Here is a 452,821-nt window from a genome sequence, read left to right on the forward strand (position 1 = left end):
TGGCCACCGCCCTGACGCTGAACATCGGCACCCTCTCGCCCCACTGGCTCGACGCCATGGACGACGCCGCCCGCGCCGCCAATGACGCCGACACGCCCTGGGTGCTCGACCCGGTGGCGGTGGGCGCCACCCGCTTTCGTCGCCAGGCCGGCGCCCGGCTGCTGGCGCTGGGGCCGACCGCGATCCGCGGCAACGCCTCGGAGATCCTGGCGCTGGCCCGACAGGGCGGCGGCGGGCGCGGCGTGGACAGCACCGACAGCGCCGACAGCGCCGAGCGCGCCGCCGTGGCGCTGGCCCGCGAGCATGCCACCGTGGTGGCGGTCACCGGCGAGGTCGACCTGGTCACCGACGGCCGACGCCTGACGCGGGTCTGCGGCGGCCATGCGCTGATGCCTCGCGTCACCACCATGGGCTGCGCCCTGACCGGCGTGGTCGGCGCCTTCCTGGCCGGCGCCGAGGATCCGTTCGAGGCCACGGTGGCGGCGCTGACCGCCTACGCCGCGGCCGGGGAGATCGCCGCCGAGACCGCCGCCGGCCCCGGCAGCTTCGCCGTGGCCTTCCTCGACGCCCTCTATGCCCTCGATCCCGACACCCTCGCTACGCCGCTGGCCGACCGTATCCACCTGGAGCTCACCGATGCGCCTTGATCTGTCCCTCTACCTGGTCACCGACCCCGAGCTGTGCGCCGCCCTCGGCGTGGAGCAGACCGTACGGGCCGCGGTGCGCGGCGGCGTCAGCGTCGTCCAGCTGCGCGACAAGCACGCCGCCGACGCCGAGATGATCCCGCTGGCCCGGCGCCTGAAGGCTGCCCTGGCCGGCAGCGGCGTGCCGTTGATCATCAACGACCGCCTCGAGGTCGCGCTGGCCAGTCGGGCCGACGGCCTGCACATCGGCCAGGACGACGGCGAGGTCGCCGATGCCCGTGCCGCGCTGGGCCCGGACGCCATCCTCGGCCTCTCGGTGCAGACCCACGAACAGCTGGCACGGCTGGACGCCGGGCGCCTCGACTACCTGGGCCTCGGCCCGGTGTTCGCCACGGCCACCAAGCAGGACCATGCCGCGCCGCTGGGCGTCGACGGCCTGGCGGCGCTGGCCGCCGCCAGCCCGCTGCCCACGGTGGCGATCGGCGGGCTCAAGGTCGAGCACGTCGAGGCGGTGCGCCGCGCCGGTGCCGGCGGCCTGGCGGTGGTCTCGGCGATCTGCGGCACCCCGGACCCGGAGGCCGCCGCCCGCGCCTTCCCGCCGTTCCACCGCTGACGCCTGAACGGCCAGCCCCGAACGCAGGCGGCCCCGCGCGAAAGAGCGCGGGGCCGCCGGGTCGCCGACGCGACCTGCGTCACAGGGAAGGCCGCCGGTTCAGCGCGACGCGCCGCTCCTGATAGGCGATGGCCAGGCCGCTGGCGATGATCAGGCTGCCGCCGGCGAACACCCAGGGGTCGGGCATCTCGCCCCAGAAGCCCCAGCCCAGCAGGGTCGCCCACAGCAGTGCCGTGTAGTCGAAGGGCGCGGCAATGGCCGCCGGGGCGTAGCGGAAGGCCTGGGTCAGGCCCACCATGGCGCCGACGCCGAGCACGCCAGCGCCCAGGAAGCCCAGCCAGTGCAGCGGCGCCGGGGCCTGCCAGACCCAGGGCAGGGTCAGGGAGGCGGCCAGGCAGGGCACCAGGGTGGTGTAGAAGACCATGGCCCAGAGGTGCTCCCCTTCGCCGTAGCGGCGCGCGGTGATCATGGTCAGGGCATAGAACAGCGCCGCGGCGACCACCACCAGCATGGCGGGCTGGAAACCGGCCGCCCCGGGCCGCACCACCACCAGCACCCCGACGAAGCCGAGCAGCGTGGCCAGCCAGGTCGGACGGTCGACCCGCTCGCCGAGCAAGGGCACCGACAGCAGCGTCACGAACAGCGGCGCGGCGAAGGCGATCGCCGTGGCGGTGGCCAGCGGCAGCAGCACCAGCCCCCACATGAAGGTGATCATGGTGGCGGTGAAGATCAGGCCGCGCAGCAGGTGCACGCCCGGACGCCGCGTGCCGAGGGTGCGCAGGCCGCCATTGAAGCGCGCGATCAGCACGATCAGCGGCAGCGACACCAGGGTGCGGAAGAAGATGATCTGCAGCGGCGAATGCACCGCGCCCAGCCACTTGGTGAGGGCATCGCCCAGGGCCAGACACAGCACGCCGCCGCACATGAACAGGATGCCTTTCAGAGAGGGAGCCATGCAGCGCCTCCGTGCGCGCGTCGAGGGAGGGGAAACGACACCGCCCCGACGGCCTGACCGTCGGGGCGGTGAGAGGGGCCGGAACCGAGGGTCAGAGCGAGGCCTGGACCACCATGCAGTCCATGCCCTGGGACTGGAGACGCTGGCAGGCGCTGCGGGCCTGGCGCTCGCCCAGATCGACCAACCGCGCCCGGTAGACGCCGGCTTGCGCCACCCAGGGCACGTCGACCCGGGCGTCATCCAGCTCCGCGGCCAGTCGGGCCGCGGCGCGGTCGGCCAGGCGACGAGCGTGATCGGCGTCGCTGAAGGCGCCGACCTGCACGCCCCAGCCGCCGGTCCGCTCGTCGCGGTCGATCAGCGCGGTCAGCGGATCCGCCTCCGCCGCACCGCCGACGGCCGCGTCGGCGCTCGGCGCCGAGGCCACGATCGCCTCGTCCGGCGAGGGGGCGGCGACCTCCTGTACCACCGGCCCCGGCGCGGCGGCGCGGCTCGGCTCGCTGGCCGCCGGCGTCGAGGCCGGCTCGGGCGCCCGGGCGGATACCGTCGCGGCCGGTGCCGGCGCGGCGCTGTCGCGGCTCGCCAGCATCTGACCGGCCGGCGGCAGCGTGCGGCCCGGCAGCGGCATCAGGCGCTCGTCGGCGATCTCGGTGCGGGCCAGCCAGCCGTGGCCGTCGGCCAGGGCGGCGCGGGCGAAGCCGCGGTTCAGCAGGTCGGCCATGTGCTCGTCGCGGGAGGCGGCGGTGAAGCCGCCCATCACCACCGAGAGCATGCGCCGGCCGCCGTGCACCGCCGAAGTGGCGACGTTGAAGCCGGAGGCGCGGATGAAGCCGGTCTTGAGGCCGTCGGCGCCCGGGTAGTTGGCCAGCAGGCGATTGTGGCCGCGGTAGGTGTTGCCGCGCCAGGTGAAGTCCTGCAGCGAGAAATAGTGGTAGTACTGCGGGAAATCGAGCATCAGCCGACGGGCCAGCACCGCCATGTCGCGGGCGGTGGTGACCTGGGCGTCGTCCGGCAGGCCGGAGGCGTTGCGGAAGGTGGTGTGGCGCATGCCGAGCTCGCGGGCGCGCTCGGTCATCATCCGCGCGAAGTGGCGCTCGCTGCCGCCCAGCGCCTCGGCGACGACCACCGCCACGTCGTTGGCCGAGCGCACCACCAGCGACTCGATGGCGGTCTCCACCGGGATGCTGTCGCCCGGCTTGAGATAGAGCTTGGTGGCCGGCATGGCCGCCGCCGCCCGCGACACCGGCAGCGGCTGCCCCAGGCTCATGCTGCGCCCTTCGATGGCCTCGAACAGCATGTAGAGGGTCATCATCTTGGTCAACGAGGCCGGATAGCGCGGCGCATCGGCGTTCTCGGCGTAGAGGATCTCGTGGGAGTCGGCGTCGATGACGATGCCCGCATAGCGGGGATTCTCGGCCTGGGCGAGCGGTGCCAGCAGCACGCTGGCCATGACGAGGGCGGCGAGCAGACTCACTCGCCAGCCGGAAATCGGAGTCGGCAGCATCGGTGTTCCCCTGAAGAATGACGCGCTTTATAAGTGCATTATGACCCAGGGGCCTGCCCTGTACAGGGCGAAACGCGGCCCGAGGCGCCATTTCCACTTTTCATTGTCGGACATCCAGCCTCGTTCTTGAGCGCGTCGATGTCCACCTCGTCGATCTGCGCCGGCGCCAGGAAGCGCTCGGCGTAGTCGCGCCACACCCCGCTGTCGAGCAGCAGGACGAAGACGTCGGGATCCAGATGGCCGTCGCGGGCCATGCCGGCCAGGATCGACAGCGAGCGCGACAGCGTCAGACCCGGCTTGTAGGGCCGGTCGGCGGCGGTCAGCGCCTCGAACACGTCGGCCACCGCCATGATGCGCTCCTCCAGACTGGCCTCGGCCAGCACCAGCCGGCGCGGATAGCCCCGGCCGTCCATGCGCTCGTGATGGTTGCCGGCGATGGTCGGCACCCGCCGCAGGTGTGCCGGCCAGGGCAGCGACTCGAGCATCATGATGGTCTGGACGATGTGCTCCTGGATGCGGAAACGCTCGACGTCGTTGAGCGTGCCGCGGGCCACCCGCAGGTTGTAGAGCTCGCCCTGGTCGCCGGCCACCTCGGGCGGCTGCATGGCGAAGCCCCAGCGGTTGCGCGGGTCGCCCTCGGCCACCGGCGGCGGCGCGACGGCCCAGTCGAGGCGGTCCCGCGGGCGGTCGGCCAGCAGCCGCTCCTCGGCGGGCGGCGGGGCTTCGGGCTCGCGCGCCAGGCGCCCGGCCTCCTCCTCGGACACGCCGAGGCGGTCGTCGAAGTGGCGCCACCAGCGCCAGTCGGCGATCGCCTCGAGCCGCGCCAGGCGAGTCTCGTCGAGCGCCTCGCCGCCGCGGTTGAGCTCGGCCACCAGCCGGAAGGCCTCCTGCAGCTCGGCCTGCCGGCGCCGTCGCGCCTCGACCAGCGCGGGTTCGTCGCCGCCCTCGGCGAGCCCGCGCCAGTAGGCGACGTCGGCGTCGCGCCACAGCACCTCGAAGCGGGTTCGGATCTCGTGGATGCGGTTGTAGCGGGCCTCCAGCTTGGTGGCCTTCTCCATGACCTCGTCGGGCGTGGTCAGCTTGCCGCAGTCGTGCAGCCAGGCCGCCAGGTGGAAGGCGGTGCGACGGTCGTCATCCAGCGTCTCGTCGGCGAAGGGGCCGCTGGTCGAGCGGTGGGCGCCCTCCAGCAGCATCTCGGCCAGCTGCGGCACCCTCGAACAGTGGCCGCCGGTATGCGCCGACTTGGCGTCGGTGGCTCCGGCGATCAGCTCGACGATGGCGTCCAGCAGGCGCTTCTCGCCCTCCAGCAGGCGGCGGGTCTCGATGGCCACCGCCGCCGCGCCGGAGAGCTCCTCGACGAAGCGCCGCCAGGAACGATCGCCGCCCGATCCCGACGCGCGCAGCGCCAGTATCAGCAGCCCCATGCGATGGCCACTGCGATTGCACAGCGGCTGCACCAGATAGCCGCTGGCCGCGGCCCGGCGCTCCAGCGCCGCCATGCCGCTCTCGTCGGGGGCCTTCAGGGTCAGGCACGCCGGCAGCGGATCGTCGGGATCGCCCTGGCCCTGCTCGGCCTCGCAGGCGAAGCGGGTGGGATCGCTCTCGTCCTCGAGGTAGATGGCGCCGTGGCGGCTGTCGGTGATGTTCAGCAGGTCCTCGAGGACGGTGGCGAGCAGCGTGTCCAGCCGCGGCTCGCGGCTCAGCGTGCGGGTCATGCGCTGGAAGCCCGCGATGCCCTCGGCCATGCCCGTCAGAGCGCCGCTCAGCTGCTGCACCTCGCGCACCGGCGAGCGCACCCCGCGGCAGGCGGAGAAGTCGAAATCGCCCAGCGCCCGGACCTGCTCGGCCAGGGCGTTCAGCGGGCGGCTGAGCCGATGGCCGACCCACACGCCCAGCGGCAGCAGCGCCAGGGCCAGCAGCACGGCCACCAGCGAGCGCTGCCACAGCAGCTCACGGGTGCCGGCGAGCAGCTCGCGCTCTGGCACCACCATCAGCAGCGTGGCCGGCTCCACGCCGGGAATGCGGAACGGCAGCCGCATGCCGAACCAGTCCTCGCCGTCGACCCGGAAGCGGGCCGAGGCGCCGAAGGCGTCGTCGTCGGAGGCCGCCTCGCCCGGGGCCGCGGCCCCCAGCGAGGCGCCCTCGTCCCGGGTCAGGCGGCCGAGCCGCCGCAGCGCCGGGTCGTCCAGTTCATCCAGCGTCGCCAGCCGCGGCGAGCCGCCATGCTCGGCGAGCAGCGCCTCCACGTCGGGATGCGCCAGCAGCCGGCCGTCGCGGGACACCACCGCCAGCCGGGTGCCGGGCGTGATGCCCAGCGCGTCCATCTCGCTGCCGAGATCGGCCAGCGAGGCGTCCAGCCCCACCACCGCGCGCCCGTGGCGGCTGCGCCGGGCCAGGGTGATGCCGATCTCGCGGGTGGTGAAGAAGGCATAGGGCTCGGTAAGCCAGGCGCCGCTGGCCGCCATCGCCCGCCGATACCAGGGCCGCTCCCGGGGATCGAAGGCGTCGCCCGGCTGGAGCCGCCGGCCCAGCAGGTTCAGGTCGCGGTCGTAGAGCCGCCACTCGGCCTGGGCGTTGCCACTGGCATCGCGGTCGACCGCCTGCACCAGATAGGCCGCCTCGTCGGCGTCGGGCACCTCGGGCAGCCGCTCTTGCGGCACCCGCCCGGCCGGACGCAGCAGCAGGAAGTCGCCGTCCTCATAGCCCACGTAGACGGCGCTGGCCGCCGAGTGCGCCTCCAGCGAGGCGGCCAGCAGCGGCAGGTGCCGCAGGCGATCGACGAGCCGCTGGCGCGACGCCAGGTCGTCCTGGGCCAGCAGCGTCACCACCACCCGGGCCGGATCGATCAGCCGCCGCGCCCGCTCCTCGGTGGTCACGGCCAGCTGGCGGCCGGTGTCTTCCACGGCGCGGACCATCAGCTTGTCGGCACCGCGGACGCCATGCCACAGCAGCACCCCGGCCACGATCAGCATCAGGCCGACGATGGACACGGCGGTCAGCGCGCGAAGGGAGAGGGAACGGCGCATGGGTGGCCTCGGCAGCGACGATTCAGGCGCCGACGAGGTGCCGGCGCTGCCTTTCAAGATACGCCAAGTCCGCCGAGGATGACGGCGCCTTGCGGGAACGCCTTTCAACGTGCGGCTCGGACGCGCCGCTCAGCCGCCCCAGAGACGCGCGGCGCCGAGCCAGGCCAGGCGCAGCGAGAGCAGCGTCAGCACCAGCCGGAACAGGTCGTCGAAGCGGCGATCGGAAAGCCGCTTCAGCAGGTTCAGGCCCAGCCAGGTGCCGACGAAACCCGCCGCGACCATGGCCAGGATCAGTCCCAGCCAGTCATGGAACACGAAGCCGGCGGCGCCGAACACGAAGGCCTTGGTGAGATGCTGGGCCACCATGCAGGCGGAGAAGGTCGCCACCTTGGCCAGGCGGCCTTCCTGGCGCTGCTTGATGAAGGCCGCCACCACCGGGCCGCTGGCCCCCACCAGGCTCGAGAGCAGGGTGGTGACCGCGCCGACGATCAGGGTGCCGAGCCGGCCCAGGGCGCGCCCGGGCAGCCCCGGGCCCCACAGGGTGAAGAGCACGAAGGCGGCGATGCACAGCTCCAGCACCCCGGCGGGCAGGCGGATCAGCAGCCAGGCGGCCGCCAGAGCACCGAGCGCCACCCCGGGCAGGAAGGCCAGCAGGGTGGCGCGGTCGAGGTGGCGCCAGGTCATGCACACGCGGCCGACGTTGGACCCCAGCTGCACCATGCCGTGCACCGGAATCAGCGCGGCCGCCGGCATCACCTGGGCCAGGGCCATGATCATCAGCACCCCGCCGCCGGCACCGAAGGCCGCGGTGAAGGCCGAGGTCAGCACCGACAGCAGGATCAGCGTGAGGTCGAGGCCGCCGGACAGCGGCGACAGCGTATCGAGAACAGACAGCAGCGGCATGCGGGGTCCCGGTCCATGGGCGACACCCCATCATAGCCGAGCGCCGCCCTCGCGAGGCAAGGCGGCGCCCGGCTTATTCATCGTCGACCGCTAGCCGGCCAGCGCCTCGCGCACCGCGGCCAGCGAGGCGCGTTCCCGCTCGGCGTAGAGGCTGAGCTCGTCGGTCACCGCCGCCCCCAGGTCGGCCTCGAAGGCCGCTCGGTTGGCGTGGCCGGCGTAGGCCTCGCCGTCGCCGTCGCCCAGGTTCGACTGGAAGATGCCCGCCGCGCTGACCGGCAGGAAGTCCTCGTAGGTGATCGGCCGGGCGACCACCAGGCCGCGAGCGATCAGAGCCTCGGGATCCGAGGCGTCGACCGGGCCGGAGGCGCGCCCGGCGTCGGTGAGCCGATATTCGAAGAACGCCAGGCCGCGGCGGCGCAGATCGGCCTCGTCGTCCGGGAAGTCGGCGAAGGCCTCGGCCAGGGCTTGCTGGTGCGCCTCGTGGGCGAGCCCGGCGGTGCCTTCCTTGGAGGCGGCGAGCAGGCGGTCGTAGAGCGCCCGGCCCTCGGCGGTCAGCGCCACGCCGCGCTGTTCGATCTCGCCGAAGCGCGCGGTGTGGGTGCCCTGGCGATCGCCGGCGAAGCGGATCGGCTCCTCCAGCGCCTTGAAGCTGGTCTGGCGCAGCAGGATCGGGCAGTCGCGGCGCGGCGGGCCCTCGATCACCGCCTTGGGATTCATGCCGGCCGCCGGCATGCGCCGCTGGACCTCGTCGATGTCCAGGGTGCGCGGCGTCAGATGGTTGATGTGCGGCCCGCGGAAGCAGACCACGTCGGCGATCAGCCGATGCTCGGCGTTCAGCGCCTCGTAGGTGTCGAGGTCCACGGTGGCGTCGCGGTGCCAGCGGAAGGTCTCCAGCGCCGCGGTGACGAAGCGATCGGCCTGCTCGTCGGTGAGCCCGCCCTGGTCCTCGGCCAGGGCGATCAGCTCCCGGGCCTCGGGGGTGAAGATGTCGCGCTCGGCCAGGATCGCCGCGGCCCGCTCGCGCAGCGCCTCGCTCTCGATCAGCTCCAGGCGCAGCAGCGAGGTGAAGAGGCGGAAGGGGTTGCGCGCCAGCGCCGCGTCGTCGACCGGGCGGAAGGCGGTGGAGTGCACCGGCACCCCGGCCTCGGCGAGGTCGTAGTAGCCCACCGGATACATGCCCATCACCGCGAACAGCCGGCGCAGCATGGAAAGTTCCTCGGCGCTGCCGACGCGGATGGCGCCGTGGCGCTCGACGCCGAGGCGGCCCAGCTCATCGAAGGCCTCGAGCCGCTCGGCCAGGGCGGCATCGCGCGTCAGGGTCTCGCGGTTCACCTCGTCGACCAGCGTGAGCAGGGTCTCGTACTGGGGAACCTCGGCCTGGTACATGGCCGACATGGCCCGGGAGAAGCGGTCGCGGATCTCGTCGGCGGAGACGAAGGCCGTGGCGGTGGCGGTCATCAAAGAGTCCTCGAATGGAGAAAACGGTCGTCCTCCATCTAAGCAGAGCCGGCGCCGGCGCCCTACCGGAATGGCGACGTCCTCTTTCATCTCTTCGCTGCCACCACCATCGACCTCACTGCATCAGGGCGCCGGCGGCGTCCTCGTCCAGCGCGATGCCCTCCACGCCGATCTCCTCCGCCAGCGCCAGCAGGTAGTGGCGCAGGGCGCGGCGGGTGGCGCGCTCGCGCAGGCTGTGCCGGACCCGGTCGGCGATCTCGTCGTAGGGCAGCGCCCGGCCCTCCTGCCGCTCGTCGATGCAGACCAGGTGCCAGCCGTAGCGGGAGGCCAGCGGCCGGCCGTGAAGCCCGACCGGCAGATGCCGCAGGGCACGGTCCAGCTCGGGCACCGTCTGGCCGGGCGCCAGCCAGCCCAGCTCGCCGCCCTGGTCCTTCGAGGGACAATCCGAATGCCGCTGGGCCAGCTCGGTGAAGCGCTCGGGCGCTTCCTGGAGCTCGCGAATGAGTTTCTCGCCCTGCCGATAGCCGCCGTCCCGACGCTCGGGGTCGTCCGGCGCCGCCGCCAGCAGCACGTGGCGCACCCGCCGTCGGGTCGGCTCGCTGAAGCGCTCGGGGTGGGCGGCGTAAAAGCGGCGGCAGTCCGCCTCGCCGGGCTCGGGAACGTCCAGCTCGCGCTCCAGCAACGCGGCGATGGCGGCCTCGATGTCCGCGTCCTCCTCCACCGCCAGCCCCAGCTGCCCGGCGCGCTGGCGCAGCAGCTCGCGCACCACCAGGGCGCGGGCCGCCCGGCCCCGGGCGTCGCCGGCGCTGTCCGCCGGGTGGTACTGCATCTCGCGGGCGATCGCGGCATGGTCGATGGATGCCTCGCCGACCCGGATCGGGGGCGGCGTCGCGCCGCCCGGTACGGTCTCGATATCGATCTTCTGCATGATGTCGCCTCTCCCTGGAGTGTCGCTCAGGCCCGACGGCGCACGATCTGGTAGCGCCGCATCAGATAGCCCAGCGGCGCGCTCCAGACGTGCACCAGGCGGGTGAAGGGGAAGACCAGCACGATGGTCAGCCCCACCAGGATGTGCAGCTGGTAGATCAGGCCGATGCCGACGAGATGCTCGGCGGCGCCGCCCTGGAAGAACACGATGGCCTGGGCCCAGCTGGCGAGCCGGAGCATCACGCCGCCGTCCAGGTGTCCCAGCGCCGGGATGATGGTCGCGAGGCCCAGCGACACCTGCAGTACCAGCAGCAGGATGATGACGGTGTCCATCGGGCCCGACGAGGCCTTGACCCGGGCGTTGGTCAGGCGGCGCCAGGCCAGCATGGCACCGCCGATCAGGCACATCACGCCGGCGATGCCGCCCACCACGATGGCCACCATCTGCTTGGTGCCGGCACTCATGAAGGGGGCATAGACCCAGTGCGGCGTCAGCAGGCCCACCAGATGGCCGAAGAAGATCACCAGGATGCCGACGTGGAAGAGATTGCTGGCCAGGCGCATGTTCCGTGAGCTGAGCATCTGGCTGGAGCCGGTCTTCCAGGTGTACTGGCCGTGGTCGAAGCGCAGCAGGCTGCCGATCAGGAAGACGCTGCCGGCGAGATAGGGATAGAGCCCGAACAGCAGGGTGTGGACATAGCTCATGACGATTCTCCTTGTTGCCGCGGGGCGCCGGGCTCGAGGATCCGGACCGCCTCGTCGTGCGTCGCCTTCTTGCGTTCGGCCAGCCGCCGGCCCTCGGCGGACTGCAGGGCGCAGTCCTGGTCGGAGGCGGCGGAGAAGCGCACCGCCTCCTCTTCCCAGACGGCGTCCAGGGCCTCGGGGGTATCGTCCCGCGCCTCCTGACTCACCGGCTCGCGATGCGCGTTCACGTCGTCCTCGGCGCCGATCAGCGCCAGCAGGGCCAGTATCGCCAGGGCGTGATCGGCCTCACGCTCCTCGAGGCGTGCGGTGAGCCTGGCCAGGATGTGGCGGACCTCGCCCAGCCAGCGGCCGATCTCCGCTTCGGGCCGGGTGGAGAGATACTCCAGGAACAGCGGCAGGTGATCGGGCAGCTCCCGGGCGTCGAGCTCGAAGCCGGCGGCGCGATACTCGGCCAGCAGGTCGACCATGGCCTGGCCGCGGTCGCGGGACTCGCCGTGGACGTGCTCGAAGAGCAGCAGCGAGGTGGCCCGGCCACGGTCGAACAGCGCCACGTATTCGGCCTGCAGGTCCAGCAGATCGGCCGCGGCCAGGCGTCGGCACCAGTCCATCAGGGCGGTGCGCAGATTGCCCGGCAGCCGCCGCTCGGCGTCGAGGATCGCGTTCATCTCCCCGACGGCGGCCTGGAGCTCACGATCGGGGTAATCCAGCAGCCGGGCCAGCACCCGCAGGCTCAGCATGTCATCCGCCGGTTCGGGCTGGACGCGGGCGGCATCAGTCATGACGGGCCTCCTCGGCGCTGCCGCCATGCGGGTCGAAGACCTCGACGGGCTGGACCAGGGTGGTGGTCTGCTTGCGACCGCCGAACAGGCTGGCTTCGCTGTCGCCGCCGTGGCAGCCGTCGCCGAAGCTGAAGCCGCAGCCGCCGCGCTCGGGGAAGGCGTCGACGGCCATCTCCCGATGGGCGGTGGGGATGACGAAACGATCCTCGTAGTTGGCGATGGCGAGGTAGCGATACATCTCCTCGACCTGGGCCTCGCTGAGTTCGACCTCGTCGAGCACCGCGGCGTCGGCCGCGCCGTCCACGTGCTTGCCGCGCATGTAGAGGCGCATCGCCATCAGCCGCTTGAGGGCCAGCACCACGGGCGCCTCCTCGCCGGCGGTGAGCAGGTTGGCCAGGTACTTCACCGGGATGCGCAGCGACTCGATCTTCGGCAGCACGCCGTCGTATTCCACCTGACCCGCCTCGGCAGCGGACTGGATCGGCGACAGCGGCGGCACGTACCAGACCATGGGCAGGGTGCGATACTCCGGGTGCAGCGGCAGCGCCAGGCCCCATTCCATGGCCAGCTTGTAGACCGGGCTCTGCTGGGCCGCGGTGATCACGCTGTCGGCGACGCCGTCGCGGCGGGCCTGGGCGATCACCTCAGGGTCATTCGGGTCGAGGAAGATCTCGCGCTGGCGATGATAGAGGTCGCGCTCATCCGCGGCACCGGCCACTTCCTCGATGCGATCGGCGTCGTAGAGCAGCACGCCCAGGTAGCGGATGCGGCCCACGCAGGTTTCGGAGCAGATCGTCGGCTGGCCGGCCTCGATGCGCGGGTAGCAGAAGATGCACTTCTCGGACTTTCCGCTCTTCCAGTTGTAATAGATCTTCTTGTAGGGGCAGCCGGAGATGCACATCCGCCAGCCGCGGCACTTGTCCTGGTCGATCAGCACGATGCCGTCTTCCTCGCGCTTGTAGATCGCCCCGCTGGGGCAGGACGCCACGCAGGTGGGGTTCAGGCAGTGCTCGCACAGCCGCGGCAGATACATCATGAAGGTGTTCTCGAACTGGCCGTAGATATCGGCCTGCACCTGCTCGAAGTTGGCGTCGCGGCGTCGCTTGGCGAACTCGGTGCCGAGCAGTTCCTCCCAGTTCGGCCCCCACTCGACCTTGTTCATGCGCTGCCCGGAGATCAGCGAGCGCGGCCGGGCGGTGGGCTGGTGATCGCCCGGCAGGGCAGTGTGCAGGTGCTGGTAGTCGAAGGTGAACGGCTCGTAGTAGTCGTCGATCTCCGGCAGGTCGGGGTTGGCGAAGATGTTCGCCAGCACCCGCCACTTGCCGCCGATGCGCGGCTCGATGCGGCCGTCCTGGCGACGCAGCCAGCCGCCGTTCCACTTGTGCTGGTTCTCCCACTCCTTGGGATAGCCGATGCCGGGCTTGGTCTCGACGTTGTTGAACCAGGCGTACTCGACGCCCTCGCGGCTGGTCCAGACGTTCTTGCAGGTCACCGAGCAGGTGTGACAGCCGATGCACTTGTCGAGGTTCAGGACCATCCCGACCTGGGAGCGAATCTTCATTTCACGGCCTCCTGCGCGTAGTCGTTGCCTTCGCCGTCCAGCCAGTCGATGCGCTTCATCTTGCGCACGATGACGAACTCGTCGCGGTTGGAGCCGACGGTGCCGTAGTAGTTGAAGCCGTAGGAGAGCTGGGCATAGCCGCCGATCATGTGGGTCGGCTTGGGGCACACGCGGGTGACCGAGTTGTGGATGCCGCCGCGGGTGCCGGTGATCTCGGAGCCCGGCATGTTCAGGATGCGCTCCTGGGCGTGGTACATCATCGCCATGCCGTTCTTGACCCGCTGGCTGACCACCGCCCGGGCGGCGATGGCGCCGTTGGCGTTGTAGAGCTCGATCCAGTCGTTGTCCTCGACGCCGATGGACGTCGCGTCGTCCTCGGACAGCCAGACGATGGGCCCGCCCCGGGACAGGGTCTGCATCAGCAGGTTGTCGGAGTAGGTGGAGTGGATGCCCCACTTCTGGTGCGGCGTGATCCAGTTGAGCGCGATCTCCGGGTTGCCGTTGCCCTTGTCATCGGCCAGGCCGACCGCGGCCTTGGTGTCGATGGGCGGCCGATAGACCAGCAGGCTCTCGCCGAAGGCGCGCATCCAGGCATGATCCTGGTAGAACTGCTGGCGGCCGCTGACGGTGCGCCAGGGAATCAGCTCGTGGACGTTGGTGTAGCCGGCGTTGTAGGAGACGTGTTCGTCCTCGAGTCCCGACCAGGTGGGACTGGAGATGATCTTGCGCGGCTGGGCCACCACGTCACGGAAGCGGATCTTCTCCTCTTCCTTGGGCACCGCCAGATGCTTGTGGTCGCGGCCGGTGATCGCCGACAGCGCGTCCCAGGCCTTGACCGCCACCTGGCCGTTGGTCTCGGGCGCCAGGGTGAGGATCACCTCGGCGGCGTCGATGGCCGACTCGATGCGCGGTCGCCCCTTGGCCGGCCCTTCGGACTTCACCTGATTGAGCCTGCCGAGCAGCTCTACCTCCTTCTCGGTCTTCCAGCCGATGCCCTTGCCGCCGTTGCCCAGGCGGTCGAGCAGCGGCCCCACCGAGGTGAAGCGCTCGTAGGTGGCCGGGTAGTCGCGCTTGACCTCGACCAGCGCCGGCAGGGTCTTGCCGGGGACCGGCTCGCACTCGCCCTTCTTCCAGTCGCGGACCTCGGGCTGGGCCAGCTCGGCGGGGGAGTCATGCTGCAGCGGCTGGGTGACCAGGTCGGTCTCCTCGCCCAGGTGGCCCACGCAGGCCTTGGAGAACGCCTTGGCGATGCCCTTGTAGATCTCCCAGTCGCTGCGCGACTCCCAGGCCGGGTCGGTGGCCGCGGTCAGCGGATGGATGAAGGGGTGCATGTCGGAGGTGTTGAGGTCGTCCTTCTCGTACCAGGTCGCCGTGGGCAGCACGATGTCCGAGTACAGGCAGGTGGTGGACATGCGGAAGTCCAGCGTCACCAGCAGGTCGAGCTTGCCCTCAGGCGCCTGCTCGCGCCACACGACCTCCTCGGGCGTCTGGCCGCCGGCCTCGCCCAGGTCCTTGCCCTGGATGCCGTGACGGGTGCCCAGCAGGTACTTGAGCATGTACTCGTGGCCCTTGCCCGAGCTGCCGAGCAGGTTGGAGCGCCAGATGAACAGGTTGCGCGGGAAGTTCTTCGGGTCGTCGGGGTCCTCGGCGGCGAAGCGCAGCTCGCCGGCCTTGAGCCGGTCGACCACGTAGTCCGCGGTGGCCTGGCCCGCCTCGGCGGCCTGGCCGGCCAGCGACAGGGGATTGGTGGCCAGCTGCGGCGCGGAGGGCAGCCAGCCCATGCGCTCGGCGCGCACGTTGAAGTCGACCAGGCTGCCGGAGTAGTCCTCGGCCTTGGCCAGCGGCGAGAGGATCTCCTTGACCTCGAGTTTCTCGTAGCGCCACTGGCTGGAGTGGTTGTAGAAGAAGGAGGTGGAATTCATCTGCCGCGGCGGCCGCTGCCAGTCCAGGCCGAAGGCCAGCGGCAGCCAGCCGGTCTGCGGGCGCAGCTTCTCCTGGCCCACGTAGTGCGCCCAGCCGCCGCCGCTCTGGCCGATGCAGCCGCACATGACCAGCATGTTGATCAGGCCACGGTAGTTCATGTCCATGTGGTACCAGTGGTTCATCCCGGCACCGACAATGATCATGGAACGCCCGCCGGTCCTGTCGGCGTTGTCGGCGAACTCCCGGGCAATGCGCAGGCACTGCTCGGCGGACACGCCGGTGATCTTCTCCTGCCAGGCCGGGGTATAAGGCTTGACCTGGTCGAAGGCGGTGGCGCCGTCGTCCTTGCCCTCTTTGCTTCTAAACCCGCGGTCGATGCCGTAGTTGGCGCACATCAGGTCGAACACGGTGACCGCCAGCACCTCGCGGCCGTCTGCCCGGGTCATCCGCTTGGCCGGCAGGCAGTGGAACAGCAGCTCGTCGCTGGCGCCGCCGCTCTTCACGTGATCGAAGTGCTGATGCTCGATCCCGCCGAAGTAGGGAAAGGCCACCCGAGCCACCTCGTCATGGGCCTCGGCCAGGCTGAGCCTCGGCCGGATCTCGGTGCCGTCGGCGTCGAGAGACTCGAGGTTCCACTTGCCCTTGCTCTCGTCCTCGTCGTCGCCGCTCGCTTCGCCCCAGCGGAAGCCGATGGAGCCGCGCGGCACGACGAGGCGATCGCCGAGCTCGTCCCAGACCAGAGTCTTCCACTCGGGATTGTTGTCCTGACCCAGGCCGTCGGCGAAGTCGCTGGCGCGCAGCTGCCGGCCGGGCACGTGGCTGCCGTCCTCGCGAACCTCGAGCTCCACCAGGCAGGGCATGTCGGTGTAGCGGCGCACGTAGTCGGTGAAATAGGCGCTGGGGTTGTCGAGATGGAATTCCTTGAGGATGACGTGGCCCATGGCCAGGGCCAGGGCCGCGTCGGTGCCCTGCTTGGCGGACAGCCACTCGTCGGTGAGCTTGGCGACCTCGGCATAGTCCGGGGTGACCGCGACGGTCTTGGTGCCCTTGTAGCGCACCTCGGTGAAGAAGTGGGCGTCCGGGGTGCGGGTCTGGGGCACGTTGGACCCCCAGGCGATGATGTAGCCCGAGTTGTACCAGTCGGCGGACTCCGGCACGTCGGTCTGCTCGCCCCAGGTCATCGGCGAGGCCGGCGGCAGGTCGCAGTACCAGTCGTAAAAGCTCATGCACACGCCGCCGATCAGCGACAGATAGCGGCTGCCGGCGGCGTAGGAGACCATCGACATGGCCGGAATCGGCGAGAAGCCGATGATGCGGTCCGGCCCGTACTGCTTGGCGGTGTAGACGTTGGAAGCGGCGATCAGGCCGTTGAGTTCGTCCCAGTCGGCGCGCACGAAGCCGCCCATGCCGCGGGCGCGCTTGTACTGCCTGGCCTTGGCCGGGTCCTCGACGATGGAGGCCCAGGCGTTCACCGGGTCACCATGCTCGGCAAGGGCCTCCCGCCACAGCGCCAGCAACGGCTTGCGGATCAGCGGATGTTTCAGGCGGTTGGCGCTGTACAGGTACCAGGAGTAGCTGGCCCCGCGCGGACAGCCGCGGGGCTCGTGGTTGGGCAGGTCCGGGCGGGTACGCGGATAGTCGGTCTGCTGGGTCTCCCAGGTGACCAGGCCGTTCTTGACGTAGATCTTCCAGCTGCACGACCCCGTGCAGTTGACCCCGTGGGTACTGCGCACCACCTTGTCGTGCTGCCAGCGCGCGCGATAGCCGTCCTCCCAGTCGCGGGTCTCGTCGCGGGTCTCGCCGTGTCCCCCGGCGAAGTCGTCGGGGCGGCGGGTCAGGTACTTCAGGCGGTCCAGAAAGTGACTCATGGATGCTCTCTCCTCAGCGGCTCGGCGAGGCGGTTGGCGTCTGCGCCGCGTGCTCGGGCGCCTGCAGGCGGATCTCGGCGTGGCGGCGGGTGTAGTAGAACCAGGTCAGGGCCACGCAGATCGCGTAGAAGGCAATGAAGCCGTACAGCGCCATTTCGGCCCCCCCGGTCAGCGCGATGGAGCTGCCGAAGGTCTTGGGAATGAAGAAGGCCCCGTAGGCGGCGATCGCCGAGGTGAAGCCGATGGTCGCCGCGGCTTCCTTCTCGCTCTGCTGACGCTGAGCCGCCTCGTCGAGGGTCGGCATCAGTCGCGCCACCTCCTGGCGGAAGATCTCGGGAATCATCTGGAAGGTGCTGGCATTGCCCACGCCGGTGAAGAAGAACAGCAGCAGGAACATCGCGAAGAAGCCCCAGAACGCGCCCGGCTGGTCCTTGATCCCGAGGAAGAACAGCACCCCGGCCACGCAGGCGATCATCGCCGCGAACACCCACAGGGTGACCCTGGCCCCGCCGAAGCGGTCCGAAACCCAGCCGGTGCCGGCCCGGGACAGGGCGCCCACCAGCGGCCCCAGGAAGGCGAACTGCAGCACGTCGACCTCCGGGAACTGGTTCGACGCCAGCAGCGGGAAACCCGCGGAGTAGCCGATGAAGCTGCCGAAGGTGCCGGTGTAGAGCACGCACATCAGCCAGTTGTGCTTGCGCTTGAAGATCACCGCCTGATCCTTGAACGAGGAGCGGGCACTGGCGATGTCGTTCATGCCGAACCAGGCCGCCACGGCGCCGAGCAGGATGAACGGCACCCAGACGAAGCCGGCGTTCTGCAGCCACAGGCGCTCACCGTCGCCCAGCGTCTGCGGCTCGCCGCCCAGCACGCCGAACACCCCGGCGGTGATCGCCAGCGGGATCAGGAACTGCATGACGCTGACGCCCAGGTTGCCCAGCCCGGCGTTGAGCGCCAGGGCGTTGCCCTTCTCGCGCTTGGGATAGAAGAACGAGATGTTGGCCATGCTCGAGGCGAAGTTGCCGCCGCCGAAGCCGCACAGCAGCGCCAGGATCAGCATCACCAGATAGGGGGTGTCGGGATTCTGCACCGCGAAGCCGATCCACAGCGCCGGCAACGCCAGTGAGGCGGTCGACAGCGCCGTGAAGCGCCGGCCGCCGACGATCGGCACCATGAAGCTGTAGAAGATGCGCAGCGTGGCGCCGGACAGGCCCGGCAGCGCGGCCAGCCAGAACAGCTGGTTGGAGGTGTAGTCGAAACCCACCTGGGGCAGCTTGGCCACCACCACCGACCAGACCATCCACACCGAGAAGGCCAGCAGCAGATTGGGAATCGAGATCCACAGGTTGCGGGTGGCGATGCGCTTGCCCTTCTCGGACCAGAAATCCGGATCCTCCGGGCGCCAGTCCTGCAGCACGAAACGGCTGGGCGTGGCGAGCTCCGGCAGATCGGTGACCTCCCGGCCGGCCCGCCACTCCTGACGGCTGGCACGCAGGATGGCGTAATGCATCCACACCAGCGCCGCGGCGGACACCGCGAACAGCAGCATGAAGCAACTCTGCCAGATGCCCGCCACGTCGTTGAGCATGCCGAAGGTCAGCGGCAGGAAGAAGCCACCGAGCCCCCCGATCATGCCCACCACCCCGCCGACCGCGCCGACGTGCTGCGGATAGTAGCTGGGGATGTGCTTGAACACCGCTGCCTTGCCCAGCGACATGAAGAAGCCCAGCACCATGATCAGCACGACGAAGCCGACCAGGTTCATGGCGAAGGAGAATTCCAGGATGTCGTGAACGCCCTGCACGCGGTAGCGGGTCGGCGGGTAGCTGAGCAGGAAGGTGCAGGCCACCGAGGCGATCAGGGTCCAGTACATCACCCGTCGCGCGCCGTAGCGGTCGGACAGCCAGCCGCCAAGGACGCGGAACAGCGACGCCGGAATGGTGTACAGCGCGGCGACGATGCCGGCGGCGGTGATGCTCAGGCCGTAGACCTCGACCAGATAGTGCGGCAGCCACAGCGCCAGGGCGACGAAGCCGCCGAACACGAAGAAGTAGTACAGCGAGAAGCGCCACACGCGAACCTCGACCAGCGGTGCCAGCTGCTGCCTGAGCGGCACGGCCTCGGCCCGGCGCCGCTCGCTCTGCGGATCGGTCCGCGCCAGCAGCAGGAAGGCCACGCCCATGATCGCGATCACCGTGGCGTAGACCAGCGCCGCCCCCTGCCAGCCCAGCGCCAGCAGCAGGAAGGGGGCGCCGAAGTTGGTCACCGCGGCCCCGACGTTGCCGGCCCCGAAGATCCCCAGGGCGGTGCCCTGGCGCTCCTGCTCGAACCAGGCCGAGGTGTAGGCCACGCCGACGATGAAGGAACCCCCGGCCAGGCCGACGCCCAGGGCGCCGAGCAGCAGCATGGGGTAGCTGGTGGCGAAGGTCAGCAGGTAGACACAGGCCGCCGTGGCCAGCATCAGCAGGCTGAACACCCAGCGCCCGCCGAAGCGATCGGTGAGGATGCCCAGGAACAGGCGGCTGATCGACCCGGTGAGCACCGGGGTCGCCATCAGCAGGCCGAGCTGGGTGTCCGACAGGGCGAACTCCTGCTTGATCTGCAGGCCGAGAATGGAGAACAGCGTCCACACCGCGAAGCACAGCGTGAACGCCAGCGTGGACAGGAACAGGGCGCGATTCTGGGCGCGCCTGGTCGATGGGGTGGGGTTGGCCATGATCTCCCCCTCTGGCTCGGTGAAAGGCTTCCGGGAGCGCCCTTCCACCGGACCGAAGGTGCGAAAGACGCGGTAGGAGGACCTTAGCGCCGGCGGTGAGGCGAGGCCGTTGACCTGGGTCAAGGCGCTTCGCAGCGCCATCCCCGACCCTAGCCGTGTCTACCTCTTTGGAGGTAGCAGGAGTTTTTTCACAACCCACTGATTCAACTAGCATTTGCTTCTGCCGCCCGGTGTTGCACCGGGCGTGGTGACAAAGGCGACTCTTTGGAGGTAGGCGGCGCCCCTGGCGCGATGCCGGATGTCATGCCCCGTTCCCTGTCCTTCCGCGCCGGCCTGGCGATGGCCGGCATCGTGCTGCTGGCGCTGACCAGCATGCTCGGCTCGATCATCATCGCCGAGAACGCCCGTGGCGACGCGGCCGCCATCAACCAGGCCGGCGCCCTGCGCATGCAGGCCTATCGTCTGCTGAGCACCACCCAGCGGGCCGATGCCGACAGCGAGGCTCGCCGGGCGCAGATCGCCGAACTCGAGCGCAGCCTCGCCTCGCCGGCGATCACCGGACGCCTGGCGGACGATCCACGGCATCCGCTGAACCGCCAGTACCGCACCGTCATCGCGCAATGGCACGACCGGCTGCGGCCGCGGATGCAAGCGGCGGGCGTTCCGGCCACGCTGCCGGTCGGCGACTTCGTCGACCAGGTGGACCGCCTGGTCGACCAGCTCCAGCGCGAGGCCGAGTCGCGAATCCAGCTGATGCGCCTGTTCCAGGGGGTCATCCTGTTCCTGACCCTGGGCCTGGTGTTCCTGGCCATGTACAAGCTGACCACCGATGTCATCCCCCCGCTGCGTGACCTGCTCAGGATCGTCGATCGCTCACGGCGCGGCGACTTCAGCGGCCGCACCCGCTACGCGGCCGACGACGAACTGGGCCTTCTGTCGCGCACCATCAACCAGATGAACGACAGCCTGTCCCGGATCTACGGTCAGCTCGAGGCGCGCGTCGAGGCCAAGACCGCCGAGCTCGAGCGCAGCAACGAGACGCTCGAGGTGCTCTACCAGGCCGCGCGCCAGCTCAACGGCGCCCCCATCGGCGATGCCAGCTACCGCCGGGTGCTCGAAGACCTCGCCGCCGTCACCGGTCTGGGCCCCGTCACCCTGTGCCTGAGCCAGAGCGATGCCGAGCGCGCCTACCTGCGGCTCTCCACCCGACCCGACGACTGCCCCGACTTCTGTCGCGCGCCGGCCTGCCAGCCCTGTCTCGACGGCAACGGCGACACCCCCTGGGTGTATCGGGTCGCGGTGAACGAGGCGGGGCGGAACTACGGGGTATTGCTGCTCGAATATTCGCCCGAGTCGCCGCCTCGGCGCTGGCAATGCGACCTGGTCGAAACCATCGCCGGTCTGATCGCCACCTCGCTATCGCTCTCCCAGGGCTACGCCGAGCAGCGCCGGCTGGCGCTGATGGACGAACGCGCGGTGATCGCTCGAGAACTGCACGACTCGCTGGCCCAGTCGCTCTCCTACCTGAAGATCCAGGTCTCCCGCCTGCAGGCCCAGGCCCGGGCCGGCGGGGCCCATGCCGACACCGAGGCGATCGTCGATGAACTGCGCGAAGGCCTCAACGCCGCCTACCGTCAGCTCCGCGAGCTGCTCAACACCTTCCGCCTGAAGATGTCTGACGCCGGGCTGGAGGCTGCCCTCGAGGAGACGGTGCGCGAATTCGTCCGTCGCGGTGAGCTGTCCCTTCGCCTCGACTACTGCCTCGATCACTGCCCACTGTCACCCAATGAGGAGGTGCATACCCTGCAGATCGTTCGCGAGGCGCTGTCCAACGTCGTCCATCACGCCCGGGCGAAGCGCTGCGAGGTCAGCCTGAGCACCGACGAGGCGGGCCGCGTGGCGGTCAGCATCCGCGACGATGGCATCGGTCTCGGGGGCACATCGAACCAGCCGGAACACTACGGGACCATCATCATGCACGAACGCGCCGCCAGCCTGAGCGGTCGCCTCGAGCTGCACGAGCCGGCCGAAGGGGGCACCGAGGTCAGGCTGCACTTCACGCCTCAGCTCCACCGAGAGACGACGGCCACCTCATTGCCGGGAGACACGCCATGAGCACCGCGATCCTGATCGTCGACGACCATCCGCTGTTCCGTCGGGGGGTGCGCCAGCTGCTGGAGATGGATCCCGAACTGGCGATCGCCGGAGAGGCCGCCGACGGGGAAGCCGCCATCGAGGCCGCGGGCCGCCTGTCCCCGACGCTGATCCTGATGGACCTGAACATGGCGCGGCGGGATGGCCTCGACGCCCTGCGCGCGCTGCGCGAGTACGGCGTCGAGGCTCGCATCGTCATGCTCACGGTCTCCGATGCCGAGGAGGACGTGGTCGCTGCCCTGCGCGCCGGCGCCGACGGCTATCTGCTCAAGGACATGGAACCCGAAGACCTGCTGGCGGCGATCAAGGAGGCCGCTGAGGGGCGCATGGCGGTCAGCCCACGCCTCGCCGGCCTGCTGGCGAAAGCACTGAGCGGCCCTCGCCCGGAACCGGGCGAGAACCTGCTGGACTCGTTGACCGCCCGTGAAGGCGAGATCCTGGCCGCCCTGGCGGAAGGCCTGAGCAACAAGCTGATCGCCCGTCGACTGGCGATCAGCGAGGGCACGGTCAAGGTCCACGTCAAGCACCTGCTCAAGAAGCTGGGGCTGCGCTCACGGGTCGAGGCGGCGGTGTGGGCCGTGCAGATGGGGGTCGAGAAGTAGCCCGGACCGTCCTGCGGGGCACCTCAGTCGTCGTCATCGATGATGTCGCCGATCCAGGTCAGGGCCGCGACGCTGGCCGGCAGCCCCAGGGTCGGAACGCCCAGCAGCGCGACCTGCTCCAGCGCCGCCGACGACTCGCCCTCGGCCAGGGCACGACGGACATGGGAATGCACGGCGCCCTCGGAGCCGGCGCCCACCGCCAGGGCCAGCTTGACCAGACGGCGAGTGCGGGCATCCAGCGGCCCGCTCTCGGCACAGGCCTTGCCCAGCGCCGCATAGGCGCGCCATACCTCCGGGTGACGTTCGGCGACCCGGCCGGCACCGGCGGGAAGTTCCTGTCTCGGCATGTGGGACTCCTTCTGACGACGAATGACGCCCACAGTATAGGAAGCCACGTCTCAGGCCAGCCAGGACCAGGGACTATGGCGGATGGCCGCCCCGACCACGAAGGCGAAGGCCAGCAGAGCGGCGCCGGCCGCCAGCCCGCGGATCACCGGCGTGCGCCCGCGCTTGATGGCCACGCTCCCGAGCCCGATGTAGACCAGCAGCCCCAACAGCTTGGCCGCGAGCCACGGCTGCTGGTGTGGCCATAGCGAGAGCCCCACCATCATCCAGACACCCAACCCCAGCAGGGCGCTGTCGACCAGGTGCGGCAGCCCGCGAACCCAGCGACGCGCCGGCCTGGGCGACCCACGCACCGACCACCAGGCCCGGAGCATGAACAAGGCCAGGCTGAACCCGGCGATGCTCATGTGAAGATGCTTGATCAGCAGATAGTGTTCCATGGAAGGGGCCTCGACGACTGGCCGGACTCGGTCGCTTGTCTTCGCGCCTAGCCTGCCTTTCCGTCGCTGCGCACCGAGCTCAGCGGGACCGCGTAGTGCAGCAGGAAGATCGCATAGGCCAGGCACCACAGGATGATGGTCAGGCTGTAGGTCAGATGCGTGATACCCGGCAACGCGGCCAGCAAGGGGCCACGCAGCAGGCCGGCCACGGCCAGCAGGCCCAGCGCCACCCCCATGCCCGGCAGCGTCACGATGGGGCGGCCGGTGTGCCCCAGCGAGACCCGCGCCATCATCGCCAGCATCATGGTCCCCATGGCCCCGACGGTCAGCGTGTGCACCGCCAGCTCGACGCGAAAGGCGCCGAGCGCCGCCAGCGCCCACATGCCCAGGCCCAGCGGGAGGGCGGCATAGCTGACATGAAGCCCCCAGAGCAGCGGCTCTCGCCACGTACGCAGCCCGCCCCAGCGCGCCAGCCGCAGCGCATTGGCCAGGGCCGCCAGGGCCAGCGCCCCCGCCATCACGCCCTCGGGCGGCGCCATCCCCGGCAGGACGGCGAGCTGGGCCCCCAGCACCGCCGCCATGCTGCCCAGGGTCGCCCCCTCCAGCCAGCGCCGGGACTGGGGCCGGGGGCCGCCCAGGCGATTGGCGGTGAACAGCGGTATCACTCGGCCGCCCAGCACCACCATCACGGCAGCGATCAGCAGCACCGCCAGGCGAGCCCCCGCCCGTGCCAGCTCGCCATCTCCCCACCAGGCTCCCAGGTGCATGGCCAGGTTGGCCACGGCCAGAAGCCCCAGCAGCGGCAGGAAGACCAGATTCCGCCAGCGCCCGGCGGCGATGACCATCCGCGCCATCACGCCCGCCACCGCGACCAGGAACCCCACATCGATCAGCATCACGCCCCACCCCGGCAGACCGATGGGGAAGGCCAGCAGCCCGCGGGCCACGGCCCACAGCGCCACCAGGCCCAGCAGCGGCAGGCCGGTCGGGGCGGGACGGCCGGTCCAGTTCTGCGCCGCGGTGAGCAGAAAACCGGCGATGACGGCAGCACCGAAGCCAAACAGCATCTCGTGCTGATGCCACCACAGCATGCCGCCCCAAGGCCGCAGCAGGACGTCGCCCTGCCAGAAGGCCAGCCACGCCATCAGCGCGACGATGCCGAACAGGGCGGCCAGCAGGAAGAAGGGGCGAAAGGCCAGGCCCGCCACCGGCAGGCGTGTCGTGAGGGAACGAGGAGCCATCATGCACCATATCCGAGGGTGGAACTTGGGTATCGGCATTGTGCGCCGCGGCGTTCGGCCCGGACCATGACAGGCATCAAGAAACGTCCTTATCCGTCGAATGCGTCGTCCTCGGCGTCCCTATCGCCCACTGGTGCCTCACGGTCGTAGTGGAACTTCATGTAGGCGATCCCCGGGGCCATCACCAGCCGCCAGGCCAGCTCCTCCTCGTCGCCGCACTCGGGATCGTACTCGCGCAGCGTCGCCATCATTGCCTCCAGCCAGCGATCATAGAGCGCCGGACGGATGTCCAGATGCGCGCGGTTGTGGCGAATCGCCACCCGCGCCAGGTAGTCGCCGTCATGGCTGGCCGCGTAGAGGCTGATCAGGTGATAGAAGGACTTCTTGAGCATCGCCTGCTGGCGATCCATGTCGATGCCGCGGAACTTCTCGGCCACCTCCGTCGACCCCTCCAGGAAGCGTCGGTAGAAGGCATCGAAGAACCCCTGACCCTCGACCTCATGGGCCAGGGCTCGTGCATAGCTGGCATCGAAGACCCTGACGATATCCATGCGCCCTCCCCGCCGAAGCGTCGCCTGCCTACCAGCCTAGCCGCCCCTCCCTTTCCCGACGATGTGCGAGGCTCGGGCCGTCATTCTTGACCGAGATCAGGACAAGACGCGACTGCGACAATCTTGCCCACCTCGGGGGCTGGTGGGCCGCCCCTCTTTAGAGGTATTTTAAATGCATCTTAAAGAGACGCGCCGCCCACTCTTGCCCAGGAGCCGCCCATGCTGACTCAAGCCCAGGAAAGCCTGATCGCCGCCACCGCCCCGGTGGTCGCCGAGCATCTCGATGCCATCACCCAGCGCTTCTACCCGCTGATGTTCGAGCGTTACCCCGAGGTCGCGCCGCTGTTCAACCAGACCCACCAGGCCAACGGCGGACAGCCGCGGGCGCTGGCCGCGGCGGTGCTCGCCTACGTGCAGCTGCGCCAGGACCCCGAACGGGTGCACGAGGTGCTGGCCACGGTGGTCAGCAAGCACGTGTCGCTGGACATCCGCCCCGAGCAGTACCCGATCGTCGGCGAGTGCCTGATGGCCGCCATCGGCGAGGTGCTGGGCGATGCCGTGACGCCGGAGATCGCCGATGCCTGGGGCGCGCTCTACGAGGAGCTCGCCGGCCTGCTGATCGAGCTCGAGGAAAAGCGCTACCGGACCTTCGAACAGCGGCCCGGCGGCTGGCGCGGCCCGCGCGAGTTCCGCATCGCCGAGACCCGCCAGGAAAGCTCGGTGATCCGCTCCTTCGTGCTGGAACCCACCGACGGTGGCCCCGTGGCCGAGCATCTCCCCGGCCAGTACATCGGCGTGCGCCTGACCATCGACGGCCAGCCGGTCCATCGCCACTACAGCCTCTCGGCGCTGCCCAACGGCCGCAGCGTTCGCATCTCGGTGAAACGCGAGGACGGCGGCGTGGCCAGCCGGCACCTGCACGATGCCATGGCCGTGGGCGACACCCTGGAGCTGCTGCCGCCCGCCGGCGAGCTGACCCTGATGGCCGGTGACGAGCCCCTGCTGCTGGCCAGCGGCGGCGTCGGCCAGACGCCGATGCTGCCGATCGCCCGCCAGGCCCTGGCCGAGGGCCGCCGGGTGGTCTACCTGCACGCCGCCCAGGACGCCGAGCAGCGCGCCTTCGCCGACGAGCTCGCGGCCCTGGCCGACGAGCATCCCGAGCGGCTGACCGCGGTCAGCGTTCAGGAAAGCGGCGACGGCGCCGATCACCTCGGCCGCGTGGACCGCGACCTGCTGGCCCGCTACCTGCCCGAAGGCGCGCGCTGCTACTTCGTCGGCCCCCAGGGGTTCATGTCCGCCGTGGACCGCAGCCTGAAGGCGCTGGGCATTCCCGACGAGCGTCGCCACTACGAACACTTCGGCCCGGCGCGTCCCCTCGACGCCGCCTGATCATCCTCGCCTCATAAAGAACGGCCCGGACGCCTTGGCGTCCGGGCCGTTTTTGTAGCCCCGACCAGAACCGGCTCAGTGGCCGAGTATCTGGCTCAAGAACAGCTTCGTTCGGTCCGATTCCGGGTGATTGAAGAAGGTCTCCGGCGGGGCCTGCTCGATGATCTGGCCCTGGTCCATGAAGATGACGCGGTCCGCCACGGTCTTGGCGAAGCCCATCTCGTGGGTCACGCAGAGCATGGTCATGCCGTCCTGGGCCAGCTCGACCATGACGTCGAGCACCTCCTTGATCATCTCCGGGTCCAGCGCCGACGTGGGCTCGTCGAACAGCATCACCTCGGGGCGCATGCACAGCGCCCGGGCGATGGCCACGCGCTGCTGCTGGCCGCCGGAGAGCTGGCCGGGATACTTGTGCGCCTGGTCGGCGATGCGCACTCGCTCGAGGAACTCCATGGCGGTCTTCTCCGCCTCGGCCCGGGGCTTCTTCTGCACCCAGGTCTGGGAGATGCAGCAGTTGTCGAGCACCGACAGGTGCGGGAACAGGTTGAAGTGCTGGAAGACCATGCCGACGTTGCGGCGGATCTGCTCGATGCGCTTCACGTCCTGGGTCATGGTCACGCCGTCAACGACGATGCGGCCCTGCTGATGCTCCTCGAGGTGATTGAGGCAGCGGATCAGGGTCGACTTGCCCGACCCCGAAGGGCCGCAGATGACGATGCGTTCGCCCTTCGCCACCCTCAGGTCGATGTCGCGCAGGACGTGGAAGTCGCCGTACCACTTGTTGAGCCCCTCGACCGAGATCATCGGCTCGTCGGCGGGGGCGCTGGCCGTGTTGGTGGTCGCCATGCCGGTGTTTCCTCGTTCTTGAAAGCGTTTGTTAAGTGCTTGTTATTCCGTGCCTGCCGGTCAGCTCTTGTGGCCGGTATGCAGGCGCCGCTCGATGTACTGGCTGTAGCGCGACATGCTGAAGCAGAAGATCCAGAACATCAGCGCCGCGAACACGTAGCCCTCGGTGGCGAAGCCCAGCCAGTTGCTGTCGGTGAGCCCCGAGCGGATGATCGCCAGCAGATCGAACAGGCCGATGATCAGCACCAGTGAAGTGTCCTTGAACAGCGCGATGAAGGTGTTGACGATGCCGGGGATCACCAGCTTCAGCGCCTGGGGCAGCACGATCAGCCCCATGCGTCGCCAGTAGCCCATGCCCAGCGCCTTGGCGGCCTCCTCCTGTCCCTTGGGAATGGCCTGCAGGCCGCCGCGCACCACCTCGGCCATGTAGGCGCTCCAGAAGAACATGATGCCGATCAGCGCCCGCAGCAGCTTGTCGAACTCCACCTCGCTGGGCACGAACAACGGCAGCATCACCGAGGCCATGAACAGCACCGTGATCAGCGGCACGCCGCGCCAGAACTCGATGAACACCACGCACACGCCGCGCACCAGCGGCATCTTCGAGCGACGCCCCAGCGCCAGCACCACGCCCAGCGGCAGCGAGCCGACGATGCCCACGACGGCCACCGTCAGGGTCAGCATCAGCCCGCCCCATTCGCGGGTCGGCACCGCCATCAGCCCGAAGTGGCCGCCGAGCAGCAGCACGTAGGCCACCGCCGGGAAGCCGACCAGGGCGAACAGACCCACCCAGCGCTTGGCCGGCAGCCGGGGAATCGCCAGCCAGGCGATCAGCAGCCCCAGCATCATGAACACCGTATCGACCCGCCAGCGAGCGGCCTCGGGATAGAAGCCGTAGACGATGGTCTCGAAGCGGGCGCTGATGAACACCCAGCAGGCGCCCTCGCCGCTGCAGGCCTCGCGGGTCGAGCCCAGCCAGTCGGCGTCGATCAGCGCCCACTGCACCAGCGGCCACAGCCCCCAGCCCAGCACCGCCAGCACGCACAGGGTGATGACGCTGTTGAGCGGCCCGTCGAAGAGGTTAGCGCGCAGCCAGCCCATCACACCGCGGCGCAGGTCCGGCGGCCGGCGCGCCTCGATCATCTCGATTCGTGTCGCCATCTCGGCCATGTCAGCGCTCCTTCATCAGGGTGCGGGCGTTGTAGAGGTTCATCAGCGCCGACACCACCAGGCTGATCAGCAGGTAGACCGCCATGGTCATGGCGATGATCTCGATGGCCTGGCCGGTCTGGTTGAGGGTGGTGCCGGCAAACACCGCCACCAGGTCCGGGTAGCCGATGGCCGTGGCCAGCGAGGAGTTCTTGATCAGGTTCAGGTACTGGCTGGTGAGCTGGGGCACGATGACCCGCATCGCTTGGGGAATCACGATCTTGCGCAGGGTGATGTTGCCGGGAAGGCTGATCGCCCGGGCGGCCTCGACCTGCCCGCTCGGCACCGACTGGATGCCCGAGCGCACGATCTCGGCGATGAAGGAGGCGGTGTAGATCGACAGCGCCAGCCACAGCGCCATCAGCTCGGGGATGATCGTCACGCCGCCAGAGAAGTTGAAGCCGGCCAGCGCCGGCACGTCCCAGGCCAGCGGCCGCCCGGTCACCAGGAACACCGCCAGCGGCAGGCCAAGCAGGATCAGCGCGCCGAGCCGGTAGACCGGCAGTGCCTTGCCGGTGCGGGTCTGCAGCCGCCGCGCGTAGAGCGAAAGCCCCACCACCGCGGCCACCGCCAAGGCCAGCGCCCAGAGGGTGGCATCGAAGCCCGGCTGGGCCACAGGGGCCGGCATCACCAGGCCGCGCACATTGAGGAACAGCGCCTCGAACAGCGACAGGCTCTGGCGCGGGCTGGGCAGCGCCTGGAGCACGGCGAAGTACCAGAACAGGATCTGCACCAGCAGTGGAATGTTGCGGAAGATCTCGACGTAGGCGGCGGCCAACCGGGCCAGCAGCCAGTTGCTCGAGAGCCGGGCGATGCCCACCGCGAAGCCGATGACCGTGGCCGCGACGATGCCGAGGCCGGACACCAGCAAGGTGTTGAGCAGCCCCACCACGAAGGTGCGGCCGTAGGTGCTGTCGCCGCTGTAGGCGATCAGCGTCTGGGGAATGGAGAAGCCGGCCCGCTCCTGGAGGAAGCCCAGGCCGGTGGTGATGCCCCGGGCCTCGAGGTTGGCCAGGGTGTTGGTCACCAGCATCACGATCAGCGCCGCCAGCCCCAGCAGCAGCAGGGCCTGGATCACCAGCGCGCGCACGGCGGGGTCGCGCCACAGCGGCCCCCGCTCGGAAGACGAAGAACGCAGCATGTCGAGCCTCGAATGCAGGGTAACGGCCCCTCACCCCCGGCCGGGGGTGAGGGAAACGGAGGGTCGATGCCGATCAGCGGATGGGCGGTGCGTAGAGGATGCCGCCCTCGTTCCACAGCGCGTTCATGCCGCGGCCGATGGCGAGCGGGGACTCCTCGCCCACGGTGGCGGAGAACACCTCACCGTAATTGCCGACCTGGGCGATGATGTCGTAGGCCCAGTCGTTCTCGAGGCCCATCTGCTCGCCGTAGTTGCCGTCGTCGCCCAGCAGGCGTGCGACCTGGGGATTGGGCGGGTTCTGCTGCATCTCGTCGACGTTGTCGCTGGTCACGCCCAGTTCCTCGGCGTTGACCATGGCGAACACCGACCACTGGACGATGTCCAGCCACTGATCGTCGCCCTGGCGCACCACCGGACCCAACGGCTCCTTGGAGATCAGCTCGGTGAGGATCTCGACGCTGTCCGGCTCCGGCAGCTGCAGGCGCAGGGCGCTGAGCTGGGAGGTGTCGGAGGTCAGCACGTCACATCGGCCGCTGGCGAAGCCCTGGGCCGTCTGGTCCGGGGTGTCGAAGGTCACGGTGTTGATGTCGATGCCCCGGGAGGGGAAGTAGTCGGCCAGGTTCAGCTCGTGGGTGGTGCCCGACTGGATGCAGATGGAGGCGCCGTCGAGGTCCTCCAGGCTCTCGATGCCGAGGTCCTTGGCGACCATGAAGCCCTGGCCGTCGTAGAAGGTGGTGGTGGTGAAGTTGAGGCCCAGGGAGTTGTCGCGGGTGGCCGTCCAGGTGGTGTTGCGCGACAGCACGTCGATCTCGCCGGACTGCAGGGCGGTGAAGCGCTCCTTGGCGGTCAGCGGGGTGAAGACCACCTTCTCCGGATCGCCGAAGATGGCCGAGGACACCGCGCGGCAGGTCTCGACGTCCAGCCCCTGCCAGTTGCCGTTCTCGTCCGGCGAGGAGAAGCCGGACAGCCCGACGTTGACGCCGCAGCGCAGGTTGCCGCGCTCCTTCACCTCGTCGAGGGTGGCGGCCGAGGCGGTGGTGCTGACCGCCGCGAGGCCGAGGGTCGCGACGGACAGGGCGATCAGCGTCTTGTTGTTGTAGCGCATGATCCTAGACTCCATTGCTGTTGAGAAAATGTTTGTGCTTGTTATTCAGCAAGGACGAACATAACAGAGCCGAGAGTCGGCGCACGGGCTTGCATTTAAACGTTCGATTCGATCTGTTGTGCTGCATCGCAACAAACAAGCCCCGGCACCGGCCGGGGCTGACGGTCGTGTCGGGGATCGTCCGACACCTCGCCGAGCGTTGACCGGCTCGGCGATTCGCATCGGTCCATCGCGCGAATCAGTGCTGGAACGAAGACTCGGCGAGCGCAGAGCGTTTTCGTACGACGCTCAGCCGCACTTCGACCAGCCGCACCCCGAATAGCACGTCGGGCAACCGTCCATCATCACCAGATCGCCGCCGCACTCCGGGCACTGGCCGACCACGATGGGCCCGCCCTGGCCGGCCTCGGCCGCGCGCTCGGCATGGGCCTGCTCCTCGGGGCCGGGCGGATGCCAGGGCCGGCCGGCCAGGCGCCGGGCGTGGCGTGCCACCAGCTCCTCCACCGGCACCTGCAGGCCGTCCTGGTCGAGGAAGCCCCGCCGGTAGAGGATCTGCTGGATCGACCAGGCGATGGCGGCGACCTCGGAATCGTGGAACATCGGCTTGCCCCAGCGGTTCATGCCGCAGCGCACCCGGCCCTTGTCCCAGGCCACCTTGCGCAGGTCGGCCACCGCCTGGGTGACGTAGCCGCCGCGAGCGGCCAGCGACAGGCTGCGCATGGTGGCGGTGATCCACTGGTGCTCGCTGGACAGCTGCCCGGAGGGCAGGAAGAACTCCACCGGGCGCTCGATGACCACCCGCTCGCCGTTCAACACGCCCTCCACCGGCATGAAGGACACCAGCAGGTAGACCTTGCGCCGGCCCTCGGCGCCGACGTAGGAGATCTTCTCCGACACCGCCTCCAGAGTGCCCTCGGGGCGCGAGGGAATGCGCCGCGTCAGCGGGTCCTCATCGGCCGGCGGCGGCACGTCCTGGGGCTGTCGGACACGGGACGACAGGATCTTGGAGGTGATCTCGATGCTCATGACGGGGCTCCTGTGAAAGCCGATGCGGTGTCGTTTGACGGACGGCCGTTCACGGCCGTCGCGAGCCCTGGTTTACCACTTGCCATAGGTGCCCTCCTTGAGCGCATCGTGCAGGTTCGCCGCGGTGTGCTCCTCGCCCTCGTAGATCACCGTCTCGTCGCCGGAAAGCTCCAGGCGCTCACCGTTCTCCAGCTCGAAGACGTAGACGGTATTCTTGAGATCGTCCTCGCGCACCAGCACGCCCTGGAAGGCCTCGGGATTGAAGCGGAAGGTGGTGCAGCCCTTGAGCCGGCTGTCGTAGGCGTCCAGATAGAGATCCTGGAAGTCCTCGTAGGCGAAATCGGTGGGCACGTTGACGGTCTTGGAGATCGCCGAGTCGATCCAGACCTGGGCGGCGGCCTGCACCGCCACGTGCTGGGCCGGCGAGACGCCGTCGGCGGTGACGAAGTAGTCCGGCAGGTCACTCTCCACGGCGTCGGGGGCGACGACATGGCGATAGGCCGCCAGCTCGAAGGAGACCACCTCGATCTGCTCCTTGGTCTTGCGCCCGGCGCGAATGACGTTGCGGAAGTAGCGATGCGAGAATGACGGCTCGATGCCGTTGGAGGCGTTGTTGCCCAGCGACAGCGAGATGGTGCCGGTGGGCGCGATGGAGCTGTGGTGGGTGAAGCGCGCGCCGTGCTCGGCGAGCTCGGCCACCAGCTCGGGCTCGACCTCGGCGACCTTCTGCATGTAGCGGCTGTAGCGGGCGTGCAGGATTCGCCCCGGCACCCGGTCGCCGGCCTGATAGCCGTCCTGGACCAGCTCCGGGCACTCGCGCAGCATGCGCGGCGTCAGCTCGAACGACTCGGCCAGCACCGGCGCCATGCCCTTCTCCTTGGCCAGCGCCAGGGCCTGCTTCCAGCCCTCGACCGCCAGCACCCGGCTGACTTCCTCGGTGAAGGCCAGCGACTCCGGCGAGCCGTAGGGCAGCTTGAGCATGGTCAGCGCCGAGCCCAGCCCCAAAAAGCCCATACCGTGGCGGCGCTTGGCCGCGATCTCGCGGCGCTGGCCCTCGAGCGGCAGGCCGCTGATCTCCACCACGTTATCGAGCATGCGGGTGAAGATCGCCACCACCCGGCGGTAGCGCTCCCAGTCGAAGCGCGGCGCCTCGCCGAAGGGCTCGAGCACGAAGCGCGTGAGGTTGATCGAGCCCAGCAGGCAGGCGCCCTCGGGCGGCAGCGGCTGCTCGCCGCAGGGGTTGGTGGCGCGGATCTCCTCGCAGAACCAGTTGTTGTTCATGCGATTGACCTGGTCGATCAGGATGAAGCCCGGCTCGGCGAAGTCGTAGGTGGAGCGCATGATGGTGTCCCACAGCCCGCGGGCGCGGACCGTCTCGACCACGCGGCAGGCCACCCGGCCCTGGTCGTCGAGGGTGTAGCCCTCCTCGACCACCGGCCAGTCGCGGTAGATCAGTTCGCTGTCGTCGACGTCGTCCTTCTCGGCGGGATGCAGCGGGAACGCCAGCGGCCAGTCGGCGTCGGCGCGAACCGCCTCCATGAACTCGTCGGTGATCAGCAGGCTGAGGTTGAACTGGCGTAGCCGGCCGGCCTCGCGCTTGGCCTCGATGAAGCTCTTCACGTCCGGATGGCCGACGTCGAAGGTCCCCATCTGGGCGCCGCGGCGCCCGCCCGCCGAAGCCACGGTGAAGCACATCCTGTCGTAGATATCCATGAACGCCAGCGGGCCGTTGGTGCCGGCCCCGGCGCCGAACACGAAGGCGCCGCGGGGACGCAGGGTCGAAAAGTCATAGCCGATGCCGCAGCCCGCCTTGAGGGTCATGCCGGCTTCCACCACGCCCTCGAGGATGTCACGCATCGAATCGTGGAGGGTGCGCGAGACCGTGCAGTTGATCAGGCTGACCGCCGGCTTGACGGCCTCCGCCCCGGCGTTGGCGACGATGCGCCCGGCCGGGATGGCGCCGTTGTCCAGCGCCCAGCGGAACTGGGGCAGCCAGGCCTCGGCGTCGTCCTCCACCGCGGCCAGCGCCCGGGCCACCCGCTCCCGGGTGGCGGCGGGGTCGGCGTCCACCGGCCGGCCGTGACGGTCCTTGAGGCGATACTTGCTGTCCCAGATATCAAGCGAAGGCGCCTGCAGCGGCACCTCGTCGACGCTGGGCGCATCCTTGGCAGTGGTGGTGCGCATCGATTCTCTCTCATGTGCGGTGAAAACGGCAGCGGTCGCACACGACCGCCTGTCGCGGAGCATCACGGCGGCGGAGGTCGCATGGCACGGGCCCGCTCCCGACGGCGCGATGCCTGACTACCATATATAGACAAAAATCACTCTCAACACACATGATATGGATCATCCGCCCGAGCCGCGGACGAAAGAAAGCGCCCGACCGTGAAGGTCGGGCGCCAGGTTCGGCATCGGGCAACACGCGTCAGAAGCCGCCGCCGGCACCGCCGCCAGCACCGCCACCGCCGCCGGAACCACTGCCGCCAGCACCACCGCCGCCAGCACCGCCACCGCCGCCAGCACCACCGCCGCCAGCACCACCGCCACCGCCGCCAGCACCACCGCCGCCGCCGCCGGCACCACCACCGGCACCACCACCGGCGCCGCCGCCATTACCGCCGCCATTACCGCCGCCATTACCGCCGCCATTACCGCCGCCATTACCGCCGCCATTACCGCCGCCATTACCGCCGCCATTACCGCCGCCATTACCGCCGCCATTATTATTGTCATCAGGATCTTGAGGATCATCCCCAGGATCCGGAGTATCATCCTCGGACTCGTCATCCGATGGAACGGCAGGAGCGCTAGTCGGCGCGGGAATGACGTCCTCGCTGGGCACGGCGGCAATCAGGGGCAGGAAGGTGCCGTCGCATCCGTCCAGCAGCCCACCGCCGCAGCCACCACCGCCGCCCCCGGCGGCCGGCGCCGGCAGGTCCTCGAGCAACGCGTCAATCTCGGCATCGGTCAGGCTCCCCGACCCGGCCGGCTCGGTCAGTTGATCGTTGGCGACCCTCGCCATCTCGTCTTCCGAGAGCGTGCTGCCCCCGGAACCCTCGACTCCCGACTGCGCCTGTACGCCGGCGGCTGACAGACAGCCCACGGCGACGACCAGGGCAGCCAACTTGAACCCTTGCATCTCGCCCTCCCCCGCCGCCGGCCACCGCCGTCGACGTGACATAACGCCATACAACATTTTGTTACACGCAAGCTAAGCATCGTCACAGAGCGCAGGCTTCACCATCGGAAGGCCCGCTGATTATCGCATCGGAGGAATCAGGCAAACGGCTGCCTGGCAGACGGCAGGAAACTCGTACCGGGGTGACAGGGCGATCGCGCTCCCCTGGGACCACGCCTAGACGGTCCGGGAGTAGCGCACCTTGTCGCCGTCCAGGTAGGCATCGAAGACCATGGCCAGGTTGCGCAACATCAGACGGCCGGCCGGGCGCACCTCGAGGCGGCGCACGCCCAGCGTGATCAGGCCATCGTCGCGCATCGGCGCCAGGGCCTTCAGGGCATCGGCGAAGTGGCCGGCGAAGTCGATGCCGTGACGCGCCTCGATGGCATCGACGTCCACGCGACCATGGCACATCAGGGCGTGGATGACGTCGCGGCGCAGGCGATCCTCGTCGTCGAGCCGGTAGCCGCGCAGCACCGGCAGCCGCCCGGCCTCGAGGCGCTCGCGATAGGCGGCGATCTCCTTGACGTTCTGGCTGTAGCCGTCTCCGACCTTGCCGATGGCGCTGACGCCAAGCCCGATCAGGTCGCAGTCGGCGTGGGTGGAGTAGCCCTGGAAGTTGCGCTGCAGGGTACCCTCGCGCTGGGCCCGGACCAGTTCGTCGTCGGGCAGCGCGAAGTGGTCCATGCCGATGTAGACGTAGCCGGCGTCGGTCAGGCGATGGATGGTCAGCTCCAGTAGCTCGAGCTTGCGCTCGGGCGGCGGCATGTCCTCGTCGCGGATCAGCCGCTGGGCCTTGAAGCGCTCGGGCAGATGGGCATAGCTGTAGGTGGCGATGCGATCCGGCCGCAGGGCGACGATCTTGTCCAGGGTGGCCGCGAAGCTGGCCACGGTCTGGCGTGGCAGGCCGTAGATCAGATCGACGCTCACCGAGTGGAAGCCGGCGTCCCGGGCGGCCGTCATCAGGGCGGCCACCTCGGCCTCGCCCTGGACGCGGTTGACCGCCGCCTGCACCTCGGGGTCGAAGTCCTGAACGCCGAAGCTCAGGCGATTGAAGCCCAGCGCACGCAGCTCATGCAGCTGCGACGGGGTGACGGTACGCGGGTCGACCTCCAGGGAAAACTCCCGGGCCTCGGGGGGCGCGAAGCGAAAGCCCGCCGCCAGGGCCTCCATCAGCTCACCGAGCTGGGCAGTGTTCAGATAGGTCGGCGTGCCGCCACCCAGGTGCAGCTGGGCAAGCGTGCGCTCACTATCGAAGAGTTCGGCCTGGAGACCGATCTCGCGCTTCAGCAGGGCGAGATACTCGGCCGCCCGCTCGCGGCGATGGGTGACGATCTTGTGGCAAGCGCAGTAATAGCAGAGGCTTTCGCAGAAGGGGACGTGCACGTAGGCCGACAGCGGCTTGGGCGCGGCGACGCGATGGCTCTGGGCGGCCTGGGCCCGATAATCGTCCTCGGCGAAGGCGGCATGGAACTGCGGCGCCGTGGGATAGGAGGTATAGCGCGGCCCGGGGCGGTCGTACTTCTCGACGAGGGGGCGGATGAACGGCTGTGGCTGGGGCATGATCGGACCTCCATGAACGCTGCCCATATTATGCCAGCCCGCCCGCGGCCCCACGGGTACCACCCGGCGCCGGCTTGATGCCGGTCAATTCACCGCCGCCGATCGCGGCGAAACGCCGCGGCGACGCGACGTGCCGGGAGCCCGCCCTCGCCGTGATAGAATGAAGACCGCTTCCCGCCGCGTCCGGAGACCCCATGCGCCTGACCCGATTCACCGACTACTCGCTACGCGTGCTGATCTATCTGGCCGTGAAGGGGCAGGACGAGGAGCGCGCGACCATCTCGGAGATCGCCGAGCGCTTCGCCATCTCGCGCAACCATCTGATGAAGGTGGTGCAGGAGCTCAATCGGCTCGGCTACCTGACCGCCACCCGCGGCAAGCACGGCGGCCTGCGGCTGAAGCGGGCGCCCGCCGAGATCTCGCTGGGCGGGCTGGTGCGCGACACCGAGCCCGACCTCAGCCTGGTGGAATGCTTCCGCGACGGCAACGCCTGCACCATCACCCCCGCCTGCCGGCTGAAGCCGATCCTCGGCGAGGCCCTGGCGGCCTTCCTGTCGGTGCTCGACCGCTACACCCTCGCCGACCTGCTGGGCCAGCAGCGCGCCGAGCTGGTCCAGCTGCTGAATATCGAGGACGCCTCACAGGCCTCGTAAGGCCGACAGCTTCGACACCGCGTGCTAGTCTCCCGACGCCACGGTCATGGATGCCCGCATGTTCTCCTCACGCCCCTTCCTCTCTTGCCTGATGCCTCTCTCGCTAAGCGCGCTGATGGGCATGACCCTCGCCACCCCGGCGCTGGCCGGCAGCTACAACGTCGACGACGCCCGAGCCCACGGCGACTGGCACTCGCTGGTGCTGCGGCTGGGGAACGAACGCCACGTGCGCGCCATCGAGCAGCACAGCTATAGCGACAGCGTGTTCAGCGTCAACGCCACGCCGGACGCCTGCGATCGCCCCTGGCTCGAGCTGCGCGTCGAGCTCGACGAGGTCCAGGCCGAGACCGGCACCGTCAACCGGGTACCGGTGGACCTGCTGATCGATGAGGGCTGGGTCCACCAGGGCCGGGCCGAGTTCATCACCGAGCGCGGCAACAGCGGCTTCTACGCGCGCCTGGTGCTGCCCGACACCGACGAGGTGCTCGACGAGATGCGCGGCGGCGAGACGCTACGCCTGCGCCTCCATCGCGCCGAGGACGACCACTGGTTCCTGGTCTTCAGCCTGGACGGCGCCGACGCCGCGCTGGCCCGCATGGAGACGCTCTGCCGCGCGGGGTGAGCCCTCGCCGTTATTCTCCCGCCCAACGCAGGACGCCCCCGCCGCAAAGCGGCGAGGGCGTCCCGCATGAACCGCGGGGCGATCAGCTGCGGATCAGGTGATCGAAGGCGCCCAGGGCGGCCTTGGAGCCCTCGCCCATGGCGATGACGATCTGCTTGTAGGGCACGGTGGTGACGTCGCCGGCGGCGAAGATGCCGGGCACCGAGGTCATGCCGCGCTCGTCGACCACGATCTCGCCGCGCTCGGAGAGTTCGATGGGCGAGTCCTTCAGCCACTCGGTGTTGGGCACCAGACCGATCTGCACGAAGACGCCCTCGAGGGCCAGCTCGCGCAGTTCCCCGGAGGCGCGCTCCTCGTAGGTCAGGCCGGTGACGCGGTTGCCGTCGCCGTTGACCTCGGTGGTGCGCGCGCCCTTGATCACTTCGACGTTGGGCAGGCTGGCGAGCTTCTTCTGCAGCACCTCGTCGGCGCGCAGTTCGTCCATGAACTCGATCAGCGTGACCTCGCCGACGATGCCGGCCAGGTCGATGGCCGCCTCGACGCCGGAGTTGCCGCCGCCGATCACCGCCACGCGCTTGCCCTTGAACAGCGGGCCGTCGCAGTGCGGGCAGTAGGCCACGCCCTTGTTGCGGTACTCGGCCTCGCCCGGCACGTTCATCTCGCGCCAGCGGGCGCCGGTGGCCAGCACCAGGGTCTTGCTCCGGAGGCTGGCGCCAGAGGCGAAGCGCACCTCGTGCTCGCCGCCCGGCTCGCCCGGGACCAGCTCGACGGCGCGCTGCAGGTTCATGATGTCGACGTCGTATTCCTTGACGTGCTCCTCCAGCGCCGCGGCCAGCTTGGGGCCCTCGGTGTGGGGCACCGAGATCAGGTTCTCGATCGACAGGGTGTCCAGCACCTGGCCGCCGAAGCGCTCGGCGGCCACGCCGGTGCGAATGCCCTTGCGCGCCGCATAGACGGCCGCCGCGGCGCCGGCCGGGCCGCCGCCGATCATCAGCGTATCGAAGGCGGGCTTTTCGTTGAGCTTCGCAGCCTCGCGCTCGGCGGCGCCGGTGTCGACCTTGGCCAGGATCTGTTCCAGGCTCATGCGGCCCTGATCGAAGGTCTCGCCGTTGAGGAACACGCTCGGCACCGACATCACCTCGCGGGCCTCGACCTCGTCCTGGAACAGGGCGCCGTCGATGGCGTCGTGGGAGATGCGCGGGTTGAGGATCGCCATCAGGTTCAGCGCCTGGACCACGTCCGGGCAGTTCTGGCACGACAGCGAGAAGTAGGTCTCGAAGTGCAGGTCGGCGTCGAGGGAGCGGATCTGCTCGATGACCTCGTCGCTGGCCTTGGGCGGATGGCCGCCCACCTGCAGCAGGGCCAGCACCAGGGAGGTGAACTCGTGACCCATGGGAATGCCGGCGAACACTACCCCAGTGGGCTCGCCGTCGCGGTGCAGGGCGAAGGACGGCACGCGCCGGTCGCTGCCCTCGGTGGACAGGGTGATCTTGTCGGAAAGGCCCGCGATCTGCTCGAGAAGAGCGTGCAGTTCCTTGGACTTGTCGCCGTCATCCAGGGTGGCGACCAGCTCAAAGGGTTGCGTGACCTTGCCAAGGTAGGCTTTCAGCTGTTGCTTCAGAGAGTCGTCCAACATAACGGCGGCAATCCTTGATGATATGTGACTCGCAGACACGACTTCCCCGTGCGGGTCGCGAAGCCTCGCGCCCGGGAGCGTGTCAGGAAAAACCGGAATCGGGCCCCGCCGGGACGTCGTCCCGATCTCGCTTGCGCGACTGGTTGGGCGATCGAGGCGCAGCGCCTCGGCGGGGTAACGGGGAGCGGGAAAATCCCGCCGGTCAGCGATCCAATAAAGGATGCGCAGATTTATGTCGCGAGCGATGAGAGACTGGCCGCCGCCGGAGCACAGCTCCCGGAGTGTAGCCCGCACATGAGAGGGCGACCGGGCCGGCGTGCCGGCACCGCCGGCGGTCAGGATATCGAGCGCAGCAATAAATCGGCGTGTCCTTAGATCTTGCCGACCAGGTCCAGGGACGGCGCCAGGGTCTCTTCGCCTTCTTCCCACTTGGCCGGGCAGACCTCGTTGGGGTTGGCGCGAACGTACTGGGCGGCCTTGACCTTGCGCAGCAGCTCTTCGGCGTTACGGCCGATGTTGCCGGCGTTCAGCTCGATGATCTGGATCTTGCCGTCCGGATCGACGACGAAGGTGCCACGGTCGGCGATGCCGGCTTCCTCGATCAGTACCTCGAAGTTGCGCGACACGACGTGGGTCGGGTCGGCCAGCATCGGGTACTGGAGCTTGCCGATGGTCTCGGAGCTGTCGTGCCAGGCCTTGTGGGTGAAGTGGGTGTCGGTGGACACGCCGTAGATCTCGACGCCCAGCGCCTTGAAGGCCTCGTAGTTGTCCTGCAGGTCACCCAGCTCGGTCGGGCAGACGAAGGTGAAGTCGGCCGGATAGAAGAAGAAGATGCTCCACTGGCCCTTCAAGCTCTCTTCGCTGACCTCGACGAAATCGCCGTTGTGATAGGCGGTGGCGTTGAACGGTTTGACTTCGGTGTTGAGCAGGGACATCGCGTCGCTCCTGTTTGAGTGCGTGTGTGGGGAAGACGCGATCAGAATACCCAGCCCCCTCTCATTGGTTAAATTGAATAGGGCGATGCTGACGATAGCCAAGAGCTAATCGATGCTTCTCGCTCCGCCTGCGTTCGCCTCAGGCGCCGGGCTCGGGCTCCTGCCAAACCAGCTCGACACGGCGATTGGCGGCGCGCCCCGCGGCATCGTCGTTGGCGGCCAGGGGCCGGGTGTCGGCGTAGCCGATGGCCCGCAGGCTGTCCCGCGCCACGCCTTCCTCGGCCAGCGCGCGCACCACGGCGCTGGCGCGCCCGGTGGACAGCTCCCAGTTGGAGGGGAAGCGCGAGGTGGCGATCGGCAGGCTGTCGGTGTGGCCCTCCACCGATATCTCGCCGCCGAGGTCGACCAGCCGCTCGGCGAGGTGCGAAAGCACCTGCCGGCCGCCCTCGGTGACCCGGGCGCGGCCGCTGTCGAACAGCAGCCGGTCCTCGATGCGCAGGGTCAGCCCCTGGTGGGTGCGCTCGACGCTGACGCCGTCCATGCCGAGCCCCTGGAAGCGCGGCTGCAGCCCGGCATGGCGCGGTCGGAGCCCCTCGCCCACCGCCAGCGCGGCCCGCATGGCCGGCGCGGCGATCTCACTTTTCTCGCTTTCCCCCTCCCCCGTGGCCAGGCTGCTCATGGAGAGCAGCAGCACGAACAGGGTGATCAGCAGGGTCAGGACGTCGAGATAGCTCATCAGCCAGCTCTCGCCTTCCTCGCCGCCCTGCCCGGGCGGCGCCAGCGCCTGGCGGGTATCGTGGTCAAGCACGCTGCCCGGCCTCCTCGCCGCTGGGAACGCCGCCCTTCGCCGGGTCACGGATCTCGTCGTGATAGTTGGCGACGAAGGAGTTCAGAGTCTCCTCGATGAAGGAGGGCAGACGCCGCTTGGTAATCAGCGAGATGCCCTCGAGAACCATGTTCATGGCGATCAGGCGCTCCTCGGTGCGCCGCTCGAGCTTCACCGCGATGGGCTTGAACACCAGGTTGGCCAGCAGGATGCCGTAGAAGGTAGTGAGCAGCGCTACCGCCATGCGTGGGCCGATGACGTTCAGGTCGCCGGCCTCCATCACCTCGAGCATGTTCACCAGCCCCACCAGGGTGCCGATCATGCCGAAGGCCGGGGCATAGGTGGCCATGGTGCGAAAGATCTGCGCCTCGGCGTGCTCGCGGGCCTTGAGCCGGGCGATGCGCCAGCGCAGCAGGTCGAAGATCTCCTCCTCCTTGGTGTTGGCGATGACCAGCTGGATACCGGTGCGGAGAAAGGGATTGCGGGCCTGCTCCAGGGCCGACTCCACGGCCCGCACGTCGCCCTTGAACCACAGCCGCGACATGTCCACCAGCTCCTTGATGTCGTCACGGATGTAGGTGTTCTCGCGGCGAAAGACGATGCCCACCAGGCGCACCACCCGCACCACCTCCTTGAGCGGATAGCTGATGAAGGTCGCGGCCAGGGTACCGGCGAGCACGATGGCAAGGCCCGGCAGATTGACGAAGCTCTGCGGCGACTCGGCGGTGAACAGCAGGACGCTCGCCAGCATCACGATGCTGGCCAGGATCCCGATCAGGGTGGACGGGTTCATGGGGGACTCCCTGTCGCGTTTCGACGATTAAGTGGATGACGTTCGTGGCCCGAGATACGGGCCGATGAGCGCCGGGGACAGGCCGATGCGAGGGGTTTTTGCCATGGATGGCAAAAGTAGCGCCCAGGGAAGGGTTCACAGCGCCCTCGCAGCGGTCTGGCGCCGGGAAAGCTCATTGCCTCCGAGCCCTGTCGCCATCCGGTGGATGGTTATCGGCCTCGACCGGCCAAGCTTGATGCGGTTAGTTGTCGCGCAGCTTCCCGCGCAGTCGCCCCACGGCCTGGCTGTGCAGCTGACAGACCCGGGACTCGGTGACGCCGAGCACGGCGCCGATCTCCTTGAGATTGAGCTCTTCCTGGTAGTAGAGCGCCATCAGCAGCTTCTCGCGCTCCGGCAGCGCCTCGATCGCCTCCACCAGCTGGGTGCGCTGCTGGTGGTCGATCAGCCGGGCGAAGGGCGTCTCGGCGACGCCGTCCTCCAGCAGCCGGCCCTCGCCGCCCTCGGCCATCAGCTCCTCGAAGGGCAGCAGCTGGCCGCTGTTGGTGTCGCTGAGCAGCCGGCGATAGCTCTCGAGGTCCATCTCCAGGGCCGCGGCGATCTCGGTCTCCTCGGCCGGGCGCCCCAGCTCCTGCTCGAGCCGGCGGGCGGCCTCGTCGGCGGCCCGGGCGTTGCGCCGCACGCTGCGCGGCAGCCAGTCGCGGCTGCGCAGCTCGTCGAGCATGGCGCCGCGGATGCGCTGGCTGGCGAAGGTGGCGAAGCTCGCGCCCTGGGACGAATCGAAACGCCCCAGCGCCTCCAGCAGGCCCACGGTGCCGGCCTGGATCAGGTCGTCCAGCTCGATGCTCGCCGGCAGACGCACCTGCAGCGCCAGCGCCTGACGGCGCACCAGCGGCAGGTAGTCATCCAGCAGCGCGTCCTGTTCGATCTTGCCTTGTGCTGTGTACATGGCTCAGCCTCGCCTCTCTGCTCTCACGGGCCTTGGGCCTTACTGAAAGTTCACGATCACCTGCAGCCTCTCGACCGCCAGCGGGGCCTGCCCCGGCAGCGGCGAGAAGCGAAAACTCAGCGGCTCGCCGGCGGGCAGTCCCGCCAGGGCCGTGCTGCGCCCGCGTGGGGCCGGCAGCGTCACGCAGCCGGCCGGATGGCAGAGCCGCGCGTGCCCGCCCTGGCCGGGCGGCGTACGGAAGCGCCAGCGCACCTCGCGGATGCGGCCCTCGGTGCCGGCGGGCGGCGTCAGCGCCTCGCTGGCGGTCTCCCGACCGACGATCGCGGCACGCACCGAGGGCGCCTCGGCCACCCAGCTGCCGGCGGCGTGGGCCGTCGGGACGAAACCGGCGAGGGCGGCGAGCGCCCCGAGCATCAGGCGGCGCCTCATGCCAGCACCAGCAGGTCGATGCCGAAGTAATGCCCAGCGGCCTGGCGCAGGTTGTCGAGCAGCCCGCGGCGCGGCATCCCCGGCGGATGCACGGCGATCAGGCGCCGCGGCCCGCCGCCTTCCGCCAGCCGGCCGAGCACGCCCAGTGCGCGGCGAAAGGCCTCGCCGTCGGCGCCCACCCACAGCGCCCAGCGCGGCTGCTCTTGAGCCAGCACGGCCAGATGCGGGCTCGAGATGGCCACGGGTACCACCTTCCAGCGCCGCGGGTCGCCGACCCAGCGCCGTCCTCGCTCGGCCCAGTGATCGAGCAGCGCGGTCACTCGCTCGGCCTGTTCCGGCGCGGTGCTCGGCAGCCCCACCACCACCAGGGTGGTCGGCGATGTCTCGACGCCTGCCGCCTCGCGCCGCGATGCCTCCGTGCCCGATGTCACGGAGGGCGCCGGCTCGGACGCGGGGTCGCTTCCGGCCTCGGCGGCCGGGCGATCGAGGCTGGCCGCCCAGGCGCGCAGCCCCGCGGCCTGATCGCCGGCCATCACCGCAGCCCCTCCAGGCCGGCGGCGCCGACGTGGCGAATGGCATCCCGCGCCGTCAGCAGCTGCAGCAGCGCCTCCAGCAGGGCGCCCTCGCGGCGACGGCGACGGCCGCCCAGCAGCGCCAGCAGATCGCCGCGCAGCTCCTCCGCCTCGTCATCGGAGGACTGGTCGAGGTGGCCCGCCGCAGCGGCCAGCCCGGCGGCCAGCAGCTGGCGCAGCTCGCGATCGGTCTCCGCCGGCAGCAGCGCCGGCAGGCGCTCCCAGGCGCGGCGCGCCTGGCGCGGCAGAGCCTCGCCGTGGAGCTGGCCGATCAGCAGCGGCAGCACGTCGGCGCCGGCCGGCAGCGGGGTCAGCCACTGGCGCCGCGCCAGCACGCGGCCGCTTTCCGGGTCCACCAGGCTGGCGAACCAGGCGGTCATGGCACAGGAGGCCACAGGCCCGCGGCGACCGCCGGGGCCGGCCTCCACCGCCAGGCGCGCGAAGCGCACGCGCACGGTCTGGCCGCGGAAGCGCGCATCCCGGGTCTCGGCGGCCTCGGCCAGCGGCTCGAGGCTCGACAGCGAGCGGCGCTCGCCGTCGTGGACCACGCGCTGGGCGGGGCGCACCTGGCACAGCCAGGGCGCGCGGGTCTCGTCCAGCCATAGCCAGGTGTCGGCGTCGGGCAGGCCGGGCAGCAGATGCACGGCCACGCCCTGCCGCTCCCGGGCCTGACCGAGCCGCGCCGGCCAGCCCGCCGGCTGGCGATGCTGCAGGTCGGGCAGCACCACCCAGCCGCCGCGGTCGTCGATGCCCAGATCGGGCATCGCCCAGTCGGCGCCGGGCAGCGAGCGGCGCGCCGCCCACAGCATGCCGGCCCGCTGCGGCGGCGCGTCCAGCAGGCGCGAGAGGTGATCCTCCTGCAGGCAGGCGGGCAGCGCGCTCAGGTCCCAGCCAGCCTCGAGGCTGGCGAAGCCGGTCAGCCGGCGACGCAGCGTGGCGAGCAGGGCGCCGAGGCGGCGGCCCTGGCCGAGCAGCGCGTCGGCGTCGGGGCGAGCGCTCTTCACGCTGGCCGCGGGCAGGTCATCGCCGGGGCGCGCCGCCGCCAGGGCAGCCTCGACCAGCGGCGCGGCCTCGGCCGGCGCCAGGTCCTCCGGCACCCGCTGGCCGGTGGAGACATAGCGCAGCCGCAGGCCGTGGCGAATCAGGGTGTCCAGGGCCGGGCCCAGCTGGCCGGCCTCGTCCTGCTTGGTCAGCAGGCAGTCGTCGAGGGCCACGCCCGCGGCCCGCGCGGCCTGACGATAGTGAGTGACCACTTCCTCCAGCGTGCCCGGCTGGCTGGCGGCGTTGAGCACCAGCAGCATGCGCACCCGCTCGGCGCCGCCCTGCAGCTGGGACGCCTGGGCGATGATGCGGCGGTCGCGCTGGCTCATGCCCACGGTGTCGATGATGATCCAGCGCCGGCCGGCAAGCTCGGCCAGCAGCGCGTCCATGGACTGCTCGGGCGACAGCGCGTGCAGCGGCACCCCGAGCAGCTCGGCGTAGATGCGCAGCTGCTCGTGGGCGCCGACGCGGAAGCCGTCGGTGGTGACCAGGGCGACATGCTCGGCGCCGTGGCGCTGCACGCAGCGCGCGGCCAGCTTGGCGGTGGTGGTGGTCTTGCCGACCCCGGTGGGACCGACCAGCGCCAGGATGCCGGGCGTGTCGAGGAAGGTCTCGGGATCGATGCCCACCGGCAGGCGACCGGCCAGGCGGCGGCTCAGCCAGGCCTGGGCCGCGGCGGGCTCGGCCTCGGCGCCGGCCAGCTCGGCCGGCAGGCCCTGGAGCAGCTCGTCGATCACCACGCGGCCGAAGCCGGCATCGCGCAGGGTCTCGGCCAGCGTCTCGCGACCCGCGGACGACGATGTCGTCGGGGCGGCGGGCGACGCGGCCCCCCGGGCCAGCAGCGCGCGCATGTCCTGCATCTCGCGCAGCAGCCGCTCGCTCATGGCCTCCAGGCCGCCGCTGTCGGGCGCCGCGGATGTGGGAGCCGACTCGCTCGGCGGCCGGGAGGCGGGCTCGGCGGGCGCCGGCGCGGTGGATTCAGGAAGCGTGGACGCCACCATGGTCTCGGCCGCCTCGTCGGCCATGGCCAGGATCTCGACGCCCGTCTCGGTGGGTCGGTTGGCCAGGATCAGGGCCTCGTCGCCCAGGGCGCTGCGCACCTTGCGCATCGCCTCGCGGCTGGTTTCGCCGACGAATCGCATGACGCTCATGTCGCTCACTGTCCTCCGATCAGGGTGGTGACCTTCAGGGTCCGGTCATCGGGAATCTCGGCCTGGGACATCACCACCAGATGATTCAGGCGGCGGCGCAGGAATCGCGCCAGCACCGGGCGCAGCGAGTGCTGCACCACCAGCACCGGCGGCTCGCCGCTGGCCTCGTGGCGGCTCAGGGCCTGCTCGGCCTGGTCCATCAGCGTCTGGGCCAGGCCCGGCTCCAGGGCGCCGCTGCCGTTCATGGCCTGGTGCAGCACCTGCTCGAGCTGGCCGTCCAGCCCCAGGACGTTGAGGGTCTCGTGGCCGGCGAACCACTGCTGGGTGATGGCGCGCCCCAGCGCCACGCGGACCACGGCGGTGAGTTCACCCGGATCCTGCTGCTGGGGCGCGTGCTCGGCCAGGGCGTCGAGGATGGTGCGCATGTCGCGGATCGAGACGTCCTCGTCGAGCAGGTGCTGGAGGATCCGCTGCAGCACGGTGAGCGAGATCGCCTTGGGCACCACTTCCTCGACCAGCGACTTCTGGTCCTCGCCCAGCTTGTCGAGCAGCTTCTGTACCTCCTGGCGGCCGAGCATCTCGGCGGCATGGCGGTGCAACAGGTGATTGAGGTGCGTGGCCACCACGGTGCTGGCGTCGACCACGGTGTAGCCGTAGACCTGGGCATGCTCGCGCTGCTCGGTGTCGATCCACACCGCCGGCAGGCCGAAGGCCGGGTCCCGGGTCGGGGTGCCGGACAGCTCGCCGGAGACCTGGCCCGGGTCGATGGCCAGCCAGCGCCCCGGATAGGCCTCGGCGCGGCCGATCTCGGCGCCCTTGAGACTCAGCGAGTAGGCGTTGGGCGAGAGCTCCAGGTTGTCGCGGATGTGCACCACCGGCGGCAGGAAGCCGACCTCCTGGGCGAACTTCTTGCGCACGCTCTTGATGCGGCCGAGCAGCTCGCCCTGTTGCTGGGCGTCGACCATGGGAATCAGCCGGTGGCCGACCTCGAGGCCCAGGGTGTCGACCAGCTGCACGTCCTCCCAGCTGGCTTCCGGGGCTTCCGGCGCCGGCGGCGGGGCGACCTGGGTCTGCTCCTCGACCAGCTGGCGCTCCTGCTGGCGCAGCATCCACCAGGCCAGGCCGCCGAGCAGCGCGGTGAACAGCAGGAACACCAGGTTGGGCATGCCCGGCACCAGGCCCAGCAGCCCCATCACGCCGGCGGCCAGGAACAGCACCCTGGGATTGACGAACAGCTGGCTGATCATCTGCTGGCCGACGTCCTGGTCGGTGGTCACCCGGGACACGGTCACGCCGGCGGCGGTGGAGATCACCAGCGCCGGGATCTGCGCCACCAGGCCGTCGCCGATGGTCAGCAGCACGTAGGTGCGGGCGGCGTCGGAGAACGCCATGTCGTACTGCAGCAGGCCGATCAGCAGGCCGCCGATGATGTTGACCACCATGATCACCAGGCCGGCCATGGCGTCGCCGCGCACGAACTTGCTGGCGCCGTCCATGGAGCCGTAGAAGTCGGCCTCCTGGGACACGTCGGCGCGGCGCTGACGGGCTTCTTCCTCGCCGATCAGGCCGGCGTTGAGATCGGCGTCGATGGCCATCTGCTTGCCGGGCATGGCGTCGAGCATGAAGCGAGCGCCCACTTCGGCGATGCGCCCCGCGCCCTTGGTGATGACCATGAAGTTGATGATCACCAGGATGGCGAACACCACCAGGCCGACGGCGAAGTTGCCGCCGACCAGGAACTGGCCGAAGGCCTCGATCACCTTGCCGGCGGCATCGCCGCCCTCGTGGCCGTTCATCAGCACCACGCGGGTCGAGGCCACGTTGAGCGACAGCCGCAGCAGGGTGGTGAACAGCAGCACCGCGGGGAAGGCGGCGAAGTCCAGCGGCTTCTGGGTGAACATGCTGACCAGCAGCACCATCACCGCCATGGCGATGTTGAAGGTGAACAGCAGGTCCAGCGCGAAGGGCGGCAGCGGCAGGATCATCATCGACAGGATCATGATGATCAGCAGCGGACCGGCCAGCAGCTTCATTGGCACGTCGGCCATCAGGTTGCGTCGCGGCAGGTATTGGCTCAGGGCCTTCATGCTCGTGCCTCGTCGGTGTCAGGGCCCGCTCCCGGCGCCGCCACGGCGTCCGGAATCGGCAGGTTCTCGGGGGTCGGCGGGGCCTCGCCGCCCTCTTCGGCAACGCGTTTCAGGCCGAAGGCCCAGGCCAGCACCTCCGCCACCGCGGTGTAGAGGTCGGCGGGGATCTCGGCCTCCAGATCCACATGGTGATAGAGCGAGCGAGCCAGCGGCGGCGCCTCCAGGCGCGGCACCCCGGCCTCCTCGGCCACCTCGCGGATGCGCGCCGCCACGGCGTCGGTGCCCTTGGCCACCACCCGCGGTGCGCTCATGCCGGCCTGCTCGTACTTGAGCGCCACGGCGTAGTGCGTGGGGTTGGTGATCACCACGTCGGCCTCCGGCACCTGGCTCATCATCCGCCCGCGCGCCATGGCCTGCTGCTGCTGGCGGATGCGGCCCTTGACCTGGGGGTCGCCCTCGGACTCCTTGTGCTCGCGCTTGATCTCGTCCTTCGACATGCGCAGCTGCTTGGTGTGGTTCCACAGCTGGTAGGGCACGTCGATCAGGATCACCACCAGCAGGGTCAGCACCATCAGGCCGCAGGCCTCGGCGGCCATCCACATGGCGTCGGCCAGGGCCCGCTGGACGGGCATGCCCATCAACGCCATGAACTCGCCGCGGTGCAGGTAGAGGTAGGCCACGCCCACGCCGCCCACCAGCACCGACTTGGCGATGGCCTTGGCGAGCTCCACCAGCGCCTGGACGCCCAGCATGCGCTTGAGCCCCTTGAACGGATTGAGCTTGCTGGCCTGGGGCTTGAGCGACTTGGCGGAGATCACCCAGCCGCCCAGCAGCGCCGGCGCCACCAGCGCGATCACCGCCAGCAACAGGAACAGCGGCAGCATGCCGATCAGGGTGCGCTGCCCCAGTGCCAGCGCCTGGACCAGCATCGGGATGGTTTCCATGGCCTGCCGACGCTCGAACAGGAAGGCCTGCTCCATGACGCCACCGACCAGTTCGAAGAGGCTCGCGCCCATGGCTCCGAGGCCGATCACGCCGCCGAGCAGCAGCATGAAGGTGGCCAGCTCCCGGGAACGGGCTACCTGCCCGTCCTCGCGCGCCTTCTCCAGGCGTCGAGCCGTGGGCTCTTCTGTCTTCTCGTCGTCGCTGCTGTCGTCGGCCATGGCCAGTCACCGGGCACTCGTGCGCACCCTGGCCATTATCCGGGGAGGAAGGTAGGAACGGTCAGGCGAAAAGGGCCGATTTTCGTGGGCTTATCCACGCGCCTCGGCCGCTTGCCGGAAGGGGAAAGCGGGAAGAAAGGACGGCGGTGGGCATGGCTCAGGGGTCAGCCCCCGGCCACGCCACCCGGCCCGTCATCGGACACCTCTCCGGCCACATCGACACCGCCGGGGTCTGACCCCAGGCTGGCCGGGCGCAGACGGTGTTCGGCGATGACTCAGAAGCCCAGCTGGTCGAGCAGGTCGTCCACCTGATCCTGATCGGCCACCACGTCCTCGGCCTCGGGCTTCATCTGCGGGCCGTTGAGCAGACTGTCCTCCTCGTCGCGCTTCCTGGCCTCGCTCTCGCGCTGACCGTCGGCGCGACGCTGCATGCTGTCGCGGGCCTCGCCCTGGGGCACGCTGTCGATCAGCACCTGCACCAGCTGATGCTCGATCTCGCGGATGACGTCCATCATCTTCTTGATCACCTGGCCGGTCAGGTCCTGGAAGTCCTGGGCCATCATGATCTCGAGCAGCTCCTTGTGGGTCGCCTGGGTCGTCTGGGGCACCTCGGCCAGGTAGCCACGGGTGTCCTTGACCAGCTCGCGGGCGTCGTCGAGCTCCTTGGGCTCGGCGAACCACTCGGCCCAGCGCGCGTCCAGGGCCTCGGCCCCCTCGCTGAGGCGGTCCTGCAGCGGCTGGGCACGATCGATGGCGTTGAGGGCACGCTCCGCCGCCTGCTCGGTCATGGTCGCCACGTAGCTCAGGCGGTCGCGGGCATCGGGAATCGCGTCCGCCGCCCGCTCGATCTCCTTGTCCAGCCCCAGCTCGCGCATGCTGTCGCGCAGCATGCGCGTCAGGTGGCCAATGCGCTGGACCAGTTCGTCTCCGTTCGCCTGGTGGTCGCCAGGCTGTGTCTCGGTGCTCATCATCGCCTCTCCTGCATGCCGGGCCCGCGCGGACCCGGCCGGGTATCACATGCCCAGCTTCTCGAAGATCTTGTTGAGCTTCTCCTCGAGGGTCGCCGAGGTGAAGGGCTTGACCACGTAGCCGTTGGCGCCGGCCTGGGCGGCGGCGATGATGTTCTCCTTCTTGGCCTCGGCGGTGACCATCAGCACCGGCAGCTCCTTGAGATCATCATCGGCACGGATCTGCTTGAGCATCTCCAGGCCGTCCAGGTTGGGCATGTTCCAGTCGGACACCACGAACTCGAAGCCGCCGGCCTTGAGCTTGTTGAGCGCCTCCTGACCGTCCTCGGCCTCCTCGACGTTGGTGAAGCCCAGTTCCTTGAGCAGGCTGCGCACGATACGCCGCATGGTCGGGAAGTCATCCACCACCAGGATGCTCATGTTCTTGTCCGCCATCGGGATTCCTCTTCTTTTGCTAGTCGGGGCAATTGCGTTGCGGGGCCGGCGGCACGCCACCGGCCATGTTCAGAATTCTTCCCAGTCGTCCTCGGCCGCGGTCGCCGCCCGCGGGGCGGGGCGGGTCGGCTCGGGCCGGGATTGAGGCGCGGCCTCGGCGCGCGGCGCTGGGGCAGGAGCCTGACGGGGGGCCGCGGCCGGACCGGCCGCCGGCAGGGCGGCGGATTCACCACCGCTCAGCCGGAACACCGACACGGCCTGTTCCAGGCGCGTGGCCTGAGCCTCCAGCTCGGACGCGGCGGAGGCCGCCTCCTGCACCAGGCCAGCGTTCTGCTGGGTGACCTGGTCCATCTGGCCCACCGCCTGACCGACCTGCTCGATGCCGTCGCTCTGCTCCTGCGACGCCGCCGAGATCTCGTCCATGATGTCGGTCACCCGGCGCACCGAGGCGACCACCTCCTGCATGGTCGAGCCGGCCTGCTCGACCAGCGCCGAGCCCTCCTGCACCTGGGTCACGGAGCCGTCGATCAGTGCCTTGATCTCCTTGGCCGCCTCGGCCGAACGGCTGGCCAGCTGACGCACCTCGCCGGCCACCACCGCGAAGCCGCGGCCCTGCTCGCCGGCCCGCGCCGCCTCCACCGAGGCATTGAGCGCCAGGATGTTGGTCTGGAAGGCGATCGAGTCGATCACCCCGGTGATGTCGGCGACCTTCTGTGAGCTGCCGGCGATGCCGTGCATGGTCTGCACCACCTGCTGGACCACCTCGCCACCGCGCTCGGCGGTGCTGGTGGCCTCCTGGGCCAGGCCGCTGGCCTGGCGGGAGTTGTCGGCGTTCTGGCGCACCGTGGCGGTGAGCTCTTCCATGCTGGAGGCGGTCTCCTCCAGCGAGGCGGCCTGCTGTTCGGTGCGCGAGGACAGATCGGCGTTGCCGCGGGAGATCTCCCGGGCGCGGCCGTGAATGGCGCCGCTGCCCTGGCGCACGTCGCCGACGATGCGCCCCAGGTTGCCCTGCATGTCGCGCATGGCGGCGAACAGCTGGCCGATCTCGTTGCGCCCCTTGACCTGGATCTCGCGGGACAGGTCGGCCTCGGCGATGCCTTCGAGATCGCGCACCGCCTGACGCAGCGGCAGCACCAGCAGCCGGCGCAGGGTCAGGTAGATGCCCCCCATGATCAGCGCCGCCAGCGCCAGGATGGCCAGGCCGATCATGCCGAAGCGGCCCTCCATGACGCTGTAGTCGGCCATCAGGGTGTCGCCGCGCTCCCCGGCGTAGCGCACGAACTCGGTCAGCGACGCCTCGAGGGCCTCGCGGGGTTCCGTCATGCGCTGACGCAGCTGGGAGAAGCCCTGGGTATCCACCCGGTCCAGGGTCTCGTAGCCCTCGCGCACCAGCGCCAGCACGGCGTCGAAATCTGCCTCGACGCGGGCGCCCAGCGCCTCGCCCTGGGGCGTGCGCGGCACGCCGGCATAGTTCTCGTAGCGCGCCTCGGCGCGCTCGATCTTGTCCAGGGCCGAGGCCAGGGCGGTATCGGCCTGGCTGGTGCGCCCCATCAGGAAGTGGCCGGAGGCGGTCTGAAGGTCGACCAGGCCTCCGGTCAGCAGCGCATCGGCGCGGTTGATCTCGTTGAGCTGCTCGACGTTGATCCGGTCCAGGGTCGACAGGGTGTCATGGGCCGTGCGGCTGGCCGTCCAGCCCAGGCCCGCCACCACCACCAGGAACAGCAGGAAGCAGGCCAGCACGCCGTTGACGACCCGGCTGATCTTGAAATTGCGCAATAGGTTGAGCATCGAGGCGACTCCTGAGCCGAAATGACAGTCCTTCTTACACCCGCTGGGCGCGACCGGAGGCGGCGACCAGCTTGAGCAGCCGCGGCGCCACCGCGTCCAGGGCGACGACTTCGGCCGCGCCGCCCAGGGCGATGGCCTCGCGCGGCATGCCGAACACCACGCAGCTGGCCTCGTCCTGGGCCAGGGTCTGGGCCCCGGCCTGGCGCATCTCCAGCAGCCCGGCGGCGCCGTCCTTGCCCATGCCGGTCAACAACACGCCGATGGCGTTGCGGCCGGCCTGGGTGGCGGCGGAGTGGAACAGCACGTCCACCGAGGGCCGGTGACGGTTGACCGGCGGGCCGCTGTCCAGCCGCGCGACATAGTTGGCGCCGCTGCGCGCCAGCTTGAGGTGAGTGTCCCCCGGCGCGATGTAGGCGTGCCCGGGCAGGATGCGCTCGCCGTCCTCGGCTTCCTTGACCGTGATCTGGCACAACCGGTCGAGGCGCTCGGCGAAGGAGCGAGTGAAGCCCCCGGGCATGTGCTGGGTGATCAGGATCGCCGGGCTGCCCGCCGGCAGCGGCTCCAGCACGCTGCGGATGGCCTCGGTGCCGCCGGTGGAGGCGCCGATGATGATCAGCTTCTCGCTCGACACCAGCGGAGCCTCGAGGGTCTTCGGCGCCGGAGCGTCACGGCGACGGGCGCGCTGCGGCCGCGAGCGTGCCGCCGCGCGCAGCTTCTCGGCGATCTCGTCGGCGTAGGCCTGCATGCCGTGGCGAATGCCCAGCGACGGCTTGGCCACGAAGTCCAGGGCGCCGAGTTCCAGGGCGCGCAGGGTCACCTCGGAACCGGCCTGGGTCAGCGACGAGACCATCAGCACCGGCATCGGCCGTAGCCGCATCAGCCGCTCCAGGAAGTCGAGGCCGTCCATGCGCGGCATCTCGACATCCAGGGTGATGACGTCCGGGTCGTGGCGCTTGATCAGGTCGCGGGCCACCAGCGGGTCCGGCGCCACGGCCACCACTTCCATGTCGGGCTGCTGATTGATGATCTCGGTCAGCAGGTCGCGTATCAGCGCCGAATCGTCGACGCACAGCACCTTGATCTTGGGTGCGCTCAAGGGATGTCTCCTCTCCATGCGGGCGGGCGGCGGACGGCATGCCACCCCCGTCGCCGGCCGATGGGGTCACTATCGGCCGGCGCTCCCGGTTCTTTAACGCGCCCGTTGTTTAACGCGCCTTGCGCACGTAGACGGTCTGTCCCCGCAGCCGGAAGGCCTCGGTGGTGTAGGAAAAGTTCTCGGAATGCCCGGCGAACAGCAGGCCGTCGGGCTTGAGCAACGGGGCGAAGCGCTCGAGGATCCGCGCCTGGGTCGGCTTGTCGAAGTAGATCATCACGTTGCGACAGAAGATCGCATCGAAGGGCCCCTGGATCGACCAGGAGGGCGCCAGCAGGTTGAGCGGCTGGAAGTCGACCATGTCCTTGAGCTCCTGCCGCACCCGGGCCAGCCCCTCGTGGGCGCCGCGGCCGCGCTGGAAGAAACGCTTGACCCGCGCCTCGTCGAGCTTGTGGATCTGCTCCATGGCATAGACCCCGGCGCGGGCCTTCTCCAGCGCCTCGGTGTCGATGTCCGTGGCCACCACCTCGGCGTCGCCGGCCCGCGAGCCCAGCGCCTCGGCCAGCGTCATGGCGATGGAATAGGGCTCCTCGCCGGTGGACGCCGCCGAGCTCCACACCCGCACAGGGCCACGCCGCTCGCGCACGTGGGTCGCCAGCAGCGGGAAGTGATGCGCCTCGCGGAAGAAGGCGGTGAGGTTGGTGGTCAGGGCATTGGTGAAGGCCTCCCACTCGCGGGCATCGAGCTGGCGCTCGAGGCGCGCCAGATAATCGGCGAAGCGCGTCAGGCCATGATGGCGAAGCCGCTTGGCCAAGCGGCTATAGACCATCTCCCGCTTGTGCTCGGCCAGCACGATGCCGGCCCGCTGGTAGATGAGCTGACGGATGCGGGCGAAGTCCGCATCGGTCAGTTCGAGGTCACGCTCGAACTGACCGCCGCCCGCCCAGCTTCCCGGCCCCGACGAGGGCAGCTCCTGTGTCACGTTAGAATTCCTCCCATTCCTCCACGGCCGCTTCCTGGGCCGCGTTTGTGCGCGTCGTGACCGGACGGGCCGAGGCCCGATCCGATCCGGACGTCGCGGATGCCGCCGGTAGCGGCTGACGCGCCGCGGCACCGCGCCGCTCGCTCAGCGACGGCGCTCGTTCCAGGCCCGCGCCGCGCAGGCGGAAGGCGGCCACGGCCTGGGCCAGATCGGATGCCTGCTGATCGAGCTCGGTGGCCGCCTGGGCGGAGGCCTGCACGCGCTCGGCGTTCTGCTGGGTCACCCGATCCATCTCCATCACCGCCTGATTGATCTGGCCGATGCCGTTGCTCTGCTCGGTGGAGGCCGCGGTGATCTCGCCCATGATGTCGTTGACCCGGGTCGAGGCCTCGAGCACCTCGGAAAGCGAGCTCTCGGCGCGCTTGACCAGCTGGGCGCCGCCCTCGATCTGCCGGGCCGAGCCGTCGATCAGCGCCTTGATCTCCTGGGCGGCGGACGCCGAGCGGCTGGCCAGCTGACGCACCTCGCCGGCCACCACGGCGAAGCCGCGGCCCTGCTCGCCGGCCCGGGCCGCCTCCACCGAGGCGTTGAGGGCCAGGATATTGGTCTGGAAGGCGATCGAATCGATGACGTCGATGATTTCCGTCATCTTCTTCGAGCCTTCGGTGATCTCGCCCATGGTGCCCACCAGCTGCTGCATCAGCTCGCCGGTCTCGGCGGTCTGGGTGGCATTGTCCGAGGCCAGGCCGCTGGCCTGCTGGGCGTTGTCGGAGTTGTGCTGCACCGTGGTGGTCATTTCCTCCATGCTGGAGGCGGTCTGCTGCAGCGAGGCGGCCTGCTGCTCGGTGCGCGAAGCCAGTTCCTCGTTGCCGGAGGCGATGTCCCGGGCAGCCGGGGCCACCCGTTCGACCCCGTTGCTGACGTCACCGACGATGCTGCCCAGGCTCTTGCGCATCAGCTCCAGCGCGCCGAGCATGCGCCCGACCTCATCGCGGCGGCGGTGGGGCGGGGTGGCGCCGAGGTTGCCGGAGGCGATCTGCAGGGTGAACTGCTGCGCGCCGCGCAGCGGCCGGATCAGGGCACGCAGCTGCAGCCAGCCCAGCAGACCCAGCGCCAGCAGGCCGATGCCCAGCATCATCGCCAGCACCAGGGTCATACGCTGCTCGGTCGCCTTCGCCTCGTCGGCCAGCGCCGTGGCCGCCTGCTGCTCCTCGGCGATCAGTTCGTTGACGTCACTCGACAGCCCCTCGCCCCAGTCGCGCATTTCCTTGGCATGAGGCGGCAGGTTGGAGAAGACCTGGAAGTTGTCGTCGGAATTGAGCAGCGACACCGCATGCGAGAGCCCCGCCTGGCGATAGTGATCGAGTTCCTCGCCGAAGTCATCGGCCACCGCGGAGGCATTACGACCGTCGCCTCGATACCCCTCCCACAGCGACGCGAGGCGCGTCTCGGCCTCTTCGAGCCCGGCGATCACCTCCTCACGCTGGTTGATCAGCTCGAAGGGCTCGCGACGGGTCAGATCCTGATGGCTCTGGGTGATCACCTGGTCGATCTGCTGCAGCCGCGCGACGTCCTGCAGGCCGTCGCGGTTGAGGGTCTGCAGGCGCTGGCCGGCATCGTCGATGCCGAACAGCCCCATGCCGCCGGTCACGGCCAGTAGCCCGCCGGCCACCGCCACCATGGCCACCATCTTGGCGCGCATGCTGCTCAGGTTCAGCCGGCCCAGCGCGCCGCGCAGGCCGCGTCGCTCCAGCCATCCCTTGTCGAGGCGATAGCCGGTCTTGTGGCCCTCGCGCATCCGCGCATAGACGGTCTCGGCCAGCTCGATGTCGGCCGGATCGGCCTTGGTGCGCATGGAGGCATGGCCGACCACCTCGCCGTCCTCGAGGATCGGTGACACGCTGGCGTCGACCCAGTAATGGTCGCCGTTCTTGCAGCGGTTCTTGACCAGGCCGTGCCAGGTCTCGCCGGCGGCCAGGGTATCCCACAGGTCCTGGAAGGCCGCCGGCGGCATGTCCGGGTGGCGCACCAGGTTGTGCGGCGCCCCGATCAGCTCCTCCTTGGAGAAGCCGCTGACCTCGATGAAGGCCGGGTTGGCATAGGTGATGCGCCCCTTGAGATCGGTGCGCGAGATCAGGAAGTGGTCGTCGTCGAGCACGACCTCCCGCTGCGTGATCGGCTGATTGTTTCTCATGTCATCAATTCCCTACGGCGTGCCTGGATGCTGGCCATTTGTTATGGAGTTGGAGCGCCGCCGAATGACACCGGCGGCGCATCGGCCTTCAGAAGGATTCCCACTCCTCGTTCGGGTCCTGATCGCGCTGGCGCGGCGGCTGCGAGCCACGGGCGCTGTCCGGTGTGCGTCCACCGTCCTGGCCGCCAGCGGCCACCAGCGACGGCATCCAGCGCGCCAGGTCGTCCTGGCGGGCGGCCTCGTGGTTCGGTGCCTCGGCCCCCGAGGGCAAGCGGAAGCGGCCGGTGACGTCACGCAGCCGACCGGCCTCGGCCTCGAGCTGGGTGGCGGCACTGGCCGCCTGCTGCACCAGGGTGGCGTTCTGCTGGGTCACCTGATCCATCTGGGTGACGGCGTCGTTGACCTGGGAGATGCCGTTGCTCTGCTCGCTGGAGGCCGCGGCGATCTCGTCCATGATGTCGCTGACCCGCTGCACGGCGGCGACGATCTCGGTCATGGTCTGGCCGGCCTTGTCGACGCGGGCGGTACCGGCCTCCACCTGGTTCACCGAGGCCTCGATCAGGCCGCGGATCTCGCTGGACGCGTCCGCCGAGCGGCTGGCCAGACTGCGGACCTCCTCGGCCACCACCGCGAAGCCGCGGCCGTGCTCGCCGGCCCGGGCCGCCTCCACCGAGGCGTTGAGGGCCAGGATGTTGGTCTGGAAGGCGATCGAGTCGATGGTGCCGATGATCTCGGCCACCCGCTGGGAGCTATGCTGGATCTCGTGCATGGTCGAGACCACCTCGCCGACCACCTGGCCGCCCTCTTCAGCGGTGCGCGTGGCCTCGACGGCGAGCTGGCTGGCCTGCTGGGCGTTGTCGGCGTTCTGGCCGACGGTGGAGGACAGCTCCTCCATGCTCGAGGCGGTCTCCTGCAGCGAGGAGGCCTGCTGCTCGGTGCGCGACGAGAGATCATTGTTGCCGCTGGCAATGCTCTGCGAGCCGGCGTAGATCGACTCGCCGCTGCTGCGTACGCTACCGATCGTCGCCGCCAGGCCCCGCTGCATCTCGTCCAGCGAGCGATAGAGGCGGCCGATCTCGTTGTTGCCGTACTGCGGGATATCCTGGGACAGGTCTCCCCCCTCGACCCGCTCGAAGTAGCCGACCAGGCGGCCCAGCGGGCGGATGACGTTGGCCGTCACGCCCCACATCACCACCGCGATGGCCAGGGCGGCGATCACCAGCACGGCGATCATCAGCCCCTTCATCAGCCGCGACAGGTCGAAGAAGTCGTCGTAGAGAGCGGCGCCGTTGGCCTCCGAGGCCTCGAAGAAGGCCACGGCATCGGTGTAGAAGGCCTGGGTCAGGCGGTCGACGTCCTCGTTCAGGTCGGCGAAGGCCTGGGCGCTGCCTTCCTCCAGGGCCTGACGCTGGGGCCTGAGTCCCTGGTCCATCAGGGCCGTGAAGTCTTCCTCGATCGACGCGATCAGCGCGTCCTGCCCCGCCTGGCGCGGCAGCGCCAGGAAGTCCTGGAAGGTCGCCTCGATCTCGTCGAGGGTCGCGCCCAGCGCGGCCGCCTCGGCCTGCACCGACTCGCGCTCCTCCGGCCATACCGCCTGCCCCAGCCGGGCATGCAGGCCGCGCAGTTCCGTCTGCGCGAACAGCATCTGCGCATTGGCCCGGTTGAGGGAGGACTGCTGGTCCACGTTGACCTCGTTGAGCGTGCGCAGCGAATCCTCGCTGTAGCGCACCGCATAGAGCCCCAGGGCGCTGAGCACCAGGATCAGCACGGCGAACAGCGCCAGCACCAGGCTCCAGCTGACCCGCACGGTCATGTTGTCGAGAAGCTTCCTCACCACGCACTCCCTTTCTTGGAGGGGCGGTCCTTGCCGCCCCGAATCACGAATTCTCGGTATCAGGCCATGGCCGGTTCGGCCTCGCGCGCCGAGGCCGCGGCCGCCGGCAGCGCGGCGGGCGTCTCGACGTCGGCCCCCGCCACGAAGCGGAAGTGGGCCACCCGCTCGCGCAGGCCTCGTGCTCGCGCCACCAGGCGCTGAGAGGCGTCGCTGTTGCCCTCGACGAGGCCCGCGTTCTGCTGCGTCATGCGATCCATCTGGGTGACCGCCTCGCCGACCTGCTCGATGCCCTGACGCTGCTCGCCGGTGGCGGTGGAGATCTCCTCCACCAGGCCGGAAAGACGGCGGATGTCATCCACCATCCCGACGATCACCTCGTCGGTCTCCTTGACGCGCCGGCTGCCCGCCACGACCTGACCATCGGCGCGATCGATCAATGCCTTGATCTCCCGGGTCGCCTCGGCCGAGCGGCTGGCCAGCTGGCGCACCTCCTCGGCCACCACCGCGAAGCCGCGGCCCTCTTCGCCCGCCCGAGCCGCCTCCACCGAGGCGTTGAGCGCCAGGATGTTGGTCTGGAAGGCGATCGAATCGATGGTATCGACGATGCCGCTCATCTCGCTGGCGCTGGCATTGATGGCGTCGATCGCGTTGACCACCTCGCCCATCGCCTGGCGGCCCCGCTCGGCGCCCTGGGCGGTCTCGTCGGCCACCGCGCGCGCCTGCTCGGCGTGCTCGGCGTTGTGCCCAACGGTGGTGGTCAGCTGCTCCATGCTCGAGGCGGTCTGGGCCAGCGCCGCGGCCTGCTGCTCGGTGCGGGTGGCCAGCTCGTCGTTGCCTTCGCCCAGCGCTTCCACGTCCTGATGCACCGCATCACTGTCGCGATGGATGTCGCCGATGGTGTCGACCAGGGCCCGGCGCATGCGCTCGATATCGAACAGCAGGCTGCGCTCGTCGCCGCCGCGCAGTCGCACTTCCCGGGTCAGATCGCCGTCGGCGATGGCCCGCACCGAGGCGGCGGCGTAGCGGGGATCGCCCCCCAGCGAGCGGGTCACGCCACGGATCACCCATCCCATCAGCAGGCTGACCGGCACGCCGATGATCAGCAGCGCCATCAACGAGCGGGCCAGTGACGCCATGAAGGCGGCATTGACGTCGTCGATGTAGACGCCGGTGCCGATCGTCCAGCCCCAGGGCGCGAAGCGCTCGTGGTAGGACGACTTGGGAATCGGCTCGCTGCCCTCGGTGTGCGGCCACAGGTAGTCGACATAGCCGTCGTCGCTGGCCACGTCCTCGGCGAACTCGCGGAACAGCAGGCGACCCTCGACGTTCTCGAAGCTTCCGACGTCGGTGCCCGCGGCCAGTCGCGGGTGGCTCTGCATCGCGAAGTCGTCGTCGAAGACGTAGAGATAGCCGCGGCCGTGGTCGTACTCCATGTCCTCGATCAGCGCCGCGGCCCTGGCCTTGGCCTCGTCCGTCGAGATCTCACCGGCCGCGGCCCGCTCGGCCTGGCCCGCGATCAGGCTCTGGGCCAGATGGACGGTGTCCTGGAGGGCCCCGCGGCGCTCCTCCAGCATGGTCTGGCGATTCTCCCAGGCGCTCCAGGCCATCATCAGGCCCATGGCCAGCCAGATGATGCCCAGGGTGGCCCACAGTTTTGTTGTCGTTGTCAGCTGGCGCATGCGTCACCTCTTGTCGGGTGTGTTGTTATTGGCAGAGCGCGGCTTGCTTGCCGGGGATGGCAGACGAGCGCCGGGCACGAGGCGGCGCGAGGATGTCGGTGCCTGGGCGCCAAGCGCAGCGCCCAGGAACGTGATGACAGCCTGCTCGCGATGGTCCGGCACGCCGGGCGCGTCGCCTCCCGCCGTGAGCGCCCGAACGTGCCGGCTTATTCGCTCACGCTGTCGACCAGGGCCATCTCATGGCTGGTCAGCAGCTTGTCGATGTCCACCAGCACCAGCATGCGGTCCTCGAGGCTGCCGAGGCCGCTGAGGAAGTCGGAGGACAGGGTCACGCCGAACTCCGGCGCCGGCTTGATCTGCTCGGGCGTCAGGGTCATGACGTCGGAGACGCCGTCGACCACGATGCCGACGATGCGCTCGCCGACGTTGAGCACGATCACCACGGTCTGGCCGCCGTACTCGACGTTCTCCAGATGGAACTTGATGCGCAGGTCGACGATCGGCACGATCACACCGCGCAGATTGGTCACGCCCTTGATGAATTCGGGGGCGTTGGCGATGCGGGTGACGTTCTCGTAGCCGCGGATCTCCTGCACCTTGAGGATATCGATGGCGTATTCCTCGTCGCCCAGCGAAAACACCAGGAATTCGCGGTTTTCGGCCTCGGTGGCGGCCAGGGCCGCTTCGGTGGTCTCGATGCTCATGACGGCTCTACCTCCTTGGGATTCAGGGTCGTGGAGACGGCGGGACGGGCGTCGCGCCGCGCCTCCTTCTTGGCTCGGTTGAGACGGTGCAGATCGGTGATGTCGAGGATCAGCGCCACGCTGCCATCGCCGAGGATGGTCGCCGCGGACACGCCGGGCACCTTGCGATAGTTGGTCTCGAGGTTCTTCACCACCACCTGCTGCTGGCCAACCAGCTCATCCACCAGCAGCGCGTAGCGGCGGCCCTCGCCCTGGACGATCACGGCAATGGTCTCGGCCAGCTCGGTCTTGGCGCCGGTGACGTCCAGCGCCTCGTGCACGGGCACCACCGGCAGGTATTCGTCGCGCACCTTGAGCACCACGTCGTCCCCGGCCATGGCGTAGAGGTCGTCGGGGCTCGGCTGCAGCGACTCCAGCACCGCGGACAGCGGCAGGATGAACACCTCGTCGCCGACCTTGATCGACATGCCGTCGAGGATCGCCAGGGTCAGCGGCAGCACGATGCGAATGGTGGTGCCTTCCCCGGGGGTGGACATGATCTGGACGTTGCCACCCATGCCCTGAATGTTGCGCTTGACCACGTCCATGCCCACGCCGCGGCCGGAGACGTCGCTGACCTCCTGGGCGGTGGAGAAACCGGGGGCGAAGATCAGCTGCCAGACCTCGTCGTCGCTCATGCTGTCGGAGACGCTGAGCTCGCTCTCCCGTGCCTTGGCGAGGATCTTCTCGCGGTTCAGGCCGCCGCCGTCGTCGATCACCTCGATCAGGATGTTGCCGCCCTGGTGCTTGGCCGAGAGCGTCAGCTTGCCGGTGCGCGGCTTGCCGGCGGCCTCGCGGGCGTCCGGCGACTCGATGCCGTGGTCCAGGCTGTTGCGCACCAGATGGGTGAGCGGGTCGATGATGCGCTCGGTCAGGCTCTTGTCGAGCTCCGTCGCCGCGCCCTCGGTGACCAGTTCGATGTCCTTGCCCAGCTTGCCGGCGGTCTCGCGCACCACGCGGGGGAAGCGACTGAAGACGAAATCCATCGGGATCATGCGCACCGACATCACCGCTTCCTGCAGGTCGCGGGCGTTGCGCTGCAGCAGGTTCATGCCGTTGTGCAGGCCGCTGTGGTTGACGTTGTCGAGCTCGCTGACGGTCTGGTCGAGCATCGATTGGGTGATGATCAGCTCACCGACCAGGTTGATGATCTGGTCGACCTTCTCCACCGAGACGCGGATCGAGGAGGACTCGCCGCCACCGGACTTGGCCTTCGACTTGGGCTTGTCGGCTTTCGCCGCCTTGGGCTTCTCTGCCTTGGGCTTCGCCGCCGGCTGCGGCGCGTCCTGGCCGGAGGCTTCCGGCTCGGTCGCCGCCGGCGTTTCGGAGGCGGCCGGTGCCGCGGGCGCCGACTCGGCCTCCCGCTCGATCTTCAGCTGATCGGCATCGACGATGAAGCCCATCACCGCCTCGATGTCCTCGACGCTGACCGAGGTGGAGAGCGTGACCCGGTAGCAGGCCGCGTCGCCCGACTGCCCCTCGACGGTGCCGAGCTGCCCGAGCTCCTCCAGCAGCTGGGCGCGGTCCTTGTCGCCGACCTTGAGCAGCGACACGACCAGCCGGCGCTCGCCGGCGGCCGATGCATCATTCGCCTCGGCCTCCGCGGTTTCGATCTTGAGCTGGTCGGGCTCGACGATGAAGCACATCACCGCCTCGATGTCCTCGGCGCTCACCGAGGTGGCCAGCGTGACGCGATAGCAGGCCGCGTCGCCCGCCTGCGACTCGATGGTGCCGAGCTGCTCGAGCTCCTCCACCAGCAGGGCGCGATTCTCGTCGCCGACGTTGAGCAGCGAGACCGTCAGGCGGCTCTCGCCCTCCTGGGACGGCGCCTCGGCGGGCGCCGGCTTGGTCTCAAAAGCGGTCTCAGGGGCGGGCTCGGGGGCCGGAGCAGGTGTCGGCTCGGCGGCCTTGGGGGCGGGTTCGCCGCCGTCCAGCGACTGGCCGATCTCCTCCAGCGCCAGGCGCTTGAGGGTCTCGCAGATGCGGGCGAAGGCCTCCTGATCGGGTTCCTCGCCGTTGCGATAGGCGTCCATCTGGTCGTGCAGCATGTCCTTGGTTTCCAGAAAGGTGTCGACGATATCCCGGCGCAGCGTCAGCTCGCCCTGGCGCGCGTGATCCAGCAGGTTCTCGAACAGGTGCGTGGTCCGCTGCAGGACGTCGAAGCCGAAGGTGCCGGCGCCGCCCTTGATCGAGTGTGCCGCCCGGAAGATGGCGTTGAGCTGCTCGGCGTCCGGGTCATCGACGTCGAGCTCGAGGAGATGGCGCTCCATGTCGGCCAGCAGCTCCTCGGCCTCCTCGAAGAAGGTGTCATAGAAATCGGTGATATCCATGCGGTTCCCTACCCAGGGTGTATGGCGCCTCTCAGGGCGATGATGCCGGGCCCAGGGCCTCGTTGAGTCGTTGGTTGAAACGCTCCATCGGCGATTCGTCGGGCGACGGCTGGCGGCCGCCGCCCAGCGTTGACGGCAGGCCGATGCCATCGACCACCCGCGGCGAGCGAATGCGCTCGGACACGACCTCGAACAGCACCAGCAGCTCGATGCGCCGGTTGATCGGGTCACTCGGCACGGTGTCGGGCATCGTCACCTGATCGGCGAAGCCCGCCACGCGCAGCAGCCTGTCGGCATCCAGCCCGCCAGCCACCAGCTCGCGGCGTGAGGCGTTGGCGCGGGCGGAGGACAGCTCCCAGTTGCCGTAGCCGCGCTGGCCGTTGAGATAGGCCAGGCTGTCGGTGTGGCCGCTGATGCTCAGGTCGTTGTCCAGCTCGTTGAGCAGCGGCGCGATCAGGTAGAGCAGATCGTGCATGTAGGGCGCCACCCGGGCGCTGCCGAGCTCGAACATGGGCCGCTGCTCGTTGTCCAGCAGCTGGATGCGCAGCCCCTCGGGCGTCATGTCGAAGCGCAGCTGGTCGCGCAGCTCCTTGAGGTCCGGATCGGCCTCGATCGCCGCCTCGATGCGCCGCTGCAGATCGCGGAAGGCGCGGCGCTGCCGCTCGCTGGGGCGGGTCTGCTGGCGCAGGTCGATGCGCGCACGCTCGCCTTCCTGATAGGTCGGATCGGGCCCGCCGCCGGGAATCACGTTCTGGCTGACGGCGGATCTGTCGCCGCTGGTGATCGCCGCCACCAGCGGCGTGCTGAAGTAGTCGGCCACGCCCTCGCGCTGCTCGGGGCTGGAGGTGGAGAGGATCCACATCACCAGGAACAGCGCCATCAGGGCGGTCATGAAGTCCGCCAGGGCGATCTTCCAGCTGCCACCATGATGGCCCTGAACGACCTTCTTGCGCCGAATGATGATCGGCCGGCGATTGTCCCCCTGACTCATGCGCTGCCCACACCCGCCTTGGATTCACGCACGTATTCCTCGAGCTCGCTGAAGCCGGGGCGCTCCTGGCTGTGCAGCGCCTTGCGGCCGAACTCCACCGCCAGCTGAGGCGCATAGCCGTGCAGGCTGGCCAGCAGGGTCACGCGCATGCACTGCAGCACCTTCTCGACCTCCTTGGCCTGACGCTCGATGCGACTCGACAGCGGCAGGATGAAGCCGTAGCCGAGCAGGATGCCGAGGAAGGTGCCGACCAGGGCGTGGGCGATCATCACGCCCATCTGCTCGGGGTCGGCGTTGGAGGCGCTGAGCGCCTTCACCACGCCCATTACCGCGGCGACGATGCCGAAGGCCGGCATGGCATCGCCGACCTTGTGGATGGCATCGGCGGGGATGTGCGCCTCCTGCTCGAAGGCCTCGATCTCATGGAGCATCAGCTCGTCGATCTCCATGGGATCCATGCTGCCGCTGACCATCAGGCGCATGTAGTCGGTCAGGAAGGTCATGATGGTCGGGTCGGCGAGCACCTTGGGATGCTCGTTGAACAGCGCGCTCTCCTGGGGATTGTCGATATCGCGTTCGATGCCCAGCATGCCGTCGCGGCGGATCTTGGCGAGCAGTTTGTACTGCAGCGCCATCAGCTCCATGTACAACGCCTTGTCGTACTTCTTTGAGCGGCGCAGCCGCGGCAGGATGCGAAACGAGGCCTTGAGCGCCTTGCCGTTGTTGGCGGCGATGAAGGCGCCGAGACCGCCGCCGCCGATCATCAGCAGCTCGGTGGGCTGGAAGAGAGGGCCAAGGCTGCCGCCGGCCAGCACGAAGCCACCGAAGACCGAAAGCAGGACGACCAGATAACCAAGGGGAATCAGCACAACGAGTTCCTTCGCCGACGCGTGAATGATGTCACTGATGCAGGCTATCGGCCGGAAACGGCGGGGACTTGAGGGAAAGCAGGAAAGAAAGTTGGCGCCGGAGCGGGAGAATCCCCGCTCCGGCGAACGGACTCAGGCCTGGCGCACGGCCTTGGCCGGCGCGGCATCGGCGGCCGCCGTCTTGTCGCGGCGCTTGCGAGTCTTGCCGGCCCGGGAGGGCGGCTGACAGATGCCGCAGACGTAGTCGTGGGAGGGACTGTGGGCATGGGCCACGAAGTGGCCGTGACAGCGACCGCATTCGGAGAGCTGGAGCTGGTCGCTCTCGAAGAAGCGCACCAGGGTCCAGGCCCGGGTCAGCCCCAGCACGGCCTCGGCGTCGTCGATCGCCACCTGCTCCAGATACAGCCGGTAGGCCTTGATAAAGGCCTCCATGCGCCCACATTCCAGATCCACCAGCAGGCGCTGGTAGATGTTGTAGAACAGCGAGGAGTGGACGTTGGGCATCCAGGTGATGAACCAGTCCGTGGAGAACGGCAGCATGCCCTTGGGCGGCGACATGCCACGCACTTCCTTGAACAGCCGGATCAGCCGGGCCCGGCTGAGATCGGTCTCGGTCTCGAGCACCTGGAGGCGGGCGCCCAGCTCGATCAGGTCGATGGCGAGCTGCACCTGCTCCAGCTCTTCCAGCAGGCTCTTAGCCGACATGCTCACCCCCTTCCGACAGCATCGAGCGCGAGGCCATCAGCAGTGAGGCATGAATATGGGAGAGCCCTTGGTCGCGGGGGTTGTCGACCACCTGGCGCAGCTGCTCGGCGCTCTCGGCGCCGAAGTGGCACAGCAGCTGATTGGTGTTGGCCAGGCGCGAGAGCTGCTGGACGTTCAGCGCGGCCAGCAGATCGGCCATCTCGTCATCGATCTTGAGACGGAACATGGCCTCGGCCCGGTCGTGCTGAAGCAGCCGCTGGGCCAGCAGCAGATAGCCGAGATTCAGCTCGCGAATCTCGGCGACGTGCGGATTGGTTTTCATAATTCCCTGCTTTTATTGGCTTTTCCACGTCACGGTCTTTTTGCCGCGTTCGTTGTTATAGGCAAGCCTTCGTCTGCGTCTGGCAGAGCGTAGCGCCTCTTGTTTTCATTTTCGTAACACTGCCCTCGATGGGGGGCAGGTGCAACATATAGTCTCCAACGCTCAATGGTGCAATGCCATTGACCTAGATCAACCTAATGAAAAAGTGCCAGAAAGGCACTCATCGAAAGCGGTATCGCGCCATTCAACGACAAGCACAGCGACGACTGAAACCGTCGCGGCACTACTCCGTGGCGCCGGGCGCCTCCGCCAGCTCTCGCACCCAGACCAGCAGCTCGGCCACCACCTGATAGAGGCGCGGCGGAATCTCCTCGTCCAGGTCGAGCTGCATCAGCAGCCCCACCAGCTCCGGCGAATCATGCACGTAGACACCCTGGCGGCGGGCTTCCTCGACGATGCGCTCGGCCAGTTCGCCATAGCCCTGGGCCACCACCCGCGGCGCGCCTTCGGCGTCCTGATAGGCCAGCGCCACCGCCTGGCGTCGGGTCTCCCGGGATCGTTCGGTCATTCTGCCCCCTCGGCGTCCAGGGTCAGACGCAGGCGAACGTCATCGAAGCCGTGCCCCGCCAACCGCTGACGCAGGGTCTCGAGCCCTTCCTCCAGCCGCGATCTGACGGCGGCGTCACGGACCTGCACGTCGATATCGAGGCGCACCTCACGCATCCACAGCGAGACTTCCAGCGGCCCCAGCCCGGCCACCTCGAGCGTCAGTCGGGAACGCCATCCGCCGGATTCGTCCTGGCGCGACTCACCGCCCTCTTCTCCTTCCTGACGCCCGTCGCGACGCCCCTGGGGCAACTGGATCACCAGCGCCATGAACAGCCCCGACCAGACGTCGCCTTCCCAGCGCAGCTGGGGCGTGGCCAGCATCTCCAGCTGATGGCGCACCAGGTGCTGCAGGCCGTCGGCGACCGGCTCGCGGCGCCCGTCGACGACGCGTGCGGCCTCATCGACGGCCGACGACATGGCCGCTCGTCCAGCCTCGGCGGCGGCCGAGGCCCCTCGGGCCATCGCCGCCTCGTGTCCCGCCGGCGCGGTTGCCGTGCCGGGCATCATGGGCGCGGGCGACGGCGCCTGGGGATTCGCCCCGGCCGCGACGCTCGGCAACAGCGCGGGCGCCTCGCCCCGAGGCATGGCGGTACGGGTCAGGAAGGGCACCGACGGCTGCAGCGCCTGGACGCGTGCGGCCAGCCCCTCGGCATTGCCAGTGGCAGGCGCGCCGGAAGCAGACGCGGAAGCCGCCGTTGCGGCGGCGGCCGTGGCCAGCGCCGCGGCGGGAGAGCCGCCCGGCGCGGAAGCCACCGGCGTAAAGCGCAGCTGTTGCAGGAGCTGCAGCATCTGCGGCTCGCGGTTCAGCTGCTGGCGGGGCACATCGCCTCGATACCAGCGGGCCAGATGGGATTCGTAGAACAGGCCGCTGTCGCGAATGCTGCCCGAGAGCCGCTGGGCGAGCTGTTCGGGCGTGGCCGCCTCGCTGGCGGCCAGCAGCGGCGCGGCGGGCGACACCGCCGACGGCGGCGCCGGGAAGCGCCCCAGCAGGTCGGCAATGGTACGCGCCGTGGCGCTGAAGTGGGTCAGGGCCGAGCCGGGTGCGCCACCAGATGGCGCCTGTGGCGCAGGCGCCTCGCGCCCCTGGCCACGGGCCACCTCGCCGACGGCGGGACCGGGCGCCCGCGCATCGAGGCGTGAGTCGCTGTGCACGGCCCGCGCCGCATCGGAAGGCGAGGTCGGCCTGACGGGCTGGTTGAGCGGCTGGGGCGCAGGCGTATCGACCCGCTTGCCCAGCACCTGGTGCAGGAGCGTATCGATCAGCGGCGTGATGCCACTCACGACGCGCCCTGACCGAAGCGCGAGGCCGCCGAGAGCACCCGGCCGCTGCCGGCCCCTCTGCCGCCGTCGCCATAGGCCTGCTGCAGATCGCGGCGGCGCTGAGCCGTGCCGATCAGCTCGCCCAGCTCATCCCGGCGCTGGACCAGATGACGACGAACCTCCATGTCATTCCCGAGGATCGCCTCCAGCAGCTCGGCCTTGCGCTGCCGCTCGCCGTCCGACAGCACATGCTGCGCGTCCAGCTCGGCGACGCGCGCCACCTGCTGCACATAGCCGGTTTCCTGCTCCACCAGCGCCGACCAGTCGGCCTCTCTCGCCAGCGCCAGCATGCGCTCGCTGCGCTCCAGCAGGTCCTGATAGCCATCGATCACCGCCTCCGCAGAAGCCTCGCGAGCGTTCGTCATCTCAGCCTCCTGCGGCCTGGGGCTCGATCTCGCGCCAGGCCGAGGCGATGTCGTTCAGCAGGCGCTCGGCCTCGTCGAGCCTGGCCACCTCGCTGTGAAGATTGGCCGCCAGCAGCTGCCGGGCGATGTAGTCGTAGAGCGATGCCAGGTTGCCGGCCACCTCGCCGCCCTGCTCGGCGTCCAGCGCCGCCGCGAGGCCATTGTTGACGATATCCAGCGCCTTGGAGATCGATTTGCCCTTTTCCGCGGTGTTGCCGGCCTCGATATGGATGCGTGCCGCCCGAATGGCCGCCACCGCGCCATCGAACAGCATCACGATCAGCTTGTGCGGGCTGGCGGACATCACGCCGCTTTCCACCCCGACCTTGGCGTAGGCACTGGCGCCTCCGTAGGCGGCGGCTCCTCGCATGGCACTCATCCTCGTTCTCCCTCGTGTCGTGGCATCAGGTTTACTGGCCCAGCTGGGCGCTCAGCGAATCGAACTGCTGGGTCAGGTAGGTACTGGTCTGGTTCATGTTGGCGATCATGCCGTCGAGCTGGCTGAACTGGCTGCGATAGCGCGAGATGGTGTTGGCGATGGAGCCCTCCATGCTGGCGTAGCGCTCATCCAGCCGCTCGATGCTCGACTCCAGCCCGGAGGTGGCGTTGTCCAGCGAGCCGCCGTCGTCGAGCAGGTTGCCCAGCGTCGTCTCCAGTACATCGGACATGCCGTCGCCGTCTTCGGTACCGGCGAAGAACTCGGACAGCGCCTGGCGATCGTTCAGGATCACGTCGTCCAGCGCCTCGTCGTCGAGGCTCAGGGTGCCGTCCAGTTCCAGGCCGATGCCGATATCGCTCAGCATGCCGCCGCCCGGCGTGCCGCCGCTCAGCGCGCCGCGCACCCGCGACTCGACGCTGCGCATGGTGCTGTCGCCCAGCAGCTCGCCGGCGGCACCGCTCTCCTGATCGAAGCTGGTGAGCTCATCGGCGGTGGAGCGATAGTCGTTGTAGGCATCGACGAAGCCGGTCACCGCTTCGCGCAGCGCCCGGTTGTTGAGCTCCACCTTGACGGTGGAATCGCCCTCCTCGGCGACTTCCAGGGTCACGCCCTGGATGGCGCCTTCCACGGTGTTCGACTGGCTGGTGATACCGATGCCGTTGACCGTCAGCTCGGCGTTCTCGGCGGCCACGGTCTGCGCCATACCGGCATATCCCGGGTTGTTGGCAGGATCTTCCGCCTTGGCCTTGTCGAAGGTCAGCCCGGCATTGCCATCGAACTGGATGGACTGAATGGCCGCATCGGTGCCAGTCTCGTCGCTGGACAGCACCAGGCGATACGGCGTGCCGGAGCCGTCATTGACGATGCTGGCCGAGACACCGGCGTCCTGGGCATTGATGGTGTCGCGCACATCTTCCAGCGAGCTGCCTGCCTCGATGGTGAAGGCCGGCAGCGCCTCGCCGCCGACGTTGAGCGTCATCTCGCCGCCGAAGGTCTCGCCCTCGGCGAAGCCCGCGGTGGCGATGCTCTGGGAGCGCGCCAGGTTGGTGACGCTGACGTCATAGGTGCCGGCCTGGGCCTCGCTGGTGGCGGTGGCCGTGGCGCTGTCGCCGGTCACCGCGCTGGACAGGCTGCGGTAGAGCGAGTCGTCGTTGAGTTTGGCCGCCGCATCCTGGAACGATGACAGCGCGCTCTCCAGCTTGCCGTAGGCGGAGATCTCCGCCTGATAGCTGGCCTTCTGCGTTTCCAGCGGCGCCAGCTGCTCGCGCTCGGCGCTTTCCAGCTGGTCGAGCAGACCGTTGAGGTCCATGCCCGAGCCGATACCCAAAGATGAAATCGAGGCCATGACGCTTCCTTACTGTGTACGGTGAGTCTGGCAGGAGCGAGCATCACTCATGACGACGAGCAGCTCCCGGCAGAGGGGCTATTTCCGGGTATCGGCGGCTTCCGCGGCGACTTTAGCCACCGCCACTTCCTCGCGCGGCTCGCCGAGGCGACGAGTGACCTCGCCTTTCAGCACCTCGCCCTCCAGCGCCTTGTCACCCAGGACCGTATGCAGCCCCTCGCCGGACGATTCGACTCCGCCGGCAAGCTGGACCCGGGATGGCCGGCCGTCATCGTCGAGCCCCTGGACCCAGGCCAGCCGCCCTCCGTCGAAGCGCACCAGGGTGCCGATGGGGTAGAGGCCGAAGCGGCGGATGTAGCGCTTGACCCAGCGCGGATCGAAGGCATGTTCGCGGTCGAGCAGGTAGCGATAGACGGCGCCGGCGCGCCAGGCGGGGCGCTCGCCAAGCGGGCGACGCAGGGTATCCACGGCATCGACCACCGCCGCGGCACGCTCCAGCTCGCCCAGCGCCTCGGCGGAGAGGCCGGCCGGATAGCCGCCACCGTTCAGGCGTTCGTTGATGCGCCGCACCACCGAGGCGAAGACCGCAGAGGACAGCCACTGGCAGCCGCTCATGCGTGCCTCCAGCCGCTCGATATGCGCCTGAAGCTCGGGCGAGCCGCGGCCTTCGAGCGTCGCCGACTGCCAGACGTCGTCCGGCAGCAGCGCCTTGCCCAGGTCATGGACCATGGCCGACGCCACCAGCGCCTTGCGCAGTTCCTGAGGCACCGAATCTCTGCCGACCAGATCGAGCAGCCGCACCGCCACCCCCAGCCCGTGCCCCACCAGCCAGGACTCGCCATGCAGCGCATCGCAGGCGAACAGCAGCCCCTCGCGGTCTTCCTCATGCAGCGCCAACAGGCGGTCGGCGTGGCGCGACAGGGCCACGCCGTCGATCTCGCCGCCGTCTCGCAGCTCCAGCAGCTGGGCATCCAGGTATCCGGCGACATGGGCCAGGCGCCGCGTCATCGGCGTGGCATAGGCCTGGTCGCCGCGGCGCCCCGCCTTCGGGTCGGCGCTGGCCGCCCCCTGGAACAGCGGCGAAGGCGGCCGCGCGGCCTCGCCCCCTTCGACGTGACGCGCCGCCTCCCGCTCGATCTCGCGCACGAAGTGCCACAGCCGGCGCTCCTGGTCGGGGCCATGGCCCTGGAACTGGAAGCCGGCGATCAGCGTCTGGCGCTCGGTGTCCGCCCGACGATGCCGCGCCCGACCCCGGGCCTGGAAGTGGGTGCCGTCGGGAAAGCACAGCGCGATATCCAGCGGCAGCGGCGACTCGGCCAGCAGGGCGGTGGCCGACAGCGGCAGCGCCAGCCGGCAGCCCTCCAGCGACAGGTCCTGGAGATCGCCCTGGGCGCGGTTTCCCTCGGCATCGCGCAGGACGGCGCCGACCTCCATGCCCAGCCGCAGCCGAGCGCGGAAGGTATCGCGGCGCTGCAGCACCTCCAGGCGCTGCGGCCAGGCACAGCGGCACAGCAGCCGGCCGTCGTCCTGACGGCAGGCTTCCGCAACCATCTCGGGGGTGCGCACCAGCTTGCCCTGGGCCTGACCGAGCAGGCGGAAGGCCTTGCCGTCTCGCAGCTCGCCGGCGATCTCGCCGACCGCGCTGATATCCAGTTCCAGCGCCTCGCCGGCCACCCGCTCGGCGAGCAGTACCGGCAAGGGCTCGCCCTGTTCGCCGAGCTGCAGCGAAGCGCCGCCCGGCTCGCTCAGCGTCTCGAGCAGCGTCTCGATCTCCCTGGGGTTGTCGATGCGGGTGTAACCGTCCTCTGCCATCCCTGTGCCTCTCTCGGGTCATTCCTGTACCGGATCGAGACATATCGGCCGACCGGCAGGCGACTTGAGCGTGGGACCTCTATCTTCATATCCGGTCTTGCCTTGCCTGCCGTCCGCACGCAATCTGGCAACAGGTGAGAGGAAGCGCCGGCACTATCACCACGATGCCATCAGCAGGGAGAACCGAGATGCCCGCCCGGATCACCGCCGAGGAGGCGTTTCAGCGGCTCGCCGAGGGGCTCGGCCACAGCGGCGCCCCCGATTTCTTCGATACCCTGGTGGAACGGCTGGCCACGCTGCTGTCGGCCGATCACGTGATGATCGCCCGGGTCCGCCCGGGCGAGGCCGCCACCCTGGCCGTCTGGTCCGGGGGACGCCATCGGGCGAACCTGCACTATGCGTTGGCCGGCACGCCCTGCGAGACGGTGACGGAGCGTGCGCCCTGCCTGTATGCCAGCGACGTCCAGTCGCGCTTCCCCCACGACCCCCTGCTCCAGGAGCTCGGCGCCGAGAGCTATCTCGGCCTGCCCCTGAGCGCCCCGGACGGCACCTTCATGGGCCTGCTGGCGGTGCTCGCCAATCGCCCCATGGCGCCCAGCGACCAGGAGCGCGAGCTGTTGCATATCGCCGCGACCCAGGCCGGCGCCGAGCTGAGCCGACGCGAGGCCGAACGCGCCCTGCAGGCCAGCGAACGCCACGCCCGGGAGAGCGAACGCCGGCTGGACACCCTGCTCAACCACCTGCCCGGCATGGCCTACCGCTGCCTCAACGACGCGGACTGGACCATGCTGCTGGTCAGCCGGGGCGCCGAGGCGCTGACCGGCTACCCGGCCGCGGCCCTGACCCACAACCGGCGCGTCAGCTATGCCGAGCTCATTCATCCCGACGACCAGCAGCTCGTCGACGACGCCGTGCAGCAGGCCATCGCCCGCGGCGACCCCTTCCAGATGGTCTATCGCCTGCAGACCGCCGACGGCCGCCTGCGCTGGATGTGGGAACAGGGCCAGGCGGTGCTCGACGCCGAGGGCCGGGTCGAGTGCCTCGAAGGCTTCATCACCGACGTCACCGAGCAACAGGAAGCCCAGCGCGTCCAGCAGGCGGTGATGCAGGTCGCCTCCGCCGTCACCAGCCGCATCGGCGACGACTACTTCCATCAGCTGGTGGACACCCTGACCCGCCTGCTCGAGGCCGATGCCGGCTTCGTCGCCCTGCTGGAAGCCCCCGGCGACGCGCCGGCGGCCTCAACGCGCCCCGCCGAAGCGCGCCTGAGCCTGGTCAGCGCCCAGGCCGATGGCCGGCGCCTGAGTCGCGCCGACCTGGCGCTGGCCGGCACGCCCTGCGCGCGGCTGCTCGACGAGCAGGAGATCATGGTCCACGACGGCGAGGCCCCGAGCCTGCCCGGCTTCCCGGCCGCCACCCGCGCCTGGATCGGCCGCCGGCTGGACAACGCCCGGGGCGAGCCGATCGGGGTCATCGTGCTGCTGTATCGCCAGCCGCTGGAGGCCGACGCCTTCGCCACCTCGGTGCTGCGCATCCTCTCCACCGGTGCCGCCGCCGAGCTGGAGCGCCGCGGCGACCACCGGCGCATGCATCAGCTGGCCTACACCGACGGCACCACCGGCCTGCCCAATCGCATCCGCTTCATGGAGGACCTGAGCCACCAGCGCCGGGCCGCCGAACGCGAGCAGACGCCGCTGGCGCTGCTGCTGCTCGATATCCGCCGATTCAAGGAAATCAACGACATCCACGGCCATCAGGTCGGTGACCGGCTGCTCGCCGCCCTCGCCGAGCGCCTGCAGCATGCCCTGGCCCCGCACGAGCGCCTGGCCCGGCTGTCCAACGACGAATTCGCCCTGCTGCTGCCCCGAGCGGCGAAGAAGGACCTCGCGGAATGCCTGGAGCGGATTCGCCACACCGCGAGCCAGCCGATCACGCTCGGCCATCGCCGCTTCACGCTGGCGGTGAGCATCGGCACCGCACGCTATCCGAGCGATGCCATGACGTCCGAGGAACTGTTCAAGTTCGCCAGCATCGCCCTCTATCACGCCAAGCGACAGGCCGACGGTATCTGCCCCTTCGACACCGGCATGACCCGCGACCTGCTGCGCCGTCAGCAGATGACCGAGCGCCTCCAGCTCGCCATCGCCGAGGACCGGCTATCGCTGCACTACCAGCCGAAGGTCGACCTCGCCAGCGGCAGGCTGATGGGCGCCGAGGCCCTGTGCCGCTGGCACGACGAGGAATGGGGCTGGGTCAGTCCCGGGGAGTTCATTCCGCTGGCCGAGGAACGCGGGCTGATCCGACCTCTGGGGGACTGGGTACTGGCAGAAGCCGCCCGCCAGCTGGCCGACTGGCACCGCAACGGACGGCGCCTGCCGGAACGGCTGTCGGTCAACGTCTCGGCCCAGCAGTTCGCCGACCCGGACCTGGCCAGACGCATCGCCGAACTGACCCGCCACACGCCGGCCTTCAGCATCGACCTGGAGCTGACGGAGAGCGACGCGATGCGCGACGCCGAGCAGGCCATCGACATCACCCATACCCTGCGCCGGGCCGGCTACACCCTCTCGATCGACGACTTCGGCACCGGCTACTCCTCACTGGCCTACCTGCGCCGCTTCGCCGCCGACACCCTCAAGATCGACATCTCCTTCGTGCACCGGATGCTCGACGGCCCCACGACCGCGCCATCGTAGAGACCATCATCGCCATGGCGCGCAGCCTGGGCCTGCGGACCGTCGCCGAAGGCGTGGAGACTCGCGAACAAGCTCTGGAACTGGCCCGACTGGGCTGCGACCAGGCCCAGGGCTACTACTTCGGCCGCCCGCTGCCCGCCGACGCGTTCACCGCGATCTGGGGCGAGACCATGGCGGCGTCAGCGATCACCGGATAGGTGAGATCGTCAACTCCGATCAGAAGCGTCAGGCAGGCGCCGAATGCCCTCGAAGCGGCCGTCTGGTGACACATAAAGCCGGAATACGCCGTGCACCCCGTCCCGCGCCACCACACGACGCAGCGCCTCGGCAGGAAACTGCACGCTGCGCCCGTCCAGGCTGCGCGACTGCACCACGCCCGCCCGGCCCTCGTAATGAGCCAGGCAGGCGTCATGGGACAGCTCGATAATCACGTCAATGGTGGGCATGGGTATCTGTAAGGGGCGAGGGGCGAGGGGCGAGGGGCCAGAGTCTAGCACTCCTCCATCCCCCAAGCCGGCGGCCGCTGAGCGACTGTGAATTCTGCCAGCAAAATTTTTCCTGCCCTACCCTAAAGCTCCCCTTCAGGCCACCGATAAAGGGAAGTAACGGCCAACGGCGCCGTTGCGGCAGGCCCGGAGCGCCAACGTGACGGGCCCGCCAATGGAGCCCTCAACAGCTTGGAAGGAAATCACCATGTCAGTGATCAATACCAACATCACGGCCATGATCGGCCAGCAGAACCTCAACGAATCCAAGAGCGCCCTGTCCACCTCCATGGAGCGCCTCTCCTCCGGCCTGCGCATCAACAGCGCCAAGGACGACGCCGCCGGCCAGGCCATCGCCAACCGCATGAGCGCCCAGATCACCGGCCTCTCCCAGGCGCAGCGCAACGCCAACGACGGTATCTCTATCGCCCAGACCGCCGAAGGGGCCCTGAACCAGGTCAACGACAACCTGCAGCGTGTTCGCGAGTTGACCGTTCAGGCCCAGAACGGCACCAACTCTGAAGATGACCTCCAGTCCATTCAGGATGAAATCACTCAGCGCCTTGGAGAAATTGATCGCATCTCCGGCGAGACAAACTTCAACGGCGTAAAAGTGCTATCTGAAGATCAAGGGATTAAGATTCAGGTAGGCGCCAACGATGGAGAGGCTATCAACGTCAACCTAGAAAAAATCAACTCCGAAACGCTCGGCCTTGAAAGCTTTAGCGTCTCTGAGAAAAAAGTAGAATTCTCAGAATCCATTGCCAGAAAGAGTGACGCCTCATCTTCCACCCAAGTAGCAGTAGCCAACGACACTGCATTCGACACATCAGGAAACACAGAGTATTCAGCAGATGGCTTTGCTGGCACTGATGGTGCAGCAGCAAAAACTTATCTAGATTCTACTGGAGTAACTGCCACTGACACTGGAGACTCAACTGACTCCGGCACAACAGCAGACCAAGCTGTCCTGAACGTAAAAATAGATGGTGGTGACTATTTTGTCGCTGTCGATGAGAGCGGCGAAAACAAAATCAACCTTCTAAAGCAAGATGGCACTGGAGGCTATGAAAAAGTTCAGGTGGAAAATGCAAGTGGCGGCACCTCAGATGTTCAAGTTGCCGTTTTCAATGGAAAAATAACAGCCTTCACAGATGACGGCAGTGGCAACGCACAAAAGGTTGACTTAACAGAAGGCACCTCTGGCGCACAAGCAACTGACCTCCTGGCACAAAATGACGACAACCTGGTCATTAATATCGACGGGGAAAATCATAACGTCCACGAAATTCTCGACAAAAACGGAAACCCATCAGACAAATACGGTGTCCGCATGGATGATGGAACTGTTTATGCGGCAACAGTTCAAGACTCTTCCGGCAATGTTGCAATCCAAGAAGACGCTGATGGAAATAAAGTTCAGTACTCTTTGAAAACTGACGGCGATGTTGCAGCCGTTGTTGACCATGAAGGTGAGCTTTATGGCGCCACACTAAGCGGCACCTACAATGGCACAGCAACTCGAGATACAGATACTTTTGACACTAGCCTGCTTCAGAAGACTGGCACAGCCAAGCCACTCGAAACCCTGGACTCTGCGCTGAATCAAGTAGACAGCCTGCGCTCGGAGCTGGGTGCCGTGCAGAACCGTTTCGAGTCTGCCATCACCAACCTGAGCACCAACGAGACTAACCTTTCTGCCGCTCGCTCGCGTATCGAAGATGCCGACTACGCCACCGAAGTGGCCAACATGACCCGTAACCAGATCCTGCAGCAGGCCGGCACCTCCGTGCTGGCGCAGGCCAACCAGCTGCCGCAGAGCGCCCTGTCGCTGCTGGGTTAATCCTAGTGGTACGAAGATAGAAAAAAGGGCCGGCCCATGCCGGCCCTTTCTCATACGAACTGCCTAATCAAATATAATATCCATTATGAAGCCATAGGAGATATCATGAGGCTTAAAGACCTTTACGAAGCATCCCAAACGAAAACTTGTGACGACGTCACGTCAATCAGGGATATCAACGATCAATTCGATTACGATGACGAACATCCGAAAGGAGAAGGGGACTCGCCCGAAGTAGCCTGCGGACAAGCAAACGGCTACAATGAACTGAAGTACATTTACAATAGCAAATTGAAAAATCACGTTGTGGATAGAAAAATCACAAAGGAACAAGCATTGAAAGCACTATGCTGCGCCTGCCATGATCTGGAAAATCCCAGGCAGCGAGAAGACTTCTACCAACACCTTTCTAATACGCTTGGCATAGACATCTCTTGAAGAAACAAAAGGGCGCACATCTCGAACGAAAACCAAATCTTTCAAAGCAGAGCTGACATGACCGAAAAACTGACACAAACCAAGATGCTAAAAGCCCTGGAATGGACTTACGACAAGGCCATCGAAGGAATCCCTGGCTTTGATAGCGCACAGGAGCTTGCCGACAACTACAAGAAAAGCGACGACCTGGTTGCCTGCGCCAACTCTATGATTCGGTGGCAAAACACCAAAACAGGCACCACTGGATTTATCAGTGGGCTAGGAGGTGCCATCACATTGCCAGTCACCGTTCCGGCAAGCGTGGCATCTCTTCTTTATATTCAAGTCAGGATGGTAGCAGCCATTGCTGTCATGGCGGGCTATGACGTACGCGATGATCGCGTTCGCTCACTGGTTTATGTATGCCTGACCGGCAGTGCCGCCAATGACATCATCAAGGAAGCCGGCATCAATCTTGGAACGCGCTTGACAACAAGCATGATCAAAAAGGTTCCTGGAACCGTACTCACCAAGATCAACCAAAAAGTTGGCTTTCGCTTGGTAACCAAATTCGGCAGCAAAGGGGTTATCAATCTTGGCAAGATGGTGCCGCTCGTTGGAGGAGTCGTCGGTGCCACATTTGACTCTTACTCGACCAATGTCGTCGGCAATATTGCGCGCAAGACCTTCATTGAAAAGGGTACTGCCGAAGATCTAGATATCCATGACGGGGCAGATGTCAACGATATTACCATAGAAGATATAGAAATCGAACCAGATACCCAAGGTGACTCCGATTATCAGCAAGCTTCTATTCATACGAAATGACAGCATGGAGCGGAAACGATGGAAGTGGAGGCGGATACACACTCTTTGAGTATCAAGGAGACGACGAATGTCAGCCTCCATTGACCTCCTCTCTGCCCACGATGTGATTTTTGAGCTTATCCCCAAGCTTCAGGCCACCGAGCGGCTTGTGGATAGCACGCTACAGGCCCGCATCGAGCGGTGTACAGATACTGATGAGAGGGCCAGGCTGGAAGAATTGAAGGTCGAGTTCGAGCTGGAGATCGCAATGATCCGCATGAATCTCGAACATCTGATGACGCGCTACTCCCGGCAGCTGGAAGCCGTCCGCCAAGGCGAGCAGGCGGGCAACAGCGCCTCGCTGACGCTGGACGCCCACGAGGCCGTCGCCGTCGAGAGCGCCCGCACGCTCTACCGCCGCGCCCAGGAACTCGCCACATGACCGAAGACGAGCACCAGCGAGTGATCGACGAGCTCGACACAGTGATTCGGGATACCCGCGCACTAATGGAACGCTTCGAGGCCAGCGGCATGGATGAGGCCATGGCCGGCGACTACGCGCAGCTTCATGACCTTTACTCCCGCGCGGTCAGCGACCAGAAGGCCCACACCCTGGCGACGCTGGTGCTGCCAAGAAGATCCAATGATCCCGGCATAAACTGAGACCAAGCTTGGCGAGCTATTCGACCGCGCACTCTCAAAATGCCAGCCTGAAAATCGCAACACACCGGAAATATAGATTTATATGCGATTTCAGTTATCAAGGAATCCTTGACAACTTCCAAAAGCAAAAACAAGCCCTATGTGTAGGGTCCCGGATGATCAAATGAGCTATAGGAGTTATCCTCTGCTGGCAGCCAGAGAGCTTCTAAAGCAATTCATTCGGGAGCAGGTTCATGGACATCAAGCTGCATAAGCAGGCCACCACGACACCGAAGATCCGTGCTGAAATCCAGGCGGCACCGTCCAGCATCACGGATAGCGAGCTGGCCCGCCAGTATGGTGTCTCCCACGCGACCATCCGCCGCTGGCGGTACCGCAACGATGTCCATGACCGACCGCACACGCGTCACAACCTACTCGCCACCCTCTCGTCTGAGCAGGAGGAGGTGCTGATCGCCGCTCGTGAATTCCTGCGCCTCGGTCTGGATGATCTGCTCGTCGTGGCACGTGAGTTCCTGAACCCTCGACTGTCCCGCTCAGGCCTACACCGCATGCTCCAGCGGCGCGAGGTGCCGACACTGGCAGAACTGGCTCGGCAGGACGCTGGCGATGATGGGAAGCCCCGGCACAAGCCCTTCAAGGACTACGAGCCCGGGTACGTGCATATCGACATCAAGCACCTGCCTCAGATGCCTGATGAGGAGCAGAAGCGCTACCNCGAGAACTTCGACGCCCACTGGGACGAGATCGCCGATCGCTACAACGAGCGCACCCAGCGGATGTTCCGCTATTACCTGTCCATCTGCGCCGGCGCCTTCCGCGCCCGCAATCTGCAGCTGTGGCAGGTAGTGTTTTCGAAGGGCCGTGAAGGACGCTACGACGCACCGAGATAAACGCCGGACTGGCGCTGACATCCATGCCGACTACGACCGCACCCTGATGGCCTGGCGCGAGAACTTCGACGCCCACTGGGACGAGATCGCCGAGCGCTACAACGAACGTACGCGGCGGATGTTCCGGTACTACTTGGCCATCTGCGCCGGTGCCTTCCGGGCAAGGAACCTGCAACTCTGGCAGGTGGCATTCTCGAAGGGCCGCGAGGGGCGTTACGACGCACCACGCTGATGATGTAGCCGCGCCGCGGGCGGCGCATGTCCCGGGCTTGTTCAAGCTTGCCCTCTGCACCGACGCCTTCCGGGCAAGAAATCTGCAACTCTGGAAGGCGGCGTTCCCGAAGGGGGCTCGAGGGACGTCACGACGCACCACGCTGAACATCGGACTGGCGCAAAGCGGCGAAACGACGTCGACTATGCACCGGTTCTCCCCTTGCGTGCGGTCTTCCCGATGCGAACAATAGTGCGCTTCCCGGCTCACTGACGCCTGGCTGTCGTCAATTTCCTACAAATGACCAGGTTCTTGACCTACGTCGTATGACCCATGTCGGTCATGGGCGACGTATGTATCATAATCTACTAAATAAAAGTGGCGGGCTCATCCCCTGGACGAGCGCAGCACACGCAACGACAACGACACTCCTGTACGCAGCAGGAACACAATCAGGGAAACCACATGCCTCCCATCGATGTCATGCCGTGCAGGGAACGGCTCGAACCGACGAGGATGCTGGATCTAGCCGATCAGCTGCCCGGGCTGATCTTCCAGCTGCACCGCAGCGCGGATGGCCATCTCCACTTCCCCTTGCTGATGGGCAGGGGCATCCAGCTGCTGGACCTGGATCCGCAACGCCTGGCCGAGAATGCCGAACCGGCGCTGGAACGCCTTCACGACGCGGACTATCCCGGGCTTATGGCAGCCATTGAGCGTTCAGCGCGCTGGGGCTCGCCGATCACGCTCAAGTTCCGCTTCCGGCTCAGCGGCGATCGCTGCCGCTGGATCGCTGCACGCGCCCAGCCACAGCGCATCGAGACCGGCGTGCTCTGGCACGGCATGATGCTCGACATCAGCGAGCAGGTCGCCGAGGAAGAGCGCCTGCGACAGCTTTCAGACAGCGATGCTCTCACGGGGCTCGCTAATCGACGCAAGCTGCTCAGCCGCCTCGAAGAAGAGATTTCGTTGAGCAATCGCCACGCCACGCCGCTGTCGCTGATGATGATCGACCTCGACCATTTCAAGACGATCAACGACACCTGGGGGCATCTGCAGGGAGACGCCACCCTGCGCGAACTGGCCGACTGTTGCAACGCCCTGTTGCGCGAGGAAGACCTCCTCGCCCGGCTGGGCGGCGAGGAGTTCGCCCTGCTGCTGCCCTTGACCTCACAGCGCAACGCCGCCCGGCTGGCCGAGCGGCTGCGCCGCGAGATCGCCGAGCACGACTTCGACGGCCTCGGGTCGGGGCGCATCACCGTCAGCATCGGCATCACCGAACACCGGGTCGGTGACACCCTCGACCACCTGATCCAGCGTGCCGACGCCAGCCTCTACCGGGCCAAGCACCTCGGTCGCAACCGGGTCGTGGCCGGCGACTGACGACGACGCCCCGCGCTCGGGCGAGATCGACGGCCATGACGTGTATCCTGCCCCTCCCATCGACACCGCCCGGAGCCGCCATGACCACCATCGACCAGACCCTCGCCCGGGTCTTCGGCTATCCCGACTTCCGCCCCGGCCAGCGCCCGGTGATCGAGGCGGTGGTCGCCGGCCGCTCGGCCGCCGCGATCTTCCCCACCGGCTCGGGCAAGTCGCTGTGCTACCAGCTCTCCGCCCTGCACCTGCCAAACCTGACGCTGGTGGTCTCGCCGCTGCTGGCGCTGATGCAGGACCAGCTGGCCTTCCTGCAGCGCCACGGCATCGCTGCCGCCAGCCTCGATTCCTCCCAGACCAAGGACGAGGCCCGTGCGGTGATGGACGGCGTGGCCCGCGGCGAGATCCGCATCCTGATGGTCTCGGTGGAACGTCTCAAGAACGAGCGCTTCCGCGCCTTCATCCGCCGCGTGCCCATCTCGCTGCTGGTGGTCGACGAGGCTCACTGCATTTCCGAATGGGGCCACAACTTCCGTCCCGACTACCTGACCCTGCCGGCGACCCGCCACGAGCTCGGCATCCCCCAGGCGCTGCTGCTGACGGCCACCGCCACCCCGAAGGTGATCGAGGACATGCGCCGCCACTTCGCCATCGAGGCCGAGGACGTCACCGCCACCGGCTTCTATCGCCCCAACCTGGACCTGCAGGTGGCGCCGGTGGCGGCCGACGAGCGCCCGCGGCGGCTGGTCGAATGGCTGCGCCCGCGCGTCGAAGGGCCTAGCGCCGGCGCCACCGTGGTCTACGTCACCCTGCAGCAGACCGCCGAGCGTCTGGCCGCCTATCTCGGTGCCGCCGGCCTGCCCGCTGCGGCCTATCACGCCGGCCTCGACGCCGAGACGCGCGCCCGCCGCCAGGACGACTTCATGGCCGGCCGCACGCCGGTGATCGTCGCCACCATCGCCTTCGGCATGGGCATCGACAAGAGCGACATCCGCGCGGTGGTGCACTTCGACCTGCCCAAGTCGGTGGAGAACTACAGCCAGGAGATCGGCCGCGCCGGGCGTGACGGCGCCCCGGCCGAGTGCCTGATGCTGGCCGGTCGCGATCATCTCAGCGTGCTGGAGAACTTCACCTACGGCGACACCCCGGAGCGCGACGCTATCGCTCGGGTGACGTCGACCCTGCCCGCCGCCGGAGAGGACTGGGCCTTCACCCTCAATACCCTCTCGCGGGACAGCGACATCCGCCCGCTGCCGCTCAAGACGCTGCTGGTGCATCTGGAGCTCGAGGGCGTGATCCGGCCGCGCTTCAGCTACTTCGCCGAATACCGCTTCCGTCTGGAGGAGCCGGCAGAAGCCCTGGTGGCTCGCTTCCAGGGCGAGCGACGGGCCTTCGTCGAGGCGATCCTCGAGGCCTCGGCGAAGGCGCGCACCTGGTACCGGATGGATCTCGAGGCCCTGGCACGGCTCGGCGCCGAACGCGGCCTGGACACCTCACGCCAGCGGGTGATCACCGCCCTGGACTACTTCGCCGACAAGGACCTGATCACGCTGGAAAGCAAGCAGATGACCGAGGTCTTCGAGGTGCGGCGCCCCGTCGACGAGGCCCTGATCGCGCGGCTGCACCAGGCCTTCGTCGACAAGGAGCGGGCCGAGATCGAGCGGCTGCACGCCATGCTGGCGCTGTTCGAGGGCGAAGGCTGCCTGACCCGGCGGCTGGCGGACTGGTTCGGCGACGCCGCCGCCCCCGAGCGCTGCGGGCACTGCTCGGGGTGCCGCGGCCAGATCGCGTCGCTGCCGTCCCCGCCGCCACCGGCGCCGCTCGCCGCGATGGACGCCGCCGCCCTGACCGCCCCACTGCGCGAACGGCTCTCGGCCGCCGGCGAAGGCGAGGCCGCCACCCCGACGCTGCTGGCCCGCTTCCTGTGCGGGCTGAGCTCGCCGCGGCTGACCCGCCACAAGGCGCGCCAGCTCGACGGCTTCGCCACCCTGGAGGCCTATCCCTTCGGCGAGGTGCGCGACTGGCTGTCCCGCTGATCGTTCACGCTCGCCGCCGCATCAGCGACAGCGTCGCCAGATGCACCGGCAGATAGAGCGCCAGCGGCCAGACCAGCATCAGCGCGATCACATAGAGCCCGTCCGGCAGCCAGGTCTGGGCGCCGCCGAAGGGGCCCTCGACCCAGTTGACGTTGCGATGGGGATCCGTGAGCCACCAGGCGGCGAGGATCGCCGCCCAGGTCAGGGCGGTCTGCCAGGCCAGGGCCGTGCGATCGAAGCCCAGCCTCACGACAGCGAAACCGGCCACCAGCGGCAGCACCAGGTGGTAGAGCGACAGCAGCCGTACCGACAGAGGAATGCCGGCATCGAACATGTACTCGGTGCCGCCGATGGGATGCCAGCCGCTGGCCCAGGCGACACCGGCATCCAGCGCCCACAGGCTTCCCACCAGCGCCGAGGCCAGCCAGGTCATGGAAACAAGCCGGCGGCTCTCGGCCCACAGCCCGACCAGCAGCAGGAAATTGGCCAGGTTGCACAGCCACAGGTAGTTCTGGATCCCGATGCGCAGCGCCACCGAAGGCGCCCAGAACAGCATCCACAGCGTGAAGGCCACCTTCAGCCAGCGCGGTAGCCGCCCTCGCCCGTCGGTCCTCATCCGTCCTCCGAACCGATCCCGTGGCGCTTGAGCTTGTTGGCGATGGTGGTATGCGAGACGCCAAGGCGCTTGGCCAGCTGGCGGCTGGAAGGATGCTGCGGATAGAGGCTCGACAGCACCTGGCGCTCCACCTCGCCGAGGATGTCGGCCAGCGATCCGTCGAGATCGACACCGGCGAGCCCCGGCGCCCGGCCCACCTCGGGCAGGCGCAGATGCGCCGGCTCGATGACGCCGCCCTCGCACAGCGAGACCGCCTGGAACAGCACGTTCTCCAGCTGGCGCACGTTGCCCGGCCAGTGATAGGCCGACAGCCGCGCCACCGCGGCCGGTGACAGCTGCGGCATCGGGCAGCCGATCTGGGTGGCGGCGCGGTCGATGAAGTGCGTCGCCAGCGCCTCGATGCCGTCGAGGCAGTCCCGCAGCGGCGGCACCTCCAGGGTCAGCACGTTGAGGCGGTGATAGAGGTCCTGGCGGAAGCGCCCCTCGGCGCACAGGCTCGGCAGATCCTGCTGGGTGGCACAGATCACTCGCACGTCCAGGTAGGTTTCCTCGTCGCTGCCCACGCGACGGAAGCCGCCGTCCTGCAGGAAGCGCAGCAGCTTGACCTGCATCCGCGGGCTGGTCTCGCCCACCTCGTCGAGGAAGATGGTGCCGCCGGCCGTCAGCTCCAGCAGCCCCAACTTGCCCTCCGGGCGCGCGCCCTCGAAGGCACCCGGCGCATAGCCGAACAGCTCGGTCTCGGCCATGGATTCCGGCAGCCCGGCACAGTTGAGCGCCATGAACGGCGCCTGCCCCCGCGGGCTCGCCAGGTGGCAGGCCCGGGCCAGCAGCTCCTTGCCGGTGCCGGTCTCGCCCTGGATCAGCAGCGGCGCATCCAGCGGCGCCATGCGTCGCGCCTCGCCGATCAGCGCCTCCAGCCGGGGGCTTGCCTGGAACAGCGACTCGAAGCCGCGCAGCTCCTGGCGCTGCACCTGATAGATGCGCTCGCCGATGCGATCGGCGCGATGCAGGGTGACCACGGCGCCGGCCAGCGAGGCCACGTCCGACTGCTGCTCGCGGTGCAGCGGCGAGATGTCGGCCAGGTAGACGGTGTCGCGCAGCTTGACCCGCAGCCCGTTGACCCGGGCGTTATTGCGGCGAATCAGCTCCGGCAGGTCGAGATCAGGCAGATAGCGGTCCAGCGACAGCCCCGGCACCTCGTCGACCCGCACGCCCAGCAGCTGCCCGGCGGCGCGGTTGGCCGCCACCAGATGCCCCTCCATGTCGATCGACATCACCGGTTCCGAGAGCGACGACAGCAGGGCGTCGAGCTCCAGGTGGCGCCGCTCGCTGGGCATCAGGCTGACCCGTCGCACGCCGAACACCCCGGGCACCTGTTCGAGCTCGGGCTTGAGCGTGGCCAGCTGGGCGTTCAGCAGGTGGGGCACGTGCAGGTAGATGGCGTTGCCGTGTTCGCCGCCGACCTCGCCGTGGGCCACGTTGAGTCCGTAGTCGGCGAAGTGGGCCACGATATCGCGCAGGATGCCGATGCGGTTCTGGCAGTGGAATCTCAGACGCATGAAAGGCTCGCAGGTCGAAAAAACGAACCGGGCCGCAGAAGGTTGTCAGCCCGGCGTGACTCATCTGTAAAGATAGCGTGACAATAAGGCCGCCGCGACGCCGATTCCATGCGCCTTTGGCCGCATCATGCCGGCCAAGACGCCCGACTGTCATGTATCCTTTACAACCAAACGCCTTGCGAACGCCCTGGATCGTCCGCAGAACGCCCCTCTCGCCCCGTCCCCCGCCTAGACTGCGGTCATCCCCTTGAGGCCACGACAATTCCAATACCGACGGGAGCAACCATGAAGGCTCAAAGCGCCCCCAAGAAGACCGCCTATCAGGCCAGGATGCCGGACGACAACGGCCATATCGCCTGGAGCGAACAGGAAAATGCCACTTGGCGCACGCTGATGGAGCGCCAGGTCGAGCTGCTGCCGGGCCGGGTGTGCCAGGAATACCTCGACGGCATGGAGCGCCTGGCGCTGCCCGTCGAGCGTATCCCCCAGCTCGCCGAGGTCGACGCCGTGCTGCGCGAGGCCACCGGCTGGGAAACCGCCCAGGTGCCGGCGCTGATTCCCTTCGATACCTTCTTCGAACTGCTGGCCAATCGCCGCTTCCCGGTCGCCACCTTCATCCGCACGCCAGAGGAGCTGGACTACCTGCAGGAGCCGGACATCTTCCACGAGATCTTCGGTCACTGCCCGATGCTCACCAACCCGGCCTTCGCCGAGTTCACCGCCACCTACGGCCGCCTGGGCCTCGAGGCCACGCCCAAGGAGCGCGTCTACCTGGCCCGACTGTACTGGATGACCGTGGAATTCGGCCTGGTCGACACTCCCGAGGGGCGGCGACTGTATGGCGGCGGCATCATCTCCTCGCCCAAGGAGACCCTGCACGCCCTGTCCGACGCGCCCGTTCACGCGCCCTTCGATCCGCTGGACGCTCTGCGCACGCCCTACCGGATCGACATCCTCCAGCCGCTGTACTACGTACTGGATAGCCTGGAGACGCTGCACGAGCTGTCCGGCCGCGACATCATGGGCATGGTCCACGAGGCCATGGAACTCGGGCTGTTCGAACCGCGCTTTCCGCCCAAGCCCAAGCCAGTGCCGGCGGAGACCGCCAGCGCCTGACGCCGACGCCTTGGCATCGGCCCTTTCATGAGCGGCCGATCGCCACCACGACAACAACTCTATACCCCGCAACGAGCCAACGAGGAGTCATCATGAGCGAACTTTCCGAACAGCAGTGCGAGGCCTGCAGCTGGGACGCCCCCCACGTCACCGAGAGCGAAATCGAGCAGTATCGCCGCGACATCCCCGAGTGGCAGATCGTCGAGCGCGATGGCATCATGCAGCTGGAGCGAGTCTTCACGTTCCGCAACTTCCGACAGGCCCTGGCGTTCACCAACCGGGTCGGCGAGATCGCCGAGGAAGCGGGTCACCACCCCGCCCTGCTGACCGAGTGGGGCAAGGTCACCGTGACCTGGTGGTCCCACGAGATGAAGGGCCTGCACAGGAACGATTTCATCCTAGCCGCCAGAACCGACGAGGTAGCGAAGTAAATGTTCGAACAGATTGAGCGGGTTCCCGGGGATGCCATCCTCGGGCTCATCGAGGCCTTCAAGAAGGATACCAACCCCCAGAAGGTGGATCTCGGTGTCGGCGTCTATCGCGACGCCCAGGGCAACACCCCGGTGATGCGCGCGGTCAAGGAAGCCGAGGCCCTGCTGCTCAACAACGAGACCACCAAGACCTACATCGGTTCCCACGGCGCCCCGGCCTACGGTGAAGTGGTGCTGCCGATGGTGCTCGGCCAGGGCTCACCGGTGCTCGAGGCCGGTCGCGCCAGCGCGACCCAGTCTCCCGGCGGCACCGGCGCGCTGCGCCTGGCGGCGGACTTCATCGCTACCCAGCTGCCCGGCAAGGACATCTGGGTCAGCGACCCGACCTGGCCGAACCACCTCGGCATCTTCCCGGCGGCCGGTCTCACCCTGCACAAGTACCCCTACGTCGACGCCGACAACCGCCTCGACTTCGACGGCATGCTCGGGGCCCTGAAGCAGATCCCCGAGGGCGACGTGGTGCTGCTCCACGCCTGCTGCCACAACCCGACCGGCTTCGACCTGTCCCGGGATCAGTGGAAGCAGGTGCTGGAGGTGCTCAAGGAGCGCAAGCTGCTGCCGCTGGTCGACTTCGCCTATCAGGGCTTCGGCGAGGGCCTGGACGAGGACGCCTTCGGTCCGCGCCTGCTGGCCGAGAACCTCGACGAGGTGATCATCACCAGCTCCTGCTCCAAGAACTTCGGCATCTACTGCGAGCGGACCGGCTGCCTGATCATGGTCGCCAAGAACGCCGAGCAGATGGAGAACGTGCGTTCCCAGGTGGCCATCGTCGCCCGCGAGAACTACTCCAACCCGCCGGCCCACGGCGGTGCCATCGTCTCCGAGGTCCTGCACTCCGACGCGCTGACCGCCGTCTGGCGCGAAGAACTCACCGAGATGCGCGACCGCATCAACACCCTGCGGCGCGACTTCGTCGAGGCCCTGAAGCCGTACGGCCTGGACGAGAAATACGCCCACGTGGCCGAGCAGCGCGGCATGTTCTCCTACACCGGACTGACGCCGGAACAGGTGGATCGCCTGCGCGACGAGTTCAGCATCTACATGGTACGCTCCGGCCGTGCCAACGTGGCCGGCTTCTCCCACGAGAACCTGCCCTACCTGGCCAAGGCGATCGCTGCGGTCAACGACTGATCGGCTGACGCCGTTCGGCAGAAAAGCGCCCGGGCCTGATGGCCCGGGCGCTTTTTTGTGCCTCGATGCCATGATCCGCCCGCGCCACGGCCGCCCGATACGACGACGGCCCGCGCCAAGGCGCGGGCCGTTCTCGATCAAGCAGCCTACAACACCGCGTCAGGCGGCGTAGCGCGAAACGTCGAGCCCCTGCGGGTCGATGCGCGGCGATTCCGCCCCCATCAGATCGGCCAGCAGCTGGGCGCTGCCGCAGCTCATGGTCCAGCCCAGGGTGCCGTGGCCGGTGTTGAGCCACAGGTTGTCGTAGCGGGTGGCGCCGATGATCGGCGTGGAATCCGGCGTCATCGGCCGCAGGCCGCTCCAGAACTCGGCGCGGTCGACGTCGCCGCCCTCGGGGAAGACATCGCGCACCACCATGTCGATGGTCGCCCGGCGCTTCTCCGGCAGGCTCAGGTCGTGGCCCGCCAGCTCGGCGGTGCCGCCCACGCGGATGCGGTCGTCGAAGCGCGAGATCGCCACCTTGTAGGTCTCGTCCATCACCGTGGACTGGGGCGCCCCGCCGTCGTCGACCACCGGCACGGTCAGGCTGTAGCCCTTGACCGGGTAGATCGGCAGGCGGATGCCCAGGTCCTTGACCAGGAACGGCGAATAGCTGCCGAGGCAGACCACGTAGGCGTCGGCGGTGAGCTCGCCGGCGCTGGTGATCACGCCCTCGATGCCGGCATTGCCGCGGCGGATGCGCTGGATGTCGACACCGAAGCGGAAGCTGACGCCCAGGCGGTCACGGCAGTAGTCGGCCAGGCGATTGGTGAACAGATGACAGTCGCCGGTCTGGTCGTCCGGCAGGTGCAGGCCGCCGACGAACTTGCCCGGCACCCTGGCCAGCGCGGGCTCGACCGCAGTGATCTCGCCGGCGCCCAGCAACCGATGGCGCACGCCGCAGCGCTCGAGCACCTGCATGTCCTTGGCCACGGCCTCCACCTGGCTGTCGTGACGGAACAGCTGCAGCAGCCCCTTCTGACGATCCTCGTAGCGGATGCCGGTCTCGGCGCGCAGGGCGTCGATGCAGGCGCGGCTATGCTCGGCGATGCGCACCATGCGCTCCTTGTTCACCGCATAGCGCTCGGGATTGCAGTTGCCGAACATCTTCATCATGAAGCGGGCCATGGTCGGGTCCATGCGCGGCTGGATCTTCAGCGGCGCATGCTCCTGGAACATCCACTTCACCGCCTTCTGCGGGATGCCGGGCGCGGCCCAGGGCGAGGAGAAGCCAAACGACACCTGACCGGCATTGCCGTAGCTGGTTTCCATGGCCGGTGCCGGCTGGCGATCCACCACGGTGACCTCATGGCCCTGACGGGCCAGATAGTAGGCGCTGGTGACGCCGACCACACCACTGCCGAGAATCAATACCTTCATGCCGTCCTCTCCCCTGATCGTCTTGTTGGATCGCCCTGCCATCTGCGGGAACGAGACCGCCCGGGCCAGGCCCGGGCGGTGCGTTAAGACGAGTATAGGAGAGGCCAATCAGATGATTTTCCTTTTATTTACCCACCAACCTAATAGAACATTCAAATAAACACCATATATTGGGTGTTAATTAAACAAAAACCACCATAAACAGAAAAAACCACTACCCGTCATCCGGCCGCCTGGCGCCGCGGGCTGGCGAGGGTACGACGCAGCAGTCCCCAGGCCGCCAGACCGGCCAGCAGATTGCCCAGTGCCGCCCCCAGCGCCAGGCCCGGCAGGCCGCCCAGCCAGGCGCCGAGCCCCAGGCACGGCAGGTAGAACGCGAACAGCCGCGCGGCGGACATCATCATCGCCCGCAGCGGCCAGCCCAGCGCATTACCGGCGGAGACCACCAGCATGCAGACCCCGAGCGCGGCATAGCTCGGCGGCAGCCAGTGCAGCAGCACCGTCAGGTCCTCGCTCACCTCGGCGGAGCCGGCCAGAGCCGCGGCCACCCAGGGCGCGGCCAGCGCCAGCCCCAGCCCCAGCCCCAGCTGCCAGAGCACCGCCACCTTCAGCGCCAGGCGCATCAGGCGGTGCACCTGCGGCCAGTCGCCGGCGCCGTAGCAGCGCCCCAACCAGGGCGGCAGCGACATGGTCATCGCCAGCACCGCCATGAGCGACAGGGTCTCCAGGCGACTGGCCAGGCCCCAGGCCGCGACCTGGGACTCGCCGAGCCGGGCCACCACCGAGATCGCCAGCATCGCGGCCAGCGGCGGCATCAGCTGGCTGATCATGGCCGGCCCGGCGATGCCCAGGAAGGGCCGCAGCGACTGACTCGCCTCCTCCCACAGCCCCCCTGTGGCCAACCAGCCGGTGCCGGCCAGGCGCATGGCCATCACGCCGAGCCCCACCAGCATGGCCAGCACCGTGGCCCAGGCCGCGCCCGGCAGCCCCAGGCCCTGCCAGTTGCCGACCCCGAAGATCAACAACGGATCCAGGAGCAGGTTGGCCAGGCTGGTGATCACCATCAGCGAACCGGGCAGACGCGTGTTGCCGTGGGCGCGGAACAGGCTGTAGCCGAAATACAGCACCGCCCCCGCCCAGGCGGACAGCAGCTGGGGGCCCCAGTAGGCACGGATCAGCGCCAGAGACTCGGTTTCGGCACCCAGCCGCCGGAAGATCGGCGCCTGGCCCAGCCACAGCCCCAGCCCCAGCAGCGCGATGACCAGTGCCCCCACCACCAGCACCAGGCTGCCAAGGCGACGGGACCGCGCGGTCTCGCCGGCCCCCAGGGCCCGGGAGATCAGCGCGGCGATGGCGATGCCCATGCCCACCTGGACGCCGATGATCAGGAAGGAGAGCGGCAGGGTGAAGGACTGGGCGGCCAGCGGCGCGGTGCCGAGCCTGGCCACGAAGGCGCTGTCGATCAGCTGGAAACCCAGCAGAGACAGCACGCCGATGGCCATGGGCCAGGTCTGACGCCACAGCGTCACACCCAGCGAGGAAGAGGTAGCGTCGTTTCGCAACACAGGGACTCCGCGGGAATCGTCGAGGGCGGCCCATTCTACGCGAAGTTGCGACCCGTCTCAGGGGGCGTGCTCGAGCTGGCCGAAGAGCAGCCGCTGCACCTCGGCCACCGGCAGCGGCCGATGGAAATAGTAGCCCTGGACCAGATCGCAGCGCATCTCGCGCACCAGCGCCAGCTGCTCGCCGGTCTCGACGCCCTCGGCCACCACCTCCAGCCCCAGCCGATGGCCGATGAAGACCGCGGCCTCCATGATGGCACGATCCTCCGACTGCTGGGGTGCATCGCGAACGAAGGAGCGATCGATCTTGAGCGCGGTAACCGGAAACAGCTTGAGGTAGCTGAGCGACGAATAGCCGGTGCCGAAGTCGTCGATGGCGATGCGCACCCCGCGGTGATAGAGGCGCCGCAGCCGCATCAGCACGGCTTCGTTGGCCTCGATCAGCACGTTCTCGGTCAGCTCGATGCCGATGTCCTGAGGCTCGAGCCCGTGGCGCGCCACGCAGGCCTCCAGGCGCTCGAGCGTCTCCGGCGCCCGCACCTGACGCCCCGACAGATTGATGTCGATGCGCAGCGCCTCGACCCCCGCCGCACGCCAGGCCGCCTGCTGGCCACAGGCCTCCTCCATCACCCAGTCGCCGAGCCGTTCGATCAGCCCCGAGCGCTCGGCCAGGGGAATGAACTCGGCGGGCGAGACCGCCTCACCGTCGGCCGGCTCCCAGCGCAGCAGCGCTTCGAGATTCTCGATCCGGCCGCTCACCGCCGACACCTGGGGCTGATAGTGCAGGCTGAGCTCACGATTGGCGATGGCGTGCTCCAGCCGTTCGGCGAGCCGATGCTGGCGCACCAGCTCGTCGTGGAAATGCTGCTGGAAGCCCTGCAGGGCGCCCTGACCATCCAGCTTGGCGCGGTTCTTGGCCACGTCGGCGTTGCGGATCAGCTCCCAGGCCACCCGGCCGTGATCCGGGAAGGCGCTGAGCCCGAGGCTGGCAGTGACCGGGCGCGCGATGCCGTCCACCTCGAAGGGCCGGTCGAACGCCGAACGGATGTGCTCGACCACCGTGCGGCACGCTTCCGCCTCTCCCACGCCGGGAAAGGCCATCACGAACTCGTCGCTGGAAACCCGCGACATCAGGTCTCCGGCCCGCTGGCGATGGCGAAGCCGGCGTGTCAGCTCGATCAGGATCTGGTCGCCCTGGGCATAGCCGAGGGCATCGTTGATCTCGACGAAGCGATCGATATCCAGGTAGAGCACGGTCAGCGGCCGCCCTTGGCGCCGGCAGCGGTCGAGCAGCTCATCCAGGTCTGCCTCGAAGGCCTGACGATTGGGCAGGTGCGTCAGCTGATCGAAGCGGGTGGCGAAGGCCAGATCACGATGGGCCCGCTTCTGGTCGGACAGATCGACGTCGACGCAGAACATCAGCGGGTTGTCGGTGTGCTCGCCGAGCATCACGTGGTGGGAGAACACCGGTACCGGTTCGCCGCTGCGGTGGCGCAGCTCGAGCTCTTCTGCGGGAATTTCCTGGCCCTGCTCGACCCAGGCCCGGTGAGCCTCGATGACCGGCTGACGCATGGGACCGGGAATGATCAGGTTCTCGAGCAGGCGCCCCATGGCCTCCTCGGCCGGATAGCCGTAGAGCCGGACGCTGGCCTCGTTCCAGTAGATGACCCGACGCTGCCGGTCATAGCCCTGCACCGCCACGCGAGGCAGGCTCTCGAGCAGGCTGCGGAAGCGCTGCTCGCTCTCCTGATAGCGGCGCTGGACGAGGGCCACGTCGATCTGCGCGGCGTCCGAGCGGCGCTCGACCACGCGATCACACGCCCGCCCCAGCCAGCGCAGGATCCGCTGCCACGCGGCCTTACCCCGCTGCCCGCGATGAAACGGCCTCATGTGATGCGCCGCCCCACCAGCCTCCGATGTCTCCGGTCACTCAAGTGCACCTCCACGCGGCCCGATGAGCCGCCTCCACGACTGACCACCACTCCTGCTTTGACATTCTGAAACATTCCGACTCATTTGCTTACTGTTGACGATTTTTCTCGTCAACGGAAGCCCATCCCATTCAGACGTCAATCAGGAGAAAGTCTCATGAAACTCGACACCCTTAAATATGGTTTCGATCACACCACCATGCCAGCGGACCCGATGGCAGACTACTGGCCCCACGGCGTACAGGAAGACCTGGCCCGACAGGACTGGGCCCTGACCGAGCTGCATTCGGCGATCGACCTGGAAGCCTGGCAGGGTTTCACCGCCGACCTGCCGCGGGACCCCTACGTCAACCAGCGCTGGAAGCGGATGTCATGGCTGGCCCTCGACGCCGAGGAGCAGGTCAAGGACCTGGGCCACTGCCCGATGGCCCAGGGCGGCGCCTTCAACGACGCGGACAGCATGGCCGACCGGCTGCGCTACTACGAGCCGCTGACGCCCGAGTTCCTGGGCCGTGCCGACGTCCGCGCCTTCGTCCGTGCCTGGGCCCGGCTGTGGGGCATCCGGCCCGACGAACCCATCCTGATGCAGATCACCGGGGTGCGCGGCGAGGGCCACCTCGACCCGCTGCAGGGCCAGGGCATCCACGCCGACGGCTGCCAGGCGCTGAGCATCCTGGTGCTGAGCCGGGACAACGTGCTAGGTGCCGACAACCATCTCTATGCCGACAAGGCCGGCACCCGAGAGCTGGTGACGGCAACCCTGAGGCCGGGCGAGATCCTGCACCTGCGCGACGACCGGCTGTTCCACGGCGTCGACACCCTCAGCCAGCGCGACCCGTCGCAGCCGTTCGAGCGCTTCATCATCATCATCAACACGCGCTTCGTGGATGCCTTCCAGAATCGCATCCTGAGGCGCCACTTCCCGCAGGCGGTGCTCCATCAGTCATGATCCCGGCGCCCGCCCTGCCGGCCTGAAACGCAGCGACCCCGGCCACTGGCCGGGGTCGCTGTTTCACCGTATCGCCCCGGGGGCGATGCGTTACTGGCGAATGCCCTCGAAGGTCACGTACAGCTCGAGCTCGTGCATCGACTCCGGGAACTGCGACATGTCGATGCCGTAGTCGGAGAGCGTCAGGGTGGTGGAGCCCTCGAAGCCGGCGCGATAGTTGCCCCAGGGATCGTCGCCCTCGCCCAGCAGAGTCACCGGCATCTCGATGGCCTGGGTCTCGCCGTGCAGGGTCAGATCGCCGGTCAGCACGCCCTCGCCCTCGCCGGTAGGCTCGAAGCCGGTGGAAGCGAAGCTCGCGGTGGGATATTCGGCCGCGTCGAGGAAGTCATCGCTCAGGATGTGCTTGTCGCGCTCGGCGTGGTTGGTGGTCAGGCTGTCGACCTCGACCTCCAGGTTGGCGGATGACGCTTCCGGGTTCTCGGGGTCATAGCTGAACCCGCCGTCGAACTCCTCGAAACTGCCCAGGATGTAGGAGAAACCCAGGTGGCTGATCTTGAACTGCACGAAGGCGTGCTGGCCGTCGGTGTCGATGGCGTAGTCGGCGGCCTGTGCCTGGGCGAGCGGCACCAGGGACGCGGCGGCCAGGGCGGCGGTCAGGGCGGTCTTCTTGTACATCGCTAACTCCTTGCGTGACTCGATGGGTCAGTGGGAAGCGGACCCGCCACGGCGGCGAGCCCGAGTGTAACGAGGCGTGAGCATGCGCATCAGGGTGTCGTGGCGATCGACCCAGTGATGCTTGAACGCGACCAGGCCATGCCCGCCGGCCAGCACCATCAGCGCCAGGGCGGCGTACCAGTGCACCGTGCCGGCGAGACTCGCCTGGTTGGGCAATCCGGTCATCAGCGCCGGCACCTGGAAGAGCCCGAACACATCGATGCCGGCGCCTTCCGCGGTGGAGATCAGATAGCCGCTGACCAGCACCAGCAGCATCAGCGCGTAGAGGGCGATGTGGCCGACATGGGCGGCCAGGCGTTCCAGACGCGACCCGGGCAACGACGGCGTCGGCTGAACGGCGCGCCAGACGAGACGGCCCAGGGTCACGGCGAACACCAGCATGCCGAGGGAACGATGCCACCAGGGCGCGAGGTTGTACCAGGCATCGTAGTAGCCGAGCCCGGTCATCCACCAGCCCAGCACGAAGAGCCCGACGAAGGCCAACGCGCTCAGCCAGTGCAGCAGGATGCTGGTCCATCCCCAGCCGGTCGAAGTGTTACGCCACATGAGCGCTCCCGAATGCGTGTCACGGAGGAAGCAGACTACCCGAGCAAGACGGGCGATTCCGCTGAAAAAAGATGAACGCTTCGTTCGGAAATTCCGCATGCCGCCCCGCGGCGGCATGCGGAGGAAGCCGATGACGCCCGGCTAGATCAGGGCGTCGAGGCCCCGGGCCAGGTCGGCCCGGATGTCGGCGATGTCCTCGAGCCCCACCGCAATGCGGATCAGACCCTCGCGGATGCCGGCAGCGGCTTTCTGGTCGTCGGAGAGGCGGCCATGGGTGGTGGTACCGGGATGGGTGATGGTGGTCTTGACGTCGCCCAGGTTGCCGGTGATCGACAGCATCCGGGTCGCGTCGATGACCGACCAGGCGCCCTCACGACCGCCCTTGACCTCGACCCCGAGCACCGCACCGTAGGCCTTCTGCTGACGCGCGGCCAGCTCATGCTGCGGGTGGCTGGCCAGCCCACTGTAATACACCCGTTCCACCGCCGGATGCGCCTCGAGCCACTCGGCCAGCTGCAGCGCATTGGCGCAATGGGCCTTCATGCGCAGCCCCAGGGTCTCCAGGCCCTTGGTGAAGATCCAGGCGTTGAAGGGACTCATGCAGGGCCCGCAGGTGCGCACCACCCCGAAGACCTCCTGCAGCAGCGCCTCGGGGCCGACCACCGCACCGCCAACGGCACGGCCCTGGCCGTCCAGGTACTTGGTAGCGGAGTGAATCACCAGATCCGCCCCCAGCGCGATGGGCGTCTGCAGCGCCGGGGTCAGGAAGCAGTTGTCGATCGCCAGCCAGGCACCGTGACGATGCGCGAGCTCGGCCAGAGCCGGGATATCGCCCACCTCGGACAGCGGGTTGGACGGCGTCTCGGCGAACAGCAGCCTGGTGGCCGGCGTGATCGCCGCTTCCCAGGCCGCCAGGTCGGAGAGCTCGACGTAGCGGGTGGTGATGCCGAACTTGCCCAGATACTTGTCGAACAGGCTGACCGTGGAGCCGAACAGCGAGCGGGAGGCGACGATCTCGTCGCCGGCCTGCAGCAGCGCCAGGGCCGTGGACAGGATCGCCGACATGCCGGAGCTGGTCGCCACGCAGCGCTCGCCGCCTTCCAGGGCGGCGAGGCGGCGCTCGAAGGTCTGCACCGACGGGTTGGTGAACCGCGAGTAGACGTTGCCCGGCTCCTGGCCGCCGAACTTGCGCGCCGCCTCGGCGGCACTGCCGTAGACGAAGCTCGAGGTCGGAAAGATCGGCTCGCCGTGTTCCTGCTCGGCGGTACGATCATGCCCGGTGCGGATCGCCAGGGTATCGAGCCCCCAGTCGTCCGCCGGATTGGATTCGTCGTGCATGGCGCCTCCCTGTCAGTCGGTGTCGTCTTCCTGATTGTGCATGCCCACCAACGCGTGGTCACCGGCGCTCTGCTCCGACTTGGCATCGTCGTTGCGGCTGGCTTCCAGGGCGGCCAGATAGGCGTCGTCGATGTCGCCGGTGATGTAGCGGCCATCGAACACCGAGCAGTCGAACTCGTCCAGGGCCGGATTGATCTCGCGACAGGCGGTCTTCAGATCCTCGAGGTCCTGATAGATCATGCGATCGGCGCCGATCAGCTCGCCCACCTCGGCCTCGCTGCGACCGTGGGCGATCAGCTCGCTGGCCGCCGGCATGTCGATACCGTAGACGTTCGGGTAGCGCACGGGCGGCGCCGCGGAGGCGAAGTACACGTTCTTCGCGCCGGCCTCCCTGGCCATCTGGATGATCTGGTTGCAGGTGGTGCCACGCACGATGGAGTCGTCGACCAGCAGCACGTTCTTGCCCTCGAACTCGATGTCGATGGCGTTGAGTTTCTGGCGCACCGACTTCTTGCGCTGGGTCTGGCCGGGCATGATGAAGGTCCGCCCGATGTAGCGGTTCTTCATGAAGCCTTCGCGATAGGTCACCCCCAGGTGCTGGGCCAGCTCCAGGGCCGAGGTCCGCGAGGTGTCGGGGATCGGGATCACCACGTCGATGTCGTGCTCCGGCCACTCGTGCTTGATGCGATCGGCGAGCTTGCGACCCATCGCCATGCGGGTGCCGTAGACATAGGCACCGTCGAGCAGGGTATCCGGGCGCGCCAGATAGACGTGCTCGAAGATGCAGGGCGCCAGGCGCGGCGCGTCGGCGCACTGCTGGGTGTGGATCTCGCCATCCATGCTGACGAAGATCGCCTCGCCCGGGGCCAGGTCGCGATGCAGCTCGAAGCCACCCACGTCCAGCGCCACCGACTCGGAGGCGATCATCACTTCCTGGCCTTCACCTTCATCACGGCTGCCGAACACCACCGGGCGGATGCCGTTGGGGTCGCGAAAGGCCACCATGCCCACGCCGTTGATGATCGCCACCGCGGCGTAGCCGCCCAGGCAGCGACGATGCACGCGGCGCACGGCGTCGAAGATGTCGCCCGGCGCCAGGTGCGGCCCCTGCTTGCCCAGCTCGTGGGCGAAGACGTTGAGCAACACCTCGGAGTCGGAGCTGGTGTTGATGTGACGCAGGTCGGAGGAGAACAGCTCCTGCTTGAGCTGGTCGGCGTTGGTCAGGTTGCCGTTGTGGGCCAGCGAGATGCCGTACGGCGAGTTGACGTAGAACGGCTGGGATTCCGCCTCGCTGGAGGAGCCGGCGGTGGGATAGCGCACGTGACCGATGCCCAGGTTACCCTGGAGACGCGCCATGTGGCGGGTATGGAAGACGTCGCGCACCAGACCGTTGCTCTTGCGCAGCAGGAAGCGACCGTCGTTCCAGGTCATCATGCCGGCGGCATCCTGGCCTCGGTGCTGGAGCACCGTCAGGGCATCGTAGATCCCCTGGTTCACCGCCTGCTTGGCCATCAGGCCCACGATACCGCACATTACACCTTACCTCGCTTGCCTTGGTTGGGCGGCGCTGGAGCCGCCTCGATCGATCATGTCAGGGGGTGGCGACCTCGTTATCCCGTGCCTGCGACGGCATCAGGGAGACGGGGTCGCCGAGGGATTCGGGGGAGACCGGCAGCCGCCCTTCCCAGGCGGCCAGGCGACCGACCGCCCAGTCCTTCAACTGCAGGAAGGGCGGCCGCAGGCTGGCCTGCTGCCAGGCCTCGAGTTGTTGCAAGGGGGTCAGGCCGATCAGCAGGGTCGCCACCACCAGGATGGCGCTGCCCTTGGCCAGGCCGAAGGCGGCACCGGCCACGCGGTTGAACAGGCCCATGCCGACCCACTCCACCGCCGCCTGGATCAGGCGGATGACCACGCCGCAGGCCAGAATGACGCCCAGCACCACCAGCACGAAGGCGAGGATCAGGCGACCGTCGGGGCTATCGATCAGGCCCTCGAGCCGGACGGCCAGGGGCTCGGCCAGCCAGCGCGCCGCCAGCAGCGCCACCACCCAGGCCGCCAGGCCCAGGGCCTCGCGCACCAGGCCACGTACCAGCCCGGCGATGCCGGTGACGGCGAGCACCGCCACGAACACCCAATCCAGCCAGGTCAGGGTCACTCGGCCTCCACCAGCAGTCCCTGGAGATTGAGGTCGGCCTTGAGCTCGCTCATCGCCTGCTCGGCGACCTCACTACGGGCATAGGGCCCGACGTACACGGTGGTCAGATCGTTGTTGCGCGGGCGGCGATAGGCCGGAAAGCCCTGCTCCTCGAGGCGCGCCTCGAGCCGCTCGGCGTTGGCCGGCTCACCGAAGCTGCCCACCTGCACCGCCCATTCGCCGCCGGAGACCGCCTCTCGGGTCGGTGCGTCCGAGGCCGCCATGCGCTCGTCGGCGGCACGGGCCAGATCGGCGATGGGGTCCGACGCGGGCGCATCGGCCTCTGAAGACTCGGCATCGCCAGAGGCCGACGCGACCTCCGTCGAGGCCTGTTGCGTGGTGTCCTGGACGGCCGGCGCATCGTCGCTATCGGAAGACGAGGCCTCGACCGACGCCTGCCCCGCCTCGACCGAGACGACGTCATCGGCGGATGACATCGCGTCGACACCGGATGCCCCCTCTTGCGCCGGAGACTCGGCGTTCGCCGACAGTTCCTCCGACGGCTCGGGCGCTTCGGGTTCGCGGTGTGGCACCTCGATCGGCTGCTCGATGCTCATGGTCGGCTGCGGGCGATCTTCCCGCGGCGCCGGGTCATCGAACAGCAGCGGCAGGAAGATCACCGCCAGGGCCAACAGGATCAGCGCTCCGCTGATCCGCTCTCGCCATCCGTACTTCATCTCGTTCCCTCGCTGCCGGCCTCCATGGCAGTCTGCGCCGGCTCGGCCCAGGCCGCCAGTACATCGGCCACGGTGAAGAAGGAGCCACACACCAGGACCCGGTCCGCCGGGCTCAGGCGCTCGCCCAGCCATGCCACCCCCGCCGCCGGGGAATCCGCCCGATGCCACACCGGCTGGCCGAGTGCCCCGAGGGTCGCGGCCAGCGCCTCGGCGCTACGCGCCCGATCGCCCTCGAGAGTGACCGGCAGCCAGGCATCGATGGCCGGCGCCAGGGCGCCGATCACGCCCTCGGCGTCCTTGTCGGCAAGCATGCCCAGCAGGGCGACGGTGCGCCCCTCGCAGGGCCGCTCGGCCAGACGCTGGGCAAGATACTCGGCGGCATGAGGGTTGTGGCCGACGTCCAGGCACCACTGCCCACGCCACTGCATGCGCCCGGGCAACTCGACGCCGGCCAGCGCTCGGCGGCAGGCCTCGGCCTCCAGCTTCCAGCCGCCCAGGGCAAACGCCTGCAGGGCGGTGGCGGCGTTGTCCAGCGGCAGCCCGGGATCGGGGAGCGCCTCGAGGCGCGCGACGGCGCCTTCGGCATCGTGCCCCTGCCAGGTCCAGCCGCCCTCGCCCGTCTCTCGGCAGGAAGTCTCGCCCCGGCATGCAACACGCGTGAATGCCGCCCCGAGGGCATGCACCTGGGCGCCCAGCGCCTCGGCGGTGGCGGCGACGCTTTGCGGAAGCGCCTGGCTGCCCAGCACCGCGGGACGCCCCGCGCGCATGATGCCGGCCTTCTCGCGGCCGATGACCTCGAGATCGTCGCCCAGATAGGCGGCATGATCGCGAGCGATGGTGGTCACCACCGCCACGTCGGCGTCGAGCACGTTGACCGCATCCAGGCGACCGCCGAGGCCGACCTCGAGGATGGCGAGTTCCGGCGAGCGTTCACGGATGGCATGCAGCGCCCCCAGAGTGCCGGCCTCGAAGTAGGTCAGGCTGATCGGATCGCCGTCGAAACGCGCGGCCTCGACGGCCTCGAAGCCCGCCACCAGCTCGGCATCGCCGGCTTCCGCGCCGTCGAGGCGCAGCCGTTCGTTGTAGCGCAGCAGATGAGGCGAGGTGTAGGTGGCGGTGCCGACCCCGTGCTCCCGGGCCAGCGACTCCAGCATGGCGACAGTGGAACCCTTGCCGTTGGTGCCGGCCACGGTGATCACGCGCCCGGCGATGGGGCCGCCGAGCAGCCCCATGCGGCGGGCGACCTCGGCCACCCGTTCCAGGCCGAGGTCGATGCTCACCGGATGCGCCGCTTCAAGCCGCGCCAGCCAGTCCCCGAGGGAAGCGGAAGGAGCCTCGTTCATGGCGCCATCAACGCTCGGCGTCCTGACGCGGCTCGGCGCCGTCGTCCGCCGGCTCGACCGGGGCATCCTCGGCCTGCTGAGCGGTATCGACCAGATCCGGCTCGGCGGCCTCGGGCGCGTCGGCCGGGCCATTGGCGGGCTGGTGGGTCAGCTTGCGCAGCACGCCGCCGAGGCGCTCACGCATCTCGTGGCGATGGACGATCATGTCCACGGTGCCATGCTCGAGCAGGAACTCGCTGCGCTGGAAACCTTCCGGCAGCTTCTCGCGCACGGTCTGCTCGATGACCCGCGGGCCAGCGAAGCCGATCAGGGCGTTGGGTTCGGCGACGTTGAGGTCGCCCAGCATCGCCAGCGAGGCGGAGACGCCGCCGAACACCGGGTCGGTGAGCACCGAGATATAGGGCACGCCGGCCTGCTTGAGCTTCTCCAGCGCGGCGGAGGTCTTGGCCATCTGCATCAGCGAGAACAGCGCCTCCTGCATGCGTGCACCGCCCGAGGCGCCGAAGCACACCAGCGGCACGCCCGCGTCCAGGGCCTGCTCGGCGGCGCGAACGAACTTCTCGCCCACCACGGCGCCCATGGAGCCGCCCATGAAGGTGAACTCGAAGGCCACCGCCACGACCGGCATGCCGTCCAGCTGGCCGCGCATGGCCACCAGCGCATCCTTCTCGCCGGTGGACTTCTGGGCCGCGGTCAGACGGTCCTTGTACTTCTTGGAATCACGGAACTTGAGGCGGTCGACCGGTTCGAGATCGGCCGCGATCTCCTCGCGACCTTCCTTGTCGAGGAACCAGTCGAGGCGCTTGCGCGCGGTGAGACGCAGGTGATGCTCGCACTTGGGACAGACGTGGTGGTGCTTCTCGAGTTCCGGCAGGTAGAGCACCCCGTCGCACTTGGGGCACTTGCGCCACAGGCCGTCCGGCACGCTCGAACGGCGGTCCTTGCGCTGAATGCGGCCCACCGAGGGCACGATCTTGTCTAGCCAGCTCATGTCAGAAACGCTTCCATTTTTGCGGTCGCCCCCTCCGAGCGGGGCGACTGTCGAATCGATATTCGGGGTCCGTCAGGCGTCCAGGGCCTGGCGCATCTCGCTCAGCACGGCTTCCAACTTGGCGGGAATCGCCGCCGGGCGCTCGGCGTTCTCGGCGATGCGCGAAACCAGGGCACTGCCGACGATCACGCCGTCGGCCACTCGGCCGACCTCGGCGGCCGAGGCGCCATCGCGGATGCCGAAGCCCACGCACAGCGGCAGGTCGGTCATCTCGCGCAGTGGGGCCAGATGCTCGGCCACGTCCGCGGCATCGACGCTGGCGCCTCCGGTGACACCCTTGAGCGAGACGTAGTACAGATAACCCTCGCCATGGGCGCATATTGTAGCGGCCCGGGCACGGGAAGTGGTAGGGGCCACCAGGAAGATCGAGGCCAGACCGCGCTCCTTGAGCACCGGCCCCATCAGGTCGGCCTCCTCGGGTGGCATGTCGACGAGCAGCACGCCGTCGATGCCGGCGTCGCGAGCGGCGTCGGCGAAGGCCTCGAGCCCCATGCGCTCGACGGGATTGAGATAGCCCATCAGCACCACCGGGGTCTCGGCGTCGTCGCGCCGGAACGCCCGCACCATCTCGATCAGGTCGGCCAGGCGCACGCCGTGCACGAGGGCGCGCTCGCAGGCCTTCTGGATCACCGGGCCATCGGCCATGGGATCGGAGAACGGCACGCCCAGCTCGATGACGTCGGCGCCGGCGCGCACCAGGGCGTGCATGAAGCCCACGGTGTGCTCGGGCGCGGGGTCGCCGGCGGTGATGTAGGGAATCAGCGCGCGGCGCCCCTCTTCCTTCAGCGCGGCGAAGCGTTGGTCGATACGATTCATCGGTGTCCCCTAGAGTTCGATGCCGTCGAGCTTGGCGACCGTCAGGATATCCTTGTCGCCGCGTCCGGAGAGGTTGACCACGATATGCTGGTCGGGCCGCATCTGCGGCGCCAGCACCCTGGCATGGGCCAGCGCATGGGCCGACTCCAGCGCCGGCATGATGCCCTCGACGTGGGTCAGCTCACGGAAGGCCTCGAGCACCGCCTCATCGTCCGCCGCCACGTAGTTGACCCGGCCCACGTCCTTCCATAGCGCATGCTCGGGCCCCACGCCCGGATAGTCGAGCCCGGCGGAGATCGAATGGGTGTCGCTGACCTGACCGCCCTCGTCGGACATCAGATAGGTGCGATTGCCGTGCAGCACGCCACGTGGCGCCCCGGAGGCCAGCGGTGCGGCGTGACGGCCGGTGGCCACGCCATCACCACCGGCCTCGACGCCAACCATGGCGACCCCGTCGTCCTCGACGAAGGGATAGAACAGCCCCATGGCGTTGGAGCCGCCACCCACGCAGGCGATCAGCGCATCGGGCAGGCGACCGAACTCCTCCAGCGACTGGCGGCGCGCCTCGCGGCCGACCACGGCGTTGAAGTCGCGCACCAGCATCGGATAGGGATGCGGCCCGGCCACGGTGCCGATGATGTAGAAGGTGTCGTCGACGTTGGTCACCCAGTCGCGCAGCGCCTCGTTCATGGCATCCTTCAGGGTACGGGTGCCCGACTCCACCGGAATCACGTTGGCGCCGAGCAAGCGCATGCGATAGACGTTGAGCTTCTGTCGCTCGACGTCCTCGGCGCCCATGTAGACCTCGCACTCGAGCCCCAGACGCGCCGCCACGGTGGCGGTGGCCACGCCGTGCTGGCCGGCGCCGGTCTCGGCGATCACCCGCGGCTTGCCGCTCTTCTTCGCCAGCAGCGCCTGACCGATGGTGTTGTTCACCTTGTGCGCGCCGGTGTGATTCAGGTCCTCGCGCTTGAGCCAGATCTGGGCGCCGCCCAGCCGCTGCGACCATCGCTCGGCATGATAGAGCGGCGAGGGCCGACCCACATAGTGGGCCAGGTCGTGGTCGAATTCCGCCTGGAACGCCGGATCGTCGCGCAGCTGCGCGTAGGTCTTGTCCAGCTCTTCCAGGGCGAAGCTCAGGGTCTCCGAGACGAACCGCCCGCCGTAGGGGCCGAAGTGGCCGCGGGCATCCGGCAGCCGGGTCAGGTCGCTGAACTTGCTCACAAGGACACCTCACAGGATCGCCAACAGGGAATGGTCGTGAATGCGTCGGCCGCGGGAGTCAGCCATCGGCGTGCCGGACCGCGCGGAGAAAGTCGGCCATTTCCGCGCCGCCCTTGATGCCGGGCGCGGTCTCGATGCCGCCGGAGACATCCACCGCCAGAGGGCGCACCGCGGCGATGGCCTCGGCCACGTTGGCCGGCGTCAGGCCTCCGGCGAGAATAACAGGTTTCGCCAGGCACGCGGGGATGCGCGACCAGTCGAAGGTCTCGCCGGTGCCGCCGGGCACGCCGGGGCGATAGGCGTCGAGCAGCAGCGCCCGGGCGCCTATGTAGTCGCGGGCCGCGGCGTGAACATCCAGGCCGTCGCGCATGCGTAGCGCCTTGATCCAGGGCCGGGGCGCGGCCGCGCAGAACGCCGGCGTCTCCTCGCCGTGGAACTGCAGCAGGTCCAGGTGCTCGGCGGCCCGGGCCACCAGCGCCTCGTCGGGGTCGACGAACAGCCCGACCCGGGTGACGAAGGCCGGCACCCGGGCGGCCAGCGCGGCCAGCCGCTCGAGGCCCACCGCCCGCTTGCTGCCGGGCCACAGCACGAAGCCCAGGGCATCGGCCCCCGCCGCCACCGCGGCGTCGACGTCCTCGGGGCGGGTCAGGCCGCAGAACTTGACCCGGGTGCGGCCGAGGGCCGCGCCATGCTCAAGCATCGTCGCCCTCCTCCGCCGCCAGCGCCGCCGCGGCATTGGCCGCCCGGGAGCGGTCGCGCCGGTAGGCGGCCATGGGCGAATCGGGCACCGCCCGCTCGCCGCTCCACTCGCCGAGGAAGGCCAGCAGATTGGGGCCCAGCGGCTCGGCAGGCAGCTCCCAGCTCTCGTCGAAGAGGCAGTCGACGAAGTGGAGGCCGTGAGCCGGCGCGGTGACGTCGCCCAGCGTACGATCGCGCAGGGTCAGCAGCCGGCCGATGTGGCCCTCGTCCTGGGCCCCACGCCCCACCGACATCAGCGCCCCGGCGATATTGCGGATCATGTGGTGCAGGAAGGCGTTGCCCTGGACGTCGATGACCACCAGCGGGCCGTAGCGATTCACCTCGATGAAGTGCAGGTGACGCCAGGGCGTCGTCGACTGGCAGCCGGCGGCGCGAAAGGTGGAGAAGTCGTTCTCGCCGACCAGCGCCTGGGCGGCGCGGTGCATGGCCTCGGCGTCGAGCGGATCGCGACACCAGGTCACGTTGTGGCGCTCGAGCACCGGAGGGCTGGTGCGATTGAGGATCACGTAGCGATAGCGCCGCGCCAGTGCCGAGAAGCGAGCGTGAAAGTCGTCGGCCACAGGCTTGACCCAGCGCACCGCGATATCACGGGGCAGGTTGGCGTTGGTGCCGAACACCCAGGCCTTCTCCGAACGCAGCGAAGGCGGGTCGAAGTGAATCACCTGGCGGGTGGCGTGCACGCCGGAGTCGGTGCGGCCACTGCACATCACGGAGACCGGTGCGGCGGCGACGCGAGACATCGCCTGTTCCAGGGAGGCCTGCACCGAGGCGCTGTGCTTCAGGCGCTGCCAGCCGCAGTAGGCGGTACCGTCGTATTCCACGGCCATGGCCAATCGGCCGCGAAGGGGTTGCTTGTCGTCGAGACGATGAAAGAAGGTCATGCGTTCTTCATGGCTGATGGCGGTCGAGCAGGTCGCGCGCCTCTTGCCGGGCGGCGGCGTCGTTGGACGCCTCGAGGAAGCGCTCCAGCATGACGCGCGCCTCGCGAACCTCGCCGACCTCGAACAGGTGGCGTGCCTCGTCCAGGGTGGCGATCGCGGGCGCCGCGTCGTCGGGACCATCATTATCCCCGGGCAGCGGCGGGAACGCCACCTCCTCGACCTCCCACGAATCCGCGTCACGGCCGCCCCCGCCGACCGGCGTGAACTCGACCTGCGGCTGGCTCGGCGTTTCCTCCCGGGGTGCGACCGGCTCCAGCGGTGGCGGCCGGTAGTCGATGACCTGGCGGCCGTCTTCCTTGGTCCGGGTCGCCACCTGGGGCATCTCAGGCTCCGAGGCCGACGCCGGGGCCTCCGGTGCGGCATCTGGCTCGCCGTCCTGCTCCGGCTCGAATGACGTTTCGAACGACGCCTCATCGTCCTGTCGCCCGTGATCGCTGGACGAACTCGCCTCTCCGGGTGCGGGCTCGATGACCGGCGGGCGATAGCGCGACAGGTCCTCCTGTGCCGCCTCCGGGCGCTTCACACCGGCCTCCGGCTCGTCAGGCTCGGCAGCGGCTTGCGACTCGCCCCCATCGCCGAAGAGACGCGGCGGGCGCTCGTCGGCCGCACCGAAGACCGCACGCTCGATGGGCGCCTCGTCATCCTCGACGACCGGTCCCATCAGCCGGAGCACCTCGGCACGTGCCGACTCATCGCCGGAGGCCCGTAGATGCTCGGCCTGGGCCTCGGCGGCGGCGCGATCGCCCTGCTCCAGCTGCACCCGCATCAGCTTGAGGCGCAGATCCTGGCGCTCCGGCTCCCGCGCCACGCCGGCTTCCAGCAGTTCACGAGCCTGATCGTAGCGGCCATAGGCAATGAAGATATCGGCCTCGCTGATCGCCTCCGTCTCCGGCATGGCGTCACGCACCGAGCACCTGGGTACGCCGATGGCGTCGCTTCCGGCATTCGGCGAGGCCGGCTCGCCCGGCGGGCGTATGACCCGGTTCTCGCCGAAGGCGGCCGCCGGGCGCTGTGTCGACGGCGCGACCTCTTCCGCGCGACGCCGGCGCACCAGGCCCCAAAGCGCCAGCAGCAGCGCGACCGCCGCGCCGCCCAGCACCAGCGGCCGCCCGACCGCCCCCTGATAGAGCGCGCCCCACCAGGGGCGCGGCTGACCGGCCCCGCCATCACCAGCGCTCTCGGGCGGCGCCACGCCGCCGGTTCCCGCCGCATCGACACCGGTACCCCCGGCCGCCAGGGCCGCGACCCGGTCGCGCAGCGCGTCCAGCTCTTCGCGCAGCCCGCCGACCTCGGCCTCCAGCGCGTCGCGCTCGGCCTGCAACTCGGCCAGGGCCGAACGACTCTCCTGGAAGCGCTGCTCCAGACGCAACAGACGATCGCCATCGGTCAGCCCGCCCCGGGCGGTGATGTCCGCCAGCACTCCGGGATCGATCCGCTCGGCGGCGTCGGATGACGCCGGGGACGCGTCCTCTTCCGCGCTGCCGGCCTCACCGCTCGCATCGCCCCCGGCACCACCGGCGTCGACGCCGTGGTCACCCAGGCCGGCGGCGACCTCCGCGTCGGTCAGCAGGGTCAGCCGCGGCGCCTGATCCCGCGAGGCCTCGCGTGGCGCCCCAGGAGACGCGACCGCGGTCTCGTCGGCGACCGCCTCGGGCGTCTCGCCCCCGGAGGTATCCACCTCGGCCATGGCCGGCTCGGCGGAGCCCAGCGACACCGGTGCCGGCGCCCCACCGCCGCGGCTGGCCCAGGCGCTGTTCATGGCCTGCACCAGCTCGGCCGACCTCGCTGGCGAACGCACGGCGATCGCCTCGCGGGAGGGCACGGTCAGGGTGAAGCCGGCACGCATCTCATTGATGTTGCCGCTGGGGAAGACCTCGGGATTGGCCTCGACCAGCGCCAGCATCATCTGGTTCATGCCGATGCCGCTGTCGGGCCGCAACCGGTCGGCCAGCATCCACAGGGTATCGCCGCTGCGCACCCGAGCCGGATCGACGCCCCCGCCGGCCGACACGGCTCGCGCCGGCGAGGACGTCGCGGCCCCGCTGCCCTCGACCAGCGCCGGCATGGCGGCATAGTCAGGCGGGTCGAGCAGCAGCGTCACCTCCTGCAGCTGACGACCGCCCGGCCAGTCGAAGCGCAGCAGCAGATCGACCCAGGGCTCGCGCACGGCACGCTCGGTGGTGAGCTCCAGCACCAGCCGCCCCTGGCGGCGCCGGACCGCCAGGTCGACGCTGGCCGCCAGCGGCGTGCGGGTCAGCCCCGCGGCACGATAGGCATCACCGTCGGCCACCGAGGCGTTGAGCCGGCCGACCTCGAGACCGCCGGTATCGGTCAGCGGAATGGTGGCGCGCAGCGGCACGTTGAGGGGCGAGACGACCTCGGCATTACCCAGCCCCAGGGCCAGCGCCAGCGGGCTGACCAGGAAAAGCGGGAGCAGTGTGGTGAGCGATAGCGTGCGTTTCATGGATCCCCTTGCAACCGCCCGGTCGGACGCGCTGGTACGCGGCCGAGGCAGAACGATAAAACGATGTCTGACTGACGGGTCTAACACATCCGGCTCGTTGGCAACGCCAGGCCACCCACGCCCGTCCCAGGCGGAATTCAACGTCACTCATTGATCCGTGACAGGGCGAGCCGCCCAACGACAGGCGGGGCGCCCCCGAAGGAGACGCCCCGCCAGGTCCGCCCACATGAAGCGGAAGGACATCCGCGATTCCGTCGCAAGCGCGATCAGGAAACCGGGGATGCCCCTTACTGCTCGCGCAGGATCTTGAGCATGCGCTTGAGCGGCTCGGCCGCGCCCCACAGCAGCTGGTCGCCGACGCTGAAGGCGGACAGGTATTCGCCGCCCATGGCCAGCTTGCGCAGGCGGCCGACCGGCACGGTCAGGGTGCCGGTGGCGGCGGCCGGGGTCAGGCCGTCGATGGTGGCATCCTTGTCGTTGGGGATCAGCTTGACCCAGTCGTTATGGGTTGCGATGCGCTCCTCGATCTCGTCGAGCGGCACGTCCTGGCGCAGCTTGATGGTGAACGCCTGGCTGTGGGAGCGCATGGCACCGATGCGCACGCAGAGACCGTCGATCGGCACCGGATTGTCCTGCAGGCCGAGGATCTTGTTGGTCTCGACGTTGCCCTTCCACTCCTCACGGCTCTGGCCGTTGTCGAGCTTGGAGTCGATCCACGGCAGCAGGCTGCCGGCCAGCGGCGCGCCGAAGTTGTCGGTCGGGAACTCGCCCGAGCGCATGGCCGCGGTGACCTTGCGGTCGATGTCGAGGATGGCGCTGGCCGGGTCGGCGAGCTCGTCGGCCACGCTGTCGCGCAGGCCGCCCATCTGATTGAGCAGCTCGCGCATGTGCTTGGCGCCGGAGCCGGAGGCCGCCTGGTAGGTCATGGAGGTCATCCACTCGACCATGTCGGCCTCGAAAAGCCCGCCCAGGCCCATCAGCATCAGGCTGACGGTGCAGTTGCCGCCGACGAAGGTCTTGGCGCCGCGGGCCAGCTGCTCGTCGATCACCTTGCGGTTGACCGGGTCCAGCACGATGGTGGCCTCGTCGGCCATGCGCAGGGTGCTGGCGGCGTCGATCCAGTAGCCCTTCCAGCCGCCGTTGCGCAGGTCCTCGTAGACCTTCTTGGTGTAGTCGCCGCCCTGGCAGGTGATGACCACGTCGAGGGCCTTGAGGGCCTCGAGGTCGAAGGCGTCCTTCAGCGGAGGCACCTCAACGCCGACGTCGGGGCCGGCCTGACCGACCTGGGAGGTGGTGAAGAAGATCGGCTCGATGCCGTTGAAGTCTCCATCTTCCACCATCCGCTGCATGAGCACGGAACCCACCATGCCCCGCCATCCGACGAAACCGACTTTCAACATGTGAAGTCCTCCAGAAAGAATTGAACCCGTTAGTCTACAGAAAAAAGCGTGCCCTAACAGCGAGCGCCCGGTTGTCGAGATCGCGACACGAAATGGCAGGAAAACGCACGCTTCCTGCCACTTTCATCGCCTCGACCGCTTCGGCGACGCGCTGCCGTCAGGCGATCAGAGCGCCTCGAAGGCCGCCAGCACGGCGTCGCCCATCTCGCTGGTGGAAACGCGGTGGGCGCCCTCGGCGGCGATATCGGCGGTGCGCAGGCCATCGTCGAGCACCTTGCCCACGGCGGCCTCGATGCGCTCGGCCAGCTCGGGCTCGCCCAGCGAGTAGCGCAGCATCATGGCCACCGAGAGGATGGTGGCCAGCGGATTGGCCAGGCCCTGGCCGGCGATGTCCGGGGCGCTGCCGTGGCAGGGCTCGTACATGCCCTGGCCGGATTCGTTGAGCGAGGCCGAGGGCAGCATGCCGATGGAGCCGGTGAGCATGGCGGCGGCGTCGGAGAGGATGTCACCGAACATGTTGCCGGTGACCACCACGTCGAACTGCTTGGGCGCGCGGACCAACTGCATGGCGGCGTTGTCGACGTACATGTGCGACAGCTCGACGTCCGGGTATTCCGGCGCCAGCCGCTCCATGACCTCGCGCCACAGCATGGTGACCTCGAGCACGTTGGCCTTGTCGACGGAGCACAGCTTCTTGCCCCGCTTCTGGGCCATCTCGAAGGCGACGCGACCGATGCGCTCGATCTCGGCCTCGGAGTAGACGTAGGTGTTGTAGCCGACCCGCTGGCCGTCGCGCTCCTCGATGCCACGCGGCTGGCCGAAGTAGATGCCGCCGATGAGCTCGCGCACGATCATGATGTCGAGACCGGACACCAGCTCGGGCTTGAGGCTGGAGGCCTCGGCCAGCTGCGGGTAGAGCAGCGCCGGGCGCAGGTTGCCGAACAGGCCGAGCTCCTTGCGCAGGCCCAGCAGGCCCTTCTCGGGACGCTTGCTGATGTCCTCGAGCTTGTCCCACTTGGGACCGCCCACCGCGCCCAGCAGCACGGCATCGGCGGCCCGGGCCTTGGCCAGGGTACTCTCGGGCAGCGGCGAGCCCTCGAGATCGTAGGCGGTGCCGCCGACCGGCGCTTCCTCGACCTCGACGTCGAGGCCGCGGGCCTGGCAGGCGGCCAGCACGCGGCTGGCCTGGGCGGTGATTTCCGGGCCGATGCCGTCGCCCGGGAGAACCAGAATCTTGCGTGTCATCGTATCTTCCTTGCTGGGAAAGCGGAGCTGACTCGGAGGCAGGCCGCCGAGGAGGCGCTGTGAACCCATCCCTGGGCGCTACCGGCGCCATCCATGGCGCAGGACCTCCTCTCTGACCTGCCTCCGACGCTCCGCCGTCATATCTCTGAGAAACGAGCCGGTCGACAATCAGGCGAGGTGATCTCAGAAAGAGTCGCCTCAACCATGGCAAAAAACCCTCGCGCCAACTCGACCCGGCGCCCCTCGCGTTCTGTATCCCGCCTCAGGCGCCGACCTCATCGCGGAACAGCCAGGGACGCGCGGCGCGATGCTGCTGTTCGAAGGCGCGGATGGCGTCCTCGTCCTGCAGGGTGATGCCGATGTCATCGAGCCCCTCGAGCAGGCAGTGCTTGCGGAAGGCGTCGACCTCGAACTCGAGGACCTCGCCGGACGGCGTGATGATGCGCTGGGACTCGAGATCGACGTCGAGGCGATAGCCTTCCTCGGCCTCGGTCTCGCGGAACAGCCGGTCGACCTGCTCCTCGGGGAGCTTGATCAGCAGGATGCCGTTCTTGAAGGCGTTGTTGTAGAAGATGTCGGCGAAGCTCGGCGCGATCACCGCCCGGAAGCCGAAGTCGGCCAGCGCCCAGGGGGCGTGCTCGCGGGAGCTGCCGCAGCCGAAGTTCTGGCGCGCCAGCAGCACGCTGGCGCCCTTGTAGCGCGGCTGGTTGAGCACGAAGTCCGGATTCAGCGGACGCTGCGAGCAGTCCTGCCCCGGCTGGCCCTCGTCCAGATAGCGCAGTTCATCGAACAGGTTGACGCCGAAGCCGGTGCGCTGGATCGACTTCAGGAACTGCTTGGGAATGATCAGGTCGGTGTCGACGTTGGCGCGATCCAGCGGCGCGACCAGGCCCTGGAGACGTTCGAATTTCTGCATGGCTCAGGCCTCCTGCTGCTGGGTGGCGTCATTGGCGGCGCCGAGGTCGCGCACGTCGACGAAGTGGCCGGCGATGGCGGCGGCGGCGGCCATGGCCGGGCTGACCAGATGGGTACGCCCGCCGTAGCCCTGGCGACCCTCGAAGTTGCGATTGGAGGTCGAGGCACAGTGCTCGCCGGCGCCGAGCTTGTCGGCGTTCATCGCCAGGCACATGGAGCAGCCCGGCTCGCGCCATTCGAAGCCCGCCTCGCGGAAGATCGCATCGAGCCCTTCCGCCTCGGCCTGCTGCTTCACCAGGCCGGAGCCCGGCACCACCATGGCCAGCTTGATAGAATCAGCGACCTTCTTGCCGCGCGCCACCTTGGCGGCCTCGCGCAGGTCCTCGATGCGGGAGTTGGTGCAGGAGCCGATGAACACCTTGTCCAGGCGGATGTCGGTGATCTTCTGCTTCGGCGCCAGCCCCATGTACTCCAGCGCACGGCTGATGCCGGTGCGCGCGGTGTCGTCGGCGGCCTCGGCCGGATCCGGCACTTCGCCGCCGATGCCGGTGACCATCTCGGGGCTGGTGCCCCAGCTGACCTGCGGCTCGATGTCGGCGGCGTTCAGGGTCACCACCTTGTCGAAGTCGGCGCCTTCGTCGGACACCAAGCCGCGCCAGTCGGCCACCGCGGCCTCCCACTGCTCGGCGCTGGGCGCGTAGTGGCGGTCCTTGAGGTAATCGATGGTGGTGTCGTCCACGGCGATCAGGCCGACCCGGGCACCCGCCTCGATGGCCATGTTGCAGACCGTCATGCGGCCTTCCATGGACAGCTCGCGGATGGCGCTGCCGGCGAACTCGATGGCGTAGCCGGTGCCGCCGGCGGTGCCGATCTCGCCGATGATGGCCAGCACCACGTCCTTGGCGGTGACGCCGACGCCGAGCTCGCCCTCGACGCGCACCTGCATGTTCTTCATCTTCTGGGCCAGCAGGCACTGGGTGGCCAGCACGTGCTCGACCTCGGAGGTGCCGATGCCGTGGGCCAGCGCCGCGAAGGCGCCGTGAGTGGCGGTGTGGGAGTCGCCGCAGACCACGGTCATGCCAGGCAGGGTCGCGCCCTGCTCCGGGCCGACCACGTGCACGATGCCCTGGCGCGGGTCGTTGATGCGAAACTCCTCGATGCCAAACTCGTTGCAGTTGTCATCGAGGGTCTGGACCTGAATCAGCGACACCGGATCATCGATACCGGCGTTGCCCTCGGCACGTTCCTTGAGAGTGGTCGGGACGTTGTGGTCCGGCGTCGCCAGGTTGGCGTCGATCCGCCACGGGCGGCGGTTCGCCAGGCGCAGGCCTTCGAAGGCCTGGGGCGAGGTCACTTCGTGGAGCAGCTGGCGATCGATGTAGATCAGGGCGGTACCGTCGTCGCGCTCCTTCACCAGGTGCTGCGACCACAGCTTGTCGTAGAGGGTCTGGCCTGCCATCTCGTTCTCCCGGGCGCTGGGCCCTGTGCGTGTCCGGTCGGTCTGTGGCGCCGCCGACGATCCATGGTCTGTCTCGGTCGGGGCGCATGGCGCTATTTCTGTGCGTTGCGCTTTGGCGTGAGTGTCCCGCGACGCGCACATAAAAGCAATTCATGTTATTTATTCGAAGGATTCCATAAAGGAATACAGAGTTCCCCCTTCGCCCACAACGCTGGAGCCCGAATGGATACCCAGAGCCTGCAGGCCTTCCTCGCCGTGGCCGACGGCGGCAGCTTCTCCCGTGCCGGCGAGCAGCTGCATCTCACCCAGCCGGCGGTCAGCAAGCGCATCGCGGTGCTCGAGGATCAGGTCGGGGCGCGACTGTTCGACCGCATCGGCCGCCGGGTGACGCTGACCGAGGCCGGCCGCCTGCTGCTGCCCCGGGCCCGGCAGATCCTGGTGATGGTGGACGACAGCCGGCGTGCGCTGGGCAACCTGGACGGCCAGGTGGCAGGCAGCCTGACGCTGTCCACCAGCCATCATATCGGCCTGCACCGGCTGCCGCCGCTGCTCAAGGACTATACCCGCCAGCATCCCGAAGTGCGGCTCGACCTGCGCTTCGAGGACTCCGAGCAGGCCTACCAGGGCGTGCTCGACGGCACGCTGGAAATCGCCGTGGCCACCCTGGCCCCGCATCCCGACGCCCAGCTCCAGGTAGTGCCGGTGTGGATCGACCGGCTGTGCTTCGTCTGCGCCCACGATCATCCCCTGGCCGCGCGCGGCCCGCTGGCCCTGAGCGAGCTGTGCGACTTCGATGCCGTGCTGCCGGGACCGCTGACCTTCACCCGCGGGCTGATCGAGTCGCGCTTCGCCGCCGCCGGCCTGCGCCTGCCGGTGACGCTGTCCACCAACTACCTCGAGACGCTGAAGATGATGACCGCCATCGGCCTGGGCTGGAGCCTGCTGCCGGAAGGCCTCGCGGCCGGAGAGCTGCACGTGCTCGAGGTGGATCACCCGCCGATCCGGCGCCCGCTGGGCTATCTGGTGCACCGCAGCCGCACCCTCTCCAACGCCGCCCGGGCGATGCTCGATCGCCTCGAGGCCGCCCGTGAAGGCGCGGCACTGCAGTGGCCGACATAAGATGGCGGCCGGAGCAGCCAACTTGAAGGCTGCCGCTGGCCTTGCTTAGGATGCTATTTTCCGTCGAGCTTCCGAGCGAAGCCTGTCTTCTCGCCTGCCAGGACCCCGTAATGCCCGCCCAGACCGAAGCAGTGACCTCATCCGGCGTCGGCCTCCGCCATGCCCTGGCCGGCCTGGCGATCCTGGTCGGGCTGCTGTCGCGCATCGCGGGCCTCGCCTGGCTACCCGCCGCCGAAGCGCTGACCGGGCCGGCGCTGTGGCTGGGCACCGCCCTGCTGTGGCCCGACCTGCCTCGCCGCAACCGCCGCCAGGCGGGGCTGCTGGCGGGCATCGGCGTCGGCCTGCTGCTGTTCGCGGCGTTCGTCTACGGCGCCCGGGTGGACTGGCCGCACCTGCTGGACGCCAACACCCAGGTGGTAGCGATGCTGGTGGGGGTCAGCTTCATCGGCCTGATCGGCAATCGTCGCGGCCGATCGCGTCCTTCGGGGCCGCCGGTCACCGGGCGTCGCGGCCTCGCCGGCACCTGGCTCGGGGTGCACCTGCTCGGCACCATCCTCAACCTGTCGACGGTGTTCATGGTCGGCGACCGCCTGGCGCGTCGCGCGCCGCTGACCACGCCCCAGCTGCTGGCGCTCAACCGCGGGCTGTCCAGCGCCGCGCTGTGGTCGCCCTTCTTCGCCTCCATGGGCATCGTCATCACCCTGGCGCCGGGCATGGACTACGCCACCGTGCTGGCCCACGGCCTGCCGCTGGCGCTGTGTGCGGGACTGGTAACCCTGATCGAGCTGCCGCGGCGCTTCGACCTGACCGACACCGCCGGCTTCTCGATGGCGCCGAGGAGCCTGCTGCTGCCGGTGGTGATGGCCGCGCTGGTGATGGGCTTTCACTTCGGGCTGACGCCGGGGCTCTCCATCGTCGCCATCATCACCTTCCTGATGCCCGGTGCGGCGCTGGCGGCCAACCTGCCCCGTGGCCTGCACTGGACCGCCGGTCGCCTGCGCCAGCACACCCTGACCCGACTGCCGGCCATGCGCGGCGAGATCTCGCTGTTCCTGTGCGCGGGGCTGCTGACCCAGGGACTGTCGACGCTCGCCGACGCCGCCACCGAGGGCGGCTGGACGCTGTTCGCACACTTCGGCATGGGCGAGGCCATAATGAGCTTTCTCGCCATCGTGGTCAGCGCCGTGGCCGGGCTGCACCCGATCATCGGCGTCTCGGTGCTGGCCTCGGTGCTGGACCTGGCGGCGTCGGAGCAGACGCTGTTCGCCTTCGTCGCCCTGGCGGCCTGGGCGGTGGGCACCAGCGTCGGGCCGCTGTCGGGGATCAACCTGTCGCTGCAGGGGCGCTATGGCGTCAGCGGCGGGCTGATGATGCGAGAGAATCTGCGCTACGCGCTGATCATGGCGACGCTGGTGGTGGGAATGATCACCTGGCTGGCGTAAGGCGCGCCAGAAAGGCCTACGCTCGGTTATACGGCGTTAAAAATCGCCTCGTGCGCGAGCCCGGTCGGAATACTCATTTACACAAAGTAAACTCGCACGCGAGCCCGGTCCGCCTCCTCGTTGATTTTTGCCTTGCGACCCACAGGGAGGTGGGAAGTGCGTTGCCCCGTCGGGAAGGGGGCTAGCCCTAACCTTCGCTCGCCAACTTTCTGACATCACCTTAAAACACGGGCAGAAAGAAATACCCCCTGAGCGCTGGATCGGCCTCAGGGGGCGGTGGGCTCAGTCCAGCGGCGCACGCATGAAGTAGCGGTGGCCGCACTGGTGGCAGGGCTCGAGGCGGGCCACCTCGTTCAGCTCGACCACGGCGTCGCAGTGGGTGCAGGCCATGCGCCCCGGCACGGCCATTTCACCGGCGGTATAGTCGGCCCGCGAGGCCTCGAGGTCGTCTTCCAGGCGTTCGCGTTCGACCCGGCTGCGATCGGCGATCGACAGCAGCGACTCCACCACCCGGCGCGACAGCACCGAGAGATCGACGCCCAACCAGTGGGCGACGCTGTGCCCGCCGGCGCTCAGGTAGTGGCGCATTTCCTTGAGGTCGCGATCGACCCAGGCGCGCAGCAGCGAGAGCTCATCCCGGGTGAACTCTTCCACCTCGGCCTCGAACTCGATCGCCTCGTCGAGCTCCTTCTGCAACGACTCGCGGTTCAGCTCGCCGGCGCCCTCCTGCAGCCGCTCCAGCACGCGTTCGTAGGCATCCTTGAGGCGATGGTCCTCATGGGGGTCTTGCGGTTGATCGCTCATCGCAGTTCTCCTGTCCGTGTCCTGTCCGCATCGGGGTCGCGGCGCCGCCACCATAGCCGGCGCCCGCCGTGCTGGGGTATCCTTGCGCCCCAGAGGTTCTTCCATTTAGACGATATGCCGTCGGCGAATCAATGGCTTCCCCCAATCAATGGGGCCAACCCTGACGCCGGACAAGGCCCGCTGACATGCGCCGCGCCACGCGCGCCGCGCTCGACTAGCAAGGTACCCGAAGACAGCGATGGACGCACAATACCAGCCCCGAGAAATCGAACGCGACGCCCAGCAGTACTGGGAGAAGAACGCCTGCTTCAAGGCAGTGGAAGACGCCGGCCGCGAGAAGTACTACTGCCTGTCGATGTTCCCCTACCCCAGCGGCAAGCTGCACATGGGGCATGTGCGTAACTACACCATCGGCGACGTCGTCTCCCGCTTCCAGCGCATGCAGGGCAAGAACGTCCTGCAGCCGATGGGCTGGGACGCCTTCGGCATGCCGGCCGAGAACGCGGCGATCAAGAACCAGGTGCCGCCCGGCGAGTGGACCTACCAGAACATCGACTACATGCGCGGCCAGCTCAAGGCGCTTGGCTTCGCCTACGACTGGGACCGCGAGTTCGCCACCTGCGATGCCGACTACTATCGCTGGGAACAGTGGTTCTTCACCAAGCTCGTCGAGAAGGGCCTGGTCTACAAGAAGATGTCCACGGTCAACTGGGACCCGGTCGACCAGACCGTGCTGGCCAACGAGCAGGTGATCGACGGCTGCGGCTGGCGCTCCGGCGCGCCGGTCGAGCGCAAGGACATCCCGCTGTGGTTCCTCAAGATCACCGACTACGCCGATGAGCTGTTGGCGGATCTCGACAAGGTCGACTGGCCCGAGCAGGTCAAGACCATGCAGCGCAACTGGATCGGCAAGTCCAGGGGCGTCGAGCTGGCCTTCGACGTCGCCGACCATGACGACAACGCCCTCGAGCCACTGCGCGTCTACACCACTCGCCCCGACACGCTGATGGGCGTGACCTATCTCGCCGTGGCCGCCGGGCATCCACTGGCCAAGGCCGCCGCCGAGGGCAATGCCGAGCTGGCCGACTTCCTCGAGGAGTGCGCCCACGGCGGCACCTCCGAGGCCGAGCTCGCCACCAAGGAAAAGAAGGGCATGGCCACCGGCTACCAGGCCGTGCACCCGCTCACCGGGCGTCGCGTGCCGGTCTACGTGGCCAACTTCGTGCTCATGGAGTTCGGCACCGGCGCGGTGATGGCCGTCCCCGCCCATGACCAGCGCGACTGGGAGTTCGCGACCAAGTACGCGCTGCCCATCGAGCCGGTCATCGCCGACGACAACGGCCAGACACCGGACCTCAGCCAGGGCGCCTTTGATGAGCACGGCGTGCTGATCAACTCCGGCGAGTTCGACGGCCTCGACTTCCAGGCGGCCTTCGACGCCATCGCCGCCCGCCTGGCCGAGCAAGGCCACGGCGAGGTCAAGACCAACTTCCGCCTGCGCGACTGGGGCGTGGCCCGCCAGCGCTACTGGGGCGCGCCGATCCCGGTCAAGTACGGCCCCGAGGGCCAGACCGTGCCGCTCACCGACGACGAGCTGCCGGTCGCCCTGCCGCTGGAAGTCACCGTCGACGCCTCCGGCTCGCCGCTCAAGAAGATGCCCGAGTTCAGCGATCTGGGCGACGGCTGGGTGCGCGAGACCGATACCTTCGACACCTTCATGGAATCCTCCTGGTACTACGCGCGCTTCGCCTGCGCCGACAACCCGGAGGCCATGCTCGACGAACGCGCCAACTACTGGCTGCCGGTCGACCTCTACATCGGCGGCATCGAGCACGCCATCCTGCACCTGCTCTACGCGCGCTTCTTCCACAAGCTGATGCGCGACTTCGGCCTGGTCGAGTCCGACGAGCCGTTCCAGCGCCTGCTGACCCAAGGCATGGTGATCGCCGAGACCTTCTACCGTCCCGAGGCCAACGGCGGCAAGGAGTGGTTCAACCCGGCCGATGTCACCGTCCAGCGCGACGACAAGGGACGGCCGCTGAGCGCCGTGCTCGAGGCAGACGGCCAGCCGGTGGAGATGGGTGGCATCGAGAAGATGTCGAAGTCCAAGAACAACGGCGTCGACCCCCAGGCGATGATCGACCGCTTCGGTGCCGACACCGTGCGCCTGTTCATGATGTTCGCCGCGCCGCCCGAGCAGTCCCTCGAGTGGTCCGACTCCGGCGTCGAGGGCGCCCATCGCTTCCTCAAGCGCCTGTGGCGAATGGTGGCCGAGCACGTCGAGGCCGGCACGCCGGGCCAGCTCGACGTCGACGCCCTGAACGACGCCCAGCGCGAGCTGCGTCGCAAGACCCACGAGACCATCCAGAAGGCCAGCGACGACATCGGCCGGCGCACCACCTTCAACACCGCCATCGCCGCGGTGATGGAGCTGACCAATGCGATCGGCAAGTTCGAGGATGAAAGCCCGCTCGGCCTGGCCGTGTCCCGCGAGGCCGTCGAGGCCTGCGTGCTGCTGCTGGCGCCGATCACCCCCCACGCCTGCCATGCGCTGTGGGCCGATCTGGGCCATGACGAGCCGGCCATCGACGCCCGCTGGCCGGCCGTCGACGCGTCCGCCCTGGCCCGGGACACCATCGAGCTGGTGGTGCAGGTCAACGGCAAGCTGCGCGCTCGTCTCGAGGTGCCGGCCGAGGCCGACAAGGCCGCCATCGAGGCCCAGGCCATGGCCGCCGAGAACGTCCAGCGCCACCTCGAGGGCAAGACGGTGCGCAAGGTGATCGTGGTCCCGGGCAAGCTGGTCAACATCGTCGTCGGCTGAGCCGACCGCCGGCCAAGGAGAGAGCCAAATGCAACGGCGTGACTTCCTGCGCTTCACCCTGGCCGGCGCCGCCGGCCTCACCCTCGGCGGCTGCGGCTTCCGGCTGCGCGGCTTCGACGAGCCGGCCCTGGACCTGGAGGCGCTGGCCGTGGCCGGCGCCTCCGGCGAGTTCTCGCGCCAGGTCACCCGGCGGCTCGAGTCCGCCGGCGTGGCGGTCCGCGACGACGCGCCGATGGTGCTCAACCTCGGCGCCGAGCGCATCGAGGAACAGCGCCTGGGCGTGCTCAGCAGCGGCAGCCAGGAGCGCGAGCTGACCCTGAGCGTGCCCTTCTCGGTCCAGCGCCGTCGCGACGGCGCCTACCGGCTCGACCAGCAGGTCGTGGAGGTCAGCGAGCGCTATTCGATCAGCGACAGCAACCTGCTGGTCGGCGACGAGCTGCGTGAAGCGGCCTCCGAGCGGCTGCGTCGGGAAGGCGTCCGGCGGCTGATGGATCGCCTGCGCGCCCTGTCACCGAACTGAGGTCGTCGTGAAGGTCTTTCCCGACAAGCTCGAGCCGGCGCTGGCCAAATCGCTGCCGCCGGTGGTGATCGTCGCCGGCGACGAGCCCCTCCAGCACCGCGAGGCCTGTGACGCCGTGCGGGCCTCGGCGCGCCAGGCGGGTATCGAAGAACGCGAGGTGCTCCACGTCGAGGCCAACTTCGCCTGGGGGCGGCTGACCGAGGCGTCCGCCAGCCTGTCGCTGTTCGCCTCGCGCAAGCTCATCGAACTGCGCCTGGGCAACGGCAAGCCAGGCCAGGAAGGCGCCAAGGCGCTGCGCGAGTACGCCGAGGGCATGGCCGACAGCGACAACGTGCTGCTGGTGGCGGCCGGCAAGCTCGACTACCGCGAGCAGAAGAGCGCCTGGTTCAAGGCGCTCGACAAGGCCGGCCTGTTCGTCCCGGTGTGGCCGGTGGACGTCTCGCGTCTGCACTTCTGGCTGCGCGATCGCGCTTCGCACCACGGCCTGAACCTCGATCTCGATGCCGCCCGCCTGCTCGGCGAGCGCACCGAGGGCAACCTGCTGGCCGCCGACCAGGAGCTGCAGAAGCTCGCCCTGCTCTCGCCGCCCGGCGCCCGCATCGCTCCCCAGCAGGTCGCCGGTGGCGTGGAGGACAGCGCGCGCTTCGACGTCTTCACGCTGATGGACGCCTGCCTCAAGGGCGAGCGGGCACGGGTCTCGCGGATCATGACCGGCCTGCGCGGCGAGGGCGTCGAGCCACCGATCGTGCTGTGGGCGCTGACCCGAGAGCTGCGGCTGCTGCTGTCGTTGCATCAGCATCTCGATCAGGGCCAGAGCCTGGAGCACGCCTGCAAGGCACAGAAGCCGCCGATCTTCGACAAGCGCCGCCCTGCCTACCAGCAGGCCTTGAAACGCCTGCCCATGAAGCGCCTGCACAAGCTGCTGCTGTTCGCCCAGCGCCTGGATCTGGCGATCAAGGGCGCCAGCCCCATCCCGCTGTGGGAGGGCCTGCACGACCTGGCCCTGACGCTCGCCGGCGGTCGCGGCCTGCTGGCCGAGTCGCCTCACTCCTACCGCGTCGGTTGAATCGACAGGGCACGGTCTCCACGCCCACAGGCACCAGACTTCGGGGTATGATAATCGGCATCCCCTTGTTGAGGCATTGCACGATGTTCCCACGACGCCTGATGCTCTCCGCCCTGCTCGCCGCCGCCCTCTGCCCCGCCGTCGCGTCGGCGGCAGAACCGATCCTGGACATCCGCACCGGTACCGAGACGCGCCAGCTGACCCTCGAGGAGATCGAGCGAAGCGACGCCGGCCAGGTGACGATGCGCCACTTCGAAGGCCCCGAAGGCACCTTCAGCGGCGTCTGGCTGGATGACTTCCTCGAGGACCAGCAGCTCGACGAGGCCTCACGGCTGCGCTTCATCGCCCTGGACGACTACACCAGCTTCCTCACGCCTGCCGATCGCGAGGCCCGGCGTTTCCTGCTGGCCACGCGTCTGGACGGCGATCCCCTCACGCCGAAGGAGCTGGGGCCGCTGATGCTGATCGTACCGGCGGATGCCGAGGCGACACTGACCGGTGAAGCGCCGATGAGCCAGTGGATCTGGGCCATCGGCGAAATCCAGGCGCGGTGACCCCGGCTCCCGGCCTGCGCTCCGGCCTGCTGGCGGGCTTCTGCCTGCTGGCGGCGCTCGGCGCCATCGTGGCCGGCGCCTTCAGCCTCCAGGCCGGTCGCCACCTTGGGGCCGACTACTCGGCCCTGGCCGGCGACCTGGTGCGCGCCCAGGAAGACACCGCCGAGCTTCGGCTCGAGCTGAACGCCTTGCGCAACCACCCCCACCATCGCTGGCATCTGACGCGGATCGCCAGCCTGGTGGCGCGCGTCCCCGAGCGGATCGGCACCATCCGCCAGGGCCTCTCGCGCAGCGAGATCGGCGAGGCGCGCTATGCGCCCATGCTCGCCGAACTCTCGCAGGCGGAAACCCTGTACCAACGGCTGGCATCGGTGATCGCTGCGCCGGACGGTGGCACCCACATGGATGTCCCGCAGCTTCATCGCCTGGGGCACGAGCTGGAGAGCACGCTCGCCTGGACCTACAGCAGCCTGCTGGAGGATGTTCACCGTGCCGCCGCCGATCAGCAGCGACTGATGAAATGGCTGAGTCTGGCGGTGGTCCTGCTGGTCATCCTGGTGCTGCTGGTGGCCGCCGCCTTGATGCTGGCGCTGGCACGCATCCATCGCCAGTGGCGGTCGCTGCGCGAACTGAGCGTCACCGATGAGCTCACCCGGCTCGCCAATCGCCGCCGCCTGTGGGAGGTCGCGGAACGCTATCTCGAGCTCAACCGGCGCGACGGCGGCGAGCTGAGCCTGCTGCTGATCGATCTCGACCACTTCAAGCGGATCAACGACCGCTACGGCCACCCGGCCGGCGATGCGGTGCTGCAGGCCGTGGCGGCCGAGTTCGCCCGCCTGGGGCGGGAATCGGATCTGGTGGCACGACTGGGCGGCGAGGAGTTCGCCGTGCTGATGCCGAACACCGGCCTGGAGGGCGCCCGACAACTGGGCGAACGGCTGCGCGAGGCCACGGCCGGCCTGCCCCTGCCCGGCCAGGCCGGCGAGCAACGGCTGACCATCAGCCTGGGCCTGGCCACGACCCGAGGCGGCGGGGACACGCTGGCTCAGCTCTACTCGCGCGCCGACAGGGGCCTCTACCGTGCCAAGCAGAACGGACGCAACCGGTTGGAAATCAACGCCCAAGCGTGAAACCGGCCGCCCTTATCCCCTATACTGTCCCCGCATCGCCGCCGGCATGGCGCAAGGACGCCCATGTGGAGCGACACCGAGCCGGACCATCCCGATACACAAGGAATGCCAGCATGAAACGACTCACCCGACTCTTAAGCCCGCTCCTGATCCTCGCCCTGGTGCTCGGCAGCCTGCCGGCCGTGGCCGCCGTGCCTGCCGCCGACCAGGGGCTGGTCGGCACCACCTCTGTGCTCGACGCCCAGGCCAGCCAGCAGGATCGCGACAAGATCCGCCGGGTCCTGGCACGCGAGGACGTGCAGCAGCAGCTGCTGCTCCAGGGCGTCTCCCCGGCCGAGGTGGAAAACCGCGTGGCCGCCCTGTCCGATGCCGAGGCCCGCGAGATGGCAGACCGCCTCGACCAGATGCCCGCCGGCGCCGGCGTGGTCGGTGCCCTGTTCGCGGTCTTCATCATCCTGCTGGTGACCGACATCCTCGGCCTCACCGACGTCTACCCGTTCACCCGCTAAGCCGGGAGTTCCCCATGACCGGCCTATCCTCTACAGCCGGACGCAAGAACGCCCGCCCCGCGGGCGTTCTTGCGTTGGTGCTGACGCTTCTGCTGCTGACGGGTTGCGCCACCGCCCCGTCGTTTTCCCCCGCCACCCGCCAGGCACTGCCGTCGATGACAATCAACGAGGCGGTGCCCTTCCACGGCCAGCGCGACTACCAGTGCGGCCCGGCCTCGCTGGCCATGGCCCTCGAGGCCACCGGCCTCGACGTGAGCGTGAACGAGCTGATCCCCCAGGTCTTCCTGCCCGGCCGCGACGGCAGCGTACAGCCGGAGATGCTGGCCACGGTGCGCCGCCACGGGCTGATTCCCTTCCGCCTCGACGGAGGCTTCGCGGGCCTGCTCGATGAGCTCGCCGCCGGCCATCCGGTGGTGGTGATGCAGAACCTGTCACTACCGGCCTGGCCCCAGTGGCACTATGCCGTCGCCATCGGCTACGACCTGCCGGCCGAGGAGCTGGTGCTGCATACCGGCATGACACCGGAGCGCGCCATCGACTTCGGCCGTTTCGATGCCACCTGGGCACGCAGCGACCGCTGGGCCTTCGTCGCCCTGCCGCCCGGCGAACTGCCGGCCGATGCCGGAGTCGAGAATGCCACACAGGCCATCGCCGATTTCGAGACCCTGAACGGGAGCGAGGACGCCCTGCCCGCCTGGCAGGCCCTGGCCGAGCGCCATCCCAAGGCCGCCACGGTGCGCTTCGCTCTGGGTAACGCGCGACACGCCACCGGCGACGCCGACGGCGCCATGAGGGCTTTTCAGGCCGCGGTCGACGCGGACCCGGAGCTCGCGCCGGCCTGGCTGAACCTGGGCATCGTCGCCACCGATCAGGGGCGCCTCGACACCGCCCGGACGGCCCTGTCTCGTGCCGCGACACTGCCCGGCCCCTGGCAGGCACGCGCCCGACAGGAACGACAGGCGCTGGAGACGGAGAGTGACGCATGAGCGCGGATATCGTCCTCAAACGGATCTACCAGGCACCCGAGCCCGACGACGGCGCCAGGGTATTGGTCGACAGGCTGTGGCCGCGTGGCAAGCGCCGCGAGTCGCTGGCGCTGGCCGACTGGTATCGCGATGCCTCGCCCTCGCCCACCCTGCGGCGCCAGTTCCACGAGGGGGAGATCAGCGATGCCGTGTTCGCGGTACGCTATCGCGGCGAACTGCGCGACCATCCTGACGTCCTCGTGCCACTCATGCGCCACGCCAGGGCCGGACGCCTGACGCTGCTCACGGCCGTCCGTGAGCTGGACGACTCCTATCTGACGATCCTGCGCGAGGCGCTGCTGAGGGCACTGGAGGAAGAGGATGCCCTGGATCGAGAGCCCAGCTCACCGCCGTGTTACGGGTACCAGGATCGCGAGCCACCCGCCGATGCCTGATCTCAACGACTTACGTCAATCACTGGCATGAACGACCGACGGCGCCCCGAGGGGCGCCGTCGTCTCATGCGGCCGACGACTTCCCGGCAGCCGTCAGAACAGCCGATTCAACCCGTTCTGTGCCGCGACCCGATAGGCCTCGGCCATGGTGGGGTAGTTGAAGGTGGTGCTGACGAAGTACTCGAGGGTGTTGGCCTCGCCCTCCTGCTGCATGATCGCCTGGCCGATATGGACGATTTCCGAGGCCTGGTCGCCGAAGCAGTGGATACCGTAGATCTCCAGCGTGTCCTGATCGAAGAGGATCTTGAGCATGCCCACCGTGTCGCCAGTGATCTGCGCCCGGGCGGTGTCCTTGAAGAACGCCTGCGCCACCTCGTAGGGCACCTTGGCCTCGGTAAGCTCGCGCTCGTTGCGACCGAAGGAGCTGATCTCCGGAATCGTGTAGATGCCGGTCGGTACCTCGGTGACGTAGCGATACTCGCGGTCAAGCAGCCCGTCGCAGGCATTCAGCCCCTGGTCATAGGCCGCGCTGGCGAGGCTCGGCCAGCCGATGACGTCGCCGGCGGCATAGATATGCGGAATCGCCGTGCGATAGTGATCGTCGACCTGCAGCTGGCCGCGGCCGTTGGCCTCGAGGCCGACGTTTTCCAGCCCCAGCTCGTCGGTGTTGCCGGTGCGGCCGTTGGCCCACAGGAAGGCGTCGGCGCGCAGCCGCTTGCCGGACTTGAGGTACACGGTCACGCCGGACTCGTCGCCTTCGACCCGCTCGTACTCCTCGTTGTGGCGGATCAGCACCCCGTGCTTGCGCAGGTGGTAGGACAGCGCATCGCTGATCTCGTCATCGAGGAACGACAGCAGGCTGTCGCGGCTGTTGATCAGATCGACCTTGAGCCCAAGGCCCGAGAAGATCGAGGCGTATTCGCAGCCGATCACGCCGGCGCCGAAGATGATCATGGTGCGCGGGGTGTGGTTGAGTCCGAGGATGGTGTCCGAGCAGTAGATGCGCGGGTGCTTGAAATCGATGTCGGCTGGCCGGTAGGGCCGCGAGCCGGTGGCGATGATGATCCGCTCGGCTACCAGCTCGTCGGCGCTCTCGCCCTCGCCGCGCACGATCAGGGTATGGGCGTCCTTGAAGCGCGCCACGCCGCTGAACAGATCGATGCGATTGCGCGCATAGAAGTTGGTCCGCATCGCCACCTGCTGGTCGATGGTGACGCGGGAACGCTCCATGACCTTCGGAAACGAGAACCAGCGCGGCTCGCCGATGTCCCTGAACATACGATTGGTGTTGAACGACAGGATCTGCTTGACCTGGTGGCGCAGCGCCTTGGAGGGAATCGTGCCCCAGTGGGTGCAGTTGCCGCCCACCACGGGCTGCTTCTCCACCACCGCCACGCGCTTGCCGTGCTTGGCCGCATTGATGGCCGCGCTCTCGCCGGCCGGCCCGGTGCCGATCACCACCACATCGTAGTTATGGACTGCCATGAAGCCTTCGCTCTCCTGTTTGCCTGAAAAAGACGGGGAACGGTCGTCATCGACTTCCCGAAACGCGAAAGGGCGAGGAGCCCTGCCACGTCGCTCCTCGCCCCTCGCCCGGATGGGTCCGATGCGACTAGCGGCGGGTCGCGTCGTAGCCGAGATCCGCCCCGCGGCTCTCGTCGCTGCGGCGGCGAGCACCGCCCTGGCGCTTGCGATTTTCCTCTTCGCAGACCTCGTCCTGGCCGCCACAGACCTCGCAGCCTTCCTTGAGGCCGAGCTTGTTGAGTCCGCCGCAGCTGCCGGCGATCGGCTTCCGGGCGACGATGACGCCGATGGCCATGGCGGCCATGATCACCAGCATGAAGACCAGTACCACGAGAAAGGTGCCCATAGAGTGCTCCATCGAGTTCGCAGAAAGGGTGTTGCCCCTGGGACCACGTCAGCGCCGCAGTGATCCCCGGGAAGGGCTGCCACTGAAGGGTGCCGTCGCCTGATATGCCGCCTGACGGGAGGCATATCGGGCGGCGGAACCAATCAGGGCTGGCCCGGAGGCCAGCCCTGACGGTCGCCGTGGGGCGATCAGCCGCCGAAGTCGTCGAGCATGATGTTCTCGGGTTCGACCCCGAGATCCAGCAGCATCTTGATCACGGAGGCGTTCATCATGGGCGGTCCGCACATGTAGAACTCGCAGTCCTCGGGAGCCGGATGGTCCTTGAGGTAGTTCTCGTAGAGGACGTTGTGGATGAAGCCCGTCGGGCCTTCCCAGTTGTCCTCGGGCTGCGGATCGGACAGCGCCAGATGCCAGTCGAAGTTGTCGTGCTCCTCGGCCAGCTGGTCGTACTCTTCGTTGTAGAAGGTCTCGCGCCAGGAGCGCGCGCCGTACCAGAAGCTGATCTTGCGCTTGGTATCGAGACGCTTGAGCTGGTCGAAGATGTGGCTGCGCATCGGCGCCATGCCGGCACCGCCGCCCACGAACACCATTTCGGCGTCGGTGTCCTTGGCGAAGAACTCGCCGAAGGGCCCCATCACCGTGACCTTGTCACCCGGCTTCAGGCTGAAGACGTAGGTGGACATCAGGCCCGGCGGATGGTTGGTGTTGGGCGGGGGCGTGGCGATACGGATATTGAACTTGAGGATGCCCTTCTCTTCCGGGTAGTTCGCCATGGAATAGGCCCGGATGATTTCCTCGTCGTTCTTGTGGGAGACGTTGAACAGCCCGAACTTCTCCCAGTCGCCGCGGTACTCTTCCTCGATGTCGAAGTCGGAGAACTTGACGTCATAGGGCGGCGCCACCAGCTGCACGTAGCCGCCGGCACGGAAGGCCACGTCCTCGCCTTCGGGCAGACGCAGGTTGAGCTCCTTGATGAAGGTGGCGACGTTGGGGTTCTCGATGACCTCGCATTCCCACTTCTTGACGCCGAAGACCTCCTCGGGCACCTCGATCTTCATGTCCTGCTTCACCGGCACCTGGCAGGACAGGCGCCAGCCTTCCTTCTTCTCGCGCAGAGTGAAGTGGGACTCCTCGGTGGGCAGGATGGAGCCACCGCCCTCTTCCACGCGGCACCGGCACTGGGCGCAGGAGCCGCCACCACCACAGGCGGAGGACAGGAAGATGCCGTTGGCGGCCAGGGTGTTCAGCAGCTTGCCGCCGGCCTGGGTGGTCAGGGTGTGATCGGGATCTTCGTTGATCTCGATGGTCACGTCCCCGGTGCTGACGAGCTTGCTGCGGGCGGCCAGGATCACCGCCGTCAGACCGATGATGATCACGGTGAACATGACCACACCGAGCAAGATGACTGTTGTATCAACCATGTCGGTTTCCTATTGCTAGCATTGACTGGTCACACCGGCGGCGCGCCACACGCGCCGCCGGAAGCCGCCTCAGAGCTGGATGCCGGAGAAGGACATGAAGCCCAGCGACATCAGGCCCACCGTGATGAAGGTGATGCCCAGGCCCTGCAGGGAGGCCGGCACGTCACTGTACTTGAGCTTCTCGCGGATACCGGCCAGCGCGGTGATGGCCAGTGCCCAGCCCACCCCGGCGCCGAGGCCGTAGACCACGGATTCACCGAGGTCATAGTTGCGCTCGGACATGAACAGGGTCGCACCGAGGATCGCGCAGTTCACGGTGATCAGCGGCAGGAACACGCCCAGGGCGTTGTAGAGCGCCGGCACGTACTTGTCGAGGAACATCTCGAGAATCTGCACGATGGCCGCGATCACGCCGATGTAGCTCAGGTAGCCGAGGAACGACAGGTCGATGTTCTCGGCCCCGGCCAGACCGGTCCAGGTCAGGGCACCCTCTTCGAGCAGGTAGGTCAGCAACAGGTTGTTGACCGGCACGGTGATGGTCAGCACCACGATGACCGCGATGCCCAGGCCGAAGGCCGAGGAGACCTTCTTGGACACCGCCAGGAAGGTACACATGCCCAGGAAGAACGCCAGGGCCATGTTCTCGACGAAGACCGAGGCGACGAACAGGCTCAGATAGTGTTGCATCTTACACGGCCTCCTTCGGCTGGGTGTTTTCCTTCATCTTGAACTCGTTTTCCTCGACCTGTTCCGGGTTGATGGCACGCAGCACCCAGATGATCAGGCCGATGATGAAGAACGCGGACGGCGGCAGCAGCATCAGGCCGTTGGGCACGTACCAGCCACCGTTCTGCACGGTCTCGAGCACGGTGAAGCCGAACACGCTGCCGGAACCGAACAGCTCGCGGAAGAAGCCGACGGTCATCAGGATGAAGCCGTAGCCGATGCCGTTGCCCACGCCGTCCAGGAAGGACAGGCCCGGGCCGTTAGTCATGGCGAAGCCTTCGGCGCGGCCCATCACGATGCAGTTGGTGATGATCAGGCCGACGAAGACCGACAGCTGCTTGGACATCTCATAGGCATAGGCCTTGAGGATCTGGTCCACCACGATCACCAGCGAGGCGATGATCGTCATCTGCACGATGATGCGGATCGACGACGGAATGTGGTTGCGGATCAGCGAGACGAAGAAGTTCGACAGCGAGGTGACGAAGATCACCGCCAGGGACATGACCAGCGACACGCTCATGCTGCTGGTCACCGCCAGCGCGGAGCAGATCCCCAGGATCTGCAGCGCGATGGGGTTGTTCTTGAAGATCGGCGTTACCAGGACGCCCTTGGGAGTCGGTGCAGACATCATCAGGCTCCTTCAGTGTCGGTGGAGGCATCCTGCACGGTCTCACGCTCGATGCCGCTGCGGAACCGGGCGAGGTACTCGCCGAAGCCCTCGGGGCTCAGCCAGAACTGCAGGAGGTTGGTGACGCCCTTGCTGGTCAGCGAGGCGCCGGAGAGCGCGTCGACCTCGGTCTCGCCGCTGGCGCCGCCTTTCACGAGAGCGATGTCAGGCTGGACGCTGTCGGCCTCGGCGAAGATCTCCTTGCCGTCCCACTGAGCCTTCCAGCGCGGGTTGTCGACCTCGCCGCCGAGACCCGGGGTCTCGGAGTGAGAGTAGAAGGTGATGCCTTCGATGGTGTTGCCATCGCCCTGCACCGCCAGGTAACCGCGCATCAGGCCCCACAGGCCCTGGCCCCGCACCGGCAGGATGATCTGCTCGGGATCGTCCGGGTCGCCGACCAGGTAGACGGTAGTGTAGTTCTCCTGGCGCGACAGGCCGGCGATGTCCTTCTCCCCGGAAAGGGTACGGGACTGGGCCGGATCGCGGGCCGCCTGGAAGCTGTCGTAGGTAGCCGCATCGAACTGGTCGGTGTACTCGCCGCTGCGCAGGTCGACGACCCGCGGCGTGACCTGTTCGAAGGCCTCCTCGACGTCGGTGCCGGGCTCATAGAGCCCCGCCACGTCGAGGATGTTCGACTTGCGGTCGAGCTCCTGGTTGAGCTGCTGCTTGGCACGCAGGCCGACCGCGGCGGTGGAGACGATCACCGAACACACGATGCAAAGTGCGAACGCCACCGTCAGGATCTTCTTGATGGAGTTGTTGCTCTGTGCCATCAGGCGTTCTCCTCGGCCGGCACACCGGTGCGCTGCTGGCGGCGCTTGATGTTGGCCTGAACAAAGAAGTGGTCGATCAGCGGGGCGAACAGGTTGGCGAACAGGATCGCCAGCATGATGCCCTCCGGGAAGGCCGGGTTGACGACGCGGATCAGCACGGTCATGACACCGATCAGGGCACCGAAGATGAAGCGGCCCTGGTTGGTCATGGAGGCGGAGACCGGGTCAGTGGCCATGAACACCATGCCGAAGGCGAAGCCGCCGATCACCAGGTGCCAGTACCACGGCATGGCGAACATCGGATTGGTGTCGGAGCCGACCAGGTTGAACAGCAGGCTGGTCGCCACCATGCCCAGGAACACGCCCAGCATGATCCGCCAGGACGCGATCTTGGTCCACAGCAGCACCGCGGCGCCGATCAGGATGGCCAGCGTCGAGGTCTCGCCCACCGAGCCCGGGATGAAGCCGTAGAAGGCGTCCCACCAGCTGAACTGGTCGGTCAGCGCGCTCATGCCGCTCTGGAAGGCGGTGGAGAGCGCGGTGGCGCCGGTGTAGCCATCGGCGGCCACCCACACGGAGTCGCCGGAGATCTGTGCCGGATAGGCGAAGTACAGGAAGGCACGACCGGTCAGCGCCGGGTTGAGGAAGTTCTTGCCGGTGCCGCCGAAGATCTCCTTGCCGATCACCACGCCGAAGGTGATGCCGAGCGCCACCTGCCACAGCGGGATGGTGGCCGGCAGGATCAGGGCATACAGCACGGAGGTGACGAAGAAGCCCTCGTTGACCTCGTGGCCGCGCTTGACGGCGAACAGCACTTCCCAGAAGCCACCGACCGCGAATGTCACCAGGTAGATCGGCAGGAAGTAGGTGGCACCAAGCACGAAGTTGCCCCACAGGCTCGCCGGGTCGTGGCCGCCCGCCAGGGTCATGACGATGGCCTCGCGCCAGCCGCCGGCGGCGCCGAAGCCGTCGGCGATGGCCACGTTGGCCTGCCAGCCGGCGTTCCACATGCCGAAGAACATGGCCGGGAAGGTGCAGAGCCACACCGTGATCATGATGCGCTTCAGGTCGATGCCGTCACGCACGTGGGCCGTGGTCTTGGCGACGCTGGGCGGCGTGTAGAAGATGGTGTCCACCGCCTCGAAAAGCGGGTAGAACTTCTCGTATTTGCCGCCCTTGTGAAAGTGCGGCTCGAGATTCTCGAGTGTCTGTCGGATACCCATCATCAGGCCTCTTTCTCGATCATGGTGAGGTTATCGCGCAGGATGGGACCATACTCGTACTTGCCGGGGCACACGTAGGTGCACAGCGCCAGGTCCTCCTCATCCAGCTCCAGGCAACCGAGCTGCATGGCGGTCTCGATGTCGCCGACGATCAGCGAGCGCAGCAGCTGGGTGGGCAGGATGTCCAGCGGCATCACTTCCTCGTAGGCCCCTACCGGCACCATGGCCCGCTCGGACCCGTTGGTGGAGGTGGTCGGTGCGTAGTTCTTGAGGCCCTTGATGCGCGACAGGTAGATGCCCAGCACCGAATGGCGGTTCGAACCCGGCGACAGCCAGCCCATGAAGCTGCGCTTGTTGCCTTCCTCGAGCAGACTGAGCTGGGTGTTGAAGCGACCCACGTAGCGCAGGCTGCCCTCGGCGGTGAAACCGGAGAACACCGAACCGGAGATCACTCGCGTGTCATCGGGCTCGCGGACCTCGCCGGCCAGCAGCTCTTCGGTACTGGCCCCGACACGGGTGCGCAGCAGGCGCGGCTGCTCGGCACGCGGACCGCCCACGGCCACCACGCGGCTGACGTCGAGCTTGCCCTCGGTGAACAGCTTGCCGAAGGCGATGACGTCCTGGTAGCCGATGTGCCAGACCTTCTTCTGCAGGCCCACGGGCGAGAGATGATGGATGTGCGTGCCCACCAGGCCGGCCGGATGCGGGCCGCCGAAGCTCTCAGCCTGCACGCCCTGAACGTCGCCTCCCGGGAGCTCTGCGCCCTGCGCGCCGCACAGGAAGACCTTGCCTTCTGTCAGACGCGTCAGCACCTTGAGGCCGTCCTCGAAGGCCTGGGACTCGGCCTGGACGATCGTGGCGGGGTCGGCGGACAGCGGATGGGTATCGATGGCGGTGACGAAGATGTCGTTCGGCACACCATCGATGGCCGGCGTGCGGGAGAAGGGACGGGTGCGCAGCGCGGTCCAGAGACCGGATTCGACCAGCTGGTCGACCACTGCCTGACGCTCCAGGGAGGCCAGCTTGTCACGGCTGTAGGAGGCGAATTCCACTGCGTCTTCGGACTCGTCGACCTTGATCACCACGGACAGCAGCCTGCGCTTCTCACCGCGGTTGATGGCGACGACTTCACCGCCGGCCGGCGCCGTGAAGCGCACGCCATCGATCTTCTTGTCCGTGAACAGCAGGTCGCCCAGCTTGACCTTGTCCCCCTCTCGAACCTCCATGGTCGGCTTCATGCCGATGTAGTCGGTACCGAGAACCGCCACGTGGCGCACCGGACGCGCGTCTTCGACACGCTGCTCCGGGGCTCCCGTGATGGGGAGATCCAGGCCTTTCTTGACTTCGATCATAGTCTCGCCCAGTTGATGGATCTGATATACGAAGGAAAGGGGTGCGATTGGATCGGATTCTTGTGAGTTGTTCAGAATGTAACCAGTCGGGCCCGAGGCGAACTCGAACCACCCCGAAAAATCCCCCGCATTATAAAGAGAAGCCAGTGGAATGACTACCTGCCGGAAGGTCGCAGAAGTCCATCGGGGGCAAGTGGCGAAGTGTCGCAGAAGGGTGGAAAAAGCGTTGAGGGAGAGGCGGTTGGGGAGGCCCCGGCCGACGGCCGGGGCGGGGTGCGACGGGCCGGGAAGGCTCAGCCCTGAGCGTGGGGCAGCTTGAGGAAGGCCACGTTGGAAATGTGCTGCAGGATACGGATCACCTGGCAGCTGTAGCCGAACTCGTTGTCGTACCACACGTAGAGGACGGCATGGTTGCCGTTGGCGATGGTCGCCTGGGCGTCGACGATGCCGGCGTGACGATTGCCGACGAAGTCGGTGGACACCACCTCGGGGGAGTCGACGTAGTCGATCTGCTTCTGATACTGAGAGTCGATCGACATGCGGCGCAGGTAGTCGTTCAGGGCCTCGACGTCGGTCTCGCGCTCCAGGGTCAGGTTGAGGATCGCCATGGAGACGTTGGGCGTCGGCACGCGGATGGCGTTGCCGGTCAGCTTGCCGCCCAGCTCCGGCAGCGCCTTGGCTACTGCCTTGGCGGCCCCGGTTTCGGTCAGCACCATGTTGAGCGGCGCACTGCGGCCGCGGCGGTCGCCCTTGTGGTAGTTGTCGATCAGGTTCTGGTCGTTGGTGTAGGAGTGCACCGTCTCGACGTGGCCATGGACGATGCCGTACTCGTCGTTCAGCGCCTTGAGGGCCGGCACGATGGCATTGGTGGTACAGGACGCGGCCGAGATGATGCGGTCATCGTCGCTGATGTCCTGATGATTGATGCCGTAGACGATGTTCTTGAGGTCGCCCTTGCCCGGTGCGGTCAGCAGCGCCTTGGCCACGCCCTTGCAGGCCAGGTGCTGGCCCAGGCCGTCCTCGTCGCGCCAGATGCCGGTGTTGTCGACCACCACGGCGTTGTTGATGCCGTACTCGGTGTAGTCGATCTCGGACGGCGAATCGGCGTAGATCACCTTGATGACGTTGCCGTTGGCGGTCAGGGTGCGGGCTTCCGGATCGACGCTGATGGTGCCGTCGAAGGGCCCGTGGACGCTGTCGCGGCGCAGCAGGCTGGCTCGCTTCTCCAGGTCCTTGGCGATGTCGCCGCGGCCGCGCACCACGATGGCCCGCAGGCGCAGCAGATTGCCACCGCCGGCCTTCTCGACCAGCACCCGCGCCAGGATGCGGCCGATACGGCCGAAACCGTAGAGCACCACGTCCTTCGGCTCGCCGTTACCGGTATCCTTGCAATGACCATCGACGATCTCGGCCAGCTCGCGGCGCAGGAAGGCCACCGCATCGCCACCACCCTGCTTCTTGTAGGCCACACCCAGCTTGCCCACGTCGACGTGGGCCGGCCCCAGGTTCAACTCGGTCATGGCCTTGACCAGCGGGAAGGTGTCCTGAACGGACAGCTCGGTGCCCTCGATCTTGCGCACGAACCGGTGGTCCTTGAGGATGCGAATCACGCTGCGGTTGAACAGCGAACGCCCGTACAGGGTAGTCACGACGTTGTTGTGACGGTACAGGCTGCCGATCATCGGGATCATCTGCTCGGCGAGCGCCTGGTTGTCGTGCCATTCCTGGAAGACGGTATCGAGGGGTTGCTGACTCACGTGGGGCCTCTCCGTGGGGTTGAGATTCGTGAGGCATTATCCGAGGCCAAGCACCAGGGGGCAATCGCGGGATGGTCGCAGACGCTGTAGGGGATTTACAGGAATTCGGGTTTCACTACATGACGCGACCGGGCTGTTATGATGCCCTCCAGTCACCCATTGGACACGATGCAAGCGACGCCCATGCCGACCTTCTCGCCTCTCGACCCACCCCGCCCCACGGGCCTTCGCGACACCCTCTACTGGCAGACGCCACCCGGCAGCGCGACCGCCCTGGCCCTGGCGCACCTCGCCGAGGATGCGCCGCTGCTGGTGGTCACCGCCGACACCGCCGCCGCCCAGCGCCTGGAAGACGACCTGGCCTTCTATTCACGACTGCCGGTGCTGCCCTTCCCCGACTGGGAAACGCTGCCCTACGACAGCTTCTCGCCCCACCAGGACATCGTCTCGGCACGGCTGCGCACCCTGCGCCGCCTTCAGGACGGCGAGCACGGCATCGTGCTGGTGCCGATCAACACCCTGATGCAGCGCCTGCCGCCGGTGGACTATATCGCCGGCCGGGTGATGACCCTCGAGGTGGGCACCACGCTGGACCGCGAAGGCTTCCGCGACCGCCTGTCGCGGGCCGGCTATCGCGCCGTGGAAACCGTCTATGAGCCCGGCGAATACGCCCTGCGCGGCGCGCTGATCGACCTTTTCCCGATGGGCTACGAGACGCCGCTGCGCATCGACCTGTTCGACGACGAGATCGACACCCTGCGTCACTTCGATCCCGACACCCAGCGCAGCGCCGACAGGGTCGAGCGCGTCGAGCTGCTGCCGGCCCACGAGTACTCGCTGTCGCGCGGCGCCATCGCCTGCTTCCGCGAGGGCTTCGAGACGCTGTTCGACGTCGACCCGCGCCAGTGCCCGCTCTACGTCGATGCCCTCAAGGGCATCCCCTCCCCCGGCCTCGAGCAGTACCTGCCGCTGTTCTTCGACGAAACGGCGACGCTGTTCGATCATCTGGCCGAGGGCACTCGGGTGGCGCTGCTGCCCGGCGTGTTCGAGGCCGCCGAGCACCACTGGGCGGCCATCGAGAGCCGCTACGAGAACCTGGGCGTCGATCCGACGCGGCCGCTGCTGCCGCCCCACCGCGCCTTCGTGCCGGTGGCCGAGGCATTCGGCGCCATCAAGCGCCATCCGCGGGTCGAGCTCACCGACGACACCGAGCACCGCCATGCCCAGGTACCGGCGGCGCGGCCGGCCCCGAACCTGCCGGTCAATGCCCGGGCCAAGCGCCCGCTGGCCGAACTCGAGGACTTCCTCGCCCAGCACGACGCCACCCGGGTGCTGTTCGTGGCCGAGTCCCGCGGCCGCCGCGAGGCCCTCGAGGAAACGCTCGCGCCGCTGAACCTGCCCCTGCCCCACGTCGACGACTTCGCGGCCTTCCTCGACAGCGATCAGCGCACCGCCATCACCGAGGGCACCATCGACGCCGGCCTGTGGCTCACGTCGCCGGATATCGCCGTGATCGGCGAGACCGAGCTCTACGGCGAGGTGGTGCGGCAGAGCCGCCGCCGCGAGAAGGCCACCGACGACAACGAGCTGGCGATCCGCCACCTGGCCGAGCTCAAGCCCGGTGCCCCGGTGGTCCACCAGGCCCACGGCGTCGGCCGCTACAAGGGCCTCGAGACGCTGGAGGCCGGCGGCCAGGCGGCGGAGTTCGTCACCCTGGAATACGCCGACGGCGCCAGGCTCTACGTGCCGGTGGACAGCCTGCACCTGATCTCGCGCTACGCCGGCGTCGACGACGAGCTGGCGCCGCTGCACCGGCTCGGCTCCGAGCAGTGGGACAAGGCCAAGAAGAAGGCCGCCGAGCGCATCCGCGACACCGCCGCCGAACTGCTCGACGTCTACGCCCGCCGCGAGGCCCGGGAAGGCTTCGCCTGCGAGGCGCCGGACGCCGAGTACGCCCGCTTCGCTGCCAGCTTTCCCTTCGAGGAAACGCCCGACCAGCGCGCCGCCATCGAGGCGGTGGTCGGCGACATGACGGCCCCCCGCCCCATGGACCGCGTGGTCTGCGGCGACGTCGGCTTCGGCAAGACCGAGGTGGCGATGCGCGCCGCCTTCCTGGCGGTGCACTCCGGCCAGCAGGTCGTCGTGCTGGTGCCCACCACCCTGCTCGCCCGCCAGCACTACGAGAACTTCCGCGACCGCTTCGCCGACACCGCGGTCAACATCGAGCTGATCTCGCGCTTCACCGGCGGTCAGGGCCAGAGCGCGGCCGCCAAGCGTATCGAGGACGGCCAGGCCGACATCGTCATCGGCACCCACAAGCTGCTCTCCAAGTCGATGCGCTTCCCCAAGATGGGCCTGCTGATCATCGACGAGGAGCACCGCTTCGGCGTCGCCCAGAAGGAGCGACTCAAGGGCCTGCGCGCCGAGGTCGACATCCTCACGCTCACCGCCACGCCGATTCCCCGCACCCTCAACATGGCCATGAGCGGCATCCGCGACCTGTCGATCATCGCCACCCCACCGGCCCGCCGGCTGTCGGTGAAGACCTTCGTCCAGCAGCGCGACGAGGCGGTGATCAAGGAAGCGATCCTGCGCGAGATCCTGCGCGGCGGCCAGGTCTACTTCCTGCATAACGAAGTCAAGACCATCGAGACCGCCGCGGAGACGGTGCGCTCGCTGGTGCCCGAGGCGCGGGTCGGCGTGGCCCACGGCCAGCTGCCCGAACGCGCCCTGGAGCGGGTGATGTCGGACTTCTATCACAAGCGCTTCAACGTGCTGGTGTGCTCGACCATCATCGAGACCGGCATCGACGTGCCCAGTGCCAACACCATCGTCATCGAGCGCGCCGACAAGTTCGGCCTGGCCCAGCTGCACCAGCTGCGCGGCCGGGTCGGGCGCAGCCACCACCAGGCCTACGCCTATCTGCTGGCGCCGCCGCCCCGGACCATGACCAAGGATGCCGTGAAACGCCTGGAGGCCATCGGCCAGGCCGAGGACCTGGGGGCCGGCTTCACCCTGGCCAGCCACGACATGGAGATCCGCGGCGCCGGCGAACTACTCGGCGAGGAGCAGAGCGGCCAGATGGAGGCGCTCGGCTACAGCCTCTACATGCAGATGCTCGATCGCGCCGTCAAGGCGATCCGCGAGGGCAAGACGCCCAATATCGAGGCGCCCCTCGACGACGGCGTGGAAGTCAGCCTCAACCTGCCGGCGCTGATTCCGGACGACTACCTCCACGACGTCCAGCAGCGACTGGTGATGTACAAGCGCATCGCCGGCGCCGAGACCGAGGCCGAGCTCAAGGAGCTACAGGTGGAGATGATCGACCGCTTCGGGCTGCTGCCGGCACCGGTCAAGACCCTGCTGCGCCAGACCCGCCTGCGCCAGCGGGCCGAGCGGTTGGGCATCGCTCGCCTGGAGGCCGGCCCCGAGAAGGGCCGGGTGATCTTCGCCGGCCACACCGGCGTCGACCCGCTGACGCTGGTGGAGATGATCCAGCGCCAGCCCGATCGCTATCGCCTCGAGGGTGCCGACACGCTGCGCTTCGAGGCCGACATGGAAGCCGAAGAGGCACGCTTCTCGGCGGTCGAGGCGCTGCTCGACCACTTCAACCGCAAGGCCGAAGCCGCCTGAAGTCCGAGGTGGCGACTGGCGAACCGTCGCCACCTCGGGCACTCTAACGACATGGCCGCTCCGCGCGAGCGAAGCGCCCCCTGACGCCCCCGATTCGAGACATGACCAAGATGATCCCTTCACCCCTGCGCAGCACCGTGGCCCGCGCGACCCTGCTGGTCGGGCTGACCACCGCCCTCGCCGCCCCGCTGCAGGCCAGCGAGGACCTGCCCCGCGGCTACTATTATCTGCCCGAGGAAGGCGACCTGGTCGGCGAGGTCTTCACCGTCGAGGCCGACAAGGAAGACACCCTGATCGACATCGGCCACGAGTACGGCATCGGCTATCGCGCCATGGTCCGGGCCAACCCCGACGTCAGCGTCTGGTACCCCGGCGAAGGCACCGAGGTGACGATCCCCGGTCAGTTCATCCTGCCCGACGCCCCGCGTAACGACATCGTGATCAACGTCGCCGAGATGCGGCTCTACTACTATCCGCCGGCCGAGGACGGCGAACGGCGCATCGTCCAGACCTACCCGCTGGGCGTGGGCCGCCAGGACTGGGAGACGCCGCTGGGCAACACCACCATCACCCAGATGGTCCGCAATCCGGCCTGGTATCCGCCGGAATCGATCCGCCGGGAACACGCCGAGGCCGGCGACCCGCTGCCGAGCGTGGTGCCCGCCGGGCCCGACAACCCGCTGGGCACGCGCAAGATGCGCCTCGGGATTCCGGGCTATCTGATCCACGGCACCAACAAGCCGGAGGGCGTGGGCATGCGGGTCTCCCACGGCTGCGTGCGCATGCTGCCCGAGGATGTAGAGACCCTGTTCGACCAGGTCTCGGTAGGCACCCAGGTGCGCATCATCAACGAGAGCTTCAAGCTGGGCTGGTCCGACGGCACGCTCTACGTCCAGGCCTACCCCTACCTGGACGACAAGCAGGGCACCACCATCCAGCGCGTCACCGAGGCCCTGGATCAGGTCGACGCCAGCACCGAGGGGCTCGACTATGCGGTGGACTACTCGCGGCTGCGCGAGGTCGTGGAAGTGCCGGGCGGCATGCCCGTCGCCCTGGAAACGCCCCCCGAGCCGGCACCGGCCCCCGAGCCTGCACCTCGCTTCTATGAGCAGCTGCAGCTGATCGCCGCCAACGATGATGCCGGCGAGGAAGAAGCGTCACGGGGCTGACTCGCGAACATCCCGCCGCAACGACGACAGGGCCCGGCAATTGCCGGGCCCTGCGCGTTTCCGAGGCCGTGCCGATAACGATTCGGCCTCACCCTCTTCCTTTCCGTGACTCACATCTTCTATTCCTGCCCACGATTGGCTTCCGCGCTGCGGCTGGCCTCGTCGCCCGCCCCGGGGTCCTCGTCGCGGGCCGTCTCCGCCGCCTCGCCGGCCGCCAGGCGGTCCACCAGCGCCTCGATCGACTGCACCTCCCCGAACAGCGGGCCCTGCACCGAGACGAAGTTCATGCCGCGAATCGCCACCAGCTGATCCGAGGTCGCCACCCCGGTCACGGTGATATGGCGCCCGGCCAGCTTGGCCATGTCACGCAGGCTCTTGGTCAGCAGGATCGACGCCTGATCGCTGGGTACGCCGCGCATGAGCCGCGGCTCGAGCACCAGTCGCGACAGCGGCTGACGGAAGATCGCATCCAGCGCCTGGCGGGAATGCACCAGCCCCTTGAGCGCCACGCCGAAGCCGCGTTCCCGGCAGTAGCGAATCGCCGACTGCAGCGGCCAGGATTCCCCCAGCTCCGCACCATGCCACTGCAGCTCGACGCAGTCCGGCGTCAGCCCCAACGCCTCACAGCGCTCACTCAGGCCGTCGATGAAGCCGGCATCGGTCAGCTGGGCCAGTCCCAGCGGCAGTGTCCAGACGGGGCGCGCGGAACGCGGTCCCTGCGGCGCCTCGACGGGCAGCCCGGAATGCGCCAGGGCGTCCAGGGCCATCCCGCAGAGCGTGCGATCCAGCAGCGCGCGCCGCCCCGCGGCCTCGGCCAGCCGCATCAGCTCCTTCCCGGGCACCTCGCCCCATGTCGCATGCCGCCAGCGGGCACGAAATTCCCCGCCGCAGCAGCGTCGATCGGCCAGCAGGAAACGCGGCTCGACCGCCAGCATCAGCTGCTCGGACAGGGCCTCGCCGGACAGACTCGCCAGTGCCTCGGTCAGCGCCAGGCTGCGCTCCTCGGGCGCCGCCGCCTCGGCCACCAGCTCACGGGGGCGACGCTCGCCCCCACGCAGCACCTGGCGGGCGGCCCCCTGAGCCTCCTCGAGCAGACTGAACGGCGTGCTGTCCGCCGAGGAGCGAGCGATCCCGATCCGCGGCAGCAGCAGGCGGTCGGCGTTACCCACATGGAAGGGAGCAGAGAGACTTTCCTGGAGGCGCTCGGCAAACATCATCCCGGCCGGCGATTCCCCCCGCTCGCGTACCGGCAGGAAACTCATGACGGCGAAGACATCGCCCTCGAGGCGCACCACATAGCCTTCCCCGCGAGCGACGCGCCGCAGGCGCTTGACGATCCGCCTGACGGCCTCACGGGTGCCTTCCGGCCCCAGCGTGTCCTGCAGACCATCGAGCCGGTCGAAGCCGATCCAGCACAGCTGGAAGGGATGCTGGCTGTTCAGGTAACGCTGCATGCGCTTCTCGAGGCGCGGGCGCCCCGGCAGCCCGGTCAATTCATCGAAGCCGAAGCGCTCACGCTGGCGCCGTCGATGACGCTCAGCCCCGAGGGCGCCCCCCAGGGCCACCAGCGCACCGGCGCCCACCAGCAGCGCACCGAGCAGCAGGCGCTCTCCCAGGCTGCGGCGCCCGACTTCCGTGGCCGGCACGTTGAGGTAGCGTACGCCGTCACGCAGCTCGGGCGACAGCCGTCCGCGCGCGGCATAGTCCAGCCGCGGCGCCGCCGGCGCCGTCGCATTGCCCCCCTGATCGAGTCGGCGCAGCAGGCCATCGGCCACGCCCGCGATGTCCGGCTGCACGCCGCCGAAGCAGCCGTCGGCCAGCCACTCGGGCATCAGACACCAGGCGCCTCGACGGCTGCCCAGCACCTCGGCGGCCTGCTGTCGCTGCAACCTGCCGGGCAGACCCAGCAGCAGCTGTTCGGTGGCCTCCCCCGCGACCGGCGCGTCCCGCCCCAGCACCTTCACCGCGTCCAACCGAGCCGAGCCCTCGATCAGCCGATCGCCCAATGACAGCAGCGGGGCGTCTTGCGTCACCCAACCCACGAGCCGCCTGGCCTCGGTGCCGTGGCGCACCCAGCTCAGATGACGCCGCAGCACCGGCAGCAGATCGAGGTGTCCGGCGCCTTGCTGGCGTAGCCAATGGCGATTGGCCGGAGAGAAGGCGCCGTAGGCCGCCAGTCGCCGCGATGGACTCGCCCCGGAAGCGCCCAGTTCACGATAGGTGGCAATCGCCGCATCGTGGAGCAGGATCACCCGGGGCACATCGGCCAGGTCGCGCTCATCCAGCTTCCGGCGCAGCTCGTCCGTGGAGACCTCGCCGTCTTCCAGGTACAGCACCCGCAGCGCACCCGGGCCGTCCCTAGCCTCCAGGCGATCGTCGAGCTCACTCAGCAGTTGGCGATCCAGCCGCCCGCCCGGCTCGCCCGGCGCAATGGCCACGGTGGTGACCACGGCCCAACTCGGCACCGCGACGCCAAGCGCCAGCAGAAGAAGGCCACCGTACGCCCAATGCCGAAGGCGTGTCATAGGCGGATGGTTGAGGTGGATATCACAGTGTTATTAGCCGGAACCTTGAAGTCAGTAGGGTCTTCTCCATCACTTCCCCCCGGCAATAGCTTGGAGAAGTTAATCTGGGGGAGGTCCAGCGTTGCCTGGACGCAGACGCCGATGGAATCGTCCTCGACCGTCACACCACCACCACACAGCGTGACCGAACTCCCCAGCCAATCTGCCGCTTCCTCATTGACAAAAGATGTCACAGCCAAGGTGATGGCGTCTTCATCCAGCGAACCATCGTTCAGGCGCTCGACGGAAATCGCCTGGCGCACAGCATCGGCGCTGAGCCCATGCACGCCTTGCTTGTAGACGAACAGCAGGCTGTAGCTGACGATGGCGTAGAAGATCAGCAGAAACAGCGGGAAGATGATGGCGAACTCGATGGCCACCGAGCCTTTCTGGTGAGAAGTCTTTCGGCCATGAGCATGACATGAACGTATCACTGGACGAGCTCCACTCCCGAAGACGATACCTCGATGACCCTGACCTCTGCCTCACCGATGCCCAGCCCCATCGCGTCGAGCAGTAGCGGGTCTATCACATCATCGACCAAGGGATTCACCACATCACTTAGCGCCAGTGCCAGCGCCTCGCCCAGGTCAGAAATGCTATCGAGGGTGGACCCAAGAATATCGTTGATAGGCCCCAAGAGACCGCTGGTCAGTTCACACAACCAGTTGCCATTACACTGATCAGCATCTGGACCGAGGCTGACCTTTAGCTCGAGACTCGTCAGCAGACTGCTTACCGCCGACGTGACACCCGAGGCTCCCGAAACGAAGTCCGCGGAATCGGCGTCCGGCCAGCCACTGATGACCTGAGTCTCGTAGCCGGAGCCTCCACCGTTCACCGTCGTGGTAGAGGCATTTTCCAACGCGACGTTGATCAGTCCATCGAAAGCCTCCAGAACCTCGACTGATACGCCTATATCATCGACCGCCAGAGGCTGAACAACGGCCCCCACACCGATGTCATAGCCACTGTCACTCGCGGCAATTGATTCGACACCCGCCTGGGCCTGCGCCGCCGCAATGTCATCAAGTGACAGATGGAGATTCAGAACGCCCAGCAGGTTAATATCGAACATGGCATCAAGCCCCAGCTGCGCCGTCTTGCCTGTGGTCTTCCAATTGCTCCCATCGCACGCATCTCCATCCGTGCAGCCGATGGGACCCACGGCAATGTGCGGCGCCTGGATCACAGTCAAATCCACATTGGCCGTCACGGCCGTCAAGTCGACATCAAGATCCTTCAACGAAATCGCGCTCCCCTCGTTGGCCAGCAGCAGGCTAGTGCCCAGCAAGTCGCCCAGACGAACGCCGGCCTTCAAGGCCTCGGTATCGTCGACGCCTTCGGCCGATCGGATATCGATCAGCTCCCCCAGGTTGATATCAGCGGTTCCAACATCGAGACTCATGGCGCCTTGCATCTCGTCCAGCAGCGCCAGATCGGATGCAAGCAATCCTCTATCGGACAGTACGCTTTCCGACACTTCCAACAGCTCGGACAACGTCACACTGGTGTTGAGCACCTCGTCGACTGTCAGCGCCGACAAATCCACTCCAGGACCAGGCATTTCCGACGCCAACTCCAGCAACGTGATCCGAGTATCCAGCACCCCTTCATAGCCAACGAGGGATAGCGGCACATCGCTGCCCAGCAAACCACCCAGCAAAGGCGCCAACAAAGAAGATTCGGAACTATCCAGAGAAGCCAGGCGAGAGCCTACGGAAAACGCCACATAGCTCGTCTTCCGCGCGACTGCCGTCGATTGGAGGGTGATGGTGTGGCCATCAATAGCGTCGCCGTCATCGGGCATAAAAGCCGCCATGAGCGGAGGCGATACCGAGTCTTCCAGTACGATCTGGACGGCATCCTGAGGCAAGGAATCATCGAAGTCATAGCGTCGATAAGGCGTGCCCACCCCCTCTATGGCCACATCCACCAACGCCACCCGACCCAGGGTAATGCCATCGCTATCGACCAGCTCTCGCGCATAGCCATTGTCTGCCAGCACATCCTGCGCATAGATCACCGCCTGATCACAGGAAGACAGCGTCTCGCAGCGCGATGCCACCGACAGCGCCGCCAGATCCGCCACCCGCTGCAGATTGCGCTTTTCCATGTACAGCCGCCCGGTATCCAGCGCCAGGGCGATGCAGACCGCCACCAGCATCATCACGATCGCGCCGAGCAGGCCAATCACGCCTCGCTGACGACGAGGCGAATGAAAGCCGTGTGGCGTCATCACTCACCGAAGCTCAGGTCGATGTACTCGTCGGGAATCGCGTGGGTGAAGCTCTGCAGGTAGCGCTCATAGATCCGCGACTGCACTTCCCCGGACAGCGATTGGCGGTTCCGGCTGGCGATGCGTCCGCTGCGCTGCAGCTCGAGCAGCCGTTCGGTGCGCTCGCCGACCTCGGCGCTGCGGTGGTCCGCCGCCGGCATCGCACCCTGCGAGGAGGGCGCCTCGCCCTGAGCCCAGGCCAGCGGAGAGGCGATCAGCATCACCCCGCAGGCGCCCAGGCACCGCATACGCTTCATCATCCTGCTGATAGGCATCCCGTGATCTCCTTGCTCGAGGTTATCCATGTTCTCGGGCTCGCTCGTCGGTCGCCAGCCGGCGCAGGCGGGCCACCAGTTCGTCATCCAGGTCGTAGCGTCGGGCCAGCCGTTCGGCCTCGACCACGCGTCCTTCCTGCATCATCAGCATCACCAGGTTGGAGGCGGCCCGCCGGCCGGTGCCGCCCAGCTCCAGCGCGGTCAGCAGCTCTTCCCGGGCCGGCTTCGGCTTGCCTTCCAGCATCAGCAGGTAGCCCAGGTCGTTGCGGATTTCGGCGTCGGTCGGGCGAGCATCCCGCGCCTGGCGCATCAGCACCAGCGCCTGCTCACGATCACCGCGCGCCACCGCGTTGCGTGCCATACCATGGAAGGCATCGGCCGCCAGACAACCACCCGCCAGGGTCTCGTAGACCGCATCCGATTGGTCGCGCCGCCCCACGTCGCGCAGCGCATCGCCCCGCATCAGGGCGGCCTCGGCATAGTCGAAGCCACTTTCGTCGAGATGCGCCAGGGCCGAGCGCGAGCGCCCGTCTTCCATCTGCTGGCGAATCATGTCCATGCGCAGCCCGGTATCGGCGCTGTAGCGTTCGCCGCAGGGGCCGGTGACTTCCTTCACCTCGTCGCGCTGCCCCAGCCCGATCATCGACATTGGCTCCACGCCGCCGGCACAGCCGCCGAGCATCACCAGACCCCACGCCGACAGTCCGGCTCGAAGGCGTCTTGTCATCATGGATTGCCCCTCAATTTCCCAGACTCCCGAGCATGCCGCCCAGGTTGATCACCGCCGGCCCGGCCAGCACGATCAGCAAGGCCGGAAACAGGAACACCATCATCACCAGCGACATCTTGCCCGACAGGCTCGATACCGCTTCCTGGATGCGCATGCGGCGACGGTCGCGCAGCCGGTGGCTCAGGTCGAGCATCGCCCGCCGTGCGCCGCCCCCGGACGACGATATCTGCGCCAGCAGCTTGAGCAGGTCCTCGAGCCCCTCGCTGGCCTGGAGGGCCGACTGCTCCTCGAGCACCTCCTCGCGAGCCTGCCCCGCCTCGATGCGCAGCAGGATCAGCCGCAGCTCCCGCACGCTTTCGGGACAGGTCTCATCGAGGTTGTGAATCAGGCCGCGCAGCACGCCTTCCAGGGTCATGCCGGACTCCCACAACATGCGCGTGACCTGGATGACCATCTCGGCCTCTTCGTTCAGCCGAGCCACCCGGCGGCGGCGCACACGCTTCAGCCAGATCCAGGCACCGACGGCCGCCAGCGCGGCGAAGGCCAGACCGGTCGTCATGGCCGGCAGCCAGGCCTTGCCACCCTGAAGAGCGTGGAGCACGCCGCCGCTGAACACGCCGAAGACCACCAGCGCCACGGAAAACAGCAGGTGAAGCTGGGCGCGAGTGCCGATGAAGCCCGCCTGACGCAGCACCAGCGCCAGCTCCGCCAGCCAGGGGCGACCGCGGGTCTGCCGGCGCCAGATGATCCGCCCGCTGCCCATCAGTCGCGCCTCCATGGCCGCCACCTGCTGGCGTCGGCTGCCGCCTTCCCCCTGGGTCGGCCCCGCCGCTGGCGTCTCGCGCGGCCCGACGCGGGACAGCCACAGGCAGATCCCGGCCGCCGCCAGCACCAGCAAGGCACTCGTCATCAGCCACACCATGGCCTTCTCCTATATCGACTTGAGCATCCGCCACAGCGCCACGCAGCCGCCCACCTCCAGCAGCACGGCCACCCACAGCCCCATGCGGCCGCCGGCACTGTCGAACATCGGCGCCAGGAACTCGGGGTTGCTGAACCACATGAACCCCGCCATCGCCACCGGCACCGCCGCCAGCACGAAGGCCGTGACCCGGGTCTCGCCGGTAAGCGCCCGCAGCTCGCGACGCCCCTTCTCCTGCTGACGAAGCAGCTCGACGAAGCTGCCCAGGATGTCGCGCAGGCTGCCCCCGTGGGTCTGGTTGACCTCCACCGCCGTGGCCAGCAGGTCGAACTCCTGCAGCTTGAGCAGCTGTGCCTCACGATGCAGCGCCTCGTGGAGTTCCATGCCCAGCTCACGGCGAACATTGACCCGCGCGGTGGCCTCGCGCAGCAGGCCGGTGGCGGTCTCGCCGTTGCGGCGAAAGGCGATCTCGACGGTGGCACCGGTGCCCAGGTCGCGCACCACCTGCTCCATGAAGCCCGGCAGCTGGGCGCGCAGACGGCGGCGCAGGAGCTGCGCCCGCCCCCGCAGGATCAGGTTGATCAACACCAGCGCCCCCAGCACCAGCAGCACACCGACAAGATGAGACAGCAGCATCAGCGCCACCACGACCGCCACCAGCACCAGCCCGCCGACGATCGCTATCCCCCGGGGCGTGGCATGAATGCCGGCGGCCAGCAGGTAGTCGAACAGCCACTGCATCAGCGACTCGGACGGCGGGCGTCGTCGGGTGCGTCGTCTGGGCTTGTCGGCCCGCAGCACCTTGTCGCTCTCGTGGTTGGCGCTGCGCCACAGCAGCCTGGCGGCCACCAGCAGCAGCGCCATGGTCAGGCCCCAGAGTTGCCAGGCATTCATGCGGCATCCTCGATATGCTTGTGCCAGTCGACGGCGTCGATCAGGCGGCGGTCCTCGTGGCGATAGAGCCGGGCCAGCTCGACCCGTCCATCGGAGAGCCCCCTCACCTGCTGGACCTCGACCACATGGCGATGGCCCTCGCCGTCCCGGGTGACATGCACCACCAGGTCCAGTGCCGTGGCGATGATCTGGTTGACCAGCCCGTCGCTGCCCTCGAAGCCGGCCAGGCGTACCATCATCTGCAGGCGCACCAGGGCATCCCGGGCGGAGTTGGCGTGCACCGTGCTCATCGAGCCCAGGTGGCCGGTGTTCATGGCCTGCAGCATGTCCAGCGCCTCGTCGCCGCGACTCTCGCCGAGGATCACCCGGTCGGGGCGCATGCGCAGCGCATTGCGCACCAGCTGGCGGGCCGAGACCTCGCCCTCCCCCTCGCTGTTGGGCGGGCGGGTCTCGAGGCGCACCACATGGCTGTTGCCAAGCTGAAGTTCCGCGGCATCCTCGATGGTCACGACCCGCTCATGCTCGGGAATGTCACGGCTGAGGATATTGAGCAGCGTGGTCTTGCCGGAGCCGGTCGCCCCGCTGATCAGGATGTTGCGACGCTGGACAACCGACTCCTGCAGCATGGCCATCAGCTCCGGTGTCACCGCACGGCCCTGGATCAGGGCCTCGGCCGTGAGCGCCTCGCGACGGAACTTGCGGATCGACACGCAGGGCCCGTCCAGGGCCAATGGCGGAATCACCACGTTGACCCGCGAGCCGTCCGGCAGGCGTGCGTCGACCATCGGACTGGATTCGTCGAGCCGTCGCCCGAGCGGGGCCAGCATCCGCCGCACCACCCGCAGCACGTGGGCATCGTTGATGAAGCATTCCTCGACGCTCTCCAGCCGCCCCTGGCGCTCCACCAGGATGTTGCGCGGCCCGTTGATCAGGATGTCGGAGATGTCATCGTCGCCCAGCAGGGGCTGCAACGGGCCGAAGCCCGCGACCTCGTTGAGCACTTCCCTGGCCAGCGCCTCCAGCGACTCGACCGGCACCTGCTCGGCGCGCTGGTCGAAGTAGTCCCGGACCAGGCTCTCGATGCGCACCAGCATCGCCGAGGGCTCGTCGCTGAACAGCGCCTCGTCGTCCTCCAGACGCTCGATCACCTCGCGATGCAGCGCCGCCTTCAGGGCCCCGTCGGTCAGGTCGGGCGCCGACCGCGACGGGGTCGGCTTGTGTCGCGTCAGCGAAGACCAGGCCCCCATATCACCTCCTAGCGGGAAAAACCGATATCGCCGAGTCGCTCGATCTCCCGGGCGTCCTGGGGATCGAACAGCAGCTCCAGGAAACTCGGATCGTAGCGCCCCAGCGCCTCGCCGGGCAGGCCGTCGAGCTCGACCCCGGCGGCGATCGGCGAGACCAGATGCGGCGTGACGATCATGATCAGCTCCGTTTCCTCGCGCTCGAAGCGGGTCGAGCGGAAGAAGGCGCCCAGCACCGGGATGTCGCCCAGGCCGGGGAACTTGTCGACGCTCTGCATGGTGGACTGGCTGACCAGGCCGCTGATGATGAAGCTTTCGCCGTCGCCGAGCTGCACGGTGGTATCGGTGCGACGCACGCTCAGCGAGGGCACGGCGATGCCGCTGGACTGCACGGAGCGGCTGAAGTCCAGGTCGCTGACCTCCGGCGCCACCTTGAGCATGATCCGTTCGTCGTCGAGCACCGTGGGCGTCAGCTGCAGGCGGATGCCGAACTCCTTGAAATCCACCGAGACGTCGCCGTCGCTGCTGTTACTGGGGAAGGGAAACTCGCCGCCGGCCAGGAAGGACGCGCTCTGCCCGGACAGCGTCACCAGGCTGGGCTCGGCCAGGGTATAGGCGAAGCCGTTGTTGCGCAGGGCGCTGATGGCCCCCAGGTAGCCGTCATTGTCGCCGCTGATGATCGAGAAACCCTCGCTCAGCGGCGCCACCAGGCTGTTGTCGTTGATGAAGCTGCTGCCGCTGCCGGTGGGGCCGACGGCGTACTGGGTATTGCCGCCGTTGTTGCGCCCGAGGAAGAAGCCGTAGGACTGCAGCCGGCTGCGATTGACCTCGACGACGCGGATATCGGTCTGAATCTGCACCGGCCCGACCTGGCGGGTCGCATCCACCGGCGGGGCGTCGCCGAAGCGCTGCAGGGCCTCGTCATGACGGTCCAGCGAACGCGTCTGGCCGAAGAGCCGCCCGCGCTCACCGCCGGCCTCGACCCGATACTCGTCCTCCAGCGACCGGGCCGCCGCCGGCTGCACCTCGAGGGTCACCGACTGCGGCGTGCGCCGCCCGGCCAACCACACGCTAAGCGTGGTCGCCCCGGGGCCGATGCCCGTCACCAGCAGCTGGCGGTCCCCCACCACCCGCACATCGGCGACGCCGCCACGTCCCACCGCGGTGCGCGTGATGCTGGCGCCGTAATCGAGCCGCTGGTTCTCGCCGACCAGCAGCGACAGCGTGCGCCCTCCGTCCTGGGCCGACGCCGTCGTGGAAAGCACCAGGGCCATCAGGCCCAGCCACATCGCCACCAGCATCGGCCAGGTGCGCGTAAGGGCCGGCGGCTGCCGGAAGGTAGGACTCGTCGCTCGTTGCATGCTGTTCCCTGCATCCTGCTTGAAATAATGGTCGCGGCGGCGTCTCAGCCGCCCACGCTGACGCTGCGCACTTCGCCGCCGACCTGCTGGACGACCCGGCGCCCGCCATTCCGGCGTTCCGGCCGCGCGGCCGGCGTCGGGCTCGCTTCGCCGTCACGCCCCATCAGGCTGTCGAAGTCCACGGGCTCGCCCAGGTCGTCCGGCTCGGCGTCGTCGTCGTTCGCGGCCTCGAGCGACGCCGGCATCAGCCAGCCATCGCCGCCCTCGGGCAGGGTGGGTTCCAGGGCGGCGCGACGCTCCTCGGCGCCGATCACCGCCAGCCGCAGCCGGCCGGTCTCCTCGGCCAGCAGCAGCCGCGGGGCCTGGGCCTCGTCCAGCGCCAGCACCGCGGTGCGCCCGCTGCGCTGGGGGCCGCCCTCGCCGCCCTCGGGCAGGGGCTGGCCGCGCAGGGCGCTTCCGAAGCTCAACACCTGGATATCGCGCAGTACCCGGCGCGCCAGCCGCGTGCGCTCGCCGCCGCTGTCCTGGGCGTAGAAGAACACGTCGACGCGATCCCCCGGCGCCACGAAGCCGCCGCCGCCGATCACCTCGTCGACGCTGACGGCGATGCCCCGCTTGCCCGCCGGCACGGCCTCGGCCAGCAGGCCGCCGGCGGCGAAGTGCGAGGGCCTCAGCACGTCGCCCGGGGCGAGGGGCCGGGTCAGCACCCGCCCCTCCACCTCGGACAGCGCGCCGAAGCTCTCGTCCAGCGGTTCGGGATAATCGATGGTTCGAAGCAGCGGCGCCTGGCCCTCGCCGGGCGCCGCCAGCCGCATACCCACCGCCAGGGGGCGGGCCGCGGCCAGTACCGCATGGCCGGCGGGCTCGGGCGCCGCGGGAGTCACCGCCGGCGCCGTCACCACCGTCTCCGGCACGTCATTGGCCATCCGCCAGCCCGCAAAGGCCAGGCCGATGGCCACCGCCACCAATAAGGCGGCGATGGCTTTTAGGATATTGGGGGACATAAAAGCCCTCAGTTATTCAAAGGCCAGAACATTAAAAGCAATCTTTAATTATCCATCTGTTTCTAGCTCAGGCAAAGAGTCTGCCAAATCAGTAAAAAGCTGAGTAACGCCATCCTGAATACCGGGCACAAAAACCACAATTGCTAAAACCACCATGGCAGCGATAACAACATACTCGATACCACTCGCCCCCCGCTGCCGATGAAAGACGGGGCGATTGAGTTGACGAGCCGCCAGATGGGCATGGGCTTTAGCGAACACTTGATAGAGAGAGAAGCGTTTCATAAGAATTTCCCCGCTTGGTTGAATATGGTATTTCCTTGCCATTCCCCCCGGCGAGTCCCGCGCCGGGGCCCTGCTCCTGCCGGCGTTGTCTCACGCCGTTTTTCATCGTGCTCTTTTGAGATCGACCGACCGAGGCCGGGCTTTTGTACGAGATCGCCCACCCATGAGCGGCGAGACCGTCGACACCCTGCGCGCTAGCCGCCGAAGTCCCAGCTCAGGCGGGCATTGACCCGGCCTTCCCGAGACGCGTCCTCGGCGGGACGATCGCCGATCGGGTAGGCGTACTCGATGCCCAGGCGATAAAGGCGGTTATTGCTCAACTCGACCCCGGTGGCCACCGAGGCCAGGTCATACTCCAGGTCGCTGTCGTTGAACTCGGTGTGGGCGCCGTCCACCGCCAGGTAGGGCTCCAGATGCGAGGCCCAGGACGCCGCCAGCGCATGGCGGTAGCGCAGCTCGAGCTCGCCGGCATAGCCGCGCTCGCCCTCGGCCTCGCCATCGTCGTAGGCGCGGGCGAAGCGACCGGCGCCATAGGTGCCGCGTTCCGGTGCCGGCAGCGTGTCTTGCGACCAGAAGCCGGCCACGCGCATCGACAGCCGCCAGCTCGGCGTCAGCGCCTCCAGCCAGCGTCCGTTAAGCTCGACGCGGGTGTATTCAAGTTCCTCCTGGCCATCGGCGGCCACCGACACGCCATTGGCGACGTTGCGAATCTCGGTGGTGGTGCGATTGCTGCCCAGGTCGATGCCCCGACGCAGCTCAGCGCGGGCCTCCAGCCGACGGCTGGCATTGCCCTGGCGATAGTGGGTGCCCAGTTCCAGCGTCGAGTAGCGCAGGTCCTGACGCCCCCTCAATTCAGGCCCCTGATCCGAGCGATAGCGGTAGTCGGCCGTCTCGTCGAGGTGCTCGACGTTGACCTCGACGTCCCAGCGCCGACGGCGCTCCATCAGCAGCGGATAGTCGAGCCCCAGGCGGAAGCGGTCGCGCTCCTTCTCCTGGGCCACCTCGTAGGGCCGTCCTTCCACCAGCACCGGGTCTTCCTCATCACCCTCGAAGCGCTGGGCGCTCATATTGAGACGCAGGCCGTCGGTGCCGAGCTCCTGACGATACTGGGCAGCATAGAAGCGATCGTCGTTGTCGACCGGTATCAGGTAGGCGAAGGAGAGCGTTTCCGCATAGGGGGTATGGCTGTGGAAAGCCAGGTTCGCGACCGCCTGGGTATCGTTCTTGTCGCCGCCGCCGAGGGTCAGGCCGGCGTCGACGCGGTCGCTGTCGCGCTGCTCCACGCGCAGCGTGGTGGCACCGGACGGCGTGCGCGGCACCGGCGCCTTGACCGCCAGGCTGGCGCCCGGGATGCGCTCGATCAGCGCCGTGTAGCGCTCGAAGGTCTCGCGGGTCAGCGGGCGTTCTTCCCGCATCCGATCGGCCAGCCGCCGCACTCGCTGGGCGACGGCGGTATCTTCCACGGCGATCTCGGTGCGGGCGATATACCCCTCGACCACCACGACGGTCAGGGTACCGCTCTGGAAGTTGTTGCTGGGCAGATAGGCGTAGGACAGGGGGTAGCCAGCGTCCTGGTAGCGGCGCGTGATCGTCTCCACGGCCTCGACCAGACGATTTACCGCCACGCGTTGCCCGACGAGCGGCTGAAGGGGGGCACTCAGGGTCTCGAGATCGAAGACACTGCCGCCGCGAATCTGCACCCGGGCCACCGGCACCTGCGTCTCGGGGCTTACCGCCTCGGCGGCACCGGGCAGGCTGACCTCGGCCCCGCCCTGTCGCTGCCGCTCCAGGGTGTCCTGTACCGGCGGCGTCATCGTCGGCTGACGCTCGTTGATGACCGACGGCACATCGTTGGCCTGCACCAACGTCGTACTCATCGAACACGCGGAAAGCATGGCAAGCGAGAAGAGTTTATACCGAACTCCTTCACTCACTAACATTTTGCCAGAAAGTTTTCTTGCTAATAAATTTTTTACGCCGAACCTTGGCATCATATTTATTCCCTGCAATGGCATTCAGTAATCGCATGCGCCGCCGATGGTGTTATTTCACGCTTTCGACGCCTTAACACCAAAGCTAAGAACGACTAATGCCGAAGACTGAATTTACATTAGTACAAAAATCTTGATCTGTGGCAAGCCAAAATCGAAGAAAATTGAGGTTCATCATCAACACTCCGTCATACATGGCCTACACGGCAGAAGGCCCGGCACTTGCCGGGCCTTCTGCCGCCGCATGGAGCGAGCGATCAGAGCAGGCCTCCCAGGCCAAGCAGCCCGCCGCCGCTTTCGGTACCTGAGTCCTCGCTACCGGAGCTGTCGGTGCCGCCGCCCAGCAGGCCGTGCGCCACGTCATCCACGGTGCCGGTCACACCCTGCAGGACACCACCGGTCAGGCCATCGACGGTATCGGTGACGCCATCCACGGTGTTCGCGACGCCGCCGAGCAGGCCTCCGCTACCGCCCAGGCTGCCGCCGTCGCCACCGAGCAGGCCGCCCTCACCGCCGACCAGGCCACCGGTCACACCGTCGACGGTGTCGGTCACGCCGCCCAGCAGGCCGCCGTCGCCACCGAGCAGGCCGCCTTCTCCGCCCACCAGACCACCGGTCACACCATCCACGGTATCGGTCACGCCCCCCAGTAGGCCGCCATCGCCACCGAGCAGGCCGCCTTCACCGCCGACCAGCAGACCGCCTTCACCGCCACCGAGCAGCCCCCCGGCGGAGCCTCCCAGACCGCCGGTCACGCCACCCAGCAGACCACCATCGCCGCCCAGGAGGCCGCCTTCGCCGCCGAGCAGCCCGCCGCCGAGATCGCCCAGCACCAGGGTCGGATCGTCCAGCAGACCGCCTTCGGCGGACAGGGTCGCGGCAAGCAGGCTGTTATCCCCGACCACCAGGCCGTTCTCGCCCACCAGCAAACCGCCTGTCAGCCCGTCGAGTCCGTTGAGCAGGCCGTTGTCGGTATCCAGCAGCCCACCGTCGACGCCGGGCAGGCCGAGGCCCGGGGAGCCGCCCTCACCGGCGGTCAGCAGGCCACCGGCGTCGGCCACGAGCCGGCCGGTCGAGGTCACCAGATCGCCGACACCGGCGAGCTGAACGCCGCCGCCACCGAGACGCTCGCCGAGCATGACCACGGCGCCGCCGACCTGACCCAGCAGGCGGTTACCGACGGGGCCGACCACCAAAGTGTCACCCAGGCGCTGAGTCGTGCCCTCCACGTTGACGACCAGCGGACGAACGACGCCGGTCAGCTCGGTGGTCAGGCCGGCCAGATGGCCATCTTCATCGGTCAGAGTAAAGGTCAGACGATCGCCCACGGCGGTGACCGTGCCGCCGAGCTGGTCGACGGTGCCACCCAGGCTGGCGAGCACGCCAGTGCCGTCTTCCACCTGCATCAGCACCGGCAGCGAGCCCAGCCCCTCGACGATGCCACCGGCACTGCTGACGGCCTTGCCGGTCTGGGAGACCAGCCCCGTGGCGCCGCCCAGCGTCGTGCCCAGGGCGTTGTCGTTGGTGCCGAGGCTGCCCAGGCCGTCATTCAGACCGTCGGAGAGCAGGTTGACGCCGTCGCCCAGGTCCTTCAGCACCTGGCCGCTACCGTCGGTCACCCCGCCGACCAGAGGCGCATCGACCTGCTGGATGGTGCCACCCAGCGCCGTGACGGTATCACCCACGCCGCCGGTCACTCCGCTGCCATCCTGGATCACTCGCTCGAGGCTGGAGGACTGCACGTCGCCGTCACCACCGGAGCCGTCACCACCGGAGCCGTCGCCATCGCCACCCGAGCCGTCGCCGTCACCGATGCCATCACCGCCCGAACCGTCTCCTCCGGAACCGTCACCGCTGCCGGTGCCATCACCATCCCCGGCTTCCATACCGCCATTTCCGCCGTCCAGCGGCTGTGAAATATCGGAGCTACCGCTGCAGCCGGCCAGCGAGATCGCCAGTACCAGCGCGGTCAGCGGAAAGAGCCGTGTCTTGAATTCCGTGTTCCCTGCCATCATCACGTTCCTCTCTTTTTCTACCGGAGGCATCGCTCATCGGCCGGATGAACGATGCCGAACGACTGCCTTGCTGCCGGAAGCGTATGAAGGAACGCGAGCTTTTCACACCGTCTGAAATCTCCTACAATTTTCTGTAAATTACTGATAATAAAGATGTCTTACAAAACAACCGCGATGACATTTACGCGACAGTCCGAGATCTCTTACACCGGGCAATACCATTGGCGACACGGTAAACGCACCATAAGTGACACCTCATACCCGGTCGGCGTCATCGGGTACGACACATCCATCGCACGATGGCGCGAACGCGGTACGATCGCGGTACCCACAAAAAAGGCCACCCCTCTCGCGAGGGGTGGCCCGTCGTGGCATCACCAGGCCTGAAGGCCTGGCCTGCGGCTAACGACTTACTTGCGCATGGAACGCTCGAACATGCGGTTCATCTCTTCACGGTTCTGCTGAGACATCTGCAGAGCCGCTTGAGCGTCGCGCTGAGCCTGGTTGGCGGTGTTCTGCGCCTGGGTCGCGATGCTGCGAGCTTCCGCGGCGTCGGCCTGTGCAGACTCGGCAGTGGTGCGGACTTCTTCCAGAGCGCTGGAGGAGGCGCAGCCCGCCAGAACGGCGAGAGAGGCGGCAGCGGCGGACAGCTTCAGAGTAGTCTTGAGAGTCATGGTGTTCTCCTTGAGTCTTCCTTGGTACTGCGTTGGTGATGCCTGACAACCAGGCGTCCTGCTATCGCAGGTTCTAATGCAGCAACAATGCCTGCTGCGAACCGGAGACGTCAAATGCTGGGCGTTTTTCACGACAGCACGCGCCTGCCGGCTAGAACGTCCTTAGCGCATATAAAGACTAGCGGATGACGACCCGCGTGCCAATGTCGATCATCGCCGACAGGGTGTCGATTTGCCGATCCGTGACCGCGACGCAGCCATCGGTCCAGTGAAAACGCCGATGAATCGCCGGGTCGGCCACCCCGATGCCATGAATGCCGATGTACCCGCCCAGCACCGTATCCTGCGGCGGCGTACCATGCCGACGGTAGTAGCTGAAGTAGTCGTCATAATCCTGCTGACTGTAGACCCCGGCATCCAGCGCCATACGGGCATGCGTGGGCGTGGGGTAATCCAGACCGACGAAGGTGCGGTACTTGCTTCGGTAGTTGAACCGCGTCACCCGAAACTCGCCCAGCGGCGTCGCGCGATCGCCACGCGTCCGCTCTGCCCTGGCACCGCCGCGCCCCAGCGAGACCGGGGAAAAGCGCTCCTCCTCGCTGGCACCGCGGAAGATGCTCAGACGGGCCTCATGATCATCCACCAGCACCCATAGCTCATCGGGGGCTCGCGGCGCACTGGCCTGGGCCAGCAGGTCGCTCATCATGGTGGCTGCCGGGGCGGCGGTCGACCAGAAAGGCAGGCTCAGCGCCAGCAGGCCGAAACGCCGCCGGCTCAGCAGGAAGCGCTCATCTCGGGATTGCGTCATGGGTGGGAAGCCGGTAGCCAGAAAACGTGGGAGTCGTTATATCGCATCTGCCCCCCGATGTCAGTGGACAGCCGCACCGAGCCGCCTCATCGGAAAGCCCGAGGGTGCCAGCCCCGATACTCGCCCCCACTCGTCGCCGATCGGCGACATCGGCACCACAGGCCTCAGTAGGCCTCCAGACGTTGAATATCCCGCACCAGACGACGCACCTCGGCGTCCTCGCCCTTCACCAGCGCCTCGAAGAACGCCCTCTCGAGCTCACTGCCGGCTCGCTCCAGGCGATGCCCGTAGAGATCCTGCAGGGTACGGTGCAGGGTCAGCGCCGTGGACAGCAGCGCCTCGACATCATCGCCATCGTCTCCGCCGGGAAGCCGCTCGAGCACCGGCGCATGAGGAAACGCCTCGGGGTCGTCGAACCAGGTGTCGAGCACCCCGCGATGCTCGCTGTCCTCGGCGAAGCAGGACTCGAGCTCGTGCTGCATGCGACGCTCGTGTTCGGCAAGATAGTCCAGCGCCATCCGTCGCCGTTCGCCGACACCTTCCTGGGCAGCCCATTGGGCATAGGCCTCATCGAGGCGAGCGTGATAGTCCGCCGCCCAACGCACCAACTCTCTAACCTGATGAAAGCGCATGATCCGTCCTCCCGGAGACACGACCGTCGCGGGCGCCACTTTGTCTATCCCGCTGCTGATATCCTAGTCGACACGGCCCGGATGGCGGCTTGACGCACGTCATTCGAGCACGCGGATCCGATGCAACGGAATGGAGGAGGCGCCATTTGATCGAGCCGATGCTGGACTCGGACCACCTGCTGGTGGCGAGCACGACCCTGGTGGTGGTCGCGGCCTGCGTACTGCTGCACTTCGAGGCCTCGAGCGTGCTCAGCCGGATGATGCGCCGCACCTCGCCATCCCGAAGGCGACGCTTCCTGGGACTGATGTACGGCCTGCTTGCCGCTCATGTGCTGGAGATATGGCTGTTCGGCCTGGCGGCCTGGTGGCTGACGGCTGCCACGGCGGGAACCGTGGCCGGCACGACGCCCATGGAGAATGGGCTGGACTACGTCTATCTCTCGGCGATCACCTTCACCACGCTCGGCTACGGCGACGTCTTCCCCGAGGGGCCGCTGCGCTTCCTGATGGGCACCGAATCCCTGACCGGTTTCATGCTGATCACCTGGTCGGCCTCACTGACCTTCCTGGAAATGCAGCGGCACTGGAACGACCAGGCCTAGGCCGCCGGTGGCACCCTAGGCCGGTGGCACTACCATTCCTCGCTGGTCTGGCGCAGCTCGCCGATCTCGCGCTTGGCGGCCGCCAGGCAGTCGCGCAGCTCGTCCCCCAGGGCGGCGGCACTGCCCACGGCGATGATGCCCTGGGCCGCCCCCGTGGCGCGACGTGCGACGCCATCACTGGTATGCAGGGCCTCGAGACGGGCGATCAGCCGCGCGAGCCAGCTGTCCGGCCGCTGGGCCAGGCTGCGCAGCCGCCCTAACTCGGCGAGCGGTTCGCCCTCCGGCGCCAGCAGCTCGCGCCAGTCGTGACGCTCGAGGCGGGCATGCTCGGTCACTTCACGCAGCAGCGACTCCAGCGCCAGCTCGAGCATCGCCAGCGCCCCTTCCTCGCCGGCCATGCGGCGCGCCTCGGCGTGCTCGTCATCGCCGGCGGGCGTCGCCAGCAGCAGCTCGGCCTGATAAAGCAGCTGATTGGTACGGGCTCTCGGGGTCACTTGCGCTTGTCCTCCACCTGCCACTTGCCATCATCGAAGGTGGCCTTCCAGCCGGTGGCCTTGCCGTTGTCCTCGGTCATCAGGAACTGCGCCTTGGCCTTGCGCGAGAAGCGGATCTGGGCCGGGCGACCGTCCGGGTCCGCATCGGGCGCATCGAGCAGGTAGCGATACTTGTCCGGCAGCTCGTCGGCGTGGGCCTTGAGCTCGATCACCAGCGGCGGACGGGTCTCGCGGTTCTTGGGGAACTTGCTGGCCGCCAGGAACAGGCCGCTGGCGCCGTCGCGCAGCACATAGTGGTCCTCGACCTTCTGGCAGGCCAGCTCCGGCATCGGGATGGGGTCCATCTTGGGCGGCGCGACCTCACCGTTCTTGAGCAGCTTGCGGGTGTTCTTGCAGCTCTCGCTGGTGCAGCCGAAGTACTTGCCGAAGCGCCCGGACTTGAGCTGCATCTCGCTGCCGCACTTGTCGCACTCGATGGTCGGGCCCTCGTAGCCCTTGATGCGGAACTTGCCCTGCTCGACCTCGTAGCCGTCGCAGTCCGGGCTGTTGCCGCAGACGTGCAGCTTGCGATCCTCGTCGATCAGGTAGCTGTCCATCGCCGTGCCGCACTTGGGGCAGCGGTGCTTGGCACGCAGCGCATCGGTCTCGGCGTCCTCGCCGGCGTCGGCGGCCACCGCCTCGTCGCCGGGCAGCAGGTCGATGGTGGTCTTGCAGCGTTCCTTGGGCGGCAGGTTGTAGCCGGAGCAGCCCAGGAACACGCCCGTCGAGGCGGTGCGGATCTGCATCTTGCGCCCGCAGCTCGGGCAGTCGATGTCGGTGGGCACCGGCTGGTTGGGGCGCATGCCTTCCTCGCTCTGAGCCTCGTCGAGCTCCTCGCGGAACTCGGCGTAGAAGGCATCGAGCAGCTCGCGCCAGCGGCGCTCGCCCTCGGCCACCTCGTCGAGACTGTCCTCCATGCGCGCGGTGAAGGAGTAGTCCATCAGATCCGGGAACGACTCCTTGAGCCGCTCGGTGACGATGTCGCCGAGCTTTTCGGCATAGAAGCGCCGATTCTCCAGGGTCACGTAGCCACGGTCCTGGATGGTCGAGATGATCGCCGCGTAGGTGGACGGTCGGCCGATGCCCTTCTTCTCCAGCTCCTTGACCAGGCTGGCTTCGGTGTAGCGAGCCGGCGGCTTGGTGAAGTGCTGCTGCGGATCCAGCGACTCGAGGGTCAGCGCCGCGCCCTCGGCGAGATCGGGCAGCGACTGGTCCTCGTCCTTGCGCCCCATGGGCTTCATCACGCGGGTGTAGCCGTCGAACTTCAGCACCCGGCCCTTGGCCTTGAGCTCGTAGCCGTCTGCGGCCACGGTCAGGGTGGTCGAGAGATACTCGGCCGGCGTCATCTGGCAGGCCACGAACTGACGCCAGATCAGCTCGTAGAGGCGCTCGGCGTCGCGCTCCATGCCGGCCAGGTCGGTGGCGCGGCGGGTCACCTCGGAGGGGCGGATCGCCTCGTGGGCCTCCTGGGCGCCCTCCTTGCTGGTGTAGCGGTTGGGCGCCTCGGGCAGATAGCGCTCGCCGTACTCCTCGCCAATGAAGTCGCGCACGCCGTCCACCGCCTCACGGGAGAGGTTGGTGGAGTCGGTCCGCATGTAGGTGATGTAGCCGGCCTCGTAGAGGCGCTGGGCCAGCGTCATGGTCTTCTTCACCGAGAAGCCCAGGCGACCGCTGGCGGCCTGCTGCAGGGTCGAGGTGATGAAGGGCGCATTGGGCTTGGAGCGGGTCGGCTTGTCCTCGCGAGAGGTGATGGCCAGCGACGCCTTCCTGAGCCCCTCGATGCGTTCCAGGGTCTCGGCCTCGGAGGTCGGACGGAAGGCCTTGCCGTCCTGGCGCGCCAGTTCGAAGCGCACCGGCTCGGCCGAGGCGTCGTCGGCCGGCTTGAGGTCGGCGTGGACGTCCCAGAACTCCTCGGGCACGAAGGCGCGGATCTCGCGCTCGCGCTCGACGATAAGGCGCATGGCCACCGACTGCACGCGGCCGGCGGACAGCCCGCGGGCGATCTTGGCCCACAGCAGCGGCGAGAGCATGAAGCCCACCACGCGATCCAGGAAGCGCCGTGCCTGCTGGGCCTCGACTCGCGGCATGTTGAGCTGACCGGGGTCCTCGAAGGCCTCGTGGATGGCGTTCTTGGTGATCTCGTTGAACACCACGCGACGATAGCGCGACTCGTCGCCGCCGATGGTCTCGCGAAGGTGCCAGGCGATGGCTTCCCCCTCGCGATCGAGATCGGTGGCGAGATAGACGGTATCGGCCTTCTCGGCGAGCTTCTGCAGCTCGGCAACCACCTTCTCCTTGCCGGGCAGGATCTCGTAGTTGGCTTCCCAGTCGTGCTCGGGGTCGATCCCCATGCGCCGAATCAGCTGCTCGTGGGACTTGCGCTGGCGATATTCGGCTTTCTCCTCGGCGGACATCTTGCGCGTCGCCGCGGCCTGCCGGGCACGCTCCTTGGGGTCCGAGGCCGCCTTGCCCGAGCCGCTGGTCGGGAGGTCACGAATGTGCCCCACGCTCGACTTCACGATGAACTCGTTGCCGAGATACTTGTTGATCGTCTTCGCCTTGGCCGGCGACTCGACGATGACCAGAGACTTGCCCATAGTGCTCCAAACGTCAGTAGGCGCGGGAATCCCCGCGTCGAACGGAATCGGGTCACCCGTTGGCGGGTGAAAAATGCGCTTACCCTACCCCAGCGCCAGCCGACACGCCAGTCACGGGATCGCCGGGCCTTTGACCCTAGACGTCCGCCTCCGGCTCGGCAAGCGCCACCCCAAACGCAGGCGCCCCCGCCGGCAAACCGGCAGGGGCGCAAAGCCAGGACGGATGAGCCTCAGTCGTCGGACGGAGGCGACTTGCGTCGCCGCGCGGCGGCCTGACGCGTGCCGCTGCGGCGCGTCCCGCTCTTGGCCGGCGATTCCTCGGCCTTGGCGGACGCCTCTGACGAAGCGGTCTTGGACGCCATAGCCGCCTTGCTCGGAGCGCTCTTGGCCGTGGCATCCCTGGCCGGAGCGGCCTTCCTGGCGGCCGGGCCCGTCTTCGGCGCTTCAGGCGTTTCGGCGACCTGGGTCGACGCCGATGGCGCAGGAGCATCAGAGGCCGAAGACGCTTCCGACTGAGCGGCGGCCGGCTTGGCCGACCCGGACGTTCCGCCTTCCCCGGGGGTGTCGTCGGGCGAGGACGATGGCGCCGGAGCCTCGGGCCGGGCGCTCTCGAACAGCGTACGAATGCGTGCGAAGCGCCTGGCGGCACGCTCGCTCAGCTCACCGCTGGCCGCCAGCACGTGATCGATGTGCTCCAGATGCGCGTCGATCTCGTCGGCCGCGAGCCCTTCCAGCAGCGTCGGAATCGCCTCCAGCGCCAGCTCGCGGTCCTGCTCGAGGATGAAGAACTGCTCGCGCACCAGGTGCTTGAAGTCGGCCAGCCGGGCATCCGGCTCCAGCTCGGCACGCGAGGCCCGCAGGCGCTGGAAGTTGCGCCCGTCGGTGGCGGGCGCCCCGCCCAGCACGTAGATCACCGAGCGCATCACCGCCTCGTGGCTGCCGCCTTCCGCCACCTTCTCGTGCATCGCCTGCCGGCGCTGCTGCACGAAGCGACGCTGCTCCGGCTCGGCGCCCGGATGACGTCTGACCGGCGCGTCGCCGCCGAGGCCGACCAGCACCTGCAACAGCGGCTGGCCGTAGACATCCTGGAACCAGCGCTCGAGGCTGCGGTCACGCAGCTCGCGCCAGGCCTCCAGGGCATGGGTGATCTGGCTCGACACCACGCCCTCGAGGGCGCGAAAGACGTTGTCCTCGCCAACTTCGTGACGATCGCGGCGGACCCGGTCGGCCAGCACCGGCACCGGCACCATCAGCGGGTTGCGATCGGAGAGCAGTCGGTAGCCCATCCGGTTGGGATGCATGCGACGCATCCAGTGGGCGGACTCGGGCGTGGCCAGCGCCTTCACCCAGGGCTGGAGGAAGGTCCGGTAAAGGCCCTGATGGATCTCGGAGACCCGAGCCACGGTGGCGAAGCGTCGCTCGTCGTCGTCCCGGTGCTGAATCTCCCGATCCAGTTCCGCCACGCTGCGCGGCTGGAACTCGAGCAGGTAGTCGCGCTCGATGAGCTCCGCATCGGGACGATCCTCGGCCCGCGAGATCGCGGTCTCGTAGAGCCCCGGCGGCAGCACGTCGATGTAATCCATGTTGGCGGTGAACTCGGCGTGCTCCTTGCGCGACACGCTGCCCGACACGAAGATGCCCAGATGCCCGGTGGTGTCGTGCACGCAGTAGACGATGGTCTGGTCGTTGGCGACCAGGTCGTCGGTGTCTTCGTAGAGATCCTGTACCCAGCCGAGCGCCTGGGGCGGCGGCGTGATGTCGTCTCCCCGCGAGCAGAACACCACCACCGGCGAGCGCAGGTTGCGCAGGTCGATGCGCCGGCCGTCGGCGGTCACCATCTGAGCGGTGGAGAGGCGATTGCCGACGAACAGGTTGTCGACGATGTACTGGATCTCCTGGCCGCCCAGCACCACATGGCCGCCCCACCAGCGCTCGAAGTCCAGGTAGCGCTCGGCCTCGGTATCGACGCGGGAATACAGGTGGTACTGCTTGCTCCACCAGGTATTGGCCGGGTTCAGTCGTTCGAAGTTCTGCACCAGCCAGGCGCCGTCGAACAGACCGTCGCCCAGGTCACTGAGCAGGGAGGTCACCCAGCTGCCGCCGGTCATCCCGCCGGTGTAGCGCATCGGCGCCTGACCGCGGTGGCCGGCCCAGTAGGACAGTGGCGCCCCGGCGATCAGGATCGGCCCGAACACCTCGGGCTCCAGCGCCGCGGCCATCATGATCTGCCAGCCGGCCTGGCAGTTACCGACCACCATCGGCTTCTCGGCGGTATCCGTATGCAGCGAGATCACGTGACGCAGGAAGGCCACCTCGGCGTCGACCACGTCCTCGACCGTCTGGCCGGGTTCGGGGTAAGGCAAAAAGCCGATGAAATAGCAGGGATGGCCGGCACGCAGCGCGACGCCGAGCTCGCTGTCCGGCTTGAAACCGCCGATCCCCGGCCCGTGGCCGGCCCTCGGGTCGACGACCACGAAAGGCCGCATCAGGGGATCGGTCTCCACCCCCTCGGGGGGCAGGACCCGCATCAGCTCGTAGTTGACCGGGCGCGGCAGATCGCGCCCGTCCACCAGCACGTCGGCGTCGAAGCCGAGCACGTTGGGCTTGGTCTTCTCGATGTGTTCCAGGTACTGGTTGCCACGCTCGCGCATGACATCCAGGTAGAGCGTGCTGCGCTCCAGGCCGTCGCGCCAGTAGTCGAAGGCCGCACGGCCGAAGCCGAAGGGGTCCATCCAGGACGCCAGGGCGGGAGGCAGGGTCGTCATGAGGGGCATCATCGTATCGGCACTCCATGGGTCGCCATGGGGGGAAAGGCGGACACGCCTCCAGCGCCGAACCGCCTTTGCTGCAATGCAATATAACCCAGACATTGCCACGACGCGAGACCAGACTCAGTCATCGGCCAGGCGCTTCCGCGCCTCGTCCTCTCCCAGCAGGGCCGACAGCGCCCGCCGCGTCCGCCCGTGAAGATCCCCGGGGCGCCGCCCCCAGACCACCAGCCGCGAGGCATGACCGGGACCGGCGCTGTCCAGACGAACGCCGGGGCCGCCGTCGAGACGCGCGCCCTCGGGCAGGGTCAGACGCCACAGCCGGGCATGCCCCCGGGCGCGCAGGCCACTCTGGCGCTCGCCCAGCCGCTCGCCACTCCAAAGGCGCCACTGGGTCAGCAGCGGGTCGAGGCCGAACAGCGACTCGTCGAGGGCTTCCTCACCGTTCGGCCCGGGCGCCAGGGCATCGAAGCCCACCGCATTGTCGACCACGCGAAACCTCGCCTCGACCAGCCCCGTCGCCCCGAGCGCCGCCACGCCCTGCCCGGCCAGCCGGCCGAGGTAGGCGCTTCGCTCGGGCGTCAGCCAGGCCAGCGGCGCCAGCGACGAACCGTCCGGCAGCGTCTGACGCGGCGCCAGATGCACCACCCGGCCCGCGCCGTCGGCCAGCAGCGAGACGCGCACCTGGGGCCCCGTGGCCTCGACCGGGGCCAGCGGCAATCCGGCCTCCTGCATCAGGCGTCGCATGGTCCCCTCGTCGGTCATGGCGGCGAGCAGCGTCTTGCTCTGCCCGAGAAAGCGCAGTCCGGCCTCGCGGCAGGCGGTGGCCATCCGCCATTGATACGAGGGCGGCGTTTCGCCGGGATGCAGGGCATCACAGCCGAGCTCTCGCGCCCTGGCCACCAGCCCCTCGGGCTCACCCTCGGCGCTGTAGGTCGTGATGCCCAGCTCCCGGGCGGCCTGACGCAGCCGCAGGGCCGCGACGCCATCGCCCACGATCAGCGGCCGGCGAGGAAGGGGGTGCGAAGAGATCATGAGCGGTTTCCACTGGCGGAAGTCGACGGGGCCGAGCGAGCGGCGAACGGGAGGCGCCGAATGTCGGACATTACCGGCGGGCAGGCTCGAGATGCTAGCATGAACGGGCACCCCGCCGGACGCTCCCGCGCCGCCGCAACGGATGATCCATGACCACGCCCAAGCTGCTCAACCGCCTGACCTTCCGCCAGCTCCAGGTATTCCGCGCCGTCTACGAACGCCAGTCCTACTCCCGGGCGGCCGAGACCCTGGGCCTGACCCAGCCGGCGGTCAGCGCCCAGGTGCGCCAGCTCGAGCAGGCCCTCGGCCATCCACTGTTCAAGTATGCCGGCCGCACCCTGCACGCCCTGCCCGCCGCCGATGCCCTGGCCGCCTCGACCCAGGCCATCTTCGGCCAGATCTCGCGGCTGCAGATGAGCCTCTCCGATCTGGAGGGCACCATCACCGGCGAACTCAACCTGGCGGCGGTCTCCACCGCCCAGTACGTGGTGCCCCACCTGCTGGCGCGCTTTCGCGCCCACTATCCCAACGTCCAGATCCGCCTGCGGGTGTGCAACCGCAGCCAGGCCCTGGAGCGACTGGCCGAGCGCCGCGACGACCTGGTGATCATGGCCCGGGTGCCGGACGACGACGCCCTGGAGTTCATGCCGATCCTCGACAACGAGATGATCCCGGTGGTGTGGCCGGGCCATCCGCTGCTCGACGCACGGCAACCGACGCTCGAGGACCTCGCACGCCACTACCTCTTGATGCGCGAACCCGGCTCCGGCGTGCGCGGCGCCCTGGAGGAGCTCGCCGCCGACCAGGACGTGCGCCTCAACCACGCCATCGAGATGGGCACCAACGAGGCGGTCAAGCAGGGCGTGATGGCCCAGCTCGGGGTGGCCGTGCTGCCACGCCTGGCGGTGCGCCTGGAACTCGAGGCCGGGCTGCTGGCGACCCTCGACCTGCCCGGCTTCCCGCTGCGACATTCCTGGTGCACCGTCTACCACCGGGAGCGCTTCCCCACGCCGGTCACCGAGCTGTTCCTGCGCTTCGTGCGGCGTCATCTGGACGAATGGCAGCACCATTTCGACGCCGGTCCCGCGCCCCTGCCCAGCCACGGCGTGGCCTGCCTGCCCAGTGCCCTCTCCTGAGGCGCCTGTCCAGCCGGACAGCAAATATGGTAGTTTAAGCACCCAAAGATTCTGGATAGACAGATCCTAGACAGCACCACCGGCCGCCCGAGGGCGAGACGCGCGGCGACCGGCCGCCGAGTGGAGAAACGCCAGCTCATGAGCGACAACACCAGCAAGTCAGTGTCCAGCGGCGAGAAATACCGCAACGAACACGGCGCCACGGCCATCAAGGATGGCATGAAGGCGCGCCAGCAGGCCGAAGAGAGCCCCGAACTGGGCCGCAAGCCCAAGTGGCTGCGGGCCCAGATCCCCGGCGGCGAGCGCTTCGACGCCGTGAAGAAGAACGTGGCCGAGCATCGGCTGAGCACGGTCTGCGCCGAGTCGCACTGCCCCAACATGGGCGAGTGCTGGAGCAACGGCACCGCCACCATCATGCTGATGGGCTCGGTGTGCACCCGGGCCTGCCGCTTCTGTGCCGTCGACACCGGCAACCCCAAGGGCTGGCTGGACACCGAGGAACCCGAGAACACCGCCAAGTCGGTGGAGCTGATGGGCCTGCGCTACATCGTGCTCACCTCGGTGGACCGCGACGACCTGCCCGATGGCGGCGCCGGCCACTATGCCGACTGCATCCGCGCCATCAAGGCCCGCACCCCCGAGGTCGCGGTGGAGGCCCTGACGCCGGACTTCGACGGCGCGCCCAGCGCCATCGAGAAGGTGGTGGACGCCGGCCTCGAGGTGTTCGCCCAGAACGTCGAGACCGTGGAACGCCTGACCCACCGCGTGCGCGACCCCCGCGCCGGCTACCGCAAGACTCTGGACGTGCTGGCCCACGCCAAGCGCCATCGCCCGGACGTGATCACCAAGACCAGCCTGATGGTCGGCCTCGGCGAGACCGAGGAAGAGATCATGCAGACCTTCGACGACCTGCGCGAGATCGGCGTCGACATCGTCACCCTCGGCCAGTACCTGCGTCCGACCCGCAACCACCTGCCGGTGGAGCGCTGGGTCACCCCCGAGGAGTTCGAGCACTATCGCCAGAAGGGCCTCGAGAAAGGCTTCATGGAAGTGCCGTCCGGCCCGCTGGTGCGCTCCAGCTACCGCGCCGACCGGGTGTTCGAGAACAACAACCTGGGCCTGGAGCTCGCCTCCCCCGCCGAGGTGCCGGGCCAGCAGGCCGATCCGAACATCATCCCCGCCCGTAACGTCAGCTGACGCAACGCGCAGGCGCCGACATGAAAAAGCCCGAGGCAGACGCCTCGGGCTTTTTCGTTGCGCATCGGCTGGCCTGGACCTCATCCGAGCATCCGGCCGGGCAATGCCCTACTCTTCCACTGGCACCAGCTCTCGATCCAGCTCACGGGCCAGACAGGCGGCGAGCGCTTCGCCGACGTCCGCCACCGACGGCGCGTCATCCACCAGATCGGCCACCCGGGTCATCGCCAGGCCGGCGTAGCCGCAGGGATTGATGCGATCGAAGGGCGACAGATCGCCGTCGACGTTCAGGGCGATGCCGTGGAAGCTCGCCCCACGCCGGATTCGCAGGCCCAGCGAGGCGATCTTGGCCTCGCCCACGTAGACACCGGGGGCGTCCGGACGGGCATGGGCCTCGATGCCGTACCCGGCCAGCAGCGCGACGGCGGCATTCTCCAGCGCACTGACCAGCTCGCGCACGCCGATGCCGGCGCGCCGCACGTCCAGCAGCGGATAGAGCACCACCTGGCCGGGGCCATGATAGGTGACCTGGCCGCCACGATCGGTCTGCACCACCGGGATATCGCCGGGCATCAGCAGATGCTCGGGCTTGCCGGCACGCCCCTGGGTGAACACCGGGTCGTGCTCGACCAGCCACATCTGGTCCGGTGTCTCGGCGTCGCGGGTATCGGTCAGCTCGCTCATCGCCCGCCATACCGGCTCGTAGGGTTGCCGGCCGAGGCGATGCAGCGTCAGAGGCACCATCTCAGAGCACCATGTGCACGCGCTCACAGGCCTTGAGCTCGGCGAACAGGGCCTGGAGCTGGGCCTCACCGGTGGCGCGCAGGGTGATGCGCACCGAGACGAAACGCCCGTTGCGGCTCGGCACGACCTGGATGGCGTTGGCATCGAATTCGGGATCGTGGCGGGTCACCACCTGGCACACCACCGCGGTGAAGTCCTCGGCGGCGTCGCCCACGACCTTGACCGGGTAGTCGCAGGGGAATTCGATCCTGGGGGGTTCACCACCGCCGGAGGCGGTGGTGCTGGGCTGGCGCAGGTCGCGCAGGGTCTTGTTGCTCATCCGTCAACCGTCCGAAAGCATGTCGACCCTTCATTCTACGCGACCCGCGCCCGGCCACCAAGGCGACCCCGCTCAGTCGAAGAAGCCGCCCACCAGGTTGATGAAGAAGCGCTGCACCTTGTCGAACAGGCGCTTGAAGAAGCCACCCTCCTCGACCGGCTCCAGGGCCAGCAGCGGGCGCTGCCCCACCACCTCGTCGCCGAGGCGCACTTCCATGGTGCCCACCTGCTCGCCGGCGGCGATCGGCGCGGTGATGTCGGAGCGAATATCCAGCTTGGCAGTCAGCTCCTGGTCGCGATTGCGGGGCACGGTCATGTGCACGTCCTCGTCCACGCCGACCTTGAGCTCGTTGCGATCGCCACCCCACACCCGCGGGGTGTTGAGCACGGCTCCCTGATCATAGAGCTTGAGCGTCTCGTAGTAGCGGAAACCGTAGCTGAGCAGCTTCTGGGACTCCTGGGCCCGCGCCTCTTTGGAGTCGGTGCCCATCACCACCGAGATCAGGCGCATGTCGTCGCGCTCGGCGGACGCTACCAGGCAGTAGCCCGCGGCCTCGGTCCAGCCGGTTTTCAGGCCGTCGACGCTGGCATCCCGCCACAGCAGCAGGTTGCGGTTCGGCTGCTCAATCCCGCCGTAGGTGAAGTGCTTCTGCTCGTACATCCGGTAGTGGTCCGGATAGTCGTTGATGATGTGCTGAGCCAGGATCGACAGGTCACGGGCCGAGGAATAGTGGTTGTCGTGGGGCAGCCCGGTGGGATTCTCGTAGTGAGTGTTGGTCATCCCCAGCTGCACGGCGTGCTGGTTCATGAGATCGGCGAAGGGCTCGGTACCGCCGGCCAGGTACTCGGCCATGGCCACGCTGGCGTCGTTGCCGGAGACGATGACGATGCCGTGCAGCAGCTCGCTGACAGGCACTCGATCGCCGACCTCGACGAACATCTTCGAGCCCCCGGTGCGCCAGGCCTTCTCGCTGATCGGCACCATGTCGTCCGGCGAGATGTTGTCGCTCTCGAGTTCGCGCTCGACCAGGTAGGCGGTCATCAGCTTGGTCAGGCTGGCCGGCGGCAGGCGCTCGTCGGGATTGTGCTGCGCCAGCACGCGACCGCTGTCGGCGTCCATGAGGATCCAGGAGCTGGCCGCCAGCCGCGGCGGCGACGGAATCACCGACCGCGGGATCGCGGCGGTATCGGGCTGAGGCATCTGCGCCAGCAGCGGCGAGGACACCAGCGACAGGCAGATCAACAGAATCGGCAGCAGCCGACGTAGCATGATGTAGCTCAGGGGTTTCATGAAGGACAGTCTCTTCGGGAACATCGGTAAGATTCGGGGCCGACTCAGTCGGCCCTGGTATCGACGACAAAGGCCTCGTCGAAACCGGCCCGGCGCAACTCGCCGCGCACCGGGTCGATCTGGGTTCGGCCGGCCAGCGGGCCGACCTGAACGCGATGCAGGCCGGCCTCGGAGGCCACCCGCACCGGCTTTGACAGCGCATCCTGCAGCCGGACCTTGAGCTCGCGAGCGCCCTCGGCAGAGCCCAGCGCCGCGACCTGCAGATAGACGGCGTCCTCAGACGCCGGGGCGCGGGCCGGGGCCGCGTCGACGGGCTCGGTCGGCACCGAGGCCTCGACGGACGCCACGGCCCGAGCATCATCGGCACCGCCCCCGTGCTCGGCCTGCCAGGCCACGGGGTCGATCGCCTCGACCCGCACGCGGCCGGTACCGTGATCGAGGATGTCGAGGCGCGCCGCCGCGGCATAGGAGAGATCGATCTCGCGCTCGCTGTGGAAGGGACCACGATCGTTGACGCGCACGATCACCGAGCGGCCGTTGTCGAGGTTGGTGACCCTCGCGAAGCTCGGCAGCGGCAGCGAGCGATGAGCGGCGCTCATCTTGTACATGTCGTAGATCTCGCCGTTGGACGTGGCATAGCCCTGGAACTTCTCGCCGTACCAGGACGCGGTGCCTCGGCGCTCATAGCCGGTGGCGTCGTCCAGCACGTGATAGGTCTTGCCCCACACCTCGTAGGTCGAACGATTGCCGGCCCGGGAGCGTGGCTCGACGCGCGGCACCGCATCCGGCACCTGGCTGACGTCGGGCGGCTCCTCGGGATAGGCGTCGCTGCTCATGGCGTAGCGCCCACCGTCGTCGGCGGCGCCGTCGTCGACGCTCGCCTGCCCGGACGGCGCCGGCGCGGTACCGCCGCCACCGGCACAGCCGGTCAACACCAGCGTGGCCAGCAGCGGCATCCACCAGGCCTTCATGGGCGTTCCTCCGGGTCGGCGGCGGTCGCGGTGAACCAGTCGGCCTGGCGCCCTTCCGCCTCGGCGATGGCCTCGGCCAGCTCGGTGGCCGCCATGGCATAGAGATAGCTGTGGTTATAGCGAGTGATGACGTAGAAATTGTCGCGACCGAAACGGTAGCGCAGGCTGCCGTCTTCCATCTCCAGCGCCAGCGGCACCACCTGGGTGTCGGCGGCCAGCGCCGCCTCGCTCTCGATGCCCGCCGCGGCCAGCTCGCCAACGCTCACGCTCGGCGGCCGTGCGGCGTTGAAGGTGATGCCATCGGGGCGCGCGCTCGGTCCCTCGGCCTCGTGGTAGATCGGCGCCCCCGGCTGCCAGCGGTGCTCGGCGAAGTAGTTGGCGATGCTGCCGATGGCATCCACGGGATTGGTCCAGAGGTTGCGATGGCCGTCGCCGTCGAAGTCCACCGCATAGGCGCGATAGCTGGTGGGGATGAACTGCGGGTAGCCCATGGCGCCGGCATAGGAGCCCTCGATACTGGCCGGATCGACCTCCTGGCGATAGGTGATCTCGAGGAAGGCAGCGAGCTCGCCGCGGAAGAAGTCGCCTCGCCGCGGGTGGTTGAAGGCCAGGGTCGACAGCGAGTCGAGCACCCGATGATCGCCGGTGATCCGGCCGTATCGGGTCTCGACGCCAAGGATTGCGGCGATCATCTCCGGCGGCACGCCGTACTCGGCCTCGGCGCGTTCGAAGGCTTCGCGATGGGCGTCGATGAAGGCCACGCCCTGCTGGATGCGCTCCTCGCCGAGGAAGATATCGCGATAGTCGTGCCACACCATGCGATGCTCGGCGGCGCCGGACATGGCGTCGAGCACTTCCTGGCGGAACTCGGCGCGGCCCATGGCCCGCTCGACCCAGTCGCGGTCGATGCCGCGCTCGGCCACTTCATCCACCAGTGCCCGGACCTTGCCCTGCTGCGGATCGAAATCCGCCGCCGAAACGCCGGCGGACAAGCCCGCCAGCAGGCCGCCGAGGGCCAAGCCCAACCAGCGGCGTCCGTGTCGCGACATCGTCACCGTCATGCGTCTCTCCCTGAGTCTGTCGGCCCGCCGGCCGCGCTAGCGCGGCAGCAGGCGGCGGTGCGAGTGAATGGCCATGAGAATACCGAAACCGGCCAGCAAGGTCACGCTGGAGGTCCCCCCGTAGCTGACCAGCGGCAGCGGCACGCCGACCACCGGCAGGATGCCGCTGACCATGCCGATATTGACGAAGACATAGATGAAGAAGGTCAGGATGATGCTGCCGGCCAGCAGACGCCCGAAGGACTCCTGTGCCGCCCCCGCGAGCCACAGCCCACGGCACACGATCAGCAGATACAGCACCAGGAAGGCCAGCATGCCGATCATGCCGAACTCCTCGCCGAGCACCGCGACGATGAAGTCGGTGTGGCTCTCGGGCAGGAACTCCAGCTGCGACTGGGTCCCCTGCAGCCAGCCCTTGCCCCAGACCCCGCCACTGCCGATGGCGGTGGTCGACTGAATGATGTTCCAGCCGGCACCAAGCGGGTCGCTCTCGGGGGACAGGAAGGTCAGCACCCGCTGGCGCTGATAGTCGTGCATGTTCATCCACAGCAGCGGCAGCGCGGCGGCGGCCAGCGCGGCGAGCACCCCGATGATGCGCCACGACAGCCCGGCCAGCAGGATCACGAACACCGCCGCCATGGCCACCAGCAGCGAGGTACCGAGGTCGGGCTGACGGGCGATCAGCAGCACCGGCGCGCCGATCAGCAGCGCACAGACCAGCAGGTCCTGCCAGCGCGGCGGCAGCTCGCGACGACTCAGCCAGGCCGCCACCATCATCGGCACCGCCAGCTTCATCATCTCGGAAGGCTGGAAGCGCACCACCCCGGGGATCTCCAGCCAGCGCTGGGCGCCCATGCCCATGTCGCCCATGATCTCCACCGCCAGCAGCATCAGCATGCCCACCAGATAGGCCGGCAGCGCCCAGCGCAGCAGGGTGGCCGGCGAGAACTGGGCGATGATCACCATGCCCGCCAGGGCGACCCCGAAGCGAATCGCCTGGGCGATGACGATATGCATGCTCTGCCCGCCGGCGCTGTAGAGCACCACCAGGCCGGCCGACATCAGCGCCAGCAGCAGGCCGAGCAGCCAGGGGTCGAGGTGAATGCGCTCCCAGAGGCTGCGCTTGCGAGACATCCCGCTGGCGGTGGGTTTCACCGGGTGCGGGCGACGCAGCAGCACGTCGACCATGGCCATCATCCCTCTCCCTCGATGTCGGCTTCCTCTTCCGGCGGGATCTCGCCGTGATCGCGCTCGAGCAGCCAGTAGTCGGTCATGGCCCGGGCCGGAGCGGCCGCATGGCTGCTGCCCCCGCCGGCATTCTCGATGATCACCGACACCGCGATCTGCGGGTCTTCCACCGGTGCGAAGGCCATGAACAGGGCATGGTCGCGCAGCCGCTCCTTGAGCTCGTCGGCGTTGTAGCGCTGATCCTGCCCCAGCGAGAACACCTGAGCGGTACCGGACTTGCCGGCCATGCGATACTCGAGCCCCGCCCCGGCACGGCGCGCGGTGCCCTCGTTGCCGGAGAGCACCTGCTCCATGCCCGAGACGACCCGCTCCCACCATTCGGCATGCTCGAGCTCGACGTCCGGCGGCGTATCGTCCAGGTCGAGCGGCATCGGCACGTCGCCGGTCTCACGCACCAGGCGCGGCTTGACCCAGTCGCCGCGATTGGCCAGCACCGCGGTGGCCGAGGCCAGCTGAAGCGGCGTGATCTGCAGATAGCCCTGGCCGATGCCCACCGAGAGCGTCTCGCCGGGATACCAGGGCTGATCGAAGCGGGCCCGTTTCCAGTCCCGGGACGGCAGCAAACCGGTGCCCTGGCCGTAGACGTCGGCGGCCACCCGAGTGCCGAAACCGAACTGCGCCAGGCTGTCGTGGATGCGGTCGATGCCGAGCTCGTGGGCCAGGGAATAGAAGTAGGTGTTGTTGGACACTTCCAGCGCCCGCTCGAGATCCACCCGCCCGTGCCCCCAGCGCAGCCAGTTGCGATAACGGCGCGAATCGTTGGGCAGCTGGTAGTAGCCGGGGTCGTAGATCACCTCGTCGGGGGTGATCTCCCCGTGGCGCAGGCCGGTGATGGCCATGAACGGCTTGATGGTCGAGCCGGCGGGATAGCTGCCACGGATGGCGCGATTGAACAGCGGCAGGTCGATGTCCTGCTGCAGCGCCCGGTAGGAGGCCACGTCGATGCCGGTCACGAACTGGTTGGTATCGAACCCCGGGACCGAGGCCATGGCCAGGATCTCGCCGGTCTGCGGGGCGATCGCCACGATGGAGCCCCGCCGCCCGTCGAGCAGGTCCACGGCGAGGTGTTGCAGCCCCTTGTCCAGGGTCAGCGTCAGGTTTTCCCCGGGCACCGGGTCGGTGTGCCCCAGCTCGCGCAGCACCCGGCCGCGGGCATTGGTCTCCACCTTGCGCAGCCCCGCCTGACCGTGCAGCGTGTCCTCATAGAAGCGCTCGACGCCGGTCTTGCCGATGAAGTGAGTCCCGGCATAGTTGCCGGCATCGACCCGCTGCAGCTCCTCGGTGTTGATCCGGCCGACATAGCCGAGCACGTGGGACATGGCCTCGGCGTCCGGGTAGTAGCGCAGCAGCTGCGCCTCGACCTCGACGCCGGGCAACCGATGGCGGTTGACCGCCAGCCGGGCGATCTGCTCCTCGTCGAGATCGCTCATCAGCAGCGCCGGCTGATAGGGGCGCTGACGCTGACGCGAGCGCTCGCGGAAGGCCTCGACCTGATCCGCGGGCAGATCGAGCAGGTCGACCAGCAGCGCCAGGGTCGCGTCCAGGTCGTCGACCCGCTCGCGCACCAGCGTCAGATTGTAGGTCGGCCGGTTCTCGGCCAGCAGCTCGCCGTTGCGGTCGTAGATCAGCCCGCGGGTCGGCGGCAGCGGCTCGACCCGCACGCGGTTCTTCTCGGAACGGGTGCTGTATTTCTCGTGCTGAACCACCTGCAGGTAGAACAGGCGGCCCGCCAGCAGGCCGCTGAGGAGCAGCACGATGACCACCGCCAGCAGCGAGCGCAGGCGAAAGATCCGCAGTTCCTGCTGGGGGTTCTTCAGGGTGTCGCGTGGCTGACGCATGCTTGGCGGCGACCTCGAGCGATCAGCGATGGTAGGGATGGCCGACCATCAGGGTCCAGGCCCGATAGAGCTGCTCGGCCAGCAGGATGCGCACCAGCGGATGCGGCAGCGTCAGCGGCGAGAGCGACCAGCGCTGATCGGCACTGGCGGACAGCGCCGGGTCGAGCCCGTCGGGCCCACCGACCAGCAGCACCACGTCGCGCCCGCCGAGGCACCAGTCCTCGGCCTGGGCGGCCAGCTGTTCGGTGCTCCAGGTCTTGCCGCCCACCTCCAGCGCCACCAGATGCTCGTCGCCCTTGAGCCGGGCACGCAGGCGTTCGGACTCCTGGGCGATGGCGCGGCGGGTATCGGCGTTCTTGCCCCGGGCCCCGGGGGCGATCTCCTCGATCTCGAGGGCGAAGTCTCGCGGCAGGCGCTTGCGGTACTCCTCGACGCCCTTGGTCACCCAGTCGGGCATCTTGGTGCCGACGGCCAGCAGTCTCACCTTCATGAAGCGCCGTGGGCCCGCTCTTCTTCCTCCAGCGCCTGGCCGTCGCTCGGCAGGTCGGCCCACAGACGCTCCAGGTCATAGAGCGCCCGGGTCTCTGGCATCATCAGATGCACCACCATGTCGCCGAGGTCGACCAGCACCCAGTCGGCACCGCTTTCACCCTCGACCCCCAGCGGCGCCACGCCCTCTTCCTTCACCGTCTGGATCAGCTTGCTGGACAGCGCCGCCAGGTGGCGGCTGGAGGTGCCGCTGGCGACCACCATCAGGTCGGTCACGCTGGTCAGGTTGGAAACGTCGATGACGGCGATGTCTTGAGCCTTGAGTTCCTCCAGTGCATTCAGCACCAGCGTCTTGAGTGCGTCGATGTGCATACCCTTCGTATCAGCCCCTCTAGGCGGAAAATGATGTTGCCGCCATTGTACCGGCTCGGGCGAAGCCTGGCAGCGCCCGATGACGGCTCGACGACGTTTTTTTGCGCCGAGCCGCCGGCGGCTAGCGACGGTAGAGTCCCGCGGAGAGGATTCGTTCCTCGACCGCCTCGGGCAGCAGATAGCGCACGCTGCGCCCCTCCGCCAGGCGCCGACGCACCTCGGTGGCGGAAATCGCCATGCGCGACGACAGCCGCAGGCGCAGGAGCCCGCCGGCCGGCGAGGCCATCAGCGCCGCCGGAGTCTCGACCTCACGACCGCCGATCAGCTCGGCGAGCGGCCCGGGCAGGTCGGCCTCGTGGTCAGGGCGATCCACCACCACCAGGTGGGCCAGGGAGAACAGCCGTTCGGGGGCATGCCAGTCGGCCAGGCGCAGGAAGGCATCGTGGCCCAGCGCCATGACCAGCCGCGCCTCGGGGCCGAACTCCCGGCGCAGCTCCGCCAGGGTATCGGCGCTGTAGGACGGCCCCTCGCGCTCGAGCTCACGCGGGTCGGCGATCAGCCCGGGGGTATCGCCGATCCCCAGGCGCAGCAGTGACAGGCGCTCCTCGGGGGTGATGCGCGGCTCGCCCCGCAGAGGCGGCCGGGCCGCGGGCATCATGTGCACCTGATCGAGCCCCAGCGCCTCATGAAGCTCCACGGCGCTGCGCAGGTGACCGAGATGGACGGGGTCGAAGGTCCCGCCCAGCATGGCGATGCGCGGGGCGCCCTCGACCGCCGCGCGCTCTGACGCCGCCTTCACCGATACCTCGTTCACTGACGGATCTGACCGTCACCGAGCACCACGTACTTGCGCGTGGTCAGCCCCTCGAGTCCCACCGGGCCGCGCACGTGCAGGCGATCGGTCGAAATGCCGATCTCGGCCCCCAGGCCGTATTCGAAGCCATCGGCAAAGCGGGTCGAGGCATTGACCATCACCGAGCTCGAGTCGACCTCGGCCAGGAAGCGCCGCGCCAGGGTGTAGTTCTCGGTGACGATGGCATCCGTGTGCCGCGAGCTGTAGCGTTCGATATGCGCCATGGCGTGGTCGATGCCATCGACCACGCGAATCGCCAGCACCGGCGCCAGGTACTCGGCCGCCCAGTCGGCTTCGCTGGCCGGGGCGGCGTCGGCGAGGATCGCCCGAGTGCGCTCGCAGCCACGCAGCTCCACGCCGTACTCGGCGTAGGCCGCGGCCAGGGCCGGGAGCAGGTCCTCGGCCACCGGGGCGTCGACCAGCAGGGTCTCCATGGTGTTGCAGGTGCCGTAGCGCTGGGTCTTGGCGTTGACGGCGATGGCCAGCGCCTTGTCACGGTCCGCGCTGGCGTCGAGATAGACGTGGCAGACCCCGTCCAGGTGCTTGATCACCGGCACGCGCGCCTCGCGGGAGATACGCTCGATCAGCGACTTGCCACCCCGCGGGATGATCACGTCGACATACTCGGGCATGCCGATCAACCGCCCGACCGCGGCGCGGTCGGTGGTCGCCACCACCTGGACCGCCGCCTCCGGCAGGCCGGCGTGTTCGAGCCCCTCGCGTAGGCAGGCCGCGATGGCGGCGTTGGATTCACGGGCCTCGGAGCCGCCGCGCAGGATGGCCGCGTTGCCCGACTTCAGGCACAGGCTGGCCGCTTCCATGGTGACGTTGGGCCGCGATTCGTAGATGATACCGATCACGCCCAGCGGCACCCGCATGTGGCCGACCTGGATGCCGCTCGGCCGGGCGCTCAGACCGTCGATCTCGCCCACCGGATCAGGCAGTGCCGCGACCTGATGGAGGCCCTCGATCATGGCGTCGACGCGCGCCTCGTTCAGCGCCAGGCGGTCGAGCAGCGCAGCATCCAGACCGTTCTCGCGGCCGCGCTCCAGGTCCCGGGCGTTGGCCGCCAGCACCGCGTCGCGGGCGGCATCCAGGCGCTCGGCCATGGCCTTCAGGGCGGCGTTCTTGGATGCGGTGTCGGCGCGGCGCAGGCGAGCGGCGGCGGTGCGAGCCTGCTGGCCCAGGCGCTGCATGTAGGCGTCGACGTCGGTGATGGCATCATCGGAGTGGGAGGCGTGAGCTGTCATGCCGTAGAGTGTCTCCAGGAAATCGCTGCGGGGCATCAGACCGCGCCCCAGGCTCGTGTCGGAACGGGAAGGAGCCCATACTAAGTCACCATGCAGAGCAAGTACAAAGTCGGGCTGATGCGCGTCAACCTGCTGATCGCTGCCGGCCTCGCCAGCTTCCTGGCCATCACCGCCGAGACGCTGCCGGACGCCCTGCTGCTGGGCCTCGCCGCGCTGTGGCTGACGGTGACCGCCAGCCAGGCGGCCCGCCGCCGCCGCCGCCATCCGGCCACCGTACCCTGGCAACTGCTGCCGGGGCTGCTGCTGGCCGCCCTGCTGTGGGTCACGCCGGACCGCCACCTGACCTGGCTGTGGGCCTGGGCCATCCTGCTGATGGTGCCTCAGCCTCGCTGGGTGCTGCTGCTCAACGCTGCGCTGGCCGTCACCAGCTGGTGGCACCTGCGCCCCTCGCTGGATACGGAACAATGGGCACTGGCCGGCCTGCTGCTGGCCGGCCTGATGCTGCTGGGGCTGGCACGCGCGCTGGAGCTTCAGGCCCTGCAGCGCAGGATCCGCCATCGCGCCCGACTGCTTCCCGGACTGCCCCTGTGGCCGAGCCAGTGCCTGCGCCACGACGTGCAGCGCGAACGAGAGCGTGCCAGACGAGAAGACAGCCATGTGGAACTGGTGCTGCTCCACGTCCGCCGAAGGCAGCTGTGGCCGCTGGCCGAACGACTGTGCCAGCGACTCCGACCGTTCGAGAACGGCTACCGCCTGGACCGACGCACCCTGGCGCTGCTGCTGATTCATCGCGACGCCGAGCAGGCCGCCGAACGGCGCCGGGTCCTGCTGGCGGATCTCGACGACTCGGCTCGCGTCCGGGTCATCGCCCTGCCACGACTGGGCTCGCTGTCGGGCGAACGCCGCGCCCTGAAGCGCCAGGCCCGGCACATCGAGGCCCGGGAGATCGTCCATCATGACTGAAACGAGCACGCCCCGTCCGCGCCTGTTCCTTCTGGTGCTCGGCATCACCACCCTGCTGCTGCTCGGCCAGGCGCTGTGGTTCTACCTGATGGGCCACTACGCACGCATCCTGCTGCCCGCCCTGCTGGCCCCGGTCATGGCCCTGGCCGCACTGCTGGCCGCCACCGGCAGAACGCCGACGCGCGCCTCCGCCTATCTGGCCCTGATCTGCGGTTTCCTGCTGATCGCCGTCGAGCTTCCTGACCAGAGCGGGCACCCGACGCTCTGGATCGGCCTGCCGCCGATTCTCACCCTGGTGCTGCTGCCGCTGGGCCCCGCCATTTTCCTCAACCTGGCCCTGACGCCGATCTGGCTGGCGCTGCTCGGCAACGGCAAGGCCGACGCCGACCTCGCCGCCACCTACCTGGCGCTGGTCGCCGTGGCCACCCTGACGCTGTGGGACCGCCTGCGCCAGCGCATGCTGCTGCAGGCCACCGACCCGCTGGAACGGGAATGCACGGCGCTGACCCGCACACGGCTGCACGAGCGCCTGATCGGCGAGTTCGAGCGTGCCCGCCTGCTCGAGCGCCCCCTGGCGGTGCTGGTGATCCACCTGCCCCAGCTCGACATGACCCGCGAGCAGTTCGGCGACGCCACGCGCCGCACCATGCTGACCACGTTCTGCCACAGCGTGCACCAGGACTGTCGCGAACTCGACGCGCTGGGCCGTGAGGACGAAGCCGCCTTCTGGCTGGTGCTGCCCGACACCACGGAAAGCGGCGCGCTGCTGGTCCAACAGCGCCTGCAGCAGACGCTGGAGCAGGTGATGCTGATGGATACCGGCCCGCTGGAAGTGCGGCTGCGCATGGAAACCCCACGCCCAGGCGAACCTCGAGCCTCCTTCCTGACTCGCCTGCAGGCCATGACCCAGGCCCTGGCCACCGGCTAGCGCCCCATCGATCAAGGAGGGAACCTTGGATCTCGTCGACCTGCTTCAGCGGCTGACGCCATCGCCAGCGATGCTGCTGCTGCTCACCGCGCTCATCGCCCTGGTGGAGTCGCTGGCCCTGGTGGGCCTGCTGGTGCCCGGGGTGGTGCTGATCACCGCCGTCGCCTCCATGGCCGGCCACCAGGAGCTATCGGTCGCGGCGATGATGTCTGCCGCCTTCGTCGGCGCCGTGATCGGCGACGGCCTGAGTTTCTGGCTGGGCTACACCCAACGCGAGCGCGTCACTACTCTGTGGCCGCTGTCCCGCTACCCCGAATGGCTCGCCCAGGGCGCTCGCTTCTTTCACCGCCATGGCGCGCTGTCGGTCTTCCTGGGCCGCTTCGTCGGCCCGGTGCGGCCGGTGGTTCCGCTGATCGCCGGCATGCTGCACATGCCACCGCGCCGCTTCACCCTGGCCAACCTCGGCTCGGCCGCCCTGTGGGCGCCGGCCTACGTGCTGCCCGGCTATCTGCTCGGCCGCACCTGGCAGCGCCTGCCGGGCGTGCCCGAGGCCCTGCACCCCTGGCTGGCGGGGCTCGGCGGCCTGGTCGTCGTGCTGGCACTGATCTTCTCCTGGCTGCGCCATCAGACCCACCACGACGGCCTGATCTATCGGGCCATGGCCGCCCTGCTGCGCCGCCACCCCCATGGCCGCCGACTGTGGCGATCCCTGGCCCGCCGCCGAGGCCGCGAGGCGCCCTTCGGCACCTGGCTGCTGTTGCTGACCTCACTCACCGCGCTGTCGGCCTGGACCCTGGTGGTGCTGCAGCACGGCGGCCCGCTGCCCATGGACCGGCGGCTCGATGCGCTGCTGAACGAGCTGGCAATTCCCGGGCTGACGGGCTTCGCCGAGCTCCTTGCGCGCCTCGGCGACCTGTATGGCGTGATCGCCCTGATGCTGCCCTGGACGCTGTGGTGGCTGGCCCGGGGGCGACTCGACATCCTGAGCCACTTGGTCGGCGGACTGGTCGGCATCGCCGCGCTCAACGGTCTCGGCAAGGCGTTGATCGGCCGCGCCCGCCCGCACACGCCGCTGCACCTGACGGATTCCTTCTCCTACCCCAGCGCCCACACTTCCACCGCCGTGGTGCTGTTCGGCCTGGCCGCGGCCTTCATCGCCCGGGAGCTGCCGCTGCCCCGCCGCTTCTGGGCCTACTGGGGCGCCATCGCCCTCATCGTGCCCATGGCGCTGTCGCGGCTGGTGCTGGGCGTCCACTGGCTGAGCGACCTGATCGGCGGCGCCCTGATGGGGCTGGTGGTCTGCGCGCTGGTACAGCTCGCCTGGCAACGCCGGCCGCACCGCACCCTGCGGCCCTGCCCGTGGCTGATGCTCGGCACGGCGTCGCTGGCGCTGGTCGCCGCGCGCATCGCCTGGCTGGGGCCGGCGTAGGGGCAAGCTGCAAGCTGCAAGCTGCAAGCTGCAAGCTGCAAGCTGCAAGCTGCAAGCTGCAAGCTGCAAGCTGCAAGCTGCAAGCTGCAAGCTGCAAGCTGCAAGCTGCAAGCTGCAAGCTGCAAGCTGCAAGCTGCAAGCTGCAAGTCGGCAGCGTGAAACCGCCCAAAGCAAAAGAAAACCCGAAGGCCATGGCCTTCGGGTTTTCTTGTAGCTCGGCGCTTGTAGCTCGGCGCTTGTAGCTCGGCGCTTGTAGCTCGGCGCTTGTAGCTCGGCGCTTGTAGCTCGGCGCTTGTAGCTCGGCGCTTTTAGCTCGGCGCTTGTAGCTCGGCGCTTGTAGCTCGCGCTTGTAGCTCGGCGCTTGTCGCTCGACGCTAGCCCAGGATCAACCAGACCCCGACGCCGATCATCAACGTACCGGCCAGGCGGTTGAGCAGCCGCACCTTGTCGGCCTGGCCCAGCAGATGGCGCAGGGTCTGGCCGCCGGTGGCGTAGGCCAGCAGGGCAACGAACTCGATGGTCAGGATGATGGACACCAGCGCGCCCAGCTGTGCGGCGAGCGGCCGCGAGGCGTCGAGAAACGGCGGCAGCAGGGCCACGAAGAAGGCCCAGCCCTTGGGATTGGCCACCGCGGTGACGAAGCCCTGCATGGCCAGTTCCCGGCGTCCGGCGCAGCCCTGGCTTTCGAGGTTGTCGGGAATCGCCATGCGACCGCGGGAGCGCCACATCATCACGCCGAGATAGGCCAGATAGGCCCCGCCCAGCCACTTGAACACCGCAAACAGCGCCGGCTGGCTCAGCATCAGCGTGGCCACGCCGGCGCCGGCCGCCACGGCGACCAGTCCCACGCCGACGAGTTCGCCGATCATCATCCACAGGGTGCGTCGCACACCCTGGGTCATGCCCAGCACCATGGCCAGGGTCATGCACATGCCCGGCGTCAGCGACACCAGCAGGAAGGTCGGCACGAACACCGACAGCACAGACAGCGAGATCATGACAAGATCCTCCTTGAACTTGCGACCCGCTCAGCATGGCGGGCCGACATGACGGCGGCATGTCCGGGCGCTCCCTGGCCCGGGCCGGTCTACTCGCCCCAGCGAGGCATCAGACGATGCGCGATGCCGAGCTGATTGAGAATGCGCGCGACGATGAAGTCGACCAGGTCCTCGACCGAGGCCGGCCGATGGTAGAAGCCCGGCGCCGCCGGCATCACCACCGCCCCCAGGCGCGTCAGGTTCAGCATGTGCTCGAGGTGGATCGCCGACAGCGGCGTCTCACGCGGCACCAGGATCAGCTGACGGCGTTCCTTCAGCGCCACGTCGGCGGCGCGCTCGATCAGGTTGTTGCTGGCCCCGCAGGCCACCGCCGAGAGCGTGCCCGTGGAACAGGGACAGATCACCATCGCCGAGCTGGCGCCGGAGCCGCTGGCCACCGGCGCCATCCAGTCCTCGCGGCCGAAACAGCGGATCTGCCCCGGCGCGGCGCCCGCGCGCTCGGTGAGCGCCTCGGCCAGCCGCTCGGGGCGCGCCGGCAGGTCGGTCTCGGTCTCGGTGGCGATGACCAGGTGCGCGGCCTTGGAGATCATCACCCAGACCTCGCGCTCGGCCGCCACCAGCGCCTCGATCAGGCGCAGCCCGTATTGGGCGCCGGAGGCGCCGGTCAGCGCCACGGTGACCGGGGCGCCGAAGCGCTCGCTGCCGTGCTCAGCCGCCATGGGCCACCTCCAGCGCCGCCAGCAGCTTCTCATGGATACCGCCGAAGCCGCCGTTGGACATCACCACCAGTCGGTCGCCCGGGCGCGCCTCGGCCACCAGCGCCGCCACCAGGCCGTCCAGATCGTCGAACACGCCGCCGGGACGGCCGCTGGCCTCGACCACCGGCGCCAGGGTCCAGTCGAGTCCCGCCGGCTGGTACCAGTAGGCGGCGTCGGCATCGGCCACGCTGCCGGCCAGGCGCTCGCGCAGGGTGCCGAGACGCATGGTGTTGGAGCGCGGCTCGATCACCGCCAGCAGTCGCCCTTGCCGGGCGGAGGCCCGCAGCCCGCCGAGGGTGGCGGCGATGGCGGTGGGATGGTGGGCGAAGTCGTCGATGACCTGGATGCCGGCCACCTCGCCGCGCAGCTCCTGCCGCCGCCGCGGGGTGGCGAAGCGGGCCAGCGCCTCGGCACCATCGGCCAGCGAGACGCCGCAGGCGTGGGCGGCGGCCAGCGCCGCCACGGCGTTGCGGGCGTTGTAGGCGCCGCTCAGCGACCAGTCGACCAGCGCGACTTCCTCGCCGCCGTCGTCGCGACGATGCACGACCCGGAAACGGCTGGCATCGTCGCGCTCGAGGGCCAGATGCCAGGCGCTGTCCGGTGCGGTGCCGAAGCGCTCCACCGGCGTCCAGCGACCCTGTTCGAGCACGCGCTCAAGCGCCGGCTCGCCGTCGGCCACCAGCAGCCGCCCCTTGCCCGGCACGGTGCGCACCAGGTGGTGGAACTGGCGCTCGATGGCGGCCAGATCGGGAAAGATGTCGGCGTGGTCGAACTCCAGGTTGCCCAGCACCGCGATCTCGGGGCGGTAGTGCACGAACTTGGAGCGCTTGTCGAAGAAGGCCGTGTCGTATTCGTCGGCCTCGACCACGAAGGGCGCATCGGCGACACCCAGCCGCGCCGAAACGCCGAAGTTGCGCGGCACGCCGCCGATCAAGAACCCCGGCGCCAGGCCCGCGGCCTCCAGCAGCCAGGCGGTCAGACTGGCGGTGGTGGTCTTGCCGTGAGTACCGGCCACGGCGATCACCCGCCGCCCGGGCAGCACGTGCTCGGCCAGCCACTGGGGGCCGGAGACGTAGGGCAGGCCGCGGTCGAGCACCGCTTCCACCTCGGGATTGCCCCGCGAGAGGGCGTTGCCGATCACTACCAGGTCCGGCGCCGGCTCGAGGTTCTCGGCGGCGAACCCCTCGGTCAGCACGATGCCCGCCTGCTCGAGCTGAGTGCTCATGGGCGGATAGACGCCGGCGTCCGACCCACTGACCCGATGGCCGGCCTCACGAGCCAGCAGGGCCAGGCTGCCCATGAAGGTGCCGCAGATGCCGAGAATATGAAGGTGCATGCAAACTCCGCTACCGAACGTCGGTGTGCCGGCGGGCCGGCGAAAAGCGGCAGCCTAGCATGGCGCCTGCGACCTCTCCAGCGCACGGCGCCGCGTGTCAGGCGTCGCACGTCGCGTGTCGCCGACAGGATGCAGCCATGGGGGCGATGGGCTAGAATCGCGGCTTTTCGGGACGAAGCCGGGAAGCGCTCGCCGCGCCACGGCTGCCCTTCCCTTGACGCGACCAGCAACAGGATAGCTCCATGGCCCAGCACAACGCCTTCTACGCCCAGTCCGGCGGCGTCACCGCCGTGATCAACGCCAGTGCCTGCGGCGTGATCGAGGCCTGCCGCCGCCACTCCGACCAGATCGGCAAGGTCTACGCCGGCCACAACGGCATCATCGGCGCCCTCACCGAGGACCTGATCGACGTCAGCGAGGAGAGTGACGAAGCGATCGCCGCCCTGCGCCACACCCCGGCCGGCGCCTTCGGCTCCTGTCGCTACAAGCTCAAGGACATCGAGACCCACCGCGCCCAGTACGAGCGCCTGATCGAGGTCTTCAAGGCCCACGACATCCGCTACTTCTTCTACAACGGCGGCGGCGACAGCGCCGACACCTGCCTCAAGGTCTCCCAGCTGTCCGAGAAGATGGGCTACCCGTTGACCGCCATCCACGTGCCGAAGACCGTGGACAACGACCTGCCGATCACCGACAACTCGCCGGGCTTCGGCAGCGTGGCCAAGTACATCGCCACCTCCACCCTCGAGGCATCGCTCGACATCGCCTCCATGTGCGCCACCTCCACCAAGGTATTCGTGCTCGAGGTGATGGGCCGCCATGCCGGCTGGATCGCCGCCGCCGGCGCCCTGGCCGGCGACAAGGAAGGCGACGCACCGCACCTGGTGATCTTCCCCGAGGTGGCCTTCGACCGTGCCGCGGTGATGGCCCGGGTCGAGCAGTCCGTCAAGGACTACGGCTACTGCGTGATCGTGGTCTCCGAGGGCGCCCGCTACGAGGATGGCACCTTCCTGGCCGACTCCGGCAATACCGACGCCTTCGGCCACCGCCAGCTGGGCGGCGTGGCCCCGACGCTCGCCGGCATGGTCAAGCAGGACCTGGGCTACAAGTACCACTGGGCCGTGGCCGACTACCTTCAGCGCGCCGCCCGCCACCTGGCCTCCAAGACCGACGTGGACCAGGCCTACGCCGTGGGCGAGAAGGCCGTCGAGCTGGCGCTGGCCGGCGACAACGCCAAGATGCCGGCCATCAAGCGCACCGGCGATGCCCCCTACACCTGGACCGTGGAGGCCGCGCCGCTGGCCGAGGTGGCCAACCGCGAGAAGTTCATGCCCCGCGACTTCATCCGCGAGGACGGCTTCGGCATCACCGAGGAATGCCGCCGCTACCTGTCGCCGCTGATCCAGGGCGAGGACTTCCCCCCGTTCGAGAACGGCCTGCCCAAGATCGCGCATCTGGCCAAGCATCGCGTCGAACGCAAGCTGCCGGCATTCAGCATCTGAGCGGCAGGCTGCAGGTCAACAGCCTGAAATCGCCTGGAGAAACAGAAACCCCGAAGGCAAAACCTTCGGGGTTTTCTTGTAGCTCGGCGCCAAAGGGGCTACCCCACGTCGATTCCTATCTCAGGAACCAGCTCAGCACCAGGGGCGCTTAAGGGTCTGACCCCAATGGATGCCTATCTCAACAGCCAGCTCAGCACCAGCAACACCAGCAGCGCGGCCGCCACGACCTGCCAGAACCACGTCGCCCCACCCCGCTTCGGCGGCCCCCCGTCCGACGCCGGCTTCGGCGTCTTGAGGGCATGCAGGAACTCCGACAGGCGACGGAACCGCAGGGCCCGCTGAGGCATCAGGGCACGCTTGAGGGCCGCGTCGAGCGCCGACGGCACTTCGGGATTGAGCGCCTGGGCACTGCGATAGTGCATCCGTTCCAGATCGGTATGGCGCAGCAGGTCCTTCACCGGCAGCTCGTAGGGCAAGGCGCCGGTCAGCAGCCAGTAGACGGTGGAGGCCAGCGAATACTGGTCGCTGCGTCGGCCGACCTCGTCATCCATGGCGTACTCCGGCGCGCTGTGCTCGGTCAGCCCCACCTGGCGCAGCAGCCCCCTCGAGCGCCGATGACCGTCCACATCGCGCAGGTGACAGGCGCTGAAGTCGGCCAGCACCACCTGGCCATGGCGATCGATCAGCACGTTCTCGGGATGGATCTGCTGATGCAGCAGGTCGCGCCGGTGCAGCGCCTGGACCGCCTTGCCGAGCTGAGTCGCGATATCGAGCCGCTGCCCGAGGCTGGCGCGGGGATGACGCCGCGCCCACTCTTCCAGCGTCATGCCTTCCACGTAGGCCATCAGGTAGTAGAGGTAACGGCGCGGCCGCGAGGGCGTCATCACCCGCACCACGAAGGGCGAGCGCACCCGCTCGACGATCCACTGCTGAAGCAGGAAGTGCTCCAGGTAGGCGTTGCGACTGGAGAGCTCCGGGCTCGGCGCCTTCATCACCATCTCGCGCTCGGTGTGCGTGTCACACACCCGGTAGACCCGCGACTGGGCGGTGCGCGACAGCACCTCCAGCACCTCGAGCCCGTCCAGCCGTTCGCCCACCGCCAGCTCCGGCGGGATCGGCAGCTCGCCGTAGGAACGGTCCGGCCGATCCTCCTGCGCCTCGGGCAGCGCATCGATGCGCACCAGCTGGAAGCAGAACGGATCGCCGCCGTAACCGCGCTCCCGGGCCCGTTCGCTGGCGGTCTCGGCCAAGCGCTCGCAGGCCGCGTGCAGGTCGCTGGCGTCCTCGCGGATCAGTCGCACGTAGTCCGACGGCATCAGGGTGCCCTGCACCGCCTGGGTGGTGAACAGGAAGATGTCCCCCTGCTTGAGCGGCATCTCCACGTAGTCGATATCGAGGCTGACATCCATGCCCAGCGCCCGGGAGGGATAGCGGTAGCCGCCAAGGTCGGTGACGTGATCGCGACTGAGCTGCTCGAACTCGGCTCCGCGCAGGCGGAACACCAGCGTATCGCCCATATGAAAGAGATGCGCCGTCTGGCCCTGATAGACCATCGCCGACACCGAGCTCACGTAGCCACCATCGCGGACCTGACGACTCTGCCCGTAGCACCAGCCGTTGAGGGCGTGCAGCACCCGGTGCGCCGACACCTTGGCCCCCCAGTGCTCGGGCGTCGAGTAGAAGTCGGCCAGAAACCCCTGCACGCTGAGGTCGCCCGCCTGCTTGGCCAGCGGGTTGCGCGAGGTGGAATCGGTGATCAGCGCACTGGCGCCCTTGCTCGTCAGCAGCGCCGTCTCGTCGGGCACGCAGACCGACATCGAACTGCGATGCCGGCCGCGATCCGGCACCACGAAGGCCTGGCCGAAACTCAATGACAGTTGCGCGGATGCCACGACGATCTCCTTGTGTGTCAGCGACTTCGAGACCGCAAGGCCCCCCTCCATGGGCGCTCATGATACACGCCTGCCCGGGGGCCTGGCTCTCCCCCCGTCGTCGACCCGCCTACCGGGGCCACGACGACCACATCCCCGCTCGGACGACCTAGGTCGGGTTGGTAATCGCCGGAGCGGCCTCGTATAATTCGCCGGATTTCACCCGACGGCCACCCGCCAGGGCCACAAGCCCAGGGCCATAAGCCATAGAAGGACGCCCTCATGAACTTCGACAACATCCCCGCCGGCAAGGACCTGCCCAACGACCTCTACGTCGCCATCGAGATCCCGGCCAACCATGCCCCGGTCAAGTACGAGATCGACAAGGACATGGGCGCCCTGCTGGTCGACCGCTTCATGGCCACCCCGATGTTCTACCCGGCCAACTACGGCTTCATCCCGCACACCCTGGCCGACGACGGCGACCCGCTGGACGCCCTGGTCGTGACGCCGTATCCGGTCCAGCCCGGCAGCGTCATCCGCGCGCGCCCGGTCGGCATCCTGAACATGACCGACGAAGCCGGCGAAGACGCCAAGCTGGTCTGCGTGCCGCACGAAAAGCTGTCCAGCCTGTACGACGACGTCCAGGAAGTGACCGACCTGCCGGAACTGCTGCGCCAGCAGATCGCCCACTTCTTCGAGAACTACAAGGATCTCGAGAAGGGCAAGTGGGTCAAGGTGGAATCCTGGGAAGGCGTCGAGGCCGCCCGCAAGGCTATCGAGAAGGCCGCCGCGGCTCACGACAAGGCCTGATCGCCCGCGATCATGCCCGGACAGTAAGGGGCCGCCCGATGGGCGGCCCCTTCGTCATTCCGGCATGGCGACGGACTCAACGCGCCTCGTCAGCCTCCGGCATGGACAGGGCCTCACCGACGGCGTCATTTTCCTCCGTCTCGACACCCACTTCCTCGACGCTCTCTTTATCGACGCCCTCTTCCGCGACGGCCTCTTCCCCACCGACCTCTTCCGCCGTCACGTCACCATCACCGTTCGCCGCGTCCCGAGGCGCCTTGACCCCGCCTTCGCTCGCCTCCGGCTCGGCAGCCACCTCCCGCGCCGTCTCGTTCTCTTCGGCGACGGTCTCCGCGCCGCTCTCCTGCCGAGCGTCGTCATCGGCCGCCGGCACCTCGAGGGCATCAAACTGCGTCGCCACCCCCTCGGCGAGCTCGCGGCTCAGGTCCCGGGCACGCAGCACATGATGCGCCATCACCAGCGAATGATTGGCGAACAGCCCGAAACCCGAGCCGTTGAGGATCACCGGGCTCCACAGCCGTCGCTGGCTCAGCTCGAGTTCGGCCAGCAGGGCCTCCCAGCGCATCGTCAGCCCGGCGGCCTCGATTCGCTCGGCCTGGTCGCGGTGCATCGCCACGAGCAGACGATGAAGGGCCCAGGCCTGGCCGCGGGCCTCGAAGAAGACGTTGTCGAGCCGGTACCACGGCGTCTCCGTGGGCAGCCCCTCGGTGTCGAGGTCCAGCCCGGCCAGGGCTTCGGGACTGCCGACGCTGGCCGAGAGGCGACGTCCCATGTCGTCGAGCCCCCGGGACACGCCGTTCAACCAGGCCGCAATCCCCTGGCCATCGGCAGCGAAGGCGGCCTGACCGCCGCCAAGCGTCTGGCGATAGCCGTCGAGGGCGGCGCGGGCCTGCTCGAGTCGACGCTCGGTGGAGGGATAGAACCAGTCGTCGGCATCGCCCTCCAGCGCCGTGCGCGCGGCATCCAGCGCCGCGGCGTCGCCGCCGGCGATGGTCGGCAGCGACTGGCTCATCCAGCGCGCCTGGCCGAGCACACCGAGCTCCCAGGCGGGCATGTTGTCGAGCCATACCCCAGGCGGGGCCAGGTCGTTGCGCAGATAGCCGCCCGGCTTGTCGAGCAGCGTCCCCACCAGGCCCGACAGGCCACCCACGACGGCCATGCCCGGCGCCGTGTCGGAGGCGGCGACGGCGTCATCCGACACCGGCTCTAACGCCGGCGTGCGGCTCCACCAGACGCCCAACCCCAGCGCCACGACCAGCGCGATCACCAGCACCGCCAGCAGCGGCTTCCAGATCCAACCGTATTGCGGACGCTCCAGCGTCTCTTTACTGCGGCGACGCCGTTCGGCCGCCCGTCGCTTCGATGCCATGATAGGATTTCCCTGACGATGTGGGCTCGGAATCCGCCGAGCTGCGACGGCAAGGCGCATCCACAGCTACCCCGCCGCTACGATATGCTAACGCCGATGCCGAACCGGCACCGCTGCTTCCCGCATCAGAGCATAGCGGCCGACGCCGTGGAACCCCATGCCCCACCACGGGTCACAAACCCGCCGCCGTCTTCGCGGCGGCGCCATCGATGACGCTCACTCACGCTCAAGGACCACCCCGTGCCGCACGCCCGCCGCTTGATAAGCCTGCTTCTGCTGTTATGGATCCCGCTCATCGCCCAGGCACAGTGGTTCGACGACGACGGCGGCAGCGACGGCGACTTCCTGCCCGTCGAGGAGGCCTTCCAGTCCAGCGCCTGGCACGACGGCGAGACGCTGACGATCGGCGTCGAGAACGCCGACGGCTACTATCTCTATCGCCATCGATTCAGTGTCGACAGCGCAACCCCGGGCGTCAGCCTCGGCGAGCCTCGCCTGCCGGCCGGCACGGCCAAGACCGATGAATTCCTCGGCGACGTGCGCGTCTTTTACGATCGGGTCACCTTCACGGTGCCCATCGAGCGCGCCGGCGGCAACGCCGAGGGCCCGCTCGACCTGACGTTCGGCTTCCAGGGCTGTGCCGATGCCGGCCTCTGCTATCCGCCCGAGAGCGTCTCGCTGCAGGCGCCCGAGGGGCAAGCCCCCGCCGCCTTCGCCGACGTCGATCCGACGCCACCGGGCGGCAACAGCCGGGACGCTGCCGGCACGACCGGCGGCGCGCCCACGGCCCCGATCAGCGAGGATGGCCGCTTCAGCGCCCTGCTCGCGGAAGCCAGCCTGCCGCTGGTGTTGGGCCTGTTCTTCCTCGCCGGCCTGGGCCTGACCTTCACCCCCTGCGTGCTGCCGATGATCCCGATCCTGTCCTCGATCATCGTCGGCCAGCAGCCCAGCCGTTACCGCGCCTTCGCGCTGTCGCTGTCCTACGTGGCCGGCATGGCGCTGACCTACGCCGTCGCGGGCGTGCTGATGGGCAGCTTCGGCGCCGGGCTGAACCTTCAAGCCAGGCTCCAGTCGCCCCCGGTACTGATCGGTTTCGCGGCGCTGTTCACGCTGTTCGCCCTGGCCATGTTCGGCGCCTTCGACCTGCGCCTGTCGCCGCGGCTGTCCGGGCGCATCGAGGCCTGGCAGACCCGTGCCCAGCGGAGCGGCCCGGCCGGCCTGGCGCTGGCCGGCGCACTCTCGGTACTGGTGGTCTCACCCTGCGTCTCGGCGCCGCTGGCCGGCGCCATGGTGTTCATCTCCTCGACCGGCGATGCCGCGATGGGCGGCGCCGCCCTGCTGGCCCTGGCGCTCGGCATGGGTGTGCCGCTGCTGCTGGTCGGCACCTTCGGCCCGGCCCTGCTGCCGCGCACCGGCGCCTGGATGACCGGCATCAAGGCCGCCTTCGGCATCCTGCTGCTGGGCGTCGCCGTATGGCTGATCGAGCGCCTGGTGCCGGGCCCCGTGGCGCTGTTGCTATGGGCCGCCCTGGCCATCGGCGCGGCGCTGGCCCTCGGCGCCTTGAGCCTGAACACGCCGCCGGGCTGGGCCCGGGCGCGCCAGGCGCTGGGCCTCCTGCTGCTGACATGGGGCGTGACCCTGGTGATCGGCGCCTCCAGCGGCGCCGAGGACCCGCTGCGCCCGCTGGCCCAGCGCGAGGCTGCCGCCACTGACGGTGTCGGCGCCCCCGAGCCGGCGACCGTGGTCACCCGCCTCGACGAACTGGACGCCGCTCTCGCCACGGCGGACCGGCCGGTGTTCGTCGACGTCACCGCGGACTGGTGCATCTCGTGCAAGGTCATGAAGCGCGAGGTCTACCCCGCCCCGCCGGTGGCCGAGGCGCTCGCGAGCTTCCACCGCATCGAGGTCGACGTGACCGATACCGACGCCGACAGCCGGGCGCTGCTGGAACGCTTCGAACTGTTCGGCCCACCGAGCCTGCTATTCTTCGACGACGGTCGCGAACTGCGCCAGGCGCGCATCCAGGGCGAGGTCGACGCCGATCGGCTGGCCCGCCACCTGGAGGGCGTCAGCGCCTCGCTCGACGCCGGCAGCCGCCCGGGCTAGGGTTCATTGGCGAACGCCGTTCGGGTCGCTGGACATCGCCCATGAATTTCGGCAAACTCCGCCCACACCGCTTTTCGAGGCCGATAGAGGCGACAAGAGACGCCATCTTGCCGCGATCTATAGCAAGTTAGCCGTGGTTGACTGCGCCGGCCGCTACCCCCGAACTCACCACCGAGACGACGTCATATGGATATTCGCAAGGTCAAGAAGCTGATCGAGCTGCTGGAAGAGTCGAACATCAGCGAGATCGAGATCCAGGAAGGCGAAGAGTCTGTGCGCATCAGCCGTCACCCCAACGGCACCGCCTACCCGCAGCCGGCCGCTCCCGCCTGGCCGGCCGCACCGGCCCAGCCCGCCGCTCCGGCCCCGCAGGCACCGGCCGCTGCCGCCGAGCCCGCCGCCGAGCAGGCGCCGGCCTACCAGGGCCAGGAAGTGCTGTCACCGATGGTCGGCACCTTCTACCGCGCCCCGGCCCCGGGCGCCAAGCCCTTCGCCGAAGTCGGCCAGAGCGTCAAGAAGGGTGAAACCATCTGCATCGTCGAGGCGATGAAGATGATGAACCAGATCGAGGCCGATCGTGACGGCGTCATCGAGGCCTTCCTGGTCGACGACGGCGAGCCGGTCGAATTCGAGCAGCCGATGGTCGTCATCTCCTGATCCCTTCACCCACATTGGCGGACCCCATCATGCTGGACAAGGTTCTCATCGCCAATCGCGGCGAGATCGCTCTGCGAATCCTGCGCGCCTGCAAGGAGCTCGGCATCCGCACGGTCGCGGTGCACTCCAAGGCCGACCGCGACCTGATGCACGTGCGCCTGGCCGACGAGGCCGTGTGCATCGGCCCGGCCTCCTCCGCGCAGTCCTACCTCAACATCCCGGCGCTGATCAGCGCCGCCGAGGTCACCGACTCGAGCGCCATCCACCCCGGCTACGGCTTCCTCTCCGAGAACGCCGACTTCGCCGAGCAAGTGGAACGCTCCGGCTTCACCTTCATCGGCCCCCGCGCCGAGACCATTCGCCTGATGGGCGACAAGGTCAGCGCCATCGAGGCCATGAAGAAGGCCGGCGTGCCGACCGTGCCGGGTTCCAACGGCCCGCTGGGCGACGACGAGGGCGAGATCCTCGCCACCGCGCGGCGCATCGGCTACCCGGTGATCATCAAGGCGGCCGCCGGCGGCGGTGGACGCGGCATGCGCGTGGTGCACACCGAGGGCCACCTGCTCTCCGCGGTGACCGTGACCCGCACCGAGGCCCACTCGGCCTTCGGCGACGGCACCGTCTACATGGAGAAGTTCCTCGAGAACCCGCGCCACGTCGAGGTCCAGGTGCTGGCCGACGGCCAGGGCAACGCCATCCACCTCTATGACCGCGACTGCTCGCTGCAGCGCCGTCACCAGAAGGTGCTCGAGGAAGCCCCGGCCCCGGGCCTCGACCCGGACGCCCGTGCCCAGGTGCTCAAGGCCTGTACCGACGCCTGCATCGAGATCGGCTACCGCGGCGCCGGCACCTTCGAGTTCCTGTACGAGAACGGCCAGTTCTTCTTCATCGAGATGAACACCCGCGTGCAGGTCGAGCACCCGGTCACCGAGATGGTCACCGGCGTCGACATCGTCCGCGAACAGCTACGCATCGCCTCCGGCCTGCCGCTGTCCGTGAGCCAGGACGAGATCGAGCTCAGCGGTCACGCCTTCGAGTGCCGCATCAACGCCGAAGACGCCCGGACCTTCATGCCCTCCCCGGGCAAGGTCACCCTCTACCACCCGCCGGGTGGCATCGGGGTGCGCATGGACTCCCACGTCTACACCGGCTACTCGGTGCCGCCGCACTACGACTCCCTGATCGGCAAACTGATCACCTGGGGCGTCGACCGCGAGACGGCGCTGACCCGCATGCGCAACGCCCTGGACGAGCTGCTGGTCGAAGGCATCAAGACCAACACCGACCTGCACAAGGATCTGGTCCGCGACGGCTATTTCCAGCAGGGCGGCGTCAACATCCACTACCTGGAGAAGAAGCTGGGCCTCTGAGCCCGGTCGACACTCCTCCGGCAGCGGGGCGGCTTGGCCGCCCCGCCGTCGTTTCCTCACGCGATTCCCGGGAGTTCCCATGCCCTGGCTGCAACTCAAGGCCCGCATCGCCCCCGAGCAGGCCGACCTGCTCGAGGAACTGCTGCTGGACGAAGGCGCCACCGCCATCACCCTCCAGGACGCCCAGGACGACCCGCTGTTCGAACCCGAGCGCGGCACCACACCGCTGTGGGACGAGACGGTGCTGACCGGCCTCTACGACGATCTCGAGGGCCTGCCCGCGATGCTCGAACGCCTGGCCGGCGCCTGGTCCGAGGCCATGCCCGGCGAGCCCTGCCCCGAGATCGAGCACGAGCTGCTCGACGATCGCGACTGGGAGCGCGCCTGGATGGACGACTTCGAGCCCCTACAGATGGGCCAGAAGCTGTGGATCGTGCCGAGCTGGCACGAGGCGCCGGACCCCCAGGCGGTCAACCTGCATCTCGATCCCGGCCTGGCCTTCGGCACCGGCACCCACCCCACCACGGCGCTGTGCCTTTCGTGGCTCGACGGCCTGGCCGTGGCCGGCGAGCTCGACGGCCGCGAGGTGCTGGACGTGGGCTGCGGTTCCGGCATTCTCGCCATCGCCGCACTCAAGCTCGGCGCGAACTCGGCCCGGGGCACCGACATCGATCCCCAGGCGCTCGCCGCCAGCCGCGACAACGCCGAGCGCAACGGCGTCGAGGAAGACGACTTCGCGCTCCACTACCCGGAGCAGCTCGACGCCGCGGCGCGCTTCCCGGTGGTGATCGCCAACATCCTGGCCGGCCCGCTGGTCGAGCTGTCCGGCGAGATCGCCGGGCGCGTGGCGCCGGGCGGCCGCCTGGCGCTGTCCGGCATCCTCGAGGCCCAGGCCGACGAGGTGCGCGAGGCCTACGAGGCGCGCGGCCTGATCATGGACGAGCCCGAAGTGCGCGAGGGCTGGGTGCGCCTCACCGGACGCCGCGCCGCCGACGGCTGACCGGATGGGCCCGGCGGCGGGCGACGCTCTGCCGCACACCGATCCTTCACCCAGGCCATCGGGGGGCGTATGATATGTCCCCCCTTCGAACCATCGATCTCGACCATGCCCGACTCACGTCCCCTGCCGCGCATCGGCTCTCATGCGTTGCCGAACCGGGTGATCCTGGCCCCCATGGCCGGCGTCACCGACCGCCCCTTCCGCGCGCTCTGCCGGCGGCTGGGCGCGGACCTGGTGGTGGGCGAGATGGTGACCTCGGACCCGAATCTGTGGCACACCCGCAAGTCGCGACTGCGCATGGACCATCGCGGCGAGCCCGGCCCTCGCGCCGTGCAGATCGCCGGCGGCGACGCCGAGATGCTCGCCGAGGCGGCACGGCTCAACGCCGAGATGGGCGCCGAGATCATCGACATCAACATGGGCTGTCCGGCCAAGAAGGTCTGCAACAAGGCCGCCGGCTCGGCGCTGCTGCGGGACGAGGCGCTGGTGGCCGAGATCCTCGAATCGGTGGTCGCCGCGGTGGACGTGCCGGTGACGCTGAAGATCCGCACCGGCTGGTGCGCCGACAGCAACAACGGCGTGCGGGTGGCGAGGCTGGCCGAGAACGCCGGCATCCAGGCGCTGGCCGTGCACGGCCGTCACCGCCAGCAGCGCTACGGCGGCGAGGCCGAGTACGACACCATCGCCGCCATCAAGGCCGCGGTGAAGCTGCCGATCTTCGCCAACGGCGATGTCGACTCGCCCGAGAAGGCCCGCCACGTCCTCGACTATACTGGGGCGGATGCGGTGATGATCGGCCGCGGCGCCCAGGGCAACCCCTGGATCTTCCGCGAGATCGATCACTACCTGCGACACGGCCAGCGCCTCGCGGCGCCCGACGACGCCGAACGCTCGGCGGTGCTCCACGGCCACCTGGTGGCCCTGCACGACTTCTATGGCGAGCACATGGGGGTGCGCATCGCCCGCAAGCATCTCGGCTGGTACCTGGCCGGCGATGCACGCCTCGACGACGACGGACGACGTGCCCTGCGCGCCACCTTCAATGGCCTGGACAGCCCCGCTGACCAGTGCCGCTTCATCGACGAACTCTTTCGTCATGACCCCGCCACGGCGCCGCACCGTGTCGCCCGGGCCATGACGCCGGATGGAACCTGTGCCGCATGACCAGCAGCCAAGCCCTTGACCAGAATTCCGCGCTGACCGAGCTGGACGCCCGAGCCTCCCGGCGCCTCGACGAGGCCGACGGCAGCGCGCTGAGCCCCCACGGCGACATGCCCCTGCGCGAGGCCGTCGACGCCGCCATGCGACGCTACTTCGACCACCTCGACGGCGGCGACGTCACCGACCTTCACGCCATGGTGATGGCCGAGGTCGAGGCGCCGCTGCTGGCCTCGGTGCTCGAGAACGCCCAGGGCAACCAGACCCGCGCCGCCGAGATGCTCGGCCTCAACCGCGGCACCCTGCGCAAGAAGCTCAAGCACTACGGGCTGATCTGAATTCCCGCGAGGGCGCCATCGAGCGCCCTCGCTTGCGTTTCGATGTTCCCTCAACGCCCAACAGAGTGACCTTCATGTCCCAAGCCTCTTCCACTCCGGTCCGTCGCGCCCTGATCAGCGTGTCCGACAAGACCGGCATCGTCGACTTCGCCCGCGACCTCAGCGACCAGGGCGTCGAGCTGCTCTCCACCGGTGGCACCTTCCGCCTGCTGCAGGAGAACGGCATTCCGGTCACCGAGGTCTCCGAGCACACCGGTTTCCCCGAGATCATGGACGGCCGCGTCAAGACCCTGCATCCGAAGATCCACGGCGGCATCCTCGGCCGTCGCGGCCAGGACGACGCGGTGATGGCCGAGCACGACATCGCGCCGATCGACATGGTGGTGGTCAACCTGTATCCGTTCTCGGCTACCGTGGCGCGTCCGGACTGCAGCCTCGAGGACGCCATCGAGAACATCGACATCGGCGGCCCGACCATGGTCCGCTCCTGCGCCAAGAACCACGCCTACACCACCATCGTGGTCGACGCCGGCGACTACGGCCGCGTGCTCGAGGAAGTCGCCCAGGGCGGCATGCAGCAGGCCACCCGCTTCGACCTGGCGGTCAAGGCCTTCGAACACACCGCCGGCTACGACGCCGCCATCGCCGATTACCTCGGCCAGCGCGTCGAGGGCGGCGAGGACGGCTTCCCGCGCACCTACAACCTGCAGTTCCACAAGAAGCAGTCCATGCGCTACGGCGAGAACCCGCACCAGTCCGCGGCCTTCTACGTCGAGGCCGGCTGCCAGGAGCCCAGCGTCTCCACCGCCGAGACCCTGCAGGGCAAGCCGCTGTCGTTCAACAACGTGGCCGACACCGACTCCGCGCTGGAGTGCGTGAAGAGCTTCGCCGAGACCGCCTGCGTGATCGTCAAGCACGCCAACCCGTGCGGCGTGGCCGTCGGCGCCAGCCAGCTCGAGGCCTACGACAAGGCCTTCGCCACCGACCCGACCAGTGCCTTCGGCGGCATCATCGCCTTCAACACCCCGCTTGACACCGAGACCGCCCGCGCCATCATCGACCGCCAGTTCGTCGAGGTGATCATCGCCCCCGGCGTCGAGGACGCGGCCCGCGAGATCGTCGCCGAGAAGAAGAACGTGCGCCTGCTCGACATCTCCGCGCACTGGCCCGGCGAGCGCGAGCACGCCCACGACCTCAAGCGCGTCACCGGCGGCCTGCTGGTCCAGGACCGCGACCTGGGCATGGTCGGCCGCGACGAGCTGACCGTGGTCACCGAGCGCGTCCCCAGCGAGCAGGAAATGCGTGACCTGGCCTTCGCCTGGAAGGTCGGCAAGTACGTCAAGTCCAACGCCATCGTCTACGTCAAGGACGGCCAGACCATCGGCGTGGGCGCCGGCCAGATGAGCCGCGTCTACTCGGCCAAGATCGCCGGCATCAAGGCCGCCGACGAAGGCCTGTCCGTGCCCGGCTCGGTGATGGCCAGCGATGCCTTCTTCCCGTTCCGCGACGGCATCGACGCCGCCGCCAAGGCCGGCATCACCGCGGTGATCCAGCCCGGCGGCTCCATGCGCGACCAGGAAGTGATCGACGCCGCCAACGAGGCCGGCATCGCCATGGTGTTCACCGGCATGCGCCACTTCCGCCACTGAGCGGCCAAGCGGCCAAGCGGCCAAGCGGCCAAGCGGCCAAGCGGCAGGGTGAGTTCGCCCGAAGCAAAAGAAAACCCGAAGGCCTCGGCCTTCGGGTTTTCTTGTAGCTCGGCGCTTGTAGCTCGGCGCTTGTAGCTCGGCGCTTGTAGCTCGGCGCTTGTAGCTCGGCGCTTGTAGCTCGGCGCTTGTAGCTCGGCGCTTGTAGCTCGGCGCTTAGGCGCCCAGATCAATACAAAGGTACTTGGTCTCGAGGAACTCCTCGATGCCCTGGTGACCGCCCTCACGACCGAGGCCGGAGGCCTTGACCCCGCCGAAGGGCGCCGCGGCGTTGGAGATCAGCCCGGTGTTGATGCCGACCATGCCGTACTCGAGCGCCTCGGAGACGCGCCATACGCGTCCCAGGTCGCGGGAATAGAAGTAGGAGGCCAGGCCGAACTCGGTGTCGTTGGCCATGGCCACGGCATCCTCTTCGTCGTCGAAGGGGAAGACCGCGGCCAGCGGGCCGAAGGTCTCCTCGGTGGCGACCTTCATGCTGTCGTTGGCGGCGTTGATCAGGGTCGGCGTGAAGAAGTTGCCGCCCAGCGGATGCGGATGGCCGCCGAGCAGCAGCTCGGCGCCGTGGTCCACGGCGTCCTGGACGTGCTCGGAGACCTTGGCCACCGCCTTGTCGTCGATCAGCGGGCCGATATTGACGCCTGACTGGGTGCCGTCCCCCACCTTGAGCTCGCTGTTCATGGCCACCGCCAGCTTCTCGCAGAAGGCGTTGACCACGCTGGACTGCACCAGGAAGCGGTTGGTGCACACGCAGGTCTGGCCGGCGTTGCGGAACTTGGCGGCCATGGCGCCTTCCACGGCGGCGTCGAGATCGGCGTCCTCGAACACGATGAAGGGCGCGTTGCCGCCGAGCTCCAGCGAGATCTTCTGCACGTGGCGCGAGGCCTGGCTCATCAGCTCGCGGCCCACCTCGGTGGAGCCGGTGAAGGTGATCTTGCGCACCACCGGGGACTCGGTCAGCGCCGCGGCGATCTCCGAGGCGCGCCCGGGGACCACGTTGAACACGCCGCGCGGCACCCCGGCGCGCTCGGCCAGGAGCGCCAGCGCGGTGGCGGAGAACGGCGTCTGGCTGGCCGGCTTGACCACGAAGGTGCAGCCCGCGGCCAGCGCGGCGCCGGCCTTGCGCGTGATCATCGCCGCCGGGAAGTTCCAGGGCGTGATGGCGCCGACCACGCCGATCGGCTGCTTGGTGACCAGGATGCGCTGCTGGGACTGAGCGGCGGGAATGGTCTCGCCGTAGACCCGGCGGGCCTCCTCGGCGAACCAGCGCAGGAAGCTCGCCGCATAGGCGATCTCGCCGGCGGCTTCCTTGAGCGGCTTGCCCTGTTCGAAGGTCATGATCATGGCCAGGTCGTCCTGATGCTCGAGCATCAGGTCGTGCCACTTCATCAGGATATCGGCCCGTTCCTGGGCGGTGAGGGCACGCCAGGCCGGCAGGGCCGCGTCGGCGGCGGCGATGGCGCGCTCTGTCTCGGCGCGGCCGAGCCGGGGCACGTCGCCCATCGGCTCACCGGTGGCGGGATTGATCACGTTGATCTGCTCGCCGCTGTCGGCGGCGACCCAGCTGCCGTCGATGTAGGCGAACGGGCAGTAGAGCTGGGTTTCCTTCAGGGCTTCCATGGTTGACTCCTGGCGTGCGGCCTTGCGGGGATGCACCTCATGCTAAGCGCAAGCCCCCCGACACGCCAACCGCTCATCCATGAGCGATCTTCAACCCTTCGCGCGGCGATACCCCTGCCGTCTCAACCCTCGCGCCGCGCCTCGCGGGAGTCGGAGAGCGTGATCGACACCGAGTCGGCGAAGCGCAGGGCATGGGGCTTGTCGATCTCGACCTGAGCGGCGAGCACCTGCTCGTAGCTCATCACCAGGTCGAGCACCTCACGGGTCATGCGCTCCAGCAGCTGGAAGCGATGCCCCTCCACGTGGGCGATCACTTCCTTGGTGATGGAGCGATAGTTCAGCGCCTGCTCGATGTGATTGAAGGCCACCGCCTTGTCGGCGCGATAGCGGATCACCATGTTGATCACCACGTCCTGGCGATTCTGGATCTCCTCTTCCTTGATGCCGACATGGGTCCTCAGGCGCAGATCCTTGATACGGATCGTGGCCAGATCGTGATCGAGGTGCTCGTCGCCCAGCGCGTGCAGTGGCATATCGCTCTCCTTCGCGGCCTCAGCGGCCTTGAACCAGGGTCAGGAACTCCTGGCGCGTGCTCTGGTGCTCGCGGAAGGCACCGAGCATCACCGAGGAGGTCATGCTGGAATTCTGTTTCTCGACGCCGCGCATCATCATGCACAGGTGACGCGCCTCGACGACCACGGCCACGCCGCGGGCTTCGGTGACCTGCTGCACCGCTTCGGCGATCTGGCGCGTCAGGTTCTCCTGAATCTGCATGCGACGGGCGTACATATCCACGATCCGGGCGAACTTGGACAGCCCCAGCACCTTGCCCCGCGGCAGATAGGCGATGTGGCACTTGCCGATGAACGGCAGCAGGTGATGCTCGCACATCGAGTACAGCTCGATGTCCTTCACCAGCACCATCTCGTCGGTCTCGGAGGCGAAGACCGCGCCGTTGACGATCTCCTCCAGCGACTGCTGATAGCCGTGGTTGAGGAACTGCATGGCCTTGGCGGCCCGCTTGGGGGTGTCACGGAGCCCCTCGCGTTCGGGGTCCTCTCCCAGTCCCTCGATGATCTGGCGGTAGTGGTTGGCGAGATGTTCGGTCATGGTCAGGCCCCATGCAGAGTCGTGATGTCGGTGCGTCGGCGATGGCCCGGCCACACACCTTATACATAAATTATTCAAAAAACCGCTTTTGTACAACCAGCGGCTCGGGGAACGCATTATTCTAGCGCAAGGCGCCGCCCGACGCAGTGCCATGGCGGCCTCGGCATCCGATTGGAGCGACGCCATGTCGCGCCAGGGCGGCTTCTTGCCGCCGATGGCTATGGTAGAGTTGGGCCGACCCTCTTCTTTCGACCCGCTGCCTGCCGAGCACCGACATGTTCAAGCCGACGATCCTGCTGATGGCAACTGCCCTGACCCTGCCGAGCCTGGCGATGGGCGATACCCTCTCCCTGCCCGCCGACGCTCGGGTCGCCATGGCCCTGGTCGACGACCTGACCCTCGACGCCGAGACCCCGCGCCTCGACGACGTGGTGATGCACCCGGTCCACAGCGAGCGGGGCAGCCACCGCCTCCCCGACTACTGCGTCGTCACCGGCGATGCCCGGCGCAACGGCGAGCGCGTGCGGCTGACCGCCAGCGCCCTGACCTGCATCGAGACCGCCGGCGCCGACAGCGCCATCTACAGCGGCGAACTCACTGCCGGCGCCTACGACGCGGACGGCGACTTCGGCCTCGCGGCTTGCCAGGGCGACCGCTGCCGGCTGACGCCGGATGACGTCTTCGTGCTGACGCTGACCCGGCCGCTGAGCCTGGAACAGCAGGCGAACCCCTCCGCGGAGATCAACGCCCGTCGCCGCCAGCACGACGCCGACGAGGCCGCCGACCAGCCGTAACCGGCACTCAGGCGATCAGGCGGCGACAAGGCGCTGTGTGAAAAGTCGGCGAGCGAAGGTTAGACAAGGCAAAAATTAGCAAAAAGGCGGAGTTTACGATCGGTAAATGAGCATTTTGATCGGACTCGCGCCCGAGCTGATTTTTAACACCGTATAACCAAGCGCAGACACTTTTCGGGCAGTGCCTAGGACAGCCAGCGGGCCGTGCCGTCCAGCATCACCCGCTGCTGCTCGAGCTCGCGCAGGTGAGCGTCCCAGTAGCCGGCATCCGCCAGCCATGGAAACGCCTGCGGAAAGGCCGGATCCTCCCAGCGCGCCACCAGCCAGGCGCTGTGGCGCATCAGCCGCAGCGCACGCAGCGGCTCCACCAGCGCCAGCTCGCCACGATCGAAGTCGCGATGCTGCTCATAGCCCTCGATCACCTCGGAGAGCTGCATCTGGCGCTCGCCCTCGTCCTCGGCGGTGAGCAGCATCCACAGGTCCTGCACCGCCGGCGCCATCAGGCAGTCGTCGAAGTCCACCAGCGCGAAGTGCTCGTCGCGGCCCAGCATGTTGCCCAGGTGGCAATCGCCCTGGACCCGCAGCTCTCGTGCCGGCCAGTCCCGGGTGCCGAGCGCCTCGATCAGGCCCCGGCTGATGCGCTCGTAGGCCGGGCGCTGATGATCCGTCAGCCAGCAGCTAGCCAGCACCGTCTCGGCGGCCTCCTCGGCCATCGCCCGCGGCGCCAGCTGGCGACGATGCACGAAGGCCCGGCGCTCGCCCACCACATGCACGGCGCCGATGGTCTCGCCGAGGGCGAACAGGTGCTCGGGATTGCCCAGCTCCGGCGCCTGGCCGGGCAGATGGGGAAACAGCGCGAAGCGGAAGTCGTCGTGGCGGTGCAGGCTCGCCCCCGCGTCATCGCGCCAGGGGGCGGCCACCGTCACACCGGCCGCCTCGAGCTCGGCCAGGAAGTCGTGCTCCTCCTGGATCTGGGCGTCGGTCCAGCGGCCCGGGCGATAGAACTTGACCACCCAGCGGCGACGCTCGTCGTCATGCACCAGGTAGACCCGGTTCTCGTAGCTGTTGAGCGCGAAGGGCTCGCCCGGCAGCCAGAAGCCCAGGGACTCCACCGCCGCCACGACCCGGGCGGGCTCGAGGCGAGCAAAGGGATGAATCGCATCGGTCATGGGCGTTCTCGTCGCAGGCAAAACGCCATGGTAACAAAGCCGCCCGGCCTGCCGCGCCGGCGGCCTGGAAATCGTCCCCGCGCCTGCCCTATGCTGGTGCATTCATCGGCACGGTGCCCGATGCACTTCACGGACATCCCGGCCGGAGACACGCCATGGAACTGCTCACCTGGATCACCTACCTCGGCGTGATCGTCGCCCTGATCATCTTCCCCGGCCCGGTGGCGCTGCTCTGCACCAGCCACGGCCTGCGCTTCGGCCGCCGCCGCGCCACGGCCACCGTGTGCGGCGGCACCCTGGCCTCGCTGGCGCTGATGGTGCTGTCGTCGCTGGGCCTCGGTGCCATCCTGGCCGCCTCGGAGACCGCCTTCCACGTGCTGAAGCTCCTCGGCGGCGCCTATCTCGTGATCCTCGGCCTTCAGGCCTGGCGCCGCTCCGGCGACGACTCGCCGCTGGACGTCCCGGACGCCGCCGCGGCGCCCCCATCCGCGAACACCTCCAGCCTCCGCCTGTTCCGCCAGGGCTTTCTGGTCGGCATCAGCAATCCCAAGGATCTGCTGTTCTTCGCCGCCCTGTTCCCCAACTTCATCGACGTGGGTGAGCCCCAGCTGGTGCAGTTTGCCATCCTCGCCGCCACCTGGGCGGTGATCGACCTCAGCCTGATGTGGCTCTACGCCGCCATGGGCTCGGGCCTCGGCCAGTGGTTCCGCCATCCCGGCCGGGCCAGGGGCTTTCATCGCGCCACCGGCGGCCTGTTCATGGCCGCGGGCGGCTCGCTGATCGCCACGTCGCATTGATCCCGCGTCCTTCTCCCGCGAGAGGCCTGCCGCCGTGTATCGACTGCATATCGCCAACAAGAACTACTCGTCCTGGTCGCTGCGCCCCTGGCTGCTGATGAGCGAGATGGCCATTCCCTTCGAGGAACGGCTGACGCCCTTCGTCGCCGACGCGAACTGGGCCTCGTTTCGCGCCTTCTCGCCCACCGGCCAGGTGCCCTGCCTGATCGACGGCGAGCTCGCCGTCTGGGACTCCCTCGCCATCGTCGAGTATCTGGCCGAACGCCATCCGGGCGTGTGGCCGACGTCGGCCGACGCCCGCGCCTGGGCGAGATCGGCCTGCGCCGAGATGCACTCCGGCTTCCGGGCGCTGCGAGACGAATGCCCCATGAACTGCGGGCTGCGCGTGCGGGTCACGACGCCTTCCGAGCCGCTGAGGCACGACCTGGCGCGTCTGGAAGAGCTCTGGACGCAAGGACTGGAGACGTTCAGCGGCCCCTTCCTGGCCGGAGAAACATTCACCGCAGTGGACGCCTCCTTCGCCCCGGTCGCCTTTCGCGTGCAAGGCTTCGACCTGCCCCTCGGCGCGGCCGCCCGCGGCTACGTCGAGCGGTTGCTGGCCCTGCCCGGCATGCAGGCCTGGTACCGGGCCGCCCTCGCCGAGCCCTGGCGCGACCAACCCCACGAGCGCAAGACCCTGGCCGCCGGCGAGCGGCTGGTCGACCACCGTGACGCCTCCACGGCCTGATCCCCCGGCAAGGCCGCTAGGCGCTGCCGTGGCCCGGCGGCGTCCTGGCAATCGCCCAGGCCTCGACCTCCTCGGCGCCCGCCCGGCGACAGGCCCGGGCCAGGGCGTCGAGGGTGGCGCCGGTGGTCATGACGTCATCGAGCAGCGCCACCCGAGGCGGCAGCGCCTGCGGCATCTCAAAGGCCCCGCGCAGGTTGCCCCGCCGCCCTCGCCGGCCGAGGCCCCGCTGGCTCGGCGTATCCTTCGTCCGCCGGGCCAGGATGAGCGGCACCTCGAGCCTCGCCGCCAGCCGTTCGGCCAGCCAGCGACCCTGATCGAAACCGCGCTCCCGGGCGCGTCGCGGATGCAGCGGCACGGCGATCAGCGCCTGGGGCGGCGCGATGCCGGCCTGGCCTTTTTTCACCCCCTCTTTCATCCCCTCTTCCAGCCCCTCCTCCAGTAGCGTCAGCAGCAGCGTGCCGGCCCGCGGCGAGGCATGGAACTTGAAGCGCTGCATCAGCCCCGCCACCTCGCCCTCGTAGCGCAGCGGCACTCGGGCGCGAAGGTAGGCCGGCGGCCGACGCAGGCAGTGGCCACAGGGTCGTGGGATGACGCTGGCCGGGAGCGGCTCGGCGCAGACCGGGCAGGCCGCGCGATTCCAGGGCAGCGCCGCGTGGCAGTCGGCGCACCAGGGGCGGCCGGGCTCGCAGGCCGCCAGGCAGAAGGCGCAGCGGCCCGGCAACGCGCGGCGCAGCCAGTCGTCAACCTCATGACGCCACAAGGTTGACATACCGACCTGCCTACGTACCCTATCGGTCAACTCACGAACCCGTGCCCAGTTGACCATAAGCGAGCCCCTCATGCCTGCCCAGCCCCACGACAACGCCCCGGTTGATCTGACCCTAGCCAGTCGTCCGGACCTTCGCCACGACTGGTCCCTCGAGGAGATCGAGGCGCTGTTCGCGCTGCCCTTCAACGACCTGATGTTCCGCGCCCAGCAGGTCCACCGCGCGCACTTCGATGCCAACGCCGTGCAGGTCTCCACCCTGCTGTCGATCAAGACCGGCGCCTGCCCGGAGGACTGCAAGTACTGCCCGCAGTCCGGCCACTACAACACCGGGCTCGGCAAGGAGAAGCTGCTCGAGATCGAGAAGGTGGTGAACCAGGCCAAGGCCGCCAAGGAGGCCGGCGCCAGCCGCTTCTGCATGGGCGCCGCCTGGCGCAGCCCGCGCGAGAAGGATCTCGAGGTGGTCATGGAGATGGTCAGCCAGGTCAAGGCGCTGGGGCTCGAGACCTGCATGACCCTGGGCATGGTCGACGTCGATCAGGCCAAGCGCCTGTCCGAGGCCGGGCTCGACTACTACAACCACAACCTCGATACCTCGCCGGACTACTACGGCGAGATCATCACCACCCGCAGCTACGCCGATCGCCTGGACACCCTGGCCAACGTGCGCGAGGCGGGCATGAAGGTCTGCTCCGGCGGCATCCTGGGCATGGGCGAGGCACCCCGCGACCGCGCCGCCCTGCTCCAGCAGCTGGTGCGCCTGGAACCGCATCCCGAGTCGGTGCCGATCAACATGCTGGTCAAGGTGCCGGGCACCCCGATGGAGCACGCCGAGGACCTGGACCCGCTGGAGTTCATCCGCGCCATCGCCGTGGCCCGCATCCTGATGCCGAAGAGCCACGTGCGCCTGTCCGCCGGCCGCGAGCAGATGGACGAGTCCACCCAGGCCATGGCCTTCCTGGCCGGTGCCAACTCGATCTTCTACGGCGACACCCTGCTGACCACCGGCAACCCCCAGGTGGAGCGCGACCGGGCGCTGTTCGACAAGCTCGGCTTGCACCCGGAGCAGCGCGAGACCTGCGCCGACGACGAGAAGACCGAGGCCGCCCTGGAAGCCGCCATGCGCGAGCGCCAGGACGACGCCCTGTTCTACGACGCCACCGGAGCCTGACCCCATGGCCGAGACCTGGTCGCGTCGCCTGGCCGAGCGGGCCGAGACCCGCCGCGCCGAGGGGCTGTGGCGCGCCCGGCCCACCGTGGGGCCGGAAGACGGCCGGCTCGACTTCGCCGGCAACGACTATCTCGGCCTGGCCCGCGACCCGCGCCTCGCCGAGGCCCAGGCCGAGGGCACGCGGCGCTTCGGCGCCGGCGGCCGGGCCTCGCACCTGGTGTGCGGCCACCAGCAGATTCACGAGGCGCTGGAGCAGCGCCTCGCCGCGCTCACCGGCCGCCCGAGGGCGCTGCTGTTCTCCACCGGCTACATGGCCAACCTGGGCGTGCTGCAGGCGATGTGCGATCGCCATACGCCGGTCTTCCAGGATCGTCTCAACCACGCCTCGCTGATCGACGGCGCCCGACTCGCCGGCGCACCCTCGCGCCGCTTCCACCACCGCGACCTCGACGACCTCGAACGCCTGCTCGCCCGAGCCCCGAGCGAGGCCCCGGCGCTGGTGGTCAGCGACGGCGTGTTCAGCATGGACGGCGACGTGGCCGACGTGGCGGGGCTCGCCGCCACCGCCCGCCGTCACGACGCATGGCTGATGATCGACGACGCCCACGGCCTCGGCGTGCTCGGTGAGGTGGGCGACGGCTGCGCCGGCCGGACCCACGACGTCGACGAGGTGCCGGTGCTGGTCGGCACCCTGGGCAAGGCACTCGGCAGCGCCGGCGCCTTCGTGGCCGGCGAGGAGGCGCTGATCGAGCATCTCGTGCAGTTCGCTCGACCCTACGTCTACACCACCGCCCAGCCGCCCGGGGTGGCGGCAGCGACCCTGGCCGCCCTCGACGTGCTGGAGGCCGAACCCGAGCGGCGCGCCTGGCTGCATGAACGCATCGCGCGCTTCCGCCGCGAGGCCGCCACCCTCGGCCTCGAACTGGACGAATCGACCACGCCGATCCAACCGCTGCGCCTCGGCGACAGCGCGCGCACGCTGCGCTGGGCCGCCCGGCTCGGCGACGCCGGCCTTCGGGTCGGCGCCATCCGCGCCCCGACGGTGCCGAAAGGCGAGGCGCGACTGCGCATCACGCTCTCCGCCGCCCACGACGACCACGCCCTGGACGCCCTGCTCGACGGGCTGGCCGCCTGCCAGCGGGAGGAGGCCGCATGAGCGAATCGGCAGATAACAAGCTGGTGCTGCTCTCCGGCTGGGGCTGCGACGCCCGCCTGTGGCAGGCGCTCGACGGCCACTGGCCGAACGGGCTTACGATCACCACGCCGGACTGGCCGGGCTACGGCGAACGCGACGCCCTCGACGACCCCGCCTCGCTGGACGCCCTGGCCGAGACCATGGCCAACGAGCTGCCGAGCGACGCCGTCTGGGTCGGCTGGTCGCTGGGCGGCCTGCTGGCCGGCGCCCTGCTCGACCACTTGCCGGCGCCCCGCGCCCTGGTGCTGCTCGGCATGGGCGAGCGCTTCCCGCACCCCGAGGGCGTCAGCCGCGCCGCCCTGGCCCAGTTTCGCAAGGCCTTCCGCCGTGATCCGACGGGCACCCACGCCCACTTCCTGCGCTGGCAGCTCGGCGGCGAGCCGTCGCCCCGGGCCGCCCATCGCCTGCTGCGCGCCCTGCTCGGCGATGACGCCAGCGCCGACACCGCGACCCTGGCTACGGGGCTCGCCCAGCTAGCCGAACTCGACAACGCCGAGCGCCTTGCCTCGCCACCCTGCCTGGTGCATCGGCTGGCGGGCGAGGCCGACCCGCTGCTGGCTCCGGCAGAGCGCCAGCGGGCCGACCTGCGACTGCCCGAGGCCGGCCACTGCCCGCTGATCAGCCAGCCGGCACGGCTCGCCCGCGCGCTGGCCGCCATCGCCGAGGCGCCCGGGCGAACGACGCTTTCCGAGGCCAGGGCAGAGGCGCCCTTGGAACCCACGCCATGACCGCCCAGCCGAGTCACGCCATCGACATTCACACGGATCCAAGGGACCGCGACTGGCGCGCCCGGGTCGCCCACGCCTTCTCGCGGGCCGCGCCGCACTATCGCGAGCGCGCCCGGGCCCAGCAGGCCATGGCCGAGCGGCTGCTCGAACGGCTGCCCGAACGCGCCGGCGCCGTGCTGGATCTTGGCTGCGGCCCCGGCGACCTCGCCGCCGAACTGGCCAAGCGCTTCGCTGCCGACGCCACCATCCACGGCCTCGACCTGGCGCCGGGCATGCTCACCGAGGCCCGCCGCCGCCACGGCGAGACCATCGGCTGGCTGTGCGCCGACGCCGCCGACCTGCCGCTGCCCGACGGCGGCCTCGATCTCGTCGTCTCCAATCTGGCGATCCAGTGGTGCTCCGATCTGGACGCCGTGCTGGCCGAGGTTCGCCGGGTGCTGCGCCCCGGCGGGCGAGCGCTGATCAACACCCTGGCGCCGGGCACGCTTTCCGAGGTCGGCCAGGCCTGGCAGCGCCCCGCCGCGCTGCTCGGCTTCCATGACGCCGCCCGGCACCGCCGCGCCGCCCACGCGGCCGGCTTCCGCGGCGTCGAGGTCACGGAACGCATCGAGCGCTTCCACTATCCCGACCTCGCCGCGGTGATGACCTCGATCAAGGGTGTGGGCGCCCAGGTGGCCCGCGACGGCGCCCGGCTCTCGCGCGCCGACGTGGCCCGCGCCGCCCGCCGCTTCGAGGCGCTTCGCAACGAGGACGGCCTGCCCGTCTCCTACCACCTTCTGACGCTCGACCTGGAACGCTGAGATGACCGCCTATTTCGTGACCGGCACCGACACCGACGCCGGCAAGACCCTCGTCGCCAGCGGCCTGCTGGCCCAGGCCCGCCGCCGCGGCCTGACCACCCTGGGACTCAAGCCCGTGGCCTCCGGCTGCGAGTCGACCGCCGAGGGGCTGCGCAACATCGATGCCCTGACCCTGCAGGCCCGGAGCGAGCCGGCCACGCCCTACGCCGTCATCAATCCCTACACCTATGCGCCGCCCATCGCGCCTCACCTGGCCGCCCGACAGGTCGGCGAGACGCCGACCGTCGACGCCCTGGCCGACCACGTTGCCGCGCCGCTGGCCGAGGCGCGCGGGCTGACGCTGATCGAGGGCGCCGGCGGCTGGCGCGTGCCGCTCAACGACGAGGAAGACCTCGCCGGCCTGGCGCTGCGCCTCGAACTGCCGGTAATCCTGGTCGTGGGGCTCAAGCTCGGCTGCCTGAACCATGCCCGCCTCACCGCCGAGGCGATCCGCGCCGACGGCCTGCGTGTGGCCGGCTGGGTGGGCAACCTGATCGACCCCGACTTCTCTGCCGACGACGCCTGCTATCGCGATAACCTGGCCACTCTCGAGCGCACCCTGAACGCTCCCTGCCTCGGCATCGTGCCGCGCCTGGACGCCGACACCCCGGACGCCCGCGCCATAGCGGCCGCCGATCACCTGGAGTTGCCCGACGACGATTGACTTGCCGCAAGGCGTCCGTAAAATGTGGACGCCTGCCTGACCCGTGCGGATGTGGTGGAATTGGTAGACACGCCAGATTTAGGTTCTGGTGCCTTCGGGCGTGGGAGTTCAAGTCTCCCCATCCGCACCATTCTGACTTGCCTCACTGACTCGACATCGCGACGACCTCTCCTCGAGGCACCCGATTACCCCCTGTGACCAGATTGTGACTTAGCTTCGACAATCCTATTGCCGTTTCCTCTCGATCTTTCTGGCCTCCTATCAATAGGCGTTAAGCCGCTCGATTTTGTCGATAAGCCGTGCGGCCAGCTCATGCTTGCCCAAACCGGCGTGCAACTCACGGTGGCAATTCGGGCACAAGCCTATGGCGTTTTCCACGATATCGGGACCACCATCCGCCAAGCGTTTGAGATGATGCACCTCCAAGAAGAGGCTGCCATCCTCCCGAGTAAAAGGCGCAGGTGAATCGCAGCATTCACAGACGCCATCGGCCTGAGTCAGCACCCATGCCACCACGTCGGGGTCGCGCTCATAGACCGTTGCACTGACTGATATCTTACCCGGCGACTGTCGCCCCGCCGGCGGCGTCAAAGCGTTATCGCGATACAGACTTCGACGCTCGTTGACCTCGGTCGCGAAGGTGGCAGAAGACGAGGGCTGTTGCCCTTCTACCTCGGCGATTAAGGCTTCCAATCGGGCAACGATCTTAACGCCAACGTTGCCCGCCGGCTTCAGCCCTTTGACCCAGGCACGCCCCTGCAGTGCGTAGACATACGAGATATTTTGAGCCCGATATTCGAAAGCCTTGGCCGTCCTGCCGAAGCGTTTCTCCAGCGCCCTATAATAGCGGGCCTTGATCACCCCCTCGCCCCGGCGCTGCTTATCCAACATCTCGACATAAACCTCGACGGAAGCTTTGAGCTCCTCATCGCTCCATGGCGTCGACATCCCGCATTCCTTATCGGTAATGGAACAAGGCCATAGAATAAGAGATAACTAATGTTGAGTACCAACGCTCGCATGTCACGTCATCCTGCCTCACACGCTACTCAACGCATGAGCAGGCACGCTTGAACGCAGGAGAAGGATCGCTGCCCGACGTCACGAACAGAGTATCTGGATATTCCCCCCCAACTGTCAGCGATCTCCTATACCGCACGCATCGCCCAGCACCTAGCCTAAGGATGCATAAGGAGGAAAACGGAGAGGACAGGCCCGTGTCGGAGATCACCATGATGCCCATGCCCCGCGGCAGCTGGGCGATGATTTGCCCCTGCGGCGCCACCGAGATTCGCGCCCCGCAGGGGCCGCGCTGGGCCAGCTTCAGGCTGCGGCGAATCGATGCCTACCACTACCGCGTCACCTGCCTGGCCTGCGGTCACGCCACCGAGCATAGCGTCAGCCCCCGCGTCGCCGGGGCCAGCTACGGCGAGGCGCGCTGATCCCAGTCGGCCGATCCGGCTCGCACATCCTCTCTCCCTCGCTTTTGACCGCCAGCTTTCCACTCCAGGCCTCGCGTACCGCAGGCGCCACGCGCCCGTCCACCGGGCTTGCACGCCGCCACAGTCAACGCCTTCATAACCACAAGGTTTACATGTAAGGTATGCGCCATCCGGCCGCCGGTGCCTCTCGTGCATCGGCGGCGCCGTTCACGCATGCCCTGGAGGCCCGATGACATCCCCCGTCTGGCACCCCTATTCCCATCTCAAGACCCAGACCCCGTCACCCAAGGTGGTCGGCGGCGACGGCCCGCGCTTCACCCTGGACACCGGCGAGTCGCTGCTCGATGCCACCTGCTCCTGGTGGTGCATGATCCACGGCTATCGCCATCCGCGGCTGGTCGAGGCCATCCAGCGCCAGGCCGACGAGCTGTGCCACGTGATGCTGGGCGGGCTGACCCATGAGCCGGCCGACCGCCTGGCCCGCGAGCTGGTGCGCGTCACGCCGGAAGGGCTGAACCACGTGTTCTTCTCGGACAGCGGCTCGGTGGGCATGGAAGTGGCCATGAAGATGGCCGTGCAGTACCAGTACCTGCGCGGTAGGCCGGCCAAGCACCGCATGCTGACGCTGATGAAGGCCTACCACGGGGACACCGCCGGCTGCATGGCGGTGTGCGATCCCGAGGAAGGCATGCACTCGCTGTTCGCGGGCTTCCTGCCGCAGCACCACTTCGCCCCCGCGCCCACCGCCGGCTTCGACGCCAGCCGCGACGAGGTGCAGGCCGATCTCGACGCCCTGCGCGGCGTGCTGGAGGCCCATCACGAGGAGATCGGCGCGCTGCTGATGGAGCCACTGCTGCAGGCGGCCGGCGGGCTCAACATGACCTCGCCCCACTATCTGCGCGGCGCCCGCGAGCTGTGCGACGAGTTCGACGTGCTGCTGATCTTCGACGAGGTGGCCACCGGCTTCGGCCGCACAGGCAAGATGTTCGCCGCCAATCACGCCGACGTGACGCCGGACATCATGGTGCTGTCCAAGGGCCTGACCGGCGGCTATCTGGGCCACGCCGCGACGCTGGCCACCGACCGCGTCCACGATGTCTTCATCGGCGACAGCGAGCTGCATGCCTTCATGCACGGCCCAACCTTCATGGGCAACCCGCTGGCCTGCCGCGTCGCGCTGGAGAGCCTGGCGGTGTTCGAGGAGGACGACTACCTGGGCCGCATCGAGGCGCTGAACGGCGTGCTGCGCGAGGAGCTGGTGGACGACGAGGCGCTGCGCGCCCACCCGGACGTGGCCGACGTACGTGCGCTCGGCGCCACCGCGGTGATCGAGGTCCACGACGCCGACTCGCTCAAGGGCGCGGCCGACTTCGCCCGCACCCAGGGCGTGTGGCTGCGCGCCTTCGGCCGCTGGCTGTACACCATGCCCGCCTACATCACCCCCCACGACGACATGCGCCGCATCACCGGCGCCATGAAAGGCTGGTTCCTGTCCCGGGAACGCTAACGCGTCCCGCTCGCCCTCGGGCTGGCACTCGCCGCGGCGGCGTGTCAGCCTTGGGCAAACCTTCAGGGATGATGAGCGCCATGAGCCTGAGCAAGACCCGCACCAGCTTCTATCGCCGCCTCTACGTGGCCCACTTGATCGCCACCGGCACCGCCAGCGTGCCGGCGATCATGGAGGCCACAGGCATGCCCCGACGCACCGCCCAGGACACCATCGCCGCCCTGGCCGAGCTCGACATCCACTGCGAGTTCGAGCCCGAACCCGGCCAGCGCCACAACATCGGCCACTACGTCATCCGCGACTGGGGCCCCATCGCCCCCGACTGGGTGACCAGCCACGCCGAGATGCTGCGCCAGGCCCTCGGCTATCCTCCGCGCGACCTGGCCCGCGGATCGCGCGCCGATGCGCCCGGCACGGCGTGACGCCTCGCCAGGCCGGACGACGTTTGTTAGGGTGCTATCAGGTAACGGAACACACGCGACCCAACGCCAGGAGGCTTCCATGCAGATCGATCTGACCGGCAAGACCGCCATCGTCACCGGCTCCACCGGGGGCATCGGCTTCGCCATCGCCGAGGGGCTCGCCGACTGCGGCGCCAGCGTGGTGCTCAACGGCCGCAAGCAGGCCGACGTCGACGAGGCGCTGACGCGCCTGCGCCAGCAGGTGCCGAACGCCGACGCCCGCGGCGTGGCGGCGGACCTGGGCACCGCCGAGGGCTGCGACGCCCTGCTGGCCGCCGAGCCCACCACCGACATCCTGGTCAACAACGTCGGCATCTTCGGCCCCCAGGACTTCTTCGAGACGCCGGACGACGAGTGGCAGCGTTTCTTCGACGTCAACGTGATGTCCGGGGTGCGCCTGTCGCGGGCCTACTCGGGCGACATGGTCGAGCGCGGCTGGGGCCGCATCCTGTTCCTGTCCTCGGAGTCGGCGCTGAACATCCCCGACGACATGATCCACTACGGCGTCACCAAGACCGCCTACCTGTCGCTGTCCCGCGGCCTGGCCAAGCGCCTGGCCGGCACCGGCGTCACGGTCAACGCCGTGCTGCCGGGGCCGACGCTGTCCGAGGGCGTGCAGGATATGCTCGCCGAGCAGCAGAAGGAAAGCGGCAAGTCGATGGAGGAAACCGCCAGGGAATTCGTGATGGCCCAGCGCCCGAGCTCGATCATCCAGCGCGCGGCCACCGTCGAGGAGGTCGCCAACATGGTCGTCTATGCCGCCTCGCCGCAGGCCTCGGCCACCAGCGGCGCGGCCCTGCGCGTCGACGGTGGCGTGGTCGACACTATCGCCTGAGGCCACCGCACCACGTCGACAAAAAACGCCCCCAGGCCAGCGCCTGGGGGCGCTTTGCTGTTCACGGTGATACCCCCACTCACTGCATGCGAATGCCGCCGTCCAGGCGGATCACCTCGCCGTTGAGCATCGGGTTGGTGATGATCTGCTCGGCCAGGCGAGCGTACTCGTCGGGCCGGCCCAGCCGCTTGGGGAACGGCACCGCCGCCGAGAGCGCTTCCACGGCGGCCTCGGGCAGGTCTTCCATCATCGGCGTCTCGAACACCCCCGGGGCGATGGCCATCACCCGGATGCCGTGGCGCGAGAGCTCCCGGGCCGCCGGCAGGCTCATGCCCACCACCCCGGCCTTGGAGGCGCTGTAGGCGCACTGCCCCACCTGGCCGTCGAAGGCCGCCACCGAGGCGGTGTTGACGATCACCCCGCGCTCGCCGTCCTCGCCCGGAGCATTGGCCGCCATGGCCGCCGCCGCCAGGCGCATCACGTTGAAGGTGCCGACCAGGTTGATCTGCTGGGTGCGGGCATAGTCGTCGAGGTCGGCCGGATTCCCTTCGCGGTCGAGCAGCTTGGCCACGCTGACCACGCCGGCGCAGTGCACCACCCCGGCCAGGCCCCGCTCGCCGCCGTGGGCCACGGCGGCGTCCACCGCGGCCCGAATGTCGTCGGCCGAGGTCACGTCGCCGCGCACGGCGACGGCCGCCGCACCGAGCCGCTCGGCCAGGGCCTCGACGCCCTCGCTCAGGTCGCACAGCGTCACGCGGCCGCCCGCCGCCACCAGCCGTTCGGCGGTGGCCGCGCCCAGCCCGGAGGCGGCGCCGGTGATCAGAAAGGCGCTGTCCTTCACTTGCATGGTCATGTCTCCACGGTCAGGGGGCGACCGCCGCCTTGTCGGCGGCGTCCGCGCGCAGCTTGAAGCGCTGGATCTTGCCGCTGGGGGTCTTGGGCAGGGCGTCGACGAACTCGATCGCCCGCGGGAAGGCGTGGGTCGAGAGCCGCTCGCGCACCCGCTGGCGAATCTCCTCGGCCAGGGACTCGCTGGGCTCGTGATCGTCGCGCAGCACCACGTAGGCACGGATGATCTCGCCGCGCAGCGCGTCGGGCTGGCCGACGGCGGCGGACTCGGCCACCGCCGGATGCGTCAGCACGGAGTTCTCCACGTCGGTGGGGCCGACGCGATAGCCCGAGGTGGTGATGATGTCGTCGTTGCGCCCGGCGAACTGGAAGGTGCCGTCCTCGTGGCCGACCACCACGTCGCCGGTCAGGTAATAGCCGTCGATGAAGGGGTCCTTCTCCTGCCAGGTGTAGCCGGCGAAGAAGTGCGACGGCGAGCGGGCGATGTCCACCGCCAGCACTCCGGGCTCGCCCGGCGGCAGCTCGCGGCCCTCGGCGTCGAGGATCGCCAGCCGGTAGCCGGGCAGCGGCGCGCCCATGCCGCCATTGGGGCGGGGATGATCCAGCACATGGTGATTGCAGCAGGTCATGCCGGTCTCGGTCTGGCCGTAGTGATCCATCACCGGGCAGCCCAGTGTGCGCTCCACCCAGCCCACCACCTCGGTGTTGAGCGGCTCCCCCGCCGAGCTGGCGCGCCGCAGCGCGAGGCGCTCGCCGACCTCGTCGAACAGCCCCGAGGCCTTCATCAGCCGGTAGGCGGTGGGCGCGGCGGCGAAGTTGGTGATGCCATGGCGCTGCAGGAAGTCCCGCGCCACCTCGGCGCCGAAGCTCGCCTCGCAGAAGTGGGTGGTCGCGCCCAGCAGCAGCGGCCCGGTGATGGCGTAGTAGAGGCCGTAGGCCCAGCCCGGGTCGGCCATGTTCCAGAAGCGGTCGTCGCGCTCCAGCCCCACGGCCAGCTCCATGTAGAGTGCGAAGGCCGGCAGCGCCGAGAGCGGCACGGCCACGCCCTTGGGCTTGCCCACGGTGCCGGAGGTGAACATCTGCAGGAAGGGCGCGTCCGGCGCCTGACGCGGGGGCGGCGTGGCGATGGGCGCGTGATCGAGGGCGGCCGCCCAGTCATGGTCGTCGCCGTAGGCGGCATCGGGGCCACCCACGGCGAGCACCGGCGGGCATTCGGCCAGGCCATCGAACTTGGCCCGGTTGGCGGGATCGGTGATGACCAGCCGCGTCTCGGCGCGCTCGAGGCGATAGCCGACCGAGTCCGGCCCGAAGGCGGTGAACAGCGGCTGGTAGACCGCACCGATGCGCCAGGCGGCGAGCACCGCGATCAGCAGCGCCGGCGTACGCGGCAGCATCCCGGCGATGCGATCGCCTTCGCCCAGGCCCTGGTCGGCGAACCAGCCGGCCAGGCGCTCGCTGGCCGCCGCCAGCTCGGCGTAGCTCAGGGTGGTGACGCGGCCGCCGCCATCCTCGTGCACCAGCGCCGTCGTCTCCCCGCGCCCCTGGCGCAGGTGGCGGCCGCAGCAGGCCTCGAAGGCGTTGAGGCGGCCGTCGGCATGGTCGTCGAGCCGGGCGCTCACGGCATCGACGGAGAAGGTCTCGAGATAGGCGGCGAGAGAGGTGGCAAGATCGGAAAGCGTCGCGGGCGTGCTCATGGAAAGCCTCCGTGCCGGGCGCCCGGGGATCGAACCCGGAACGCCCGCTGATTGTTATTGTGCGTCGGCGGGTCGCGGGCTGGCGCGCCGCTCTAATTCCGTTAACGTAAACGTCAACATGTCGCCGTGCCCGACTCAAGCTAGAGGTTTCCGCCGGGCGGGGCAAGAAGCGTGAGAGACTCAAGCGCTAGACCATGGTCGAGCCCGTACCGCCGCGGGTCCTGGCTCGAGTCTTAGCCTCGGGGCGCCATCAGCATGGCCACCAGCTCGCGGCCCAGTTCCTCGGGGGAGCGCTCGCCCTCGGGGTCGTACCAGCGCACCGTCCAGTTCAGCGCGCCCATCACGAAGCGCGAGACCAGAAAGCGGTCGCCATGAATCAGCCCGGCGGCCAGGGCCTCGTCGATGACCGTCTCCCACAGCGCCTCGTAGGCATCGCGCAGGTGGCCGAGATGGGCACGGGCGTCGTCGTCCAGGCGGCGCCATTCGTAGAGCGCCACGACGTGGGCATTGCGGTCGGTGAGCAGGGTCTCCAGGTGAGCGCGGGCCATGGCCTGCAACCTCGCTTCCGAATCGCGGTCGCATGACTCGAGGGCCGCATGGGCGATCGCCAGGGCGTTGCGGGTGCCCTCCTCGATCACCGCGGCCAGGATCTCCTGCTTGTCGCGGAAGTGGTGGAAGAGGCTCCCCGACTTGATGCCCATCTCCTCGGCCAGCATGCGCACCGTGGTCCGGTCGAAGCCCTCCTGCACGAACAGCTGGGCGGCCTGACGGGTGAGCTCCTTGCGGCGCGGAGAGTCATTCATTACATTCATCGACATTCACACTAGCGCTTGCTTGGTTAGCTCGAGAGAACCATAGCCCCTTCGGCGGGTCAACGCGCCCGCCGCCCTCCCTCATAACAATCCCTATCGGGAGCCACGCCATGAGTGATTCACGCGAGATCGTCTTCCTTTCCGCCGCCCGCACGCCGATGGGCGGCCTGCTGGGCGGCCTCGCCCGACTGAGCGCCCCGGAGCTCGCCGCCACCGCCATCAAGGCGGCCGTCGAGCGCGCCGGCATCGACGCCGACGCCATCGACGAGGGCTTCATGGGCTGCGTGCTGCCCGCCGGCGTCAAGCAGGGCCCGGCCCGCCAGGCCATGCGCCAGGCCGGCATTCCGGACGCGGTCGGCGCCACCACCGTCAACAAGCTGTGCGGCTCGGGCATGAAGGCCACCATGCTGGCCCATGACCTGATCCGCGCCGGCTCCGGCGAGCTGATGCTGGCCGGCGGCATGGAGTCGATGTCCAACGCGCCCCATGTGCTGCCCAAGGCGCGCTCGGGCTACCGGCTGGGCCACGGCGAGCTGAAGGATCACATGTTCCTCGACGGCCTGGAGGACGCCGAGACCGGCCAGCTGATGGGCGGCTTCGCCCAGCAGATCGCCGACGCCCGCGGCTATTCCCGCGAGCGCCTGGACGATTTCGCCATCGCCTCTCTGGAGCGCGCCATGGAGGCCACCAACGCCGGCCACCTGGCCGCGGAAATGGCGCCGGTCACGATCGCCAGCCGCCAAGGCGAGAGCGTGGTCGAGCACGACGAGCAGCCGTTCCAGGCCAGACTCGACAAGATCCGCTCGCTGCGACCGGCCTTTACCAAGGATGGCACCATCACCGCGGCCAACTCGAGCTCGATCTCCGACGGCGCCTCGGCGCTGATCCTGGCAAGCCAGGAGGCCGCGAGCCGCCTGGGCGCACGCCCGATCGCCCGCATGCTCGGCCACAGCACTCACTCGCAACATCCCAGCGAGTTCACCCTGGCCCCGGTGGGCGCCATCGACACGCTGATGAAGCGGCTCGGCTGGGGCGTGGACGACGTCGACCTGTTCGAGATCAACGAGGCCTTCGCCGTGGTCACCCTGATCGCCATGGACGACCTCGGCTTGCCCCACGAGAAGGTCAACGTCTTCGGCGGCGCCTGCGCCCAGGGCCACCCCATCGGCTCCACCGGCTCGCGGATCATCGCCACCCTGATTCACGCCCTGCGCACCACCGGCGGCCGGCGCGGCATCGCCAGCCTGTGCATCGGCGGCGGCGAGGCCACCGCCGTCGCCGTGGAACTGATCGACTGACGCTTCCCGCCTGCAGCCATATGCGCCCGCCTCTCAGGCGGGCGTTTTCATTGGCGTGGCGCCGAAAGCCGCTCCAGCCGCAGCCGCTCGCGGCCGTCGAACAGCCGGCGGCTGGCCAGCGCCACCGCGGCCAGAGTGCCGAAGCCGGAGCCCAGGGTGATGGCGAACATGATCAGGATCTGATACTTGACCGCCAGGGCCGGCGCGGTGCCGGCCAGGATCTGGCCGGTCATCATGCCCGGCAGGCTGACCACGCCAGCGGCGGCCATGGCGTTGATCACCGGCATCAGGCCGCTGCGCATGGCCTCGCGACGCAGGTCGCCGACCGCCTCGTGCCAGGGCTGGCCGAGCATCAGCCGGTTCTCGATCACCGCGCGCTGCCGCCAGGCGCCGTCGGTCAGCCGGTCCAGCGCCAGGGCCACGCCGGTCATGGTGTTGCCGAGCATCATGCCCAACAGCGGGATGGCATACTGGGGGCGATACCAGGGCTCGGGGCCGATGATCACCGTCAGGCTGAGCACGGCGACGCTGAACGACGACAGGAACATCGCCAGGGTGCCGATGCCGAAGCCCCAGCCGCCGGTCAGCCGGCGCGTCTGGCGCGCCACCACCTCGCGCCCGGCAATCAGCAGCATGCCGAGCGCCATCAGCGCCACCCAGTGGAAGCGCGCCGAGGCGAACAGCGCCTCCAGCACCAGGCCGACCAGGGTCAGCTGGATGGCGGTGCGGGCCGCGGCGATCAGCAGGCTGCGCCCCACGCCCAACCGGGCGGCCATGGTGCAGCCGGCCAGCGCCACCACCAGCAGCGCCGCCAGCGCCAGCTGCCACCAGCCGAGCTCGATCACGCCCATGTCGCGTCTCCCGCCGTCGTCAGCCGCCCCGCCTCGAGCCTGAGATGCCGGTCGGCGACCCGGGCGATCTGGGCGGCGTCGTGGGCCACCCAGATCGTCGGCCAGCCGGCCTCGCGGATGCGCGGCAGCAGCCAGCGCTCGACCCGCTGCGCGGTCTCGGCGTCCAGGTTGGCCGTGGGTTCGTCCAGCAGCAGGGCCGAAGGCGAAGGCGTCAGGGCCCGCAGCAGCGCCAGGCGCTGCTTCTCGCCGGAGGACAGCCGACTGACCGTCCAGTCGAGGGTGGCGTCGTCGAAGCCCAGCGCCGTGAGCCCCTCCTCTGCGCCGCCCTGTGCAAAGTGCTCGCCCACGCACTCGGCCCACCACTGGCTCTCCGCCGGCACCAGCCGCACCCGGCGCCGCCACGCGTGGCCCGACACGGCCGTGCGGGCGAGATCGCCCAGCCGGACCTCGCCGCCCTCAAGGGGGTCGAGATCGGCCACCGCTCTCAGCAACCGGCTCTTGCCGCAGCCGCTGGGCCCGGAGAGACACACGACCTCGCCCGGCTCCACGCTCAGTGTGACGCCCTCGAGGTCGCCGACGGCGAGGCCCTCGAGGCGCAATGCTTCCCTGGCAGGCAATATCGTTCTCCCTCGATGGATGATCCGAGTGGGCCCGATCATAGCAGCGGGCCGCGCCCTTTCACCGCGTATGAAGCAGCGCATTCATCATATATGGATTTTCATATATATTGGCGAGCAACCCCATCCTTCCGGTTCGCGACAAGGAGCCCCCATGACCGCACAGCCCGATACGTCCTCCAAGGATGCCGCTACCGGCATGGGCCGCTTCGAACGCTTCCTCTCGGTGTGGGTGGCGCTGGCCATCGTCGCCGGTGTGCTGCTCGGCCAGCTCGCCCCGGCGGTGCCCGAGACCCTGGCCCGCTTCGAGGTAGCACAGGTGTCGATCCCGGTGGCGGTGCTGATCTGGGCGATGATCTTCCCGATGATGGCGCAGATCGACTTCTCCGCCGTGCTCGGCGTGCGCCGTCAGCCCAGGGGGCTGGTCATCACCACCACGGTGAACTGGCTGATCAAGCCCTTCACCATGTTCGCCATCGCCTGGCTGTTTTTGATGGTGATCTTCCGGCCGTGGATTCCCGAGGCGCTGGCCCAGCAGTACCTGGCCGGCGCTATCCTGCTCGGCGCCGCGCCCTGCACCGCCATGGTCTTCGTCTGGAGCACCCTGACCCGGGGCGATGCCGCCTATACCCTGGTGCAGGTGTCGCTGAACGACCTGATCATGCTGTTCGCCTTCGCCCCGATCGTGGTGCTGCTGCTCGGCGTCTCCGACATCGCGGTGCCCTGGGACACCGTGGCGCTGTCGGTGGTGCTCTATATCGTGATCCCGCTGGCCGCCGGCGTCCTGACCCGGCGCACCCTGATCGCGCGCCGCGGCGCCGCCTGGTACGACGACGTCTTCCTCAAGCGCATCGCGCCGGTGACGCCGATCGGCCTCATCGTCACCCTGGTGCTGCTGTTCGCCTTCCAGGGCGAGGTCATCCTCACCGCACCGCTGCATATCGCGCTGATCGCCGTGCCGCTGATCGTCCAGACCTTCCTGATCTTCTTCCTGGCCTACGGCTGGGCCAAGGTCTGGAAGGTGCCGCACTGCGTGGCCGCGCCCGGGGCCATGATCGGCGCCAGCAACTTCTTCGAGCTGGCGGTGGCCGCCGCCATCGCGCTGTTCGGGCTGCAGTCCGGCGCGGCGCTGGCCACGGTGGTGGGCGTGCTGGTCGAGGTGCCGGTGATGCTGGCCCTGGTGCGCATCGCCAACGCCACCCGCGAGCGCTTCCCCGCCGCATGAGTCGCCATCCGCTGGTCGTCATCGTCCTCGCCCAGCTGTTCGGCACCTCGCTGTGGTTCAGCGTCAACGGCGTGGGGCTGTCGCTGGCCGCCGATCTCGGGCTCACCGACGCCGATCTGGGCCGGCTGACGCTGGCCGTGCAGGCGGGTTTCATCCTCGGCGCCCTGGGCCTCGCCGCCAGCGGGCTCACCGACCGCTTCCGCGCCAGCCACCTGTTCGCCGCGGCGAGCCTGGCCGGGGCGCTGGTCAACGCCGGCTTCGTGCTGGCCGCGCCCGAGCCGGCGCTCGCCCTGCTGCTGCGCTTCGCCACCGGCCTCTGCCTGGCCGGCATCTATCCGCTGGGCATGAAGCTGGTGATCGGCTGGACGCCCAGGCACACCGGCGCGGCGCTGGCCTGGCTGGTGGGCATGCTGACGCTGGGCACCGCCCTGCCCCACCTGCTGCGCGGCGCCACCCTGGGCCTGCCCTGGCAGTGGCCGCTGCTCGGCGCCTCGGGACTGGCGCTGGCCGGCGGCGCCCTGGTGCTGGCCCTGGGCGACGGCCCACACCTGCCGCCGCCCGGCGGCCGGGCGCGGCTGCGCGAGGGGCTGGCGGCGCTGCGCGACGCCCGCTTCCGGGCCGTGGCCGGCGGCTACTTTGGGCACTGTTGGGAGCTCTACGCGGTGTGGACCCTGACGCCCTTCCTGGTCGGCCGCGAGATCGCACGGCTGTCGGCGTCGCCGGCGCTGATTCCGTGGCTCGCCTTCGGCGTGATCGCGCTGGGTACGGTGGGCTGCGTGCTGGGCGGCCGGTTGAGCCGGCGCCTGGGCAGCCTGCCGGTGGCCCGCGGCGCACTCGTCGCCTCGGGGCTGATCTGTCTCGGCTATCCCCTGCTGGCGGAGGCCTCGCCGTGGCTGCTGCTCGCGCTGCTGGGCGTCTGGGGGCTGACCGTGATCGCCGACTCGCCGCAGTTCTCGGCCCTGGCCGCCGCCAACGCGCCCAGGGCGCATGTGGGCTCGACCCTGGCGGTGATGAACGCCATCGGCTTCAGCCTGACGCTGCCCGGCATCTGGCTGACCACCGCACTGTGGGCCTCACAGGGGCCCTGGGCGGTGTGGTGGCTGCTGCCGGGCCCGGCATTGGGGCTCTGGGCCCTGCGCCGGAGCTCGCCGCGCGACGAGCCTGCTTGAACGACGCTCCCCTGACGAACGTCGTCTAGCAGCACGCCTGGCGCCGCTCGGGTCCCTCGCCCAGTGCCTCGAGCCGCGCCGCCAGGGTATCGAGGCGCTGGGCCTCACCCTCGTCGGCCGCGGCCAGAGTCGCGGTGATCCACTCGGGCAGCTCGGAGGCAATGGCGTAGTGGATCCACTGACCCTCGCGACGGCCGACCAGCAGCCCCACGCGACGCAGTTGTGCCAGGTGCCGCGAGATCTTGGGCTGGGAGAGTTGCAGCACGCCGGTCAGTTCGCAAACGCAGAGCTCGCCCTGGCGGCGGATCAGCAGCATCAGCATCAGACGGGTGTCGTCGGCCAGGCTCTTGAAGACCTGCACGGGGGCGAAGGTGGTCACGGTGTCGTCTCCTCGGGGCATGGCAGCATGATACCTCGCCGGCCGTCAGGCTTCGCGCGGCAGCGCCAGCGCCAGCAGCGCGCTGGCGGCCACCAGTGCCGCCGAGACCCACAGGCAGGCGGCCAGCCCCTGGACCTGATAGAGCCAGCCCGAGAGCAGCGTGCCGGCGAGCCGGCCCATGGCGTTGGCCATGTAGTAGACGCCCACGTCCATGGAGACGCCGTCGGCCCGGGCGAAGCGCACGATCAGATAGCTGTGCCAGCTGGAGTTGACCGCGAACAGCACGCCGAAGGCCAGCAGGCCCGCCACCAGCCAGCCCACCCGGGCCAGCGGCAGCATCGCCAGCAGCGCCGGCAGCCCGGCCAGCAGCAGCGCCAGCATCACGGTCACGCCCCGCGGGCTCGCCCCGAGCCGGGCGGTCAGCCGCGGCGCCTGGGTCTGCACCCCGCCATAGCCGATCACCCAGATCGCCAGCAGCCCACCCACCGTCCAGTGGCTCCAGCCGTGCTGGTCATAGAGGAACACCGGCAGCGCCACCACGAACCACACATCCCGAGCGGCGAACAGGCACAGCCGGGCCGCCGACAGCACGTTGACCGCCCGCGACGACGAGAACACCTCGGTGAACTTCGGCTTGCGCTTGCCGCGCCCCAGGTCGGCCTTCAGGCGCCACAGCGAGAGCACCAGCACGCCCCCCAGCATGGCCGCCATCAGGCCGACCGCGCCGCGGAAGCCGATCAGCGTCAGCAGCAGCCCGCCGAGGAAGAAGCCGGCCCCCTTGAGGGCGTTCTTGGAGCCGGTCAGGATCGCCACCCAGCGGTAGAGGGCACCCTGGGCACCGGCGTCTTCCTTCGGCACCAGCACCTTGACCGCGCTCTTGGCGCTCATCTTGTTGAGGTCCTTGGCGATCCCCGACAGCGCCTGGGCGGCCATCACCCAGGGCACGGTCAGCGCCGCGGCGGGCACCATCAGCATGGCCAGTGCCACGATCTGAAGACCGAGCCCGACGTTCATGGTGCGGTTCAGGCCCAGGCGCGCCCCCAGCCAGCCGCCCACCAGATTGGTGACCACGCCGAAGGCCTCGTAGAACAGGAACAGCAGCGCCACTTCCAGCGGCGAGTAGCCCAGCCGGTGGAAGTGCAGCACCACCAGCATGCGCAGGGCGCCATCGGTCAGGGTGAAGGCCCAGTAGTTGCCGGTGATCAGCAGGTACTGGCGCACCTCGAAGGGTAACGCCTTCAGACGGCCGGCGACGCTTCCGACCTCAGGCATCGGCCAGCGGCTCCCTGCCGACCGACGCACGTCCCACCTTGAGGGCCAGCTCGACGGTGCGGTTGGCATAGCCCCACTCGTTGTCGTACCAGGCGTAGAGCTTCAGCTGGGTGCCGTTGACCACCATGGTGGAGGGCGCGTCGACGATGGCGCTGCGCGGGTCGGTGCGATAGTCGATGGAGACCAGCGGGCGCTCCTCATAGCCGAGGATGCCGGCCAGCGGTCCCTCCGCCGCGGCCTTGAGCGCCGCATTGACCGCCTCCACCGTGGTCTCGCGCTCGAGTTCGAAGACCATGTCGGTCAGCGAGGCGTTGGCCAGCGGCACGCGCACGGCGTGGCCGTTCAGCCTGCCCTCGAGCGCGGGGAAGATGGCGGTGATGGCCCTGGCCGAGCCGGTAGTCGTCGGAATCAGGCTCATGCCGCAGGCCCGCGAGCGGCGCAGGTCCGGCTTTTGTGGAGAGCTAGGCGCATCCAGAATCGTCTGGGTGTTGGTGATGTCGTGCACCGTGGTCATCGAGCCGTGGCGGATGCCGAAGGTCTCGAGGATCACCTTGACCACCGGTGCCAGGCAGTTGGTGGTGCAGCTCGCGGCGGTGACGATGCGATGGCGGGCGGGGTCGAAGGCGTCGTCGTTGACGCCCATCACCACGTTGAGTACGCCCTCCTCCTTGACCGGCGCACTGACCACCACCCGGCCGACGCCCTGGTCCAGGTAGGCCTGGAGCCTGTCGGTGGTCTTCATGTGGCCGGAACACTCCAGGGCCACGTCGCAGCCGGACCAGTCGGCGGCGGCGATGGTGTCATGGCGGCTGAAGGCGATGCGCCGGCCGTCGATCACCAGGGCCTCGGCCTCGGCCTGGATGCCCTGCCCCGGCGACCAGTGGCCGTGCACCGAGTCGAATTCCAGCAGGTGGGCGAAGGTGGCGGCGTCGCCGCCCGGATCATTGAGGCGTGCGATGGCGACCTCGCCGGCCTCGACGCGCGGCCACAGGCTGCGCAGCGCGAGGCGGCCGATGCGGCCGAAGCCGTTGATGCCGATGGACAGGGTCATGAAAACCTCCCGGGGATGACGGTGAACGACGGCCGCGACTCAGTGCTGGGCATCGAGCCACAGCTGTAGCCGATGACGAATCTCCTGGAGCGCCTGTTCATAGGCCTGCTCGCGCTCGATCAGCCGCGGGTCACGGATGTCCCAGTCGAGGCGCTCATCGACCTCGCCGGTCCAGTCGCGACAGGCCTGACGCGCCTTGTCGCAGAGCACGATGACGGTATCGAAACGCTCGCCGGCGAACGCCTCCAGCGACTTGCTGGCCAGCCCCTGGGTATCGATGCCCTGCTTGTGCAGCGCCGCCAGGGCCATTTCATGGGGACGATCCGGCTCGCTGCCGGCACTGAACGCCTCGAACCGGTCCCCCGCCAGGTGGCGCAGCAGGGCTTCGCCCATCAGCGATCGAGCGGAGTTGGCGTTGCACAGGAAGAGGATGCGCCGTCTGGTCATGTCGTGGGCTCCCGAATATATATGGATTTCCATATATAGTCGAGCCACATGACACCCTTGTGACAAGGACGATAACGCAGACGGGGAGGCCAGAGGCCTCCCCGTCGGATGATCACGCGAGCACCGCTTAGCCGTAGCGCCCGGTGATGTAGTCCTCGGCCTTCTTGGTGGCCGGGTTGGAGAACATGGTCTGGGTATCGTTGTACTCGATCAGCTCGCCCAGGTGGAAGAAGGCCGTGTAGTCGGCGACGCGCGCGGCCTGCTGCATGTTGTGGGTCACGGTGATGATGGTGAACTGCTGCTTCAGCTTGTCCATCAGGTCCTCGATGGTCGCCGTGGAGATCGGGTCCAGGGCCGAGGTCGGCTCGTCCATCAGGATGACCTCGGGCTGCACGGCGATCGCCCGGGCGATGCACAGGCGCTGCTGCTGGCCACCGGACAGCGAGGTACCGGGCTCCTGCAGCTTGTCCTTGACCTCTTCCCACAGGCCGGCGTCGCGCAGCGCCCGCTCCACCAGCTCGTCGACGTCGGCCTTGCGGCTCACCAGGTCGTGCATGCGCGGCGCATAGGCGATGTTGTCGTAGATCGACTTGGGGAAGGGGTTAGGCTTCTGGAACACCATTCCGACGCGGCGGCGCAGGGCCACCTCGTCCATCTTGGCCTCGTTGACGTCGCGGCCGTCCATCGAGATCAGGCCCTGGATCCGCACGCTGGGGATCAGGTCGTTCATGCGATTGAGGCAGCGCAGGAAGGTCGACTTGCCGCAGCCCGACGGACCGATCAGCGCCGTGACGTTCTTCTGGAAGACGTCAACGTTGATGTTCTTGAGCGCCTGGGTCTCCCCGTACCAGAGGTTGAGGTCGCGCACCCGCACGCTCAGCTCGTGATTGGCGTTCTCGTTGCGTACCACCGGCTCGCCGGCACTGTGTCCGCTCATGGGGCCCATCTTCCGCTCGGAAATTTGAATGTTCATCTTGGCATATCCTGTGTCTGGCCGCGGGATTTACCAGCGACGTTCGAATTTCTTGCGCAGCACCACCGCGGTGGCGTTGAGCGTGATCAGTACGGCCAGCAGCACCAGGATGCCCCCGGAGGTCTTCTCGATGAAGGCACGATCCGGCTCACCCGCCCAGGTGAAGATCTGCGCCGGCAGCACCGTGGCCGCCTCGGTAAAGGACGAGGTGACGTCGGGAATGAAGGCCACCATCCCGACGATGATCAGCGGCGCGGTCTCGCCCATGGCCTGGGCCAGGCCGATGATCGAGCCCGTCATGATGCCCGGCAGGGCCAGCGGCAGCACGTGGTCGCGTACCACCTGCCAGCGCGAGCAGCCCACCCCGAAGGCGGCGTGGCGGATGGAATCCGGCACGCTGCGCAGCGCGGTGCGGGTGGCGATGATGATCACCGGCAGGGTCATCAGCGCCAGCGTCAGGCCACCGACCACCGGCGAGGACCGCGGCACGCCGAAGAAGTTGATGAAGATCGCCAGACCCAGCAGACCGAACAGGATCGAGGGGATCGCCGCCAGGTTGTTGATGTTGATCTCGATCAGCTGGGTGACGCGGTTGTCCGGGGCGAACTCCTCGAGATACACCGCGGTCATCACGCCGATCGGGAAGGACACCGCCAGCGTCACCAGCAGGGTCAGCACCGTGCCCATGGCGGCCGAGGCGATGCCGGCGAGCTCCGGCATCTTGGAGTCACCGTTGGAGAAGAAAGTGGTGTTGAAGCGCAGCTCGGCGCGCCCCTCGTCCTGCAGCCGGTCCACCACCTCCTGCTCGCTGGCGCTCAGCCGGCTGTGATGGCCCTTGAGGTACTGGTCCACCTGGCCGTCGGCCAGCACCCACTCCATGCGGGTGGTGCCGAGCAGCTCGGGATTGTCGTCCATGCGACCGGGGATCAGACGCAGGTAACCGCGGCTGACCAGCGGGCGCACATCCTCCTGGACGGCGGCCAGCGGCAGCTGGGAGGCCCGCTCGCTGTAGTCGACCTCGACCTGGACCTGCGCCTGCTGAAAGGCCGGCAGCCCCTTGATCATCATGTCGGTGAAGAACAGCACCAGGAACAGCCCGGCCAGGCCCAGGGCACCCATGGAGATCCACTTCAGGCGCGCGGACTTGCGGTGACGACGCCGGAGCTGGGCGCTGATCTCGTCGAAGGATTGGCTCATCGGATAGGCTCCAAGGCGTTAGAGGTTGTTGATCCGGTACTTCTCGCGGAACCGGCGAATCATGATCACCGAGACCAGATTCAGCGACAGGGTCACCACGAACAGCACCAGGCCCAGGGCGAAGGCCGACAGCGTCTCGGCGCTGGCGAACTCCTGGTCACCGGTCAGGGCGGCGACGATGCGGACCGTCACCGTGGTCATGTCCTCGAACGGATTGGCCGTGAGGTTGGGGCGCATGCCGGCGGCCATGACCACGATCATGGTCTCGCCCAGCGCCCGGGATACCGCCAGCAGCGAGGCGGAGATGATGCCCGGCAGTGCCGCCGGCACCACCACATCGCGAATGGTCTCGCCCTTGGTCATGCCCAGCGCCAGCGAGCCCTGGCGCATGCTGTCCGGCACCGAGTTGATGACGTCGTCGGACAGTGAGGAGATGAAGGGGATGATCATGATGCCCATCACCACCCCGGGCGCCAGGGCGTTGTTGAAGGAGGCATCGATACCGAAGAAGCCGGCCACGCTGACGATGAGCGGCGCCACGGTGATGGCGGCGAAGAAGCCGTAGACCACGGTGGGGATGCCGGCCAGGACCTCGAGCACCGGCTTGGCCAGGGTACGCACGCGCTGGGGAGCGAACTCGGCCATGTAGATCGCCGACAGCAGGCCCACCGGGATCGCCACCAGCATGGCGATGGCGGTGATCATGAAGGTGCCGGCAAACAGCGGGATGGAACCGAACTGGGCGGCGCTGGCTCCCTCTTCGGCGCGGCCGGCGGCCTCGAGGAAGCTCGCACCCGGGTTCCAGGTAGTACCGGTGATGAAGTCCCAGAAACTCTGCATCTGGAAGAAGCGGATGGCCTCTCCCACGATGGAAATCAGGATCCCGAAGGTGGTGAAGATCGAGATCAAGGCGGCGCCGGCCAGGAAGAAGCGGATGACGCTCTCGATGGCCTTACGCGCGTGAAAGTCCGGACGCACCATGGCGATGCCCATGGCCAGACCGGCACAGCCGACGACCAGGCTGGCAGCCAGCAGGTAGAGCGTGGGAATCTCGGCGCCCAGCAGCAGCATGGCGAAGGCTCCCACCACGCCCACGGCGATGGCCGGGCCGGCGGTGGACAGCACGCTGAACCAGGCGTACTGGTCGGGCTGGGCATGCATGGACGTGCCGGCGGCGCGCACCCTGGCGGCCTTGGCTCGTCCCAGGAAGAAGGCTATCAGACCCAGCACCAGCAGGGTGCCGCAGAACAGAGCGAGGATTTGATTGGTCTGCATAGTTGTCTCTCGGCGGAATGGATCCGCGGAGCCGGCAAGGCCGGCGACCCGTCGGAACGTGCGCCGGCCGGCAGCCCCTGGCTGCCGGCCGGTACAGGGCTGAGATCCGGCCTCTTACTTGAGGTCGGCCAGCTCGAGCGCCTCATGGTTCTCGACGGCGCTGCGAGCCTCGGCGCGCATGTCTTCCGGCGCCGGGATCAGGCCGATGCCCTTGAGATAGCCCAGATCACCGATCATCTGCTCGCTCATGAACATGTTGGCGTACTCGTTCATGGCCGGGACCTCGTCGGCGTGCTGGTTCTTCACGTAGAAGAAAAGCGAGCGGGACACCGGGTACTCGCCGCTGCCGATGGCGTCCGGGGTCGGCGCCACGCCGTCGATGTGGGAGCCCATCACGCTGTCGGCGTTTTCCTCGAGGAAGGAGTAGCCGAAGATGCCGAAGGCGGCGGTGTTCTCGGTCAGGCGCTGGACGATCAGGTTGTCGTTCTCGCCGGCATCGATGTAGGCGCCGTCGGCGCGGATGTCGGTGTAACCCTCACCGCCGTAGGCCTCCATCTCCTCGGAGACGGCTTCCATCACCAGCTCCTCGAAGGCATCGCGGGTACCGGAAGTGGTGGGCGGACCGTAGACGGCGATGTCGCGCTCCGGCAGCGAGGCGTCGATGTCGCTCCACTGGGTGTAGGGATTGTCGACCAGCTCGCCATCGACCGGCACCTGAGCGGCCAGGGCCAGGAACAGCTGTTCGCGGCTGACGTTCATCTCGTCGTTCTGAGCGGACTGGGCGAAGGCGATGCCGTCATAGCCGACGAAGGCCTCGGTGATGTCGGTCACACCGTTCTCGGCGCAGCGCTCGAACTCGGAGGGCTTCATGCGACGCGAGGCGTTGGTGATGTCCGGGGTGCCTTCGCCGACACCGTTACAGAACAGGCGCAGACCGCCGCCGGAACCAGTGGACTCGATGACCGGCGTCGGGTAGTCGGTGGTGGCACCGAACTCCTCGGCCACGTAGCTGGCGAACGGGTAGACGGTGCTGGAACCAACGATGCGCACCTGATCGCGGGCCTGGGCGACACCGACGACGCCCATGACGGCGGCAGCGATGGCGGTGGTCTTGAGGATGCGGTTCATGGAGAGAGCTCCTGTTCGGGGAAGTGATCATCCTTTCGCGACACACAAGATGCCCCACGAAAATGACAGCTTCATGACAAGCGAGCTCGGATGCCGACATCGGCGTCGGCGGAGGGTGACACCGGCCCCGCAGGCGGGGCCGGTCGTCGGAGCGGGCAGGAACGGGACTCAGTGGAGGGCGGCGCGACCGGCCAGCGCGCGCAGGGCCAGGTTGCCGATCAGCGACACCGTGAGCATGGTCAGCACCATGGGCCAGGCGCTGTCGACCTCGAAGGCGCTGACCACCACCCCGGCCAGGGCGCCACAGGTGAACTGGATGCAGCCCAGCAGCGCCGTGGCGGTAGCGCTCATATGACTGAAGTGCTCGAGCATCGAGGCCATGGCATTGGGCGTGATCAGCCCGACCATGCCCATGAACAGCATGATCAGCGGCACCACCGTGGCCAGCGAATCCAGCCCGGTGGCCACCAGCATCACCAGGGACAGCGCCACGCACAACTGTACGCCGAGCCCCAGGCGCATGTTCTGCTGGGGCGTGCGATGACGCAGCAGGCGGATGTTGATGCGGTTGGAAAAGGCCATGACCACCACGTTGGCGCCGAACACCACCGGATAGATCGCCGGCGAGACCCCATAGTGAGTCATGTAGAGGAACGGCGAGGCGGTGATGAAGGCGAACATGCCCGAGAAGGTCGAGGCCACCGACAGCACGTAGCCCATGGCCTCACGGTGGCGCAGCACGCTCCCGTAGTTGCGCAGCACCTGACCGGCCGAGGCGATCGGCGCATCGACCGGCCGGGTCTCCGGCAGCCGGGTGCCCATCAGCCACAGCAGAAAGGCGGCATAGGCCGCCAGGAAGGCGAAGATCAGCCACCAGTCGGCCAGGTAGAACAGGCCACTGCCCACCGCCGGCGCCACCAGCGGCGCCAGCATCAGGATCATGGCCATGGTCGACATCACCTTGGCCGCCTCGCGCCCGCTGAAGCAGTCGCGCACGATGGCCGCGGAATTGACCACGCAGGCGCCGCCGCCCAGGGCCTGGACGAAGCGCCAGGTCAGCAGCTCGCCGAGGCTCTCGACCCGCATGATCATCAGGCTGGCCAGCAGGAAGATCACCAGGCCGACCAGCAGCACCGGGCGGCGCCCCAGGCGATCGGACAGCGGCCCGCCGAACAGCTGGCCGAAGGCAAAGCCGAACAGGAACAGGCTGATCGACAGTTCGGTGTGATGGACGCTCGCCCCCACTGCCTCGGCCAGTGCCGGCATCGCCGGCAGATAGGCGTCGATGGCGAAGGGCGCCAGGGCGGTATTGGTGGCCACCAGCAGGGCCACACGTCGAGCGCTTAGGGTCAAGCGACCTCCTAGAAGCATGCCAAAAGGACGCTAATGATAACGCACCTCACTGGCCGATGCTGGACGCGCCTGTTTTCCCTTTCCCGCGCTTGTTAGAGTGAAGGTTCGACACACGGAGGACTCAGGACCCATGGCAGACGACCTGCTGACGCAACTCAAAGGCATGACCACGGTGGTCGCCGACACCGGCGACATCGAGGCGATCCGCCGCTTCCAGCCCACCGATGCGACCACCAACCCCTCGCTGATCCTTCAGGCCGCCCAGCAGGAGGGCCGCCGCGCCCGGTTGGCCGAGATCGCCCGCCAGGCCACCGATATCGACGATGCCCTCGACGCCGTGGCAGTCGACATCGGCAGCGAGATCAGCGCCCTGGTGCCCGGCTACGTGTCCACCGAAGTCAGCGCGCGACTCTCCTTCGACACCCAGGCCTCGCTGGACCGGGCCCGCTCGCTGATCGACCGTTACCAGCGTCACGGTGTCGACCCGTCGCGGATCCTGATCAAGCTCGCCGCCACCTGGGAGGGCATCAATGCCGCCCAGATACTGGAGCGAGAAGGCATCCACACCAACCTGACGCTGATGTTCAACTTCGACCAGGCCCGCGCCTGTGCCGATGCCGGCGTGACCCTGATCTCCCCTTTCGTCGGCCGCATCCTCGACTGGCACAAGACCCAGCAGCCGGACGCCGACTTCAGCGGCGACCGCGACCCGGGCGTGCAGTCGGTCAAGCGCATCTACGAACACTTCAAGGGCCACGGCTACGAGACCATCGTGATGGGCGCCAGCTTCCGCAACAGCGGCGAGATCACCGCGCTGGCCGGCTGCGACCGCCTGACCATCTCGCCGGCCCTGCTCGAAGAGCTGGAACAGAGCCAGGGCACGCTGACGCGCTGCCTCACCCCGCTGGACGCCGAGACCCGCACCCCGGAGCCCCAGAACGAGGCCGACTTCCGCTGGGCACTGAACGAGGACGCCATGGCCACCGAGAAGCTGGCCGAGGGCATCCGCAAGTTCATGGCCGACCAGCGCAAGCTGGAGACGCTGCTGGGCGAGCTGCGCCAGGGCTGATCGCCGGCCGGCGTCGTGCCGGCAGCCCTCGCAACGCGAAGGGGGAGGCGTCGTTCGGCGCCTCCCCCTTCTTCATTCCGGCCTTCCTTCATTCCGGCCAGGCGCGGCGTTTCTGGCCCCATACCATGCCCGCTTGGCTCAGGCGCCCGGCGTCTCGTCCTTGTGATCCTCGAGCATCTCCACCAGCGGCTGGAACTGCTCGCGGTTGTGCTCGTTCATGTGCATCAGGATACGATGCGCCTCGAGGATGCGCTGACGCATGCCCTCCTCGTCGGCCGGCACCTCGGGCAGGTCGCGCAGCTCATGGGGCTCGGTGATCGGCGACTCCACCAGGGTGAAGTAGTGAGCGAATCCCATGACGTCGAGCATGCGCCGCACGTCCGGGTTGTCGACGACGATGGTCGGCGGCTGCTTCAGGCGCCCCTGCAGCGCCATGGCCACCTTGGCCAGGAACCCCAGGGCCGTGGAGTCGACGTTGGTGGCCTCACGCAGGTCCACCATCACCGCCTCCAGCCCCGGCGTCTCGGCCAGCTGCTGCGCCTGGGTGTCGAGCGTGGCGCAGAGCGTCAGGCGGACGTCACCGCACAGCTTGAGCACGAACACGCCGGAGTCGAACGCCGCCTTGAGGCGGCCTTCATGCATCATCATTGCCAAATCCGCTCAACATCATGATCGTCAGGTCGTCGGGAAGCTCGTCCCGGCCGGAGGCATCGTCTTCACCGTCAGCCTCGGCGATGTCGTCGCCCAGGGCAAGCCCCCGACGAAGGTCCAGGATCGTCTCGCTGCCTTCGGCCCGTGCCCTCAGCACCTCCAGTCGCGCCTCCAGGGTCTCCCCGGGCAGGCATTCCAGGATGCCGTCGGAACATAGCCAGAGCCGGAAGTCCGCCGGCAGCGCGCAACCCAGCCGAGGATACTCGACGTCGGGGAACAGCCCGACGGGCATGCCCTCGCCTTCCAGATAGTGCGCCCGGCCCTCGGCCATCAGCATCGGCATCGGCAGCTGCGCGCCGAGCGAATAGTGAAGATAGCCCCGCTCCCGGTCAATGACGCCGACGAACAGGGTCGCGTGCTTGCCGATGCCGGTATCGAGCAGCTCGCGGTTCAGCCCCGCCAGCCAGCGCGGCGCCAGCTCCTCGGGGTGCCGGCCGTCCCACTCCTGCTGCCAGCGGTGCGACAGCGACTTGAGCAGCACCGTGACGAAGGCCGACGAGGCGCCGTGCCCCGAGACATCGGCGAAGTAGAACAGGGTGTAGCGATCGTCGAAGCGCTGGAAGTCGAGGAAGTCGCCCGACAGGTAGAGCGACGGCACCAGCCAGTAGTCGCAGCGGACCCCGCCGATGCTCTGCGGGCGCGGCGGCAGCAGCTTGCGCTGGATCTGGCCACCTGCCTGCTGGTCGAGGCGCAGCATCGCCAGGTGGGTCTCCAGGCGCTCGTTGAGCTCGGACAGCCGCTCACGGTCGTGCTCGCGCTCCCGGGCCAGGCGGTGGAGATCGATGACCCGACGGATCATGCGACGCAGCAGGTGGCCGTGGCGGCGCGGTTCGATCACGTAGTCGACCAGCCCCGCATCCACGGCATGAATCAGATCGCTGTCCTGGCGGTCATCGCTGACCACCAGCGTCGGCAGACGCTCGGCCAGCGCCTGCCAGGCCTCGCTGGGCACCGCCCGGGCATGCGCCACCGCCAGCACCGTCTCGTCCGGCAGCTGCTCCAGGCATTCCACGGCGATGACCGCCAGCCCCTCCTTGGCGATGACCTCGGCCAGGGCATCACGCTCGGCTCCGGGGGCATCGATCAGGCAGACCAGCTCATTGGCGTCAGGCATCCTGTGGCCTCACTCGGCGAAGGCATCATCGAAGTCGGCATCGTCGAAATCGAAGTCGTCGCTGGCGAAGGGGTCCTCCCCCATCTCGCCGTCGTTGACCTCGAAGCGCCGACGCTGCAGCCAGCTGTCGCGGATGAAGCTGTAGCGATCGCCGCGAATCAGCTCTTCCTGGTCGAGCAGCCCCGCCCGGGTATCGATCACGTCCAGGCCCCGCAGCCCGTAGCGCACCTTGTCCTCTTCGACATAGGTAACCGGGTCGGTGTACATGTCCACCGGCAGCCCCGCGGTGTCACGCACCGTGCTCGGCCCCAGCAGCGGCAGCACCAGGTAGGGCCCTTCGCCCACGCCCCACACCGCCAGGGTCTGGCCGAAGTCTTCCTCGCGTCCGACCAAGTCCATGCGGGAGGCCACGTCGAAGAAGCCGAGCACGCCCACCGTGGAGTTGACCAGGAAGCGACCGGTGGAGATGCCGGCGTTGGCCGGCTTGGCCTGCAGCAGGCTGTTGACCGTGTTGCCGATCTCCCCGAGGTTCGAGAAGAAGTTGCCGACGCCGGTCTGCACCGGGTCCGGCGTCACGAAGCGGTAGCCCTGGGCCACCGGCTTGAGGGCGTAACGATCGAGCGTCTCGTTGAAGGCGAACACCCCCCGGTTGAAGCCCTCCCAGGGGTCGTCCGGATGGGCATCGTCGACGCCCGAGGTGGTCGCGCAGCCCGTCAGCAGCGACAGGGCGCACAGCGCCGCCAGGCCTTGGCCGGCCCGACGGCTCGGGAAGGTCGGAATCATGGCTCGAACGGTCTCCCTACGCGTCATTCTGGTGTCCATTGTCGATCGGTATCGCGTGGCCGCGACGCTGCCGGCACTGTAGCCCGCGGCGACGCAACACTCCAGCCCGGACGGCCCGTTCAGGCACGTCCGGTCAGCTCCTTCCAGCGCTTCTCGAGGCGCTTCTCCGAGACCGGCAGCGCCGTACCCAGCTGCTGGGCGAACAGCGACACGCGCAGCTCCTCGATCCACCAGCCGAACTCGACCAGCGCCGGGTCCTCGATCCCGCCGCGACGCTCGCTCTCGCGCCGCGCCGCCAGCCGCGCCTCGAAGTCCTGCACCGCCTGCATGTGCATCTGGTCGCGCATGCGCTCTCGGGGCGCCTTCTCCAGACGGATCTGAGCGGCCTCCATGTAGCGCGGATATTCCGCCAGCCAGTCGCCGGCCTCGGTGACGAAGCCCGGATGCACCAGGCGCTGCATCTGGGCCTTGAGGTCACTGTATACCAGCGCCAGCGAAAGGTTCAGGTTGCCCTTCAACGCCTTGGTTACCGCCAGATGGCCCTCCAGCGCCTGCTTGAGGATGCCGAGCCGTTCCTCGGCACGGGGCACCAGGGCGTCGCGGGTCTCGGCCAGGCGCGCCTCCAGCTCGTCGCGGGAGCGCGGCAGCGGATCGACCGCCACCACCTGCTGGAAGACCGCGCTGACCAGGTCCTCGGCCAGCTGGCGCTTGCTGCCCACCTTGGCGAACAGCAGCGCACAGGGCTGCAGGCCGGGCAGGCGCTCGATGGCACGCACCTGGTCGGGTAGCCGCGCCATGGCAGCGCGCACCACGCCGCGGCGATGGGCCTCGCGGGCCTTGTCGGGGTGGTCGAACAGCTCGACCCGCAGACTGTCGTCCTCCGGCACCACCGCCGGATAGGCCTCGACGCGGATGCCGGCCTGGGTGGTGACCCGGGACTCCGGCAGCGGCGCCTCGGGCAGCGTCTCCAGGGCGTCCGCCTCGCTGGCTTCGCTGGCCAGTGCCCGGGCGCCCTCCCCGGCGGCGGCCTCGAAGCGCTGCTCAAGGGCGCGGATGTCGCGCCCCTGGCCGAGCTCACGCCCCTCGTGGTCGACCACCCGCAGGTTCATGATCAGATGCGGCTCGAGCTGGTCGACCCGCCAGTCGTCGGGCGTGAGCCGCACGCCGGTCTTGACCCGCAGGAACTCGCCCAGCGCCTCGGTGAGGGGCACGTCGTCCGGCGTCATGGCCTGCAGGGCGGCATCGACCCAGTCGGGAATCGGCACCACCTGGCGGCGGATCGCCTTGGGCAGCGACTTGAGCAGCGCGATGCACTTCTCGCGCAAAAGGCCCGGCACCAGCCACTCCAAGCGCGCCTCCGGCAGCTGCGGCAGCATCGCCGCCGGCACCGTCAGGGTCACGCCATCATCGGCGGCGCCGGGGGCGAAATGGTAGCTCAGCGGATAGCGCACGCCGTTCAGCGCCAGCTCGTCCGGGTAGTCGGCCTGGGTGACCTCCTCGGCCTCCCGGGCCAGCAGCGCGGCGCGGTCGAACTTGAGCACGTTCGGGTCGTCGCGCTCGGCCTGCTTGCGCCAGGCCTCGAAGCCCTTGCCGTTGACGATGTCCTCGGGGATGCGCGCGTCGTAGAAGTCGAACAGCGCCTCCTCGTCGACCAGGATGCCGCGCTTGCGGGCGCGATCCTCGAGATCCTCGACCTCCTCGACCAGCGCGCGATTGTGGGCGAAAAACTCGCCGCGGGTCTTGAACTCGCCTTCCACCAGCGCGCGGCGGATGAACAGCTCGCGGGACTCCGCCGGCGCGATCGGGCCGTAGTGCACCCGGCGGCGGCTGACGATCGCCAGGCCAAACAGCGTGACCTGCTCGAAGGCCACCACCTGGGCGCGCTTCATCTCCCAGTGCGGCTCGCTGTAGCTGCGCTTGAGCAGGTGGCCGGCCAGCGGCTCGATCCAGGCCGGATCGATCCTGGCCACGGTACGGGCGAACAGCTTCGAGGTCTCGACCAGCTCGAAGGCCATCACCCACTTGGGCGTCTTCTTGGCCAGCCCCGAGCCGGGGTGAATCATGAATTTACGGTTGCGCGCGCCCTGGTACTCGCGGTTCTCCAGCAGCTGGCCGAGGTGCGACAGCAGCCCCGGCAGCAGCGCCTTGTGCAGCCGCACGGCGCTCTCGCGGCGGGCCTTCTTCGCCGCCTCGCCGTCGTCGTCCTCGGCCGGCAGCGGGGCCGGCGCCGGCACGTCGATGTCCATGTCGCGCAGCAGCTGGCGCAGCTGGCGGAAGGTATCGTGCCACTCGCGCAGCCGCAGGTAGTTGAGGTAGTTGTCCTTGCACCAGCGACGCAGGCGGTTGCCGGAGAGCTCCTCGCGGGCGGCCTCGAAGCCGTGCCACAGGTTCACTAGGCCGACGAAGTCGGAGTCCGGGTCCTGCCAGCGGCGGTGAGCCTGGTCGGCGGCCTGGCGCTTCTCGGCCGGGCGGTCCCGCGGGTCCTGGATGGCCAGCGCCGAGACCACCACCAGCACCTCGCGCAGGCCGCCCTGATCGGCGCCGGCCAGCAGCATGCGGGCCAGGCGCGGGTCGATGGGCAGCCGAGCGAGCTTGCGCCCGAGCGGCGTGATGCGCTGGCCCTCGTCCACCGCGCCGAGCTCGAACAGGAGCCGGAAGCCGTCGGTGACGAAGCGCGAATCGGGCGGATCGACGAAGGGAAAGGCCTCGATGCTGCCGAGCTTGAGCGACAGCATCGACAGGATCACCGAGGCCAGGTTGGTGCGCCGGATCTCGGGATCGGTGAATTCGGGGCGGCCGAGGTAGTCCTCCTCGCCGTAGAGGCGAATGCACAGGCCCTCGGCCACGCGGCCGCAGCGGCCCTTGCGCTGGTCGGCGCTGGCCTGGCTGACCGCCTCCACCGGCAGGCGCTGGATCTTGGCCCGGTAGCTGTAGCGGCTGATGCGCACCAGGCCCGGGTCGATCACGTAGCGGATGCCCGGCACGGTGAGCGAGGTTTCGGCGACGTTGGTCGAGAGCACGATACGCCGCCCGCGGTGCGGGGCGAAGACGCGGTTCTGCTCGGCGTTGGAGAGCCGGGCGTAGAGTGGCAGGATCTCGGTGTCGCGCAGCTCGGCGCGGCGCAGGGTATCGGCGGCCTCGCGGATCTCGCGCTCACCGGGCAGGAACACCAGGATGTCGCGGGGGCCGTGCAGCCAGCCCTTCTCGCGCTCGGCGGCCTGGATCTCCTCCACCGCGTGCAGGATGCCCTCCTGCAGGGTGCGGTCCTCCTCGTCCTCGGCCTCGCGGGTCAGCGGCCGGTAGCGCACTTCCACCGGATAGGTGCGACCGGAAACCTCGACCACCGGCGCCGGACGCCGGGTGCCGTCCTCGCCCGCCTGGGCGAAGTGCTCGGCGAAGCGCTGCACGTCGATGGTCGCCGAGGTGATGATCACCTTGAGGTCCGAGCGACGGTCGAGCAGGCGCTTGAGATAGCCGAGCAGGAAGTCGATGTTGAGGCTGCGTTCGTGGGCCTCGTCGATGATGATCGCTTCGTAGCGCGTCAGGTCGGGATCGTGCCGGGTCTCGGCCAGCAGGATGCCGTCGGTCATCAGCTTGACCTGGGTGGCGTCGTCGGTGTGATCGGTGAAGCGCACCTGGTAGCCGACCTGCTCGCCCAGCGGCACCTCCATCTCCTCGGCCAGGCGCGTGGCCACCGAGCGGGCCGCCAGCCGGCGCGGCTGGGTGTGGCCGATCAGCCCGCGCCGGCCGAGCCCGAGCTCCAGGCACAGCTTGGGCAGCTGGGTGGTCTTGCCTGAGCCCGTCTCGCCGGCCACCACCACCACCTGATGGTCGCGCAGCGCCTCGAGGATGTCCTCGCGGCGCTCGGCGACCGGCAACTCCTCGGGATAGGACAGCGTCACCGGCCGCGAGGCACGGGCCTCGACCCGGGCGCGGGAGCGCTCGATCTCGCGGCGCAGCTCGGCGAGCCCGCGGTCCACCGGCTTGCCCTGGCGGCAGCGCCGAGTCAGGCCGGCGAGGCGCTTGCCCAGGCGGGGCGCATCGCGCAGCTGCACGCCGTCGAGTTCGCCCCTCAGGGCCTCCAGGGCGGCAACATCGGATTCGGGCGCGTCGGGGGCTGGGGTCAGGGTACTCACGATGGACTCGAAGGCTCCGGTGATCGAACGGGCGGGACGACAGAACGGCTCGCATCGGTCGGGCGATACGAGCCTGCCATTGTAACGTCGCGAACCAGTCGGGGGCTAATCGACCCTCCATGCGCCCCTGGCTCAGGAGGCCTCGCCCGCTTCCTTCGCTTCGCCTTGCGCCTCGTCGCGAAGCTGGCGGCGCAGCACCTTGCTGAACATGATCGCGTCTTGGGCAGCCGTGCTGCCCTAGGACGCCTCGCCCTCTTCCTTCGCTTCACCTTGCGCCTCGTCGCGAAGCTGACGGCGCAACACTTTGCTGAACATGATCGCGTCTTGGGCAGCCGAGCTGCCCTAGGACGCCTCGCCCTCTTCCTTCGCTTCACCTTGCGCCTCGTCGCGAAGCTGACGGCGCAACACTTTCCCCACATTCGTCTTGGGCAGCTCGTCGCGGAACTCCACGTGGCGCGGCACCTTGTACCCGGTCAGCTCCTTCTTGCACCAGGCGCGCAGGGTCTCGGCATCCAGGTCGGGGTCACTGGCCACCACGAACAGCTTGATGGCCTCGCCGCTCTCCTCGTCGGGCACGCCCACGGCGGCCGACTCCACCACCCCGGGATGGCTCGCCACCACGTCCTCGATCTCGTTGGGGTACACGTTGAAGCCGGAGACCAGGATCATGTCCTTCTTGCGATCGACGATGCGGATGTAGCCGTCCTCGTCGAAGACCGCCACGTCGCCGGTGCGGAACCAGCCCTCGGCATCGAGAGAGGCGGCGGTATCCTCCTCGCGGTTCCAGTAGCCCTTCATCACCTGGGGCCCCCTGACGCACAGTTCCCCGGTCTCGCCCAAGGGCAGATCGTTGCCATCCAGGTCGACGACCTTGACCTCGGTGTCGCCCATCGGCTTGCCGATGGTGCCGAGTCGGATGTCGTCGATGGGATTGAAGCTGACGATCGGCGAGGTCTCGGTGAGGCCGTAGCCCTCGGCGACGGGGCAGCCGGTCACCTCCTCCCAGCGCTGGGCCACGGCGCTGGTCAGCGCCATGCCGCCGGAGATGGTCAGATGCAGGGCGGAGAAGTCGAGGCGTCGAAAGTCCTCGCGCTGGCACAGGGCATTGAACAGGGTGTTGAGCCCCACGAAGCCGGTGAAGCGAACCGACCTCAACGTCTTGACGAAACCCTCCAGGTCGCGGGGGTTGGGGATCAGCACCGAGTGGTTGCCGGTCTCCATCATGAACAGGCAGTTCACCGTGAAGGTGTAGATGTGATAGACCGGCAGCGGCGCGACGATGGTCTCGGCGCCCTCGGCGAGGCCCGGGCCGATCGCCTGGCGCGCCTGGAGCATGTTGGCCACCAGGTTGCCGTGGGTCAGCATCGTGCCTTTGGCCCGGCCGGTGGTGCCGCCGGTATACTGCAGAGCCGCCATGTCGTCGCGGTCGCGACCGACCTCGCGATGCTCGAGGCGCGCGCCGCGCGCGAGCGCATCGCGAAGGCGCGTCGCCCCGGGCAGTCGATAGGCCGGCACCATCTTCTTGAGATACTTCACCGCGGCGTTGATCAGCGGCCGCTTGGGGAAGGGGTGCAGGTCGGCGATCTCGGTGACCACCACCCGCTCGATCCGGGTCTGGTCGAGGACGTTCTCCAGCTTGGCCGCCATGTTGGCCAGGATGACGATGGCCCGAGCGCCCGAATCCTTGAACTGATGGGCCATCTCCCGCTCGGTATAGAGCGGATTGGTGTTGACCACCACCAGGCCGGCACGCAGGGCACCGAACACCGCCACCGGGAACTGCAGCAGGTTGGGCAGCTGAATGGCGATGCGATCCCCTGGCTCGAGCCCGGCCTCGTGCTGCAGCCAGGCGGCGAAGTCGGCGGACAGGCGATCGAGTTCACGGTAATCCAGGGTCCGCCCCATGCAGGTGAAGGCGGGCTTGTCGGCGAAGCGCTCGATGGCGGCGTGGAAGACCTCCATCACCGAGGCATAGTCGTCGCGCCCCTCGAGATCGGGGCCGCGCAGGACGGCAGGCGTGGCGTGCTCGCTCATGGCATTCTCCAGGCTGTGGTCGACCCTGCGGGGATCGCGCCTTGTTGTTATTGCTGCATTGTCATGGTGTTGCGGCTATCCCTCCACCCTATCCCAGTCACGCCTCATCTGGGAATACACGATTAAAACTTACGTTTGAAACTTTCGTTCACTCCTCGGCGGTGAAGCGCCCCTGGATCTCGCCGTCCCGCCAGACCAGCAGCTCGCCGGGCACCATGCGCACCCATTCCTCGTTGTCGGTGAGCGGCTCGGTGGCGATCACCGACACCACGTCGTCGGGCGTGGTGTGCTCGGCGAAGTTCACCGCCATCTCGGCGTCCGAGAGGCTCGCCTGTCCGAACGGCGCCCGGCGGGTGATATGCGCCAGCTTGGTGGTGCAGTAGGTGTAGAGGTACTCGCCGTCGGCCAGCAGCAGGTTGAACACCCCGAGCCCGCGCAGACGCTCGCACAGCCCGTGCAGGTGCGCCCACAGCGCGCGACGGTCGTCCGGCGGCTCGGGAAAGACCCGGCGCAGCTCGCCCATCAGCCAGCAGAAGGCGTGCTCGCTGTCGGTGCCGCCCACCGGCCGGTAGAACGACAGCGCCAGATCCTCCCAGCCGGCGAGCTGGCCGTTGTGCGCATAGCACCAGGGCTGGCCCCACATCTCCCGGGTGAAGGGATGGGTGTTGGCCAGACGCACCTGGCCGACGTTGGCCTGGCGAATGTGGCTGATCACGATATGCGACTTGATCGGATAGTCGCAGATCAGCCGCGCGATGGGCGAATGCACCGAGGGGTGCGGGTCGCGGAAGTCGCGATAGCCGCCGGCCTCGTAGAAGGCGATGCCCCAGCCGTCACGGTGCGGCCCGGTGCCGCCGCCGCGGGTCAGGAAGCCGGTGAAGCTGAAGCAGATGTCGGTCGGCACGTTGGCGCTCATGCCCAGCAATTCACACATGCGGGTCCCTGCGCTCGCGGGAGGAAGCGGAACGGCTGGTATGGCGCCACAGCAGGCGCAGCAGCACCAGGCCGATGGCCAGCACCAGCAGAATCCAGAACGTCGGCCCCTGTGACCAGCCACGGACGCGCTCGACCAGCCCCGGCCAGCCCTCCTGCCAGGCCATTCGCAGCGTGGCCGGCAGGTCGTTGACGCCCTCGACGAAGCGGTCGGCGAGGCTCGGCTCGGCCTTGGGGGTGGCCGCCTCGTCGGCATCGCCGAAGCGCTCGGCGGCCAGCGTCGGGCCGGCGTCGGCCCCGGCGATGCCGACCCGCGCGTCGGGGTTGAGCATCAGCCGCGGCAGGTTCAGCTCGCGGGTCTCGCCGTCCAGGGTGACGCGGGCGGTCAGGGTCAGCGGCTGGCGGAGGTCCGGGTCCAGCTCGGGCAGCGCCATCGTCCAGCGCGTCTCGCCGACCGGCTCGGCCACGAGCGCCGCGCCGGCCAGCTCGCCGCGGATCTCGGTGTTGTCGCGGTTCAGGCGCGGATGCTCGGCGGCCAGCACCACGCGGCCCTCGGCCGGGTCGTGAGCCACGCCGATGGACGGCAGCACGTTGACCGCCTGGCGGCGCTGGCGGGTGAAGCCGTCGCCGACGGCGCGCACCAGCAGCTGGGCGTTGCCGGTCAGCGCCGGCGCCGGCAGTTCGCCTCGGAAGCGGCCTTGGTCGTCGGCGGCCAGGGTCACCGAGGACTGCGCCTCGCCGTCCGGCGACGCCAGCGACACTTCCAGCGTCAGGTTGCCCGGCAGGGGCAGCGCCTCGCGCTCCGCCTCCAGCCAGGCCTCCACCGGCACCGGAAAACCGCGATAGAGGGTCGCCGGCAGCGTCGCGGTGCGCAGCCGCCAGGGGCCGCTGATGCTGATGCGGCTGCCGTCGTCCACCGGCCCCTCGAGGCGCCATTGCCCCGCCTCGGGCTCGGGCATGCGGATCAGGTCGAAGCGCGGCTCGACCTGCCAGTTCGCTCCCTCCGGAGCCGAATCGGCGCGATAGCGGGTGCCGTCGGGTGCGATCAGCGTCAGCGGCTCGGCCTCGGGATCGTGGAAGATCAGCGCCGAGAGCCGATCCACGCCCTCGTCGACCACGAAGCCGCCGTCGTCGTCCAGCGGCAGGCGGTCGGCGGGGAAGATGCGCTCGAAGATATCGAGGAAGGCGCCCATCAGCCCTTCCGGTGAAGCGACTCGTGAGGCCAGCCCGCTGGTGCGCTGGGCCAGACGCTCGACCAGCGCCAGGTCGGCCTCGTCGGAGAAGGCGATGGCATGCACCGTCACCCCCTGCGCCGCCAGCTCGGGGGCCAGCTCCTCGACGATGCGCCGACGCGAGGCACGATCGATGGCCGGCTTGTCGCCGCTGCCCGGCGGCAGATCGATGACGCCGTCGGTCATCAGGATCAGGTGCAGACCACCGCTGGCCTCGCCGTTCGCCGCCTCACGCAGCGCGGCCTCGATATCGGTGTACTGCTGATCGCGCGGCGACGGCGGCAGCGACAGCGCACGTTCGCGCCAGTCGTCCCCGACCCGCCCCAGCGGCAGCGGATTGCCGACCCGCTCGCCGAAGGTCCAGACGCCGGCGCTGGCGCCCTCCGGCAGCAGCGAGACCAGCAGCCCCATGGCGCTCTCGGCCAGGCGATCCGGGTCGTGGTTCTTCATGCTGCCCGACACGTCGACCACCGCACGCACGTCGTCATGCTCCTGCACGGCCCGAGGCTCGGTCTGAGCGTGAGACGAGCTCGCGCCGAGCCCGAGCAGGCACAGCGCTATCAGCCACAACAGTCGCAGCGCGCCTCGGCCGCCGGGATTTCCCCTCTGCATCGAACGTCCTTAGCCGATCACCGGCTCGCGTCGCGCCTCACCGCCGTCCTGGCGGCCCTTGTCTTCGCTCTCCTGCTCCGGTGCCTGGCGAGCGGCCGCGCGGCGTCCGCGCCGCCACAGCAGCAGGCCCACCAGCGCGCCCAGGCCGGCCGCCACGGCCACCAGCATCAGCGCCGGCAGCATGGCGCCGCCATCGTGGGAGAGAAACGCCAGCCCGGCCACCACCACCGCGGGCGCGAAACCCTGGTAGACCCCCTCCCCGGTGGTCAGCGGCAGCTGGAAACTCGCCGGCACCCACATGATGCCGGCCACGGTCCAGGTGATCACCAGCCGCGGCAGGCGCGGCAGGAAGGCCAATCCCAGGTAGCCGGTGCCGAGCACCACCAGAGACAGCACGGCATAGGTCAGCCATAGTAGGGACATCGAATCCGAAAGTAGCATCGGTACCTCGTCATTGCGGCGTCGAAAGACGCACCCCGTTGAATTCACTCCGAGTATGGTACATCCCGCACCATGAAAGCACAGCCGCCACGTGACCCCGGCCCGACGAACATGACCGACGCCCCCCACCCGACCGCCGCGTTCCGGCGCGCCGACGACCCCGACTGGCACTGGCTGGAGCAGCGCGACGACCCGCAGGTGACGGCCTTCCTCGAGGCCGCCAACGCTCACTCCCGGGCTTGGCTCGCGCCCCTGGACGATCTCACCGAGCGCCTCTACCACGGCCATCTGGCCCGCCGCGAGCTGGCCGTTCACGGCCTGCCCACGGCGCTCGACCACTTCACGGTGTGGAGCGAGACCGCGGTGGACGCCGACCATCCGGTCTGGTGGCGTCATCCCAACGGCGAGCCCGAGCGCCGCGAGCCGTTCTTCGACCTGCAGCGCCGCGCCGCCGACCACGCCTTCTTCGAGGTCGGCGACATGTCGCTGTCGCCGGACGAGCGCTGGATGGCCTGGAGCGAAGACACCCAGGGCGACGAAATCTTCACCCTGTGGCTCAAGCGCCTGCCGGACGGCGAGCCGCTGGCGCTGCTCGAGGAGATCGGCCCCGAGCTGTGCTGGGCCGAGGACGGCGCCACCCTGCTGTTCACGCGCTATGACGCCACCCAGCGCCCCGAGAGCATCTGGCGGCTGCCGCTGACCCTCGGTGCCACGCCGAGCGCCGGCGAGCCGGCGCTGATGCTGCGCGAGGACGACCCGGAGTTCTGGCTGGGACTCGGCAAGACCCGCTCGCGGGAGTGGCTGATGCTGGAGTCCGCCTCCAAGGACACCAGCGAGGTCCACCTGGTTCCGGCGGACGCCCCGGCCACGGCGCCGACGCTGTTCCGCCCCCGCGAGCGCGGCGTGGAATACGGCGTCGATCACCGTCCCGGCCACTTCTACGTGCTGCACAACCGCAAGGCCCCGCACTTCTGCCTCGACCGGGTCGACGAGGCCGACCCGCAGGGCAAGCCGGAACGTCTGATCGAGCACCGCCAGGACACCACGCTCGAGGGCATCGACGCCTTCAGCTGGGGGCTGGTGGCCAGCGAGCGCGACCATCAGCAGGCCCAGGTCTGCCTGCGGGTGATCGAGCTCGACGCCGACCACGCCCTCCGGCGCGACGAGTACCTGCCGCTGCCCGAAACGCCCTGCAGCCTGGGGCTCGCCGACGCTCCGCACTTCGACGAGCGCCGCCTGCGGCTGCGCGAGGAATCCTTCACCCTGCCGGTGACCTGGACCGAGCTCGACCTGGACAGCGGCGAGCGCCGCCGCCTCAAGCAGCAGCCGGTGCACGGCGACCTGCGCCCCGACCAGCTGACCTGCGAGCGGCTGTGGGCGACTTCCCACGACGGCGAGCGCGTGCCGGTCTCGGTGGTGATGCGCGCCGACCTGGCCGGCCACCCACTGCCCACCCTGCTCTACGGCTACGGAGCCTACGGCGAAACGCTCGATCCCTGGTTCTCGGTGGCCCGCCTGGAGCTGCTGGCCCGCGGCGCGGCCTTCGCCGTGGCCCACGTGCGCGGCGGTGGCGACCGCGGCGAACCCTGGTACCTGAGCGGCAAGCTCGAGCACAAGGCCAACAGTTTCCACGACTTCCTGGCCGCCCGCGACGCCCTGGTCGAACAGGGCGTCAGCGACGGCGAGCGCATCGTCGCCTACGGCGCCAGCGCCGGCGGGCTGCTGGTCGGCGCCAGCCTCAACCTGTCGCCGGAGCGCTTTTGCGCCGCGGTGCTCGACGTGCCCTTCGTCGACGTGCTGCGCACCATGGAGAACCCCGACCTGCCGCTGACCACCGCCGAGTACAGCGAATGGGGCGATCCGCGCGAGCCGGCCGCCCACCGCCGCATCCGCGACTACTCGCCGCTGGACAACCTGCCCGAGCGGCCCTGGCCACCAGTGTTCCTGCAGGGCAGCTGGCACGATACCCGGGTGCCCTACTGGGAGCCGGCCAAGCTCTACGCCCGCCTGAGCGAGCTGGCCGTGGGACACGGCGTGGACGGACGCGACCATCCCACGCTGCTGCGCACCGATCTGGAGGCCGGCCACGGCGGCGCCTCGGGGCGCTTCAAGGGCTGGCACGACAACGCCCGCCAGGATGCCTTCATCCTGTGGGCGCTGGGGCTGGAGACACGGGAGGCTTGAGCGGCGCAGAAACGCAAGAGGCGGCCACCTGGCCGCCTCGTTTCGTCATGCCCCTCGTCGGGAGACCTAACCGTCGATCGGCAGGATCGCGATGATATGGTCCTCCAACTCCTCCTCGGGCACCTCGGACTGGGACACCGCGAAGCTGCGCACGCTGATGCCCTTGCGGTGCACCCGCTCGGGATCGCCCGAGATCAGCGGATGCCAGCCGGCGAGCTTGCGGCCCTCGGCCAGGCGCCGGTAGGCGCAGGACTTGGGCAGCCAGCGGAACTCCTCGATGCGCTCGACGGTAAGCTGCTGGCAGTCCGGCACCTTCTCGAAGCGATTGGCGTAGTCGCTGCAGCGGCAGCCCTCGATGTCGAGCAGCTCGCAGGCCACGTTGAGCACCGCCAGGTCGCCCTCGTCGTCCTGGAACTTGAGCAGGCAGCACTGGCCACAGCCGTCGCACAGCGCCTCCCACTCCTCATCGGTCAGCTCTTCCAGCGGGAAGCGCTCCCAGAAACGTTCTCTCATCGTCACCGCCATCGATCGGTTAGTAGCCAACAAGCCGCGAGCAGCGAGCTCCGGGCGGCGAGCGATTCATCGCAAGATGCCGGGCCACGGCCCACAGCCCACATCTCATAGCCGAGCCCGAAGTCCGAAGCCCGAAGCCCGAAGCCCGAAGCCCGAAGCCCGAAGGAAGCCTAGTATTTCGCTTCCGTGGGCGTGCGATAAAGATCCAGCAGATAGTCCTCCTTGGCCGGCGGCATCTGCAGGTAGAACCCCTTCTCCTCGATGGCGGCCATGACCTCGGCGCCGCGGGTGCGGGCCAGCGGCTTCTCGGGCGTGAGGATCAGCGTCAGCGCCGAGACCGGCTTGCCGAAGCGCTCGAGCAGCGCCTCGGGCACGTCCTCGAGGCCGCGGCGCTTGTCCACGTACAGGTACATCTCGTCCTTGCGCGGGCTCTTGAAGACCTCGCACAGCAGCTTGCCGTTCATGGTGGTCATGCGGGGACCTCACTCAGGGCACGTTCCAGGGAAGCGGCGAGACGCTCGCCGCGCCAGCCAGCGGGCAGCGGCAGCGGGCGGCCACGCAGCCGGGCGCTGGCCAGGGCCTCCAGGTCGCGGCGGCGCATCAGCATCTCGGGGGCCAGCCCCAGGGACTCGGCCTCGAGATTCACCACCTTTTTCATCGCCTTCAGGCAGCGCTTGAAGGCCGGCGACAAGGGCGACAGCGGCACCGACGGCAGCTCCGCCTCGTCGAGGAAGCGCGCCTCCTTGACCAGCGCCAGCAGGACGTCGCCCTCGCGCTTGACCAGCGGCGGCTTGATGCCCTCCACCGCGGCCAGTTCGTAGCGATTCTCGGGCAGCCGCTCGGCGATGGCGAACAGCAGCTTGTCGCTGACCAGCCAGCTGCGCGGCAGGTCGCGGCGACGCACCTCGCCCTCGCGCCAGGTGGTCATCAGGCGATAGGCCTCGATCTGGCGCGGGCCCAGCCGCCACAGGTTGCGCTGGCGCAAGTACCACTGGCCGTCGGCCTCGTCGCTGCGCGAGGCCTGGTCGGTCAGGGCGGCACAGTCTTCCTCGAGCCACGCCAGGCGGCCGTGGCGTTCCAGGGACTCGCGCTGGTGCTCCCAGACGTCCAGCAAATAGACCACGTCCAGCGCCGCGTAGGTCTTCTGGGCCTCGGAGAGCGGGCGCTCGAGCCAGTTCGAGCGGGTCTCGTCCTTGGGCAGGGTCTCGCCCACCCAGTACTCGACCAGCTTCTGGTAGCCCATGGAGGTCACTTCGCCGAGCAGCGCCTGGGCGATCTGGGTGTCCACCAGCGGCGCGATGGGCACGCCGGCCCAGTGGGCGAAGACTTCCAGGTCCTCGCTGGAGGCGTGCAGCAGCTTCAGCGGCCCCTCGGCGAGCAGGCGGCGAAAGCGCTCGGTGCAGGCGACCTCCTGGGGGTCGACCAGGTAGGCCGGCCCGCCGGCACAGAACTGGATCAGCGCCGGCACCGGGTGGAAGGTGCGCTCGCGGAAGAATTCGGTATCCAGGGCCAGGACGTCGGCCTCGGCCACCTCGGCGCAGGCGGCGTCCAGCGCCTCGGGAGTGTCGATCCAGCGGATCTCGGGTGTCAGGGACATGCGGTCATCCGGCATGGCAGGGATGGAACGGCGATCATTCGCCCTGGAAAGGCAGCCGGCCGTTGAAGGCCCGGCTCAGGGTACCGCCGTCGACGTATTCGAGCTCGCCGCCCATGGGCACGCCATAGGCCAGGCGCGAGAGCTTGAGCCCCAGCGGCGCGAGCTGGGAGGCGATGTAGTGGGCCGTGGCCTCCCCTTCCACCGTGGGATTGGTGGCCAGGATCACCTCCTCGACGCCGGCCTCGGCGACCCGCGCCTCCAGCCGGTCGAGGCCGATGTCTTCGGGCCCGACGCCGTCCAGCGGCGACAGGTGACCGTGCAGCACGAAGTAGCGGCCCTGATAGCCGCCGGCCTCCTCGATGGCCAGCTGGTCGGCCGGGGATTCGACCACGCACAGCACGCCGTCGTCGCGGCGCGGACTGGCACAGATGCCGCACAGTTCCTCCTCGGTGAGGGTGCGACAGCGCCGGCAGTAGCCGACCGCCTCGAGGGCCGTGCCGAGCGACTCGACCAGCCGCCGGCCGCCGTCGCGGTCGCGCTCGAGCAGATGCATGGCCATGCGCTGGGCGGTCTTGGGGCCGACGCCGGGGAGCACCCGGAAGGCCTCCATCAGCCGTTCGACCAGGGGAGAAAAGCTCATGAGTCGTTCAGGGCTCAGGTCTCGTCATGGGACGAGATGAGCGCCACGCGGGCGCTCATCTCTCGTCGTTGCGTTCCGGCAGAGGCTTCAGAACGGCATCTTGAAGCCCGGCGGCAGGTTCAGGCCGGAGGTGGCGTCTTCCATCATCTCCTTGGAGTTGGCCTCGACCTTGCGCACGGCGTCATTCACGGCGGCGGCCAGCAGGTCCTCGAGCAGCTCCTTGTCCTCTTCCATGACGCTCGGGTCGATGTCGACCTTGAGCACGTCGTGGCGGCCGTTCATGGTGATCTTGATCATGCCGGCACCGGCCTCGCCGTGAACCTCGGCCTTGGCGACCTCTTCCTGGGCCTTCTGCATCTTCTCCTGCATTTCCTGAGCCTGCTTCATCAGGTTGCCCATTCCACCTTTCATCATGGTGACGTCCTCTCGATTGGATGTTCTGTCCGGCCACCCGGGCAGCCGGTGTCGTGTACGGTCGGTGTTACCCCTTCCGACGCGTGGCGTTGGCGTCCGTTCAGTGACGCGCCGCCTCGACGGGCTTCACCGTGGTCTCGATCAGCCGGGCCCCGAAGGCCTGCTGAAGCTTCTGTACCTGGGGGTCGGCCTGCAGCGCGGCCACCGCCTCGGCGTGGCGCTCGGCGGCCAGGCGGTCGGCGCGCTGGCGCGGCGTCTCGACGCCCTCGGGCAGCGGCCCGTCGGCGATCGTCAGGCGCCGCGTGAAACCGGCCCCGGCCAGCGCCTCGCGAATGCGCTCGACGTGGACGTCGGCCTTCATCGCCGCCTGGGACGGATCCAGCCGCAGCGTCAGGGCGTCGCCGTCGTCGGCTTCGACCACGCAATGGGCCGCCAGGTTGCGCGTCAGGCCGGACAGGCCCAGCGCGTCGAAGCGCTCCAGCCAGTCGGCATGGCTCAGCTCGCCCGGAGCGGCGTCGGCAGCCGAGGGGGCGGCCGGTGCCTCGGCCGGCACGGCCTGAGCCTCGGGCTCGGGAGCCGCCGCGACCGGCGCGGGCTCAGGCTGCGGCGCGGGCACTTGTGGCTGAGGCGCTGCGGGTTCAGGCGCGGGTGCCGCCTGAGCGGACGCTTCCTGAACAGGCGCGTCCTGGACAGGCACGTCCTGGATCCAGGGCGGCGGCTCGGGGGCCGATTCGGCTGCCGCGAGCTCGGACGGCGCGGTTTCCGGCGCGGCCTCAGGAGCCGGCGGCGGGACGGCGGCGGACTCGACCGGTGCTGGCGCCGGAGCCGGTTCAGGCATCGGCTCGGGGGCCGGGGCGGATTCGGCCGCCGGCTGCGGCGCAGCGGCGCCAGGCGCCACACTCTGCGCTGGCGCGGCACTGGCGGCTTGATCGCTGCCACCCGCCGGCCCGGTGCCGCCTCCGGCCGCAGGAGCGCCACCATCGCCGCGCATGGGCAGCGGCGTCTGGGCCGGCTTCGGCACACCCTGGGGGCGGAAGGCCAGCATGCGCAGCAGGGTCATCTCCAGGGCGGTGCGCAGGTCCGGCGCGTGGGCCATGTCGCCGCGACCCTGGATGCCGATCTGGTAGTAGAGCTGGATGTCCTCGGCGGTGAAACGCGCGGCCAGCGCCAGCAGCGTCTCGCGGTCGCCGTGGCCGTTGTCCAGGGCGTCGGGCACCATCTGCGCCACGGCCAGGCGGTGCAGCACCCCGGTGACGTCGTCGAGCACGCCGGCGAAGTCCGGGCCCTGCTCGGCCAGGGCGGCGACCTCGGCCAGCACCCTCGCGGCGTCGACCTCGGCCATGGCCTCGAGCAGCGCCAGCACGTGGCGATGGTCGAGGGTGCCGAGCATCGCCGCCACGTCGGCGTGGCGCACCTCGCCCTGGCCGAAGGCGATCGCCTGGTCGGTCAGGCTCATGGCGTCGCGCATGGAACCCTCGGCCGCCTTGCCGAGCAGCCACAGCGCGCTCTCCTCGAAGGAGACCGATTCGGCTTCGAGCACCTTGGAGAGGTGGCCGACGATGCGCTCCGGCGGCATGTGCTTGAGGGTGAACTGCAGGCAGCGCGACAGCACCGTGGGCGGCAGCTTCTGCGGGTCGGTGGTGGCCAGCAGGAACTTCACGTGGGGCGGCGGCTCTTCCAGGGTCTTGAGCAGCGCGTTGAAGCTGCTGGTGGAGAGCATGTGCACCTCGTCGATGAGGTACACCTTGTAGCGGCCCTGGGTCGGCGCGTACTGCACGTTGTCGAGCAGCTCGCGGGTGTCTTCGACCTTGGTACGCGAGGCGGCGTCGACCTCGATCAGGTCGACGAAGCGCCCGTCGTCGATGGCCTCGCAGCTGGGGCACTGGCCGCAGGGCGTGGAGGTCACGCCCTCGTCGCCCTGCCCGCCCGCGGTGCAGTTCAGGCACTTGGCGAGGATGCGCGCCAGCGTGGTCTTGCCGACCCCGCGGGTACCGGTGAACAGGTAGGCGTGGTGCAGCCGGCCCTGGTCCAGGGCGTTGACCAGCGCGCGCTGGACATGCTCCTGGCCGACCAGTTCATGGAAGGTACGCGGCCGCCACTTGCGGGCCAGAACCTGATAGCTCATGCAGCTCGAAATCCTTGCGGCTGGGCTGGCTGGCAGCCGAACACGAAAGCCCCGCCGGTGCGCGAATCGCCGACCGACGGGCTTGAAGAGATGGTCCACATTCTACCGGGTGGCGGCCCGGGCGCAAAGCGTGGACCGGAGCGGGTCAGCCGCTGCACAGCCGGCCGCTGTCGCGGATGTCGGCGAGACGCCCGACGGCGATGCCGTCGATACGTGAGAGCTCACCGCTGCCCGCCCAGGGTCGGCCGTCCACGATGGACTCGGCGCGGGCCGGGCCGATGTGCGGCAGGCGCTCGAGCATGGCCACGGAGCTGGCATTGAGATCGATGCAGCCGGCCGCACGGGCATGGGAGGCGCCGCCGGCACCGGCCACCTCACCGGCGCCGGGCGGCAGAGCACGCAGTTCGCCCTGATGCAGCGCCAGATAGACCGGCGCGTGGTCGGAGACGTGCTCGCGGGCCGCAACATGATCGAGGCCGGTCAGCGCCGGATAGCGCAGCATGCCAAGTGCCTGCGGGCTCAGGCGGTCCGGCCGATACCAGATGTTGTCGTAGGGACTGGCGTAGCGGCCCGGAGTGGTGCCGAGCGTGGTGGCCTGACCGTTCAGCGCCGGCACCACGCCGAGCGCCCTCAGCGGTGCCCAGGCGGGATCGTCTGGCGCCATGTTGAAGTCGCCCATCAGCATTCGCGGGGTGTCGGGATAGGCCTCGTCGAGCCATTGCCAGTAGTCGGCCAGGGCCTCGACCTCGGGCCGACGGTCGGCGAGACCGTCGCCGTAAACCACGTGCACCGTGGCGGCGACGAAGGCGTCGTCGTTCTCACGATCACGGAAGCGCGCCGAGAAAGGTTCGCGGGCGAAGACGTCGCCGCGATCGATATACACCGCCCCGCCGCCGAGCGAGGCGATGCGCGACTCGCGCCACAGGAAGCCGTAGTGCTCCTGGTAGCGGCTGCGCCCCACGGCGTGGCTGGCCATCGACGACCATGCCTCGCCGGACACGGCCTCGAGCTCTTGCTCCAGCGCCGCCAGCGCCTCGTCGTTCATCAGTTCCTGCACCGCCAGCAGGTCGAAGCGTCCGGCCACCCGGGCCACCAGATCGAGCCGTTTGTCGTTGTTCCAGCCCAGATGTTCGAGGTTCCAGCTGCCGATCACCGCGGCGCCGGCCAGCCCCGGGAAACCGGCCAGAGCCAGTGTAAGAAAACCTGCCAAGACAAGACGTTGCATGCGCCCCTCCATGTCGGAAAGGCGCTATCCTGCCGGTCGGCGATGGCGACATCAATATCAGCGGTCGCCAATATGCTACCGACGGCAGCAGGCTGTTAGGCTGGAAACCCGTCATTCAAGGAAGGGACGCCCCGATGCCTGCCATCCTGCTCTGGAGCCTCGTGGCCGTGGCGGCCACCGCCATCGTCTGGCGCGGCAGCGGCCTGCTGGAAACCAGCAGCGAGCGGCTCGCGGCCCACTACCGGCTGCCAGACATCGTCCAGGGCGCCATCGTGGTGGCCGTGGGCTCGAGCTTCCCGGAGCTCTCCACCACGGTGATCTCCACCCTGGTGCATGGCGAGTTCGAGCTCGGCGTGGCGGCGATCGTCGGTTCGGCGCTGTTCAACATCCTGGTGATTCCCGCCGTCTCCGGGCTGGCCAGTCGCCACCCGCTGACCGCCAACCGCGACCTGGTCTACAAGGAAGCCCAGTTCTACATGATCGCGGTGGCGGTGCTGACCCTGACCTTCGCCTTCGCCGCCATCTATCACCCCGCCGAGGCGACGGGCGGCGCCATCCGCGGCGAGCTGACCCGTGGCCTGGCGCTGATGCCGGTGGCGCTCTACGGGCTCTACCTGTTCGTGCAGTACCAGGACACCCTCGACCACGAGAGCGAGGTCGACGCCGGCAACGTGCGCCCGGGCCGCGAATGGGCGCGGCTGGCGCTGTCGCTGGCGGTGATCGTGATCGGCGTGGAGGGTCTGGTCCGGGCGGCGATCGCGTTCGGCGAGATCTTCGACACCCCGAGCTTCCTGTGGGGCATCACCGTGGTGGCCGCCGGCACCTCGATTCCCGATGCCTTCGTCTCGATCCGCGCCGCCCGTCAGGGCCGCGGCGTCACCAGCATCGCCAACGTGCTGGGCAGCAACACCTTCGACCTGCTGGTGTGCATCCCGGCCGGCGTGCTGATCGCCGGCACCGCCATGATCAACTTCTCCGTCGCCGCGCCGATGATGGCGGTGCTCACCGCCGCCACGGTGGCGCTGTTCCTGATGATGCGTACCGGCATGGTGTTGACGAACCCCGAATGCGTGGCCCTGCTGGCCCTTTACGCCGGCTTCCTGGCATGGATCGGGATGGAGACGTTCGGGGTGGTGGACCTGGTGCCGAGCCTGCCGCCGCCCAGGGGATAGGCGGCGGCGATGCCCCGGCGGCCGCCGGGGCTGGCACGGGGAATGCGGCTTACTGCTCGGTTTCCTGCTCGCCGAAGCGGCCGGCGAACAGCGGCGAAGAGAGATAGCGCTCGGCGCTGTCCGGCAGGATCACGACGATGTTCTTGCCTGCGAAGGCCGGATCACGCCCGAGGCGCACCGCGGCGGCCACGGCGGCGCCGCAGGAGATACCGCACAGGATGCCTTCTTCCTGCATCAGTCGGTGTGCCATCTCCATGGCCTCGTCGTTGCCCACGGCCTCGATGCGGTCGACCAGCGACAGATCGAGGTTGGCGGGCACGAAGCCGGCACCGATGCCCTGGATCTTGTGCGGCGCCGGCGTCGGTGCCTGGCCGTCCCGGGTCTGGGCGATCACCGGCGAGTCGACCGGCTCCACCGCCACGCTGGTGATGGCCTTGCCCTGGGTCTGCTTGATGTAGCGCGAGACGCCGGTGAGGGTGCCGCCGGTGCCCACGCCGGCGACGAAGACATCGACCTGGCCGTCGGTGTCGTGCCAGATCTCGGGGCCGGTGGTGGTCTCGTGGATGCGCGGGTTGGCCGGATTCTCGAACTGCTGCGGCAGGAAGTAGGTCTCCGGCTCGGCCTCGGCCAGCTCCTTGGCCTTGGCGATGGCGCCGGCCATGCCCTTGGCGGGCTCGGTCAGCACCAGTTCGGCGCCCAGCGCCTTGAGCACCTTGCGCCGCTCGAGGCTCATGGAGGCCGGCATGGTCAGCACCAGCGGATAGCCGCGGGCCGCGGCGACGAAGGCCAGGGCGATGCCGGTGTTGCCGCTGGTGGGCTCGACGATGCTCATCCCGGGCTTGAGCACGCCGCGCTCCTCGGCGTCCCAGATCATCGCCGCGCCGATGCGGCACTTCACCGAGTAGGCCGGGTTGCGGCCCTCAATCTTGGCCCAGATCGTGGCCCCTTCGCTGACCCGGTTGAGCCGGACCAGCGGGGTGTTGCCGATCGAGCGGGAATTGTCGTCGTAGATGCGTGCCATGGATCGTTCCTTGTGATGGGCGAATTAACGGGCGGCCTCGAAGCCGGTCAGCACGTTCACGGCGTTGATGCCGATCTCCTCGACCGCGTAACCGCCCTCGAGCAGGAAGGTCGTGGGCAGCCCCGCGCCGGCCAGTCGCCGGCCGAGCTCGGTGAAGTCGTTGCTGGTCAGCTTGAAGGCGCTGATGGGATCGTGTTCGAAGGCGTCGACGCCCAGCGAGACCACCAGCAGCTCGCAGCCGGCCTCGCGAATGCGCGTCAGGGCGTCGTCGAGCGCTCGGGACCAGACATCGAAGCCCGTTCCCGGTGCCATCGGATAGTTGTGGTTGAAACCCTCCCCTCGCCCGCGGCCGGTCTCGTCGGCGTGGCCCAGGAAGTAGGGGAAGCAGGTGCGCGGGTCGCCGTGCAGCGAGGCGAACAGCACGTCGTCGCGCTCGTAGAAGATCTGCTGGGTGCCGTTGCCGTGGTGGAAATCGACGTCCAGCACCGCCACGCGCCCTCTGCCGCTGTCCAGCGCATGCTGGGCGGCGATGGCGGCGTTGTTGAAGAAGCAGTAGCCGCCGAACTGGTCGCTGGCGGCATGATGACCCGGCGGCCGGCACAGCCCGAAGGCGGGCTCGCCGGTGGCCAGGGTGTGGGAGACGGCCGACAGCGCGATGTCCTTGCTGGCCATGGCGGCGTCGAAGGTGCCGGCGCAGATCGAGGTATCGGCGGACTGGGCATAGAAGCCGATCCGTCCGTCGATATGCTCGGGCACCCGGTCGTCGCGCAGCGCACGGGTCGGCCAGACCCAGGGAATCGCCTCGCCGCGCTTGCCCGCCGCCCGCCAGTCGTCCCAGCAGCTGGCAAGGAAGTCGACGTAGCCGCGGTCGTGCACCGCCAGCACCGGCTCGAGGCCAAACGCCTCGGGGGCGCGCACCTCGCCGAGCCCCACCTCGCGCACGCGCCTCAGTACCAGCTCGACCCGCTCGGGGCACTCGTAGGGCGTCACCAGCTCGCCACCATCGAGCTCGGTACGGGCACGGCGCAGGCCGGTGTCATCACTGTGGAAGGTCAACATGTCGCGAGGGCTCCTGCCAGGATCGTGAAGCAGAGGTTCAACGACGACGCACGGAATCGCATCGTCACCGGACCGCTAGCATGCCACCGCCGCGGCCCCGGCGACACCCTCGGCGCCCCGCCTCACTGCGGATAGCGCTGCAGCAGCTCCCGGCCGCTGGATCGGAGGAACTCCAGCGCCCGCGCCTGCTGCCAGTCGTCGCGATAGACCAGCCCGAAGCCGAAATCGATCTCCGGGCGGAACGGCAGCATCACCACCTCGTCGCGATGCGCGAGCTGGTCGGTCGCGGTGATCGGATTCATCACGCTGATGCCGACGCCGTTCGCCACCAGGGCGCTGATGGCGCCGATATTGGCCTCGGTCTTGCCGGCGATGTGGATGCCGTGCTGCGTGGCCAGGTTCAGCAGCGGGTCGGCCCCGACATTGGGCTGGTTGCTGATCACCAGATACTCGTCCCGGAGATCGTCGATGGTCACCTCGCGGCGCGTGGCTAGCGCGTGCCCCTTCGGCACCAGACATCGCGCATGGGTCGTCAGCCACTCCTCGACCCGCAGCACCCGGGAGCTCACCGGCAGCGTCACGAAGCCGATATCGGCATGGCCCGACTCGACCTCCCGCAGCACCTCGTGGCTCGACATCATGTCGAAGCTGATGCTGAAGCCGCGATTGTCCTCGAGCAGCGTGGCGATCAGCTGCGGCACGAAGCCGAAGGCCAGCCCCGGAATGGCGGCGATGCGCAGTCGCGAGGTGCCGAACTCCTTGAGCGCCAGCACGCTGTGGCGCAGCTCCTCGATATTGCCCATCAGCCGCAGGATCTCCTCGTAGAGCTCCCGCGCCTCGGGCGTGGCCACCAGCCGGTTCTTCTCGCGCAGGAACAGCGAGAGTCCCAGATTCTGCTCCAGCTGCGACAGCGAGCGGCTGACGCCGGACTGGGTGATGCCCAGGATCCGCGCCGCCTGGGAGGCGCTGCCCGCCTCGAACAGGGTCTTGAAGATGGCGAGCGCCTTGAGGGAATGGATATTGACGTCAGGCATGATTCAAAGTCATAGAATTCGGTAAAAACATCATATATTGAAATAGCATAACGTGCCTACCTAGACTGGCGATATCCCGACAACACAACCACAACGGACCGATACCATGACCACCTCTCCCCTGTTCTATCAGGCCGGTCCCGCCATGCCGGAAGTCAGTCACGGCCAGGGCGTCTTCCTCTGGGACACCCGGGGAAAGGAGTACCTCGACGGCTGCTCCGGGGCGATTTCCTGCAACCTCGGCCACGGCCGCCAGGACATCCGCGACGCCATGACGGCGCAGCTCGACCGCGTCGCCTTCACCTATCGCACCCAGTTCGAGAACGCGCCGGCCATGGCGCTGGGCAACTCCCTGGTCGAGATGACCGAAGGCGCGCTGAAGAAGGTGTTCTTCGTCTCCAGCGGCTCCGAGGCCGTTGAGTCCGCGCTCAAGCTGGCGCGCCAGTACTTCACCGCCCGCGGCGAGCCCCAGCGCCGCCACTTCGTCTCGCTGCGCCCGTCCTATCACGGCAGCACCCTCGGCGCGCTCGGCGTCACCGGCTACCAGCCGCTGGAAGCGCCCTTCGCCGACATCACTTCGGGCTCGCTCAAGGTGCCCGGCCCGGACTTCTATCGCCAGCCGGAGGCGGACCGCGAGGCCCATGTGCGCCGCGTGCTCGACGAGACCCGCGAGCGGATCGAGACCGCCGGTGGCGACACCGTCATCGCCATCGTCGTCGAGCCGGTCGGCGGCGCCAGCACCGGCGCCCGGCTGGTCGACCGAACCTACCTGGAGGGGCTGCGCGAGCTGTGCGACGAGTTCGGCTGCCTGCTGATCTTCGACGAGGTGCTGTGTGGCGTGGGCCGCACCGGCCGCTGGTTCGCCTATCAGCACTGGGGCGTGGTGCCGGACCTGCTGACCACCGCCAAGGGCCTGGGCGCCGGCTACTACCCGGTGGGCGCGCTGCTGTGCCGCGAGGACATCGTCGACACCGTGATGGCCGGCGGCGGCTTCCAGCACGGCCACACCTATGCCGGCAATCCGCTGGCCTGCGCCACCGGCCTGGCCGCCGTCGAGGCGATCCGCCGCGAGGGCCTGATGGACAACGTCAACGCCCGCGGCCGCCAGCTGCAGCTGGGGCTCGAGGCCCTCAAGGCCCGCCATGACTGGATCGGCGACGTGCGCGGCCTCGGCCTGCTGTGGGGCGTGGAGCTGGTCATGGACCCGGTCGGGAAGACGCCCTTCCCCGCCGAGGCCAACCTCTTCGCCCGCATCACGGCGCTGGCCAAGGAGGAAGGGCTGCTCATCTATCCGCGCCGCAGCCTGGACGGCCGCGCCGGAGACCATTTCCTGGTCAGCCCGCCGTTCACCATCGACGAGGACGAGACCGCACTGCTGCTCGAACGCCTGGGGCGCGCCCTCGACCGGCTCGACCGCGAAGTGGCGCCGCTGCGCGACGCCCACGCCACGCCCTCCGCTCACGGCATCACAGGCTGATCTCCCATGACACGGCTCAATCACAAGCACACCACGCTCGAGGCGGCCATCGCCGCCATTCCCGACGGCGCCTCGATCATGGTCGGCGGCTTCGGCACGCCGGGCACGCCGTGCGCGCTGCTCGACGAACTGCTGGCCCAGGGCCAGAAACGCCTGACGCTGATCAAGAACGACGCCAACGAACCGGACATCGGCATCGGCCCGCTGATCCGCGCCGGCCGCGTCGAGCGGCTGATCACCTCGCACATCGGCCTCAACCGGGTCGCCATCGAGGAGATGAACCAGGGCCGCCTGAGCGTGGAGATCCATCCCCAGGGGCTGCTGGCCGAGAAGATCCGCTGCGCCGGCGCCGGCCACTACGGTTTCCTGACCGACATCGGCCTGGGCACCGAGATCGGCGAGGGCCGCCGCGAGATCGACTGCGACGGCCGGACCTGGGCGATCGAGCCAGCCATCCGCGCCGACTTCGCCCTGGTGCACGCCGACCTGGCAGATGCATACGGCAACCTCGTCTATCGCGGCACCGCGATCAACTTCAATCCGCTGATGGCCATGGCCGCCGACCGCGTCATCGCCCAGGCCTATCGGGTCGAGGCCGCCGGCCGGCTGGCGCCGGCCTCCATCCACACGCCCTGCGCCTTCATCAGCCAGGTCGTGCAGGTCGACCCCGCCGACGACCAACAGGGAGACCACGCCCATGCCGTCTGATCAGGAACGCATCCTCGCCCGCGCCGCGCGGGAGGTCGCCTCCGGGCAGATCGTCAACCTCGGCATCGGCCTGCCCACCCGGCTGTTCCACTACCTGCCGCCGGACATGGAGGTGCTGGTGCACTCCGAGAACGGCGTGCTGGGCTGCCAGCCCCTCGAGCCCGATGCCGAGCCCGACCTCGAGATGATCGACTCCGGCGGCGCCTATATCGGCACCCGGCCCGGGGCCAGCGTCTTCGACAGCGCCCTGTCCTTCGCCATGATCCGCCGCAGCCGGGTCGACGTGACCTTCATGGGCGCCTTCGAGGTCGACCAGCAGGGCAACCTCGCCAACTGGAAGATTCCCGGCAAGTTCTCGCCCGGCATCGGCGGCGCCATGGAGCTGGCCCAGAAGGTCCGGCGGCTGGTGGTGCTCTGCTCGCACAACGACAAGCACGGCAATGCCAAGATCCTGCGCCAGTGCCGGCTGCCACTGACGGCACGGCACTGCGTCTCGACGATCATCACCGAGAAGGCGGTGATGAACGTGACCGAGGCGGGCCTCGAGGTCGTGGACATCGCCGAGGGGCTCGACGTGGCCTCCCTGCGCGCGGCCACCGAGGCCGAACTGATCATCGACGAACACCGGCTGGGGAGGTTCTGATGCTGAATGCCACCGAAACGCGGCTGCTCGAGCGCTGCGAGGCGCTGATGGACACCACCCTCGACCTGACCCGCGACCTGGTGCGCGGCTACAGCGTGCTGGGCCAGGAACGCGGCGTGCTCGACACCATGGAGCGCTGGTTCGAGCGGCTCGACCTGCCGGCCGAGCGCGTCGCCCTGGATGCCCCGGGCTTCGCCGATCATCCCCACCGCGCGCCCACCGAGTGGTCGAACGAGGGTCGCTACAACCTGGTCAGCCGGCTGAACCCGGACGCCGACAAGCCCCATCTGGTGCTCAACGGCCATCTCGACGTGGTGCCCGCCGAGCCCACCGACATGTGGACACGGCCGCCCTGGGAGCCCTGGGAGCAGGACGGCTGGCTGTACGGCCGCGGCGCCGGCGACATGAAGGCCGGCATCGCCGCCATGGTGATGGCCGTGCAGGCGGTGCGCGAGAGCGGCATCGAGATCGATTTCCCGCTGACCCTGCAGACCGTGATCGAGGAGGAATGCACCGGCAACGGCGCACTGGCCTGCCTGCATCAGGGCTACAGCGGCGACTTCGTGCTGATCCCCGAGCCCTTCGGCGCCCAGATCTACAGCGGCCAGGTGGGCGTGCTGTGGTTCCGAATGCGCGTCGACGGCGTGCCGGCCCACGTGCTGGACACCCGCGCCGGCAGCAACGCCATCGAGACCCTGCAGGGCTACCTGCCGGCCTTCAAGGCGCTGGAGGACGAGATCAACGCCCTGCCCCGGCCGGCGCCCTACGACGCCCTGGAGCATCCCTTCAATCTCAGCATCGGCAAGATCGAGGGCGGCAACTGGGCCTCCAGCGTGCCGGCCCACGCCATCCTCGAGGGCCGCGTCGGCTTCCCGCCGGGCATGAGTGCCGACGAGGTGATGGCGCGGGTGCGCGAGGTCGTCGCCGCGCATCACCGCGCGCTGGACGACGGCAGCCCCGCGCCGCGGGTCGAGTTCCACGGCTTTCGCTCCGAGGGCCATCTGGTCGACCTCGACACGCCGGAGATCCGCCTGCTGTCGCGCTGCCACGAGGACCTGGTCGGCGCGCCGCCGGCGCACTACCTCTCGACTTGCACCACCGACCTGCGTGCCTTCCACGTCTCGGGCGGAATCAACGGCACCTGCTACGGCCCGATCGCCCAGCGCATCCACGGCGTCGACGAGTGCGTCGAGATCGACTCCATCCGCCGGGTGCTGACCACCTACGCCCTGTTCATCCATCGCTGGGCCACCGGCGACACCGCGAGGAGCGCCTCATGAACGCCGCCTATCTCGTCGACTTCGCGCGCAGCGCCTTCACCCGCGCCCATCCCCGCAAGCCGGAGGTGGACGCCTGGTCCGACACTCGCGGCGACGTGCTGCTCGGCCGGGTGATCGACGCCCTGCTGGCGCGCAACGCGGTCGAGGGCGACGCCATCCAGGACCTCGGCGTCGGCTGCGCCCTGCCGGTGAAGGAGCAGTGGAGCTTCGGCGGCCGCTATCCGCTGTGGCTCTCGCGGCTCGGCAATGGCTGCCCCTCGCGACTGTTCGACCAACAGTGCGGCTCCGGCCTGGCGGCCCTGCGCGGCACGGTGCGCGAGATCCAGGCCGGCGCCATCCAGGCCGGCATGGCCGGCGGCTTCGAGAACATGTCGCGGGTGCCGATGGGCCCGAGCCTGTTCAAGGAAGGCGTGCTGACGGTGCCCGAGGCCCTGCAGGGCAAGGACGACCTCGACCTGAGCGTGGCCATGAACATGGGCCTGACCGCCGAGCGCCTGGCCCGGGAGGCCGGCATCTCCCGGGAGGCCATGGACGCCTTCGCCCTGCGCTCCCATCAGCGGGCCGGCCTGGCCGAGCGGGAAGGCTGGTTCGACGGCGAGCGACTGGTGTTGACCAACGCCACCGACGAGCCGGTCGAGCGCGACGCCAACATCCGCCCCGACACCAGCCTCGAGAAGCTGGCCGAGCTCGACCCGGCCTTCCTCGAGGGCGGCCGTGTCACCCCCGGCAACAGCTCGCCTCTGACCTCCGGCGCCGGCGCCGCCCTGGTGATGTCCGAGGCCGCCCTAAACCGGCACGGGCTCGCGCCCATGGCGCGGGTGGTCGAGGTGGTCGACTGCGGCGTGATGCCGGAGCGCATGGGCGCCGGCGCGGCCGCCGCCATCGAGCGCGCGCTCGCCGCCACCGGTCTAGGCGTCGACGACATCGACGCCTGGGAAATCAACGAGGCCTTCAGCGCCGTGCCGCTCTATGCCATCGACACCCTGGGGCTCGATCCCGAGCGCGTGAACGTGTTCGGCGGCGCCCTGGCGCTGGGCCATCCCCTCGGCGCCACCGGCATCCGGCTGGCCGGCACCCTCGCCCGCACCCTTCAGCACCAGCGAGGCCGCTACGGCTGCGCGGCGGCCTGCATCGGCGGCGGCCAGGGCATCGCCATGATTCTGGAGCGCTGCTGACACCGAAGCCGTGCCTCTCCACCTACGTCACCAACAAGGAATTCAACAATGACGTCGTTTCTTCATGACCTTATATCCACCTTTCCGGGCTTCCTCCAGGCCGCCTGGATCACCCTGAAAATCACCGGCATCTCCCTGGTATTGGCGCTGATACTCGGGCTGCTCTTCGCCCTGATGAAAGTATCCGGCCTCAAGATTCTGGGCGCCATCTACAACGGCTATGTCGGCATCATCCGCGGCACGCCGCTGATCGTGCAAATCATGTGGCTCTATTTCGGCATCACCAACATCGTCGTGCTGTCGGCGTTCTGGGCCGGCACCATCGCCCTGGCCATCCACAGCGGTGCCTATATCGCCGAAATCTTCCGCGGTTCCATCCAATCAGTAGATCGTGGCCAGATGGAGGCGGCGCAGTCACTGGGCATGAAGCGCGGACTCGCGATGCGCCGCATCATCCTGCCTCAGGCCTTCAAGCGCGCCATTCCGTCCATGGGCAACCAGTTCATCATCGGCCTCAAGGACTCCTCTCTGGTGGCCTTCATCGGCATCACCGAGATCTTCAGCCTGTCGATGGACAATGCGGCCGTCACCTTCAAGCAGCTCGAGTTCTACACCATCGCGGGGCTCTACTACCTGGTGATGGTAGTCCTCTTCACTTACCTTCTGAGCCGCCTCGAGAACCGGATGGAGACCGCCCAATGATTACCGTCAAGAATCTTCACAAGTATTTCGGGGAGCTTCACGTCCTCAAGGGCGTGGACCTGGAGATTAAGCCGCAGGAAGTCGTGGTACTCATCGGCGCCAGCGGCTCGGGAAAAAGCACTCTGCTGCGCTGCCTCAACTTCCTGGGCATCAAGGACGAGGGCAGCATCCACTTCGATGGCCGCGAGATCGACCCCGCCACCACACCGCTCAACGAATACCGCGAGCATGTCGGCATGGTCTTCCAGCATTTCAATCTCTTTCCGCACATGACAGTGCTAGAGAACATCATTGAGGCGCCGGTCCGAGTCAAGCGCGCCCCCAAGGCCCAGGCCATCGATAAGGCCCGAGGACTGCTGGCCGATGTCGGCCTGGCCGACAAGGGGGACGTCTACCCGGACCAGCTCTCCGGGGGCCAGAAGCAGCGCGTGGGCATCGCCCGGGCCCTGGCCATGGAACCCGACGTCATGCTGTTCGACGAGCCCACCTCCGCCCTGGACCCAGAACTCGTCGGCGAGGTGCTGGACGTCATGAAATCCCTGGCCGCCGACGGCATGACCATGGTGGTGGTCACCCACGAGATGGGCTTCGCTCGGGAAGTCGCCGACCGAGTGGTCTTCCTCGACAGCGGCACCATCGCCGAGCAGGGCGATCCCCAGACCTTCTTCAACCACCCCACCCATCCCAAGACACAGCAGTTCCTCAGCCGCGTCATCTGACCGCCGGCCCCATATCAGAGGCAACAACAATGAACGACAAGACACTCATGCAGCCCAAAAACAAACCCTTCATCGGCCGCCTCGCCGCCGCGGCGGGCATGGCGACCCTCGCCGCCGCCATCGGCCTCGTGCCGCTCGACAACGCTAGGGCGGCCGGCGAGGACGGGACCTTCGTCTTCGCCATGGACGGCCAGTATCCGCCCTTCAACACCCGCCAGGGCCAGCGGGTCTACGGCTTCGACGTCGATATCGGCACGGCCATTGCTCGGCAGATCGGCATGCAGCCGGAACCGACGGTCAATCCATGGCAAACGCTGATCGCCGCCCTCAAGTCCGACCGCTTCGACGCCATCATCGGCAGCATGGCCATCACCGAAGAGCGCCAGAAGGAGGTGGCCTTCTCGGACCCGTACTACACCTCCGGCGCCCAGGTCTTCGTCGGCGAGGACAGCGACATCGACTCCCTGGACGAGCTCGAAGGCAAGCGCATCGGCGTGCTCGTTTCCAGCACCTTCCAGGAAGTCGCCCGCGAGATCACCGATGACATTCAGACCTATCCCAGCGACGTGACGGCGCTCAACGATCTGACGATCCGCGGCCGACTGGATGCCGTGATCACCGACCAACTGGTGGGCGAATACGCCATCAACGAAAACGACCTGCCGATCCAGAAGCTCGGTGAGCCGCTCTACGTCGACCGGATGGGCATCGCCGTCAACAAGGAGGACAGCGAGCTGCTCGGGAAGATCAACGAGGCGCTCGAGGCGATCATGAACGACGGCACCTACGCCGCCATCAGCCACGAGTATTTCGGCCGCGACATCATGAACGACTGACAGAGGCTCCCCTCTCATGAGCATCACGATCGAGTTCCTGACGGAGCCTCATATCCCGCAGCTGGCGGAATGGCATCAGCATGAATGGGGCCACCTGGACAGCCGCGTCGACACGCCGACCCGCATGGCGAGGCTCCAGGAACACTGCGAGGCCGGACGTCTCCCCTGCACCTTCGTCGCCTTGGAGGATGACAGGCTGGTCGGCAGCATCTGCCTCGTCGAACACGATGTCCCCGACCGGCCCGATTACACCCCCTGGATCTCGCGGATCTACGTCTCCGGCGAGCACCGAGGCAAAGGCATCGGCAAGCGCCTGATCGAGCACGCCAAGGCGGCGATCGGCGAGCAGGGGCACCCGACCCTCTACCTGATCACCGAGGACAAGGCGCCCTACTACGCCAGGATCGGCTGGTCGACCGTGGAGGAATATCGGCTGAACGGGAACCGCATGGACATCATGAAGACCCGTCTCCCGTGACGGCATGACACCCCTGACCGTCGGCGCGCTGCGCCGGCGAGAGACGGGGATGGCCGGTCAGCAAGGACGCGACCGGCTTCCCCCAGGCAACACGCCCAACTCCGCAAAGGAGCCACGACATGTCCCGTACCACAACGACAGAGACAGACCCGCGCCCTTCGCTTCTCGGGGCCGCGAGCTGCATCGCTTTCCTGTGCTTCATGATGTTCGCCCAGATATTCATCCTCGGTGAGGACTGGGTGACCCATATCTCGCTGATCCTGGCGATCGTGGTCTGCGCGATCGTCGCGCTGCTCTCGGGCTTTCGCTGGCATGACGTCCAGAAGGGCATCCTCTACGGCTGCGAGATCGCCATGCTGCCGATGCTGATCCTGATGATGGTCGGCGTGCTGGTGGCCAGCTGGATCGCCTCGGGCACCATCCCCTCGCTGGTGTACTACGGCCTGACGCTGATCGATCCGTCCTACTTCCTGTTCACCGCCGTGATCGTGTGCTCCATCGCCTCGCTGGTGACGGGCAGCTCCTGGACCACCGCCGCCACCTTCGGCGTGGCCTTCATGGGCATCGGCGGCGGCCTGGAAATTCCGCCCGCCATGACCGCCGGTGCGGTCATTTCGGGCGCGATCTTCGGCGACAAGATCTCCCCGGTCTCCGACTCCACCAACCTGGCGGCCGGCATCGCCGAGGCCAACCTGTTCGACCACATCCGCTCGATGTTCTACACCACCGGCCCGGCCCTGATCCTCTCGGTGATCCTGTTCTTCTTCATCGGCCTGGGCTATCAGAGCGACGGCATCGATACCACCCAGACCGACCAGCTGCTGCAGGGCATCCAGGCCAACTACTCGGTCAGCCTGTTCGCCTTCCTGCCGCCGCTGATCGTGGTGGTACTGGCCTATCGCCGCGTCAACGCCCTCGCCGTGATGGTCATCGGCAGCCTGGTCGGCGCCGCCATGGCCGTCGGCGTACAGGGCGTGGCCATCGGCGACATGATGAACTACATGAACTATGGCTTCGTCTCCGAGACCGGTATCGAGGCGGTGGACAGCCTGCTCAGCCGCGGCGGTCTGCAGGAAATGATGTGGACCATCTCGCTGGGCTTCATCGGCCTGAGCCTCGGCGGCCTGCTGGAAAAGACCCGCATGCTCGAGGTGCTGCTCGACCGGATGGGCAAGCTGGTGAGCCACTCCCGCGGCCTGATCGTCACCCACGTCGTCGCCTCGCTGGCCACCAACCTGTTCTCGGCGAGCCAGTACATCGCCATCATCATCCCCGGCCGCATGCTGGTGCCGGCCTATCGGCGCCTGAGGATCCTGCCATCGGTGTGCTCGCGCACCTGCGAGGACTCCGCCACCGTGACCTCGCCGCTGGTGCCCTGGGGCCTGGGCGGCGCCTACTACATGGGCGTGCTCGACGTCTCGGCCTGGGACTACATGGGCTGGACCTTCCTGGCGCTGATCACCCCGGTGATCGCCATCCTCTATGCGATGTTCAACGTCTTCATCTGGCGCGAAGGCGAGCGTAACGACGTCAACGCCTATGAACAGGAACACCGGGAGACGGCACAGCCCGGCTGAGCACTGCCGTACCATCACCACGCCAAAAGGGCATCGTGCACGGCACGATGCCCTTTTCGTTGACCACCTGGAACGTCGTGCCATCAGGCGTGCAGCGGATAGCGCTCGAAATAGTCGCCGATGCTCTGGTGGAGGGCCTCCGCCAGGCCCTGCTGGTGGCCATCGGTCAGCAGCCGCTGGCAGTCCTGATGATTGGACATGAAGCCGTTCTCGACCAGGATCGACGGGATCTCCGGCGACTTGAGCACGGCGAAGCCGGCGGCATTGACGCGGTCATTGTGAAGATTGGTGGTCTGCGACAGGTGGTGCAGCATCGTCTTGGCCAGGTCGCGACTGGACGCGAGCGTACTGCTCATGGACAGGTCCAGCAGGATGTCCTGCACCTCGGGGTCCTGGCTGTAGATGCGACTCTGGCGGGTCGAGGCGTAGCGGTCGGCGCTGTTCTCGCTCTCGGCCAGCCAGCGCGCCTCCGCCGAGCCGGCCTCGTCCGCCCCCAGCACGTAGACAGAGGCCCCGGAGGCGCTCGTGCGCGGCGCGGAATCGGCGTGCAGCGAGACGAACATGTCCGCCTGGCGGTCCCGGGCGATCAGCACCCGCTCGTGCAGGGGAATGAAGGTGTCGTCGTCTCGCGTCATGATAGGCCGGAAGCGCGTATCGGCCTCGAGGCGACGACACAGCTTGGCGGCGATGCCGAGCGCCACGAACTTCTCGTAGTGATCCGAGGCGCTGATGCAGCCCGGATCACGCCCGCCGTGGCCGGCATCGATGGCGATCACCGCCGGCCGCGGGCCGTCGTCGGCCGCCTTCGCTTCTCCCATCAATGCCATGATCGGATCGCCCTCACCGAGCTGGACCACCAGCCGTTTGAGGCCACGGCCCGCGTCCTGCACCGTCACCCGGGTCGGCACGGAACGCACCAGATCCACCACCAGCCGAACGCCGTCCTGCCGCGCACCGGTTCGCACGCGCTTGACGATCGTCCCGCTCGTTTCCACCGAGTGCGTCGGCAGGACACGATCAATCCGCTTGAGGTCGATCACGAAGCGCGGCGGGCCATCGAGGCTGAACGATCGGTAATCGGCTTCCTCGGGCAGCTCGATCGTCAGCGTCGCCGAGCCACCGCTCGACGACAGGCTGTAGCGGTTGGCGCGACGCTCATCGGCCAGCGCCAGAGAAGAGGGAAACAGCGACAGCACGGCCAGCGCACCGAGAAAGCGCCTTCTTTCCATCGGGCCAGACTCCATTTTTGCAAGCGATCCTTGACTCTCGAACGTCCGCAGACGCCGAGCGCTGCCCGCGCATCGGCGGCATCCGCAGCGAAAAAATGTTATTTTATAACATCACGTGCCGGCGACCAACGCCCCGTCGCCATTCGGCTCACGGCGCCGTCGGCGCAAGCCTCGGACCATTGTCGAAGCAAAACGTGCCCCAAGTGCTCACGCGCTTGGCAAACCGTGGAGAAGACATGTGCGCGGCCACGCCTGGCCTCGGCCGAAGACGGCGAAGCGAAGGATAAGGCGGAACAGGAAAGAGGGCTCGGCGGGAAAAAATGCGGCCCAAAATGGAGGCGGCCCCAAAAGCCACATCCCGGCACACGCGTCCATCACTACCGTTGCTCCCTTCCGGGCCTGGCGGGGTTTGCGACTTAGCGTTGCGGGAGGACCTAAGGGGCCACCACAGCGGGCACTTGACGTGCCATTTGGGTCAGGCAGTTCTCTGAGCGGGATCAGTCACTTGCCGAACGCCGCGCACTATACCAAGCGACCGCCGGCGCAGCAAGGAGCGATTGCGATCCGGATACCGGTGCGTGGAAGCGTCTCACTTTCTGATCCGCCACAAGGGGCTATGGTGAGGGGTGACTCGTCTCTCGCCGCACGGCGGGAGGCTTCATCGTGAACCGCCGACGGAGGCGTCCATGAACAAGAACCCGGACAAGGGCCATATCGCACTACTCGGCTGGAGCCTGAATGCCATCGAGGCCGCCGCCAATTTCGACCGCCGCTACGTGGTGGTGGCCCCGGACTGGGCCGAGGAATACTGCCAGAAGCACGACATCCCCTATCTTTCCTGGAACTTCGAGCGCCTGAACGACCGCTCGCTGGAGATCGCCGAGACGCTCAAGGAGATGGGCGTCGATGTCGCCATCCCGCTGTTCGAGGAAACCGTGGAATGGGCCGGCGCCATCAACTCGGTGCTGCTCGACAGCCCGCGGCTCTACGGCCAGTCGCTGCTCTTGCGCGACAAGGCGTTGATGAAGCGCCGCGCTCAGCTCGGCGGCATCCGCGTGGGTATCTTCGAGGAGGCCCACGACAAGGATGACGTGATCCGCTTCCTCAAGCGCGTCAACCAGACCCTGCTCAAGCTGGATGGCGACCCCAACGACCCCATCCACCTCAAGGCCTTCGACAAGGCCGGCTGCCTGGGTCACCGAGTGATCCGCACGCCGGACGAGGTCGATACCATCCCCGAGGAGGAATTCCCGGTGCTGATGGAGTCGCACCTGGATGGCTGGGAGTTCGCCGTTGAGGCCTGGATCCACGACGGCAAGATCGCCTTCCTGAACATCTCCGAGTACGTGACCCTGGGCTATTCGGTGTTCGTGCCCGCCTCGCCGGAGCTCGAGCGGTATCGCCCGCAGATCACCGCCCAGATCGAGAAGCTGATCAAGGCCTTCGACATCTCCTTCGGCCTGATCCACCCGGAGTACTTCGTCACCAGCGACGGCGAGATGTACTTCGGCGAGGTCGCCTATCGGCCGCCGGGGTTCAAGGTCTTCGAGCTGCTCGAACGGGTCTACGGCTTCAACGCCTACCAGGCCAGCATGCTGGTGTTCGATCCCAAGTCCACCGCCGAGGAGGTCGCCGACTTCTTCCCCAGGGAAGTCGTCGATGCCGACGGCTACGCGGGCTGCTTCGGGGTCTATCCGCGACTGCGTGTGGTCAGCCGCCTGGAGATTCCCGAGGAGGTCGAGGACGATCCCTACTTCGAATCCCACGAGCTGACGCCCCCGCTGCAGGAAACCGTCACCAAGCGCACCGCTTTCGGCACCCACTGGGGGCTGATCTACTTCAAGGGCGACGAGCCTCACCGCATGCGCGACCTGCTCAAGCACATGGAAGAACTTGATTTCTATGTCTGACAGGCGCGTCATGGAGGCGTTACCCATGGACGACGAGGAGTCGGTGTGACCAGTCCATCCACGCCAACCGGCGACGACAAGCTCACGGGCCTGCTGGCTCGACTGGACGAAGCCACGGCCCTGCTGAACGAGGCCCGAGACTTCGCCAAGCCGGGCAAGCTACCGCGGGTGCTCGACACCGCCCGCCGCGTGCTGCTGCAGGAAGGCGGCGCCGCGGCGATCGAACCCCGCACCGCGGCCCTCGAGGCCGCGGGCGTCTTCGAGGGCTCGGACTGGGCCACGCCCCAGTTCCTGGTGCCCTCGCTGACCACCCAGGCGCTGAAGAGCGCCGATCCCAACGTGGTGACGATCGAGGCACTCAGCGAACTGCGCCTGCTGGCGGTGGCCAAGGGCGACGTCCGCCATGCCATGCTCTCCGCGGAGCAGGCCCACCACTACCTGACCCAGGTGATCGCCCTGAACCTGTGGCTGCTGTTCGGCGCGCCCAGCGAGGCCGAGCGGGAGACCCAGGGTCGTCTGGCCGAGCTGCCGCGGCGCCTGTTCGCCCATCTAGCACAGCGCATCGGCTACGAACACATCATCGACCGGCTGATCGGCGAGATCTGGCGCATCCTCCAGCAGCGCCCGATCCAGGTCGGGCCGGTCAAGCAGATGATCACCCAGATCGCCATCTGCCAGGCCGACCCGGCCATCGACCTGGGCACCAGCGGCCAGGGCGCCGACCGCCTGGTCAGCGCGCTGTTCGGCCCGTCCCACGCCTGCCGCGAGGACCCGGGCCTCGAGGTCTATCGCCAGCGCCTGGCCAGCATGGACGCCAGCGCGCTGCAGGCCGAGGCCACCGGCTTCGCCAGATCGATGCACGACACCGGCCTGGTGTCGCCCTATCACCCGGTGCTGCTGCGCCACCTGCTGGACAACGGCGATACCCTGATCGGCGAGGCGCTGGGGCTCTCCTCCACCGGCCGCGACTGCCTGCTGTGCTATCGCGAGCTGGTGCATGCGCTGATCCGCGGCGGGCTCCACCCCGATACCGCCCAGGCGGTCTACGGCCTGGCGCTGATGCTCGAGCGCGGCATCCTGTATCAGCCGCCGGTGGCACCGGCCATATGGCGTCAGCTGGGGCTCACGCTGTCGGACTGGTCGACGGCGCGGCTCAACCTGGCATTCGGCGAGGCGGTCTCGCCCCGGGCGCGGCTGCTGGAAGGCGTGCTGTGCATGCTCGGCCTGCCGCTGGGCGTCGGCCAGGGCAACAATCCCACCTGCCAGTCGGCCCGAGCGCTGTCGATGTGGGCCTACAACGACCCGGACTATCTGCTGCAGATGGTGGCCTGGGCGGCCCGCGACGACGAGATCATCATGCACTTCGAAGGCCAGCCGATCTCGTCGATGGCAAGCGTCGGTGGCGTGGCCACCGAGCTGCCCATGGACCTGGACCCGGTATCGCTGATCGTGGTGCCGCATCTGGACCGCATCTACGCCGAGATGGGACGGCGCTGCATCGGCCGCGAGGGCGACCCGCACCGCTGGGTCAACCCGGAGTTCCACGGCTGGTGGTCGGGGCGCGGCTTCCGCATCAACGTCGACGTCGCCAGCGGTCAGCTGATCGACCTCGACGGTTTCCTGCGCCACTTCTACGCCAGCTACCACCCGCACTACAACGGCAACCAGCCGCTCATTCATCCCCAGCCGGCCGGCATCGCGGTCACCGACAGCGCCGCCCGCTTCATCGGCTGGCACGCCATCACCCTGCTGCGGGTCGGCATCGACCCCGGCGGCGAGATGCGCGTGTTCTTCTACAACCCCAACAACGACAGCGGCCAGGACTGGGGCGACGGCGTGCAGGTCAGCACCGCCGGCCACGGCGAGCGCTTCGGCGAGGCCTCGCTGCCCTTCGACCAGTTCGCCTCACGGCTCTACATCTTCCACCACGATCCGCTGGAGCGCGGCGAACCGGCGCGCATCGAGGAGGCCGAGCTGGATCGGGCGATCGGCTACCTGCATCGCAGCTGGGGCGCCGACCGCCTGCCACCGGGCGGGCTGCAGGCCGAACCGGGCGGCTGACCGGGCCGCCCGCTATGGCATAATGCGGCCCCGTTTTCCGCTCCACGACTGCCAGGACCGCCCATGCCACGCCTCGACCAGCTGCTGCTCCTCCAGGGACTGGCGCGCTCGCGCACCCGCGCCCAGCGCCTGATCCGCCACGGCCGAGTGAGCCTCAAGGACGGCGGCCGGGTGCTGACCAAGCCCGGCGAGAAGCTGCCGGACACCGCCGAGTTGCACGTCGAGGAGGATCCGGAGGAGCGCTACGTGTCCCGGGCCGGGCTCAAGCTGGAGGCGCTGCTGGAGGCGCTGGCACTGCCGCTCGAGGGCCGCACGGTGCTCGACGTCGGCCAGTCCACCGGCGGCTTCAGCGACTGCGCGCTGCGCCACGGCGCGGCGCATGTGATCGGCGTCGAGGTCGGCCACGACCAGCTCGCGGCCGAGCTGCGCAACGAGCCGCGCCTGACCTGCCTGGAGGGGCTCAATGCCCGCGCCATGCGAGACGACCCGCGCCTGACCGCGGTGCTGGCCGAGTATCCCGCCGAGGTGGCGGTGATGGACGTGTCCTTCATCTCGCAGACGCTGATCCTGCCGGAGCTCGGCGCCCTGCTGCCCGTCGGCGGCGAGCTGGTGTCGCTGGTCAAGCCGCAGTTCGAGGTCGGCCCCGAGGGCGTTAACGCCCGCGGGCTGGTCACCGACCCCGCGCGCTACGCCGAGGTGGAAGCGCGCATCCGCGAGGCCTGCGCCGACGCCGGCTTCGCCATCGCGCACTGGCAGGAGAGCCCAATCCGCGGCGGCGACGGGAACAGGGAGTTCCTGCTCTACGCCCGCCGCCAGGAAACGCCTTAGCGCCCGGCGTCGCCGCCCCCTCCCCCGCCATCGCCCGCATCCAACTCGCCGGGATCGCCGCCCGCCCCGGGCGGCGGATTGGCGGGCGCCTCGCCCGAGCCGCGGCTCGGCATTCGCGCCTCGCGGCCCCTGTCGTCACGCAGCCACACGTCCATCTGATTGAAGGCGATCTCCAGGCCGTGCTCGGCGAACAGCTCGCCGACCCGGCCGTTGAGCTCATCGGTGGCCAGTAGCCGGTCGCCCAGGCTGTTGACGAAGATGCGCAGCTCGAACTCCAGGCTGCTTTCGCCGTAGCGCATGAACAGGACCTGGGGCTCGGGGTCGGCCAGCACCCGGGCGTTCTCGTCGGCGGCCTGGGTCAGCAGCCGCTGCACCAGACGATGATCCGAGCCGTAAGCCACGCCGTAGGTCAGGATCACCCGGGTGATGTTGTCCGACAGCGACCAGTTGATCAGCTGGTCGGTGACGAACGTCTTGTTGGGAATGATGATTTCCTTGCGATCGAAGTCGGTCACCGTGGTGGCGCGGATGCGGATGCGGTTGACCGTGCCGGTGAGGTTGCCGAGCGTGATGGTGTCGCCGATGCGCACCGGGCGCTCGAACAGGATGATCAGCCCCGAGATGAAGTTGGCGAAGATCTCCTGCAGCCCGAAGCCGAGCCCCACGCCCAGCGCCGCCACCAGCCACTGCAGCTTGCTCCATGACACCCCGAGGGAGCCCAGCGCCCAGACCACCCCGGTGCCGACGATCACGTAGGACAGCAGCGAGCTGATCGCGTAGGCACTACCCTGCTTGAGCTCGAGGCGAGACAGCACCATCACCTCCAGCAGCCCCGGCAGGTTACGCGCCATGATCAGCGTAAGCGCCACCACCAGCAGCGCGACACACAGGTCGGCCACCGAGATCGACGTGCCCACCAGCTCGCTGCCCTGCTGGCCGTCGCCGCCGAGGATCATCACCTGCTCGAGGTAGCCGAACACTGTCAACAGGTCGGCCCAGACCAGGTAGAAGACCACCACGAAGCCCAGCATCAGGATCAGCTTGGACAGGCGCAGCGACTGCTGGTTGACCTGCTGCATGTCCAGCGGCGGCTCCTCGACCACCTCCTGGCCGTGCTCGCCGTTGCCACCCTCCTGGGCCATCATCGCCCGCCGACGCGCCAGCGCGCGGCGGTAGGCCAGGCGCCGCGCCGCCACGGCCAACCCGCGCACCACCGTCGCCTCCACCAGGATCCAGGCGCCCAGCAGGTAAATGGTGATCACGAAACGCCCCACCAGGCTGAGCGCCGCATAGGCATAGCCCAGCATCACCAGCCCGCCCAGCACCAGGGGCACCAGCGCCATGGCCAGGCCCAGCAACAGGCGGAACAGCTTGACGCCGAAGAACGGCGTATGGGCCAGGATCAGCCTGGCCAGCGCCACGCTCATGCCCACCAACCCCGCCAGCAGCAACAATATCGCCAGGGGGCGCTGGGTCAGGTCGATATCGACGTCACGGGCCTGGGTGCCCACGAACAGCACCGGCACCAGCGCCAGACCCAGCCACCACAGCCAAAGGCGCAGCTGCGACACGTAGCCGGCCGGCCAGTGGAAATGGCGCGTCGCCACGCCCTCGGGCACCAGCAGCCGTCGCATCCAGGCGATTCCCGCCCAGGCCAGGGCCAGATACAGCAGCGCCCAGCCGATATTCACCGCCAGTCCGGCGCCACCCAGCGTCATTCCCAGCGACACCGCCAACAGGCACAGCGGCCCGGGCAGCGCCAGCAGGGCCTCAACGCCCACCGCCAGCGGCGTATGCCCCTGGCTGTCCTGGCGCAGATGACCGATCTCGTCGTGCAGGCGAGCGAGGCGACGCGACAGCGGCCGGCGCAGTCCCAGCAGCACGCCGGCCAGCAGCAGCAGCGGCGAGGCCAGAAACGCCGCCGGATCCGGCCAGCGCCAGTGGATCGGCAGCGCACGGCGCCACTCGCCCTCGCCCCACTCGGCGCGCAGATGACTCGGCAGCCGGCTCAGCCAGCTCAGGTCCATGGGACGGGCATTGGCGATCCAGAACAGCTGCTCGTCGATGGTGGTACGCAGGTCACGGCTGGTTTCGAGCAGCTGCTGCTGGTTGAGTCGCAGCTCGATGGCGGCGGTCAACAGCTCGCCGTAGGTGGGTTCGAGGCGCGAGAGCAGATCCCGGCGGGCGCGCAGCAGCTGGGCCAGCGCCTCTTCCACGGCCTCGGGGGCATCGGCGTCGGCCTCGTCGAGACGCTGCCTGGCCTGCAGCTCGGCATTCTGCAGGCGCTCGCGCTGACGATCGAGCTCGAACTGCTGGAGGCGCAGGTCGGCGATTTCCTCCTTCAGGCCGCCGGTGGACTCGACGCTGGGCAGCGCCCGACGCTGCTCGCGCAGAATGCGCGACAGCAATGGGCTGCCGCGGATCGCCTCGATATGCTGGGAGAGCCCCCGCTGCAGCTGGCGCACCCGCTCGAGCTGGCGACGCGCTTCCTGGCTCTGTCGCCCCAGTTCGTTGGCGCGACTGGTGGCGCGCAGCAGCTCGAGGCTCAGGTCGCGATTGGCCTGGCGCGCTTCGAGGATCTGCGGATGACTGACCACGTTCTCCGGCTCGTCGCCCACCGCCTCGGCGACGGCCTGCTCCGACTGCTCTCGACGCCGGGCCTCCAGCGCCGCCTGCAAGGCCCGCACCCGGGTCTCGAGTCGCTCGACCCTGAGCCGGTACAGGTCGCGCTGCAGCTGGGCCAGCTCGCGGAAACGCGAGTTGGTGGCCAGCTCGCGCCGGTGCAGGGCCAGGCGCCGCTCGGCCAGGGTGCGTTCGACGCGATGCTTCAGGCGCCGGGGCGCCTCCGACGCCACGCCCTGGGCGTCCAGCGCTTCGAGGGCACGCCGGTGTTCCTCCATCGCCGCAGAGGCCTCGACGATGGACTGCTGGGCGCGCTCGGGAAGGGTCTGGGTGCCCAGCAGCCGGGTCTCGACCTCGGCGAGACGATCCTGGGCCGCCTCCAGCTCATCGGTCACCGTGTCCAGCCGCTCGGTGAGGGCCTCGAGCTCCAGCTTTTCCAGCGCTTCGCGATCAGGCGCCTGGCGCGGCCGACCCTGAGCCTCGGACAGCGCCTGACGCGTCTCGTCGAGGGACTGCGGGGCACGCTCGGCTCGAGCCTCCAGCTCGGACAGCCGACCTTCGACGTCATCGAGGCTCGACAGGGCCTCGATCGTCGCCTCCAGCGCGTCGATGCCTTCCTGGGTGGCCGCATCCACGGTCGCCCCCTCCTCGGGCCACAGCGAGGCGAGGCGCTCCTCGAGCGTGGAACGCTCGGGCAGCGCGTCGGTCTGGGCGGCAAGCGGCACCGGCACCAGCAGCGCGATGAGCACGAGCAGGCAGCAAAGAATGTGAAAGCGGACGGGCCGCCGACAGCGCGATAAAGCGATCACGAGCACCTCGACAAGGCGATACCATGGGCTTGGCAGCGGATTGTCGGCGTCCCGGGGCGACATGGCAACGACACCAGCGGCGACCCTGGCCGTTGACTCCCCGGACGGGCATGATAGAACGACGATTCCTCCTAGACAGGGTAGTCACTCCCCATGGCTTCACGCTCCATCGCCACGCTGCTCGCGGCCGCCCTCGGCGCCGGCCTGGCCGGCCAGGGACAGGCCCAGACGAACGCCGCGCCGAGCGACGCCGAGCGCCAGGCGATCCGCGATCGCATCCAGTCGCTGCAGGCCGAGATCGGCGAACTGCGCACCCGCCTGGCCCGGCCGGCGGAAGAGCCGCCGCAGACGGCTCCGGCGGCCAGTGCCGAAACCGCCGACACCACACCGCCGACCGAGGCACCGATCGGCGCCTCGGTGGCCGAGCGGCGACTGCTGGAGGAGGAATCGTCCGACAACCCCTTCTCCATCACCGCGCACCATCGCAACTACCTGCTGCCGCTGAGTTACACCACCTCGCCCAACCGGGAAAGCTTCAACGAGATCGACCGCGAAGCCGATCCCGACCGGCTCGAGGTGAAGTTCCAGTTCAGCGCCAAGTTCAAGATCGCCGACGACGTGCTGTTCGACCGCGCCGACCTCTACTTCGGCTATACCCAGCGCAGCTGGTGGCAGGCCTACAACGCCGACGCCTCATCGCCGTTCCGCGAGACCAACTACGAGCCGGAAGTCTTCGCCGACTTCGAGAACGACTGGTCGCTGCTCGGCTGGACCAACATCAACAACCGGGTCTCGCTCAACCACCAGTCCAACGGCCGCTCCGGCAGCCTATCGCGCAGCTGGAACCGGCTGATCCTGACCAGCACCTTCATCAACGACGACTGGGCCGTCTCGCTGTCGCCCTACTGGCGCCTGCCCGAGACCGAGGGCGAGGACGACAATCCCGACATCGAGGATTACCTGGGCTACGCCGATGTCACCGTGGCGCGCCGTCTGTTCGACGACCACGAGGCCAGCCTGCTGTGGCGAGGCAATCCCGACCAGGGCCACATGGGTGCCCAGCTCGACTACTCCTGGCCGCTGTTCGGCAAGATCCGGGGCCATGTCCAGTTCTACCAGGGCTACGGCGAGAGCCTGATCGACTACGATCGCAGCACGCAGCGCGTGAGTCTCGGCTTCAGCCTCAACCCGCTGTTTTCCACCGGCACCTTCTCGCGCTGACCTGTGCCCGGTCATTACGCACCCCCGACAACGGCTGCTATGCTGGGCCTGTCACGCACCGTCAGAGGAAGACCCGATGAGCGACCATACGTCCCATACCCGTGAGACCACCGAACAGCTCAAGGAAGACCTGCAGCATCTCTCGCAGACCGTCGAGGAGCTGGTCAACGCCACGGCCGACGATTCCCGCCACAACATCAAGGAGCTGCGCGAGCGGGCCGAGAAGCGCCTCAGCGAGACCCGCGCCCGGCTCGAGGCCCGCGGCGAGCGCGCCTACCGCGACACCCGCGAGGCCGTGACCCAGCAGGCCGACGCCTGCGACCGCTACGTCCGCGACAACCCCTGGACCAGCATCGGCATCGGCGCCGCCGTCGGCGTGGTCGTCGGCATGCTGATCGGGCGGCGCTGATGTCGGAGGGCCAGGGACCGGCTCAGCGACTGTTCGGCGCCGGCAAGCGGCTGCTGGGCAGCCTGGTCGCCACCGGCGAGACGCGTCTGCGTCTCGCCGTGCTGGAGCTCGAGGAAGAGCGCGCACGACTCGTCACCCTGCTGCTGCTGGCCGGCATCAGCTTGCTGCTGCTGCTGCTGGGGCTCGGCGCGCTCACCACCCTGATCATCGTCGCCTTCTGGGACAGTTACCGGCTGGCCGCCATCGGCGGCTGCGCCGCGGTGCTGCTGATCGGCGGCCTGGGGCTGGCGGGCTGGGTGATGCATCTGGCTCGGCGCCGCACCCTGCTGGTCGACACTCTCAAGCATCTGGCGATGGACCGCGAGCTGATGGAGACCCGGAGCGAGGAGCGCTGATCGATGACCAACGCCGAGCGTCGAGCCCGCAAGGCAGCCCTGGAGGCCGCCATCGAACAGCAGCGCCTCGACCTGCTGGTCGAGTCCGAGCACTGGCACCAGGCCGCCCGCCCGCTCGAGGCCGGCTGGCAATCCCTTCAGCGCTACCGGCTGCCCGCCGTGGGTGGCGGCGCCCTGCTGCTCTTTTGGTCGCTGCGTCATCCCGCGGCGGCCAAGCGACTGGCCAGGCGCTCGCTGTTCGTCGCGGTCACCGCACGGCGGCTGAAGCGGCTGCAGCGCTTCCTGCCACTGCCCTGATGCCACCTCGACGTGATTATCATCCTGCCGTAACACACTGACATGGCAGGCCTGTTATGATTTTGTTTCGACAACGTGACGGAACGACGACAGGACATGGACCCCATGCGCATGCTGGCGCTCTATAGCATCAAGGGCGGCGTCGGCAAGACGGCCTCCGCCGTCAACCTGGCCGCGGAAGCGGCTCGAGCGGGATATCGCGTACTGCTCTGGGATCTTGACCCCCAGGCGGCCACCAGCTTCTATCTGCGCGTCAAACCGAAGGTTCGCGGCGGCGTGGACAAGCTGGTCAAGGGCAAGGCATCCTTCGACAAGGCCATTCGCGCCACCCAGATCGAGGGGCTCGACCTGCTGCCGGCGGCGCTGGCGTCACGCGAGATGGATGCCCTGCTCGCCAAGCGTGACGGCAGCCACCTGCGTCGGATTCTCAAGCCGGTGCGCGACGACTACGACCTGGTGATCCTCGATTGCCCGCCCAGCCTCTCGCATCTCTCGGAGAACATCTTCTCCAGCGTCGACGCCCTGCTCGTGCCCGTGGTGCCGACGGTACTGTCGCTGCGTACCCTGGACCAGCTTCAGGACTTCCTCGACGACCACGACATCGCTTGCACGGTGTGGCCCTTCATCACCCTCGCTGATCGCCGGCGCACCCTGCACCGCCAGGTCATGGACGGCTTCCATGAACGCTGGCCGCTGCGGCTGTCGATCGATATTCCCTCGGCCAGTGCGGTGGAACGCATGGGCCTGGAGCGTGCCCCGGTGCGCGACTACGCCCCGCGCACCGCCGCGGCCAAGGCCTACACCGCCCTGTGGCGGGAGATCGAGCAGCGCCTGCGCTGAGGCGCCGCACCCGTTCTGCGCGCTCAGTCGACGCGCATGGCGGCGAGGGCCGCTTCCAGCCGGTCTGCCAGCGTCAGCGGCCCTCCCTGGTCGCCCGGCCCGGCCGAGCGCGCCACCTCCAGGACGCGGTCGTAGTGGGCCAGGCGACGTTCGCGATGGGCCCTCGCCAGCCCCATGAAGCCGCGCAGATGACGCGGCGCCGCGGCCCGAGCCTCCTCGCCCTCGGCCGCCAGCGCCAGCTTCTCCCGCGCCTCCTCCTCGGCATGGGCGGCGGCCGCCGCCGTCAGGGCCGGTTTCCGCACCAGGTCGTCGTGCAGCACGCCGAAGGCATCCTGGAACGCCTTCATGGCCTTCTCCGCCTCATCGAAGATCGGCGCCTCCCCCTTCCAGGGCTTCAGCAGGTAGCGGATGCGCTTGCCGGTGATGCGCGGACGATGCAGCGCATCCTGCGACTCCGGGGAGTCGATGGCGGCGAGCTCCGCGGTCAGGGTCTCGCGCAGGGCGGCCAGCTCACGGGCGGTCGCCTCGCCGAAGCGGGGCCCACCGCCCTTCTTCGCCAGTGCCGCCAGGGTCTCGCCGAGCTCGCGATCGAGCCCCGGAAACCCCGCCTCCAGCACGCAGCGGGCCTCGGCATAATCGGCCTCGACCCGGGCCCTCAGCCGCTCGCTCCACCAATCGACGGCGCCGCGCTCGGCGTTGCCCAGCGACGGCCGCTCGGCCTCTAGCCAGGCCAGCATCACCTCGCCGTCGCGGGCCTCATTGGTGGCCCGGGCCAGGTCGCGCAGACGACGCCGCTGCGTCTTGGGAATCACCACGCCCGGATAGCCGCGGTAGGCCTTGAGCCAGGAACGCAGGCGGCGCAGCGCCACCCGAAAGTCGTGCAGCCCCTCGGGATCCTCGGGGTCCTCGATGCGCGGCCAGGCCGACCGGGCCTGGGCCAGCAGGGCCAGACCCTGACGCCCGACCACGCGGTTCAGACGCTTGCGATGCAGCGGTTTGCTCATGACGACCTTCCCTCCGGTGGCAAGCGATGCCCCCAGTATAGGCCGGCCTAAACCGTTGATAGCATGAGGAGTCTTGCCCGAGCAGAAGACCTAGACCGCTTGGCCGCAGGCCACACCGGACGCCCAGGCCCACTGGAAGTTGTAGCCGCCGAGCTGGCCGGTGACGTCCAGCACCTCGCCGATGAAGCGCAGCTGGGGCAGACCGTTGACCTCGAAGGTCTTCGACGACAGCGCCCGGGTGTCGACGCCGCCCATGGTGACCTCGGCGGTGCGCCAGCCCTCGGTGCCGGCGGGCTTGATCCGCCAGTCGTTGAGGCGTGAGGCCCAGGCTTCGAGGTCCGCATTGGAGCGTTCGGCCATGGGGCCGTCGCCGCCATGCCATTCGACCAGCGCCTGGGCCAGGCGCCGCGGCAGGCGCTCGCCGAGCCAGGTGGAGAGGCGCCGTTTCGGCGCCTCGCGCTGGGCGGCCGCCAGCCCCTCGAAGGCCGACTCCCCGGGCAGCAGATCGATGGCCAGCTCATCACCGGGATGCCAGTGGCTGGAGACCTGCAGCAGCGCCGGCCCGGACAGCCCGCGGTGGGTGAACAGCATCGGCTCGCGGTATTCGCCGTCGCGGCAGCGCGCCACCACCTCGGTGGAGAGCCCGGACAGCGCCGCGGTGCGTTCCTTCCAGGCCGAGGTCAGGGTGAAGGGCACCAGGGCGGCCCGGGTGTCGGTCACCTCGAGGCCGAACTGGCGGGCGATCTCGTAGCCGAAGCCGCTGGCGCCGAGGGTCGGGATCGACAGCCCGCCGGTGGCGACCACCACCGCCCCGGCCTCGATGCGCCCGGCGGAGGTGTCGAGCCGCATGCCCTCGCCCTGGCGCTCGAGTGACTCGACGGAGGTCTTGAGGCGGATCTCGACGCCCGCCCAGTCGCATTCGGTGAGCAGCACCGCCAGCAGGTCCTTGGCCGAGTCGGCACAGAACAGCTGCCCCGGCGCCTTCTCCACGTGCTCCAGGCCGTGGCGCTCGACCAGCTCGACGAAGTGCTCCGGCCGGTAGCGCTTGAGCGCCGAGATGCAGAAGTGGGGATTGCTGGAGAAGAAGTGGGCCGGGGCAGTATCGAGGTTGGTGAAGTTGCAGCGCCCGCCGCCGGACATCAGGATCTTCTTGCCGGCCTTGTTGGCATGATCGATGACCAGCACCGACCGTCCGGCATAGCCGGCGGTCAGCGCGCACATCAAGCCAGCGGCGCCAGCGCCGATAATCACCACGTCATACGTCATGCCACTACTCATCTCACTCCCCATGCCACCGGACCGCGCCCGGGGCGGACGCCCGCAAAAGGGCGACATGGTACCAGAGCCTGTCGGCGCGAGCCCGCCACGACGCGCCTCGCGCAACGGCGTGTTGTCGCAGGGAGAACGAGTTGCGAAAACATTGTGCAAAGCGCGTCGCGTTGACATCCTGGCGCCCGGCTTGAGGCATGCTGTCGCCATTCTTCGACGTTTTTCGTATCACCACTCGACCCTCTCCCCTGTCAGGGCCGACGCCTCTCTTTCGGACACTCGCTCATGAACCACGCATTCGCCACGCGCCACGCCAGGCTCCACCGATCCGGGCCGGCCATGCCGAGCCTGCTGCTGCTCGCCCTCTGCTCGGCGCTGACGTTTCTGGCCCCGGCCGCCCTGGCCCAGCCCGCCGGCATGCCGCCGACGCCGGTGATCGGCGCCGAGGCCGGCCTGGAGGCCTGGTCGGACCCGCTGGAATCGCTCGGCACCCTGGCCGCCAACGAGAGTGTGACGCTGTCGTCCACGGTCACCGACACGGTGACGGCGATCAACTTCGAGGGCGGCGAGACGGTCAGCCGCGGCGACGTGCTGGTCGAGCTGTCCGACGCCGAGGAACGGGCGTCGCTGCGCGAGGCCCAGGCGCTGCGCGTCGAGCGCCAGAACGCCGTCGACCGCCTGGCCCAGCTGCAGGAACGCAACCTGGCCCCCCGGGCCGACATCGAGGACAGCCGCGCCCAGCTGCAGCAGGTGGATGCCACCCTCCAGGGGCTGCGCGCGCGACTCGACGACTATCGCATCACCGCGCCCTTCGACGGCGTGGTCGGCGTGCGCGGCCTCAGCGTGGGCGCACTGGTCTCGCCGGGCGACGAGCTGGCCACCCTGGACGACGTCTCGCGCATGAAGCTCGACTTCGAGGTGCCGGAGGTCCAGCTCGGCGCCCTGGCCGAGGGGCTGACGCTGAGCGCCACCACCGCCGCCTATCCGGAGCGCGTGTTCGAGGGCGAGATTGCCATCATCGACTCCCGGATCGATCCGGCCAGCCGCAGCGTCAGCGTGAGGGCCATGCTCGACAACGACGAGCGGCTGCTGCGACCCGGCATGCTGATGCGCGTCACCCTCGACCGCCGTCCGCGCCAGACACTGGTGATCCCTGAGTCCGCCGTGGTCCCCGAGGGGAGCCGTCAGTGGGTATGGGTGATCACCTCAACGGAAGACGGCAGCGTGGAGCGCCGCGAGATCGCCGTGGGCGCACGCCGACGCGGCGAGGTGGAGGTCATCGAGGGCCTGGCCCCCGGCGACCTGGTAGTCAGCCACGGCGCCGATCGCCTGCACGACGCTTCCAGCGTGGAGCTGATCGGTATCGCCGACGACACCACCAGCGTCAGCGACATCCTGCGCGCGACCCGCGACGGAGATGACGCCTGATGCGACTGTCCGACATCTCCGTCCAGCGACCGGTGCTGGCCATCGTCATGGCGGCGCTGATCGTCGCCTTCGGCCTGCTGGCCCTGACCCGCCTGCCGCTGCAGGAATACCCCACCATCGATCCGCCGATCGTCAGCATCAGCACCTCCTACCCCGGGGCCAACGCCGAGGTGGTGGAGACCCGCATCACCCAGGTGCTGGAGGAACGCGTCGCCGGCATCGCCGGCATCGAGGTGATCTCCTCCACCAGCAGCGACGGCAACTCCAGCATCACCATCGAGTTCGGCCTGAACACCGATGTGGATGCCGCCGCCAACGACGTGCGCGACCGCATCTCCGGCGCCGCCGACAATCTGCCCGAAGAAGCCGACCCGCCGGAGGTGCGCAAGGAGGACACCAGCTCCGAGATGGTGATGTGGCTGATGCTCTCCGGCGAGGGCTACACCACCGCCGAGTTGACCGACTACGCCGAGCGCTATCTGGTCGACGGCTTCTCGGTGCAGGAAGGCGTCTCCGGGGTGTACGTCGGCGGCGGCCGCGAATACGCCATGCGCGTGTGGCTGGACAACGACGCCCTCGCCGCCCGCGGGCTGGCGGTCAGCGACGTCGAGAGCGCCCTGCGCGAGGAAAACGTCGAGCTGCCCGGCGGCGCCGTGGAATCTGCCGACCGCCAGTTCATCGTGCGTCTGCCGCGCAGCTTCGCCAGCCCCGAGGACTTCCGCGAGCTGGTGCTCGACCGCGGCGAAGGCGGCTATCTGGTGCGCCTGGCCGACGTCGCACGGGTCGAGCTAGGCACCGTCGAGGAGCGCTCGCTGTTCCGCGGCAACGGCCAGACGGTGGTCGGCCTGGGCATGATCAAGCAGTCCACCGCCAACGTCATGGCGCTCTCCGACGCGGTGCGCGCCGAGGCCGAGCGGGTCGGAGAGCGGCTGCCCGAGGGCATGAGCCTGGCGGTCAACTACGACGCCTCCACCTTCGTCTCCGGCGCCATCCGCGAGGTGGTCAGCACGCTGCTGATCGCCATCGGCCTGGTGGTGGTGGTGATCTTCGTCTTCCTCGGCAACCTGCGCACCACCCTGGTGCCGGCGGTCACGGTGCCGGTGACGCTCATCGGCACCTTCGCCGCCCTGGCGGCCATGGGCTTCACCATCAACCTGCTGACCCTGCTGGCCCTGGTGCTGGCCATCGGCCTGGTGGTGGACGACGCCATCGTGGTACTCGAAAATATCCACCGGCGCATGCATCTCTACGGCGAGACGCCGCTGGTCGCCGCCTACCGCGGCGCGCGCCAGCTGGCCTTTGCGGTGATCGCCACCAGCCTGGTGCTGATCGCGGTGTTCGTGCCGCTGAGCTTCATTCAGGGCGACGTCGGCAAGCTGTTCACCGAGTTCGCGCTGACGCTCTCGGCGGCGGTGGCCATCTCGTCGCTGCTGGCCCTGACGCTGAGCCCGATGATGGCCTCCAAGATCCTCTCGCCGAGCCTGTACGAGGGCCGCCTCGCCCACTGGGTCGACGGCGGGCTGAACTGGGCCCAGGAGGTCTACCGACGCTGCCTGGAGGCGGTGCTCAGGCTGCGCTGGCTGGTGGTGGCAGGCTTCGTGGGACTGATCGCGGCCATCGCCTGGCTCTATCCCCAGCTGCCGGCGGAATACACCCCGCAGGAGGACCGCGGCAGCTTCTTCGTGCTGATCAATGGCCCGCCCGGCGCCACCTTCTCGTACATGGAGGACTACATGGACGAGGTGGAGGCCCGGCTTTTGCCGCTGCGCGAGGACGGCGAGGTCGAGGACGTGATGGTCATGTCGCCCCGCGGGCGCGGGCGCACCGAGAACTTCAACTCCGGTTTCGCCATCGTCGGCCTCGCCGACTGGGACGAGCGCGGCCCGGCCGGCCCGGTGCTGAACGAGGTACGCCGGGACCTGGCCGGGCTCCCCGGCATCCGTGCGTTCCCGATCATGCCCCAGGGGTTCGGTGGCGGTAGCCAGCAGGGCCTGCAGTTCGTGCTCGGCGGCGGCAGCTACGAGCAGCTGGTGACCTGGCGCGACGCCCTGATGGATCACATCCGCCAGGACAACCCGGGGCTGCTCAACCTGGAGAGCGACTACGAGGAGAACCAGCCTCAGCTCAGCGTGAACATCGATTACAACCGCGCGGCCGACCTCGGTGTCACCGTCAGCGATATCGGCCGCACCCTGGAGACCCTGCTCGGCGGGCGGACCGTCACCCGCTTCACCGACCGCGGCGAGGAGTACGACGTCATCCTCGAGAGCGAGCGCGGGGCCACCCCGACGCCGGGCGCCCTGGAAAGCCTGCGGGTGCGCTCGGCGCGCACCGGCGAGCTGATACCGCTATCCAGCCTGGTCGAGATCGAGACCTACGCCGGGCCCAGCCAGCTCAATCGCTACAACCGGCTACGGGCGATCACGGTCCAGGCGGACCTGGCCGAGGGCTATTCCATGGGCGAGGCATTGGCCTACCTGGAAAATGCCGTGGACGAGGTGCTGCCGCCCGGCGTGCAGACCGACGTCAAGGGCGAGGCACGGGACTATCGCGAGTCCAGCGGCGCCACCACCTTCCTGCTGGTGCTCGGCACCCTGGTGGTGTTCCTGGTACTGGCCGCCCAGTTCGAGAGCTTCGTCCACCCGCTGGTGATCATGCTCACCGTGCCACTGGCCATCGGCGGCGCCCTGCTCGGGCTGTGGCTCACCGGTCAGTCGCTGAACATCTACAGCCAGGTGGGACTGGTGATGCTGGTGGGCCTGGCGGCCAAGAACGGTATCCTGATCGTGGAGTTCGCCAATCAGCTGCGCGACCAGGGCACGGCCTTCCGCGAGGCACTGCTGCGCGCCGCCATGACCCGGCTGCGCCCCATCGTGATGACCTCGGCCACCACCATCGCCGGCTCGGTGCCGCTGATCCTCTCCAGCGGCGCCGGCGCCGAGACCCGTCTGGTGATCGGCACCGTGATCTTCACCGGCGTGGCCGCGGCGACCTTCTTCACCCTGTTCGTGGTACCGGTGGCCTACGACCTGCTGGCCCGGCGCACCGGCTCGCCCGGCGACGTGGCCCGCCGCCTGGAACGGGAGATGGACGAGCTGCCGGCCCAGCACTGAGGCCGCGTCACCGCCGTCAGGAACGGGGCCCGGCGTCGCACGCGACGCCGGGCTTCACTGCCTTTCGGCGCCGAGCCACGGCCTTTCGCCTCGCCAGCGACTATGCTCAGGGTAAGACACGACCATCCCAGCCAGAGCCAGGGAGGCCCGATCATGCTTGAACTCCTGCCCTCGGGGGCCGATCACGTGGTGGCGATGAAGGTCAGCGGCCGCGTCACCGCGCCGGACCTTCAGGTGGCCATCGATGCCATCGAGGCGACCAAGAAGACCCAGCCCCGTATCAGCCTCTACGCCGAGATCGACGAGATGCGCTGGATGACCTTCACCGCCTTCCTGCGCGACCTCGGCTACGGCCTGACCCAGATCGGCGATCTCAACCGCTACTATCGCGCCGCGGTGCTCAGCGACAGGCACTGGGTGCGCCACCTGACGCGGCTGGAGAATCATCTGTTCAAGTCGATGGAGATCCGCACCTTCACCCACCGCCACAAGCCCGACGCCCTGGAGTGGGTGGAGCATCTGCCCTCCCCGCCAGCCGGCCGCCGCACCGGGGCATAGCGCCGGCGACACGGCGTGCGGCTCACCCCCAAACGTGGTCCACGCCAAAAAATGCCCCCACGAGGGGGGCCAAGCAGGGAAAAGTGACGTCTCGATCACGTCGGAACAATGAGACTTGGCGGCTGCCCGCAGGGGGTACGGGTACCGCCGGGCGCTCACCGAGTCCCTGGCATGCACGGGCCGTCCATGGCCCGACCTGACCCGGGCCCTGGTGGCCGGGTGCACGCCATGACTCCATCATGACGCGCCTCCCGGCTTCCGGCCGCATGGCATCGACGCCGCCGGACGTAGGAAATCACTAACAGAAACGCGACGCTCCGAGGACGCCAGGGTCCGCCAGAACCCCGAGCGCCCACCGCCGCCAGGACAGCGCCGGGGCTTTTGCTTTAGGCTGGGGAGCGATCCGCGAGGCAACGACAGGGAACGTCATGTTCGAATGGTTAGCGCAGCACCGGGACGTGCTGGTCGTCTTCATCAACCTGGTCACGCTGGCCATCTGGCTGGTGTATGCGCAGCTGCTCTACTGGGGCTTTCGCCGACAGCGGCGCCCTAGGCTGTTGATCAACCGCGGCAAGAAACGCGACATCGATGCCCTGTGCATCATCAGCAACATGAGCGCCGAATCGATCTTCCTCGAGTACATCGTCGCCGACCTCGAGACCTCGCGGGGCACCATCACCGTAGACGTGACCGACCGCGAGCAGCAGTACAGCGAAGGTGACGAGACGCGGGGCAACACGACCACGCACGACGGGGCTCCCCCCGAGCGGCGCCACGACCCGAGTGCCGGGCGGCATGACACCCGACAGGGGCCGCTGGACTCGGGCGATTTCCTGCACATCGGCACCTTTTCCGGGCTGATCCACAGCATCGCCGAGCTGGAGGGCATCGAGATGGCCGGCCATCGCCCGGCGGATGATCTGGTGCTGCACAGCCTGACGATCCGGCTCATCGGCATCTACGGGCCAGAGGACATGCCGGTCGGCGCCGAGCGGCGTTTCCGGCTCGAGGATCGCGGGGATCAGTGTGCCCTGACGCCGGCGAGCTGGGACACCAAGCGCCTCGCGTCCTGGCGACAACGACGTCGACTGCGGCGGCTGATCCAGCGGCTCAGCGCCCAGCGCACCGACCGACTGATCGGCCTCTCGGACCACGCTCGTTAAGCATCGCTTTCCCCGGCCGGCCATCACGAGCCTTCGGCGCGCCGCCGCTCGTCACGCTTGCTGGCATACATCGCCGCGTCCGCGCGGCGCATCAGCGACTCGAGGTCCTGGGTGCCGGAGGCATCGAAGCCGATCCCGATGCTGACGCCCACCCGGATCGCCGTGTCGTCCGAGAGCCGGATCGGCTGGCGGATCGCGGCATCCAGGCGCTGCTTCAGCGCCTCGACCTCCTCGAGGCCGCTCAGGTCCTCACACAGCACCAGGAACTCGTCGCCGCCGATGCGGGCGCAGTGGTCGTGCTGGCGTATCTGGTGGCGCAGCCGCCCGGCGATGACCTGGATGACGCTGTCGCCCGTGGCGTGGCCGAAGCGGTCGTTGATCGGCTTGAAGTCGTCGAGATCCAGCATCAGCACCGCCAGCGGGCTGCCGTTCTTCTCGCGGCGCCCCCAGGCCGCCGCCGCGCGATCGGCCAGTCCGGTGCGGTTCAACAGCCCGGTCAGGGTGTCCTGGCGGGCCATCTCCTCGAGCTCCGCGGTGCGCTCGGCGACGCGCTTCTCGAGGATCGATTCCTGGGTCTTCAGCGATGCCACCAGCTGCGCCTGGGCCTTCTCCTTCTGGCGCTTGAGCGTATTGAAGCGCGCCGCCAGCGCGAAGGACAGCAGCAGCATCTCCAGCGCCGATCCCGCCTGGATGCCGTACAGCGTGAAGGCGTTCGAGGGAATGATGCCGAGGTTGCGCAGGGCGAAGATCGACGCGCCCACCAGCAGGAAGGCCCAGGCCAGCACGAACAGCCTGGCGCCCGGCACGCGGCGGTAGGCGCAGGTGACGGCGCAGGCCAGCAGCGACAGGCAGGTCACCAGCCCGACCACGTCCATCAGCTGCAGGGCCCCGCGGCGCGGCAGAAGGCCGGCGCCGACCACGCCCGCCAGGCATGCCACCAGCAGCCAGCGCAGGGCCCGGTGCCAGCGCGGCGCGAAATGCCGGGTACGCAGGAACTGCTGGGCGAAGAGCGTGCCCAGCGCCGCCGAGAGCGTGAAGCCTAAGGTGACGAAGCGAACCGTCGCCTCGCCCAGCCCGCTCCACAGCAGCAATGGCCCGAGGCCGTTGGCGGTGATGACCGCCACGCAGAAGCTGCCGACGAACAGCGCATAGAGCAGGAACACGCGCTCCTGGAGCCCGACGAACAGCAGCAGGTTATAGGCGCCCAGCGCCACCAGCAGGCCGACGTAGGCGGAGAGCCAGAACATCTCCCGGTCGCTGGCGACCCGGAAGGCTTCGAGGCTCAACAGCTCGACGCCGAGCGCCATGCTACCGGCGCTTTCCACTCTCGCCAGCAGCGTGGCGGTCTCGCCGGCCTCGAGATTCAGCGGAAAGGCGGGCAAGCGGTGCGCCACCGCCCGCCGCTCGGGCGGCACCACCAGCCCGCTCTGCCACACCTCCGCGATCGCGCCGCCCTGGACCCGATAGAGCGAGACGTGCTCCAGCAACGGATAGACGAAGCGCAGCACGGCCTCGCTCGCGCCATGCGCCCCGCCCGAGACCCGCAAGCGCAGCCAGACCGGATGGCCGGTGTAGCCGATGCTCAGATCAGCCCTGGTCTCGACCGGCCGGAAGGCATCCTCCCGGCCGGCCAGCTCCTTTGCCTGCCACTGCCCTCCCGGATCGGCCAGCATGGCGACGCTCTCGATGCTCGGCGGCGGCCCCGACGACGCCATGGCGCCGGTGGAGAGCAAGAACAGCAGCACCATGGCCGCCAGCATCGGGCGCAGGCCGCACGACAGCAGGATATTCGGGAAGGAAACGCGCAGGATCATGCAGCATGAGCCTCGGAGGCGCCGGCAGGCCGGATACGGAAAGGCTACTCATGGAGGGGCCAAACAGGCAAACCGGAGGCTCAACGGCGGCACCGGACCTCCCTTAGCCAGTCAGCCGCCCCAGCCGTCATCGCGCAAGCGCGGTCAATCCCATCGCTCGTGCGCCTCTTCCCAGCGCTCTCTTTGACGCTCCCTGGCCTCCTCCCGGCGCTCACGTTCACGCTCACGACGCTCCTCCCGGCGTTCGTACGCCTCCTCGAGACGCTCCCGTTCCCACTCTCTCCTTCGCTCCCAGCGGTCATCGTCATCCCAGTCACGGTCTTCCCAGTCGCGATCACGGTGGTAGACATCGTCATCGATGATGATGGCCGGCACCGAGCTGATCCGGGCAGGCTGATAGCTGCATCTCACCAGGCTCGCCAGGGCAATGATGAACAGCAGCATATGAGGAAAACGCATGGTAACTCTCCCGGCGATGTGCGGCGGCAAGTGTCACCTGCAAGTTAACCGACATTGCCGGGATGCCCCTGTGGCAAAAAGGCAACAGCTGGAGGCAATATCGTGAAAGAACCCGTGGAGAGCCAGCCCTGCCTGCCACGGTGGCTAGAATGACCGTCGCTTCACTTCCCCACCGAGGACGTCATGATCGGAATCGCGAGGATTGGCGCCGCACTGGGGCCGCTGGGAACATTGGCCGGCTGCGTGGCGTACGCAGACGGATACGGTGGCTATGGAGGATACGAGGATCAACATCGCGGAGATGGCTATCACCGGTACGGAACCCCTGTGCCCAGCGGCCACCAGCCACCGCCCGGTGAGTGCCGCATCTGGTATCCGGACCGGCCCGCCGACCAGCAGCCACCGCCCGGCCCGTGCCATGAGCTTCGATATCAGGTACCCCCAGGGGCACGGTTGATCTCCGGGTAGTCGCTCCAGCTCGGCGAAGCCTGAAGCACGCCGAAGCTCGGTGTCACCCGGCCGCTCAGGGCGAAGCTGCCGGCCCCGATCATGCCTTCGCGCCCGAGGCAACCGCGCCCGCCGGCGTCGGGTTAGCCTCTTGGTATTCGGGTGTACGATCCGAGGACTCGGCCATCCGCCTACGTATCATTCACAGGATGAGCTGTTTCAGCGGCATCCAGAGCCCCATCCCCATCATGACCAGGTTCTCGGTCAAGGAGACGAAGCCCAGGGGCACGTTGCTGTTGCCGCCCACGCAGGCGCACTTGAGCTCCCGCTTGTCAATGTAGACGGCCTTGAAGACCGACACGGCCCCTACCGTGCCAATGAACAACGCCAGTGGCGCCGCGAGCCAGATCAGGGCGCCTGCCAGCATCAGGATACCGGCCAGGGCCTCGGCGAAGGGGTAGACGTAGCCGTAAGGGACATGGCGCTGGGCGAGCAGGTCATAGTTGAGGAACATGGTGCTGAAGCTTTCGACATCCTGCAGCTTCTGGAGCCCCAGCAGCACCATGGCGGTGGCAACCGCATACTCGGGCATGCGTGGCGATACCAGAGTGCCACTGGCCGCCCAGCTCACCGCCAGGCCGATCAGCAAGGAAATCGCGAAGATGGCGATGACCGGCTGATAGGTGGTCTCCTTCTCGCCGGGCACGCTCATTCCCAGGTGGGCGCGAACCTCCTCATAGCCTCCTACGCGCTCCTCGCCGATGTAAACCTGGGGCGTGGTATCGACACCGGCCTGCTCCTTGAATTCCTCGATCGCGTCCCGCGAGGCGAGGGGGTGATCCTCGACCCGATAGCCCTTGCGCTTGAGCAGATCCACGGTCTTCAGGCCAAACGGACACAGGTGCTCGTCCGTCTTCATACGGTAGACACGGGCCGTCTTGTGCGGTGCGGAAGACGCCGATGAGACGCTGTTCATGGGCATTCACCTCCTTCAGTGCCTGACAGGCATTCGCGCGCGTGGCATTCATGGCCAGGCGCTTCGGCCATGGTTTCCATGAAACTTTTAGCCTAGAACCCTTGTGCGACCCAAAGGTCAAACCGCCTGCCTCGACTGGACCGCGTTGCCGAGCAGTTTCAGATCGGCCCAAGCATGACCTGTCATCCATGGAGGACGAACGGCGACATTGAACCTGAAAGTGTTCAGGAGATCCGGGGCGATTCCGGGACCGGGCATCGGAGCGACGCCGATGGGCAAAAGCGGGGGATGAGGAGGGACACAAACACAAAAAAGCCGCTGATGGCTCAGCGGCTTTTTTAGAATTCTTGGCGGAGGGGGAGTCTGCTTCTATCGCTTATATATCAATATCTTGAAGCATAATTCTACGCCTACCCAACAAAATAGCCAACATATTGGATGACATTGCGCGATCCTGGCATATACACAGCCGGCCCAGCAGGGACGGATATGGATTCCTACCCTATGCGCCAGGTGGGGGTGGCAAATGTGACAGCGCCTCACATTTGAAGGAACTCGATGCAATGATCCTGGCATCGCCCTGCCCCGCCGATCCTGGCGTTCTGGTGGAAACCGGCTGGAAACCTCGACCGTCATGCAGATTCGCATATCGGCCAGCGGGGAATTGTCGCAAGCCCTCTTTGAGAGGGTCTGTGATTTGCGGCGTCGCAGTGCTATCCCCGTAGCAACGGCGCTTGTGGTGCTCGCCTTTTCTCCATTTGAAATGGAAGTATCCCGGTTTCAAACCGGAAAATGTGGCGCCGTGACACAATTACCGGGCTGGGCAGGCGCTGCGATAATCGTCGCATCGGGGCGGTCAGGTTGGACGGCTGGGCGTTGCGTTTCGTCGTTTCATGCCGTCGGCGCAAGAATGCGCTGTCGGTGAAAGGCCGGGATTCCGGCTTTAAGGGGAGGATCGTCCCCTTTTCGGTCAGCCACTCCCCGGCATCAGGGTGGTGTCGGGGAAAACATGGGAATCTGCATCTTTTCGCCAATAGTGGGAAAATCCCCCCTTTCGGGGGTATTTCAGCAATGGGCGAAAGTTTGCGCTCATTGATCGCCCAATCTCATCAAGGGCGATATGGGAGAATCACGCTTCGCCCTTGGCGTCTGACGTGGCCGGCATGTCGGAAGTGACAGCACGCAGCACCGGGACGGCGCGGGGGTCTCGACCAGGCTGGGCGCGGACAGTATGGGCAGCACGCTTGCCACATTCCTCTTCGCTTTCACCAGGCTCACGCATGACGCAGATAGGATCATTCCTCATGCTTTCCTGCCAGCCCAGCACCTCCGGGCGCTCGCTGCCCCCTTCTCGGCTCATGCCATCCACCACCAGGAAGATGGCCAGCGGCATCGAGTCGTCGTTGCCGTGCTTAACCTCCAGGGCCTCCAGCCGGCGCATTGTCTCCCGGTTCATGCGGTTCCCTCCAGGTAGTCGCTCAGGCTGTCCGGCTGCCGCTCGTGCGGATCGGCGCCGGCTGCCTTGGCGCTCAGTTCGTCCATGATCTCGCTCACCATGGCCACATCGCGCTGAAACTCACTCTCACGGGTGGCTTTCTCCAGGGCGTCGAGTCGGCGCTGCGAAGCTCGATTCATGCGATCACCTCCACCACAGCACGGTGCCAGCCCTGGGCGCTGGCGAAGTTGAACGCTCGGGCCTTGAGGGCGTCCAGGTCGGGGCCTGCCATGCTGGCCATGGCCTGGCCTTTCACAAGCACCCGGACACGGTGGCCGCCCAGCGGCGCGGAGTTGCCGAGGTAGCGCTGCTGGTTCTGGTTTCGATGGCCTTGATGGTCAAGTGTCGCCATTGGTCATGTTCTCCAGCTCGGAAAGTCGGCGTTGGATCTCGTCGATCTCTGTCACTTTGGCCAGGGCAGCCAGGGCATCCAGCAGGCTCCGGCCTTGATCGGGCGCCAGGTCGCCGGCAGCGATGGCGGCCATCACGTCGCGGCCTTGATCGGCCAGCGGCTTGTCCCGGTCCAGCTCGAACGTCACCGGCTGTTGCGTCGGGCGGTGGACAGGGGCGCAGCGAGCCAAGACAAGCTCAGCGGCCCGGAGGTCGCCATTCTTGGCGGCCTCCAGCACCTTGGCGGCGACGGCCTCGGCGTCACCATCCATCAGCCGGCGAAGCTCAGCGGCGCGGGCCGGGCGGCCTGACGGATTGCCAGACTGCCCCGGCTTAAACCTGCCCTTCGTATCCCGCTTGTCAGGCTTGGCCATGGTTAGGCGGCCTCTGTCAGTGGCTCATATTGCTTGGGCGGGCGCGGAATAGTACCCAGCCAGTCGCGGAACTCAGCAAGCGTCGGATGCTTGGCGAATGCGGCCTTGATGCGCTTATCGACCTCATTGCCATCCTTCCGCAGTTCGCAGATACCGGCCAAGGCGTCGATCGAACGGAGACCGGAGACGCGGGCGTCATCGAAAGCCACGGCCATGCGATCCAGCATATCCAAGGTCTCGCCATGCGTGGCCGCAATGCCGGCAGCTTCGAGACGCTGGGCGTCGTGGTCGGTGAAACCGGACAGCATGGCCTCTGGCGCTCGCAGGACGGCGCTCACCATGTCCGGGTGGCTACCCTCCAGCATCGCCTTATGCAAGGCGTTCCGGCGCTTGTCATCCAGCCCGCGCAGAAACTCGCGAATCTCTCGATCCTGGGCATGGCCTACCACGTCGCCATTCCGCAGCGGGCGCACCGGGGAGAGACCGCCCTGGGCCTGGCGGTACATGGTTTCGATGTCCTCGGCCATTGCCTCGGCTTGGCTCTCCAGCTCTTCCAGGATCGGCGTCACGATCTCCAGGGCGGCACGTTGGCGACCTTGCACGGAAAGGTCGGCATTCTTGTTGATGGCATCGAGGCGCGGCGCCCATTGCTCGAACTTGGCCACTGCATCAAGGGCCAGGTCTCGGGCGTTGCGCATGAGTCGCCCGGTCTGCCAGGTGGTCGGCTCATTCGGCACCAGGCCATGGATGCCGGCCACTTTGTGCTCGATCATCGGCTGCCAGTCATGGGCGGGCACCATCAGCTTGCGCTGGGCGGCGGTAAAGGTCTCAGTTCGGCGGTTCATAGCTATCCCCTCGGGTTACGCAGCAGTCGGCAGGTTGAAGGCGTCGATCCATTCGCGGAGGGCGTCGGCCCCCTCATCTGAGCGCCAGGCATTGGCACGAGTGGCCACAGGGCGGACGGTCGGCTCGACTTGAGCCAGGGCATCAGCGCCCGCAATCGCAGTCCGTACCACGTCGTCACGGACCATCAGCAAGTCGCGCAGGGCATGGATACTCTCCCGGTAGCTGGCCATCACGCCGGCCCGGTTCAGGGATGCCAGTGTGTCGGCGCCCAGACCGGACACCAGGCCGGGACCGCGCAGCACGGAGGCCGTCACCTCGGGGTGCTCGCCTTTGGTCATGGCCACCACCAGGCGTTGACGCTCGGAAGGCTCCAGACTGCGAACGTAGGCACGGGCTTCTTGATCCCGCAGCTCGCCCACGGTGTCGCCGGCATCTAGCTGGCGAACGCTGGTCAGGGTCTCGGCGGCGGCATTTGCCATGGTGGCCATCCCCTGCCCCATCTTCTCGATGGCGCTATTGACGCGGGTGAAGTAGGCATCGGCGGCGTCTTGTGCGCGGCGATGCTTGGCGGCGTCGTTCAAGTCGCCATCAGATTTCGCCTTGATGATGGCCCTTCCCGCTTCATCGAAGGCCGCCAAGGCAGCGTCCTGGGCCTCGCGGGCAGCGCGGAGGTTCCCCCCGGCTGGCCACTGTCCGGTCGGCGTATCGACTCGGGTGCCGGTGATGCTCGACCAGTCGTGATCGGAGTAGTGGAGCCGGATTTGGGTGCCGGCGAGTTGGATGGCGGGGCGTTGCTCAGGCATGGCGGTCTTCCTTTCGGGTGGTGTCCAGAATGTCCAGCTCGATCAGCTTGCCAGCGGCATTGATGTCGCCCTTGTCGGCAGCTTCTCGAAGGAGGGCGTAGTAGTTGCGGATCGCCGTCTTGGACGGCTTGCGGTTGCGGCTGCCACGCGGGCGGCCAGTGCGGGCGTCAGGCTCAGGCATGGCGCGGTCCCTCTCATTGGTGGTGGCCTATTGCGGAATATACCAATAAACCCCTCTTTTATGTAGGTTCTAATGTTGGGTACATGTAAATTGATCCTTCATGATACTGATTTAAATAGATTAGCGGCGGATTGCGTCTCCGCCATTACCTGCTTTCGCCTGCAACCAGGGCACAAAAAAGCCCGGCACGATGGCCGGGCATGTCGTCATCCCTCGATGCGGGCGTCAGTCCAACGGGACCGGGCGGCTTCCAACGCCTCCTCTGGCGATAGCAGTCGATCCCGCGACACCATAGTCATGGCCTTGCCGCCGACGATCACACGCCAGCTTCTTTGCCGGTCGCTGTTCGCCGGGGACAGCTCTCGCAGCAGATCGGCCTTGTGTGACTTGATCCAGACGCGGGCCTCGTCGGTGATGTTCTCGGAAGGCCACACATAGATGCGGCCACCCGGCATTGGCTCGGCGTGAAGGTCGTGGGCTCGGAGGTAGTCGAGGGCAGCCATCTAGAACTCCTCCCCGGACGCCTTGGGAAAAGAAACTTCCTGAACCGAAGTCTTAGAAGTCATAAAGTCATGCTCTCCCCCTGGCTGGCCTATGACTTCATGACTTGAATGACATTGCTCCGGCAATTTTCTTTGACCGATGCGCCATTTCACCCTGCCGCCGACATTGCCGAGGCTCTGGCACTCGACGCCGAGTTGCCGGAGTGCGGGCGCAGCCCGACGCATGGCATCGCCCAGCCCCTTGGCAGATCGTGGCCAGGTGTCGGCCCCCTGGGGCTTGTAGTCGAACAGGATTTCAAGCCACCGCTTCGCCGGCTCGTCACGCACCTCGCCAGGGTGAATCTCTGCCCAATCCCGAATAGCAGTGGCCACCGGGCTCGACTCCAGCGTGCGCTCCAATCCGTCCTGGCGGGCCGCGCTGAACTGGCGCATGAACTCCTCGGGGTCGTGCCCCATCGCCTTGGCGACCGCCATGCCGAGGTAGGCGAACTCCACCAGGCGCGGACGGCGCTCGGGCGGCAGCTCCATCGCTGGCAGGTGCTCCAGGGCGCGGGCCGCAATGTCCAGCAGGGCGCCGAGGATCGCCGGGCGACTGGCCTCGAACTCGGCATCCATCCTGTCCTTGGCCTGGGCGTCACGGATCACCGGCAGCTCGACGGTAATGGCTCGGCTCACAAGGTCTTGCTGCGTGACGGCGGCGGATATGCCGTTGAGCACAATCGGGCGCTTGAGGTTGATGACGCTCTCGTCGCCGTCCGTGTATAGCTTGCGCTTGGCAAAGCCGCCCCCGGTCGCCACCACACACATGGCGTCTTGCAGCGGCGCCGGAAGGTGGCTCACGTTCTCGATGCTGATGACATGATTGGCCCCACCGCTCACGAAGAGGTCTTCGGCAGACTTGGGGACGCCTCTCAGGTCGGCGGCGTTGGGGTCGATCAGCCGGCGCAGCGCCGATTGGGTGCCGCTTTTGCCGCTTCCCTGCTCGCCCAGCAGCTCCAGCACCGGGTAAGGCGTGTCTGTTCGCAGACACTCCACCAGCCAGGCCACAACCAGCAGGCGGGCACGCTCGGGGACATTGGCCACCAGCCACAGCGGATCGACGCTCCCGCCCTTCATCGGCTCCGGCAACGGCTGGGCGCTCTCGGATCGGCAGAACATCAATTCGCTCTGCTCTTCGATAGTCCAGGCGCCGGCCCGAAGGTGGATGCAGCGGCTGCTTCCAGGGGTGCCGAGGTCGATCCAGCAATGCCCATCGCTACCAGCGACGCGGATACTTACCTGGCGGTGTTCCTGCATAGCGATCCCTTCCAGCGTCATTCGGGCTTCCCGAAGCGGCTGGTCACGAACGGCCTTCTCGTGCTGGGCATAGAAGTCGGCGGTCAGCCAGTGCCGGAAGGCGCGACTCCCAAGGGACCGGACCTCACCAGTGCCCCGATGCCGGGCATAGGGCACGTCATTGTCGTCATGGAAGAGGTCGTTCCAGGTTTGAACGAACGCCACGATCAGGTCGGTTTGCGACTGCTTCTTGTCGCCCTCCTCGTCTTCCTTCTCTTCCCGGGCGGCTGGCGCCTGCTCACGGGTAGCCAGTAGCTGCTCCTTGACGGCTTGGAGCCCTTCTTGCTGGCGAACGTCGCTCCAGTCCTTGAGCGTGGCCGGACAGGCCCACTTGATCCCGGCCCGCTCACCGGCACGATGCCCCGCCTCGTCATTGTCCACGGCGGCCAGCAGCTCGGCGCGACCGGCGGCAGTGCGCAGCACCTTGACGACGCTGGCCACCATCGGCTCCCCGACGCAGCAGGCGACAGGAAACCCCGTGGCCGCATGGATCGAGTAGCCGTCAGCCAGGCCAGCGCAGACGATCAGCGGCCCCGACAGGCTCAGCAGGTCAGCCGGTGCGAAGCCAATGGGGGTGAAGGTGCCGGACACCTTACTTCCCGGTGTCGTGAACTTGTCCCCCGGCTTGGCGTCCTCGGCCTTCTGTATCTTCTCCGGCAGGATTCGCTCGAAACCGGCAGACGCTCCAGCAGCGTCCACCAGCTCCCGAAAGATCATCGAGCCGCGCCAGTCCTCGGCGCCATGGCATCGCACTTCGCCCTCCTCGACGGCGACACTTGCCCCGCAGACCGCTTGCAGGTCAGCCAGGGCAATCTCCTTGCGCTCCAGGTACGGGTGGCCATAATGATCGGTGTCGTTATCGCTTTGCGCCTGCCCCTGCCGAGGGGTGGGCGTTTTCATTGGTTCGACCATTCGCGCCCCTCCATCTTCTTCGCCAGCTTCTCCAGGCGCTCGGCGTAACTCATCAGCGCCCACAGCCCGATGGTTGCTCTGCCGGCGCTCTCGGCACGCTGCAAGTCGTCGCGGATTTCAGCAGCCAGCAGGGCGATTTGATGCGCGTCCTCAGTCATCTACGTCCCCTTCGGCATTGATCGCCTGTATCTGCGCCAGGTGGTGGCTCAGGTTCTCCATCAGCCCGGCCATGATGTCGTCGGACAGGACGTTGTGATCTTCCTGTCCGCCGAAGTGGTCGATCAGCAATTCAGCCAGCGCCCATGCCTGGCGGGCGTGCGCGTCGATGTGGTCGGATTTGGTGGGGTAGCTCATGCCTTGCCCTCCTCTGCCTTCAGCTCACTGGCGAAGTCATCGAAGTCGCCGGCTGCGATGTCGGCGGAATCGTGGGAAAGGCTGGCGATGCGCTTGGCGTGCTTCAGGGCGTCCGGTGCGTCGGATTCCAGCAGTACCACGATGGTCTTGAACATGGTGGCGGCGTTTTCCAAGTGCTCACGCGCCAGGGTCAGGTTGTCGTAATGATCTTCGCGGCTCATGACGCCACCTCCTGGCCGGCAGTGCGGGCTTCCAGGCGGCGGGCTTTGGCCATGTGCGCGTTGTAGCGGCGCAGGCGGACGCGGGCGCTTGAGTCGGAGAAAAGGGCGGCGCGGGCCATCGCTCGATGGGCGGCGGCGCGTGATTTGGACGGATTGAGGGCGGGGAATCGCATGGGTGACGCTCCTTTCGTTGTGGAGCCGTCCCCGGATGCGGCCAAGCATCGGATGGGGGCGGCTGTACGCGGGTTGGCCGACCGGGACGAAAGGAACCCGGCACGCCCGAAGGCGTCCCACGCACAGCCACCATGACGCATGGCAGGCACAAAAAAAGCGCCTGACATTGCTGGGGCGCTTGTGCGCCTTTCGTATTCCGACCGGCCAAGGTCGGCTGCCGAATTTGCGGCAGCGGAACCATGGTAGTTAGACGGGATGATATGCGCAAGCATTAGGCCACCTCCCGCTCGGCTTCCCACTTTTCGAGGTCGGCCAGGCGCCAGCGAGTGCAGTTGGAAGTCAGCTTGATCGGCTTGGGGAAGTCGGTTTCACGCGCCCAGCGCCAGATGGTCGGGACGCTGGCGGAGTAGCGGGTGGCGAGTTGCTTGACGGTGAGATAGGTCATTAGGTCTTGCCTCGTCTAAGGGAGTGCAAGACCAGATTGCCGAGGAGGCTTTCGGAAGGGACGGGAAAAACTCAAAGGAAGTTTTTCGGATTAGCGGCGCTCCCCGGTTTCGCCGTCTCCAGACTCGGGGAGGATCGCTCGAAGGTCGATCCATAGCTGGCGCTTCTTCTCGGATGGCTCAACCTCCCAGACCCTCGCCAACGCCTTCTCATGTTCTGAGTTAAGCCACCCCTTTTCATACTGGCGTTGCAGGCCGCTCGCCTTGTATGGGGTTGGCTTCAGGTCGGGGTGGTGGTCATTGAGCCAGCGGGCAGCCTTACTTGCCGCCTCTGCCATCGGTGCACCATGGAACTTCAAGTTCATCATGAGGATAAACGCCTTCTCCAACGCGGCATCCCTGATAACCTGGGTTCGACTTCCAGGGGGCAGCTTATCCTCCATCCGTAGCATGGCGACCTCGGTTATGTCGCCAGATGCAGCAGCCGGAGGCGCGATCCCCATGCGCCGACAGCCGACCAGGAACATATCGACGTGATGCGGGTTTCTTGTCGCCCTCCACTGATCTAGGTGGGAGGTCAGGCCAATGGCGGCTGCCAGCGTTGCCTCCACCTTTTCAGCCGTCAAAGGTCGCTCCATGCGCTCCAGCAGGGCGCTCTCTACCGCATCACGGATGGCGCGGCGATACTCGACATCATCCATGCCCCCCTCCTTTGATGGCTCTATTGTTGGGTAAAACCTCGAATCAACCACAAGTAACTGATTTAAATGGCCAGTCGGCGGATCACCCGTCCGCCTCGCTTCCGACTTGCATGACTTCATGATGTTCATGACTTCGGTTCGGCAACTTTCTTTTGCCGTATCGGGGTGATGTTCTCGCCCTTGGCCGGCTTGGTGTCAATGAAGTCGGCCCACTGCTTCATGAGCGTCGCCCGCTTCTCCAGCAGGTCGCCACGCCGGTAGGCGGCTTCCACGCCGTTGGCGATGGTATGGGCCAGGGCCATCTCCGCAACATGGTGCGGGGTGCTGGTGCGCTCGGCGGTCCAGTCGCGGAAGGTGGAGCGGAAGCCATGGACCGTCACCTTGTGCCCCATGCGCTTGAGCACGGCGCCCATGGCCGCGTCGGACAGCTTGCCGCCCCTGGGCGCGGGGAACACCAGGGCGTCGTCCTCGCCCCTTGGCAGCGACTCCAGCAGCCGGACGGCGGGCTTCGACAGCGGGACTTGATGCTTCTTGCCGGCCTTCATGCGCTCGGCGGGGATGGTCCATACCGCCTTGTCGAAGTCGATCTCCGACCAGACGGCGCCACGGGCCTCGCCGGAACGCACAGCCGTGAGAATGACGAACTCCAGGCACCGGGCGGCCATGCCCTGCCGCTGGCGAAGGTCGGCCATGAAGTCGTGGGTAGCGTCGATGTCCAGGGCGCGGTGGTGCTCCACCTTAGCGATCTTGGCCGGCGCCGGCAGGATGGCGTCGAGGTTATTTTTCCAGGCGGCCACGTTCGGGCCTTCCCGGTATCCATGTGCGGAGGCCCACGACAGCACGGCCTCGATACGCTGGCGAACTCGGGTCATGGTCTCTGTCTTCTCGGACCAATGCGGCTCCAGCACCTCAACAATGTGCGCCAGCTCGATGTCGTCCACCCCCATCTTGCCGAGGATCGGGAAAGCATAGGTCTCCAGGGTGGTCTCCCATTGCTTGCCGTGCTTCTTGTTGCTGGCCTCTTTCTTCTTCTTGTCGATCACCTTTCGGGCGCACTCCTCGAAGGTGATGGCCTTTGCCTGGGCGGCCAACAGGGCGCTACGGGCGGCCTGGCGCTCGGCTACCGGGTCGATGCCCTCCTCCTTGATCTTGCGCTTGATCTCCAGGGCGTACTCCCTGGCCTTGGCCACGGACACCTCCCTGGCGCTGCCGAGGCCGATGTCTCGGCGCTTGCTGCCGACCATCGTGCGCAGAATCCACGAGCGGGCGCCGCTCTTCGTCACTTGCAGGTGCAGGCCCGCCGCGCCCCCGACCGAATAGAAGCCAGGCTCCACGAGCCGCTTGATCTCCAGCGGTGTCAGCGTCTTCGCAACTCTCGGCATCTCTCCCTCCCAACTTCCTACCCAACATAAAAAGGTGCCATTGGATGATAGTAGGCGATTCGGCGTGATACAAGCGAATAGGCCGGAAATGGCGTAGTGGCGGGGCTCAGACACGAAAAAGCCGCCTCGGAGGGCGGCTTAATCGGGGTGTTCTGGCGGAGGGGGAGGGATTCGAACCCTCGAAGCCTTTCGACTTACACACTTTCCAGGCGTGCTCCTTCGACCACTCGGACACCCCTCCGCATTTTGGCTCTCGAACCGTTTGGCTTGCTGCCTTTGCCTCGAGAACGGGGCGTATATTATCCACTTAAGTCCGTGTACGCAAGTGGTTTTTTCGATTTCTTGCAGATCGGGCCCGGTGGCTCAGCCTGCCGGGCGCACGGCGTAGTCGCCGCGGGCCTCGAGGCACAGGGTCTCGCCGCAGTACAGGCGCTGCACCAGGGCGATGCGCCCCCTGCCCCGCTCCGCCAGACGCTCCTCGAGGCGCGCCGGGCCGTCATCGCTCTCCGGCGTGCAGACCAGCCGATAGTCGCCGGTCACCGGCGCCAGGAAGCGCTGGCTGGCCTCGGCCACCACCACGTCGCGCTCAACACCGTGACGCCGCAGCCAGAGCGTGGCCCAGCACCAGCCGAGCAGCGTGGTCTGGGCGGTCAGGGCACCGCCGAAGCCGGTGCCCTTGTCGTTGAGGCTCGGGGCAATGGCGAGCCGCCATTCCAGCGCCTCGCCGTCGCGCCGCATGGCCTCGATACCGAGATGCTCGACCATCGGGATGGCTTCGCGCAGCCAGGCCAGGAAGGCCGCCGGATCGTCTTCCCCGCCCGCCGACGGCAGCGGCAGGCGCGGATGGGGAACGCCGAGCTCGCGCATGCTCAGCTCCAGCGCTCGACGAAGGCGTCGAGGTCGTGCTCGGGCACCGGGCGGTGGCGGCCGCCGATCTGCCCCAGATAGAGGAAGCCGACCAGCTCGTCCTGCCCGGCCAGGCCGAGCCCTTCGCGCACGGTGGCGTCGAAGGCGTACTTGCCGGTGCGCCACATGGCGCCCAGGCCCTGGGCGTGCGCGGCCAGCAGCAGGCCGTGGGCGGCGCAGCCGGCGGAGATCACCTGCTCGACCCGCGGCACCTTGGGCTCGTCCGGGGTGACCCTGGCGACCACGGCGATGATCATCGGTGCGCGCCTGGGCTTCTTGCGCGCGCCCTCGAGCACGGCCTCCGGGGCATCGGGGTTCTCGACCCGCTCGGCCTCGGCGAACAGCTCGCCGAGGCGGTCGAGCCCGTCGCCCGAGAACTCGATGAAGCGCCAGGGCCGGAGCTCCTTGTGGTCCGGAGCACGCAGCGCGGCCCGGTACATCGCCTCGAGCTGTTCCGCGTTGGGGGCCGGGGCCATCAGCTTGCCCATGGAGCTGCGTTGTTGCAGCAGCGTCATCGCATCCATCGGTGTCTCCTTGCCGAGGTCAGACGAGAAAGGTTCTCGATACTCTATCAAGCCGCTCGATGGCTGTCGTGCCGCGTCTGGCGGCGGAAAAGCCCTACTGTCTCGCCAGACGAAGCGGCGTCGGCGGCTGCTCCCCAGGGGTGCCGCGCCAGGGGCTGATGTCGAGGCCGCCGCGGCGCACGTAGCGCGCCAGCACCAGCAGCCGCTCGGGCTTCGCCCGTTCCATCAGGTCCATGAAGATGTGCTCGACGCAGTGCTCATGGAAGTCCTGATGCTGGCGATAGCCGATCAGGTAGCGCAGCAGGCCGTCGCGATCGAGGCGCGGCCCGCGGTAGCGGATCATCACGCTGCCCCAGTCGGGCTGGCCGGTGACCGGGCAGTTGGACTTGAGCAGGTGCGAATGCAGCGTTTCCTCGACGATCTCGTCGCCGGTGGCCAGATGCTCGGCGCTGGGCGTGTAGTCCTCGACCTCGATGTCACGCTCGTCGATGCACTCCCCCGGCAGGCGGCGCGGGGCGAGCGCCGCGTCGTCGACGCCGAACAGCTCCACGGCCACCGGCGCGCCAGCCGCGGCGGAGAGGTCGCGCTCCATGATCGCCCGGGCCTCGTCCTGCGAGGCCAGGCGGGTCTGGTTGAAGCTGTTGAGGTAGAGCTTCCACGACTTGGACTCGATCAGCCGCGGCGACTCGGCCGGCAGCCGGAAGCGCGCCACGGCGACGATCGGCTTGCCGCGGGCGTTGAGCCAGGAGACCTCGAAGGCGTGCCATTCGTCCTCGCCGACGAACGGCAGCGCGCCCTCCTCGATGCCCAGCGGCGCGCGGTTGGCGGCGCGGGCGATCGGGTACAGCAGCCCGGCGTCGTAGTGCTCCGGGTAGGCGGACTCGCGGCCCAGCGGGGCCTCCGCGAGCGTCTCGGGTCGTTGGTGTGCCATGGTCAACTCCTGATGCCCTTGCCGTTGTTGAGCATCCACAGGGCGATGCCGAACAGTACCACGATGAAGCCGAGGATGGCGGTCAGGGCCCAGCCCACGGGGATGTCGGAGACGCCCAGGAAGCCGTATCGGAAGACGTTGACCATGTAGAGGATCGGGTTGAGCATCGAGGCGCCCTGCCAGAAGGCCGGCAGCAGCGAGATCGAGTAGAACACCCCGCCCAGGTAGGTCAGCGGCGTCAGCACGAAGGTCGGCACGATGGAGATGTCGTCGAACTTCTTGCCCAGCAGCGCGTTGATGAAGCCGCCGATGGCGAACAGCGCCGCGGTCAGCACCACCACCCCGATGGTCAGCAGCGGATGGGCCACGTCGATGCGGGTGAAGAACAGCGACACGAAGGTGACGATGACGCCCACGCCCAGGCCGCGCGCCATGCCGCCCAGCACGAAGCCGGCGAGGATGACCCAGTTGGGCATCGGCGAGACCATCATCTCTTCGACGCTGCGCTGGAACTTGTTGGAGAAGAAACTCGAGGCGACGTTGGAGTAGCTGTTGGTGATCACCGCCATCATGATCAGGCCGGGCACGATGAAGTCCATGTAGCTGTAGCCATCCATGGCCCCGATGCGCGATCCGATCAGGTTGCCGAAGATGATGAAGTACATGGTCATGGTGATCGACGGCGGCAGCAGCGTCTGCGGCCAGATCCGGGTGAAGCGGCGGATCTCCTTGGACACCAGCGTCCAGAGGGCAATGGCGATCTGGGTGGCGTTCATGAACGGGCCTCCTGGTCGGATTTAGCGGATTTCTGCCCCTCTTCCACCATGGAGACGAACATTTCCTCGAGTCGGTTGGCACGGTTGCGCATCGAGACCACTTCGATGCCCTGCTGACCCAGGGCGTCGAAGACGTCGTTCAGGCGCTGGCCGCGATGGACCATCACCGCCAGCTGGGCGTCGTCGGACTTGCGCACGTCGAAGCCGTCGATGGCGGGCGCTTCCTCGAGCGGATGCGCCAGGTCGAGCAGGAAGGTCTCGGTGTCCAGCTCGGCGAGCAGGTCGCGCACGCTGGTGTCACGGATGATCTCGCCGTGGTTGATAATGCCCACGCGCCGGCACAGGCTTTCGGCCTCTTCCAGGTAGTGGGTGGTGAGAATGATGGTGGTGCCTTCCTTCTCGTTGATGCGACGCATGTACTCCCACATGCTGCGGCGCAGTTCGATGTCGACCCCGGCGGTCGGCTCGTCGAGGATCAGCAGCTTGGGGCGGTGCATCAGGGCGCGGGCGATCATCAGCCGGCGCTTCATGCCGCCGGAGAGCATGCGGGCGCTGCCGTTGCGCTTGTCCCACAGCCCCAGATCGCGCAGTAGCTCCTCGGCACGCGGCAGGGCCTCGCGGCGCGACATGCCGTAGTAGCCGGCTTGGGCCAGCACGATGTCGATGACCTTCTCGAACTGGTTGAAGTTGAATTCCTGGGGCACCACGCCGAGATGATACTTCGCCTTGGCGAAGTCCTTGTCGATGTCGATGCCGAAGATCGAGACCTTGCCGGCCGTCTTCTGCACCAGCGAACAGACCACCCCTAGGGTGGTGGACTTGCCCGCACCGTTGGGGCCCAGCAGGGCGTAGAAGTCGCCCTGCTCGACATCGAGGTCGATGCCCTTGAGGGCTTGGAAGCCATTGCCGTAGACCTTGGTCAGGCCACGAATGGACAGCGCCGGTTCGGCCATGAGCAGTCCTGTGTACTTGGGTGAATGTCGTCGAAGGCCCACTATCATGGGGACGATTCCGCCAAATTCAATCGCGGGCGAACGAGTCGGGTGGCTTTGCAGGAAGCATGCGCTTGCGGCATGGCGAGGAAAGACCCCAGGGGCACAATCACGACATCCCGAACAGGCGCATCAGGCCGGACCGGTGATCAGAGAAGTGCTTAAGACAATCTGGAGCGGGAATCGATATCGACCGGGCTGGCACTCCAGCTCAGGACGTGAGCCTTGGCCTGACCGGTGGAAAGAAATCTTCGAATGGAGCGGAAACGAGATTCGATTGGACCGGCACACCGGATCGTGATCCGAGCCTTGGCCAAATGATATTCCCTAGAGACCTACTGGAGCGGGAAACGAGATCGACCGGGCTGGCGTTCCAGCTCGTGACGCGAGCCTTAGCCTGACCGGTGGAGAGAAACCTTCGAATGGAGCGGGAAACGAGATTCGAACTCGCGACCCTCGCCTTGGCAAGGCGATGCTCTACCACTGAGCTATTCCCGCTTGGAAGGAGGTGCTGCATAGTGGCGTCCCATAGGGGGTTCGAACCCCTGTTACCGCCGTGAAAGGGCGGTGTCCTAGGCCACTAGACGAATGGGACGCATGGAGCGGGAAACGAGATTCGAACTCGCGACCCTCGCCTTGGCAAGGCGATGCTCTACCACTGAGCTATTCCCGCTTAAACCTGGTGACACTGCGAAGTGGCGTCCCATAGGGGGTTCGAACCCCTGTTACCGCCGTGAAAGGGCGGTGTCCTGGACCACTAGACGAATGGGACGCATGGAGCGGGAAACGAGATTCGAACTCGCGACCCTCGCCTTGGCAAGGCGATGCTCTACCACTGAGCTATTCCCGCAGCTTTCGCATTGTCAAACACCGGAAGTGGCGTCCCATAGGGGGTTCGAACCCCTGTTACCGCCGTGAAAGGGCGGTGTCCTGGACCACTAGACGAATGGGACGCATTGGAGCGGGAAACGAGATTCGAACTCGCGACCCTCGCCTTGGCAAGGCGATGCTCTACCACTGAGCTATTCCCGCGCTCCGGTATCTCATCGAGAAGAGTGGCGTCCCATAGGGGGTTCGAACCCCTGTTACCGCCGTGAAAGGGCGGTGTCCTGGACCACTAGACGAATGGGACGCTGTGTCTCGCCTCGTCGAGATGGCGCGTATAGTACTGACACGACGGGAAAGTGTCAAGCGCGGGAGTGGCCCGACGATCTAGCGTTAACGATCGAGCTGGAAAAAACGTCGTGTCTTGATGTCACAATGAGGTGCACGCACCTGGCGACGCAACCGAGGAGTAGAGGCCATGCGCAAGAAGGTAGAGAAGAGCGAGGCCGAATGGCGTGAACAGCTCACCCCCGAGCAGTATCACGTGACCCGAGAGAAAGGCACCGAACGCCCCTTCTCGGGCGACTACGGAACCACCGACGAACACGGCATCTATCACTGCGTGTGCTGCCACGCGCCGCTGTTCGAGAACGAGCACAAGTTCAACGCCGGCTGCGGCTGGCCGAGCTTCGACCGCCCCCTGGCCAGCGGCTGCGTGGAACAGCAGGCGGACTCCAGCCACGGCATGCAGCGCATCGAGGTGCTCTGCGCCCGCTGCGATGCCCACCTCGGCCACGTCTTCCCCGACGGCCCGCAGGAGACCACCGGCCAGCGCTACTGCATCAACTCGGTGGCCATCGACTTCCACCCCGGCGAATAGCGTCTTCCCCCACCCTGCAGCGGCCGGCCATCTGCTATGATGGTCGGCCGTTTCATTTAGTAGCAGGAGAGGGATGATGCTCGGCTGGTACCCGGGACACATGAACAAGGCGCGCCGGCAGATTCTCGAGGCGCTGCCGGAGATCGACGTGGTGATCGAGGTGCTCGACGCCCGTCTGCCCTACTCCAGCGCCAACCCCATGCTGGCGGAACTCACTCGCCACAAGCCGGTGCTCAAGATCCTCTCTCGGGCCGACCTGGCCGACCCGGTGCGCACCAAGGAATGGACGGCCCATTTCGACGCCCAGCCCGACACCCGGGCGCTGGCGGTGACCACCACCCAGTCGCGCGAGCTCAAGCGCATCCCCAAGCTGTGCCACGAGCTGGCCGGCCAGGTGCGCGCCGACCGCGACGTGCGGGTGATGGTCATGGGCATTCCCAACGTCGGCAAGTCGACGCTGATCAACGGCCTGGCCGGGCGCACCATCGCCAAGACCGGCAACGAGCCGGCGGTCACCAAGCGCCAGCAGAAGGTGCGCATCAACGGCCAGGTGGCGCTGATCGACACTCCTGGAGTGCTGTGGCCGAAGATCGAGGATCAGGCCAGCGCCTATCGACTGGCCGCCAGCGGGGCGATCCGCGACACCGCCATCGACTACGTCGACGTGGCCGTGGTGGCCGCCGCCGAGCTGGCCAAGCGCTATCCCGAGGCGTTCTCCGCCCGCTACAAGCTGAAGACGCTGCCTCCCTACGAGGGGCATCCGGACGCCGACCGGGTCGAAGCCGACGGCGACGCCCAGCTCGATCTGCTGGCCGAGGCCGGCTTCGACGGCCACGCCCTGCTCTCCACCATCGCCAGCAAGCGCGGCGGCCTGCGCGCCGGCGGCGAGGTCGATCTACATCGCGGCGCCGAGGTTCTGCTCCACGAGCTGCGCGACGGCAAGCTCGGCCGCGTGACCCTCGAGACCCCGGACGACATTCCGGCGGCTCCGCCCGAGGAGGCCCCGGATGCCTCCGCCAGCGCCGACGACGAAGCGGCCGGCTGAGCCACACTGACGATTCTTCTTATCCCAAAGACGATCACCCCGCCGACCGGCGGCCCTGGACACCACTGGATTCGACCCCATGGACACTGCCTCGCTCAGGAAATCGCACAAGCTCGAAAACGTCTGCTACGACATCCGCGGCCCGGTACTCGACCACGCCAAGCGCCTGGAAGAGGAAGGCCAGCGCATCCTCAAGCTGAACATCGGCAACCCCGCGCCGTTCGGCTTCGAGGCCCCGGAGGAGATCCTCCAGGACGTGATGCGCAACCTGCCCACCGCCCAGGGCTACTGCGATTCCAAGGGGCTCTACTCGGCGCGCAAGGCGATCATGCAGGAGTGCCAGCGCAAGGGCATTCCCGGCGTCGGCGTCGAGGACGTGTTCGTCGGCAACGGGGTCTCCGAGCTGATCACCATCTCGCTCCAGGCGCTGCTCAACGACGGCGACGAGGTGCTGATCCCGGCACCGGACTATCCGCTGTGGACCGCCGCCACCAATCTCTCCGGCGGCCGCGCCGTGCACTACCTGTGCGACGAGCAGGCCGACTGGGCACCGGATCTCGACGACATCCGCAAGAAGGTCACGGAACACACCCGGGCCATCGTCATCATCAATCCCAACAACCCCACCGGCGCCGTCTATCCGCCCGAGGTGGTGCGCGAACTGCTGGCGATCGCCCACGAGCACAACCTGGTGGTGTTCTCCGACGAGATCTACGACAAGATCCTCTACGACGGCACCGAGCACGTCTCCACCGGCTCCCTGGCCGGCGACGACCAGCTGGTGGTGACCATGAACGGGCTGTCCAAGAGCTATCGCTGCGCCGGTTTCCGCAGCGGCTGGATGACGCTGTCGGGCAGCATCGCCAAGCAGCGCGCCCAGGACTACATCCAGGGCCTCAACATGCTGGCCTCGATGCGCCTGTGCGCCAACGTGCCGGCCCAGCACGCCATCCAGACCGCGCTGGGCGGCTATCAGTCGATCAACGACCTGGTGCTGCCCGGCGGCCGGCTGCTGGCCCAGCGCGACATCACCTTTGAAAAGCTGAACGCCATTCCCGGCGTGTCCTGCACCAAGGCCAAGGGCGCGCTCTACGCCTTCCCGCGCCTCGACCCCAAGGTGTTCAACATCCAGGACGACCAGCAGCTGGTGCTCGACCTGCTGCTGCAGGAAAAGATCCTGCTGGTGCAGGGCACGGCCTTCAACTGGCCCGAGCCGGACCACGTGCGCATCGTCACCCTGCCCTGGGCCGAGCAGCTCGACGACGCCCTGGATCGCTTCGCGCGGTTCCTGTCGCGCTACCGCCAGTGACCCCGTCTCGCCATCGTCGATGAGCCCACGGCGACGCTGCGCTTGAAACCCTCGACGAAAGTCCGTATCTAAGCAGATGCTTCTACTCGCCGCGCCTACCCGGGCGCGGCGCCTGCACGACAACCCTCATGGGAGAGTTCCGGCAATGATGAGAATCCTGCTGTTCCTGGGCACCAACCTGGCGGTGATCCTGGTGGCCAGCATCACCCTGCGACTGCTCGGCGTGGAGCCCTACCTCACCGCCCAGGGCATCAACTTCAACAGCCTGCTGATCTTCTGCTTCATCTTCGGCATGGCCGGCTCCATGGTGTCGCTGTTCATCTCCAAGTGGATGGCCAAGCGCAGCACCGGCACGGTGATCATCGAGCAGCCCTCCAACAGCACCGAGCAGTGGCTGCTGGACACCGTGGGCGAGCTGGCCCGCGAGGCCGGCATCAAGATGCCGGAAGTGGGCATCTTCCCCGCCGAGCAGTCCAACGCCTTTGCCACCGGCTGGAACAAGGACGACGCCCTGGTGGCGGTCTCCGCCGGCCTGCTCAACCGCATGCGCCCGGAAGAGGTGCGCGCGGTGCTGGCCCACGAGATCGGCCACGTGGCCAACGGCGACATGGTGACCCTGGCGCTGGTTCAGGGCGTGCTGAATACCTTCGTGATGTTCTTCGCCCGCGTGGTGGCCCAGCTGGTCGACAGCTTCCTGCGCAAGGATGACAACGAAGGCCTGGGCTTCTTCGGCTACTTCGCGGTGGTGATCGTCGCCGAGATCGTGTTCGGCCTGATCGCCTCGGCCATCGTCGCCTGGTTCTCGCGCTTCCGCGAGTACCGCGCCGACGCCGCGGGCGCCAGGCTGGCCGGCAGCGGCGCCATGATCAATGCCCTGGGCCGGCTCAAGGCCGAGACCCAGATGGCCGACCAGATGCCGGATACCCTGACCGCGTTCGCCATCACCACCGGCCAGACCCGCAAGCTGATGGAGCGGCTGTTCGCCAGCCACCCGCCCCTCGACGACCGCATTCGTGCACTTAAAGAGGCGGCCTATCGGCAGTAAGCTACAACTCGACAGCGTGAACCGACCGAAGCAAAAGAAAACCCGAAGGCCTTGGCCTTCGGGTTTTCTTGTAGCTCGGCGCTTGTAGCTCGGCGCCTATGCCCTTCTCCTCACACTTCCCTCCTTACCCCTCACCGTGCACCACCCGAAACCCCGCGGCCGCAAGCGGCGCGGCCAGGGCCCCGGCCGCCGGGCGCAGCTCGACGGCCAGGGTCGAGAACTCCCGGCGCAGCGGGTAATTCGCGCGGCAGTCGTCGAAGCCGACCGCCATGCCCTGGCGGCGGCTCTCCCGGTGCAGGGCGTCGTGGTCACGGCGCACGTCATAGACCGCGCGCATGCACAGCCGCAGCGCCTCCTCCAGCGACAGGCCGCCGTCGAGGGTCAGCGAGGCCAGCGGCGGCGCCGGCGACAAGTCCGCCAGGGTCAGCCGCACCGGCAGGCCGAAGCGCTGGGTCAGCGCCTGGTAGATGACGTGGGTGCCGCGCAGCTTGCCGTCGCGGCTGTGGCCGGCGATATGCGGCGTGGCGATCGCCGCCAGGTCGCACAGCGCGGCGTCGATGCCGGGCTCGTGCTCCCAGACATCGAGCAGCGCGGTGATGTCGCCCTGCCCCGAGAGCCGCGAGCGCAGCGCCTGGCCGTCCAGGCAGTCGCCCCGCCCGGCGTTGAGCACGACGGTGCCCGGCGCCAGCTCGGCGATGCGACGAGCGTCGAGCAGGTGACGGGTGGCATGGCGGCCATCGCGCACCAGCGGTGTGTGCAGGCACAGCACGTCGCAGGCATCGATCAGCGCGTCCAGCTCATGGAAGCCATCGTCGCCTTCTGCCTCGGCGCGGGGCGGGTCGCAGGCCAGGCAGGCGATGCCCATGGCCTCCAGTCGCGCGCGCAGTCGGCCGCCGACGTTGCCGACCCCGACGATACCGACCGTGCGCTCGAGCAGCGAGAAGCCCTGACGCTCGGCCAGGGTCGCGAGACTCGTCAGCACGTAGTCGACCACCGCCTCGGCGTTGCAGCCCGGGGCGCTGGCGAAGCCGATGTCGCGCGCGGCCAGCGCCGCCTGGTCGACGTGGTCGGTGCCGATGGTGCAGGTGCCGACGAAGCGCAGCCGGGAGCCGGCCACCAGGGCCTCGTCGACGCGGGTGATGGAGCGCACCACCAGCGCATCGGCGTCGCGCACCGTGTCGGCATCGATCTCGCGGCCGGGCACCCGGACCACCTCGCCCAGCGGCCCGAAACAGGTCTCCGCGGCCGGCACGTTGGCATCGACGACGATTCTCATGGGTCCTTCCTCCCGCTTGACTTGTCCATGGAACACAAGGCCTTACAATACGGGTCATGTTACACGAGCGGCGCGCGTCGCGCCGCCGCCGACCTCGGGAGTCGCCGTGATCGTCCGCTGGGAAACCGACCATGACTATGTGCTGGTACATGTCCATCAGGACATGTTCGGCGACTGGATCTTCAGCCGCGCCTGGGGCCAGATCGGCACCCAGTTCGGCGGACTCAAGCATCGGCTCGCCGACGACCACGGCCAGGCCATGATGTGGCTCGAGGACGAGGCCACCATCCAGGCCTCGCGCGGCTTCCACAAGGTGCTGGAAGCCGACGACCACAGCCCGGAAGGGCGCGATGCGGTGAATCAGCTGTCGCTGCTCGACCAGCTCTGACCCTTCCCTGAACCTCGACTCGCCCCTCAGCGCCTATCCGAGATAGCGACGCCCCCGGCGCCTGACCGCGCCACCCGGCTCCGACGGTGCATCGGCTTCTCCCTGCATCGCCTGCCAGGCGCTGTCGTCCAGCCAGCCCCGCGCAGCCAGCCACTCGGCCAGCCGCGCCGGGGAGACGGCGCCTTCCAGCACCGCCCCTGCCTCGTCCACCAGCACCGGAATGCGCTCACCGAAGCGCGCCAGCAGCGCCTCGTCCTCGCTGATCTCGACCCGCGTCAGGCGAACCTCGACGCCGGCCAGGCGCGAAAGCCCAGCCTCCAGCGTCTCGCACAGGTGGCAGCCGAGCGTGGTGTAGAGCGTCAGATGGATCATGCGGCTCGCACCTCCTCTAGCCCGACTCGCGATGGCGAATCAGGAAGACGTGATGCAGGTCCGGGCGACGATTGAAGTCCGGATCGAAGGTCTTCGCCGAGATATCCTCCACCGCGTAAGCCTCGGACAGCTCGGCGTCGAGCTTGAAGCGGCGCTGGTTGTTGGAGAACACCAGGGTGCCGCCGGGCGCCAGCCGCGCCATGGCCAGGCGTACCAGCCGGCCGTGGTCGCGCTGCACGTCCAGGGTGTCGGCCATCTTCTTCGAGTTCGAGAAGGTCGGCGGGTCCATGAAGATCAGGTCGAAGTGGACGCCGGCGGTCTCGAGCCACTGGAAGCAGTCGTCGCGCACCACGCGGTGGCGCGAGGGGTCGAGGCGGTTCAGGGCGAAGTTGTCGCGGGCCCAGTCGAGGTAGGTGTTCGACAGGTCGACGCTGACGCTGTCCGAGGCGCCGCCGAGGGCCGCCTGCACGGTGGCCGTGGCGGTGTAGCAGAACAGGTTCAGGAAGCGCTTGCCTTGGGCCATCTCACCGAGCATGCGCCGCACCGGGCGGTGATCGAGGAACAGCCCGGTATCGAGGTAGTCGCGCAGGTTCACCCACACCCGGGCCGCCCCTTCCCGGACCTCGAAGCGCTCGCCGCTGGCGGCCTGCTTCTGGTACTGGGCGCGGCCGCTCTGGCGCTCGCGGCGCTTGACCACCACCCGGCTGGCGTCGACCTCCAGCTCCTCCGGAATCACCGCCAGCGCCTCGAACAGGCGTTTCTGGGCCTGACCGGCATCGATCGACTTCGGCGGCGCGTACTCCTGCACGTGCACGTGGTCGCCGTAGACGTCGATGGCCAGGGCATATTCCGGCATGTCGGCGTCATACAGCCGGTAGCAGGTCTCGCCGGAGCGCTTGAGCCACTTCTTCAGCCGCTTGCGGTTCTTGGTCAGGCGATTGGCGAACATCTGCGCGCCCTCGGAGCGCGGCGGCGGAGCGGACGCAGCGGGCTCGCCCTTGCCTGCGTCCTGGGCATCCTCCGGCACGTCCATCAGCAGCAGCTTGGCGTCCAGCGGGCCGTTCTTCAGCGAATACTGCTTGTGGGCACGCAGCCCGGTGCGATGGCCGAGGTCGGGGTTGCCGGTGAACAGCGCCAGGCGCCAGCCCGGGAAGGCCTGGCGCGCCCGCTCGCCGAGATCGGCGTAGAGGCCGACCAGCTCCGGCAGCTCGCCGAGCCGCTCGCCGTAGGGCGGGTTGGTGATCACGAGGCCCTTCGCCTCGGGGTCGAAATCCTCGGGGCGCTTGAGCTCGGTGAGGCTGGCGCCCTTCAGGGTGATCAGCGCCGGAATGCCGGCGCGCATGGCGTTGGCCTTGGCCGACGACAGCGCCGGCGGACTCTGGTCGAAGCCGTGGATCCGGCAGCGACAGCGCTTGCGGCCGATGCTGGCCCGGGCCTCGGCCTCGCGCTTGACCTCCTGCCAGCAGGCCTTCTCATGGCCGGCCCAGCCCTGGAAACCGAAGCGCTCGCGGTTGAGGTTGGGCGCCATGTCGGCGGCCATCATCGCCGCCTCGATCAGCAGGGTGCCGGCGCCGCACAGCGGGTCGACCAGCGGCTGGCCCTCGCGGGCCCGCTCGGGCCAGCCGGCGCGGATCAGCAGCGCGGCGGCCAGGTTCTCCTTGAGCGGCGCGTGGCCCACGTCGCGGCGATAGCCTCGCCGATGCAGGCTGTCACCGGCGAAGTCGATGCCCAAGGTCAGCCGACCGCGATGCAGATGAGCGTAGAGACGCAGATCCGGCTGGCGGGTGTCGACGTTCGGCCGCGGCAGACCGTCGGCCTGCAGGCGATCGACCACGCCGTCCTTGACGGTCTGGGCGCCGAAGCGGGTGTGGCGAATCTCGGTGGAGCGGCCATGGAAGTCCACCGCCAGGGTGGCGCCACGCGGCAGGTGCTCGCCCCAGGCCACGCCGGCCGTGGCCGCGCGCAGCTGGTCGGGGGTCTCGATGCCCTCCTCGCGCACCAGGCACAGCACCACCCGGTTGGCCAGCCGCGACCACAGGCAGGCCCGGTAGGCCGTCTCGAGGTCGGCCTGGAAGTGCACCCCGGCCAGGGTCGTCTTGCCGGGCGTGGCGCCCAGTGCGGCCAGCTCGTCGGACACCAGCAGTTCCAGCCCCTTGGGACAGGTGGCGAGGAAGGCCAGGGAGTCGGTAGCTCGTCGTTCGGTCATGAGAAATCCATCGGGTGGCATCAGGCCCGCCACGCCCGCGTGACGCCTGAATGTACGCTTTGTTACAAATCACCTGTCGACGGCATCGACCAGGTTGCGCTATGAATGAATTGGTAGCTACCAGACAACGCATGCATTCCTGTCATGAGGGCAAGGACCTGTCGGCGCGATTCGCTGACGCGCCATTTTCGACGCCCTCGCTTAACGGGTGCGACGCCTGTGCGTCGTATGCCATCGGTGCCTTTCGCAAGAGGTAGTCCAATGAAACGACAGAAACGTGATCGCTTCCAGCGTGCCTATGTTCACGGGTACAAGGCGGGTGTCTCAGGTCGTTCCCGCGATGACTGTCCGAATCAGGATATCAATCTACGCGAGTACTGGATGAGCGGTTGGCGTGAAGGTCGTGGAGACCAGTGGTCCGGCATGACGGGCATCTCCGGTATTCACAAGAACCCCATGGTGATCTGACCTCCATTCGAGCGGATCGCCGTTCGTTACCCTGACGAACCTCACAAGCCCACGCCTCGCGTGGGCTTTTTAGTGCGCCTCGATCCGCCGGGCTCAGCGACGCCAGCCGCGCAGCGCCCGGGCGCACTCCCCGACCAGCCCCGGCCCGCGATAGATGAAGCCGGAATACAGCTGCACCAGATCCGCGCCCGCCTCGCGCTTGGCCATCGCCGCCTCGCCGCTGTCGATGCCGCCCACGCCGATGATCGGCAGCTCCGGCAGGTGCCGACGCAGCTCGCGAATCACGGTGTTGGAGGCCTCGAACACCGGCCGCCCCGACAGCCCGCCCTGCTCGTCGCCGTGGACGAGTCCTGCCACCGCTTCTCGCGCGATGGTGGTATTGGTGGCGATCACCGCATCGATGCGATTGGCCTCGAGGCTGCGCGCCACAAGGCCCACCTCCTCGGCCTCCATGTCCGGCGCGATCTTGACCGCCAGGGGCACGCGCCGCCCGCTGTCGCGGTCGAGTCGGTCGCCCGCCTCGCGCAGGGTGCCGAGCAGCTCGTCCAGATGCTCGCCGAACTGCAGGTTGCGAAGCCCCGGGGTGTTCGGCGACGAGATGTTCACGGTGATGTAGTGGGCGTGGGCATGCACCTTGTTCAGGCAGTGGAGGTAGTCGTCCACCGCCTGCTCCACCGGCGTGGTCAGGTTCTTGCCGATGTTGATGCCGATCACGCCCTGATAACGGCTGGCCTTCACGTTGGCGATCAGGTGGTCGACGCCGGCGTTGTTGAAGCCCATGCGGTTGATGATGGCGCCGGCCTCGGGCAGGCGGAACAGCCGCGGCTTCGGATTGCCGTCCTGGGGCCTGGGCGTCACGGTGCCGACCTCGACGAAACCGAAGCCGAGCGCGCCCAGGGCGTCCAGATGGTCGGCGTTCTTGTCGAGCCCGGCGGCCAGGCCCACCCGATTGGGGAAACTCAGCCCCATCAGCTCCACCGGATCATCGACGCGCTCGCCCAGGGTCTTCGCCAGGCCGAGGCGGTCGGCCAGGTCCAGCCCCGACAGCGCCAGGCCATGGGCCTTCTCGGCATCGAGACGGAACAGCAGCGAACGGGCGAGGGAATACATGGCGACTCCTGGGACGGCGGCGGAAAATCGGGGCGCGAGTATAGCGCAGCCGCATCGCCACGACGAACTCGGAAACCAACGACCGCCCGGCACTTCTTGTATGATTCACTGACCGGACATCGGAATGTCCGCGACAGAACAGACCGCTGGGGCCATCGCCCCGCCAGGGAGACGCCATGACCGAAACCACCGAGACGCTGGAACACCGCCTGTCGCGCATTCACCTGGCGCTGGAGAAGGAACACCTGGAGTGGGTCGACGACGTGATCGCCGACCTGGAACCTGCCGAGGTCGCCCTGCTGCTGGAGTCGCTGCCGCTCGATGCGCGCATCCGGCTGTGGGAGCGCGTGCCCCAGGAGGTCGACGGCGAGGTACTGCTGCACGTCCACGACGAGGCGCGCAGTACCCTGATCGACGACATGGACCACGCCGAGATCGTCGCCGCTACCGCCGGGCTCGATACCGCCGATCTGGCCGAGCTGTTCGAGGACCTGCCACAGCAGGTCGCCGAGGACATGCTGCGCTCCATGGACGAGCTGCAGCGTGCGCGCCTGCAGGAGACCCTGGCCTTCGAGGAGGACTCCGCCGGGCGCCTGATGCGTACCGACACCATCGCCGTGCGTGGCGACGTCAGCCTGGAGACGGTACAGCGCTTCCTGCGCTGGAAGCAGGAGGTGCCCGACAACACCGACAGCCTGATGGTGGTCGACCGCAACGGCCTGTTCATGGGCATGCTGCCGCTGGCCCGGCTGGTGGCCAGCGATCAGGAGCAGGCCGTGGCCGACCTGATGGACAGCGACGTGGACAGCATCCAGGTGACCATGAAGGCCCAGGACGTCGCCACCCTGTTCCAGACCCACGACCTGGTCTCGGCGCCGGTGGTCGATGCCCGCGGCCTGCTGCTTGGCCGCATCGTGATCGACGACATCGTCGACGTGATTCGAGAGCAGTCCGAGCAGGCGCTGATGAACATGGCCGGCCTCGACGAGGAAGAGGACCTGTTCGCTCCGGTGCTGCCCAGCGCCAAACGCCGTGCCGTTTGGCTCGGCATCAACCTGCTGACCGCCTTCCTGGCCGCCTGGGTGATCGGCCGCTTCGAGGCGGCGCTGGATCAGCTGGTGGCACTGGCCGTGCTGATGCCGATCGTCGCCAGCATGGGCGGCATCGCCGGCAGTCAGACCCTGACGCTGGCGATTCGAGGCCTGGCCCTCGGCCAGATCAGCCGCACCAACAGCAATTGGCTGCTGCGCAAGGAGGTCGGCATCGCGGTGCTCAACGGCGTGCTGTGGGCGCTGGTGGTGGCGGTACTGGCGATCGTCTGGTTCGGCAGCGTCGGCATCGGCATCATCATCGCCGCCGCCCTGGTGATCAACATGCTGGCCGCCGGCGTCGCCGGCATCGTCATCCCGCTGATGCTCAAGCGCTTCGGCATCGACCCGGCCCTGTCCGGCTCGGTGGTGCTGACCACGGTCACCGACGTGGTGGGCTTCATGTCCTTCCTGGGCCTGGCCACGCTGTTCCTGCTCTGATCCGCCGCTCCCCGGCCCAGAACGACGAAATCCCGCCTTCGAGGCGGGATTTCGCGTTCAACAGAGCCGGGCCGGCGGATCAGCCCTCGCTGTTGCTCTCGGCCAGGTCCACCAGCTCGCGGACCGCCACGGCAAACAGCGGGAAGCCACCCTGACTGCCGCTGCCGACCTCCTCGAGCAGGCGGCCCCAGCGCTGGTGCATGCTCTCGTGGAGCGACAGCCAGCGCTCGACGCGCTCGGCGCTCTCGCGCGGCCCGCCTTCCATGCTCAGCACGCTCGAGGTCAGTGCCAGCTGCTGACGCTCGATGTCGTCGCGGAAGGTCTCCCGCGCCTTGACCTCCCAGCCGTCGCTGACCTCTAGGCGAGTGACCTGCTGCAGCAGCCAGGGCAGCTCGAGGCGCGCACCGATCTCGTAGAAGACCTCGGCGACCCGCTGCGGCTTGTCGTCGTTCTGGCGAGCGGCATGAATGATGCCCAGCGCCGCGTAGAGACTGTCGGCCGCGGCGACCGTGGCGGCCAGGGCCTCCGGCACGCCGGCCTCGACCAGCTCCTGACGCCGCGCCTCCCACTGGGCCTTCTCCTCGCCGCGCAGGCGCTTGCCGATGCCTTCCTGCAGCTGAGCCAGGCGCGGACCGAAGTAGTCGATGGCGTCGCGGGTGCTCAGGCTGCTGCGATGACGCAGGAACCAGCGGGTGGAACGACGCAGCATACGCATCAGGTCGAGCATCATCGCGTACTGGACATCCGTCGCGATCTTGTTGTCCAGCGCCTCGAGCTGCTCCCAAAGCTTGGGCAGCTGGAAACTGTCACGGGCGATGACGTAGGCCCGGGCGATGTCGGCACGGCCTGCCCCGGTGGAGTCCATCAGCCGGCGCATGAACACCACGCCCATGTGATCGATGATGTCGTTGGCCAGCTGGGTGGCGACGATCTCGCGCTTCAGGCGGTGGTCGTACATCTCGTCGCGATAGCGCTCGGCCAGCATCGACGGGAAGACGCGCTCCACGTAGCGGATGATGGTCGGGTCGTCGGGCACGTCGGAGGCGATCAGGTCGCCCTTGAGCACGCTCTTGGCATAGGAGATCAGCACCGACAGCTCGGGCAGCGTCATGCCCTGCGCCTGATGTGCCCGCTCCTGAAGCTCCTCGTCGCTGGGCAGGAATTCCAGCTCGCGATCGATCTGACCGGCCGCTTCCAGCTCGCTGATGAAACGGCGGAAGGGGCCGATCCCCTCCCGGGAAAGCCGCTCGGCGAGATCGAGGGCCTGAGTCTGACGATAGTTGTCGAGCAGCACCAGCTCGCTGACTTCGTCGGTCATGTCGGCGAGCAGACGGTTGCGCTGCTTCTCGGTCATGTCGCCGCGGGAGACCACCTCGTCGATGAGGATCTTGATGTTGACCTCATGGTCGGAGCAGTTGACGCCGCCGGCGTTGTCGATGAAGTCGGTGTAGACCCGCACGCCCTTGGCCGCGGCTTCCATGCGTCCTCGCTGGGTCAGGCCGAGGTTGCCGCCCTCGCCCACCACCCGGCAGTTGAGCTCGCGCCCGTCGACGCGCAGGGCGTCGTTGGCCTTGTCACCGACCTGAGCGTGGCTCTCGGCGCTGCCCTTGACGTAGGTGCCGATGCCGCCGTTCCAGATCAGGTCGACCTGGGAGACCAGCATGGCGCGGATCAGCTCGTTGGGTGACAGCCTGTCCTCGCGGATGCCGAAGGCCTTCTTCATCTGCGGCGTGATGGTGATCGACTTGGCGCTGCGCTGGAACACGCCGCCGCCCTCGGAGATCACGCCCTGGTCGTAGTCCTCCCAGCTCGAACGGGGCTGCTCGAACAGGCGCTTGCGCTCGGCGAAGCTGGCCGCGGCGTCCGGGGTCGGGTCGACGAAGATGTGCAGGTGGTTGAAGGCGCCCATCAGCCGGATCTTGTCGGACAGCAGCATGCCGTTGCCGAACACGTCGCCGGCCATGTCGCCGACGCCGACCACGCTGAACTCGTCTTCCTGGGTATTGATGCCCAGCCCGCGGAAGTGGCGCTTGACCGATTCCCAGGCGCCCTTGGCGGTGATGCCCATCTTCTTGTGGTCGTAACCGTGGGCGCCGCCGGAGGCGAAGGCATCGCCCAGCCAGTGACCGTACTCGACGGAGATCTCGTTGGCGATGTCGGAGAAGGTCGCCGTGCCCTTGTCGGCGGCCACCACCAGGTAGGCGTCGTCGTCGTCGTGGCGCACCACGCACTCGGGCGGCACCACCTCGCCGCCGACCAGGTTGTCGGTGACGTCGAGCAGCGCACGGATGAAGATCTGATAGCAGGCGATGCCTTCCTTCTGCACGGTCTCGCGGTCCGCGCCTTCCGGCATGCGCTTGCAGACGAAGCCACCCTTGGCCCCTACCGGCACGATCACCGCGTTCTTGACCTGCTGCGCCTTGACCAGGCCCAGCACCTCGGTGCGGAAGTCCTCCCGACGGTCGGACCAGCGCAGCCCGCCGCGGGCGACCTTGCCGCCACGCAGATGCACGCCCTCGACCCGCGGCGAGCAGACGAAGATCTCGAAGACCGGACGCGGCTTGGGCATGCCGGTGACCCTGGAGGGCTCGAGCTTCAGGGCGATGTAGTCCTTGAAGCCGCCGTCCTCGGTGCGCTGATAGTAATTGGTGCGCAGGGTCGCCTGGATCAGCTCCATGTAGCGACGCAGCATGCGGTCGTCGTTGAGGCTCGGCACCTCCTCGAGCAGCGCCAGGATGCGCGCCTCGCAGTCGGCGATGTCGCCGCCCTCGGGACGATCGGCCGGATCGAAGCGCAGCTCGAACAGGCTGACCAGCTCGCGGGTGATCTCGGGATGGTTCACCAGGGTGGTGGCGATGTAGTTCTGCGACATGCCGAAGCGGATCTGCTTCAGGTAGCGCGCGTAGGCACGCAGCATCGCCACTTCCCGCCAGTCCAGGTTGGCGCCGATGATCAGCCGGTTGAAGGGATCATTGTCGGCCTCGCCGGTCCAGATGCGCTGGAAGGCCTCGATGAACGGCTCGCGCATCTCCTGCAGATTCACCTCCACGCTGGTGTGATGCTCCAGGGTGAAATCATGAATCCAGTAGTCGCGATCGGTGGCACCGACCTCGTAGGGCCGCTCACCGAGCACCCGCAGGCCCAGGTTCTCCATCATCGGCAGCACATCGGAGAGGGGGATCGAGGTGTCGGGATGGAACAGCTTGAGATTGACGCCGCTGCCCTCTTCCTCGATCAGGCGGTACAGCGACAGCGCCAGGGGCGCGCCGTCGTCGAGCTCCCCGAGATGCTGCAGGTCGTAGACTGCGGTGCGAGCGCTGAAGTCGTCGCGGTAGCTGGCCGGGAAGGCGTCGCGGAAGCGGCCCATCAGCTGGTTGGCATGCTCCTCGCCGAAGCCCTCGATGGCGGCGTTGAGCAGGTCGTCGCGCCAGTTGCGCGCCAGCTTGACCAGCTTGTCCTCCAGGCGCCGGATGTCGTAGTCCGCCGGGCCGTCACCGTTGAAGCGCAGGATGAACTGGATGCGCGCCAGCACCGACTCGGAGAGATAAGTGTTGAAGTCGCCGAAGGTGGCGTCGAGTTCCTCGCACAGCAGCTCCTGCAGGCGCAGGCGCAGCTCGGTGGAGAAGACGTCGCGCGGCACGAACACCAGGCAGGAGAAGAACTTGCCGAAGCGGTCCTCGCGGATGAACAGCCTCACCCGGCGCCGCTCACGGATGTCCAGGATGCCCAGCGCGGTCTGCGCCAGCTCGTCGACGTCGATCTGGAACAGGTCGTCGCGGGGATAGACCTCGAGGATCTGCAGCAGCTGCTTGCCGTTGTGGGCCTTGGGATTGAAGCCGGAGATCTCCATCACCGAGCGCAGCTTGCGCCGCAGGATCGGCACGTGGCGCGGCGAATCGTTGTAGACGGTGGCGGTGAACAGCCCCAGGAACCGCCGCTCGCCGACGATGTTGCCCTGCTCGTCGTAGCGGTCGATGGAGATGTAGTCCGGGTAGGTCGGCCGGTGGATGCGCGCATGATGGGCGCTCTTGGCGAACGACAGCAGCTGGGGGACCAGCACGAAGCGGTCGCCCTCGACGCCCAGGTCGGTGCGAATGCGTTCGCGGTAGCGCGGCTGGTCGAGGCGGAACACGCCGAGTTCACTGTCCTCGACCTTGTCCAGGCGCTGCCGGCTGCCGTCTTCGAGAACCTCGTACTCGTCGTAGCCGAAGAAGGTGAAGTTGTCCTCGAGCAACCATTCGAGGAAGGCGATCGCCTCGCGATGATCCTCGGCTTCGACCTGCTCGGGGCAGCCGGTCTCGAGTTCGGCGATGGCCTCGCGGACCTTCTCGCGCATGGGGTCGAAGTCGGCCACGGCGGTGCGCACGTCGCCCAGCACCTCATGCAGGCTGGCCTCGATCTCTTCCAGCTCGGCCACGTCGGAGTGGCGGTCGACCTCGATGGCGATCAGCGATTCGCGGGTCTCAGGAGCGCCGGACGCACCAGGGTCGCTGACGCGGCAAAGGCGATGATCGGCGTCGCGCTCCACCGCCAGCACGGCGTTGTGGATGGCGTGCACGGTCATGCCGCGACGGTTGAGCTCCACGCGCACCGAATCGACGAGGAACGGCATGTCCTCGTGCAGCACGGCGATGAAGGTATGGGTGGACTGCCAACCGTGCTCCTCGAAGTCCGGGTTGAAGACCCGCACCTTGGGGGCGTCGGCATCGAACTGCTGGATGAAGTGCCACACTGAGAGGGTCGCGCCGTAGAGGTCGTCAAGGCGTCGGTCGGCGAGATCCTCCAGAGGCACCGCCGCATAAAAGTGCCGGGCGAAGGCCTCGACCGACGCGGCCTTGTCCTGTTCCAGACGGCTCTGCAGCCGTTCCTCGAGCTGCTTGAGGAGGTCCTGACGGCCCTCCTCGTGTGCGACTTGTAGCATCCATCACCTCGACTGCCAGCGGCCGCCTCGTGCGGCCGGATCATTGGACCGAATCGCCGGGCCCGGCCTCGGCCAAAGCCCCGCATTGCCAACAGCTTACGCTTTCGACACCGATCACCCCAGCCACATGCCGCTTTCCTCACGACCATGTCGGTTGCGCATCGCCCTTGACATTTCGCCCGGCAGCGAGGTCTGTTCTCGCCGCTAGCGGCGTCGCTCCAGCAGGACGCCGCACTCGCAGTGGTGGGTCCAGGGGAACTGGTCGAAGAGCGCGAAGCGCACCACCTCGTGGGTACGGGTGAGGGTCTCCAGGTTGTCGGCAAGCGTATCCGGATTGCATGAAATATAGACGATACGCTCGTAGTCACTGAGTTGACGACAGCTGTCCTCATCGAGCCCGGCCCGCGGCGGGTCGACCAGCACGGTAGAGAAATCGTAGTCGTCGAGGCCGAACTCGGCGACCCGGCGGCCGCCCTTCTCGCCGCGCAGCGCCTGGGAGAACTCCTCGGCCGACATGCGCCCCACCACGGCGTTGTCGACGCCGTTGGCGGCCAGGTTCTCCCGGGCGCTGGCGACCGAGGTGCGCGAGATCTCGGTGGCCAGCACGCGGCGGAAGTTCTCCGCCAGGGCCACGGTGAAGTTGCCATTGCCGCAGTACAGCTCCACCAGGTCGCGTTCGGTGCTGCCGGCGGTGACGTCCCGGGCCCAGGACAGCATCGAACGACAGATCTCGGCGTTGGGCTGGGTGAAGCTGTTCTCCACCTGCTGGTAGACGAGCTCGCGGCCGTCGACGCCGAGCCGCTCCCAGACATGATCGCGGGTCAGCACCAGGCGCTGCTTGCGGGCCCGGCCGATGACCATGATGTCCAGTGCCTGCTCGAGGGCACGGGCCTCGACCTCCCAGGCCTCGTCGAGCTGGCGGTGATAGATCAGCGTCACCAGCGCCTCGCCGGTCAAGGTGGTGAGAAACTCCACCTGGAACAGCCGATGCCGCAGGGTCGGGTTGTCGAGCAGGCGCTCGCGCAGTGCCGGCATCAGCTCATTGATGCGCTGGCCGGCCACCGGGTAGTCGTCCAGACGCACCACGGTCTTCTGCTTCGGGTCCTCGGGATCGACCTCGAACATGGCATAGTAGAGATCGTCGCCCTCGTGCCAGACCCGGAATTCGCAGCGCTGGCGGTAGTGGCTGGCCGGCGAGGCATGCACTTCCAGCTCGGGTGGAGCGAAACGGGCGAACTGGGCGGTCAGTCGGTCGCGCTTGGCCGCGAGCTGCTCGTCATAGCGGTCGGGGTCGACAACGGGAATGGCCACGGCGGCTCCTGAAAGATGGTCGGTCGAAAGTGATGGTCGAATACGGGCGATGAAAGACGGAAAGCGCGGCACCTTGGGCCGGCCGATGCCTCAGGGCAACACGAGAGCGTGTGTCTCGGAAAAACCGAAGCCGGCGAGCCCCCGGGCCAGGGTCGTGTCGGGGCCGGTGACCCAGCCCCGCTCGACGGCCGGGCGGCGCTGGGGCGCGACGATCACCTGGCCGGTGCGCCGGGCGATGGCGTCACCGGAGTCGACCCAGCGCACCGGATGCGGTACCGCGGCCTCGAGCGCCTCGCGTAGCAGCGGGAAGTGGGTGCAACCGAGCACCAGGGTATCGAGATCCGGCAGCTCGGCCAGCGGCGCCAGCACCCGGCGCAGCACCTCGGGGTCCGGCACCTCGCCGGCCACCAGGCGTTCGGCCTCGCCCACCAACGGGTCGGCGGCCAGGCGCGTGACCCGGCAGTCGCCGGCGAAGGCCTCGATCAGCCGCGCGGTATAGGGCCGCGCCACGGTGGCACTGGTGGCGAGAAGACCGATATGGCGGCTCTCGCTGGCCCCGGCGGCGGGCTTGATCGCCGGCACGGTGCCCACCACCGGCACCGACAGCCGCTCGCGCAGGGCATCGAGGGCCAGGGTGCTGGCGGTGTTGCAGGCCACCACGAGGCCACAACACCCACTGGCGGCCACCGCCGCCTCGCACACGGCGAGGATGCGCTCTACCAGCCAGGCGTCCTCGCGCACGCCATAGGGCAGCATGGCGTTGTCGCAGGCGTAGGCCAGGACCACGTCGGGCAGGCGGCGGCGAAGCGCCTCGACCACCGAGAGCCCGCCGACGCCGGAATCGAACACCAGCACCGGGCCCGTCATCGGCGCGCCACCACGCACTCGCCCCCCGGCCGGGACGGCACGAGGGGCAAGATCAGGGTGAAGGTGGTCGAGGCGAACATCGGCATCGCAGGCATTCCGTCGAACGATGCGGCGCATTCTACCTCAGCGGGGCCGGGACTCGAAGCCGTCTCCCGGCGGCGACGCAGGGAATCAGGTCACCGGCTCCGGCGCATCGCGCAGCTCGGCATAGAGCTCGGGGTAGGCCTCCTGCAGGCGCTCGAGTTCGGTGGTCGCGCCCTCGGGCAGAGCCTCGGCAAGCCGCTGGAGGTCATCCTCGGAGAAATGCTCGCGAATCAGCGGGAAGAGCAGCTCGCGCTCGTCGCGCAGGTAGGCCCGATGGGCATCGAGATACGCCTTGAGGTCGTCGGCGAAACGATCCATGGGCACCACGGCATCCATGAGAATCATGTCGAGGTCGCCGGAGAGGCGCTTGAGCTGGGCCTTGAGGGCACGATAGTCCTTGGCCAGCCGCTCGGTCACCGCCTCGGTCTCCGGGGCCAGTTCCTGCAGGCGTTCGGAGCAGACATGCTCCAGCGGCTGGCTGAAGCTGTCCTGGTAATCGAGGATATAATCCACGACTTCCCGCACCAGCTGGAAGTTCGGGCGTTCTCCCTCGGCCAGGGTCTTCTGCTTGAGCTGTAGAACGTGCAACATGCGGGCCATGTTGGCATGATCCTGGCGCAGTTGGTTCAGCATGGGCATTGCGGCAGCCTCCTCAATATCGGTCATGGACGGAAGGCACTGGTGTTAGACGCGCCTTCGCCCTCCGGGTTCCTGGCCAATGGCACCGGCCGTCAGGGTTCGCCCACCTCGTTCGGGATCTGGCGATGCCGGGAGCCAATGCCCGACATCGCGTATCCAACATAGCAGCCGTCAGCGAAGGAGTCAGAAATGGACCTGTTCCAGCAGGCCAGCAGCGAGGAGAGCGCCCCCCTGGCCTGGCGCATGCGCCCCCGTCGGCTGGCCGATTACGTGGGCCAGCCGGCGCTGGTCGGCCCCGGCAAGCCGCTGCGCCGCATGGCCGAGGGCGGCCCGGTGCGGTCGATGATCCTGTGGGGCCCGCCGGGCACCGGCAAGACCACCCTGGCCGAGATCCTGGCCGAGGAGTCCGGCGCCCACCTCGAGCGGCTCTCGGCGGTAATGGCCGGGGTCAAGGACATCCGCGCGGCGGTGGACCGCGCCCGAGCCGCCCAGGGTCAGGACCGCCCCACCCTGCTGTTCCTCGACGAGATCCACCGGCTCAACAAGAGCCAGCAGGACGCCCTGCTGCCCCACGTGGAGTCCGGCCTGCTGACGCTGATCGGCGCCACCACCGAGAACCCCTCGTTCGAGGTCAACTCGGCGCTGCTGTCCCGGGCCCGGGTGCACGTGCTGAAGTCGCTCTCCGACGACGACGTGACCGAGGTGCTCCGCCGCGCACTGGTCGACGCCGACCGCGGGCTGGGCGCCCGACACATCACCGTGGACGACGAGGTGCTCGCGCTGCTGGCCCGGGCCGCCGCTGGCGACGCCCGCCGCGCCCTGGGCCTGCTGGAGACCGCCTGCGACTTCACGGTGCAGGAAGGCGACGGCGAGCGCCTGCCCCGCGAGGCACTGGAGGACGTGATCGGCCACCAGGCCAGCGCCTTCGACAAGCAGGGCGATCACTACTATGACCTGCTGTCGGCGATCCACAAGTCGATCCGCTCCTCGCGCCAGGACGCCGCCCTGCTCTACATCGCGCGATTCATCCAGGGCGGCGGCGACCCGCTGGACGTGATCCGCCGGCTGACCGCCATCGCCTCGGAAGACGTCGGCAACGCCGACCCCAAGGCGCTGCCGCTGACCATGGCGGCCTGGGACGCCTACCTGCGGCTCGGCGACTACGAGGGCCAGCGCGCCATCGCCCACGCCGCCGTCCATCTGGCGGTGGCGCCCAAGAGCAACGCCGTCGACCAGGCCTGGAACCGCGCCAAGGCGTTCGCCGCCGCCCAGCCGCGCCTCGAGGTGCCCACCTACCTGCGCAACGCGCCCACCAAGCTGATGGAATCGCTGGGCCACGGCGACGGCTATCGCTACGCCCATAACGAGCCCAACGGCTACCCCGCCGGCAGCGCCCACGACTGCTGGCCGGACGACGTGCCCTTCGAACGCTTCTACCAGCCCACCGCCAACGGCCAGGAGAAGCGCTACGGCCAGATGCTGGAGTGGCGGGCCGAGCTCGACGCCCAGGCAGATCGCGGGGAATAGCGGCAAGTCGACCGCCGAAAATCACTCAAGGCAACAGAAAACCCCGAAGGCTGAACCTTCGGGGTTTTCTTTTAGCGCGGCGCTTGGCGGCGCCTAGCGCGATTCGCGGATCACGTCGGTGCCTTCCGGCAGCTCCATGTCGAAGCGCGAGTCTTCCACCGACACGTTCTGCTCGACGTCGTCGAACTCGATGGCGGTGCGCTGGCCGGTGCTGTCGGTCATCTGCAGGAAGCCGAGCCGTTCGCCGTAGAAGGTCAGCTTGAGCTCCTCGAACAGGGTGTCGGGGCTCTTCGGCACCAGCTCGAAGGTCTCGGCGGCGCCCTGCTGGCTGCTGGAGACCTCGTAGCTGTCGGTCAGCTGGTCGGCGCTGCCGGACAGCAGCAGGGCCGGCGTGTGGGTCACGCGGTCGTCCAGCGGCTGGACGGTGGCCTGCTGGAGGTCGGGGTCGTAGAGCGTGACCTCGTCGCCGTCGGAGACCACGACCTGCTCATAGGGGGCGTTCACCTCCCAGCGGAAGCGGCCCGGACGCGACAGCCACATGCGACCGCTGGCCTCCTGCAGCCGCTGGCCGGAGCCGTCGAGGATCTGCTGATCGAAGTCGGCGACGTAGGTGTCCAGCGGCTCGAGCATGCGCGCCAGCCGCTCGGCGCCTTCGTTGGCCATGGCGGTCAGCGGAGTCAGGGCCACCAGGGCCAGCGCGGCGAGGGATCGTTTCATGGTCATCTCCTGTTTCCCTGAAGGTCGAGGGCATCCTGCCCGGTAAGACTGCACAGGCCGCGGCGGGTTGCGCTCCCGCCGCGGCTTGCATGGTGGTTGCACGATCGGCGGGCTCAATCGCCCGCCGGGGGCGGCGCCAGCACCTCGCGGGCGCCATTGGTACCCATGGTCGAGACCACACCGGCGCCCTCCATCGCCTCGACCAGGCGCGCCGCCCGGTTGTAGCCGATCTTGAAGCGCCGCTGGACCGCCGAGATCGAGGCCCGACGGCTCTCGGTGACGAAGGCCACCGCCTCGTCGTAGAGAGCATCCTGCTCGGCATCGTCATCGCCACCGCCGCCCTCGGCCTCGAGGCCGGCCAGCGCATCGGCGGACACGCCGCCGGAGAGGATCTCGTCGATGTACTCCGGCTCGCCGCGGCGCTTCCAGTCCTCGACCACCCGGTGCACCTCATCGTCGTCGACGAAGGCACCGTGCACGCGGGTCGGCATGCCGGACCCGGCAGGCAGGTAGAGCATGTCGCCGTGGCCCAGCAGGTTCTCGGCGCCGCCCTGGTCGAGGATGGTGCGCGAGTCGACCCGCGAGGAGACCTGGAACGCCATGCGGGTGGGGATGTTGGCCTTGATCAGGCCGGTCACCACGTCCACCGAGGGCCGCTGGGTGGCCAGAATCAGGTGGATGCCGGCGGCGCGGGCCTTCTGGGCCAGGCGCGCGATCAGCTCCTCGACCTTCTTGCCGACGATCATGAACATGTCGGCGAACTCGTCGATCACCACCACGATGTAGGGCAGCTTCTCGAGCACCGGCGGCGCCTGGTGCATCTCCCAGGGCTGCGGCTCCCACAGCGGGTCGGCGACCTGGGCCCCGGCGCGCTCGGCCTCGTCGAGCTTGGCGTTGAAGCCGGCGATGTTGCGCACGCCCATGGCGGCCATCAGCTTGTAGCGCCGCTCCATCTCGGCCACGCACCAGCGCAGGGCGTTGGCGGCCTCCTTCATGTCGGTGACCACCGGCGCCAGCAGGTGCGGGATGCCGTCGTAGACCGACAGTTCCAGCATCTTCGGGTCCACCATGATCATGCGGACCTCTTCCGGCTTGGCCTTGAGCAGCATGGAGATCAGCATGGCGTTGACCCCCACCGACTTGCCCGAGCCGGTGGTGCCGGCCACCAGCAGGTGCGGCATCTTGCCGAGGTTGGCGACCACGGCGCCGCCGCCGATGTCCTGGCCCAGCGCCATGGTCAGCGCCGAGGCCTCCTGCTGATAGCGGTCGGAGTCGATCACCTCGCGCAGGCGGATCATGGCGCGGTTGGGGTTGGGGATCTCGATGCCCACCGTGGGCCGGCCCGGGATCACCTCCACCACGCGCACGCTCTTGACCATCAGTGAGCGTGCCAGGTCCTTGGCCAGGTTGCTGATCTTGGAGACCTTCACCCCGGCCGCCGGCTTGATCTCGAAGCGCGTGATCACCGGCCCCGGCCAGGTATCGACCACCTCGGCCTTGACCCCGTACTCGCGCAGCCGCACCTCCAGCAGCTCGGCCATCTCGGCCAGCTGCTCGTCGGTGTAGTTGGGCTCGTGATCCTGGGGCGGCGTCAGCAGCCGCAGGCTCGGCAGCTCGCCCTCGGGCTCGGCGAACGCCTCCATCTCGGAACCCTGATTCTGCAGGTGCTCCACGGTCCAGAGCGTCGGGCCGTCAGGCTCGTCGGCGGCCTGACGCGCCTGCTCGGCGGTCGCCACCGGGCCGGAAGACGCTTCCTGACGCGGCGGCTCGGCCGGTCGGGAGGCGTGGGGCGACGCGAACGAGGCCGCCGTGGCGGGCAGCTCATCGTCGTCGTCATCCGGCAGCACCGGGTCGGGAATCACCTCCGGCACCCGGCGCGGCTCGGCGCTGCCCTGAGCCGGCCGTTCGGGCTCGGCGGCCGGCGTACTCGGCGCTTCCCGCTCGACCCGCTGCGGTGCGGCATCGGACTCGGGGGCACGAGGCTCGGCCGGCTGATTCGGAGCGGGCTCGCGCTCGTCGGGCGACTCGTCTGTCGTCTCCGGGGCAGGCTCGGGCGTCGCTGCCGCGTCGTCGCGGGCCGCGGCGTCCACCGACCAGGGCGCCTCGGGTTCGGTCGGCTCCGCTGCCTGCGGCGCGGCGTCGGGCTCCGGCTCCTGCGGTGTCGGCGCCTGATCGGCCGGCTCGCTGACGGGCCGGACCGGCTCGACCGCCGGCTCGCGATATGCCTCCTGAACCGGCTCGGCGGCGTGCGCGCGAGGCGACTCCTCCTGCGGCTCGGCAGCCGGCGAAGGCGGCTCATGCGCGACAGACTCGGCGGGCGCCGCCTCGGGCGACTCGGACGCGGCCGGCGCGACGAATGCCTCGGCGCGGGGCGCCGGCTCCGCGGGTTCGGTCGACCGCGCGGGCTCGGCCGCGTCGGCCGGCTCGGTGGCCCGCAGCGGCATGGCGGCGGCAGGCTCGTCATCGGCCGACGGCGCTCGGCGCTCGGCGGACAGCGACAGGCTCGGCTCCTGGGCGGTATAGGCCGCCCCGGGCTGCTTCGCCGAGGGCGTGCGCTCGGCCACTTCCCAGGGAATCTCGGTGTTGCCGTCGTCGCCGAAACCGGGCTCGCGGCGGCCGTGCTCGGCGGCCAGGGCCGGGGCAGGCTCGCGACGACCCGGCAGCCAGCGGCGCCACCAAGGCGCGCGGGACGCCTCGGCGTCCTGCTCGGCGTCCTGCTCGGCATCCGCGGCGGGCTCCGGTTCGGGCTCAGGCGCTCGCTCGGCGGCATCGGCCTCGTCGTCACGGCCGAAGGCAAAGCGCTCGGTGACCCAACCCCACAGCGAGGTGGCACGGCGCCCCAGCTCGTCCATGATGGTCAGCCAGGACCAGCCGCTGAACAGCGGTACGCCGCAGAGGATGGCGACCAGCGCCAGCAGCGCCGTGCCGCCCCCGCCGACCAGCGGCAGCAGCGCGCCGACAAGCCCCTCGCCGAGGATACCGCCGGCCCCGTAGGGCAGCAGGCTCTCCGGATCGTAGAAATGCAGCGCGCCCAGCGTGGTGGAGCCGAGCAGCAGCAGCATCAGCCCCCCGCAGCGCACGGCCAGCGCCGTGGCGTCCCATTCCAGGCGCACCTGCCCGGCGCGGATCAGCCACCAGGCGGCGAAGCCCAGCATCCCGGGCCACCACAGGGCACTGACCCCGAACAGCGAATAGAGCACGTCGGCCAGCCAGGCGCCGATGCGCCCCATCCAGTTGGCGACCTCGGTCTCGGGGCCGCTGCGCGACCAGCCGGGATCGTCGGGACGAAAGCTGTACAGCGCCAGCAGCAGGAACACGCAGCCCGCCAGCAGCAGGATCACCACGCCTTCCCGCATCGATCCCTGCAGCCGCAGGCCGAAGCGTCTGGCCGTTTCCCTGGCCGTCGCCGCGCGTTCGCGCGTCGACGTGGTTGTCTTCTTGGCACTCAAGCTGCCAACCCCCTTGCGCCGGATGGCGTCTTCCAAATCCAAGGCCATCAATCATACCGAGCAAGCCGCGCCCGTCACAGGGGGCAGACAATGACTTGAGCCCCGCCACCGCGCCGGTCACACTTGGCTTCCCAAGCCCCGAGGATGTCCGCCCCATGCTGCCCTGGCTCCCCGAGCATCCCGTTCGTTTTCCACCGGTCGACACCGCTCTCGACGACCCCGGCGGCCTGCTGGCCGCCGGCGGCGAGCTGAACCCGGCCTGGCTGCTCAGCGCCTATCGCCACGGCATCTTCCCCTGGTACAGCGAGGGCCAACCGATCCTGTGGTGGAGCCCCGACCCGCGCATGGTGCTGTTTCCCGAAGAGGTCCGAGTGCGGCGCAGCCTGGCCAAGCGACTGCGCAACGGCGGCTTCAAGGTCACCGGCGACACCGCCTTCGACGCCGTCATCGGCGCCTGCGCCGAGCCGCGCCACGACGAGCCCGGCACCTGGATCACCGACGAGATGACCGCGGCCTATCGCCGGCTGCACGCCCTGGGCGCGGCCCGCTCGGTGGAGGTCTGGCAGAACGGCAAGCTGGTCGGCGGCCTCTACGGCATCGCCCTGGGGCCGGTGTTCTTCGGCGAATCGATGTTCTCGCGGGTCCCCGACGCCTCCAAGGTGGCGCTGGCGTGCCTGGCCCGCGTCATGGCCGCCGAGGGGGGCCGGTTGATCGACTGCCAGATGCATACCGCGCATCTGGCCAGCCTGGGCGCCCGGGACATCGCCCGGCGGACGTTCATCGGCTATCTTGATGAGTGGCTGGACGCGATGCCGGAGCCGCAGGGCGACGGGACCCTCGTCTTTCCACCGCCGGCATGGTCGTTCGAACGCCTCGACGCCGCGAGACAGATGCCCCCGGGAGCCACAGGAGGCGGTCACCTTGAGCAGTAACACTCCCCGCCAGCCGATTCGCGATCTGCGGTTCTTCCTGACCGTGCCGCACGCCTGCAGTTATCTGGAGGGGCGTGAGGCCACTACCCTGTTCCTGGATCCCCAGGAGTCACCGGGCAGCGGCGTCTACGACTCCCTCGCGCCACTCGGCTTCCGGCGCAGCGGACGACACCTCTATCGCCCCCACTGCGAGGGCTGCAACGCCTGCATCTCGGTGCGCATTCCGGTCAAGGGCTTCACCCCCAACCGCACCCAGCGCAAGCTCTACCGCCGCAACGCCGATCTCGAGGCCAGGGTTCGCCCGGCGCTGTTCGATGCCGAGCACTACGGGCTCTACGCCCACTACATCCGCACCCGGCACGCCGATGGCGACATGTACCCCCCCAGCCATGAGCAGTACCGCACCTTCCTGACCCTGAATCAGGACTATGCGCGGATGCTGGAGCTGCGCCTCGACGGCCGGCTGCTGGCCGTCTCGGCCTTCGATCAGCTCTCGCACGGCCTGTCGGCCATCTATACCTTCTTCGACCCGGCCGATGAATTCGACCGCCGCTCGCTGGGCACCTACGCGGTGCTGGCACTGGTGGAACGCGCCCGCGAGCTGGGTCTGCCCCACGTCTACCTGGGCTACTGGATCGAGGAATGCCGCAAGATGGCCTACAAGCAGGCCTTCTCCCCCCTGGAGCGGCTCGAGGGACGCCACTGGCGGCGCCTGATCCCGACCTGACATTGCGGCGCTTTTTGCCTTGACGCCCGGCATGCGGCACAATATCGCGCTATCCTGATCGGCACGAACGGACACTCCGCCACTCGTGCCGCCGTTTGTTATCACCAGCGAGGAATTGCCTATATGGCACGCGAAGACCATATCGAAATGGAAGGCGTCGTCGTCGACACGCTGCCCAACACCATGTTCCGGGTCGAACTCGAGAACGGCCACGTGGTGACCGCCCACATCTCGGGCAAGATGCGCAAGAACTACATCCGCATCCTCACCGGCGACAAGGTCAAGGTCGAGCTGACTCCCTACGACCTGTCCAAGGGCCGCATCGTCTACCGCTCTCGCTAGGCCAGCCTGAGGGCATGCATGAAATGCCCTTCGGCCCCTCCCCGCCAGCACGTCTCCCAGACGCACAACGCCCCGTCCGAAGACAGGGCGCTGATGGGTTGGCGGAAGCGATCGACGCGCCGCTTCAGGGCGCGTCGGCCAGTTCCGACTCCGATGCCAGGTGCAGCTCGCCGTCCTCGACGCTGACGTGCACCACGCCACCGTGCTCGGCCAGCTCGCCGAACAGGATCAGCTCTGCCAGCGGCTTCTTGAGCTTCTCCTGGATCAGGCGCGCCATCGGCCTTGCCCCCATATCGGGGTCGTAACCCTTCTCGGCCAGCCAGTCCCGGGCTTCCTCGTCCACATCGAGCTGCACGCGCTTCTCGTCGAGCTGCGCCTGGAGTTCGATCAGGAACTTGTCGACCACGTTGCGCACCACCTCGGTGGGCAGGGCGTGGAACTGGATGATGCCGTCCAGGCGGTTGCGGAACTCCGGCGAGAAGGTCTTGCGGATGACCTCCATGGCGTCGGTGGAGTGGTCCTGGGTCTGGAAGCCGATCGAACGCCGCGTGGCCTGCTCGACCCCGGCGTTGGAGGTCATGATCAGGATCACGTGACGGAAGTCCGCCTCGCGGCCGTTGTTGTCGGTCAGCCGGCCGTGGTCCATCACCTGCAGCAGCAGGTTGAAGACTTCCGGGTGCGCCTTCTCGATCTCGTCGAGCAACAGCACGCAGTGCGGCTGCTTGGTGATCGCCTCGGTCAGCAGGCCGCCCTGGTCATAGCCGACGTAGCCCGGGGGGGCGCCGATCAGCCGCGACACGGTGTGGCGCTCCATGTACTCGGACATGTCGAAGCGCACCAGGTCGATGCCCATGATGTGGGCCAGCTGGCGAGCCACCTCGGTCTTGCCGACCCCGGTAGGACCGGCGAACAGGAAGCTGCCCACCGGCTTGTCCGGCGCCTTGAGGCCGGCCCGCGACAGCTTGATGGCCGCCGACAGGCCGTCGATCGCCTCGTCCTGGCCGAACACCAGCATCTTGAGGTCGCGGTCGATATTGGCCAGCAGCTTGCGATCGGAGCTGGAGACGCTCTTCGGCGGAATCCGCGCGATGGAGGCCACAACAGCCTCGACCTGATCGGTGTCGATGGTGTCGACGCGCACCTCGGGCGGCAGCAGCCGCTGGTGGGCACCGGCCTCGTCGATCACGTCGATCGCCTTGTCGGGCAGGTGACGGTCGTTGATGTAGCGATCCGCCAGCCGCGAGGCGCTTTCCAGTGCGGCGTCGGTATACTTGAGGTGGTGATGCTCCTCGAAGCGCGAGCGCAGCCCCTTGAGGATGCGGATGGTGTCCTCCACCGAGGGCGCCATGACGTCGACCTTCTGGAAGCGACGGGCCAGCGCACGGTCCTTCTCGAAGATGCCGCGGAACTCCTGGAAGGTGGTGGAGCCGATGCAGCGCAGCTCGCCGGAGGACAGCAGCGGCTTGAGCAGGTTGGAGGCGTCCATCACGCCACCGGAGGCCGCTCCGGCACCGATCACGGTGTGAATCTCGTCGATGAAGAGGATGGCGTTGGGCTGCTTGCGCAGCTCGGCCAGCAGCGCCTTGAGACGCTTCTCGAAGTCGCCGCGGTACTTGGTGCCCGCCAGCAGCGCGCCCATGTCGAGGGAGTAGACGACGGCGTCGCCGATCACCTCGGGCACGTCCTCCTCGACGATGCGCTTGGCCAGCCCCTCGGCGATGGCGGTCTTGCCCACGCCGGCCTCGCCGACCAGCAGCGGGTTGTTCTTGCGCCGCCGGGCGAGGATCTGCACCACCCGCTCGAGCTCGTGATCGCGCCCGATCAGCGGGTCGATCTTGCCCATGCGGGCCTGCTCGTTGAGATTGGTAGCATAGCCCGTCAGCGGATTGCCGCCCTGCTCGCTGCCGGCCTCCTCGGCGTCCTCGGCCTCGGGCGACGGCGAACTCTGCCCCTGGCCATGACCGGCGACCTTGGAGATGCCATGGGCGATGTAGTTGACGGCGTCCACCCGGGCCACGTTCTGCTGCTTGAGGAAGTAGACGGCCTGGCTCTCCTGCTCGGAGAAGATCGCCACCAGCACGTTGGCGCCGGTCACCTCGCTCTTGCCGGAAGACTGCACGTGGAAGACCGCGCGCTGCAGGACGCGCTGGAAGCCCAGCGTCGGCTGCGTCTCGCGATCGGCCTGATCCTCGGGAATCAGCGGCGTGGTGGAATTGATGAAATCCTGCAGGTCGGACCGCAGCTTGTCGAGGTTGGCCCCGCAGGCTCGAAGCACGTCCGCCGCCGAGGCGTTGTCGAGCAGCGCCAGCAGCAGGTGCTCCACGGTCATGAACTCGTGACGCTTGGAGCGCGCCACGGTAAAGGCCGTGTTCAGGGTCAGTTCAAGTTCTTTGCTCAGCATGGCAGTCCCCTTCTCGCCGCTTAGGGCTTGCGTCGGACCCTTCTGGGTCCGGCATCATCAACATCGAGCACAAACATCGGCGTTGCAAGTCGCCCCGCCAACGCTGGCGATTTCCTTACTTCGACACGCCGACGCTCAATCCGTTGCTTCGATGTCGCACAGCAGTGGGTGCTGGCACTCCCGGGCGTACTCGTTGACCTGATGACTCTTGGTCTCGGCGATATCGCGAGTGAAGATCCCGCAGGTCGCCTTGCCCTGGGTGTGCACGGCCAGCATGACCTGCACCGCCTTCTCGTTGTCCATGTTGAAGAACGTCTGCAACACGTCCACCACGAACTCCATGGGGGTGAAGTCGTCGTTGTGCAAGACCACCTTGTACATCGGCGGTTGCGCAAGCTCCGGTTCCGACGACTGCACCGCCAGGTCGCCGTCGCCCTCTTCCTCGGGCCCGGGAGGCCGCGTCATGCCGGCATGAAGCGACGCGCGGTGCGGCGCCATGCCCTCTTCCTTTGTCTTGAACATAAGCATCACTGTCGCTATCGACAAGCCGGGCGTCCCCCGGGCATTCCAACCGTGTTTGGACGCCGGCGAGGCGATCGGGTTCATCGGGATGAATTCACTGTGCCGTCTTTGACCGCCGCCAGCAATGCAACGGCCCCCGCCCGGGAACGGGCGGGGGCCGGAACACGTCGACGACGCGTCTGTCGCGGGTCGGTGGCGCTTAGCGCTCGGCCACCAGCTCCAGGGCCGCGTTGAGGGTGCGGCTGGGGCGCATCACGGCATCGGCCAGCTCGCCGTTGGCGTGATAGTAGCCACCGATGTCGACCGCCTGCCCCTGAACGGCGTTGAGCTCTTCGACGATCACCGCCTCCTTGGCGGTCAGCTCGGCGGCGAGCTTGCCGAACAGCGCCTTCAGCTCGGCGTCCTCGTCCTGGGCGGCCAGCGCCTCGGCCCAGTACATGGCCAAGTAGAAATGGCTACCGCGGTTGTCGAGCTCACCGACCTTGCGCGACGGCGACTTGTTGCTGTCGAGGAACTTGCCGTTGGCCTCGTCCAGTGCCTTGGCCAGCACGCGGGCGCGAGCGTTGTCGAAGGTCTTGCCCAGATGCTCGAGGGACGCGGCCAGGGCCAGGAACTCGCCCAGGGAATCCCAGCGCAGGTGATTCTCCTCGAGCAGCTGCTGGACGTGCTTGGGCGCGGAGCCGCCGGCGCCGGTCTCGAACAGGCCGCCGCCGTTCATCAGCGGCACGATGGACAGCATCTTGGCGCTGGTGCCGAGCTCCATGATCGGGAACAGGTCGGTCAGGTAGTCACGCAGCACGTTGCCGGTCACGGAGATGGTGTCCTCGCCGCGGCGGATGCGCTCGAGGGAGAACTGCATCGCCTCGACCGGGGCCATGATGCGGATGTCCAGACCGTCGGTGTCGTGATCCTGCAGGTAGGCCTCGACCTTCTTGATCAGCTGGGCGTCGTGGGCGCGCTCGGCGTCGAGCCAGAACACCGCCGGGGCACCGCTCTCGCGGGCGCGGGACACGGCCAGCTTGACCCAGTCGCGGATCGGGGCGTCCTTGGTCTGGCACATGCGCCAGATGTCGCCCTCTTCCACCGCGTGCTCGAACAGCACCTCGCCGGCCTCGTCGGTCACGCGCACGGTGCCGCCGGCGGGGATCTGGAAGGTCTTGTCGTGGGAGCCATACTCCTCGGCCTTCTGAGCCATCAGGCCGACGTTGGGCACGCTGCCCATGGTGGTCGGATCGAAGGCGCCGTGCTTCTTGCAGTCCTCGATGGTGGCCTGATAGATGCCGGCATAGCAGCGATCCGGGATCACCGCCTTGGTGTCGTGCAGGGCGTCGTCGGCGCCCCACATCTTGCCGGAGTCGCGGATCATGGCCGGCATGGAGGCGTCGATGATCACGTCGCTCGGCACGTGCAGGTTGGTGATGCCCTTGTAGGAATCGACCATGGCCAGGCTCGGACGCTCGGCGTACAGCGCGTCGATGTCGGCCTCGATCTCGGCCTGCTTGTCGGCCGGCAGCTTGGCGATGGTGGCGTACAGGTCGCCGATGCCGTTGGTGGCGTCGAAGCCGACCTCTTCCAGCGCCTCGGCGTGCTTCTCGAGCACGTCGCGGTAGAACTCGTCGACCACCATGCCGAACATGATCGGGTCGGAGACCTTCATCATGGTCGCCTTGAGGTGCAGGGAGAACAGCACGCCCTGGGCCTTGGCGTCGGCGATCTGCTCGGCGACGAAGGCGGACAGCGCCTTGCGGCTCATCATGGAGCCGTCGATCACCTCACCGGCCAGCACCGGGGTGCGCTCCTTGAGCACGCTGACGCTGCCGTCCTGGCCGACCAGCTCGATCTTGACCGCGCCGTCGGCGCCGATCACGGCGGACTTCTCGCTGCCGTAGAAGTCACCCTCGTTCATGTGGGCGACGTGGGAGCGGGAATCGGACTGCCACTCGCCCATGCGGTGCGGGTACTTGCGGGCGTAGTTCTTCACCGACTTGGGGGCACGACGGTCACTGTTGCCTTCACGCAGCACCGGGTTGACGGCGCTGCCCTTGACCCGGTCGTAGCGCGCCTTGATGTCGCGCTGCTCGTCGCTGGCGGGCTCGTCCGGGTAGTCGGGCAGCGCATAGCCCTGGCCCTGCAGTTCCTTGATGGCCGCCTTAAGCTGCGGCACCGAGGCGCTGATATTGGGCAGCTTGATGATGTTGGCTTCCGGCGTCTTGGCCAGCTCGCCCAGCTCGGCCAGGTGGTCGCCCAGCCGCTGCTCGTCAGTCAGGGAATCGGGGAACTGCGAGAGGATACGCCCGGCCAGGGAGATATCACGGGTCTCGACGGAGATGCCGGCGGAATCGGTGTAGGCGTCGATGATCGGCAACAGGGAATGGGTCGCCAGAGCCGGCGCTTCGTCGGTCAGCGTATAGATAATCTTCGGCGTTTTGGACATGTGGCGTAGATCTCTCTGGTCACTGCGGTGCATGAAACGGATCGAAGCGCACACTCTCGATGTCGGCAACACGGGCAACCAGGGCGACCGCCGCTCGGCTCGATCGCCGACACGCGGCATCGGCCATCCCTCTGAGCGGGTCACGCCAGGCCCGGAAAATGACGAGGGCGCTCCGGCGAGCGTCGCGCAGTATACCAGCCCGCCGCCCACGACGCATGGCAGCGATGGTCGCCGATCCCTGCCATCCCGCCGCGCCGAGCGGTAAGATACGCCCATGAGCCGCTTATATCTCTTTCACAAGCCCTACCGGGTGCTGTCCCAGTTCACCGACCAGGGCGACGCCGAGGGCACGCCCCGCGCCACCCTGGCCGACTACCTCGACGTGCCCGGCATCTATCCGGCGGGCCGACTCGACCACGACTCCGAGGGTCTGCTGCTGCTCTCCGACGACGGCGAGCTGATCCACCGCATCAGTCATCCGCGTCACAAGCAGCCCAAGACCTACCGTGTGCAGGTCGAGGGGCGGCCCGACGATGCCGCCCTGGAGGCCCTGCGCCGCGGCGTCGAACTCAGGGACGGCCTGACCCGGCCGGCCCGGGTGCGCCGCCTCGAGGCCAGCGAGCTGCCCGAGCGCGAGCCGCCGCTGGACCCGAAGCGTCATCCCGACACCCACTGGCTGGAGCTGATCATCTCCGAGGGCCGCAATCGCCAGGTGAGACGCATGACCGCCCATGTGGGCCACCCCACCCTGCGCCTGGTCAGGGTGGCGATCGGCCCCTGGTCGCTCGACGGCCTGGCGCCCGGCGAGTGGCGTCGCGAGACCCTGCACGCGCCCGCGCCGCCCTCGAATCGTCGCGACACCGGCCGCCGGGGCAGCGGCCGTCGGAACGGCAAGTCACCCCACGGCGGGAGGACACGCCGATGAGCCGCTGGCATCCCCTCGTCACCGTGGCCACCGTGGTCGAGCGCGCCGGGCGCTTCCTGATCGTCGAGGAAGACCGGGGCGGGCCGCACACGGTCTTCAACCAGCCGGCCGGGCACCTGGAACCGGGCGAGCGCATCCATGACGCCGCCCTGCGCGAGCTGCGCGAGGAAACCGCCTGGCAGGTGGGTCTCAGCGATTACCTGGGCATCTACGTCTATCGGGCGCCGGACGGCACCACCTTTCACAGCCACGGCTTCTACGGCATGGCGCTGGCCCGGCTGGGCACCGAACTCGACCCGGACATCCTGGCCACCCACTGGGTGACGCTGGAGGAACTGGAGGCGTTGGAACGCCTGGGACGGCTGCGCAGCCCGCTGGTGCTGCGCCGCGTGCGCGACGCCCTGGCCGGGCGCTTCTATCCCATGGACGTGATTCACGAACGGTAGCCGCGCTTCGCGCGGAGCTGGAAGCTGGAAGCTGGAAGCTGGAAAACAGCGTGTCGCCCTGCACTCCGGCAAGGGGGGGCTTCCAGCTTCCAGGTGCGAAGCACCGCTCTTCGAGCTTCCGGCTCGAGTGATGTATAATCCCGCCCCATTTGCGACCACCCCAATCCGAGAGCGTCATGACAGCCACCCAAGGCAAGGTGATCGTCGGCATGTCCGGCGGCGTCGATTCCTCCGTCTCCGCCCTGCTCCTGCTCGAGCAGGGCTATGAGGTCGAGGGCCTGTTCATGAAGAACTGGGACGAGGACGACGGCACCGAATACTGCACCGCCAAGGAAGACCTGGCGGACGCCGAGGCCGTGTGCGCCAAGCTCGGCATCAAGCTGCACACCGCCAACTTCGCCGCCGAGTACTGGGACAACGTCTTCGAGCACTTCCTGGCCGAGTACCAGGCCGGACGCACGCCGAACCCGGACATCCTCTGCAACCGCGAGATCAAGTTCAAGGTGTTCCTCGAGTACGCCGAGATGCTGGGCGCCGAGCGCATCGCCACCGGCCACTACGTCCGTGGCGGCCGCGCCCGCGGCGAGCTCGACGGGGCCGAGCGCCCGCGGCTGCTCAAGGGGCTCGACGCCAACAAGGACCAGAGCTACTTCCTGCACGCCGTGCCCGAGGCGGCCATCGCCCGCACCCTGTTCCCGGTCGGCGAACTGGAGAAGCCCGAGGTCCGCGCCCTGGCCGAGCGTCATGACCTGGTGACCGCGCGCAAGAAGGACTCCACCGGCATCTGCTTCATCGGCGAGCGCCGCTTCCGCGACTTCCTGCAGCAGTACCTGCCCGCCCAGCCCGGCACCATCGAGACGCCGGACGGCGACGTCATCGGCGAGCACATGGGCCTGATGTACTACACCCTCGGCCAGCGCCAGGGGCTCGGCATCGGCGGGCTCGCCAACTACTCCGACGCGCCCTGGTTCGTGGCCGACAAGGACCTCGAGCGCAACGTGCTGGTGGCCGTGCAGGGCAAGCATCACCCGCTGCTCTACACCGACAGCCTGGCCACCGAGCCGATGGACTGGGTCGCCGGCGAGCCGCCGGCCGCCGAGGGCCGCCTCACCGCCAAGACCCGCTATCGCCAGGAAGACGTGCCCTGCCGCTTCGAGACCACCGAGGACGGCGGCGTGCGGGTGCGCTTCGACGAGCCCCAGCGCGCCGTGACCCCCGGCCAGTCGCTGGTGCTTTACGACGGCGACATCTGCCTCGGCGGCGGCGTGATCAAGGCCATCTGGAACGCCGAGGAGGCCGCGCGATGAACGGCACCACGCCCATTCACCGCGCCCCCGACTCCCCCGTCGCGCGCCAGGCCCTGGCGCTGGCCGGGGTCTTCCAGGCCGCCAGCCAGGTCGACCAGCTGGCCCGCACCGGCCAGGTCGACCAGCGCGCCTGGGACACCCTGATCCACGCCACCCTGGACACCGACCCGGCCAGCTTCGAGGCCATCTACGGCGGCCATCCCAACAACCTGCGCCAGGGCATCGAGACCCTCGAGGGCATGCTGGGCCGCCGCCAGGCCAACCCGGTGGTGATGCGCTATGGTTTCTCACTGCTGATGCTGATGAGCAAGCTGAGAAACGACGCCGACATGATGGACACCCTGGGCACCCGGCTGACCCGCATCCAGGGCCAGGCCGAGCACTTCGGCGAGACCCACGAGAACGTCGTCGCCAGCCTCGGCGAGGCCTACCAGGACACCATCTCCACCTTCAAGAGCCGGATCGTCGTCCAGGGCGATCCCTCGCTGCTGCAGAGCCGCATGATGCCCGAGCGCGTGCGCGCCTGCCTGCTGACCGGCATCCGCTTCGCGCTGCTGTGGCACCAGCAGGGCGGCCGCCGCTGGAAGCTGATGTTCCAGCGCGGCGCCCTCAAGAAGGCCCTGGACGAGCTGAACTGATTTCCCCCACTGATTTCTCCACCACGCCACCCGGAACGCGCCCATGCAGCCCAAGTCACTCCCCCTGACCGCCCTCACCGCCCTTTCTCCCGTCGACGGCCGCTACGGCAGCAAGGCCGAGGCCCTGCGCGAGCATTTCAGCGAGTTCGGCCTGATCCGTGCCCGCGTCATCGTCGAGGCCCGCTGGCTGCAGCGCCTGGCCGAACAGACGCAGATCACCGAGGTGCCGCCGCTCTCCGCCGCGGCCACCGCGGCGCTGGATGCCCTGGTCCGCGACTTCTCCGTGGAAGACGCCGAGCGCATCAAGGAGATCGAGCGCACCACCAACCATGACGTCAAGGCGGTCGAGTACTTCATCAAGGAGCGCATTGCCGAGACGCCCGAGCTGCACGCCATCACCGAATTCGTGCACTTCGCCTGCACCAGCGAGGACATCAACAACCTGTCCCACGCGCTGATGCTGCGCGGCGGCCTGGATGCGCTGCTGCCGGTGATGCACCAGGTGGCCGACGAGGTGGCCCGCCTGGCCGAGGAGCACGCCGCTCAGCCGATGCTGTCGCGCACCCATGGCCAGACCGCCAGCCCCACCACCCTCGGCAAGGAGATGGCCAACGTCGCCTACCGGCTGCGTCGCCAGCTCAAGCAGATCGAGAGCGTGGAGCTGTTCGGCAAGATCAACGGCGCCGTGGGCAACTACAACGCCCACCTGGCGACCTACCCGGAGGTCGACTGGGAAGCCAATGCCCGCACCTTCGTCGAGGGCCTGGGCCTGACCTTCAACCCCTACACCACCCAGATCGAGCCGCACGACTACATCGCCGAGCTGTTCGACGCCGTGTGCCGCTTCAACACCGTGCTGATCGACTTCGACCGCGACGTCTGGGGCTACATCTCGCTGGGCTACTTCAAGCAGAAGACCGTGGCCGGCGAGATCGGCTCCTCGACCATGCCGCACAAGGTCAATCCGATCGACTTCGAGAACTCCGAGGGCAACCTGGGGCTGTCCAACGCCGTGCTGGGTCACCTGGCCGAGAAGCTGCCGATCTCCCGCTGGCAGCGCGACCTGACCGACTCCACCGTGCTGCGCAACCTGGGCGTCGGCATGGCCTACGCGCTGGTGGCCTACCAGGCCTCGCTGAAGGGCATCGGCAAGCTCGAGGCCAACCCGGCTCGCCTGGCCGAGGACCTGGACAACAGCTGGGAAGTGCTGGCCGAGCCGATCCAGACCGTGATGCGTCGCTACGGCATCGAGAAGCCCTACGAGAAGCTCAAGGAGCTGACCCGCGGCAAGCGCATCGATCAGGCCGGCTTCGCCGCCTTCATCGACACCCTGGAGCTGCCGGCCGAGGTGAAGGGCGAGCTCAAGCAGCTGACTCCGGCCAACTACATCGGCAACGCCGAGGCCCAGGCGCGCAACCTGTAAGCGCCCGGCCGGTCAGCCGATCAGGGGCGGGCATCGTAGCGATGCGATATCTACCCGGGGACGCTGACACCAGCGCAGCCGCGCGCGTGGCTCGCCAGGGATGGCGAGCCAGCTTCACCCGTGAGGGATTATGTTGTGAAGCGACGCGCAGGCGGCAAGCGCAGTGTCAGGGTTTCGTTCCCGGGATCGCGAGCACGAGGCCCGATCCTTAACCCGCCATGCCCCTCGTCGGCTGGCCCCACATGCTAGTATCCCGACAGGCGCCAATCGGCGCCTGTCGCCGTTTCATCCCTTCGCGAGCGCGAGCCTCATGTCACGACAGTCCCGAGACGAACCCCTCACCCTGCTCGGCGGCCGCACCGCCGCCGACTTCCTGCGCGACCACTGGCAGCGCCGGCCGCTGCTGATCCGCGGCGCCATCCCCGACTTCCAGAGCCCGCTCGAACCCGACGAGCTCGCCGGCCTGGCCTGCGAGGAGAACATCGAGGCGCGTCTGGTCGAGGAGCAAGGCCCTGACGGCCCCTGGCAGGTCAGCCACGGCCCCTTCGACGAGGCCACCTTCGCCCGCCTGCCGGAGCAGGGCTGGACCCTGCTGGTCCAGGCCGTGGACCACTACGTGCCCGAGGTCGCCGAGCTGCTCGAGACCTTCGACTTCCTGCCGAGCTGGCGCCTCGACGACATCATGGTCAGCTACGCCCCGCCGGGCGGCAGCGTCGGCCCCCACGTCGACCAGTACGACGTCTTCCTGCTCCAGGCCAGCGGCCAGCGCCACTGGCAGCTCGGCGGCAAGGTCGGCGACGACGCCCCGATCCTCAAGGGCATCGACCTGCGCATCCTCGAGACCTTCGAGGTCGAGGCCGACGCCGACTGGGTGCTGGAACCGGGCGACATGCTCTACCTGCCGCCGGGCTGGGCCCATCACGGCGTCAGCCAGTCCAGTGACTGCATGACCTTCTCGGTGGGCTTCCGCGCCCCCTCCGCCGACGAGGCCGTGACCTCCTACGCCGACTACATCGGCGAGCAGCTGCCTCCCTCGCTGCGCTACGCCGACGCCGGCATGGCGGCGCCCGCCGACCCGGCCGAGCTCGACGACGCCGCCCTCGAGCGCATGCGCACACTGATCCTCGAGACCCTGGACGACCCGGCCCAGCTGGCCCAGTGGTTCGGCCGCGTGATGACCCAGCCCAAGTACGTCGACCAGCTGGTGGCCAGCGAGACGCCCACCGACCCGAACGACCTTGTCGCCGCACTACAGGACGGCGAGACACTGGAACGCCCGCCCGGCTCGCGCTTCGCCTGGCGCGCACTGGACGACGCACGCGCCACCCTGTTCGTCGACGGCGACGGCGTCGAGTGCTCGATCGCCCTGGCCCGCGCCCTGGCGGGCGGCGAACCGGTCGACGCCGAGTTGCTGGCCTTCGACGACGCGCCCCGCGTGCTGACCCATCTGCTCGACGCCGGCAGCCTGGCCTGGTGGAACGACGAAGAAGAATGAACACAGAGGAGTAAGCGCATGAGCACGAGCGTCGAGATCCGCGAGGGCGACTGGCAGACCCTCGGCGAGGCGGCCGGCGAGATCCGCCGCGTCGTCTTCATCGAGGAGCAGGACGTGCCCAGAAACGAGGAATGGGACGGCCGAGATCCCGAGTGCCTGCATTTCCTGGCGCTGGCCGACGGCCGCGCCCTGGGCACCGCCCGGCTGCTGCCCGACGGCCATATCGGCCGCGTCGCCGTGCTGGCCGAGGCGCGTGGCCTCGGCATCGGGCTGGCGCTGATGGAGGCGGCGATCGCCGCCGCACGCCAGCGCGGCCTGCCTGCCGCCGAGCTCGCCGCCCAGACCCATGCCCTGGCGTTCTACGAGCGACTGGGCTTCGAAGCCTTCGGCGAGACCTTCATGGAGGCCGGCATTCCGCACCGCAACATGGCGCTTCGCCTCGACGCCTGAGCGTTTTCTCCCTCCCGTTTTCCGCCCCCATCGGGAAACCCGACTACAGGAATGGCGATTCCCGCCCCCGTCCTGTAGTCGGACTACAACCCTCGCTGCCCCCAAGGATCAATTGTTGAGCCGCGCCATGCCGGCCCATAGTGATACCCAAGGCGAGCGAGGGACGCCCGGCATCAACAGTTATGCCATGTAGTCGCCGGGCACTTTCCTCTCTCGACGAGGTTCGACCAACACCCTAGAGACAGACTCGGGAAAGCGGACGAACCTGATAGCGCTTCGCGGTCGCAGCATAAGGCTTCGTCGAGAAGAGACGGCGGTGACGCCGGGACGAGAGCGGGCGACCTTCCCCCTGAAGGCAGAGAGGATGGCTCCATGGCAACGTTTCAAGATCAACTCAAGACCCTGGCCCAGCTGCGCGAAGGTCAGCGCGGCAAGTGGGACAACATCACGCCCGAGCATGCCGCCCGGCTGCGCGTCCAGAACCGCTTCCAGACCGGCCTGGACATCGCCCGCTACAACGCCCGGATCATGCGCCAGGACATGGCGGCCTACGACGGCGACACCGCGAAGTACACCCAGTCTCTGGGCTGCTGGCACGGCTTCATCGGCCAGCAGAAGATGATCTCCATCAAGAAGCACTTCGGCCAGACCAAGGGTCGCTACCTGTACCTGTCGGGCTGGATGATCGCCGCCCTGCGCTCCGAGTTCGGCCCGCTGCCCGACCAGTCGATGCACGAGAAGACCAGCGTGCCGGCGCTGATCGAGGAGCTCTACACCTTCCTGCGCCAGGCCGACAGCTGGGAGCTCAACCACCTGTTCCGCGATCTGGAAGCGGCCCGCGAGGCCGGCGACAGCGCCAGAGCCGCCGAGCTCGAGGGCAAGATCGACAACTTCGAGACCCACGTGGTGCCGATCATCGCCGACATCGACGCCGGCTTCGGCAACGCCGAGGCCACCTACCTGCTGGCCAAGAAGATGATCGAGGCCGGGGCCTGCTGCCTGCAGATCGAGAACCAGGTCTCCGACGAGAAGCAGTGCGGCCACCAGGCCGGCAAGGTCACCGTCCCGCACGAGGACTTCATCGCCAAGCTCAACGCCGTGCGTTACGCCTTCCTGGAACTCGGCGTGGAAGACGGCGTAATCGTCGCCCGCACCGACTCCCTGGGCGCCGGCCTGACCCAGAAGATCGCCGTCAGCCACGCGCCGGGCGACCTGGGCGATCAGTACAACGCCTTCCTCGACGGCGACGAGATCACCTCCGCGGACGATATCGCCAACGGCGACGTGGTGATCAAGCAGGACGGCAAGCTGGTCAAGGTCAAGCGCCTGGCCTCCGGCCTCTACCAGTTCAAGCCGGACACCGGCGAGGACCGGGTGGTGCTGGACTGCATCACCAGCCTGCAGAACGGCGCCGACCTCTTGTGGATCGAGACCGAGAAGCCCCATGTCGGTCAGATCAAGGGCATGGTGGACCGGGTGCGCGAGGTCTGCCCCGACGCCAAGCTGGTCTACAACAACTCGCCGTCCTTCAACTGGACACTGAACTTCCGCCAGCAGGTGTTCGACGCCTGGGAAGCCGAGGGCCGCGACGTCAGCGCCTACGACCGCGCCGACCTGATGAACGCCGAGTACGACGACACCGAGCTGGGGCGCCAGGCCGACGAGTGGACGCAGAACTTCCAGCGTGACGCCGCCCGCGAGGCCGGCATCTTCCACCACCTGATCACCCTGCCGACCTACCACACCGCGGCCCTGTCCACCGATAACCTGGCCAAGGGCTACTTCGGCGACGAGGGCATGCTGGCCTACGTGGCGGGCGTGCAGCGCCGCGAGATCCGCGAGGGCATCGCCACCGTCAAGCACCAGGACATGGCCGGCTCCAACATCGGCGACGACCACAAGGAGTTCTTCCACGGCGAGGCGGCGCTCAAGGCCGGCGGCAAGGACAACACCATGAACCAGTTCGGCTGATCGCACGCCGCGACGGCACAGCGACAGGACGCTCGGGGAGGCTTCGGCCTCCCCTTTCTCGTGCCCGCTCGCCCGACCTCGGTGCACCGCGATGCAGCGCGCCAAGTGCCCCGTGAAGGAGGCCGACAACCTCGCTGCCGTTCCTTAAAGGATGTAGTCGAGTTACAACGCCGGCTGCGCCCAAGGAGGCATGGTCGGTTCTGCCGTGCTGCACCATAGTCAAGTCACAGCGCAGGACAACGCGTCGCTACCCCGACCGGCGACCTGCACTGAAAGCTACAAAGAAGGCGCTTTCACGATGATCCAGGCGCCGTAGGCGATGGTCTTTCCAAGCTTGTGACCACTTCGCGACTGCAGCACCGGGCGCTTACCCGGCCCGGCATGAGTAGCAAACGCCCATCACGCCATCGACGATGGCCACCGCACGAGGTGTTACACATGAACTGCATCGAACTGAGCCACCAAGCCGACCTCATTGCCAGCACGTTCAGCAAGCAGGAACTCGCCAAGCTGGTGCTGGCCCTGAAAGGCAACCGGGAATCCCTCCAGCACGCCGTCGAGGTGATCGACACCGTCGACAGCCGCGCAGGCTACTCCCTCGACGATGCCTGGGACGAGGTGCTGACCGGCGACGCGACCCAGCTCGAAGAGGAGTGATGCGGAAAGCGAGACCCCTGGAAGCGGAATGACTCGCCTCCCCGGTGACATGGCATGACTAGCCATTGCCCATCCCGCCCCGCGGGGTGGGTTTTTTCATGCGGCCGGCCCCCCAGGGGGCACCGATGTCGTTCGCAGGCGCACCTTTTTGTCTTTCACTGGTCAAACCTCCCGACTACAGGCAGGGTATGGGCACCGGCAAGCCAGAGGCCCGCTGCATCATGCCCTACGGAAGCCATACGGCAGACGCCCACCGCGTCGCTCACCGACTTGCAAGGAGGTTACCCATGAAGCGTTTTCTTCCCATCGTCGCCCTAGGCGCCCTGACCCTGGCGGGCTGCGCCAACACCTCGCCCTACTCGGGCAATGTCTACACCGGCAACCAGGCCAAGGTGGCCCAGAACGTGAGCGTGGGCACCATCACCGCCATGCGCCGGGTGCAGATCCAGGCCGGCGACCAGAACAGCGGCGCCATCGGCGGTCTCGGCGGCGCCGTCATCGGTGGCCTGCTGGGTAACCAGATCGGCGGCGGCTCGGGCCGGACGCTGGCCACCGCGGCCGGCGCCATCGGCGGCAGCGTGGCCGGCAAGAAGATCGAGGACAGCGCCAACCGCACGGATGCCTGGGAGCTCGAGATCCGCAAGCAGACCGGCCAGACCGTGGTGGTGGTGCAGAAGGCCGACCAGCCGTTCCAGGTCGGTCAGCAGGTGCGCCTGATCGGTACCGGCAACAACGTCAGCGTGGCGCCCTACTGAGCCCCGGCGGTTCGACGACGCTCAACGCAAAAGGCCCGCGGCGCATGCCGCGGGCCTTTTCGGTCCAGAGGCGCCGGCTCAGTGGAAATTGGCCTTGCGCATCGCCCAGCACGCCAGCTTGCCACCCACCAGCGCGATCACCGCGATGATGATCAGCGTCAGCAGCAGGTCCACCGGCCGCACGATGGCCGTCGCGGCCAGCACGGCGATGGCCGGGCTCCACACCCAGCGGTCGTCCTCGCTGCGCAGCACGGCGGGAATCAGCTTGTCGAGCCCCGCGCTGACGGAGGCCTCCCAGCGGCTCAGGCACAGGAAGAGGATCACGGCAAAGGCGATCAGCCAGATGACGGTCACGGTCATGGAGGGTCTCCAACAGGGAACGAAGGACAAGGGGAAAAGGTGTCGCAGCAAAGGGTATCCCTGCCTTCGGAAGCACGCAACCACGGGACACGGCGTGAATCGCACTCAGGATCGTACCGGGCAAGCTGAAAAATCTCCTTGCGCCACTGACAGTCCCCGGGAAGCCACGTTACCATGCGCGCACACGCACTCATCGATAGGTTCATCATGCAAATCGCACAGAATTCCGTTGTGGCCTTCCACTACACCCTGACCAATGATGCAGGGGAAGTGCTGGACAGCTCGGAAGGCCGTGAGCCGCTGACTTACCTCCACGGCGCCGGCAACATCATCCCGGGCCTCGAGAAGGAAATGGAAGGTCGTGCGGCTGGCGACAAGCTCCAGGCCAAGGTCGCCCCTGAAGAAGGCTACGGCGAAGTCCAGCCGCAGCTGGTGCAAGAAGTCCCGCGCGACGCCTTCCAGGGCGTCGAGAGCATCGAGCCGGGCATGCAGTTCCAGGCGCAGACCCAGGGCGGCCCGCTGATGGTCACCGTGACCCAGGTCGAAGGCGACACCGTCACCGTCGACGGCAACCACCCGCTGGCCGGCCAGACCCTGAACTTCGACGTCGAGATCGCCGAAGTCCGCGAGGCCAGCCAGGAAGAGGTCGAGCACGGCCACGTCCACGGCGAAGGTGGCCACGAGCACTAAGCTCCCGCCAGCCAGAACGAAAAAGGGGCAGCCTACGGGCTGCCCTTTTTTCATGCCCGAGACGAACGTGCCTGACCACTGAGCCGGCTCACTCCGAAGCCCTCGGCATCGCCTTCAGGGTCAGGTAGCCGCCTGCCAGCCGGGTCGCGGTGGTGATCAGGCAGGCCACCGCGAAGAGACCGGCCAGCAGCGGGAAGTGCGCCGGCCACAGGCAGAAGGTCACCAGCGCCAGCAGCGTCTCGGTACCCTCGGTCAGCCCGTTCAGGTAGTAGAAGGCCTTGCGCGGGAAGCGCGGCCGGTCCAGTGCGTGGCGGGCGGCCATGATGGCGAAGGCCAGAAACGACGTGCCGGTGCCGATGAAGGCGAACAGCAGCAGGGCCGCGGCCAGGGCATTGGCGGCCGGGTCGGCCAGGGCGAAGCCCAGCACCACCGCGGCGTAGAAGACGAAGTCCAGGCCGATGTCGAGAAAGCCGCCGGCGTCGCTGGCATGATCGGTCAGCCGCGCCAGGGCGCCGTCCAGGCCGTCACCCAGCCGGTTGAGCAGGATGGCCACGAGGGCCGCGCCGTAGGCCTCCATGGCCAGCAGCGGCAGCGCCAGCATCCCGACCGCGAAGGCCGCGACGGTCACCTGGTCCGGCCGCACGCCGGTTATCGCCAGCCCGCGGGCCAGCCATCTCAGCGGCCGCTGGGTCAGCGGCATGGTCCAGCGATCGAGCATCAGGCCTCCCTCTTCTCGTTCAGACCGTCCTTGTCCGACAGCTCCCTTGCCGTCTCGTCGCGTTCCGCCTTGCCGCGATCGTTCGATGCTCGCCCCTCGCCGCGTCGCCAGGCGAAATAGCGCTCGAGCCAGGCCAGCAGGCGCGCCGGCTTGTGGGCGTTCTTCCACACCCCGGCGGTGGCCTTCACCGCCTCGCTGCGGGTCGGATAGGGATGCACGGTGCCGAGCAGCTTGTTGAGCCCGATGCCGTGGGTCATGGCCAGGGTGAACTCGGCCAGCATCTCGCCGGCGCCCGCGCCGACCAGGGTGGCGCCCAGCAGGCGGTCGCGCCCCGGCACGGTGAGCACCTTGACGAAGCCCTCCCGCTGGCCGTCGGCGATGGCGCGGTCGAGCTCGGACAGCGCGTAGCGGGTCACCTCGACCTCGATGCCGCGCTCGCGTGCCTCGCGTTCGTTGAGGCCGACCCGAGCCACCTCCGGGTCGGTGAAGGTCACCGCCGGCAGCGCCCGATAGCTGACCCGAAAACGCCTGAGCTCGCCGAACAGGGCGTTGACCGTGGCGTGCCAGGCCTGGTGCGCCCCGGCGTGAGTCAGCTGGAAGGGGCCGGCCACGTCGCCGCAGGCCCAGACGTTGGGCAGCACCGAGCGCAGCGTCTCGTCCACCGCCAGGGTGCCGTCCGGAGCGGTCTCGACGCCCAGGGCCTCGAGCCCCAGGCCGGACACGTTGGCGCGCCGCCCCACCGCCACCAGCAGCCGGTCGAAGGGCAGCGTCTCGACGCGCGTCTCCTCCCCCTTCTCCCCTGTCTGGCCGACCTCGATCTCCAGGCCCTGGCCGCCGTCGTCATCCGTCACCACCCGCAGCGCCTTGGCCGTCAGATGCACTTCGACGCCCTCATCGCGCAGCCGCGATGCCACCTCGGCGGCGACGTCCTCGTCTTCCCGCGGCAGCAGCTGGTCGCCCAGCTCCACCAGGCTCACCCGGCTCCCCAGCCGCGCGAAGCTCTGGCCCAGCTCGCAGCCGATGGGCCCGCCGCCCAGCACCAGCAGCCGCTCGGGCAGCGCCTCGAGCTGCCAGAGGGTGTCCGAGGTCAGCGGCTCGGTCTTCTCGATGCCCGGCAACGGCGGCACCCAGGGCGAGGCGCCGCTGGCGATGATCACATGGCGGGCGGTGATCACCCGCTCGCCCTCGCTTCCGAACACGCGAACCCGCCAGGGGTCGTCCAGTCGCGCCTCGCCCTGGACGACCTCGACGCCTAGCCCCTCGTAGCGCTCGCGGCTGTCGTGGGGCTCGATCTCGCGGATCGCGCCGCGCACGTGGCCCATGACGGCGGAGAAATCGACCCTCGGCTTGCCCGCCTCGACGCCATAGCGCGGCGCCCGGCGCACCTCCTCGGCGGCACGCGCCGCGCGAATCAGCGCCTTGGAGGGCACGCAGCCGGTGTTCAGGCAGTCACCGCCCAGCCGGTCGCGCTCCACCAGCGCCACCCGGGCCTTCACCGCGGCGGCGATGTAGCTCGCCACCAGCCCGGCCGAGCCGCCACCGATCACCACGATGTCATGATCGAAGCGCGTCGGCCGGGAGAAGCGCCGCGCCAGCCGGCGCCGCTTGGCCACGCCGATCAGCCCCCGGGCCAGCCAGGGAAACAGCCCGACCAGGGCGAAGGACAGGATCAGCCCCGGCGACAGGATACCGGACAGGGACTCGAGATCTCCCAGCTCGCGGCCGGCGTTCACGTAGACCGCGGTGCCCGGCAGCATGCCCAGCTGGCTGACCCAGTAGAAGGTGGTCAGGCGCATCCGCGTCAGGCCCATCACCAGATTGATGACGAAGAACGGAAACAGCGGAATCAGCCGCAGGGTGAAGAGATAGAAGGCGCCTTCGCGGCGAATGCCGGCATTGACGCGCTCGAGCTGGGCGGCGAAGCGCCGTTCCAGCGGCGCGCGGGCCAGCGTGCGGGCGATCAGCGCGGCCAGGGTCGCGCCCAGGCTGCTGGCGAACGAGATCAGCAGAAGCCCCCAGCCGAAACCGAACAGCGCCCCGCCGAGCAGCGTCAGCAGCGCCGCGCCCGGCAGCGACAGCGCCGCCATGGCCACATAGAGCGCGAAGAACCCCCCGGCCACCGTCAGCGGCTCCGCCGCCAGCCAGGCCTGGAAGCGGGCCTGTTCGGCCTTGAGAGACTCCAGCGTCAGCAGCTGGTCGGCGCCGGAGAGAAAGAAGGCGGCGAAGGCCAGCACGATAAGACACAGCAGCAGCAAGCGTCGCTTGGTCAAGTCGGTCTCCCTGTTCCATGGTGAGGTCTCGCCCCTGAGTCGTCGCCAGGCACTTCCCCTTACACTGGCGGTCAACCGCGTGTAAGGAAAGCCGATCCCGATCGACGACGCTCCATTGCATCCTGGAGGAGGTCCCCATCATGACACTCAACCGCTCGATCCGCCTGCCCGCCCTGCCGCTGCTGCTCGCCACCGCGTTCGCCGGCCCCGCGACCGCCGAGTCCGACAGCACTGCCATCGACGGCCCTGCGAAGGAAAGCGCCGTGTTCGGCGGCGGCTGCTTCTGGTGCGTGGAAGAGGCCTACGACAAGGTCGAGGGCGTGGTCGCCACGACCTCGGGCTTCGCCGGCGGCGAGCTGGAGAACCCCAGTTACGAGCAGGTCTCGTCCGGCGACACCGATCACATCGAGGTGGTGAAGGTGGAGTACGATCCCGAGCGGGTCGACTACCGCACCCTGCTCTATGTGTTCTGGCGCAACATCGATCCCTTCGCCGTCAATCGCCAGTTCTGCGACCGGGGCCGCCCCTACCAGAGCGCCATCTTCCCCGAAAACGCCGACCAGCGCGCCATGGCCGAGGCGACCCGCGACGCCATGGCCGAGCGCTTCGGCCGCGAGATCGGCGTCGAGATCCTCGACTTCACGGCCTTCTACCCCGCCGAGACCTATCACCAGGACTACTACGACAAGAACCCGGTGCGCTACAACTTCTACAAGTCGGCCTGCGGGCGCGAGGACCGGCTGCAAGAGGTCTGGGGCGACGAGGCCGAGGCCTACGCCATGCCCTGAGCCGCGGCCTCCTCGGCCGCCCGACGTCGCTCGCCGCGGCGCAGCCGCAGGGCCAGCGTCAGGGTGATCGCCAGCACCAGGGCGCCGCCGAGCAGCACGCCCGGCCAGGCCCCCGCGCGCCAGAACGGCTCGAGCCACAGCCCACCGAGGCTGGCACCGAGGTAGTAGAACACCAGATAGAGCGCCGAGGCGCTGCCCCGGGCGCGCCGGGCCTGGCGCCCCACCCAGCCCGAGGCCATGGAGTGGGCCAGGAAAAAGCCGAAGGCCGCCAGGGTCAGCCCGCCCAGGATGATCGGCAGCGAGGACGCCAGCGTCAGCGCCATGCCCGAGGCCAGCAGCAGCGTGCCGAGCGCCATGCAGGTCGGCGGCGAGGCGCGGCGCACCAGGCGCCCGGACATCGACGAGCCCAGCGTGCCGCCCAGGTAGGTCAGGAACAGCAGCCCCAGCCAGCGGGCGTCCAGCGCGAAAGGCTCGGCCGCCAGGCGGAAGGTCAGGTAGCTGTAGAGATTGATGAACACCAGGAAGTTGAGCCCGCCCAGCAGGTAGGCCCCGCGCAGCTCGGGCTGGCGCAGGTGCCCGGCCAGATCGCCGAGCGCCTCGCCCAGCCGGAAGCGCCGCGGGGTGAAGCCCCGGGACGCCGGCAGCAGCCACCAGAACAGCGCCACCCCGGCGAGCGTCAGGCCGCCGACCCACAGGAAGCTCGCCGAGATCCCGGCCGACTCCGCGGCCCAGCCGCCGATCACCCGCCCCGAGATCCCGCCCAGCGAGTTGGCGGCGATGTAGAGCCCCACCGCCGGCAGCATCGCCGAGGGCTCGAATTCATCGCCCATCCAGGCGATCGCCACCGCCGGCAGCCCGCCCAGCACGAAGCCCTGCACCACGCGCAGTGCCAGCAGCGCCTCGAAGCCCGGCGCCACGGCCAGCGCCAGCGACAGGCCGCCGGCCGCAAGCAGCGTCAGGCGCATGATACCGCCGCGCCCGATGGCATCAGACAGCGGGCCGAACACCAGCAGGGCCGCGGCCAGCGACAGCGTGGCCAGCGACATCGCCAGGTTGGCGACCAGGGTCGAGACCCCGTGGGCCTGATGCAGCGACGGCAGCAGCGGTTGCACCACGTAGAGATTCAGAAACACGAGGAAGGAACCCAGGCTCAGGGCCAGGGTCGCGCGCCACCAGGCGCGGCTGTGAGCGTCGATCATAGGTCCTCCGGGTTGGCCGACCATGATCGAAGGCGCACAATGATAAGCCAAGCAGAAGTTAATGATCGTACTCATCGGATTGTCTTATGGCCCTGCCCTTCGACCTGCGCAGCCTCGGCGTCTTCCTGGCGGTGGTGGACCAGGGCGGCTTCAGCGCCGCCGCCCGCTCGCTGCACCTGGCCCAGTCCGCGGTCAGCCAGACCATCGCCAACCTGGAACATCGCCTCGATCTCACCCTCTTCCACCGCCACGAGCGGCGCATCGGCCTGACCGCCGAGGGCGAGGCGCTGGTCGAGCACGCCCGCGACCTGCTGGCCCGAGCCGAGGCGGCCGAGCTGGCCATGCGGGAGCTGCACGGGCTGGTGAAGGGCGAACTGCGCATCGGCATTCCCTCGATGCTGGGCTCCTACTATTTCCCGCCGCTGCTGATGGGCTTCAAGGAACGCCACCCGGGCATCCGGCTGACGGTGGTGGAGGCCGGCGCGCGCCGCCTGCAGCGCATGATCGCCGCGGGCGAGCTGGATCTGGGCGTGGTGATCGACGACGGCGAGAGCCGCCATCTGACGCGCCAGCCGCTGGCGCGGGAGGAGATGGTGGTATGCGTGCCCCGGGAGCATCCCTTCGCCGGGCGGGACCGCGTCACGCCCGAGGCCTTCTTCGCCGAGCCGCTGGTGCTGTTCCAGGACGGCTACTTCCATCGCGAGTTCATCGACGCCCTGGCACGGGACACCGGCGCCAGCGCCAACGTCGCCTTCGAGTCGAACCTGATCCCGCTGACCAAGGCCATCGTGCGCCAGGGCTACGGCATCACCACCTTTCTCAGGCGCGTGGTCGAGGAACCGGAGCTGGCGGCGGTGCCCTTCGACCCGCCGGCCTGGCTGGCGCTGTCGCTGGCCTGGAAGGAAGGCGCCTACCTGTCCCGGGCGGAACAGGCGTTCGTGGAATTCGCGCTGGAGAACCGCTGAGTCAAGACCACGGGACGAGGCTCGCCAACATGTCCCAGCCGATGGGCTTTACCGACGACAAGCCTTCGCGAGGGCGCTGTGAACCCATCCCTGGGAGCTACTTTTGCTCTGCTTCGCTATCGCATCCTGCTCCGCTCGCAGAGCCGGTGCTGGCCATCCATGGCCAGCCCGTTCGGCGAAGACGCCTCACCCATGGCAAAAAATCCTCGCTACACCTTGTCCTCGGCGCCCATCACTTCCAAGCGGCCAGGAAGACAGACTCAGCCCTCGCCGCGATCATACTGGATATCATCGAGGCGGCGGGCCAGATGCACGTCGTCCAGCGGGCGGCGGGCCTGCCAGTAGTAGTGGCGCCAGTAGCGGTTGTCGAGAGAGGAGATCTTGACGCCGCGGGAGGTCGAGGCGTGAAGGAAGCGCCCCTGCCCCACGTAGATGCCGACGTGGTGGTAGTAGCCGGGCGGCTGGAAGAACACCAGGTCGCCGGGCTGCAGGGCGTCGCGCGACACCGACTCGCCCTCGCGGACCTGCTGGGTGGTGGTGCGCGGCAGCTCCAGGCCGAAGGCCTCGGCGAACACGCGCTGCACCAGGGCGGAGCAGTCGATGCCGCGGCGGGTGGTGCCGCCGAGCCGGTAGGGGGTGCCGAGCCAGCGTTCGTGCTCGGCGAGCAGCGCCTGGCGTACCTGGGCCGGCGGCGGATGGCGCAGACCACGCATCTCGAGAACGGGATTGTCGACCGGCGACATCTGACCGGGCAGCCCCGGCATGTCACGGGCGAAATAGTCGTCCACCGGCGCCTTCGTTCCACCACCGCCGGCACAGCCGGTCAGCAGCAGCAGCGTCATGCCTGCGAGTGAAACGCGACACCGGGTCGGCATCCCTGTCCTCTTTGCCATCCTTGTCTCTCGATCGCCATCATCGTGCCGGCCGGGCCGGCAATCACGCATCATAACCGGCACAAGGGTTTAATGCAGCTGTCGGCCGTCGCCGGGCAGCGTATCCACGTGCATGGGCGCCCAGTGACGCGGGCGCGCACCGGGGAAATCCAGGCTCGCCCAGGCGCCGGCCATGGGCGGCGCCGCGGACAGCCAGCTCACCAGTGCCTGGCGGAAGCCGCTGAGGAAGGCCTCGCGCTCCGGCGTCTCGCCCATGAAGAAGGAGAAGCCGGCAAGCAGGCCACGGGCGTACTCTTCCCAGCCGCCGTACTGGCGCGCGGCCAGGGCGTGGGCCCGGCCCAGGAAGGCCAGGAAGTCGGCCTCGGTGAGCCAACCGAGCTGGCGACCGGCGATCGCCAGATCCACCGCCTGGGCCAGGTCCCAGGCAGTCATGTCGAGCTCGTTGCAGCCGTCCTCGCCGTCCCGCACACGGATCAGGCGCAGCAGGTGGTTACGCTCCTCCTCGCTGCACTCGCCGGATTCCAGGGTGGCGATCTCCGAGGCCAGTCGTTCGCGATTGAGGGTATAGGGGGCATAGTTGATCTGGTATTCCTGGCGATCGCCCGCCTCCAGCAGGTAGTCCACGAAATCGGCCAGCTCGCCGGCGGTATGCAGGGCGTAGTGACCATCGACCCACTCGCGGATCGAGGCGCACTCGCGTTCGCTCTCCGGCTGGGGCAGGCTCCAGGCCGGGCTGTTCAACGGCCCCACCAGCGCCATGGCGGTGAAGTGCGACAGGCTCGGCCGCGGGCCGGGCTCCTGCCATTCGCCGCTGCTCCAGTCCAGCCAGTGGAAGACGCTGCCGGGATCGTCCTGGTGCCAGCGGATCTCGGCCACCAGCGACGGCTGGTCGGGCTCGGGCAGCAGCGCCTCCCACTGTGCCCAGGCCGCGAGCAGGCGCCGCGGGCTGGTATAGAAACGGCTCAGCGAGCCGTGCAGGGCCGCGGTGAGCTCGGACAGCCGCGCGGCGTCGAAGAGCCCGCTGTCCATGGCCATCTGCAGGTGGAAGGCGTACTTCTCGGCCATGTGAATGGTCGCCGCATGGCGGCTGGCCTGGCCCAGGGCATCCCGGGCGGCCAGATCCTGCCTGCCGGGACGGCCGAACGGCGTGGCGGCGATCGGCAAGGCGCCGTGGGCACCGTCCGCCGCCAGCTGATTGAGATGATGCGCCTGGGCCGGCAGCCAGTATCGCGAGAGCGCCTCGGGGCCTTCGTCGGCGTGCAGGTCGAGGGTCTCGGCGAGGTAGCGGCGGGCGTCCTGCCGACGCGCCTCCGGCAGCATCGGCGCCACGCCCTGGCGCAGCGCCAGCTCCGGCTCGCGCACCGCGGCCAGCGCCAGCACCCAGTGGCGAGGGTCGCGACGCCAGTCGCGCATGGCCCGGCGCGAGGCCTCGAGCTGCGCCTCGTCGACGATCTCCGACAGCGGCGTGCGCCAGGGGCTGACCGGCGACTGCAGCAGCAGCGCCCAGTCGACGTCGAAGGCCCCCCGCAGGTCGCGGGCCTCGAACAGGCTGCGTCCGCGCTGGTAAGCCCGGGCCAGCGCCACCCAGTCGCTGTAACGGTGCATCGCCATGTCGGCGCCGTGCAGCGCGAAGTGGCGCGCCTCCTCGTCGTCGAGCCAGCCCATGCACAGGCCGGCCCAGGCCAGATCGATCAGGCGCAGCCAGTCCCAGGCGGCCCACTCCAGGGGCTCGCCGCTCTCGACCAGGGTCAACAGCACCCGGCCGGCGGACTGGTCGCGGGGCGCGAGGCCCTCCCACCAGGCCCGACGTTCCTCGTCCGCCGCCGACAGCAGGCGGGTGGCGTCCAGGTCCCAGGCCTGGCGGTCGCCCTGGGAGGCCAGCCACAGCAGCACCCGAATCAGCTCGTCGCGCCCCTGGACCTGCCAGGCCTCGGTCAGCCAGCCCTCGAGCCCTTGCCAATCGAGCGGCGCGGCCCGGGGCTCGAGCACGGGGCTGAAGGCCGCGCGCAGCCGCCAGACCCGGTCGACCGGATCGTCGGGCCACAGCGCCTGTTCAGGGCGCGAATCGGCCAGCCACTCGCGCATCATCTCCCAGGTGACGCCCTCGCCCTGGTGTTCGAGGGCGGCCAGGGCCTCGCAGGCCTCGCTGAAGCCGTCATCGCCCTGGACCCAGCCCACGGCGCTACGCGCCCGGCACAGCGCATCCAGCCACGCCTCCAGGCCGTGATAGCGACTACCGATCTCTTCGGCCAGGCGCTGTGCCCAGGCCCGTGCTCGGGGCTCGCCGAGCCAGCCGGCGGCGCCGCCGAGGGCTGCCAGTTCCAGGGCAGAGAGCAGACGCGCCGGATCGGCCTCACCACCGCCTCCGAATGCCTCGAGCAGCCGCCATCCCAGCTCGCCGCGATCGACGACCCCGAGCCCTTCCAGGCGGGCCGCTGCCACCTCGGCGTCCAGCGTCAGGGGATCGGGGGCGAAGGCCCAATCACACAGCACCAGCTGCTGGGCCCACCAGGCATTCAGGGGATCGACCAAGGCACACCTCGCCACACAAGCAAACGTTCGGAACGGCGCCGAAGCGCCGCGGGAAATTCGGCGACACAGTGTAACGGAAAGCGCCGCCGGCGCCGATGCTCGAAATCACTCGGAGAGACGTCGATCCGGGGCTTGGCGGCGTGTTCTAAATAATGCACACTCGTAAAACATAACGCATCACAAGCTCGCCTTGTGCCAACGATGGCGAGAGACAGCCGAGAGAGTGCCGATGACATCCCCGAGCGACCTGCTGATCGACAAGGCCTACGTGGCCGGCCAGTGGCGCGCCGCCGAGCGACGCTTCCCCGTGACCGACCCCGCCACCGGCGAGGTGCTGGCCGAGGTCCCCGACCTGAGCGCCGACGACGCCCGTGAGGCCGTGGCCGCCGCCGAGGCGGCCTGGCCGGCCTGGCGCCGCCTGGCCGCCAAAGAGCGTGCCGCCCTGCTGCGCGGCTGGTTCGAGCGCATCATGGCCCACCAGGAGGCCCTGGCCCGGCTGATGACCCGCGAACAGGGCAAGCCACTGGCCGAGTCCCGCGGTGAAGTCGGCTACGGCGCCAGCTTCGTGGAGTACTACGCCGAGGAAGCCAAGCGCGTGGCCGGCGAGACCCTGCCCGGCCACGGCGCCGACAAGCGCATCCTGGTGATGCGCGAGCCGATCGGCGTGATGGCCGCCATCACGCCCTGGAACTTCCCGCTGGCGATGATCACCCGCAAGTGCGCCCCGGCCCTGGCCGCCGGCTGCCCGGTGGTGATCAAGCCCGCCGAGGCCACCCCGCTGACCGCCCTGGCGCTGGCCAGGCTGGCCGAGGACGCCGGCTTCCCGGCGGGCGTGATCAACGTGGTGACCGCGGCCCGCCCGGCCGAGATCGGCGAGGTGCTGACCACCGATCCGCGAGTACGCAAGGTTTCCTTCACCGGCTCCACGCCGGTCGGCAAGCGGCTGCTGGCCCAGTGCGCCGGCACCGTCAAGAAGGCCTCCATGGAGCTCGGCGGCAACGCGCCCTTCATCGTCTTCGACGACGCCGACCTGGACGCCGCCGTGGAAGGCGCCATCGCCTCCAAGTTCCGCAACGCCGGCCAGACCTGCGTCTGCACCAACCGCTTCCTGGTGCAGGATGGCGTCTACGACGCCTTCATCGACAGGCTGGCAGCTCGCATGGCCGAGCTCAAGGTCGGCAACGGCCTGGACGAGGGCGTGCTCCAGGGGCCGCTGATCAATGACGCGGCGGTGGCCAAGGTACAGTCACACATCGCCGACGCCCTCGAGCACGGCGGCCGGCTGGTGTGCGGCGGCGAGCCCCACCGCCTGGGCGGCACCTTCTTCCAGCCGACCCTGGTCGCCGACGTCACCGCCGAGATGAAGGTGGCCACCGAGGAAACCTTCGGCCCGCTGGCGCCGGTGTTCCGCTTCCACGAGGACGAGGAGGCGATCGCCATGGCCAACGCCACCGAGTTCGGCCTGGCCGCCTACTTCTATGCTCGCGACTACCAGCGCATCTGGCGCACCATGGAAGGACTGGAGTACGGCATGGTCGCCGTCAACGAGGGTCTGCTCTCCACCGAGCTGGCGCCGTTCGGCGGCGTCAAGGAATCCGGCCTGGGACGCGAGGGCTCGCGTCACGGCCTGGATGAATACACTGAACTAAAATACGTCTGTGTCGGCGGGCTCTGAGGCCCTATCGCTCTCTCAACAGGAGTCGTCTCCATGAACAACGCACAACTCAACGAGCTCAAGCAGCGCTACGTCGCCAGCGGCGCCGCCAGCCCGGCCACCCAGTTTGCCGACCGCGCCGAGAACGCCCTGGTCTGGGACGCCGATGGCAACCGCATCATCGACTTCGCCGGCGGCATCGGCGTGCTCAACATCGGCCATCGCCATCCCAAGGTGGTGCAGGCGGTCAAGGACCAGCTGGACAAGGTGATGCACACCTGCCAGACCGTGATGCCCTACGAGGGCTACGTGAAGGTGGCCGAGAAGCTCAGCCAGGTGACCCCGGTGCGCGGTCACGGCAAGGTGATGCTCGCCAACTCCGGCGCCGAGGCGCTGGAGAACGCCGTCAAGGTGGCCCGCGCCGCCACCGGCCGCGACAACGTGATCTGCTTCACCGGCGGCTACCACGGCCGCACCTTCATGACCATGGCCATGAACGGCAAGGTCGCGCCCTACGCCACCGACTTCGGCAGCATGCCGGGCAATGTCTTCCGCGCGCCTTACCCGGTGCCGAGCGAGGGCGTCAGCGACGATGACGCGCTGCGCGGTTTGAAGATGGCGCTGAAGACCGACGCCAATCCGAAGGACACCGCCGCCATCGTGCTCGAGCCGGTGCTCGGCGAGGGCGGCTTCCATGCGGCGTCGCCGGGCTTCCTGAAGGCCGTACGCGAGCTGTGCGACGAGCACGGCATGCTGATGATCGTCGACGAAGTGCAGTCGGGCTTCGGCCGCACCGGCAAGCTGTTCGCCATCGAGCACAGCGGCGTGGAGCCGGACATCATCACCATGGCCAAGAGCATGGCGGACGGCATGCCGATCTCCGCCCTGGTCGGCACCGACAAGGTGATGGACGCCTCCGGCGGCAACTCGCTGGGCGGCACCTACACCGGCAGCCCGGTGTCCTGCGCCGCAGTGCTGGCGGTGCTGGAGGTGTTCGAGGAAGAGCAGATCCTCGACAAGAGCCTGGCCCTGGGCGACAGGCTCGGCGAGCGCTTCACCCAATGGGAGCAGGCCTTCGACTGCGTGGCCAACGGCCGCCACCTGGGCGCCATGGCCGCCTTCGACCTGGTCACGGCCGACGGCAGCCCGGACGCCGACCTGGCCGGCGCGCTGTGCAAGAAGGCGCGCGAGAAGAGGCTGATCCTGCTGTCCTGCGGCCTGTGGGGCAACACCATCCGCTTCCTGATGCCGGTGACCATCGAGGACGAGGTGCTCGAGGAAGGCCTGGGCATCATCGAGGAGTGCCTGAAGGAAGTGGTCGGCAGCCAGGCCGCCGCCACCGCCTGATCCTGTGCTAGCCCCAGATGCACGCCGCCCGGCCAGTCGGCCGGGCGGCGTGTTTCTGCGTGACCCTGCGGGTTCGATGGGCGCTGCCGGTCAGGCCTTCTTGACCTTGGCGATCACCCACAGCAATACCACCGCGCCGACGATGGCGGTGACCAGCGAGCCGATGAAGCCGCCCGCTTGCAGGCCCAGAAGATTGAAGAGGCCACCGCCGACCACCGCGCCGACGACCCCCACTCCGATATTGCCCAGCAGCCCGAAGCCGCCGCCACGCATGATGTTGCCGGCGATCCAGCCCGCCAGCCCGCCGATGATCAACCAGGCGATGATGCTCATGGGTGTCTCCTTTTCCACTTCCTTGGGATGTGCCTGCCAGACTGCCGACATGCGGCGTCATAACGCAAGCTCAGAACGATGATCCGGGCCGGGCCAGGAAGGCCCGCTCTTCCTCGGTGGAACGCCGCCCGAGGGCGGCATTGCGATGCGGATAGCGGCCGAAGCGCTCCAGGATAGCGCGGTGCCGGCGCTCGGCGCGCAGGCTGTCCTCCAGGCCGGGCTGCTCGAACAACCGCGCCGCCTCGTCGTGGACGGCCAGCGACTCGCTGTGCATGTAAGGCATGTAGAGGAAGGCCCGCTCGCGCGCCGCGAGCGCGGCGTCATCCCCGGCGGCGACCGCCTCCCGGGCGAGCGCCAGCGCCTGCTCGTCGGCGGCGAAGGCTTCGGGGCCGTCGCGATGAAGGTGGCGCGAGAACTGATCCAGCACGATGATCTCGGCCAGCCGCCCCGTGGCCGAGCGTCGCCACTCGACGAACTCGCCGCGGCGAGCGGCTGCGTGGATCTCGGCGAACCGGCGCCGCACCTCGGCGTCCAGCTCAGGGTCCTTGCGGAACCACTGCGCGGGCGTCAGCTCGTCGAACCAGAAAGCGAGCACGTCGCTTGCCTTACTGCCTGCCATGGCGTCGCGCCTCCCTGTGGCTGGGCCATGCCCCGTCCCCGGCTGATATGCTCTCAGCATAGCAGCCCGCTCTCGATACCCGACAACGACCGACGCCCCATGACGCCCGGAGCCACCATGACCGCCTATCAGCTGATCTCGATGCTCGGCTATGCCTTCAACATCGTCGGCCTGCTCGTCTGCCTCGGCGGGCTGAGCCTGGCCCGGCGGCCACGGCATCGCTGGCTGGGTCGGCTGCTGGCCGTCGCAGGATTCGCGATCGCCGCGACCCCGCTGCTGGCGCAGCTTTTCGGCTGGGCGGAGCCGACGCCGGCCGGCGTGATGCCGCCTTCCTGAAAAAGGACTACCAACCGTTAGACGAAAGGCGTATGGCGGCGGCAAGGCAGTCCCCTAGACTGCCTCGTCACTGTCGTAATGTTAGCAACATAATCTCTTCCCTCGGCGGCGAGAACGCCAATGAGCGCCAGACGTTAAGGATTTTTCCGATATGCACGCCCTCACCCTCGCTTCCTTCCTGTTCTTTACAGGATTGGTCGCCTTCGTCACCTGGCGGATCACCCGCCGCGACGACCACGCCAGCACCAACGGCCTGTTCCTGGCCGGGCGCAGCCTGACCTTCCCGCTGATCGCCGGCTCGCTGCTGATGACGAACCTGTCGACCGAACAGATGGTCGGCCTCAACGGCGCCGCCTTCGCCGACGGCCTCAGCGTGATGGCCTGGGAAGTGGTCGCGGTCATCGCCCTGGTGCTGCTGGCGCTGTTCTTCCTGCCGCGCTTCCTGAAAAGCGGTATCGCCACCGTGCCCCAGCTGCTGGAGATCCGCTTCGACAAGGGCACCCAGCGCATCGCCAACGTGATCTTCCTGCTCGCCTATGCGGTGATCCTGCTGCCGATCATCCTCTATTCCGGCGCCATGGGCCTGCAGGGCATGCTCGACCTCCACGGGCTGACCGGCATCGAGTCCGACACCACCCTGCTGTGGCTGACCGTGTGGCTGGTGGGCCTGATCGGCGCCGTCTATGCGCTGTTCGGCGGCCTGCGCACCGTCGCGGTGTCCGACACCCTGAACGGCATCGGCCTGCTGATCGGCGGTTTCGTGATCGTCTACTTCGGCCTGCAGACCGTCAGTGACGGCAACGGCGTGCTGGCCGGCTGGGAGATCCTCAAGGAATCCCAGCCCGAGCGTCTGAACTCCATGGGCCGCGAGGATCAGCAGGTGCCCTTCGCCACCCTGTTCACCGGCGTGTTCCTGATCAACGTCTTCTACTGGACCACCAACCAGCAGATCATCCAGCGTACCTTCGCCGCCAAGAACCTGGCCGAGGGTCAGAAGGGCGTGCTGCTGACCGGCCTGTTCAAGCTGCTCGGCCCGCTGTACCTGGTGCTGCCCGGCATCATCGCCTATCAGCTGTACGCCGATCAGGGCATCCAGGCCGACGAGGCCTACGGCCACCTGGTGTTCAACGTGCTGCCGCCCTACCTCACCGGCTTCTTCGCCGCGGTGATGGTCGGCGCCATCCTGTCGTCGTTCAACTCGGCGCTGAACTCCACCACCACCCTGTTCAGCCTCGGCTTCTACAAGGGCGTGCTCAACAAGGACGCCAGCGAGGAACAGGTGGTGCGCGCCAGCAAGACCTTCGGCTGGATCATGGCGCTGATCGCCATGACCATCGCGCCGCTGCTGGCCGGCCAGGACAGTCTGTTCGGCTACCTGCAGAAGATGAACGCCATCTACTTCATCCCGCTGCTGGCGGTGGTGCTGGTCGGCCTGCTGACCAAGCGCGTGCCGGCCATGGCGGCCAAGATCGCCCTGGTGGGCGGCTGCCTGCTGATCTTCGCCGGCTACTTCATCCCGCCCTTCAACCAGCTGCCGCAGGTGATGCACGAGTTCCACTTCGTCGCCTCGGTCTTCGTGCTGCTGGTGGTGGCGATGCTGGTGATCGGCAAGCTGCGCCCGCGGGCCGAGGCCTGGATCCACGAGGACAGCGGCGCCGTCGACCTGACCCCGTGGAAAGGCGCCGTGCCCGCCGGCATCGCGCTGGTGGTGCTGGTGATCGCCATCTACGCGGCCTTCGCCTGACGCCACGCCGGTTTCCCCGCCCCATGACGACGCCCCGCCCCGTGCGGGGCGTCGTCGTTTCGAGCCACGCCATGTCCTGATCGGTGGGAAACGGGTCGTTGTGGACACCGCCACCAGCCGCCAGACTGCAGACATCGTCCCGTCATGGAGCCCGCCGATGTCCGAAGCTTCCTCGCCGCGCCACAGAACGTTGCTCGGCGCTTCACCGCGCCGCGTGGCGTTGCTCGCCTATCCCGACTGCCAGGCGCTGGACGTCAGCGGCCCCTGGCAGGTCTTCGCCAGCGCCAACGACTGCGCCGGCCGGCGGCTCTACGACCTGGCACTGGTCGCCCGCGCGCCGGGCCCGCTTCGCACCAACGGAGGCCTGGCCATGGTGGCCGACCTCGACTGGGCGGGCCTGGCGGCCCGCGGCGCGCCGGATACCCTGCTGGTGGCCGGCGGCAGCGGCGTCTTCGCCGAGTGCAAGGCCGGGCACCATCTCGAGGGGCTGCGCCAGATGGCCCCGCGCGTCCGGCGCCTGGGTGCCATCTGCACCGGCGCCTTCCTGCTGGCCCGGGCTGGCCTGCTCGACGGCCGCCGGGCCACCACCCACTGGCGCCACGCGGAGGCCCTGGCGCAGGCCTATCCGACGCTGAGCGTCGAGCCGGATGCGCTCTACGTCGCCGACCGCGGCCGCTACACCAGCGCCGGGGTGACCGCCGGCATCGATCTGGCCCTGTCGCTGGTCGAGGCCGACCACGGCGGCGAGCTGGCCAGCCGCGTCGCCCGTGAGCTGGTGATGTTCCTGCATCGCCCGGGCGGCCAGTCCCAGTTCAGCGAAGCGCTCGCGCACCAGCGGCGCACCAGCGGCCCGCTGCGCGAACTGCTCGACGCCCTGCACGCCGACCCGGCCGGGGATCATCGCCTGGAGCGCATGGCGGCACGGATGGCGGTCACCCCGCGCCATCTGTCGCGGCTGTTCCGGCGCCACCTCGATACCTCGCCCGGGGCCTACCTGACGCAGCTGCGCCTGGAGGGCGCCCGCCGAGAGCTGATCGACGGCCATCCCGCCCCGCCGCTCGATCGCCTCGCCGCCCGGTGGCGGCTGGGCGGCGCCGAACAGCTGCGCCGCCTGTTCCATCGCCGCTACGGCGTCCCGCCGTCGGTCTATCATGAGCGCTTCGGCGCCCGCACCGTCCCCCTCGAGGAGCCCACCGCATGCCCCTGACCGTCACGCTGCTCTCGCTGTGCCAGGCCCTGCTGGTCAGCGGCAACATCCTGCTGATCGCCGTGTCGCCGCTGATCGGCGCCCAGCTGGCGCCCTCACCGACCTGGTCCACCGCCCCGGTGGCGACCCAGTGGCTGGGCCTGATGTGCGCCACCATTCCCGCCTCGCTGATCATGGCGCGCCTGGGCCGGCGCCGCGGCTTCGTGCTCGGCCACCTGCTGGGGCTTGCCGGCACCGGGCTGGCCGTGGCCGCCCTCCAGGCCCAAGCGTTCGGTCTGTTCCTGCTCGCCACCTGGCTGATCGGCATCGGCATCGGCTTCGGCCAGCTGTATCGCTTCGCCGCGGTGGAGGCCGCCCCCGAGGGCGGCCGCGACCGGGCCATCGGCCTGGTGATGGGGGGCGGCGTGCTGGCGGCCTTCTTCGGCCCCTGGCTGGCCCGCCACAGCCACGCCCTGGCCGAGGTGCCCTACCTGGGCAGCTTTCTGGGCCTCGGCGCCCTCTACCTGCTGGCCCTGGCGCTGCTGGCCGGCGTGCGCCTGCCCGAGCCCGGCCGGGATGCCGCCGAGGGCGAGCCGCGCCGGCTGGCCGAGATCGTCCGCCAGCCGGTGTTCCTGCTGGCAGTGGTCAGCGCCATGGTCGGCTACGGGGTGATGAACCTGGCCATGACCGCCACGCCGCTGGCCATGGCCGAGGTCGGCCACGGCTTCGATCACGTGGCCACCACCATTCAATGGCACGTGGTGGCGATGTTCCTGCCCTCCTTCGTCACCGGACGGCTGAGCGCCCGCTTCGGCGCCCCGCGGATGATCGCCGCCGGCTGCCTGCTGCTCGCGGCCAGCGCCCTGATCGCCCAGTTCGACGCGGGCCTCGCCGGCTTCCACACCGGGCTGGTGCTGCTCGGCCTGGGCTGGAACTTCGCCTTCCTGCCCGCCACCGGGCTGCTCACCGAGGCCCACTCCCCGGCCGAGAAGGCCCGCACCCAGGCCGCCAACGAGTTCCTGGTGTTCTCCACCGTGGCGATCACTGCGCTGCTGGCCGGCCCGATGGTGACGCTGCTGGGCTGGGCGAGCCTCAACCTGCTGCTGATCCCGCTGTGCCTGCTGCCGCTGGCGCTGCTCGGCGCCCGCCGCCTTGCCTTCCGGCGTCGCCGCCCGCAGATTAGGGGCTGACACGGATGCCGAGCGACGCCCCATGCCCCGAAACCTGACACGCGACCTGCTCGAGCGTGGCCGCGACCGCCAGCTGCGCCTGGCGGTCACCGGCCTGTCACGGGCGGGCAAGACCGCCTTCCTGACCTCGCTGATCGACCAGCTCCGCCACGCCGGGCTCGAGGCCCGCCTGGACCTGCTGCCCGCGGCGCGGGAAGGCCGACTGCTGGGCGCCCGCCGGGTCGAGCAGCAGGATCTCGGCGTGCCGCGTTTCCCCTTCGACCGAGCACTCGCCGCCCTAGACGCCGACCCGCCGCAGTGGCCGGCGCCGACCCGCGGCATCAGCGAGCTGCGCCTGTCGATCCGCTACCGCCCGAGCCGCCCCGGCTGGATCGGCGGCGACACCCGCCAGCTGACGCTGGACCTGTTCGACTATCCCGGCGAATGGCTGCTCGACCTGCCGCTGTTGGAACACGACTTCGCCAGCTGGTGCCGGGCCCAGCGCTTCGACGGCGAGCGCGCCGCGCTGTTTGCCGGCTGGCAGCGCGAGGTGGCAGACCTGGACCCGGCCCAGGAAGTCGACGAGGCGCGCCTGGCCGAGATCGCCGAACGCTACGCCGAGGGCCTGCGGGCCGCCCGCGAGGCCGGCTTCTCGGACCTGCAGCCGGGCCGCTTCCTGCTGCCCGGCGAGCTCGAAGGCGCCCCGGTACTGCAGTTCTTTCCCCTGCCGGGGCTCGACGAGGCCGATCCGGCCGTGCTGGCGCAGCTGCCGCCCGAGAGCCTCTACGCCACCCTGGCGCGGCGCTTTCGCCACTACCAGCAGCACATCGTCAAGCCGTTCTACCGCGATCACTTCCGGCGCTTCGACCGCCAGATCGTGCTGGTCGACGTGCTGGGCGCGCTGAACGCCGGCCCCGAGCGCTTCGAGGACCTGTCGCGGGCGCTGACGCGGCTGATGCAGAGCTTCGACTACGGCCGACGCAGCCTGCTCTCGCGGCTGTTCGCCCCGCGCATCGACCGCCTGGCCATCGCCGCCACCAAGGCCGACCACGTGACCCCCGAGCAGCATCCGCGCCTCACCGGGCTGCTCCAGGCGCTGCTGGCCGAGCCGCTCAAGGATCTGCGCTTCGCCGACGTGCCGGTGCGCGCCCTGAGCCTGGCCGCGATCCGCGCCACCGAGGCCCGCGAGGTCGACCACCGCGGCCAGCGCCAGCCGGTCCTGCGCGGCACCACCCTCGAGGGCGAGGACACGCTGCTGTTTCCCGGCGAGGTGCCGGCCACCCTGCCCGACGCCAGCTTCTGGCGCCGCCAGGGCTTCACCTTCACCGCCTTTCGCCCCCAGCCCCGCGCCGGCGGCGCCCTGCCGCACATTCGCCTGGATGCCGCCCTGGAATGGCTGATCGGAGACAAGCTGACATGACCGCGCCCCGTGAATCCGACCCGCGCCCCGCCCAGCGCTTCACGCTGGAGACCGAACCCGCCCCGAAGGCGCCCGAAACGCCGGCCCCGGAGCATCTGTTCGATCCGACGCAGGCCCATCATCCACTGACGCCGGCGGAGCCGGACGCCGCTCCCGGCGAAAGCGAGGCCGCCGTCACCGCCGGTCTGGCGCCGCCGAAGCGCCGCCGCTGGGGCCTGCTCGGGCTGCTGGTCGCGGGGCTCGGCCTGGGCGCCGGCGAGCTCGCGCTGTCGATGCCCGCAGCGCTGGTCGAGGGCGACTGGCTGGGCCTCGGCTGGGGGCTGCTGGGCCTCGGCGCCATCGGCCTCGGCGGCGGTGCCCTGGCCCGGGAGCTGTGGCGGCTGCGTCGCCTTCGCCGCCACGAGCGGCTGCGCGAGACGCTCGGCGCGCTGCCGGAGGCCTCCAGCCGCCAGGCACACTCCACCGCCGACCAGCTGCGCCGCCAGCTGGGCCTGGATGAGGACCATCCGCACTGGCAGGCCTTTCTCGCCGCCCATGAGCCCCACCACGACGGCCGCGAGACCCAGGCCCTGCTGGCCCACCACCTGCTGGCCCCACGGGACCGCGAGGCGCGGCGGCTGATCTCGCGGATGAGCGGCGAGACCGCGGTGATGGTGGCGCTGAGCCCGCTGACCCTGGTCGACATGGCGCTGGTGGCCTGGCGCCACCTGTCGCTGATCGACCGACTCTGCCGGCTCTACGGCCTGGAGCTCGGCTATGCGGCGCGGCTGAGGCTGTTTCGCCAGGTGCTGCGCGACATGGCCTTCGCCGGCGCCAGCGAGCTGGCCAGCGAGGCCGGCATGGAATGGCTGTCGCTGAACCTGGCCGGACGCCTCTCGGCGCGAGCCGGCCAGGGCATGGCGGTGGGCCTGCTAGGGGCACGGCTGGGGCTGCGCGCCCAGCGGCTGACCCGCCCGCTGGCCTTCGACGAGGCCGAGCGGCCCCGCGTCGCCGACCTGCGCCGCGAGCTGTGGGGCAGGATGCGGCGCCTGGAGCGTCGCGAGCAGGACGACAAGCGTTGATGAGGATCATCCCAGGCGGCCCGATGGGGTCTAGGCTGTAGGGTATGCCCCCGGCCATGCCAAGGAGAGATCCCATGTTCCACACCATCCTCGTGCCCATCGACGGCTCCGAGCACTCGCGGGTGGCGCTGTGCGTCGCCTGCAAGCTGGCCCGCCAGGAGGACGGCCAGCTGATCCTGCTGCACATTCCCGAGGCCCTGCCCCACGAACCGCTGCTGGTCTGGGGCATCGGCGCGGTGCCGATGGAATCGACCCTGGAGAAGCGCGACGAGGTCGGCCAGGCCCTGCTCGACCACGCCACCGAGGAGGCCAGGACCCTGGGCGTCGAACAGGTCAAGCCGGTGCTGACCCGCGGCGACCCCAGCCAGAAGATCCTGGCCGCCGCCGAAGAGCACGGCGTCGATACCATCGTCATGGGCAGCCGCGGCCTCGGCGATCTCAAGGGCCTGGTGGTGGGCAGCGTGTCGCACAAGGTCAGCCACGGCGCCGACTGCCGGGTGATCACCGTCCACTGACCCAGGCCGGCAACGGGCCATCCGGCGATCGGACGGCTAGGCTGAAGGGGCGGTATTCTCAGTCCCGGAGGTGCTGGCCATGTTTCGAACGATCCTGGTGCCCGTCGACGGCTCGTCACACGCCCGAAAGGCGCTCTCCCTGGCCTGCCAGCTGCTGGCAGACCGCCAGGAGGCCTGCCTGCTGCTGCTCCATGTGCCCGAAGCCGCGCCCCACGACCCGCCGATGATGTGGGGCGTGGGCAGCGAGGCCGCGGCCGACTCCCGGGACGAACGCGAACGCCGCGCCCGGCAGCTGCTCGACACGGCCGCGGAGGAGGCCCGCGACCGGGGCGTGCGCCACGTCGAGCCCGAGCTGCGCTTCGGTGACCCCACCCGCACCATTCTCGAGCTGGCCGATGCCCGCAACGTGGATGCCATCCTGATGGGCAGCCGCGGCCTCAGCGACCTGCGCGGCCTGTTCACCGGCAGCGTGTCGCACAAGGTCAGCCATGCGGCGGAGTGCAGCGTGGTCACCGTGCACTGACGGGCCTACTCGCCTAGCCCCCTCGACGTGCCAGGGTCTCCATCACGGCCTGGCAGGCCCCCATGGCGTGATAGTCGACCTTGCCCGGCGGGCTCTTGAGGTCCGAGTAGCGCCGATTGTCCGGCGTCAGCACGCGATACCAGCCGCCGTGGCGATGGTCGATCAGGTGGCGCCAGCTGTAGTCCCACAGCCGCTCGTACCAGCGCCAGTAGACCGCCCGGCCGGTGCGCACGCCCAGCAGCGCCGCGGCCGCCAGGCTCTCGGCCTGCACCCAGTCATACTTGTCGCCGTCGCTGAGCCGCCCCGCCGGATCGAGGCCGGCGACCAGCCCGCCGTGGGTGCGATCCCAGCCCGCCGCCACGCTGGACAGGAACAGTCGCTCGGCGGCGGGCAGCAGCCAGGGCTCGGGGCGATGACGCTCCAGCATCACCAGCAGCTTGGCCCACTCGGCCTGGTGGCCGACCTGATAGCCCCAGGGACGGAACAGGTGAGCGGGCTCGTTGCGGTGATAGTCCCAGTCGGGCTGCCACCGGGCGTCGTAATGCTCCCAGATCCAGCCGTCCCGATGGTCGCGGCCGGCCAGCGTGAGGGCCCGGGCGATGGCCAGCGCCTGGTCGAGATAGCCACTCGCTCCCGTCGCCTCGAAGGCGGCGAGCAGGGCCTCGCAGCCGTGCAGGTTGGCGTTCTGGCCCCGATAGGGTGACAGCCGCCAGTGACGGTCGGCCTCATCGGCGAAGCGCTGCCAGCGCGACTCCCAGAAGCGCCGCTGCAGCAGCCGATGGGTGGCCTCGAGACCGTGCCGGGCCTCGTCGATGCCGGCCCGCAGCGCTTCGGCGTAGGCCAGCAGCACGCAGACCAGTCCGTAGCAGTGATGGGTGTCGTCCTCCACGATCCCGCTGTCCAGCGTCCAGGCATAGCCCTGGGTCGCCGTCTGGAAGTGCGCCTTCTCCAGATAGGCGAGCCCGTGGCGCACCCAGTGGCAGTATTCGTCGCCGCCGCCGTGACGGGCGTGGCGGGCATAGGTCACCACATAGCGGGCGCTGGAGACCAGGTGGCGATGGTCGTGATCGAGGATGGCGCCGTCATCGAGCAGGTAGTGGTAGAAGCCGCCGTGGGGATCGATGGCGCGGGGATGATAGAAGGCCATGGTGCGGCGGACCTGGGTCTCGAGAAAGGCCGGATCGTGGACGTTCATGGCGCCTCCCGACGACGTGTTCCTCAAGGATGGCCGCCCGGCGCGAGACGGGCGATACCACCATGGTGGCAACGCCCTGTCTCTCTCGTTCGTTCTCCTGCCCCCGCCTAGAGGGCGAAGCGCTCGGCCAGATGGCGCGCCACGGCCGCCTCGTCGTGATGGCCGATGCGACGCGCCCCGGGCAGGCGCGCGTCCAGCTCGGGATGGCCGTTGGCCATGATGTGGGCCTCGCCGGCCAGCGCCAGCATCTCGGTGTCGTTGAGGTTGTCGCCGAACGCCAGGCAGCGCTCGGCGGGGAGATCGAGCCGGCCGAGCAGCGCCGTCAGCGCGGTGCCCTTGTTGACGCCCTCGGCCATGATCTCCAGCGAGTTGCCCATCGAATAGGTCACGTGCAGCCGCTCGCCGGCGCGGCGACGCACCTCACCCTCGAGCTCGGCCAGGTGCCCGGGCTCGCCGATGTAGAGCACCTTGCCGACGCCCTCGGCGGCCAGCCGCTCCGGCGCCACCACTCGGTAGCCAAAGCCGGTGTGGGCATGCAGCGCCAGCAGCGTCGGCGCCTCGGCGTCGATCACCCACTCGTCGTCGTGATAGAGGTTCAGGCGCACGGCGTCGGGGCGCGGCAGGTCGATCAGCTCCCGGGCCAGCTCGGCCGGCACGTGGCGCGCCTCGAGCAGGCTGTCGTCGGGCGCGTGGGTGTAGGCGCCGTTGGTGCTGATGATGTGGGCGTCCACCCCCAGGCGGTCGCGAAACGCCAGGATGTCGCGATAGTGGCGCCCCGAGGCCAGGGCGATGTGGTGGCCGCGCGCCGCCAGGGCGCGCAGGGTGGCCACGGTATCGTCCGCCAGGGCGTGATCCGCGCCAAGCAGGGTGCCGTCGAGGTCGCTGACGATGAGATGGGCCGACATGGGCGGCGCCCTCCGCTGCAAAGAGTGTGCGCCCATTCTATCGGCTCCGCGTCGCGGGCTCACCCGGCCTCGCCACACCCCCGGCGACGATTGCTCGCCGCCCGATTGGCGCCGGCTGGCGGAATCCGTATAGTGACCCCCCTATCCCGCCAATCGATCGTGACCATGCTGCAGAACAACTCGGCGCTTGCTCAGCTCAAGCAACAGATCCGCGACAACACGCCCCGCGTCGAAGGGGTCATCAAGGCCACCGACCGCGGCTTCGGTTTCCTCGAGACCGACGACGGCGACTCCTACTTCGTGCCGCCCCCCGCCATGAAGCAGGTGCTCCACGGCGACCGTGTCGAAGCCATCCTCCACGAGGAGGGCGAGAAGAAGTCCGTGGAGCCGGACACTCTGATCGAGAGCGGCATGGAACGCTTCATCGCCCGCGTGAAGAAGCGCGACGGGCGCCTGTCGGTGATCCCCGATCATCCGTCGATGAATGCCCCGCTGAAGGCCCGGGTCAAGCGCAGCCTCGACGAGGCGAGCCTCGGCGAAGGTGACTGGGTCGTGGTGCGCCTGGTGCGTCACCCGCTCAAGCCCGAGGACCGCGGCTTCTTCACCCAGATCGATGAGCTGGTGGCCAAGACCGACAACCCGGCGGTGCCCTGGCGGGTGACCCTGGCGCGCCACGCCCTCGAGCAGGAATGCCCGGACGCCGGCGACGACTGGCCGCTGCGCGACGAGGGCCTCGAGCGCGAGGATCTGACCGCCGAGCCGTTCTTCACCATCGACGGCGAGAAGACCCGCGACATGGACGACGCCCTGCGCGTCGAGCGTCGCGAGGGCGGCGGCTGGACCCTGAACGTGGCCATCGCCGACCCGACCGCCTACGTCGAGGAAGGTCACGCCGCCGACCTGGAGGCCCGCACCCGCGCCTTCACCGTCTATCTGCCGGGCCAGAACGTCACCATGCTGCCCGAGGCGCTGGCCGATGACCTGTGCTCGCTGTGGGAAGACCGCGACCGCCCGGTGCTGGCCTGCGCGCTGAACATCGAGGCCGACGGTAGCCTGGGCGAGTACCGCTTCTTCGCCGCCACCGCGCGCTCCCACGCCAAACTGGTCTACGACAACGTCTCCGACTGGCTCGAGGGCCAGGGCGACTGGGCGCCGTCCGAGGCCATCGGCGAGCAGCTCGAGGCGCTGCGCGAGCTGACCGAGGCCCGCGCCGACTGGCGCGCCAAGCACGCCCTGGTGTTCAAGGACCGTCCGGACTACGTGTTCGACCTCGACGAGGCCGGCAACGTGCTGGGCATCCGCACCGAGGAGCGCCGCATCGCCAACCGCATGATCGAGGAATCGATGATCGCGGCCAACGCCTGCTGCGCCGACTTGCTGAGCCAACACGTGGGCCACGGCATCTTCAATGTCCATCGCGCCTTCGAGGCCGACAAGGCCGAGGCGGCCCAGGAATTCCTGGCCGGCCAGGAGATCCAGGTCGAGCTCGAGGCACTCACCGAGCTGCCCCGCTACAGGGAGCTCAAGCGCGAGCTCGAGGGCCGCGAGGACGCCTGGCTGGACGCGCGTCTGCGCCGCTTCCAGGGCTTCACCAACATGTCCGCCCAGCCCGGTCCGCACTTCGGCCTGGGGCTCGACGCCTACGCCACCTGGACCTCGCCGATCCGCAAGTACGGCGACATGGTCAACCACCGCCTGATCAAGCGCGTGCTCAAGGGCGAGCAGGCCCCGGCCGAAGCCAGCCAGGCACTCACCGAGCAGCTCACCGAGCGCCGCCGCCTCAACCGCCTGGCCGAGCGCGACGTCAAGGACTGGCTCTACGTGCGCTACCTGACGCCGTCCGCCGAGGCGGGCGAGAGCTTCGAGGCCGAGATCATCGCCATCAACCGCGGCGGCATGCGCGTGCGCCTGACCGCCAACGGCGCCACCGCCTTCATCCCGGCCCCGCTGATGCACAGCGACCGCGACAAGGTGGCGATCGACGACAAGGACGGCCGCATCCAGATCGAGGGCGTCGAGCGCTACAAGCTCGGCGACGTGATCCGCGTGGCCCTGACCGAGGCCCGCGAGGAGACCCGCTCGCTGGTCGGCCGCCCGGCCGAGTAAGCGCCCTCCCCGCACGATCCCTCGCACGTGAAACGGCGGCCCTCGGGCCGCCGTTTTGCGTTTCAGAGCCCCGCTTCCGTACTCCCGTGCTCGCGTTCCCGGCCCATGTCGTCGAACTGTCGCAAAGCCCGCGTAACGTGATGGTGGAACCATCGGCCCGCGCGGGAGGGACCCTTTGCATATCGCCGACGTCACCATGTTCCACGCCCCCTCGAGCGGCGGCGTGCGCACCTATCTCCAGGCCAAGCACCGCCGGATCGCCGAGACTCCCGGTCTGCGCTCGACCCTGCTCGTGCCCGGCGCCGAGCGCGACGCCCTCGACGACTGCCATACCCTGCCGGCGATGCGCCTGCCGCTGGGCCAGGGCTACCGCTTCCCGCTGCGCCGCTCCCCCTGGCGCCAGCGGCTGCTGGAGCTCGCCCCCGACCTGATCGAGGCCGGCGACCCCTACGTCACGCCCTGGGCTGCGCTGGAGGCCGGCCAGCGCCTCGGCGTGCCGGTGGTCGGCTTCTACCACTCCGACCTGCCACGACTGATGGGCGATCGCTTCGGCGGCGCGGTGCGCCGGCGCCTGGAGCGCTACGTGCGCGATCTCTACGGCCGCTTCGACGGCGTGATGGCGCCCTGCCGGGCCATGGCCGAGCGACTGGCCGAGTGGGGCGTGGAGAACGTGCGCGTGCAGCCGCTGGGCGTCGACCTCGACACCTTCCACCCCGACCGCGCCGATCCGGCCTGGCGGGCCTCGCTGGGGCTGCCCGCCGACACCCGGCTGCTGGTCTTCGCCGGGCGCTACTCGAGGGAGAAGAACGTCGACGTGCTGCTGCGCACCCTCCGGCGCCTGGGGCAGCCCTATCACCTGCTGCTGATGGGCCCGGGGATGCCGACCCGAGTGCCCGACAACGTGACCGTCATCTCGCGCTACTGCGATCGCCGCGAGGTGGCCCGGGCGCTGGCCTGCGCCGACGCCATGCTGCACGCCGGCACCCGCGAGACCTTCGGCCTGGTGGCGCTGGAGGCCATGGCCTGCGGCCTGCCGGTGGTGGCCGCCCGGGCCGGGGCGCTGATCGAGAACGTGCCGCTGGGCGGCGGGCTCCTGTGCACGCCCCACGACGACGGCGCCATGGCCGAGGCGGTCGAGGCCCTGTTCGACCACGACGTCGCTGCCGGCGGCCGGCACGCCCGCGGACAGGTGGAGCGTCGCTTCCACTGGAACCGGGTGATCGACGACCTGCTCGGCTACTACGCCACCCTCATGCCCGGCGAGCGCGCAGCGCTGAGGCATGGCTGAGCGTCGCCGACACTACGGCGGGTGGCTGGCCGCGGCGCTGGTGCTGGCCCTGGCCGTGCCGCTGATGATCGGCGGCCGCGACGCGCTGACGGCGCTGGGCGACTTTCCGCCGGGCAGGCTGGCGGGAATGCTGGCGCTGGTGGTGCTGTGCTGGAACCTCAACGCCCTGCGCCTGAGGCTGCTGCTGGCGGGCCGTGCCGGCCCGCTCGGCCAGCGCGGCGCCCTGGGGATGGTGATGTCCACCGAGTTCGCCATCTGCGCCACCCCGGGCGGCAGCGGCGGGCTGCCGACCCTGCTCGCGCTGCTGGCCCGACGCGGGCTGCGCCCCTCCCGGGCCTCGGCGGTGTTCATGGTCGACCAGTGCTGCGACCTGCTGTTTTTCCTGTCCGCGCTGACCACCCTGGTACTGGTGTCGCTGGCCACGGCCGTGCCCTGGCCCCATCAGTGGCTGCTGGTCGCCGCCATCGTCGCCCTGCTCCTGCTGCTGGCGACGGGGGCGATGCTGATCCGACATCTGCCGGCGCTGCTGCGCCGTCTAGGAGCATCGCGGAAGCGGCGCCCTCGCCTGGCCCGGCGACTGCTCGGCTTTCGCCAGGCGCTGGTCGCCACCCTGGCCCTGCCCCGCCCGGTGCTGATGCTGGCCATGGCCAGCTGCGCCGCCCACTGGCTGACGCGCTACAGCCTGCTCTACCTGGCGCTTGCCGGCCTGGGCGCCGACGTGGCCTGGAGCTGGGCCTTCCTGGTGCAGATGCTGTCGATGGCGGCCGGCCAGCTGAGCCTGCTGCCCGGCGGCACCGGCGCCGCCGAACTCGGCACCGGCATGCTGCTGATCCCGCTGGTCGGCCAGGCCACCGCCGGGGCCGCCATCGTGATCTGGCGCTTCGTCACCTTCCACTGCTACCTGCTGGCCGGCGCCCCGGTGTTCCTGGCCATGATCGGCCTGCCTCGACGCCGCGGCACGCCTGATGGCGACCGGGCCGGCTGAGCTGGGCGGACTGAAGCGATCCGGCTCAGTCGGCCCGCATGGCCCGGGCCAGCATGTCGGTCACCGGCTTGGCCAGGTAGCTGGCGAAGGTGCGACTGGCGGTCTGCAGCCGCACCTCGGCGGGCATGCCCGCCTGCAGCCGCATCGCTTCGGGCATCGACTGACGCTCCGCCTCGCTGACCCGAACCCGCATCTCGTAGTAGCGCTGGCCGCTGCGCTCGTCGGTGAAGCTGTCGGCGGACACCCGCTGCACCGTGCCGTCGAGGAGTTTCGAACGGCGACGGTTGAAGGCACTGAAGCGGATCTCCGCCGACTGGCCGGGATAGACGCCGTCGATGTCGCGGTCGTCGACCCGGGCCTCGACCACGAAATCCCCGCCGCCCGGGACGATCTCCAGCAGCGTGGTGCCGGGCTCGATCACCGCGCCGCGGGTATGCACCACCAGGCCGACCACGGTGCCCGCGGCCGGCGCCTCGACGACGGTGCGGCGACGCTGGTCGCGCAGCGCGGTCATGCGCTCCTCGGCGTCGGCGATCTGGCGCCGGGTCTCGCGCAGGCGCTCGCCCACCTCCTGGCGGAACTCCTCGACGCGCACCCGCTTCTTCAGGTCGTTCTCGCTGATCTGCGATCTCAGCCGCGCGATCTCGGTGCGATGCTGTTCGATCTCGCCCTGATACTGCAGCACCTCGCGCTCCAGCTCTCTCAGCCGGCGATTGTCGCCCAGCCCGTCCTTGAACAGCGAGCGATAGGCCTCGGCGTCCTCACGCAGCGAGGCGAGCTGCTCGCGGCTGACCCGGATCATCGCCTGGCGCCCTTCGATGCGCTGAAGCAACTGCTCGCTCTGCTCCTCAAGCGATGCCAGCGCTCCCTCCAGGGCCTCGCGCCGCGACAGGAAGAGCCCGCGCTGCACCGCCTTGAGCTGCGCGATGCGCGGCGAGTCGGCGTCGGCCAGCTCGTCGGGAAACGTCAGACGCTCGTCGCCGGCCTGCTCGGCCATCAGCCGGGTCTCGGCGGCGCGATTGATCAGGAACTGCGAACGCGCGATCTGCAGCCGCGACTCGACCTGGGTCGGGTCGAGTACCAGCAGCGTCTGTCCTTCGTCGACGCGATCGCCCTCCTCGACCGCGATGCGTCGCACGATGCCGCCCTCGAGGTGCTGCACCGTCTTCTTGAACGAGGCCACCTCGACACGGCCGGGGGCGATCACCGACACGGCCAGCTCGGCCGAGACCGCCCAGCCGCCGAAGCCGAGCACGCAGACCAGCACCAGCGCCAGCCCCGCGAGGCGATACCGGCGGTCGTCGACCGGCGGCCGAGGGTCATCATGAGTCGGCTGCATGGGCGCCTCCCTGACCGGTCGCTTCGCGGCGTCCCTGTCGCCGGGTCGCCATTCGCTCCAGCACTCGATCCCGCGGGCCGAACAGCGGCACCCGGCCGTCGTCCAGCACCAGCAGTCGGTCGACCCGCTTCAGCACGCCACTACGGTGGCTGATCACCAGCAGGGTCACGCCGTCCCGCCGCAAGGCCTCCATGGCCTCGGCCAGGGCCTGTTCGCCGCGATGGTCCAGGTTGGCATTCGGCTCGTCGAGCACCACCAGCACCGGATCGCCATACAGCGCCCGCGCCAGGCCGATGCGCTGGCGCTGGCCGGCGGAGAGCAGACCGCCGCCCGGCGCCAGCCAGGTATCGTAGCCCTCGGGCAGCCGCAGGATCATGTCGTGCACCCCGGCGCGGCGCGCCGCCGCGATCACCCGCTCGCCATCGACCTCGGCGAAGCGGGCGATGTTCTCCGCGATGGTGCCGGCAAACAGTTCGACGTCCTGGGGCAGGTAGCCGAGGTGTGGCCCCAGGGCTCCACGATCCCAGCGCGCGATATCGGCGCCGTCCAGCCGCACGCATCCTTCCTGGGCCGGCCACACGCCCAGCGCCAGGCGCGCCAGGGTCGACTTGCCGGCGGCGCTGGGGCCGATGATGCCGACCTGCTGCCCCGGGGCGATATCGAGATCGATGCCGGCCAGGATGGGCCGTTGTCCGCCCGGCGGCCCGGCGGTCACGCCCTCCAGCGTCAGCCGCCCGCGGGGAGCCGGCAGCGACATGGGAGGCGCGAGCGGCGGCGCCTCGCGGAAGATCACCTCGAGACGACGATAGGCGGCCCGGGCCGCGACAACGCTGCGCCAGCTGCCGACCAGCTGATCGACCGGCGACAGCACGCGGCCCAGCAGGATGGAACCGGCGATCATCATGCCGGCGCTGATGCGCTCCTCGAGCACCAGCCAGGCACCGAGCCCCAGGATCATCGACTGCAGCAGCAGCCGCAGCGCTCGGGTGAGGCTCGACAACATGGCCGCCCGGTCGCTGGCCCTCGACTGCTGCCACAGCCCGCGGCGATGATGCGACAGCCAGCGCCCGGCGATGCTCGGCAGCATGCCCATGGCCTCGAGGGCCTCGGCGTTGCGCAGGTTCTCCGCCGCCCGCTGACGGGAGGCCGCCATCTCCTGCTCGGCCCCCTCCAGCCAGCCACGGGTGGCCTTTTCGCTGGTGACCACCAGCGCCAGCAGCAACAGGCCGGCCACGGCAGCGAAGACACCGAACCAGGGATCGAACAGGAACAGCAGGGCCAGATAGACCGGCACCCAGAGCACATCGAAGAAGGCCAGCAGCGCACCTCCCGCCAGCCCCTGACGCAGGCTGGCGAGATCGTCCAGCGGCCCGGCCCCCTGCCCGCCCGCCTGACGCAGACCGCGACGGAACATCGCCGCGTGCAGGGGTTCGACGACCCGCTCGTCGAGGCGATTGGCGAGGCGCACCAGCACGCCCGCTCGCACCCACTCCAGCCCGCCGATCACCACGAACAGGAAGACCGCCAGCAGCGTCAGCATCAGCAGGGTCGCTTCGCTGCCCGAGGTGATCACACGGTCGTACACCTGCAGCATGTACAGCGCGGGCGTCAGCAACAGCACGTTGAGACACAGGCTGAAACCCGCCACCCACAGCAACGACCCACGGCACGCCTGGCGCGCGCTCTCCAGCGGCGTCTCGGCATCCTTCCGGCCCTTCCCTCGCCCGCTCAACACCTCAGTGGCTCTCCCATGCCATGGTCCGTCCTCACTTATCAGCCGCTATATTGACGCTATTTTTTGCTTATACAACACTAAAAATGGCGCCTATGTAGCGCCAGACGCCGAAAAATAACCGTCATCAAACCCTCACTTCAACCCATGGGATTCGTCTCAAGATGACGACAGAGAAATTTAGGAATTTCGATAAAAACCTATCGATAATTCAGGGTATTAATACCCTAAATCTTCGCCACCTCATGACAAGGGGATTCAATAAATGAGTTCGACAATCGAGGTAGAAACTTCGACCTCCGCCGAGGAGCTCGAGAGCCTGATACGGGAAGCCGATTCGGGCACGACCTTCCAGCTTTCCGCCGGTGAATTTCGCTTCGATGATTCGATTACCATCGAACGCTCCGATATCTCCCTGATCGGTGCAGGATCCGGCGAGACGCGTCTGACCTTCACCGACGAGGCACTGTCACGGGATGACGACCAGGCGATTCACCTGGACGGCAGCGATAACACCGGCATCGGCACCCTGTCGTCGGATGCCGACAGCGGTGATCGACGGCTGACGCTGAATGACAGTTCCGACCTTTCCATCGGCGATACCATTCGCATCTGGCAGGACAACGACGACGCCTTCTTCGACGACATCGGTGACAGTTCCTGGCGCAAGGTCGAGTACGCCGAACTGCGAACCAGCATGGCCAGGATCACCGATATCGACGGCGATCAGGTCACGCTTGACCGGGGCGTGCGATTCGATTTCGCGGAGGGAGACACCCAGGTGGAACGCCTGGAGAGCGTCGATGACGTCACCCTGGAGGGCTTCAGCCTGCACTTCGAGCTGGGCGAGGCCGACCCGTCGCACTTCGAGAACGCCAGGGACGATCTGAGCGGCTATCACGCCGTACATCTCGAAGGCACGGTGAACGCCCGGCTCGACGACATTCAGGTCATCGAGGGGCCCTCCACCGCCTTTCGTTTTTCCCGTGCCCTGGACACCAGAGCCGAGGATCTCGAGGCCCATGGCGCCTTCAACAAGGGAAGCGGCGGCAACGGCTATGCCTACGAGCTGCACGAGAGCTACGACGGCGTCTTCACCGGGCTGGAGGACAGCGGCATGCGCCACGGCCTGCTGTTCGCCTCCTGGCGCTCGTCGGCCGGCAACGAGGTCGAGATCGCTTCCACCGACCGCGATGTGAACTTCCACGGCGGCCGGGATCACGACAACAGCGTCCACGTGCGGCAATCGATCCGCGATCCCGAGGCGGACGCGCTGTCACCGGCGCTCTACGTCAACGAGGACGGCGAGAGCTTCGGTGCGCCGACCGATCCCGACGCCAACGAGGTGGTCTTCGACTACCTGATCGGCACCCGTCGCTCGGACGAAGTACAGGGCTCTGATGACGGCGTCTACCTGAACGGTGGCCTGGGCCATGACCACCTCCGAGGCGGCAGCGGCAACGACCTGCTCCAGGGTGGGCCGGGCGACGACTGGTACGACGGCGACGATCGCCTGGACGGCGGCGAAGGCGTCGACACCGCGCGCTATACCGGCGGCATCGACGATCACGAGATCGCGATGTCCGATGACGGCGTGATCATCACCGGCAAGGGCAGCGAGGATACCCTCACCGACATGGAGTTCGCGGTCTTCGGTGATGGCATCACCCTGCACACGGCATCGGGCAACCTGTTCCGCGGCGACCCCATCGACGCGCCTGAGCCCGGGGAGATCCTCGACGGCGACGGGATCAGGCCCGCCATCCTGGAGGACGACGCCGAGCTGCTGGTGACCGGCAACGTCACCAGCCAGTGGTCCTCGGGCTACGTGGCCGAGGTCTTCATCGAGAACGTCTCCGATGACGACATCGTCGATCCGCAGGTCGGTTTCGACCTGCCCGCCGATCTCGACACCCTGTGGAACGGCGTCGTCGCTGAAGCCGACGGCGGCTATCGGGTGCAGGACAACAACGCCAACACCCTGTCCCCGGGGGACGCCTGGCGCTTCAGCTTCAAGGCCTACGGCGATGACGAGCTGCCCGCCGAGATGAGCGCCGAGACCGGATCGGGGCAGTCCCTCGAGGTTCAGGTACTTGGCCTGGGCAACACCAGCGTGGAGGAAGTGGCCGGCTAGTACCGCCTCGCATTCCCCTCTCTCTATTCCGCCACCCGCACGCAGGGAATCCAACGGATTCCCTGCCTCATGCCGGGTACGCTTGATCATCTCTTCGCGGTACCAAGTTTCTTGCCCGTCAGGATATGGCATAGTAGTCACAAATCATTACAAAGCCGTCCTCCGGACCTTCGGGCGGAATTGCGCAAGGAACACCATCAATGGCCCAACGCTGGGGACTGCGTGGCCAGTCCACCCTCACGCTGCTGCTGGCCTGCCTGCTGGCGCTGATACCGGCGCTGCTGATCGGCTGGCAGGCCGTCGATGAGGCGCGTCGCCACTTCGCCACCCGCTACGCCGAACAGTACACCCTGCTGCACATGCAGGAGATTCTCGCCCCGGTCTCCCGTGAGCTGGCCCTGGCGCGCCGCTTCGCCGACTCGGTGGTCACCCGGGAGTGGCTGGATGCGACGGACGACGTCGAACGGCGCGATCGCTTCTTCCGCGAGGCCGAGGGCTTTCGCGATCAGTTCAGCGGTGACGCCTACTTCGTGGTCGACCATGACAGCGGCGACTACTACTACAACGACGCCGAGGCGCCCGAGAGCCGTCAGCCTCGCTATCGGCTGTCGCCCGACGATCCGGAAGACGCCTGGTACTTCGATAGCATCGCCAGCAACGCCAGCTACAACATCAACGTCAACGTCGATGGCAAGCTGGGGCTGGCCAAGGTGTGGCTGAACGTGGCGATACGCGACGGCGACCGGGCACTGGGCATGGCCGGCGGCGGGCTCGACCTGAGCCGCTTCCTCGACGACTTCCTGCGCGACAGGGCCCCCGGCCTGACGCCGATGATCGTCGACAACCGTGGCGCCATACAGGCGCACCCGGACCGCGATCGGCTGGCCCTGAACTCCGCCACCCAGCGCCGGCTCGATGGCGACGTGCCGCGCCTTCAGATGCTGGTCGACGACGCGGCCCAGCGCCAGCGGCTGGAGGATGCCATGCTCGAGGCGCGGCGCCGCCCCGGCACGGTGCTGCAGCTCGACCTCAACCTCGAGGGTCGGCCCCGCACCCTGACGCTGGGCTACCTTCCCGAGCTGCAGTGGCTGTTCGTTTCGGCTCTCGATCTGGAAAGCGCGCCGGTGTTCGAAGGCCGCTGGTTCTGGGCGCTGCTCGGCGCCCTGGCACTGGTGCTGACCCTGCTGATGGCCGGTGTGGCCTACGGCATCGAGCGACTGATCCTCGGCCCGCTGCGCCGCCTGCAGCATTCCGCCCAGGCCATCGCCGACGGCGACTACGCCAGCCACCTGCCCACCGAACGCGGCGACGAGATCGGCGAGCTGTCGCGGGCCTTCGCCCACATGGCCGGACAGGTGGAGCGGCACACCCAGGAGCTCGAGGCCACGGTCCGGCACCGCACCCGGGATCTCGAGGCCACCAACGCCGAGATGGCCGCCGCCCAACGCCAGATCGACGCCTCCCTCGAGTACGCCAGCATCATCCAGCGGGCCATCCTTCCCCGCCATCAGCTGGAGACTCACCTGGCCGGCCATCAGGCCGTGCTGTGGCGCCCGCGGGATCAGGTCGGCGGCGACATCTACGTCTTCCGCGCCACCGAGGCCGGCTACCTGATGGGCGTCATCGACTGCGCCGGCCACGGCGTCCCCGGCTCGCTGATGACCATGCTGGCCCGGGCCATCGTCGACCACGCCATCCTCAAGGTCGGCGCCGACGACCCGGCGGCCATTCTCAACGAGACCGACCGCCAGAACCGCGCCACCCTGCAGCGCGAGAGCCTGCCGGCCTCGATCGCCACCAACATGGACATGGGCCTGGTGTGGGTCGAGCGCGACGCCGGGCGCCTGACCTTCGCCGGCGCCAAGATGTCGCTCTACGCCAGCGACGGCGCGCATCTCGAGGTACATCCTGGCGGCAAGCGCGCCCTGGGCCAGAAGCGCACCATGGTGCACGAGAACCACATCATGCCGCTGCGCCGGGGCTGGACCTACTCGCTGTGTTCCGATGGCTTCCTCGATCAGGCCGGCGGCGAACACGGCTTCGGGTTCGGCAACCGCCGCTTCGAGGCCATGCTCAAGCGCCATGCCGACGCCACGCTGGATGACCAGATCGCCGCCTTCGAGGCGGAGCTGGACGCCTACCGAGGCGATCACGCCCAGCGCGACGACATCACCCTGCTATGCTTCCGCTTCGACACGCCACCCGATGACGGCGCGCTCGCTCACGCCTCACCCACCTGACCCGGAGACGTCATGGATCTGCTGACCCTGCGCGACACCTACCTTCAGCAGCGCATCATGCTGTGCTTCAACGGCCCGATCTCGCGCAGCCTGATCGAGGAGATCGGCCATGCGCTGCGCAACTACCTGAACAGCCAGTCCGCCGCCCCCTCCTCGGCCATGGACGTCTTCGCCGTCTACATCGAGATGACCCAGAACATCCGCCACTACGCCCGCGAACAGGGCTACGGCGAAGAGGACGCCACGGCCACGGTCGCCGTGGCCCGTGACGAGGATGGCCGCTATCTGGTCTCCGCCGGCAATCTGGTGGAAGACGCCGACGGCCAGCGCCTGGTCGAAGCCGTGGAGAGCCTGGCCGGGCTCGATGCCGTCGAGCTCAAGCGTGCCTACAAGCAGCAGCTGCGCCGCCCCCGCGACGAGGCCGCGCCGAGCGGTGCCGGCCTGGGACTGATCGACATGGCCCGCAAGTCATCGCGCCCCCTCGAGGCCTCGCTGCAGCCGCTGTCCGCCGGCCGCAGCTTTCTCAGCCTGACAGCCACCATCTGAACGGTCTTTCCCCATGAGCCAAGATCTGACTCTCCCCGGCAGCGCCTCCACTCCCGCCATCCAGAGCGACTGGCAGGCAGGCCGGCTCACGATGCAGGGCGATTCCTATCCGGAGAATTCCTTCGATCTCTTCGACCAGGTCATCACCTGGGTCGAGGCGTTCCTGGGGCAGGAAGCACGCCCCCTGAGGCTGGACCTGCAGCTCGTCTACCTCAACACCAGCTCGGTCAAGGCGATGATGGACATCTTCGACCTGCTCGAGGAGGCCCACGAAAGCGGCCGCGAGGTCGGCGTCGAATGGCGCTACGACCCGCGCAACGAGCGCATCGCCGAGCTGGCCGAGGAGTTCAAGGAGGACTGCAGCTATCCCTTTGCCATTCGCCCGCTCGAGGTGAGCACGTGAGCGCCCGGGACGAGGCCCTGCTCGCCGAGGTGGCGGCGCTGCTGCAGGACGACGCCCATGGCGACCACCCGCTGCACGAGGCGCTACGACGCCTCTATCATCACCATCTGGCGCAACGCGAGCGGCTGGAGCGAATGATCGCCATCGCCGACGGCTTTCAGCAGGGCGCCCAGGAGGACCTGCACGCGACCCGCCAGCAGCTGGAGCGACAACAGCAGCGTCAGCGCAAGCTGTCTCGCATCGCCGACCGCTTTCAGGACTTCCTGCTCGAGCGCAACCAGGAGCTCGAGGACGCCTCTGGGCTGGACCCGCTGACCGGACTTTTCAACCGCCGCCGTCTCGACGAGCAGCTGGTGACGCTGGTCTCGCGCGCCATCCGGCATGACCGTCCCCTGAGCCTGGCGATAATCGACATCGATCATTTCAAGGGCATCAACGACCGCTATGGTCATGCGGCCGGCGACCGGGCGCTGGTCGCCCTGGCCGGCGCACTGACGAACACGCTGCGCGGTGACGATCTCTGCGGCCGCTGGGGCGGCGAGGAATTTCTTGTGGTGCTGCCGGACACCCGCCTCGACCAGGCCGAATCGCTGCTCGTCCGGCTCGGCGAGCGGCTCCGCCATCTCGACCTGGCACTGGACGACGCGCACCGCCCGACCACCGTGACCGCCAGCATCGGCGTCGCCGAGCACCGCCCCACCGAAGCCTACCAGGACACCATCCGCCGCGCCGACCAGGCACTGCTGAGCGCCAAGGGCGAGGGGCGCGACCGCACCCGCCGAGCGAGCTGAGCCCCTCACCCAGCCACTCGCCGCGATCACGAAAAAGGGCACCCCGAAGGGTGCCCTTTGCGCATCGCGTCGCGAAGGCAGCGGCTTACCAGCCGGTGGCTTCCTTCAGCGCGTCGCCGATCTCGGCCAGGGAGCGCACGGTCTTGACGCCCGCCGCCTCGAGGGCGCCGAACTTCTCGTCCGCAGTGCCCTTGCCGCCGGCGATGATGGCGCCGGCGTGGCCCATGCGCTTGCCGGGAGGGGCGGTGACGCCGGCGATGTAGGACACCACCGGCTTGGAGACGTGCTCCTTGATGTAGGCGGCCGCCTCTTCCTCGGCGGTGCCGCCGATCTCACCGATCATCACGATGGCTTCGGTGGCCGGATCCTTCTCGAACTTCTCGAGGATGTCGATGAAGGTGGAGCCCGGGATCGGGTCGCCGCCGATGCCCACGCAGGTGGACTGGCCGAAGCCGTGGTCGGTGGTCTGCTTGACCGCCTCATAGGTCAGGGTGCCGGAGCGCGACACGATACCGACCTTGCCCGGCTTGTGGATGTGGCCCGGCATGATGCCGATCTTGCTCTCGCCCGGGGTGATCACGCCGGGGCAGTTCGGGCCGATCAGGCGCACGCCCAGCTCATCGCACTTGACCTTGACGTCGAGCATGTCGAGGGTCGGGATGCCCTCGGTGATGCACACGATCAGCTTGATGCCGGCGTTGGCGGCCTCGAGGATGGAGTCCTTGCAGAAGGCGGCCGGCACGTAGATCACGCTGGCCTCGGCGCCGGTCTGCTCGACCGCTTCCTTGACGGTGTTGAACACCGGCAGGCCCAGGTGCTCCTGGCCGCCCTTGCCCGGGGTCACGCCGCCGACCATCTGGGTGCCGTAGGCGATCGCCTGCTCGGAGTGGAAGGTCCCCTGGCCGCCGGTGAAGCCCTGGCAGATGACCTTGGTGTTCTTGTCGATCAGGATGCTCATTACTTGCCCTCCGCTGCCTTGACGACCTGCTGAGCCGCGTCGGTGAGGCTCTTGGCAGCGATGATGTTCAGACCGCTGGAGGCCAGCTTCTCGGCACCCAGCTCGGCGTTGTTACCTTCCAGACGCACCACGACCGGCACGTTGACGCCCACCTGCTCGACGGCACCGATGATGCCCTCGGCGATCATGTCGCAGCGCACGATGCCGCCGAAGATGTTGACCAGCACGGCCTTGACGTTGTCGTCGGACAGGATGATCTTGAACGCTTCCGCCACGCGCTCCTTGGTGGCGCCACCGCCCACGTCCAGGAAGTTGGCCGGGCTGCCGCCGTTCAGGTTGACGATGTCCATGGTGCCCATGGCCAGGCCGGCGCCGTTGACCATGCAGCCGATGTTGCCGTCCAGGGCCACGTAGTTCAGGTCCCATGCCGCGGCCTCGGCCTCGCGGGAATCCTCCTGGGAGGGATCGCGCATGGCCTGCAGGTCCGGGTGACGGTACAGGGCGTTGCCGTCCAGGTTGATCTTGGCGTCGAGGCAGTGCAGGTTGCCTTCCTCGGTGATCACCAGCGGGTTGATCTCGAGCAGCGCCAGATCCTTGTCGTGGAACAGCTTGGACAGGCCCAGGAAGATCTTGGTGAACTGCTTGACCTGTGCGCCTTCGAGGCCCAGCTGGAAGGCCAGCTCACGGGCCTGGTACGGCTGGGCACCGACCAGCGGATCGATCTCGGCCTTGAGGATCTTCTCCGGAGTTTCCTCGGCGACCTTCTCGATCTCGACGCCGCCCTCGGTGGAAGCCATGAAGACCACGCGGCGGGTGGCGCGATCGACCACGGCACCGAGATAGAGCTCGCTGGCGATGTCGGTGCAGTTCTCGACCAGGATCTTGGCGACCGGCTGACCGTGCTCGTCGGTCTGGAAGGTCACCAGGTTCTTGCCCAGCCACTGCTCGGCGAAGGCCTTGGCCTCGTCGGCGCTCTTGACCAGCTTGACGCCGCCGGCCTTGCCGCGGCCACCGGCGTGGACCTGGGCCTTGACGACCCACATCTCACCGCCGATCTTCTTGCAGGCTTCCGCCGCTTCCTCGGGGGTGTCGACGGCAAAGCCCTTGGAGACGGGCAGACCATAGTCGGCAAACAGCTGTTTGCTCTGATACTCGTGAAGGTTCATCGATTCATGCCATTGGTTGCATGTGACTCGAACGGTAGTCGCCCGGGCGCCGGCTCGGCGCAGCGCGGCGGCTACCACCGCTCCCCTCCGATGCATGGCCGGAAGGGACGCGCCGCCCGAAGGCGGCGCTCTTGTTGTCTTACTTGCGCTTCTTGCGGTTCGCCATGTGGATGGCGTGACCTTCCACGGCCAGGGCTGCCTCGTGGACAGCCTCGGACATGGTCGGGTGCGCATAGCAGGACAGCGCCAGATCCTCGGCGCTGGAGCCGAATTCCATGGCGATGACGCCCTGGGCGATCATCTCGCCGGCGTGCTGGCCGACGATGTGCAGGCCCAGGATACGATCGGTCTCGGCGTCGGCGATCACCTTGGCCTGACCCTCGGTGGCGTTGTTGGCCATGGCGCGACCGCTGGCGGCGAACGGGAAGGCGCCGGTCTTGACCTCGATGCCGGCCGCCTTGGCGTCCTGCTCGGTCATGCCGACCCAGGCCACCTCGGGGAAGGTGTAGATCACGCTGGGAATGGCGTCGTAGTTCATCTCGGCCTTGTGACCGGCGATGATGTCCGCGACCATCACGCCCTCTTCGGAGGCCTTGTGGGCCAGCATCGGGCCACGCACGCAGTCGCCGATGGCGTAGACGCCCGGCACGCTGGTGCGGCACTGGTCGTCGACGTGGATGAAGCCGCGCTCGTCGAGCTCGACGCCCACGCCGTCACCGATCACGCCCTTGGTGTACGGCTTGCGGCCGACGCAGACGATCAGCTTGTCGAAGGTGATCTCCTGCTCGCCCTTGGCGTCGGAGTACTTGACCACGACCTCGTCGCCCTTGACCTCGGAGCCGGTGACGCGGGCGCCCAGCTTGATGTCCAGGCCCTGCTTCTTGAGCAGCTTCTGGGTCTCCTTGGCGATGGCGCCGTCGACCATCGGCAGGAAGTCGTCCATGGCCTCGAGGACGGTGACTTCCGAGCCCAGACGGTTCCACACGCTGCCGAGCTCCAGGCCGATGACGCCGGCGCCGATGACGCCCAGACGCTTCGGCGTTTGCTGGAATTCCAGCGCGCCGGTGGAGTCGACGATCAGGCCTTCGGTCAGCGGGGTCGGCGGGATCTCGACCGGCACGGAGCCGGCGGCGACCACGATGTTGTCCGCCTCGTGGGTGGCGGCGTTGCCGTCCTTGTCGGTGACCTCGACCTGCTTGCTGCCGATCACCTTGCCGGTGCCCTCCAGCGCGGTGACGCCGTTGGCCTTGAACAGGCCGGCGATGCCGCCGGTCAGGTTCTTAACGATCTTGTCCTTGCGGGCCATCATCTTCTTGACGTCCATGGTGACGTCACCCGCCTCGATGCCCATGTCGTCGAAGTCGTGCTGCGCCTCGACGAACTTGTGGGAGGCCTCCAGCAGCGCCTTGGACGGGATGCAACCGACGTTCAGGCAGGTCCCGCCGTGCACGACATTGCCTTCCTTGCCGATCCACTTCTCGACACAGGCGGTCTTCAGGCCCATCTGGGCGGCGCGGATGGCGGCCACGTAGCCGCCGGGGCCCGCGCCGATGACGATGACATCAAACTTGTCGGCCATGTTGGCTCCTTGCGTTATGTTTCGCTGTGCTCGTTAACCGGCGCGGATCAGACATCCAGCAGCAGACGGGCCGGGTCCTCGAGCAGCTCCTTGATGGTCACCAGGAACTGCACCGCGTCCTTGCCGTCGATCATGCGGTGATCGTATGACAGCGCCAGGTACATCATCGGGCGAATCTCGACCTTGCCGTTGACCGCCATCGGACGCTCCTGGATCTTGTGCATGCCCAGGATCGCGGTCTGCGGCGGATTGAGGATCGGCGTGGACATCAGCGAGCCGAAGATGCCGCCGTTGGTGATGGTGAAGGTACCGCCCTGCATCTCGTCGATGCCGAGCTTGCCGTCACGGGCACGCTTGCCGAAGTCGACGATGCCCTTCTCGACATCGGCGATCTTCATGCTGTCGGTATCGCGCAGCACCGGCACGACCAGGCCACGGTCGGTGGACACGGCCACGCCGATGTCCTGGTAACCGTGGTAGACGATATCGTCGCCGTCGATGGAGGCGTTGACGTCCGGGAAGCGCTTGAGCGCCTCGGAGGCCGCCTTGACGAAGAAGCCCATGAAGCCGAGCTTGGTGTCGTGGGCCTTGAGGAAGGTGTCCTTGTACTGCGCGCGCAGGTCCATGACCGCGCCCATGTCCACCTCGTTGTAGGTGGTCAGCATGGCGGCGGTCTGCTGGGCCTCGACCAGACGCTTGGCGATGGTCTTGCGCAGACGGGTCATCGGCACGCGCTTCTCGGGACGCTCGCCCTCGACGGCCGGGGCCGGTGCCGCGGCAGCCTTGGCGCCGGCCGGCTGGGTGGACTTGGCGGTCTTCTTGGCGCTGCCGTCCTTGATCGCCTTCTGCACGTCTTCCTTGAGGACGCGACCGCCCTTGCCGGTGCCTTCGAGCTTGCCGACGTCGAGGTCGTGCTCGGCGACCAGCTTGCGCGCGGCCGGGGCGAGGATCTTGTCGCCGACCTTCTCGTCGCTGGCGCCGTCGTCGGCGGAGGCCGCGGCCTTGCCTTCACCGGCGGCCGGAGCGGCATCGCCGCCGGCGCCTTCAGTGAAGATCGCCAGCACCTCTTCGGAGGCCACCTGGCTGCCTTCCTCGGCCTTGATCTCGGACAGGGCGCCGTCGGCCGGCGCGACCACCTCGAGCACGACCTTGTCGGTCTCGATCTCGGCCAGCACCTCGTCACGCTTGACGGCTTCGCCGACCTGCTTGTTCCAGCTGGCGACGGTGCCTTCCTGGACGGACTCGGGGAAGGTCGGAGCCTTCACCTCGTGCGCCTCGCCGCCGGCGGCCGGGGCGGCCTCCGGCTTGGCTTCGCTCTTCTCCTCGCTGGCGGCCTCGGCCTTGTCGCCGCCGCTGGCCGCGCCTTCGCCGATGCGGCCGAGCACCTGCTCGGACTGCACGGTATCGCCTTCCTCCGCCAGCACCTCGGCCAGGGTACCGGCCTCGGGTGCCACGACCTCGAGCACCACCTTGTCGGTCTCGATCTCGACGATCAGCTCGTCACGCTCGACGCTGTCACCCGGCTTCTTGTGCCAGGCGGCCACGCTGCCTTCGGCAACGGATTCCGGAAAGGTGGGTGCCTTGATCTCGGTAGCCATGTCGTTTCCCTTGTGTGTTCTCTCTCGTCCCGGTGGGCTGCCTTAGAGGTTGAAGGCGTCTTCCACCAGCTTGCGCTGCTGTTCGGTGTGCACGGACATGTAGCCCGCCGCGGGGGCGGCCGATGCCGGGCGGCCGGCGAACTTGAGCTTGCCGCCCAGGCCCGTCTTGAGCTGCTCCGCCACGCTGCGCATGTGGTGCTGACTGGGGTACCAGGCGCCCTGGTTGAGCGGCTCCTCCTGGCACCACACCATCTCGCTGGCGTTGGTGTAGGCCTGGATCGCCTCGAAGAGCTCGGCTTCGGGGAACGGGTAGAGCTGCTCGAGACGCAGGATGGCCACGTCGTCGCGGGCGTTCTCCTCGCGCCAGTTGGCCAGATCGTAGTAGACCTTGCCGGCACACAGGATGATGCGCTCGACCTTGTCGGCGTCGCGCTGGCCCTGGTCGGGAATCACCATCTGGAAGCTGCCGTTGGCCAGCTCGTCGAGGCTGGAGGTGGCATCCTTGTGGCGCAGCAGGCTCTTCGGCGACATCACCACCAGCGGTTTGCGCAGCTTGCGGATCACCTGGCGACGCAGCAGGTGGAAGATCTGCGCCGGCGTGGTCGGCACGCAGACCTGCATGTTGTGCTCGGCGCACAGCTGCAGGAAACGCTCCAGGCGCGCGGAGGAGTGCTCGGGCCCCTGCCCCTCGTAGCCATGCGGCAGCAGCATGGTCAGGCCGCACAGCCGCTCCCACTTGGTCTCGCCGGAGGAGATGAACTGGTCGACCACCACCTGGGCACCGTTGAAGAAGTCGCCGAACTGCGCTTCCCAGATCACCAGGTCGTTGGGCGCCGTGGTGGAGTAGCCGTACTCGAACGCCAGCACGGCTTCTTCCGACAGGAAGGAGTCGTGGATGGTGAAGCGCGGCTGGCCATCGCTCAGATGCTGCAGCGGCACGAAGGTGCTGCCGTCCTTCTGGTTGTGCACCACCGCGTGGCGGTGGGAGAAGGTGCCACGACCCACGTCCTGACCGGTCAGGCGAATCGGGTGGCCCTGGTCGAGCAGCGTGGCATAGGCCAGGGTCTCGGCGAAGCCCCAGTTGCAGGCCATGCCGCCGGCCTGCATCTTGCGGCGGTCGTCGTAGATCTTGGCGACCTGGCGCTGCACGCTGACGCCGTCCGGCACCTCGCACATGCGCGCCGCCAGGTGCTGCAGGCGCTTCATGTCGAAGCTGGTGTCGGTGTGGCCGCTCCACTCGTGACCGAGATAGGGCTTCCAGTCGACGAACAGCGCGGTGTTCGGCTTCTGCACCAGGGCGTTGGCCACGTGGTTACCGGCGACCAGGTCGTCGCGATAACCTTCCATGGTGGCCTTGGCCTCATCCTCGGAGTACAGCCCCTCCTTCACCAGGCGCTCGGCGTACAGCGCGCGCGAGGACGGATGATTCTTGATCTTGCTGTACATCATCGGCTGGGTGCCGGACGGCTCGTCGGCCTCGTTGTGGCCGCGGCGACGGTAGCACACCAGGTCGATGACCACGTCCTTCTTGAACTGCTGGCGGTAGTCCAGTGCCACCTGGGTGGCGTGCAGCACGGCGTCCGGATCGTCGCCGTTGACGTGGAAGATCGGCGCCTGAACCATCTTGGCGATGTCGGTGCAGTACTCGGTGGAGCGCGAGTCTTCCGGGTGGGACGTGGTGAAGCCCACCTGGTTGTTGATCACGATGTGCACCGTGCCGCCGGTCCGGTAGGCGCGGGTCTGGGACATCTGGAACGTCTCCATGACCACGCCCTGGCCGGCGAAGGCCGCGTCGCCATGGACGTTGATCGGCAGCACCTTGCCGCCGTCGGTGTCGTTGCGACGGTCCTGGCGGGCCCGCACCGATCCCTCGACCACCGGCGCGACGATCTCCAGGTGGGAAGGGTTGAACGACATGGCCAGGTGGACTTCGCCGCCCGGGGTCATGACGTTGGAACTGAAGCCCTGGTGATACTTCACGTCACCGGAGCCGCGCTCGACCAGCTTCTTGCCGTCGAACTCGTCGATCAGCTCGGACGGGTTCTTGCCCAGGATGTTGACCAGCACGTTGAGACGGCCGCGGTGGGCCATGCCGATCACGACTTCCTTGGTACCATAGCCGCCAGCGCGCTGGATCAGCTCGTCCATCATCGGGATGAAGGACTCGCCGCCCTCCAGGCCGAAGCGCTTGGTGCCCGGGTACTTGGAGGCCAGATAGCTCTCGAGACCCTCGGCGGCGGTGAGCCGCTCGAAGACATGCTTGCGGACGTCTTCGCTGAACGTCGGCGCCGAGCGCACCGACTCGAAACGCTGCTGCAGCCAGCGCTTCTCTTCGGTGTCGACGATGTGCATGAACTCGCAGCCGATGCTGCGGCAGTAGGTCTGCTCCAGCGCCTCGACGATCTGCTTCAGCGGTGCCTTGTCGGCGCCCATGAACAGAGAGCCGGTCTGGAATTCGGTATCCAGGTCGGCCTTGGAGAGCTGGTGGAAGGACAGATCCAGGTCGGGCACCGGGGTCGGGCTACGCAGATCGAGGGGATCGATATCAGCCTTCTGGTGTCCGCGGAAGCGATAGGCGTTGATCAGCTGCAGCACCTTGACCTGCTTGCGGTTCTCGTCGCTCTCGGAAGCGGCGGACGCGGTCTGGGCGGTGCGGCGCTGGCGGCCTAGCTGGTAGAACTGTTCGCGGGTAGGGGCAAGCGGAACGTCTTGAGTGGCGCTGCCATCGGGTCTCGGCAGTTGATCGAAGTACTGACGCCATTCGTCGGGAACGGCAGAGGGGTCATCGAGGTACTGCTCGTAGAGCGCTTCCACGTAGTGGACATTGCTGCCACTGACATGGGAGGAGCGCCACATCAACTCCATTATGCCTTGTTGCATCTCTCGGTCACCCTGCACTGATGGGGTGGTGTCGGCCGTCACGGCTCACCCGTGGCGACATCAGTTAGGTAGCCAGCCGGCGGGGCGGTCACCTGTTTTTCTATGCTCAGAAGCCGGTGCACGAGGCACCGGCTTCGGACGTCTCACCGGGGGCCAGACTGCGACAGCACGTCGCAGCCTGAAACGTATGATAACAAGCCCCGGCCCACGATTTAAGTGGCATCCGCCAGCAGCATCTCGCGAATCTTGCCGATCGCGCGCGTGGGATTGAGCCCCTTCGGACACACCGCCACACAGTTCATGATGCCGCGGCAGCGGAACACGCTGAACGGGTCCTGAAGGCCTTCCAGACGCTCGCGTGTCGCCTCGTCGCGGGAGTCGGCGAGGAAGCGATAGGCCTGCAGCAGACCGGCCGGACCGACGAACTTGTCCGGGTTCCACCAGAACGACGGGCAGGAGGTCGAGCAGCAGGCGCACAGGATGCACTCGTAGAGGCCGTCGAGCTTGTCACGGTCCTCCGGCGACTGCAGACGCTCGATGGCCGGCGCCGGGGTATCGTTCTGCAGGTACGGCTGGATGCGCTCGTACTGCTGGTAGAACAGCCCCATGTCGACCACCAGGTCACGGATGACCGGCAGGCCGGGCAGCGGACGCAGGGTCAGCTTGCCCTTCTTGACCACGTCGGACAGCGGCGTGATGCAGGCCAGGCCGTTCTTGCCGTTCATGTTCATGCCGTCGGAGCCGCACACACCCTCGCGGCAGCTGCGACGATAGGCCAGGCCGTTGTCCTGCTCCTTCACCAGGTGCAGGACGTCGAGCACCATCAGGTCGCGGCCCTGGGTGTCGACCTGGAACTCCTCCATGTAGGGGGCGGAGTCCGTCTCGGGATTGTAGCGGTACAGGGATACCTGAAGCGTGGACATCGTGACTCCCCTCAGTAGGTACGGACTTTCGGTTCGAACATATCGACGGTCTTGGGCGCGAAGTTCACATCACGCTGCCCCAGGCGCTTCTCGGCCGGGAAATACATGGAGTGCTTCAGCCAGTTGACGTCGTCGCGATCCGGGTAGTCGTAGCGTGAGTGGGCACCACGGCTCTCCTTGCGCTCGAGGGCCGCGATGGCGGTGGCCTCGGCGACCTCCATCAGGTTGTCGAGCTCGAGCGCCTCGACCCGGGCGGTGTTGAAGGTGTTGGACTTGTCCGGCAGGTAAGCGTTGTTGATGCGCTCACGCAGCTCGGCCAGCTGCTGGACGCCCTTCTGCATATTCTCTTCCTGACGGAAGACGCCGAAGGCGTTCTGCATGATGTCCTGCAGTGCACGCTTGAGCTCGGGGACGGTCTCGCCGCTTTCGGACTCGTTCCAGCGGTTGATGCGCGTCATGGCCGACTCGACGTCGGACTCGCTGGCCGCCAGGTACTCGATGCCCTCGTTGAGCGCGCTCTCGATGAACATGCCGGCCGCGCGACCGAACACCACCAGGTCGAGCAGCGAGTTGCCGCCCAGGCGGTTGGCGCCGTGGACCGACACGCAGGCCGCCTCGCCGACGGCGTAGAGGCCGTTGACGATCTGATCGTTGCCGTCGCCGTCCTGCATAATCGCCTGGCCGTGCACGTTGGTCGGCACGCCGCCCATCATGTAATGGCAGGTCGGCACCACCGGGATCGGCTCCTTGGCCGGATCCACGTGGGCGAAGGTCTTGGACAGCTCGACGATGCCCGGCAGGCGCTTGCCGAGGACTTCCTCGCCCAGGTGGTCGAGCTTGAGGTAGACGTGATCGCCGTTCTCGCCGCAGCCACGACCCTCGAGGATCTCCATGACCATGGAACGCGCGACCACGTCACGGCCGGCCAGGTCCTTGGCGTTGGGCGCGTAACGCTCCATGAAGCGCTCGCCGTCCTTGTTGACCAGGTAGCCACCCTCGCCGCGGCAACCCTCGGTCACCAGGGTACCGGCGCCGTAGATGCCGGTCGGGTGGAACTGCCACATCTCCATGTCCTGCATCGGGAAGCCGGCGCGCAGCGCCATGCCGATGCCGTCGCCGGTGTTGATCAGGGCGTTGGTGGTGGAGGCATAGATGCGGCCGGAACCGCCGGTGGCCAGCACGGTGGCCTTGGACTTGATGTGCACCACTTCACCGGACTCGATGTCCATGGCGATGCAACCGACGACGTCGCCGTTGGCGTTCTTGACCAAGTCGACGGCGTACCACTCGTTGAGGAAGGTGGTATTGTTCTTCAGGTTGTTCTGGTAAAGGGTATGCAGCAGGGCATGGCCGGTACGGTCCGCCGCGGCGCAGGTACGGGCCGCCTGACCGCCTTCACCGAAGTTCTTGGACTGGCCGCCGAACGGGCGCTGATAGATGCGACCGTTGTCGAAGCGGGAGAACGGCAGACCCATGTGCTCGAGCTCGAAGACCGCCTTCGGACCTTCGGAGCACATGTACTCGGCGGCGTCCTGGTCGGCGATGTAGTCGCCGCCCTTGACGGTGTCGTACATGTGCCAGCGCCAGTCGTCGTTGGGGTCGGCGGAAGCGATGGCACAGGTGATGCCGCCCTGGGCGGACACGGTGTGCGAGCGAGTCGGGAAGACCTTGGACAGCACGGCGGTCTTCTTGCCGGACTTGGCCAGCTCGAGGGCGGCCCGCAGGCCGGAACCGCCACCGCCGATGATGATGGCGTCGAAGGTCAGGCTACGCATGTTGGACATGGATCAGGCTCCCCACAGAACTTGAATACCCCAGACCAGGAACACGAAGATGGCCAGGATGATGACGGTCTGGACGGCAATGCGGATGCCGGTCGGCTTGAGATAGTCGGTGGTCACGGTCCACAGCCCCACCCAGGCGTGGGCGGACAGGGACACGAAGGCCAGCAGCGAGAAGATTCGCATCCAGGTGTGGCCGAAGAGCCCGCTCCAGGTCGCGTAGTCGAGACCGGGATGGACCAGCAGGTAGCCGACGATGAAGAGTGTGTAGAGGGCCAGAATAACGGCCGAGACGCGCTGAACGAGCCAATCGGACAGCCCGCTGCGTCCGAAGTTCGTGATGTTGGTTACCATACCCAGACTCCAGCCAGAATGATCAGGACCGCGCTTGCCACGACAGTGATCTGCGCCTTCTTGACGCCACCTTCGAGGGTCACACCGATGTCGACGTCCATCAGCAGGTGCTTCACGCCGGCCACGAAGTGGAACGCCAGGGCAGACAGCAGCCCCCAGGCGATCAGCTTGGCCAGGATGTTGTGAGCCAGCGCATCGCTGACGGCAGCGAAGCCTTCGGGGGACGACAAGGAAGCATCCAGTGCCCAGAAGCCGAAGATCAGGCCGATGAAGAGAATGACGCCGGTGATGCGGTGAGCGATCGACGTCAGGGCGGGGAGGGGGAACTGTATCGTGGACAGATCCAGATTTACGGGTCGTTTGCTATTCACGGCTCTCTACACACTCTCTTGGCCCGTCACTGGGCACTCGAGGAGAGCCCGACACGGGCGGTGGTTTCGGGAAGGAGAACGATCATGCCTTGCGGGTCACGATCTCCCTGTTCCTGCCAGTCGCGGGACAGGATTATAGGGCCATGCCTGCATCGATGACAAATCACTAGCTTGCCAACTAGACCATGGTGGCAGCCCACGATTGGCGTAAAAAATTCCACCTCTCGGCGCTTTCCCAGTCTCATGTGCTTGCCAGGCGGCGTATGGCACCACCATGGTGCAAAGCACCATATGTGCGACAAGGATTATACATAAATCCACTCCAATACAGCACACCAACATCGATGGATGAATTGACAATCGAAAAGACGCTTCTATAGTGGGCGAACCTTTTCGCAGGCAAGTTCCGCGAAATCACGACTTATCGCGCCACCATGAACTCGAGAGGAGGCCAGTTATGGCTGACAGGAAAGCAACGCTGACGGTAGAAGGCCTGGAGAAATCGATCGAGCTGCCGGTCTACTCGGGGGCTGCGGGGCCAGATGTCATCGACGTTCGCGGCCTGGGTGCCGAGGGCCTGTTCACCTACGATCCCGGCTTCATGGCGACCTCCTCTTGCCAGTCCGCCATCACCTACATCGATGGCGGCCAGGGCGTGCTGCTGCATCGCGGCTACCCCATCGACCAGCTGGCCAAGCAGTCCGACTTCGTCGAACTGTGCTATCTGCTGCTGTTCGGCGAGCTGCCCGACAAGGCCCAGTATGACGAATTTGCCGGCCGCATCACCCATCACACCATGGTCCACGAGCAGCTGGCCAACTTCTTCAAGGGCTTCCGTCGCGACGCCCACCCGATGTCGATCCTTTGCGGCGTGGTCGGCGGCCTGGCGGCCTTCTACCACGACCACCTGGACATCACCAAGCAGGAAGACCGCGAGATCAGCGCCATCCGCCTGATCGCCAAGATGCCGACCATCGCGGCCATGTCCCACAAGTACAACGTGGGCCAGCCGTTCGTCTATCCGCGCAATGACCTGAACTATGCAGAGAACTTCCTCTACATGATGTTCAGCAATCCGTGCGAGAACTACGAGATCAACCCGGTATTCGCCAAGGCGATGGATCGCATCTTCATGCTCCACGCCGACCACGAGCAGAACGCCTCCACCTCCACGGTGCGCCTGGCCGGCTCCACCGGCGCCAACCCGTTCGCCTGCATCAGCGCCGGCATCGCCGCCCTGTGGGGCCCGGCCCACGGCGGCGCCAACGAGGCCGTGCTGAACATGCTCGACGAGATCGGCGACGACTCCGAAGAGAACATCCAGCGCTTCATCGACAAGGCCAAGGACAAGAACGATCCGTTCAAGCTGATGGGCTTCGGCCACCGCGTATACCGCAACTTCGACCCGCGCGCCAAGGTCATGAAGGAAACCTGCGACGAGGTCCTGGCCCAGCTCGGCAAGGCCGACGACCCGCAGCTCAAGATCGCCAAGCGCCTCGAGCAGATCGCCCTGGAGGACGAGTACTTCGTCGAGCGCAAGCTCTACCCGAACGTCGACTTCTACTCCGGCATCATTCTCAAGGCCATGGGCATCCCGACCAACATGTTCACCGTGATCTTCGCGGTGTCCCGCACCATCGGCTGGATCTCCCACTGGCACGAGATGCTCAGCGACAGCTACAAGATCAGCCGTCCCCGCCAGCTCTACACCGGCCACACCCAGCGCGACTACCCCGCCAAGTAATCGGCGAACGACTCGCCCTGACAACGAAGGCCGCCCCTCAGGGCGGCCTTCTTGCGTTTCTGACCCGAGATCACCCTCCCCGGCGGACAGCCCTCTCCATGCTCGACGCCGGCCGGCGCCGATCGAGGAGCGCGACCGCTTGCCCGACCCCGCCACGCTCCAACTCCTCGCTCTCCACTGCCTCCCACAGCCACTCGCCCCAGGCGCCTCAGAAGCGCCGCAGAAGACGCCAACGCCTGCCCCCACCCTGAACACCGGCGCCTCGCGTCGACGCCCTCTCCGGGCCATTCCGACACCCCAGCGACATCCGTCATGGGCGACGTCACCAGCACCGCCCTGCCCCGCTCACGGCCTAGCGCGGAGACGGCCAAGCAGAGCGCGAGCCCCGCTTCTCCACCGCTGTCATGGCACTGACGCCGTTTCGCAGCGTTTTCCACACATTCTGTGGATAAGCCTGTTCAAAACCCTTGAGGAATCGCCCAGAATCGCCATGGATAGCGGGTCGCGCTCAGATTGGTCAATTTTTGACCGCACCCAACCCTTTGATTTATAAGAACTAATCTGCCAAGCCCATAACCACGGGCCTACGAGGCGATCCTGTGAACAATGTTACGACAGGAACCGCTCAAGTGGACAAGTCAAGGCCTTACAGAGCCTTTATGTAGGAAGAAAGCATGACTCTCGCGCGAACCAGCGCCATAAAGCGCCTCGGACGGAGACAAAAAAAGACGCTCATGGCGTCCGGGGAGATAGAGATTGGAGTGGCGTCCCATAGGGGGTTCGAACCCCTGTTACCGCCGTGAAAGGGCGGTGTCCTGGACCACTAGACGAATGGGACGCATCATCTTCGATGACGTGATTGGTGGAGCCTAGCGGGATCGAACCGCTGACCTCAACACTGCCAGTGTTGCGCTCTCCCAGCTGAGCTAAGGCCCCACATGTCGTGAAGACGAGGCGCATAGTACTGATTCCCTTCGCCTTCGTCAACCCCTCGCGCTTCGCACGAGAGCTTTAAGCTGTAAGCCTGAAGCTGGAAGACGGGCACGGCCTACGCCGGTGTTGCTGCCCGGCCTCGGCAACCCCGCCTCGGCCTTGGCCTGGCGGGGTTTCTTCAAGCTTACAGCTTATGGCTTACAGCTCCCGATACTCCTTCTCGAAGCGCTTGACCTGCTTCTTCGAGACGCCACCCAGCACCGCGATGGCGTGGCGCAGGCGCGCCCGGGTCATGTCGGAGCCGAGAATCGCCATGGCGTCCATCACGGAGGTACTGGCGACGGAGCCGGTGATGGCGATGAACACCGGCGCCAGGAAGTCCTTCATCTTGAGCTCGAAGTGCGCGGCCAGCGCCTTGACCTCGGCCAGCAGGGCCTCCTTGTGCCAGGCGGGCACGGTCTCGAGGCGCCAGGTCAGGAACTGCAGCAGCTTGACCAGATCCTCGCGCCCCAGCTTGACCGCATCGAAGTCGCCCTCCTCGATCGCCGGCACGCCGGAGAAGAAGTGGCCGGCCAGCGGCATCACGTCGGACAGCGTCTCCACCCGCGGCCGCACCTGCGGCAGGATCTGGCGCACGTACTCCTCGTTGAAGGCCCAGTCGCGCAGCGCCTTGAGGAAGGCATCGTCGTCCAGGTCCTCGCGGATGTAGAGGCCGTTCAGCCAGCTCAGCTTCTGCAGGTCGAACACCGGCCCGCCCAGCGAGACCCGCTGCACGTCGAAGTGGCTCATCATCTCGTCGAGGGTGAACTTCTCGCGCTCGTCCGGCATCGACCAGCCCATGCGGCCGAGATAGTTGGTCACCGCCTGGGGCAGGAAGCCCATGCGACGGTAGTAGTTGATCGAGGTCGGGTTCTTGCGCTTGGAGAGCTTCGACTTGTCCGGATTGCGCAGCAGTGGCATGTGGCACAGCGTCGGCATCGGCCAGCCGAAGTATTCGTACAGCAGCTGATGCTTGGGCGCGGAGTTGATCCACTCCTCGCCACGCAGCACGTGGGTGATGCCCATCAGGTGGTCATCGACCACGTTGGCCAGGTGATAGGTCGGCATGCCGTCGGACTTGAGCAGGATCTGGGCGTCCACCTGGGCCCAGTCGACCTCGATGGTGCCGCGCAGCATGTCATCGACCACGCAGGTGCCGCTGGCCGGCACGTGCATGCGCACCACATGAGGCCAGCCCTCGCGCTCGCGGCGGGCGATCTCTTCCTCGGGCAGCGCCAGATCGGCCGGCTTCAGCGCCAGATGCAGGCCGGCGGCCTTGCGCGTCTCGCGCAGCTCGTCGAGCTCCTCGCTGGTGCGGTAGCACTTGAAGGCATGACCGGACTCGATCAGCTTGCGCGCATGCTCGGCGTAGATGTCGCCGCGCTCACTCTGCCGGTAGGGGCCGTGCGGGCCGCCCACATCGGGGCCCTCGTCCCACTCCAGACCGAGCCAGCGCAGGGAATCGAGGATCATCTGCTCCGACTCAGCGGTCGAGCGCACCCGGTCAGTATCCTCGATGCGGAGGATGAACTCGCCGCCGTGCTGACGGGCGAAGCACAGGTTGAACAGGGCGATGTAGGCGGTTCCCACATGGGGATCGCCGGTGGGAGACGGCGCGATACGGGTACGTACGGTCATGTCGTCCTTGGTCCGGTCGGGAGAATGGAATCCTGGTCGCCTTGCCGGCCCGGTCATGAAACGCCACGCCGCCGCAAGGCCCCAGAGGAATGGCGAGCATTATACGCGCCTCGCGTGGCGCCGGCAGCCGCACCGTGGAATCATTGGCGATGCCGATGGTCCATCACTGAACTCCACGGAACGAGGAGCACCATGCTTCCCCAGCTACCCGACGACTACCAGGCCCTGGTCACCGGCGCCTCCGGCGGCATCGGCGCGGCCCTGGTCGACGCCCTGCTGGACGACCCGCGCCTGGCCCGCCTGCACGTCGTCAGCCGGCAAGCGGTCAGCCGCGACGATCCGAGGCTGACCGCTCACGTCCTGGACCTGACCACCCCGGACGGCCTGGCCGCGCTGACCGACGCCCTCGACGGCCAGCCGCTGCACCTGGTGCTCAACGCGCTGGGCATGCTGCATGACGACGCCGACGGCATCGCGCCGGAGAAGAAACTCGACGACCTCGACGCCGACGCCCTGAGCCGGCTGTTCCACGTCAACGCCGCCACCCCGGTCCTGCTGCTCAAGGCCCTGACACCCTCGCTCAAGGGGCGTCACACCGCGCTGATCGGCAGCCTCTCGGCCCGGGTCGGCTCCATCGAGGACAACCGGCTGGGCGGCTGGTATGCCTATCGTGCCAGCAAGGCCGCCCATAACATGCTGATGAAGACCGCCGCGGTAGAGCTGCGTCGCCTCAATCCCAATGCCTGCCTCACCTGCCTGCACCCCGGCACCACCGACACCGACCTGTCGACCCCCTTCCAGAGCCGCGTACCCGAAGGCAAGCTATTCACACCGGCCTTCGTGGCAGACCATCTGATCACGGTACTGAGCAGGCGCTCACCGGCAGACTCCGGCGGTTTCCGTGATTGGGACGACCAACCCATCGCATGGTGACGTTCGGGCGGGACGGCGGTCATAACGTTGATGCTCGCTATTGCACAGTCTCGAGCAATCGCAGACCATGCCCCATCTCGTAGACGACCTCAGACAGGACGACGTTCATGGAAACACTCGGCCCACGGATCAAACAACTCCGCCTGGAGGCCAACCTCAACAAGGCCGCCCTGGCCCGCCGAGTCGGCGTCTCTGACGTCACCATCTCCTATTGGGAATCCGGGGCCATCAAGCAGATCGGGCACGAGCGGCTGGTCGCGCTGGCCGGCGCCCTCGGCTGCCCGCTCTCCGCGCTGCTCGACAACGACACCAGCCGGCCGGCACCGCTGTTTCTGCGCGCCGATGGCCCGCCCCCCTGGGAGGGCACCGAGGCCAAGGGCATCGAGCTGCCCATCGAACTCACCCCCGGCCAGCGCTGGGACGGCGACTGCCATCTGGTGACACCGGCCCCCGGCGAGGCGCTCGACTACCTGAACGCGGGCGACCTGGCCGCCATCGCGCCCAGCGAGATATTCCGCCAGCCGGGCCTCTACCTGATCGAGGAAGCCGGCCGACTGGCGCTGCGCCGGGTCCAGCAGGACGCCAAGGGCGAGCTGACCTTCCAGCGCCAGGACGACGCCACCCCGACCCCCTACACGCCCGACTGCCGACTGCTGGGCAAGGTCGTCGCCCTGTGGCGGCTCGAGACACCTTGAGCCGGGGCGCTACTCCACTTCGATGACCTTCACCTGGTCGGTGGTATGCCGCGGCTCGCTGCCGACCAGGAAGCGCTGACTGGCGCTGATCACCTGCCCCAGCCCGTGACGCGAGGCCTGTACCAGCGGACCGCGAAGATGCTGACCGTCCTCGCCCAGCCGTGCCCGCACCGCAGGCGGCTGCACCGAGGCGGCCGGCATGTTGACGGTGATGCGATAGCCGCCATCCGGCAGCCCGCTGCCCGGCCCGAACGGCCCGGCGGCAAAGCCGCCACCGGCCTCGACCGCGGTCCGCGCCTGCCAGCGCACGCCGCTAAGCTCGCGCTCGACCAGCACCTGTAGCCGCGTGCTCTGGGGCAGGTTGGTGGAGCCCTCGACCAGCAGCCGTCGGTCGCTGCGCAGCCGCGCATCGATGCCGACGCTCACCTCGTCCGTGAACGGCTCGACCTCGGGCGCCGCCTCGTCTGCCGCCGCCTCGACCTCGGTGTCAGTGTCGGGCTGCGCCACGCCACCCAGCCGCTCATCGGCCGGCGGCTTGTCGTCCTCACCGCCACCACAGCCGGCCATGCCCAGTGCCAACCCCAGCACCAGGCTCGTCACCCAGGCGCCTCGCTGCCATGCCGTCATGCCCGTCCTCCCTGTGCGGAAATGTCCGACTCACGCATCAGCGGCCCTGACACGTCCGACACAGGGTCGCATGGGGCACCGCCGCCAGGCGACCCGCATCGATCGCCTCGCCGCAGTTTTCGCAGATCTCGCCCCGCCCTTCACGAATCCTGGCCAGGGCGTGACGGACCTGGGACAGCTCGTCATCGGCCTCCGCCTCCAGCGATGCCACCACCTCGTCGTCCCGCGTTTCCAGAGACTGATCCTCCATGTCCTTGTCCAGCGGCCCGGCTCTACGCTCCCGGTGCTGCCGGTAGCGGGCCAGACGCGCCTGCAGCTCGTCTCTCAGCCGCTCCAGCTCAATCTTGCGATCGCTCATCGTCTCCCCCTCCTTCACCCGCCCCCGGCTAGTCGATCCCCAAGACACGATATCCGCTCGGCGTCAGCTCGAGCCGGCTCGGCCGGCCCTCGTCATCCCGCTGGATCACGAGATGCCCTGCCTCCTCCAGGGCCGCGATATCGGCCAGGTCCCGAGACTCATGAGAATCCTCACCGGCGTGACCGAACGGAGCCGCCAGTACGCCACCGTGCTGCAATACCCGCGCCAACAGCTCACGCCGGGACTCGTCGAGATCATGACTCCCCATTCACGCCTCCCTCAGTAGCCGTTTCACACATCCACCTCATCGAGTATGGACGACATCGTCGCCGAGTCCTTTCACGCTGGCCTACAGCACTCGCACCCCGCGCCATGACTGGTAGAATACGCGCTTCTCGAACGACCCCGTGATGCCGATGACCGATCTTGACCGCACCTTCTCCGTGGCCCCCATGATGGATTGGAACAAAGGCTGACAACCACGGGCGCAAGCGCCTCCAAGTACCAAAATTGAACCAGTAATTTATAGCGTCACCCGCCCATCCCTCGCCGATCAAGCAACTGCAACACCTCTTTGCTACTGATGTAGATGGTATCTGCCCAGCCCCATCTGTAGGTTGGGAACTCAGTCACAAGGAGGCGATGATCATGAGCATTCTGTATCGCGTTCTACCTTCTGCCACCTGGAAGGAAGCGAAGGAAACCGGCGTCGTACCTCGCTGCGGCAATGACCACAAAGCCGATGGCGTAAACCTCAACCTCCCCGAAGCAGTGGAGTACACGGCTCACAAGTATTTCACCTCCGACGAAGATCCCGTTCTCCTCAAGGTGGATACCGCCGACTTCGAAGATCGGATTGAATGGCGCCCTCCCCTCGATCATGAGCCGTGGCAGCGCCCCTTGGCACGGATCGACGGCATTCCCCTCGAGAGCGTCGTCTCGGTGAAGCCGGTAGAGCCCACGATCCTGAGCAAGTGACACCACCGCATAGAACCGGCTGCTGATCGCAGCCGGTTTCGTGTTGCCCCGTTCCAAAGAGCTCCCCTGCATAGCCCACGCCGAAAACCGCATAGATCCGCATAAGCCGGAGCCCCTCTCATACCCCTCGGAACCCGCTCAACGGCGCGCCCTGGCGCCCTGGTGCATGAGTGCATAAAAACCGACACGTTTAGCGCGCAGGCGGGGCGGGGTGTCGACGGCGCGCGGCGGTGCGCCGCTGGGGTGGAGGGGCGGCTGGGTGGCCGCCTGCGGCGCGATCGACGATCGAGCCGATGCGCGCATCGCCTGAGAGCCAGCGGCCGGCAGAAGGCCGCACAGCAAATAGACGCACTACGAGGCACAAATGCGTCTCAACCAAGATAGCGCGGGCGGTTCCACTGGCGGGGCGTTCGCGTTTTAGGGGGTGGCGGTTTCAGTGGCGGCCGCCGAGCGGCTGGGCTTCGTGGTCCGTGTGACCTGGACGCCCAGCTTTCCGCCCCAGCCACAGAACGGGTTGGGGCACTGGGCGAGCACCGGCATCGGGCCATCGAGCGGGGCCGGATCGAGCTTGTCCGGCTGGGTCTTCAGTCCTTCATCGCAGTGCGGGCATCTGACGCGCATCGCGCTTCCTCCTGGTTGAGATCGGCACCAGCCAGCCTACCGCCAATGCCCGCCCCGGGCACGAGCCCAAACGAAAGCGCCGCCCAGTGGGCGGCGCTTTGTTATGTGCTCGGCAGAGCCCCTAAGACTTGTCGTCGGTGTCATCGCCATCCTCGTCTGTCCCGATCTCCGCAAAGTTCGGGTCCAGATGGGGAAAGCCTGGCTGGGCGGTGCCGTCCTTGATTTGCTCGGTCAGCGAATGCCGGAACGCATCAAGGAGCTTGAGCATCGTCTCAGGCGGCAAGCCAGCGTATGAGGTTTCTGCCTCGGCCGCCTTGTCGGAGAGTTCAAAGCTGCCCTGAAGACGCGCGACGATCTCCGCATTCATTGTGCGGTGATTCCGTTTGGCCGCGTCCTTGAGCTTGTCACGAAGCTCGGGCGGCATGCGCAGTTTGTACTGCGGATCTGTCTGGTGTGTCTTCATGGCGGGAAATGATGGACCAAGTAGGTGTTGACGACAACAAACCTAGTAGGTACCTTTAAAAGCACCTACTAGGTACCTTTGAGGTTTATCAAATGAGCCACCTCCATCCTCAGATGAAGATACGCCTCGAGCCCGAGGTGAAATCTTGGCTAAAAGACAAGGCAGTAGCCGACGAGCGCAGCCAGACCTGGCTAATCAACCGCCTCGTCAAGGAGGCCATGAGGCGTGAGCAGCGAAGCGCACGCTAGAAACGACGAAGCCCCGAGTGTTGCAGCACCCAGGGCTTCAGAGTCCGAACACTATTGCGAAGGAACAGACCACATGGATATTAGCAATGCACAGCGGGATTGCAATTCCGCTGCCCGCCCCTACCAACTCACCAAGCAGCAAACGGCCGTGATCGCCATTGGCCGGCTGCTGGTGCCCTACCGCGTCAACTGTCGCCCCGAGCAGCGCGCCGAGTTGATGGGCATGGCCAGAATGGCCCTTGCCCTCGGCGCCATCGATGCCGCGACGCATGCCCACCTGCTGGAACTCCTTTCCCCCGATTACACCCCGACCACGACCTCGCCGACCCAAGACATGGCCCCGCGCCAGGAGGTGCACTGATGACACCCACCTACTTCGGCCTGCTCGCCGAGTTCGATGGCCGCTCAGAGATCCCGCTCGAGGAGGTGGCGCCGCGCTATTTCGGCGTCAACGCCCGCACGGCCAGCGCCCGTGCCGCCGCCCAGGCGCTGCCGGTGCCCACCTATCGCGCCATGGACTCGCAGAAGTCCCCGTGGCTGGTCAGCGCCGGCGATCTCGCCGAGTACCTGGACCAACGCAAAGCCGAGGCTCGCCAGTGGTGGGCCGCCGTCAATGAATGAGGTCGCCGACATGAGCCATGAATCTCTGCGTCCCTACGCCCTGGGCGACTGGTGGGCGTTCGACGAGTCCACGATGACCCGCCTGCAACAGGCTCGGCGCTCGCTGGCCCTGGTGCATGACCTGGTGGAAGACCGGCCGCGCACCGCGGTCCCCACAGTCGAAGTCAACCAGGAATATCTCGGCGCCCTGCTGGCTCTGGTGGTCGAGAACCTTGAAACCGTGGAGATCGACGCGATCGGCATGCGTCGTTACGTCGCCGAACATGCCGAGGCCGTGCGCTGGGAGATGAACGAGCCAGCCCCGTCGCCGCACCGGAAGTCCCCCGACCATGCAAGCCATCATCGGGAGGAGGCCATATGCCACAGCTAAGCCCGATGACCTATCAGCTCGGCGAGGAGCCGGCGCTGGTTATCGACGAAGCGTGCAGCGCGGATGCCCTGTACGACAACGCCGAGGCACGCCTTGAGGCGGCACGCGGCATGCTGGAGACGATCGCCAGTCTCCAGGTCGCCACGTCCTTGCAGCACCACGATCTGGCCAACGTCGCCCAAGCCGCCCAGATCCTGGCCGCTGATGCGGCGGATCTCTTCCGCGCCTCCCATCACCGGAGGGACGCCTCATGACTCTAGCCAATCAAGCGCTCTACCAGGCCTTGCTAAAGGTCGGCGCCGAGGCGGCACTCGTGGAGCACAACCAGGAGGCGCTCAGTCGCGCCCGGCGAAAGCTCGACCGAGCCAAGGATGCCGTTCGCCAGGTAGTCAGCGAGCTGCCCCGAGAGCAGCTCGAGACACTGCTGGCGATGCCCATCGAGGACGGCACCTTCTCCTTCTGGATCGCCCGGGAAGACGGTGAGATCGCCATTGACGTCAGGCGTTTCCAGGCGAGCCATCGCCCGCTGCATGCACTGAAACCACGCCAGGGGGAAGACGGATGAGCCACACGACAAGCATCGACTTCAAGGCCATGGTACGGCGCGTCAGGGCCCACGCCATTTCGCTGGACAACATGCTCATGGAGGCGAAGAAGCGCAGCAGCAGCGAGGTCGACCTCGATGACCTCGAGGAAGCGGCCACCGACCTGCACCGCGCCGTTGGCGAGATGGAGGCATGGCGCCGGCATCACGCCGAGACGCTGCGTCACGACGCGCTGGCCAGCGCTGTGCATGGTTATGCCCTGGGCTGTCTGCATCAGTCCGTACTCGAGCACGACGAGCCGATCGGCGCGCGCTGCAAGGATATGATTCACCGAGCGGCCCTCGTGCCGGCCGATATTCCCGCCGACCTGAGTGCTCTGGCCCAGCAGTTGGACCCGCAAGAGGCCGGACAGCAACCCATCGACGTTACGCCGCCCAGCGGCTCGCCATAGGCGCCGCCGGGCAGTGACGGACCGGCTTGCTGCCGGCCTGATACCTCACACGAGAACAGACGATGACCGACCGGATTTCCGGCGCGGCGCCTTATGCCGCCTGCCGCAAGGCCGCGCCGTGCCGTGCCGTGCCGTGCCTGAAATATCCCAGCACGGAGGCGGCGAATCAGGTGGCTCATTGTAAAACGCGCTTTTACAACGACGACCGCTCGCCAGCGGGTGCAGCGATAGCGAACCTATCGCCAGGGCGAGCAACGGCAGGAAAGTTTGTGCTGAGACGCCCGCACAAACCGGCCTGATCGCGTTGTAGGCCTCTTAGCGCGGAACCTGTCGCCAAGGCGCGAAAGGCGTCCTCGAGTGCGCGAGGCGACATGGCCCGGCCACTCATCCGGCCAAGGCGACGCGGAAGCATTGGGCGGTTATAGCGGAATCGGCGAGCGAACAGAGGTGTTGAGGCAATGAGCGAAAACGAACGAGACGAAGAGCAGGCGCCGGTGCGTCTGATGCGCTGGCCAGAGGTCGAGGAGATCACCGGCCTGTCGCGCAGGACGCTGACCAACTTGTCAGCCACCGGGCGGTTTCCCGAGCCGGTTCAGGTGTCGTCGCACATCACGGCCTTCCTGAGCACGGAGATCACGGCATGGTTCCAGGAGCTGAAGGAGCGCCGTGTCCATTACCGCCCCGTCGGCGTTTGGGGGAGCCAGGAAGGCGCCACCCAGCAAAGCGCCGCCCCAGCCTGACAAGGAGCAGATATGCGAACCATCCATGTGAACGTGGCCGGCTTCGACCACGAGTGCAGCGAAGACGAGGCCGTCGAGATGTTCCTGTCGCTAAAGCAGGGGCTGGAAGACGCCGGTGTGAAGACCGAGAAGCTGTCGACGGTCCCGCGCCCGAAGGGCAACCAGGCCTTCCACCGTAACCCTCTGGGCGATGCCGTTCCATCGGCCCACCTGACCGACTGCTGAGGAGGCGGCATGGCCAAGCGAGTCATCACCCTGAGCGTTCTCAACGAGCGAATCACCTTCGCCGCTGCCGACTGGGCGGCGATCCAGAAGGCTGTGAATGAAGCCATTCAGGCCGATGGGAGGTGGCAGAGCGCCAGGGGTGAAGAAAGCGTGCCGGCGGCGATCGGCTTCATGGTCGCCGACAAGAGCCGACTGGGGCGAGAGAAGGTGTCGAAGAGATGACCGGAAACGAGAAGGGCCCCAAGGATCGCCACAATCCCGGGGCCCACAAAACATCAAACACCGACGCAGAGACTAGCACAGCCCAAGGGCTGCGCAACCCTTCACCGACGAAGCAGGAAGGCTGCCATGCCTGCCGCTACTTCGATCTCCTGGTCGAGATCGCCGCCCTGATCCAGGAGGACCGGGTAAGCGGCGAGGACATTCCCGCCCAGCGAGTGCTCGATGACATCGAGACGGCAGTGGTGCAGGGGCTCGACCGGCAAGGCGCCGGGGGTATGGCATGAGTACCCACCAGGCGGCCATTGATCGGCAGACGCTCGCCGACGCCCTCCTCCACTGCGGACCGTGGAAGTGCACCGATGACGACCAGGCGCTGATCGATCACGCCGAGGCGCAAGCCGATCATATCGATCGCATCCGCTGGAAGGCCGGCGATTCCGACGCCTACCTCGCGGCAGAGCGTCGCGTTCGGGCGCACGGCCTCAACATGCCCGATGAGAGCTTGGTGGGCCAGTTGGCTCGGCTGTGCTGCCCGATGTGGTGGCGCCGCCAGCTGCGCCGCCTCAACGTGCGTCGCATCGAGCAGGCTGAGCGAGTGCTTGGCCGCGTCCACGATCGCGCCGGCATCTACGTGAGCCAGCGCACCTACGTGATGCGACGCGCCCAGCGGGCCAGGAATGCCCGCATCATGGAGGCCGAGACCACCACCAACCAGCTCGGCTATGAATACACCCTGGCCGAGCTGGCCGAGGTTGGGCTGGCCAACCCCGAGAACCGCCGCGCGGAGCTGATGCTGCGCATCGCCGACACCGGGCGCGAGGCCGAGCGTTTGGGGCATGTGGGATTGTTCATCACGATCACATGCCCGAGCCGCTACCACGCCGTAAAACGGGGCGCCGCGCGCCACAACCGGAAATGGGTCGAGGGTGACACTCCGACGCCCCGCGAGGCGCAAGCCTACCTCAACCGGTTGTGGGACAACGCCCGCAACTTCCTAGGCCGTCGCGGCATCGGGTCCTATGGCCTGCGCGTCGTCGAGCCCCACCATGACGGCTGCCCGCACTGGCACGTGATGCTGTGGTGTGAGCCGCAGAACGTTGGAGTGGTCGCGGGCGTGCTGCGGCGCTATGCCGTGGCCGAGGATTGGGAGGAGATCGCCCCCAAGGTGGACGCCGAGGGCAAGCGGGCGGAACCCGAGTGGAAGTCGTTGCAGCGCGAGCGCCGCCGCTTCGACGTGAAGCTGATCGACAAACGCAAGGGCACCGCCGCCGGCTACATCGCCAAGTACGTCGCCAAGAACATCAACGGCCACCAACCGCGCCGGGATATGGTCGAGGGGGATCACCTCGATCACTACGGCTACGAGCTGACCGGCAGCGCCCCACGCATCGAGGCGTGGTCGAGCGCCTGGGGTATCCGTCAATTTCAGTTCGTCGGCCTGCCTTCCGTGGGCGTCTGGCGGGAAGCGCGGCGCGTGCGCACCGCCGAGGAGCTGGCCGAGTGGGAGGCGCAGAACGGCACCGGGCCGCTGCGCTTCGTCGGCCACCCTGGGCGTCTGCCGCGTTCGGCGCCTCTGGGGTTGGTCGATGATGACCCCTTTGCCGCCTGGGTGGAGTTTGCGTCCGAGCGCGACGCCGAGGGGTGGGCCAACGTCTTGCACTTCGTAGGGGGTGCCTGGGGCACCCGACGGCCCGCGCCGCGCCCACATATCACCGCCGACACCCTCCGCGACACCCTGGCCTGCGCCCGCCGGGCAGGGTTCATGCGTCGTCTGCATGCCGCCTGCGACGCCGGCCGCTGGGGCGAATACATGCGCCTGATGGGCGGGCCGATGTGCCGCCGCGACGAGCAGCCGGCGAAGCCCTGGAAGATCCAGCGCCTGTCCCTCGAGGGGGTGCAGATGGGGCGCTACGGCGACGCCGTCGAGGCGCCGCTGGGGATCGTGATCGATGGCGTCGAGTGCCTGACCCGTCACTATCTGTGGAGCAGCGACACGCCCGGAGACAAGCCGAGCCAGGCCGTCAAGGACGCCCGCGCCGCCCGCGTGGCCGGCGAGGCGGTGCCGCGCCATTGCGGCGCCTCGCCGCGTGCCCTGGGCACCGCCCGCGACGTGGACACCGGGGCCGAGATCCGCCGCGCTCTGCCGACCACCCTGGACGGGCTGGGTCGGTTTTCGCCCTTGCCGTTGACCTTGAATTTGCGTGCCGGCGGCGCGCCTCGGACTCGTGTCATCAACTCCGCGCAGCCTCTGGGCCGGGAGCTGTTCGAGGCGGTTCGCGAGGACCGCGCCCGCCAGAAACTTCGCCAATCAAGGCGCTTCCGTGGCAGGGATTACGGCCCCATGCCGAACATTCCCCCTTGCCGCGTCGTGGCCATCCGCCAGAAAACCGCCGGCGACCTGGCCGTATACCGCGGCGAGTGCGAGCGACGCACCGGGGATCGCTGGCACGAACGCCAGCGCCAAGCCGATAACCAGCGCCGCCGCGAGCAGCTCAGTCCGATCCTGGCCGGCTGGCTGCTGGACGGCGAGATGACGCTCGACGAACTCACCCCCGAAATGATTGAGGTCCTGACCTCATGACACCCCGGCAAGGTCTGACCCTGCCGACACCACCACGCACCAGGAGCACAACCGTATGACCACCACCACTGCCCTTGATCGGTTCACCCGCCTGACCGACGACTATCGCAAGATGCGCGACCAGCTGAGCGCCGCCAGCGAGGAGTTGGATCGCCTGAAGCAACAGCGTGCCGCCACGCTGCAAAGCAGCCGGGACGCCGGCCAGCGCTGGCGTCAGCTGTTCAAGGAAGCCGGCGGCAAGCCCGACAAGAAAGTACGCGAGCTGCAAGCCGAGGAGCACGCCCTGGCCGGCGAGGTCGAGCCGCTCGACGAGCTGATCGGCGAGCTGACCCAGCGCGTGGACGAGCTGCGCCACTGGGCAGGCCAAATGCGCGGCCAGCATGTCGCAAGCCTCTACCGGACGCGCCGGGAAATGGCGGCCGCCCGCTTGGCCACGGCAATGGATGCCGTTTTCGACAAGCCGGAGGGCCAGGAGCTTCTCGAAGCGCTGGCCCAGCGCGGCGACAGCCTCCAGCGGGAAGTGCTCGAGGACAGCAAGTTTCTGGCGAGTCTCGGATTCGATGGCCATGAGAGCAAAGCCCCCGGCTTCATGGGCCGGATCACTGGCGATGATCGCCGCAAGATTGCCGCCGAGGTCGAGAAACGCAAGCGGGGGCTGGTCGCGGATGTCGTGATGAAGCAACTGGAAGGGCTCGGCGATGAACATCCCCGTTTCGACGATGCCCTGGCCGCTCCCCTGCCGCCGCTGGCCTGCGAACAGTAACCCCACCTCTCTGACAAGGAATCATCATGCGCAACGATACACGCGAGAAATTCAATCGGCTGCTGGGACGCATCGCCACGCTCAACGGCGTGAGTGATGCCAGTCAGGCGTTCAGCGTCGCCCCCAGTGTTCAGCAGGCTCTCGAGGACAAGATTCAGGACAGCTCGGCCTTTCTGAGACAGGTCAATATCGTCGGCGTCGACGAGATGAAGGGGCAGCGACTGGGCCTTGGCGTTGCGGGACCGATCGCCAAGCGGACCAACATCGAAGCCAATGATCGCGAGCCCCGAGACGTCAGCACCATCGATGAGTTCGAGTTCTCTTGCGAAAGCACCGAGTTCGATACCTCGATCTCCTGGGACAAACTCGACACCTGGGCCAAGTTCCCGGATTTCGAGATCCGCGTCCGCGACATGATCGCCGGACAGCAGGCGCTCGACCGCCTGCAAGTCGGCTTCCACGGCGTGAGCGCCGCCGCGCAGACCGATCCCATTGCCAATCCCAACCTCGAGGACGTCAACAAGGGATGGCTGCAACACTATCGCGAGCATGCCCCCGCACGGGTGATGAGCGAGGGGGTGGAAGGTTCTGGCGAGATCCGCGTCGGCCCAGGCGGCGATTACGAGAATCTCGATGCCTTGATCTTCGACGCAGTGGGCGAGCTGATCGATCCATGGCACCGCGAAAACCCCGGGCTTCGGGTCGTCACTGGACGTCGCCTGATCGCCGATAAGTACTTCTACATCGCCGAAGAGCATGCCAATACACCCACCGAAGCGGTGGCCATGGACATGCAAATGAGCAGTGCCCGTTTCGGTGGTGAAGTAGCGGTCCGCGTGCCTGGCATGGCCGAGAACAGCCTGTTCATCACGCCGCCGGAAAACCTCTCGATCTACTGGCAGCGCGGCAGCCGCCGGCGCCTGCTGGACGACAACCACAAGCGGAAGCGGGTCGAGGACTACGAGAGTTCGAACGAGGCTTATGTCGTCGAGGAGTTCGGCGCCGGCTGTCTAATCGAAAACTTGGTATTCGGAGACTGGAAATGACTCAGCGTAAGAGAATATAAGGCATAACATTTAGCATCAAAACTGTGGCTTCCAGCCAAAGCCAGCAATCTGGCTGGAAACCACAAACCCAAAAACTCAACCATTGAGGTCAAGCTACAGCCCAACAATCACCGCAAATAAAAACTACAACTTTATTATCAAGTCCCCAATACCTGCACCTTGAAGTGGCTTCAAATGCTTGCTCCCCGGCTTTATTGACTCAGTAACAGTATCTTGAGGACCTAACACTGCCAACCCGCCACGCGAGCTTACTTTTTTGATCTCTTTAGTTTCTTCTGAAACTTCATACTCACATGACTTAAGAGTGGAGATCTTTTGTTGTACATGATCCACAACAACACGGCCGCGAACAATCTCCAGCTTCTCCAACTCCTCTCCAGTATCAGGATCTCTAATGACATCACCAATACCAACAACCAAAAACTTTTGCCCTACCTCCACCCCATTATCATAACCTTTATTGACAACCACCCTGTAACCATCCGGTTTTGAAACAACTTTGCCAAAATAGCGATCAGTCATTCTGAGCCTCCATATTCATCAAACCTTGCAGCGCCGTCACTGGAACAACTGGACGCACTTCTATCCTTTTAAGATCTTCGTTGGATGATGGTATTTCCTCAAGAACATCGAAGTCATACCTTATCTTTATCTGTATCACCTTATCCTGAACCAGATGAACCACACCTAAATAAGCCAAACGATCAATGCCGTCTTTGTTGACATAACAACCCACCACAATATTGTTCACAAAATTATCATTCTTCCTAATCACGAAAACATTTTCGTCAGAAACATATCTGACAGGCGTCTCATACGTAGGAAGAGGATCAACCTCTTGATGCAGATCATAGATAAGCGTCAAAAAAATCAAAATAAGAGACAGAAAAACAAGAACAATCAGCAGCAACCATTTAATAGAAACAGCGGAGTCAACGTCAACAAACAATGTCACGAAACCCGCCATAAACCCCATAACACCTATAGCAACAGATGCTCCAGAAAAGCTAAATATCGAGCTCAATATTCTACTTGTCATAGCGGGCCCCATAACATTTCCCTCCTCCCCTAACTAAGCCGGCACAGCCCTCGCCAGTTATATACAGGACTTTCATGCATAGAGGCATCATACATCAAAAAAGCCTAACACAGATGGCGATGCTGAAAGGCATGGCTTACCATTCCCCATCCCGCTCCTCCACCCCATGTTCACTCCCTCAAGCTATGGTGTCGGCGGCTGCTTCCCCACCAAAGTCCTACCGATGCCCGTCTATCGAGCCAGTACTTCTCAAGGTCCTTTGGACTGACCAGTGACGCTGGCAGAGCCATCCAGCTTAGATCGAAAACACCATATGGCGCAACTTATTGATAAATATAAAGAAATTCAAAATATCACGAAATATTTACAAACCCTAACAAAAGGTTTAGCCTTAGAGGTGGCTGAGCGTTTCGTCTCAGGTGCTCTTTAAAACGCTATTGCATGATGGATCGATGCGGTTAGGTCAGGGTTATACCTTGATCGACTCGAGCTTTTGCAAGAGTCTCCATCCCCGCACACGGCCTCCAGCATCCCTGGTACAGCGCATCACGTATTCGGCGATACGCCCTGTGTATCCGCCAACCTCTGATGAGCATTACCCAATAGATCTGGAGATTGCGGCGGAACGTTTCTCTTCGAGAAACGGGCGAAGTGAGCTGCTTGTAGTGATTGTGACTTCCCTTTAACGATCCATTGGCCTGACGGCGGAGTCAATGTCGGCTCGTCTCGGGGAAGTTAGTGCAATGAAAGACCAGCGTTTTAAGCCTTCACCTACCAAGCATAATGGTGGATGCAAGGAAAAGCATAAAGTCACAGTCACTCGTAAGTTGGACGACGAAAGATGGGAGAAAGCTGGTAAGGCATATGACAAGTGGGGCTTCAGGCTCTTGTTAGCCTTCAAGCTTTATAGCTATGCCGAGCCATATACCCTTGACTTCCTTGCACTCTTACAGCAGCTCATGTAGCCATAAAGAGAGTGAAGACATGGATAAAATTCAGTACCCTCACAGCCCCATCAACAGCCTGAAAGCTCTTCACAGAGCTCTCAGGGTTGATGAGTCTGTGATGAGCAATGCGCTACAAAATATCAACTATAAGGAAGTTCCGTTAAAGAAAAAGGACGGAACAACCCGTATCACTTATGATGCGGCCCCAGCTCTCAAAGCTGTCCAAAAAAAAATCACATCTCAAATATTTCACAAAATCACATTCCCTTACTATATCCACGGCTGCATCAGGGATGCGAACAACCCTAGAAGCATCTATACAAACGCCTCTCCTCATGCAGGAAAGAAGAATATAATCTTGTGTGACATCAAAGATTTCTTTCCCTCAATAAAAGAAAAAACAGTATTCTTTATCTTCAGGGAATGCTTGAGCTTCTCACCAGAAGTTTCACAAAAACTAACCGAGCTGTGCACATACAACGGCACACTTCCTCAAGGAGCCAGCACCAGCAGCTACATTGCAAATCTGGCTTTCTGGGATATTGAGCCATTATTAGTTGAAAAGTTAAGCAGCTTTGGCTTCACATACACCAGGTTTGCCGACGACATCACAATGTCGACCGACAAACCCATTTCGACTACGCTAAAAACCCAAGCACTACATGAAGTCAGGAGGGCAATAAGAAAGAGAAATTGCTCCTTGAAAAAAAGAAAAACCATGGTCCTAAAACGAGGACAGGTGATCAAAGGCATAGATGAGAAAAAACAGAAGCCTACCGATAGCCCGATCACAGTAACAAGCCTTTCGATTCACCACAAGAATTTAGCAATCAGTAAGCAAGAGCGACGTAAAGTACGCGCCTGCGTTTACAACTTAGAAAAAACAAACATGGAAGAGATCTCTTATCAGGAATGGTGCCGAAGATACTCAAGTGCCATGGGAAAAGTTTCAAGAATAATCACTTGTGGCCATAAAGAAGGTGAGCCGCTCAAGCAGCGGCTCAAGAAACTGAAAGATGTGCACAAAAGGCATCATCTTCGAAGCTCCAAAGTCTCAGGCCGCAAATGAGTATATCGCTTCAGCACATCCCAGCTCTCATGCAGCGTGAACTGCTGCACCTCCACGATCTCATATCCCGCCTCGAAGAGGCGGGATGTCGCTTCATGGCGCAGGTCGTGAAAGCGTAGATCCTCGATCCCGCAGGCGGCCGTCGCCGCCCGCCAACGGGTTCCGATCGACTTGCCGTTGTAGGGGAAGATCCTCTCCTCGCCCTGGGCCTGCGGCTGCCGCTGGATGATGGCCATGGCCTCGTGGCTCAGCTTGAACCGCTTGTGGTTGCCCCACTTCTGCCGCGGATGCTTGGCATCGCGCACCCAGCAGGTCATCGCCTGCTCGTCGAGATCCGCCCAGGTGAGCCGGGTGATCTCTTCCTGGCGCCTCGAGGAGGCGATGGCGAAGTCCATGATGTCTTCCATGGGGATGATCGCGCTCGGCCGGATCCGCTGCGAGCGGCGGAAGTAGGCCCGAATCTGCTCGACCTCTTTCTCCGTCGGCCGCCGATCTCGAGCGCCGGGCCGCGATACCAGCCCCTTGCTGCGCATCAGCAGCTTGGCCGACTCGAACTCGTTGAGCTCCACCGGCATCTTCCAGGCCGCCACGGCCGTCTTGAGGATGATCCCCAGCCAGGTGATGTCCTGGTTGATCGTCGAGGGCTTGATGCCGCTGTCACGGCGCAAGACGGCGTGGCCAATGATCTGCTCGCTGGTCAGCTCGGTGACCTGCACCCGCGCGATCGGGAAGCGCTGCAGCTGCTGGATGGTGGCACGCTTCGAGCGGCCAGCCTCCTGGGCAAACTCGTGGAGGTAGCGCTCGATGGCGTCATCCAGGGTCACGCCCTTCCACTTCGCCGAGAGCACGCCGCCGGGGCTGTGCAGCTCGAGTTCGCGGCGCTTTGCCCACTCCTCGGCCATCGCTTTCCTGGGGAACGTCCTGGATTCCGAGTGGTCTGGTTGCCCACGGCGGGCGATGCGGATCTGGGCCAGGTATGAGAAACTGCCGTCCTTTCGCCGACGCTTCCTGATCGTCGCCACGCGAACCTCCCTGATGTACCAAATTGCCAACGCCCCGTGTGCCAAATCTGTACCAACACATGGCGCAAAACAGGGCAAAACCACTGTAAATATGAACAGTCATGAATGATATGGCAAATGCCACAACCGGCATGAATACTGGCACCACGCGGCCTGCGCTGGATAGGACGTTCTCAGTAGCGCCTATGATGGATGGGACGATATAGCCCACAACCACGGGCTTTGCAGGGCGGTTGGTACACTATCGGTACACCATCAAGATTCCATGAAAGCCGGCGACCCTCACGGGCGCCGGCTTTTTCGTGGCCCCTCGGTAAGGGAACTGCGGTGCATAACCAACGCCGAAAACCGCATAGATCCGCATAAGCCGGCGCCTCCCTGTCACCCCTCCGAACCCGCTCAACGACGCGGTCTAACGCCCTGGTGCATGAGTGCATAAAAACCGGCACGTTTAGCGCGCAGGCGGGGCGGGGTGTCGACGGCGCGCGGCGGTGCGCCGCTGGGGTGGAGGGGCGGCTGGCTGGCCGCGTGAGGCGCGTTCGCTGGTCGAGCCGAGCCGCTCATCGCATGATGGCCAGCGGCCGGCACGCGGGCGCACAAGGCGACAGACGCACTACGAGGCACAAATGCGTCTCAACCGATATTGCTCGCGCGGGCGCGCTAAGCTGCCCGGATGGGCAAAGGTATGTGGTTCACAGAATGGTACGATTCATCATCGACTAGGAGACCGAGAATGCCAGAAGCCAATACTGAGATCTCACTGCCTAAGCCGGTGGCCAGAGCCATTCTGGAGTTGTACGAAGTGGCCTATAGCGAGGGGCAAGTGCCGGATGACGCCATGCAAGTAATCTCTTGGATCAATGAGCATTACCCCGAGCTATTCAATGAACGAGACTTCAGCCACCTGCCCAGGGAGTAACCAAAAAGGCCGCCCGGGTGGGCGGCCTGCTGGTGGTGATCGGTAGCGGCTGGCGAGTCGGCGGCTATCGCCTCGTCGGGTCGAGGCCGGTCCCCTCGCCGTCGCTGAGCGAGTAGGGATCGAACTGCACGATCTCCTCGCCGGCCCACTCGTTGATCTCGCGCATGGTGGCCTGGAGGGGCTCGAGTTCGTTCGCCACGAACACCCGGGCGGCCTTCTCGACGTCGCCGAAGCCGCCGGTGTTCTGGGGGATGATGCCCATCATCTGGGGCGGGATGCGGTGGCCGGCGAGCTGGTCATCCCGGGTGATGTTCTTGATGTTCCAGAAGTCGTCCTTCGCCGCCACCTCGCTCACCGGGATGATCTGCACCCCGTCCTTCTTGCCGTTGGGCGAGTACATGAACAGGTTCTTGAAGTTGCCCACGCCCTTCGACTCCCGGAGCGCCTGGCGCATGGCGTCGATGTCCTTCTGGTCCTGCGCCGGATCGCTGACGTACATGATGAACCCGGCGTGGCTGCCGTTGAGGTAGTAGCGCCGGCGAAACAGCGTGGCGTTCTCGTTCAACCACGCCGACTGCAGGCTACCGATGTAGTCCGGCACGCCGTAGATGCCCTGGTCGATGTCCGGCTCGAGCAGGTGCACCACCCTGCCCCGCGGCAGCTCGGTGCGCTCCAGGTAGTTGGGCGCCCACCAGTAGCGATCCCCCAGACCACGACGCATGTACTTGGCGGCCAGATGGCGGAACGGCAGCCGCTTACCCAGCCGCCCGCGCACCTCCTCGAGGTAGCCGTTGCCGAACACCAGGTAGTCCAGGGCCAGCGCCGAGAACGCCCGGCGGCCCAGCAGCGGGTGCGGCTTGAAGGTGCGTAGCAGGATGTTGCGCTTCACCTGGAGCGCCGAGCCGTGGTGGGCCGTGGCCCGGTAGCTCTTGGCCAGGATCTCCAGCGGCACCGGCGGCTCGAACCACTCATCCCCCGAGAGGTAGATTCCCTCGTAGAAGGCGTCGCGCATGCTGGTGACCGGCTCCGGGTCGCCGAAGCTGAACGCCTGGGCCTGGGGTGGCGTTGACGCGACCGGCGATTCGGTTGACGGGCTGCCGCCATCGCTTGTCGAGTAGGCCGGAACGCGGACGCGGGGTTTCTCGGTGGCGGTCATTCGTACATCTCCATGAGGGACTGGCCGGCCCCCTCGGCGGGGCCGTCGATCGGTTCGTGACTGAGGGCGTGCATGGCGGCCCAGGCCAGGTCGGCGTGACCGGTGGCCTGGCTGCGCCCGCTGGTGTAGGTGTACTGGCGTCCGGAGGCGGTGAGCTCGCGCTTGATGGCCATGAACGACTGCGCCATGTCGCTCCAGCCGGCATCGAACTCGAGGCGGCTCTTGCGCATGATCTGCTGGGCCTGCATGACCAGCCGGCCCTTCACCGCCGGGTCATAGCGGAAGCGGGTCAGCGTCGGGAACCACTTCTCGACGTGCTCGGCCACCGCCTCGCCCAGGCCGCTGACGTCGATGCCGATGTGCTCGATGCGGTACTTGTCCTGGAACGAGCGGATGAACGCCGCCTGGGCCGCGTAGTCCTCGCCCTTGAGGCGGTGGCGTTCCAGGATGCGGTGCTTCTCGTCAGCGGTGCGCGCCGGCAGCACCACCACCAGCCCCGCGCCGTCGCCGTCTTCGCCGGTGCCGGTCGGGTCGTAGCCGATCCACACCCCGCGGTCGCCCACCGGGCGCGGCGCGTAGGGCCGGTAGTCGTCCCAGATCTCCCAGGCGTCGATCATGCACGGGTGCACCAGGCTGAGCGGGAACGCCGACTGGCTGTCGTCGACGAACTGGCACATCAGCAGGTTGGCGTACTCGTCGGGGCTGTACTCCAGCTTGAGCTGCTCGAGGTCGAACAGATCGCAGCCGCCGGCGATCGCATCCTCGACGGTGACGATCTGCCGCCAGTGGCCATCCGGGCACAGCGCGCCGCCGGCCAGCGCCGCGTGGCTGACGTCGAACTCCTGCCGCTCGGCCTTCTTGCGCCGCTTGTTGAACAGCTCGCCGGACCAGAACGGATAGGCCTCGTGGCCCAGGCTCGACGGCGTCGAGAAGTAGGTCTGGCGCCACTTCTTGTGCATCGCCATGCCCGACGTGACCTTGCGGAACTCCTGGAAGCGGTGGATCCAGAAGTACTCGTCCAGGTAGGTATCGCCGTGATAGCCCTGGGCCGTCTTGGCGTTGGTGCCCAGGAAGTGCAGCTCGGCACCGTTGTCGAGCACGAGCGGATCGCCCTTGAGATCGACGTCGCAGACCTCCTTTACGAACTGGACGATGTAGTTGCGGAAGATGTGGGCCTGAGCCTTGCTCGCCGAGAGGAATATCTTGTTCCGGCCGGTCTTGAACGCATCGACGATCGCCTCGCGGGCGAAGTACCAGGTGGCGCCTATCTGGCGGCTCTTGAGGATGTTGCGGATCCGATGACGCTCACCAGCACGCAGCCACTTCCGCTGGTATTCGAACAGCGACTCCAGAAACGCCGCTTCCAGCGCCTCGAGCTGCTCGTCGGTCAGGGCATTCCGTCGTGGCTTGCGCTTGGGCCCAGCATTGCGCGCCTCGATCTTGGGATTGAGATCCGACTCCCGCCCGCTGTCTTCGTATTTGCGCACTCTGGCCAGGCGCTCAATCTGCCGGCCCAGCAGGTCGATCTCCTTGAAGTCCCGCGGCTCCTTGGTCTCCTTTACGATGAGCTGCACCAGGCGCGCCTCGAGCGCCCCCTCCACGCGATCGTTGGGACGTGCCTCGTCCCAGCCGTCGCGCTGCTTCCAGCTATGAATGGTGGCTGGCTTCTCATCTACCAGCTCGGCAATACGCGCCACCCTGAGGCCATACCAGTACAGGTGGCGGGCTCTCAGGCGTGGGGACTCGGGAGTGTCGGGCAGCGGTGTCGTCATGCGGCCAGCCTACCCGCGCGCCCGGGAGCGCGATGGCGCGGCCATTTGTGGGAACGGCCCGGCACAACCGCCGGTGATTGAGGCAATCACGCAGGGCGCGGAACCTGACGCCATCGTCAGACACCCGAGCCGAGGACCCCCATGGCCAAGTTCCGCGTCGCCACCGAAGGCGCCACCACCGACGGCCGCGAGATCAAGCGCGAATGGATCGAGCAGATGGCCGCCAACTACGATCCCGCCAAGTACGGCGCCCGCGTGTGGATGGAGCACATGCGCGGCGTGTTCCACGACGGCCCCTTCGCCGCCCTGGGCGACGTCACCGCCGTGGAGGCCCAGGAGGTCGAGGACGGCAAGCTGGCCCTGTTCGCCGACATCGACCCCACCGACCGGCTCAAGGAGATGAACCAGCAGCGCCAGAAGGTCTACACCTCCATCGAGGTGAACCCGGCGTTCTCCGACACCGGCGAGGCCTACCTCGAGGGCCTGGCAGTCACCGATTCCCCGGCCAGCCTGGGCACCGAGATGCTCAAGTTCTCGCGCTCCGCCGGCGACAACTCCCCGCTGGCCGCCCGCAAGCAACACCCCGACAACCTCTTCACCGAGGCGGTCGAGATCGAGCTGGATTTCACCGAGACGCCCCCGGCCGACAACGGCCCGAGCCTGATGGAGCGCGTCACGGCGTTGTTCAAGAAGCACGACGCCAAGACCGACCAGGGCTTCGCTGCCTTCCGCACCGACCTCGAGCAGACTCTCGAGCTGTTCGTGCAGAAGCACCAGGCCCTGGCCGACGACCTCGACGGCCGCCCCACCGCCGAATCGTTCAACAAGCTGCAGACCACCCTCGACGAGACCAAGCGCCGCCTCGACGAGCTCTATACCCAGCTCGACAACACCCCCGACACCGAGCCCCGCGCCCCCGCCTTGGGCGGCGAAGGCGGCGAGCAAACCAACTTCTGAGGACCCTGAACTCATGCGCAATGACACACGCTTCGCCTTCAACAAGCTGACCCAACGCATCGCCGAGCTCTCGGGCGTCCCCCGCGCCACCGAGTCCTTCGCCGTCGAACCCAGCGTCCAGCAGACGCTGGAAACCAAGATGCAGGAGTCCAGCGAGTTTCTCTCCCGCATCAACATCGTCGGCGTCGACGAGCTCAAGGGCGAGAAGCTGGGCCTGGGCATCAGCGGCCCGATCGCCGGCCGCACCGACACCACCGCCAACGACCGCACCCCGCGCGACCTGAGCACCCTGGACGCCAACGGCTACGAGTGCCGCTCGACCGAGTTCGACACCTTCCTGCCGTGGAGCAAGCTCGACGCCTGGGCCAAGTTCCGGGATTTCCAGATCCGGGTGCGCAACGCCATCATCCGCCAGCAGGCGCTTGACCGGATCATGATCGGCTTCAACGGCACCAGTGCCGCCGTGGCCACCGATCGCGTCGCCAACCCGCTGCTCGAGGACGTCAACGTCGGCTGGCTGCAGCAGTACCGCGACAACGCCCCGGCCCGCGTGATGACGGGTGGCAAGACCGCCGGCACCATCGTCATCGACGGCACCGCCGACGGCGCTCAGCCCAACGGCATCGTCGGCGACTACGCCAACCTGGATGCCCTGGTGATGGACGCCGTCAACGAGCTGATCGAGCCCTGGCACCGCGAGTCCACCGACCTGGTGGCGGTCATGGGCCGGAAGATGCTCGCCGACAAGTACTTCCCGCTGGTCAACAAGGAGAACGCCCCCACCGAGCAGCGCGCCCTGGACCTGATCATCAGCCAGAAGCGGGTCGGCGGCCTCCAGGCCGTGCGGGCACCGTTCGTGCCCGATGGGACGATCTTCATCACCAGCCTCGAGAACCTGTCGATCTACTTCCAGAACGGCAGCCGCCGCCGCTACCTCCGAGACGAGCCCAAGCGCAAGCGCGTGGAGAACTACGAGTCCTCCAACGACGCCTACGTGGTCGAGGACTACGGCTTCGGCTGCCTGGTCGAAAACATCGACATGTCCAACGCCTGAGGAGCGAGCGCATGACCAGCCCCGCCCGCAAGCACTACCAGCGCGTCACCGCCGCGAAAGCGGCGGGGGCCGCCGATCCCGGCCGTCCCCAGACCGGCGAGCAGTACGAGATCCACGCCGCCGCTCTGTGGGAGGCCCGGCGCACCCTCAAGGGCATCAAGAGCACCGAACAGAAGATCGCCAAGAAGCGCGAACTGCTGCCGGAGTTCGAGAGCTACGTCACCGGCGTGCTTGAGGCCGGGTCCGGCGCCCAGGACGACGTCGTGATGACCGTCATGATCTGGCGGCTCGACGTCGGCGACCTCGCCGGCGCGCTGGCCATCGCCGAGTACGCCCTGCGCCACGGTCTGGACGCTCCGGATAGATTCGAGCGCGACACCGCCTCGATCCTCGCCGAGCAACTGGCCGAGGAAGCCATCAAGCAGCTAGAGGCCCCGGTCCAGGACAGCGAGGAAGCCCGCACTGGCGCCGCCAATGCCGCCGCCGAGCTGGCCATGCACCTGAGCCGCGCCGAGGCGCTGACCCGCGACGCCGACATGCACGACCCGGTGCGCGCCAAGCTGCACAAGGCCCTGGGCTACGCTCAGCGCGCCCGCGGCGGCCACGCCGCCGAAGCGCTCGAGCACCTGCGCCGCGCCCTGGAGCTGAACGACCGCGTCGGGGTGAAGAAGGACATCGAGAAGCTCGAGCGCGAGCTCAAGCAACAGAACGCCGGCACTCAGGGCTCGCCCCAGAACGGAGCCTGACGCCGCCACCGAGTCGCACGCCGACGCCAAGGGGGCACCGGGGGAGAGCGGACTGCGGTCCCATCTCGTCGAACCCGGTCCACCCCCTTCCTATTCCGACCTGAGCGAGAGCCGCCGCCATGTCCCTGATCGCCGCCGGTACCGGCACCGCCCCCGACGATCCGCCCAGCCTCGACAACAACGGTTTCTGGCCGGCCATCGAGCCAGCGGACTTCCGCGAGGCCACCCGGCTGGACGGCACCGTCACCGTGCCGCGCCTGGTGCAGGCGCTGCAGGTGGCCATGGCCGACGTCAATCGCCAGATCGCCGACTGGCAGCTCGCCCACCAGGACGACGGCGCCGCCACCCTCGACGCCGTGGCGCCGCCGGCCTGGGCCCTGCCCGACCACTACGCCCTGCTCTACCGCCGCGCCGTCTATGCCACCGCCCACGCCAGCCTGCTCGAGCGCTATCGCGACGTCTCCGCCACCCAGGACGGCGACGAGCGCGGCGAGGCCAAGGACGAGGCCGCCGACGACCTCCGCCGCGACGCCCGCTGGGCCGTGGCCGAGATCGAAGGCCGGGCGCACTCCACCGTGGAGCTGATCTAGTGCCTGACGTGCGCGCCCACCAGGGCGAGACCCTCGACGCACTATGCCAGCGAGTGCTCGGCCGCACCGCCGGCGTCACCGAGCAGGCCCTCGCGCTCAACCCGGGTCTGGCCGACCTCGGCCCGGTGCTGCCCCACGGCACCCTCGTCACCCTGCCCGACGAACAGGCCGCCGAGCCGGCCGTCGCCGACACCATCCAGCTCTGGAGCTAGCCCCATGGCCGAACCCAGCACCGCCGCCGCCGCCGGCACCGCCACCCTCACCGCCGCCGTCATCGGCATGCTGCCCGGCATCGATGCCAATGCCGTGGTGGGCGCGTTCTGCGGCGCCACCCTCTTTGTGATCAGCGCCAAGGACCTGGGGCTGTTCGAGCGCTTCGCCTACCTGCTGATCTCGTTTGCCATCGGCTACCTGGGCGGGCCGGCCCTGCTCGGCGACATGCTCGAGCAGAGCGCCGTGTCCGCCTTCATCGCCGCCGCCGTCACCGTGACCGCCGGGCTGCGGGCCATCGACGGCGTGAAGACCCTAGACCTCAAGGCCTGGCTGGGAGGGAGGAAATGACCGTCTCCGGAATCGTCACCCTGATCGCCGCCCTGGTGATCATCCTGCGCCTGATCACCTACCGCCGCGGCGGCAGCCGCTACCGCCCCGGGATCGGCGTCGCCGCCTGGGCCAGCATCGCCGCCTGCGCCGTGGCGATCGCCGAGGTGCTGGCCACCGGGGCCCCGCGGGTTGGCTGGCTGGCGATCCTGCTGCCGGCCTTCGCCGTGATGCTGCTGCTCGCCGGCGGCAACCTCGCCCACCTGCTGCGCCCGCCCTGGAGGTTCTGATGCGCCAGTACGCCGCCCTGCAGCAGAAGACCCTGTTCGTCTCCGCCGGCCACAGCGAGCGCGATCCCGGCGCCGTGGCCCACGGCCACACCGAGGCCGCCATCGTCCTCGAGTTTCGCGACCTGCTGGCCGACTACCTGGCCGAGCGGGTCATCGTCGATCGCGACGGCGCGCCCGGTGAGAACCTCCCGCTGCGCGACGCCGTGGGCGCCGCCAAGGGCCACGACCTGGCCGTCGAGTTTCACTGCAACGCCGCGGGCAGCCCGGACGCCACCGGCGTCGAGACGCTCAGCGCCGGCCACCACTACCCGCTGGGCAATGCCCTCTGCCAGGCCATCGCCGACGCCCTGGGCATCGCCAACCGCGGCGCCAAGGGCGAGGCCAGCGGGCAACACAGTCGGCTGGCCTACATCAGCCAGGGCGGCGGCCTGATCGTCGAGCTGTTCTTCCTGACCAACAAGCGCGACCTGGCGGCGTACATCGCCAACCGACGCCGCTGCATCGAGGCAGTGGGCGACGTCCTGGTCAATGAGATCTGCGCCGCGGCCCTGGAGCGCCCGGCATGACCCGCGCCCGGCTGCTCGCCCTGGCCCTGCTGATCGCCGGTACCGCCGCCGGCGGCTGGTTCGCCCGGGGCTGGCTCGAGGACAGCCAGCGCCTCAGCGCCATGCAGGCCGCCGAGGCCGCCATCGACGCCGCCATGGCGCGCGAGTCGACGATCGCCCGCGCCGTCGAGGACCGCCTGGCCGAGCTCGACGCCAGCGAGCGCATCATCGACCGAGGAGTGATCCGTGAAATCGAGAAGCCCATCTATCGCCGCGTGTGCCTTGAGCCTGACGCTGTCCGCCTGCTCAACCACGCCGCCGCCGGCACCGCCCCCGATCCAGCAGAGCCTGATGACGCCCTGCCCGGCAGCGCTGCCCCGGCTGACTGACGGCACCGGCAAGGATGTCGTGCTGACCATGGACGACTGGGCCGGCCAGTATCACCGCTGCGCAACGCGGCACAACGGCCTGATCCAGGCCCTGGAAGACCGCCCATGAACAAGCTCGCCAGTCTCCGCGCCCACCTGATGCAGGCCATCCCGGGACTCGACCGCGACCCGGATCGCCTGCGCACCTACGTGCCCGAGGGCACCATCCGCTTCCATCGCGGGCAGCACCTCAGCCACGAGTACCGATTCACCGCCGAGGTGATCCTGCTCGACCACAACGGCACCACCGACACCGTGGTGGTGCCGTTGCTGCAGTGGCTCAGCCACTACCAGCCGGACCTCGACCCCGAGACCGCGGTGCGCTTCTCGTCGGAGGTGCAGCGACACGACGCCGTGGACCTGATCTTCTCCATGGAGTTGACCGAGCGCGTGATCGCCCTGGTCAACTGCGAGGCCGGCCGGATCGACAGCGAACACCGCATGCCCGAGTACCCCATCGAGGCCTGCCCGGCCACCGAGTGGCAGCTCTACGCCAAGGGCCCGGGCGAGGACGAGCACGAACTCGAAAGCGAGTGGTCCTCGCCGTGACCCGCGACGACCTCGACCAGCTCGAGGGCTGGCTCGCCCCGCTGCTCGAGCGCCTCTCCGCCAAGGAGCGCAAGGCGCTGTCTCGCGAGATGGGCCTCGCCCTGCGCAAGAGCCAGCGCGACCGCATCAGGGCCCAGCGCAACGTCGACGGCACCCCCTACGCCCCGCGCAAGGGAAAGAAGCACGAGCGCCGCGCCCGTCGCCGGCTGCGTTTCATCTACGAGAAGCCCGGTCACGAGCCCGAAGAGCGCGAGATCGTCAACTGGATCGCCACCCCGGAGACCTACTTCGGCTTCGACGAGCAGAAGGCCGGCGACCTGCGCACCTTCAAGAAGGTGCGCATCGTGCGCTATCTCGAGCGCGACCTCACCCCGGTGGCCCGCCCCGGCGCGCGCGGCAAGCGCAGCCCAGACAACCGGATGTTCCAGAAGCTGATGACCGCGAAGTACATGAAGGTCGACGCCTCGGCATCGGGCGTCGGCGTCGGCTACGAGGGGCGCATCGCGCACATCGCCCGCATCCACCAGGAAGGCCAGACCGGCCAGGTCAACGCCCACATCCGCCACGACTACCCCGAGCGCGAGCTGCTCGGCGCCACGCCCGACGATATGGACATGCTGTTCGAGATGATCTTCCGGCACCTGGACGTGCCGGAGGGCTGACGCCGTTTTTGTGCCCCCGCCCTCTCACAATCCCCACCGCTAGAGCCCCGGCCCTCGCCGCGCAACCATCGCGGCATGAGCCAACACCCCCTGCAAAGCGCCGCCGAGCTGCTGCGCCTGATCCATAACCTGATCCGCCTCGGCACCATCGCCGAGGTGGATCACGGCGTCGTGGGCGAGCGTCCGCCGCGCGTTCGCGTGAAATCCGGTGAGCTGCTGACCGCCTGGCGGCCGTGGATCGAGTGCCGCGCCGGCACCACATGCGACTGGAACCCGCCCACCGTCGGCGAGCAGGCGGTGTTGTTCTCCCCCGGCGGCGATCCCGCCGGCGCCGTGGTGCTGGTCGGGCTGTTCTCCGACGCCCACCCCGCGCCGGCGGATCTCCCCGAGCTCTGCCGCCGCCTGTTTCCGGACGGCGGCCTGTTCGAGTACGACCACCAGGCCAGCGTGCTGCGCATCAAGCTGCCCGGCCGCATCGAGATCGAGGCTCCGGGCGGCACCGCCTGGCTCGGCAACATCGACCACCAGGGCGACATGGCCCGCGCCGGTAGCTATGCCCAGGACGGCGGCTCGCTGACCCACAACGGCAAGAACGTCGGCCACGACCATCCGCACAGCGGCGTCGTACCCGGCAGCGGCCAGAGCGGAGGCCCGGTATGACCGGCATGAACGCCACCACCGGCCGCGCCCTGGAGCGCCTCGAGCACATCCGCCAGAGCGTGCGCGACATCCTCACCACCCCGATCGGCACCCGCGTCATGCGCCGCGAGTACGGCAGCCTGCTGCCCGAGCTGATCGACCGGCCGCTGTCCGACGCCCTGATGCTCCAGGTCTACGCCGCCACCGTGATGGCGCTGCTGCGCTGGGAGCCGCGCCTGCGCGTCACCGCCGTGCACCGCAGTGTCAGCACCGCCCAGCCCGGCCGCGCCACGATCGAGATCCAGGGCCAGACCACTGACGGCCAGGCCATCCGCGTGGAGGCCCCCATCGCATGAGCGGCACTATCGACCTTTCCCAGCTCCCCGCCCCCGACGTCGTCGAGGCCCTCGACTACGAGACCGTGCTCGCCGAGCGCAAGGCCGCCCTGCTCGCCCTGGTCGGCGAGAGCCAGCGCGCCGAGGTCGAGGCCACCCTCGCGCTCGAAAGCGAGCCGCTGACCATCCTGCTCGAGGAGAACGCGTACCGTGAGCTCGTCTGGCGGCAACGGGTCAACGAGGCCGCCCGGGCGGTGATGATCGCCCACGCTGACGACGAGGATCTCGACCACCTCGTCGCCAACTTCGAGGTCGAGCGGCTGACGATCGACCCGGGCGACCCCGATGCCACCCCGCCGGTGCCGCCCACCTATGAAAGCAACACCGACCTGCGCCTGCGCGCCCAGCGGGCGTTCGAGGGGCTCAGCGTCGCGGGGCCTCGCGCCGCCTATGAGTTCCATGCGCTCTCCGCCGACGGCCGCGTCGCCGACGCCACGGCCACCAGCCCGGCCCCGGCCGAGGCCCTGGTCACCCTGCTTTCGACCGAGGGCAATGGCGCCGCCATCCAGGACTTGATCGACGTCGTCGACGCCGCCCTCTCCGCCGAGGACGTGCGACCGGTGGGCGACCGCCTCACCGTGCAGTCGGCGGAGATCATCGACTACAGCGTCGACGCCACCCTCTACGTCTACCCCGGCCCCGAGCAGGAGCCGATCCTCGCCGCGGCCCAGGCCGGGCTGACGGCCTACGTTACCGCCCAGCGGCGCATCGGCCGCGACATCCGCATCTCGGCCATCCATGCGGCGCTGCACGTCGAGGGCGTGCAGCGCGTCGAGCTGGCCGCGCCGGCCGCCGACGTCGTTCTGGACGACACCCAGGCCGCCCACTGCACCGGCACCACGGTGACGATCGGAGGCAGCGATGCCTGATAGCCGGACGCCGCTGCTGCCACCCAACGCCTCGCCCCTGGAGCGCGCCGCCGCCGAGGCCCTGGCCGAGATCCAGCGCGTGCCGGTCCCGCTGCGCGACCTCTGGCGGCCGGCGACCTGCCCGGCGCACCTGCTGCCCTACCTCGCCTGGGCGTTCAGCGTCGACCGCTGGGACCCGACCTGGAGCGAGGCCGCCAAGCGCGACGTCATCGCCTCGGCGTTCTACGTCCACCAGCGCAAGGGGACCATCTCGGCGCTTCGCCGGGTGGTCGAGCCGCTGGGTTACCTGCTCGAGGTCGTGGAGTGGTGGGAAACGAACCCGGAAGGCGAGCGCGGCACCTTCGCCCTACGCATCGGCGTGCTCGACACCGGCATCACCGAGGCCATGTACACCGAGATCGAGCGGCTGATCGACGACGCCAAGCCGCTTACCCGCCACGTCAGCGGCCTCGACCTCGCCGGCGAGAGCCGCGGCACCGCCTACCTCGCCGCCGCCACCTACGACGGCGACGTCACCGCTGTGATGCCCTTCGTCGCCGGGGAAACCGAGGTCGCCGGGGAAACCGAGGTCGCCGGGGCCTTCTACGTGGGCGCCGCCACCGACAGCACCGACATCGCCACCGTCTACCCGCTCTGATAGCGAGAGGAGCCCCGCATGCCCCAGTTCTATACGCTGCTCACCGACACCGGCCAGGACAAAATGGCCAACGCCGTGGCCCTGGGCGGCACCATCGAGATCACCGAGCTGGCCGTCGGCGACGGCAACGGCAACCTGCCCACCCCGGACAGCAGCGCCACGGCGCTGGTCAATGAAGTGCGGCGCGCCCCGATCAACGCCAGCCAGACCGACCCCGACAATCCTAGCTGGATCGTGGTCGAGCAGGTCCTCCCGCCCGACGTCGGCGGCTGGACCATCCGCGAGATCGGCGTTTATGACGTCGACGGCGACCTGATCGGCATCGGCAACTACCCCGAGACCTACAAGCCGGTGCTGGCCGAGGGTAGCTCGCGCACCCAGACCGTGCGCTTCGTGCTCGAGGTCAGCGACACCAGCGCGGTCACGCTGAAAGTCGACCCTGCGGTGGTGCTCGCCACCCGCGAGTACGTCGACGACGAGCGCGCCGAGCACGAGGCCAGCCGCGCTCATCCGGCGGGGACGGAAGCCGCTCAGGGCATGGTCCGATACGGGACGATGGCAGAGCATAAAGAGGGAGCCCGCAGCGACCGCGCGGCTCATCTGGCTGGCGTCCTGGCTGCCATTCATCAGTTCGGATTGGGCGCATTCGGTCAGAGTCTCGATAACGAAAACGTCGATGAAAAAATCAAGGGGGGATTTTGGTCCAAGCGAACAACCGAAACTACAGCGGGAGATAACCCATACGACGCCTACAGGCTCGTCGTTCTTCCGTATGATTCAAGCGGGGCGGGAGCGCAGATTGCCATATCGACGACCGGCGAGATGGCATTTCGCGCACTATCGTACGGCGGCTGGACTCTCTGGCGAGAGGTCTATGGCTCCCACAACCTGGGGGCATCAAACGAAACGACGCTGGGCCTCATCAAGCTGGCTAGTCAGTCTAAAACCGATGCAGGTACTGACGACTCGACGGCAGTCACTCCGAAGAAGCTAAAGAATTGGGCGGCCAGCTGGGTTAAACAGGCGACCGAAACCGTCTCTGGGATGCTCAAGGTTGCGACACAAGCGAAAACCGATGCGGGCACTGATGACTCGACGGCGATCACGCCGAAGAAGCTGCGCTGGGGTGTTTCGTATGATATTTCGAGCGATGGCTATATCGCGTTGCCATCCTGGCTCGGCGGTTTGATCATTCAATGGGGGCGGGGGAATCTCGTTGACACGAGCGTTGGTTACACGAGTTTTCCTATCGCGTTCCCGACGGCTCTCGTGCATGCCGTCGTCGGTGACGCATCGGGTAATGCTGCTTCAGAGCCCGTCACCTGGAGGTTTGATGAGTCGTCAAAAACTCAACTGGCAGCATACTCATCAGCAGGTTCCTCTCTCGGTAAGTTCTCGTATTTGGCCATCGGATATTAACCATGATTTACCAAAAAGGATTGATCGATGATGTTTTATAGCCCCTCGCAAAACTCGTTTTACCCGTCAAGTCTCCGTTCCTCATATGAGTTATCCGGTATGTGGCCGGATGATGCGGTGCCAGTCAGCAAAGCAGCATTCGAGAAATATAAGGGGGCTCCGCCCGCAGGCATGACGCGCGGCGCAGACGACGGTGGCTATCCAGCCTGGGTCGAGATCCCACCGCTGTCGCTCGAAGACCTCGCCACCCGCCAGCGCGCCGCGATAGCCGCCGCCCTGGCCGATGCCCTCGCCGCCGGCATGCCCTACACCATGCCCGACGGCACCGAGGACACGGTGCAGATGCTGGCCGAGGACCGGCAGAACCTGCTCGGCCTGGCGATCGAGGCCCGCGACCTCAAGGCCGCCGGCGTTTCGGATCCCGTCCAGGAGTTCCGCGGCCTCTCGAACACGCGCTACCCGATGACGCCCGACCAGGTCATCGCCCTGACCGACGCCGCTCTCGGACACTACAAGGACTTGTTGCAACAGAGCTGGGACCGCAAGGACGCGATCGACGCCGCTTTGGCCGCCGAGGACCGGGAAGGGATCGAAGCGGTGGTGTGGTGATCACCGCCGCCCGCTTCAGAAAGCACAACGCCCGCCGATTGGCGGGCGTTTCAATAGAGAAAGGAGGGCTAAAAACCAGAGATCATGCTAACTTAGTTAGCACCGAGCCCTTGCCAAACAGCAACCGTTTTATCAAGACCACAATAATCTTCGGGAAGGCGCAAGGCTTTACGAACCCTTTCAAAATCTTTCTTCCGAATATCTTTGTGAAAAGCATGAGAGCAACGTATGACGTGCCATACATCGCTCAGTTCATATTTAAAGTAATCGTATAGCTCGGGCGCATCTTCGATGCATTCAGTCACAAAGATAAGAAGCCGGCAAAACTCCGCAACCGACAAAGAGCAAATTGCGGACGTATAGTACTGCCCGGATTCCTCCAACCCCACAGACAGCTTATAGTCATAGATAATTTCACCAAACGTCGCACTTTCAGGAATAAAATCGGAGCTTGGATACGGAAAGCCATTCCCTTTCAAATAAGCAGAAGCACATGCGCCTAGCCGTTCATTCATGGAACTTCTCAAAGTAGGGAAAAATTTTTCCGCCCTGCTGTAAGCCTCGATTTTCCTCTGATGATTATCAACTTTGGCGATCTGCTCTTCTTGTGCCTCAATAATGGAATCCTGCTGCCTCAACGTAAGGATCAAGGCGAAAAGCGTGAAGGTGACGGCAGCCACACCGACGGTTCCAGAAAGGTAGGCTCCAAAATCCGCCCAAGCTCCAGAATCAGTAGACAAATCATTGCCAGCGAACTGAAACATGTAAAACCCGACTGATGCCCCAGAAGCCGCCAGCGTGCCCACGATCAACAACCGATAGATCCAGACTTTCTGGTTACTCTTCTCACCCTTCATGCTGCCTCCCTGCGCTATCTGTGGAGCCAAGCCTACCCCGCCGCACCGATTTTGTGCCATCACCACCCCACAACCTCCACCGCTAGAGCCCCGCCCGCTCCCGCGCAAGCATGACCCCGACCGTCATGCTCACCTGCGCAGGAGCTCCCAATGCCCCAGGATTACCACCACGGCGTGCGCGTCGTGGAGATCAACGAAGGCACCCGGCCGATCCGCACCGTCGCCACGGCGGTGATCGGCCTGGTGGCCACCGCCCCCGATGCCGCGGCGGCCGTTGCCGCCACGCTGCTCAAGGAATCCGCCGCCGCCGAGAGCGGCGTCACCTACACCGCGGCCACCGCCGGAACCACCGGCAACGCCATCCACGTGCGCTACGTCGACCCCGGCAGCGCCTCCGCCACGCTGGCCATCACCGTCAGCGGCAAGGACATCACCGTCAGACTGGCCACCGACATCGACGGCGCGATCGTCAGCACCGCCGCCGAAGTGGCCACGGCCATCAACGGCGAGGCCAACGCCTCCGCCCTGGTCACCGCCGCCGAGGAAGGCGCCGGGGCCGGCGTGGTCGCCGCGTCGGGCTTCGCCAACCTCACCGGCGGCGAGGACGAGCCGTTCCCGCTGAATACCCCGGTGCTGGTCACCGATCCGCTGGGCGCCCAGGGCGACGCCGGCGACACCGGCACTCTCGCCCGCTCGCTGGACGCCATCGCCGACCAGGTGAAGACCCTGGTAGTCGTGGTGCGCGTGGCCGAGGGCAGCGACGCCGACGCGACCAAGACCAACGTCATCGGCGGCGTGAATGCCAGCGGCAAGCGTACCGGCGTGCAGTCTCTGCTCGCCGCCGAGGGCCGCCTGGGCGTGAAGCCGCGCATTCTCGGCGTGCCGGAGCTCGACGACGCCGACGTCACCAGCGAGCTGATCGGCGTGGGCCAGAAGCTGCGCGCGTTCGTCTACGCCTCCGCCGGCGACAGCACCACCATGGAAGAAGCGGCCATGTACCGCGAGAACTTCGGCGCCCGCGAGGTCATGGTGATCTGGCCCGACTTCACCGGCTGGGACACAGCGACCTCCAGCACTCGCACGCACTCCGCCGTGGCCCGCGCCATGGGCCTGCGCGCCAAGGCCGACCAGGCGATCGGCTGGCACAAGACCCTTTCCAACATGCCGGTCAACGGCGTGACCGGCATCAGCCAGGACGTGTTCTGGGACCTCCAGGACCCCAGCACCGACGCCGGCTACCTCAACAGCCACGAGGTCACCACGCTGATCCAGCGCAGCGGCTTTCGCTTCTGGGGCTCGCGCACCTGCAGCGCCGACCCGCTGTTCGCCTTCGAGAACTACACCCGCACCGCCCAGGTCATCGCCGACACCATCGCCGAGGCCCACCTCTGGGCCGTCGACAAGCCGATGCACCCGAGCCTGGTGCGCGACATCGTCGAGGGCATCAACGCCAAGTTCCGCGAGTGGAAGCGCCAGGGATACCTCATCGACGGCGTGGCCTGGTTCGACGCCGAGATCAACACCCCCGAGGTGCTCAAGGCCGGCAAGCTCTACATCGACTACGACTACACACCGGTACCGCCGCTGGAAAACCTGATGCTTCAGCAGCGCATCACCGACCGCTACCTGGTCGACTTCGCCGACCGCGTCGCCGCCGCATAACAGGAGATCGAGATGGCACTTCCCAAGATCCTCAAGGACTTCAACCTGTTCGGCGACGGCAACAGCTGGCAGGGCCTGATCCAGACCATCACCCTGCCCGAACTCGCCCGCCGCATGGTCGAGTTTGAGGCCGGCGGCATGGACGGCCCCATCGAGGTCGACATGGGCAACCAGCTCATGGAAATGACCTGGACGCCCGGCGGCCTGCTGGTCGACGGCGTCTACGACACCTACGGCTCGCCGATCCACGACGCCGCCCAGCTGCGTTTCACCGGCAGCTACGAGAGCGACGAGGACGGCACCGTCGTGCCCGTCGAGATCGTCGTGCGCGGCCGCCACAAGACCATCGGCATGGGCGAGGCCCAGAAGGGTGACAACTCCACCGGTGAGATCACCACCACCATCAGCTACTACAAGCTGACCATCGACGGCGAGGTCGTCATCGAGCGCGACATCCCCGGCAACGTCTTCATGGTCCGCGGCGAAGACCGCCTCGCCGACCGCCGCGCCGCCCTGGGCACCTGATCACCGGCCACCACCACCCACAGCACCGCCGCCCCACCGGGGCGGCCCATGATCCTCATCGGAGCCACACCCCATGACCGACAAGACCACCGCCCCCGCCGAGCTGCCCCAGGTCGTCACCGAGACCGTCGAGCTGGACACTCCCTTCAAGCGCGGCAGCCAGACCGTCACCGAGCTGCAGATCCGCAAGCCCAAGAGCGGCGCCCTGCGCGGCGTGGCCCTCACCGACGTGCTGCAGATGCAGGTGGACGCCCTCACCCGCGTGCTGCCGCGCATCACCGAGCCGGCCCTCACCGAGGCCGAGGTGCGCGACATGGACCCGGCCGACCTGGTTCAGTGCGGCGGCGTGGTGAGCGGTTTTTTGCTGCCCAAGGCGGCGAAGGCCGCCAACGAGTAACCCTGCCCGAGCACGTCGACGACGCCATGGCCGACCTCGCCATGGTGTTCCACTGGGGGCCAACCGAGATGGACCCGATGGAAATCGACGAGCTGATGGAATGGCGCGAGCGGGCCCGCCGACGCGCCGAGCCGCCCAAGAAGTCCCGCTGACCGTATCCAAGACAGGAAGGAACGCCGATGGCCCGCGACCTCAAGCTGCAAGTCGTCCTCGACGCCGTGGACCGGGTCACTCGGCCCCTCAAGCAGATCACCCAGGGCAGCGGCCGCACCGCCGAGGCCCTGAAAGCCAGCCGCGACCAGCTCAAGACCCTGGAGCGCGCCCAGCGCGACCTCCGCGGCTTCCGCGACCTCAAGCGCCAGAGCGAGAGCAGCAGTCGCGCCCTCGAGGAGCAGCAGCAGGAGATCCGCGAGCTCTCCCGCCAGATGCAGAACGCCGAGGGCGACACCAAGGCCCTCGGCCGCCAGCGCGCCCAGGCCATCCGCCAGGCCCAGCGCCTCAAGGAGCAGTACCAGCAGGAACAACGCCAGCTGGACTACCTGCGCCGCAACATGACCCGCGTCGAGGGCGTCACCGGCAGCCACGCCGACCAGCAGCGCGAGCTGACCCGGCGCATCCGCGAGGCCAACGGCCAGCTCGAGGCCCAGCAGCGGCAGCTGCGCCAGACCGCCCAGCGGCAACGCCAGGCCGCCGACGCCGCCAAGCGCTACCACCGCGACATCGGCCGCGCCGGGCGCATGGCCGGGGCCGGTGCCGCCGGCATGGCCACCGGCGGCGCCGCGCTCTACGGCGGCGCACGCATGCTCACTCCGGGCGTCGACTACGGCGCCGCCATGTCCCGCGTGCAGGCCCTCACCCGGCTGCAGGAAGACGACCCGCGCCTGCAGGCCCTGCGCGACCAGGCCCGCGAGCTGGGCTCGAGCACCTCGTTCAGCGCCACCCAGGCCGCCGACGCCCAGGGCTTTCTCGCCATGGCCGGCTTCGATCCCGACGCCATCCGCGCGGCCATGCCCTCGATGCTCGACCTGGCCAAGGCCAACGACACCGGACTCGGCCGCACCTCGGACATCGCCTCGAACCTGCTGTCCGGTTTCGGGCTCGATCCCAGCGAAATGGAGCGCCTCGGCGACGTCATCACCGCCACCACCACCCGGGCCAACGTCAATCTGGAGATGCTCGGCGAGTCGATGAAGTACGTCGCCCCCGTGGCCCGCGAGATGGGGCTCTCGCTGGAAGAGTCCGCCGCCATGGCCGGCCTGCTGGGCAACGTCGGCATCCAGGGCAGCCAGGCCGGTACCACCCTGCGCGCCATGATGCTGCGCCTCTCCGCCCCCACCGGCGCCGCGGCCGGGGCCATCGAGGAACTCGGCCTCAACATCAAGGACGCCGAGGGCAACATGCGCAACGTGCCGCAGATCCTCGCCGACGTTGCCCAGGCCACCGAGGACCTGGGCAACGCCGAGCGCATGGAGTACCTGAAGGCGATCTTCGGCGAGGAACCCGCCGCCGGCATGGCCGAGATGATCAACCAGCAGGGCTCGGCCGGCGTCGAGGCGTTCACCGGCATTCTGGAGAATGCCGCCGGCGAGAACGCCCGCATGGCACGCACCATGGCCGACAACATCAGTGGCGATCTCAAGTCGCTCAACAGCGCCTGGGAAGAGGTCGGCATCACCATCACCGACACCAACGAGGGCCCGCTGCGCGAGCTGATCCAGAACATCACCACCATCACCCGCGGCGTCGGCAACTGGATGAAGCAAAACCCGCGTCTCACCGGCACCCTGGCCACCGCCGCCGCCGCGGTGGCCGCACTGGTCGCCGTGGGCGGCAGCTTCATCGCCGTGCTCGGCTCGGTGCTCGGCCCCATCGCCCTGGTGCGCTATGCCCTCACCCTGCTGTCGCTCAACCCGGTGGGGCTGACCATCATGGGCATCGTCGCCGCCGTGGCGGCACTGGCCGCCGGCGCAACGCTCATCTATCGCAACTGGGATGGCATCAGCGCGTGGTTCGGGGAGCGATGGCAGGACATCAAGGACGCGTTCAGCGGCGGCATCGGCGAGGTCGCCCGGCTGCTGCTGGACTGGTCGCCCATCGGCCTGATCTGGCGTGGCGTCACCGCCGGCCTCGACGCCCTGGGCGTGGAGATCCCCGAGAAGTTCGGCTCCCTGGGCAGCGCGATGATCGACGGCATGATTGACGGCCTCACCGGCAAGATAGGCGAACTGCGCGACCGGATCACCGGCATCGCCGGCAACGTGCGCGACTGGTTCGCCGACAAGCTCGACATCAACTCGCCCTCGCGCGTGTTCGCGCAGCTCGGCGGCTACACCGTCGACGGCCTGAACGCCGGGCTGGACGCCCAGCGCGACGAGCCGGCCCGCCGCGTCGGCGAGATCGCCCGGCGCGTACGTCAGGCCGGCGCCGGCATGGCCATCGGTGCCGCCAGCCTGCCCGCCATCGCCGACGTGCCCATCGACCACCGCCCGCCGCTCCAGGCCGCCGGCGGTGGTGGCGACGTGCACATCACCATCGAGGGCGGCATCAACGTCCACGCCGCCCCGGGCATGGACGAGCAGGCCCTCGCCCGCATGGTCGGCGCCGAGGTGCAGCGCGCCGTGGCCGACGCCGCTCGCGACGCCGCCGCCCGCCGGCGCTCGTCCTTCTACGACATCGACTGACAGGAGCCCCGCCCATGATGATGGCCTACGGCCTGTTCGTGTTCGGCCTCAGCACCGCCGCCTACCAAGAGCTGCAACGCCAGACCGACTGGCGCCACCAGAGCCAGGGCCGCATCGGCCGCCGCCCGGCGCGCCAGTTCCTCGGCCCCGGCGAGGAGACCATCACCCTCACCGGCACCCTGCTGCCCCAGTTCACCGGCGGCCAGCAGAGCCTCGACCAGCTGCGCGAGATGGCCAACCAGGGCGCCGCCTGGCCCCTGATCGAGGGCGCCGGCACCTACTACGGCCTCTACGTCATCGGCTCGCTCAATGAGCGCAAGAGCGAATTCTTCCGCGACGGCGCCGCCCAGCAGATCGAATTCGACCTGCGCCTCGAGCGCATCGACGAGGACGACAGCGCCCAGCTCGCCAGCACCGCCGCCATGCGCGCCCTGGCCACCGGGCTCGCCGGGGCTCTGGCATGAGCCTGTTCAGCGAGCCGGGCCGCGCCGCCCGCACACCGGACTATCGCCTCACCCTCATGGGCCAGCGCATCAGCCCCCAGGTCGGCGCCCGCCTGCAGCGCCTGCGCCTGACCGATCGGCGCGGCCTCGAGGCCGACCAGCTCGACCTCACCCTGGAGGACCACGACGGCCGCCTGGCCCTGCCGCCCCGCGGCGCCGAGCTGCACCTGGCCATGGGCTGGCGAGGCCAGCCGCTGGTGGACCGCGGCACCTACATCGTCGACGAGGTGGAGCACTCCGGCGCGCCGGACGTGATCACCATACGCGCCCGCTCGGCGGACATGCGCCAGGGCCTGCCCGGCAAGCGCACCCAAAGCTGGGACGACATCACCCTCGGCGAGATCATCACCACCATCGCCGGCCGCCACGACCTGGAGCCCAGGACCGGCCAGCTGCTCCGGGGCATCTACCTCGAGCACATCGACCAGACCGAGGAAAGCGATCTGCACTTCCTCACCCGCCTGGCCGAGCGCTATGACGCCATCGCCACCGTCAAGGCCGGCAACCTGCTGTTCATCCCCGAGGGCGCCGGCACCACCGCCGGCGGCACCGAGATCCCCGCCATCCGCCTGACCCGCCAGGTGGGCGACCGCCACCGCTACAGCGTCACCGACCGCGACGCCTACACCGGCGTTGTTGCCCAGTGGCACGACGACGGCGCCGCCGAGCCCCGCGAGGTGGTCGCCGGCAGCGACGAGAATGCCAAGCGCCTGCGCCCCACCTACGCCACCCAGGACGACGCCCTCGCCGCCGCCCAGAGCGAATGGCAGCGCCTCCAGCGTGGCGGCGCCGCCTTCACCCTCGACCTCGCCGAAGGCCGCCCCGAGCTCTACCCCGAGACCCCGGTGACGCTCTCCGGGTGGAAGCGCGAGATCGACGCCACCGCCTGGCTGATCACCGAGATCAGTCACGACCTCAGCGACCGCGCGCTGACCAGCTCGCTGGAGATGGAGGTGAAGAGACTTTAGATCGCGCTATGAAAAATCTGCGCGATTCCCGGGGATAGGGGCGCTGGATTTTTCGACAGCGCACCTATTTCAAACGCTTGGATAAACAGGACACAAATATCACCCGTAGATAACCTTATGTGCCCCTGTCTCCTCCAAAATCTCCTTGTTAATTCTCTCTACCTCACTTGACGCGTCACTATTGCTGTGTGGCTTTGCCATTGACTCCAAGAAAACCTTGCAGGATTTCTTCCTATCCACAGGGTCAGAACAAAGAGCCGAAATAAGGCACAAGTCCTGCCCCATAAAATCTGCCATCATCATCTGGAAATCATTATAAATATCGACTGCCTGATCAACACTCATAAGCCTTGAAGCAAACCGACTCGCTTGAACTTCGGTCATACCTTCATCCACCGCATCGAATTTTTCCAGCCTAGCAATTGAATCTCTAAGCTGATTCAAGGGTTCTTCAAAACTATTTCGATTAAAAAGGGAAGCTGAGCGAACAGCCCCTAAGGTATGCCTCGACTGGCGACTTTCAAATTTCAACCTGCCGTCATCATCCTTATAGTAGTCTCTGTGCTCCACGCTAACAGCAATATTTGAGTTACCTGTTCTAGATATATTCTCGATCTGGCGAGCGCATGAAGAGGGGAGAGAGTTGACAATATTTCTCAAGTACTTATAGACATCATAAACATATCGCTCAACCTCTTTCAGCTTTGCAAGCCTGGCCTCCTTTCCGTAAAAAATTCTCCTGACTGAATCCAGAGCCTCTTGTCTTCTTCTCTCTGTTTCGTAACGACTTGCAACCAAAAACACCTTGCTATCTTTCGAGAATCGTTTGAGTGCGCACGTATTCCCGAGTATGGAATAACTACCATCTTTAAGGGAAACAACAAAACCATAGTTGTGTGGTTTTTTACATAGCGAACCTGAATCTCTAAGCCGACAACACTTCAACTCCTCGCTGAGATGGTAGTGCCCTGCCATTCCTTCATAGTTTTCTTCAGTGACACCCTTATCAGGCTCAAACCCATCGAGCTCAGCAATTTCTTCATAGCTATAAAACCGCTTTACGATGATCTCTTCGCCCATATCCCCTCCATAACTATGAAAAAAAGACTTACTCACTGAGATGGGTAAGCTCTGGCACTATGCACTACCACACCGCGACAGTCCGACTGCCGGGCCCAGGTCGATTCCTGCGGCCCGGCGGTCTGCATCAGCCGGAAGCGGCCGCCGATCCGGTGGCTACGGCACAGGCGCAGGCTGTCCTCGCCCTGCACTGCCACCAGATCGCCATGCTGCACCGGGCGCGCCTCGTCGATCACCAGCACGTCGCCCTCGATGATCTCGCCGTCGACGCCGGCTTCGTCACCCACCTCCACGAGGTAGCAGCTCGGCGGCAAGCGCCGAACGTCCAGCGCCTCGAGGGCGGGATGGTCATGGCCCGTCAGTGCCGGGCCAAGGTAGTGCAATCGCATAAGGTTTCCCGGTCAGTCAGTCCGTCAGCGCTTCATTGACCGTCCAGAGTTCGAAAGCGCCGTTATCCGTGTAGACCCGGACATGAGAGGTGCCGGTCCATGAGCGGTCGAGCACGCTGACCGGCACGCCGGACTTGGGCACGATGCAGCCATTGCCGAGCAGGTACTCGATGGCGCGCTGATCGTTGTCGACCGAGGCAGTGATCAGCTGGTCTAGCAGTTCCTCGCTAAGGCATGCCGGCTGCCCATTGCCGGCGAAACTGCGCTGCTGCGCCACGGCAGCAGTGGAGAGTGCGCCGATACCGGCAGCCAATGCGATAGTGGTCCAGAGTTTCATCCCTTGCTCCTTGCGTATCGCCCTTGCTGGGCTGGTTATTGTGCCCGGGCAGCCGCCCGCGGCGGTCTGGGCTGATGGCCTCAGCCCATGATCTCGCCGGTGGCCACCATCCACAGGAAGCCTTCCTTGTCGACCACGCTGCAGCCGGGCTTGTCCTCGGCATCCGCGAGTTTCGACTGGCTGGGCCTCGGCCCCTTCACCAGAACGTCGAGATTCTTGGTCACGCTCTTGCGCACGCGGAAGCCGTGGCTCTCCGCCGTGGCTTCGAGCGTCTTCCGCGACGAAGCATCGAAGCCGGTGAACAGGATCTCCGGCGCCCCCTTGCGGGCCTTCTCCGGCGGCGCGGTCGTCGGGCGTGCGGGCGCGTGGCGAGACGCCTCGAGCAGCGCCTCGCCCTCGATTACCCGCGTGACGCGGTCGAGGCGAAAGGTGCGCACGGCCTCGCGGTCCAAGCAGTAGCCGCGCAGCTTGTTGCCGTTCACCGTCCAGCTGGCGATATCCCGCGTGCTCACCTTGCCGCGGGAATCCTCGTACTCGAACAGCAGATTGCCGCTGGCGGGGGCCGCCTGCGGCTCGGGTTCAGGCTCAGGGGCGCCGGCCACGGCATCGGCGGACGCCAGCATCCGGCGGCGGAAGCCCTCGGCATCCGTGTCCTCGTCAAACTCTGGAAGACGAACGCGACCGATCACTCGATCGAAGGCGAAGGCACGGTCGTCAATGCTCTCGTCGGGGTCGATCGAAAGGCCCGAAAAGTGGGTATCGCAGGCGGTAAGCACGATGAGGCCGATGGTGCGGCGCTCGCCGCCGTCGAGATACTCGAACTCGGCGGACTCGCTCTCCACCGAGCGCCATTGGCCTACGGGGTCGGGCTCAGGTTCAGGCGTGGGTTCCGGTACCGGCTCGGGGGTGGGCTCCGGTACTGGCTCCGGGGTGGGCTCCGGTACCGGCTCCGGTACCGGCTTGGGCGTGGGTTCCGGTACCGGATCGGGCGCGGGCTCCGGTACCGGCCTGGCTTGGATGCGCGCCTTGGCCTTCTTGGCCTTGCGCTTCCAGTCATCCGAGCTCATGGCGCTCTTGACCGCCTGGCGGCTTTCTTCCTGGAGGCGCTGGAGAGGTGCCTCTGACGATTCACTGCCGGAAGGCGTGTCGCCGCCGGGACCGGGAGACTGCTCGCGCGAGCCACGGGAGGACATGGCCTCCACCTCCCGCGCCTTGCGCTTGGTGCGCCGAACCATAAACACCAGAACGGCGCCGGCCAGCACCCAGAAAATCAGGCCTTCCATGTCGCCTCCCTTGCTCCTTGCGTTGTTCCGCCCTTGCCGGGCGGTTTCTTATCGATCGCGGCGGCCTCCCGCCGCATTTGCTGTGATGCAGTATTGCAATGATGCAGTCACGAGATCCGCCCGATGCGCACCTCGCAGCGCCCGAGGATCTCCACTTCCCTCATCTGCTCGGGCGGGATCATCTCGGGCTGGTAGTGCTCGTTATCGCTGATCAGGTACAGCGCCCCGCCGGCCAGGCGCTGCACCCGCTTGATGCGCCGCTCGCCGCTGACCAGCAGCAGAAACACCCCTTCCTGGCGCGGGTCACGGTTGCCCAGGTCGACCAGCGCCCAGTCGCCATCCTCCAGGGTGCCTTCCATCGAATCGCCGCGGACCTGCACGCCGGCCACGCGCCCGGGCGACAGCCCCAGGGCAGAGAGCTGCTCCAGCGGGAAGTACAGCGTGGTCTTGATCGGCTCGGCCTCGAGGCTGCGGCCGGCCCCGGCGGCGGCCTCGATGTCGTACATCGCCACCGGCACCGCGTCGGCGCTCGGCGTCGGGCTGCCCAGCCCGATCGGCGCGCCGTCCTCGACGCGACAGGCAAACGATTCGGAACCATCACCCTGCACCGAGTAGTCAACACCCGTTTTCCTTCCAGTGATCACGTACTGAATATCGACGCCGGCCTCATCCAAAGCCGAGAAGTACGCGCCATTGGGGCTTCGAGCGTCCTTTTCATAGTTGATCTGGGACATTTTCCCCACGCCGCCAAGGGCTGCGAGCTGAGTCTGGCTCATGCCCAAACGCTCGCGCTCTTCCTTTAGCCGGCTCCCAATGGTCATATAATTTTTACCTTCACTCTTGACGGGCAAACATTCGTTGACCATCATTGGCTACACACACATACACACAGGACCACACTATGCCCCGCCCCATGACCCGCGAGCAAGCGAGGCAGGAGCTGGACCGGCGCGGGATCACCGTCGCCGATTTCTGCCGCGCTCATGACCTCAACCCGAACCTGGTCTACGACCTGCTCGCCGGTCGCAAGAAGGGCAAGCGGGGCGAGGCTCACCGCGCCGCCGTACTGCTCGGCATCAAGGACGGCGTCATCGAAGACGTCGAGGACTTTCCGCCGAAGCCCGAGCAGTGAGCTGCTCGTTCCCATCCTGACCTGCTGCATAAGGAAATCTGCCATGTACCAGGACCCCAACCTTGTTCGTCAGCGTTATGCCAGCCTCAACCTCAACGAACGTGAACGCGCTCTGGTTGACGCCTTCGTCTATCACAGCGGCTGGCCGAAGTCGGTGCTGCTTCGCGAGATGATCATCAAAGAGGCTTACCAGAGCCTCGGAATAGACCGGCTGTACAGCTCCAATCTCGCTCAGCGCGCCCAGTAATCGAAGGCCTTTTTCAGGACCTCAAGGAGACCCCATGCATGAAGAGCTCGCTAAGCAAGAGGAGCAGATCCTGCTGGAGGGCGACGCCGAACTTCAGCGCGCGCTCCTCGCCGCCCAGGAAGCCTATGGCCTCGACTCCCTCGATCAGGCAGCCGACTACCTGCTGCATAAGCGCCTGACCAAAAGCACCACGGAAGTCACGGGTGCCCCGCCGGCGCTCTATCTCGTCAAACCCCAAGGAGGCCATCGGTGAGGATCACCTGCCCCCACTGCCGTGACAGCGTCGTCACCCGATCGAGCGTCAGGCCGCACGACGCCCTCTACTGGGCCTATGCCCAGTGCATCAATCCCGAGTGCGGGTGGGGCGGCAAGATCCTGATCGAGTTCGCCACCACCCGAGCCCCGAGCCAGGCCCCTCGCCCGGGCGTGCAGATTCCGGCCGACCCGGAGCTGCGCCGCCTGCTGCGTGACCAGCTGCTGACCGGCAGCGAATGAGAAGGAAAAGGGATGAGAATCGACTGCCCTCATTGCCAACAAAAATGCCGGACGCGGTCCAGCTACAGGCCTACCAGGGAGCTCCACAAGCTCTACCTGGAGTGCACGAGTGAAATCTGCGGATGGCGGGGTATCGCGGTGAGCTTTTTCACGGCCACCACAACTCCGAGCCTGACGCCAGACCCGCTGATCCGCATTCCCATGGATACCGCCTCAGCACGCCGGCTGATCGGCCAGCTGGCCATCGATCCTGTCGGAAGAAAGCTCCTGCTCGAGCAGATCAACGAGCAATTCGGAACTAATGCTCAATAGCCCCAAGGAAAGAACACCATGACCAACGTTGCCCCGATCCGCCCCGGCGCCGCTCCCCAGCTCGACCCGCACAACGTCGCCGTCGGCCGCCTGTGGCGCCACCGCGACTGGCACCGTGCCGAGGCCCTCGACGACTGCATCGACTACCTCTGCGAGGCCCATGAGATGACCGAACGCACCGCCGAGAACGCCGCCCTGCAGGCGCTCGCCGAGCTCGAGACGATCAACCGGCGCGAGACCATCGACCTCGCCGCCACCACCAGCCACGCGGTGGTGATCACCAACGCCGCCGGCCAGCGCATCGCCCTCACCGTCAGCGACCTGCGCGAGCTGCTCAAGGGCCACGACCTCCAGGTCGGCAACACCGTCGGCGGCACCCTGCTGATGCTGGAACGCCCCACGCACTAACCCGCTTTCGCCCCCGTTCGCCAACGTCGCCACGCCCGTGGGAGGGAAACTCATGCCCAGCAACGTCAGCCAACTGCCTGTCACGCATCGCCAGACGCCCGCCGTGGAGCCCGACCGCGGCGAATGGGGCGCCCTGCGCGCCGAGCTGCACGACCGCTGCAACGACCAGGACCTGGCCACGAAGTGGATCGAGCTCAATGCCGCCGAGCGCCGCATGCTGATGGCCAGCGCCAACCTGCCACAGCGCGACCCTCGCACTCCGATCCAGGAAATGCCCAAGGCCAGTCGTGAGGCCATCCGCGCCGCACTGCACCGCATGAGCCGGCACGCCTCTGACCTGATCGACGACATGAGCGGTCATCGCCCGCACCCTAGCCGAGAGCTGGCCACCCACGCCCGCCAGGCGCTGGCCGAGGGCAACACCGAGGCCGCCCTGCACTGGCTGGCCATCATCGAGCGGGGGGTGGCGTGATGCTCAACGACACCCTCAGCCGCCTGTGGGTCGACAAGGGCGACCTGGAACAGCGCGCCCACCAGCTTCGCCAAGCCGGCCACACCACGGCATCCCGTGAACTCGGCCAGGCCGCGTACCGGCTGGGCAACCAGCTGCTCGAGGTCGAGGCCGTGGTGCAGGAACACGCCGCCGAGCTGGCCACCACCGACCAGCCGACAGCACCCGTCGCCGAGGCCCTGCCGATCCGTCCGGAGGCGCATTGATGTCCGTGGATGTTGAACAGTCTCTGGGCCAGCTGCGCCGTGCTCGCGCAGAGCTGCAAGCCGTCTGCAACCGGATGTATGGGCAGGACAACGTGTTCGCCGCCGACGATCTGGACGCTTCTCTTCGCCAGCTTGATGCGCGGATCGACCAGCTTGAGCGCTGCATCGGTCGATACGAACAAGTCGTCGATCTGGCCGCGAGGTCTCTGCCATGAGTGCTCAGGAACGCGCCTTCGAGCACAGTTCCCGTACCCGGGACTGCCGCGAGTTCCTCGCCAATGTGTGGGAGGGCCTCCCGAGCCTCGCCGAGCCTCTCGCCGAGGGCTATATCCAGGTTTCCAAGCGCTTCGGGCACGTTGCCGCCAACACCTGGCTGCGCCGCAACACCCAGGGCCTCATCGATCCGGGCCGCGTCTATCGTCGCTTCGCCCCGATCGCCGACGACCTGGAGCGCGGCGCGGCCTCTCTGCGCCGCCTGGAACGCACCACCATTGAGGGCATCCAGGCCGAGAACGCCTGGCTGGCCGATGTCGAGAAGCGCCTCACCGTAGGCGCCCTGAACGCCACCCACGACGACGAGGCCCTGGTGCGCTACGCCGAGGCCCAAGCCCGCGCCGTGGACGACGAGCGCCAGAAGCTGATCGGCGGCATTGCCGACTACAACCGCCGCCGCCAGCACGGCCTGCTGCCGCCGCCGGCCCGGGCCGTCTCGCCCCAGGGCGAGACACTCTCGGCCAAGCTAACCGACTACCGCGACCAGCTCGCCGACAGCCGCAACGCCCTGACCCCGCCGCCGGCGGCCGTGCCGCTGATGAAGGTGATGCGCTTCGCCTACCACCCACCGATGAGCCTGGCCGTGGTCGACGAGATCGCGCTCAAGAAGGCTCGCCAGCGCGCCGCCTTGCACGACATCGAGCCGCCGGCCCGCCGCTCGCGCAACGCCGTGCAGCTGGCCCGGCTGAGCTGCTCGCTGTGGTGGCGCCGCAAGCTGCGCCGCACCGCCGGCCGCCGCCTCGAGCAGGTCCAGCGCGAGGCCCACCGCGTGCATGCCCGCGCCGGCATCTACTGCAGCGACATGACCGTCGAGCGCCGGCGCAGCCAGAAGGTGCGCAACCGCGCCCTGCTGGAGACCCTGGAAGCCATCAACCAGGACGGCCAGGTCTACAGCCTCGCCGAGCTGGCCGAGCTGGGCCTGGCCAATGCCGATCACCGCCGCGCCGAGCTGATGCTGCGCATCCGCGACACCGAGAACGAGGCCCGCCGCCTCGGGCACGCCGGCATGTTCTACACCATCACCGCGCCGTCGCGCTTCCACCCGGTGCTGCACAAGAATTCGCGCCGCAACCGCAAGTACGACGGCAGCACTCCGCGCGAGGCTCAGCAGCACATCCAGAAGCTGTGGTCTCAGGCTCGCGCCAAGCTGGCCCGCGAGGGTCTGGGCGTGTACGGCATTCGCGTGGTCGAGCCCAACCACGACGGCACACCCCACTGGCACCTGCTGCTGTGGATGGAGCCGGAGGCCGAGCCGCGCGTGACCGAGATCCTGCGCGAGTACGCCGAGGCCGAGTCGCCGGACGAGCTCTATGACCGCCGCGGCCACAAGACCACCGCCCGCTTCAAGCCGGTGCGCATCGACTATTCCCGCGGCACCGCCGCCGGCTACGTGGCCAAGTACGTCAGCAAGAACATCAACGGCGAGCAGTTCGCCCGCGACGGCGTCGAGAACGACAGCCAGGACCGCTACGGCCATGAGCTGTCCGACGCCGCCCCGCGCATCGAGGCCTGGGCCGCGACATGGGGCATTCGCCAGTTCCAGTTCCTGGGCCTTCCCAGCGTCACCGTGTGGCGCGAGGTGCGCCGCCTGACCGAGAGGAACGAGGAGGCGCTGCGCCAGTGGGAGGAAGCCACCCGCCCCGCGCCCACCGTCTCCGAACGCCTGGCACTGATTCGCCAGGCCGCCAACGCCGGCCAGTGGGACCTGTTCATGCGCCTGATGGGCGGCCCCAACACGCCGCGCGCCGACCAGCCGATCAAGCCCTGGAGCCTGAACCGCCCCGACACCGGCCAGGCCGAGTTCAGCCACGCCACCGGCGAGGAGCATCACGGCATCGAGGCGCGCGGCCGCTACGGCGAGCCGGTGAAAGCCACCTGGGGCCTGGTCGTCCGCGACGATCGCGGCCGTCAGGCCGAATACCTCACGCGCCTGTATCGGTGGGAGATTCGCTCCCGCCAGCAGGCGGCGGGCAGTTCCGGAGCCGGCGAAGCCGGCGACGCTTGGACTTGTGTCACTAACTGTACGGGGGTGTCGGTCACCCCGCTGAGCACCACCCCCAGCACTCCCCCACCGGAGGTCCTCGCCGAGCAGGTCCGCCGTTTCGTGGAATGGCGCCAGAGCGATGAACAGCGCGCCATCGCGGAAGACGCGGATCTCGAAGCCCGCCTCGTCCGCGCCGCTGCCCAGCGGCTCTTCCAACCACCCGCACCGCCCGAGCCGGAAGAGTTCTTCCCGCCGGAACTGTGCTGATCCGTCATCAAGGAGGACGTATGCCCATCGCCCAACACCACCAGCCGGAACCGCGCGGCATCCTGCAGGACGCCGGCGAGGTCGAGGTCATGACCGCCGACAGCGGCCAGGTCCGCCACCGCTACGCCATGGTTGTGGCCTTCAACAGCGAGGAAGACCTGCGCCAGGCCCTCGCCGACCACCACTGCGCCTATCGCGACGGCCAGGCCGTGCAGGAGCGGATCGCCCATGGCTGACAAGGCCGACATCGCCACCGAGATGATGGAGAACCGCCTCGAGGGCGCCCTGGCCAATCGCCCGCGCTGGATAGGCGTCGACTGGGCCGGAAGCGCCGAGTGCGACGACTGCGGCGAAGAGATCCCGGCCGCCCGCCGCCAGGCCGCGCCCTGGGCCACCACCTGCATCGAGTGCCAATCCATCCGCGAGAGGAAGCGCCGCCATGTCAGATAAGCACTGGCGTACCCAGTTCGCCATCGACTTCGCCGGCGAGATCAACGTCGATCTGTTCGCCGGTGGTGGTGGCGCTTCCACCGGGCTGGAGATGGGCCTCGATCGCCCGGTGCACGTGGCCATCAACCACGACGCCGACGCCATCAGCATGCACCAGGCCAACCACCCGGGCGCCGATCACTACCTGAGCGACGTCTACGAGGTCGACCCCCTGGCCGCCTGCCAAGGGCGGCCGGTCGGCCACTTCCACGCCAGCCCCGACTGCACCCACCACAGCCAGGCCCGCGGCGGCCAGCCCCGCAAGCGCGCCATCCGCTCGCTGTCGTGGGTCGTGCACAAGTGGGCCGGCAAGGTGCGGCCGCGCGTGATCACCCTGGAGAACGTCGAGCAGATCCTCCAGTGGTCGCCGCTGATCGCCAAGCGCTGCAAGGCCACCGGCCGCGTGGTGAAGGTCGACGGCAGCGTCGCCGATCCGGGCGAGCGCGTGCCGCTCGAGGAACAGTTCCTGGTACCGGACCGCCGCCGGCGCGGACACAACTGGCGTCATTTCGTCGACGGCCTGCGCCGCCTGGGTTACCAGGTGCAGTGGCGCACCCTGCGAGCCTGCGACTACGGCGCGCCCACCACTCGCGAACGCCTGTTCCTGATCGCCCGCTGCGACGGCCGCCCGATCGTCTGGCCCGAGCCCACGCACCACAAGCACCCGAAGCTCGGGCAGCAGCGCTGGCGGTCGGCCGCCGAGTGCATAGACTGGTCGATCCCCTCGCGCTCGATCTTCGACCGGCCCCGCCCGCTGGCGGACAACACCCTGAAGCGTATCGCCAAGGGCATCGACAAGTTCGTGATCAGCGCCGGCGATCCCTTCATCGTGCCGATCGCCAACTACGGCGGCGCCGGCGAGGCCGTGCACCCGATCGACGAGCCGCTGCGCACCGTCACTGCTTGGCCCAAGGGCGGCGCGTTCGCCTTGGCCAGCGCGACCCTGGTGCAAACTGGCTACGGCGAGCGGCCCGGCCAGGCACCACGGGCGCTGGACATTAGCCAACCCCTGGGCACGGTGGTCGCCGGCGGCGGCAAGCACGCGCTGATCACTGCCTTCATGGCCCAGATGAACGGTGGTTTCTATGACGGCGCCGGCCGCGCCGCCAGTGATCCCCTGACCACCATCACCGGGCGCGGCACCCAGCAGCAGCTGGTCACCGCCAGCCTGGCGGCACCGCTCACATCAGCACAGGAAGCCGGCGCGCTGCGCGTCGCGGCATTCCTCATCAACTACTACGGCAAGGGAATGCCGCGTGACCTGCGCACCCCACTCGACACCATCACTACCCGGGACCGGCTGGC

Annotated in this window: 424 protein-coding genes, 12 tRNA genes, 1 other RNA gene and 3 pseudogenes (2 of these 440 cut by a window edge); 189 read left to right on the plus strand and 251 right to left on the minus strand. The window is 67.9% G+C overall.

The window, feature by feature from the left end:
* Together thiM and thiE are read left to right on the plus strand one after the other, a co-directional pair.
* Positions 1-647 carry the 3' portion of a hydroxyethylthiazole kinase gene (thiM, locus tag UN84_RS09855; RefSeq protein ID WP_046077896.1) on the plus strand. 172 nt of this gene lie to the left of the window's left edge, so 647 of the gene's 819 nt are visible here — the last part of the coding sequence; the start codon falls outside the window, past its left edge; it ends in the stop codon at positions 645-647.
* Complete coding sequence (gene thiE, locus UN84_RS09860; RefSeq protein ID WP_046077897.1) at positions 637-1,257, plus strand: thiamine phosphate synthase; 621 nt, start codon at positions 637-639, stop codon at positions 1,255-1,257. Before thiM ends, thiE begins: the two co-directional genes overlap by 11 nt.
* Before the next feature lie 79 nt (positions 1,258-1,336).
* Here thiE and UN84_RS09865 read toward each other — a convergent pair whose 3' ends face one another.
* The 11 genes from UN84_RS09865 to UN84_RS09915 all read right to left on the minus strand — a co-directional run bounded on the left by UN84_RS09865 (position 1,337) and on the right by UN84_RS09915 (position 19,579).
* Positions 1,337-2,212 carry a DMT family transporter gene (locus tag UN84_RS09865; protein ID WP_046077898.1) on the minus strand — a complete coding sequence of 292 codons (876 nt, stop codon included), beginning with the start codon at positions 2,210-2,212 and terminating at the stop codon, positions 1,337-1,339.
* Positions 2,213-2,303: 91 nt separating this feature from the next.
* Complete coding sequence (locus UN84_RS09870) at positions 2,304-3,713, minus strand: serine hydrolase (protein WP_046077899.1); 1,410 nt, start codon at positions 3,711-3,713, stop codon at positions 2,304-2,306.
* 38 nt (positions 3,714-3,751) lie between these two features.
* Complete coding sequence (locus UN84_RS09875; protein WP_052719248.1) at positions 3,752-6,739, minus strand: HD domain-containing phosphohydrolase; 2,988 nt, start codon at positions 6,737-6,739, stop codon at positions 3,752-3,754.
* 129 nt (positions 6,740-6,868) lie between these two features.
* Positions 6,869-7,642 carry a sulfite exporter TauE/SafE family protein gene (locus tag UN84_RS09880; protein WP_046077900.1) on the minus strand — a complete coding sequence of 258 codons (774 nt, stop codon included), beginning with the start codon at positions 7,640-7,642 and terminating at the stop codon, positions 6,869-6,871.
* Positions 7,643-7,732: 90 nt separating this feature from the next.
* On the minus strand, positions 7,733-9,100 hold the full coding sequence (hglS, locus tag UN84_RS09885; RefSeq protein WP_046077901.1) for a 2-oxoadipate dioxygenase/decarboxylase HglS: 1,368 nt from the start codon (positions 9,098-9,100) through the stop codon (positions 7,733-7,735).
* Positions 9,101-9,215: 115 nt separating this feature from the next.
* The gene (locus tag UN84_RS09890) at positions 9,216-10,028 is read right to left on the minus strand and encodes a peptidylprolyl isomerase (RefSeq protein WP_046077902.1); all 813 of its coding nucleotides are present in this window, start codon (positions 10,026-10,028) and stop codon (positions 9,216-9,218) included.
* Between the two features lie 26 nt (positions 10,029-10,054).
* Positions 10,055-10,732: a respiratory nitrate reductase subunit gamma gene (gene narI / locus UN84_RS09895; protein WP_046077903.1), complete on the minus strand. Its 678-nt coding sequence runs from the start codon at positions 10,730-10,732 to the stop codon at positions 10,055-10,057.
* Positions 10,729-11,511 (minus strand): nitrate reductase molybdenum cofactor assembly chaperone, encoded by a 783-nt coding sequence (gene narJ, locus UN84_RS09900; RefSeq protein ID WP_046077904.1) that lies wholly within the window; start codon positions 11,509-11,511, stop codon positions 10,729-10,731. Before narJ ends, narI begins: the two co-directional genes overlap by 4 nt.
* Positions 11,504-13,072 (minus strand): nitrate reductase subunit beta, encoded by a 1,569-nt coding sequence (narH, locus tag UN84_RS09905; RefSeq protein WP_046077905.1) that lies wholly within the window; start codon positions 13,070-13,072, stop codon positions 11,504-11,506. The genes narJ and narH overlap by 8 nt, the downstream gene beginning before the upstream one ends.
* Positions 13,069-16,863, minus strand: coding sequence for a nitrate reductase subunit alpha (locus UN84_RS09910; protein WP_046077906.1), 3,795 nt, complete (start codon positions 16,861-16,863; stop codon positions 13,069-13,071). The genes narH and UN84_RS09910 overlap by 4 nt, the downstream gene beginning before the upstream one ends.
* Before the next feature lie 13 nt (positions 16,864-16,876).
* Complete coding sequence (locus UN84_RS09915) at positions 16,877-19,579, minus strand: nitrate/nitrite transporter (RefSeq protein ID WP_046077950.1); 2,703 nt, start codon at positions 19,577-19,579, stop codon at positions 16,877-16,879.
* Between the two features lie 303 nt (positions 19,580-19,882).
* On the opposite strand from UN84_RS09915, the gene UN84_RS09920 reads away from it, so the two are divergent.
* Both UN84_RS09920 and narL read left to right on the plus strand, forming a co-directional pair.
* Entirely contained in the window at positions 19,883-21,694 is a 1,812-nt protein-coding gene (locus UN84_RS09920) for a histidine kinase (protein ID WP_161796797.1), read from the plus strand.
* The gene (gene narL, locus UN84_RS09925; protein WP_046077908.1) at positions 21,691-22,335 is read left to right on the plus strand and encodes a two-component system response regulator NarL; all 645 of its coding nucleotides are present in this window, start codon (positions 21,691-21,693) and stop codon (positions 22,333-22,335) included. Before UN84_RS09920 ends, narL begins: the two co-directional genes overlap by 4 nt.
* Before the next feature lie 23 nt (positions 22,336-22,358).
* Here the strand turns inward: narL and UN84_RS09930 are convergent, their stop codons facing one another.
* The 4 genes from UN84_RS09930 to UN84_RS09945 all read right to left on the minus strand — a co-directional run bounded on the left by UN84_RS09930 (position 22,359) and on the right by UN84_RS09945 (position 24,912).
* On the minus strand, positions 22,359-22,682 hold the full coding sequence (locus UN84_RS09930; RefSeq protein ID WP_046077909.1) for a carboxymuconolactone decarboxylase family protein: 324 nt from the start codon (positions 22,680-22,682) through the stop codon (positions 22,359-22,361).
* Positions 22,683-22,733: 51 nt separating this feature from the next.
* A complete protein-coding gene (locus UN84_RS09935; protein ID WP_046077910.1) occupies positions 22,734-23,120 on the minus strand; it encodes a SirB2 family protein in 387 nt (128 codons plus the stop codon).
* A gap of 47 nt (positions 23,121-23,167) precedes the next feature.
* Entirely contained in the window at positions 23,168-24,364 is a 1,197-nt protein-coding gene (locus UN84_RS09940; RefSeq protein ID WP_152662817.1) for an NnrS family protein, read from the minus strand.
* Positions 24,365-24,450: 86 nt separating this feature from the next.
* Positions 24,451-24,912: a globin gene (locus UN84_RS09945; RefSeq protein ID WP_052719249.1), complete on the minus strand. Its 462-nt coding sequence runs from the start codon at positions 24,910-24,912 to the stop codon at positions 24,451-24,453.
* 219 nt (positions 24,913-25,131) lie between these two features.
* Between UN84_RS09945 and hmpA the strand changes: the two genes are divergently transcribed.
* Entirely contained in the window at positions 25,132-26,301 is a 1,170-nt protein-coding gene (hmpA, locus tag UN84_RS09950; RefSeq protein WP_046077911.1) for an NO-inducible flavohemoprotein, read from the plus strand.
* Positions 26,302-26,376: 75 nt separating this feature from the next.
* On the opposite strand, the gene UN84_RS09955 is transcribed toward hmpA, so the two are convergent.
* From UN84_RS09955 to hemN, 8 genes are all read right to left on the minus strand, one after another.
* Complete coding sequence (locus UN84_RS09955) at positions 26,377-27,147, minus strand: amino acid ABC transporter ATP-binding protein (RefSeq protein WP_272899144.1); 771 nt, start codon at positions 27,145-27,147, stop codon at positions 26,377-26,379.
* A gap of 60 nt (positions 27,148-27,207) precedes the next feature.
* Positions 27,208-28,317: an amino acid ABC transporter permease gene (locus UN84_RS09960; protein ID WP_442908388.1), complete on the minus strand. Its 1,110-nt coding sequence runs from the start codon at positions 28,315-28,317 to the stop codon at positions 27,208-27,210.
* Position 28,318: 1 nt separating this feature from the next.
* Positions 28,319-29,497 carry an amino acid ABC transporter permease gene (locus UN84_RS09965; protein WP_046077912.1) on the minus strand — a complete coding sequence of 393 codons (1,179 nt, stop codon included), beginning with the start codon at positions 29,495-29,497 and terminating at the stop codon, positions 28,319-28,321.
* A gap of 73 nt (positions 29,498-29,570) precedes the next feature.
* Positions 29,571-30,602, minus strand: coding sequence for an amino acid ABC transporter substrate-binding protein (locus UN84_RS09970; RefSeq protein ID WP_046077913.1), 1,032 nt, complete (start codon positions 30,600-30,602; stop codon positions 29,571-29,573).
* Positions 30,603-30,890: 288 nt separating this feature from the next.
* Positions 30,891-31,628, minus strand: a complete 738-nt coding sequence (locus UN84_RS09975) for a hypothetical protein (protein WP_046077914.1) — start codon at positions 31,626-31,628, stop codon at positions 30,891-30,893.
* A 72-nt stretch (positions 31,629-31,700) separates the two neighbouring features.
* Positions 31,701-33,812: an adenosylcobalamin-dependent ribonucleoside-diphosphate reductase gene (locus UN84_RS09980; RefSeq protein ID WP_046077915.1), complete on the minus strand. Its 2,112-nt coding sequence runs from the start codon at positions 33,810-33,812 to the stop codon at positions 31,701-31,703.
* A 162-nt stretch (positions 33,813-33,974) separates the two neighbouring features.
* Positions 33,975-34,400 (minus strand): hypothetical protein, encoded by a 426-nt coding sequence (locus UN84_RS17470; protein ID WP_272899145.1) that lies wholly within the window; start codon positions 34,398-34,400, stop codon positions 33,975-33,977.
* Positions 34,401-34,983: 583 nt separating this feature from the next.
* The gene (gene hemN / locus UN84_RS09990) at positions 34,984-36,369 is read right to left on the minus strand and encodes an oxygen-independent coproporphyrinogen III oxidase (protein WP_046077916.1); all 1,386 of its coding nucleotides are present in this window, start codon (positions 36,367-36,369) and stop codon (positions 34,984-34,986) included.
* Positions 36,370-36,563: 194 nt separating this feature from the next.
* Here hemN and UN84_RS09995 point away from each other — a divergent pair, with 194 nt between their 5' ends.
* Together UN84_RS09995 and UN84_RS10000 are read left to right on the plus strand one after the other, a co-directional pair.
* On the plus strand, positions 36,564-37,022 hold the full coding sequence (locus UN84_RS09995) for an Rrf2 family transcriptional regulator (RefSeq protein ID WP_046077917.1): 459 nt from the start codon (positions 36,564-36,566) through the stop codon (positions 37,020-37,022).
* Between the two features lie 58 nt (positions 37,023-37,080).
* On the plus strand, positions 37,081-37,644 hold the full coding sequence (locus UN84_RS10000; protein ID WP_237022303.1) for a hypothetical protein: 564 nt from the start codon (positions 37,081-37,083) through the stop codon (positions 37,642-37,644).
* Between the two features lie 82 nt (positions 37,645-37,726).
* Here UN84_RS10000 and ahpF read toward each other — a convergent pair whose 3' ends face one another.
* From ahpF to UN84_RS10150, 30 genes are all read right to left on the minus strand, one after another.
* Positions 37,727-39,280: an alkyl hydroperoxide reductase subunit F gene (gene ahpF, locus UN84_RS10005; protein WP_046077918.1), complete on the minus strand. Its 1,554-nt coding sequence runs from the start codon at positions 39,278-39,280 to the stop codon at positions 37,727-37,729.
* 371 nt (positions 39,281-39,651) lie between these two features.
* Positions 39,652-40,215 (minus strand): alkyl hydroperoxide reductase subunit C, encoded by a 564-nt coding sequence (ahpC, locus tag UN84_RS10010; RefSeq protein WP_035599890.1) that lies wholly within the window; start codon positions 40,213-40,215, stop codon positions 39,652-39,654.
* A gap of 139 nt (positions 40,216-40,354) precedes the next feature.
* Positions 40,355-41,023: an OmpA/MotB family protein gene (locus UN84_RS10015; RefSeq protein ID WP_046077919.1), complete on the minus strand. Its 669-nt coding sequence runs from the start codon at positions 41,021-41,023 to the stop codon at positions 40,355-40,357.
* Positions 41,016-41,834 (minus strand): motility protein A, encoded by an 819-nt coding sequence (locus UN84_RS10020; RefSeq protein ID WP_046077920.1) that lies wholly within the window; start codon positions 41,832-41,834, stop codon positions 41,016-41,018. Before UN84_RS10020 ends, UN84_RS10015 begins: the two co-directional genes overlap by 8 nt.
* 241 nt (positions 41,835-42,075) lie before the next feature.
* Positions 42,076-42,780 (minus strand): RNA polymerase sigma factor FliA, encoded by a 705-nt coding sequence (locus tag UN84_RS10025; RefSeq protein ID WP_046077921.1) that lies wholly within the window; start codon positions 42,778-42,780, stop codon positions 42,076-42,078.
* A gap of 39 nt (positions 42,781-42,819) precedes the next feature.
* Entirely contained in the window at positions 42,820-43,209 is a 390-nt protein-coding gene (locus tag UN84_RS10030; RefSeq protein WP_046077922.1) for a flagellar protein FlhE, read from the minus strand.
* Positions 43,206-43,742 (minus strand): hypothetical protein, encoded by a 537-nt coding sequence (locus UN84_RS10035; protein WP_046077923.1) that lies wholly within the window; start codon positions 43,740-43,742, stop codon positions 43,206-43,208. Before UN84_RS10035 ends, UN84_RS10030 begins: the two co-directional genes overlap by 4 nt.
* Entirely contained in the window at positions 43,742-45,973 is a 2,232-nt protein-coding gene (flhF, locus tag UN84_RS10040) for a flagellar biosynthesis protein FlhF (RefSeq protein WP_173834992.1), read from the minus strand. The genes UN84_RS10035 and flhF overlap by 1 nt, the downstream gene beginning before the upstream one ends.
* Positions 45,974-45,978: 5 nt before the next feature.
* Positions 45,979-48,060 carry a flagellar biosynthesis protein FlhA gene (gene flhA, locus UN84_RS10045; RefSeq protein WP_046077926.1) on the minus strand — a complete coding sequence of 694 codons (2,082 nt, stop codon included), beginning with the start codon at positions 48,058-48,060 and terminating at the stop codon, positions 45,979-45,981.
* On the minus strand, positions 48,057-49,223 hold the full coding sequence (gene flhB / locus UN84_RS10050) for a flagellar biosynthesis protein FlhB (protein ID WP_035596960.1): 1,167 nt from the start codon (positions 49,221-49,223) through the stop codon (positions 48,057-48,059). The genes flhA and flhB overlap by 4 nt, the downstream gene beginning before the upstream one ends.
* A 275-nt stretch (positions 49,224-49,498) precedes the next feature.
* Positions 49,499-50,191, minus strand: coding sequence for a protein phosphatase CheZ (gene cheZ / locus UN84_RS10055; protein ID WP_046077957.1), 693 nt, complete (start codon positions 50,189-50,191; stop codon positions 49,499-49,501).
* A gap of 45 nt (positions 50,192-50,236) precedes the next feature.
* A complete protein-coding gene (gene cheY / locus UN84_RS10060; protein ID WP_035596957.1) occupies positions 50,237-50,626 on the minus strand; it encodes a chemotaxis response regulator CheY in 390 nt (129 codons plus the stop codon).
* 69 nt (positions 50,627-50,695) lie between these two features.
* The gene (locus UN84_RS10065; RefSeq protein ID WP_046077927.1) at positions 50,696-52,414 is read right to left on the minus strand and encodes a methyl-accepting chemotaxis protein; all 1,719 of its coding nucleotides are present in this window, start codon (positions 52,412-52,414) and stop codon (positions 50,696-50,698) included.
* A 34-nt stretch (positions 52,415-52,448) separates the two neighbouring features.
* Positions 52,449-53,510 carry a protein-glutamate methylesterase/protein-glutamine glutaminase gene (locus tag UN84_RS10070; RefSeq protein ID WP_035596951.1) on the minus strand — a complete coding sequence of 354 codons (1,062 nt, stop codon included), beginning with the start codon at positions 53,508-53,510 and terminating at the stop codon, positions 52,449-52,451.
* Between the two features lie 109 nt (positions 53,511-53,619).
* Positions 53,620-54,489 (minus strand): protein-glutamate O-methyltransferase CheR, encoded by an 870-nt coding sequence (gene cheR, locus UN84_RS10075; RefSeq protein ID WP_046077928.1) that lies wholly within the window; start codon positions 54,487-54,489, stop codon positions 53,620-53,622.
* A 1-nt stretch (position 54,490) separates the two neighbouring features.
* Complete coding sequence (locus UN84_RS10080) at positions 54,491-56,683, minus strand: methyl-accepting chemotaxis protein (protein ID WP_046077929.1); 2,193 nt, start codon at positions 56,681-56,683, stop codon at positions 54,491-54,493.
* Positions 56,684-56,771: 88 nt separating this feature from the next.
* Positions 56,772-58,517, minus strand: coding sequence for a methyl-accepting chemotaxis protein (locus UN84_RS10085; RefSeq protein ID WP_272899146.1), 1,746 nt, complete (start codon positions 58,515-58,517; stop codon positions 56,772-56,774).
* A 59-nt stretch (positions 58,518-58,576) separates the two neighbouring features.
* Positions 58,577-60,196, minus strand: coding sequence for a methyl-accepting chemotaxis protein (locus UN84_RS10090; protein ID WP_046077931.1), 1,620 nt, complete (start codon positions 60,194-60,196; stop codon positions 58,577-58,579).
* A 206-nt stretch (positions 60,197-60,402) separates the two neighbouring features.
* Positions 60,403-60,900, minus strand: coding sequence for a chemotaxis protein CheW (gene cheW, locus UN84_RS10095; RefSeq protein ID WP_046077932.1), 498 nt, complete (start codon positions 60,898-60,900; stop codon positions 60,403-60,405).
* Positions 60,897-63,269, minus strand: coding sequence for a chemotaxis protein CheW (locus UN84_RS10100; RefSeq protein ID WP_046077933.1), 2,373 nt, complete (start codon positions 63,267-63,269; stop codon positions 60,897-60,899). Before UN84_RS10100 ends, cheW begins: the two co-directional genes overlap by 4 nt.
* 31 nt (positions 63,270-63,300) lie before the next feature.
* A complete protein-coding gene (gene motB, locus UN84_RS10105) occupies positions 63,301-64,260 on the minus strand; it encodes a flagellar motor protein MotB (RefSeq protein WP_046077934.1) in 960 nt (319 codons plus the stop codon).
* Positions 64,257-65,129 carry a flagellar motor stator protein MotA gene (gene motA, locus UN84_RS10110; protein ID WP_046077935.1) on the minus strand — a complete coding sequence of 291 codons (873 nt, stop codon included), beginning with the start codon at positions 65,127-65,129 and terminating at the stop codon, positions 64,257-64,259. Before motA ends, motB begins: the two co-directional genes overlap by 4 nt.
* A gap of 132 nt (positions 65,130-65,261) precedes the next feature.
* Positions 65,262-65,834: a flagellar transcriptional regulator FlhC gene (gene flhC / locus UN84_RS10115; protein ID WP_046077936.1), complete on the minus strand. Its 573-nt coding sequence runs from the start codon at positions 65,832-65,834 to the stop codon at positions 65,262-65,264.
* Positions 65,824-66,156: a flagellar transcriptional regulator FlhD gene (flhD, locus tag UN84_RS10120; RefSeq protein ID WP_046077937.1), complete on the minus strand. Its 333-nt coding sequence runs from the start codon at positions 66,154-66,156 to the stop codon at positions 65,824-65,826. The genes flhC and flhD overlap by 11 nt, the downstream gene beginning before the upstream one ends.
* A 283-nt stretch (positions 66,157-66,439) precedes the next feature.
* Complete coding sequence (locus UN84_RS10125) at positions 66,440-66,724, minus strand: EscU/YscU/HrcU family type III secretion system export apparatus switch protein (protein WP_046077938.1); 285 nt, start codon at positions 66,722-66,724, stop codon at positions 66,440-66,442.
* Positions 66,721-68,046: a flagellar hook-length control protein FliK gene (locus tag UN84_RS10130; RefSeq protein ID WP_052719254.1), complete on the minus strand. Its 1,326-nt coding sequence runs from the start codon at positions 68,044-68,046 to the stop codon at positions 66,721-66,723. Before UN84_RS10130 ends, UN84_RS10125 begins: the two co-directional genes overlap by 4 nt.
* Complete coding sequence (gene fliT, locus UN84_RS10135; protein WP_046077939.1) at positions 68,043-68,450, minus strand: flagellar protein FliT; 408 nt, start codon at positions 68,448-68,450, stop codon at positions 68,043-68,045. Before fliT ends, UN84_RS10130 begins: the two co-directional genes overlap by 4 nt.
* A 1-nt stretch (position 68,451) precedes the next feature.
* On the minus strand, positions 68,452-68,868 hold the full coding sequence (fliS, locus tag UN84_RS10140) for a flagellar export chaperone FliS (protein ID WP_046077940.1): 417 nt from the start codon (positions 68,866-68,868) through the stop codon (positions 68,452-68,454).
* Positions 68,869-68,899: 31 nt separating this feature from the next.
* Positions 68,900-70,273, minus strand: a complete 1,374-nt coding sequence (gene fliD, locus UN84_RS10145; protein WP_046077941.1) for a flagellar filament capping protein FliD — start codon at positions 70,271-70,273, stop codon at positions 68,900-68,902.
* Positions 70,274-70,351: 78 nt separating this feature from the next.
* A complete protein-coding gene (locus UN84_RS10150) occupies positions 70,352-72,085 on the minus strand; it encodes an HD domain-containing phosphohydrolase (protein WP_046077942.1) in 1,734 nt (577 codons plus the stop codon).
* Between the two features lie 317 nt (positions 72,086-72,402).
* Between UN84_RS10150 and UN84_RS10155 the strand changes: the two are divergent.
* Positions 72,403-74,978: pseudogene (locus UN84_RS10155) on the plus strand (EAL domain-containing protein).
* Positions 74,979-74,987: 9 nt separating this feature from the next.
* On the opposite strand, the gene UN84_RS10160 reads toward UN84_RS10155, so the two are convergent.
* Complete coding sequence (locus tag UN84_RS10160) at positions 74,988-75,227, minus strand: DUF2835 domain-containing protein (RefSeq protein WP_046077943.1); 240 nt, start codon at positions 75,225-75,227, stop codon at positions 74,988-74,990.
* Positions 75,228-75,474: 247 nt separating this feature from the next.
* Here UN84_RS10160 and UN84_RS17535 point away from each other — a divergent pair, with 247 nt between their 5' ends.
* The 10 genes and pseudogenes from UN84_RS17535 (at position 75,475) to UN84_RS10210 (ending at position 83,513) form a co-directional block, all read left to right on the plus strand.
* Positions 75,475-77,109: a flagellin N-terminal helical domain-containing protein gene (locus UN84_RS17535; RefSeq protein WP_046077944.1), complete on the plus strand. Its 1,635-nt coding sequence runs from the start codon at positions 75,475-75,477 to the stop codon at positions 77,107-77,109.
* A 105-nt stretch (positions 77,110-77,214) separates the two neighbouring features.
* On the plus strand, positions 77,215-77,547 hold the full coding sequence (locus tag UN84_RS10170) for a hypothetical protein (protein WP_082090802.1): 333 nt from the start codon (positions 77,215-77,217) through the stop codon (positions 77,545-77,547).
* Between the two features lie 57 nt (positions 77,548-77,604).
* Positions 77,605-78,354, plus strand: a complete 750-nt coding sequence (locus UN84_RS10175) for an EcsC family protein (RefSeq protein ID WP_082090803.1) — start codon at positions 77,605-77,607, stop codon at positions 78,352-78,354.
* A 67-nt stretch (positions 78,355-78,421) separates the two neighbouring features.
* Positions 78,422-78,775, plus strand: a complete 354-nt coding sequence (locus UN84_RS10180; protein WP_046077945.1) for a hypothetical protein — start codon at positions 78,422-78,424, stop codon at positions 78,773-78,775.
* The gene (locus UN84_RS10185) at positions 78,772-78,996 is read left to right on the plus strand and encodes a hypothetical protein (protein ID WP_046077946.1); all 225 of its coding nucleotides are present in this window, start codon (positions 78,772-78,774) and stop codon (positions 78,994-78,996) included. Before UN84_RS10180 ends, UN84_RS10185 begins: the two co-directional genes overlap by 4 nt.
* Positions 78,997-79,229: 233 nt before the next feature.
* Positions 79,230-79,712: pseudogene (locus UN84_RS10190) on the plus strand (IS481 family transposase); the annotation flags it as partial.
* Complete coding sequence (locus UN84_RS10195) at positions 79,686-79,889, plus strand: class I SAM-dependent methyltransferase (protein ID WP_442908411.1); 204 nt, start codon at positions 79,686-79,688, stop codon at positions 79,887-79,889. The pseudogene UN84_RS10190 and the gene UN84_RS10195, both read left to right, overlap by 27 nt.
* 25 nt (positions 79,890-79,914) lie before the next feature.
* Positions 79,915-80,121 (plus strand): annotated as a pseudogene (locus tag UN84_RS10200) (class I SAM-dependent methyltransferase); the annotation flags it as partial.
* A gap of 495 nt (positions 80,122-80,616) precedes the next feature.
* Entirely contained in the window at positions 80,617-81,483 is an 867-nt protein-coding gene (locus UN84_RS10205; RefSeq protein WP_237022304.1) for a sensor domain-containing diguanylate cyclase, read from the plus strand.
* An 80-nt stretch (positions 81,484-81,563) separates the two neighbouring features.
* Positions 81,564-83,513, plus strand: a complete 1,950-nt coding sequence (locus UN84_RS10210) for a RecQ family ATP-dependent DNA helicase (RefSeq protein ID WP_046080240.1) — start codon at positions 81,564-81,566, stop codon at positions 83,511-83,513.
* A gap of 4 nt (positions 83,514-83,517) precedes the next feature.
* On the opposite strand, the gene UN84_RS10215 is transcribed toward UN84_RS10210, so the two are convergent.
* Positions 83,518-84,129 carry a hypothetical protein gene (locus tag UN84_RS10215; RefSeq protein ID WP_046080239.1) on the minus strand — a complete coding sequence of 204 codons (612 nt, stop codon included), beginning with the start codon at positions 84,127-84,129 and terminating at the stop codon, positions 83,518-83,520.
* Complete coding sequence (locus UN84_RS10220; protein ID WP_046080238.1) at positions 84,126-85,688, minus strand: sigma-54-dependent transcriptional regulator; 1,563 nt, start codon at positions 85,686-85,688, stop codon at positions 84,126-84,128. Before UN84_RS10220 ends, UN84_RS10215 begins: the two co-directional genes overlap by 4 nt.
* Before the next feature lie 285 nt (positions 85,689-85,973).
* Between UN84_RS10220 and phhA the strand changes: the two genes are divergently transcribed.
* The 3 genes from phhA to UN84_RS10235 all read left to right on the plus strand — a co-directional run bounded on the left by phhA (position 85,974) and on the right by UN84_RS10235 (position 88,426).
* Positions 85,974-86,804 (plus strand): phenylalanine 4-monooxygenase, encoded by an 831-nt coding sequence (phhA, locus tag UN84_RS10225; RefSeq protein ID WP_046080237.1) that lies wholly within the window; start codon positions 85,974-85,976, stop codon positions 86,802-86,804.
* Between the two features lie 92 nt (positions 86,805-86,896).
* Positions 86,897-87,235 carry a 4a-hydroxytetrahydrobiopterin dehydratase gene (locus UN84_RS10230; protein WP_035596035.1) on the plus strand — a complete coding sequence of 113 codons (339 nt, stop codon included), beginning with the start codon at positions 86,897-86,899 and terminating at the stop codon, positions 87,233-87,235.
* On the plus strand, positions 87,236-88,426 hold the full coding sequence (locus tag UN84_RS10235; protein WP_046080236.1) for an amino acid aminotransferase: 1,191 nt from the start codon (positions 87,236-87,238) through the stop codon (positions 88,424-88,426).
* Positions 88,427-88,585: 159 nt separating this feature from the next.
* Here the strand turns inward: UN84_RS10235 and UN84_RS10240 are convergent, their stop codons facing one another.
* The 3 genes from UN84_RS10240 to UN84_RS10250 all read right to left on the minus strand — a co-directional run bounded on the left by UN84_RS10240 (position 88,586) and on the right by UN84_RS10250 (position 93,297).
* Complete coding sequence (locus UN84_RS10240; RefSeq protein WP_046080235.1) at positions 88,586-89,845, minus strand: D-amino acid dehydrogenase; 1,260 nt, start codon at positions 89,843-89,845, stop codon at positions 88,586-88,588.
* A 221-nt stretch (positions 89,846-90,066) separates the two neighbouring features.
* Positions 90,067-91,347 carry an MATE family efflux transporter gene (locus UN84_RS10245; protein WP_046080519.1) on the minus strand — a complete coding sequence of 427 codons (1,281 nt, stop codon included), beginning with the start codon at positions 91,345-91,347 and terminating at the stop codon, positions 90,067-90,069.
* Between the two features lie 120 nt (positions 91,348-91,467).
* Complete coding sequence (locus tag UN84_RS10250; protein ID WP_237022305.1) at positions 91,468-93,297, minus strand: putative bifunctional diguanylate cyclase/phosphodiesterase; 1,830 nt, start codon at positions 93,295-93,297, stop codon at positions 91,468-91,470.
* Positions 93,298-93,495: 198 nt separating this feature from the next.
* On the opposite strand from UN84_RS10250, the gene UN84_RS10255 reads away from it, so the two are divergent.
* Complete coding sequence (locus tag UN84_RS10255; protein ID WP_046080233.1) at positions 93,496-94,287, plus strand: 2OG-Fe dioxygenase family protein; 792 nt, start codon at positions 93,496-93,498, stop codon at positions 94,285-94,287.
* Positions 94,288-94,377: 90 nt separating this feature from the next.
* Here the strand turns inward: UN84_RS10255 and UN84_RS10260 are convergent, their stop codons facing one another.
* The 17 genes from UN84_RS10260 to leuC all read right to left on the minus strand — a co-directional run bounded on the left by UN84_RS10260 (position 94,378) and on the right by leuC (position 113,394).
* A complete protein-coding gene (locus UN84_RS10260; protein WP_046080232.1) occupies positions 94,378-94,962 on the minus strand; it encodes a YceI family protein in 585 nt (194 codons plus the stop codon).
* Positions 94,963-94,989: 27 nt separating this feature from the next.
* Positions 94,990-95,568: a cytochrome b gene (locus UN84_RS10265; RefSeq protein ID WP_046080231.1), complete on the minus strand. Its 579-nt coding sequence runs from the start codon at positions 95,566-95,568 to the stop codon at positions 94,990-94,992.
* Positions 95,569-95,709: 141 nt separating this feature from the next.
* A complete protein-coding gene (locus UN84_RS10270) occupies positions 95,710-96,906 on the minus strand; it encodes an O-succinylhomoserine sulfhydrylase (protein WP_046080230.1) in 1,197 nt (398 codons plus the stop codon).
* A 12-nt stretch (positions 96,907-96,918) separates the two neighbouring features.
* Positions 96,919-98,439, minus strand: coding sequence for an amidophosphoribosyltransferase (gene purF, locus UN84_RS10275; RefSeq protein WP_046080229.1), 1,521 nt, complete (start codon positions 98,437-98,439; stop codon positions 96,919-96,921).
* A 58-nt stretch (positions 98,440-98,497) separates the two neighbouring features.
* A complete protein-coding gene (locus UN84_RS10280; RefSeq protein ID WP_046080228.1) occupies positions 98,498-99,061 on the minus strand; it encodes a CvpA family protein in 564 nt (187 codons plus the stop codon).
* Entirely contained in the window at positions 99,058-99,777 is a 720-nt protein-coding gene (locus tag UN84_RS10285) for an SPOR domain-containing protein (RefSeq protein ID WP_046080227.1), read from the minus strand. Before UN84_RS10285 ends, UN84_RS10280 begins: the two co-directional genes overlap by 4 nt.
* On the minus strand, positions 99,774-101,120 hold the full coding sequence (gene folC, locus UN84_RS10290; protein WP_173834994.1) for a bifunctional tetrahydrofolate synthase/dihydrofolate synthase: 1,347 nt from the start codon (positions 101,118-101,120) through the stop codon (positions 99,774-99,776). The genes UN84_RS10285 and folC overlap by 4 nt, the downstream gene beginning before the upstream one ends.
* A 7-nt stretch (positions 101,121-101,127) precedes the next feature.
* Entirely contained in the window at positions 101,128-102,111 is a 984-nt protein-coding gene (accD, locus tag UN84_RS10295; protein ID WP_046080226.1) for an acetyl-CoA carboxylase, carboxyltransferase subunit beta, read from the minus strand.
* A gap of 72 nt (positions 102,112-102,183) precedes the next feature.
* Complete coding sequence (gene trpA / locus UN84_RS10300; RefSeq protein WP_046080225.1) at positions 102,184-102,987, minus strand: tryptophan synthase subunit alpha; 804 nt, start codon at positions 102,985-102,987, stop codon at positions 102,184-102,186.
* 9 nt (positions 102,988-102,996) lie between these two features.
* On the minus strand, positions 102,997-104,211 hold the full coding sequence (trpB, locus tag UN84_RS10305) for a tryptophan synthase subunit beta (protein ID WP_146908206.1): 1,215 nt from the start codon (positions 104,209-104,211) through the stop codon (positions 102,997-102,999).
* Positions 104,212-104,269: 58 nt separating this feature from the next.
* Entirely contained in the window at positions 104,270-104,911 is a 642-nt protein-coding gene (locus UN84_RS10310; protein WP_046080222.1) for a phosphoribosylanthranilate isomerase, read from the minus strand.
* On the minus strand, positions 104,904-105,851 hold the full coding sequence (truA, locus tag UN84_RS10315; protein ID WP_046080221.1) for a tRNA pseudouridine(38-40) synthase TruA: 948 nt from the start codon (positions 105,849-105,851) through the stop codon (positions 104,904-104,906). Before truA ends, UN84_RS10310 begins: the two co-directional genes overlap by 8 nt.
* Before the next feature lie 7 nt (positions 105,852-105,858).
* Positions 105,859-108,375 (minus strand): type IV pilus assembly protein FimV, encoded by a 2,517-nt coding sequence (locus UN84_RS10320; protein WP_046080220.1) that lies wholly within the window; start codon positions 108,373-108,375, stop codon positions 105,859-105,861.
* 287 nt (positions 108,376-108,662) lie between these two features.
* Positions 108,663-109,775 (minus strand): aspartate-semialdehyde dehydrogenase, encoded by a 1,113-nt coding sequence (gene asd, locus UN84_RS10325; protein ID WP_035596079.1) that lies wholly within the window; start codon positions 109,773-109,775, stop codon positions 108,663-108,665.
* 165 nt (positions 109,776-109,940) lie between these two features.
* Entirely contained in the window at positions 109,941-111,020 is a 1,080-nt protein-coding gene (gene leuB, locus UN84_RS10330; protein ID WP_046080219.1) for a 3-isopropylmalate dehydrogenase, read from the minus strand.
* A 262-nt stretch (positions 111,021-111,282) separates the two neighbouring features.
* The gene (leuD, locus tag UN84_RS10335; protein ID WP_046080218.1) at positions 111,283-111,936 is read right to left on the minus strand and encodes a 3-isopropylmalate dehydratase small subunit; all 654 of its coding nucleotides are present in this window, start codon (positions 111,934-111,936) and stop codon (positions 111,283-111,285) included.
* Between the two features lie 3 nt (positions 111,937-111,939).
* Positions 111,940-113,394, minus strand: coding sequence for a 3-isopropylmalate dehydratase large subunit (leuC, locus tag UN84_RS10340; protein WP_046080217.1), 1,455 nt, complete (start codon positions 113,392-113,394; stop codon positions 111,940-111,942).
* Positions 113,395-113,616: 222 nt separating this feature from the next.
* Here leuC and UN84_RS10345 point away from each other — a divergent pair, with 222 nt between their 5' ends.
* Both UN84_RS10345 and UN84_RS10350 read left to right on the plus strand, forming a co-directional pair.
* Positions 113,617-114,513: a LysR family transcriptional regulator gene (locus UN84_RS10345; protein WP_046080216.1), complete on the plus strand. Its 897-nt coding sequence runs from the start codon at positions 113,617-113,619 to the stop codon at positions 114,511-114,513.
* Between the two features lie 110 nt (positions 114,514-114,623).
* A complete protein-coding gene (locus UN84_RS10350; RefSeq protein WP_046080215.1) occupies positions 114,624-115,955 on the plus strand; it encodes a hypothetical protein in 1,332 nt (443 codons plus the stop codon).
* A gap of 282 nt (positions 115,956-116,237) precedes the next feature.
* Here UN84_RS10350 and UN84_RS10355 read toward each other — a convergent pair whose 3' ends face one another.
* Positions 116,238-116,759: a zinc ribbon-containing protein gene (locus UN84_RS10355; protein WP_035596095.1), complete on the minus strand. Its 522-nt coding sequence runs from the start codon at positions 116,757-116,759 to the stop codon at positions 116,238-116,240.
* A gap of 238 nt (positions 116,760-116,997) precedes the next feature.
* On the opposite strand from UN84_RS10355, the gene leuS reads away from it, so the two are divergent.
* The 8 genes from leuS to UN84_RS10395 all read left to right on the plus strand — a co-directional run bounded on the left by leuS (position 116,998) and on the right by UN84_RS10395 (position 124,779).
* Positions 116,998-119,580, plus strand: coding sequence for a leucine--tRNA ligase (leuS, locus tag UN84_RS10360; RefSeq protein WP_046080214.1), 2,583 nt, complete (start codon positions 116,998-117,000; stop codon positions 119,578-119,580).
* 28 nt (positions 119,581-119,608) lie between these two features.
* Positions 119,609-120,100: an LPS-assembly lipoprotein LptE gene (locus UN84_RS10365; RefSeq protein WP_035596101.1), complete on the plus strand. Its 492-nt coding sequence runs from the start codon at positions 119,609-119,611 to the stop codon at positions 120,098-120,100.
* 7 nt (positions 120,101-120,107) lie between these two features.
* Positions 120,108-121,166 carry a DNA polymerase III subunit delta gene (gene holA, locus UN84_RS10370; RefSeq protein ID WP_046080213.1) on the plus strand — a complete coding sequence of 353 codons (1,059 nt, stop codon included), beginning with the start codon at positions 120,108-120,110 and terminating at the stop codon, positions 121,164-121,166.
* Positions 121,167-121,249: 83 nt separating this feature from the next.
* Positions 121,250-121,720, plus strand: a complete 471-nt coding sequence (locus tag UN84_RS10375) for a molybdopterin-dependent oxidoreductase (RefSeq protein ID WP_146612983.1) — start codon at positions 121,250-121,252, stop codon at positions 121,718-121,720.
* Complete coding sequence (locus UN84_RS10380; protein ID WP_052719402.1) at positions 121,717-122,850, plus strand: GGDEF domain-containing protein; 1,134 nt, start codon at positions 121,717-121,719, stop codon at positions 122,848-122,850. The genes UN84_RS10375 and UN84_RS10380 overlap by 4 nt, the downstream gene beginning before the upstream one ends.
* 113 nt (positions 122,851-122,963) lie before the next feature.
* On the plus strand, positions 122,964-123,359 hold the full coding sequence (locus UN84_RS10385) for a PA2779 family protein (RefSeq protein ID WP_046080212.1): 396 nt from the start codon (positions 122,964-122,966) through the stop codon (positions 123,357-123,359).
* Positions 123,360-123,373: 14 nt separating this feature from the next.
* Positions 123,374-124,345: a PA2778 family cysteine peptidase gene (locus tag UN84_RS10390; protein ID WP_046080211.1), complete on the plus strand. Its 972-nt coding sequence runs from the start codon at positions 123,374-123,376 to the stop codon at positions 124,343-124,345.
* Positions 124,342-124,779 carry a DUF488 domain-containing protein gene (locus UN84_RS10395; protein WP_046080210.1) on the plus strand — a complete coding sequence of 146 codons (438 nt, stop codon included), beginning with the start codon at positions 124,342-124,344 and terminating at the stop codon, positions 124,777-124,779. The genes UN84_RS10390 and UN84_RS10395 overlap by 4 nt, the downstream gene beginning before the upstream one ends.
* Positions 124,780-124,872: 93 nt before the next feature.
* Here the strand turns inward: UN84_RS10395 and sthA are convergent, their stop codons facing one another.
* The 9 genes from sthA to UN84_RS10440 all read right to left on the minus strand — a co-directional run bounded on the left by sthA (position 124,873) and on the right by UN84_RS10440 (position 134,571).
* Positions 124,873-126,264 carry a Si-specific NAD(P)(+) transhydrogenase gene (gene sthA, locus UN84_RS10400; RefSeq protein ID WP_046080209.1) on the minus strand — a complete coding sequence of 464 codons (1,392 nt, stop codon included), beginning with the start codon at positions 126,262-126,264 and terminating at the stop codon, positions 124,873-124,875.
* 127 nt (positions 126,265-126,391) lie between these two features.
* Complete coding sequence (gene nqrM / locus UN84_RS10405; RefSeq protein ID WP_046080208.1) at positions 126,392-126,649, minus strand: (Na+)-NQR maturation NqrM; 258 nt, start codon at positions 126,647-126,649, stop codon at positions 126,392-126,394.
* Between the two features lie 188 nt (positions 126,650-126,837).
* Positions 126,838-128,070, minus strand: a complete 1,233-nt coding sequence (gene nqrF, locus UN84_RS10410; RefSeq protein ID WP_046080207.1) for an NADH:ubiquinone reductase (Na(+)-transporting) subunit F — start codon at positions 128,068-128,070, stop codon at positions 126,838-126,840.
* Between the two features lie 69 nt (positions 128,071-128,139).
* Positions 128,140-128,757, minus strand: a complete 618-nt coding sequence (gene nqrE / locus UN84_RS10415) for an NADH:ubiquinone reductase (Na(+)-transporting) subunit E (RefSeq protein WP_046080206.1) — start codon at positions 128,755-128,757, stop codon at positions 128,140-128,142.
* A gap of 1 nt (position 128,758) precedes the next feature.
* A complete protein-coding gene (locus UN84_RS10420; protein WP_046080205.1) occupies positions 128,759-129,427 on the minus strand; it encodes an NADH:ubiquinone reductase (Na(+)-transporting) subunit D in 669 nt (222 codons plus the stop codon).
* Positions 129,428-129,429: 2 nt separating this feature from the next.
* Positions 129,430-130,239: a Na(+)-translocating NADH-quinone reductase subunit C gene (locus tag UN84_RS10425; protein ID WP_046080204.1), complete on the minus strand. Its 810-nt coding sequence runs from the start codon at positions 130,237-130,239 to the stop codon at positions 129,430-129,432.
* Positions 130,239-131,465, minus strand: coding sequence for an NADH:ubiquinone reductase (Na(+)-transporting) subunit B (locus tag UN84_RS10430; protein ID WP_046080203.1), 1,227 nt, complete (start codon positions 131,463-131,465; stop codon positions 130,239-130,241). Before UN84_RS10430 ends, UN84_RS10425 begins: the two co-directional genes overlap by 1 nt.
* The gene (locus tag UN84_RS10435; protein ID WP_046080202.1) at positions 131,465-132,814 is read right to left on the minus strand and encodes a Na(+)-translocating NADH-quinone reductase subunit A; all 1,350 of its coding nucleotides are present in this window, start codon (positions 132,812-132,814) and stop codon (positions 131,465-131,467) included. The genes UN84_RS10430 and UN84_RS10435 overlap by 1 nt, the downstream gene beginning before the upstream one ends.
* 293 nt (positions 132,815-133,107) lie before the next feature.
* Entirely contained in the window at positions 133,108-134,571 is a 1,464-nt protein-coding gene (locus tag UN84_RS10440) for a glyceraldehyde-3-phosphate dehydrogenase (RefSeq protein WP_035596136.1), read from the minus strand.
* Positions 134,572-134,754: 183 nt separating this feature from the next.
* Between UN84_RS10440 and mfd the strand changes: the two genes are divergently transcribed.
* Positions 134,755-138,204, plus strand: coding sequence for a transcription-repair coupling factor (gene mfd / locus UN84_RS10445; protein WP_082090959.1), 3,450 nt, complete (start codon positions 134,755-134,757; stop codon positions 138,202-138,204).
* A gap of 101 nt (positions 138,205-138,305) precedes the next feature.
* On the plus strand, positions 138,306-139,373 hold the full coding sequence (locus tag UN84_RS10450) for a L,D-transpeptidase family protein (protein ID WP_046080200.1): 1,068 nt from the start codon (positions 138,306-138,308) through the stop codon (positions 139,371-139,373).
* A gap of 119 nt (positions 139,374-139,492) precedes the next feature.
* Here UN84_RS10450 and UN84_RS10455 read toward each other — a convergent pair whose 3' ends face one another.
* The 16 genes from UN84_RS10455 to UN84_RS10535 all read right to left on the minus strand — a co-directional run bounded on the left by UN84_RS10455 (position 139,493) and on the right by UN84_RS10535 (position 157,050).
* Entirely contained in the window at positions 139,493-141,823 is a 2,331-nt protein-coding gene (locus UN84_RS10455; protein WP_046080199.1) for an EAL domain-containing protein, read from the minus strand.
* Between the two features lie 71 nt (positions 141,824-141,894).
* The gene (locus tag UN84_RS10460) at positions 141,895-142,317 is read right to left on the minus strand and encodes a TadE/TadG family type IV pilus assembly protein (RefSeq protein ID WP_052719401.1); all 423 of its coding nucleotides are present in this window, start codon (positions 142,315-142,317) and stop codon (positions 141,895-141,897) included.
* Between the two features lie 50 nt (positions 142,318-142,367).
* Positions 142,368-144,176, minus strand: a complete 1,809-nt coding sequence (locus tag UN84_RS10465; RefSeq protein WP_082090957.1) for a pilus assembly protein TadG-related protein — start codon at positions 144,174-144,176, stop codon at positions 142,368-142,370.
* A complete protein-coding gene (locus tag UN84_RS10470) occupies positions 144,176-144,490 on the minus strand; it encodes a DUF3613 domain-containing protein (protein ID WP_052719400.1) in 315 nt (104 codons plus the stop codon). The genes UN84_RS10465 and UN84_RS10470 overlap by 1 nt, the downstream gene beginning before the upstream one ends.
* 22 nt (positions 144,491-144,512) lie before the next feature.
* Positions 144,513-145,220 (minus strand): tetratricopeptide repeat protein, encoded by a 708-nt coding sequence (locus UN84_RS10475; RefSeq protein ID WP_107182054.1) that lies wholly within the window; start codon positions 145,218-145,220, stop codon positions 144,513-144,515.
* 10 nt (positions 145,221-145,230) lie between these two features.
* Positions 145,231-146,142: a type II secretion system F family protein gene (locus UN84_RS10480; RefSeq protein WP_052719399.1), complete on the minus strand. Its 912-nt coding sequence runs from the start codon at positions 146,140-146,142 to the stop codon at positions 145,231-145,233.
* 9 nt (positions 146,143-146,151) lie between these two features.
* A complete protein-coding gene (locus UN84_RS10485; RefSeq protein WP_052719398.1) occupies positions 146,152-147,036 on the minus strand; it encodes a type II secretion system F family protein in 885 nt (294 codons plus the stop codon).
* Positions 147,033-148,283, minus strand: coding sequence for a CpaF family protein (locus UN84_RS10490; protein WP_046080196.1), 1,251 nt, complete (start codon positions 148,281-148,283; stop codon positions 147,033-147,035). The genes UN84_RS10485 and UN84_RS10490 overlap by 4 nt, the downstream gene beginning before the upstream one ends.
* 8 nt (positions 148,284-148,291) lie before the next feature.
* Positions 148,292-149,641 carry a type II and III secretion system protein family protein gene (locus UN84_RS10495; RefSeq protein WP_082090955.1) on the minus strand — a complete coding sequence of 450 codons (1,350 nt, stop codon included), beginning with the start codon at positions 149,639-149,641 and terminating at the stop codon, positions 148,292-148,294.
* A 44-nt stretch (positions 149,642-149,685) separates the two neighbouring features.
* Positions 149,686-150,645, minus strand: coding sequence for a Flp pilus assembly protein CpaB (gene cpaB / locus UN84_RS10505; RefSeq protein ID WP_052719397.1), 960 nt, complete (start codon positions 150,643-150,645; stop codon positions 149,686-149,688).
* A 48-nt stretch (positions 150,646-150,693) separates the two neighbouring features.
* Complete coding sequence (locus UN84_RS10510; RefSeq protein ID WP_152662887.1) at positions 150,694-150,930, minus strand: Flp family type IVb pilin; 237 nt, start codon at positions 150,928-150,930, stop codon at positions 150,694-150,696.
* Positions 150,931-151,124: 194 nt separating this feature from the next.
* Positions 151,125-152,807 carry a ShlB/FhaC/HecB family hemolysin secretion/activation protein gene (locus UN84_RS10515; RefSeq protein ID WP_237022306.1) on the minus strand — a complete coding sequence of 561 codons (1,683 nt, stop codon included), beginning with the start codon at positions 152,805-152,807 and terminating at the stop codon, positions 151,125-151,127.
* A 371-nt stretch (positions 152,808-153,178) separates the two neighbouring features.
* Positions 153,179-154,936, minus strand: coding sequence for a collagen-like triple helix repeat-containing protein (locus UN84_RS17475; protein ID WP_173834995.1), 1,758 nt, complete (start codon positions 154,934-154,936; stop codon positions 153,179-153,181).
* Positions 154,937-155,346: 410 nt separating this feature from the next.
* Complete coding sequence (locus UN84_RS10525) at positions 155,347-155,610, minus strand: Lpp/OprI family alanine-zipper lipoprotein (protein WP_016854575.1); 264 nt, start codon at positions 155,608-155,610, stop codon at positions 155,347-155,349.
* Positions 155,611-155,788: 178 nt separating this feature from the next.
* A complete protein-coding gene (locus tag UN84_RS10530; protein WP_046080194.1) occupies positions 155,789-156,418 on the minus strand; it encodes a L,D-transpeptidase family protein in 630 nt (209 codons plus the stop codon).
* Positions 156,419-156,582: 164 nt separating this feature from the next.
* Entirely contained in the window at positions 156,583-157,050 is a 468-nt protein-coding gene (locus UN84_RS10535; RefSeq protein ID WP_046080193.1) for a hypothetical protein, read from the minus strand.
* 146 nt (positions 157,051-157,196) lie between these two features.
* Here UN84_RS10535 and UN84_RS10540 point away from each other — a divergent pair, with 146 nt between their 5' ends.
* Complete coding sequence (locus tag UN84_RS10540) at positions 157,197-157,652, plus strand: ion channel (RefSeq protein WP_052052480.1); 456 nt, start codon at positions 157,197-157,199, stop codon at positions 157,650-157,652.
* A 29-nt stretch (positions 157,653-157,681) separates the two neighbouring features.
* Here UN84_RS10540 and UN84_RS10545 read toward each other — a convergent pair whose 3' ends face one another.
* From UN84_RS10545 to UN84_RS10560, 4 genes are all read right to left on the minus strand, one after another.
* Positions 157,682-158,146, minus strand: a complete 465-nt coding sequence (locus UN84_RS10545) for a DUF6586 family protein (RefSeq protein ID WP_046080192.1) — start codon at positions 158,144-158,146, stop codon at positions 157,682-157,684.
* The gene (topA, locus tag UN84_RS10550; protein WP_035596172.1) at positions 158,143-160,782 is read right to left on the minus strand and encodes a type I DNA topoisomerase; all 2,640 of its coding nucleotides are present in this window, start codon (positions 160,780-160,782) and stop codon (positions 158,143-158,145) included. Before topA ends, UN84_RS10545 begins: the two co-directional genes overlap by 4 nt.
* 230 nt (positions 160,783-161,012) lie before the next feature.
* Positions 161,013-163,559 carry a DUF3141 domain-containing protein gene (locus UN84_RS10555; RefSeq protein WP_046080191.1) on the minus strand — a complete coding sequence of 849 codons (2,547 nt, stop codon included), beginning with the start codon at positions 163,557-163,559 and terminating at the stop codon, positions 161,013-161,015.
* A 114-nt stretch (positions 163,560-163,673) separates the two neighbouring features.
* Positions 163,674-164,585, minus strand: a complete 912-nt coding sequence (locus UN84_RS10560; RefSeq protein WP_046080190.1) for a hypothetical protein — start codon at positions 164,583-164,585, stop codon at positions 163,674-163,676.
* A 149-nt stretch (positions 164,586-164,734) separates the two neighbouring features.
* Here UN84_RS10560 and UN84_RS10565 point away from each other — a divergent pair, with 149 nt between their 5' ends.
* Together UN84_RS10565 and lipA are read left to right on the plus strand one after the other, a co-directional pair.
* Positions 164,735-165,721, plus strand: coding sequence for a LysR family transcriptional regulator (locus UN84_RS10565; RefSeq protein ID WP_046080189.1), 987 nt, complete (start codon positions 164,735-164,737; stop codon positions 165,719-165,721).
* Between the two features lie 138 nt (positions 165,722-165,859).
* A complete protein-coding gene (lipA, locus tag UN84_RS10570; protein ID WP_035596179.1) occupies positions 165,860-166,918 on the plus strand; it encodes a lipoyl synthase in 1,059 nt (352 codons plus the stop codon).
* A 108-nt stretch (positions 166,919-167,026) separates the two neighbouring features.
* On the opposite strand, the gene lipB is transcribed toward lipA, so the two are convergent.
* From lipB to UN84_RS10625, 11 genes are all read right to left on the minus strand, one after another.
* Positions 167,027-167,662 carry a lipoyl(octanoyl) transferase LipB gene (gene lipB, locus UN84_RS10575; RefSeq protein WP_046080188.1) on the minus strand — a complete coding sequence of 212 codons (636 nt, stop codon included), beginning with the start codon at positions 167,660-167,662 and terminating at the stop codon, positions 167,027-167,029.
* 1 nt (position 167,663) lies between these two features.
* Positions 167,664-167,981, minus strand: a complete 318-nt coding sequence (locus UN84_RS10580; RefSeq protein ID WP_035596183.1) for an HP0495 family protein — start codon at positions 167,979-167,981, stop codon at positions 167,664-167,666.
* Positions 167,982-168,053: 72 nt separating this feature from the next.
* On the minus strand, positions 168,054-169,271 hold the full coding sequence (locus tag UN84_RS10585; protein ID WP_237022308.1) for a D-alanyl-D-alanine carboxypeptidase family protein: 1,218 nt from the start codon (positions 169,269-169,271) through the stop codon (positions 168,054-168,056).
* Positions 169,272-169,315: 44 nt separating this feature from the next.
* Positions 169,316-170,242, minus strand: a complete 927-nt coding sequence (locus tag UN84_RS10590) for a septal ring lytic transglycosylase RlpA family protein (RefSeq protein ID WP_046080187.1) — start codon at positions 170,240-170,242, stop codon at positions 169,316-169,318.
* Complete coding sequence (mltB, locus tag UN84_RS10595; protein ID WP_046080186.1) at positions 170,239-171,303, minus strand: lytic murein transglycosylase B; 1,065 nt, start codon at positions 171,301-171,303, stop codon at positions 170,239-170,241. Before mltB ends, UN84_RS10590 begins: the two co-directional genes overlap by 4 nt.
* Before the next feature lie 36 nt (positions 171,304-171,339).
* Positions 171,340-172,497, minus strand: a complete 1,158-nt coding sequence (gene rodA, locus UN84_RS10600) for a rod shape-determining protein RodA (protein ID WP_035596189.1) — start codon at positions 172,495-172,497, stop codon at positions 171,340-171,342.
* Complete coding sequence (mrdA, locus tag UN84_RS10605) at positions 172,497-174,389, minus strand: penicillin-binding protein 2 (protein ID WP_046080185.1); 1,893 nt, start codon at positions 174,387-174,389, stop codon at positions 172,497-172,499. The genes rodA and mrdA overlap by 1 nt, the downstream gene beginning before the upstream one ends.
* A 22-nt stretch (positions 174,390-174,411) precedes the next feature.
* Positions 174,412-174,879, minus strand: a complete 468-nt coding sequence (rlmH, locus tag UN84_RS10610; RefSeq protein WP_046080184.1) for a 23S rRNA (pseudouridine(1915)-N(3))-methyltransferase RlmH — start codon at positions 174,877-174,879, stop codon at positions 174,412-174,414.
* Positions 174,876-175,250, minus strand: a complete 375-nt coding sequence (gene rsfS / locus UN84_RS10615) for a ribosome silencing factor (protein ID WP_046080183.1) — start codon at positions 175,248-175,250, stop codon at positions 174,876-174,878. The genes rlmH and rsfS overlap by 4 nt, the downstream gene beginning before the upstream one ends.
* Before the next feature lie 121 nt (positions 175,251-175,371).
* Positions 175,372-175,998: a nicotinate-nucleotide adenylyltransferase gene (nadD, locus tag UN84_RS10620; RefSeq protein WP_046080508.1), complete on the minus strand. Its 627-nt coding sequence runs from the start codon at positions 175,996-175,998 to the stop codon at positions 175,372-175,374.
* A 62-nt stretch (positions 175,999-176,060) separates the two neighbouring features.
* On the minus strand, positions 176,061-177,353 hold the full coding sequence (locus UN84_RS10625) for a glutamate-5-semialdehyde dehydrogenase (protein ID WP_046080507.1): 1,293 nt from the start codon (positions 177,351-177,353) through the stop codon (positions 176,061-176,063).
* Positions 177,354-177,443: 90 nt separating this feature from the next.
* On the opposite strand from UN84_RS10625, the gene UN84_RS10630 reads away from it, so the two are divergent.
* Genes UN84_RS10630 through UN84_RS10640 form a run of 3 tightly spaced genes read left to right on the plus strand, consistent with a single transcriptional unit; the run spans position 177,444 to position 180,673 of the window.
* Positions 177,444-178,316, plus strand: a complete 873-nt coding sequence (locus UN84_RS10630; protein ID WP_052719395.1) for a hypothetical protein — start codon at positions 177,444-177,446, stop codon at positions 178,314-178,316.
* Positions 178,309-179,244, plus strand: coding sequence for a GGDEF domain-containing protein (locus UN84_RS10635; RefSeq protein WP_046080182.1), 936 nt, complete (start codon positions 178,309-178,311; stop codon positions 179,242-179,244). The genes UN84_RS10630 and UN84_RS10635 overlap by 8 nt, the downstream gene beginning before the upstream one ends.
* A 25-nt stretch (positions 179,245-179,269) precedes the next feature.
* Positions 179,270-180,673 carry a bifunctional DedA family/phosphatase PAP2 family protein gene (locus tag UN84_RS10640; RefSeq protein ID WP_046080181.1) on the plus strand — a complete coding sequence of 468 codons (1,404 nt, stop codon included), beginning with the start codon at positions 179,270-179,272 and terminating at the stop codon, positions 180,671-180,673.
* 374 nt (positions 180,674-181,047) lie between these two features.
* Here UN84_RS10640 and UN84_RS10645 read toward each other — a convergent pair whose 3' ends face one another.
* From UN84_RS10645 to mpl, 3 genes are all read right to left on the minus strand, one after another.
* Positions 181,048-181,671, minus strand: coding sequence for a LysE family translocator (locus UN84_RS10645; protein WP_173834997.1), 624 nt, complete (start codon positions 181,669-181,671; stop codon positions 181,048-181,050).
* Between the two features lie 89 nt (positions 181,672-181,760).
* Positions 181,761-182,390, minus strand: a complete 630-nt coding sequence (locus UN84_RS10650; RefSeq protein ID WP_046080180.1) for a flavin prenyltransferase UbiX — start codon at positions 182,388-182,390, stop codon at positions 181,761-181,763.
* A complete protein-coding gene (mpl, locus tag UN84_RS10655; RefSeq protein WP_046080179.1) occupies positions 182,380-183,765 on the minus strand; it encodes a UDP-N-acetylmuramate:L-alanyl-gamma-D-glutamyl-meso-diaminopimelate ligase in 1,386 nt (461 codons plus the stop codon). The genes UN84_RS10650 and mpl overlap by 11 nt, the downstream gene beginning before the upstream one ends.
* Before the next feature lie 242 nt (positions 183,766-184,007).
* Here mpl and UN84_RS10660 point away from each other — a divergent pair, with 242 nt between their 5' ends.
* A complete protein-coding gene (locus tag UN84_RS10660) occupies positions 184,008-185,267 on the plus strand; it encodes a 6-phosphofructokinase (RefSeq protein WP_046080178.1) in 1,260 nt (419 codons plus the stop codon).
* Between the two features lie 173 nt (positions 185,268-185,440).
* Here UN84_RS10660 and UN84_RS10665 read toward each other — a convergent pair whose 3' ends face one another.
* On the minus strand, positions 185,441-187,159 hold the full coding sequence (locus UN84_RS10665) for a bifunctional protein-serine/threonine kinase/phosphatase (protein ID WP_046080505.1): 1,719 nt from the start codon (positions 187,157-187,159) through the stop codon (positions 185,441-185,443).
* 261 nt (positions 187,160-187,420) lie between these two features.
* Between UN84_RS10665 and ppa the strand changes: the two genes are divergently transcribed.
* Positions 187,421-187,951 carry an inorganic diphosphatase gene (gene ppa, locus UN84_RS10670; protein WP_035599659.1) on the plus strand — a complete coding sequence of 177 codons (531 nt, stop codon included), beginning with the start codon at positions 187,421-187,423 and terminating at the stop codon, positions 187,949-187,951.
* Positions 187,952-188,027: 76 nt separating this feature from the next.
* On the opposite strand, the gene UN84_RS10675 is transcribed toward ppa, so the two are convergent.
* Positions 188,028-189,320 carry a DUF2333 family protein gene (locus tag UN84_RS10675; protein ID WP_046080177.1) on the minus strand — a complete coding sequence of 431 codons (1,293 nt, stop codon included), beginning with the start codon at positions 189,318-189,320 and terminating at the stop codon, positions 188,028-188,030.
* Between the two features lie 240 nt (positions 189,321-189,560).
* On the opposite strand from UN84_RS10675, the gene dsbD reads away from it, so the two are divergent.
* From dsbD to purH, 7 genes are all read left to right on the plus strand, one after another.
* Entirely contained in the window at positions 189,561-191,426 is a 1,866-nt protein-coding gene (gene dsbD / locus UN84_RS10680) for a protein-disulfide reductase DsbD (protein ID WP_046080176.1), read from the plus strand.
* Between the two features lie 186 nt (positions 191,427-191,612).
* Positions 191,613-192,083, plus strand: a complete 471-nt coding sequence (gene accB / locus UN84_RS10685; RefSeq protein ID WP_035599669.1) for an acetyl-CoA carboxylase biotin carboxyl carrier protein — start codon at positions 191,613-191,615, stop codon at positions 192,081-192,083.
* A gap of 29 nt (positions 192,084-192,112) precedes the next feature.
* The gene (gene accC / locus UN84_RS10690) at positions 192,113-193,453 is read left to right on the plus strand and encodes an acetyl-CoA carboxylase biotin carboxylase subunit (protein ID WP_035599672.1); all 1,341 of its coding nucleotides are present in this window, start codon (positions 192,113-192,115) and stop codon (positions 193,451-193,453) included.
* A gap of 79 nt (positions 193,454-193,532) precedes the next feature.
* The gene (prmA, locus tag UN84_RS10695) at positions 193,533-194,453 is read left to right on the plus strand and encodes a 50S ribosomal protein L11 methyltransferase (RefSeq protein ID WP_046080175.1); all 921 of its coding nucleotides are present in this window, start codon (positions 193,533-193,535) and stop codon (positions 194,451-194,453) included.
* A gap of 105 nt (positions 194,454-194,558) precedes the next feature.
* Positions 194,559-195,617 (plus strand): tRNA dihydrouridine synthase DusB, encoded by a 1,059-nt coding sequence (gene dusB, locus UN84_RS10700; RefSeq protein WP_082090954.1) that lies wholly within the window; start codon positions 194,559-194,561, stop codon positions 195,615-195,617.
* Positions 195,614-195,949 carry a DNA-binding transcriptional regulator Fis gene (gene fis / locus UN84_RS10705; protein WP_016854539.1) on the plus strand — a complete coding sequence of 112 codons (336 nt, stop codon included), beginning with the start codon at positions 195,614-195,616 and terminating at the stop codon, positions 195,947-195,949. The genes dusB and fis overlap by 4 nt, the downstream gene beginning before the upstream one ends.
* A gap of 74 nt (positions 195,950-196,023) precedes the next feature.
* Entirely contained in the window at positions 196,024-197,598 is a 1,575-nt protein-coding gene (gene purH / locus UN84_RS10710; protein ID WP_046080174.1) for a bifunctional phosphoribosylaminoimidazolecarboxamide formyltransferase/IMP cyclohydrolase, read from the plus strand.
* Positions 197,599-197,811: 213 nt separating this feature from the next.
* Here purH and UN84_RS10715 read toward each other — a convergent pair whose 3' ends face one another.
* The 3 genes from UN84_RS10715 to folE all read right to left on the minus strand — a co-directional run bounded on the left by UN84_RS10715 (position 197,812) and on the right by folE (position 200,382).
* Positions 197,812-199,272, minus strand: a complete 1,461-nt coding sequence (locus UN84_RS10715; protein WP_046080173.1) for an NAD-dependent succinate-semialdehyde dehydrogenase — start codon at positions 199,270-199,272, stop codon at positions 197,812-197,814.
* Between the two features lie 122 nt (positions 199,273-199,394).
* The gene (gene folX, locus UN84_RS10720; RefSeq protein ID WP_046080172.1) at positions 199,395-199,805 is read right to left on the minus strand and encodes a dihydroneopterin triphosphate 2'-epimerase; all 411 of its coding nucleotides are present in this window, start codon (positions 199,803-199,805) and stop codon (positions 199,395-199,397) included.
* Positions 199,806-199,824: 19 nt separating this feature from the next.
* Positions 199,825-200,382 (minus strand): GTP cyclohydrolase I FolE, encoded by a 558-nt coding sequence (folE, locus tag UN84_RS10725; protein ID WP_035599683.1) that lies wholly within the window; start codon positions 200,380-200,382, stop codon positions 199,825-199,827.
* Positions 200,383-200,657: 275 nt separating this feature from the next.
* Between folE and UN84_RS10730 the strand changes: the two genes are divergently transcribed.
* Positions 200,658-201,176, plus strand: a complete 519-nt coding sequence (locus UN84_RS10730; protein ID WP_035599686.1) for a hypothetical protein — start codon at positions 200,658-200,660, stop codon at positions 201,174-201,176.
* 185 nt (positions 201,177-201,361) lie between these two features.
* Here UN84_RS10730 and UN84_RS10735 read toward each other — a convergent pair whose 3' ends face one another.
* Positions 201,362-202,345 (minus strand): serine/threonine protein kinase, encoded by a 984-nt coding sequence (locus UN84_RS10735; protein WP_046080171.1) that lies wholly within the window; start codon positions 202,343-202,345, stop codon positions 201,362-201,364.
* Between the two features lie 155 nt (positions 202,346-202,500).
* Between UN84_RS10735 and UN84_RS10740 the strand changes: the two genes are divergently transcribed.
* Positions 202,501-203,142, plus strand: coding sequence for a LysE family translocator (locus UN84_RS10740; RefSeq protein WP_046080170.1), 642 nt, complete (start codon positions 202,501-202,503; stop codon positions 203,140-203,142).
* A 34-nt stretch (positions 203,143-203,176) separates the two neighbouring features.
* On the plus strand, positions 203,177-203,869 hold the full coding sequence (locus UN84_RS10745; RefSeq protein ID WP_046080169.1) for a glutathione S-transferase family protein: 693 nt from the start codon (positions 203,177-203,179) through the stop codon (positions 203,867-203,869).
* 16 nt (positions 203,870-203,885) lie between these two features.
* On the opposite strand, the gene UN84_RS10750 is transcribed toward UN84_RS10745, so the two are convergent.
* Positions 203,886-204,638 carry a ComF family protein gene (locus UN84_RS10750; protein WP_237022309.1) on the minus strand — a complete coding sequence of 251 codons (753 nt, stop codon included), beginning with the start codon at positions 204,636-204,638 and terminating at the stop codon, positions 203,886-203,888.
* 70 nt (positions 204,639-204,708) lie between these two features.
* On the opposite strand from UN84_RS10750, the gene bioB reads away from it, so the two are divergent.
* From bioB to UN84_RS10780, 6 genes are all read left to right on the plus strand, one after another.
* Positions 204,709-205,806 carry a biotin synthase BioB gene (gene bioB / locus UN84_RS10755; RefSeq protein WP_173834998.1) on the plus strand — a complete coding sequence of 366 codons (1,098 nt, stop codon included), beginning with the start codon at positions 204,709-204,711 and terminating at the stop codon, positions 205,804-205,806.
* Between the two features lie 4 nt (positions 205,807-205,810).
* Entirely contained in the window at positions 205,811-206,962 is a 1,152-nt protein-coding gene (gene bioF, locus UN84_RS10760; protein ID WP_046080168.1) for an 8-amino-7-oxononanoate synthase, read from the plus strand.
* Positions 206,959-207,729: an alpha/beta fold hydrolase gene (locus UN84_RS10765; protein ID WP_046080167.1), complete on the plus strand. Its 771-nt coding sequence runs from the start codon at positions 206,959-206,961 to the stop codon at positions 207,727-207,729. Before bioF ends, UN84_RS10765 begins: the two co-directional genes overlap by 4 nt.
* Positions 207,726-208,529 (plus strand): methyltransferase domain-containing protein, encoded by an 804-nt coding sequence (locus UN84_RS10770; protein WP_046080166.1) that lies wholly within the window; start codon positions 207,726-207,728, stop codon positions 208,527-208,529. The genes UN84_RS10765 and UN84_RS10770 overlap by 4 nt, the downstream gene beginning before the upstream one ends.
* A gap of 1 nt (position 208,530) precedes the next feature.
* Complete coding sequence (gene bioD / locus UN84_RS10775) at positions 208,531-209,232, plus strand: dethiobiotin synthase (RefSeq protein ID WP_046080165.1); 702 nt, start codon at positions 208,531-208,533, stop codon at positions 209,230-209,232.
* A 45-nt stretch (positions 209,233-209,277) separates the two neighbouring features.
* Positions 209,278-209,362, plus strand: a tRNA-Leu gene (locus UN84_RS10780).
* Positions 209,363-209,493: 131 nt separating this feature from the next.
* On the opposite strand, the gene UN84_RS10785 is transcribed toward UN84_RS10780, so the two are convergent.
* The gene (locus UN84_RS10785) at positions 209,494-210,180 is read right to left on the minus strand and encodes an HNH endonuclease (RefSeq protein ID WP_046080164.1); all 687 of its coding nucleotides are present in this window, start codon (positions 210,178-210,180) and stop codon (positions 209,494-209,496) included.
* 284 nt (positions 210,181-210,464) lie between these two features.
* On the opposite strand from UN84_RS10785, the gene UN84_RS10790 reads away from it, so the two are divergent.
* The 4 genes from UN84_RS10790 (at position 210,465) to UN84_RS10805 (ending at position 213,477) form a co-directional block, all read left to right on the plus strand.
* Positions 210,465-210,674: a hypothetical protein gene (locus tag UN84_RS10790; RefSeq protein ID WP_146142937.1), complete on the plus strand. Its 210-nt coding sequence runs from the start codon at positions 210,465-210,467 to the stop codon at positions 210,672-210,674.
* Positions 210,675-210,903: 229 nt separating this feature from the next.
* The gene (gene bioA, locus UN84_RS10795) at positions 210,904-212,181 is read left to right on the plus strand and encodes an adenosylmethionine--8-amino-7-oxononanoate transaminase (RefSeq protein ID WP_046080163.1); all 1,278 of its coding nucleotides are present in this window, start codon (positions 210,904-210,906) and stop codon (positions 212,179-212,181) included.
* 80 nt (positions 212,182-212,261) lie between these two features.
* Positions 212,262-212,603 carry a winged helix-turn-helix domain-containing protein gene (locus tag UN84_RS10800; RefSeq protein ID WP_046080162.1) on the plus strand — a complete coding sequence of 114 codons (342 nt, stop codon included), beginning with the start codon at positions 212,262-212,264 and terminating at the stop codon, positions 212,601-212,603.
* A gap of 79 nt (positions 212,604-212,682) precedes the next feature.
* Positions 212,683-213,477, plus strand: coding sequence for an SDR family NAD(P)-dependent oxidoreductase (locus tag UN84_RS10805; RefSeq protein ID WP_046080161.1), 795 nt, complete (start codon positions 212,683-212,685; stop codon positions 213,475-213,477).
* A 79-nt stretch (positions 213,478-213,556) separates the two neighbouring features.
* Here UN84_RS10805 and UN84_RS10810 read toward each other — a convergent pair whose 3' ends face one another.
* The 3 genes from UN84_RS10810 to UN84_RS10820 all read right to left on the minus strand — a co-directional run bounded on the left by UN84_RS10810 (position 213,557) and on the right by UN84_RS10820 (position 216,823).
* Entirely contained in the window at positions 213,557-214,324 is a 768-nt protein-coding gene (locus UN84_RS10810) for an SDR family NAD(P)-dependent oxidoreductase (RefSeq protein WP_046080501.1), read from the minus strand.
* Between the two features lie 16 nt (positions 214,325-214,340).
* Positions 214,341-216,020: an AMP-binding protein gene (locus UN84_RS10815; protein ID WP_046080160.1), complete on the minus strand. Its 1,680-nt coding sequence runs from the start codon at positions 216,018-216,020 to the stop codon at positions 214,341-214,343.
* Between the two features lie 233 nt (positions 216,021-216,253).
* Entirely contained in the window at positions 216,254-216,823 is a 570-nt protein-coding gene (locus UN84_RS10820; RefSeq protein WP_046080159.1) for a TetR/AcrR family transcriptional regulator, read from the minus strand.
* A 119-nt stretch (positions 216,824-216,942) separates the two neighbouring features.
* On the opposite strand from UN84_RS10820, the gene UN84_RS10825 reads away from it, so the two are divergent.
* The gene (locus UN84_RS10825; protein ID WP_046080158.1) at positions 216,943-218,130 is read left to right on the plus strand and encodes an acetyl-CoA C-acyltransferase; all 1,188 of its coding nucleotides are present in this window, start codon (positions 216,943-216,945) and stop codon (positions 218,128-218,130) included.
* Positions 218,131-218,177: 47 nt separating this feature from the next.
* On the opposite strand, the gene UN84_RS10830 is transcribed toward UN84_RS10825, so the two are convergent.
* Together UN84_RS10830 and UN84_RS10835 are read right to left on the minus strand one after the other, a co-directional pair.
* Complete coding sequence (locus UN84_RS10830; RefSeq protein ID WP_046080157.1) at positions 218,178-218,981, minus strand: ABC transporter permease; 804 nt, start codon at positions 218,979-218,981, stop codon at positions 218,178-218,180.
* A complete protein-coding gene (locus UN84_RS10835; RefSeq protein WP_237022310.1) occupies positions 218,972-219,598 on the minus strand; it encodes an ABC transporter ATP-binding protein in 627 nt (208 codons plus the stop codon). Before UN84_RS10835 ends, UN84_RS10830 begins: the two co-directional genes overlap by 10 nt.
* A gap of 154 nt (positions 219,599-219,752) precedes the next feature.
* Between UN84_RS10835 and arsB the strand changes: the two genes are divergently transcribed.
* Together arsB and UN84_RS10845 are read left to right on the plus strand one after the other, a co-directional pair.
* Positions 219,753-220,823 (plus strand): ACR3 family arsenite efflux transporter, encoded by a 1,071-nt coding sequence (arsB, locus tag UN84_RS10840; RefSeq protein WP_046080155.1) that lies wholly within the window; start codon positions 219,753-219,755, stop codon positions 220,821-220,823.
* Positions 220,820-221,992 (plus strand): MFS transporter, encoded by a 1,173-nt coding sequence (locus tag UN84_RS10845; RefSeq protein ID WP_046080154.1) that lies wholly within the window; start codon positions 220,820-220,822, stop codon positions 221,990-221,992. Before arsB ends, UN84_RS10845 begins: the two co-directional genes overlap by 4 nt.
* Positions 221,993-222,017: 25 nt before the next feature.
* Here the strand turns inward: UN84_RS10845 and UN84_RS10850 are convergent, their stop codons facing one another.
* The 9 genes from UN84_RS10850 to UN84_RS10890 all read right to left on the minus strand — a co-directional run bounded on the left by UN84_RS10850 (position 222,018) and on the right by UN84_RS10890 (position 231,067).
* Complete coding sequence (locus UN84_RS10850; RefSeq protein WP_237022311.1) at positions 222,018-222,371, minus strand: metalloregulator ArsR/SmtB family transcription factor; 354 nt, start codon at positions 222,369-222,371, stop codon at positions 222,018-222,020.
* 45 nt (positions 222,372-222,416) lie between these two features.
* On the minus strand, positions 222,417-223,643 hold the full coding sequence (gene arsJ / locus UN84_RS10855) for an organoarsenical effux MFS transporter ArsJ (RefSeq protein WP_046080152.1): 1,227 nt from the start codon (positions 223,641-223,643) through the stop codon (positions 222,417-222,419).
* Positions 223,636-224,694, minus strand: a complete 1,059-nt coding sequence (locus tag UN84_RS10860) for an ArsJ-associated glyceraldehyde-3-phosphate dehydrogenase (RefSeq protein ID WP_046080151.1) — start codon at positions 224,692-224,694, stop codon at positions 223,636-223,638. The genes arsJ and UN84_RS10860 overlap by 8 nt, the downstream gene beginning before the upstream one ends.
* A gap of 39 nt (positions 224,695-224,733) precedes the next feature.
* Positions 224,734-225,141, minus strand: a complete 408-nt coding sequence (locus UN84_RS10865) for an arsenate reductase ArsC (protein ID WP_035599597.1) — start codon at positions 225,139-225,141, stop codon at positions 224,734-224,736.
* Positions 225,142-225,268: 127 nt separating this feature from the next.
* Positions 225,269-226,051, minus strand: coding sequence for a phosphate ABC transporter ATP-binding protein PstB (gene pstB, locus UN84_RS10870; RefSeq protein WP_046080500.1), 783 nt, complete (start codon positions 226,049-226,051; stop codon positions 225,269-225,271).
* Positions 226,052-226,144: 93 nt separating this feature from the next.
* Positions 226,145-227,311 (minus strand): phosphate ABC transporter permease PstA, encoded by a 1,167-nt coding sequence (pstA, locus tag UN84_RS10875; protein WP_046080150.1) that lies wholly within the window; start codon positions 227,309-227,311, stop codon positions 226,145-226,147.
* Between the two features lie 18 nt (positions 227,312-227,329).
* Positions 227,330-228,586, minus strand: coding sequence for a phosphate ABC transporter permease subunit PstC (pstC, locus tag UN84_RS10880; protein WP_035599593.1), 1,257 nt, complete (start codon positions 228,584-228,586; stop codon positions 227,330-227,332).
* 114 nt (positions 228,587-228,700) lie between these two features.
* Positions 228,701-229,714 carry a PstS family phosphate ABC transporter substrate-binding protein gene (locus UN84_RS10885; protein ID WP_046080149.1) on the minus strand — a complete coding sequence of 338 codons (1,014 nt, stop codon included), beginning with the start codon at positions 229,712-229,714 and terminating at the stop codon, positions 228,701-228,703.
* A gap of 168 nt (positions 229,715-229,882) precedes the next feature.
* A complete protein-coding gene (locus tag UN84_RS10890) occupies positions 229,883-231,067 on the minus strand; it encodes a Bcr/CflA family multidrug efflux MFS transporter (RefSeq protein ID WP_035599588.1) in 1,185 nt (394 codons plus the stop codon).
* Between the two features lie 130 nt (positions 231,068-231,197).
* On the opposite strand from UN84_RS10890, the gene tal reads away from it, so the two are divergent.
* Positions 231,198-232,136, plus strand: coding sequence for a transaldolase (gene tal, locus UN84_RS10895; protein WP_046080148.1), 939 nt, complete (start codon positions 231,198-231,200; stop codon positions 232,134-232,136).
* A gap of 138 nt (positions 232,137-232,274) precedes the next feature.
* Here tal and UN84_RS10900 read toward each other — a convergent pair whose 3' ends face one another.
* The 8 genes from UN84_RS10900 to UN84_RS10935 all read right to left on the minus strand — a co-directional run bounded on the left by UN84_RS10900 (position 232,275) and on the right by UN84_RS10935 (position 244,114).
* Positions 232,275-232,784 (minus strand): STAS domain-containing protein, encoded by a 510-nt coding sequence (locus tag UN84_RS10900; RefSeq protein ID WP_035599584.1) that lies wholly within the window; start codon positions 232,782-232,784, stop codon positions 232,275-232,277.
* Positions 232,771-233,961: a PP2C family protein-serine/threonine phosphatase gene (locus tag UN84_RS10905; RefSeq protein ID WP_046080147.1), complete on the minus strand. Its 1,191-nt coding sequence runs from the start codon at positions 233,959-233,961 to the stop codon at positions 232,771-232,773. The genes UN84_RS10900 and UN84_RS10905 overlap by 14 nt, the downstream gene beginning before the upstream one ends.
* 9 nt (positions 233,962-233,970) lie before the next feature.
* Positions 233,971-234,744, minus strand: a complete 774-nt coding sequence (locus UN84_RS10910) for an MlaA family lipoprotein (RefSeq protein ID WP_035599581.1) — start codon at positions 234,742-234,744, stop codon at positions 233,971-233,973.
* 119 nt (positions 234,745-234,863) lie between these two features.
* Positions 234,864-238,880 (minus strand): ATP-dependent RNA helicase HrpA, encoded by a 4,017-nt coding sequence (gene hrpA / locus UN84_RS10915; RefSeq protein ID WP_046080146.1) that lies wholly within the window; start codon positions 238,878-238,880, stop codon positions 234,864-234,866.
* A gap of 342 nt (positions 238,881-239,222) precedes the next feature.
* Positions 239,223-240,914, minus strand: a complete 1,692-nt coding sequence (locus UN84_RS10920) for an AMP-binding protein (RefSeq protein ID WP_046080145.1) — start codon at positions 240,912-240,914, stop codon at positions 239,223-239,225.
* A gap of 148 nt (positions 240,915-241,062) precedes the next feature.
* On the minus strand, positions 241,063-241,848 hold the full coding sequence (locus UN84_RS10925) for a class II glutamine amidotransferase (protein ID WP_146909591.1): 786 nt from the start codon (positions 241,846-241,848) through the stop codon (positions 241,063-241,065).
* Positions 241,841-243,691: a vWA domain-containing protein gene (locus UN84_RS10930; protein WP_046080144.1), complete on the minus strand. Its 1,851-nt coding sequence runs from the start codon at positions 243,689-243,691 to the stop codon at positions 241,841-241,843. The genes UN84_RS10925 and UN84_RS10930 overlap by 8 nt, the downstream gene beginning before the upstream one ends.
* A 9-nt stretch (positions 243,692-243,700) precedes the next feature.
* The gene (locus tag UN84_RS10935; RefSeq protein ID WP_237022312.1) at positions 243,701-244,114 is read right to left on the minus strand and encodes a hypothetical protein; all 414 of its coding nucleotides are present in this window, start codon (positions 244,112-244,114) and stop codon (positions 243,701-243,703) included.
* A gap of 90 nt (positions 244,115-244,204) precedes the next feature.
* Between UN84_RS10935 and UN84_RS10940 the strand changes: the two genes are divergently transcribed.
* Positions 244,205-246,316: a prolyl oligopeptidase family serine peptidase gene (locus UN84_RS10940; RefSeq protein WP_046080142.1), complete on the plus strand. Its 2,112-nt coding sequence runs from the start codon at positions 244,205-244,207 to the stop codon at positions 246,314-246,316.
* 66 nt (positions 246,317-246,382) lie between these two features.
* Here UN84_RS10940 and UN84_RS10945 read toward each other — a convergent pair whose 3' ends face one another.
* The 7 genes from UN84_RS10945 to UN84_RS10975 all read right to left on the minus strand — a co-directional run bounded on the left by UN84_RS10945 (position 246,383) and on the right by UN84_RS10975 (position 252,830).
* A complete protein-coding gene (locus tag UN84_RS10945; RefSeq protein WP_046080141.1) occupies positions 246,383-246,841 on the minus strand; it encodes a YcgN family cysteine cluster protein in 459 nt (152 codons plus the stop codon).
* Positions 246,842-246,999: 158 nt separating this feature from the next.
* Entirely contained in the window at positions 247,000-247,302 is a 303-nt protein-coding gene (locus UN84_RS10950; RefSeq protein ID WP_082090953.1) for a YcgL domain-containing protein, read from the minus strand.
* A complete protein-coding gene (gene rnd / locus UN84_RS10955; protein WP_046080498.1) occupies positions 247,299-248,426 on the minus strand; it encodes a ribonuclease D in 1,128 nt (375 codons plus the stop codon). Before rnd ends, UN84_RS10950 begins: the two co-directional genes overlap by 4 nt.
* Positions 248,427-248,460: 34 nt before the next feature.
* The gene (gene recR / locus UN84_RS10960) at positions 248,461-249,066 is read right to left on the minus strand and encodes a recombination mediator RecR (protein WP_046080140.1); all 606 of its coding nucleotides are present in this window, start codon (positions 249,064-249,066) and stop codon (positions 248,461-248,463) included.
* A gap of 87 nt (positions 249,067-249,153) precedes the next feature.
* Positions 249,154-249,480 (minus strand): YbaB/EbfC family nucleoid-associated protein, encoded by a 327-nt coding sequence (locus UN84_RS10965; RefSeq protein ID WP_035599551.1) that lies wholly within the window; start codon positions 249,478-249,480, stop codon positions 249,154-249,156.
* Between the two features lie 100 nt (positions 249,481-249,580).
* A complete protein-coding gene (dnaX, locus tag UN84_RS10970) occupies positions 249,581-251,605 on the minus strand; it encodes a DNA polymerase III subunit gamma/tau (protein ID WP_173834999.1) in 2,025 nt (674 codons plus the stop codon).
* A gap of 145 nt (positions 251,606-251,750) precedes the next feature.
* Positions 251,751-252,830 (minus strand): endonuclease/exonuclease/phosphatase family protein, encoded by a 1,080-nt coding sequence (locus UN84_RS10975; protein ID WP_046080137.1) that lies wholly within the window; start codon positions 252,828-252,830, stop codon positions 251,751-251,753.
* Positions 252,831-252,964: 134 nt separating this feature from the next.
* Between UN84_RS10975 and UN84_RS10980 the strand changes: the two genes are divergently transcribed.
* Positions 252,965-254,002, plus strand: coding sequence for a sodium:calcium antiporter (locus UN84_RS10980; RefSeq protein ID WP_046080136.1), 1,038 nt, complete (start codon positions 252,965-252,967; stop codon positions 254,000-254,002).
* 49 nt (positions 254,003-254,051) lie between these two features.
* Here UN84_RS10980 and cysK read toward each other — a convergent pair whose 3' ends face one another.
* The 3 genes from cysK to UN84_RS10995 all read right to left on the minus strand — a co-directional run bounded on the left by cysK (position 254,052) and on the right by UN84_RS10995 (position 257,116).
* Entirely contained in the window at positions 254,052-255,023 is a 972-nt protein-coding gene (cysK, locus tag UN84_RS10985) for a cysteine synthase A (RefSeq protein WP_046080135.1), read from the minus strand.
* A gap of 24 nt (positions 255,024-255,047) precedes the next feature.
* Positions 255,048-256,082, minus strand: a complete 1,035-nt coding sequence (locus UN84_RS10990; RefSeq protein ID WP_046080134.1) for a histone deacetylase family protein — start codon at positions 256,080-256,082, stop codon at positions 255,048-255,050.
* A gap of 122 nt (positions 256,083-256,204) precedes the next feature.
* A complete protein-coding gene (locus tag UN84_RS10995) occupies positions 256,205-257,116 on the minus strand; it encodes a LysR family transcriptional regulator (protein WP_046080133.1) in 912 nt (303 codons plus the stop codon).
* Positions 257,117-257,222: 106 nt separating this feature from the next.
* On the opposite strand from UN84_RS10995, the gene UN84_RS11000 reads away from it, so the two are divergent.
* The 10 genes from UN84_RS11000 to nhaC all read left to right on the plus strand — a co-directional run bounded on the left by UN84_RS11000 (position 257,223) and on the right by nhaC (position 266,711).
* The gene (locus tag UN84_RS11000) at positions 257,223-258,593 is read left to right on the plus strand and encodes an aminotransferase family protein (protein WP_046080132.1); all 1,371 of its coding nucleotides are present in this window, start codon (positions 257,223-257,225) and stop codon (positions 258,591-258,593) included.
* A 6-nt stretch (positions 258,594-258,599) separates the two neighbouring features.
* Positions 258,600-259,301, plus strand: coding sequence for a CoA transferase subunit A (locus UN84_RS11005; protein ID WP_046080131.1), 702 nt, complete (start codon positions 258,600-258,602; stop codon positions 259,299-259,301).
* Positions 259,291-259,944, plus strand: coding sequence for a 3-oxoacid CoA-transferase subunit B (locus tag UN84_RS11010; protein ID WP_046080130.1), 654 nt, complete (start codon positions 259,291-259,293; stop codon positions 259,942-259,944). The genes UN84_RS11005 and UN84_RS11010 overlap by 11 nt, the downstream gene beginning before the upstream one ends.
* Positions 259,944-261,224 (plus strand): ArgE/DapE family deacylase, encoded by a 1,281-nt coding sequence (locus UN84_RS11015; RefSeq protein WP_046080129.1) that lies wholly within the window; start codon positions 259,944-259,946, stop codon positions 261,222-261,224. The genes UN84_RS11010 and UN84_RS11015 overlap by 1 nt, the downstream gene beginning before the upstream one ends.
* The gene (locus UN84_RS11020; RefSeq protein WP_046080128.1) at positions 261,221-262,399 is read left to right on the plus strand and encodes an acetyl-CoA C-acyltransferase; all 1,179 of its coding nucleotides are present in this window, start codon (positions 261,221-261,223) and stop codon (positions 262,397-262,399) included. The genes UN84_RS11015 and UN84_RS11020 overlap by 4 nt, the downstream gene beginning before the upstream one ends.
* 48 nt (positions 262,400-262,447) lie before the next feature.
* Positions 262,448-263,101 carry an amino acid ABC transporter permease gene (locus UN84_RS11025; RefSeq protein ID WP_046080127.1) on the plus strand — a complete coding sequence of 218 codons (654 nt, stop codon included), beginning with the start codon at positions 262,448-262,450 and terminating at the stop codon, positions 263,099-263,101.
* Complete coding sequence (locus UN84_RS11030) at positions 263,098-263,820, plus strand: amino acid ABC transporter ATP-binding protein (RefSeq protein ID WP_046080126.1); 723 nt, start codon at positions 263,098-263,100, stop codon at positions 263,818-263,820. The genes UN84_RS11025 and UN84_RS11030 overlap by 4 nt, the downstream gene beginning before the upstream one ends.
* 47 nt (positions 263,821-263,867) lie before the next feature.
* Complete coding sequence (locus UN84_RS11035) at positions 263,868-264,656, plus strand: transporter substrate-binding domain-containing protein (RefSeq protein ID WP_202020697.1); 789 nt, start codon at positions 263,868-263,870, stop codon at positions 264,654-264,656.
* A 16-nt stretch (positions 264,657-264,672) separates the two neighbouring features.
* Positions 264,673-265,134: a GNAT family N-acetyltransferase gene (locus UN84_RS11040; protein ID WP_046080125.1), complete on the plus strand. Its 462-nt coding sequence runs from the start codon at positions 264,673-264,675 to the stop codon at positions 265,132-265,134.
* 119 nt (positions 265,135-265,253) lie between these two features.
* Positions 265,254-266,711 carry a Na+/H+ antiporter NhaC gene (nhaC, locus tag UN84_RS11045; protein ID WP_046080124.1) on the plus strand — a complete coding sequence of 486 codons (1,458 nt, stop codon included), beginning with the start codon at positions 265,254-265,256 and terminating at the stop codon, positions 266,709-266,711.
* Positions 266,712-266,794: 83 nt separating this feature from the next.
* On the opposite strand, the gene UN84_RS11050 is transcribed toward nhaC, so the two are convergent.
* Positions 266,795-267,940 carry an N-acetylmuramoyl-L-alanine amidase gene (locus UN84_RS11050; RefSeq protein WP_046080123.1) on the minus strand — a complete coding sequence of 382 codons (1,146 nt, stop codon included), beginning with the start codon at positions 267,938-267,940 and terminating at the stop codon, positions 266,795-266,797.
* Between the two features lie 342 nt (positions 267,941-268,282).
* Positions 268,283-268,379: signal recognition particle sRNA small type (ffs, locus tag UN84_RS11055), an RNA gene on the minus strand.
* Positions 268,380-268,626: 247 nt separating this feature from the next.
* Here ffs and UN84_RS11060 point away from each other — a divergent pair.
* From UN84_RS11060 to UN84_RS11070, 3 genes are all read left to right on the plus strand, one after another.
* The gene (locus tag UN84_RS11060; protein WP_046080122.1) at positions 268,627-269,850 is read left to right on the plus strand and encodes an ATP-grasp domain-containing protein; all 1,224 of its coding nucleotides are present in this window, start codon (positions 268,627-268,629) and stop codon (positions 269,848-269,850) included.
* A 45-nt stretch (positions 269,851-269,895) separates the two neighbouring features.
* Positions 269,896-271,911 (plus strand): hypothetical protein, encoded by a 2,016-nt coding sequence (locus tag UN84_RS11065; protein ID WP_046080121.1) that lies wholly within the window; start codon positions 269,896-269,898, stop codon positions 271,909-271,911.
* Between the two features lie 63 nt (positions 271,912-271,974).
* Positions 271,975-272,739 (plus strand): TlyA family RNA methyltransferase, encoded by a 765-nt coding sequence (locus tag UN84_RS11070; protein ID WP_046080120.1) that lies wholly within the window; start codon positions 271,975-271,977, stop codon positions 272,737-272,739.
* Here UN84_RS11070 and mscK read toward each other — a convergent pair.
* Positions 272,736-276,110: a mechanosensitive channel MscK gene (gene mscK / locus UN84_RS11075; protein ID WP_237022314.1), complete on the minus strand. Its 3,375-nt coding sequence runs from the start codon at positions 276,108-276,110 to the stop codon at positions 272,736-272,738. The two genes, UN84_RS11070 and mscK, sit on opposite strands and share 4 nt — an antisense overlap.
* A gap of 213 nt (positions 276,111-276,323) precedes the next feature.
* On the opposite strand from mscK, the gene UN84_RS11080 reads away from it, so the two are divergent.
* From UN84_RS11080 to UN84_RS11100, 5 genes are all read left to right on the plus strand, one after another.
* On the plus strand, positions 276,324-277,391 hold the full coding sequence (locus UN84_RS11080; protein ID WP_046080119.1) for a phospholipase A: 1,068 nt from the start codon (positions 276,324-276,326) through the stop codon (positions 277,389-277,391).
* A 76-nt stretch (positions 277,392-277,467) separates the two neighbouring features.
* Positions 277,468-277,800, plus strand: coding sequence for a DUF883 family protein (locus tag UN84_RS11085; protein WP_035595112.1), 333 nt, complete (start codon positions 277,468-277,470; stop codon positions 277,798-277,800).
* Positions 277,800-278,195, plus strand: a complete 396-nt coding sequence (locus UN84_RS11090) for a phage holin family protein (RefSeq protein WP_046080118.1) — start codon at positions 277,800-277,802, stop codon at positions 278,193-278,195. Before UN84_RS11085 ends, UN84_RS11090 begins: the two co-directional genes overlap by 1 nt.
* 3 nt (positions 278,196-278,198) lie before the next feature.
* A complete protein-coding gene (locus UN84_RS11095) occupies positions 278,199-278,492 on the plus strand; it encodes a YqjK family protein (protein ID WP_046080117.1) in 294 nt (97 codons plus the stop codon).
* 105 nt (positions 278,493-278,597) lie between these two features.
* Entirely contained in the window at positions 278,598-279,332 is a 735-nt protein-coding gene (locus tag UN84_RS11100; protein WP_035595192.1) for a ParA family protein, read from the plus strand.
* A 23-nt stretch (positions 279,333-279,355) separates the two neighbouring features.
* On the opposite strand, the gene UN84_RS11105 is transcribed toward UN84_RS11100, so the two are convergent.
* On the minus strand, positions 279,356-280,336 hold the full coding sequence (locus tag UN84_RS11105; protein WP_046080116.1) for a CHAD domain-containing protein: 981 nt from the start codon (positions 280,334-280,336) through the stop codon (positions 279,356-279,358).
* A gap of 90 nt (positions 280,337-280,426) precedes the next feature.
* Positions 280,427-281,602: an NAD(P)/FAD-dependent oxidoreductase gene (locus UN84_RS11110; RefSeq protein ID WP_046080115.1), complete on the minus strand. Its 1,176-nt coding sequence runs from the start codon at positions 281,600-281,602 to the stop codon at positions 280,427-280,429.
* Between the two features lie 288 nt (positions 281,603-281,890).
* Between UN84_RS11110 and UN84_RS11115 the strand changes: the two genes are divergently transcribed.
* The 4 genes from UN84_RS11115 to UN84_RS11130 all read left to right on the plus strand — a co-directional run bounded on the left by UN84_RS11115 (position 281,891) and on the right by UN84_RS11130 (position 287,867).
* The gene (locus UN84_RS11115; protein WP_052719393.1) at positions 281,891-283,033 is read left to right on the plus strand and encodes an efflux RND transporter periplasmic adaptor subunit; all 1,143 of its coding nucleotides are present in this window, start codon (positions 281,891-281,893) and stop codon (positions 283,031-283,033) included.
* Positions 283,033-286,146, plus strand: coding sequence for an efflux RND transporter permease subunit (locus UN84_RS11120; RefSeq protein WP_046080114.1), 3,114 nt, complete (start codon positions 283,033-283,035; stop codon positions 286,144-286,146). Before UN84_RS11115 ends, UN84_RS11120 begins: the two co-directional genes overlap by 1 nt.
* Positions 286,147-286,299: 153 nt before the next feature.
* Entirely contained in the window at positions 286,300-286,704 is a 405-nt protein-coding gene (locus UN84_RS11125) for an STAS/SEC14 domain-containing protein (protein ID WP_046080113.1), read from the plus strand.
* Positions 286,705-287,132: 428 nt separating this feature from the next.
* Positions 287,133-287,867, plus strand: coding sequence for a hypothetical protein (locus UN84_RS11130; protein ID WP_046080112.1), 735 nt, complete (start codon positions 287,133-287,135; stop codon positions 287,865-287,867).
* 23 nt (positions 287,868-287,890) lie between these two features.
* Here UN84_RS11130 and UN84_RS11135 read toward each other — a convergent pair whose 3' ends face one another.
* The 33 genes from UN84_RS11135 to UN84_RS11295 all read right to left on the minus strand — a co-directional run bounded on the left by UN84_RS11135 (position 287,891) and on the right by UN84_RS11295 (position 306,938).
* Positions 287,891-289,681: a diguanylate cyclase gene (locus UN84_RS11135; RefSeq protein ID WP_046080111.1), complete on the minus strand. Its 1,791-nt coding sequence runs from the start codon at positions 289,679-289,681 to the stop codon at positions 287,891-287,893.
* A gap of 144 nt (positions 289,682-289,825) precedes the next feature.
* Positions 289,826-290,140, minus strand: coding sequence for a hypothetical protein (locus tag UN84_RS11140; protein WP_152662886.1), 315 nt, complete (start codon positions 290,138-290,140; stop codon positions 289,826-289,828).
* 649 nt (positions 290,141-290,789) lie between these two features.
* Entirely contained in the window at positions 290,790-291,569 is a 780-nt protein-coding gene (locus tag UN84_RS11145; RefSeq protein WP_046080108.1) for a glutaredoxin, read from the minus strand.
* A 1,123-nt stretch (positions 291,570-292,692) separates the two neighbouring features.
* Positions 292,693-293,019, minus strand: a complete 327-nt coding sequence (locus UN84_RS11150; RefSeq protein WP_046080107.1) for a hypothetical protein — start codon at positions 293,017-293,019, stop codon at positions 292,693-292,695.
* Entirely contained in the window at positions 293,016-293,198 is a 183-nt protein-coding gene (locus UN84_RS11155) for a hypothetical protein (RefSeq protein ID WP_046080106.1), read from the minus strand. Before UN84_RS11155 ends, UN84_RS11150 begins: the two co-directional genes overlap by 4 nt.
* A complete protein-coding gene (locus UN84_RS11160; RefSeq protein ID WP_046080105.1) occupies positions 293,195-293,410 on the minus strand; it encodes a hypothetical protein in 216 nt (71 codons plus the stop codon). The genes UN84_RS11155 and UN84_RS11160 overlap by 4 nt, the downstream gene beginning before the upstream one ends.
* Complete coding sequence (locus UN84_RS11165; protein WP_046080104.1) at positions 293,397-293,822, minus strand: DUF5681 domain-containing protein; 426 nt, start codon at positions 293,820-293,822, stop codon at positions 293,397-293,399. Before UN84_RS11165 ends, UN84_RS11160 begins: the two co-directional genes overlap by 14 nt.
* Positions 293,823-293,824: 2 nt before the next feature.
* Complete coding sequence (locus UN84_RS11170) at positions 293,825-294,667, minus strand: hypothetical protein (protein ID WP_046080103.1); 843 nt, start codon at positions 294,665-294,667, stop codon at positions 293,825-293,827.
* Positions 294,668-294,682: 15 nt separating this feature from the next.
* A complete protein-coding gene (locus UN84_RS11175; protein WP_046080102.1) occupies positions 294,683-295,471 on the minus strand; it encodes a hypothetical protein in 789 nt (262 codons plus the stop codon).
* The gene (locus UN84_RS11180) at positions 295,464-295,652 is read right to left on the minus strand and encodes a hypothetical protein (protein WP_046080101.1); all 189 of its coding nucleotides are present in this window, start codon (positions 295,650-295,652) and stop codon (positions 295,464-295,466) included. Before UN84_RS11180 ends, UN84_RS11175 begins: the two co-directional genes overlap by 8 nt.
* Before the next feature lie 206 nt (positions 295,653-295,858).
* Positions 295,859-296,155 carry a hypothetical protein gene (locus UN84_RS11185; RefSeq protein ID WP_046080100.1) on the minus strand — a complete coding sequence of 99 codons (297 nt, stop codon included), beginning with the start codon at positions 296,153-296,155 and terminating at the stop codon, positions 295,859-295,861.
* Positions 296,156-298,402 carry a hypothetical protein gene (locus UN84_RS11190; RefSeq protein ID WP_173835000.1) on the minus strand — a complete coding sequence of 749 codons (2,247 nt, stop codon included), beginning with the start codon at positions 298,400-298,402 and terminating at the stop codon, positions 296,156-296,158.
* Positions 298,387-298,560: a hypothetical protein gene (locus tag UN84_RS11195; protein WP_161796820.1), complete on the minus strand. Its 174-nt coding sequence runs from the start codon at positions 298,558-298,560 to the stop codon at positions 298,387-298,389. Before UN84_RS11195 ends, UN84_RS11190 begins: the two co-directional genes overlap by 16 nt.
* The gene (locus UN84_RS11200) at positions 298,553-298,756 is read right to left on the minus strand and encodes a hypothetical protein (protein ID WP_046080099.1); all 204 of its coding nucleotides are present in this window, start codon (positions 298,754-298,756) and stop codon (positions 298,553-298,555) included. The genes UN84_RS11195 and UN84_RS11200 overlap by 8 nt, the downstream gene beginning before the upstream one ends.
* A complete protein-coding gene (locus UN84_RS11205) occupies positions 298,753-298,977 on the minus strand; it encodes a hypothetical protein (protein ID WP_046080098.1) in 225 nt (74 codons plus the stop codon). The genes UN84_RS11200 and UN84_RS11205 overlap by 4 nt, the downstream gene beginning before the upstream one ends.
* Positions 298,974-299,150, minus strand: coding sequence for a hypothetical protein (locus UN84_RS11210; protein WP_173835001.1), 177 nt, complete (start codon positions 299,148-299,150; stop codon positions 298,974-298,976). Before UN84_RS11210 ends, UN84_RS11205 begins: the two co-directional genes overlap by 4 nt.
* Positions 299,151-299,422: 272 nt before the next feature.
* Positions 299,423-299,596 (minus strand): helix-turn-helix transcriptional regulator, encoded by a 174-nt coding sequence (locus UN84_RS11215; protein WP_046080097.1) that lies wholly within the window; start codon positions 299,594-299,596, stop codon positions 299,423-299,425.
* 90 nt (positions 299,597-299,686) lie between these two features.
* A complete protein-coding gene (locus UN84_RS11220) occupies positions 299,687-300,295 on the minus strand; it encodes a hypothetical protein (protein WP_046080096.1) in 609 nt (202 codons plus the stop codon).
* A gap of 125 nt (positions 300,296-300,420) precedes the next feature.
* Positions 300,421-301,677: a tyrosine-type recombinase/integrase gene (locus tag UN84_RS11225; protein WP_046080095.1), complete on the minus strand. Its 1,257-nt coding sequence runs from the start codon at positions 301,675-301,677 to the stop codon at positions 300,421-300,423.
* Positions 301,678-301,830: 153 nt separating this feature from the next.
* Positions 301,831-301,918 (minus strand) — tRNA-Ser (locus UN84_RS11230).
* A 122-nt stretch (positions 301,919-302,040) separates the two neighbouring features.
* Positions 302,041-302,544, minus strand: a complete 504-nt coding sequence (locus UN84_RS11235) for a YiiD C-terminal domain-containing protein (protein WP_046080094.1) — start codon at positions 302,542-302,544, stop codon at positions 302,041-302,043.
* Between the two features lie 2 nt (positions 302,545-302,546).
* Entirely contained in the window at positions 302,547-303,107 is a 561-nt protein-coding gene (locus tag UN84_RS11240) for a nitroreductase family protein (RefSeq protein WP_046080093.1), read from the minus strand.
* A 94-nt stretch (positions 303,108-303,201) separates the two neighbouring features.
* Positions 303,202-304,038: an NADPH-dependent 7-cyano-7-deazaguanine reductase QueF gene (gene queF, locus UN84_RS11245; protein WP_046080092.1), complete on the minus strand. Its 837-nt coding sequence runs from the start codon at positions 304,036-304,038 to the stop codon at positions 303,202-303,204.
* A 2-nt stretch (positions 304,039-304,040) separates the two neighbouring features.
* Positions 304,041-304,814, minus strand: coding sequence for an ABC transporter permease (locus tag UN84_RS11250; RefSeq protein WP_046080091.1), 774 nt, complete (start codon positions 304,812-304,814; stop codon positions 304,041-304,043).
* Positions 304,811-305,767, minus strand: coding sequence for an ABC transporter ATP-binding protein (locus UN84_RS11255; protein ID WP_046080090.1), 957 nt, complete (start codon positions 305,765-305,767; stop codon positions 304,811-304,813). The genes UN84_RS11250 and UN84_RS11255 overlap by 4 nt, the downstream gene beginning before the upstream one ends.
* Before the next feature lie 462 nt (positions 305,768-306,229).
* Positions 306,230-306,304, minus strand: a tRNA-Gly gene (locus UN84_RS11260).
* A 21-nt stretch (positions 306,305-306,325) separates the two neighbouring features.
* Positions 306,326-306,401 (minus strand) — tRNA-Glu (locus UN84_RS11265).
* A gap of 3 nt (positions 306,402-306,404) precedes the next feature.
* Positions 306,405-306,479 (minus strand) — tRNA-Gly (locus tag UN84_RS11270).
* A gap of 23 nt (positions 306,480-306,502) precedes the next feature.
* Positions 306,503-306,578, minus strand: a tRNA-Glu gene (locus tag UN84_RS11275).
* A gap of 3 nt (positions 306,579-306,581) precedes the next feature.
* A tRNA-Gly gene (locus tag UN84_RS11280) sits at positions 306,582-306,656 on the minus strand.
* A 27-nt stretch (positions 306,657-306,683) separates the two neighbouring features.
* Positions 306,684-306,759: transfer RNA gene (locus UN84_RS11285), tRNA-Glu, on the minus strand.
* A gap of 4 nt (positions 306,760-306,763) precedes the next feature.
* Positions 306,764-306,838: transfer RNA gene (locus UN84_RS11290), tRNA-Gly, on the minus strand.
* Between the two features lie 24 nt (positions 306,839-306,862).
* A tRNA-Glu gene (locus UN84_RS11295) sits at positions 306,863-306,938 on the minus strand.
* Positions 306,939-307,109: 171 nt separating this feature from the next.
* On the opposite strand from UN84_RS11295, the gene msrB reads away from it, so the two are divergent.
* The 4 genes from msrB (at position 307,110) to htpX (ending at position 310,910) form a co-directional block, all read left to right on the plus strand.
* Complete coding sequence (msrB, locus tag UN84_RS11300) at positions 307,110-307,511, plus strand: peptide-methionine (R)-S-oxide reductase MsrB (RefSeq protein ID WP_035595307.1); 402 nt, start codon at positions 307,110-307,112, stop codon at positions 307,509-307,511.
* Between the two features lie 76 nt (positions 307,512-307,587).
* Positions 307,588-308,556, plus strand: coding sequence for a ribosome biogenesis GTPase YlqF (gene ylqF, locus UN84_RS11305; RefSeq protein WP_046080089.1), 969 nt, complete (start codon positions 307,588-307,590; stop codon positions 308,554-308,556).
* Positions 308,557-308,635: 79 nt separating this feature from the next.
* Positions 308,636-309,865, plus strand: coding sequence for a pyridoxal phosphate-dependent aminotransferase (locus tag UN84_RS11310; protein ID WP_046080088.1), 1,230 nt, complete (start codon positions 308,636-308,638; stop codon positions 309,863-309,865).
* 145 nt (positions 309,866-310,010) lie between these two features.
* Positions 310,011-310,910 (plus strand): protease HtpX, encoded by a 900-nt coding sequence (gene htpX / locus UN84_RS11315; protein ID WP_046080087.1) that lies wholly within the window; start codon positions 310,011-310,013, stop codon positions 310,908-310,910.
* Positions 310,911-311,034: 124 nt separating this feature from the next.
* On the opposite strand, the gene pdxB is transcribed toward htpX, so the two are convergent.
* Entirely contained in the window at positions 311,035-312,186 is a 1,152-nt protein-coding gene (gene pdxB, locus UN84_RS11320) for a 4-phosphoerythronate dehydrogenase PdxB (protein ID WP_046080086.1), read from the minus strand.
* A 106-nt stretch (positions 312,187-312,292) separates the two neighbouring features.
* On the opposite strand from pdxB, the gene UN84_RS11325 reads away from it, so the two are divergent.
* Positions 312,293-312,574: a hypothetical protein gene (locus UN84_RS11325; protein ID WP_046080085.1), complete on the plus strand. Its 282-nt coding sequence runs from the start codon at positions 312,293-312,295 to the stop codon at positions 312,572-312,574.
* A 33-nt stretch (positions 312,575-312,607) separates the two neighbouring features.
* Here UN84_RS11325 and UN84_RS11330 read toward each other — a convergent pair whose 3' ends face one another.
* Positions 312,608-312,946, minus strand: a complete 339-nt coding sequence (locus UN84_RS11330) for a glutaredoxin family protein (protein WP_046080084.1) — start codon at positions 312,944-312,946, stop codon at positions 312,608-312,610.
* A gap of 16 nt (positions 312,947-312,962) precedes the next feature.
* Positions 312,963-315,152 (minus strand): bifunctional 23S rRNA (guanine(2069)-N(7))-methyltransferase RlmK/23S rRNA (guanine(2445)-N(2))-methyltransferase RlmL, encoded by a 2,190-nt coding sequence (gene rlmKL, locus UN84_RS11335; RefSeq protein WP_046080083.1) that lies wholly within the window; start codon positions 315,150-315,152, stop codon positions 312,963-312,965.
* A gap of 261 nt (positions 315,153-315,413) precedes the next feature.
* Here rlmKL and rmf point away from each other — a divergent pair, with 261 nt between their 5' ends.
* Positions 315,414-315,620, plus strand: coding sequence for a ribosome modulation factor (rmf, locus tag UN84_RS11340; RefSeq protein ID WP_081945816.1), 207 nt, complete (start codon positions 315,414-315,416; stop codon positions 315,618-315,620).
* A 93-nt stretch (positions 315,621-315,713) separates the two neighbouring features.
* Here rmf and UN84_RS11345 read toward each other — a convergent pair whose 3' ends face one another.
* Positions 315,714-316,730 (minus strand): quinone-dependent dihydroorotate dehydrogenase, encoded by a 1,017-nt coding sequence (locus UN84_RS11345; RefSeq protein WP_046080082.1) that lies wholly within the window; start codon positions 316,728-316,730, stop codon positions 315,714-315,716.
* Between the two features lie 176 nt (positions 316,731-316,906).
* On the opposite strand from UN84_RS11345, the gene mgtE reads away from it, so the two are divergent.
* Positions 316,907-318,259, plus strand: a complete 1,353-nt coding sequence (gene mgtE / locus UN84_RS11350; RefSeq protein WP_046080081.1) for a magnesium transporter — start codon at positions 316,907-316,909, stop codon at positions 318,257-318,259.
* A 79-nt stretch (positions 318,260-318,338) separates the two neighbouring features.
* On the opposite strand, the gene UN84_RS11355 is transcribed toward mgtE, so the two are convergent.
* The 4 genes from UN84_RS11355 to UN84_RS11370 form a co-directional block, all read right to left on the minus strand.
* On the minus strand, positions 318,339-323,180 hold the full coding sequence (locus UN84_RS11355; RefSeq protein WP_046080080.1) for an NAD-glutamate dehydrogenase: 4,842 nt from the start codon (positions 323,178-323,180) through the stop codon (positions 318,339-318,341).
* Between the two features lie 204 nt (positions 323,181-323,384).
* Positions 323,385-324,491 carry a tRNA (uridine(54)-C5)-methyltransferase TrmA gene (trmA, locus tag UN84_RS11360; RefSeq protein WP_046080079.1) on the minus strand — a complete coding sequence of 369 codons (1,107 nt, stop codon included), beginning with the start codon at positions 324,489-324,491 and terminating at the stop codon, positions 323,385-323,387.
* A gap of 90 nt (positions 324,492-324,581) precedes the next feature.
* Positions 324,582-325,358: a glutamate racemase gene (gene murI / locus UN84_RS11365; protein ID WP_107180851.1), complete on the minus strand. Its 777-nt coding sequence runs from the start codon at positions 325,356-325,358 to the stop codon at positions 324,582-324,584.
* Between the two features lie 171 nt (positions 325,359-325,529).
* Positions 325,530-326,075, minus strand: coding sequence for a hemerythrin domain-containing protein (locus UN84_RS11370; RefSeq protein ID WP_035595313.1), 546 nt, complete (start codon positions 326,073-326,075; stop codon positions 325,530-325,532).
* A 195-nt stretch (positions 326,076-326,270) separates the two neighbouring features.
* Here UN84_RS11370 and UN84_RS11375 point away from each other — a divergent pair, with 195 nt between their 5' ends.
* Positions 326,271-327,608, plus strand: coding sequence for a replication-associated recombination protein A (locus UN84_RS11375; protein ID WP_046080077.1), 1,338 nt, complete (start codon positions 326,271-326,273; stop codon positions 327,606-327,608).
* Between the two features lie 93 nt (positions 327,609-327,701).
* Here UN84_RS11375 and lolA read toward each other — a convergent pair whose 3' ends face one another.
* Together lolA and UN84_RS11385 are read right to left on the minus strand one after the other, a co-directional pair.
* The gene (gene lolA, locus UN84_RS11380; RefSeq protein WP_046080076.1) at positions 327,702-328,331 is read right to left on the minus strand and encodes an outer membrane lipoprotein chaperone LolA; all 630 of its coding nucleotides are present in this window, start codon (positions 328,329-328,331) and stop codon (positions 327,702-327,704) included.
* Positions 328,332-328,438: 107 nt separating this feature from the next.
* The gene (locus tag UN84_RS11385) at positions 328,439-331,681 is read right to left on the minus strand and encodes a DNA translocase FtsK 4TM domain-containing protein (protein WP_442908412.1); all 3,243 of its coding nucleotides are present in this window, start codon (positions 331,679-331,681) and stop codon (positions 328,439-328,441) included.
* A gap of 248 nt (positions 331,682-331,929) precedes the next feature.
* Between UN84_RS11385 and aat the strand changes: the two genes are divergently transcribed.
* The 3 genes from aat (at position 331,930) to infA (ending at position 333,775) form a co-directional block, all read left to right on the plus strand.
* Positions 331,930-332,706, plus strand: a complete 777-nt coding sequence (gene aat / locus UN84_RS11390) for a leucyl/phenylalanyl-tRNA--protein transferase (RefSeq protein WP_046080074.1) — start codon at positions 331,930-331,932, stop codon at positions 332,704-332,706.
* A complete protein-coding gene (locus UN84_RS11395; RefSeq protein ID WP_046080073.1) occupies positions 332,696-333,433 on the plus strand; it encodes an arginyltransferase in 738 nt (245 codons plus the stop codon). The genes aat and UN84_RS11395 overlap by 11 nt, the downstream gene beginning before the upstream one ends.
* 123 nt (positions 333,434-333,556) lie before the next feature.
* The gene (infA, locus tag UN84_RS11400) at positions 333,557-333,775 is read left to right on the plus strand and encodes a translation initiation factor IF-1 (RefSeq protein WP_013332816.1); all 219 of its coding nucleotides are present in this window, start codon (positions 333,557-333,559) and stop codon (positions 333,773-333,775) included.
* 124 nt (positions 333,776-333,899) lie between these two features.
* On the opposite strand, the gene clpA is transcribed toward infA, so the two are convergent.
* The 3 genes from clpA to UN84_RS11415 form a co-directional block, all read right to left on the minus strand.
* Positions 333,900-336,176: an ATP-dependent Clp protease ATP-binding subunit ClpA gene (gene clpA, locus UN84_RS11405; protein ID WP_046080072.1), complete on the minus strand. Its 2,277-nt coding sequence runs from the start codon at positions 336,174-336,176 to the stop codon at positions 333,900-333,902.
* 135 nt (positions 336,177-336,311) lie between these two features.
* Complete coding sequence (clpS, locus tag UN84_RS11410; RefSeq protein ID WP_046080071.1) at positions 336,312-336,674, minus strand: ATP-dependent Clp protease adapter ClpS; 363 nt, start codon at positions 336,672-336,674, stop codon at positions 336,312-336,314.
* Between the two features lie 223 nt (positions 336,675-336,897).
* Positions 336,898-339,132, minus strand: a complete 2,235-nt coding sequence (locus tag UN84_RS11415; protein ID WP_046080070.1) for an NADP-dependent isocitrate dehydrogenase — start codon at positions 339,130-339,132, stop codon at positions 336,898-336,900.
* A 274-nt stretch (positions 339,133-339,406) separates the two neighbouring features.
* On the opposite strand from UN84_RS11415, the gene UN84_RS11420 reads away from it, so the two are divergent.
* The 10 genes from UN84_RS11420 to UN84_RS11465 all read left to right on the plus strand — a co-directional run bounded on the left by UN84_RS11420 (position 339,407) and on the right by UN84_RS11465 (position 349,199).
* Complete coding sequence (locus UN84_RS11420) at positions 339,407-340,057, plus strand: pseudouridine synthase (RefSeq protein WP_046080069.1); 651 nt, start codon at positions 339,407-339,409, stop codon at positions 340,055-340,057.
* Positions 340,054-340,503 (plus strand): NUDIX domain-containing protein, encoded by a 450-nt coding sequence (locus tag UN84_RS11425; protein ID WP_046080068.1) that lies wholly within the window; start codon positions 340,054-340,056, stop codon positions 340,501-340,503. Before UN84_RS11420 ends, UN84_RS11425 begins: the two co-directional genes overlap by 4 nt.
* Before the next feature lie 176 nt (positions 340,504-340,679).
* Positions 340,680-341,810, plus strand: coding sequence for a tRNA 2-thiouridine(34) synthase MnmA (gene mnmA / locus UN84_RS11430; protein WP_046080067.1), 1,131 nt, complete (start codon positions 340,680-340,682; stop codon positions 341,808-341,810).
* Positions 341,807-342,448: a high frequency lysogenization protein HflD gene (hflD, locus tag UN84_RS11435; RefSeq protein ID WP_035595256.1), complete on the plus strand. Its 642-nt coding sequence runs from the start codon at positions 341,807-341,809 to the stop codon at positions 342,446-342,448. Before mnmA ends, hflD begins: the two co-directional genes overlap by 4 nt.
* 43 nt (positions 342,449-342,491) lie before the next feature.
* Complete coding sequence (gene purB / locus UN84_RS11440) at positions 342,492-343,871, plus strand: adenylosuccinate lyase (protein WP_046080066.1); 1,380 nt, start codon at positions 342,492-342,494, stop codon at positions 343,869-343,871.
* 310 nt (positions 343,872-344,181) lie between these two features.
* On the plus strand, positions 344,182-345,366 hold the full coding sequence (locus UN84_RS11445; protein ID WP_046080065.1) for a ribosomal protein uL16 3-hydroxylase: 1,185 nt from the start codon (positions 344,182-344,184) through the stop codon (positions 345,364-345,366).
* Positions 345,367-345,384: 18 nt separating this feature from the next.
* Positions 345,385-345,816 (plus strand): GNAT family N-acetyltransferase, encoded by a 432-nt coding sequence (locus UN84_RS11450; protein WP_046080064.1) that lies wholly within the window; start codon positions 345,385-345,387, stop codon positions 345,814-345,816.
* Between the two features lie 372 nt (positions 345,817-346,188).
* A complete protein-coding gene (locus UN84_RS11455) occupies positions 346,189-347,787 on the plus strand; it encodes an isocitrate lyase (RefSeq protein WP_046080063.1) in 1,599 nt (532 codons plus the stop codon).
* Positions 347,788-348,225: 438 nt separating this feature from the next.
* Positions 348,226-348,444: a hypothetical protein gene (locus tag UN84_RS11460; protein ID WP_035595246.1), complete on the plus strand. Its 219-nt coding sequence runs from the start codon at positions 348,226-348,228 to the stop codon at positions 348,442-348,444.
* 287 nt (positions 348,445-348,731) lie between these two features.
* Positions 348,732-349,199: a glycine zipper 2TM domain-containing protein gene (locus UN84_RS11465; RefSeq protein ID WP_035595243.1), complete on the plus strand. Its 468-nt coding sequence runs from the start codon at positions 348,732-348,734 to the stop codon at positions 349,197-349,199.
* A 78-nt stretch (positions 349,200-349,277) separates the two neighbouring features.
* Here UN84_RS11465 and UN84_RS11470 read toward each other — a convergent pair whose 3' ends face one another.
* Complete coding sequence (locus UN84_RS11470) at positions 349,278-349,559, minus strand: hypothetical protein (protein WP_035595240.1); 282 nt, start codon at positions 349,557-349,559, stop codon at positions 349,278-349,280.
* A 207-nt stretch (positions 349,560-349,766) separates the two neighbouring features.
* Between UN84_RS11470 and UN84_RS11475 the strand changes: the two genes are divergently transcribed.
* Positions 349,767-350,249 carry an FKBP-type peptidyl-prolyl cis-trans isomerase gene (locus UN84_RS11475; protein WP_035595239.1) on the plus strand — a complete coding sequence of 161 codons (483 nt, stop codon included), beginning with the start codon at positions 349,767-349,769 and terminating at the stop codon, positions 350,247-350,249.
* 88 nt (positions 350,250-350,337) lie between these two features.
* On the opposite strand, the gene UN84_RS11480 is transcribed toward UN84_RS11475, so the two are convergent.
* The gene (locus UN84_RS11480; protein ID WP_046080062.1) at positions 350,338-350,967 is read right to left on the minus strand and encodes a CDP-alcohol phosphatidyltransferase family protein; all 630 of its coding nucleotides are present in this window, start codon (positions 350,965-350,967) and stop codon (positions 350,338-350,340) included.
* The gene (locus UN84_RS11485) at positions 350,967-353,237 is read right to left on the minus strand and encodes an FAD-dependent oxidoreductase (protein WP_046080061.1); all 2,271 of its coding nucleotides are present in this window, start codon (positions 353,235-353,237) and stop codon (positions 350,967-350,969) included. The genes UN84_RS11480 and UN84_RS11485 overlap by 1 nt, the downstream gene beginning before the upstream one ends.
* Positions 353,238-353,377: 140 nt before the next feature.
* Between UN84_RS11485 and msrA the strand changes: the two genes are divergently transcribed.
* The gene (gene msrA, locus UN84_RS11490) at positions 353,378-354,025 is read left to right on the plus strand and encodes a peptide-methionine (S)-S-oxide reductase MsrA (RefSeq protein ID WP_046080060.1); all 648 of its coding nucleotides are present in this window, start codon (positions 353,378-353,380) and stop codon (positions 354,023-354,025) included.
* Here msrA and UN84_RS11495 read toward each other — a convergent pair.
* On the minus strand, positions 354,010-355,224 hold the full coding sequence (locus UN84_RS11495; protein WP_046080059.1) for an MFS transporter: 1,215 nt from the start codon (positions 355,222-355,224) through the stop codon (positions 354,010-354,012). The genes msrA and UN84_RS11495 overlap by 16 nt on opposite strands.
* Before the next feature lie 86 nt (positions 355,225-355,310).
* Between UN84_RS11495 and UN84_RS11500 the strand changes: the two genes are divergently transcribed.
* Positions 355,311-356,189: a LysR family transcriptional regulator gene (locus UN84_RS11500; RefSeq protein WP_046080058.1), complete on the plus strand. Its 879-nt coding sequence runs from the start codon at positions 355,311-355,313 to the stop codon at positions 356,187-356,189.
* Positions 356,190-356,449: 260 nt separating this feature from the next.
* On the opposite strand, the gene UN84_RS11505 is transcribed toward UN84_RS11500, so the two are convergent.
* Complete coding sequence (locus UN84_RS11505; protein WP_046080057.1) at positions 356,450-357,031, minus strand: C40 family peptidase; 582 nt, start codon at positions 357,029-357,031, stop codon at positions 356,450-356,452.
* A gap of 120 nt (positions 357,032-357,151) precedes the next feature.
* Positions 357,152-359,614: a DUF1266 domain-containing protein gene (locus UN84_RS11510; RefSeq protein ID WP_046080056.1), complete on the minus strand. Its 2,463-nt coding sequence runs from the start codon at positions 359,612-359,614 to the stop codon at positions 357,152-357,154.
* 229 nt (positions 359,615-359,843) lie between these two features.
* Here UN84_RS11510 and UN84_RS11515 point away from each other — a divergent pair, with 229 nt between their 5' ends.
* Positions 359,844-361,289, plus strand: a complete 1,446-nt coding sequence (locus UN84_RS11515; protein ID WP_035595223.1) for an NAD-dependent succinate-semialdehyde dehydrogenase — start codon at positions 359,844-359,846, stop codon at positions 361,287-361,289.
* A gap of 33 nt (positions 361,290-361,322) precedes the next feature.
* Complete coding sequence (locus UN84_RS11520; RefSeq protein ID WP_046080055.1) at positions 361,323-362,615, plus strand: aspartate aminotransferase family protein; 1,293 nt, start codon at positions 361,323-361,325, stop codon at positions 362,613-362,615.
* A 90-nt stretch (positions 362,616-362,705) separates the two neighbouring features.
* Here UN84_RS11520 and UN84_RS11525 read toward each other — a convergent pair whose 3' ends face one another.
* Together UN84_RS11525 and UN84_RS11530 are read right to left on the minus strand one after the other, a co-directional pair.
* Positions 362,706-362,948, minus strand: a complete 243-nt coding sequence (locus UN84_RS11525) for a GlsB/YeaQ/YmgE family stress response membrane protein (RefSeq protein ID WP_035595219.1) — start codon at positions 362,946-362,948, stop codon at positions 362,706-362,708.
* A gap of 70 nt (positions 362,949-363,018) precedes the next feature.
* Positions 363,019-363,567, minus strand: a complete 549-nt coding sequence (locus tag UN84_RS11530; RefSeq protein WP_046080054.1) for a DUF924 family protein — start codon at positions 363,565-363,567, stop codon at positions 363,019-363,021.
* Between the two features lie 117 nt (positions 363,568-363,684).
* Here UN84_RS11530 and UN84_RS11535 point away from each other — a divergent pair, with 117 nt between their 5' ends.
* The 8 genes from UN84_RS11535 to UN84_RS11570 all read left to right on the plus strand — a co-directional run bounded on the left by UN84_RS11535 (position 363,685) and on the right by UN84_RS11570 (position 371,521).
* Positions 363,685-363,903 carry a hypothetical protein gene (locus tag UN84_RS11535; RefSeq protein ID WP_046080053.1) on the plus strand — a complete coding sequence of 73 codons (219 nt, stop codon included), beginning with the start codon at positions 363,685-363,687 and terminating at the stop codon, positions 363,901-363,903.
* Positions 363,904-364,054: 151 nt separating this feature from the next.
* Positions 364,055-365,647 carry a solute:sodium symporter family transporter gene (locus UN84_RS11540; protein WP_046080052.1) on the plus strand — a complete coding sequence of 531 codons (1,593 nt, stop codon included), beginning with the start codon at positions 364,055-364,057 and terminating at the stop codon, positions 365,645-365,647.
* A 157-nt stretch (positions 365,648-365,804) separates the two neighbouring features.
* Positions 365,805-366,854, plus strand: coding sequence for a GlxA family transcriptional regulator (locus tag UN84_RS11545; protein WP_046080051.1), 1,050 nt, complete (start codon positions 365,805-365,807; stop codon positions 366,852-366,854).
* Positions 366,845-368,023, plus strand: a complete 1,179-nt coding sequence (locus UN84_RS11550) for an MFS transporter (RefSeq protein ID WP_046080050.1) — start codon at positions 366,845-366,847, stop codon at positions 368,021-368,023. The genes UN84_RS11545 and UN84_RS11550 overlap by 10 nt, the downstream gene beginning before the upstream one ends.
* A 22-nt stretch (positions 368,024-368,045) precedes the next feature.
* A complete protein-coding gene (locus tag UN84_RS11555) occupies positions 368,046-369,422 on the plus strand; it encodes a YcjX family protein (protein WP_046080049.1) in 1,377 nt (458 codons plus the stop codon).
* Entirely contained in the window at positions 369,419-370,483 is a 1,065-nt protein-coding gene (locus UN84_RS11560) for a TIGR01620 family protein (RefSeq protein WP_173835002.1), read from the plus strand. Before UN84_RS11555 ends, UN84_RS11560 begins: the two co-directional genes overlap by 4 nt.
* Positions 370,484-370,557: 74 nt before the next feature.
* Complete coding sequence (locus UN84_RS11565; protein ID WP_035597241.1) at positions 370,558-370,998, plus strand: universal stress protein; 441 nt, start codon at positions 370,558-370,560, stop codon at positions 370,996-370,998.
* Positions 370,999-371,077: 79 nt separating this feature from the next.
* Positions 371,078-371,521: a universal stress protein gene (locus UN84_RS11570; RefSeq protein WP_046080046.1), complete on the plus strand. Its 444-nt coding sequence runs from the start codon at positions 371,078-371,080 to the stop codon at positions 371,519-371,521.
* 13 nt (positions 371,522-371,534) lie between these two features.
* Here UN84_RS11570 and UN84_RS11575 read toward each other — a convergent pair whose 3' ends face one another.
* Entirely contained in the window at positions 371,535-372,716 is a 1,182-nt protein-coding gene (locus UN84_RS11575; protein ID WP_046080045.1) for an AGE family epimerase/isomerase, read from the minus strand.
* 107 nt (positions 372,717-372,823) lie between these two features.
* Entirely contained in the window at positions 372,824-373,621 is a 798-nt protein-coding gene (locus UN84_RS11580) for a Cof-type HAD-IIB family hydrolase (RefSeq protein ID WP_046080044.1), read from the minus strand.
* Between the two features lie 165 nt (positions 373,622-373,786).
* Here UN84_RS11580 and UN84_RS11585 point away from each other — a divergent pair, with 165 nt between their 5' ends.
* The 3 genes from UN84_RS11585 to UN84_RS11595 all read left to right on the plus strand — a co-directional run bounded on the left by UN84_RS11585 (position 373,787) and on the right by UN84_RS11595 (position 378,000).
* The gene (locus UN84_RS11585; protein ID WP_046080043.1) at positions 373,787-375,727 is read left to right on the plus strand and encodes an exoribonuclease II; all 1,941 of its coding nucleotides are present in this window, start codon (positions 373,787-373,789) and stop codon (positions 375,725-375,727) included.
* A 175-nt stretch (positions 375,728-375,902) separates the two neighbouring features.
* Positions 375,903-377,015: a glycosyltransferase family 4 protein gene (locus UN84_RS11590; protein ID WP_046080042.1), complete on the plus strand. Its 1,113-nt coding sequence runs from the start codon at positions 375,903-375,905 to the stop codon at positions 377,013-377,015.
* A complete protein-coding gene (locus tag UN84_RS11595) occupies positions 377,008-378,000 on the plus strand; it encodes a lysylphosphatidylglycerol synthase transmembrane domain-containing protein (RefSeq protein WP_046080041.1) in 993 nt (330 codons plus the stop codon). The genes UN84_RS11590 and UN84_RS11595 overlap by 8 nt, the downstream gene beginning before the upstream one ends.
* A gap of 25 nt (positions 378,001-378,025) precedes the next feature.
* Here the strand turns inward: UN84_RS11595 and UN84_RS11600 are convergent, their stop codons facing one another.
* Both UN84_RS11600 and UN84_RS11605 read right to left on the minus strand, forming a co-directional pair.
* Positions 378,026-379,339 (minus strand): HlyD family type I secretion periplasmic adaptor subunit, encoded by a 1,314-nt coding sequence (locus tag UN84_RS11600; RefSeq protein ID WP_046080040.1) that lies wholly within the window; start codon positions 379,337-379,339, stop codon positions 378,026-378,028.
* Positions 379,323-381,074, minus strand: a complete 1,752-nt coding sequence (locus tag UN84_RS11605) for a type I secretion system permease/ATPase (protein ID WP_237022316.1) — start codon at positions 381,072-381,074, stop codon at positions 379,323-379,325. Before UN84_RS11605 ends, UN84_RS11600 begins: the two co-directional genes overlap by 17 nt.
* A gap of 262 nt (positions 381,075-381,336) precedes the next feature.
* On the opposite strand from UN84_RS11605, the gene UN84_RS17480 reads away from it, so the two are divergent.
* The 5 genes from UN84_RS17480 to UN84_RS11630 all read left to right on the plus strand — a co-directional run bounded on the left by UN84_RS17480 (position 381,337) and on the right by UN84_RS11630 (position 387,185).
* Positions 381,337-383,205, plus strand: coding sequence for a cellulose binding domain-containing protein (locus tag UN84_RS17480; protein WP_046080038.1), 1,869 nt, complete (start codon positions 381,337-381,339; stop codon positions 383,203-383,205).
* A gap of 200 nt (positions 383,206-383,405) precedes the next feature.
* The gene (gene siaA, locus UN84_RS11615; RefSeq protein ID WP_046080037.1) at positions 383,406-385,445 is read left to right on the plus strand and encodes a biofilm regulation protein phosphatase SiaA; all 2,040 of its coding nucleotides are present in this window, start codon (positions 383,406-383,408) and stop codon (positions 385,443-385,445) included.
* 12 nt (positions 385,446-385,457) lie between these two features.
* Positions 385,458-385,991: a biofilm regulation protein kinase SiaB gene (gene siaB / locus UN84_RS11620; protein ID WP_046080036.1), complete on the plus strand. Its 534-nt coding sequence runs from the start codon at positions 385,458-385,460 to the stop codon at positions 385,989-385,991.
* Between the two features lie 13 nt (positions 385,992-386,004).
* Positions 386,005-386,394 (plus strand): biofilm regulation phosphoprotein SiaC, encoded by a 390-nt coding sequence (gene siaC / locus UN84_RS11625; RefSeq protein ID WP_046080035.1) that lies wholly within the window; start codon positions 386,005-386,007, stop codon positions 386,392-386,394.
* Entirely contained in the window at positions 386,391-387,185 is a 795-nt protein-coding gene (locus UN84_RS11630; protein ID WP_046080034.1) for a diguanylate cyclase domain-containing protein, read from the plus strand. Before siaC ends, UN84_RS11630 begins: the two co-directional genes overlap by 4 nt.
* Before the next feature lie 85 nt (positions 387,186-387,270).
* Here the strand turns inward: UN84_RS11630 and sucD are convergent, their stop codons facing one another.
* The 9 genes from sucD to sdhC all read right to left on the minus strand — a co-directional run bounded on the left by sucD (position 387,271) and on the right by sdhC (position 398,795).
* Positions 387,271-388,143: a succinate--CoA ligase subunit alpha gene (gene sucD, locus UN84_RS11635; protein ID WP_035597275.1), complete on the minus strand. Its 873-nt coding sequence runs from the start codon at positions 388,141-388,143 to the stop codon at positions 387,271-387,273.
* Positions 388,143-389,309, minus strand: coding sequence for an ADP-forming succinate--CoA ligase subunit beta (gene sucC, locus UN84_RS11640; RefSeq protein ID WP_016856036.1), 1,167 nt, complete (start codon positions 389,307-389,309; stop codon positions 388,143-388,145). The genes sucD and sucC overlap by 1 nt, the downstream gene beginning before the upstream one ends.
* 139 nt (positions 389,310-389,448) lie before the next feature.
* Entirely contained in the window at positions 389,449-390,888 is a 1,440-nt protein-coding gene (gene lpdA, locus UN84_RS11645; protein ID WP_046080033.1) for a dihydrolipoyl dehydrogenase, read from the minus strand.
* A gap of 47 nt (positions 390,889-390,935) precedes the next feature.
* Positions 390,936-392,486 (minus strand): 2-oxoglutarate dehydrogenase complex dihydrolipoyllysine-residue succinyltransferase, encoded by a 1,551-nt coding sequence (gene odhB / locus UN84_RS11650; protein ID WP_046080032.1) that lies wholly within the window; start codon positions 392,484-392,486, stop codon positions 390,936-390,938.
* Between the two features lie 42 nt (positions 392,487-392,528).
* Complete coding sequence (locus UN84_RS11655; RefSeq protein WP_046080031.1) at positions 392,529-395,366, minus strand: 2-oxoglutarate dehydrogenase E1 component; 2,838 nt, start codon at positions 395,364-395,366, stop codon at positions 392,529-392,531.
* A gap of 212 nt (positions 395,367-395,578) precedes the next feature.
* Entirely contained in the window at positions 395,579-396,289 is a 711-nt protein-coding gene (locus tag UN84_RS11660) for a succinate dehydrogenase iron-sulfur subunit (protein ID WP_035597289.1), read from the minus strand.
* A gap of 11 nt (positions 396,290-396,300) precedes the next feature.
* The gene (sdhA, locus tag UN84_RS11665) at positions 396,301-398,073 is read right to left on the minus strand and encodes a succinate dehydrogenase flavoprotein subunit (protein ID WP_046080030.1); all 1,773 of its coding nucleotides are present in this window, start codon (positions 398,071-398,073) and stop codon (positions 396,301-396,303) included.
* Between the two features lie 3 nt (positions 398,074-398,076).
* A complete protein-coding gene (gene sdhD, locus UN84_RS11670) occupies positions 398,077-398,424 on the minus strand; it encodes a succinate dehydrogenase, hydrophobic membrane anchor protein (protein ID WP_046080029.1) in 348 nt (115 codons plus the stop codon).
* Positions 398,418-398,795, minus strand: coding sequence for a succinate dehydrogenase, cytochrome b556 subunit (gene sdhC / locus UN84_RS11675; RefSeq protein ID WP_046080028.1), 378 nt, complete (start codon positions 398,793-398,795; stop codon positions 398,418-398,420). The genes sdhD and sdhC overlap by 7 nt, the downstream gene beginning before the upstream one ends.
* Before the next feature lie 457 nt (positions 398,796-399,252).
* Here sdhC and gltA point away from each other — a divergent pair, with 457 nt between their 5' ends.
* Positions 399,253-400,539, plus strand: a complete 1,287-nt coding sequence (gene gltA, locus UN84_RS11680) for a citrate synthase (RefSeq protein WP_046080027.1) — start codon at positions 399,253-399,255, stop codon at positions 400,537-400,539.
* Positions 400,540-401,301: 762 nt separating this feature from the next.
* On the opposite strand, the gene UN84_RS11685 is transcribed toward gltA, so the two are convergent.
* The 3 genes from UN84_RS11685 to gltX all read right to left on the minus strand — a co-directional run bounded on the left by UN84_RS11685 (position 401,302) and on the right by gltX (position 403,149).
* Positions 401,302-401,377 (minus strand) — tRNA-Glu (locus tag UN84_RS11685).
* Positions 401,378-401,399: 22 nt separating this feature from the next.
* Positions 401,400-401,475: transfer RNA gene (locus tag UN84_RS11690), tRNA-Ala, on the minus strand.
* A 195-nt stretch (positions 401,476-401,670) separates the two neighbouring features.
* Entirely contained in the window at positions 401,671-403,149 is a 1,479-nt protein-coding gene (gltX, locus tag UN84_RS11695; RefSeq protein WP_046080026.1) for a glutamate--tRNA ligase, read from the minus strand.
* Positions 403,150-403,341: 192 nt separating this feature from the next.
* Between gltX and UN84_RS11700 the strand changes: the two genes are divergently transcribed.
* Together UN84_RS11700 and UN84_RS11705 are read left to right on the plus strand one after the other, a co-directional pair.
* Positions 403,342-404,082 carry an SDR family NAD(P)-dependent oxidoreductase gene (locus UN84_RS11700; protein WP_046080025.1) on the plus strand — a complete coding sequence of 247 codons (741 nt, stop codon included), beginning with the start codon at positions 403,342-403,344 and terminating at the stop codon, positions 404,080-404,082.
* A gap of 107 nt (positions 404,083-404,189) precedes the next feature.
* Positions 404,190-404,777 (plus strand): helix-turn-helix domain-containing protein, encoded by a 588-nt coding sequence (locus UN84_RS11705; RefSeq protein WP_146910370.1) that lies wholly within the window; start codon positions 404,190-404,192, stop codon positions 404,775-404,777.
* Between the two features lie 9 nt (positions 404,778-404,786).
* On the opposite strand, the gene UN84_RS11710 is transcribed toward UN84_RS11705, so the two are convergent.
* From UN84_RS11710 to UN84_RS11720, 3 genes are read right to left on the minus strand one after another with little or no spacing between them, the layout of a single operon-like run.
* On the minus strand, positions 404,787-405,404 hold the full coding sequence (locus tag UN84_RS11710; protein WP_046080023.1) for a hypothetical protein: 618 nt from the start codon (positions 405,402-405,404) through the stop codon (positions 404,787-404,789).
* Between the two features lie 37 nt (positions 405,405-405,441).
* Positions 405,442-405,762, minus strand: coding sequence for a TraR/DksA family transcriptional regulator (locus UN84_RS11715; RefSeq protein ID WP_035597313.1), 321 nt, complete (start codon positions 405,760-405,762; stop codon positions 405,442-405,444).
* A gap of 28 nt (positions 405,763-405,790) precedes the next feature.
* Positions 405,791-406,030, minus strand: coding sequence for a hypothetical protein (locus UN84_RS11720; protein WP_046080022.1), 240 nt, complete (start codon positions 406,028-406,030; stop codon positions 405,791-405,793).
* Positions 406,031-406,410: 380 nt separating this feature from the next.
* On the opposite strand from UN84_RS11720, the gene UN84_RS11725 reads away from it, so the two are divergent.
* Entirely contained in the window at positions 406,411-406,740 is a 330-nt protein-coding gene (locus tag UN84_RS11725; RefSeq protein WP_046080492.1) for a DUF952 domain-containing protein, read from the plus strand.
* A 417-nt stretch (positions 406,741-407,157) separates the two neighbouring features.
* Here UN84_RS11725 and UN84_RS11730 read toward each other — a convergent pair whose 3' ends face one another.
* Together UN84_RS11730 and UN84_RS11735 are read right to left on the minus strand one after the other, a co-directional pair.
* Positions 407,158-407,361 (minus strand): hypothetical protein, encoded by a 204-nt coding sequence (locus tag UN84_RS11730; protein WP_046080021.1) that lies wholly within the window; start codon positions 407,359-407,361, stop codon positions 407,158-407,160.
* A gap of 121 nt (positions 407,362-407,482) precedes the next feature.
* Positions 407,483-407,824 (minus strand): Arc family DNA-binding protein, encoded by a 342-nt coding sequence (locus UN84_RS11735; RefSeq protein ID WP_046080020.1) that lies wholly within the window; start codon positions 407,822-407,824, stop codon positions 407,483-407,485.
* A gap of 321 nt (positions 407,825-408,145) precedes the next feature.
* Here UN84_RS11735 and UN84_RS11740 point away from each other — a divergent pair, with 321 nt between their 5' ends.
* The 13 genes from UN84_RS11740 (at position 408,146) to UN84_RS11800 (ending at position 415,636) form a co-directional block, all read left to right on the plus strand.
* Positions 408,146-408,433 carry a hypothetical protein gene (locus UN84_RS11740; RefSeq protein ID WP_046080019.1) on the plus strand — a complete coding sequence of 96 codons (288 nt, stop codon included), beginning with the start codon at positions 408,146-408,148 and terminating at the stop codon, positions 408,431-408,433.
* Positions 408,433-408,693, plus strand: a complete 261-nt coding sequence (locus UN84_RS11745) for a pyocin activator PrtN family protein (protein WP_046080018.1) — start codon at positions 408,433-408,435, stop codon at positions 408,691-408,693. The genes UN84_RS11740 and UN84_RS11745 overlap by 1 nt, the downstream gene beginning before the upstream one ends.
* On the plus strand, positions 408,686-409,063 hold the full coding sequence (locus UN84_RS11750; protein WP_152662885.1) for a hypothetical protein: 378 nt from the start codon (positions 408,686-408,688) through the stop codon (positions 409,061-409,063). Before UN84_RS11745 ends, UN84_RS11750 begins: the two co-directional genes overlap by 8 nt.
* The gene (locus tag UN84_RS11755; RefSeq protein ID WP_046080016.1) at positions 409,051-409,317 is read left to right on the plus strand and encodes a hypothetical protein; all 267 of its coding nucleotides are present in this window, start codon (positions 409,051-409,053) and stop codon (positions 409,315-409,317) included. The genes UN84_RS11750 and UN84_RS11755 overlap by 13 nt, the downstream gene beginning before the upstream one ends.
* Positions 409,314-409,628: a hypothetical protein gene (locus UN84_RS11760; RefSeq protein WP_046080015.1), complete on the plus strand. Its 315-nt coding sequence runs from the start codon at positions 409,314-409,316 to the stop codon at positions 409,626-409,628. Before UN84_RS11755 ends, UN84_RS11760 begins: the two co-directional genes overlap by 4 nt.
* Positions 409,625-410,059, plus strand: coding sequence for a hypothetical protein (locus tag UN84_RS11765; RefSeq protein WP_046080014.1), 435 nt, complete (start codon positions 409,625-409,627; stop codon positions 410,057-410,059). Before UN84_RS11760 ends, UN84_RS11765 begins: the two co-directional genes overlap by 4 nt.
* A 458-nt stretch (positions 410,060-410,517) precedes the next feature.
* Positions 410,518-410,799 (plus strand): helix-turn-helix transcriptional regulator, encoded by a 282-nt coding sequence (locus UN84_RS11770; protein ID WP_046080013.1) that lies wholly within the window; start codon positions 410,518-410,520, stop codon positions 410,797-410,799.
* A 12-nt stretch (positions 410,800-410,811) separates the two neighbouring features.
* Positions 410,812-411,024, plus strand: a complete 213-nt coding sequence (locus UN84_RS11775; protein ID WP_046080012.1) for a hypothetical protein — start codon at positions 410,812-410,814, stop codon at positions 411,022-411,024.
* Positions 411,025-411,033: 9 nt separating this feature from the next.
* Complete coding sequence (locus UN84_RS11780) at positions 411,034-411,246, plus strand: hypothetical protein (RefSeq protein ID WP_046080011.1); 213 nt, start codon at positions 411,034-411,036, stop codon at positions 411,244-411,246.
* Complete coding sequence (locus UN84_RS11785) at positions 411,243-411,530, plus strand: hypothetical protein (RefSeq protein WP_046080010.1); 288 nt, start codon at positions 411,243-411,245, stop codon at positions 411,528-411,530. Before UN84_RS11780 ends, UN84_RS11785 begins: the two co-directional genes overlap by 4 nt.
* Positions 411,527-413,827 (plus strand): replication endonuclease, encoded by a 2,301-nt coding sequence (locus UN84_RS11790; protein WP_052719391.1) that lies wholly within the window; start codon positions 411,527-411,529, stop codon positions 413,825-413,827. The genes UN84_RS11785 and UN84_RS11790 overlap by 4 nt, the downstream gene beginning before the upstream one ends.
* Before the next feature lie 55 nt (positions 413,828-413,882).
* Positions 413,883-414,590: a hypothetical protein gene (locus UN84_RS11795; RefSeq protein WP_046080009.1), complete on the plus strand. Its 708-nt coding sequence runs from the start codon at positions 413,883-413,885 to the stop codon at positions 414,588-414,590.
* 26 nt (positions 414,591-414,616) lie between these two features.
* The gene (locus UN84_RS11800; RefSeq protein WP_046080008.1) at positions 414,617-415,636 is read left to right on the plus strand and encodes a phage major capsid protein, P2 family; all 1,020 of its coding nucleotides are present in this window, start codon (positions 414,617-414,619) and stop codon (positions 415,634-415,636) included.
* Positions 415,637-415,780: 144 nt separating this feature from the next.
* Here UN84_RS11800 and UN84_RS11805 read toward each other — a convergent pair whose 3' ends face one another.
* Positions 415,781-416,179, minus strand: coding sequence for a hypothetical protein (locus UN84_RS11805; RefSeq protein WP_152662884.1), 399 nt, complete (start codon positions 416,177-416,179; stop codon positions 415,781-415,783).
* Complete coding sequence (locus tag UN84_RS11810) at positions 416,172-416,708, minus strand: hypothetical protein (RefSeq protein ID WP_152662883.1); 537 nt, start codon at positions 416,706-416,708, stop codon at positions 416,172-416,174. Before UN84_RS11810 ends, UN84_RS11805 begins: the two co-directional genes overlap by 8 nt.
* Positions 416,709-417,680: 972 nt before the next feature.
* Here UN84_RS11810 and UN84_RS11815 point away from each other — a divergent pair.
* Complete coding sequence (locus UN84_RS11815) at positions 417,681-418,712, plus strand: reverse transcriptase family protein (RefSeq protein WP_161796818.1); 1,032 nt, start codon at positions 417,681-417,683, stop codon at positions 418,710-418,712.
* Here UN84_RS11815 and UN84_RS11820 read toward each other — a convergent pair.
* Positions 418,676-419,614 (minus strand): tyrosine-type recombinase/integrase, encoded by a 939-nt coding sequence (locus UN84_RS11820; protein WP_052719390.1) that lies wholly within the window; start codon positions 419,612-419,614, stop codon positions 418,676-418,678. The genes UN84_RS11815 and UN84_RS11820 overlap by 37 nt on opposite strands.
* 853 nt (positions 419,615-420,467) lie before the next feature.
* On the opposite strand from UN84_RS11820, the gene UN84_RS11825 reads away from it, so the two are divergent.
* Complete coding sequence (locus tag UN84_RS11825; RefSeq protein ID WP_046080006.1) at positions 420,468-420,653, plus strand: hypothetical protein; 186 nt, start codon at positions 420,468-420,470, stop codon at positions 420,651-420,653.
* A 64-nt stretch (positions 420,654-420,717) separates the two neighbouring features.
* Here the strand turns inward: UN84_RS11825 and UN84_RS11830 are convergent, their stop codons facing one another.
* Positions 420,718-421,809, minus strand: coding sequence for a phage portal protein (locus UN84_RS11830; protein WP_046080005.1), 1,092 nt, complete (start codon positions 421,807-421,809; stop codon positions 420,718-420,720).
* Complete coding sequence (locus tag UN84_RS11835) at positions 421,806-423,581, minus strand: terminase large subunit domain-containing protein (RefSeq protein ID WP_046080004.1); 1,776 nt, start codon at positions 423,579-423,581, stop codon at positions 421,806-421,808. Before UN84_RS11835 ends, UN84_RS11830 begins: the two co-directional genes overlap by 4 nt.
* 141 nt (positions 423,582-423,722) lie before the next feature.
* On the opposite strand from UN84_RS11835, the gene UN84_RS11840 reads away from it, so the two are divergent.
* The 18 genes from UN84_RS11840 to UN84_RS11920 all read left to right on the plus strand — a co-directional run bounded on the left by UN84_RS11840 (position 423,723) and on the right by UN84_RS11920 (position 434,510).
* Positions 423,723-424,538, plus strand: coding sequence for a GPO family capsid scaffolding protein (locus tag UN84_RS11840; RefSeq protein ID WP_046080003.1), 816 nt, complete (start codon positions 423,723-423,725; stop codon positions 424,536-424,538).
* 13 nt (positions 424,539-424,551) lie between these two features.
* Positions 424,552-425,592, plus strand: a complete 1,041-nt coding sequence (locus UN84_RS11845) for a phage major capsid protein, P2 family (protein ID WP_046080002.1) — start codon at positions 424,552-424,554, stop codon at positions 425,590-425,592.
* An 11-nt stretch (positions 425,593-425,603) separates the two neighbouring features.
* Positions 425,604-426,338, plus strand: coding sequence for a phage terminase small subunit (gene gpM, locus UN84_RS11850; protein ID WP_046080001.1), 735 nt, complete (start codon positions 425,604-425,606; stop codon positions 426,336-426,338).
* 119 nt (positions 426,339-426,457) lie between these two features.
* Positions 426,458-426,928, plus strand: a complete 471-nt coding sequence (locus tag UN84_RS11855; RefSeq protein ID WP_046080000.1) for a head completion/stabilization protein — start codon at positions 426,458-426,460, stop codon at positions 426,926-426,928.
* Entirely contained in the window at positions 426,928-427,140 is a 213-nt protein-coding gene (locus tag UN84_RS11860) for a tail protein X (protein WP_046079999.1), read from the plus strand. The genes UN84_RS11855 and UN84_RS11860 overlap by 1 nt, the downstream gene beginning before the upstream one ends.
* Positions 427,141-427,144: 4 nt before the next feature.
* Entirely contained in the window at positions 427,145-427,489 is a 345-nt protein-coding gene (locus tag UN84_RS11865; protein WP_046079998.1) for a putative holin, read from the plus strand.
* A complete protein-coding gene (locus UN84_RS11870; RefSeq protein ID WP_046079997.1) occupies positions 427,486-427,758 on the plus strand; it encodes a phage holin family protein in 273 nt (90 codons plus the stop codon). The genes UN84_RS11865 and UN84_RS11870 overlap by 4 nt, the downstream gene beginning before the upstream one ends.
* A complete protein-coding gene (locus tag UN84_RS11875; RefSeq protein WP_046079996.1) occupies positions 427,758-428,324 on the plus strand; it encodes an N-acetylmuramoyl-L-alanine amidase in 567 nt (188 codons plus the stop codon). Before UN84_RS11870 ends, UN84_RS11875 begins: the two co-directional genes overlap by 1 nt.
* On the plus strand, positions 428,321-428,692 hold the full coding sequence (locus tag UN84_RS11880; RefSeq protein WP_046079995.1) for a hypothetical protein: 372 nt from the start codon (positions 428,321-428,323) through the stop codon (positions 428,690-428,692). Before UN84_RS11875 ends, UN84_RS11880 begins: the two co-directional genes overlap by 4 nt.
* The gene (locus UN84_RS17540; protein ID WP_442908413.1) at positions 428,652-428,801 is read left to right on the plus strand and encodes a hypothetical protein; all 150 of its coding nucleotides are present in this window, start codon (positions 428,652-428,654) and stop codon (positions 428,799-428,801) included. The genes UN84_RS11880 and UN84_RS17540 overlap by 41 nt, the downstream gene beginning before the upstream one ends.
* A complete protein-coding gene (locus UN84_RS11885; RefSeq protein WP_046079994.1) occupies positions 428,798-429,280 on the plus strand; it encodes a phage tail protein in 483 nt (160 codons plus the stop codon). The genes UN84_RS17540 and UN84_RS11885 overlap by 4 nt, the downstream gene beginning before the upstream one ends.
* On the plus strand, positions 429,277-429,942 hold the full coding sequence (locus UN84_RS11890; protein WP_161796817.1) for a phage virion morphogenesis protein: 666 nt from the start codon (positions 429,277-429,279) through the stop codon (positions 429,940-429,942). Before UN84_RS11885 ends, UN84_RS11890 begins: the two co-directional genes overlap by 4 nt.
* Positions 429,943-430,017: 75 nt before the next feature.
* The gene (locus UN84_RS11895; RefSeq protein ID WP_046079992.1) at positions 430,018-430,602 is read left to right on the plus strand and encodes a phage baseplate assembly protein V; all 585 of its coding nucleotides are present in this window, start codon (positions 430,018-430,020) and stop codon (positions 430,600-430,602) included.
* Positions 430,599-430,937, plus strand: a complete 339-nt coding sequence (locus UN84_RS11900; RefSeq protein WP_046079991.1) for a GPW/gp25 family protein — start codon at positions 430,599-430,601, stop codon at positions 430,935-430,937. The genes UN84_RS11895 and UN84_RS11900 overlap by 4 nt, the downstream gene beginning before the upstream one ends.
* The gene (locus UN84_RS11905; protein ID WP_046079990.1) at positions 430,934-431,845 is read left to right on the plus strand and encodes a baseplate assembly protein; all 912 of its coding nucleotides are present in this window, start codon (positions 430,934-430,936) and stop codon (positions 431,843-431,845) included. Before UN84_RS11900 ends, UN84_RS11905 begins: the two co-directional genes overlap by 4 nt.
* Positions 431,838-432,482: a phage tail protein I gene (locus UN84_RS11910; protein ID WP_046079989.1), complete on the plus strand. Its 645-nt coding sequence runs from the start codon at positions 431,838-431,840 to the stop codon at positions 432,480-432,482. The genes UN84_RS11905 and UN84_RS11910 overlap by 8 nt, the downstream gene beginning before the upstream one ends.
* An 18-nt stretch (positions 432,483-432,500) precedes the next feature.
* On the plus strand, positions 432,501-433,901 hold the full coding sequence (locus tag UN84_RS17335; RefSeq protein WP_052719389.1) for a phage tail-collar fiber domain-containing protein: 1,401 nt from the start codon (positions 432,501-432,503) through the stop codon (positions 433,899-433,901).
* Positions 433,902-433,931: 30 nt separating this feature from the next.
* Positions 433,932-434,510, plus strand: coding sequence for a DUF4376 domain-containing protein (locus UN84_RS11920; protein WP_272899154.1), 579 nt, complete (start codon positions 433,932-433,934; stop codon positions 434,508-434,510).
* A 92-nt stretch (positions 434,511-434,602) separates the two neighbouring features.
* Here the strand turns inward: UN84_RS11920 and UN84_RS11925 are convergent, their stop codons facing one another.
* Positions 434,603-435,367, minus strand: a complete 765-nt coding sequence (locus tag UN84_RS11925) for a hypothetical protein (protein ID WP_152662882.1) — start codon at positions 435,365-435,367, stop codon at positions 434,603-434,605.
* 150 nt (positions 435,368-435,517) lie between these two features.
* Between UN84_RS11925 and UN84_RS11930 the strand changes: the two genes are divergently transcribed.
* The 7 genes from UN84_RS11930 to UN84_RS11960 all read left to right on the plus strand — a co-directional run bounded on the left by UN84_RS11930 (position 435,518) and on the right by UN84_RS11960 (position 442,103).
* Positions 435,518-437,029, plus strand: a complete 1,512-nt coding sequence (locus UN84_RS11930) for a phage tail sheath subtilisin-like domain-containing protein (protein WP_052719388.1) — start codon at positions 435,518-435,520, stop codon at positions 437,027-437,029.
* Positions 437,030-437,041: 12 nt separating this feature from the next.
* Positions 437,042-437,554: a phage major tail tube protein gene (locus UN84_RS11935; RefSeq protein ID WP_046079987.1), complete on the plus strand. Its 513-nt coding sequence runs from the start codon at positions 437,042-437,044 to the stop codon at positions 437,552-437,554.
* Between the two features lie 73 nt (positions 437,555-437,627).
* Positions 437,628-437,951 carry a phage tail assembly protein gene (locus UN84_RS11940; RefSeq protein WP_046079986.1) on the plus strand — a complete coding sequence of 108 codons (324 nt, stop codon included), beginning with the start codon at positions 437,628-437,630 and terminating at the stop codon, positions 437,949-437,951.
* Between the two features lie 26 nt (positions 437,952-437,977).
* Positions 437,978-438,103, plus strand: coding sequence for a GpE family phage tail protein (locus UN84_RS11945; protein ID WP_046079985.1), 126 nt, complete (start codon positions 437,978-437,980; stop codon positions 438,101-438,103).
* 27 nt (positions 438,104-438,130) lie between these two features.
* Positions 438,131-440,632, plus strand: coding sequence for a phage tail tape measure protein (locus UN84_RS11950; protein ID WP_052719387.1), 2,502 nt, complete (start codon positions 438,131-438,133; stop codon positions 440,630-440,632).
* Between the two features lie 14 nt (positions 440,633-440,646).
* Positions 440,647-441,096, plus strand: a complete 450-nt coding sequence (locus UN84_RS11955) for a phage tail protein (protein WP_046079984.1) — start codon at positions 440,647-440,649, stop codon at positions 441,094-441,096.
* A complete protein-coding gene (locus UN84_RS11960; protein ID WP_046079983.1) occupies positions 441,093-442,103 on the plus strand; it encodes a phage late control D family protein in 1,011 nt (336 codons plus the stop codon). The genes UN84_RS11955 and UN84_RS11960 overlap by 4 nt, the downstream gene beginning before the upstream one ends.
* A 99-nt stretch (positions 442,104-442,202) precedes the next feature.
* Here UN84_RS11960 and UN84_RS11965 read toward each other — a convergent pair whose 3' ends face one another.
* From UN84_RS11965 to UN84_RS11985, 5 genes are all read right to left on the minus strand, one after another.
* Positions 442,203-443,183, minus strand: a complete 981-nt coding sequence (locus UN84_RS11965; RefSeq protein WP_152662881.1) for a hypothetical protein — start codon at positions 443,181-443,183, stop codon at positions 442,203-442,205.
* 32 nt (positions 443,184-443,215) lie between these two features.
* Positions 443,216-443,572, minus strand: a complete 357-nt coding sequence (locus UN84_RS11970; protein ID WP_046079981.1) for a LexA family protein — start codon at positions 443,570-443,572, stop codon at positions 443,216-443,218.
* 16 nt (positions 443,573-443,588) lie between these two features.
* Positions 443,589-443,909 (minus strand): hypothetical protein, encoded by a 321-nt coding sequence (locus UN84_RS11975; RefSeq protein WP_046079980.1) that lies wholly within the window; start codon positions 443,907-443,909, stop codon positions 443,589-443,591.
* A gap of 80 nt (positions 443,910-443,989) precedes the next feature.
* The gene (locus UN84_RS11980) at positions 443,990-445,192 is read right to left on the minus strand and encodes a BRCT domain-containing protein (protein WP_052719386.1); all 1,203 of its coding nucleotides are present in this window, start codon (positions 445,190-445,192) and stop codon (positions 443,990-443,992) included.
* A gap of 107 nt (positions 445,193-445,299) precedes the next feature.
* Positions 445,300-446,061: a S24 family peptidase gene (locus tag UN84_RS11985; protein WP_082090941.1), complete on the minus strand. Its 762-nt coding sequence runs from the start codon at positions 446,059-446,061 to the stop codon at positions 445,300-445,302.
* A gap of 32 nt (positions 446,062-446,093) precedes the next feature.
* Here UN84_RS11985 and UN84_RS11990 point away from each other — a divergent pair, with 32 nt between their 5' ends.
* The 13 genes in view from UN84_RS11990 to UN84_RS12050 are tightly spaced (at most 52 nt apart) and all read left to right on the plus strand, a layout consistent with a single transcriptional unit that may run on beyond the window.
* On the plus strand, positions 446,094-446,324 hold the full coding sequence (locus tag UN84_RS11990) for a DNA-binding protein (protein ID WP_046079979.1): 231 nt from the start codon (positions 446,094-446,096) through the stop codon (positions 446,322-446,324).
* Positions 446,325-446,367: 43 nt separating this feature from the next.
* Positions 446,368-446,571, plus strand: a complete 204-nt coding sequence (locus tag UN84_RS11995) for a hypothetical protein (RefSeq protein ID WP_046079978.1) — start codon at positions 446,368-446,370, stop codon at positions 446,569-446,571.
* A 34-nt stretch (positions 446,572-446,605) separates the two neighbouring features.
* Complete coding sequence (locus UN84_RS12000) at positions 446,606-446,824, plus strand: hypothetical protein (protein ID WP_152662879.1); 219 nt, start codon at positions 446,606-446,608, stop codon at positions 446,822-446,824.
* Positions 446,821-447,066 (plus strand): ogr/Delta-like zinc finger family protein, encoded by a 246-nt coding sequence (locus tag UN84_RS12005; RefSeq protein ID WP_046079976.1) that lies wholly within the window; start codon positions 446,821-446,823, stop codon positions 447,064-447,066. Before UN84_RS12000 ends, UN84_RS12005 begins: the two co-directional genes overlap by 4 nt.
* A gap of 12 nt (positions 447,067-447,078) precedes the next feature.
* The gene (locus UN84_RS12010) at positions 447,079-447,378 is read left to right on the plus strand and encodes an ogr/Delta-like zinc finger family protein (RefSeq protein WP_046079975.1); all 300 of its coding nucleotides are present in this window, start codon (positions 447,079-447,081) and stop codon (positions 447,376-447,378) included.
* Positions 447,379-447,396: 18 nt separating this feature from the next.
* Positions 447,397-447,786: a hypothetical protein gene (locus tag UN84_RS12015; protein ID WP_046079974.1), complete on the plus strand. Its 390-nt coding sequence runs from the start codon at positions 447,397-447,399 to the stop codon at positions 447,784-447,786.
* Positions 447,787-447,838: 52 nt separating this feature from the next.
* Entirely contained in the window at positions 447,839-448,258 is a 420-nt protein-coding gene (locus tag UN84_RS12020) for a hypothetical protein (RefSeq protein ID WP_046079973.1), read from the plus strand.
* On the plus strand, positions 448,258-448,503 hold the full coding sequence (locus UN84_RS12025) for a hypothetical protein (protein ID WP_046079972.1): 246 nt from the start codon (positions 448,258-448,260) through the stop codon (positions 448,501-448,503). The genes UN84_RS12020 and UN84_RS12025 overlap by 1 nt, the downstream gene beginning before the upstream one ends.
* On the plus strand, positions 448,503-448,718 hold the full coding sequence (locus tag UN84_RS12030; RefSeq protein ID WP_046079971.1) for a hypothetical protein: 216 nt from the start codon (positions 448,503-448,505) through the stop codon (positions 448,716-448,718). Before UN84_RS12025 ends, UN84_RS12030 begins: the two co-directional genes overlap by 1 nt.
* Entirely contained in the window at positions 448,715-451,027 is a 2,313-nt protein-coding gene (locus UN84_RS12035; RefSeq protein ID WP_052719384.1) for a replication endonuclease, read from the plus strand. The genes UN84_RS12030 and UN84_RS12035 overlap by 4 nt, the downstream gene beginning before the upstream one ends.
* 20 nt (positions 451,028-451,047) lie before the next feature.
* On the plus strand, positions 451,048-451,263 hold the full coding sequence (locus UN84_RS12040; protein WP_046079970.1) for a hypothetical protein: 216 nt from the start codon (positions 451,048-451,050) through the stop codon (positions 451,261-451,263).
* Positions 451,256-451,477, plus strand: a complete 222-nt coding sequence (locus UN84_RS12045) for a TraR/DksA family transcriptional regulator (RefSeq protein WP_046079969.1) — start codon at positions 451,256-451,258, stop codon at positions 451,475-451,477. The genes UN84_RS12040 and UN84_RS12045 overlap by 8 nt, the downstream gene beginning before the upstream one ends.
* On the plus strand, positions 451,467-452,821 hold the 5' portion of the coding sequence (locus UN84_RS12050) for a DNA cytosine methyltransferase (protein WP_046079968.1). It continues 256 nt past the right edge of the window; the window shows 1,355 of its 1,611 coding nt (coding positions 1-1,355); it begins with the start codon at positions 451,467-451,469; its stop codon lies beyond the right edge, outside the window. Before UN84_RS12045 ends, UN84_RS12050 begins: the two co-directional genes overlap by 11 nt.

Source organism: Halomonas sp. HG01, from assembly GCF_000968715.2.
Classification (GTDB): domain Bacteria; phylum Pseudomonadota; class Gammaproteobacteria; order Pseudomonadales; family Halomonadaceae; genus Halomonas; species Halomonas halophila.

Excerpts from the sequence above, each read along its gene's own strand:
- thiE (WP_046077897.1), top strand. The coding sequence starts at position 637 with ATGCGCCTTGATCTGTCCCTCTACCTGGTCACCGACCCCGAGCTGTGC.
- UN84_RS09865 (WP_046077898.1), bottom strand. The coding sequence starts at position 2,212 with ATGGCTCCCTCTCTGAAAGGCATCCTGTTCATGTGCGGCGGCGTGCTG.
- UN84_RS09870 (WP_046077899.1), bottom strand. The coding sequence starts at position 3,713 with ATGCTGCCGACTCCGATTTCCGGCTGGCGAGTGAGTCTGCTCGCCGCC.
- UN84_RS09875 (WP_052719248.1), bottom strand. The coding sequence starts at position 6,739 with ATGCGCCGTTCCCTCTCCCTTCGCGCGCTGACCGCCGTGTCCATCGTC.
- UN84_RS09880 (WP_046077900.1), bottom strand. The coding sequence starts at position 7,642 with ATGCCGCTGCTGTCTGTTCTCGATACGCTGTCGCCGCTGTCCGGCGGC.
- hglS (WP_046077901.1), bottom strand. The coding sequence starts at position 9,100 with ATGACCGCCACCGCCACGGCCTTCGTCTCCGCCGACGAGATCCGCGAC.
- UN84_RS09890 (WP_046077902.1), bottom strand. The coding sequence starts at position 10,028 with ATGCAGAAGATCGATATCGAGACCGTACCGGGCGGCGCGACGCCGCCC.
- narI (WP_046077903.1), bottom strand. The coding sequence starts at position 10,732 with ATGAGCTATGTCCACACCCTGCTGTTCGGGCTCTATCCCTATCTCGCC.
- narJ (WP_046077904.1), bottom strand. The coding sequence starts at position 11,511 with ATGACTGATGCCGCCCGCGTCCAGCCCGAACCGGCGGATGACATGCTG.
- narH (WP_046077905.1), bottom strand. The coding sequence starts at position 13,072 with ATGAAGATTCGCTCCCAGGTCGGGATGGTCCTGAACCTCGACAAGTGC.
- UN84_RS09910 (WP_046077906.1), bottom strand. The coding sequence starts at position 16,863 with ATGAGTCACTTTCTGGACCGCCTGAAGTACCTGACCCGCCGCCCCGAC.
- UN84_RS09915 (WP_046077950.1), bottom strand. The coding sequence starts at position 19,579 with ATGGCCAACCCCACCCCATCGACCAGGCGCGCCCAGAATCGCGCCCTG.
- UN84_RS09920 (WP_161796797.1), top strand. The coding sequence starts at position 19,883 with ATGCCCCGTTCCCTGTCCTTCCGCGCCGGCCTGGCGATGGCCGGCATC.
- narL (WP_046077908.1), top strand. The coding sequence starts at position 21,691 with ATGAGCACCGCGATCCTGATCGTCGACGACCATCCGCTGTTCCGTCGG.
- UN84_RS09930 (WP_046077909.1), bottom strand. The coding sequence starts at position 22,682 with ATGCCGAGACAGGAACTTCCCGCCGGTGCCGGCCGGGTCGCCGAACGT.
- UN84_RS09935 (WP_046077910.1), bottom strand. The coding sequence starts at position 23,120 with ATGGAACACTATCTGCTGATCAAGCATCTTCACATGAGCATCGCCGGG.
- UN84_RS09940 (WP_152662817.1), bottom strand. The coding sequence starts at position 24,364 with ATGATGGCTCCTCGTTCCCTCACGACACGCCTGCCGGTGGCGGGCCTG.
- UN84_RS09945 (WP_052719249.1), bottom strand. The coding sequence starts at position 24,912 with ATGGATATCGTCAGGGTCTTCGATGCCAGCTATGCACGAGCCCTGGCC.
- hmpA (WP_046077911.1), top strand. The coding sequence starts at position 25,132 with ATGCTGACTCAAGCCCAGGAAAGCCTGATCGCCGCCACCGCCCCGGTG.
- UN84_RS09955 (WP_272899144.1), bottom strand. The coding sequence starts at position 27,147 with ATGGCGACCACCAACACGGCCAGCGCCCCCGCCGACGAGCCGATGATC.
- UN84_RS09960 (WP_442908388.1), bottom strand. The coding sequence starts at position 28,317 with ATGGCCGAGATGGCGACACGAATCGAGATGATCGAGGCGCGCCGGCCG.
- UN84_RS09965 (WP_046077912.1), bottom strand. The coding sequence starts at position 29,497 with ATGCTGCGTTCTTCGTCTTCCGAGCGGGGGCCGCTGTGGCGCGACCCC.
- UN84_RS09970 (WP_046077913.1), bottom strand. The coding sequence starts at position 30,602 with ATGCGCTACAACAACAAGACGCTGATCGCCCTGTCCGTCGCGACCCTC.
- UN84_RS09975 (WP_046077914.1), bottom strand. The coding sequence starts at position 31,628 with ATGAGCATCGAGATCACCTCCAAGATCCTGTCGTCCCGTGTCCGACAG.
- UN84_RS09980 (WP_046077915.1), bottom strand. The coding sequence starts at position 33,812 with ATGCGCACCACCACTGCCAAGGATGCGCCCAGCGTCGACGAGGTGCCG.
- UN84_RS17470 (WP_272899145.1), bottom strand. The coding sequence starts at position 34,400 with ATGATACTCCGGATCCTGGGGATGATCCTCAAGATCCTGATGACAATA.
- hemN (WP_046077916.1), bottom strand. The coding sequence starts at position 36,369 with ATGCCCCAGCCACAGCCGTTCATCCGCCCCCTCGTCGAGAAGTACGAC.
- UN84_RS09995 (WP_046077917.1), top strand. The coding sequence starts at position 36,564 with ATGCGCCTGACCCGATTCACCGACTACTCGCTACGCGTGCTGATCTAT.
- UN84_RS10000 (WP_237022303.1), top strand. The coding sequence starts at position 37,081 with ATGTTCTCCTCACGCCCCTTCCTCTCTTGCCTGATGCCTCTCTCGCTA.
- ahpF (WP_046077918.1), bottom strand. The coding sequence starts at position 39,280 with ATGTTGGACGACTCTCTGAAGCAACAGCTGAAAGCCTACCTTGGCAAG.
- ahpC (WP_035599890.1), bottom strand. The coding sequence starts at position 40,215 with ATGTCCCTGCTCAACACCGAAGTCAAACCGTTCAACGCCACCGCCTAT.
- UN84_RS10020 (WP_046077920.1), bottom strand. The coding sequence starts at position 41,834 with ATGAACCCGTCCACCCTGATCGGGATCCTGGCCAGCATCGTGATGCTG.
- UN84_RS10025 (WP_046077921.1), bottom strand. The coding sequence starts at position 42,780 with ATGTACACAGCACAAGGCAAGATCGAACAGGACGCGCTGCTGGATGAC.
- UN84_RS10030 (WP_046077922.1), bottom strand. The coding sequence starts at position 43,209 with ATGAGGCGCCGCCTGATGCTCGGGGCGCTCGCCGCCCTCGCCGGTTTC.
- UN84_RS10035 (WP_046077923.1), bottom strand. The coding sequence starts at position 43,742 with ATGGCCGGCGATCAGGCCGCGGGGCTGCGCGCCTGGGCGGCCAGCCTC.
- flhF (WP_173834992.1), bottom strand. The coding sequence starts at position 45,973 with ATGAGCGTCATGCGATTCGTCGGCGAAACCAGCCGCGAGGCGATGCGC.
- flhA (WP_046077926.1), bottom strand. The coding sequence starts at position 48,060 with ATGAAGGCCCTGAGCCAATACCTGCCGCGACGCAACCTGATGGCCGAC.
- flhB (WP_035596960.1), bottom strand. The coding sequence starts at position 49,223 with ATGGCCGACGACAGCAGCGACGACGAGAAGACAGAAGAGCCCACGGCT.
- cheZ (WP_046077957.1), bottom strand. The coding sequence starts at position 50,191 with ATGAGCACCGAGACACAGCCTGGCGACCACCAGGCGAACGGAGACGAA.
- cheY (WP_035596957.1), bottom strand. The coding sequence starts at position 50,626 with ATGGCGGACAAGAACATGAGCATCCTGGTGGTGGATGACTTCCCGACC.
- UN84_RS10065 (WP_046077927.1), bottom strand. The coding sequence starts at position 52,414 with ATGCTCAACCTATTGCGCAATTTCAAGATCAGCCGGGTCGTCAACGGC.
- UN84_RS10080 (WP_046077929.1), bottom strand. The coding sequence starts at position 56,683 with ATGAGAAACAATCAGCCGATCACGCAGCGGGAGGTCGTGCTCGACGAC.
- UN84_RS10090 (WP_046077931.1), bottom strand. The coding sequence starts at position 60,196 with ATGCGCCAGCTGACAACGACAACAAAACTGTGGGCCACCCTGGGCATC.
- cheW (WP_046077932.1), bottom strand. The coding sequence starts at position 60,900 with ATGAGCATCGAGACCACCGAAGCGGCCCTGGCCGCCACCGAGGCCGAA.
- UN84_RS10100 (WP_046077933.1), bottom strand. The coding sequence starts at position 63,269 with ATGGATATCACCGATTTCTATGACACCTTCTTCGAGGAGGCCGAGGAG.
- motB (WP_046077934.1), bottom strand. The coding sequence starts at position 64,260 with ATGAGTCAGGGGGACAATCGCCGGCCGATCATCATTCGGCGCAAGAAG.
- flhC (WP_046077936.1), bottom strand. The coding sequence starts at position 65,834 with ATGTCGGCTAAGAGCCTGCTGGAAGAGCTGGAGCAGGTGCAGCTCGCC.
- flhD (WP_046077937.1), bottom strand. The coding sequence starts at position 66,156 with ATGAAAACCAATCCGCACGTCGCCGAGATTCGCGAGCTGAATCTCGGC.
- UN84_RS10125 (WP_046077938.1), bottom strand. The coding sequence starts at position 66,724 with ATGACCGAACGATCCCGGGAGACCCGACGCCAGGCGGTGGCGCTGGCC.
- fliT (WP_046077939.1), bottom strand. The coding sequence starts at position 68,450 with ATGACGAACGCTCGCGAGGCTTCTGCGGAGGCGGTGATCGATGGCTAT.
- fliS (WP_046077940.1), bottom strand. The coding sequence starts at position 68,868 with ATGAGTGCCATGCGAGGAGCCGCCGCCTACGGAGGCGCCAGTGCCTAC.
- fliD (WP_046077941.1), bottom strand. The coding sequence starts at position 70,273 with ATGGCCTCGATTTCATCTTTGGGTATCGGCTCGGGCATGGACCTCAAC.
- UN84_RS10150 (WP_046077942.1), bottom strand. The coding sequence starts at position 72,085 with ATGGCAGAGGACGGTTACACCCGCATCGACAACCCCAGGGAGATCGAG.
- UN84_RS10160 (WP_046077943.1), bottom strand. The coding sequence starts at position 75,227 with ATGCCCACCATTGACGTGATTATCGAGCTGTCCCATGACGCCTGCCTG.
- UN84_RS17535 (WP_046077944.1), top strand. The coding sequence starts at position 75,475 with ATGTCAGTGATCAATACCAACATCACGGCCATGATCGGCCAGCAGAAC.
- UN84_RS10170 (WP_082090802.1), top strand. The coding sequence starts at position 77,215 with ATGAGGCTTAAAGACCTTTACGAAGCATCCCAAACGAAAACTTGTGAC.
- UN84_RS10175 (WP_082090803.1), top strand. The coding sequence starts at position 77,605 with ATGACCGAAAAACTGACACAAACCAAGATGCTAAAAGCCCTGGAATGG.
- UN84_RS10180 (WP_046077945.1), top strand. The coding sequence starts at position 78,422 with ATGTCAGCCTCCATTGACCTCCTCTCTGCCCACGATGTGATTTTTGAG.
- UN84_RS10185 (WP_046077946.1), top strand. The coding sequence starts at position 78,772 with ATGACCGAAGACGAGCACCAGCGAGTGATCGACGAGCTCGACACAGTG.
- UN84_RS10205 (WP_237022304.1), top strand. The coding sequence starts at position 80,617 with ATGCTGGATCTAGCCGATCAGCTGCCCGGGCTGATCTTCCAGCTGCAC.
- UN84_RS10210 (WP_046080240.1), top strand. The coding sequence starts at position 81,564 with ATGACCACCATCGACCAGACCCTCGCCCGGGTCTTCGGCTATCCCGAC.
- UN84_RS10215 (WP_046080239.1), bottom strand. The coding sequence starts at position 84,129 with ATGAGGACCGACGGGCGAGGGCGGCTACCGCGCTGGCTGAAGGTGGCC.
- UN84_RS10220 (WP_046080238.1), bottom strand. The coding sequence starts at position 85,688 with ATGCGTCTGAGATTCCACTGCCAGAACCGCATCGGCATCCTGCGCGAT.
- phhA (WP_046080237.1), top strand. The coding sequence starts at position 85,974 with ATGAAGGCTCAAAGCGCCCCCAAGAAGACCGCCTATCAGGCCAGGATG.
- UN84_RS10230 (WP_035596035.1), top strand. The coding sequence starts at position 86,897 with ATGAGCGAACTTTCCGAACAGCAGTGCGAGGCCTGCAGCTGGGACGCC.
- UN84_RS10235 (WP_046080236.1), top strand. The coding sequence starts at position 87,236 with ATGTTCGAACAGATTGAGCGGGTTCCCGGGGATGCCATCCTCGGGCTC.
- UN84_RS10240 (WP_046080235.1), bottom strand. The coding sequence starts at position 89,845 with ATGAAGGTATTGATTCTCGGCAGTGGTGTGGTCGGCGTCACCAGCGCC.
- UN84_RS10245 (WP_046080519.1), bottom strand. The coding sequence starts at position 91,347 with ATGGCCATCGGCGTGCTGTCTCTGCTGGGTTTCCAGCTGATCGACAGC.
- UN84_RS10250 (WP_237022305.1), bottom strand. The coding sequence starts at position 93,297 with ATGAGGCCGTTTCATCGCGGGCAGCGGGGTAAGGCCGCGTGGCAGCGG.
- UN84_RS10255 (WP_046080233.1), top strand. The coding sequence starts at position 93,496 with ATGAAACTCGACACCCTTAAATATGGTTTCGATCACACCACCATGCCA.
- UN84_RS10260 (WP_046080232.1), bottom strand. The coding sequence starts at position 94,962 with ATGTACAAGAAGACCGCCCTGACCGCCGCCCTGGCCGCCGCGTCCCTG.
- UN84_RS10265 (WP_046080231.1), bottom strand. The coding sequence starts at position 95,568 with ATGTGGCGTAACACTTCGACCGGCTGGGGATGGACCAGCATCCTGCTG.
- UN84_RS10270 (WP_046080230.1), bottom strand. The coding sequence starts at position 96,906 with ATGCACGACGAATCCAATCCGGCGGACGACTGGGGGCTCGATACCCTG.
- purF (WP_046080229.1), bottom strand. The coding sequence starts at position 98,439 with ATGTGCGGTATCGTGGGCCTGATGGCCAAGCAGGCGGTGAACCAGGGG.
- UN84_RS10285 (WP_046080227.1), bottom strand. The coding sequence starts at position 99,777 with ATGAAGTACGGATGGCGAGAGCGGATCAGCGGAGCGCTGATCCTGTTG.
- folC (WP_173834994.1), bottom strand. The coding sequence starts at position 101,120 with ATGAACGAGGCTCCTTCCGCTTCCCTCGGGGACTGGCTGGCGCGGCTT.
- accD (WP_046080226.1), bottom strand. The coding sequence starts at position 102,111 with ATGAGCTGGCTAGACAAGATCGTGCCCTCGGTGGGCCGCATTCAGCGC.
- trpA (WP_046080225.1), bottom strand. The coding sequence starts at position 102,987 with ATGAATCGTATCGACCAACGCTTCGCCGCGCTGAAGGAAGAGGGGCGC.
- UN84_RS10310 (WP_046080222.1), bottom strand. The coding sequence starts at position 104,911 with ATGCTTGAGCATGGCGCGGCCCTCGGCCGCACCCGGGTCAAGTTCTGC.
- truA (WP_046080221.1), bottom strand. The coding sequence starts at position 105,851 with ATGACCTTCTTTCATCGTCTCGACGACAAGCAACCCCTTCGCGGCCGA.
- UN84_RS10320 (WP_046080220.1), bottom strand. The coding sequence starts at position 108,375 with ATGAAACGCACGCTATCGCTCACCACACTGCTCCCGCTTTTCCTGGTC.
- asd (WP_035596079.1), bottom strand. The coding sequence starts at position 109,775 with ATGTTGAAAGTCGGTTTCGTCGGATGGCGGGGCATGGTGGGTTCCGTG.
- leuB (WP_046080219.1), bottom strand. The coding sequence starts at position 111,020 with ATGACACGCAAGATTCTGGTTCTCCCGGGCGACGGCATCGGCCCGGAA.
- leuD (WP_046080218.1), bottom strand. The coding sequence starts at position 111,936 with ATGCAGAAATTCGAACGTCTCCAGGGCCTGGTCGCGCCGCTGGATCGC.
- leuC (WP_046080217.1), bottom strand. The coding sequence starts at position 113,394 with ATGGCAGGCCAGACCCTCTACGACAAGCTGTGGTCGCAGCACCTGGTG.
- UN84_RS10345 (WP_046080216.1), top strand. The coding sequence starts at position 113,617 with ATGGATACCCAGAGCCTGCAGGCCTTCCTCGCCGTGGCCGACGGCGGC.
- UN84_RS10350 (WP_046080215.1), top strand. The coding sequence starts at position 114,624 with ATGCCCGCCCAGACCGAAGCAGTGACCTCATCCGGCGTCGGCCTCCGC.
- UN84_RS10355 (WP_035596095.1), bottom strand. The coding sequence starts at position 116,759 with ATGAGCGATCAACCGCAAGACCCCCATGAGGACCATCGCCTCAAGGAT.
- leuS (WP_046080214.1), top strand. The coding sequence starts at position 116,998 with ATGGACGCACAATACCAGCCCCGAGAAATCGAACGCGACGCCCAGCAG.
- UN84_RS10365 (WP_035596101.1), top strand. The coding sequence starts at position 119,609 with ATGCAACGGCGTGACTTCCTGCGCTTCACCCTGGCCGGCGCCGCCGGC.
- UN84_RS10375 (WP_146612983.1), top strand. The coding sequence starts at position 121,250 with ATGTTCCCACGACGCCTGATGCTCTCCGCCCTGCTCGCCGCCGCCCTC.
- UN84_RS10385 (WP_046080212.1), top strand. The coding sequence starts at position 122,964 with ATGAAACGACTCACCCGACTCTTAAGCCCGCTCCTGATCCTCGCCCTG.
- UN84_RS10390 (WP_046080211.1), top strand. The coding sequence starts at position 123,374 with ATGACCGGCCTATCCTCTACAGCCGGACGCAAGAACGCCCGCCCCGCG.
- UN84_RS10395 (WP_046080210.1), top strand. The coding sequence starts at position 124,342 with ATGAGCGCGGATATCGTCCTCAAACGGATCTACCAGGCACCCGAGCCC.
- sthA (WP_046080209.1), bottom strand. The coding sequence starts at position 126,264 with ATGGCAGTCCATAACTACGATGTGGTGGTGATCGGCACCGGGCCGGCC.
- nqrM (WP_046080208.1), bottom strand. The coding sequence starts at position 126,649 with ATGGGCACCTTTCTCGTGGTACTGGTCTTCATGCTGGTGATCATGGCC.
- nqrF (WP_046080207.1), bottom strand. The coding sequence starts at position 128,070 with ATGGTTGATACAACAGTCATCTTGCTCGGTGTGGTCATGTTCACCGTG.
- nqrE (WP_046080206.1), bottom strand. The coding sequence starts at position 128,757 with ATGCAACACTATCTGAGCCTGTTCGTCGCCTCGGTCTTCGTCGAGAAC.
- UN84_RS10420 (WP_046080205.1), bottom strand. The coding sequence starts at position 129,427 with ATGTCTGCACCGACTCCCAAGGGCGTCCTGGTAACGCCGATCTTCAAG.
- UN84_RS10425 (WP_046080204.1), bottom strand. The coding sequence starts at position 130,239 with ATGGCACAGAGCAACAACTCCATCAAGAAGATCCTGACGGTGGCGTTC.
- UN84_RS10430 (WP_046080203.1), bottom strand. The coding sequence starts at position 131,465 with ATGATGGGTATCCGACAGACACTCGAGAATCTCGAGCCGCACTTTCAC.
- UN84_RS10435 (WP_046080202.1), bottom strand. The coding sequence starts at position 132,814 with ATGATCGAAGTCAAGAAAGGCCTGGATCTCCCCATCACGGGAGCCCCG.
- mfd (WP_082090959.1), top strand. The coding sequence starts at position 134,755 with ATGCCGACCTTCTCGCCTCTCGACCCACCCCGCCCCACGGGCCTTCGC.
- UN84_RS10450 (WP_046080200.1), top strand. The coding sequence starts at position 138,306 with ATGACCAAGATGATCCCTTCACCCCTGCGCAGCACCGTGGCCCGCGCG.
- UN84_RS10465 (WP_082090957.1), bottom strand. The coding sequence starts at position 144,176 with ATGACGCCACACGGCTTTCATTCGCCTCGTCGTCAGCGAGGCGTGATT.
- UN84_RS10470 (WP_052719400.1), bottom strand. The coding sequence starts at position 144,490 with ATGCCTATCAGCAGGATGATGAAGCGTATGCGGTGCCTGGGCGCCTGC.
- UN84_RS10475 (WP_107182054.1), bottom strand. The coding sequence starts at position 145,220 with ATGATGACAAGACGCCTTCGAGCCGGACTGTCGGCGTGGGGTCTGGTG.
- UN84_RS10480 (WP_052719399.1), bottom strand. The coding sequence starts at position 146,142 with ATGGTGTGGCTGATGACGAGTGCCTTGCTGGTGCTGGCGGCGGCCGGG.
- UN84_RS10485 (WP_052719398.1), bottom strand. The coding sequence starts at position 147,036 with ATGAATGCCTGGCAACTCTGGGGCCTGACCATGGCGCTGCTGCTGGTG.
- UN84_RS10490 (WP_046080196.1), bottom strand. The coding sequence starts at position 148,283 with ATGGGGGCCTGGTCTTCGCTGACGCGACACAAGCCGACCCCGTCGCGG.
- UN84_RS10495 (WP_082090955.1), bottom strand. The coding sequence starts at position 149,641 with ATGCAACGAGCGACGAGTCCTACCTTCCGGCAGCCGCCGGCCCTTACG.
- cpaB (WP_052719397.1), bottom strand. The coding sequence starts at position 150,645 with ATGTCCCCCAATATCCTAAAAGCCATCGCCGCCTTATTGGTGGCGGTG.
- UN84_RS10510 (WP_152662887.1), bottom strand. The coding sequence starts at position 150,930 with ATGAAACGCTTCTCTCTCTATCAAGTGTTCGCTAAAGCCCATGCCCAT.
- UN84_RS10515 (WP_237022306.1), bottom strand. The coding sequence starts at position 152,807 with ATGAGTACGACGTTGGTGCAGGCCAACGATGTGCCGTCGGTCATCAAC.
- UN84_RS17475 (WP_173834995.1), bottom strand. The coding sequence starts at position 154,936 with ATGATGGCAGGGAACACGGAATTCAAGACACGGCTCTTTCCGCTGACC.
- UN84_RS10525 (WP_016854575.1), bottom strand. The coding sequence starts at position 155,610 with ATGACTCTCAAGACTACTCTGAAGCTGTCCGCCGCTGCCGCCTCTCTC.
- UN84_RS10530 (WP_046080194.1), bottom strand. The coding sequence starts at position 156,418 with ATGACGCAATCCCGAGATGAGCGCTTCCTGCTGAGCCGGCGGCGTTTC.
- UN84_RS10535 (WP_046080193.1), bottom strand. The coding sequence starts at position 157,050 with ATGCGCTTTCATCAGGTTAGAGAGTTGGTGCGTTGGGCGGCGGACTAT.
- topA (WP_035596172.1), bottom strand. The coding sequence starts at position 160,782 with ATGGGCAAGTCTCTGGTCATCGTCGAGTCGCCGGCCAAGGCGAAGACG.
- UN84_RS10555 (WP_046080191.1), bottom strand. The coding sequence starts at position 163,559 with ATGATGCCCCTCATGACGACCCTGCCTCCCGCCCTGGCGTCCTGGATG.
- UN84_RS10560 (WP_046080190.1), bottom strand. The coding sequence starts at position 164,585 with ATGATCTCTTCGCACCCCCTTCCTCGCCGGCCGCTGATCGTGGGCGAT.
- UN84_RS10565 (WP_046080189.1), top strand. The coding sequence starts at position 164,735 with ATGACCACGCCCAAGCTGCTCAACCGCCTGACCTTCCGCCAGCTCCAG.
- lipA (WP_035596179.1), top strand. The coding sequence starts at position 165,860 with ATGAGCGACAACACCAGCAAGTCAGTGTCCAGCGGCGAGAAATACCGC.
- lipB (WP_046080188.1), bottom strand. The coding sequence starts at position 167,662 with ATGGTGCCTCTGACGCTGCATCGCCTCGGCCGGCAACCCTACGAGCCG.
- UN84_RS10580 (WP_035596183.1), bottom strand. The coding sequence starts at position 167,981 with ATGAGCAACAAGACCCTGCGCGACCTGCGCCAGCCCAGCACCACCGCC.
- UN84_RS10585 (WP_237022308.1), bottom strand. The coding sequence starts at position 169,271 with ATGAAACCCCTGAGCTACATCATGCTACGTCGGCTGCTGCCGATTCTG.
- UN84_RS10590 (WP_046080187.1), bottom strand. The coding sequence starts at position 170,242 with ATGAAGGCCTGGTGGATGCCGCTGCTGGCCACGCTGGTGTTGACCGGC.
- mltB (WP_046080186.1), bottom strand. The coding sequence starts at position 171,303 with ATGACGGTGACGATGTCGCGACACGGACGCCGCTGGTTGGGCTTGGCC.
- rodA (WP_035596189.1), bottom strand. The coding sequence starts at position 172,497 with ATGGCCATGGTCGACGTGCTGCTGCGTCGCCCGCACCCGGTGAAACCC.
- mrdA (WP_046080185.1), bottom strand. The coding sequence starts at position 174,389 with ATGCGTCAGCCACGCGACACCCTGAAGAACCCCCAGCAGGAACTGCGG.
- rlmH (WP_046080184.1), bottom strand. The coding sequence starts at position 174,879 with ATGAAGGTGAGACTGCTGGCCGTCGGCACCAAGATGCCCGACTGGGTG.
- rsfS (WP_046080183.1), bottom strand. The coding sequence starts at position 175,250 with ATGCACATCGACGCACTCAAGACGCTGGTGCTGAATGCACTGGAGGAA.
- nadD (WP_046080508.1), bottom strand. The coding sequence starts at position 175,998 with ATGCTGGGCGGGACCTTCGACCCCGTCCATCTCGGTCACCTGCGCAGC.
- UN84_RS10625 (WP_046080507.1), bottom strand. The coding sequence starts at position 177,353 with ATGACAGCTCACGCCTCCCACTCCGATGATGCCATCACCGACGTCGAC.
- UN84_RS10630 (WP_052719395.1), top strand. The coding sequence starts at position 177,444 with ATGCAGAGCAAGTACAAAGTCGGGCTGATGCGCGTCAACCTGCTGATC.
- UN84_RS10635 (WP_046080182.1), top strand. The coding sequence starts at position 178,309 with ATGACTGAAACGAGCACGCCCCGTCCGCGCCTGTTCCTTCTGGTGCTC.
- UN84_RS10645 (WP_173834997.1), bottom strand. The coding sequence starts at position 181,671 with ATGATCTCGCTGTCTGTGCTGTCGGTGTTCGTGCCGACCTTCCTGCTG.
- UN84_RS10650 (WP_046080180.1), bottom strand. The coding sequence starts at position 182,390 with ATGGCGGCTGAGCACGGCAGCGAGCGCTTCGGCGCCCCGGTCACCGTG.
- mpl (WP_046080179.1), bottom strand. The coding sequence starts at position 183,765 with ATGCACCTTCATATTCTCGGCATCTGCGGCACCTTCATGGGCAGCCTG.
- UN84_RS10660 (WP_046080178.1), top strand. The coding sequence starts at position 184,008 with ATGGCCCAGCACAACGCCTTCTACGCCCAGTCCGGCGGCGTCACCGCC.
- ppa (WP_035599659.1), top strand. The coding sequence starts at position 187,421 with ATGAACTTCGACAACATCCCCGCCGGCAAGGACCTGCCCAACGACCTC.
- UN84_RS10675 (WP_046080177.1), bottom strand. The coding sequence starts at position 189,320 with ATGGCATCGAAGCGACGGGCGGCCGAACGGCGTCGCCGCAGTAAAGAG.
- accB (WP_035599669.1), top strand. The coding sequence starts at position 191,613 with ATGGATATTCGCAAGGTCAAGAAGCTGATCGAGCTGCTGGAAGAGTCG.
- accC (WP_035599672.1), top strand. The coding sequence starts at position 192,113 with ATGCTGGACAAGGTTCTCATCGCCAATCGCGGCGAGATCGCTCTGCGA.
- prmA (WP_046080175.1), top strand. The coding sequence starts at position 193,533 with ATGCCCTGGCTGCAACTCAAGGCCCGCATCGCCCCCGAGCAGGCCGAC.
- dusB (WP_082090954.1), top strand. The coding sequence starts at position 194,559 with ATGCCCGACTCACGTCCCCTGCCGCGCATCGGCTCTCATGCGTTGCCG.
- fis (WP_016854539.1), top strand. The coding sequence starts at position 195,614 with ATGACCAGCAGCCAAGCCCTTGACCAGAATTCCGCGCTGACCGAGCTG.
- purH (WP_046080174.1), top strand. The coding sequence starts at position 196,024 with ATGTCCCAAGCCTCTTCCACTCCGGTCCGTCGCGCCCTGATCAGCGTG.
- UN84_RS10715 (WP_046080173.1), bottom strand. The coding sequence starts at position 199,272 with ATGGAAGCCCTGAAGGAAACCCAGCTCTACTGCCCGTTCGCCTACATC.
- folX (WP_046080172.1), bottom strand. The coding sequence starts at position 199,805 with ATGCCACTGCACGCGCTGGGCGACGAGCACCTCGATCACGATCTGGCC.
- folE (WP_035599683.1), bottom strand. The coding sequence starts at position 200,382 with ATGACCGAACATCTCGCCAACCACTACCGCCAGATCATCGAGGGACTG.
- UN84_RS10730 (WP_035599686.1), top strand. The coding sequence starts at position 200,658 with ATGTTCAAGCCGACGATCCTGCTGATGGCAACTGCCCTGACCCTGCCG.
- UN84_RS10735 (WP_046080171.1), bottom strand. The coding sequence starts at position 202,345 with ATGACCGATGCGATTCATCCCTTTGCTCGCCTCGAGCCCGCCCGGGTC.
- UN84_RS10740 (WP_046080170.1), top strand. The coding sequence starts at position 202,501 with ATGGAACTGCTCACCTGGATCACCTACCTCGGCGTGATCGTCGCCCTG.
- UN84_RS10750 (WP_237022309.1), bottom strand. The coding sequence starts at position 204,638 with ATGTCAACCTTGTGGCGTCATGAGGTTGACGACTGGCTGCGCCGCGCG.
- bioB (WP_173834998.1), top strand. The coding sequence starts at position 204,709 with ATGCCTGCCCAGCCCCACGACAACGCCCCGGTTGATCTGACCCTAGCC.
- bioF (WP_046080168.1), top strand. The coding sequence starts at position 205,811 with ATGGCCGAGACCTGGTCGCGTCGCCTGGCCGAGCGGGCCGAGACCCGC.
- UN84_RS10765 (WP_046080167.1), top strand. The coding sequence starts at position 206,959 with ATGAGCGAATCGGCAGATAACAAGCTGGTGCTGCTCTCCGGCTGGGGC.
- UN84_RS10770 (WP_046080166.1), top strand. The coding sequence starts at position 207,726 with ATGACCGCCCAGCCGAGTCACGCCATCGACATTCACACGGATCCAAGG.
- bioD (WP_046080165.1), top strand. The coding sequence starts at position 208,531 with ATGACCGCCTATTTCGTGACCGGCACCGACACCGACGCCGGCAAGACC.
- UN84_RS10785 (WP_046080164.1), bottom strand. The coding sequence starts at position 210,180 with ATGTCGACGCCATGGAGCGATGAGGAGCTCAAAGCTTCCGTCGAGGTT.
- UN84_RS10790 (WP_146142937.1), top strand. The coding sequence starts at position 210,465 with ATGATGCCCATGCCCCGCGGCAGCTGGGCGATGATTTGCCCCTGCGGC.
- bioA (WP_046080163.1), top strand. The coding sequence starts at position 210,904 with ATGACATCCCCCGTCTGGCACCCCTATTCCCATCTCAAGACCCAGACC.
- UN84_RS10800 (WP_046080162.1), top strand. The coding sequence starts at position 212,262 with ATGAGCCTGAGCAAGACCCGCACCAGCTTCTATCGCCGCCTCTACGTG.
- UN84_RS10805 (WP_046080161.1), top strand. The coding sequence starts at position 212,683 with ATGCAGATCGATCTGACCGGCAAGACCGCCATCGTCACCGGCTCCACC.
- UN84_RS10810 (WP_046080501.1), bottom strand. The coding sequence starts at position 214,324 with ATGCAAGTGAAGGACAGCGCCTTTCTGATCACCGGCGCCGCCTCCGGG.
- UN84_RS10815 (WP_046080160.1), bottom strand. The coding sequence starts at position 216,020 with ATGAGCACGCCCGCGACGCTTTCCGATCTTGCCACCTCTCTCGCCGCC.
- UN84_RS10820 (WP_046080159.1), bottom strand. The coding sequence starts at position 216,823 with ATGAATGACTCTCCGCGCCGCAAGGAGCTCACCCGTCAGGCCGCCCAG.
- UN84_RS10825 (WP_046080158.1), top strand. The coding sequence starts at position 216,943 with ATGAGTGATTCACGCGAGATCGTCTTCCTTTCCGCCGCCCGCACGCCG.
- UN84_RS10830 (WP_046080157.1), bottom strand. The coding sequence starts at position 218,981 with ATGGGCGTGATCGAGCTCGGCTGGTGGCAGCTGGCGCTGGCGGCGCTG.
- arsB (WP_046080155.1), top strand. The coding sequence starts at position 219,753 with ATGACCGCACAGCCCGATACGTCCTCCAAGGATGCCGCTACCGGCATG.
- UN84_RS10845 (WP_046080154.1), top strand. The coding sequence starts at position 220,820 with ATGAGTCGCCATCCGCTGGTCGTCATCGTCCTCGCCCAGCTGTTCGGC.
- arsJ (WP_046080152.1), bottom strand. The coding sequence starts at position 223,643 with ATGCCTGAGGTCGGAAGCGTCGCCGGCCGTCTGAAGGCGTTACCCTTC.
- UN84_RS10860 (WP_046080151.1), bottom strand. The coding sequence starts at position 224,694 with ATGACCCTGTCCATCGGCATCAACGGCTTCGGCCGCATCGGCCGCCTC.
- UN84_RS10865 (WP_035599597.1), bottom strand. The coding sequence starts at position 225,141 with ATGACCAGACGGCGCATCCTCTTCCTGTGCAACGCCAACTCCGCTCGA.
- pstA (WP_046080150.1), bottom strand. The coding sequence starts at position 227,311 with ATGAGCCAATCCTTCGACGAGATCAGCGCCCAGCTCCGGCGTCGTCAC.
- pstC (WP_035599593.1), bottom strand. The coding sequence starts at position 228,586 with ATGCAGACCAATCAAATCCTCGCTCTGTTCTGCGGCACCCTGCTGGTG.
- UN84_RS10885 (WP_046080149.1), bottom strand. The coding sequence starts at position 229,714 with ATGAACCGCATCCTCAAGACCACCGCCATCGCTGCCGCCGTCATGGGC.
- tal (WP_046080148.1), top strand. The coding sequence starts at position 231,198 with ATGGCAGACGACCTGCTGACGCAACTCAAAGGCATGACCACGGTGGTC.
- UN84_RS10900 (WP_035599584.1), bottom strand. The coding sequence starts at position 232,784 with ATGATGATGCATGAAGGCCGCCTCAAGGCGGCGTTCGACTCCGGCGTG.
- UN84_RS10905 (WP_046080147.1), bottom strand. The coding sequence starts at position 233,961 with ATGCCTGACGCCAATGAGCTGGTCTGCCTGATCGATGCCCCCGGAGCC.
- UN84_RS10910 (WP_035599581.1), bottom strand. The coding sequence starts at position 234,744 with ATGATTCCGACCTTCCCGAGCCGTCGGGCCGGCCAAGGCCTGGCGGCG.
- UN84_RS10920 (WP_046080145.1), bottom strand. The coding sequence starts at position 240,914 with ATGAGCGAGCACGCCACGCCTGCCGTCCTGCGCGGCCCCGATCTCGAG.
- UN84_RS10925 (WP_146909591.1), bottom strand. The coding sequence starts at position 241,848 with ATGTGTGAATTGCTGGGCATGAGCGCCAACGTGCCGACCGACATCTGC.
- UN84_RS10930 (WP_046080144.1), bottom strand. The coding sequence starts at position 243,691 with ATGCAGAGGGGAAATCCCGGCGGCCGAGGCGCGCTGCGACTGTTGTGG.
- UN84_RS10935 (WP_237022312.1), bottom strand. The coding sequence starts at position 244,114 with ATGTCCCTACTATGGCTGACCTATGCCGTGCTGTCTCTGGTGGTGCTC.
- UN84_RS10940 (WP_046080142.1), top strand. The coding sequence starts at position 244,205 with ATGAAAGCACAGCCGCCACGTGACCCCGGCCCGACGAACATGACCGAC.
- UN84_RS10945 (WP_046080141.1), bottom strand. The coding sequence starts at position 246,841 with ATGGCGGTGACGATGAGAGAACGTTTCTGGGAGCGCTTCCCGCTGGAA.
- UN84_RS10950 (WP_082090953.1), bottom strand. The coding sequence starts at position 247,302 with ATGACCACCATGAACGGCAAGCTGCTGTGCGAGGTCTTCAAGAGCCCG.
- rnd (WP_046080498.1), bottom strand. The coding sequence starts at position 248,426 with ATGTCCCTGACACCCGAGATCCGCTGGATCGACACTCCCGAGGCGCTG.
- recR (WP_046080140.1), bottom strand. The coding sequence starts at position 249,066 with ATGAGCTTTTCTCCCCTGGTCGAACGGCTGATGGAGGCCTTCCGGGTG.
- UN84_RS10965 (WP_035599551.1), bottom strand. The coding sequence starts at position 249,480 with ATGATGAAAGGTGGAATGGGCAACCTGATGAAGCAGGCTCAGGAAATG.
- dnaX (WP_173834999.1), bottom strand. The coding sequence starts at position 251,605 with ATGAGCTATCAGGTTCTGGCCCGCAAGTGGCGGCCGCGTACCTTCCAT.
- UN84_RS10975 (WP_046080137.1), bottom strand. The coding sequence starts at position 252,830 with ATGCAACGTCTTGTCTTGGCAGGTTTTCTTACACTGGCTCTGGCCGGT.
- UN84_RS10980 (WP_046080136.1), top strand. The coding sequence starts at position 252,965 with ATGCCTGCCATCCTGCTCTGGAGCCTCGTGGCCGTGGCGGCCACCGCC.
- cysK (WP_046080135.1), bottom strand. The coding sequence starts at position 255,023 with ATGGCACGCATCTACGACGACAATTCCCGCTCGATCGGCAACACCCCG.
- UN84_RS10990 (WP_046080134.1), bottom strand. The coding sequence starts at position 256,082 with ATGTTGACCTTCCACAGTGATGACACCGGCCTGCGCCGTGCCCGTACC.
- UN84_RS10995 (WP_046080133.1), bottom strand. The coding sequence starts at position 257,116 with ATGCCTGACGTCAATATCCATTCCCTCAAGGCGCTCGCCATCTTCAAG.
- UN84_RS11000 (WP_046080132.1), top strand. The coding sequence starts at position 257,223 with ATGACCACCTCTCCCCTGTTCTATCAGGCCGGTCCCGCCATGCCGGAA.
- UN84_RS11005 (WP_046080131.1), top strand. The coding sequence starts at position 258,600 with ATGACACGGCTCAATCACAAGCACACCACGCTCGAGGCGGCCATCGCC.
- UN84_RS11010 (WP_046080130.1), top strand. The coding sequence starts at position 259,291 with ATGCCGTCTGATCAGGAACGCATCCTCGCCCGCGCCGCGCGGGAGGTC.
- UN84_RS11015 (WP_046080129.1), top strand. The coding sequence starts at position 259,944 with ATGCTGAATGCCACCGAAACGCGGCTGCTCGAGCGCTGCGAGGCGCTG.
- UN84_RS11020 (WP_046080128.1), top strand. The coding sequence starts at position 261,221 with ATGAACGCCGCCTATCTCGTCGACTTCGCGCGCAGCGCCTTCACCCGC.
- UN84_RS11025 (WP_046080127.1), top strand. The coding sequence starts at position 262,448 with ATGACGTCGTTTCTTCATGACCTTATATCCACCTTTCCGGGCTTCCTC.
- UN84_RS11030 (WP_046080126.1), top strand. The coding sequence starts at position 263,098 with ATGATTACCGTCAAGAATCTTCACAAGTATTTCGGGGAGCTTCACGTC.
- UN84_RS11035 (WP_202020697.1), top strand. The coding sequence starts at position 263,868 with ATGCAGCCCAAAAACAAACCCTTCATCGGCCGCCTCGCCGCCGCGGCG.
- UN84_RS11040 (WP_046080125.1), top strand. The coding sequence starts at position 264,673 with ATGAGCATCACGATCGAGTTCCTGACGGAGCCTCATATCCCGCAGCTG.
- nhaC (WP_046080124.1), top strand. The coding sequence starts at position 265,254 with ATGTCCCGTACCACAACGACAGAGACAGACCCGCGCCCTTCGCTTCTC.
- UN84_RS11050 (WP_046080123.1), bottom strand. The coding sequence starts at position 267,940 with ATGGAAAGAAGGCGCTTTCTCGGTGCGCTGGCCGTGCTGTCGCTGTTT.
- UN84_RS11060 (WP_046080122.1), top strand. The coding sequence starts at position 268,627 with ATGAACAAGAACCCGGACAAGGGCCATATCGCACTACTCGGCTGGAGC.
- UN84_RS11070 (WP_046080120.1), top strand. The coding sequence starts at position 271,975 with ATGCCACGCCTCGACCAGCTGCTGCTCCTCCAGGGACTGGCGCGCTCG.
- UN84_RS11080 (WP_046080119.1), top strand. The coding sequence starts at position 276,324 with ATGGCTTCACGCTCCATCGCCACGCTGCTCGCGGCCGCCCTCGGCGCC.
- UN84_RS11085 (WP_035595112.1), top strand. The coding sequence starts at position 277,468 with ATGAGCGACCATACGTCCCATACCCGTGAGACCACCGAACAGCTCAAG.
- UN84_RS11090 (WP_046080118.1), top strand. The coding sequence starts at position 277,800 with ATGTCGGAGGGCCAGGGACCGGCTCAGCGACTGTTCGGCGCCGGCAAG.
- UN84_RS11095 (WP_046080117.1), top strand. The coding sequence starts at position 278,199 with ATGACCAACGCCGAGCGTCGAGCCCGCAAGGCAGCCCTGGAGGCCGCC.
- UN84_RS11100 (WP_035595192.1), top strand. The coding sequence starts at position 278,598 with ATGCGCATGCTGGCGCTCTATAGCATCAAGGGCGGCGTCGGCAAGACG.
- UN84_RS11105 (WP_046080116.1), bottom strand. The coding sequence starts at position 280,336 with ATGAGCAAACCGCTGCATCGCAAGCGTCTGAACCGCGTGGTCGGGCGT.
- UN84_RS11110 (WP_046080115.1), bottom strand. The coding sequence starts at position 281,602 with ATGACGTATGACGTGGTGATTATCGGCGCTGGCGCCGCTGGCTTGATG.
- UN84_RS11115 (WP_052719393.1), top strand. The coding sequence starts at position 281,891 with ATGAACCACGCATTCGCCACGCGCCACGCCAGGCTCCACCGATCCGGG.
- UN84_RS11120 (WP_046080114.1), top strand. The coding sequence starts at position 283,033 with ATGCGACTGTCCGACATCTCCGTCCAGCGACCGGTGCTGGCCATCGTC.
- UN84_RS11125 (WP_046080113.1), top strand. The coding sequence starts at position 286,300 with ATGCTTGAACTCCTGCCCTCGGGGGCCGATCACGTGGTGGCGATGAAG.
- UN84_RS11130 (WP_046080112.1), top strand. The coding sequence starts at position 287,133 with ATGTTCGAATGGTTAGCGCAGCACCGGGACGTGCTGGTCGTCTTCATC.
- UN84_RS11135 (WP_046080111.1), bottom strand. The coding sequence starts at position 289,681 with ATGATCCTGCGCGTTTCCTTCCCGAATATCCTGCTGTCGTGCGGCCTG.
- UN84_RS11140 (WP_152662886.1), bottom strand. The coding sequence starts at position 290,140 with ATGCGTTTTCCTCATATGCTGCTGTTCATCATTGCCCTGGCGAGCCTG.
- UN84_RS11145 (WP_046080108.1), bottom strand. The coding sequence starts at position 291,569 with ATGCCCATGAACAGCGTCTCATCGGCGTCTTCCGCACCGCACAAGACG.
- UN84_RS11150 (WP_046080107.1), bottom strand. The coding sequence starts at position 293,019 with ATGAACCGGGAGACAATGCGCCGGCTGGAGGCCCTGGAGGTTAAGCAC.
- UN84_RS11155 (WP_046080106.1), bottom strand. The coding sequence starts at position 293,198 with ATGAATCGAGCTTCGCAGCGCCGACTCGACGCCCTGGAGAAAGCCACC.
- UN84_RS11160 (WP_046080105.1), bottom strand. The coding sequence starts at position 293,410 with ATGGCGACACTTGACCATCAAGGCCATCGAAACCAGAACCAGCAGCGC.
- UN84_RS11165 (WP_046080104.1), bottom strand. The coding sequence starts at position 293,822 with ATGGCCAAGCCTGACAAGCGGGATACGAAGGGCAGGTTTAAGCCGGGG.
- UN84_RS11170 (WP_046080103.1), bottom strand. The coding sequence starts at position 294,667 with ATGAACCGCCGAACTGAGACCTTTACCGCCGCCCAGCGCAAGCTGATG.
- UN84_RS11175 (WP_046080102.1), bottom strand. The coding sequence starts at position 295,471 with ATGCCTGAGCAACGCCCCGCCATCCAACTCGCCGGCACCCAAATCCGG.
- UN84_RS11180 (WP_046080101.1), bottom strand. The coding sequence starts at position 295,652 with ATGCCTGAGCCTGACGCCCGCACTGGCCGCCCGCGTGGCAGCCGCAAC.
- UN84_RS11185 (WP_046080100.1), bottom strand. The coding sequence starts at position 296,155 with ATGGCTGCCCTCGACTACCTCCGAGCCCACGACCTTCACGCCGAGCCA.
- UN84_RS11190 (WP_173835000.1), bottom strand. The coding sequence starts at position 298,402 with ATGGTCGAACCAATGAAAACGCCCACCCCTCGGCAGGGGCAGGCGCAA.
- UN84_RS11195 (WP_161796820.1), bottom strand. The coding sequence starts at position 298,560 with ATGACTGAGGACGCGCATCAAATCGCCCTGCTGGCTGCTGAAATCCGC.
- UN84_RS11200 (WP_046080099.1), bottom strand. The coding sequence starts at position 298,756 with ATGAGCTACCCCACCAAATCCGACCACATCGACGCGCACGCCCGCCAG.
- UN84_RS11205 (WP_046080098.1), bottom strand. The coding sequence starts at position 298,977 with ATGAGCCGCGAAGATCATTACGACAACCTGACCCTGGCGCGTGAGCAC.
- UN84_RS11210 (WP_173835001.1), bottom strand. The coding sequence starts at position 299,150 with ATGCGATTCCCCGCCCTCAATCCGTCCAAATCACGCGCCGCCGCCCAT.
- UN84_RS11215 (WP_046080097.1), bottom strand. The coding sequence starts at position 299,596 with ATGACCTATCTCACCGTCAAGCAACTCGCCACCCGCTACTCCGCCAGC.
- UN84_RS11220 (WP_046080096.1), bottom strand. The coding sequence starts at position 300,295 with ATGGATGATGTCGAGTATCGCCGCGCCATCCGTGATGCGGTAGAGAGC.
- UN84_RS11225 (WP_046080095.1), bottom strand. The coding sequence starts at position 301,677 with ATGCCGAGAGTTGCGAAGACGCTGACACCGCTGGAGATCAAGCGGCTC.
- UN84_RS11235 (WP_046080094.1), bottom strand. The coding sequence starts at position 302,544 with ATGCGCGAGCTCGGCGTTCCCCATCCGCGCCTGCCGCTGCCGTCGGCG.
- UN84_RS11240 (WP_046080093.1), bottom strand. The coding sequence starts at position 303,107 with ATGGATGCGATGACGCTGCTGCAACAACGCAGCTCCATGGGCAAGCTG.
- queF (WP_046080092.1), bottom strand. The coding sequence starts at position 304,038 with ATGGCACACCAACGACCCGAGACGCTCGCGGAGGCCCCGCTGGGCCGC.
- UN84_RS11250 (WP_046080091.1), bottom strand. The coding sequence starts at position 304,814 with ATGAACGCCACCCAGATCGCCATTGCCCTCTGGACGCTGGTGTCCAAG.
- UN84_RS11255 (WP_046080090.1), bottom strand. The coding sequence starts at position 305,767 with ATGGCCGAACCGGCGCTGTCCATTCGTGGCCTGACCAAGGTCTACGGC.
- msrB (WP_035595307.1), top strand. The coding sequence starts at position 307,110 with ATGCGCAAGAAGGTAGAGAAGAGCGAGGCCGAATGGCGTGAACAGCTC.
- ylqF (WP_046080089.1), top strand. The coding sequence starts at position 307,588 with ATGCTCGGCTGGTACCCGGGACACATGAACAAGGCGCGCCGGCAGATT.
- UN84_RS11310 (WP_046080088.1), top strand. The coding sequence starts at position 308,636 with ATGGACACTGCCTCGCTCAGGAAATCGCACAAGCTCGAAAACGTCTGC.
- htpX (WP_046080087.1), top strand. The coding sequence starts at position 310,011 with ATGATGAGAATCCTGCTGTTCCTGGGCACCAACCTGGCGGTGATCCTG.
- pdxB (WP_046080086.1), bottom strand. The coding sequence starts at position 312,186 with ATGAGAATCGTCGTCGATGCCAACGTGCCGGCCGCGGAGACCTGTTTC.
- UN84_RS11330 (WP_046080084.1), bottom strand. The coding sequence starts at position 312,946 with ATGATCCATCTGACGCTCTACACCACGCTCGGCTGCCACCTGTGCGAG.
- rlmKL (WP_046080083.1), bottom strand. The coding sequence starts at position 315,152 with ATGACCGAACGACGAGCTACCGACTCCCTGGCCTTCCTCGCCACCTGT.
- rmf (WP_081945816.1), top strand. The coding sequence starts at position 315,414 with ATGAAACGACAGAAACGTGATCGCTTCCAGCGTGCCTATGTTCACGGG.
- UN84_RS11345 (WP_046080082.1), bottom strand. The coding sequence starts at position 316,730 with ATGTATTCCCTCGCCCGTTCGCTGCTGTTCCGTCTCGATGCCGAGAAG.
- mgtE (WP_046080081.1), top strand. The coding sequence starts at position 316,907 with ATGACCGAAACCACCGAGACGCTGGAACACCGCCTGTCGCGCATTCAC.
- UN84_RS11355 (WP_046080080.1), bottom strand. The coding sequence starts at position 323,180 with ATGCTACAAGTCGCACACGAGGAGGGCCGTCAGGACCTCCTCAAGCAG.
- murI (WP_107180851.1), bottom strand. The coding sequence starts at position 325,358 with ATGACGGGCCCGGTGCTGGTGTTCGATTCCGGCGTCGGCGGGCTCTCG.
- UN84_RS11370 (WP_035595313.1), bottom strand. The coding sequence starts at position 326,075 with ATGCTGAACCAACTGCGCCAGGATCATGCCAACATGGCCCGCATGTTG.
- UN84_RS11375 (WP_046080077.1), top strand. The coding sequence starts at position 326,271 with ATGGACCTGTTCCAGCAGGCCAGCAGCGAGGAGAGCGCCCCCCTGGCC.
- lolA (WP_046080076.1), bottom strand. The coding sequence starts at position 328,331 with ATGACCATGAAACGATCCCTCGCCGCGCTGGCCCTGGTGGCCCTGACT.
- UN84_RS11385 (WP_442908412.1), bottom strand. The coding sequence starts at position 331,681 with ATGCGGGAAGGCGTGGTGATCCTGCTGCTGGCGGGCTGCGTGTTCCTG.
- aat (WP_046080074.1), top strand. The coding sequence starts at position 331,930 with ATGCTGCCCTGGCTCCCCGAGCATCCCGTTCGTTTTCCACCGGTCGAC.
- infA (WP_013332816.1), top strand. The coding sequence starts at position 333,557 with ATGGCACGCGAAGACCATATCGAAATGGAAGGCGTCGTCGTCGACACG.
- clpA (WP_046080072.1), bottom strand. The coding sequence starts at position 336,176 with ATGCTGAGCAAAGAACTTGAACTGACCCTGAACACGGCCTTTACCGTG.
- clpS (WP_046080071.1), bottom strand. The coding sequence starts at position 336,674 with ATGGCGCCGCACCGCGCGTCGCTTCATGCCGGCATGACGCGGCCTCCC.
- UN84_RS11415 (WP_046080070.1), bottom strand. The coding sequence starts at position 339,132 with ATGTCCAAAACGCCGAAGATTATCTATACGCTGACCGACGAAGCGCCG.
- UN84_RS11420 (WP_046080069.1), top strand. The coding sequence starts at position 339,407 with ATGAGCCGCTTATATCTCTTTCACAAGCCCTACCGGGTGCTGTCCCAG.
- UN84_RS11425 (WP_046080068.1), top strand. The coding sequence starts at position 340,054 with ATGAGCCGCTGGCATCCCCTCGTCACCGTGGCCACCGTGGTCGAGCGC.
- mnmA (WP_046080067.1), top strand. The coding sequence starts at position 340,680 with ATGACAGCCACCCAAGGCAAGGTGATCGTCGGCATGTCCGGCGGCGTC.
- hflD (WP_035595256.1), top strand. The coding sequence starts at position 341,807 with ATGAACGGCACCACGCCCATTCACCGCGCCCCCGACTCCCCCGTCGCG.
- purB (WP_046080066.1), top strand. The coding sequence starts at position 342,492 with ATGCAGCCCAAGTCACTCCCCCTGACCGCCCTCACCGCCCTTTCTCCC.
- UN84_RS11445 (WP_046080065.1), top strand. The coding sequence starts at position 344,182 with ATGTCACGACAGTCCCGAGACGAACCCCTCACCCTGCTCGGCGGCCGC.
- UN84_RS11450 (WP_046080064.1), top strand. The coding sequence starts at position 345,385 with ATGAGCACGAGCGTCGAGATCCGCGAGGGCGACTGGCAGACCCTCGGC.
- UN84_RS11455 (WP_046080063.1), top strand. The coding sequence starts at position 346,189 with ATGGCAACGTTTCAAGATCAACTCAAGACCCTGGCCCAGCTGCGCGAA.
- UN84_RS11460 (WP_035595246.1), top strand. The coding sequence starts at position 348,226 with ATGAACTGCATCGAACTGAGCCACCAAGCCGACCTCATTGCCAGCACG.
- UN84_RS11465 (WP_035595243.1), top strand. The coding sequence starts at position 348,732 with ATGAAGCGTTTTCTTCCCATCGTCGCCCTAGGCGCCCTGACCCTGGCG.
- UN84_RS11470 (WP_035595240.1), bottom strand. The coding sequence starts at position 349,559 with ATGACCGTGACCGTCATCTGGCTGATCGCCTTTGCCGTGATCCTCTTC.
- UN84_RS11475 (WP_035595239.1), top strand. The coding sequence starts at position 349,767 with ATGCAAATCGCACAGAATTCCGTTGTGGCCTTCCACTACACCCTGACC.
- UN84_RS11480 (WP_046080062.1), bottom strand. The coding sequence starts at position 350,967 with ATGCTCGATCGCTGGACCATGCCGCTGACCCAGCGGCCGCTGAGATGG.
- msrA (WP_046080060.1), top strand. The coding sequence starts at position 353,378 with ATGACACTCAACCGCTCGATCCGCCTGCCCGCCCTGCCGCTGCTGCTC.
- UN84_RS11495 (WP_046080059.1), bottom strand. The coding sequence starts at position 355,224 with ATGATCGACGCTCACAGCCGCGCCTGGTGGCGCGCGACCCTGGCCCTG.
- UN84_RS11500 (WP_046080058.1), top strand. The coding sequence starts at position 355,311 with ATGGCCCTGCCCTTCGACCTGCGCAGCCTCGGCGTCTTCCTGGCGGTG.
- UN84_RS11505 (WP_046080057.1), bottom strand. The coding sequence starts at position 357,031 with ATGACGCTGCTGCTGCTGACCGGCTGTGCCGGCGGTGGTGGAACGAAG.
- UN84_RS11515 (WP_035595223.1), top strand. The coding sequence starts at position 359,844 with ATGACATCCCCGAGCGACCTGCTGATCGACAAGGCCTACGTGGCCGGC.
- UN84_RS11520 (WP_046080055.1), top strand. The coding sequence starts at position 361,323 with ATGAACAACGCACAACTCAACGAGCTCAAGCAGCGCTACGTCGCCAGC.
- UN84_RS11525 (WP_035595219.1), bottom strand. The coding sequence starts at position 362,948 with ATGAGCATCATCGCCTGGTTGATCATCGGCGGGCTGGCGGGCTGGATC.
- UN84_RS11530 (WP_046080054.1), bottom strand. The coding sequence starts at position 363,567 with ATGGCAGGCAGTAAGGCAAGCGACGTGCTCGCTTTCTGGTTCGACGAG.
- UN84_RS11535 (WP_046080053.1), top strand. The coding sequence starts at position 363,685 with ATGACCGCCTATCAGCTGATCTCGATGCTCGGCTATGCCTTCAACATC.
- UN84_RS11540 (WP_046080052.1), top strand. The coding sequence starts at position 364,055 with ATGCACGCCCTCACCCTCGCTTCCTTCCTGTTCTTTACAGGATTGGTC.
- UN84_RS11545 (WP_046080051.1), top strand. The coding sequence starts at position 365,805 with ATGTCCGAAGCTTCCTCGCCGCGCCACAGAACGTTGCTCGGCGCTTCA.
- UN84_RS11550 (WP_046080050.1), top strand. The coding sequence starts at position 366,845 with ATGCCCCTGACCGTCACGCTGCTCTCGCTGTGCCAGGCCCTGCTGGTC.
- UN84_RS11555 (WP_046080049.1), top strand. The coding sequence starts at position 368,046 with ATGCCCCGAAACCTGACACGCGACCTGCTCGAGCGTGGCCGCGACCGC.
- UN84_RS11560 (WP_173835002.1), top strand. The coding sequence starts at position 369,419 with ATGACCGCGCCCCGTGAATCCGACCCGCGCCCCGCCCAGCGCTTCACG.
- UN84_RS11565 (WP_035597241.1), top strand. The coding sequence starts at position 370,558 with ATGTTCCACACCATCCTCGTGCCCATCGACGGCTCCGAGCACTCGCGG.
- UN84_RS11570 (WP_046080046.1), top strand. The coding sequence starts at position 371,078 with ATGTTTCGAACGATCCTGGTGCCCGTCGACGGCTCGTCACACGCCCGA.
- UN84_RS11575 (WP_046080045.1), bottom strand. The coding sequence starts at position 372,716 with ATGAACGTCCACGATCCGGCCTTTCTCGAGACCCAGGTCCGCCGCACC.
- UN84_RS11580 (WP_046080044.1), bottom strand. The coding sequence starts at position 373,621 with ATGTCGGCCCATCTCATCGTCAGCGACCTCGACGGCACCCTGCTTGGC.
- UN84_RS11585 (WP_046080043.1), top strand. The coding sequence starts at position 373,787 with ATGCTGCAGAACAACTCGGCGCTTGCTCAGCTCAAGCAACAGATCCGC.
- UN84_RS11595 (WP_046080041.1), top strand. The coding sequence starts at position 377,008 with ATGGCTGAGCGTCGCCGACACTACGGCGGGTGGCTGGCCGCGGCGCTG.
- UN84_RS11600 (WP_046080040.1), bottom strand. The coding sequence starts at position 379,339 with ATGCAGCCGACTCATGATGACCCTCGGCCGCCGGTCGACGACCGCCGG.
- UN84_RS17480 (WP_046080038.1), top strand. The coding sequence starts at position 381,337 with ATGAGTTCGACAATCGAGGTAGAAACTTCGACCTCCGCCGAGGAGCTC.
- siaA (WP_046080037.1), top strand. The coding sequence starts at position 383,406 with ATGGCCCAACGCTGGGGACTGCGTGGCCAGTCCACCCTCACGCTGCTG.
- siaB (WP_046080036.1), top strand. The coding sequence starts at position 385,458 with ATGGATCTGCTGACCCTGCGCGACACCTACCTTCAGCAGCGCATCATG.
- siaC (WP_046080035.1), top strand. The coding sequence starts at position 386,005 with ATGAGCCAAGATCTGACTCTCCCCGGCAGCGCCTCCACTCCCGCCATC.
- sucD (WP_035597275.1), bottom strand. The coding sequence starts at position 388,143 with ATGAGCATCCTGATCGACAAGAACACCAAGGTCATCTGCCAGGGCTTC.
- sucC (WP_016856036.1), bottom strand. The coding sequence starts at position 389,309 with ATGAACCTTCACGAGTATCAGAGCAAACAGCTGTTTGCCGACTATGGT.
- lpdA (WP_046080033.1), bottom strand. The coding sequence starts at position 390,888 with ATGGCCGACAAGTTTGATGTCATCGTCATCGGCGCGGGCCCCGGCGGC.
- odhB (WP_046080032.1), bottom strand. The coding sequence starts at position 392,486 with ATGGCTACCGAGATCAAGGCACCCACCTTTCCGGAATCCGTTGCCGAA.
- UN84_RS11655 (WP_046080031.1), bottom strand. The coding sequence starts at position 395,366 with ATGCAACAAGGCATAATGGAGTTGATGTGGCGCTCCTCCCATGTCAGT.
- UN84_RS11660 (WP_035597289.1), bottom strand. The coding sequence starts at position 396,289 with ATGTCCACGCTTCAGGTATCCCTGTACCGCTACAATCCCGAGACGGAC.
- sdhA (WP_046080030.1), bottom strand. The coding sequence starts at position 398,073 with ATGTCCAACATGCGTAGCCTGACCTTCGACGCCATCATCATCGGCGGT.
- sdhD (WP_046080029.1), bottom strand. The coding sequence starts at position 398,424 with ATGGTAACCAACATCACGAACTTCGGACGCAGCGGGCTGTCCGATTGG.
- gltA (WP_046080027.1), top strand. The coding sequence starts at position 399,253 with ATGGCTGACAGGAAAGCAACGCTGACGGTAGAAGGCCTGGAGAAATCG.
- gltX (WP_046080026.1), bottom strand. The coding sequence starts at position 403,149 with ATGACCGTACGTACCCGTATCGCGCCGTCTCCCACCGGCGATCCCCAT.
- UN84_RS11700 (WP_046080025.1), top strand. The coding sequence starts at position 403,342 with ATGCTTCCCCAGCTACCCGACGACTACCAGGCCCTGGTCACCGGCGCC.
- UN84_RS11705 (WP_146910370.1), top strand. The coding sequence starts at position 404,190 with ATGGAAACACTCGGCCCACGGATCAAACAACTCCGCCTGGAGGCCAAC.
- UN84_RS11710 (WP_046080023.1), bottom strand. The coding sequence starts at position 405,404 with ATGACGGCATGGCAGCGAGGCGCCTGGGTGACGAGCCTGGTGCTGGGG.
- UN84_RS11715 (WP_035597313.1), bottom strand. The coding sequence starts at position 405,762 with ATGAGCGATCGCAAGATTGAGCTGGAGCGGCTGAGAGACGAGCTGCAG.
- UN84_RS11720 (WP_046080022.1), bottom strand. The coding sequence starts at position 406,030 with ATGGGGAGTCATGATCTCGACGAGTCCCGGCGTGAGCTGTTGGCGCGG.
- UN84_RS11725 (WP_046080492.1), top strand. The coding sequence starts at position 406,411 with ATGAGCATTCTGTATCGCGTTCTACCTTCTGCCACCTGGAAGGAAGCG.
- UN84_RS11730 (WP_046080021.1), bottom strand. The coding sequence starts at position 407,361 with ATGCGCGTCAGATGCCCGCACTGCGATGAAGGACTGAAGACCCAGCCG.
- UN84_RS11735 (WP_046080020.1), bottom strand. The coding sequence starts at position 407,824 with ATGAAGACACACCAGACAGATCCGCAGTACAAACTGCGCATGCCGCCC.
- UN84_RS11740 (WP_046080019.1), top strand. The coding sequence starts at position 408,146 with ATGGATATTAGCAATGCACAGCGGGATTGCAATTCCGCTGCCCGCCCC.
- UN84_RS11745 (WP_046080018.1), top strand. The coding sequence starts at position 408,433 with ATGACACCCACCTACTTCGGCCTGCTCGCCGAGTTCGATGGCCGCTCA.
- UN84_RS11750 (WP_152662885.1), top strand. The coding sequence starts at position 408,686 with ATGAATGAGGTCGCCGACATGAGCCATGAATCTCTGCGTCCCTACGCC.
- UN84_RS11755 (WP_046080016.1), top strand. The coding sequence starts at position 409,051 with ATGCCACAGCTAAGCCCGATGACCTATCAGCTCGGCGAGGAGCCGGCG.
- UN84_RS11760 (WP_046080015.1), top strand. The coding sequence starts at position 409,314 with ATGACTCTAGCCAATCAAGCGCTCTACCAGGCCTTGCTAAAGGTCGGC.
- UN84_RS11765 (WP_046080014.1), top strand. The coding sequence starts at position 409,625 with ATGAGCCACACGACAAGCATCGACTTCAAGGCCATGGTACGGCGCGTC.
- UN84_RS11770 (WP_046080013.1), top strand. The coding sequence starts at position 410,518 with ATGAGCGAAAACGAACGAGACGAAGAGCAGGCGCCGGTGCGTCTGATG.
- UN84_RS11775 (WP_046080012.1), top strand. The coding sequence starts at position 410,812 with ATGCGAACCATCCATGTGAACGTGGCCGGCTTCGACCACGAGTGCAGC.
- UN84_RS11780 (WP_046080011.1), top strand. The coding sequence starts at position 411,034 with ATGGCCAAGCGAGTCATCACCCTGAGCGTTCTCAACGAGCGAATCACC.
- UN84_RS11785 (WP_046080010.1), top strand. The coding sequence starts at position 411,243 with ATGACCGGAAACGAGAAGGGCCCCAAGGATCGCCACAATCCCGGGGCC.
- UN84_RS11790 (WP_052719391.1), top strand. The coding sequence starts at position 411,527 with ATGAGTACCCACCAGGCGGCCATTGATCGGCAGACGCTCGCCGACGCC.
- UN84_RS11795 (WP_046080009.1), top strand. The coding sequence starts at position 413,883 with ATGACCACCACCACTGCCCTTGATCGGTTCACCCGCCTGACCGACGAC.
- UN84_RS11800 (WP_046080008.1), top strand. The coding sequence starts at position 414,617 with ATGCGCAACGATACACGCGAGAAATTCAATCGGCTGCTGGGACGCATC.
- UN84_RS11805 (WP_152662884.1), bottom strand. The coding sequence starts at position 416,179 with ATGACTGATCGCTATTTTGGCAAAGTTGTTTCAAAACCGGATGGTTAC.
- UN84_RS11810 (WP_152662883.1), bottom strand. The coding sequence starts at position 416,708 with ATGGGGCCCGCTATGACAAGTAGAATATTGAGCTCGATATTTAGCTTT.
- UN84_RS11815 (WP_161796818.1), top strand. The coding sequence starts at position 417,681 with ATGGATAAAATTCAGTACCCTCACAGCCCCATCAACAGCCTGAAAGCT.
- UN84_RS11820 (WP_052719390.1), bottom strand. The coding sequence starts at position 419,614 with ATGGCCGAGGAGTGGGCAAAGCGCCGCGAACTCGAGCTGCACAGCCCC.
- UN84_RS11825 (WP_046080006.1), top strand. The coding sequence starts at position 420,468 with ATGCCAGAAGCCAATACTGAGATCTCACTGCCTAAGCCGGTGGCCAGA.
- UN84_RS11830 (WP_046080005.1), bottom strand. The coding sequence starts at position 421,809 with ATGACCGCCACCGAGAAACCCCGCGTCCGCGTTCCGGCCTACTCGACA.
- UN84_RS11835 (WP_046080004.1), bottom strand. The coding sequence starts at position 423,581 with ATGACGACACCGCTGCCCGACACTCCCGAGTCCCCACGCCTGAGAGCC.
- UN84_RS11840 (WP_046080003.1), top strand. The coding sequence starts at position 423,723 with ATGGCCAAGTTCCGCGTCGCCACCGAAGGCGCCACCACCGACGGCCGC.
- UN84_RS11845 (WP_046080002.1), top strand. The coding sequence starts at position 424,552 with ATGCGCAATGACACACGCTTCGCCTTCAACAAGCTGACCCAACGCATC.
- gpM (WP_046080001.1), top strand. The coding sequence starts at position 425,604 with ATGACCAGCCCCGCCCGCAAGCACTACCAGCGCGTCACCGCCGCGAAA.
- UN84_RS11855 (WP_046080000.1), top strand. The coding sequence starts at position 426,458 with ATGTCCCTGATCGCCGCCGGTACCGGCACCGCCCCCGACGATCCGCCC.
- UN84_RS11865 (WP_046079998.1), top strand. The coding sequence starts at position 427,145 with ATGGCCGAACCCAGCACCGCCGCCGCCGCCGGCACCGCCACCCTCACC.
- UN84_RS11870 (WP_046079997.1), top strand. The coding sequence starts at position 427,486 with ATGACCGTCTCCGGAATCGTCACCCTGATCGCCGCCCTGGTGATCATC.
- UN84_RS11875 (WP_046079996.1), top strand. The coding sequence starts at position 427,758 with ATGCGCCAGTACGCCGCCCTGCAGCAGAAGACCCTGTTCGTCTCCGCC.
- UN84_RS11880 (WP_046079995.1), top strand. The coding sequence starts at position 428,321 with ATGACCCGCGCCCGGCTGCTCGCCCTGGCCCTGCTGATCGCCGGTACC.
- UN84_RS11885 (WP_046079994.1), top strand. The coding sequence starts at position 428,798 with ATGAACAAGCTCGCCAGTCTCCGCGCCCACCTGATGCAGGCCATCCCG.
- UN84_RS11895 (WP_046079992.1), top strand. The coding sequence starts at position 430,018 with ATGAGCCAACACCCCCTGCAAAGCGCCGCCGAGCTGCTGCGCCTGATC.
- UN84_RS11900 (WP_046079991.1), top strand. The coding sequence starts at position 430,599 with ATGACCGGCATGAACGCCACCACCGGCCGCGCCCTGGAGCGCCTCGAG.
- UN84_RS11905 (WP_046079990.1), top strand. The coding sequence starts at position 430,934 with ATGAGCGGCACTATCGACCTTTCCCAGCTCCCCGCCCCCGACGTCGTC.
- UN84_RS11910 (WP_046079989.1), top strand. The coding sequence starts at position 431,838 with ATGCCTGATAGCCGGACGCCGCTGCTGCCACCCAACGCCTCGCCCCTG.
- UN84_RS17335 (WP_052719389.1), top strand. The coding sequence starts at position 432,501 with ATGCCCCAGTTCTATACGCTGCTCACCGACACCGGCCAGGACAAAATG.
- UN84_RS11920 (WP_272899154.1), top strand. The coding sequence starts at position 433,932 with ATGTTTTATAGCCCCTCGCAAAACTCGTTTTACCCGTCAAGTCTCCGT.
- UN84_RS11925 (WP_152662882.1), bottom strand. The coding sequence starts at position 435,367 with ATGAAGGGTGAGAAGAGTAACCAGAAAGTCTGGATCTATCGGTTGTTG.
- UN84_RS11930 (WP_052719388.1), top strand. The coding sequence starts at position 435,518 with ATGCCCCAGGATTACCACCACGGCGTGCGCGTCGTGGAGATCAACGAA.
- UN84_RS11935 (WP_046079987.1), top strand. The coding sequence starts at position 437,042 with ATGGCACTTCCCAAGATCCTCAAGGACTTCAACCTGTTCGGCGACGGC.
- UN84_RS11940 (WP_046079986.1), top strand. The coding sequence starts at position 437,628 with ATGACCGACAAGACCACCGCCCCCGCCGAGCTGCCCCAGGTCGTCACC.
- UN84_RS11945 (WP_046079985.1), top strand. The coding sequence starts at position 437,978 with ATGGCCGACCTCGCCATGGTGTTCCACTGGGGGCCAACCGAGATGGAC.
- UN84_RS11950 (WP_052719387.1), top strand. The coding sequence starts at position 438,131 with ATGGCCCGCGACCTCAAGCTGCAAGTCGTCCTCGACGCCGTGGACCGG.
- UN84_RS11955 (WP_046079984.1), top strand. The coding sequence starts at position 440,647 with ATGATGATGGCCTACGGCCTGTTCGTGTTCGGCCTCAGCACCGCCGCC.
- UN84_RS11960 (WP_046079983.1), top strand. The coding sequence starts at position 441,093 with ATGAGCCTGTTCAGCGAGCCGGGCCGCGCCGCCCGCACACCGGACTAT.
- UN84_RS11965 (WP_152662881.1), bottom strand. The coding sequence starts at position 443,183 with ATGGGCGAAGAGATCATCGTAAAGCGGTTTTATAGCTATGAAGAAATT.
- UN84_RS11970 (WP_046079981.1), bottom strand. The coding sequence starts at position 443,572 with ATGCGATTGCACTACCTTGGCCCGGCACTGACGGGCCATGACCATCCC.
- UN84_RS11975 (WP_046079980.1), bottom strand. The coding sequence starts at position 443,909 with ATGAAACTCTGGACCACTATCGCATTGGCTGCCGGTATCGGCGCACTC.
- UN84_RS11980 (WP_052719386.1), bottom strand. The coding sequence starts at position 445,192 with ATGGAAGGCCTGATTTTCTGGGTGCTGGCCGGCGCCGTTCTGGTGTTT.
- UN84_RS11985 (WP_082090941.1), bottom strand. The coding sequence starts at position 446,061 with ATGATGGTCAACGAATGTTTGCCCGTCAAGAGTGAAGGTAAAAATTAT.
- UN84_RS11990 (WP_046079979.1), top strand. The coding sequence starts at position 446,094 with ATGCCCCGCCCCATGACCCGCGAGCAAGCGAGGCAGGAGCTGGACCGG.
- UN84_RS11995 (WP_046079978.1), top strand. The coding sequence starts at position 446,368 with ATGTACCAGGACCCCAACCTTGTTCGTCAGCGTTATGCCAGCCTCAAC.
- UN84_RS12000 (WP_152662879.1), top strand. The coding sequence starts at position 446,606 with ATGCATGAAGAGCTCGCTAAGCAAGAGGAGCAGATCCTGCTGGAGGGC.
- UN84_RS12010 (WP_046079975.1), top strand. The coding sequence starts at position 447,079 with ATGAGAATCGACTGCCCTCATTGCCAACAAAAATGCCGGACGCGGTCC.
- UN84_RS12015 (WP_046079974.1), top strand. The coding sequence starts at position 447,397 with ATGACCAACGTTGCCCCGATCCGCCCCGGCGCCGCTCCCCAGCTCGAC.
- UN84_RS12020 (WP_046079973.1), top strand. The coding sequence starts at position 447,839 with ATGCCCAGCAACGTCAGCCAACTGCCTGTCACGCATCGCCAGACGCCC.
- UN84_RS12025 (WP_046079972.1), top strand. The coding sequence starts at position 448,258 with ATGCTCAACGACACCCTCAGCCGCCTGTGGGTCGACAAGGGCGACCTG.
- UN84_RS12030 (WP_046079971.1), top strand. The coding sequence starts at position 448,503 with ATGTCCGTGGATGTTGAACAGTCTCTGGGCCAGCTGCGCCGTGCTCGC.
- UN84_RS12035 (WP_052719384.1), top strand. The coding sequence starts at position 448,715 with ATGAGTGCTCAGGAACGCGCCTTCGAGCACAGTTCCCGTACCCGGGAC.
- UN84_RS12040 (WP_046079970.1), top strand. The coding sequence starts at position 451,048 with ATGCCCATCGCCCAACACCACCAGCCGGAACCGCGCGGCATCCTGCAG.
- UN84_RS12045 (WP_046079969.1), top strand. The coding sequence starts at position 451,256 with ATGGCTGACAAGGCCGACATCGCCACCGAGATGATGGAGAACCGCCTC.